Source organism: Streptomyces sp. RKND-216 (assembly GCF_004795255.1).
Taxonomy (GTDB): domain Bacteria; phylum Actinomycetota; class Actinomycetes; order Streptomycetales; family Streptomycetaceae; genus Streptomyces; species Streptomyces hazeniae.
In genome coordinates this window covers 447236-908608 of the sequence record NZ_SSBQ01000002.1, presented here as the reverse complement: position 1 = coordinate 908608, position 461373 = coordinate 447236, and the positions used below count along the sequence as shown (strand labels likewise).

Annotated in this window: 371 protein-coding genes, 1 tRNA gene, 14 pseudogenes and 2 riboswitches (2 of these 388 only partly in view); of the genes and pseudogenes, 214 read left to right on the top strand and 172 right to left on the bottom strand. The window is 72.6% G+C overall.

Translation table 11 applies throughout. The features are described from left to right. The 3 genes from E4198_RS04140 to E4198_RS25135 all read right to left on the bottom strand — a co-directional run. Positions 1-882, bottom strand: the 5' portion of a protein-coding gene (locus tag E4198_RS04140; RefSeq protein ID WP_210732775.1) for an ABC transporter ATP-binding protein. Its footprint begins 720 nt before the window's first position; the window shows 882 of its 1602 coding nt (coding positions 1-882); it begins with the start codon at positions 880-882; its stop codon lies beyond the left edge, outside the window. Then, positions 879-3572 carry a class III lanthionine synthetase LanKC gene (gene lanKC / locus E4198_RS04135; protein ID WP_136181953.1) on the bottom strand — a complete coding sequence of 898 codons (2694 nt, stop codon included), beginning with the start codon at positions 3570-3572 and terminating at the stop codon, positions 879-881. Before lanKC ends, E4198_RS04140 begins: the two co-directional genes overlap by 4 nt. Before the next feature lie 100 nt (positions 3573-3672). Next, positions 3673-3786: a class III lanthipeptide gene (locus E4198_RS25135; protein WP_199779578.1), complete on the bottom strand. Its 114-nt coding sequence runs from the start codon at positions 3784-3786 to the stop codon at positions 3673-3675. A gap of 276 nt (positions 3787-4062) precedes the next feature. On the opposite strand from E4198_RS25135, the pseudogene E4198_RS04130 reads away from it, so the two are divergent. Beyond that, positions 4063-4601, top strand: a pseudogene (locus tag E4198_RS04130) (GNAT family N-acetyltransferase). A 39-nt stretch (positions 4602-4640) separates the two neighbouring features. Here the strand turns inward: E4198_RS04130 and E4198_RS04125 are convergent. Continuing rightward, positions 4641-5141: a hypothetical protein gene (locus E4198_RS04125; protein WP_247597549.1), complete on the bottom strand. Its 501-nt coding sequence runs from the start codon at positions 5139-5141 to the stop codon at positions 4641-4643. Positions 5142-5435: 294 nt separating this feature from the next. Between E4198_RS04125 and E4198_RS04120 the strand changes: the two genes are divergently transcribed. The 6 genes from E4198_RS04120 to E4198_RS04095 all read left to right on the top strand — a co-directional run bounded on the left by E4198_RS04120 (position 5436) and on the right by E4198_RS04095 (position 9309). Beyond that, positions 5436-6293, top strand: a complete 858-nt coding sequence (locus E4198_RS04120) for a hypothetical protein (RefSeq protein ID WP_210732774.1) — start codon at positions 5436-5438, stop codon at positions 6291-6293. A gap of 90 nt (positions 6294-6383) precedes the next feature. After that, complete coding sequence (locus E4198_RS04115) at positions 6384-6539, top strand: hypothetical protein (protein ID WP_210732773.1); 156 nt, start codon at positions 6384-6386, stop codon at positions 6537-6539. Positions 6540-6561: 22 nt separating this feature from the next. Then, positions 6562-6783 (top strand): hypothetical protein, encoded by a 222-nt coding sequence (locus tag E4198_RS04110; protein ID WP_136181951.1) that lies wholly within the window; start codon positions 6562-6564, stop codon positions 6781-6783. Then, positions 6756-7730: a sulfite exporter TauE/SafE family protein gene (locus E4198_RS04105; protein ID WP_136181950.1), complete on the top strand. Its 975-nt coding sequence runs from the start codon at positions 6756-6758 to the stop codon at positions 7728-7730. Before E4198_RS04110 ends, E4198_RS04105 begins: the two co-directional genes overlap by 28 nt. A gap of 23 nt (positions 7731-7753) precedes the next feature. After that, positions 7754-8602, top strand: a complete 849-nt coding sequence (locus E4198_RS04100) for a DUF1989 domain-containing protein (RefSeq protein WP_136181949.1) — start codon at positions 7754-7756, stop codon at positions 8600-8602. A gap of 107 nt (positions 8603-8709) precedes the next feature. After that, positions 8710-9309, top strand: a complete 600-nt coding sequence (locus E4198_RS04095; RefSeq protein ID WP_136181948.1) for a dihydrofolate reductase family protein — start codon at positions 8710-8712, stop codon at positions 9307-9309. Positions 9310-9629: 320 nt separating this feature from the next. Here E4198_RS04095 and E4198_RS25130 read toward each other — a convergent pair whose 3' ends face one another. From E4198_RS25130 to E4198_RS04075, 4 genes are all read right to left on the bottom strand, one after another. Continuing rightward, on the bottom strand, positions 9630-9761 hold the full coding sequence (locus E4198_RS25130) for a putative transporter small subunit (protein WP_027763205.1): 132 nt from the start codon (positions 9759-9761) through the stop codon (positions 9630-9632). A gap of 16 nt (positions 9762-9777) precedes the next feature. Further along, complete coding sequence (locus E4198_RS04085; protein WP_136181946.1) at positions 9778-11526, bottom strand: sodium:solute symporter family protein; 1749 nt, start codon at positions 11524-11526, stop codon at positions 9778-9780. A gap of 563 nt (positions 11527-12089) precedes the next feature. Next, complete coding sequence (locus E4198_RS04080; protein ID WP_136181945.1) at positions 12090-13010, bottom strand: ABC transporter permease; 921 nt, start codon at positions 13008-13010, stop codon at positions 12090-12092. Next, complete coding sequence (locus E4198_RS04075; RefSeq protein WP_136181944.1) at positions 13007-15799, bottom strand: alpha/beta fold hydrolase; 2793 nt, start codon at positions 15797-15799, stop codon at positions 13007-13009. The genes E4198_RS04080 and E4198_RS04075 overlap by 4 nt, the downstream gene beginning before the upstream one ends. Before the next feature lie 615 nt (positions 15800-16414). On the opposite strand from E4198_RS04075, the gene E4198_RS04065 reads away from it, so the two are divergent. Next, entirely contained in the window at positions 16415-17386 is a 972-nt protein-coding gene (locus E4198_RS04065) for a DMT family transporter (RefSeq protein WP_136181943.1), read from the top strand. 189 nt (positions 17387-17575) lie between these two features. Here the strand turns inward: E4198_RS04065 and mnhG are convergent, their stop codons facing one another. From mnhG to E4198_RS04035, 6 genes are read right to left on the bottom strand one after another with little or no spacing between them, the layout of a single operon-like run. After that, the gene (gene mnhG / locus E4198_RS04060) at positions 17576-17983 is read right to left on the bottom strand and encodes a monovalent cation/H(+) antiporter subunit G (RefSeq protein WP_136181942.1); all 408 of its coding nucleotides are present in this window, start codon (positions 17981-17983) and stop codon (positions 17576-17578) included. Next, positions 17980-18246, bottom strand: a complete 267-nt coding sequence (locus tag E4198_RS04055; RefSeq protein WP_136181941.1) for a monovalent cation/H+ antiporter complex subunit F — start codon at positions 18244-18246, stop codon at positions 17980-17982. Before E4198_RS04055 ends, mnhG begins: the two co-directional genes overlap by 4 nt. Further along, positions 18243-18917, bottom strand: a complete 675-nt coding sequence (locus E4198_RS04050; RefSeq protein ID WP_136181940.1) for a Na+/H+ antiporter subunit E — start codon at positions 18915-18917, stop codon at positions 18243-18245. Before E4198_RS04050 ends, E4198_RS04055 begins: the two co-directional genes overlap by 4 nt. Beyond that, the gene (locus E4198_RS04045) at positions 18914-20449 is read right to left on the bottom strand and encodes a Na+/H+ antiporter subunit D (RefSeq protein ID WP_136181939.1); all 1536 of its coding nucleotides are present in this window, start codon (positions 20447-20449) and stop codon (positions 18914-18916) included. The genes E4198_RS04050 and E4198_RS04045 overlap by 4 nt, the downstream gene beginning before the upstream one ends. Next, positions 20446-20907 (bottom strand): Na(+)/H(+) antiporter subunit C, encoded by a 462-nt coding sequence (locus E4198_RS04040; protein WP_136181938.1) that lies wholly within the window; start codon positions 20905-20907, stop codon positions 20446-20448. Before E4198_RS04040 ends, E4198_RS04045 begins: the two co-directional genes overlap by 4 nt. Continuing rightward, positions 20904-23741, bottom strand: a complete 2838-nt coding sequence (locus E4198_RS04035) for a Na+/H+ antiporter subunit A (protein WP_136181937.1) — start codon at positions 23739-23741, stop codon at positions 20904-20906. The genes E4198_RS04040 and E4198_RS04035 overlap by 4 nt, the downstream gene beginning before the upstream one ends. Positions 23742-24109: 368 nt before the next feature. On the opposite strand from E4198_RS04035, the gene leuE reads away from it, so the two are divergent. Further along, complete coding sequence (gene leuE, locus E4198_RS04030; protein WP_136181936.1) at positions 24110-24766, top strand: leucine efflux protein LeuE; 657 nt, start codon at positions 24110-24112, stop codon at positions 24764-24766. A 113-nt stretch (positions 24767-24879) separates the two neighbouring features. Beyond that, positions 24880-25314 carry a VOC family protein gene (locus E4198_RS04025; RefSeq protein WP_136181935.1) on the top strand — a complete coding sequence of 145 codons (435 nt, stop codon included), beginning with the start codon at positions 24880-24882 and terminating at the stop codon, positions 25312-25314. A 67-nt stretch (positions 25315-25381) separates the two neighbouring features. Here E4198_RS04025 and E4198_RS24780 read toward each other — a convergent pair whose 3' ends face one another. The 7 genes from E4198_RS24780 to E4198_RS03995 form a co-directional block, all read right to left on the bottom strand. Continuing rightward, positions 25382-25525 (bottom strand): hypothetical protein, encoded by a 144-nt coding sequence (locus E4198_RS24780; protein WP_168711332.1) that lies wholly within the window; start codon positions 25523-25525, stop codon positions 25382-25384. Between the two features lie 35 nt (positions 25526-25560). After that, complete coding sequence (locus E4198_RS04020) at positions 25561-25767, bottom strand: hypothetical protein (protein WP_136181934.1); 207 nt, start codon at positions 25765-25767, stop codon at positions 25561-25563. A gap of 24 nt (positions 25768-25791) precedes the next feature. Continuing rightward, entirely contained in the window at positions 25792-26385 is a 594-nt protein-coding gene (locus E4198_RS04015) for a DUF5947 family protein (protein WP_136181933.1), read from the bottom strand. Next, positions 26382-27029 (bottom strand): NifU family protein, encoded by a 648-nt coding sequence (locus E4198_RS04010; RefSeq protein ID WP_136181932.1) that lies wholly within the window; start codon positions 27027-27029, stop codon positions 26382-26384. The genes E4198_RS04015 and E4198_RS04010 overlap by 4 nt, the downstream gene beginning before the upstream one ends. After that, positions 27022-28824, bottom strand: a complete 1803-nt coding sequence (locus E4198_RS04005; protein WP_136181931.1) for a nickel-dependent hydrogenase large subunit — start codon at positions 28822-28824, stop codon at positions 27022-27024. The genes E4198_RS04010 and E4198_RS04005 overlap by 8 nt, the downstream gene beginning before the upstream one ends. 107 nt (positions 28825-28931) lie before the next feature. Next, positions 28932-30023 (bottom strand): hydrogenase expression protein HypE, encoded by a 1092-nt coding sequence (locus E4198_RS04000; protein WP_136181930.1) that lies wholly within the window; start codon positions 30021-30023, stop codon positions 28932-28934. Positions 30024-30086: 63 nt separating this feature from the next. Continuing rightward, positions 30087-31211, bottom strand: coding sequence for a hypothetical protein (locus E4198_RS03995; RefSeq protein ID WP_136181929.1), 1125 nt, complete (start codon positions 31209-31211; stop codon positions 30087-30089). A gap of 395 nt (positions 31212-31606) precedes the next feature. On the opposite strand from E4198_RS03995, the gene E4198_RS03990 reads away from it, so the two are divergent. From E4198_RS03990 to E4198_RS03975, 4 genes are all read left to right on the top strand, one after another. Continuing rightward, positions 31607-32125 (top strand): hypothetical protein, encoded by a 519-nt coding sequence (locus tag E4198_RS03990; RefSeq protein ID WP_136181928.1) that lies wholly within the window; start codon positions 31607-31609, stop codon positions 32123-32125. Positions 32126-32207: 82 nt separating this feature from the next. After that, entirely contained in the window at positions 32208-33050 is an 843-nt protein-coding gene (locus E4198_RS03985; protein ID WP_136181927.1) for a DUF4097 family beta strand repeat-containing protein, read from the top strand. A gap of 137 nt (positions 33051-33187) precedes the next feature. Continuing rightward, on the top strand, positions 33188-34195 hold the full coding sequence (locus tag E4198_RS03980) for an ATP-binding cassette domain-containing protein (RefSeq protein WP_136185178.1): 1008 nt from the start codon (positions 33188-33190) through the stop codon (positions 34193-34195). Continuing rightward, positions 34192-34974, top strand: a complete 783-nt coding sequence (locus tag E4198_RS03975) for an ABC transporter permease (RefSeq protein ID WP_136181926.1) — start codon at positions 34192-34194, stop codon at positions 34972-34974. Before E4198_RS03980 ends, E4198_RS03975 begins: the two co-directional genes overlap by 4 nt. Before the next feature lie 41 nt (positions 34975-35015). Here E4198_RS03975 and panD read toward each other — a convergent pair whose 3' ends face one another. Then, positions 35016-35426: an aspartate 1-decarboxylase gene (gene panD, locus E4198_RS03970; protein WP_136181925.1), complete on the bottom strand. Its 411-nt coding sequence runs from the start codon at positions 35424-35426 to the stop codon at positions 35016-35018. Positions 35427-35649: 223 nt separating this feature from the next. On the opposite strand from panD, the gene E4198_RS03965 reads away from it, so the two are divergent. The 6 genes from E4198_RS03965 (at position 35650) to E4198_RS03940 (ending at position 42880) form a co-directional block, all read left to right on the top strand. Beyond that, a complete protein-coding gene (locus E4198_RS03965; protein ID WP_136181924.1) occupies positions 35650-37869 on the top strand; it encodes an NADP-dependent isocitrate dehydrogenase in 2220 nt (739 codons plus the stop codon). Between the two features lie 355 nt (positions 37870-38224). Further along, positions 38225-39970, top strand: a complete 1746-nt coding sequence (locus tag E4198_RS03960) for an ATP-binding protein (protein WP_247597548.1) — start codon at positions 38225-38227, stop codon at positions 39968-39970. A gap of 130 nt (positions 39971-40100) precedes the next feature. Then, positions 40101-40520: a roadblock/LC7 domain-containing protein gene (locus E4198_RS03955; protein ID WP_168711504.1), complete on the top strand. Its 420-nt coding sequence runs from the start codon at positions 40101-40103 to the stop codon at positions 40518-40520. Continuing rightward, a complete protein-coding gene (locus E4198_RS03950) occupies positions 40517-40873 on the top strand; it encodes a DUF742 domain-containing protein (protein ID WP_136181921.1) in 357 nt (118 codons plus the stop codon). The genes E4198_RS03955 and E4198_RS03950 overlap by 4 nt, the downstream gene beginning before the upstream one ends. Then, a complete protein-coding gene (locus E4198_RS03945) occupies positions 40854-41543 on the top strand; it encodes an ATP/GTP-binding protein (protein WP_136181920.1) in 690 nt (229 codons plus the stop codon). Before E4198_RS03950 ends, E4198_RS03945 begins: the two co-directional genes overlap by 20 nt. Next, positions 41540-42880 carry a cytochrome P450 gene (locus E4198_RS03940; protein ID WP_247597547.1) on the top strand — a complete coding sequence of 447 codons (1341 nt, stop codon included), beginning with the start codon at positions 41540-41542 and terminating at the stop codon, positions 42878-42880. The genes E4198_RS03945 and E4198_RS03940 overlap by 4 nt, the downstream gene beginning before the upstream one ends. 42 nt (positions 42881-42922) lie before the next feature. On the opposite strand, the gene E4198_RS03935 is transcribed toward E4198_RS03940, so the two are convergent. The 3 genes from E4198_RS03935 to E4198_RS03925 all read right to left on the bottom strand — a co-directional run bounded on the left by E4198_RS03935 (position 42923) and on the right by E4198_RS03925 (position 46230). Further along, complete coding sequence (locus E4198_RS03935) at positions 42923-44149, bottom strand: cytochrome P450 (RefSeq protein ID WP_136181919.1); 1227 nt, start codon at positions 44147-44149, stop codon at positions 42923-42925. Positions 44150-44276: 127 nt separating this feature from the next. Further along, the gene (locus E4198_RS03930) at positions 44277-45527 is read right to left on the bottom strand and encodes a beta-ketoacyl-[acyl-carrier-protein] synthase family protein (protein WP_281727957.1); all 1251 of its coding nucleotides are present in this window, start codon (positions 45525-45527) and stop codon (positions 44277-44279) included. A gap of 196 nt (positions 45528-45723) precedes the next feature. After that, positions 45724-46230 (bottom strand): hypothetical protein, encoded by a 507-nt coding sequence (locus tag E4198_RS03925; protein WP_136181918.1) that lies wholly within the window; start codon positions 46228-46230, stop codon positions 45724-45726. Between the two features lie 237 nt (positions 46231-46467). On the opposite strand from E4198_RS03925, the gene E4198_RS03920 reads away from it, so the two are divergent. The 6 genes from E4198_RS03920 to mmuM all read left to right on the top strand — a co-directional run bounded on the left by E4198_RS03920 (position 46468) and on the right by mmuM (position 51674). Further along, positions 46468-47514, top strand: a complete 1047-nt coding sequence (locus E4198_RS03920) for a glutathione S-transferase C-terminal domain-containing protein (protein ID WP_136181917.1) — start codon at positions 46468-46470, stop codon at positions 47512-47514. A gap of 160 nt (positions 47515-47674) precedes the next feature. Further along, on the top strand, positions 47675-48841 hold the full coding sequence (locus tag E4198_RS03915; protein WP_136181916.1) for an ATP-binding protein: 1167 nt from the start codon (positions 47675-47677) through the stop codon (positions 48839-48841). A 7-nt stretch (positions 48842-48848) separates the two neighbouring features. Then, positions 48849-49196, top strand: a complete 348-nt coding sequence (locus E4198_RS03910) for a nucleotide pyrophosphohydrolase (protein WP_247597853.1) — start codon at positions 48849-48851, stop codon at positions 49194-49196. A 106-nt stretch (positions 49197-49302) separates the two neighbouring features. Continuing rightward, positions 49303-49779 (top strand): DUF6099 family protein, encoded by a 477-nt coding sequence (locus E4198_RS03905; protein ID WP_136181915.1) that lies wholly within the window; start codon positions 49303-49305, stop codon positions 49777-49779. A 45-nt stretch (positions 49780-49824) separates the two neighbouring features. Continuing rightward, positions 49825-50748: an LLM class F420-dependent oxidoreductase gene (locus E4198_RS03900; protein ID WP_136181914.1), complete on the top strand. Its 924-nt coding sequence runs from the start codon at positions 49825-49827 to the stop codon at positions 50746-50748. After that, positions 50745-51674: a homocysteine S-methyltransferase gene (gene mmuM / locus E4198_RS03895; RefSeq protein WP_136181913.1), complete on the top strand. Its 930-nt coding sequence runs from the start codon at positions 50745-50747 to the stop codon at positions 51672-51674. The genes E4198_RS03900 and mmuM overlap by 4 nt, the downstream gene beginning before the upstream one ends. Before the next feature lie 31 nt (positions 51675-51705). Here mmuM and E4198_RS03890 read toward each other — a convergent pair whose 3' ends face one another. Further along, positions 51706-53073 (bottom strand): MFS transporter, encoded by a 1368-nt coding sequence (locus tag E4198_RS03890; RefSeq protein WP_136181912.1) that lies wholly within the window; start codon positions 53071-53073, stop codon positions 51706-51708. A gap of 153 nt (positions 53074-53226) precedes the next feature. On the opposite strand from E4198_RS03890, the pseudogene E4198_RS03885 reads away from it, so the two are divergent. The 5 genes and pseudogenes from E4198_RS03885 to E4198_RS03865 form a co-directional block, all read left to right on the top strand. After that, positions 53227-54899 (top strand): annotated as a pseudogene (locus E4198_RS03885) (hypothetical protein); the annotation flags it as partial. 147 nt (positions 54900-55046) lie between these two features. Next, positions 55047-56273: an arginine deiminase gene (locus E4198_RS03880; protein ID WP_136181911.1), complete on the top strand. Its 1227-nt coding sequence runs from the start codon at positions 55047-55049 to the stop codon at positions 56271-56273. 69 nt (positions 56274-56342) lie between these two features. Further along, entirely contained in the window at positions 56343-57353 is a 1011-nt protein-coding gene (gene argF, locus E4198_RS03875; RefSeq protein ID WP_136181910.1) for an ornithine carbamoyltransferase, read from the top strand. 139 nt (positions 57354-57492) lie between these two features. Next, positions 57493-58320 (top strand): enoyl-CoA hydratase family protein, encoded by an 828-nt coding sequence (locus E4198_RS03870; RefSeq protein ID WP_136181909.1) that lies wholly within the window; start codon positions 57493-57495, stop codon positions 58318-58320. A gap of 59 nt (positions 58321-58379) precedes the next feature. Further along, the gene (locus E4198_RS03865) at positions 58380-60644 is read left to right on the top strand and encodes a bifunctional salicylyl-CoA 5-hydroxylase/oxidoreductase (protein WP_136181908.1); all 2265 of its coding nucleotides are present in this window, start codon (positions 58380-58382) and stop codon (positions 60642-60644) included. Between the two features lie 37 nt (positions 60645-60681). On the opposite strand, the gene E4198_RS25290 is transcribed toward E4198_RS03865, so the two are convergent. Beyond that, positions 60682-60891, bottom strand: a complete 210-nt coding sequence (locus E4198_RS25290; protein ID WP_037789456.1) for a DUF3099 domain-containing protein — start codon at positions 60889-60891, stop codon at positions 60682-60684. Between the two features lie 135 nt (positions 60892-61026). Between E4198_RS25290 and E4198_RS03855 the strand changes: the two genes are divergently transcribed. Further along, positions 61027-61590 (top strand): hypothetical protein, encoded by a 564-nt coding sequence (locus E4198_RS03855; RefSeq protein ID WP_136181906.1) that lies wholly within the window; start codon positions 61027-61029, stop codon positions 61588-61590. Between the two features lie 50 nt (positions 61591-61640). Here E4198_RS03855 and E4198_RS03850 read toward each other — a convergent pair whose 3' ends face one another. After that, on the bottom strand, positions 61641-62522 hold the full coding sequence (locus tag E4198_RS03850) for a PaaX family transcriptional regulator C-terminal domain-containing protein (protein ID WP_136181905.1): 882 nt from the start codon (positions 62520-62522) through the stop codon (positions 61641-61643). Between the two features lie 9 nt (positions 62523-62531). Next, entirely contained in the window at positions 62532-64217 is a 1686-nt protein-coding gene (locus tag E4198_RS03845) for an AMP-binding protein (RefSeq protein WP_136181904.1), read from the bottom strand. 164 nt (positions 64218-64381) lie between these two features. On the opposite strand from E4198_RS03845, the gene E4198_RS03840 reads away from it, so the two are divergent. Both E4198_RS03840 and E4198_RS03835 read left to right on the top strand, forming a co-directional pair. Continuing rightward, positions 64382-65509, top strand: a complete 1128-nt coding sequence (locus E4198_RS03840; protein WP_136181903.1) for an acyl-CoA dehydrogenase family protein — start codon at positions 64382-64384, stop codon at positions 65507-65509. Beyond that, positions 65506-65904 (top strand): RidA family protein, encoded by a 399-nt coding sequence (locus E4198_RS03835; RefSeq protein WP_027763241.1) that lies wholly within the window; start codon positions 65506-65508, stop codon positions 65902-65904. Before E4198_RS03840 ends, E4198_RS03835 begins: the two co-directional genes overlap by 4 nt. Before the next feature lie 90 nt (positions 65905-65994). Here the strand turns inward: E4198_RS03835 and E4198_RS03830 are convergent, their stop codons facing one another. Beyond that, a complete protein-coding gene (locus E4198_RS03830) occupies positions 65995-66408 on the bottom strand; it encodes a VOC family protein (RefSeq protein WP_136181902.1) in 414 nt (137 codons plus the stop codon). Between the two features lie 250 nt (positions 66409-66658). Between E4198_RS03830 and E4198_RS03825 the strand changes: the two genes are divergently transcribed. Continuing rightward, positions 66659-67549, top strand: coding sequence for an extensin family protein (locus tag E4198_RS03825; RefSeq protein ID WP_136181901.1), 891 nt, complete (start codon positions 66659-66661; stop codon positions 67547-67549). Positions 67550-67620: 71 nt separating this feature from the next. On the opposite strand, the gene E4198_RS03820 is transcribed toward E4198_RS03825, so the two are convergent. From E4198_RS03820 to E4198_RS03805, 4 genes are all read right to left on the bottom strand, one after another. Beyond that, on the bottom strand, positions 67621-70758 hold the full coding sequence (locus E4198_RS03820) for an AfsR/SARP family transcriptional regulator (protein ID WP_136181900.1): 3138 nt from the start codon (positions 70756-70758) through the stop codon (positions 67621-67623). Positions 70759-70872: 114 nt separating this feature from the next. Next, entirely contained in the window at positions 70873-71064 is a 192-nt protein-coding gene (locus E4198_RS03815; protein ID WP_136181899.1) for a DUF397 domain-containing protein, read from the bottom strand. Then, the gene (locus E4198_RS03810) at positions 71061-71903 is read right to left on the bottom strand and encodes a helix-turn-helix transcriptional regulator (RefSeq protein WP_136181898.1); all 843 of its coding nucleotides are present in this window, start codon (positions 71901-71903) and stop codon (positions 71061-71063) included. Before E4198_RS03810 ends, E4198_RS03815 begins: the two co-directional genes overlap by 4 nt. 191 nt (positions 71904-72094) lie before the next feature. After that, positions 72095-73567 carry a peptidoglycan-binding protein gene (locus E4198_RS03805; RefSeq protein WP_136181897.1) on the bottom strand — a complete coding sequence of 491 codons (1473 nt, stop codon included), beginning with the start codon at positions 73565-73567 and terminating at the stop codon, positions 72095-72097. 172 nt (positions 73568-73739) lie between these two features. Here E4198_RS03805 and E4198_RS03800 point away from each other — a divergent pair, with 172 nt between their 5' ends. From E4198_RS03800 to E4198_RS03785, 4 genes are all read left to right on the top strand, one after another. Further along, positions 73740-74441: a (2Fe-2S)-binding protein gene (locus E4198_RS03800; protein ID WP_136181896.1), complete on the top strand. Its 702-nt coding sequence runs from the start codon at positions 73740-73742 to the stop codon at positions 74439-74441. A 186-nt stretch (positions 74442-74627) separates the two neighbouring features. Then, positions 74628-75488 carry an ABC transporter ATP-binding protein gene (locus E4198_RS03795; protein WP_136181895.1) on the top strand — a complete coding sequence of 287 codons (861 nt, stop codon included), beginning with the start codon at positions 74628-74630 and terminating at the stop codon, positions 75486-75488. Further along, entirely contained in the window at positions 75485-76462 is a 978-nt protein-coding gene (locus tag E4198_RS03790) for an iron-siderophore ABC transporter substrate-binding protein (protein ID WP_136181894.1), read from the top strand. Before E4198_RS03795 ends, E4198_RS03790 begins: the two co-directional genes overlap by 4 nt. 4 nt (positions 76463-76466) lie before the next feature. Next, positions 76467-78542: an iron ABC transporter permease gene (locus E4198_RS03785; protein ID WP_136181893.1), complete on the top strand. Its 2076-nt coding sequence runs from the start codon at positions 76467-76469 to the stop codon at positions 78540-78542. Positions 78543-78568: 26 nt separating this feature from the next. Here the strand turns inward: E4198_RS03785 and E4198_RS03780 are convergent, their stop codons facing one another. Both E4198_RS03780 and E4198_RS03775 read right to left on the bottom strand, forming a co-directional pair. Next, positions 78569-79324 carry an SDR family oxidoreductase gene (locus E4198_RS03780; RefSeq protein ID WP_136181892.1) on the bottom strand — a complete coding sequence of 252 codons (756 nt, stop codon included), beginning with the start codon at positions 79322-79324 and terminating at the stop codon, positions 78569-78571. An 18-nt stretch (positions 79325-79342) separates the two neighbouring features. Further along, positions 79343-79585 carry a DUF6480 family protein gene (locus E4198_RS03775; RefSeq protein WP_136181891.1) on the bottom strand — a complete coding sequence of 81 codons (243 nt, stop codon included), beginning with the start codon at positions 79583-79585 and terminating at the stop codon, positions 79343-79345. A 448-nt stretch (positions 79586-80033) separates the two neighbouring features. Between E4198_RS03775 and E4198_RS03770 the strand changes: the two genes are divergently transcribed. Next, entirely contained in the window at positions 80034-81623 is a 1590-nt protein-coding gene (locus tag E4198_RS03770) for a ubiquinol-cytochrome c reductase cytochrome b subunit (protein WP_136181890.1), read from the top strand. Positions 81624-81689: 66 nt separating this feature from the next. Here E4198_RS03770 and metE read toward each other — a convergent pair whose 3' ends face one another. Beyond that, positions 81690-84008, bottom strand: a complete 2319-nt coding sequence (metE, locus tag E4198_RS03765) for a 5-methyltetrahydropteroyltriglutamate--homocysteine S-methyltransferase (protein WP_136181889.1) — start codon at positions 84006-84008, stop codon at positions 81690-81692. 180 nt (positions 84009-84188) lie between these two features. Then, positions 84189-84333: riboswitch (cobalamin riboswitch) on the bottom strand. A 281-nt stretch (positions 84334-84614) separates the two neighbouring features. Between metE and E4198_RS03760 the strand changes: the two genes are divergently transcribed. The 4 genes from E4198_RS03760 to E4198_RS03745 all read left to right on the top strand — a co-directional run bounded on the left by E4198_RS03760 (position 84615) and on the right by E4198_RS03745 (position 89730). After that, positions 84615-86015, top strand: coding sequence for a dihydroorotase family protein (locus E4198_RS03760; RefSeq protein ID WP_168711362.1), 1401 nt, complete (start codon positions 84615-84617; stop codon positions 86013-86015). Then, positions 86015-86800, top strand: coding sequence for an IclR family transcriptional regulator (locus E4198_RS03755; protein ID WP_136181887.1), 786 nt, complete (start codon positions 86015-86017; stop codon positions 86798-86800). The genes E4198_RS03760 and E4198_RS03755 overlap by 1 nt, the downstream gene beginning before the upstream one ends. 11 nt (positions 86801-86811) lie before the next feature. Then, positions 86812-88110, top strand: a complete 1299-nt coding sequence (locus E4198_RS03750) for a M20 family metallo-hydrolase (RefSeq protein ID WP_136181886.1) — start codon at positions 86812-86814, stop codon at positions 88108-88110. A gap of 75 nt (positions 88111-88185) precedes the next feature. Next, positions 88186-89730, top strand: coding sequence for an AbgT family transporter (locus E4198_RS03745; protein ID WP_136181885.1), 1545 nt, complete (start codon positions 88186-88188; stop codon positions 89728-89730). A gap of 47 nt (positions 89731-89777) precedes the next feature. Here the strand turns inward: E4198_RS03745 and meaB are convergent, their stop codons facing one another. The 15 genes from meaB to E4198_RS03670 form a co-directional block, all read right to left on the bottom strand. Continuing rightward, on the bottom strand, positions 89778-90791 hold the full coding sequence (gene meaB / locus E4198_RS03740; protein WP_136181884.1) for a methylmalonyl Co-A mutase-associated GTPase MeaB: 1014 nt from the start codon (positions 90789-90791) through the stop codon (positions 89778-89780). 5 nt (positions 90792-90796) lie between these two features. After that, complete coding sequence (scpA, locus tag E4198_RS03735) at positions 90797-92971, bottom strand: methylmalonyl-CoA mutase (protein ID WP_136181883.1); 2175 nt, start codon at positions 92969-92971, stop codon at positions 90797-90799. Further along, positions 92968-94779 (bottom strand): methylmalonyl-CoA mutase family protein, encoded by a 1812-nt coding sequence (locus tag E4198_RS03730; protein ID WP_136181882.1) that lies wholly within the window; start codon positions 94777-94779, stop codon positions 92968-92970. The genes scpA and E4198_RS03730 overlap by 4 nt, the downstream gene beginning before the upstream one ends. 193 nt (positions 94780-94972) lie before the next feature. Further along, entirely contained in the window at positions 94973-96055 is a 1083-nt protein-coding gene (locus tag E4198_RS03725; protein ID WP_136181881.1) for a branched-chain amino acid aminotransferase, read from the bottom strand. Positions 96056-96174: 119 nt separating this feature from the next. Further along, entirely contained in the window at positions 96175-96588 is a 414-nt protein-coding gene (locus E4198_RS03720; RefSeq protein WP_136181880.1) for a nuclear transport factor 2 family protein, read from the bottom strand. 80 nt (positions 96589-96668) lie between these two features. Further along, the gene (locus E4198_RS03715; protein WP_168711361.1) at positions 96669-106973 is read right to left on the bottom strand and encodes a non-ribosomal peptide synthetase; all 10305 of its coding nucleotides are present in this window, start codon (positions 106971-106973) and stop codon (positions 96669-96671) included. A gap of 9 nt (positions 106974-106982) precedes the next feature. Continuing rightward, positions 106983-121499 carry a non-ribosomal peptide synthetase gene (locus E4198_RS03710; RefSeq protein ID WP_168711360.1) on the bottom strand — a complete coding sequence of 4839 codons (14517 nt, stop codon included), beginning with the start codon at positions 121497-121499 and terminating at the stop codon, positions 106983-106985. Positions 121500-121573: 74 nt separating this feature from the next. Beyond that, complete coding sequence (locus tag E4198_RS03705) at positions 121574-121789, bottom strand: MbtH family protein (protein WP_136181878.1); 216 nt, start codon at positions 121787-121789, stop codon at positions 121574-121576. 140 nt (positions 121790-121929) lie between these two features. Then, a complete protein-coding gene (locus tag E4198_RS03700; protein WP_281727956.1) occupies positions 121930-123402 on the bottom strand; it encodes an amidase family protein in 1473 nt (490 codons plus the stop codon). Then, on the bottom strand, positions 123395-124696 hold the full coding sequence (locus E4198_RS03695) for an MFS transporter (RefSeq protein ID WP_247597545.1): 1302 nt from the start codon (positions 124694-124696) through the stop codon (positions 123395-123397). The genes E4198_RS03700 and E4198_RS03695 overlap by 8 nt, the downstream gene beginning before the upstream one ends. Further along, complete coding sequence (locus E4198_RS03690; protein ID WP_136181877.1) at positions 124693-126030, bottom strand: glutamate synthase-related protein; 1338 nt, start codon at positions 126028-126030, stop codon at positions 124693-124695. Before E4198_RS03690 ends, E4198_RS03695 begins: the two co-directional genes overlap by 4 nt. Further along, positions 126027-126980 carry an asparagine synthetase A gene (locus tag E4198_RS03685; RefSeq protein WP_247597544.1) on the bottom strand — a complete coding sequence of 318 codons (954 nt, stop codon included), beginning with the start codon at positions 126978-126980 and terminating at the stop codon, positions 126027-126029. The genes E4198_RS03690 and E4198_RS03685 overlap by 4 nt, the downstream gene beginning before the upstream one ends. Before the next feature lie 91 nt (positions 126981-127071). Then, positions 127072-128391 (bottom strand): methylaspartate mutase, encoded by a 1320-nt coding sequence (locus tag E4198_RS03680; protein ID WP_247597852.1) that lies wholly within the window; start codon positions 128389-128391, stop codon positions 127072-127074. A gap of 92 nt (positions 128392-128483) precedes the next feature. Then, on the bottom strand, positions 128484-128960 hold the full coding sequence (locus E4198_RS03675; RefSeq protein WP_136181876.1) for a cobalamin-dependent protein: 477 nt from the start codon (positions 128958-128960) through the stop codon (positions 128484-128486). A gap of 258 nt (positions 128961-129218) precedes the next feature. Then, positions 129219-130469, bottom strand: a complete 1251-nt coding sequence (locus E4198_RS03670; protein ID WP_168711359.1) for a helix-turn-helix domain-containing protein — start codon at positions 130467-130469, stop codon at positions 129219-129221. 318 nt (positions 130470-130787) lie between these two features. On the opposite strand from E4198_RS03670, the gene E4198_RS03665 reads away from it, so the two are divergent. From E4198_RS03665 to E4198_RS03600, 13 genes are all read left to right on the top strand, one after another. After that, the gene (locus E4198_RS03665; protein WP_168711358.1) at positions 130788-134114 is read left to right on the top strand and encodes a type 2 lanthipeptide synthetase LanM family protein; all 3327 of its coding nucleotides are present in this window, start codon (positions 130788-130790) and stop codon (positions 134112-134114) included. A gap of 28 nt (positions 134115-134142) precedes the next feature. Continuing rightward, positions 134143-134355, top strand: a complete 213-nt coding sequence (locus E4198_RS03660) for a hypothetical protein (protein ID WP_027764366.1) — start codon at positions 134143-134145, stop codon at positions 134353-134355. Positions 134356-134493: 138 nt separating this feature from the next. Further along, positions 134494-137403, top strand: a complete 2910-nt coding sequence (locus E4198_RS03655) for a LuxR family transcriptional regulator (RefSeq protein WP_136181873.1) — start codon at positions 134494-134496, stop codon at positions 137401-137403. Between the two features lie 131 nt (positions 137404-137534). Continuing rightward, complete coding sequence (locus tag E4198_RS03650; RefSeq protein WP_136181872.1) at positions 137535-138086, top strand: FABP family protein; 552 nt, start codon at positions 137535-137537, stop codon at positions 138084-138086. A 326-nt stretch (positions 138087-138412) separates the two neighbouring features. After that, positions 138413-138829, top strand: coding sequence for a hypothetical protein (locus E4198_RS03645; RefSeq protein ID WP_136181871.1), 417 nt, complete (start codon positions 138413-138415; stop codon positions 138827-138829). Between the two features lie 308 nt (positions 138830-139137). Next, positions 139138-140694: an ABC transporter substrate-binding protein gene (locus E4198_RS03640; protein WP_136181870.1), complete on the top strand. Its 1557-nt coding sequence runs from the start codon at positions 139138-139140 to the stop codon at positions 140692-140694. A 2-nt stretch (positions 140695-140696) separates the two neighbouring features. Next, on the top strand, positions 140697-141644 hold the full coding sequence (locus E4198_RS03635; RefSeq protein ID WP_136185170.1) for an ABC transporter permease: 948 nt from the start codon (positions 140697-140699) through the stop codon (positions 141642-141644). Beyond that, positions 141641-142459, top strand: a complete 819-nt coding sequence (locus E4198_RS03630; RefSeq protein WP_136181869.1) for an ABC transporter permease subunit — start codon at positions 141641-141643, stop codon at positions 142457-142459. Before E4198_RS03635 ends, E4198_RS03630 begins: the two co-directional genes overlap by 4 nt. Beyond that, a complete protein-coding gene (locus E4198_RS03625) occupies positions 142456-144027 on the top strand; it encodes an ATP-binding cassette domain-containing protein (RefSeq protein WP_136181868.1) in 1572 nt (523 codons plus the stop codon). The genes E4198_RS03630 and E4198_RS03625 overlap by 4 nt, the downstream gene beginning before the upstream one ends. A 57-nt stretch (positions 144028-144084) precedes the next feature. Then, positions 144085-144852, top strand: a complete 768-nt coding sequence (locus tag E4198_RS03620; RefSeq protein ID WP_136181867.1) for a methyltransferase — start codon at positions 144085-144087, stop codon at positions 144850-144852. Positions 144853-144868: 16 nt separating this feature from the next. Continuing rightward, entirely contained in the window at positions 144869-145903 is a 1035-nt protein-coding gene (locus tag E4198_RS03615; RefSeq protein WP_136181866.1) for a pyridoxal-phosphate dependent enzyme, read from the top strand. A 181-nt stretch (positions 145904-146084) separates the two neighbouring features. Next, complete coding sequence (locus E4198_RS03610; protein ID WP_136181865.1) at positions 146085-146906, top strand: DUF364 domain-containing protein; 822 nt, start codon at positions 146085-146087, stop codon at positions 146904-146906. A 131-nt stretch (positions 146907-147037) separates the two neighbouring features. Further along, a complete protein-coding gene (locus E4198_RS03600; protein ID WP_247597543.1) occupies positions 147038-148279 on the top strand; it encodes an MFS transporter in 1242 nt (413 codons plus the stop codon). A gap of 126 nt (positions 148280-148405) precedes the next feature. Here E4198_RS03600 and E4198_RS03595 read toward each other — a convergent pair whose 3' ends face one another. From E4198_RS03595 to E4198_RS03585, 3 genes and pseudogenes are all read right to left on the bottom strand, one after another. Continuing rightward, the gene (locus E4198_RS03595) at positions 148406-149284 is read right to left on the bottom strand and encodes a cation diffusion facilitator family transporter (RefSeq protein WP_348771283.1); all 879 of its coding nucleotides are present in this window, start codon (positions 149282-149284) and stop codon (positions 148406-148408) included. Positions 149285-149736: 452 nt separating this feature from the next. Continuing rightward, a complete protein-coding gene (locus E4198_RS03590; protein WP_281727955.1) occupies positions 149737-150540 on the bottom strand; it encodes a TauD/TfdA family dioxygenase in 804 nt (267 codons plus the stop codon). 306 nt (positions 150541-150846) lie between these two features. Continuing rightward, positions 150847-151011: pseudogene (locus E4198_RS03585) on the bottom strand (30S ribosomal protein S14); the annotation flags it as partial. On the opposite strand from E4198_RS03585, the pseudogene E4198_RS25285 reads away from it, so the two are divergent. Both E4198_RS25285 and E4198_RS03580 read left to right on the top strand, forming a co-directional pair. Further along, positions 151003-151107 (top strand): annotated as a pseudogene (locus E4198_RS25285) (30S ribosomal protein S18); the annotation flags it as partial. The pseudogenes E4198_RS03585 and E4198_RS25285 overlap by 9 nt on opposite strands. Before the next feature lie 513 nt (positions 151108-151620). Continuing rightward, positions 151621-152460, top strand: a complete 840-nt coding sequence (locus tag E4198_RS03580) for a S1 family peptidase (RefSeq protein WP_247597851.1) — start codon at positions 151621-151623, stop codon at positions 152458-152460. 391 nt (positions 152461-152851) lie between these two features. On the opposite strand, the gene E4198_RS03575 is transcribed toward E4198_RS03580, so the two are convergent. Continuing rightward, positions 152852-154381 carry a UDP-N-acetylglucosamine 1-carboxyvinyltransferase gene (locus tag E4198_RS03575; RefSeq protein ID WP_136181859.1) on the bottom strand — a complete coding sequence of 510 codons (1530 nt, stop codon included), beginning with the start codon at positions 154379-154381 and terminating at the stop codon, positions 152852-152854. A 261-nt stretch (positions 154382-154642) separates the two neighbouring features. On the opposite strand from E4198_RS03575, the gene acnA reads away from it, so the two are divergent. From acnA to E4198_RS03510, 13 genes are all read left to right on the top strand, one after another. Continuing rightward, the gene (gene acnA / locus E4198_RS03570) at positions 154643-157363 is read left to right on the top strand and encodes an aconitate hydratase AcnA (RefSeq protein WP_136181858.1); all 2721 of its coding nucleotides are present in this window, start codon (positions 154643-154645) and stop codon (positions 157361-157363) included. Between the two features lie 294 nt (positions 157364-157657). Beyond that, positions 157658-159082, top strand: a complete 1425-nt coding sequence (ngcE, locus tag E4198_RS03565) for an N-acetylglucosamine/diacetylchitobiose ABC transporter substrate-binding protein (RefSeq protein WP_136181857.1) — start codon at positions 157658-157660, stop codon at positions 159080-159082. Between the two features lie 83 nt (positions 159083-159165). Beyond that, on the top strand, positions 159166-160089 hold the full coding sequence (locus tag E4198_RS03560; RefSeq protein WP_136181856.1) for a sugar ABC transporter permease: 924 nt from the start codon (positions 159166-159168) through the stop codon (positions 160087-160089). Positions 160090-160095: 6 nt separating this feature from the next. After that, entirely contained in the window at positions 160096-161025 is a 930-nt protein-coding gene (locus E4198_RS03555; protein ID WP_136181855.1) for a carbohydrate ABC transporter permease, read from the top strand. Between the two features lie 250 nt (positions 161026-161275). After that, positions 161276-162484, top strand: a complete 1209-nt coding sequence (locus tag E4198_RS03550) for an ROK family transcriptional regulator (protein WP_136185168.1) — start codon at positions 161276-161278, stop codon at positions 162482-162484. A gap of 164 nt (positions 162485-162648) precedes the next feature. Then, complete coding sequence (locus tag E4198_RS03545; RefSeq protein ID WP_247597541.1) at positions 162649-163746, top strand: substrate-binding domain-containing protein; 1098 nt, start codon at positions 162649-162651, stop codon at positions 163744-163746. Positions 163747-163975: 229 nt separating this feature from the next. Continuing rightward, complete coding sequence (locus tag E4198_RS03540; RefSeq protein ID WP_210732898.1) at positions 163976-164740, top strand: ATP-binding cassette domain-containing protein; 765 nt, start codon at positions 163976-163978, stop codon at positions 164738-164740. After that, entirely contained in the window at positions 164737-166032 is a 1296-nt protein-coding gene (locus E4198_RS03535) for a sugar ABC transporter permease (RefSeq protein ID WP_136181853.1), read from the top strand. The genes E4198_RS03540 and E4198_RS03535 overlap by 4 nt, the downstream gene beginning before the upstream one ends. A 189-nt stretch (positions 166033-166221) precedes the next feature. Beyond that, positions 166222-168132 (top strand): 1-deoxy-D-xylulose-5-phosphate synthase, encoded by a 1911-nt coding sequence (gene dxs, locus E4198_RS03530; RefSeq protein WP_136181852.1) that lies wholly within the window; start codon positions 166222-166224, stop codon positions 168130-168132. 321 nt (positions 168133-168453) lie between these two features. Continuing rightward, entirely contained in the window at positions 168454-169683 is a 1230-nt protein-coding gene (locus tag E4198_RS03525; RefSeq protein WP_136181851.1) for a hypothetical protein, read from the top strand. Next, on the top strand, positions 169680-170861 hold the full coding sequence (locus E4198_RS03520) for an ATP-grasp domain-containing protein (RefSeq protein ID WP_136181850.1): 1182 nt from the start codon (positions 169680-169682) through the stop codon (positions 170859-170861). Before E4198_RS03525 ends, E4198_RS03520 begins: the two co-directional genes overlap by 4 nt. Then, the gene (locus tag E4198_RS03515) at positions 170858-172096 is read left to right on the top strand and encodes a hypothetical protein (RefSeq protein ID WP_136181849.1); all 1239 of its coding nucleotides are present in this window, start codon (positions 170858-170860) and stop codon (positions 172094-172096) included. Before E4198_RS03520 ends, E4198_RS03515 begins: the two co-directional genes overlap by 4 nt. A gap of 33 nt (positions 172097-172129) precedes the next feature. Then, positions 172130-173422 carry an MFS transporter gene (locus E4198_RS03510; protein ID WP_136181848.1) on the top strand — a complete coding sequence of 431 codons (1293 nt, stop codon included), beginning with the start codon at positions 172130-172132 and terminating at the stop codon, positions 173420-173422. On the opposite strand, the gene E4198_RS03505 is transcribed toward E4198_RS03510, so the two are convergent. Next, positions 173411-174679 (bottom strand): SidA/IucD/PvdA family monooxygenase, encoded by a 1269-nt coding sequence (locus tag E4198_RS03505; RefSeq protein WP_168711357.1) that lies wholly within the window; start codon positions 174677-174679, stop codon positions 173411-173413. The two genes, E4198_RS03510 and E4198_RS03505, sit on opposite strands and share 12 nt — an antisense overlap. 490 nt (positions 174680-175169) lie before the next feature. Here E4198_RS03505 and E4198_RS03500 point away from each other — a divergent pair, with 490 nt between their 5' ends. From E4198_RS03500 to E4198_RS03465, 8 genes are read left to right on the top strand one after another with little or no spacing between them, the layout of a single operon-like run. Then, positions 175170-176060, top strand: a complete 891-nt coding sequence (locus E4198_RS03500) for a class I SAM-dependent methyltransferase (RefSeq protein ID WP_078529134.1) — start codon at positions 175170-175172, stop codon at positions 176058-176060. 28 nt (positions 176061-176088) lie between these two features. Continuing rightward, entirely contained in the window at positions 176089-177105 is a 1017-nt protein-coding gene (locus E4198_RS03495) for a cytidine deaminase (protein WP_136181846.1), read from the top strand. Between the two features lie 52 nt (positions 177106-177157). Next, complete coding sequence (locus E4198_RS03490) at positions 177158-178096, top strand: phosphotransferase (RefSeq protein WP_136181845.1); 939 nt, start codon at positions 177158-177160, stop codon at positions 178094-178096. After that, entirely contained in the window at positions 178093-178635 is a 543-nt protein-coding gene (locus E4198_RS03485; RefSeq protein WP_136181844.1) for a 2'-deoxycytidine 5'-triphosphate deaminase, read from the top strand. The genes E4198_RS03490 and E4198_RS03485 overlap by 4 nt, the downstream gene beginning before the upstream one ends. Further along, positions 178632-179168 carry a dCTP deaminase gene (dcd, locus tag E4198_RS03480; protein WP_136181843.1) on the top strand — a complete coding sequence of 179 codons (537 nt, stop codon included), beginning with the start codon at positions 178632-178634 and terminating at the stop codon, positions 179166-179168. The genes E4198_RS03485 and dcd overlap by 4 nt, the downstream gene beginning before the upstream one ends. After that, positions 179165-180229 carry a hypothetical protein gene (locus E4198_RS03475; RefSeq protein WP_136181842.1) on the top strand — a complete coding sequence of 355 codons (1065 nt, stop codon included), beginning with the start codon at positions 179165-179167 and terminating at the stop codon, positions 180227-180229. The genes dcd and E4198_RS03475 overlap by 4 nt, the downstream gene beginning before the upstream one ends. Beyond that, positions 180226-181326: an NUDIX hydrolase gene (locus E4198_RS03470; RefSeq protein ID WP_136181841.1), complete on the top strand. Its 1101-nt coding sequence runs from the start codon at positions 180226-180228 to the stop codon at positions 181324-181326. Before E4198_RS03475 ends, E4198_RS03470 begins: the two co-directional genes overlap by 4 nt. 9 nt (positions 181327-181335) lie before the next feature. Beyond that, positions 181336-182961 carry a glycosyltransferase family 39 protein gene (locus E4198_RS03465; RefSeq protein WP_210732770.1) on the top strand — a complete coding sequence of 542 codons (1626 nt, stop codon included), beginning with the start codon at positions 181336-181338 and terminating at the stop codon, positions 182959-182961. Between the two features lie 15 nt (positions 182962-182976). Here the strand turns inward: E4198_RS03465 and E4198_RS03460 are convergent, their stop codons facing one another. The 6 genes from E4198_RS03460 to E4198_RS03430 form a co-directional block, all read right to left on the bottom strand. Beyond that, positions 182977-183354 (bottom strand): NYN domain-containing protein, encoded by a 378-nt coding sequence (locus tag E4198_RS03460; protein ID WP_136181840.1) that lies wholly within the window; start codon positions 183352-183354, stop codon positions 182977-182979. A 125-nt stretch (positions 183355-183479) separates the two neighbouring features. Next, complete coding sequence (locus tag E4198_RS03455; protein WP_136181839.1) at positions 183480-185609, bottom strand: 3-hydroxyacyl-CoA dehydrogenase NAD-binding domain-containing protein; 2130 nt, start codon at positions 185607-185609, stop codon at positions 183480-183482. Continuing rightward, complete coding sequence (locus E4198_RS03450; RefSeq protein WP_136181838.1) at positions 185606-186820, bottom strand: acetyl-CoA C-acyltransferase; 1215 nt, start codon at positions 186818-186820, stop codon at positions 185606-185608. Before E4198_RS03450 ends, E4198_RS03455 begins: the two co-directional genes overlap by 4 nt. Before the next feature lie 404 nt (positions 186821-187224). Beyond that, entirely contained in the window at positions 187225-188499 is a 1275-nt protein-coding gene (locus E4198_RS03440) for a ribonuclease D (RefSeq protein ID WP_136181836.1), read from the bottom strand. 116 nt (positions 188500-188615) lie between these two features. Further along, positions 188616-189290, bottom strand: coding sequence for a response regulator transcription factor (locus tag E4198_RS03435; RefSeq protein WP_136181835.1), 675 nt, complete (start codon positions 189288-189290; stop codon positions 188616-188618). A gap of 244 nt (positions 189291-189534) precedes the next feature. After that, entirely contained in the window at positions 189535-190224 is a 690-nt protein-coding gene (locus E4198_RS03430) for a DUF3000 domain-containing protein (protein WP_136181834.1), read from the bottom strand. A 79-nt stretch (positions 190225-190303) separates the two neighbouring features. On the opposite strand from E4198_RS03430, the gene hemE reads away from it, so the two are divergent. Beyond that, positions 190304-191371: a uroporphyrinogen decarboxylase gene (gene hemE, locus E4198_RS03425; protein ID WP_136181833.1), complete on the top strand. Its 1068-nt coding sequence runs from the start codon at positions 190304-190306 to the stop codon at positions 191369-191371. Between the two features lie 35 nt (positions 191372-191406). Next, positions 191407-191869: pseudogene (locus E4198_RS03420) on the top strand (FAD-dependent oxidoreductase); the annotation flags it as partial. Between the two features lie 133 nt (positions 191870-192002). Here the strand turns inward: E4198_RS03420 and E4198_RS03415 are convergent. Next, positions 192003-193118 carry a DUF4349 domain-containing protein gene (locus E4198_RS03415; protein ID WP_136181832.1) on the bottom strand — a complete coding sequence of 372 codons (1116 nt, stop codon included), beginning with the start codon at positions 193116-193118 and terminating at the stop codon, positions 192003-192005. Between the two features lie 137 nt (positions 193119-193255). On the opposite strand from E4198_RS03415, the gene hemG reads away from it, so the two are divergent. Both hemG and hemQ read left to right on the top strand, forming a co-directional pair. Continuing rightward, complete coding sequence (gene hemG, locus E4198_RS03410; protein ID WP_136181831.1) at positions 193256-194701, top strand: protoporphyrinogen oxidase; 1446 nt, start codon at positions 193256-193258, stop codon at positions 194699-194701. 4 nt (positions 194702-194705) lie between these two features. Then, positions 194706-195422 (top strand): hydrogen peroxide-dependent heme synthase, encoded by a 717-nt coding sequence (hemQ, locus tag E4198_RS03405; protein ID WP_136181830.1) that lies wholly within the window; start codon positions 194706-194708, stop codon positions 195420-195422. A 310-nt stretch (positions 195423-195732) separates the two neighbouring features. Here the strand turns inward: hemQ and E4198_RS03400 are convergent, their stop codons facing one another. After that, entirely contained in the window at positions 195733-197136 is a 1404-nt protein-coding gene (locus E4198_RS03400) for an alkaline phosphatase PhoX (protein ID WP_136181829.1), read from the bottom strand. 145 nt (positions 197137-197281) lie between these two features. Continuing rightward, positions 197282-198409 (bottom strand): cell division protein ZapE, encoded by a 1128-nt coding sequence (gene zapE / locus E4198_RS03395; RefSeq protein WP_136181828.1) that lies wholly within the window; start codon positions 198407-198409, stop codon positions 197282-197284. A 68-nt stretch (positions 198410-198477) separates the two neighbouring features. Here zapE and E4198_RS03390 point away from each other — a divergent pair, with 68 nt between their 5' ends. Both E4198_RS03390 and E4198_RS03385 read left to right on the top strand, forming a co-directional pair. After that, positions 198478-199299 carry a pyrimidine reductase family protein gene (locus E4198_RS03390; protein ID WP_136181827.1) on the top strand — a complete coding sequence of 274 codons (822 nt, stop codon included), beginning with the start codon at positions 198478-198480 and terminating at the stop codon, positions 199297-199299. A 144-nt stretch (positions 199300-199443) separates the two neighbouring features. After that, positions 199444-199911 (top strand): indole-3-glycerol phosphate synthase, encoded by a 468-nt coding sequence (locus E4198_RS03385; RefSeq protein ID WP_136181826.1) that lies wholly within the window; start codon positions 199444-199446, stop codon positions 199909-199911. Between the two features lie 58 nt (positions 199912-199969). Here E4198_RS03385 and E4198_RS03380 read toward each other — a convergent pair whose 3' ends face one another. Together E4198_RS03380 and E4198_RS03375 are read right to left on the bottom strand one after the other, a co-directional pair. Beyond that, complete coding sequence (locus E4198_RS03380) at positions 199970-200854, bottom strand: geranyl diphosphate 2-C-methyltransferase (RefSeq protein ID WP_136181825.1); 885 nt, start codon at positions 200852-200854, stop codon at positions 199970-199972. Positions 200855-200868: 14 nt separating this feature from the next. Further along, positions 200869-202137 carry a family 2 encapsulin nanocompartment cargo protein terpene cyclase gene (locus tag E4198_RS03375; RefSeq protein WP_247597540.1) on the bottom strand — a complete coding sequence of 423 codons (1269 nt, stop codon included), beginning with the start codon at positions 202135-202137 and terminating at the stop codon, positions 200869-200871. Between the two features lie 481 nt (positions 202138-202618). Here E4198_RS03375 and murC point away from each other — a divergent pair, with 481 nt between their 5' ends. Together murC and msrB are read left to right on the top strand one after the other, a co-directional pair. Further along, complete coding sequence (gene murC, locus E4198_RS03370; RefSeq protein ID WP_247597539.1) at positions 202619-204031, top strand: UDP-N-acetylmuramate--L-alanine ligase; 1413 nt, start codon at positions 202619-202621, stop codon at positions 204029-204031. Between the two features lie 30 nt (positions 204032-204061). Then, positions 204062-204469 carry a peptide-methionine (R)-S-oxide reductase MsrB gene (gene msrB, locus E4198_RS03365; RefSeq protein WP_136181823.1) on the top strand — a complete coding sequence of 136 codons (408 nt, stop codon included), beginning with the start codon at positions 204062-204064 and terminating at the stop codon, positions 204467-204469. A gap of 123 nt (positions 204470-204592) precedes the next feature. Here msrB and E4198_RS03360 read toward each other — a convergent pair whose 3' ends face one another. Beyond that, positions 204593-205414 (bottom strand): methyltransferase domain-containing protein, encoded by an 822-nt coding sequence (locus E4198_RS03360; RefSeq protein WP_136181822.1) that lies wholly within the window; start codon positions 205412-205414, stop codon positions 204593-204595. A 65-nt stretch (positions 205415-205479) separates the two neighbouring features. Continuing rightward, complete coding sequence (locus E4198_RS03355; protein ID WP_136181821.1) at positions 205480-206265, bottom strand: NPP1 family protein; 786 nt, start codon at positions 206263-206265, stop codon at positions 205480-205482. A gap of 150 nt (positions 206266-206415) precedes the next feature. On the opposite strand from E4198_RS03355, the gene E4198_RS03350 reads away from it, so the two are divergent. Continuing rightward, positions 206416-207348 carry an aminoglycoside phosphotransferase family protein gene (locus E4198_RS03350; RefSeq protein WP_136181820.1) on the top strand — a complete coding sequence of 311 codons (933 nt, stop codon included), beginning with the start codon at positions 206416-206418 and terminating at the stop codon, positions 207346-207348. Positions 207349-207420: 72 nt separating this feature from the next. Here E4198_RS03350 and treZ read toward each other — a convergent pair whose 3' ends face one another. The 3 genes from treZ to E4198_RS03335 all read right to left on the bottom strand — a co-directional run bounded on the left by treZ (position 207421) and on the right by E4198_RS03335 (position 210777). Continuing rightward, positions 207421-209154 carry a malto-oligosyltrehalose trehalohydrolase gene (treZ, locus tag E4198_RS03345; protein WP_136181819.1) on the bottom strand — a complete coding sequence of 578 codons (1734 nt, stop codon included), beginning with the start codon at positions 209152-209154 and terminating at the stop codon, positions 207421-207423. A gap of 33 nt (positions 209155-209187) precedes the next feature. Then, entirely contained in the window at positions 209188-210096 is a 909-nt protein-coding gene (locus E4198_RS03340) for a GNAT family N-acetyltransferase (protein WP_136181818.1), read from the bottom strand. Positions 210097-210234: 138 nt separating this feature from the next. Next, the gene (locus E4198_RS03335) at positions 210235-210777 is read right to left on the bottom strand and encodes an NUDIX domain-containing protein (protein WP_136181817.1); all 543 of its coding nucleotides are present in this window, start codon (positions 210775-210777) and stop codon (positions 210235-210237) included. Between the two features lie 79 nt (positions 210778-210856). Between E4198_RS03335 and E4198_RS03330 the strand changes: the two genes are divergently transcribed. Next, on the top strand, positions 210857-211405 hold the full coding sequence (locus E4198_RS03330) for a DUF1707 and FHA domain-containing protein (RefSeq protein WP_136181816.1): 549 nt from the start codon (positions 210857-210859) through the stop codon (positions 211403-211405). Between the two features lie 178 nt (positions 211406-211583). Here the strand turns inward: E4198_RS03330 and E4198_RS03325 are convergent, their stop codons facing one another. Beyond that, positions 211584-212738, bottom strand: a complete 1155-nt coding sequence (locus E4198_RS03325; protein ID WP_247597538.1) for an ROK family transcriptional regulator — start codon at positions 212736-212738, stop codon at positions 211584-211586. Between the two features lie 269 nt (positions 212739-213007). On the opposite strand from E4198_RS03325, the gene E4198_RS03320 reads away from it, so the two are divergent. From E4198_RS03320 to E4198_RS03295, 6 genes are all read left to right on the top strand, one after another. Further along, the gene (locus tag E4198_RS03320; RefSeq protein ID WP_136181815.1) at positions 213008-215182 is read left to right on the top strand and encodes an alpha-galactosidase; all 2175 of its coding nucleotides are present in this window, start codon (positions 213008-213010) and stop codon (positions 215180-215182) included. Between the two features lie 101 nt (positions 215183-215283). Next, a complete protein-coding gene (locus tag E4198_RS03315; protein WP_136181814.1) occupies positions 215284-216519 on the top strand; it encodes an extracellular solute-binding protein in 1236 nt (411 codons plus the stop codon). 29 nt (positions 216520-216548) lie between these two features. After that, positions 216549-217490: a sugar ABC transporter permease gene (locus E4198_RS03310; protein WP_136181813.1), complete on the top strand. Its 942-nt coding sequence runs from the start codon at positions 216549-216551 to the stop codon at positions 217488-217490. Further along, positions 217490-218371, top strand: coding sequence for a carbohydrate ABC transporter permease (locus tag E4198_RS03305; protein WP_136181812.1), 882 nt, complete (start codon positions 217490-217492; stop codon positions 218369-218371). The genes E4198_RS03310 and E4198_RS03305 overlap by 1 nt, the downstream gene beginning before the upstream one ends. Continuing rightward, on the top strand, positions 218368-220143 hold the full coding sequence (locus tag E4198_RS03300; RefSeq protein WP_247597537.1) for an alpha-glucosidase: 1776 nt from the start codon (positions 218368-218370) through the stop codon (positions 220141-220143). The genes E4198_RS03305 and E4198_RS03300 overlap by 4 nt, the downstream gene beginning before the upstream one ends. Positions 220144-220658: 515 nt before the next feature. Next, a complete protein-coding gene (locus E4198_RS03295) occupies positions 220659-221195 on the top strand; it encodes a hypothetical protein (RefSeq protein ID WP_136181811.1) in 537 nt (178 codons plus the stop codon). 3 nt (positions 221196-221198) lie between these two features. Here the strand turns inward: E4198_RS03295 and E4198_RS24770 are convergent, their stop codons facing one another. Next, on the bottom strand, positions 221199-221501 hold the full coding sequence (locus tag E4198_RS24770; protein ID WP_168711356.1) for a hypothetical protein: 303 nt from the start codon (positions 221499-221501) through the stop codon (positions 221199-221201). Between the two features lie 166 nt (positions 221502-221667). Between E4198_RS24770 and E4198_RS03290 the strand changes: the two genes are divergently transcribed. After that, positions 221668-222476, top strand: a protein-coding gene (locus E4198_RS03290) for an IS5 family transposase (protein WP_247597536.1) whose coding sequence is annotated in 2 segments (ribosomal slippage) — positions 221668-221985 and positions 221988-222476 — 807 coding nt in all. Because the reading frame shifts where the segments join, the coding sequence is not laid out codon by codon here. 241 nt (positions 222477-222717) lie between these two features. Next, the gene (locus E4198_RS03285; protein WP_136181809.1) at positions 222718-222909 is read left to right on the top strand and encodes an SH3 domain-containing protein; all 192 of its coding nucleotides are present in this window, start codon (positions 222718-222720) and stop codon (positions 222907-222909) included. A gap of 151 nt (positions 222910-223060) precedes the next feature. On the opposite strand, the gene E4198_RS03280 is transcribed toward E4198_RS03285, so the two are convergent. The 5 genes from E4198_RS03280 to glgX all read right to left on the bottom strand — a co-directional run bounded on the left by E4198_RS03280 (position 223061) and on the right by glgX (position 238136). Beyond that, positions 223061-223498, bottom strand: coding sequence for a hypothetical protein (locus E4198_RS03280; protein WP_136181808.1), 438 nt, complete (start codon positions 223496-223498; stop codon positions 223061-223063). A gap of 90 nt (positions 223499-223588) precedes the next feature. Beyond that, complete coding sequence (locus tag E4198_RS25660; RefSeq protein ID WP_136181807.1) at positions 223589-229510, bottom strand: RHS repeat-associated core domain-containing protein; 5922 nt, start codon at positions 229508-229510, stop codon at positions 223589-223591. A 14-nt stretch (positions 229511-229524) separates the two neighbouring features. Beyond that, positions 229525-233100 carry a LamG domain-containing protein gene (locus E4198_RS03270; protein WP_247597535.1) on the bottom strand — a complete coding sequence of 1192 codons (3576 nt, stop codon included), beginning with the start codon at positions 233098-233100 and terminating at the stop codon, positions 229525-229527. A 380-nt stretch (positions 233101-233480) separates the two neighbouring features. Beyond that, positions 233481-235874, bottom strand: coding sequence for a malto-oligosyltrehalose synthase (treY, locus tag E4198_RS03265; protein WP_136181806.1), 2394 nt, complete (start codon positions 235872-235874; stop codon positions 233481-233483). Positions 235875-236015: 141 nt separating this feature from the next. Next, positions 236016-238136, bottom strand: coding sequence for a glycogen debranching protein GlgX (gene glgX, locus E4198_RS03260; RefSeq protein WP_136181805.1), 2121 nt, complete (start codon positions 238134-238136; stop codon positions 236016-236018). Positions 238137-238370: 234 nt separating this feature from the next. On the opposite strand from glgX, the gene E4198_RS03255 reads away from it, so the two are divergent. From E4198_RS03255 to E4198_RS03230, 6 genes are all read left to right on the top strand, one after another. Next, positions 238371-239615: an SAV2148 family HEPN domain-containing protein gene (locus tag E4198_RS03255; protein WP_136181804.1), complete on the top strand. Its 1245-nt coding sequence runs from the start codon at positions 238371-238373 to the stop codon at positions 239613-239615. Positions 239616-239816: 201 nt separating this feature from the next. Further along, a complete protein-coding gene (locus E4198_RS03250; RefSeq protein ID WP_247597534.1) occupies positions 239817-241493 on the top strand; it encodes a stealth family protein in 1677 nt (558 codons plus the stop codon). 5 nt (positions 241494-241498) lie between these two features. Then, the gene (locus tag E4198_RS03245; RefSeq protein ID WP_136181802.1) at positions 241499-243322 is read left to right on the top strand and encodes a stealth conserved region 3 domain-containing protein; all 1824 of its coding nucleotides are present in this window, start codon (positions 241499-241501) and stop codon (positions 243320-243322) included. 150 nt (positions 243323-243472) lie between these two features. Further along, on the top strand, positions 243473-244573 hold the full coding sequence (locus E4198_RS03240) for an acyltransferase family protein (RefSeq protein ID WP_136181801.1): 1101 nt from the start codon (positions 243473-243475) through the stop codon (positions 244571-244573). Further along, on the top strand, positions 244570-245127 hold the full coding sequence (locus E4198_RS03235; protein ID WP_136181800.1) for a DUF1697 domain-containing protein: 558 nt from the start codon (positions 244570-244572) through the stop codon (positions 245125-245127). Before E4198_RS03240 ends, E4198_RS03235 begins: the two co-directional genes overlap by 4 nt. Before the next feature lie 104 nt (positions 245128-245231). Then, positions 245232-246227, top strand: a complete 996-nt coding sequence (locus E4198_RS03230) for an NAD-dependent epimerase/dehydratase family protein (protein WP_136181799.1) — start codon at positions 245232-245234, stop codon at positions 246225-246227. A 22-nt stretch (positions 246228-246249) separates the two neighbouring features. Here E4198_RS03230 and E4198_RS03225 read toward each other — a convergent pair whose 3' ends face one another. The 8 genes from E4198_RS03225 to E4198_RS03190 form a co-directional block, all read right to left on the bottom strand. Then, complete coding sequence (locus E4198_RS03225; RefSeq protein ID WP_136181798.1) at positions 246250-247044, bottom strand: sirohydrochlorin chelatase; 795 nt, start codon at positions 247042-247044, stop codon at positions 246250-246252. A 47-nt stretch (positions 247045-247091) separates the two neighbouring features. Then, the gene (locus E4198_RS03220) at positions 247092-248453 is read right to left on the bottom strand and encodes a GTP-binding protein (protein WP_136181797.1); all 1362 of its coding nucleotides are present in this window, start codon (positions 248451-248453) and stop codon (positions 247092-247094) included. Positions 248454-248457: 4 nt separating this feature from the next. Beyond that, positions 248458-249399 (bottom strand): sulfate adenylyltransferase subunit CysD, encoded by a 942-nt coding sequence (cysD, locus tag E4198_RS03215; protein ID WP_136181796.1) that lies wholly within the window; start codon positions 249397-249399, stop codon positions 248458-248460. After that, positions 249396-249941 (bottom strand): adenylyl-sulfate kinase, encoded by a 546-nt coding sequence (gene cysC / locus E4198_RS03210; RefSeq protein WP_136181795.1) that lies wholly within the window; start codon positions 249939-249941, stop codon positions 249396-249398. The genes cysD and cysC overlap by 4 nt, the downstream gene beginning before the upstream one ends. Before the next feature lie 42 nt (positions 249942-249983). After that, the gene (locus tag E4198_RS03205; RefSeq protein ID WP_136181794.1) at positions 249984-250721 is read right to left on the bottom strand and encodes a phosphoadenylyl-sulfate reductase; all 738 of its coding nucleotides are present in this window, start codon (positions 250719-250721) and stop codon (positions 249984-249986) included. Next, positions 250718-250924, bottom strand: a complete 207-nt coding sequence (locus E4198_RS03200; RefSeq protein ID WP_136181793.1) for a hypothetical protein — start codon at positions 250922-250924, stop codon at positions 250718-250720. The genes E4198_RS03205 and E4198_RS03200 overlap by 4 nt, the downstream gene beginning before the upstream one ends. Continuing rightward, a complete protein-coding gene (locus tag E4198_RS03195) occupies positions 250921-252618 on the bottom strand; it encodes a nitrite/sulfite reductase (RefSeq protein ID WP_136181792.1) in 1698 nt (565 codons plus the stop codon). The genes E4198_RS03200 and E4198_RS03195 overlap by 4 nt, the downstream gene beginning before the upstream one ends. A gap of 416 nt (positions 252619-253034) precedes the next feature. Beyond that, complete coding sequence (locus E4198_RS03190; RefSeq protein WP_136181791.1) at positions 253035-253604, bottom strand: GNAT family N-acetyltransferase; 570 nt, start codon at positions 253602-253604, stop codon at positions 253035-253037. 142 nt (positions 253605-253746) lie between these two features. Between E4198_RS03190 and E4198_RS03185 the strand changes: the two genes are divergently transcribed. The 6 genes from E4198_RS03185 (at position 253747) to E4198_RS03160 (ending at position 260468) form a co-directional block, all read left to right on the top strand. After that, positions 253747-254901 (top strand): YihY/virulence factor BrkB family protein, encoded by a 1155-nt coding sequence (locus E4198_RS03185; RefSeq protein WP_247597849.1) that lies wholly within the window; start codon positions 253747-253749, stop codon positions 254899-254901. 275 nt (positions 254902-255176) lie between these two features. Further along, positions 255177-256313 carry a ribosome small subunit-dependent GTPase A gene (rsgA, locus tag E4198_RS03180; protein WP_136181789.1) on the top strand — a complete coding sequence of 379 codons (1137 nt, stop codon included), beginning with the start codon at positions 255177-255179 and terminating at the stop codon, positions 256311-256313. Between the two features lie 10 nt (positions 256314-256323). Beyond that, on the top strand, positions 256324-257007 hold the full coding sequence (locus E4198_RS03175) for a hypothetical protein (RefSeq protein ID WP_247597533.1): 684 nt from the start codon (positions 256324-256326) through the stop codon (positions 257005-257007). Between the two features lie 41 nt (positions 257008-257048). Beyond that, positions 257049-258302, top strand: coding sequence for an MFS transporter (locus tag E4198_RS03170; protein ID WP_136181788.1), 1254 nt, complete (start codon positions 257049-257051; stop codon positions 258300-258302). 97 nt (positions 258303-258399) lie between these two features. Next, on the top strand, positions 258400-259980 hold the full coding sequence (locus tag E4198_RS03165) for an AlkA N-terminal domain-containing protein (RefSeq protein WP_136181787.1): 1581 nt from the start codon (positions 258400-258402) through the stop codon (positions 259978-259980). Further along, positions 259980-260468 (top strand): methylated-DNA--[protein]-cysteine S-methyltransferase, encoded by a 489-nt coding sequence (locus E4198_RS03160; RefSeq protein ID WP_136181786.1) that lies wholly within the window; start codon positions 259980-259982, stop codon positions 260466-260468. Before E4198_RS03165 ends, E4198_RS03160 begins: the two co-directional genes overlap by 1 nt. Positions 260469-260496: 28 nt before the next feature. On the opposite strand, the gene E4198_RS03155 is transcribed toward E4198_RS03160, so the two are convergent. Beyond that, complete coding sequence (locus tag E4198_RS03155; RefSeq protein ID WP_136181785.1) at positions 260497-260889, bottom strand: PPOX class F420-dependent oxidoreductase; 393 nt, start codon at positions 260887-260889, stop codon at positions 260497-260499. Positions 260890-261023: 134 nt separating this feature from the next. Here E4198_RS03155 and E4198_RS03150 point away from each other — a divergent pair, with 134 nt between their 5' ends. Further along, positions 261024-262619: a protein phosphatase 2C domain-containing protein gene (locus E4198_RS03150; protein ID WP_136181784.1), complete on the top strand. Its 1596-nt coding sequence runs from the start codon at positions 261024-261026 to the stop codon at positions 262617-262619. A gap of 33 nt (positions 262620-262652) precedes the next feature. Here E4198_RS03150 and E4198_RS03145 read toward each other — a convergent pair whose 3' ends face one another. Both E4198_RS03145 and E4198_RS03140 read right to left on the bottom strand, forming a co-directional pair. Continuing rightward, positions 262653-263711 carry a DUF2637 domain-containing protein gene (locus E4198_RS03145; RefSeq protein ID WP_136181783.1) on the bottom strand — a complete coding sequence of 353 codons (1059 nt, stop codon included), beginning with the start codon at positions 263709-263711 and terminating at the stop codon, positions 262653-262655. A 153-nt stretch (positions 263712-263864) separates the two neighbouring features. Then, complete coding sequence (locus E4198_RS03140; protein ID WP_136181782.1) at positions 263865-264734, bottom strand: (2Fe-2S)-binding protein; 870 nt, start codon at positions 264732-264734, stop codon at positions 263865-263867. A gap of 118 nt (positions 264735-264852) precedes the next feature. Between E4198_RS03140 and E4198_RS03135 the strand changes: the two genes are divergently transcribed. Then, on the top strand, positions 264853-265635 hold the full coding sequence (locus E4198_RS03135) for a GntR family transcriptional regulator (protein WP_136181781.1): 783 nt from the start codon (positions 264853-264855) through the stop codon (positions 265633-265635). A 42-nt stretch (positions 265636-265677) separates the two neighbouring features. Here E4198_RS03135 and E4198_RS03130 read toward each other — a convergent pair whose 3' ends face one another. Then, positions 265678-266742: a S1 family peptidase gene (locus E4198_RS03130; RefSeq protein ID WP_247597532.1), complete on the bottom strand. Its 1065-nt coding sequence runs from the start codon at positions 266740-266742 to the stop codon at positions 265678-265680. 341 nt (positions 266743-267083) lie between these two features. Further along, complete coding sequence (locus tag E4198_RS03125) at positions 267084-267872, bottom strand: hypothetical protein (protein ID WP_136181779.1); 789 nt, start codon at positions 267870-267872, stop codon at positions 267084-267086. 399 nt (positions 267873-268271) lie between these two features. Here E4198_RS03125 and E4198_RS03120 point away from each other — a divergent pair, with 399 nt between their 5' ends. The 8 genes from E4198_RS03120 to E4198_RS03085 all read left to right on the top strand — a co-directional run bounded on the left by E4198_RS03120 (position 268272) and on the right by E4198_RS03085 (position 279148). Continuing rightward, complete coding sequence (locus E4198_RS03120) at positions 268272-269474, top strand: glycosyltransferase family 4 protein (protein WP_247597531.1); 1203 nt, start codon at positions 268272-268274, stop codon at positions 269472-269474. Beyond that, positions 269471-270997, top strand: a complete 1527-nt coding sequence (locus tag E4198_RS03115) for a sugar transferase (protein ID WP_247597530.1) — start codon at positions 269471-269473, stop codon at positions 270995-270997. The genes E4198_RS03120 and E4198_RS03115 overlap by 4 nt, the downstream gene beginning before the upstream one ends. Before the next feature lie 61 nt (positions 270998-271058). After that, the gene (locus E4198_RS03110) at positions 271059-272420 is read left to right on the top strand and encodes an O-antigen ligase family protein (RefSeq protein ID WP_247597848.1); all 1362 of its coding nucleotides are present in this window, start codon (positions 271059-271061) and stop codon (positions 272418-272420) included. Next, positions 272417-274186: a lipid II flippase MurJ gene (locus tag E4198_RS03105; protein ID WP_247597529.1), complete on the top strand. Its 1770-nt coding sequence runs from the start codon at positions 272417-272419 to the stop codon at positions 274184-274186. The genes E4198_RS03110 and E4198_RS03105 overlap by 4 nt, the downstream gene beginning before the upstream one ends. Before the next feature lie 148 nt (positions 274187-274334). After that, on the top strand, positions 274335-275036 hold the full coding sequence (locus tag E4198_RS03100) for a polysaccharide deacetylase family protein (protein WP_247597847.1): 702 nt from the start codon (positions 274335-274337) through the stop codon (positions 275034-275036). Next, positions 275033-276301, top strand: a complete 1269-nt coding sequence (locus E4198_RS03095) for a glycosyltransferase (protein ID WP_247597528.1) — start codon at positions 275033-275035, stop codon at positions 276299-276301. Before E4198_RS03100 ends, E4198_RS03095 begins: the two co-directional genes overlap by 4 nt. A gap of 37 nt (positions 276302-276338) precedes the next feature. After that, positions 276339-277931, top strand: coding sequence for a hypothetical protein (locus tag E4198_RS03090; protein WP_136181775.1), 1593 nt, complete (start codon positions 276339-276341; stop codon positions 277929-277931). Further along, positions 277928-279148 (top strand): GNAT family N-acetyltransferase, encoded by a 1221-nt coding sequence (locus E4198_RS03085; RefSeq protein WP_136181774.1) that lies wholly within the window; start codon positions 277928-277930, stop codon positions 279146-279148. The genes E4198_RS03090 and E4198_RS03085 overlap by 4 nt, the downstream gene beginning before the upstream one ends. Before the next feature lie 68 nt (positions 279149-279216). Here E4198_RS03085 and E4198_RS03080 read toward each other — a convergent pair whose 3' ends face one another. From E4198_RS03080 to E4198_RS03075, 3 genes and pseudogenes are all read right to left on the bottom strand, one after another. Then, positions 279217-280491, bottom strand: coding sequence for a glycosyl hydrolase (locus E4198_RS03080; RefSeq protein ID WP_136181773.1), 1275 nt, complete (start codon positions 280489-280491; stop codon positions 279217-279219). Between the two features lie 394 nt (positions 280492-280885). Further along, positions 280886-280975 (bottom strand): annotated as a pseudogene (locus tag E4198_RS25275) (XRE family transcriptional regulator); the annotation flags it as partial. A gap of 97 nt (positions 280976-281072) precedes the next feature. Then, positions 281073-282083 (bottom strand): MerR family transcriptional regulator, encoded by a 1011-nt coding sequence (locus E4198_RS03075; RefSeq protein WP_136181772.1) that lies wholly within the window; start codon positions 282081-282083, stop codon positions 281073-281075. 123 nt (positions 282084-282206) lie between these two features. Between E4198_RS03075 and E4198_RS03070 the strand changes: the two genes are divergently transcribed. Then, positions 282207-282950, top strand: a complete 744-nt coding sequence (locus E4198_RS03070; protein WP_136181771.1) for a sigma-70 family RNA polymerase sigma factor — start codon at positions 282207-282209, stop codon at positions 282948-282950. Positions 282951-283000: 50 nt separating this feature from the next. Here the strand turns inward: E4198_RS03070 and E4198_RS03065 are convergent, their stop codons facing one another. Beyond that, entirely contained in the window at positions 283001-283219 is a 219-nt protein-coding gene (locus E4198_RS03065) for a DUF1801 domain-containing protein (protein WP_136181770.1), read from the bottom strand. 65 nt (positions 283220-283284) lie between these two features. Continuing rightward, positions 283285-284991 carry a PucR family transcriptional regulator ligand-binding domain-containing protein gene (locus E4198_RS03060; protein ID WP_136181769.1) on the bottom strand — a complete coding sequence of 569 codons (1707 nt, stop codon included), beginning with the start codon at positions 284989-284991 and terminating at the stop codon, positions 283285-283287. Positions 284992-285244: 253 nt separating this feature from the next. On the opposite strand from E4198_RS03060, the gene E4198_RS03055 reads away from it, so the two are divergent. The 5 genes from E4198_RS03055 (at position 285245) to E4198_RS03035 (ending at position 292266) form a co-directional block, all read left to right on the top strand. Beyond that, positions 285245-286144, top strand: a complete 900-nt coding sequence (locus tag E4198_RS03055; RefSeq protein ID WP_136181768.1) for a xanthine dehydrogenase family protein subunit M — start codon at positions 285245-285247, stop codon at positions 286142-286144. After that, positions 286135-286749, top strand: coding sequence for a (2Fe-2S)-binding protein (locus E4198_RS03050; RefSeq protein WP_136181767.1), 615 nt, complete (start codon positions 286135-286137; stop codon positions 286747-286749). The genes E4198_RS03055 and E4198_RS03050 overlap by 10 nt, the downstream gene beginning before the upstream one ends. 5 nt (positions 286750-286754) lie before the next feature. Then, the gene (gene pucD, locus E4198_RS03045; RefSeq protein ID WP_136181766.1) at positions 286755-289157 is read left to right on the top strand and encodes a xanthine dehydrogenase subunit D; all 2403 of its coding nucleotides are present in this window, start codon (positions 286755-286757) and stop codon (positions 289155-289157) included. A 387-nt stretch (positions 289158-289544) separates the two neighbouring features. Continuing rightward, positions 289545-291026 carry an NCS2 family permease gene (locus E4198_RS03040; protein WP_136181765.1) on the top strand — a complete coding sequence of 494 codons (1482 nt, stop codon included), beginning with the start codon at positions 289545-289547 and terminating at the stop codon, positions 291024-291026. 52 nt (positions 291027-291078) lie between these two features. After that, on the top strand, positions 291079-292266 hold the full coding sequence (locus tag E4198_RS03035) for an XdhC/CoxI family protein (protein ID WP_136181764.1): 1188 nt from the start codon (positions 291079-291081) through the stop codon (positions 292264-292266). Between the two features lie 132 nt (positions 292267-292398). Here the strand turns inward: E4198_RS03035 and E4198_RS03030 are convergent, their stop codons facing one another. Further along, positions 292399-293160, bottom strand: a complete 762-nt coding sequence (locus E4198_RS03030; RefSeq protein WP_136181763.1) for a LysM peptidoglycan-binding domain-containing protein — start codon at positions 293158-293160, stop codon at positions 292399-292401. Positions 293161-293166: 6 nt separating this feature from the next. Then, positions 293167-293346, bottom strand: a riboswitch (cyclic di-AMP (ydaO/yuaA leader). A gap of 747 nt (positions 293347-294093) precedes the next feature. Here E4198_RS03030 and E4198_RS03025 point away from each other — a divergent pair. From E4198_RS03025 to E4198_RS03015, 3 genes are all read left to right on the top strand, one after another. Continuing rightward, positions 294094-294513: a YciI family protein gene (locus tag E4198_RS03025; RefSeq protein WP_136181762.1), complete on the top strand. Its 420-nt coding sequence runs from the start codon at positions 294094-294096 to the stop codon at positions 294511-294513. Next, positions 294510-295751: a sigma-70 family RNA polymerase sigma factor gene (locus tag E4198_RS03020; protein ID WP_136181761.1), complete on the top strand. Its 1242-nt coding sequence runs from the start codon at positions 294510-294512 to the stop codon at positions 295749-295751. The genes E4198_RS03025 and E4198_RS03020 overlap by 4 nt, the downstream gene beginning before the upstream one ends. 104 nt (positions 295752-295855) lie before the next feature. Then, positions 295856-296104: an SCO4226 family nickel-binding protein gene (locus E4198_RS03015; protein WP_136181760.1), complete on the top strand. Its 249-nt coding sequence runs from the start codon at positions 295856-295858 to the stop codon at positions 296102-296104. 129 nt (positions 296105-296233) lie between these two features. Here the strand turns inward: E4198_RS03015 and E4198_RS03010 are convergent, their stop codons facing one another. Further along, positions 296234-296578 carry an SH3 domain-containing protein gene (locus E4198_RS03010; protein WP_136181759.1) on the bottom strand — a complete coding sequence of 115 codons (345 nt, stop codon included), beginning with the start codon at positions 296576-296578 and terminating at the stop codon, positions 296234-296236. Between the two features lie 184 nt (positions 296579-296762). After that, a complete protein-coding gene (locus E4198_RS03005; protein WP_247597527.1) occupies positions 296763-297830 on the bottom strand; it encodes an endonuclease/exonuclease/phosphatase family protein in 1068 nt (355 codons plus the stop codon). Between the two features lie 245 nt (positions 297831-298075). Between E4198_RS03005 and E4198_RS03000 the strand changes: the two genes are divergently transcribed. Next, a complete protein-coding gene (locus E4198_RS03000) occupies positions 298076-298963 on the top strand; it encodes an aldo/keto reductase (protein WP_136181757.1) in 888 nt (295 codons plus the stop codon). 34 nt (positions 298964-298997) lie between these two features. Here the strand turns inward: E4198_RS03000 and E4198_RS02995 are convergent, their stop codons facing one another. Both E4198_RS02995 and E4198_RS02990 read right to left on the bottom strand, forming a co-directional pair. After that, a complete protein-coding gene (locus E4198_RS02995) occupies positions 298998-299186 on the bottom strand; it encodes a DUF397 domain-containing protein (RefSeq protein ID WP_136181756.1) in 189 nt (62 codons plus the stop codon). Then, a pseudogene (locus tag E4198_RS02990) lies at positions 299183-300018 on the bottom strand (helix-turn-helix transcriptional regulator). Before E4198_RS02990 ends, E4198_RS02995 begins: the two are co-directional and overlap by 4 nt. A gap of 153 nt (positions 300019-300171) precedes the next feature. Between E4198_RS02990 and E4198_RS02985 the strand changes: the two are divergent. Further along, a complete protein-coding gene (locus tag E4198_RS02985; RefSeq protein ID WP_136181755.1) occupies positions 300172-300603 on the top strand; it encodes an ATP-binding protein in 432 nt (143 codons plus the stop codon). Between the two features lie 153 nt (positions 300604-300756). Continuing rightward, positions 300757-301072: pseudogene (locus E4198_RS02980) on the top strand (LD-carboxypeptidase); the annotation flags it as partial. Positions 301073-301113: 41 nt separating this feature from the next. On the opposite strand, the gene E4198_RS02975 reads toward E4198_RS02980, so the two are convergent. After that, positions 301114-301791 (bottom strand): TIGR03086 family metal-binding protein, encoded by a 678-nt coding sequence (locus E4198_RS02975; protein ID WP_136181754.1) that lies wholly within the window; start codon positions 301789-301791, stop codon positions 301114-301116. A 189-nt stretch (positions 301792-301980) separates the two neighbouring features. Between E4198_RS02975 and E4198_RS02970 the strand changes: the two genes are divergently transcribed. After that, complete coding sequence (locus tag E4198_RS02970; protein ID WP_136181753.1) at positions 301981-302304, top strand: DUF4333 domain-containing protein; 324 nt, start codon at positions 301981-301983, stop codon at positions 302302-302304. Positions 302305-302402: 98 nt separating this feature from the next. On the opposite strand, the gene E4198_RS02965 is transcribed toward E4198_RS02970, so the two are convergent. Then, positions 302403-302774 (bottom strand): DUF4180 domain-containing protein, encoded by a 372-nt coding sequence (locus tag E4198_RS02965; RefSeq protein WP_136181752.1) that lies wholly within the window; start codon positions 302772-302774, stop codon positions 302403-302405. 229 nt (positions 302775-303003) lie between these two features. On the opposite strand from E4198_RS02965, the gene E4198_RS02960 reads away from it, so the two are divergent. Then, the gene (locus tag E4198_RS02960; RefSeq protein ID WP_136181751.1) at positions 303004-304218 is read left to right on the top strand and encodes a glycosyltransferase; all 1215 of its coding nucleotides are present in this window, start codon (positions 303004-303006) and stop codon (positions 304216-304218) included. Positions 304219-304363: 145 nt separating this feature from the next. After that, positions 304364-305074 (top strand): class I SAM-dependent methyltransferase, encoded by a 711-nt coding sequence (locus tag E4198_RS02955; RefSeq protein WP_136181750.1) that lies wholly within the window; start codon positions 304364-304366, stop codon positions 305072-305074. 31 nt (positions 305075-305105) lie between these two features. Here E4198_RS02955 and E4198_RS02950 read toward each other — a convergent pair whose 3' ends face one another. Beyond that, positions 305106-306551, bottom strand: coding sequence for a WGR domain-containing protein (locus E4198_RS02950; protein WP_136181749.1), 1446 nt, complete (start codon positions 306549-306551; stop codon positions 305106-305108). 224 nt (positions 306552-306775) lie between these two features. Here E4198_RS02950 and E4198_RS02945 point away from each other — a divergent pair, with 224 nt between their 5' ends. Continuing rightward, on the top strand, positions 306776-308449 hold the full coding sequence (locus E4198_RS02945) for an AMP-binding protein (protein WP_136181748.1): 1674 nt from the start codon (positions 306776-306778) through the stop codon (positions 308447-308449). 52 nt (positions 308450-308501) lie between these two features. On the opposite strand, the gene E4198_RS02940 is transcribed toward E4198_RS02945, so the two are convergent. The 3 genes from E4198_RS02940 to E4198_RS02930 form a co-directional block, all read right to left on the bottom strand. Next, positions 308502-309725: a hypothetical protein gene (locus E4198_RS02940; RefSeq protein ID WP_247597526.1), complete on the bottom strand. Its 1224-nt coding sequence runs from the start codon at positions 309723-309725 to the stop codon at positions 308502-308504. 208 nt (positions 309726-309933) lie between these two features. Next, entirely contained in the window at positions 309934-310812 is an 879-nt protein-coding gene (locus E4198_RS02935) for a lysozyme (protein ID WP_136181747.1), read from the bottom strand. A 297-nt stretch (positions 310813-311109) separates the two neighbouring features. Then, positions 311110-312438 (bottom strand): M64 family metallopeptidase, encoded by a 1329-nt coding sequence (locus tag E4198_RS02930; protein WP_247597525.1) that lies wholly within the window; start codon positions 312436-312438, stop codon positions 311110-311112. 233 nt (positions 312439-312671) lie between these two features. Between E4198_RS02930 and E4198_RS25655 the strand changes: the two genes are divergently transcribed. Both E4198_RS25655 and E4198_RS02920 read left to right on the top strand, forming a co-directional pair. Beyond that, positions 312672-313613 (top strand): Rieske (2Fe-2S) protein, encoded by a 942-nt coding sequence (locus E4198_RS25655; protein ID WP_136181746.1) that lies wholly within the window; start codon positions 312672-312674, stop codon positions 313611-313613. 134 nt (positions 313614-313747) lie between these two features. Beyond that, positions 313748-314047, top strand: coding sequence for a hypothetical protein (locus tag E4198_RS02920; protein WP_136181745.1), 300 nt, complete (start codon positions 313748-313750; stop codon positions 314045-314047). A gap of 49 nt (positions 314048-314096) precedes the next feature. On the opposite strand, the gene E4198_RS02915 is transcribed toward E4198_RS02920, so the two are convergent. From E4198_RS02915 to E4198_RS02895, 5 genes are all read right to left on the bottom strand, one after another. Continuing rightward, a complete protein-coding gene (locus E4198_RS02915) occupies positions 314097-314864 on the bottom strand; it encodes a hypothetical protein (RefSeq protein WP_136181744.1) in 768 nt (255 codons plus the stop codon). 330 nt (positions 314865-315194) lie between these two features. Further along, on the bottom strand, positions 315195-316664 hold the full coding sequence (locus tag E4198_RS02910; RefSeq protein WP_136181743.1) for a catalase: 1470 nt from the start codon (positions 316662-316664) through the stop codon (positions 315195-315197). 154 nt (positions 316665-316818) lie between these two features. After that, a complete protein-coding gene (gcl, locus tag E4198_RS02905) occupies positions 316819-318606 on the bottom strand; it encodes a glyoxylate carboligase (RefSeq protein WP_136181742.1) in 1788 nt (595 codons plus the stop codon). 103 nt (positions 318607-318709) lie between these two features. Continuing rightward, positions 318710-319612, bottom strand: a complete 903-nt coding sequence (locus E4198_RS02900; protein ID WP_136181741.1) for a 2-hydroxy-3-oxopropionate reductase — start codon at positions 319610-319612, stop codon at positions 318710-318712. Positions 319613-319691: 79 nt separating this feature from the next. After that, a complete protein-coding gene (locus E4198_RS02895) occupies positions 319692-320531 on the bottom strand; it encodes a TIM barrel protein (protein WP_136185156.1) in 840 nt (279 codons plus the stop codon). Positions 320532-320692: 161 nt separating this feature from the next. Between E4198_RS02895 and E4198_RS02890 the strand changes: the two genes are divergently transcribed. The 8 genes from E4198_RS02890 to E4198_RS02855 all read left to right on the top strand — a co-directional run bounded on the left by E4198_RS02890 (position 320693) and on the right by E4198_RS02855 (position 328528). Further along, positions 320693-320953, top strand: a complete 261-nt coding sequence (locus E4198_RS02890) for a hypothetical protein (protein WP_027762057.1) — start codon at positions 320693-320695, stop codon at positions 320951-320953. Then, positions 320950-321330: a helix-turn-helix domain-containing protein gene (locus tag E4198_RS02885; protein ID WP_027762058.1), complete on the top strand. Its 381-nt coding sequence runs from the start codon at positions 320950-320952 to the stop codon at positions 321328-321330. Before E4198_RS02890 ends, E4198_RS02885 begins: the two co-directional genes overlap by 4 nt. 121 nt (positions 321331-321451) lie before the next feature. Further along, positions 321452-321970: a 2-oxo-4-hydroxy-4-carboxy-5-ureidoimidazoline decarboxylase gene (uraD, locus tag E4198_RS02880; RefSeq protein WP_136181740.1), complete on the top strand. Its 519-nt coding sequence runs from the start codon at positions 321452-321454 to the stop codon at positions 321968-321970. Beyond that, positions 321967-322416 carry a hydroxyisourate hydrolase gene (locus E4198_RS02875; protein WP_136181739.1) on the top strand — a complete coding sequence of 150 codons (450 nt, stop codon included), beginning with the start codon at positions 321967-321969 and terminating at the stop codon, positions 322414-322416. The genes uraD and E4198_RS02875 overlap by 4 nt, the downstream gene beginning before the upstream one ends. 6 nt (positions 322417-322422) lie before the next feature. After that, complete coding sequence (pucL, locus tag E4198_RS02870) at positions 322423-323379, top strand: factor-independent urate hydroxylase (protein ID WP_136181738.1); 957 nt, start codon at positions 322423-322425, stop codon at positions 323377-323379. Between the two features lie 158 nt (positions 323380-323537). After that, positions 323538-324932 (top strand): 8-oxoguanine deaminase, encoded by a 1395-nt coding sequence (locus E4198_RS02865; RefSeq protein ID WP_136181737.1) that lies wholly within the window; start codon positions 323538-323540, stop codon positions 324930-324932. A 371-nt stretch (positions 324933-325303) separates the two neighbouring features. Beyond that, on the top strand, positions 325304-326710 hold the full coding sequence (locus E4198_RS02860) for a nucleobase:cation symporter-2 family protein (protein WP_247597844.1): 1407 nt from the start codon (positions 325304-325306) through the stop codon (positions 326708-326710). Positions 326711-326980: 270 nt separating this feature from the next. Then, a complete protein-coding gene (locus E4198_RS02855; protein ID WP_247597524.1) occupies positions 326981-328528 on the top strand; it encodes an arylsulfatase in 1548 nt (515 codons plus the stop codon). 46 nt (positions 328529-328574) lie between these two features. On the opposite strand, the gene E4198_RS02850 is transcribed toward E4198_RS02855, so the two are convergent. The 3 genes from E4198_RS02850 to E4198_RS02840 all read right to left on the bottom strand — a co-directional run bounded on the left by E4198_RS02850 (position 328575) and on the right by E4198_RS02840 (position 333177). Further along, positions 328575-330641, bottom strand: coding sequence for a SpoIIE family protein phosphatase (locus tag E4198_RS02850; protein WP_136181734.1), 2067 nt, complete (start codon positions 330639-330641; stop codon positions 328575-328577). 142 nt (positions 330642-330783) lie between these two features. Further along, positions 330784-332397, bottom strand: a complete 1614-nt coding sequence (gene aceB, locus E4198_RS02845) for a malate synthase A (RefSeq protein ID WP_136181733.1) — start codon at positions 332395-332397, stop codon at positions 330784-330786. A 153-nt stretch (positions 332398-332550) separates the two neighbouring features. After that, positions 332551-333177, bottom strand: a complete 627-nt coding sequence (locus E4198_RS02840) for a nucleotidyltransferase family protein (protein ID WP_136181732.1) — start codon at positions 333175-333177, stop codon at positions 332551-332553. 187 nt (positions 333178-333364) lie between these two features. Between E4198_RS02840 and E4198_RS02835 the strand changes: the two genes are divergently transcribed. Beyond that, positions 333365-333682 (top strand): DUF5955 family protein, encoded by a 318-nt coding sequence (locus E4198_RS02835; RefSeq protein ID WP_247597523.1) that lies wholly within the window; start codon positions 333365-333367, stop codon positions 333680-333682. Between the two features lie 164 nt (positions 333683-333846). Here the strand turns inward: E4198_RS02835 and E4198_RS02830 are convergent, their stop codons facing one another. Then, complete coding sequence (locus E4198_RS02830) at positions 333847-334650, bottom strand: IclR family transcriptional regulator (protein WP_136181731.1); 804 nt, start codon at positions 334648-334650, stop codon at positions 333847-333849. 312 nt (positions 334651-334962) lie between these two features. Here E4198_RS02830 and allB point away from each other — a divergent pair, with 312 nt between their 5' ends. The 4 genes from allB to E4198_RS02810 all read left to right on the top strand — a co-directional run bounded on the left by allB (position 334963) and on the right by E4198_RS02810 (position 339990). Further along, entirely contained in the window at positions 334963-336318 is a 1356-nt protein-coding gene (gene allB, locus E4198_RS02825) for an allantoinase AllB (RefSeq protein ID WP_136181730.1), read from the top strand. Positions 336319-336338: 20 nt separating this feature from the next. Next, positions 336339-337466 (top strand): allantoicase, encoded by a 1128-nt coding sequence (alc, locus tag E4198_RS02820; protein WP_136181729.1) that lies wholly within the window; start codon positions 336339-336341, stop codon positions 337464-337466. Positions 337467-337616: 150 nt separating this feature from the next. Then, positions 337617-338561, top strand: a complete 945-nt coding sequence (locus E4198_RS02815; protein ID WP_247597522.1) for a sugar kinase — start codon at positions 337617-337619, stop codon at positions 338559-338561. Positions 338562-338655: 94 nt separating this feature from the next. After that, on the top strand, positions 338656-339990 hold the full coding sequence (locus E4198_RS02810) for a cytochrome P450 (protein ID WP_136181728.1): 1335 nt from the start codon (positions 338656-338658) through the stop codon (positions 339988-339990). Positions 339991-340072: 82 nt separating this feature from the next. On the opposite strand, the gene E4198_RS02805 is transcribed toward E4198_RS02810, so the two are convergent. The 3 genes from E4198_RS02805 to E4198_RS02795 form a co-directional block, all read right to left on the bottom strand. Further along, positions 340073-340894: an SAM-dependent methyltransferase gene (locus E4198_RS02805; RefSeq protein WP_136181727.1), complete on the bottom strand. Its 822-nt coding sequence runs from the start codon at positions 340892-340894 to the stop codon at positions 340073-340075. Between the two features lie 14 nt (positions 340895-340908). After that, positions 340909-341130: a DUF397 domain-containing protein gene (locus tag E4198_RS02800; protein ID WP_027762071.1), complete on the bottom strand. Its 222-nt coding sequence runs from the start codon at positions 341128-341130 to the stop codon at positions 340909-340911. Positions 341131-341242: 112 nt separating this feature from the next. Then, positions 341243-342100, bottom strand: a complete 858-nt coding sequence (locus tag E4198_RS02795) for a helix-turn-helix transcriptional regulator (protein WP_136181725.1) — start codon at positions 342098-342100, stop codon at positions 341243-341245. 257 nt (positions 342101-342357) lie between these two features. On the opposite strand from E4198_RS02795, the gene E4198_RS02790 reads away from it, so the two are divergent. The 11 genes from E4198_RS02790 (at position 342358) to E4198_RS02740 (ending at position 352137) form a co-directional block, all read left to right on the top strand. Continuing rightward, positions 342358-342810 carry an ATP-binding protein gene (locus tag E4198_RS02790; RefSeq protein WP_168711355.1) on the top strand — a complete coding sequence of 151 codons (453 nt, stop codon included), beginning with the start codon at positions 342358-342360 and terminating at the stop codon, positions 342808-342810. A 39-nt stretch (positions 342811-342849) separates the two neighbouring features. Continuing rightward, complete coding sequence (locus tag E4198_RS02785) at positions 342850-343641, top strand: methyltransferase domain-containing protein (RefSeq protein ID WP_136181723.1); 792 nt, start codon at positions 342850-342852, stop codon at positions 343639-343641. Between the two features lie 309 nt (positions 343642-343950). After that, positions 343951-344922 carry a sugar ABC transporter substrate-binding protein gene (locus E4198_RS02780; RefSeq protein ID WP_136185153.1) on the top strand — a complete coding sequence of 324 codons (972 nt, stop codon included), beginning with the start codon at positions 343951-343953 and terminating at the stop codon, positions 344920-344922. Positions 344923-344999: 77 nt separating this feature from the next. Continuing rightward, entirely contained in the window at positions 345000-345971 is a 972-nt protein-coding gene (locus E4198_RS02775; RefSeq protein WP_136185152.1) for an ABC transporter permease, read from the top strand. 1 nt (position 345972) lies between these two features. Further along, positions 345973-346758, top strand: coding sequence for an ATP-binding cassette domain-containing protein (locus E4198_RS02770; protein WP_136181722.1), 786 nt, complete (start codon positions 345973-345975; stop codon positions 346756-346758). 206 nt (positions 346759-346964) lie between these two features. Then, on the top strand, positions 346965-348110 hold the full coding sequence (locus E4198_RS02765; protein WP_136181721.1) for an ROK family glucokinase: 1146 nt from the start codon (positions 346965-346967) through the stop codon (positions 348108-348110). Then, a complete protein-coding gene (locus E4198_RS02760; RefSeq protein ID WP_136181720.1) occupies positions 348107-348670 on the top strand; it encodes a hypothetical protein in 564 nt (187 codons plus the stop codon). Before E4198_RS02765 ends, E4198_RS02760 begins: the two co-directional genes overlap by 4 nt. A 78-nt stretch (positions 348671-348748) precedes the next feature. Continuing rightward, positions 348749-350047, top strand: coding sequence for an alpha/beta fold hydrolase (locus tag E4198_RS02755; protein ID WP_136181719.1), 1299 nt, complete (start codon positions 348749-348751; stop codon positions 350045-350047). Positions 350048-350140: 93 nt separating this feature from the next. Continuing rightward, positions 350141-350797 carry an MBL fold metallo-hydrolase gene (locus tag E4198_RS02750; protein ID WP_136181718.1) on the top strand — a complete coding sequence of 219 codons (657 nt, stop codon included), beginning with the start codon at positions 350141-350143 and terminating at the stop codon, positions 350795-350797. A 10-nt stretch (positions 350798-350807) separates the two neighbouring features. Next, complete coding sequence (locus tag E4198_RS02745; RefSeq protein WP_136181717.1) at positions 350808-351587, top strand: exodeoxyribonuclease III; 780 nt, start codon at positions 350808-350810, stop codon at positions 351585-351587. 106 nt (positions 351588-351693) lie between these two features. Further along, a complete protein-coding gene (locus tag E4198_RS02740) occupies positions 351694-352137 on the top strand; it encodes a DUF6278 family protein (RefSeq protein ID WP_136181716.1) in 444 nt (147 codons plus the stop codon). Here the strand turns inward: E4198_RS02740 and E4198_RS02735 are convergent. Next, positions 352113-352898, bottom strand: coding sequence for a hypothetical protein (locus E4198_RS02735; RefSeq protein WP_136181715.1), 786 nt, complete (start codon positions 352896-352898; stop codon positions 352113-352115). The two genes, E4198_RS02740 and E4198_RS02735, sit on opposite strands and share 25 nt — an antisense overlap. A 111-nt stretch (positions 352899-353009) precedes the next feature. Here E4198_RS02735 and ggt point away from each other — a divergent pair, with 111 nt between their 5' ends. After that, the gene (gene ggt / locus E4198_RS02730; protein ID WP_136181714.1) at positions 353010-354830 is read left to right on the top strand and encodes a gamma-glutamyltransferase; all 1821 of its coding nucleotides are present in this window, start codon (positions 353010-353012) and stop codon (positions 354828-354830) included. A 322-nt stretch (positions 354831-355152) separates the two neighbouring features. After that, positions 355153-356106, top strand: a complete 954-nt coding sequence (locus tag E4198_RS02720) for an IS481 family transposase (protein ID WP_136181713.1) — start codon at positions 355153-355155, stop codon at positions 356104-356106. Here the strand turns inward: E4198_RS02720 and E4198_RS02715 are convergent. After that, positions 356103-357059, bottom strand: a complete 957-nt coding sequence (locus E4198_RS02715) for an IS481 family transposase (RefSeq protein WP_136181712.1) — start codon at positions 357057-357059, stop codon at positions 356103-356105. The two genes, E4198_RS02720 and E4198_RS02715, sit on opposite strands and share 4 nt — an antisense overlap. A 378-nt stretch (positions 357060-357437) precedes the next feature. Between E4198_RS02715 and E4198_RS02710 the strand changes: the two genes are divergently transcribed. Genes E4198_RS02710 through E4198_RS02690 form a run of 5 tightly spaced genes read left to right on the top strand, consistent with a single transcriptional unit; the run spans position 357438 to position 363684 of the window. Beyond that, entirely contained in the window at positions 357438-358280 is an 843-nt protein-coding gene (locus tag E4198_RS02710) for a nitrilase-related carbon-nitrogen hydrolase (protein WP_136181711.1), read from the top strand. Between the two features lie 47 nt (positions 358281-358327). Then, complete coding sequence (locus tag E4198_RS02705; protein ID WP_136185151.1) at positions 358328-359608, top strand: aspartate aminotransferase family protein; 1281 nt, start codon at positions 358328-358330, stop codon at positions 359606-359608. After that, positions 359605-361014 (top strand): dihydropyrimidinase, encoded by a 1410-nt coding sequence (hydA, locus tag E4198_RS02700; RefSeq protein WP_136181710.1) that lies wholly within the window; start codon positions 359605-359607, stop codon positions 361012-361014. The genes E4198_RS02705 and hydA overlap by 4 nt, the downstream gene beginning before the upstream one ends. Positions 361015-361071: 57 nt before the next feature. Next, entirely contained in the window at positions 361072-362103 is a 1032-nt protein-coding gene (locus E4198_RS02695; protein WP_136181709.1) for a TIGR03842 family LLM class F420-dependent oxidoreductase, read from the top strand. Between the two features lie 9 nt (positions 362104-362112). Beyond that, positions 362113-363684: an NCS1 family nucleobase:cation symporter-1 gene (locus E4198_RS02690; RefSeq protein WP_136181708.1), complete on the top strand. Its 1572-nt coding sequence runs from the start codon at positions 362113-362115 to the stop codon at positions 363682-363684. Here E4198_RS02690 and E4198_RS24760 read toward each other — a convergent pair. Then, positions 363678-363836, bottom strand: a complete 159-nt coding sequence (locus tag E4198_RS24760) for a hypothetical protein (RefSeq protein ID WP_168711354.1) — start codon at positions 363834-363836, stop codon at positions 363678-363680. The two genes, E4198_RS02690 and E4198_RS24760, sit on opposite strands and share 7 nt — an antisense overlap. A 136-nt stretch (positions 363837-363972) precedes the next feature. Further along, complete coding sequence (locus tag E4198_RS02685) at positions 363973-364728, bottom strand: Sir2 family NAD-dependent protein deacetylase (protein WP_136181707.1); 756 nt, start codon at positions 364726-364728, stop codon at positions 363973-363975. Between the two features lie 22 nt (positions 364729-364750). On the opposite strand from E4198_RS02685, the gene E4198_RS02680 reads away from it, so the two are divergent. The 3 genes from E4198_RS02680 to E4198_RS02670 all read left to right on the top strand — a co-directional run bounded on the left by E4198_RS02680 (position 364751) and on the right by E4198_RS02670 (position 368984). After that, complete coding sequence (locus tag E4198_RS02680) at positions 364751-366637, top strand: gamma-glutamyltransferase (protein WP_136181706.1); 1887 nt, start codon at positions 364751-364753, stop codon at positions 366635-366637. A 74-nt stretch (positions 366638-366711) separates the two neighbouring features. Further along, positions 366712-367530 carry an inositol monophosphatase family protein gene (locus E4198_RS02675; protein WP_136181705.1) on the top strand — a complete coding sequence of 273 codons (819 nt, stop codon included), beginning with the start codon at positions 366712-366714 and terminating at the stop codon, positions 367528-367530. 26 nt (positions 367531-367556) lie between these two features. Continuing rightward, a complete protein-coding gene (locus tag E4198_RS02670; protein ID WP_136181704.1) occupies positions 367557-368984 on the top strand; it encodes an NAD(P)/FAD-dependent oxidoreductase in 1428 nt (475 codons plus the stop codon). A 103-nt stretch (positions 368985-369087) separates the two neighbouring features. Here E4198_RS02670 and E4198_RS25770 read toward each other — a convergent pair whose 3' ends face one another. Continuing rightward, positions 369088-369336, bottom strand: a complete 249-nt coding sequence (locus E4198_RS25770) for a hypothetical protein (protein WP_168711353.1) — start codon at positions 369334-369336, stop codon at positions 369088-369090. A 113-nt stretch (positions 369337-369449) separates the two neighbouring features. Further along, positions 369450-369704, bottom strand: a complete 255-nt coding sequence (locus E4198_RS02660; RefSeq protein WP_136181703.1) for a hypothetical protein — start codon at positions 369702-369704, stop codon at positions 369450-369452. Between the two features lie 129 nt (positions 369705-369833). Between E4198_RS02660 and E4198_RS02655 the strand changes: the two genes are divergently transcribed. Beyond that, positions 369834-370982, top strand: a complete 1149-nt coding sequence (locus tag E4198_RS02655; protein WP_136181702.1) for a glycerate kinase — start codon at positions 369834-369836, stop codon at positions 370980-370982. Positions 370983-371381: 399 nt separating this feature from the next. On the opposite strand, the gene pssA is transcribed toward E4198_RS02655, so the two are convergent. The 9 genes from pssA to E4198_RS02610 form a co-directional block, all read right to left on the bottom strand. Next, positions 371382-372230: a CDP-diacylglycerol--serine O-phosphatidyltransferase gene (gene pssA, locus E4198_RS02650; RefSeq protein WP_210732769.1), complete on the bottom strand. Its 849-nt coding sequence runs from the start codon at positions 372228-372230 to the stop codon at positions 371382-371384. After that, positions 372217-372864: a phosphatidylserine decarboxylase gene (locus E4198_RS02645; RefSeq protein ID WP_136181701.1), complete on the bottom strand. Its 648-nt coding sequence runs from the start codon at positions 372862-372864 to the stop codon at positions 372217-372219. The genes pssA and E4198_RS02645 overlap by 14 nt, the downstream gene beginning before the upstream one ends. Before the next feature lie 193 nt (positions 372865-373057). After that, entirely contained in the window at positions 373058-374263 is a 1206-nt protein-coding gene (locus tag E4198_RS02640) for an acyl-CoA dehydrogenase family protein (RefSeq protein ID WP_136181700.1), read from the bottom strand. Position 374264: 1 nt separating this feature from the next. Next, the gene (locus E4198_RS02635; protein ID WP_136181699.1) at positions 374265-374789 is read right to left on the bottom strand and encodes a MaoC family dehydratase; all 525 of its coding nucleotides are present in this window, start codon (positions 374787-374789) and stop codon (positions 374265-374267) included. 2 nt (positions 374790-374791) lie between these two features. Then, complete coding sequence (locus E4198_RS02630) at positions 374792-375778, bottom strand: CoA ester lyase (protein ID WP_136181698.1); 987 nt, start codon at positions 375776-375778, stop codon at positions 374792-374794. Further along, a complete protein-coding gene (locus E4198_RS02625; RefSeq protein WP_136181697.1) occupies positions 375775-377832 on the bottom strand; it encodes a protein meaA in 2058 nt (685 codons plus the stop codon). Before E4198_RS02625 ends, E4198_RS02630 begins: the two co-directional genes overlap by 4 nt. 13 nt (positions 377833-377845) lie before the next feature. Further along, positions 377846-379219, bottom strand: coding sequence for a crotonyl-CoA carboxylase/reductase (gene ccrA / locus E4198_RS02620; RefSeq protein ID WP_136181696.1), 1374 nt, complete (start codon positions 379217-379219; stop codon positions 377846-377848). A 360-nt stretch (positions 379220-379579) separates the two neighbouring features. After that, entirely contained in the window at positions 379580-380371 is a 792-nt protein-coding gene (locus E4198_RS02615; RefSeq protein ID WP_210732768.1) for a TetR family transcriptional regulator, read from the bottom strand. A 77-nt stretch (positions 380372-380448) separates the two neighbouring features. Beyond that, positions 380449-382233, bottom strand: a complete 1785-nt coding sequence (locus E4198_RS02610; protein WP_136181694.1) for a 3-hydroxybutyryl-CoA dehydrogenase — start codon at positions 382231-382233, stop codon at positions 380449-380451. A 475-nt stretch (positions 382234-382708) separates the two neighbouring features. On the opposite strand from E4198_RS02610, the gene E4198_RS02605 reads away from it, so the two are divergent. Then, positions 382709-383242 carry a HEAT repeat domain-containing protein gene (locus E4198_RS02605; RefSeq protein ID WP_247597843.1) on the top strand — a complete coding sequence of 178 codons (534 nt, stop codon included), beginning with the start codon at positions 382709-382711 and terminating at the stop codon, positions 383240-383242. 69 nt (positions 383243-383311) lie between these two features. On the opposite strand, the gene E4198_RS02600 is transcribed toward E4198_RS02605, so the two are convergent. The 6 genes from E4198_RS02600 to E4198_RS02575 all read right to left on the bottom strand — a co-directional run bounded on the left by E4198_RS02600 (position 383312) and on the right by E4198_RS02575 (position 388814). Next, positions 383312-384883, bottom strand: coding sequence for a polyamine aminopropyltransferase (locus E4198_RS02600; RefSeq protein ID WP_247597521.1), 1572 nt, complete (start codon positions 384881-384883; stop codon positions 383312-383314). Positions 384884-384936: 53 nt separating this feature from the next. Further along, on the bottom strand, positions 384937-385374 hold the full coding sequence (locus E4198_RS02595) for a DUF350 domain-containing protein (RefSeq protein WP_037788882.1): 438 nt from the start codon (positions 385372-385374) through the stop codon (positions 384937-384939). Positions 385375-385465: 91 nt separating this feature from the next. Then, positions 385466-385870 (bottom strand): DUF4247 domain-containing protein, encoded by a 405-nt coding sequence (locus E4198_RS02590; protein ID WP_136181693.1) that lies wholly within the window; start codon positions 385868-385870, stop codon positions 385466-385468. Beyond that, the gene (locus tag E4198_RS02585; RefSeq protein ID WP_136181692.1) at positions 385867-386361 is read right to left on the bottom strand and encodes a DUF2617 family protein; all 495 of its coding nucleotides are present in this window, start codon (positions 386359-386361) and stop codon (positions 385867-385869) included. Before E4198_RS02585 ends, E4198_RS02590 begins: the two co-directional genes overlap by 4 nt. 286 nt (positions 386362-386647) lie before the next feature. Further along, on the bottom strand, positions 386648-388138 hold the full coding sequence (locus tag E4198_RS02580) for a glycoside hydrolase family 16 protein (protein WP_136181691.1): 1491 nt from the start codon (positions 388136-388138) through the stop codon (positions 386648-386650). Positions 388139-388298: 160 nt separating this feature from the next. Next, positions 388299-388814, bottom strand: coding sequence for a GNAT family N-acetyltransferase (locus E4198_RS02575; RefSeq protein ID WP_136181690.1), 516 nt, complete (start codon positions 388812-388814; stop codon positions 388299-388301). A gap of 69 nt (positions 388815-388883) precedes the next feature. On the opposite strand from E4198_RS02575, the gene E4198_RS02570 reads away from it, so the two are divergent. Then, positions 388884-389402 carry a pyridoxamine 5'-phosphate oxidase family protein gene (locus tag E4198_RS02570; protein ID WP_136181689.1) on the top strand — a complete coding sequence of 173 codons (519 nt, stop codon included), beginning with the start codon at positions 388884-388886 and terminating at the stop codon, positions 389400-389402. 65 nt (positions 389403-389467) lie between these two features. Here E4198_RS02570 and E4198_RS02565 read toward each other — a convergent pair whose 3' ends face one another. Beyond that, a complete protein-coding gene (locus E4198_RS02565) occupies positions 389468-389902 on the bottom strand; it encodes a hypothetical protein (protein WP_136181688.1) in 435 nt (144 codons plus the stop codon). 150 nt (positions 389903-390052) lie between these two features. On the opposite strand from E4198_RS02565, the gene E4198_RS02560 reads away from it, so the two are divergent. From E4198_RS02560 to E4198_RS02550, 3 genes are all read left to right on the top strand, one after another. Next, entirely contained in the window at positions 390053-391156 is a 1104-nt protein-coding gene (locus tag E4198_RS02560) for an ionic transporter y4hA (RefSeq protein ID WP_247597520.1), read from the top strand. Between the two features lie 114 nt (positions 391157-391270). Continuing rightward, complete coding sequence (locus tag E4198_RS02555) at positions 391271-391684, top strand: cytidine deaminase (RefSeq protein ID WP_136181687.1); 414 nt, start codon at positions 391271-391273, stop codon at positions 391682-391684. Between the two features lie 216 nt (positions 391685-391900). Continuing rightward, the gene (locus E4198_RS02550) at positions 391901-392665 is read left to right on the top strand and encodes a S1 family peptidase (protein ID WP_136181686.1); all 765 of its coding nucleotides are present in this window, start codon (positions 391901-391903) and stop codon (positions 392663-392665) included. 208 nt (positions 392666-392873) lie between these two features. Here the strand turns inward: E4198_RS02550 and E4198_RS02545 are convergent, their stop codons facing one another. Next, positions 392874-393146 (bottom strand): glutaredoxin domain-containing protein, encoded by a 273-nt coding sequence (locus tag E4198_RS02545; RefSeq protein ID WP_136181685.1) that lies wholly within the window; start codon positions 393144-393146, stop codon positions 392874-392876. 128 nt (positions 393147-393274) lie between these two features. Between E4198_RS02545 and E4198_RS02540 the strand changes: the two genes are divergently transcribed. Beyond that, entirely contained in the window at positions 393275-393754 is a 480-nt protein-coding gene (locus E4198_RS02540) for a VOC family protein (RefSeq protein WP_136181684.1), read from the top strand. A 35-nt stretch (positions 393755-393789) separates the two neighbouring features. Next, positions 393790-394353, top strand: a complete 564-nt coding sequence (locus E4198_RS02535; protein WP_136181683.1) for a dihydrofolate reductase family protein — start codon at positions 393790-393792, stop codon at positions 394351-394353. A 54-nt stretch (positions 394354-394407) separates the two neighbouring features. Here E4198_RS02535 and E4198_RS02530 read toward each other — a convergent pair whose 3' ends face one another. After that, the gene (locus E4198_RS02530; RefSeq protein WP_136181682.1) at positions 394408-394803 is read right to left on the bottom strand and encodes a RidA family protein; all 396 of its coding nucleotides are present in this window, start codon (positions 394801-394803) and stop codon (positions 394408-394410) included. A gap of 42 nt (positions 394804-394845) precedes the next feature. Beyond that, on the bottom strand, positions 394846-395784 hold the full coding sequence (locus E4198_RS02525; RefSeq protein WP_247597519.1) for a LysR family transcriptional regulator: 939 nt from the start codon (positions 395782-395784) through the stop codon (positions 394846-394848). A gap of 97 nt (positions 395785-395881) precedes the next feature. Between E4198_RS02525 and tdh the strand changes: the two genes are divergently transcribed. Continuing rightward, entirely contained in the window at positions 395882-396943 is a 1062-nt protein-coding gene (gene tdh / locus E4198_RS02520) for an L-threonine 3-dehydrogenase (RefSeq protein ID WP_136181681.1), read from the top strand. Positions 396944-396987: 44 nt separating this feature from the next. After that, a complete protein-coding gene (locus tag E4198_RS02515) occupies positions 396988-398175 on the top strand; it encodes a glycine C-acetyltransferase (RefSeq protein WP_210732767.1) in 1188 nt (395 codons plus the stop codon). Positions 398176-398239: 64 nt separating this feature from the next. Here the strand turns inward: E4198_RS02515 and E4198_RS02510 are convergent, their stop codons facing one another. Then, positions 398240-399265 carry an Rv2578c family radical SAM protein gene (locus E4198_RS02510; protein WP_136181680.1) on the bottom strand — a complete coding sequence of 342 codons (1026 nt, stop codon included), beginning with the start codon at positions 399263-399265 and terminating at the stop codon, positions 398240-398242. A 189-nt stretch (positions 399266-399454) separates the two neighbouring features. On the opposite strand from E4198_RS02510, the gene E4198_RS02505 reads away from it, so the two are divergent. Together E4198_RS02505 and E4198_RS02500 are read left to right on the top strand one after the other, a co-directional pair. Further along, entirely contained in the window at positions 399455-399901 is a 447-nt protein-coding gene (locus E4198_RS02505; protein WP_136181679.1) for an SRPBCC family protein, read from the top strand. Positions 399902-400176: 275 nt separating this feature from the next. After that, on the top strand, positions 400177-402726 hold the full coding sequence (locus tag E4198_RS02500; RefSeq protein WP_136181678.1) for an MFS transporter: 2550 nt from the start codon (positions 400177-400179) through the stop codon (positions 402724-402726). 6 nt (positions 402727-402732) lie between these two features. On the opposite strand, the gene E4198_RS02495 is transcribed toward E4198_RS02500, so the two are convergent. Then, on the bottom strand, positions 402733-404991 hold the full coding sequence (locus E4198_RS02495; protein WP_136181677.1) for a heavy metal translocating P-type ATPase: 2259 nt from the start codon (positions 404989-404991) through the stop codon (positions 402733-402735). Between the two features lie 209 nt (positions 404992-405200). On the opposite strand from E4198_RS02495, the gene E4198_RS02490 reads away from it, so the two are divergent. The 4 genes from E4198_RS02490 (at position 405201) to E4198_RS02475 (ending at position 410040) form a co-directional block, all read left to right on the top strand. Beyond that, the gene (locus E4198_RS02490; protein WP_136181676.1) at positions 405201-406034 is read left to right on the top strand and encodes a M55 family metallopeptidase; all 834 of its coding nucleotides are present in this window, start codon (positions 405201-405203) and stop codon (positions 406032-406034) included. Continuing rightward, positions 406027-407358 (top strand): M20/M25/M40 family metallo-hydrolase, encoded by a 1332-nt coding sequence (locus E4198_RS02485; RefSeq protein ID WP_136181675.1) that lies wholly within the window; start codon positions 406027-406029, stop codon positions 407356-407358. Before E4198_RS02490 ends, E4198_RS02485 begins: the two co-directional genes overlap by 8 nt. A gap of 130 nt (positions 407359-407488) precedes the next feature. Next, positions 407489-409522: a prolyl oligopeptidase family serine peptidase gene (locus tag E4198_RS02480; protein WP_136181674.1), complete on the top strand. Its 2034-nt coding sequence runs from the start codon at positions 407489-407491 to the stop codon at positions 409520-409522. Further along, on the top strand, positions 409519-410040 hold the full coding sequence (locus E4198_RS02475; protein WP_136181673.1) for a DinB family protein: 522 nt from the start codon (positions 409519-409521) through the stop codon (positions 410038-410040). Before E4198_RS02480 ends, E4198_RS02475 begins: the two co-directional genes overlap by 4 nt. A 47-nt stretch (positions 410041-410087) precedes the next feature. On the opposite strand, the gene E4198_RS02470 is transcribed toward E4198_RS02475, so the two are convergent. Continuing rightward, the gene (locus tag E4198_RS02470; RefSeq protein WP_136181672.1) at positions 410088-410507 is read right to left on the bottom strand and encodes a CBS domain-containing protein; all 420 of its coding nucleotides are present in this window, start codon (positions 410505-410507) and stop codon (positions 410088-410090) included. 101 nt (positions 410508-410608) lie between these two features. After that, positions 410609-411577 (bottom strand): aminoglycoside phosphotransferase family protein, encoded by a 969-nt coding sequence (locus E4198_RS02465; protein ID WP_136181671.1) that lies wholly within the window; start codon positions 411575-411577, stop codon positions 410609-410611. A 35-nt stretch (positions 411578-411612) separates the two neighbouring features. Here E4198_RS02465 and E4198_RS02460 point away from each other — a divergent pair, with 35 nt between their 5' ends. From E4198_RS02460 to E4198_RS02435, 6 genes are all read left to right on the top strand, one after another. Further along, complete coding sequence (locus tag E4198_RS02460; protein WP_136181670.1) at positions 411613-412524, top strand: arginase family protein; 912 nt, start codon at positions 411613-411615, stop codon at positions 412522-412524. A gap of 318 nt (positions 412525-412842) precedes the next feature. Beyond that, positions 412843-413604, top strand: a complete 762-nt coding sequence (locus E4198_RS02455; protein WP_136181669.1) for a DeoR/GlpR family DNA-binding transcription regulator — start codon at positions 412843-412845, stop codon at positions 413602-413604. A 130-nt stretch (positions 413605-413734) separates the two neighbouring features. Beyond that, positions 413735-415054 (top strand): sugar ABC transporter substrate-binding protein, encoded by a 1320-nt coding sequence (locus tag E4198_RS02450; protein ID WP_247597518.1) that lies wholly within the window; start codon positions 413735-413737, stop codon positions 415052-415054. A 115-nt stretch (positions 415055-415169) separates the two neighbouring features. Continuing rightward, positions 415170-416030 carry a sugar ABC transporter permease gene (locus tag E4198_RS02445; protein ID WP_136181667.1) on the top strand — a complete coding sequence of 287 codons (861 nt, stop codon included), beginning with the start codon at positions 415170-415172 and terminating at the stop codon, positions 416028-416030. Beyond that, positions 416027-416917: a carbohydrate ABC transporter permease gene (locus E4198_RS02440; RefSeq protein ID WP_136181666.1), complete on the top strand. Its 891-nt coding sequence runs from the start codon at positions 416027-416029 to the stop codon at positions 416915-416917. Before E4198_RS02445 ends, E4198_RS02440 begins: the two co-directional genes overlap by 4 nt. Then, positions 416914-417903: a zinc-dependent alcohol dehydrogenase family protein gene (locus E4198_RS02435; protein ID WP_136181665.1), complete on the top strand. Its 990-nt coding sequence runs from the start codon at positions 416914-416916 to the stop codon at positions 417901-417903. The genes E4198_RS02440 and E4198_RS02435 overlap by 4 nt, the downstream gene beginning before the upstream one ends. Before the next feature lie 45 nt (positions 417904-417948). Here the strand turns inward: E4198_RS02435 and E4198_RS02430 are convergent, their stop codons facing one another. Further along, positions 417949-418725 carry a crotonase/enoyl-CoA hydratase family protein gene (locus E4198_RS02430; protein ID WP_136181664.1) on the bottom strand — a complete coding sequence of 259 codons (777 nt, stop codon included), beginning with the start codon at positions 418723-418725 and terminating at the stop codon, positions 417949-417951. Beyond that, entirely contained in the window at positions 418722-420359 is a 1638-nt protein-coding gene (locus tag E4198_RS02425) for an acyl-CoA dehydrogenase family protein (protein WP_136181663.1), read from the bottom strand. Before E4198_RS02425 ends, E4198_RS02430 begins: the two co-directional genes overlap by 4 nt. An 80-nt stretch (positions 420360-420439) precedes the next feature. On the opposite strand from E4198_RS02425, the gene E4198_RS02420 reads away from it, so the two are divergent. Both E4198_RS02420 and E4198_RS02415 read left to right on the top strand, forming a co-directional pair. After that, on the top strand, positions 420440-421216 hold the full coding sequence (locus E4198_RS02420; protein ID WP_136181662.1) for a PaaX family transcriptional regulator C-terminal domain-containing protein: 777 nt from the start codon (positions 420440-420442) through the stop codon (positions 421214-421216). A gap of 28 nt (positions 421217-421244) precedes the next feature. Continuing rightward, positions 421245-422168 carry an NADP-dependent oxidoreductase gene (locus E4198_RS02415; protein WP_136181661.1) on the top strand — a complete coding sequence of 308 codons (924 nt, stop codon included), beginning with the start codon at positions 421245-421247 and terminating at the stop codon, positions 422166-422168. Positions 422169-423610: 1442 nt separating this feature from the next. Here the strand turns inward: E4198_RS02415 and E4198_RS02405 are convergent. Together E4198_RS02405 and E4198_RS02400 are read right to left on the bottom strand one after the other, a co-directional pair. Continuing rightward, complete coding sequence (locus E4198_RS02405; protein ID WP_027762144.1) at positions 423611-423970, bottom strand: VOC family protein; 360 nt, start codon at positions 423968-423970, stop codon at positions 423611-423613. Between the two features lie 105 nt (positions 423971-424075). Beyond that, entirely contained in the window at positions 424076-425284 is a 1209-nt protein-coding gene (locus E4198_RS02400; protein ID WP_136181660.1) for a Vms1/Ankzf1 family peptidyl-tRNA hydrolase, read from the bottom strand. Positions 425285-425365: 81 nt separating this feature from the next. Here E4198_RS02400 and E4198_RS02395 point away from each other — a divergent pair, with 81 nt between their 5' ends. Next, entirely contained in the window at positions 425366-425596 is a 231-nt protein-coding gene (locus tag E4198_RS02395) for a DUF6158 family protein (protein WP_136181659.1), read from the top strand. 136 nt (positions 425597-425732) lie between these two features. Here the strand turns inward: E4198_RS02395 and E4198_RS02390 are convergent. Then, positions 425733-426339, bottom strand: a pseudogene (locus E4198_RS02390) (hypothetical protein); the annotation flags it as partial. Positions 426340-426349: 10 nt separating this feature from the next. On the opposite strand from E4198_RS02390, the pseudogene E4198_RS25265 reads away from it, so the two are divergent. The 3 genes and pseudogenes from E4198_RS25265 to E4198_RS02375 all read left to right on the top strand — a co-directional run. Then, positions 426350-426496: pseudogene (locus E4198_RS25265) on the top strand (copper oxidase); the annotation flags it as partial. 194 nt (positions 426497-426690) lie between these two features. Beyond that, positions 426691-427587, top strand: coding sequence for a SigB/SigF/SigG family RNA polymerase sigma factor (locus tag E4198_RS02380; RefSeq protein ID WP_136181657.1), 897 nt, complete (start codon positions 426691-426693; stop codon positions 427585-427587). A 90-nt stretch (positions 427588-427677) separates the two neighbouring features. Further along, complete coding sequence (locus E4198_RS02375; RefSeq protein ID WP_136181656.1) at positions 427678-428775, top strand: aminotransferase class I/II-fold pyridoxal phosphate-dependent enzyme; 1098 nt, start codon at positions 427678-427680, stop codon at positions 428773-428775. A 45-nt stretch (positions 428776-428820) separates the two neighbouring features. On the opposite strand, the gene E4198_RS02370 is transcribed toward E4198_RS02375, so the two are convergent. Both E4198_RS02370 and E4198_RS02365 read right to left on the bottom strand, forming a co-directional pair. Further along, the gene (locus E4198_RS02370; protein WP_136181655.1) at positions 428821-429477 is read right to left on the bottom strand and encodes a VTT domain-containing protein; all 657 of its coding nucleotides are present in this window, start codon (positions 429475-429477) and stop codon (positions 428821-428823) included. After that, positions 429474-430253 carry an MBL fold metallo-hydrolase gene (locus E4198_RS02365; protein WP_136181654.1) on the bottom strand — a complete coding sequence of 260 codons (780 nt, stop codon included), beginning with the start codon at positions 430251-430253 and terminating at the stop codon, positions 429474-429476. The genes E4198_RS02370 and E4198_RS02365 overlap by 4 nt, the downstream gene beginning before the upstream one ends. A 184-nt stretch (positions 430254-430437) precedes the next feature. Between E4198_RS02365 and E4198_RS02360 the strand changes: the two genes are divergently transcribed. Further along, positions 430438-432684 carry a phage holin family protein gene (locus tag E4198_RS02360; RefSeq protein WP_136181653.1) on the top strand — a complete coding sequence of 749 codons (2247 nt, stop codon included), beginning with the start codon at positions 430438-430440 and terminating at the stop codon, positions 432682-432684. Positions 432685-432740: 56 nt separating this feature from the next. On the opposite strand, the pseudogene E4198_RS02355 reads toward E4198_RS02360, so the two are convergent. Next, a pseudogene (locus tag E4198_RS02355) lies at positions 432741-433808 on the bottom strand (acyl-CoA desaturase). A 67-nt stretch (positions 433809-433875) separates the two neighbouring features. Here E4198_RS02355 and E4198_RS02350 point away from each other — a divergent pair. Beyond that, the gene (locus E4198_RS02350) at positions 433876-434181 is read left to right on the top strand and encodes a 4a-hydroxytetrahydrobiopterin dehydratase (RefSeq protein ID WP_136181652.1); all 306 of its coding nucleotides are present in this window, start codon (positions 433876-433878) and stop codon (positions 434179-434181) included. A 27-nt stretch (positions 434182-434208) separates the two neighbouring features. On the opposite strand, the gene E4198_RS02345 is transcribed toward E4198_RS02350, so the two are convergent. Together E4198_RS02345 and E4198_RS02340 are read right to left on the bottom strand one after the other, a co-directional pair. Then, positions 434209-434871, bottom strand: coding sequence for a fasciclin domain-containing protein (locus E4198_RS02345; protein ID WP_136181651.1), 663 nt, complete (start codon positions 434869-434871; stop codon positions 434209-434211). Between the two features lie 124 nt (positions 434872-434995). Further along, a complete protein-coding gene (locus tag E4198_RS02340) occupies positions 434996-436645 on the bottom strand; it encodes a molybdopterin-dependent oxidoreductase (RefSeq protein WP_136185143.1) in 1650 nt (549 codons plus the stop codon). A 91-nt stretch (positions 436646-436736) separates the two neighbouring features. Between E4198_RS02340 and E4198_RS02335 the strand changes: the two are divergent. Then, positions 436737-437402 (top strand): annotated as a pseudogene (locus tag E4198_RS02335) (DUF1295 domain-containing protein); the annotation flags it as partial. A 130-nt stretch (positions 437403-437532) separates the two neighbouring features. On the opposite strand, the gene E4198_RS02330 reads toward E4198_RS02335, so the two are convergent. From E4198_RS02330 to E4198_RS02315, 4 genes are all read right to left on the bottom strand, one after another. Then, complete coding sequence (locus E4198_RS02330; RefSeq protein ID WP_136181650.1) at positions 437533-438291, bottom strand: anti-sigma factor; 759 nt, start codon at positions 438289-438291, stop codon at positions 437533-437535. After that, positions 438288-438875: a sigma-70 family RNA polymerase sigma factor gene (locus tag E4198_RS02325; RefSeq protein ID WP_136181649.1), complete on the bottom strand. Its 588-nt coding sequence runs from the start codon at positions 438873-438875 to the stop codon at positions 438288-438290. The genes E4198_RS02330 and E4198_RS02325 overlap by 4 nt, the downstream gene beginning before the upstream one ends. Positions 438876-439108: 233 nt before the next feature. Next, complete coding sequence (locus E4198_RS02320; RefSeq protein WP_136185142.1) at positions 439109-439903, bottom strand: aldo/keto reductase; 795 nt, start codon at positions 439901-439903, stop codon at positions 439109-439111. Positions 439904-440070: 167 nt separating this feature from the next. Further along, positions 440071-441897 (bottom strand): AMP-dependent synthetase/ligase, encoded by a 1827-nt coding sequence (locus tag E4198_RS02315; protein WP_136181648.1) that lies wholly within the window; start codon positions 441895-441897, stop codon positions 440071-440073. A gap of 446 nt (positions 441898-442343) precedes the next feature. Between E4198_RS02315 and E4198_RS02310 the strand changes: the two genes are divergently transcribed. Beyond that, complete coding sequence (locus E4198_RS02310) at positions 442344-443228, top strand: sulfotransferase (RefSeq protein WP_136181647.1); 885 nt, start codon at positions 442344-442346, stop codon at positions 443226-443228. Here E4198_RS02310 and fdhD read toward each other — a convergent pair. After that, positions 443210-444067, bottom strand: coding sequence for a formate dehydrogenase accessory sulfurtransferase FdhD (fdhD, locus tag E4198_RS02305; protein WP_136181646.1), 858 nt, complete (start codon positions 444065-444067; stop codon positions 443210-443212). The two genes, E4198_RS02310 and fdhD, sit on opposite strands and share 19 nt — an antisense overlap. 165 nt (positions 444068-444232) lie before the next feature. Between fdhD and E4198_RS02300 the strand changes: the two genes are divergently transcribed. Continuing rightward, on the top strand, positions 444233-444718 hold the full coding sequence (locus E4198_RS02300; protein ID WP_210732766.1) for a hypothetical protein: 486 nt from the start codon (positions 444233-444235) through the stop codon (positions 444716-444718). A 1311-nt stretch (positions 444719-446029) separates the two neighbouring features. Here E4198_RS02300 and E4198_RS25260 read toward each other — a convergent pair. Further along, positions 446030-447094, bottom strand: a complete 1065-nt coding sequence (locus tag E4198_RS25260) for a DUF6493 family protein (RefSeq protein WP_247597517.1) — start codon at positions 447092-447094, stop codon at positions 446030-446032. Positions 447095-447148: 54 nt separating this feature from the next. Here E4198_RS25260 and E4198_RS25255 point away from each other — a divergent pair. The 4 genes and pseudogenes from E4198_RS25255 to E4198_RS02275 all read left to right on the top strand — a co-directional run. Then, positions 447149-447419: pseudogene (locus tag E4198_RS25255) on the top strand (sugar phosphate isomerase/epimerase); the annotation flags it as partial. A 275-nt stretch (positions 447420-447694) separates the two neighbouring features. Next, the gene (locus tag E4198_RS02285; protein WP_136181644.1) at positions 447695-448201 is read left to right on the top strand and encodes a CHRD domain-containing protein; all 507 of its coding nucleotides are present in this window, start codon (positions 447695-447697) and stop codon (positions 448199-448201) included. A 134-nt stretch (positions 448202-448335) separates the two neighbouring features. After that, positions 448336-448423, top strand: a tRNA-Leu gene (locus E4198_RS02280). Between the two features lie 392 nt (positions 448424-448815). Beyond that, a pseudogene (locus E4198_RS02275) lies at positions 448816-448908 on the top strand (IS5/IS1182 family transposase); the annotation flags it as partial. A gap of 61 nt (positions 448909-448969) precedes the next feature. On the opposite strand, the gene E4198_RS02270 reads toward E4198_RS02275, so the two are convergent. Then, on the bottom strand, positions 448970-449587 hold the full coding sequence (locus E4198_RS02270) for a TOPRIM nucleotidyl transferase/hydrolase domain-containing protein (protein ID WP_136181643.1): 618 nt from the start codon (positions 449585-449587) through the stop codon (positions 448970-448972). A 178-nt stretch (positions 449588-449765) separates the two neighbouring features. On the opposite strand from E4198_RS02270, the gene E4198_RS02265 reads away from it, so the two are divergent. Together E4198_RS02265 and E4198_RS02260 are read left to right on the top strand one after the other, a co-directional pair. Beyond that, positions 449766-450971 carry a macrolide family glycosyltransferase gene (locus E4198_RS02265; protein ID WP_136181642.1) on the top strand — a complete coding sequence of 402 codons (1206 nt, stop codon included), beginning with the start codon at positions 449766-449768 and terminating at the stop codon, positions 450969-450971. Between the two features lie 675 nt (positions 450972-451646). Next, a complete protein-coding gene (locus E4198_RS02260; RefSeq protein WP_247597516.1) occupies positions 451647-452600 on the top strand; it encodes an aldo/keto reductase in 954 nt (317 codons plus the stop codon). A 72-nt stretch (positions 452601-452672) separates the two neighbouring features. Here E4198_RS02260 and E4198_RS02255 read toward each other — a convergent pair whose 3' ends face one another. The 3 genes from E4198_RS02255 to E4198_RS02245 form a co-directional block, all read right to left on the bottom strand. After that, positions 452673-453041, bottom strand: a complete 369-nt coding sequence (locus E4198_RS02255; protein ID WP_136181641.1) for an ANTAR domain-containing protein — start codon at positions 453039-453041, stop codon at positions 452673-452675. Positions 453042-453707: 666 nt separating this feature from the next. After that, positions 453708-454331 (bottom strand): hypothetical protein, encoded by a 624-nt coding sequence (locus E4198_RS02250; RefSeq protein ID WP_136181640.1) that lies wholly within the window; start codon positions 454329-454331, stop codon positions 453708-453710. 93 nt (positions 454332-454424) lie between these two features. Beyond that, positions 454425-454838, bottom strand: coding sequence for a thioesterase family protein (locus tag E4198_RS02245; RefSeq protein ID WP_136181639.1), 414 nt, complete (start codon positions 454836-454838; stop codon positions 454425-454427). 192 nt (positions 454839-455030) lie between these two features. Between E4198_RS02245 and E4198_RS02240 the strand changes: the two genes are divergently transcribed. Continuing rightward, positions 455031-455747 (top strand): lytic polysaccharide monooxygenase, encoded by a 717-nt coding sequence (locus tag E4198_RS02240; protein WP_136181638.1) that lies wholly within the window; start codon positions 455031-455033, stop codon positions 455745-455747. A 118-nt stretch (positions 455748-455865) separates the two neighbouring features. Here the strand turns inward: E4198_RS02240 and E4198_RS02235 are convergent, their stop codons facing one another. Both E4198_RS02235 and E4198_RS02230 read right to left on the bottom strand, forming a co-directional pair. After that, positions 455866-457062 carry a M20 family metallopeptidase gene (locus E4198_RS02235; protein WP_136181637.1) on the bottom strand — a complete coding sequence of 399 codons (1197 nt, stop codon included), beginning with the start codon at positions 457060-457062 and terminating at the stop codon, positions 455866-455868. Positions 457063-457101: 39 nt separating this feature from the next. After that, positions 457102-458427: an MFS transporter gene (locus E4198_RS02230; protein ID WP_136181636.1), complete on the bottom strand. Its 1326-nt coding sequence runs from the start codon at positions 458425-458427 to the stop codon at positions 457102-457104. Between the two features lie 158 nt (positions 458428-458585). Here E4198_RS02230 and E4198_RS02225 point away from each other — a divergent pair, with 158 nt between their 5' ends. Both E4198_RS02225 and E4198_RS02220 read left to right on the top strand, forming a co-directional pair. Next, complete coding sequence (locus tag E4198_RS02225; RefSeq protein WP_168711352.1) at positions 458586-459659, top strand: Lrp/AsnC family transcriptional regulator; 1074 nt, start codon at positions 458586-458588, stop codon at positions 459657-459659. A gap of 135 nt (positions 459660-459794) precedes the next feature. Next, a protein-coding gene (locus E4198_RS02220) for a hypothetical protein (protein WP_136181634.1) crosses the window boundary here: on the top strand, positions 459795-461373 show its 5' portion. It continues 299 nt past the right edge of the window; only the first 1579 of its 1878 coding nucleotides appear in the window; its start codon is at positions 459795-459797; its stop codon lies beyond the right edge, outside the window.

Below are 461373 nucleotides of genomic sequence, written 5' to 3'. Positions count from 1 at the left end.
CATGTTGATGAGGTCGAAGATGCCGGTGACCGCACGCCACAACGAGTTGACGAAGGCGAGGAAGCTGCCGAACGTCATCTTGCCGGCGAAGACGAAGTACGCGCCGATGATCATGGAGGCGGTGTCGGACAGGTTCATCACCAGGTCGCTGAGGGTCCGCTGTTTCAGCGCCAGCCGGTAGTTGACGAAGGTGAGGCCGAGGAAGCCGCGGAGCGCCTGCCGGTTCACCGCGCGGGTCCGAGGCTGGAGCATGACCAGACCGCGGAGCGCGTGGAAGGACTGGAGCGTCCGGGTCAGTTTCTCGATGTACCCGGCCTCCGCCTCCCGTTCGGGGTCGGTGTTGGTCTCGATCTTCTTGGCGAGCCGGTTGCTGACGAGCACCAGCGGCGGCACGATGATCAGCAGGATGAGGCTGGCCTGCCAGGACAGGTACAGCAGCACCCCGATGAACACGACGGACGCGACGGCCTGCTTCGCGATGCGGATGCACACGTCGATCGCCGGCAGGACGCCCTCGTGGGCGTCGTTGTGGATGCGGCTGACGTAGGACGCGCTGCCCTTCTCCGACATGGTGCGCCCGTCGAGGGCGAGGGCCCGCTCCAGCAGTTCCGTCTGCAGCACCAGCATGAACGCGTTCTCGCAGTGCTTGCGCCACCAGGAGGCCCAGTAGGCGCCGATGTTGAGGGTGAGCCCCAGCGCCAGGTAGCCGCAGCCGAGGAGGAGGAAGCGCCGGAAGTCGCCGGCCACGATCGCCTGGTCGAACAGCGCCTTGAGCATGAGCGGATGCAGCAGGGCTTCGAGCCCGCTCATCGCCGCCTCGGCGAGCGTGACCAGGACGAAGCGGGTCCGGTGCCCCCGCAGCGTGTACCACAGCGCGTTCATGCGACCACCTCGTCCAGCAGGAAGTCGCCGCCACCGCCGTGGTTGGCGCGGTGGAGGGCGCGGAGCACGCCCGCCGAGCCCGTCGAGTAGTCGCACGCGCAGCGCAGCAGTCCCTCGCCCGGCACGCCCAGCAGGGGCACTCCCTCGGGGCGCGGCAGGGCGAACCGCTCGGCGGGCTCGAAGAGGAACACCCGCCGGACGAAGTCGAGTTGCCGGAGCGCGGTGTGCCGGTAGGTCGTGTCGCCTGTGACCTCCGCCGCGTCGAGCAGGGCGTCGGCGACGCCGCTGAGCCCGAAGGTGTATCCGGCCAGCACCGACTGCCTGATGTCCAGCCCCCGCAGAATCGTCCGTGCGGCGTCCAGGTCGCCGTAGCGCAGCAGCACCTGCGCCACGCCCGCCGAACCCACTTCGACGTACGGCTCCAGGGTGCCCTCGTGCTCGAACATGACCAGGTCGTCCTCGAGGGGCTTGACATGGGCCATCTCCCAGGCCAGTGCGGCCCGTCCGAGCTTCAGCCAGCCTTCCTCGCCGGTCACCTGGTGCATCCGCAGCAGGAACATCGCCACCCCGGCCTGGCCGAAACCGAGACCGGTGAAGGGGTCGTCCTTCGTGAAGTCGTTGACCCAGTAGGCGTGTTCGCCCTCGCGCCGGACGGTGGCCTGCAGCACGTCGGCGCATTTCCGGGCCGCGGCGAGATCGCGGGGGTCGCGGCTGCGCAGGAAGAAGCGCAGGTTCGTCATGCCCAGGCCGGCGAGGCCGTAGTAGAAGGTGTAGTCGTCTCCCTCCGAGGCCCGGGCGTTGGCCTGGGCCAGCAGCTCTCCTGCGTGCGCCTTCAGACCGAGCGAGTCGGCGGCCCAGGCGATGCCGGACAGGCCGCTCATGAGGCCGTCCGGGTACCCGGCCACGTCGAGGTCCGAGAGCCGGTCGTCGAGCCAGCCGCGCCACTCGGGCCGTATCGGCACGCCGGAGGCGTTCAGCGCCCACAGCACCCCGCTCGCGCCGAAACCGAGGCTCAGCGGATTGCTGATGTGGGCGAACGGGTCGACGGGGAAGAGGGTGGGCAGGGCGGGGTCGGCGACGGCTTCCACGAACGCGGCGACGCCCGTCTCGGCGTCCAGCAGGCCGAGGTCGCCGGTGACCACGGGCTTCCGCGGCGGTGCGGCGCGTACCTGGGCGAGCAGGCTCTCCTGGTCCGCCAGCTCCTCGACGACCTCGGGGAGGCCGATGCGCGCCGCCGCCAGGCCGGTGATCAGCTCGTGGATGCGGGCCGGCCAGCAGAGCTTGTCGGTGAAGATCCGGTAGGTGTCCAGCACGTCGGCGCGCAGGTGGGACATGGCCGCGATCGGGAAGACGAAGTACGCCATGGTGGTGGCCAGCCCGAACAGGTCGCCCTCCGTGCCGTGCTTCTCGAACAGGCTGCGGGAGAGGCTGAATCCCGGGGTGAACAGCTCGACGGGCTTCTCCAGTTCCTCCTCGCCGTCCTCGCCGCCCTCCCCGGTTCCGGAGAGCCGGCAGGCCTCCAGGTCGACGATGGTCACCTCGTAGGTGTCCGGGTCGATGAGCAGGTTGGCGGCGGTGAAGTCGCCCAGAATCACGCCGCGTTCGTGCGCGGCGTGGATGGCACGGGCCAGTCCGCGGAAGACGGTGAGGTACATCCGCAGGAAGTGCCGGGACTTTTCGATGTCGAAGCCGGGCCTGGCCAGCGGGTTGTGCTCCAGGAGGACGGAACGGATGTCGGAGCCGTCGACGAACTCCTCGGCGATGTAGGCGTGCTCCCAGTGGCGGAACGTGGCGATGGGCGCCGGGTAGGAGCCGACGTCGGACAGCCGGTTCAGGAAGGTCCACTCGCGGGCGAGGATGTCCACGGCGTCGTGGTCGCGGCGCGGATTGACGTTCGTGTGGGGGCGGGCCTCCTTGAGGACCACCTGTCGGTCGCCGTGCGCGGTGTCCTCGGCCGTGTACACCCCGCCGCTGTTGGAGAACTGCAGTGCGCCGGTGACCCGGAAGCGGCCGTCCAGCAGCTCCTCGTCCTCGGTCTCGTCCGCGGGCTTCCAGTCGTCGAACGGCCAGGGCTCCCACCAGGGCTGGGAGTAGACGGGGCGACGGTCGTCGGCGACGGGTCCGTCCGGCGAGACGATGTGCGGCATCCGCCGGCCGAGCGCATCGACGGCGTCGGTGGGAAGGAGCTGGCCGTAGCGGAAGTACAGCGCCTTGTTGTCCCGGTACCGCATGTCGGAGAGTACGTACGGGCCCTCGGCGCCCTCCAGGATGCCGTCGAGGTCGGACAGCACCTTCCGGAACTCGTCGACGTCCCGGGGGTAGACGGTGATGAACTTGCCACCGCTGCCGCGGGACATGGCCTTGGAACTGAGCATCTCGAAGATGTTGAGGTCCAGAGCGATCTTGAAGTCGACCTCGTGCGCCGTCAGGTACGCGAGGGCCGAAGCGGCGACCTCGCGTACGTTCCGGTGGTGCGCGGAGACGTGGATCTTCCAGCCCTGGGCGGGAAGGGCTGGGTTGAGCCGGTGACTCCACCAGATGCCGTGCCGGAGGAACCGCGCCCGCACCCGGTCGTCCAGCGTGGTGAGGAAGTGGTCCTTCCTCGGCTCGTAGTGCGACTCCAGCGGGTCGAAGAAGAGCGTGTCGTTCCAGGCGAAGAGGAATCTGTTGACCCAGCGTTCGTTGCGCATGTCGACCTCTGTGTGGTCCGGGGGGCCGCCGTGGCGGCGGAGGGAAACAAGCCGGCGTCGGGGCGGGACCCCGGCGCGGTCCCGCCCCGACGCCGTCAGATCACTTCGGGTCGGTGACGCAGCAGCTGCTGTGGCTGCTCGACACGCTCACGGGGCCGGCCGCGTGGTTGCTGGTGGTCCGCGGCTGCAGGTTCTGGAGCTTCAGAACGCTCATCAGTTCATCTCCTCGGTTGGGTGCGCCAAGCGCGCTGCTGTGACCGGCCGGAAGTGGCCGAGCACGAGTCAACGACCTGGACCGCACCCGCACATGGGAGATCACCCCCCATATTCCGGCCCGCACTTTCGCCGAACACCCGCCGGTAGGCCGGTGGCCGGGCGGGCGGACCCGGAGTGCGGGGGAGGCCCACCTGGACGTGGCAGGGAGGGAAAGGGGGCGAAGACGGCCTCCGTGAGCCTTGATCACGGCTGATCCGGTTGGTCGACTGGCGGCATGACCGCTCTCGGACCCGTCACCTGGCCACCCGCACCGATCCGGACCGAGAGGCTCGTGCTCCGTGCGTCGGAAGCCCGGGACCGTGCGGCGTTCGTCGAACTGCACGCCTCGCCCGAGGTGCACACCTACCTCGGCGGCCCTCGTCCACGTGACGAACTCGAACGCGAGATGCCCGAGGTGCCCGGGCGGTGGCCCGGGCGTTTCGTCGTTGCCCACGACGGGGCGATGATCGGTCGCATCCTGCTCAGGAGAAACACAGAGCCCCTTCGCCCCGCCGCCGTGGGGAAGGTCGACCTCGGCTACCTGCTCCTGCGGCGCGCGTGGGGACGCGGGTATGCCGCCGAGGCCTGCGCAGCGGCACTCGACTGGTTCGACGGCGTCCTTCCCGGTGAGCCAGTGGTACTCGCCACGCAGACTGCCAACGTCGGCTCGATGCGCCTCGCGGCGAAGCTGGGGTTCACCGAGGCGGAGCGCTTCCGGGCCGGGACGCCGAGCAGTGGCTCGGCCTGCGCGCTCCCGTCACGGCCTCCGGCTGAGGCCGGCGGGGTGGGCGCCCCGCCGGCCGTACCAACGGTTCAGGCGCGCCGGATCTGGAGGATGGCGACGCGGGCGTCCTGGGAGTCCACGTGCATCGGGACGGTCTTGGTCCGCTGCAGCCGGATCTTGGTGCCGTTGGTGCCGGGCACCCAGCCGATCTGGTCGATGCCCCTTGAGAAGGCGCGCTTCTCGTGGTTCGGGAGCAGGAGCGGCATCGGGGAGCGGTTCACGTCACCGGTCCAGATGACGGGGAAGCCACGTGAACGCCAGTGGCCGATGACGTCGTCGCGGCGGGCCCGGAAGTGACGCCCCCACATGTCGTCCCGCCACCCTTCGTGGGGGTCGTCCTTGCCGTTCCAGGCCCCGGCCACGTAGTGGGTGTTGACGAACACGAACCTCGTCTGCGGATCGTCGACCCGGGCCAGCACGGCCTCGGTGACGGCGCGGTGCGGTGACACGCCCGCCTTGCCGCCGTGGACCCGGGGGACCCGGCGGTCCACGATGTCGTAGTCCCGGGGGATCGACTTCGGCACCCGCATGCTTGTGTTCTCCCTCATCTTCCGGCGCCGGTACCCGCCGCCCTTGGCCGACGTGCGATCGGCCTCCCCGCGCGAGGACCCTTGCGTGAGTGGATCACGCAGCGGAAGAAGGCGCCGGCCGTTCGCTCGCCGGGCCGGTCGGGGCGCACGTGAGGGGCCCGTCGGCCGGGCCGTCGGCAGCGCCGCGACGGGGGCGCGGGCGGCCTGCCTACGCCTCGGACGCGCGTGCGCACATGTGTGCTTATGCTGAAAAACAGGACACAGTGACCCCGAGAAGTGAGCCGGGTAGCGCGTATGGACTCCGAGGCCGAGTACGAGGACATTCCCTCGACGGAGGAGAACGGGGAGCCGGAGGATTCCGGGGCGGTGAAGCCCCGGGCAGAGGATCCGGATGTGCTGCTGGACGTGCCCGGGCTGTCGGTGGACGAGATCAGCCTCGAGGTCGAGGACCTGCGGGCGCGGGTGGCGTTGCGGGCCGAGGTGCTGGACCTCCTCAAGCTGAGTGTGGGAGCCGACGTCGAACTGGGGCGGGTGCACCTGGACATCAAGGGCGTCGAGGCGCAGGCGCTGCTGAAGGTGCGGCTGGACAACGTCGCCGAGATCGTCGGCAGTGTGCTCGGCACGATCGACCGGAACCCGCAGATCCTGGAGCAGATCACGTCCGGCGTCGGCGAGGCCGCTCGCGAGCTGGGGGAGGGAGGACGGCAGGCGGTCGGCGAGCTGGGACGCGGAGCCGGCGAGGCCGTGGAGGAGGTCGGCGAGGGCGCCGGGGGAGCGGTGCAGGATGTGGGCCGGGGCGCCGGCGGGGCTGCGGAGGCCGTTGGCGAGGGCGCGGGCCGGGCCGTGGAGGATGTCGGTGGGGGCGCCGGCGAAGCGGTGGAGGATGTCGGTGGGGGCGCCGGCGAAGCGGTGGAGGATGTCGGTGGGGGCGCTGGGGAGGCCGTGGAGGACGTCGGCGAGGAGACGGCCGAAGCGGCGGGGGAAGCCGGCCGGGGCGCCAAGAAGGCGGGGCCCGACACAGGGAAGAAGGCCGCTCGGGGCGCGGCAAAGAAGGCCGCACGGGGAAAGGCTGCTCCGGGCGAGGCGCGGAAGAGCGCCGCACAGCGCGGTTCCCGCACGCGCGGCGCGCAACGCCGCGCACGGCCGCCGTGAAAGTGGGGCGCCTCAGGGGACGACGACATCGCCTTCGCCTCACGCGTCGATGCGCGGGAGCTCCGCTTCCACACGCGGCCGGAGACGGTGGTGCGCTTCCACGGTTCGCCCGGCCGGAAGTCCGAGTCCCGCAGCGAGCGCCGCAACCTGCCGGCGAGGATCGACGGGCCGTCCGACCACCGCGACGTGCGGATCGACTACCACCTGGTCAGCCGACTCGACCCGGAGACCTGGGCGGAGGGGTAGCACTCGTCCACCCCCGATCCTCGTGACCGGGATCACGGACGACGCCCTCGACGCCGCGACGCTCGCGGCGCGCTTGTGGGGCGGCGAACAGGCGTACCCGCTGGTGACCGGGGCGTCGGGCGGTCCCACCGCGCACGGCGACCGCCTGGCCACCCGCCGCGACGCGCGGTCCGTGTGGTGGGACCGCCGTGGCCCCTCCGGGCCCGGCATGCCACGATGCCGTCCGTGGATCTCTCATGGCTGATGATCGTTGCCGGGGCCCTCGTGGGCATCTCGGTCGGGCTGACCGGTATGGGTGGCGGGGCCCTGATGACACCGATCATGGTGCTCGTCTTCGGGGTGAACCCCACTGCCGCCGTCGGCAGCGACCTGGCGGCCTCGGTGGCGATGAAGCCGGTCGGCGCCTACGTGCACCACAAGGCCGGGACGGTGCGCTGGGACATCGTGAAGTGGCTGCTGCCCACAGCCGTGCCCGCTGGGTTCGCCGGTGCGTGGCTCATCAGCCTCTTCGGTGAGGGCGAGGAGGTGCAGCACAGGCTCGAACTGGCGATCGGTGCGGCACTGCTGCTGGCCCTCGCCGGGATGGTGGCGCGCAGCATGCTCACCCGCCGCCGCAACGCCCTGCCGTCGACGGAGCCGACCCGCCTCAAGCCGGTGCCGACGCTGATCGTCGGCCTGGTCGGCGGCCTCGTCGTCGGCGTCACCTCGGTCGGCTCCGGCTCGCTGATCATCGTCATGCTGATGCTCACCCATCCGCGGCTGCGCGCCCAGGAACTCGTCGGCACGGACCTCGTGCAGGCCATCCCGCTGGTCGCCTCGGCCGCCCTCGGCCACCTGCTGTTCGGCGACGCCAAGATCGCCCTGGTCGGCACCGTGTTGCTCGGCGCGATCCCCGGCATCTACCTGGGCGCCAAGCTGGCCACCCGCACCCGCGACGACGTGCTGACGTGGATCCTCGCCACCCTGCTGCTCGGCTCGGCGCTGTCGCTCTGGGGAGTCCCCGGCCCGGTCATCCTGATCGCCTGCGGCGCCCTCGTCGCCTTCGCGTCGTTCCGCATGTTCGCCGTCCCCGCCCTGCGCCGCCGCCGGGAAGCCGCTGGGGCCAGGCCTGCCAAGGCCGCCGACCGCACCGCCACCGACCCGGACCCGGACGCGGACCCGGAACGGTCGGAGCCCACCACACGCCGCTGAGCACGCCACCGGAGGGGACGCACATGGCCACCGAAGCCGCCTACCGGGCCACCGCCGGTGGCCCTCTCGACGTGGACCGGGCGTTCTACGACGCGGTCTCCGGCCCCGCCGAGAGCCGGGAGCTCGTCGACCGCTTCACGATCCCGGTCCGCTCCGGGCGCGCCTGGGAGGTGCCCGCCGGCCACCTGTGCCGCCTGGTGACGGCCGAGGGCCCGCAAGTCGGGGACCTCAACGTGTGGAACCTCCACGACCCGCGCGAGCGCCTGTGGGCGTCCCGCACGCGCCAGCTCCAGCGCGCCCACGTCAGCACCTACGACCGGCTGTGGTCCACGCTGCCCTTCCTGCGCCCGCTGCTCACCGTCACCGGCGACACCCTCGCCGGGTACGGCAGGGACGCCGAGGGCGGTCGTGTCCACGACCTGCTCGGCACCCGCTGCGATCCGTACGTCAACCGCATGCTGACCGGCGAGGACTTCGACTTCCACTGTCACTCCAACCTCGTGCGGGCCGTGCTGCCGTACGGGCTGACCGAGTTCGACGTGCACGACGTGCTGAACGTCTTCCAGTGCACCGGGCTCAACGAGAACGACCAGTACTTCATGAAGGCATGCCCGGCCCGCCCCGGGGACCACTTCGAGTTCTTCGCCGAGCTCGACCTGCTGTGCGCCCTGTCCACCTGCCCGGGCGGCGACTTGTCCGTGCCGCTGTGGGGGCCGGACGCCCGGGATCCGGTCGACGTCTGTCACCCGATCGGCGTAGAGGTGTACCGCGTCGATCCCGGCCTGCTCTCCGGCTGGTCCCCGCCGGAACGTGCCGCCTACCGGAACGTGCACGGCATGACGCCACCTGCCGGGGGCGACGGAAAGCGCTGAACGAGGACCGCGCCGCGTCGTGCCGGGCGATGATTTCCGGGCGGGACGGCCGTCTGAAGAGCCGTAGACCCCGCATCGACGGATCGACGGATCGAGGAGCGAGTCCCATGCGCATCGTGAGCATCGCGTTCATGAGTCTGGACGGTGTCGTGCAGGCGCCCGGCGGTCCCGAGGAGGACACCGACGGCGGCTTCGCGCACGGTGGCTGGACGGGTCCGTTCTTCGACCCGGAGGTGGTGGGCGGAGCCTTCGACGACGCGCTGAACGCCGCCGACGCGGCGTTGTACGGCCGCCGCACCTGGCAGGCCATGGCCCGCGCCTGGCCGGAGCGCGCCGGCGACCCGTTCGCCGACCGGCTGAACGCGCTGCCGAAGTACGTCGTCTCCCGCACCCTGGTCGAGGACGACCTGACCTGGGACAACACCACCCTCATCCCCGGTGACGAGGCCCCTGCCCGCCTCCGCGCACTGCGCGGCGGGGACGACGGCAACCTGCTGGTCATGGGCAGCCCCACCCTCGTCCGCAGCCTGCTGGAGGAGGACCTGGTCGACGAACTCCGCCTGATCGTCATGCCGGTGCTGCTCGGCGGCGGCAAGTCGGTCTTCCCGGTCGGCGGCGCCCTCCGCACCCTCGAACTCGCCGCCAGCACGACCAGCCCCGCCGGTGTGCTGGTGTGCACCTACCGCCGCGCCGTCGCGGATGGCTGAGCCGGCCGCAGCGACGCCGGCCACGCCGGGCCCACCGCGCCGAGCACTGGGACGCCCTCTACGCCGCCGGCCGCGGCTTCGCGCCGCTCGGCGACACCGAGCGGCGCCTTCTCGCGGACCTCTGCCCGGCGCGGGCGGGCGCCCTCGCGCTGGAGGTGGGATGTGGCCTGGGGGAGCTCGTCCTGCGCAGCCCGGTGCGCGGGACGAGGACCACGGCGACGTCCTGAGGATGACGGGCGGGGGTACGCGCGGCGCGCGGTGACCCTCGTGGGCTGCTGCTGCCGGGGCACCGACAGGGCCGCAGCGGCCCACGGCGCCGGTCAGATGAGGGGCCTGCCGTTGCGGCGGGCCTCGGCCCACTCGCGGTAGAACGCCCGGCTGATCACGAACAGCACGCCGGCCACGATGACCGGCCATATCAGGATGTACACGGTCAGGGCGAGAGTGGTCACGGTGCCTCCGGGGTGGTCACTTGGTCTTCACGGTCGACTCGGTCTCGGCGTCGTCGATGCCCGGCTGTGGCGGAACGCCTGCCTCGACGTCGTGGGCGGCTGGTGCCCGGGCCCCGGCTTCGCCGTCGTCGAAGTCGCCGGTGCGCTGGGCGATGACGGCGAAGTCGAAGCCTTCCCGCTGTCGCGTGGACATGGCCCAGCAGATGATGGTGCTGACGGAGTAGGCGACGAGGGAGCCGCACAAGGTCGCGTACTCGTGCAGGGAGCCGATGGCGAACGGGGCGGAGACCGCTGTCGCCAGCACACCGACGACCTTCGCCACCTTCGCGCCCAGGAAGCCGAACACCATCAGGCCCAGGACGACGCCGATGCCGATGACCGACAGCACGTCCACGGTGATGCCGACGGCTCCGTGGGCGGCTTCCATGGGGACCCAGGCGAAGCGGACCGGCAGGAACACCGCGAGGGCCGCGAGTACCGAGGTGGTGAACGCCCTTCCGGTGACCTTGTCCCAGTAGAAGCTGGCCAGTACCGGGAAGACGAGCGCGCCCCACAGCGCGCCGACGAACACCAGCAGGTCGAGGATGCTCAGTTGCAGGCTGGCGAAGGCGACGGCCGCAGCGGTCGCCACGACCATCGTGATGCGTCCGACGAGCAGCATCGTTCGCGGGTTCGCGTTCTCCTTGCCGGAGATGTTCTGGCCGTAGACGTCGGTCATCATGATCGAGGACAGTGCCGAGAGGTCGGAGTCGGCGGTGGAGGACAGTGCGCCGATGATCATGATGAAGAACGCGGCCAGCAGAAGGGGCGGCAGGTAGGTCGCGGCCATCCCCGGGATGATGTTGTTCGGATCGCCGCCGGTCGGCTCGAAGCCCAGGTACAAGGCGAGTACACCGAGCATGCCGACGCCGATCACCATTGCGCCGTAGCCGATGGTCGCGGTGACGAAGGTCGGCTTGATCAGGGTCTCCTTCACCGCGAAGAGCCGCTGCGCGATGGTCTGGTTGCCGATCGCGTACGCCAGCACCGCGGCGATGTAGGGGGCGCCCTGCTGCATGAACGCCTCGCTGGAGAAGAAGTTTCCCTGCTGCGGGGTCAGGTTTCCCGCGCCCGTCTCGAACACCGCCGGGAAGTCCGCCGCGACGAAGACGAACGGGACGATGACGGCCACCGCTCCGAGCATCGCGAGGACCTGCACGAAGTCGGTCAGTACCGAGGCGCGGAAGCCGGACCACAGGGTGTAGAGCAGGACGCCCGCAGCCACGGCGAAGACGCCCTGGACGAAGGTGAACGGCGAGAGCAGGGAGATCAGCACGCCACCGGCGATGAAGTTCGACATGAGGCTGATGAGGCTGCCCACGACGTTGGAACCGGCGAGCATCAGCTGGCTGGAGCGGCCGTGCCGCGCGTACATCACCTCTGCCAGCGTGTGGGCCTTCGGCGCGACTGCTCGGATGCGCTTCCCGAAGGGGTAGATGAAGAGGATCATCAAGGCGCCCCAGAGCCCGTAGTGGACGGGCCCCGATATGCCGTACTGGTATCCGGACGTGGCGGACGCGTACATCGAGGACGCCCAGATCCAGGTCGCCGTCATGCTGGCGGCGGAGATCCCGAAGCCGATGTTGTTGCCGGCGGTCATGTAGCCGTCGGCGTTCTCTTCCCTCTTGCCGATGCGGGTCGAGATCAGGAAGGTCCCTCCGTAGAAGAAGACCAGCAGACCCACTGCTACCACGGCGCTGAACCGGGCTGTCTCCAGTCCGTCCACAGGCGCCACCTCCTCGTGCTCGGTGGAGCCCGGTCGGCCGCGGCTCCGGCACCGGCCGGAGGCCTGTGGGCGCGTTCTCGCGCTGCGATCGACGGGAAGGGGCTCCAGGCCCGGCAACGGCGGCGTCGGCACCGGTACCGGGGGCGTTCACAACAACGTGCGGACCCTTTGAACCCGCAAACCTTCCGCACGTTAACAGCCTCTTTACGACGGGACCGTCCGTGGGCGGCTCCGCGGTCCGTGAGGTGCACTCCTGCCTGATTCGGGGCAGTAACAGGTGATGCCTACACGTTCACTTCATCGACATGCCCGTTTTGTCATGCTCGTGGTGTCCGTTTGCGCCTGCTTCTTTACGCGTCGCAACTGCGACGTCAATGTGCTTTCGGTGTGGTAGGGATCACCGGCCACGATGCGTCCGGGCCCTCCGCCGGGCCCTCCGCCGGGCCCACCGCCGGGCCCACCGGGCGAGGGGGGGAGGCCCGTTTGGACATCAGACCCGACAGCCCGGCGCCGGGGCTCTCGTCACCGGATCCGGGCTGTCGGGCCGGGCTGCCCCGGGGGAACTACGACACGATGTCCTTGCGGGAGAAGTTGCGGAAGGCGAGGGCGAAGAGCACCAGCGCGAAGGTCACGGACACCGCAGCGCCCTTGATCATCCCGCCCCACTCCACCTGTGGTTGCAGCGCGTCGACCCAGGCGAACTGCCAGTGTGCGGGCAGGGCTTGACGCCAGCCGCCCAGCGCCTCCACCGCGTCCAGGACGTTTCCGATGATGGTCAGTCCCACGGCGCCGCCGACCGCGCCGAGCGGCGCGTCGGTCTTGGTCGAGAGCCAGAACGCCAGCCCCGCGGTGACCAGTTGGGAGACGAAGACGAACGCCACGATCACGCCGATCCGCAACAGGGTGTCGCCCGCCGGCAGCGAGCCGCCGGCAGGCAGCTTCAGCGGCCCCCAGCCGTAGGCGAGGGTTCCCGAGACGAGACCCACCAGGGGCAGCAGCAGCATTGCCGCCGCGCTGAACCCGAGCGCCACCGCGAGCTTCGACCACAGCAGCCGCGTGCGGGGCACGGGCGCGGCGAGCAGGTAGCGGAGGGACGACCAGTTGGCCTCGGAGGCGACCGTGTCGCCGTGGAAGAGCGCGACCGGCACGACCAGCAGGAAACCGGCCGACACGAAGAGGCAGGTGGCGGCGAAGTTCGCACCCGAGGCGGTGGCGGTGTCCATCAGGTTGATGCGCCTGCCGGGCCCGTCGTCGGCGGGGCTGCCTCCGATCGCGAAGGCCGCGATGAGGATCAGCGGCAGCGCCCCCAGCACGGCCGCCATCGCGAGGGTGCGGCGGCGCTTGAGCTGCCGCAGCGCCTCCACCCGCAGCGGCAGGGTGCGCCCGGCGCGGTAGCCGGGCGCGGACGGCCCGGACGCCCGTGCGTCGGGTGCGGACGCGGCGGGCGCCGGTGCGCCCGGTCCGGTGTTCACCGGGGCGCTCATGCGGATGCTCCGATCAGGGTGAGGAAGGCGTCTTCCAGGCGGTGGTGCGGGGCGACGCCGCTCACGGGTACGTCCAGACGCACCAGTTCGGCGACGAGCGTCGCGGCCGGCGCGCCGTCGAGCCGTACGAGCAGCCCTTCGTCGGCACGTACGACGGAACGGATCCCGGGCAGCGCCGCGATCTCCTCGACGGTCGGCTCGGGTACCGCGTGCTCGGTGGTGACGAGCAGGGTGTCGCCCTCGCCGGTGATCTCGCCGACCGGGCCCGCCTGGACCAGCTGGCCGCGGTCCATGACCACCAGGTGAGTGCAGCACTGCTCGACCTCGGAGAGCAGGTGGCTGGAGACGATGACGGTCCGGCCGTCGGCCGCGTAACGGGTCATCACCTCCCGCATCTCGCGGATCTGCGGCGGGTCGAGACCGTTGGTGGGCTCGTCCAGGATCAGCAGGTCCGGCATCCCGAGCATGGCCTGGGCGATGGCGAGCCGTTGCCGCATGCCCTGCGAGTACGTGCGGACGGCGCGGGCCAGCGCGTCGCCGAGCCCGGCGATCTCCAGGACCTCCTCCATCTGCGCGTCGGCGGCCGGTCGCCCGGTGGCCGCCCAGTACAGCTCCAGGTTCTCCCGGCCGGACAGGTGCGGCAGGAAGCCGGCTCCCTCGACGAACGCGCCGACCCGGGACAGCACGGGCGCACCGGGCCGGATGGCGTGACCGAAGACCCGGATCTCCCCTTCGTCGGGGCGGATCAGGCCCATCAGCATCCGCAGGGTGGTCGTCTTGCCTGCGCCGTTCGGGCCGAGGAGGCCGAGCACCTGACCCGGCTCGACGCGGAAGGACAGCTCCCGCACGGCGTACCGGTCGGACGCTCCGGCGTAGCGCTTGGTCAGGCCGGTGATCTCCAGCGGCACCTCGGCACGTCCGGGGTCCGGGGCGGGCGGCACGGACCGGCGGCGCGCGGTGAGCAGGAGTGCGGCGGCTAGCACGGCGCCCGTGGCGGGCAGCGCCCACACCCACCAGGCCAGCCCGGCGTCCTCGGTCCGCACGTCCGGCGCGGTGGGCACGGAGAGGGCTCCCGCCACGGAGGCGGTGTAGCGCGCGGGCTCGTCCGGGGACGCGTACCCGAGGTCGGTGGCGGCGAGGACCAGCCGCAGCCGGTGCCCGGCGTCGACCTCGTGGTCGATGGCCGGAAGGGTCAGCTCGACCTTCCGGCCGTCCTGCGCGTCCTCGATCCGGACCGGGGCGACCAGCTGCGAGGGCAGGACCTGCTGTCTGCCGCCCGGCCCGACGTCGTAGAGCTTGCCGAACAGCACCGCTTCGCCACTGTCGGAGGCCACTTCGACGTCGACGGTGGGCGTGCCGGTGATGCGCAGCGGGCGGTCCAGCGGAGCCGATTCGAACCGCGCGTGCTGGCCGGGGAAGTCGAGGGAGATCCCGACGCCGAACGAGGAGAGCGCGCCGGCGCCGCCGCCCAGTCCCGGGACGGAGGAGATCGCCGGCGGTGCGCCGCCCGCCGGGTTGGCGAAGGGCTGCTCCGGTCCGGAGAGTTCCACCTCGCGGGTGCCGGCGGTAAGGCCCGGGTAGGTGGTGCTGGTCGCGCCGCGCGAGGTCACCTGGCCGTCGGTGGAGTCGATGCCGCCGGTCCGGGTCACGCGGAACGCCGGGCCGGCGTCCGTGCTCTGGTCCTGCTTGAGGTGGCGGTCGAACCAGGCGCCGATGCGGGCCTCGACACGCGCGGTTTCGCTGTCGCCGCCGTCGTGGCCCCCGGCGATCCAGTCGACGGCGACGGGGGCGCCGTTGCCTCGGATCGCCTCGGCCATGGCGTCCGCGTGAGAGAGGGGGAAGAGCGAGTCGGACTGCCCCTGGACGAGGAGCGCGGGCTCGTCGATGCGGTCGGCGAACGCCGACGGGCTTCGGCTCTCCAGCAGCGCACGGGCCTCCGGGTCGGGCTTACCGGCCACGGCGACCCGCTGGTACATGGCGCAGAGTTCCTTCGTGAACGCGCCGCATGCCGTGGGGTCGGCAGGCGCCGATGTGCCGCCGTCGGCGGGCGCGTCCGCAGGGGCCGCGGAGTCTCCGGCGGAGTCCGCCCCGGACCGTGCGCGGCCGTCCGCGGGGTCCTCGGCAGGCGGCTCGCCGGTTGTCGGGCCGCCCGGTGCCAGGCCGCCGGGGGCGGCCGCCGTACCGGTCGAGAAGAAGATCCCGGCCCACAGCTTCTTGAAGACGCCGTCGGGGAAGAGCGCGTCGGCGAGGTTCCCGTAGGTGATCCGCGGTGCGAGGGCGTCTACCCGCTCGTCGAGGGCCGTCGCCAGCAGGGAGACGGCGCCCCCGTACGAGGAGCCGCTGATGCCGACGCGCGGGTCGCCGTCCCCGTCGAGCTGCACCTCGTCACGCTCCGCCAGCCAGTCGATGAGTCGGGAGACGTCCGCGACCTCGCCCTCCGGGTCGTTCAGGCCGATCTTCCCGGTGGACTCACCGAAGCCGCGCGCGGACCAGGTGAGGACGGCGTACCCGTCCCGCGCCAACTGCTCGGCCTGCCCGCGGACGTCCTGCTTGCTGCCGCCGAAACCGTGCGCGAGGAGCACCGCGGGGCGCGGTCGGGCGCCACCCGTCGTGAAGTACGAGGTGTCGATCTCCGCCCCCGGCATGTCGTGTACCCGTTCCAGGCGGTGCACGGTGGGTGCTGAGTCGTCGGCGGACGCGGTCCAGGCGCCGGCACCGGCGAGTACGGCGAGGGCCGAGGCGCCCGCGAGCAGGCGGCGGCTCCTCGGCCGGGGAAGTCGGATCTGCATGAGGAAACCCTAAGTGGTCGACTCCGTAAGTCCTTCGGGGGTCGACGTGAGGCCGGGGCACGTGCCAGGTCGCGTCGCCCCCACTGGCGCCCTACGAATCTGCGTGTCGTCGACTGCGTCGTGCATGTCGGGCGTCTTCTGCGCGGCGTTCTGCGGGTCGACTGAAGACTCCATCCAGGCCGCTGCCGCTGCCATCCCACTCTCGCCCCCGGCCATGCCCGCGCGATGTGCGTGAACCACACCCGTAGTCGCGAAGGCGTCCTGGCGTACCTCGCCGCCTGCGACGTCCACCGGGCCAGGGTGTTCGGCCGCACCGAGCCCAGGACCGGATCGACCCCTTCGTGGCCCTGGTCGCCCAGGTCATGAATCATCTCGTGCCACCCACCAGCAAGAACCCCTCAACGGCCTCACCCGCTAGCACGCACCAATTCGTAGGGGCACGGTGCGCGGACCGGTGTCGAGACCCCGGTCCGGGCCCCGCCACTGGTCCGCTCCGACCAAGCCCCGAGGGCCGGTGCACGACGTCCGAATCCCGCCGGTGACCCTGACGGGAACGCGCTTTTCTCGGGAGGGCGTGACAAGGCGTGGTGTCGCACACAGCGAAGGAGAGAAGCGTTGCCGGTCGTCGGCCAGTTCGTCCTGCTCGCCCTGGCATGGGGCTCCAGCTTCCTGTTCATCAAGATCGGGCTGGAGGGGCTGTCGCCCCTCCAGGTGGTCTGGGGGCGCATGGTGTTCGGCGCCGGCGCACTCCTGCTGACCACCTGGGTCATGCGCCGGCGGGTGCCCCGCGACCCGGTCCTGTGGGGCCATCTCACCGTCGTGGCGCTGCTGCTCTGCCTCGTGCCGTTCACGCTCTTCGCCTGGGCGGAGCAGCACATCCCCTCGGGGCTGGCCAGCACCTACAACGCCACCACGCCTCTGATGGCTATGGCGTGGTCCGCAGCCCTGCTGCCGGCCGAACGCCTCACCCGCCACGGCGCGGCCGGGCTGCTGCTCGGCTTCGTCGGCGTGCTGGTGATCCTCGACCCGTTCGGCGCTGATCTCGGCGGCAACCTGGCCGCGCAGCTCGCCTGTCTGGCCGCCACGGCCTGTTACGGCGTCGCCTTCGTCTACCTACGGCGTTTCGTCTCGCCGCGCCGGCTGCCCGCGCTGTCCGTCGCCGCCGTCCAGGTCACCGCCGGGGCGGTGCTGATGCTGGCGGCGACGCCGTTCCTGGCCCCAGCGCCGGCGATCGCGCCGACCTGGCCCGTGGTGTGCGCGATCGTCGCCCTCGGAGTCTTCGGCACCGGCCTCGCCTACGTCTGGAACACCAACGTTGTCGCGGCCTGGGGCGCGGCCGACGCCGCCGCCGTCACCTACCTGACGCCGGTGGTCGGCGTCACCCTCGGCGTCCTCCTCCTCCGCGAGCCGGTCACCTGGCCCCAGGCGGCCGGCACGGTCCTGGTCGTCCTCGGTATCCTCGCGACCCATCGCCGTCTGCCGGGCCTGCGCCGCGTGACCTCCGACGCTGCCCGGACGGCACCGGGTGGGCCGTCCCCGCGCACGTGGCGTCAGGGTGCGCGCGCGGAGAGTGGGCGGCACGAGTGACGAGGCGTCAGACATGTGGCGGCTCGTGCGCGGTGAATCCGTGCCTGATCGACCGGGCACGCCGTGGTGCAGGCGTTGCGTGAGCACGCGTCGGCCCCGGTGGGACCGCGGTTCTGTGCTTCGCCGCCTGCGGCTGATCCGTCGGCACGGGCCGGGCGGGGAGTCTCTGCGGCCGTGCGGGTGGCACCGTCAACGGTCGGTGTCCGGGTCGACCGCGGCCCCCGGCCCCTGGTCCGCTGTCGATGTCCGGTCCCGGGCCAGGCGGTCGCCCAGTTCGTCGAGGACCAGACCGTCGCGGTCGATCGCCCCGGTGCGGTAGGCGGTCCTCCCGACGACCTGACCGGTGACCGGCACGGTGATCAACTGGAACAGCGCCACCAGGGCCAGCATCAGGGCGTAGGGCAGCGGAACGTGCAGTGCGGTCCCTGTCAGGATCAGCAGCAGTCCGGCGGTCTGTGCCTTGGCCGCCGCGTGCAGCAGGGAGACGGTGTCCGGAAAGCGCAGTAGCCCCACCCCTCCGAGCAGACAGAACACCGCGCCGCCCAGGAGCAGAACCGCCGAAACGACGTCTCGGACGGTTTCCGGGTCCGGGATCATCGCATGCCCTCCCGTCGCTCAACGAGATGGGCCGCCGTCACCGTTCCGACGAAGGCCAGCAGCGCGAGCACCACCAGCACCGGCAGTGCGGTGACATCCCGGCGGGCTGCGATGCCCGTCGCCGCGCCGGCGACGATTAGCGTCACGAGTATGTCGAGAGCGATGATCCGGGACAGGACGCCGGGGCCGCGCAGCAGCCGCACCGTCGTGAGGAGACCTGTCACGGCCACCATGGTCAGGGTGATCTGAAAGACGAGATTCACGGCGGGTCCTCCTGCGAACCGTGCTTGCCGGGGCGTTCGGACGTTCCTGCCGTACCCCTTCTCCCCTCAGGGGGATCGGCTTCGGGCCGGGGCTTCTCACCGCGCGGCGCGAGGGCGCGGAGGACCTGTTGTTCCGCACGCGCGACGCCGGCACGGCGGCGTTCGGCCGCCGCGCGGTCGCGCACCGGGAGTGCGTGCACGTAGAGGAGACGCTGGTCCCGGTCGATCTCGACGACCAGGTCACCCGGGGTGAGCGTGGTCAGCGTGGCCGTGGCGGCGATGAGGAAGTCGGTGTCCGCGCTCAACCGGACCACGAGGACGGCCGTCCTCGCTCGCGGCCCGTGCCGCAAAGCCTCCCAGGCGACCGTGGAGGCGGAGGCCAGGACGTCGACGACGACGTGGACCAGGAGCAGGATGAGCCGCAGTGGCCGCACGGCGGCGTACGGACGGGCACGGGGAAGAGGAAAAGTGGCCACGACCGTCGCCGAGATCACGAGTCCGCCGAGCACGGTGAGCACGCTGGCCTCGCCCCAGAGCAGCAGCCACAGCAGCCACAGCCAGAGGAGGGACGGCACTCGCCGTAGGAACGGCTTGAACGGCTTGAACGGCCGACGCTGCGGCGCGTTCGCGTGGCCGTGTCCGTCGTCTGGGCGGGAGCGCCGGTCGGTCACCGCTGCGCTCCCTTCATGACGGCACCGCGGTACCCGTCCGGCCGCAGCAGATCCTGTGCGGCCCGGGTGCCGATGTCGGCCAGTGGACCGGCGGCCAGGGCGACGGTGAGGCCGATTGCGACCATTCCCGCTGTCGCGCCCACCATCAGGCTTCCGGCGCCCCGGCCGGCACCGGGCTGCCCCGTGTGGCGTCCGGCGGCGCTGGACGGCTCCTCGTCGGGCCGCACGGTGCGCAGGAACGCAAGACGCCAGATCCGTGACATCGCGTACAGCGTCAGCAGGCTGGTGAGCACCGAGGCGCCGGCCAGCATGTACGCGAGGGGGGTGCCGTTGCCGACCCCGGCCTGGAGCAGCGCGACCTTCGCGACGAAACCGGAGAACGGCGGTACGCCGGCCACACTGAGGGCCGGTAGCGCGAACAGCAGCGCGATCGCCGCGCTCGGGGCGGCGCGTCCGGCCATCCGGGGCAGGGCGGGGGTGCCGGTACGGGCCACCACGAGACCGGCGACCAGGAACAACGCAGCCTGTACCACGATGTGGTGGATCATGTAGAGGATTGTGCCGGTAAGCCCGGCGACGTCGAAGAGTGCCAGCCCGAACAGCATGTAGCCCATATGGCTCACGAGGGTGAACGCCAGAACCCTGTTCACGTCCTTGTGAGCGAGTGCGCCGAAGATGCCGACCAGCATCGCCGTCACGGCGGCGACGGCCAGCAGCACCCACAGCTCCGAGCGGGGGAACACGAGGGTCTGGGTGCGCAGGATCGCGTACATGCCAACCTTGGTGAGCAGTGCCGCGAACACGGCGGTGATCGGGGTGGGCGCGGTGGGGTAGCTGTCGGGGACCCAGAAGTGCAGAGGTACCAGTGCCGCCTTGACGCCGAACACGACCAACAGCAGCAGACCGAGGGCAGACCGAAGACCTTCCGGAAGTCCGCCGACGCGGCCGGCGAGCTGGGCGAGCGTGACCGTGCCGGTGGCGGCGTAGAGCAGCGCGATCGCCGTGAGGAACAGCAATGAGGAGACCAGGGAGGTGGTGACGTACGTCATCCCGGCACGGGTCCGGGGCTCCCCGGCATCCAGGGTGATCAGCACGAAGGACGCCGTGAGCATCATCTCGAAGGCGACGAAGAGGTTGAACAGGTCGCCCGTGAGGAACGCCAGCGCGACCCCGGAGACCAGGACCAGATACGCGGGGTGGAACGCGGTCGCCGCGCCGGGCCGCTCCTCCGCGGCGCCCTGTCCGATGGCGAAGACCAGCACCGCGAGAGCCACCGCGACCGCGGCGGTCAGCAGTAGCGTGGACAGCCGGTCTGCGACCAGGACGATTCCGGCGGGCGCGTCCCAGCCTCCCGCCCGCAGTACCAGCGGTCCGTTCCGGTCGGCGAGCACCAGCAGCGCGACCACATCGACGAGTACACCCGTCAGCACGGTGACACTGAGAACCTGCACGACCACCTGACGCCGCGTCAGCAGGGTCAGCCCGGCCCCGAGCACCGGCACCAGCACCGGAAGCGCGAGCAGCACCGTCATGACGGGCATCCCTCCGATCCGCCTGCCCCGGACGCGTCCTCCTCAACGGCGGGAACGTCGTCCGACGCCGGGTCCGCTCCCGCTCGTTCCCGCGAGGTACCGATCAGCCGGTCCTCCAAGTCGTCCTGCACCTCGTCGTGTCCGGACAGGCGCCACGACCGGTACGCCAGGGCCAGCAGGAACGCCGACAGACCGAAGGTGATGACGATCGACGTGAGCACCATGGCCTGCGGAAGCGGGTCGGCGAACCGCCGCAGGTCTCCGGCGGGGGAACCGCCCTCCACCACGGGTGGCTCTCCCGGCCCCCCTCCGGCCACCAGCAGCAGCAGGTTGGTGCCGTGGCCCAGCACCAGGAAGCCGAACACGATGCGCATCAGTGGCCGCTGCAGCATCAGGTAGAAGCCGACCGCGAACAACACCCCCACCGTGACGGCCATGGTGACGTCGAGATTTCTCATGCGGTCCGGTCCTCCAGCCTCTCGCCCACGGCCGAGAGCAGTTCCAGTGCGACTCCGACGACGAGCAGGTAGACGCCGACGTCAAAGAACACGCTGGTCGAGAACTTCACGGCGCCCAGCACCGGAAGGTGCGCGGAGACGAGGGCGCTCGTGAGCATCGGCGCGCCGACCGCGGTCGGCAGCAGTCCGGTGACGGCCGCGACCACCAGCCCTCCGCCGGCGACCACGCCCGGCCGTACGGGAAGGGCCAGCCCCAGGTCTGCACGGCCGACCACCAGGTAGCGCAGGATGAGTGCCTGGCCGGCGACCAGGCCCCCGGAGAACCCGCCGCCGGGCCTGTAGTGGCCCGAGAACAACAGGAAGAGCGAGAACACGATGATGGAGAGAAAGAGCAGCCGGGTGACGACCTCCAGCAGAACGGATCGGTCGGCCCCGAGCCGTTCGTGTGCTCCGGGGAGCCACCTGCCCCGCGGCTCATCCCAGAACGCCGTCTCCGCTTCGGACGCCCGCTGCTCATCATCCTCCCTCGCGGGCAGGGGCCCCGGCTCCCGGCGTCCCCGGATCCGGACCACGCTCACCACGCCGATCGCCGTCACCAGCAGCACAGCGATCTCTCCGAGCGTGTCCAACGCGCGGAACTCGACCACCACGGCGTTCACCGCGTTGTAGGCTCCCGTCTCCTCGATCCGCCGCAGCAACGTGTCCGAGGCGGGCCGGGAATGTGGTACGGACGTCGCCGCCAGTGTGAAGACGGCCACCATCACCCCGACGCCTACGGCCACTGTCGCTCGCAGCACGCGTACTCTGCGGGCCGTGTGCCCGGGAGTGAAGCGGGCCGGCATCCACCGCAGCACCAGCACGACCACGACCAGCGTCATGGTCTCGACCAGGAACTGCGTCAGGGCCAGGTCGGGCGCGCCGTGTGCCAGGAACAGCACGGCCACGCCGAACCCGACGGCGCCGACCAGCAGCATCCCCGTCAGCCGGTGTGTGGTGCCCGTGACGGCGGCTGCTGCCGACACCACCACCAGCGTCGCCGGCACCTCCACCGGTGACCACCACAGCGGTGGGGCGTCCAGCTGCGGGCTCTGCAGCAGCAGAGCGCCTCCTGGCACCAGCAGCACCGTGGCCAGCAGCACGGTCAGGTAGACCGGCAGTGAACCGGCCTGGGTACGCCGGGTGACGCGGACGGCGAGCACCCCCACAGCCCGCACGGTCGTGCGATAGCCAGGTTGTGGGCCCGGCGGGCGCAGTCGTCGGCCGAACCCGCGCATCCCCCGGCGGGCCACGGCGCCTCGCAGCAGGAACACCAGCACACCGGTGGTGAGGGTCAGGGCCGAGAGGCCCAGCACCGGCGTGAAACCGTGCCAGAGGTGCAGTTGGTAGAGGCCCTCCGGCCCTGGCTGGTAAGAGCGGGCGTACGCGAGAGCCAACTCCGCGGTCCCCTCGTACCAGACGCCCAGCACCGCCCCCGCCATGGCGAGGGCTGCCGGTGGGGCGAGGAGAGCGGCAGGCGGAGGTGTCGCGCTCCCCGCGGCACCGCCCGGCCGGCCACCGAAGGCCCCCCACAGGAAGCGGGCACCGTAGGCTACGGTGAGCGCCGCTCCCACGGAAAGCCCCGCCAGCAACCAGAGATGCGCGGGCAGTTCGTCCCCATGCAGGAAGGACTGGAGTGCCGTCTCCTTGCCGAGAAACCCCACCAGGGGCGGCAGTCCCGCCAGGGATGCCACGGCCAGTGCGGCGACAGCGCAGGACAGTGGCCATTCTCTGCCCACACCGGACAGAGCGCGCAGATCCCGGGTCCCGGTCTGGCGATCCAGGATCCCCACCGTCAGGAACAGCGCCGACTTGTACGCCGCGTGCGCCAGCAGCAGCACCACACCGGCGAGTGCGGCCGTCCGGGTGCCCGCTCCGAACAGCACGGTGAGCATGCCGAGCATGCTCACCGTGCCGTAGGCGAGAAGCCGCTTCAGATCCGTCTCCCGCAGAGCCTGGACAGCCCCGGCCATCAGGGTGAGCAGCCCTACGCAGAGCACGAGCGGACGCCACACCGGCACCTCGGCGAAGCCGGGCGCCAGCCGGGCCACGAGGTACACGCCCGCCTTCACCATGGCCGCCGCGTGCAGGTAGGCACTCACCTGCGTCGGCGCGACCATCGCGGCCGGCAGCCAGCCGTGCAGCGGCACCTGCGCGGACTTGGCGAAGGCGCCGACGAGTACGAGTACCACCGCCGCGGACACCGCGCCGCCCCGCGGCGGATCGGCCAGGATTTCGGACAGCCGGTAGGTGCCCGCCGACTGGCCCAGCATCACCATTCCCAGGAGCATGGCCAGTCCGCCGGCCACCGTGACGAGCAAGGCCTGCTCGGCGGCTGCGCGCCGTTCTGCCCGCTCGCCGCGGCCAGCGATGAGAAGGAAGGAGACGACCGAGGTCAGCTCCCAGAACACGTACAGCAGCAGTAGGTTGTCGGCGAGGACGAGCCCGGTCATCGCCCCCGCGAACGCCACCAGCAGCCCGGCCTCTCGGCCGACGTCACGCTCGACATAGGTGCGGGAGAAGCCGAGCACGGCGACACCGACGCCGCCCACCACCCACAGCATGGCCAGCGAGAGGGCATCCATCCGCAGATCCAGGACCAGACCGAGAGAGGGCGCCCAGGCGAAGCCCGCCGTCACCGGTTCGCCCTCCAGCACACGGCCCGCCTGTACCGAGCTCCAGGACAGCGTGGCCAGGGGGACGAGCGCCGCGAGCATCCACACCCAGCACCCCAGACGCCGCGCAGCCCAGGGGAGAGCCGCTGCGACCCCGGCGTGCGCGGTCAACAGGAACCACACGGTCCGCCCTCCTGGTGCGCTTCCGGGAATCCTCCCTCGCCCGTCGCCCGCAGGGGGGCCACCACGCGGTGACGTCGGCCCGCTCCCGCCCGTTCGCCACACCGCCGCACTCTGGTCGACCTACGGGGCGGGGTGACCGCCGTTCACCCGGCATGTCGTCCTTCGGGAAGTCGGCCGCCCGAAGAGGTGGGCATCCGGGTCGACGCTCCTCCGGGCGACGCACTTCTCCACCCCGGACGCCGGGGGTGGTCGGCACAGCGGGGCGACCGGAGTGGCTGAGAAGCCTGGCGTCTGCTTCGGCGCACTCGCATGTCCGCATGGCAAAACGCGTTATGCACCTTACGCGGGTCCGTGCCAGGCTGCTCCTCGTGCTGGGGATAACGGACCTCCCCACCTACCTGGTGGGGCTCGCGCTGATCATTCTGCTGCCGGGACCGAACTCGCTCTACGTCGTGTCGGTCGCGGCGCGGCGCGGCGTGCGCGCCGGGTACCGGGCGGCGGGCGGAGTGGTGTGCGGGGACGCGGTGCTGATGGCGCTCTCAGCGGGCGGAGTGGCGTCGCTGCTCCAGGCCAGCCCGCTGGCGTTCTCGGTGGTGAAGTTCGCGGGTGCCGGGTATCTGACCTGGCTCGCCGTCGGCCTGCTGCGCGGGGCCTGGCGGCTCTGGCGCCGCCGGAGCGAGAGGCGTGCACCCGATGCTCCGGCCGAGGCCGCGGTCGGTGACACCGGGGAACGGCCGTACCGCCGGGCGCTGGTGGCCAGCCTGCTCAACCCGAAGGCGATCCTGTTCTTCGTCTCCTTCTTCGTGCAGTTCGTGGACCCGGCCTACCCGCACCCCGCGCTGTCGTTCGTCGCGCTGGGGCTGTGGGCGCAGCTGTTCAGCATCGCCTACCTGTCCGTGCTGATCTTCTCCGGTACGCGACTGGCAGCCGCCTTCCGCCGGCGCCGGCGCCTCCAGGCCGGAGCGTCGGCCGCTGCCGGAACCGCGTTCCTGGGCTTCGCCGCGAAGCTCTCCCTGGCGAGCTGACCCCGCACATGGCCCTGAGCTGGCCCCGGTGTGAGGAGGGGCAGGTCCGGGCCGGTGCGGGGCTCGCCGAAAACCCTTCGAGACGACGCACACGCCGCCTCTATGATGAGCCGATGCCGTCGATCAAGCAGATCCAGATCACTTTCGACTGCGCGGAACCGGAGCGCGTCGCGCGCTTCTGGCGCGAGGCGTTGGGGTACGAGGTGCCGCCGCCACCGGAGGGTTTCGCCACCTGGAGTGATGCCGACCGGGTCCGGCCGCCCGGGCGCCAGGGGTCGGCGTACGCGTGGATCGACCCTGTGGGCACCGAGCCGCGGATGTTCTTCCAGCGCGTTCCCGAAGGCAAGACCGTCAAGAATCGCCTGCACCTCGACGTGCGGACCGGCACCGGGCTCGTGGGCGAGGAGCGTGTGGCCGTGCTGGAGGCCGAATGCGCACGGCTCGTTGCGCTCGGCGCCGTACGCGTGCGCCTGCTGCCCGCCGACGAGGAGAACGAGTCCTGCCTCGTGATGCAGGACGTCGAGGGCAACGAGTTCTGCCTCGACTGACCGTTCGCGCCGGGAAAAGGGCCCCGGTGGACGTCTGACGTCCACCGGGGCCCCTCCTCGACGCGGGCTATCGCGCGCCGGCGTGGTCGTCCATCATCCGGATGATCCTGATCTCCCGGATGAGGCCGGGGAACTCGCGCACGAGCAGGGCGAGCGCCAGCCCGCCGAGCAGTGCGCCCTGTGCGATGAGCACGTTTCTGGCCATGGCCATGGTGACGCTCCTTCCTGGTACCGGTTCGGCGGGGCTCAGCCCGGGGGGAGGTTGGGCATGGTGTCGGACACCGGGTCGTGCTTCCTCCACTGCACTCCGGTGGAGCGCCGGGAGTCGGCGGTGCCGTCCGGGTGGTGGCCCGGCTGGCTCTCGTAGGGGCCTTCGTTTCCCTCGTGGACGCCGGGCACGTGGGAGGTGGCGTCCGGCTTGGTGTCGGGCCTTCCGACGCGTATGCGACCCATGACGGTCTCCTTTCGCTGCGTCCGTCAGTCGTCCTCGGTGAGTTCCGTGAAGAAGCGCTCGACCTCGGGCCAGACCCGGCCGCCGCCGGACAGGCCGCGCCACTCCTGCCGCACCAGGGCGACCAGGCGGAAGCAGTCGTCGAGCGGGACGATCCAGTGGTGCTGCTGCCCGCGCACGGTGTTGACGAGCAGCGCCTGCACGCCGGGCTCCAGCGCGGCGAGTTCCGGGTGCTCCTCGCCCAGTCGCCGCCAGGCCGCGGCGTCGACCTCCGCCTGTGCCGGACCTGCCGGGCCGGGGAAGTGCGCCTCCACGCCGCCGTCGGCGTCCGGTACGAAGAACGCCAGCCCGACGGGCACGCCCAGAGACTCCGTGGACAGGGGAGCCAGCCGTACGCGGCGCCGTGGCACCAGCCGGAAATGCCCGTTGCTGGCCGCCTGCTGCTCGAAGAGCAGGGTGCAGGGCACGCAGACGCACAGCATCTCCCCGTGCGCGGTGTCCAGCATGTGCCGGTGGGTGGCGGCGACCGGGGCGCGGCACATGTCGCAGTGTTCGGCGGCGCGCGCCGCGCGCCGGGCCCCGGCGCCGCGCACGACCCGCGCGAGCGCGCCCGTGCTCATGTCCGCTCCCCGGCGGACACCGACGGCGGGCGGGCGACGGTCAGCGTGTCGAGGGGGACGAACGCCTGGCCGGAGCCGCCCTCGGCCGGTGCCCGCCGCACCTCGGTCAGCTCGGGCGCCACGCCCAGCACGGCCTCGCGCACCGCGTCCTCCAGCGTCCCCGCCGACGTCCCGCACCCCTTCGCCAGCAGACGTACGGTCGCCACCGTGCCGTCGACGCCGACGAGTTCGACGTCCCCGCCGTGCTCCTGCACGCCGGGCCGTACGCGTTCAAGGGCTGCGGCCACCCGCGCCTCCACGGGCTCCGGGTGGAGTTCGTGCAGCACCATCAGGTGGGCGAGTAGCTCGTCCGCGCCCATCCGGGCGCGCAGTTCCTCGCCGGCCAGGTCCAGGACGCGGGCCAGCGCCTCGCCGTAGATCTCGGCGAGCGTCTGCACGGCCTCGACGGCCGCCTCGGTCGTGGGGCCGGCGACGCCCTCGACGCGCCCCAGGAGGTCGTCGGCGCGCGCCAGACGCTCGCCGACAGCCGCGTCGTCGAGCCGGCCGACCGGTACGGCGGGCGGCACGGTGGGCGGCGCGCCCGTCGTACCGGCCGGGGGCGCGGTTCCGGAAGCGGCGCCACCGCCACAGCAGGCGTCACCCATGACCGGCCGTCCCGAAGTTCGGCGAGTGCACCTTCTTCAGCTCGTTGCCCTTGCCGAGGTACATGTGCACCCCACACGGCAGGCACGGGTCGAAGCTGCGCACGGTGCGCATGATGTCGACGCCCTTGAAGTTCTCCGGGCCGTTCTCCTCGAAGATGGGCTGGCCCTGCACGGCGTCCTCGTACGGGCCGGGGGTGCCGTAGCTGTCGCGCGGGCTGCCGTTCCACGGCGTCGGCGGGTACGGGTGGTAGTTCGCGATCTTCTTGTCCTTGATGACCAGGTGGTGGGAGAGGACGCCGCGCACCGCCTCGTGAAAGCCGCAGCCGATCGCCTCGTCCGGCACCTCGAAGTCGGTGAAGACGCGGGTCTCGCCCTCACGCACCAGCTGCAGGGCCTCCTCGACGAACTGCATCGCCATCGCCGCCGCGTAGGCGACGAAGTAGGACCGGGCCCTGCCGCGCTCCAGGGTGTTGCTCCACTGCGGGACCTTCCACTCCAGCGTCATTTCCGGCAGCGCGGCGCTCTTGGGGAGCGAGATCTGCACGCTCCGCCCGGTGGACTTCACGTAGCTGGCGTCCACCAGACCGGCCAGCGCGGTGGACCAGAGGCGGGCGATGGGACCGCCGCCGGTGTCGAGCGCCAGGTGGTCGCCGGACTGCTGGTCGTACCAGCGCGGGCTCATCACCCAGCTGTAGTTGCCGCCGAAGTCCCGCTTCTGCGGCATCGGGACGGTCGTCTGGTTCCACGGGTGGCGCATGTCGACCGGGTTGCCCAGCGGGTCGTGGGTGACGAACGGCTGCTCGTTCGTCCAGTCCTCGTAGAAGGAGCTGCCCAGCAGGATGCGCATGCCGAGGTTGATGTCGACGAGGTTGTTCGTGCGCAGCTCTCCGTCGACGACGATGCCCGGGGTGACGTACATCGCCTTGCCCCACTCGTTCATCGACGCGTAGCGGTAGTCGCAGACCCGGTGGTCCTGCCAGGCGCCCCAGCAGCCGAGCAGGATTCGGCGGCGGCCGACCTCCTCGTAGCCGGGCAGCGCCTCGTAGAAGAAGTCGAAGACGTCGTCGCACAGCGCCACGGACTTCTTCACGAAGTCCAGGATGCCGACCAGCCGGGTCAGGTAGTCGGTGAAGACGGTGGGCTCCGGCATCGTGCCGACGCCGCCCGGGTAGAGCGTCGACGGGTGCACGTGCCGCCCCTCCATGAGGCAGAACATCTCGCGCGTGACGCGGCTGACCTTCAGTGCCTCCTTGTAGACCGACCCCTCGAACGGGTTGAACGCGCGCATGATGTCGGCGATCGTCCGCATGCCGTGGATCTCGGCCTTGGGGGCGGGGGTGCGCTCGGCCTGGTCCAGGACGCCGGGGTTGGTCTGCTTGACCATCGCCTCGCAGTAGTCGGCGAAGAGCAGGTTGTCCTGGTAGATGGTGTGGTCGAAGATGTATTCGGCCGCCTCGCCGAGGTTGGTGATCAGCTCCGCCATCGGCGGTGGCTTGATGCCGTACGCCATCTGCTGCGCGTAGTTGGAGCAGGTGGTGTGGTTGTCGCCGCAGATGCCGCAGATGCGGCTGGTGATGAAGCCTGCGTCGCGCGGGTCCTTGCCCTTCATGAACACCGAGTAGCCGCGGAACAGCGACGAGGTGCTGTGGCACTCGGCGACCTCGCGGTTGGCGAAGTCGATCTTGGTGTAGATGCCGAGGTTCCCGACGATCCGGGTGATCGGGTCCCACGCCATGTCCACCATCTGCGAGGGCTGGCGCTCTCCGGTCCCGGCCCGGGATTCGGTTGCCGTCATGTCAGTTCCCATCTCGTTCGTCTGCGTCGCTGTGCGGAGGTGTGGGGAGGTGTGGGGAGGGTGCGGGCTGGTCGGTGCCGGCCCGCACCCGGGTCGGGCCGGTCGGTTCAGGCGCGCCAGTGCGGGTCGTAGCCGGTGGTCACCGCGTCCTCGTTGTGCCGCCACTTCGGTTCCTGGTTGACCACGGCGTTGGTGATGCCGCGCATCCGCCGGATGAAGGCGCCGTACGGCCGGATGAGGGCCGACGACAGGCCGCCGCCCGGAGGGGTGTCCATGAACGGCATGAACGCGTCCGGAAAGCCCGGCATGGTGCAGCCGATGCAGATGCCGCCGACGTTGGGGCAGCCGCCGATGCCGTTCATCCAGCCGCGCTTGGGCACGTTGCAGTTGACGACGGGGCCCCAGCAGCCGACCTTCACCTGGCACTTGGGCGAGTTGTAGTCCTTCGCGAAGTCGGCCTGCTCGTAGTAGGCGGCCCGGTCGCAGCCCTCGTGCACCGTCCTGCCGAACAGCCACTGCGGGCGCAGCATCTCGTCCAGCGGGGGCGGCGGCGCCGCGCCGGCCGCGTGGTAGAGGACCCAGGTCAGGGTCTCCATGAAGTTCTCCGGCTGGATCGGGCAGCCTGGCACGTTGACGATGGGCAGCCCGCCCGCGGAGCGGTAGTCCCAGCCCAGGTAGTCGGCGAGGCCCATGGCGCCGGTGGGGTTGCCCGCCATGGCGTGGATGCCGCCGTACGTGGCGCAGGTGCCCGCCGCCACGACCGCCCAGGCGTGCGGGCCCAGGTGGTCCAGCCACCAGTTGAGGGGGAGGGGCTCGCCGGTCGTCTCGTCGTTGCCGAACGATGTCCAGTAGCCGTCGCCCTCGATGATGTTCTGGTTCGGGATCGACCCCTCGATGACCAGGATGAACGGGTTGGCGGCCTCGCCGCGGGCCGCGGCCCGGAAGGGGGCGAGGTACTCCTCGCCGCCCATCGTCGGCGACAGCACCTTGTTGTGCAGGTTCACCTTGGGCAGCCCCGGGATGAGCCCCAGCACGACGTCCTCGATGGACGGCTGGCCGGACGCGGTCATCGACACGGTGTCGCCGTCGCAGCTCAGCCCCTCGGAGATCCACAGGATGTCGACTTCGTCGAAGCCCTTGCGCTCGGCCCCGCGGGACGCCTGCCCGTCGGTCTGGGTGGTGCCGCTGTCTATGGTCATGTCGTCGGCCTCCTTGGCAGCCGTGCGCGGGGTCGGTCGGTGGCGGTCACCGGGCCCGCCGGGTCAGTGGTCGGTGAGGTCGCAGGGGTCGAGGGAGGGGCGCAGCGAGCGGATCGTGCCGTGCAGCCGGGCGAAGACCTCCGGTGGCATGGCGTCCACCCGGTCGAGGATCTCGGCGGCGCGCCGGTCGGTCGCCCGGGCCTCGCGCTTCTCCTCGTCGGTGAGCAGCAGCGTGCGCAGCGAGAGGATCTCGTCGATCTCCGCCGCGTCGTGCAGGTCGCCGGGGCTCTCCGGGGCGACCTGCGGGTGGTCGGAGAGGATGATCGGCGAGGACAGCACCAGATCGTGGCTGCCCGGCTCGCCCGCGAGCACGGGGAAGGTGTGCTCGTTGCGGCAGCCGCGGGCGTACGACTCGGCCCACGCGGGCGGGTCGGCGAGCGACGTGAAGGCGAGGCCGTGGCCGCCGACGAGCGTGTGGGTGGCGATCAGCGCGTGGTGCAGCGCCTCCTCGCGGGGGGTGTCCGGGCCGACGGAGACGTCGGTGTTCGCGATGCGGATGCGCAGGCGGAAGGCGGGGCGGCCGGTGTCGAGACGTTCGGCGGACACAGTGGCCGTCGCCGCGAGGGGCCGCCTGCGGCGGACCAGCCTGCCGCTGCCGCCGGGCAGCTCCTCGGTCTCCTCGCCGCCGGGGGAGTGCACCGGGAAGCCGCGCCGGCGGCCGCCGGCGGCGAGGAGTTCCGCCAGCGGGACGGTCAGGTCGGTCTCGTGGGGCACCGCCTCGTCGAAGGGGAGGTACACCTCCCCGCCGGCCTCCAATTGGTCCACCGGAGTGAATGTGCCGTCCGGCTCGCGCCGCTCGACCTGCCGCTGCTGCAACTGCAGGTGGCGCACGCGGACGTGCACGATTGCGTCGTCGGCGGCCTCGCACAGGCACTCGGTCTGCTGCCGCCAGGATTCCGCGGAGCCGGCCAGCACCGGGGTGACGGGGCCGTCGGCCTCGATCCACCGGCGCGGCGCGAGCAGCCCGAACTGCCAGCGGACCCGGTTCTTGCCGGAGGAGCGGCGGTAGGGGTAGAGGAGGTAGCCCTCGTAGAGGACGGCGTCGGCGACCGCACTCGCCCGGTCGAAGCGCGGGCCGGGGTCCGCGACCGGCGTCGCGGGTGCCGTGCCGTCCGTGTCGTTCCGCATCGGGGCTCCGTTCCCTCTCCTCGGCGCCGACGGCGGCAGTGCGTCGGCCCCGGCGAACCTGCGGGACAACGTTCGCACGGTTCGTGGTGTTATGCGTGTTTTGTCGCTTTCGGGGCGCCCACTTGAGGACGTGGTGGGCGCGGCGGCACCCGTCCGGCGGTGCAGTCCGCCCCTCCTGTGCTGCCTGGTGTCATGTGTGGTGCCGCATGGTGTCGATCTGGCGCCTTGTGGTGTCACTTTGCATCGTCGAGCGGTGTGCGATTGCTTCTGGTGTCACTGTGACGCCAGTGGGCCTTTCTCCGTTTTCGCAGTTCAGGGCAGAGATGGGATCACTCCTTCGAGGTGGGCGCCGTAAAGGCTTGCGCATGGCGCCATTATGGTGTCATTATGGCGCCATGGATCTCACCCCGTATGTCGACACACTGCGCCGCGAACTCGCGGTAGCCGCCGAAGCCGGCGGGGAGGACGCCCGTGAGCTGGCCGACCGGCTCACCGCCCCGCTGGAGTCGGCGACGCGGCTGGCCATGCTCAACGTGCTCTCCGCCGCGATGGACGAGATCACCCGCGAGCTCGCCCCGGGGTCGGTGGACGTGCGGCTGCGCGGGCTCGATCCCGACTTCGTCGTCACGCCGCCGCCCGGCGGTCCCGACGCCGCGGAAGCGGCGGCCCGGCCCGTCGAGACGCTCAAGGCGCCCGCCCCCGCCGACGGCGACGACGGTGCCACCGCACGCGTCAACCTGCGTCTTCCGGCCCACCTCAAGGCGCGCGCCGAGGAGGCCGCGAGCGGCGAGGGGCTGTCGGTCAACGCGTGGCTGGTGCGGGCCGTCTCGGCTGCGGTCGACGGCGGCGCGCACCCGCGCCCCGCCGGAAGGACCCCCACGGTCGGCCAGAGCTTCACGGGCTGGGTGCGCTAGCCGCGCCCGCGCCCGCCCGCTTCCCTTCACATCACGTCCCACCTGCAGGGACGCTCCAAGGACTCATGAGGACGGTACCGCCATGCCTGATTTCGACACTCCCGAGCCGATTACGGCCACCCTCCATGTGGGGGCCGGCTCCCTCCGCGTCGCCGCAGCCGACCGCCCCGACACGCACGTCGAGGTGCGCCCCCGCGACCCGAAGCGGAACAAGGACGTACGGGCCGCCGAGCAGACCGAGGTCGGGTACGCGAACGGCGTCCTGACCGTCAGGACGAAGGAACGCCGCATGGTGGGCCCCAGCGGCGCCGTCGATGTGGCGGTCGAACTGCCCGCCGGCTCCCGCATCGACGTGACCGGCTCCTGGACCCAGGTGCTCGGCGAGGGCCGGCTCGGCGAGGTCCACGTGAAGATCTCGTCGGGCGACACCCGCCTCGGCACGACCGGCCCGCTCCGGCTCGTCACCTCCCACGGCTCGGTGCACGTCGACCGGGTCGAGGGGAGCGCCGACATCGCCACCAGCTTCGGCGGGGTGCGCGTCGGCACCGTCGACGGCCCCGCCGTACTGAAGAACTCGCACGGCGCCACGAGCGTCGGTGCCGCACTCGGCGACCTGCGGGTGCGTGGCGCACACGGCAACGTCGACGTCTCACGTGCCGAGGGGTCCGTGGCCGCGACGGTCGCCCACGGCACGCTGCGCCTCGCCGAAGTCGCCCGCGGCACCGTCTCGATGGAGAACTCGTACGGCGCCATCGAGGTGGGCGTCCGCGCCGGCACCGCCGCCTGGCTCGACGTCAGCTCCGAGCGCGGCCAGGTGCGCAACGGGCTCGCCGACTCCGGACCCCCGGAGGAGGCCGAGGACACCGTCAAGATCCTCGCCAGGACCCGCTGGGGCACGATCGACGTGCGCCGCGCCGGAGCCTGAGCGCCCCTCCCCGGGGCCCTTCCCGGGCCCCGGCCCGAGCGCCGGCCCCGCGTGCCGGGCACCCCCGGCCGCGCATCCCCTTCACCCCACCCTTCACCTCTGTCTTCGATCAGGAGGACTCCATGGCTTCATCTGTCATGCCCACGTCCAGGAGAGCGGGCGAGGCGGCGCCGCCCGCCGCCGTGTCCGCCGTCGGCCTGCGCAAGTCGTACGGCGACAAGACCGTGCTCGACGGCATCGACCTGCACATCCCGGCCGGAACGGTGTTCGCCCTGCTCGGGCCCAACGGCGCCGGCAAGACCACGACCGTGCAGATCCTCTCCACGCTCGTCGGCGCCGACGGCGGCCGGGCGCAGGTCGCGGGCCACGACATCGCCGCCTCGCCGGACGGGGTCCGTGCCGCCATCGGCGTCACCGGGCAGTTCGCCGCGCTCGACGACCTGCTCACCGCCGAGGAGAACCTGCTCCTGATGGCCGACCTGTTGCGCCTCGGCAAGCGCGAGGGCCGGACCCGGGCGCGGGCGCTGCTGGAGCGGTTCGGGATCGCGGACGTCGGCCACAAGCGGGCCGCGACCTTCTCCGGCGGTATGCGGCGGCGGCTCGACATCGCCATGACGCTCGTCGGCGACCCGCAGGTGATCTTCCTGGACGAGCCGACGACCGGTCTCGACCCGCGCAGCCGCCGCACCATGTGGGAGACGGTGCGCTCGCTGGTCGAGGGCGGCACCACCGTCTTCCTCACCACGCAGTACCTGGAGGAGGCCGACCAACTCGCCGACCGGATCGCCGTGCTCGACGGCGGCCGGATCATCGCCGAGGGCACCGCCGACGCACTCAAGGCGCAGATCCCCGGCAGTCACGTCCGGCTGACCTTCACCGGTCTCGCCGCCTACGAAAGCGCGGCGGCGGCCTTCCCCGAGGCGTCACGCGACGACGAGAACCTCGCCCTGCGCGTGGCGGGCGACGGCGGCCTCGACGCGCTGCGCGCGCTGCTCGACCGCCTCGACGCCGCCGGTGCCCGTGCGGCCGGCTTCTCCGTGCACACCCCCGACCTCGACGACGTCTTCCTCGCCCTGACCGGCGACGGAACCGCCGGTGCCGGCGTCCGCACCCCGCCGCTTCCCGCCAAGGAGACCCTGCGATGAGCACCCTCACCCACGCCGTCCACGACTCGACGACGATGCTGCGGCGCAATCTCAAGCATGCGATCCGCTATCCGGCCGTGGGCTTCGGCAGCGCCCTGACGCCGATCCTGATGCTGCTGCTGTTCGTGTACGCCTTCGGCGACTCGATCGGCGCCGGCATGGGCGGCGGCCGGGACGCCTACCTGGAGTACCTGACCCCCGGCATCATCATCATGGGCGTGGCCGCCGGCGCGATGTCCACCTCGATCGCAGTCTGCTCCGACATGACCGAGGGCATCATCAACCGCTTCCGCACCATGGCGATCACCCGCTCGTCGTTCATGACGGGGCACGTCGTGGGCAGCGTGCTCCAGACGATGGTGTGCCTCCTCCTGGTCGTGGCCGTCGCCTTCGCGCTCGGCTTCCGGTCGGACGCGAGTGCGCTGGAGTGGCTGGCCGCGGCCGGCCTTCTCGCGGCCATCGCGTTCGCGGTGACCTGGCTGTCGGCGGCGCTCGGACTGATCTCCAAGACGGTGGAGTCCGCGAGCAACAAGCCGCTGCTGGTCCAGTTCCTGCCGTTCCTGGGCTCGGCCTTCGTGCCGGCCGACTCGATGTCGCCGGGCCTGCGCTGGTTCGCCGAGCACCAGCCCTTCACGCCGATGACCGAGACGCTGCGCGGCCTGCTCTCCGGATCGGAGATCGGCTCTGCCGGCTGGATCTCGCTCGCCTGGTGCGCGGGCATCGCCCTGGTCGGCTACGTCTGGTCGCGGTCGCTGTTCAACAGCACCACCACGCGCTGACCGAGGGGGTGGCGGGCCCGGGAGGGCCGCCACCCCCTTCGTCACGCGAGGTCGCCGCGGAGAAGGCCGCTGCCCTCCGGCGCGTCGGCCGGGTCGTGGCCCGTGAGGGACACCTTGTTGTCCTCGTCCACGAACACCACGCTCGGCTTGAGGCCGCGGGCCTCCTCGTCGGACACCTGGGCGTACGAGATGATGATCACCAGGTCACCGGGGCTGATCAGCCGGGCCGCGGCACCGTTGATGCCGATCACGCCCGAATCCCGCGGGCCCTCGATCACATAGGTCGACAGGCGCGCGCCGTTGTCGACGTCGACGATGTCCACCTTCTCGCCCGGCAGCAGGTCGGCCGCCTCCATCAGATCGGAGCTGATGGTCAGCGAGCCGACGTAGTGCAGGTCGGCCTGGGTCACGGTGGCCCGATGGATCTTCGACTTCATCATGGTGCGGTACATGGGAGGGTCCTCACGTCCTGTGCCGGTCGGCGGCGCGCACGAAGCGCCCGTCGAGCCTAGTGCAGACGGGTGACCCGTCCGCGTTCCGGTGCAGGTGAGAAGCGTCTCCCGGTGCTCCTGCCGCCAGCCGGCGATCGGAGGGGGCGGGCCCTTTCGGGGTTCGGCGGAACAGGCGGTATCTTGATGTCGAGAAATGTTGCAGACGTGGAGCGGAGAGCACCCGGTGACTGACTCGACCATCATCTACACGCACACCGACGAGGCCCCGGCCCTGGCGACGTACTCGTTCCTGCCCGTGATCGAGGCCTACGCCTCGACCGCCGGGGTGCGGGTGGAGACCCGGGACATCTCGCTCGCGGGGCGCATCATCGCGCAGTTCCCCGAGCGCCTCGAGCCGGGTCAGCGCATCGACGACGCGCTCGCCGAACTGGGGGCGCTGGCCAGGACGCCGCAGGCCAACATCATCAAGCTGCCCAACATCTCGGCGTCGATCCCGCAGCTCAAGGCCGCGATCGCGGAGCTGCAGGAGCAGGGCTACGCGCTGCCCGCCTACCCGGACGACCCGAAGACCGATGAGGAGCGCGACATCCGCGCCCGCTACGACAAGGTCAAGGGCAGCGCCGTCAACCCCGTACTGCGCGAGGGTAACTCCGACCGCCGCGCCCCCGCGTCGGTCAAGAACTACGCCAAGGCCAACCCGCACCGCATGGGCGCCTGGAGCGCGGACTCGAAGACCAACGTCGCCCACATGACCGGCGATGACTTCCGCTCCACGGAGAAGTCCGCAGTCGTCGAGCGGGACGGCGCGCTGCGCATCGAGCTGCACGGCGACGACGGTGCGACCACCGTCCTCCGCGAGTCGGTGCCGGTCCTGGCCGGCGAGGTCGTGGACGCCTCCGTGATGCGCGTGGCCGTGCTCCGCGAGTTCCTCGCCCAGCAGGTCGCCCGCGCCAAGGCGGAGGGCGTGCTGTTCTCCGTGCACCTCAAGGCCACCATGATGAAGGTCTCCGACCCGATCATCTTCGGCCACGTCGTCCGCGCCTTCTTCCCGAAGACGTTCGCGGAGTACGGCGAGACCTTCGCTGCGGCCGGCCTCACGCCGAACGACGGCCTCGGCGGCATCTTCAAGGGCCTGGAGTCGCTGCCCGAGGGCGACAAGATCAAGGCGTCGTTCGAGGCCGAGCTGGCCGAGGGCCCCGACCTGGCCATGGTCGACTCGCACCGCGGCATCACCAACCTGCACGTGCCGAGCGACGTCATCATCGACGCCTCCATGCCGGCCATGATCCGTACCTCCGGCCACATGTGGAACGCCGACGACCAGGAGCAGGACGCCCTCGCGGTCATCCCGGACAGCAGCTACGCCGGCATCTACCAGGTCGTCATCGACGACTGCCGCGCCAACGGCGCCTTCGACCCCTCGACGATGGGCACGGTGCCCAACGTCGGCCTGATGGCGCAGAAGGCCGAGGAGTACGGCAGCCACGACAAGACCTTCGAGATCCCCTCGACCGGCACCGTGCGCGTGGTGGACGGGAACGGCGAGGCGGTCCTGGAGCAGACCGTCAGCGCGGGCGACATCTTCCGCATGTGCCAGACCAAGGACGAGCCGATCCGCGACTGGGTCAAGCTCGCCGTCACCCGCGCCCGCGCCACCGGCGACCCCGCCGTGTTCTGGCTCGACGAGAACCGCGAGCACGACGCCCGCCTCATCGAGAAGGTCCGCGCCTACCTGCCGGAGCACGACACCGACGGCCTGCGCATCGAGATCATGGCGCCGGCCGACGCCATGGCGTTCTCCCTGGAGCGCATCCGCCGCGGCGAGAACACCATCTCCGTCACCGGCAACGTGCTCCGCGACTACCTGACCGACCTCTTCCCCATCCTGGAGCTTGGCACCAGCGCCAAGATGCTGTCGGTGGTGCCGCTCATCAACGGCGGCGGCCTCTTCGAGACCGGAGCCGGCGGCTCCGCGCCGAAGCACGTGCAGCAGCTGGTCAAGGAGAACTACCTGCGCTGGGACAGCCTGGGCGAGTTCCTCGCCCTCGCCGTCAGCTTCGAGCACCTCGCGAAGACCACCGGCAACGCCCGTGCCCAGATCCTGGCCGACACCCTGGACCGTGCGACCGGCACCTTCCTCCAGGAGAACAAGTCGCCCAGCCGCCGCCTCGGCGGCATCGACAACCGCGGCAGCCACTTCTACCTGGCCCTCTACTGGGCCCAGGAGCTGGCGCGGCAGACCGACGACGCCGCGCTCGCGCAGGCGTTCGCCGACCTCGCCGAGACGCTGACCGCGCAGGAGCAGGCCATCGTCGACGAACTGGTCGCCGTCCAGGGCTCGCCCGCCGACATCGGCGGCTACTACCAGCCCCAGGTCGCCAAGGCCGACGCCGTGATGCGCCCGTCGAAGACCCTCAACCAGGCCCTCGCGGCGCTTTCCTGACGCCTTCTCAAGGCGCTCGCACGACGCCCTCCCGGACAGGCCCGGCGGTTTCCACCGCCGGGCCTGTCCCGTTCCCGCAACCCTGCGGGTCGTACATCCGGACGTGCTCCGTACGTGTGCGCGGGCGTGTGCGTCTACCACGAACGTCCGGGCCGCGAAGGCGCTTTCGCAGCGAAGTCCTTCGTTGTGGGGACACCTCTGCCACTCCTCCCGCCACCCGTCCCTCCACGTGACTAGCGTCCGGTACGGCCGATGCGCGCAGGTCGGCCCTCCTGCCCCGCACTCACGACCGAGGGACCGCGGAATGTCAGTGCCCGTCACGCCCCGCCCGCGCCGGAACAGTGCGAAACAGCGCATGTCACCGACCGTGCCACTCCTCCTCCTGGTGGTGGCCGCCGTCGTGGGAGGGGCGGTGACACTGGCCGCTCCCGGACCCGCCACGGGCTGGGTGCTGGCAGTCGTGGTGTGCGCCTGGCTGGGCCTCGCGGCGGCCACCGCGGCAGCCGTGACGCTGGTACGCCAGGAGCGCAGCGCGGCCGAGGCCGCCCGGCGCGAGGCGCGCGCCGCCGCCCGGCAGGCCGCCCAGCACGCCGCCGAGGCCGGACACCTGCTCCAGGTCACCGTTCCCGCCGTGCTGGACCGGCTCACCGAGGGTGGCCGCGCCGACGAGACCCTGGCCGCGACCCCGCAGCCGTCGGACCCGCAACTGCGCCGGCTGCTGCACACATTCGTCTCCGAGGTGGGCGCCGCCGAGGAGCGGGCGCTCTCCGCCACCGCCGCCGCGACCACCGCACGCGTGCGGCTCGAGCAGGCGGGCGGTGAGCTGGACCGCCTCACCGCCACCGTGCTCCCCACCGCACTGGCCGGCCTGCGCAACGGCGCGTCCGCCGACACCGTGCTGGCCGGTCTCGAGCGTCCGCAGGACGCCCGGCTGCGGGCCCTGCTGGAGTCGCTGGTACGGGAATTCGCCCGGAGCGAGCGGCGCGCGGCGGCCGCCCAGGGCGCCAGCGCCAAGGCGCTCAGCCGGGTGCAGGCCAAAGCGGTCGGCATGCTCGCCGACCTGCGCGAGATGCAGGACCGGCACGGAGAGGACGTCTTCGGTGACCTGCTCCGGCTCGACCACAACACCTCACAGCTCGGTCTGATGACCGACCGGCTCGCCCTCCTGATGGGCGGCCGCACCAGCCGCTCGTGGAACAAGCCCATCGGCATGGAGAGCATCCTGCGCGGTGCGATGGGGCGCATCGCGGCCTACCAGCGCGTGCGGCTGCACTGCTCCAGCACGGCGGCCATCGCCGGGTTCGCCGCCGAGGCGGTGATGCACCTGCTCGCCGAACTGATGGACAACGCCGCCAACTTCTCACCGCCCATCGACGAGGTGCACGTCTACGTCGAGGAGCGCAGTGCGGGCATCGTCGTCACCATCGAGGACAGCGGCCTCAAGATGGCCGACGCGGCGATGCGTCGCGCCGAGGAGGCGGTGTCGGGCCGGTGCAACGACCTGGCGCTGCTCCAGGGCACCCGGCTTGGCCTCGCCGTGGTGGGCCGGGTTGCCGCCAAGTACCACATGACCGTCAACTTCCGGCCCTCCTCGCGCGGCGGCACCGGAGTCGTGGTGCTGTTCCCGCCGCAGCTGCTCGCCCAGCGACGCACCGCGCTGCCCGAGCACTTCGGCTCCCAGCTCGCCCAGCACACCCCGCCGCACGGCACCCCGGCCGCGTCCGCCGACGCCGTGAGCACGCCGGGCACCCACCACACGCCGGACCCCCTCGGGCCGGACGACCCGGCACCCGGCACCCCGGAGACGCCCCCGGAGCGCGGTGGCGCGCCCGACCCGGTCCGTCCCGCGCCGCTGCCCGCCCAGGCGACCGGCCGCGAGGCCGAGTCCACCCCCGGCGGCCTGCCCGTCCGGTCCCCCGGTCGCACCATGGCCACGGCGGACCGGGAGCACTCCGAGCACCTGATGCGGCGGCGGGCCGCGTCCCCGGCACCGTCCTCCAGCGATACCCCTCGCCACGCCCGTGACGCGGGGACCGGCTTCGGCGCCTTCCACCGCGCACGCCGGGGCCAGCCGGACGCCTCCCCGACGAAGCCGGAGTAGCCCCGACGCGCACGCAGTCGACCCGGGGTCGTGTCCACGGCGACGTGGCCCCTCCCTGCCCGAGACACGACGAAGAAGGAGGCACGGGCTGGTGACCGGCTCCCCGGGCCTGTCCGCCCCCCACCCCACCATGCCGACCACTGACAACAGCCTCACCTGGCTCCTGGAGAACCTGCTCGAACGGACCCCCGGCACGCGCAACGCGCTGGTGCTCTCGCGGGACGGCCTCAAACTCTGCTGGAGTCGTCACCTCGCTCTCGACCAGGCCGACCAGCTGGCCGCCATCTGCTCGGGCATCCAGGCGCTCGCCCAGGGGGCGTCGGTGGAGTTCGGCAACGGCACCGGCGGCGTACGGCACTCGATGACCGAGTTCCACGGCGGTCTGCTGTTCATCGTGGAGGCGGGCGACGGCGCCCACCTCGCCGTCCTCGCCGACGACGGCGCGGACCCGGGCGTGGTAGGGCACCAGATGAGCGAGATGGTCGAGCAGATCGGCGAGCACCTGAGCGCCGAGCCCCGCATGCTCTCCCCGGAGGGCACCCGCTCGTGAGGGAACCCGTCGACACCGGCGAACCGGACCGGCTCTACACCCTGACGCAGGGGCGCTGCCGCGCGGACGACGACACCTTCGACCTGGTGACGCTGATCGTCAGCGAATGCGAGCCGACCCCGGGCATGCAGTCCGAGCACGTGCGCATCCTCGGCCTGTGCCGCCGGCCCATCGCGGTGGTCGAGATCGCCGCCGAGCTGAAGCTCCCGGTCACCGTCGTCCGCATCCTCCTCGGAGACCTGCTGGCGACCAGCAGGATCACCGCCCGCCGCCCGCCCGTCACCCGGGCCGTCGCCTCCCAGCCCGACTCCGCACTCCTGATGGAGGTGCTCAATGGACTCCGCAACCTCTGACCTGGGCGCCGAACTCACCTCGGACGCCGTCCCGGACGCGGCGGGCCCTGGCGGCGGCCCCGTCCTCCCCGCGGCCCGTTCGGACCGCACGCCGCTGGCGCACGGCGCCGAGACCGGCCTCAAGATCGTCGTCGTGGGCGGCTTCGGAGTGGGGAAGACCACGCTCGTGCGCGCGGTCAGCGAGATCCGCCCGCTCAACACCGAGGAGCTGATGACGCAGGCCGGCGTCGGTGTCGACGAGACCACGGGGGTGGCGGGGAAGACCACCACCACCGTCGCCTTCGACTTCGGGCGCATCACGCTCAACGAGCGGATGGTGCTCTACCTCTTCGGCGCCCCCGGGCAGGAGCGGTTCTGGTTCCTCTGGGACCGCCTGTTCGCCGGCACCCTGGGTGCCGTGGTGCTGGTCGACACCCGTCGGATGAGCGAGTCCTGGTATGCCATCGACCGGCTGGAACACCACCGCACGCCGTTCGTCGTGGCGGTCAACCGCTTCGACGACGACACCTCCGCGTTCTCCCTCGCCGAGATCCGGCAGGCCCTCGCACTCCCCGACCACGTGCTGCTGGTCGACTGCGACGCGCGCGTGCGGTCCTCCGGCAAGCACGTCCTGATCACCCTCGTCAACCACCTGTACGACATGGCCCTGGCACGGGAGACGACCTCATGACCGACCTGACCGGTGCCGCCGCCGAGACCGACGCCCTCGGCGCCGACCCGTCCGCCGCCCACCACCGCACCCTCACCGCCACCGCAGGCGGGAAGAGCGGCGCCGTGCCGCCGCCCGGCTGTCCCGCGCACGGCACCGCGGTGCGCCTGAGCGGCCTGGAGTACCAGCAGACGCCGTCCGAGCTGTACCGCAGCCTGCGGCGGGAACACGGCCCGATCGCCCCGGTCCTGCTGGACGGCGACATCCCGGCGTGGCTGGTCCTCGGCTATCCCGAGGTCAGCTACGTCACCCAGCACGACGAGCTGTTCGCCCGCGACTCGCGCCGCTGGAACCAGTGGGAGAACATTCCGCCGGACTGGCCGCTCATGCCGTACGTCGGCTACCAGCCGTCCGTGCTCTTCGCCGAGGGCGCCGAGCACCAGCGGCGGGCCGGGGTCATCACCCAGGCGCTGGAGGCGGTCGACCAGTTCGAACTCGGCCACGACTGCCGGGTCATCGCTGACCGGCTGATCGACGGCTTCTCCGGCAGCGGTGTCGCCGAACTGATGAACTCCTACGCCCACCAGGTGCCGATGCGCGCCGCCGTCCAGATGTGCGGCATGCCCGCGGGCGCCGCCGACACCGAGGAACTCGTCACCGACCTGCGGATCTCGCTCGACGCCGCCGAGGGGGACGACCCGGTCGCGGCGTACGGACGCGTGGGCGAGCGCATCGCGCAACTCGTGGCCGACAAGCGGCGCAGCCCCGGGCCGGACGTCACCTCGCGGATGCTGCTGCACCCGGCGGGCCTGACCGACGTGGAGATCGTGCAGGACCTGATCTCCGTCATCGCCGCCGCGCAGCAGCCCACCGCGAACTGGATCTGCAACACCCTGCGGCTGCTCCTCACCGACAACCGGTTCGCGGTGAACGTGTCCGGCGGACGCGTCAGCGTCGGGCAGGCGCTCAACGAGGTGCTGTGGCTGGACACCCCCACCCAGAACTTCATCGGGCGCTGGGCCGTACGCGACACGCAGCTCGGCGGGCGTCTGATCCGGGCCGGAGACTGCCTCGTGCTGGGCCTGGCCGCGGCCAACACGGACCCGCAGATCTGGCCGGAAGCGCACGTCGGCGCGGAGAACTCGGCACACCTGTCCTTCAGCAACGGCGAGCACCGCTGCCCCTACCCCGCCCCGCTGCTGGCGGACGTCATCGCCCGCACCGCCGTGGAGACGCTGCTGGAGCGGATGCCCGACGTGGTGCTGGACGTGGAGCCGTCCGAGCTGACCTGGCGGCCGTCCATCTGGATGCGCGGGCTCACGGCGCTGCCCGTGCGCTTCACCCCGGCGGCCCAGTGATGGCGGGGGCCGCCGTGCAAGCCGCCGGGGGAGCGTGCGACCTCAGGCCGCGACGGGCGTGAACGTCACCGGCAACGACTTCGGGCCGCGCGTGAACACCCCCTGCTCCACGGGGTCGAAGCCGTCCGCGAGGCGCACGTCCGGCATGGCGTCGAGTAGCTGGCCGACTCCAATCTCCACCTCGGCCTTTGCGAGCAGTGCGCCGACGCAGAAGTGCCGGCCCAGGGCGAACGCCAGGTGGTCGGCGGCGGCGGAGAACGCGTTGCCGGTGGAAAGGTCGTCGCGGTGGATGTCGAAGCGGTCCGGGTCGCGGTACCGCGCCTCGTCGCGGTTGGCGGCGCCGATCAGGCACGTGACGGTCGCCCCGGCGGGTATCGTGCCGCCGCTGAGCGCCACATCCGTCGCGGACTGGCGCATGATCATGTGCACCGGCGGCGTGTAGCGCAGCGTCTCCGCGAACGCCTTCGGGATCAGGCTTCTGTCCGCACGGACGGCGGCCAGCTGCTCCGGGTGCGTCAGCAGGTTGGCGAAGATTCCGGCGATGGCCTTGTCCGTCGTCTCGCCGCCGGCCGCCAGCAGCAGGCTGCAGAACGCTTTGATGTCCTCGTCGCTCATGCGCACCCCGTCCACCTCGGCGACGCACAGCTTGGACAGCAGGTCGTCGCCCGGGTTCCGGCGCCGCTCGCGGATGATCGGGAACATGTACTCGGCGAATTCGACGCGGGTCCGCTCCCCCCGCGCGGCGACCTCCGGGTCCCCGGACAGGTTGCCCAGGAAGTCGATGACCGCGGTGTACCAGCGGTGGAACCGGTCGTGGTCGGCCTTGTCCAGGCCGAGCATGTCCGCGATCACGTTGACCGGGAAGCGGGTGGCGTACGCATCGACGAGGTCCACCGCGCCGCGGTCGCGAAAGCCGTCGACCAGTTCCCGGGAGTTCCGCTCGATGACGGGGAGGAAGTGCTCCTCCAGGTCCCGCCCGCGGAAGGCCGGCGCGACCAGGGCCCGGCGTACGGCGTGCTCACGGCCGCTGAGCTGGAGGATCGTACGGCCGTGCACCGGCTCGACCTGCCAGGTGTAGTTGTCCGTCGTGAACGCGCCCTCGCGGTCCTTGAAGACCCGCTCGACGTCCTGGTAGCGGGAGACGAGGTAGCTCTGCGTCGGCTCGTGCCAGATGAGAGGAGCGCTCTCCCGCATCACCCGGTAGGCGGAGTAGGGGTCCGCCGCGAACTGCGGCGAGAGAATGTCGGGCACCTGCTGAACGGTCGCCATGTCGCCCCCTCGTGTGAACGATTCGTGCATACAAGGCTATTGATCCGGCGTCAGAGGGGACACCGGTGCGCCCGCCCGGTTCGAAGGTGGCCGAAACCGACCGTTCCCGGCACGTCTCGCAGGGGTGTCAGGCGGAGACGGCGAGGCACGCGTTGTGGCCGCCGAAGCCGAAGGAGTTGCTGAGCGCGACGACCTCGCCGGCGGGCAGGGCGCGGCTGCCGCCCGCCGTGACGTCCAGGTCGATCTCGCCGTCCTGGTTCCCGGCGTTGAGGGTGGGCGGGGCCAGCCGGTGGTGCAGGGCGAGCAGGGTCGCGACGGCCTCCACGCCGCCGGAACCGCCCTGGAGGTGGCCGATCATCGACTTCGTCGCCGTGACCGCCACGTCGTCGGTGTGCCGTCCGAGTGCGCGGCGCAGTGCCCGCGCCTCGGCAAGATCACCCGCCGGGGTGGACGTGGCGTGCGCGTTGACGTGCGCCACGTCCGCCGGTGCGACCCCGGCGTCCGCGAGGGCGCGTTCCATGGCCTTGGCCGCGCCCCTCCCCTCGGGCTCCGGCTGCGCGATGCGGTGGCCGTCGACCGACATCCCGGCGCCGAGCACCCGCCCGTAGACGCGGGCGCCCCGCGCCCGGGCATGCCGTTCGGACTCCAGGACGACGATGCCGGCGCCCTCGCCGAGCAGGAAGCCGTCACGGTCCTTGGCGAAGGGCCGCGACGCCTGCTCCGGCGCGTCGTTGCGCCGGGACAGCGCGCGCATCGAGGCGAAACCGCCGAGGACGAAGGGATGGACGGGCGCCTCGGTGCCGCCGGCGATGACCACGTCCGCCCGGCCGAGCCGGATCATGTCGGCGCCGACCGCGATCGCCTCGGTGCCGGACGCGCACGCGCTCGCGGGGGAGTGCGCGCTGGCCTGGGCGCCGTAGTCGAGGGCTATCCGGGCCGCCGAACCGCTCGGGAGGAGGGCGGGAACGGCGAACGGGGACATGTGGCGCCACCCTTTGCGGAGCAGGGCGTCGTACGCGGACAGCATGGTCTGCAGGCCGATGATCGACGAGACCGAGACGGCCAGTCGCTCGCGGTCCACCGTCGTGTCACCGGCCAGCCCCGCGTCGGCCCAGGCCTCGTCGGTGGCGACCAGGGCGAGCTGGGTGGCCCGGTCCATGCGGCGGGCCTGCGCGGGCGGGAAGTGGGACGGCAGGTCGACGGCGGCGGGCGCGGCGATGCGTACGGGGAGGTCCTCCGCCCACGGTTCGGTGAGTGTGCGGGCACCGGAGCGCCCGTCCAGCATCCCCTGCCAGGTGGTCGGCACGTCCGCCCCCAGCGGCGTCACCGCCCCCATCCCGGTCACCACTACACCGGGTCTGTCCGCGTATCTGCTCACGTCGATCAACAACCGCTCGCTCGTACACCGTTCGACCGGCTGTGACCATAACAGGACAGGGTGCAATTCAGATCAAAAGCTTGCGAGAATGTGCCTAACGTCACTGATCGTCAGCTAATGCCGCAACAGGTGTTAAGGGTGATCAACGCGGCCACTGGCTGCGGCGCGACGCACGCCGGGCCCCGGCGTCGGCCGTTCAGTCGGAGGCCTCGGTGGCTCCCCAGGCCCGGGCGGCCGACTGTCGCCGCAGCCGCTCCAGGACCTCCGCCTGTCGTTCTGCGCGGTGGAGCAAACGGTATAGATCATCAGATTTCAGGCGGTGTTCGTCTGCGGCGAGATCGGCCAGCGTCCGCCAGGCGGCAGCCTTCCCCTCCACGCCCAGGCGCATCGCCTCCACGTCGATCAGGTCGCTCAGCGGCGAGCGGCGGATCAGCCGACCGTTGGGCTTGATACGCACCGCACGCTCTCCCGCCCAGCCGGCGACGATGCGCAGCCGCTGTCGCGGCAGGCCCAGATCGGACATGATCCGCTGCAGTGACCGGCGGTCCTGGGCGACCTCCCGGGCGAGCTCGCCCAGTTCGCGGCCGATCGCGTCGTCGCGGTGCCTCCGGGCCGCGCGGCGCAGGAGCTGCGTGCCGGCGGTGGCTCCGGCCAGGTGGTCGTTGAGATATACCGCCAGTAGTGACCTACGAGACGACTCCATCGGGCGCCCTCCGGTTCGGGTCCGCCGCGGGCGGCGGACGGTCCGGGGCGGAGCCGGTCCGGCTCCTGTGGTCGATCCGGTCGCCCCCGGTCGCCCGTCGGCCCGGGAGGGGCCGCCGCCGTCCGGGGTACGCGCGGCGCACCCGGGTACCCGCTCACGCATATCCCACCCCTACGCGCGGAAGGGGCGGGAGCGGCCCGGAGGGCGGGCCGGAGCCGACGGAGCAGGAGGCACCCGATGAGCGGCGCGGACGACGGCGACAGGACCGGCAACACCGAGTACGGTCGGCGGACCTTCAAGCGGTCCAGGAGCCACTTCGCCGACCGCATCACCGCGGACGGCCGGGACGGCTGGCCGGTCGAGGCCGGCCGCTACCGCCTGGTGGTGAGCCGCGCCTGTCCGTGGGCCGCCCGCGCGCTGGTCGTGCGGCGCCTGCTGGGGCTGGAGGACTCCCTCTCGCTCGCCGTGGCCGACCCGATCCAGGACGACCGGAGCTGGCGTTTCACCCTCGATCCGGACGGCCTCGACCCGGTGCTCGGCATCCACCTGCTCAGGGACGCCTACGACGCGCGGGAGACCGGCTATCCCGGCGGCGTCAGTGTCCCCGCAGTCGTGGACGTGCCCAGCGGCAAGCTGGTGACCAACGACTACCAGCAGCTCACCCTGGACCTCTCCACCGAGTGGACCGCCCTCCACCGCCCCGGCGCCCCCGACCTCTACCCCAAGGCGCACCGCGACGAGATCGACGAGGTGATGCAGGGCGTCTACCGGGACCTCAACAACGGCGTGTACCGTGCCGGCTTCGCGGTCGGGCAACAGGAGTACGAAGAGGCGTACGGGGACGTCTTCCGCCGCCTGGACCAGCTCTCGCAGCGGCTCGCCGATCGCCGCTATCTCGTCGGCGACACCCTCACCGAGGCCGACATCCGCCTCTTCACCACGCTGGTCCGCTTCGACGCCGTCTACCACGGGCACTTCAAGTGCAACCGTTCCAAGATCGCCGAGGACCCGGTGCTCTGGGCGTATCTGCGTGACCTCTACCAGACGCCCGGCTTCGGCGACACGGTGGACTTCTCGGACATCAAGCGCCACTACTACCTGGTGCACACGGGCATCAACCCGACCGGCGTCGTCCCCGCCGGGCCGGACCTTTCACTCCTCCACACCCCGCACCACCGGGAGCAGCTCGGCGGCCGCCCCTTCGGGGACGGCACCCCGCCGGGCCCGCCCCCGCCCGGGGAGACCGTCCCCGTCGCCCACCGGCCTCCGGGCCGTGGGTCCTGAGACCGCCGCCCGACGGCTCGCCCACCCCGAGCCGTATCACCCGTATCACCCGTGTCCGCCGTGTCCGCCGTCGAGGTTTACGGCTGTTTCATCCCCCGATAGGGGGAAGAGGGAGGAGACGGAACGGTTCGGCACGTCCTGCTGGTTCTAGCGTCGACGCATGGACGTTTCGCCGACCCCCGTCGTCTCCGAGCTGCGGCTCTCCGCCTTCCGTGCGCACCGGGGCAGAGTGCTGCCGCTGCAGGCGTTCACGCTGCTGACGGGGCCCAGCGGTTCCGGCAAGTCCAGTGTGCTGGAGGCGTTCCACGCGCTCGGACGGCTCGCTCACGGTGACGGTCTGAGCGAAGTGTTCGGCGACCGGATCGGCGGCGCCTCGTCGTGCGTGCCGTTCGCCGCCCGCCCCGACGGGCAGGGCCGGCGCGGGTTCCGTCTGGGCTGCACCGTCGACGGCCCGGCCGGCCCCGTGCGGCTCGACCTGGCGGTGCAGGCGGAACCCGAACTGCGCGTGGCGGGCGAACGGCTGGTCGCCGCCGACGGGCGGACGCTGCTGTCCACGGCGCAGCGTGACCCGGGCCGCCCCAGTGTGCAGGCCGAGTGGCACACTGCGGGCAGCAAGGTGGTCAGGGCGCCGCTGCCCGACGACCGCCTGGCGACCGCGCTGCTGCCGTTGCGGGTGGCGGGTACGACCGAGGGGGAGCGGGAGGTGCTGGCCGCCGTCGAACAGGTCGTCGTGGCGCTGCGTTCGGTCTTCCCCTGCGATCCCGCGCCGGAGGCCATGCGGGCGCCCGCCGACCTCGCCGACGGCATGCTCCGTTCCGGCTGCGACAACCTCGCCGCGGTGCTCAGGCGCACCCGCAGCGAGTGTGCGGCCCGGCACGCCGCGCTGGTGGAAGTCGTGCGGGCCGGCTGTGCGGGGCCGGTGGACGGGCTGACCGCGGTCGCCTGTGATGGCGGCCGGGTGCGGGCGCTCCTGGAGCGCGGCGGAAGCGCGGAGCCGATGCCGGTCGACCGGCTCGGTGACGGCGAACTGCGCTACCTCGGTCTGGCGCTGGTGCTGCTGACCGGGCCGGGGGTGCTGAACGTCGATCCGGTGGAGGGCATGCTGCCCGCCCGGCAGGCGCTCGCGGTGCTCGCGGACGGCCTGGACCGCGGGCTGGACCGGCGGCAGTCGGCGGAACTCCTCGCTCTCACGTCGCGCATGTGCCGGCGCGGGCGCATCCGGCTGCTGGGCACCCTGCACGAGGCGCCGGACGCCGTGCAGGTGCCGGAGGCGACCCTGGTAGACCTGGGGCGTGAACGCATTCCCGCACAGCTCCCCCGGGCCTGACGACGATGTGCCAGCCGCCCGCAGCCTGCCCGTACTCCAGCGTCGGCTCGCCCAGTTCGCCGAGGTCCGCGATTGGGGCCGCTACCACACGCCGAAGAACCTGGCCGCCGCGCTGAGTGTGGAGGCCGGCGAACTGGTGGAGATCTTCCAGTGGCTCACGCCGGAGGAGTCGGCGGGGGTGATGGCGGACCAGCGGTCCGCCGCGCGCGTCGAGGACGAGGTCGCCGATGTCCTGGCGTATCTCCTCCAGTTCTGCGAGGTGCTGGGCGTGGACGCGCTGGCCGCACTCGAAGCCAAGATCGCGCGGAACGAGGAGCGTTTCCCGGCACCCGGAAACGGTGACTCTATGGAGTGAGGGAGTTATGCGCAGTGGTGAAGTTGTCCATATTTCTCCCCAACTTTCCGAGGTAGAAGGTCGATCGGTGTCACCGTGGGTGAGAACCGTGTGGAGGGGGAAGGCGATGGAAGCAGTCGGACTCATTGAGGAGACGCGGCAGGCGCTCGCGCGCAGCGCCGCCGCAGCAGGCACCTCGGGCGTGGCGGACGTGATCGCGGAGGTCTGGCAGGTGCAGGCGCTGGTGGAGGCGGTCGGGTCGCACCTGGCCATCACCGGCCCGCCGGCCGTCCGGGCGGAAGCCGTGTCGCTCAGTGAGGCGGGCATGCGCGGCTGCGTCACGCTGAGGCACGACGGGCAGGGCGCTGAGGGGGTCCGTGCCGCGCGCCTGACCAGGATGGACGACGTGCACGCGGCGCTCGGTGCGCTGGCGGTGCTGCTGGGCGGATCGGTCACCGCGCTGGTCGGCGTCTGCGTCTCGGCGGAGGAGGAGGGGCTGTACTGGCAGTGCGTCGAGGCCATCGACGCCGCAGACGTGTCCGCGGACCGCGTGACGGGCATACTTCGCGGGCTGGCCCTCCCGGAAAGGGGCCCGGCCGCCTGAGGAACCCTCCCCCCGGAGCGCGGTGCGGCCGTGCAGGATGGGGGAATGGACCTGCGCATCTTCACCGAACCCCAGCAAGGCGCCGACTACGACACGCTTCTCGCCGTCGCCCGGGCCACCGAGGACCTCGGCTTCGACGCGTTCTTCCGCTCGGACCACTACCTGGCCATGGGGGACGCCGACGGCATGCCCGGCCCCACCGACGCCTGGACAACCCTGGCAGGGCTCGCCCGCGAGACCCGCCGCATCCGGCTCGGCACCCTGATGTCCGCAGCCACCTTCCGGCTGCCGGGGCCGCTGGCCATCCAGGTCGCCCAGGTGGACCAGATGTCCGGTGGGCGGGTCGAACTCGGCCTCGGATCGGGGTGGTTCGAGGGGGAGCACACGGCCTACGGCATTCCGTTTCCGAAAAAGAAGCTGGCGCGGCTGGAGGAGCAGCTCGCCGTCGTCACCGGCCTGTGGGCGACACCGGCGGGGCAGCGGTTCGACTACGACGGCGCGTACTACCGGCTCGCCGACTCCCCGGCACTGCCCAAGCCGGTCCAGCCGAAGATCCCGGTGCTGGTCGGCGGACTCGGCGAGAAGCGCACGCCCCGCCTGGCCGCCCGCTACGCCGACGAGTTCAACCTGCCCTTCACCCACCCCGACGACAGCGCCCGACGCTTCGCCCGGGTCCGGGAGGCGATGGCCGAAGCCGGACGGCAGCCGAACGAGCTGGTGTACTCCAACGCGCTGATCGTCTGCGTCGGGAAGGACGACGCGCAGGTCGCCCGCCGCGCCGCCGCCCTCGGGCGGGACGTCGGCGAGCTGAAGGAGAACGGCCTCACCGGCACACCGGAGGAGGTCGTCGACAAGATCGGCCGCTACCAGGAGGCCGGATCGTCCCGGATCTACCTTCAGGTGATGGATCTGCAGGACCTCGACCACCTGGAGCTGATCGCGTCCCGGGTGCAGAGCCGGCTGTCGTGAGCCTCCCCGCGCTCCCGCTCGCCGACGCCCTCGCCCGCGGTCCGGTCGTCCTCGACGGCGGGCTGTCCAACCAGCTTGAGGTGCAGGGCTGCGACCTGTCCGACGCGCTGTGGTCGGCGCGGTTGCTCGCGGACGGCCCGCACGAGATCGTGGCCGCGCACCGGGCGTACGTGCGGGCGGGAGCGCGGGTACTCATCACCGCGGGCTACCAGGCGTCCTTCGAGGGGTTCGCCCTCCGCGGCTTCTCCCGCGCGGAGGGCGCCGGCCTCTTCCGCCGCAGCGTCGCCCTCGCCCGCGAGGCGGCCGGGCCGACGCCGGTGCACGTCGCTGCCTCCGTCGGCCCGTACGGCGCGGTGCAGGCCGACGGCGGCGAGTACCGCGGCCGGTATGGGCTCACCGTGCGCGAGCTGGAGCGCTTCCACCGGCCGCGGATCGAGGCGCTCGCCGAGGCCGCGCCGGACGTGCTCGCCCTGGAGACCGTGCCGGACATGGACGAGGCGGAAGCCCTGCTGCGGGCGGCGGAAGGCACCGGCCTGCCGGTCTGGCTCAGCTACACCGTCGCCGGTGACCGCACCCGCGCAGGGCAGCCGCTGGCCGAAGCCTTCGACCTGCTCGCCGGCCACGACCAGGTCGTCGCGGCCGGCGTCAACTGCTGCGCCCCGCGCGACGCGGCCGACGCGGTCGCCCTCGCCGCCGCACGCACCGGCAAGCCCGTGGCCGTCTACCCCAACAGCGGCGAATGCTGGGACGCCGACGGGCACCGCTGGCACGGCGCGGTCTCCTTCGACCCGGGCGCCACGGCCGGCTGGGCCGCGCACGGCGCCCGTCTCCTCGGCGGCTGCTGCCGCGTCGGCCCGGCCCTCGTCGCCCGCCTCGCCGCCGCGCTCCGGCCCCCGCCGGACCGCGACCCCGGCCACCCCGGCTAGATCGGCCCCCCACCCCGGCTGGACAGAACAACTAGACCCGTTCGCCCGGGGCCGCCGCGGCCGGTTCGGGGGAGGCGGCCGCGGTGCGGGCGCGGGCGCGGCGGGAGAGGACCGCGATGGAGGCCAGGGAGAGCACGGACAGGGCCATGATGTAGCCGCCGACGGCCAGCGAGGTGCCGGTCGCCTCGAGCAGCAGCACCATGAGGAAGGGCGCCAGACCGCCACCGATCACTGCGGCGATCTGGTACCCGAGCGACGCGCCGGTGTAGCGCATCTCCGCGGTGAACAGCTCGGCGAACAGCGCCGCCTGCGGGCCGTACATGATGCTGAGGAAGCAACTGGTGACGAACGTGCCCACGGCCAGCCACCACAGCGAACCGGTGTCGATGAGCAGGAACATCGGAATCGCCCACATCAGCAGTCCGGCCGCGCCGACGGTGTAGACGCGCACCCGGCCGACGCGGTCGGACAGGGCGGCCGCAGCTGGGATCAGGACGAACTGGGTGAGGCTGACCAGCAGGGAGACGGTGAGCACCGCCCCGTGTTCCATGCCAAGTTCGCGGGTGGTGTAGTCGAGCACGCCGGTGATCACGATGTAGAACGTGGCGGTGTTCACCGCGAAGGAGGCGGCGGCGAGCAGCACGGTGCCGAGGTGGTGCCGCAGCACCTCGCGCAGCGGGGAGCGCGCCGCGTCCGTCTGCTTCTCCTGTTCCGCCAGCGCCCGTTCGGCGGCGCGGAACTCCGGCGTCTCCTCGACCCGGGTGTGGATGTACCAGGCGAGTACGAGGACGAGCAGGCCGACGCCGAAGGGGATGCGCCAGCCCCAGGCGGCGAAGGCGCTGCCGCTGGTCGTGCTCTCCACGACGAGGAAGACCACGTTGGAGGTCACCACGCCGATCGGCACGCCGAGTTGCACCAGGCTGCCGTACAGCCCGCGCCGCCCCTCGGGTGCGTACTCGGTCGCCATCAGCATCGCGCCGCCCCACTGTGCGCCCACCGCGACGCCCTGAAGGACGCGCAGCGCCACCAGCAGGATCGGTGCGGCGACGCCGATGGTGTCGTAGCCCGGCAGCAGGCCGATCGCGGTGGTGGCGAGGCCCATCACGGTCAGCGCCAGCACGAGCATGGGCTTGCGTCCCCGCTTGTCCCCGAGTTGGCCGGCGACGATGCCGCCGAGCGGGCGGGCCAGGAAGCCGACGGCGAACGTCGCGAAGGCGGCGAGGACGCCCGCCACCGGACTGCTGGAGGGGAAGAACTCGTCGCCCAGCACGAGCGCGGCGGCGATGCCGAAGATGAAGTAGTCGTACCACTCCACGGCGGACGCGGCCGCCGCGGCGGAGGCGACCTTGCGGCGGTGGGTGGTCGGCGAGTCGGCGGGGGAAGGCGGCGTGTTCTTCATCTATGCACGCTCCTGAAGGCCGTGGCCGGTGCTTCGGCCGGGAAGGGGGACCGGGGAGAAGGACCCGAGCTTCGAGTTCCGGGGAACGTACCGACCGGACGGTACGGGGTCAACGGTTCGTGCGCGGACCGCTTCCGGCCGCGGGGAGAACGGGTGGTCGGCGACGGGTGGCAGGGCGATACTCGAGCGCGTTTCCTGACGCTCTCCACCACCGGCACCGTCGAAAGGCCTGCCACCGACCTCGGGTTCCTGCTGAACAAGCACCCCGGGAAGGCCCAGGCGTTCGACACCTCCTGCGGCACCGCGCACGTCCTCTACCCCGAGGCCGACGAGCATCGCTGCACCGCCGCCCTGCTGCTGGAGGTCGACCCGTCCCCCTGGTGCGTCGCGGCCGCGGCAAGGGCCGGGGCGGCGCCCGGACTCCGCTCTCGCCCAGTACGTCAACGACCGCCCCTACGCGGCGTCCTCGCTGCTCGCCGTCGCGCTCGGCGCCGTCTTCCGCAGCGCGATGGCCGGACGCTGCCCGCAGCGCCCGGACAGTCCCGGCGTGCTGCGCCTGGTGATGGGCATGGTCGAGGCGGGCACCGCGCTGTGCGTGCCCGGCAACCACGAGAACAAGCTCGGCCGCTGGCTGGAGTGCCGCAAGGTGAAGGTGGCACACGGGCTGGCCGAACCGTCGAGCAGATGGAGAAGGAGGCCCAGGACGACCCGGAGTTCGCCGGGCGCGTCGGCACGTTCATCGACGGGCTGGTCAGCCACTACGTGCTGGACGGCGGCGCGCTGGTGGCGTGCCACGCGGGCCTGCCGGAGAAGTACCACCGCCGTACGTCCGGCCGGGTGCGGGCCCACGCGCTGTACGGCGAAACCACTAAACCACCGGTGAGACGGACGAGTTCGGTCTGCCGGTGCGCTACCCGTGGGCCGAGGACTACCGCGGCCGGGCGGCCGTCGTCTACGGCCACACGCCGGTGCCGCGCGCTTCCTGGGTCAACAACACCCTCTGCCAGGACACCGGCTGCGTGTTCGGCGGCGCCATGACGGCGCTGCGCTGGCCGGAGCGCGAATTGGCCGATGTGCCCGCCGAGCAGGTCTGGTACGAGCCGGTCCGCCCGCTCGCCACCGACGCGCCCGGAGGTGCGGACGGCCGTCCGCTGGACCTCACCGACCTGCACGGCCGCCGCATCGTGGAGACCCGGCACGCCGGACGGATCTCCGTGCGGGAGGAGAACGCGGCCGCCGCGCTGGAGGTGAGCCGGTTCGCGCTCGCGCCCGGGCTGGTGCCGTATCTGCCGCCGACGATGGCGCCGTGCGCCACCTCCCGCGAGGAAGGCTGGCTGGAGCACCCGGCCGAGGCCTTCGCGGGCCATCGCGCCGACGGTGCGCGGGAGGTGGTCTGCGAGGAGAAGCACATGGGCTCGCGGGCCGTGGCGCTGGTCTGCCGGGACGCGGCGACGGCCCGGGAGCGGTTCGGTGCCCGGGGGGACGTGCCCGGCCCGCTCTACACCCGTACCGGCCGGCCCTTCCTCGACGACGACGGGCTGACCGCCGCCGTGCCGCGGCGCGTGGCGCGCAGCGCCGAGGACGCCGGGCTGTGGGCGGAACTGGACACCGACTGGATGCTGCTGGACGCGGAGCTGATGCCGTGGTCGCTGAAGGCGGGCGGTCTGCTGCGTAACCAGTACGCCGCGGTCGGTGCGGCGGCCGGTGCGGTCTTCCCCGACGCGGTCGCCGCCGTGGCGGCGGCCGCCGCGCGCGGAGTGGACGTCGGTGGGCTGCTGGACCGGCAGCACGGCCGGGCCGCGGACGCGGCGGTGTTCACCGAGTCGGAGCCGGTCGACCCGCGTCTCTGACGCCGCCCGGTGGGCGGGGCCACGCCTGGCCCCGCCCACCGAGGAGACGTGCCGGCGTGTGATTTCCCCGGAATCCGTGCACGGTACCGGGCGGGAGCCGTCCGGTGGGGACAGGATGGGTCCATGGGATTCCATGTCGACTCCGAGGCCGGGCGGCTCCGCCGCGTCATCCTGCACCGGCCCGATCTCGAGCTGAAGCGGCTCACCCCCACGAACAAGGACGATCTCCTGTTCGATGACGTGCTCTGGGTGCGGCGGGCCCGGCAGGAGCACGACGCCTTCGCCGACGCCCTCCGCGACCGCGGTATCCAGGTGCACCTGTTCGGCGACCTGCTCACCGAGAGCCTCGCGCTGCCGCAGGCGCGGGAACTCGTGCTGGACCGGGTCTTCGACGAGCGCGAGTACGGGCCGCTTGCCACCGACCACCTGCGGGCGGCGTTCGACGCCCTCCCCACCCCGGAACTCGCGCAGGCGCTGATAGGGGGCATGACCAAGCGGGAGTTCCTCGAGCACCATCCGGAGCCGACCTCGGTCCGCTTCCACGTGATGGATCTGGACGATTTCCTGCTCGCCCCGCTGCCGAACCACCTCTTCACCCGGGACACCTCGGCCTGGGTCTACGACGGCGTCTCCATCAACGACATGCGCTGGGAGGCGCGGCGCCGCGAGACCGTGCACTTCGAGGCCATCTACCACCACCACCCGCTCTTCGCCGACAACGACTTCCACATCTGGTCCGACGGCCGCGGCTCGGCCTACCCCTCGACGATCGAGGGCGGCGACGTGCTGGTCATCGGCAATGGGGCGGTGCTGGTGGGCATGAGCGAGCGCACCACCCCGCAGGCGGTGGAGGCGCTCGCCCGGGGGCTCTTCGACGCCGGTTCGGCGACCAGCATCGTGGCGCTGGACATGCCGAAAGCGCGCGCCTTCATGCACCTCGACACCGTGATGACGATGATCGACGGCCGGTCCTTCACCCAGTACGAGGGTCTGGGGATGCTCCGCTCCTACACGATCGAGCCGGGGGGCGGGCCGGAACTCAAGGTCACCGATCACCCGCCGGAGCACATGCACCGGGCGATCGCCGCGTCGCTGGGGCTCGACTCGATCCGGGTGCTCACCCCGACGCAGGACGTGCACTCGGCGGAACGTGAGCAGTGGGACGACGGCTGCAACGTGCTGGCGGTCGAACCCGGCGTGGTGCTGGCGTACGAGCGTAACGTGACAACCAACACCTTCCTGCGCAAACAGGGCATCGAGGTGGTGGAGATCCCCGGCAGTGAGCTGGGCCGTGGCCGGGGCGGTCCCCGCTGCATGAGCTGCCCCGTCGAGCGGGATCCCGTCCCGTAGCGAATAGACATGCGGGGCGTCGTATACAATTACAGCCCAGGCTGATGTACGCGACTGAGGAGCCCTCCCATGGCGACAGATCTCACGGGCCGCCACTTCCTCAAGGAGGTGGACTTCACCCCCGGCGAGCTCCGCCACCTCGTCGACCTCGCCGCCCGACTCAAGGCCGAGCGGAAGGCGGGCACCGAGCAGCAGCGGCTCCGCGGGCGCAGCATCGTCCTGATCTTCGAGAAGGCCTCCACCCGCACCCGGTGCGCCTTCGAGGTGGCCGCCTCCCATCAGGGGGCGGCCACCACCTGCCTCGACCCGTCCGGCTCCCACCTCGGCCGCAAGGAGTCCGTGCGGGACACCGCGCGCGTGCTGGGGCGGATGTTCGATGCGCTGGAGTTCCGGGGCAGTGACCAGGCCGTCGCCGAGGAGCTGGCAGAGCACGCCGGTGTTCCGGTCTACAACGGGCTGACGGACGCCTGGCACCCCACCCAGCTGCTCGCCGACGTGCTCACCATGACGGAGCACTGCCCGAAGCCGATCGAGGCGATGGCGTACGCCTACCTCGGCGACGCCCGGAGCAACATGGGCAACTCCTCCCTGGTCACCGGCGCGCTGCTGGGCATGGACCTGCGGGTCGTCGCCCCGCGCGGGCTCTGGCCGGACGACGCGGTGATCGCGCGGGCCCGCGAGGTCGCCGCCACCACCGGCGCCCGCCTCACCCTCACCGAGGACGTCGCCGCAGGCGTGCGCGGCGCGGACTTCGTCGGCACGGACGTGTGGGTGTCGATGGGGGAGCCGGCCGACCTCTGGGACGAGCGCATCGCGCTGCTGCGGCCGTACGCCGTGACGGCGGAGGTGCTGCGGGCCACCGGCAACGACGACGTCCGCTTCCTGCACTGCCTGCCGGCGTTCCATGACCTCGGGACGACGATGGGGCAGGAGATCCACCAGCGGTACGGGCTGGAACACCTTGAGGTCAGCGACGAGGTCTTCGAGTCCGAGCGCTCCGTCGTCTTCGACCAGGCCGAGAACCGGATGCACACGATCAAGGCTGTGCTCGTCGCGACGCTGGCCGGCGACGCCGGCTGACGGCCCAGGTCCGGGGCGGGTCCCGGAAGAGCCCCGGACGGGTGCAGGTGTCCGGCGCGGTGTATCGCGTACCCATGACGACAGTCACGGAGAGGTGATACGTTCGCAAAGTCGGTCACCCCTGGGAGGGAGAACGCCCATGAGCCCGTTCACCGGTTCCGTCCGCGCGGCGGAGCGCTGGTCGCACCTCCGCGTCGTGGAGGACGACGGCGTCGTCACCGTCACCCTCGACCGGCCCGACAAGCTCAACGCGCTCACCTTCGAGGCGTACGCCGACCTCCGCGACCTGCTCGCCGAGCTGTCCCGCGAGCGGCGCGCCCGCGCCCTGGTGCTGGCGGGCGAGGGGCGTGGCTTCTGCTCCGGCGGCGACGTCGAGGAGATCATCGGCGAGACGCTGTCCCTGGACACCGCGCAGCTGCTCGACTTCAACCGCATGACCGGCCAGGTGGTGCGGGCCGTCCGGGAGGCGCCGTTCCCGGTGATCGCGGCCGTGCACGGCGTCGCCGCCGGTGCGGGCGCCGTCCTCGCCCTCGCGTCGGACTTCCGCGTCGCCGACCCCACCGCCCGCTTCGCGTTCCTCTTCACCAAGGTCGGCCTGTCGGGCGGCGACATGGGCGCCGCCTACCTGCTGCCCCGCGTGGTCGGCCTCGGTCACGCGACCCGCATCCTGATGCTGGGTGAGCCGGTACGCGCTCCCGAGGCCGAACGCATCGGGCTGATCAGCACGCTGACCGACGAGGGCGGCGCCCGGCAGGCCGCCGCCGAACTCGCCCGCCGCCTGGCCGACGGCCCGGCCCTCGCCCACGCGCAGACCAAGGCGCTGCTCACCGCGGAGCTGGACATGGGCCTGTCCGCCTCGGTCGAGATGGACGCCGCCACCCAGGCCCTGCTGATGAACAGCGAGGACTACGCGGAGTTCCACGCCTCCTTCACCGAGAAGCGGCCCCCCAAGTGGCAGGGCCGTTGAAGCCACCGGGAGGAAGACCCGGCAGCGGCAGGCGCCCGCCCCACACCCCAGGAGTCCCCATGCGCATCGCGGTCATCGGCGGCGGTCCCGGCGGCCTCTACGCCGCTGCGCTGCTCAAGCGCCTCGACCCGGCCCGCGAGGTCACCGTCCACGAACGCAACGCGCCCGACGACACCTTCGGCTTCGGGGTGGTGCTCTCCGACGAGACGCTCGGCGGCATCGAGAGCGCGGACCCGGTGGTGTACGCCGCGCTGCGGGACGAGTTCGTGCGCTGGGACGACATCGAGGTGGTGCACCGCGGCCGGAAGCTCACCTCCGGCGGCCACGGGTTCTCCGCTCTCAGCCGCCGCCGGCTGCTGGCCGTGCTGCACGAGCGCTGCCGCGACCTGGGCGTCGACCTGCGCTTCCGCTCCGAGGCCCCGGCCGCCGCGGAACTCGCCGCGTCGCACGACCTGGTGATCGCCGCCGACGGCGTGCACAGCGCCACCCGCGAGGCGTTCGCCGACGCCTTCGGCCCGGACCTGACCACGCACCGCTGCCGTTACATCTGGCTGGCCGCCGACTTCGCGCTCGACGCCTTCCGCTTCGAGATCGCCGAGACCGAACACGGCGTCATGCAGCTGCACGGCTACCCCTTCTCGGCCGGCGCCTCGACCGTGATCGTCGAGATGCGCGAGGAGGTCTGGCAGGCGGCCGGCCTCGACCGGATGGACGAGGCCGCCTCGGCGGCGTACTGCGCCAAGCTGTTCCCCGACACGCTCGGCGGACGGCCGCTGCGCGGCAACAACTCGCGGTGGATCGCCTTCCGCACCGTCGCCAACGCGCGCTGGTCGCACGAGAACGTCGTGCTGCTCGGGGACGCCGCGCACACCGCCCATTTCTCCATCGGCTCCGGCACCAAGCTGGCCGTCGAGGACGCCCTCGCGCTGGCGGCCTGCGTGGAGGAGAACACCACGCTGCCGGAAGCGCTCGCCGCGTACGAGGCCGAGCGGCGCCCGGTGGTGACGTCCACGCAGCGTGCCGCCCGCGCCAGCCTGGAGTGGTTCGAGGACCTGGCCACCTACACCGCCCAGCCGCCGTACCGCTTCGCTTTCAACCTGCTGACCCGCAGCCGCCGCGTCACCCACGACAACCTGCGGCTCCGCGACCCGGGCTTCGTGGCCGCCGTGGAACGGGAAGCCGGCGTGCCGGAGGGCACGCCGCCGATGTTCACCCCGTTCCGCCTCGGCCCGCTGGAACTGCGCAACCGGGTCGTGGTCTCGGCGATGGACATGTACTCGGCCGACGACGGCGTCCCCGGCGACTTCCACCTCGTCCACCTGGGTGGGCGCGCCCTCGGCGGCGCCGGGCTGGTGATGACCGAGATGGTGTGCGTGTCGCCGGACGGCCGGATCACGCCCGGCTGCACCGGCCTGTGGAACGACGCGCAGGCCGCTTCCTGGCAGCGGATCGCCGACTTCGTGCACACCCGCTCACCCGGCACCGCGCTCGGCGTGCAGCTGGGTCACTCCGGGCGCAAGGGCTCCACCCGGCTGATGTGGGAGGGCATAGACGACCCGCTGCCGGACGGCAACTGGCCGGTGGTCGCCCCGTCCCCGCTGCCCTACCGCGACGGCGTCAACCAGGTGCCCCGCGCGCTGGAGGTCTCCGAACTCGCCGGTCTGCGCGACCAGTTCGTCGACGCGGCGCGGCGCGCTGTCGAAGCGGGGTTCGACCTGCTGGAGCTGCACTGCGCGCACGGCTACCTGCTGTCGAGCTTCCTCTCGCCGCTGACCAACCGCCGCACCGACGCCTACGGCGGCGACGTCCGGGGACGGCTGCGGTTCCCGCTGGAGGTCTTCGACGCGGTCCGCGAGGTGTGGCCCGAGGACCGCGCGCTCACCGTCCGCATCTCCGCCACCGACTGGGCCGAGGGCGGCACGAGTTCCGAGGACACCCTGGCCGTCGCGCGGGCGTTCGCCGAACACGGCGCCGACGCGATCGACGTGTCCACCGGACAGGTCGTCTCCGAGGAGAGGCCCGACTACGGGCGCTCGTACCAGACGCCGTACGCCGACCGCATCCGCAACGGCCTCGGCGTGCCCGTGATCGCGGTCGGCGCGATCTCCTCCTGGGACGACGTCAACTCGCTGCTGCTCGCCGGACGTGCGGATCTCTGCGCGCTGGCCCGGCCGCACCTGTACGACCCGCACTGGTCGCTGCACGCCGCCGCCGACCAGGACTACGCCGGGCCCGGCGCGCCCTGGCCGCAGCAGTACCGGGCTGGTAGCCGCAAGCCGCCCACCGGACGCACGGACGCGCCGAAGCAGCGGCTCACGCTGTGACCCCCCGGCGAGGTCGTGCGAGGCGTCCGGCCGGAGGTCACTCGTCCTCGTCCCACCAGCGCTCGCCCGGCTCCCGCCGGTTGCCGACGATCACCGCGGCCGGCGGCAGGGCCATCGCCACCACGCACAGGGCGATCGCGGCCGGCACGGACCACAGCCGCACGAACGCCCACGCGCTGACGAAGAGCACCAGCGCGGCCGTCATCATCGCGAAGTAGCGCCGTCTGCGCCGTGTCGCCGGGTCCACACCTCCACTCTCGCACCGGCCCGCCCGGCGCGGAAACCGGACACCGCCGGGCCCGCGCGGGGGTCCGTTACGCTGACGTGCGCACGGCAGGACGGCGGGAGTGACGGCTGCCGGACCACGGACGGGGCGCACCGGGTGAGGACGCGAGAGGGCGGCACGGGGGCGGCGACCCGCGGCACGGGGGCGTCGATCCGCAGCACGGTGCGCCGGGTCGCGGCCGGACTGCTGGGCCTGCTCGTCCTCCTCCTCGGCCTCGGGCTCCTCGCCGCCGGATATCTGGAGGGGCCCGCGAAGCTCGACGGCGGCACGCCGGGCACCGTCACGGTCGAGCGGTGCGATCCCCGTTCCTTCGAGGACGCGGTCTGCACCGGCGTCTTCCGCTCCCACGACGGCGAGGTCCGCCACCGGGCCGAGGACTTCCGGCCGGGCGCCCCGCACGACCCCGGGGAGGAGGTGGAAGCGGTGTCGCTGTCCCCGGAGCGGTTCGCACCAGCGGCACGCGTCCTCTGGGCCCAGGCGGCCAATCTGGTGTGCTTCGGGGTGGCGCTGTGCGGCGTGGCGCTGTTCCTGCTGAGCGGCGCGTTCCGCCCGGTGGGGCGGGCCCGCAGCCGCGCCACTGGCCTGACCGGGCGCGTCCTGGTGGTGGGCGGTCTGGCGGGCACCGGCGTCGGCGCGATCGTCGCCGCCGTCCTGGCCTGAGGCGGTCCTGCCGCGGCCCGGGGGAGCGTCCCGCGCCCGCCGGACAGGCCCTAACCGCAGGCGCGGAGGACCGAGGCCGCGTACTCCGCGCCCGGCCCGCGCAGCTTCGCGTCGAGGGCGTGGAAGACCTCTGCGGCACGTTCGCCCGGCCAGTCCTCCGGGAGCAGACCGGAGGGCAGGCCCGGGTCGGCGTACGGCAGCCGCCGCCAGGCGTCCAGCGCGGGAAGGTAGTCGCGGTACGCCTCCTCCGGCGCCACCTTCCGGCGCCGCGCCCACGCGTGCAGCACCGGTTCCTGGGCGTGGAGGAAGTCGCGGTGCAGGGACGCGAGGGCGTCCAGGTCCCACCATCGCGCCACCGCCTCGTGCGTCGGCTCGAAGCCGGTGTGCACGCCCCGGAAGAGGTCGACGTACGCGGTGAGGCCGAGCCGCTCCAGGGTGTGCCGGGTCTCCTCCTCCAGGTGGGCGGGCGCGATCCAGATGCCCGGTGCGGCGTTGCCGAAGCCGAGCCGGGCGAGCCGCGAGCGCAGCAGGTGCCGCCGCTGCCGTTCCCGTTCGGGGACGGAGAACACCGCGAGCAGCCATGCGCCGTCGGCGGCCGGGCAGGGCCGGTCGTAGATGCGCCGGTCGCCGTCGGCGAGCACCTGGCGTGCCGCGTCCGAGGGCGCGTACGCCGCGGCGCGGCTGCCCGCGCGGTCGGCGACCAGCAGCCCGCGCCGTTTCAGCCGGGAGACCGCGGACCGCACGGACGGCGCGTCCACCCCGACCGTGGCGAGCAGCCGGATCAGCGCCGCGACGGGCACGCTGCCGGCCGGGGCGCCGCCGTCCGGTTCCTCGCCGTTTCCGGGGGTGCCGGAGCCCCCGGCAGTGCCGGGCCGTCCGTACGCGCCGAAGAACGTCAGGATCAGGGAACCGGGGGAGGAGGGCTGGGCCACGCCTTCACTCTAGCCAGCCCGCTCCTGCGCCCGCTCCTCCGCTCTCCCCTCCGGCTGTGCGGGAGCCTCCCGCAGCCGGAAGCGCTGGAGCTTCCCGGTCGGAGTGCGCGGCAGCGCGTCGGCGAAGACGATCTCCTTCGGGCACTTGAACGGGGTCAGCTCCTCCTTGGTGAAGGCGCGCAGCCGGTCCACGGTGTCCGTGCCGCGCGGCACGCCCTCCCGGAGCACCACGTGGGCGACCACGGTCTGCCCGCGTTCCTCGTCCGCGCGGCCGACGACCGCGACCTCCTCCACGTCGGGGTGGCGCAGCAGGGCGCCCTCGACCTCCGGACCGGCGATGTTGTAGCCCGCCGAGATGATCATGTCGTCCGCCCGGGCGACGTAGCGGAAGTAGCCGCCCGCCTCGCGCACGTAGGTGTCGCCGGTGAGGTTCCAGCCGCCGCGCACGTAGTTCTGCTGCCGCGGGTCGGCCAGGTAGCGGCAGCCCACCGGGCCGCGCACGGCCAGCAGCCCCGGCTCGCCGTCCGGGACGGGGGTGGTGCCGTCCTCGCCCACGACCCGCGCTTCGAAGCCGGGCACCGGGCGGCCGGTGGTGCCGGGCCGGATGGCGTCGTCGGCCGCGGAGATGAAGATGTGCAGCATCTCCGTGGCCCCGATCCCGTCGATGAGCCGCAGCCCGGTGCGCTCCCGCCATGCCTCCCAGGTGGCCGCGGGCAGGTGCTCGCCCGCCGAGACGCAGCGGCGCAGCGAGGTGACGTCCCAGGGCTCGCCGCGCGCCTCGCCGTCCGCGAGCTTCCCCAGGATCGCCCGGTAGGCGGTCGGCGCGGTGAACAGCACCGACACCCGGTGGCGTTGCACGGCGGCGAGCATCTGGTCGGGGCCGTTCCACTGCTGGAGCAGCGCGGCGGCGCCGACCCGCAGCGGGAAGAGCACCAGGCCGCCCAGGCCGAAGGTGAAGCCCAGTGGCGGACTGCCGGAGAACAGGTCGTCCGGCTCCGGGCGCAGCACGTGTGCGGAGAAGCTGTCGGCGACGGCGAGCACGTCGCGGTGGAAGTGCATGCAGCCCTTGGGGCGCCCGGTGGTGCCGGAGGTGAAGGCGATGAGCGCGACGTCGTCCGCGGCCGTGGCCACCGCGCCGTAGGGCCGGCCCGCCCAGGGCCGGGTCAGCCGGTCCAGGTCGTCGGGGGAGCCGCCGCCGAAGGGGGTGACGCGCAGGCCGGGCACGTCCGCCTTGACCAGGTCGTCCAGCGTGGCGGCGTCGCACAGGGCGTGACCGACCTCGGCGATCTCGCAGATGGTCCGCAGCTCGTGGGAGCGCTGTGCGGCGAGCACGGTGACGGCGACGGCTCCGGCCTTCATCACCGCCAGCCAGCAGGCGGCCAGCTCGGGCGTGGTGGGCCCGCGCAGCAGCACCCGGTTGCCGGGTACAACGCCGAGGTCGCTGGTCAGCACGTGGGCGATGGCGTCCACCCGGTCGCGCAGCTCGCCGTAGGACCAGGAGGCGTCGTCGGTCATGAAGGCGCGGCGGTCGGCGCCGAGCCGTTCCACCGTGCGGTCCAGCAGTTCGGCCCCGCAGTTCAGGCGGTCCGGGTACCGCAGCTCGGGCAGGTCGAAGACGAGCTCCGGCCAGTGCTCCCGGGGCGGCAGGTGGTCGCGGGCGAAGGTGTCGACGTGGGCGGACGGGATCGGTTCCATGACGGTCGTGCCCCCTTGCGGCGGTCCCCGAAGGTGGTGGGTCAGGGCTCCCCGCGGGCCTGTCACGGGCCTTCTCACGGTGGAGCACTGGCGTGCCCGGATGCGGATGAGCGTAACGTGTGCGTGACGACAGTCAACGGTCCGCGATAAAGGAGGCGTCGCCGATGCGGGCGTTCGCGCTGGAGCCGGAGCAACAGCAGTGGTGCGAGGAGCTGCGGGCGCTGGCCGCGGAGCGGCTCCGGCCGCTGGCGGCCGAGCACGGCGAGCGGCCGGGGGTGAACCGGGCGCTCGTCGCCGCCCTGGGCGACACCGGCCTGCTGGAACGGGTCTTCCCGGCCGACGGCTCCCCGGCCCGCGCGATGGACCTGTGCCTGCTGCGCGAGTCGCTCGCGCACGGCTGCACCGAGGCCGAGACCGCCCTCGCCCTCCAGGGGCTGGGCGCCTACCCGCTCGCCCTGTCCGGCACGGACGAGCAGCGGGCGCGGTGGCTGCCCGATGTGGCCGCCGGGCGCGCCGTGGCGGCCTTCGCGCTGAGCGAGCCGGGCGCCGGCTCGGACGCCGCAGCGCTGTCCCTGGCCGCGGTGCCGGCCGGTGACGGCTGGGAGCTGCGCGGCACCAAGACCTGGATCTCCAATGCACCCCATGCCGACGTCTACTCCGTCTTCGCCCGCACCACCGACGGTGCCGGCGCGCGCGGCGTGACCGCGTTCCTCGTCCCGGCCGGGCGTCCCGGACTCACCGGCGAGCCGCTGCGGATGCTTTCCCCGCACCCCATCGGCACCCTCACCTTCGACGGGGTGCCGGTCACCGGCGCCGACGTACTGGGCACGGTCGACGAGGGCTTCGGCGTCGCCATGCGGACCCTCAACCTCTTCCGCCCCAGCGTGGGCGCGTTCGCCGTGGGCATGGCGCAGTCCGCGCTGGACGCCGCGGTCGCGCACGCCGGTAGCCGTACCGCCTTCGGCGGCGCGCTGCGCGAACTCCAGGCCGTGTCCCACCAGCTCGCCGAGATGGCCACCCGGATCGAGGCGGCACGGCTGCTGGTGTACGCCGCCGCGGCCGCGTACGACCGCGGCGAGGAGGGCATCGCGCGCCGGGCGGCGATGGCGAAACTGCTGGCCACCGAGACCGCCCAGTACGCCGTGGACACCGCGGTCCAGATCCATGGCGCCGCCGCCCTCCAGCACGGACATCTCCTGGAACACCTGTATCGCGAGGTGCGTGCCCCGCGCATCTACGAGGGTGCGACCGAGGTACAGCGCTCGATCATCGCCAAGGAGCTCTACGCATGACACTCGAACGTGTGAACCCCGGCGAGCTGGCGCCGCCCACCGGCTTTTCGCATGCCGTGGCCGTCACCGGCTCCCGCCTGGTGTTCCTCGCCGGTCAGACCGCCCTGGACGGCACGGGGAGGATCACCGGGGACGACCTGCCCGCGCAGTTCCGGCAGGCCCTCGGCAACCTCCTCACGGCGCTGCGCGCCTCCGGTGGCACGCCCGCCGGCCTGACCCGCGTCACCGTCTACACCACCGACGTCGGCGCCTACCGCGCCCACGCCCGCGAACTCGGCCGCATCTGGCGGGAACTGGCCGGGCGCGACTACCCGGCGATGGCGCTGATCGGCGTCGTGCGGCTGTGGGACGAGGAGGCGCTGGTCGAACTGGACGGCATCGCCGTCCTCGACTGACAGCCCGAGCCGACGGCCCGGGGCCCCGCCGCCCCGGCCGTCACCCCGTCGCCGGCCCGGGCACTCCGCCCGCCGGGGCCGCCCCGCGCGTCAGCTCGGCTCCACGGCGGCCGCGTCCATCCACATGACCTCCCACTGGTGGCCGTCCGGGTCCTGGAAGCTGCGGCCGTACATGTACCCCTCGTCCATCGGCTCGTTCGCCGGGCTGCCACCGCTCGCCAGGGCCTTGTCGGCGAGTTCGTCGACCGCGGCGCGGCTCTCCAGGCCCAGCGCCACGATCGCCTCGGTGGTCTTCGTCGCGTCGGCGATCTCCTTCTTGGTGAATCCCTTGAAGTAGGGCTCGACCAGCAGCATCGCGTAGATCCCGTTGTCCTTGTCGATCTCCATCGCGGTGGCGTTCTCGTCGGTGAACTGCTTGTTGAAGGTGAAGCCCAGCTTGCCGAAGAACTCCACGGACCGGTTCAGGTCCTTCACCGGGAGGTTCACGAAGATCATCTTGCTCATGGTGGACGCCCTCTCTCCTGCGCTGCCCGGCCCCGGACGGGCCCGGCACAGGTAGAGACGGCCGCTCCGCGGAAAACTCATCGCCTGCCGGGAGGAAGCGCTGCGGCACGCACGGAAGCACGGCCGAGAAGCCCCTCCGACCTGCGCATGCGCCGAGTGAGAAGGAAATGAGCCGGAAAGGAGACCTGCCGCTCACCATCGCAGTGCCACCGCCCCACATCACGCGGAGACCACTGCGGAGGAGCACACCATGCAGGAGCCACAGGACAGACCCGTCGGCCACCCCGGCACGGACGCCCGCCCCGACACGAACGTCACCTCGCGCATCGACCGCCGGCTCTTCCTGGGCGGAGTCGGCGCGGCCACCACCGCCGCGATGCTGGCGAACACCTCGGGGACCGCCTACGCCGCCGAGGAGCCCGCGTTCGCCCCGCTGCCGGCCGAGATGCAGCCCCCGGCCTCGGCGTCGCTGATGGCGCTGAAGACGTTCAGCAGGATCGACGGCACGCCCGTCTACTACTGGCGCGGCAACCGCGGGAACACCACCCTGCGCGACTGGCGCTGCACCCCCGCCTTCTACGACCGCCTGGTGGTGTGGATCCGCGACCTGCGCCGGCTGTCCGAGGACGGCGGCTTCGGCAACGTCAAGTTCCTCGTCTCGGCGGGGTTCTACGTCAACCGCAGCGGCCAGCACGGCAACGGCACCGCGATGGACCTGGACCTGGTCCGCTGGGGCGGCGGACGCCAGTCGTCCCCGCTGGACGGCCACCACGCCGGCGACCGCACCCGCCGCCGCCGCTACCTGGCGGTCGACGCCACCTGCCGCCGCCGCTTCCGGTACGTGCTCGACGGCTGGTACAACGCCGACCACCGCGACCACATCCACGCCGACTTCGGCGGGCTGCCCACCAAGTGCTCCAAGGGCTCCAGCAGCGACACCAAGTTCGTGCAGGCCATGTCCAACAACTTCATGGGCGCGGGCATCGCGGTGGACGGCATCTGGGGACCGCAGACGGAGAAGTGGTTCAACCGTGCGCGCAACCGGCTGAGCATCGAGGGCAACCCGCACGCCAGCATCGACTCCTGGCGGACGATGCTCGCGCGCGTCGCCCGGCACGGCTTCCGCAACGAGGCGTTCTGACCCAGCCCGGCACGGCACGGGAGGCGCCCCCACCCGTGCCGTGCCCGCGCCCCCGGCGGGCACCGGCGCCGTCAGACGGCCTCCTCCGCGAGCGGCGGCAGGCGCCGCACGTGCTCCGGCAGCCGCAGGCACGCGGGCGTCAGCCCCAGCCCGTGCAGCACCCGCCGGTACGCCCCGGCATGGTTTTCGGCGCCGGCTACGTCGCCGGCCAGCCGCAGGGTCACGGCGAGCCGCGCCTCGGTGCGGGCCACCTCCACCGGTGCCGCCATCCGCCCGAACACCGCCGACGCCTCCCGCAGCCGGTCCCGCGCGGCCGACGCCTCGCCCGCGCCGATCGCCGCGTCCGCCAGGCTCCGCAGCACCAGCGCCGTGCCCGACCGCTCGCGGTTCCGCCGCAGCGTCGCCAGCGCCGCCTCCAGGCGTTCCCGGGCCCGGGCCCAGTCCCGCGCGGCCAGATCCACCTGGCCGCGCACCCGTTCCACGTGCGCCGCGCCGACCTCGTCGCCGATGCCGGACACGATCCGGGCGGCCTCGGTCAGCGACTCCAGCGCCCCGGCGGTCTCGCCCCGGTCCGCCAGCGCCTCCGCGAACCGCAGCAGCACCACCACCCGGGTACGGTCCGCCGCCTCGTGCCGGTGCAGGGCCCGCCGGTAGTGGCCGGTCGCCGCGCCCGCGTCACCCAGGTCCGCGAGGGCGTTGGCCAGCCCGGTGCGGGCGTACACCTGGGCGCGGTCCGACAGTCCGAGGCGTTCCGCGTCCCGCGCGGAACTCTCGTAGTACGCCGCCGCGTCCGCCAGCCGTCCCTGGAGCGCCGTCGCGCGTCCCACCTGCCACGCCGCGTCGGCGACCACCTCCGGGTCGCCGAGGTCGGTGGCCACCTCCCAGCAGCGGCGGGCCGCCTCGCCCAGCTCGGCGTACCGGTCCTGCTGGAACATCGCCCAGCACAGCGCGAAATGGAGCCGGGACAGCCGCCGGTCCCCGGCGGGCTCCCCGCCCCAGGCGTCGATGGCCGCTCGCAGCGCGGCCTCCCGCTCCGCCTCGTGGAAGCGGATGATCAGGTAGCCGTCGAGCTGCAGGGCCAGGTCCGTGGCGAGGGCGGGCAGCCGCAGCCGGCAGGCGAGGCGTACCGCGTCGGCCAGGTTCGCCCGCTCGGCGGCGAACCAGTCCGCCGGATGCTCCCGCGCCGCCGCGGACGCCTCGGCGGGCAGCGCTTCGCCGCCGGTGGCGACCGCGTCGAGCACCCCGCCGTGCCCGAGCTGCCCGGCCGCCCGGGAGGCCAGCAGCAGCCAGTGGCGCAGCACCCGCCCGACGGCCGCCTCCCGTTCGGCGGGCGGGTCCTCGGCCACGGCGCGTTCGTACGCGAAGTCGTGCACCAGGTCGTGCAGCCGGAACCGCGGCTGTCCGGCCGCGTCCGTCCCCGCCGTCCGCAGCAGGTGCCGGTCGACGAGCTGGTCGGGCAGCAGGTCGTCGTCCGCGAAGTCCGGGCCGGCCAGCGCGCCCACCACCCACCCCGGCACGCTCTGCGCCGCCAGCAGCCCCAGGCGGCGCAGCGCCGTCCGGAGCACCGGAGGCAGCGCCCGGTAGCTCAGCGCGATGCCCGCCCGTACGTCCAGGTCGCCCGTGCTCAGCTGGTCCAGCCGCTGACGGTGTCCGGCCAGCCGGTCACGGAACCGGCCCAGCGTCCAGTCCCGGCGCGACGCGAGCCGTGCGCCCGCGATGCGCAGCGCCAGCGGCAGGTGCCCGCACAGCTCCGCCACGTCCCTGGCGGCATCCGGCTCCCCCGCCACGCGTTCGGGCCCCACCAGGCGGGCCAGCAGAGCCCGCGAGTCCGCCGGGTCCAGGGTGCCGACATCGAGCGCGACGGCGTCGTCCAGCGCGGTGAGACGGCGCCGCGAAGTCACCAGGACCGCGCAGCCCGGCGTGCCGGGCAGCAGCGGCCGCACCTGCGCCTCGTCCCGCGCGTCGTCCAGCACAAGCAGCACCCGTCGTCCGGCCAGGCGGGTGCGGAGGGCGGCGGTCCGTTCGCCAGCGCCCGCCGGGACGTCCTGCCCGTCCACGCCCAGTCCGCGCAGGAAGGCGGCGGCCACCTCGTGCGGGTCCGCGGGCTCCGGCTGCGCGCCGCGCAGGTCGGCGTAGAGCTGGCCGTCCGGGAACTCCTCGTCCAGCACGTGCCCGGTACGCAGCGCCAGCGCGGTCTTCCCGGCGCCGCCCTGGCCGCTCAGCACGACGACGGGCACGGTGCCGTCCTCCCGCAACGCCTGCCGGGCGTACGCCAGCAGCTCCTCGCGGCCGGACAACACCCCGGGCGCGGGCGGCAGTTGGCGCGGCGGCGTACCGGCAAGCGCCTCGGCCCGCCGCGTGGCGGGCTCCGGTCCGTCCGGCCGTCGCGCAGGGGGCTGCGGCGCAGGCGAGGAGCGGGTCCGCACGCCCGTCTCCGGTCCGGCGCCCGCGCCCGGTACGACGGCCGCGCCGCGCAGCACCTCCTGGTGCAGCTCCCGCAGCTGCACGCCCGGTTCGACCCCGAGGTCCTCCTCCAGCCGCCGGTACGCCCGCCGGTAGGTGGCGAGGGCGTCGGCGGTCCGGCCCATCGCGGCGAGGGCGAGCATCTGACGCCGGTACAGGTCCTCCCGGTGCGGGTGGTCCGAGAGCAGCGGGCCGACGGTGGCGAGGACCTGTGCGTACCGGCCGAGGTCGAGTTGTGCGTCGGCCAGACCCTCCAGGGCGCGGTGGCGTTCCTCGTCCAGGTCGCGCCGGGCGGCCTCCGCGAAGGGTTCGGTGCACCCTCCCAGCGCGGTGCCCCGCCAGCAGTCCAGGGCGGCGGCGAACTGCTCGGCGGCGTCGGCCGCTTCGCCGATGGCGGCGGCCTTGCGTCCGGCCGTGCTCGCCGCCCGGAACTCCAGCAGGTCCACCGGATGAGTTCCCGGGACGAGCAGGTAGCCGCCGTCGGCGGTCCGCAGCATCGCGCCGCGCGGGTCGGAGAGGTGCTGCCGCAGTCTGCTGACCAGGTTGTAGACCTGGGCGCGTGCACTGCCGGGCGGGTCCGTCCACAGCAGGTCGACGAGCCGGGCGGGCGTGAAGACGCGTCCGGGGTGCAGCAGGAGCAGCCCGAGCAGGGACCGTTCACGACCGGAGCGGAGCCGCTGTCTGGCCCCGTCGCGCCGGATCTCCACCGGCCCCAGGATGCCGAAGCGCACGAAGTCCCCCTTCACGCCCTCGCGCCGCCCGCCTTCGTGTCACGTCGGCGGCAGCGGTCCACTTCCCCCCTCTGCGGACATGTACACGCCGAGGTGTGGGCGTTCCGGGGGACTCCCGGGACGAACGGACTACGGCAGGCGGGCCGCGACCTGCGCTGTGAAGGCTGCCCAGGCGTCGCCGGAGACCGTCAGGGCGGGGAGATCCGTGTCCTTGGAGTCCCGCACGAGAACGGCGGACTCCGCTGCGGCGACCTCCACGCAGTTTCCGCCGCCACCGCCGCTGTAGCTGCTCTTGAACCAGGCCGGTCCCGTGGTGCTCATAGCGCTCCTCGCATCTGCGTCAGCAGGCTCGCGGTCGCCCTTCGGCTCAGAGCCTGGGAGCGCAGTGTCCCATAGCGGCTGAGCATGGCACTTGTGGATTTCGGGTCGGTCACCAGCATGCTGTTGTCGTGCGCTTCGACGTACCCCACCCACCTGTTGTCAGGAGTCTCGGCGAGGTACATCGGCCCCTCGAATCCCGAGTGGTCCTCCTGCCGCAACGGCATCACGGAGATCTCCACGTTGCGGCGGGAGCCCATGTGCAGGAGGTGGTCGAGGAGCGCTCGTGTGACCTCGGGCCCACCGAAGCCACGGGCCAGCAGCGCTTCCTCGATGACGAAGCAGAACGTGGTGTTGGGGCGCTCGGTCAGGAGCTGCTGCCGGGCCAGGCGGGCGGCCACCTGATTCTCCGACTGCTCGTCGGTGAGGGGTGGAAGCCGCCGCGCGAAGATCTCCCGGATGTACTTCTCCGGCTGGAGCATGCCCGGCACGACACCGCACTCGTACGCGTAGAGGGACACCGCCTCCTCCTCGATGGCGGCCCAGTGCTGGAACCACGAGGCCAGTCCCACTCGGCGGGTGAGGCTGCGCGCCGCGGCAGCGAGGACCCGGGCGGCGAGGGGGCCGAGCACGTCCTCCGAGCGCTCCACCAACTCCCTCGGCGGGAAGCGCTTTCCCTGCTCGATCTTCGCGATGTAGGCGGAGGAGTAGCTGACCCGCGGCGCGAACTCCTCCTGGGTGAGGCGCGCTTCGTCGCGCAGCGCCTTCAGCACCGCGCCGAAGGTCCTGAGGCTGTCCGACAGCTCCGACGCACTGGTGGTGCAGTGGTCGATCGTCCCCATCGCGGCCCCGCCTCTCCGTGCCCTGCCCGGTACTCCGTCAACCCACTCCGGAGTCCCATGGTTACGGCACGTCATCGACAGGGTCCAGTCGCGCCACTGGTACAGCGTCAGCTGTATGGGCGCCGTCCCGGTGGACCTCCCGGTGTGCCGGGCCCGGCCGCAGGACGTGAGGGCCTGCGGCCGGGCGGCGGTCACCTGCCTGCTTGCAGGGCGCCCCAGGTCCCGCTGCCGACGATCCCGTCGACCCCGAGCCCGCGGCTGCTCTGGTAGTCGCGGACCGCGTCGTCGGTGTTCGGCCCGAAGGCGCCGTCGGCATCCACGGTGCGTCCGAGCGCGGCCGTCAGCGCGCGCTGCAGCCGTTCCACCGCCGCGCCACTGTCGCCCTGCCGCAGGACGGGCTTGCTGCCTGCGGAGAGGAGCGCGGTCCAGGTCTTGGAGCCGACCACGCCGTCGACGGACAGGCTCCGGCTCTGCTGGAAGGCCCGCACGGCACTCTCGGTGTTGGGCCCGAAGGCGCCGTCGACGGCGCCCGCGTCGAATCCGTTCGTGTTCAGCAGGTGCTGGGCGGCGCTCACCTGCGGGCCGCTGGAGCCGTCGCGCAGGGTGCTGTAGGAGGGGAAGCTCAGCTGAGGGGTGCCTCCGCCGCCGTCGGTCCACAGGTAGGTGACGGTGACCCAGCCGTTGTTGTTGAGGCCGACGTTGTAGAAGGTGCCGTCGGCGAGGTCGATGCCCGCCGGGTTGGCGACCTGGCGGCCGAACTCGTCGGCGCCGCCGTTGTAGTTGTCCTGGTAGGCGGCCTGCGCCTCGGGCTTGCCCTGGGGCAGGTCCTTCCACATCTCCCGCACGGAGGACGGGTTCCAGTAGTCGTCCTTGGTGTTCCACGGGCCGACGTCCCACACCGGCGCCGTCTCGCAGCGCGCCGGGCCGCACACCCGCACCGAGTACTCGTGGCTGCCCTTCGGCGACAGACCCCGCCGCGAGGGCAGCGCCACGAAGTGGTCGTTGGGCTGGATGACATGACCGTTGGCCGTGGTGTGCCCCACCAGACCCTCACGGGTCGCGAACACCGTCGCGGAGAACGCCGCAGCCGCCCGCGGCCGCTCCTTCGCCCGCTCCGAGGCCGGCACCGCCTCCGCCGACAGCCGCAACTCCTCCACCACCGGGCTCACCCCACCGCCGGCCACCCCGAACAGGGTCACCCGCGCCTGCACCGAGGACGCCGCACGCGGCAGCAGCGCCGGCGCACCGGCCGCCGCCTCCCGCCACTCCGTCCACACGCCGCCCGCGCCGCGCCCGCGCACATCGACCGCGACCCGCGTGCCCTGCGGCGTCCGCGCCTCCAGATCCACCGACACCCGGTGCACCGCACGGCCCAGGTCGCGCACGGGCAGCACCGCCGCACCCTGCGCGCCCTCACCCCCGGCCGACGCCGGACGCACCCCCTCCGCACGCAACCGCAACGCACCGTCCGCGAAACGCACGCCCACGTCGTCACCGCCCCGCACACCCAACTCCGCACGCCAGGAGACCCCCTGGCCCGGAGCCTTCCCCGCAGAGCTCGCGTCGGACGCGGTGGCCGCTCCGGAACCGGTGGTCACGCCGAGGGCGACCAGGAGTGCCAGGGCGCCTGTCAGGACCGGACGTCTGCGTCGTCTCCCACGCATACGTGTTCTCCTTCCGTGAGGTCTCGTCCACTCCCGCCGGGTGGACCGGGGGAGTCGACCGGGATGAGCCCCGCAAGGAAAGCACGTAGGCATGTACGCGACAACCAGGAGATGCGCTGAACCGCGGTGAGGCGCGCTTCTGTACGCAGTGGCTCCGTGCGAGGCTGGCGGAGTGTTGACCGATGACGTGCTGGGACGGACCTCCGCGATCGGCCCCTACTTCGCCATCGGCACCGGGCCGCGGGCGGACGCCGCTGGCTTCCTGCCGCTCGCCCGGCTGTACGCCGATCCGGTGCTCCTGGCCGAAGCAGTGGCCGACGTGGGGCGGCGGATGGGCACCGGTGACGTCCGGGTCTCGGCCTCCACCCTGCATCTCGGGCTGGCGTCCCGGCTGTGGTCGGTCGCGCTGGGCACGGCCGCGCTCGCCGGCCGGGTGCCCGACCTGTCCCCCGAACGCCTCTGGTGGCGGGCCGTGCCCTCCGGGCCGCTCGCGCTGTGGCTTGTGGACCCGGTCGCCGCCGTCCCGGGCGACCCCGCCGACACGCTCCACGAAATCGTGGTGGAGGGCCACCTCGCGCCGCTCGCCGACGAGATGCGGCGCGTCTTCCGGCTCTCCCCCCAGGTCCTGTGGGGCAACGCGGCCTCGGCGCTCGTGGGCACGCTGCGCGTGCTCCACGCGCAGCTGCCGCACCCGGACTTCCCTCCGCTGACCTGGGCGCGGGCGCTGCTGGACCGCGAGCCGCTCGCCGGGACGGGCCGGCTCGCCACCCGCGGCGGCGAGGTGGTGGCGTTCCGCCGCCGCAGCTGCTGCCTGTACTACCGCGTCGGCGGAAGCACCTGCGGCGACTGCGTGCTCGACCGCTCCACCGCGTAAGCCCGGGTGCCCTGGGGTGCCCGGGGGTCGTGGACGGAATCCCGCCGGGGCCCTCCGGCGACGGCGCTTCTGGACAAGAGGGTCGAACCGGCTGCATGCTCCACAGCGCCGCGACGATCCGGAAGGCGGAAACGTGCGGCACCCCCGGATTCCTCGGTCCGTTTAGGTGAGGCTAGCCTTATCTGCGTGAAAGCTGGTGAAGAGACCCCCGAGGCCCCGTCCGTCCGCGGTCACGCGCTGTCGGCCGCGGACCTGACCGTCGCCTACGACGCCGTCGACGTCGTGCACGACGCGTCGGTCGCTCTGCCGCTCGGCGAGGTCACCGTCCTGGTCGGCCCGAACGGCAGCGGGAAGTCGACGCTGCTGCGGACCCTCGCCCGCCTGCAGCGGCCCCGGCAGGGCACGCTCACCATCGACGCCGACACCGACGGCTTCGCGCTGAGCCCCCGCGAGTTCTCCCGGCAGGTGGCCCTGCTCACCCAGGGCCGCGCCGCGCCCAGCGGCCTGTCGGTACGGGACGTCGTGGAGTTCGGCCGCTACCCGTACCGGGGGCGCTGGGGCAGGGCCGACCCGCGCGGCCGGGCGGCCGTGGACCGGGCCCTCCGGCTGACCGGCGTCGAGGAACTCGCCGAACGAGGCGCCGAACACCTCTCCGGAGGACAGCTCCAGCGCGTCTGGCTCGCCGGCTGCCTCGCCCAGGAGACCGGCGTCCTCCTGCTCGACGAACCGACGACCTACCTCGACCTGCGCTATCAGGTCGAACTCCTCGACCTCATCCGCGACCTCGCGGACGTCCACGACATCGCCGTCGGCGTCGTCCTGCACGACCTCGACCAGGCGGCCGCGGTCGCCGACCGGATCGTGCTGCTCCACGAGGGACGGATCGTCGCGGACGGACCCCCCGAGGACGTCCTGACCCCCGAACGCCTCACGGAGACCTACGGCATCCGCGTCGAGGTCGCCGCGGACCCCCTGACCGGCCACCTGCGCACCCGTGCCGTCGGCCGCCACCACACCCGAAGCGAAAGGCTCACCACACCCTCATGAGACGCCTCCTCCTCGCCGCGGCGGCGGCCACCGCCGCCCTCACCCTGACCGCCTGCGGCACCACCGAGCCCGCCGCCGACGACGCGAAGAAGTCCGGCGAGTCCCTCGTCCTCACCGACGCCCAGGGCAAGAAGGTCATCCTCGACGGCCCCGCCGAACGCGTGGTCGGCACCGAGTGGAACGTCGTCGAGCACCTCGTCTCCCTGGGCATCGACCCGGTTGGCGTTGCCGACGTCAAGGGCTACAACACCTGGGACACCGTCGTCCCGCTGGAGAACGACCCCAAGGACGTCGGCGTCCGCGGCGAGCCCAGCATGGACGGAATCGCCTCGCTCAAGCCGGACCTCATCGTCGCCACCACCGACCTCCAGCCGTCCGCGGTCAAGCAGCTGCGCGAGGTCGCGCCCGTCCTGACGGTGCGCTCCGCCGACGCCTCCGGTCAGATCGACCGGATGACTCGGAACCTCGACCTCATCGCCAAGGCCACCGGCACCACCGACAAGGCCGACACGCTCAAGGCCGACTTCGAGGCGAAGATCGCCGAGGGGAGGAAGGCGCTGGACGAGGCCGGACTCGGCGGCGCGTCCTTCGCCTTCGCCGACGGCTACGTGACCTCCAACCAGGTCTCCGTCCGGCCGTTCACCTCCCGCTCCCTCATCGGCGAGGTCAACGAGAAGGTCGGCCTGGAGAACGCCTGGAGGATGAAGGGCGACGAGGCCTACGGACTCGGGGCCACCGACGTCGAAGGGCTCACCACGCTCGGCGACGACGTGCACTTCGCCCACATCGGCAGCGACGGCGACGAGGCCAGCACGCCCTTCACCGACGAACTCGCCGACAACGCCGTCTGGAAGGCCCTGCCGTTCGTGAAGGCCGGCAACGTGCACCGGCTGCCCGACGGCATCTGGATGTTCGGCGGCACCGAGTCGATGGAGGCGTACATCGACGCCCTCGTCGAGGCGCTGACGAAGTAGCAGCATGGCCGTCACCGCAACCCCTCCCGCCACCCGCACGCCCCCCGGCGACTCGAAGACCCGGCGTACGGGCACGGCCGCGGTGACGGCCGCGCTGGTCCTGACCCTCGCCACCCTCGCGCTCGCCGACCTCACGCAGGGCACCGCCGCGGTCGGCCCGGCCGAAGTCTGGAAGGCGCTCACCGGCCGTGCCGAACCCGGCGACGCCTCCGTCGTCATCGCCTCCCGGCTGCCCCGGATGACCGCCGGCCTGCTCGTCGGCGCCGCCCTCGGCGCGGCGGGCGCCGCCCTCCAGGCGATCAGCCGCAACGTGCTCGCCTCACCCGACACCCTCGCCGTCAACGCGGGCTCCTACCTCGCGCTCGGCGTGGCCGCCGCCACCGGCCTCACGCTGCCGCTGTTCGCCTCCTCCGGGGTCGCCTTCGCCGGCGGACTCCTGGCCGCCACCGTCGTCCTCGGCCTGTCCGGCCTCGGCGCCGGCACCGTGCGGCTCGTCCTCGCGGGCAGCGCCCTCACCCTCGGCCTCATCGCCCTCACCGAGGCGCTGCTCCTGCTCTTCCCCGAGCAGACCGCCGGCCTGTACGCGTGGAACCAGGGCAGCATCGCCCAGAACGGCTTCGACGGCGTGGTGCAGATGGTGCCGCTCGTCCTTGTCGGCCTCGCCGGGCTGCTGCTGCTCAGCCGCCGCATCGACGCCCTCTCCCTCGGCGACGACGCCGCGCGCGGCCTCGGCGTCCCCGTCCGTGCCACCCGCGTCACGACGGTGGTGCTCGCGGTGCTGCTGGCCGCCGCCTCCGTCACCCTGGCCGGAGCCATCGGCTTCGTCGGCCTGTGCGCCCCCGCACTGGTCCGCCTCCTCGGGCGCCGGTTCCGCTCGTTCAACCGGCCGTGGACGAGCATGCCGGTCGCCGGACTGGTCGGCGGCGTGCTGGTGCTCGGCTCGGACGTGGCGCTGCGCGCGGCCGTGCCGGGCGACCTCGCCGTCGCCGTCCCCACCGGCATCGTCACCAGCCTCCTCGGCGCCGCCTTTCTCGTCGTGATGGCGACGCGCGGCCGCGACACCGGCGGTGCCACCGAGGTCGACCGGCTCCGCATCCGCAGCCGCACCGCCTTCCTGGCCACCACGACCGCCGCGGTGGTGGTGCTCGTCGGCGTGACGCTCGCCGCAGTCCTGCTCGGCGACAGCAAGCTGCTGCTGGGCGACGTCGCCAACTGGCTGCAGTCCAACGCCGGCCGGACCCTCACCTTCGTCCTCGACACCCGCGTGCCGCGGGTCCTGGCGGCCCTCCTCGCGGGCGCCGCCCTCGCCCTGTCGGGCACCCTCGTCCAGGCCGTGACCCGCAACCCCCTCGCCGAGCCGGGCGTGCTGGGCGTCTCCGGCGGTGCCGCGCTGGGTGCGGTGGCCCTGGTGACCACGCTGCCCATGGCCGGTTCGTGGAGCGTCGCCGGTGCGGCGTTCGCCGGGGCCGCGCTCACCGCCGCCGTCGTGTTCGGGCTCTCCGCCCGGGGCGGGTTCCAGCAGAACCGGCTCGTCCTCGTCGGCATGGGCTGCGCGATCGGCACCGCCGCCCTCGTCGCCCTGCTCATCGTCCTCACCGACCCCTTCAACGCCGTCAAGGCGCTGACCTGGCTGTCGGGCTCCACCTACGGCCGCACCTTCCCCGACGTGCTGCCGCTCGCCGTCGTGCTCGCCGTGGGGGCGGCCGTCGCCGTGTCCCGGCGCACCGAACTCGACCTCGTCTCCCTCGACGAGGACACCCCGCGGCTGCTCGGACTCGGCCTGGCCCGGGGGAGGTTCGGCTTCCTGGCGCTCGGCGTCCTGCTCGCCGCCACGGCGGTGGCGGCGGCGGGCACGATCGGCTTCGTCGGCCTCGTCGCCCCGCACGCCGCCCGCGCCCTCGTCGGACGGCAGCACGTGCGGGTCGTGCCGGTCGCGGTCGTCCTCGGAGCCACCCTGGTCTGCATCGCCGACCTGCTGGGCCGGACCGTCATCGCCCCCGCCCAGCTCGGCGCCGGGCTCATGACGGCCGCCGTCGGCACCCCGTACTTCCTCTACCTCCTCGCCCGCAGCCGCCGGTAGGACACCGAAACGGCAGGGCGGGCGCCTCACCGCGGCCGGGTGGCGAAGCCTCCGCCCGGCCCCGGCCCCGGCCCCGGCCCCGGCCCCGGCTCCGGCCCCGGCGCGAGGACGCCGGCACCGTCGGCGAGCGCGTCCACGACGGCGTCCGCCGCCGCCTCGGCCGGCACCCCCGCGGGAAGCGCAGGCGGCGTTCCGGCGACCGCACGTCCTGCGAAACCGGTGTCCAGGTGGGGCAGCCGCGCGTCGAGGACCTGGACGCCGCGGCGCCGTTCCTCCGTCCGCACGGCCGTCAGCCAGTGGCTCAGCGCCGCCTTCGCCGCCCCGTAGTCCGCCATGGACGGTTGCGCACGCTCGACCAGGACCCCGCTCACCGCGCCGATCGCGCCACCCCGGCCGAGCAGGGGCAGCGCGGCACGCAGGACGGCGAGGGGACACAGCGCGTTGACCGTGAACAGGTGCTCGGCCACCGCGTCCTCCGTCTCCGCGGCGGTGCCGAAGCCCGCCACACCCGGCAGCGCCAGTACGGCGTCCAGTCCGCCGAGTTCCTCCGCGGCCCACGACGGCAGGGCGCCGCAGCCGGAGAGGTCGTAGGCGTCGAACGTACGGGACGGGGGTGGTCCGCCACCGTCAGGTGAGAGGGCACCCGTGACCCCGGCGAGCCGGTGCGGGTTCCGGCCCGCGACGGCGAGCCGCGCGCCGCGCCCGTGCAGCGCGGTACACACGGCAGTGCCCAGCACACCGGTCGCACCGGCCACCAGAACGCGTGCCCCGTCCACTCGCACGGCCGTCCTCCCTCCCGCTCACAGGGCCAGGACCAGCCTGGCGATGAAGAACCCCGCCACGAGCAGGCAGAAGACCGCGATCACGACGAGCGGTGCCGCCGCCCAGCCACGTGTCGGGTTGTACGTCTCACGCGGCCCGGTGTCGAGCGTGCCGCCCTCGGTGGGCGGCGTGTCGCCCTGCCGCATCTCACCCCGGGGCGACAGGCCGGGCGTGTTCTCCGGGTCCGGGTCGGCGCTCTCCGACCCGTCGCTGTGGCTCACCGCTTCGCCTGCCCTGCCACCGCACACCTCTCCCGGCTCGTCCGTGACCTGGCGGAACGCCGCGCTCCGCCGCTCGTCCCAGTCGACCACCCCTCACGGGCGTCCGCACGGCGGTCCGGTGCGGCCCGGTCCGCCGGTCGGGTGCAACGCGCCGCCCCGCCGGGCAGGTCACGCCCGGACCGGCGGGCCGTCCGGCCAGCCTGGGGCGCATGGTCCCGCCGCCCCTCGCCCGCCCCGCCGCCGTGGCACGTCCCGGTCGTGCACCCCGGCGTGCACCCGGCCGCTCACCCGGTCGGGTGGGGGCCCTGGTGCCCTGACCCGTCCTCGGGGAACAGGCGTCCAGGCCGTGGACGGAGCGCGACGACGACGAAAAGGGCGAGGTGCCGTGGCTGCCGGACGCAGGGCGAGAACCAGGGCGGCGCAGCGGGCGGATCGCCTCGACAGGGCCGTGACCGCGCTCGACAGCAGATTGCCGGTCACCGAGGGCGGTGGACTGCTGCGGAAGGCCTTCCCCGAGCACTGGTCGTTCCTGCTGGGCGAAATCGCCCTCTACAGCTTCGGCGTCCTCCTGCTCACCGGCGTCTACCTGACGCTGTTCTTCGAGCCCAGCCTGGAGGAGGTGGTCTACGACGGGTCCTACGCCCCGCTGCAAGGCGTGCGGATGACGGCCGCCTACTCCTCCACCCTCGACATCAGCTTCGACGTGCGCGGCGGACTGCTGATCCGCCAGACCCACCACTGGGCGGCGCTCGTCTTCGTCGCCGCGATCGGCGCCCACATGCTGCGCGTCTTCTTCACGGGCGCCTTCCGGCGGCCGCGAGAGGTGAACTGGATCATCGGGCTCACGCTGTTCGTTCTGGCGATCTTCGAGGGGTTCGCCGGCTACTCCCTGCCCGACGACCTGCTCTCCGGAACCGGCCTGCGGGTCGCCCAGGGAATCGCGCTGTCCCTCCCCGTCGTCGGCACGTACGTCGCGCTGTTCCTGTTCGGCGGCCAGTATCCCGGGGAGGAGATCATCCAGCGCCTCTACAGCGTCCACATCCTGCTGGTGCCCGGCCTGCTGCTGGCACTGGTCACCGTCCACCTGATCCTGGTCTTCCACCTCAAGCACACGCAGTGGGCGACCCGCGGCCACACCAACCGCAACGCCGTCGGCATCCCGATGTTCCCCCAGTTCGCGGTGCGTTCGGCCTCACTGTTCCTGCTGGTCTCCGGCGTGCTGGTGGCGATGGGGGCGCTCGCCCAGGTCAACCCGATCTGGGCGTACGGCCCCAACGTGCCTTCCCAGGTGAGCAACGGTTCCCAGCCCGACTGGTACATCGGCTTCCTCATCGGCGGCCTGCGCCTGATGCCGCCCTGGGAGACCAACCTGGCCGGGCACACCGTGTCCTGGAACGTCTTCGTCCCCGGCCTCGTCCTGCCCGGACTGCTGTTCACCCTGCTCTACGCCTGGCCGTTCCTCGAACGCTGGCTGACCGGCGACCGCGGCGAGCACCACCTGTGCGACCGGCCGCGCCACCAGCCCACCCGCACCGGGCTCGGCGTCGCCGGGTTCACCTTCTACGCCGTCCTCCTCGTCGCCGGCGGGGACGACATCCTTGCCTACGTATTCGGCACCTCCGTGAACACGATGCGCCAGGTCGAACGCGTCGCCCTGATCGTGGCGCCGGTGCTCGCCTTCCTGGTCACCAAACGGCTCTGCACCGCGCTGCAGGACCGGGAGCGCCACCTGCTGGCCGACGGGATCGAGGGCGGCGGCGTCAGCCAGACCGTCGAGGGCGGCTTCACGTCCCGCCACCTGCCCCTGCCTGCCGACCGCGTGTACCGCATCCTCGTCCGGTCCGGCACGGCCCCGCTGACCCCCGGCACCTTGCACACCGCTCCCGGCCGTCCGCCGCGCCGGGTCCGGGCCCGGGCGGCGCTGAGCCGCTGGTTCCACGGCGGGCAGGCCGAGCCCTGCGTCACCGAGGGCCGCCGCAAGCAGATCGAACGCGCGGCCGCGGGCCCGTCCGACCGCCCCACGGACCAGGACAGCTGACCCGGCGTCGCCGGGCGGCGTGCCGAGTCCCGGCACGCCGCCCGGCCCCGGAGCCGTGCGGACCGGTCAGGACGAGGACAGCTCCCCGCGGACCGTGCGAGCTGCGGACACGAGACTCTCCAGGGAGGCCCGGGTCTCCGGCCAGCCGCGGGTCTTCAGGCCGCAGTCCGGGTTGACCCACAGCCGTTCGGCCGGGATCGCCTTGAGGCCCTTGCGCAGCAGCGAGGCGGCCTCCTCGGCGGAGGGGACGCGGGGCGAGTGGATGTCGTAGACCCCCGGCCCCGCCTCGCGCGGGTAGCCGTGCGCGGCCAGTTCACGGGCGACCTGCATGTGGGAGCGGGCGGCCTCCAGGCTGATGACGTCGGCATCGAGGTCGTCGATGGCCTGGACGATGTCGCCGAACTCCGCGTAGCACATGTGCGTGTGGATCTGGGTGTCCGGCCGCACGCCGCTCGTGGTGAGCCGGAACGTCTCCGTGGCCCACGCCAGGTACGCCTCCCGGTCGCCGGTGCGCAGCGGCAGGGTCTCCCGCAGCGCGGGCTCGTCGACCTGGATGACGGCGCTGCCGGAGGCCTCCAGGTCGCACACCTCGTCGCGCAGCGCGAGGGCCACCTGCCGGGCGGTGTCGGCACGCGGCTGGTCGTCGCGGACGAACGACCAGGCGAGCATGGTGACGGGGCCGGTGAGCATGCCCTTGACGGGACGGCCGGTGAGCGACTGGGCGTACTCCGTCCAGCGCACCGTCATCGGCGCCGGGCGGGAGATGTCCCCGGCGAGGATCGGCGGCCGGACGTAGCGCGTGCCGTAGGACTGCACCCAGCCGTGCTGCGTGGCGAGGTAGCCGGTCAGCTGTTCGGCGAAGTACTGCACCATGTCGTTGCGTTCGGCCTCGCCGTGCACCAGGACGTCCAGGCCCGCCTTCTCCTGGAAGGTGACGACCTCCTGGATCTCGGCCCGGACGCGGTCCTCGTAGCCGGCGGCGTCGAGGCGCCCGGCACGCAGGTCGGCGCGGGCGGCGCGCAGTGCGCCGGTCTGCGGGAAGGACCCGATGGTGGTGACGGGCAGCAGCGGCAGACCGAGCCGGGTGCGCTGGGCCGCCGCCCGGTCGGGATACGCGTGCGAGCGCCGGGAGTCGGCCTCGGTGACGGCCGCGGTGCGGTCCCGGACGGCCGGATCACGGGTGAGCGCCGAGCCGGCGCGGGAGGCCAGGTCGGCGCGGTTCGCCGCGAGTTCCGTGGCGATCGTGTCGGTGCCGTCGGCCAGGCCCCTGGCGAGCGTGAGTACCTCCGCGGTCTTCTGCCGCGCGAAGGCCAGCCAGCGCAGGATCTGCGGGTCGATGTCCCGTTCCGGAGCCGTGTCCAGGGGGACGTGCAGCAGGGAGCAGGAGGGGGCGACGTCGACCCGGTCCGCGAAGCCCAGGAGGGTCCCGAGGGTGGTCAGCGACTTCCCCAGGTCGTTCACCCAGATGTTGCGGCCGTCCACGACACCGGCGACCAGGCGCTTGCCGGGGAGCCCGCCCACTTCGGCGAGTGCGTCGAGGTTGCCGGCGCCGGCGCCGGTGAAGTCCAGGGCCAGGCCCTCGACGGGCGCGTTCGCGAGCACCGGCAGGGCCTCGCCGAGACGGTCGAAGTAGCTCGCGACGAGCAGCTGGGGACGGTCCGCGAGACCGCCGAGCTCACGGTAGGCGCGTGCGGCCGCGTTCAGCTCGGCCGGGGTGCGGTCCTGGACGAGCGCGGGCTCGTCCAGCTGCACCCACGCGGCACCGGCCGCCCGCAGGTCGGCCAGGACCTCCGCGTACACCGGCAGCAGCCGGTCGAGGAGGGTCAGCGGGTCGAAGTCCGCGGCGACGCCGGGGGCGGGCTTGGCCAGCAGCAGGTAGGTCACGGGGCCGACGAGGACCGGACGTGCGCTCAGGCCCAGGGCCAGCGCTTCCCTCAGCTCGGCGACCTGTTTGCCGGAGTCCGCGGCGAAGGCGGTGTCCGGGCCCAGCTCGGCGACCAGGTAGTGGTAGTTGGTGTCGAACCACTTGGTCATCTCCAGCGGCGCGACGTCCTGTGTGCCGCGCGCCATGGCGAAGTAGCCGTCGAGGGGATCGGCGGCGACGGCCTCACGGTGCCGCTCGGGGACGGCGCCGACCATGACGCTGGTGTCCAGCACGTGGTCGTAGAGAGAGAAGTCTCCCGTCGGCACCTCGTGGATGCCGGCTGCGGCCAGCTGCCGCCAGTTGGCGGCGCGCAGTTCGGCGGCCGTGCCACGGAGGGCGTCCGCGGTGACGCGGCCCTTCCAGTAGCCTTCGACGGCCTTCTTGAGTTCACGGTTCGGACCCTGGCGCGGGTAGCCGTACACGGTGGCCCGTGCTGCCGCGGCTGCGGACTTCGATGTCACGGAGTTCTCCTTCGCGAGACGTCCCTATGAGTCCCGGAGGGGACGAGGGTGCGAAGGTGACGGACCGGACGGAGACGACCCCGCGCGGCACGGCGCGGTCGTCCGCCTGGTATGTACGCCGACCCGCCCTCGAGGTCACCGGGATGTCCGTGCGCGGTTCGGCCGTGCACGGGCAGTGGCAGGTCTTCGGACTCGCGGGCGCGTCCCGTCAGGACACCTACAGGCCGTCGCTTCCCAGGTCCGTTGCCGGGCCCAGTGCGTGTGACGGCGGTCGTTCCCGCTCACCGCTGCGGGGCAGTCCCGGATTCCCACCGGGTTCCCTCTTGCGACGCGTCCCGCCTGGCGGACGGGGGCGAACCAGCTGCTCCTGCCGAGCCTACGCGCCCGCCGCGGGGACCGCCGATCACGTCCACGATGTGGAGGGTGACGTGGGACACGCGTCGGCGGGCAGGACCCGTGCCGCCCGAGCGCACGACGGCGCGACCCGCCGCCTTCCGTGTCGGGCCCGGGACCCCTCGTGACCCCTCGGCTACGCGACGACCTGCGGATTCCCAAAGGGTGGGAAGACGGTTGTCGGGCCGTGACACGTGTTGCAGGGTCTGGCGCATGTTCGACCCGGAAGACCTCGACGCGGACCTCTCCGTGACCGGCCACGTGGTGACCTCCCAGCGGGAGTACCCACGCGGCGAGGTCCGGGTGCGCGACGGACGCGTCCTGGCCGTGCGCGAGACGCCGAGCGACGCGCCCGCCGCCGAGCGCGTCGACGCGGGCGGGGCGTACGTCCTGCCGGGCGTCGTCGACCCGCACGTGCACTGCCTCAGCCATGCGGGGGAGGGTATCGAGGCCGCGACCCGCTCCGCGGCCGCGGGCGGCGTCACGACGCTGCTGGAGATGCCGTTCGACGAGGCCGGGCCGGTCTGGTCGGTGGACGCCTTCCGCGACAAGCGGGCGGCGGTGCTGCGCGAGGCGCACGTCGATGTCGGAATGTACGCGACCGTCGAGCCCGGCGGGCAGGGCATCGCCGAGATCCCGAAGCTCGCGGCCGAGGGCGCGGCCTGCTTCAAGCTGTCCACCTTCCAGACCGACCCCCGGCGCTTCCCCCGGACTCCGGACGGGGAGATGCTCGACGCGTTCGTCGAGATCGCCCGGACCGGACTCCGGGTCTGCGTCCACGCCGAGAACGACGAGATCGTGCAGCGGAACCTGGGGCGGCTGCGGGCGTCCGGCGCCTCGGGGCCGCTGCTGCACGGGGTCTCCCGGCCGCCGGTCGCCGAGACGGCCGCCGTGGCGGCCGTGCTCGAGTTCGCCCGGGCCTCCGGCGTGCACCTGCACTTCTGCCACGTCAGCACGCCGCACGCCGTCGACCTGGTGCAGTGGCACCGACGCACGGGCACCTCGGTCACCACCGAGGTCTGCCCGCACTATCTGACCCTGACCGAGCAGGACATGGTCCGCGGCGGCGCTCGGCTGAAGTACAACCCGCCGCTGCGCACCCCGGCGGAGACCGACGGGCTCTGGCACCGGCTCCGCAGCGGCGCGCTCGACATGGTGGCCTCGGACCACGCCCCGTGGCCGCTCGCCCTCAAACAGCGCGACCACGTCCTCGACAACGCCTCCGGCGGGCCGGGAGTGGAGACGCTGCTGCCGCTGGTGGCCGACGCGGCCCTGCACGAGCGCCGGATGACGCCCCGTGAGCTGGTGCGCAGCCTCTCCACGCGGGCGGCACACGCCTTCGGCCTCGGGGACCGCAAGGGCGACCTGCGGCCTGGGCTGGACGGCGACCTGGTGATCCTCGACCCGGACGCGGAGTGGACGGTGGACGGCTCCCGGCTGCGGTCGAACGCCGGCTGGAGCCCCTTCGACGGCATGCGGGCCCGCGGCAGGGTGCGGTGCACCGTCTCCCGCGGCGAGGTGATCTGGGACGGCGACTCCGTACGCTCCGCGGCGGGACGTGGACGCTTCCTCGCCCCGGCGCCCTTCCCCGCACCACCGGAAGAGGGCGGCTGATGCCCGGCGAACCGCGTTCCTCCTCGTTCGCGAGAGGGCTGAACGTCCTCGCCGCCGTCGTCGACGGCGGGCCGCAACGTGCCGACGAGGTGGCCGCGCGCACCGGGCTCTCCACCAGCTCCGTCTACCGGTTCGTCCGCAGGCTCGTCGACGACGGATTCCTGGAGGCCGACGGGCACGGAACGTACCGCGTCGGCCCGCGGCTGTCCCGTCTCCAGGACGGCCCGGGCACCGGCCAGACCCTCCGCTCCCTGGCCCTCCCCTTCCTGCGCGACCTGGTGACCGAGACCTCCGAGACCGTGCTGCTCACGGTGCCCGCCGGCCTCTCGGCGCTGGTCGTGGAGAGCCTCGACTCCCCGCACTCCATGCGCCTGTCCTTCGCGCCCGGGACGCTGCGGCCACTCCACGCCGGAGCCTCCGCGAAGGCCCTGCTCGCCTTCGCGCCGCAGGACGTGATCGACCGGGTCCTCGGCGGGCGCCTGGAGCGGTTCACACCCGGTACGCCGGCCAAGGCCACGCTGCGCACGCAGCTGGCCCGGATCCGCGAGCAGGGCTATGTCGTCAGCCGTGGCGAGGTCGACCCGCACGCCGTGGCCATCGGCGTACCCGTCCTGCCGCAGGGGCGGCTGGCCTGCGCCCTCAGCATCGCCGGGCCGGAGCACCGTTTCGACGGGAACCGCGCGCACACCGAGGTCCGGGCCCTCACCGCCGCCGCCCGCGCCTTCGCGTCCCGGATCGAGCAATCGGCCCGGACGCTCCCCGCACCTCCGTACAGCACCACCTGAAAGGCCCCTTCATGTCCCACGGACCGGTCCCCGCAGTCCCCGCCTGCTCGGTGGAGCGGCTGCGCGCCGACTTCGATCGCCTCGCGGAGTTCCACGACCCCGAACGGCCGGGATGGACGCGCGGCGCGTTCTCCCCGTTCTACGCGGCCTCCCGCGACTGGATGGCCTCCCGCATGAGTGCGGCGGGCCTGACGGTACGCCGGGACGCGGTCGACAACCTCATCGGCACCCTCCCCGGAGCGCGCACCGACGCTCCCGCACTCGTCACCGGCTCGCACACCGACACCGTCGAGGGCGGCGGACGCTTCGACGGCATCATCGGTGTGCTCGGGGCCCTCGAAGCCGTACGGACCCTCGCCGACGCGGGCATCGCCCTGGAACACGAGCTGCGGGTCGTCGACTTCTTCAACGAGGAGCCGAACCAGTTCGGTCTCAGCTGCGTGGGAAGCCGTGCCCTGGTCGGCGAGGTGACGCGGAAGCACCTGGACCTGGACGACGGTGCGGGGGAGACGCTGCGCGACGCCCTCGCCCGGGTGGGCGGTTCGCCTGATGACCTGCCGGAAGCCCGGTGGTCCGGTGACGACGTCGCCGCGTTCCTCGAACTGCACATCGAACAGGGGCCGGTGCTGGAACACGAAGGGCTGCCGGTGGCCGTGGTGAGCGCCATCGCGGGCATCGACCGCTACCGGGTCGAGTTCACCGGGCGGCCGGACCACGCGGGCGCCACCCCGATGGACTATCGCTACGACGCCTCCTGCGCGGCGGCGGAGACCGTTCTGGCCGTGGAGCGGCTCGCTGCCGACGAGGGCACCGGCGTCGCCACCACCGGGCGGATCGAGATCGAGCCCGGCGCGCCGAACGTCGTCCCGGGGCGCGCCCGCCTGTGGGTCGAGTTCCGGTCCGGGGAACGGGAGTGGCTGGACGACTGCGGCCGGGGGCTTCACGAGGCGGCACGGGCCGCCGCGGAGCGACGCGGCGTCCAGGCGGACGTCCACAGCCTCTCCGCCTCCGACCCGGTCGCCGCCGACACGCGGATACGGGAACTCCTCGAGCGGGGCAACACGCGCCTGGGCCTGCCGCATCGCACGATGTTCTCCGGCGCCGGGCACGACGCCGCACACATGGCCCGGCTGGCGCCCATGGGCATGCTGTTCGTCCCCTCCCACGGCGGCCGCAGCCACTGCCCCGAGGAGTGGACCGACCTCGAACAGGTAGCGACGGGAGCCCGTGCTCTGGCACAGGGCCTCGTCGAAGTCGACCGCGCACGACGCCGCGACGCGGCACCCGGAGAGGACGGCACCGTCCTCTGACCCCCGCTCAGCGGACCCGGTGTCTCCCGGAAACACCGTCCCCGAGGGTCCGCTCATCCGAAAGTGAAGGTTCCCATGCCGCTCACCTTGAGAAGTCGCGCCAACGATGTCTCCAGCAGGATGCTCGGCGGCATCGAACGGGTCGGCAACAAACTCCCCCACCCGTTCATCCTGTTCGTCTATCTCGCCCTCCTCGTCATCGTCGCCTCCGGTGTGACGAGCCTGTTCGACGTCACCGTGGAGAACCCGGAGAGCGGCGAGACCGAGCCTGTCCGCAGCCTGCTCACGGGTGACGGCCTCGTCTACATGCTGACGTCGGCGCTCGACAACTTCGTGCAGTTCCCGCCGCTGGGCCTGGTGGTGGTCATGATGCTCGGCATCGGCCTCGCCCAGCAGGTCGGACTGATCGAGTCGGCCGTCAAACGGGTGATCCTGGCCGCGCCGCCCCGCCTGGTGACGGCCGCCGTCGTCCTCACCGGCATTTGCGGAAACCTCGCGTCCGACGCGGCCTTCATCGTCATCCCGCCGCTGGCGGCGCTCGTCTTCCGCGCCGTGGGCCGGCATCCGCTGGCGGGGCTTGCCGCCGGGTTCACCGCGGCCGGCGCCGGATTCTCGGCGAACTTCTTCGTCGCCGGCACCGACGTTCTGCTGTCCGGGCTCTCCACCGAGGCCGCCGGCATCGTGGACTCCGGGGCCGAGGTGTCCCCGGTCGCGAACTGGTACTTCATGGTCGCCTCGGTCGTGGTCCTCACCCTCATCGGCGTGTTCGTCACCGAGAAGATCGTGGAACCCCGTCTGGGCACCTACCGGGGCGAGGACGAGGAGGACGACGCCGCAGCCCTGGAACGGTCCCAGGTGACTCCCGAGCAGCGCCGGGGCCTGCGCAACGCCCTGCTGGCGATCGGTGCCTACCTGCTCTTCGTCGTCGCGTGCGTGATTCCCTCCTCCTCGCCGCTGCGGGGCGAGGGCGGCTCGCTGGTCGAGTCGCCGCTCCTGGACGGCATCGTCCCGCTGCTCTTCCTGCTGTTCGTGGTGGGGGCGGTGGCCTACGGTGTCACCGTCAACGCGCTGCGCAGCAGCGGCGACGTGCCCAGGTACATGGCGGAGGCCGCGAAGAACCTCGGCGGCTTCCTCGTCCTGATCTTCGCCGCAGCGCAGGCCATCGCCTACTTCGAGTGGAGCCGGCTCGGCCTGTGGGTCGCCGTCAACGGCGCCGAGCTGATGGAGAGCCTGGACGTCTCGGGTGTGGGCGGGCTCGTCGGCTTCAGCCTGATCACCCTCGTGCTGAGCCTTCTCATCGCGAGCGGTTCCGGGCTGTGGGCCATCGAAGCGCCCATCTTCGTACCGATGTTCATGCTGCAGGACGTCAACCCGGCCTACGTGCAGCTCGCCTACCGCATAGCCGACTCGTCGACGAACTGCATCGTCCCGCTGAGCCCGTACGTCGCGATCATGCTCGGCTTCATCCAGCAGTACGACAGGCGGGCGGGCCTGGGAACCCTCTTCGCGCTGGTCCTGCCGTACACCGTGGCGTTCTACGTCGGCTGGATGCTGCTGTTCGTGGCCTGGCTGCTCCTCGGCATACCCATCGGTCCCGGCGAGGCGCTCCACCTGTCCTGACCCGCGGCTCCCGGGGCTCCGGCCGCAAACCGGAGCCCCGGCCGGGGTCAGCTCCGGCCGTCGTCGGCGGCGCCCTGCGACGGGGCCGCGCGGAACGCGTCGAGGATGTGCTCGGCCGCCCGGGTCGCCGTCAGGTCGCCGTCCCTGACCTGCTGTTCCAGGGCGGGGGAGAGGCGCCGGACCTCGGGGTCGGCATGGAGGCGGCCGAGGAGTTCGTCGCGGACCATCGCCCAGGTCCAGTCGACCTGCTGGTCGCGGCGCTTCCCCGCAAGGCGGCCGGACGCCTCCAGCCGGGACCGGTGCTCCTCCAGGCGTTCCCAGACGGTGTCCAGGCCGGTCGACTCCCGGGCGCTGCAACTGAGCACGGGCGGCGTCCAGAACGCGTCCTTGCCGTGCATCAGCCGCAGTGCGCCCGCCAGTTCGCGCCCGGCGGCGCGGGCTTCGCGTTCGTGCGGGCCGTCCGCCTTGTTGACGGCGATGACGTCGGCGAGTTCCAGGACGCCCTTCTTGATGCCCTGCAGCTGGTCGCCGGTACGGGCCAGTGTGAGCAGCAGGAACGAGTCGACCATGTTCGCGACCGCGGTCTCCGACTGGCCGACCCCGACCGTCTCCACCAGCACCACGTCGTAGCCGGCTGCCTCCATCACCACGAGCGACTCGCGGCTCGCCCTGGCCACCCCGCCGAGCGTGCCGGCGGTGGGGGAGGGGCGGACGAAGGCCGCCGGGTCGACGGCGAGCCGTTCCATGCGGGTCTTGTCGCCGAGGATGGAGCCCCCCGTGCGGCTGGACGAGGGGTCGACCGCCAGGACCGCCACCCGGTGCCCGAGCGAGGTGAGCATCGTGCCGAACGCGTCGATGAACGTCGACTTGCCCACGCCCGGTACGCCGCTGACGCCGATCCGACGCGCCCGGCCGCTGTGCGGCAGGAGTTCGGTCAGCAGCTCCTGCGCGAGCGCGCGGTGCTGCGGGCGCGTGGACTCCACGAGCGTGATGGCGCGCGCGACGACGGCCCGCTTCCCCGCGAGGACGCCCTTGACGTACGTGTCGAGGTCGATGGCCATGGGCTTCAGCGGTCGTGTCCGAGGCCGGCCGCCAACTGCTCCACCAGGTCGTACGCCGCGTCCGGGATCACCGTGCCCGGCGGGAACACTGCGGCCGCCCCCATCTCCCGCAGGGTCTCCACGTCCTGCGGCGGGATCACGCCGCCGACCACGATCATGATGTCCTCGCGCCCCTCCTCGGCCAGCTGCTCCTTGAGCGCCGGGACGAGGGTGAGGTGCCCCGCCGCCAGGGACGAGACACCGACGACGTGCACGTCCGCCTCCACGGCCTGCCGGGCGACTTCGGCGGGGGTCTGGAACAGCGGGCCGACGTCCACGTCGAAGCCGAGGTCGGCGAAGGCGGTGGCGATCACCTTCTGGCCGCGGTCGTGGCCGTCCTGGCCCATCTTGGCGACCAGGATGCGCGGACGCCGGCCCTCTGCCTCCTCGAACGTGGCCACCAGACCACGGGTGCGCTCCACGGACGGGGACTCGCCGGCTTCGTTGCGGTACACCCCCGAGATGGTACGGATCTGGCTCGCGTGCCGCCCGTACACCTTCTCCAGGGCGTCCGAGATCTCGCCGACGGTGGCCTTCGCGCGGGCCGCGTTCACGGCCAGCTCCAGCAGGTTGCCCTCACCGCTGGCGGCCCGGGTGAGCGCGTCGAGCGCGTCCCGGCAGGCGGTCTCGTCGCGCTCCGCGCGCAGCCGCCGCAGCTTCTCGACCTGCTGGGCGCGGACCGAGGAGTTGTCCACCTTGAGGACGTCGATCTGCTCGTCGCTGTCGACGCGGTACTTGTTGACCCCGATCACCGGCTGGCGCCCGGAGTCGATCCGGGCCTGGGTGCGGGCGGCCGCCTCCTCGATGCGCAGCTTGGGGATGCCGGCGTCGATCGCCTGTGCCATCCCGCCGGCCTCCTCGACCTCCTGGATGTGCTGCCAGGCCCGGCGCGCCAGGTCGTGGGTCAGCTTCTCCACGTAGGCGCTGCCGCCCCACGGGTCGATGACCCGGGTCGTGCCGGACTCCTGCTGGATGAGCAGCTGCGTGTTGCGGGCGATCCGCGCGGAGAAGTCGGTGGGCAGGGCCAGCGCCTCGTCGAGGGCGTTGGTGTGCAGCGACTGCGTGTGCCCCTGGGTGGCGGCCATCGCCTCGACGCAGGTACGGGTGACGTTATTGTACACGTCCTGCGCGGTCAGCGACCACCCGGAGGTCTGCGAATGGGTGCGCAGCGAGAGCGACTTGGCGTTCTTCGGGTCGAACTGCCGGACCAGCTTCGCCCACAGCAGGCGCGCGGCGCGCAGCTTCGCGACCTCCATGAAGAAGTTCATGCCGATGGCCCAGAAGAAGGAGAGCCGCGGGGCGAAGGCGTCCACGTCCAGCCCCGCCGCCATCCCGGTGCGGATGTACTCCACGCCGTCGGCGAGGGTGTAGGCCAGCTCCAGGTCGGCCGTCGCCCCGGCCTCCTGAATGTGGTAGCCGGAGATGGAGATGGAGTTGTACCGCGGCATCCGCTGGGAGGTGAAGGCGAAGATGTCGGAGATGATCCGCATCGACGGCTTCGGCGGGTAGATGTAGGTGTTGCGGACCATGAACTCCTTGAGGATGTCGTTCTGGATGGTCCCCGCCAGCTTCTCGGCCGGCACACCCTGTTCCTCGGCCGCCACGATGTACAGCGCCAGCACCGGCAGCACGGCGCCGTTCATCGTCATCGAGACGGTCATCCTGTCCAGCGGGATGCCGTCGAAGAGCTGACGCATGTCGTAGATCGAGTCGATCGCCACGCCCGCCATGCCGACGTCCCCGGTGACGCGCGGGTGGTCGCTGTCGTAACCGCGGTGCGTGGGCAGGTCGAAGGCGACCGACAGGCCCTTCTGCCCGGCCGCCAGGTTGCGGCGGTAGAAGGAGTTGGACTCCTCGGCCGTGGAGAAGCCCGCGTACTGGCGGATGGTCCACGGCTGGTTGACGTACATCGTCGGGTACGGGCCGCGCAGGTACGGGGCGGCGCCGGGGTAGGTGCCGAGGAAGTCCAGCCCTTCCAGGTCATCGGCCGTGTACAGGGACTTGACCGGGATGCCCTCGGGCGTCTCCCACAGCGGATCGTCCGCGCCGGTGGCCTGCTTGACGGCCGTACGCCACGCGTCCGGGCCGCCGTGAGCGGTCGGGGAGCCCAGGTCGATCTCGGAGAAGTCGGGGATGCTCATCGGGACTCTTCCCTGCGGTCGAGGACGGCGGAGAGCACGGCGACGGCGTCGCATCCGGCGTGCACGTAGGTGTCGACGCCCGGGTACGGCCCGGGGCGCCCGGCGAGGAACACGTGCGAGGCACCGGCGGCCCGCAGCTCCTCGGCCACGGCCTGCGCGTGCTCCTCGTACAGCTCGTCGCTGGAGCAGAGGCAGACCTCGGTGGTGCCGCTCTCCCGAAACGTTCCCTGTGTGACGGGCTCGATGCCGCCGGCCTGGAAGAGATTGGAGGCGAAGGAGGCGCGCGCCGTGTGCGCGGCGGCCGGGCCGATCGTCGCCAGGAAGACGCGCGGCCGGCGGCCGGCAGCGGCCAGGTGGGCGTCGGACCGGGCCCGCAGGGCCTCGTACGCGTCGTCGCGGCGCACGCGCGGCAGACCACCGGCGGGCCGTCCGGGCGCGGGGTCGCGTACGAGGGGCTTCTCGTCGAGGTGGGGGAACTCGCTGACACCGGTGACGGGCTCGCGACGCCGGGCGAGCCGGCCGCTCCGGGCCTGCCAGGTGTCCGACAGCTCCTCTGCCAGCCGGCCCGACCGCAGGGCTGCGGCCTGCCCGCCCGCCCGCTCGATCGTCCGGAAGAACTCCCAGCCCTTGCGGGCGAGTTCGTCCGTGAGGTGTTCCACGTACCAGGAGCCGCCGGCCGGGTCGGTCACCCGGGCGAGGTGCGACTCCTCGATGAGGATCGTCGAGGTGTTGCGGGCGATGCGGCGCGCGAACGCGTCCGGCAGACCCAGCGCGTGGTCGAAGGGCAGCACGGTCACGGAGTCGGCGCCGCCCGCTCCGGCGGCAAGCGCCGCGACCGTCGTCCGCAGCATGTTCACCCACGGGTCCCGGCGCGTCATCATCACCGGCGACGTCACCGCGTGCTGCACCTGCGCACCCGCCTCCGGCACCCCGCAGACCTCCGCCACCCTCGCCCACAGGCGGCGCGCAGCCCGCAGCTTGGCGATGGTCAGGAACTGGTCGGCGGTCGCCGCGAAGCGGAACTCCAGCTGCGCGCACGCCTCGGCCGCGCTGAGCCCGGCAGCGGTCAGCTCCCGTAGGGAGGCCACCCCGGTGGCGAGCGCGCAGCCCAGTTCCTGGGCGGCCGACCCGCCGGCCTCGTGGTACGGCATCGCGTCAACCGTCAGGGCCCGCAGGTGCGGGTACTGCTCGGTGCACTGCCGGGCGAGGGAGGTCACCGCCGCGAAGCCGGTCTCCTGTCCGGTGCGGGCCTGGTGGCCCAGCGGGTCACCCCCGAGGTTGCCCCGGACCGCGTCCTCGGCCACGCCCCGTTCGGTGCACAGGCGCAGCAGCTCCCGCGCGGCGGGCTCGAAAGCGGCGCCCGCGTCCAGGACGACGGGTGCCAGGTCGAGGTAGACGCCGTCGAGGACCCGGGCGAGTGCGTCGACCGGGATGCTGTCCTCGCCCACCGAGAGCCACAGCGAGGTGACGCCGTTCTCCAGGTCCGCGAGCACCGCGGACCTGTCGGCTCCCGCGTGTCGCTGCCGTACGCCCCAGCCGCCGACGGTGTTCCCCTCGGCCCGGCCGCCGCGGACGAACGGCGCGAACCCCGGCAGTCCCGGGTCGGGAGCGGGGTCGGCGGCGGTGTACAGCGGCAGAGTGGCGATGCCGTCCTCCACCGCGGTGGACAGCGCTTTCTCGGCCTCGGCCCCCTCGATGTCCTTGCCCGTCTTCCGCAGTACGCCCGCCACTAGGCGCTGCCACTGCTCATGGGTCACGTCGGGGAACTCGGAAGCCAGCTCGAGCCGGTCGTCAGGCGGGGCCGTCATGGTCGGATGCTAAGACAGATCGACTAGGGAACTGCAGAGGACCAAGCTGTGACCTTCTTCTCTCAGCCCGGTCCGTGTGCCCCGGGGAGGGCCGGGATGTGAGAGGCGCGCCGGTTCCACCGGTCTCCCCCGGGTGCCGGTGACGGGTGACATGCCCCGCACCGGCACCCGGGCACCCGGGCACCCGGTGACGTCAGGAGATGCGGTGCAGCCAGCCGTCGGGGTCCGCTAGGGTGCCGTGGTGGAGGTCGACCAGCTGCTGCCGCAGCTGCAGGGTGACCGGCCCCGGCCTGCCGTCGCCGATGACCCAGTCGCCGCCCTCGTCGCGCACCTCGCCGACCGGCGTCACCACGGCCGCCGTGCCCGAGGCGAAGACCTCCGTGATGACGCCGCGGGCGCACTCGTCACGCCACTGGTCCAGGCTGATGCGTTCCTCCCTGGCCGTGTAGCCGGCCCGCTCGGCGAGCGCCAGCAGCGTGTCGCGGGTGACGCCGGGCAGCAGCGAACCGCTCAGCTCCGGCGTGACGATCTCCGCGCCGGGGCCGCTGCCCCGGACGAAGAACATGTTCATGCCGCCCATCTCCTCCACCCAGCGGCGCTCCACCGGGTCCAGCCACACCACCTGCTGGCAGCCGGCCTCCTGGGCGGCGCGCTGGGCCACGAACGAGCCGGCGTAGTTGCCGGCGCACTTGACGTTCCCGGTGCCGCCGGGGATGGCGCGGCTGTGCTCGTGACTGACCCAGACCGAGACGGTCTCGACGTCCTGGCCGAAGAAGCCGCCGGCGACGAACGCCATGAGCAGGTACCGGTACTGCTCCGAGGGCCGCAGCATCAGGTTGGCGTCGGCACCGAACATCAGCGGCCGCAGGTAGATGCTGTGCGACGGGTCGTCGGACAGCATCCCCTCGTCCGTCGCGACCAGCTGCTCGATCGACGAGACGAACAGCTCCTCCGGCAGTTCCGGCATCGCCAGCCGGCGCGCCGAACGCCGGAACCGGCGGGCGTGGTCCCAGGGGCGGAAGACGGACATGCCGCCGTCCACCCGGCGGTGCGCCTTGAGCCCTTCGAAGACCACCTGCGCGTAGTGCAGGCCGAGCGTCCCGGGGTGCAGACTGAGGTTCTCCAGGGGCTGCAGTTCGGGAGTGGCCCAGCCCCGGGACGCGGTCCAGTCGGTGGCGACCATGTGCGCGGTGAACGCGTCGCCGTGGCCCGGGCGACGGGCGGGCTGCTGTGCGACGGGCGGAGCGACGGAGCCTTCAGGGGCGGTGAGGGTCATGCGGAGGTCCTTTCCGTTCGTGATGGTTCGTGTCGATGTGTGACAGTGCGGGTGGTGCGGGTGGTGCGGTGCGGGAGGCGTGGCGCCTGCGGGGAGGCCCGCGACGGGGGAGGCCCCGCTCAGACCAGGGGGGCGAAGAAGAAGGTGTCGCGGCGGCTGAACCGGCCGTCCCCCGCTACCTGGAAGAAGTCGGCGAAGCGCAGGCTCACCGTGCTCTCGTCCCGGAGCACGCCGTTGAATTCGCCGTGCACGGCGATCCGGGCACCGTGCTCCACGACCGTGTCCAGGGTGTGCCGGCCCTCCTTGATGACGCGCTCCCCGGAGTAGAAGCTGGTCATCGCCTCGTGGCCCACCATCGGCCGGTAGCCGGGCCGGTGGTAGGTGGCGTCCGGCGTGAACAGGGAGACGAGGCCGGCGACGTCGCCGCTGTCGACCAGGTCGTAGTAGCGACGCACGGTGCTCTCGGAGGACTCGGCGCTCTCGGTGCCGGTGGCGCGGGCCTCGGCGGGCTGTGCGGGGTGAACGACGGTCATGTCGGGCTCCTTCTCGGTGTGGTGTTCGGTGGGTCGTGGGTGGTGAAGAGCGGGGGCGGGCCGTACGGGCACGGGCGCGGTCAGCCGGGGCGGCCGACGGCACCTGCCGGGACCTGCAGCCGGGAGGCGAGAACCTCGCCGATGCGGGCCGCCGGGCCGGGGAGGGCCAGTTCGCCGTGCCGGCACGGCACCCGGTGGACGCCCAGGCGCCCCCCGACGTGCGGCAGCCAGAGCTGCGGAGCGGGACTGTCCGCGGTCTTGTCCTCCGTGGCGACGAACAGGTCCATGGGGCCGTCGAACCGTTCCGGGGCGAACTCGCCTAGAAGCCGCCGGTTGTTGGCGAACACCTCACTCAGCCGTTCCACGCCGGAGGGGCCCAGCCCGGCCAGCGGGCCCACGCCGGCCAGTCGCTCGGCCACGTCTCGGAGTGTGGTCCGGCCGTGGTCCGGCGGCCGGTGCCCGAGCGAGGCGAGCAGAGCGGTCAGGGACTCCGCGGAGCCGGCCGCGGGCGCTGCGGAGGGCTGCGTCCCCGTTCCGGGGTAGCCGTCCAGTACCGCCAGCAGGTCGACGGGTTCGCCCTCGCCCTGCAGCCGGGTCGCCAGCGCGTGGGCCACCAGTCCTCCGAAGGACCAGCCGAGCAGGTGGTACGGCCCGTGCGGCTGCACCTCGCGGATGCGGGCGGCGTAGTCCTCCACCATCTCCGCCAGCCGGGTCGCCGGGCCCGTGTCGTCCGTCAGCCCCCTGGCCTGCAGGGCGTACACCGGCCGGCTGCCGTCGAGGTGGCGGAGCAGGGTCGAGTAGACCCAGCCGATGCCCGCGGCGGGGTGCACGCAGAACAGCGGTGCCTGCTCCGGCGCCGTCCTGCCACGCAGCGGCAGCAGCACGTCCAGCCCTTCCGCCGCGCGCGTCCCGTCCGCGGGTTTCCCGCCGTCGTCCAGCAACCGGCCGATCCGGGCCGCCAGTTCCGCGACGGTCGGGGCCTCGAAGAGCGTCCCCAGGCCCGGGTCGACGCCGAACTCCTCCCGCACCGCGTGCAGCAGCCGGGCGGCGAGCAGCGAGTGGCCGCCCAGGGCGAAGAAGTCGTCGTCGACGCCGCTCACCTCGATGCCCAGCAGGCCGGAGTACAGCGCGCACAACCGCCGTTCCCGGGCGTCCCGCGGCGGCGTCTTCGCCCCGTCGGTCGCCCACCGCGGTGCGGGGAGCGCCGCACGGTCCAGCTTCCCGCTCGGCGACACGGGGATCTCGGGGACCGGGACCACCGCGGCGGGCACCATGTGGGCGGGCAGCGTGGCGGCTGCGTACCGGCGCACCTCCGCCGCGTCCTCGCCGCCCACGACGTAGGCGACGAGCCGCAGGTCGCCAGGCCGGTCCTCCCGCAGCACGACGGCGGCGCGGTGGACGCCGGGATGGCCGGTGAGCGCCTGGGCCACCTCGCCGGGCTCGATGCGGAAGCCGCGCAGCTTCACCTGGTCGTCGGTGCGCCCTAGGAACTCCAGCACCCCGTCCCGGTGGCGGCGCACCAGATCCCCGGTGCGGTACATCCGTTCCCCGGCCGGACCGTGCGGGTCCGCCACGAACCGTCCGGCGGTGAGCGCCGGCTGCCCGAGGTAGCCGCGGGCGAGCTGCGTCCCGGCCAGGTACAGCTCACCGGGAACCCCGGGCGGCACCGGCCGCAGCCACCGGTCGAGCACGTGCACGCGGGTGTTCCACACCGGCGTGCCGATGGGGACGGTGGGAGTGCCGCGCTCGGTGTCGGCGCACGTGAAGCGGTGCGCGGTGACGTCTACCGCCGCCTCGGTGGGCCCGTACAGGTTGTGGATCTCCACCGACGGCCCCAGCACGCGGGCACAGCGCTCCGCCAGGGCGGTCGGCAGCGCCTCCCCGCTGCACACGACCCGCCGCAGCGACGGGCAGCGTGCCGCCCCCGGCTCGGCGAGGAACGCCTCCAGCATCGACGGCACGAAGTGCAGCGTCGTGATCCCACGGCTCCGCACCAGCCGGGCGAGGTACTCCGGCTCCCGGTGGCCGCCCGGCCGGGCCACCACCAGGGTCGCGCCGACGGACAGCGGCCAGAAGAACTCCCACACCGACACGTCGAAGCTGGACGGCGTCTTCTGCAGCACCGCTTCACCGGCCGTCAGCCCGTAGGCGTGCTGCATCCAGCACAGCCGGTTGACGATGGCCTCGTGCGGGACGGTCACCCCCTTGGGCCGCCCGGTGGACCCCGAGGTGTAGATGACGTACGCCGGGTGACGCGGCGTCACGGCCGACAGGGCGGAGGAAGACGGCGCCTCGTCGCGCAGCTCCCGCAGCGTCCCCGGCGTCAGGTGCACGACGGGGGCCGCGTCCGCCAGCATGGCCGCCACCCGGTCGCGGGGGTAGTCCGGATCGACGGGCAGGTAGGCGGCCCCGGCCTTGTGCACGGCGTACAGCGCCACGACGAGGTCCAGGGACCGCGGCAGGGCGACCGCGACGCACCCCTCCGGCCCGGCGCCGCGGCGGCGCAGCCGGCGGGCGAGATCGTCCGCGCGGGCGTCCAGCTCCCGGTAGGTCAGCGTCTCGTCCTCGAAGACGACCGCGACGGCGTCCGGAGTGCGCTGCACCTGCGCGGCGAACAGGGCCGGGAGCGTGGTGCCGGCGACCTCGCGCGCCGTGGCGTTCGAGTCGTGCAGGGCGCGGGCCTCGTCCTTGCCCAACAGGTCCACGTCGTGCAGCCGCAGGTCCGGGTCGGCCGCGAAGGCGGCCAGCAGCCGTCGCAGCCGCTCCGCGATGCCCGCCGCGGTGGCGTGGTCGAAGAGATCGGTCCGGTAGCCGACGCCCGCCTCGATACCTGCCGGTGCGCCGTCGGCGGTGTGGCGTTCGCGCAGGCCGACCGTGAGGTCGAAGGACGTGCCGTTGCCGGAGACCGGCACGTCCTCCACCCGCACGCCGGGCAGGTCGAGCGGCGCGGATCCCGTGTTCTGCAGCACCAGCAGCACCTGCACCAGCGGATGCCGGGCGAGTGACCGCGCGGGGTTGAGCTCCTCCACCAGCCGCTCGAACGGCAGGTCCTGGTGGCTGAAGGCGGTGAGGTCGGTCTCCCGCACCCGCTCCAGCAGCTCCCGGAAGCGGGGGTTCCCGTCCGTGTCGGCGCGCAGCACCAGGGTGTTGACGAAGAACCCGACCAGGTCGTCCAGGGCCGGGTCGGTCCGGCCCGCCACCGGTGTGCCCACGGGCACGTCGGTGCCCGCCCCGAGCCGAGTCAGCAGCGCGGCGAGCGCCGCGTGGGCGACCATGAACAGCGTCACCCCGTGGGCGCGGGCGAGCTCTGCCACGGAGCGGTGCAGCGCGGCGTCCCACTCGGCCGACACCAGTCCCGCGCCGTGGTCCGCCACGGCCGGACGCGGCCGGTCCGTGGGCAGCGCCAGTTCGTCCGGCAGACCCGCGAGCGCGCTGCGCCAGTGGTCGAGCTGTCCGGCACACACGCTCCCGGGATCGTCCTCGGAGCCCAGCACCTCCCGCTGCCACAGGGCGTAGTCGGCGTACTGCACCGGCAGCGGGCGCCCCTGCGGCTCCCGCCCGGCCGCCCGCGCGGCGTACGCACCGGACAGGTCGCGGAGCAGCGGCCCGAACGACCAGCCGTCGCTGACGATGTGGTGCATCACCATCACCAGCACGTGGTCCTCGGGGGCACGTTCCACCAGCGCGGCCCGGAACGGCAGGTCGCACGTGACGTCGAAGGGGCGTGCGACGAGTGCGTCGACCACCTCCCGCCAGCCGCTCCCCGCCACCGCGGACGTGCCCAGGGACGGGCGGGCGGCATCCGCCGCCACCACGACCTGCTGCGGTTCCCCCGCCTCCTCGGGGAAGACGGTGCGCAACGCCTCGTGCCGGGACACCACGTCACCCAGCGCCTGTTCGAGCGCACGCCGGTCCAGGGCCCCCCGCAGCCGGAAGGCCGCCGGCACCGCGTAGGCCGCGGTCCCGCCGTCCAGCCGGTTGAGGAACCACAGGCGGCGCTGCGCCGGGGACAACGGCAGCCGGGACGGGCGTGTGCCGGGCCGCAACGGCGGCCGCGCCGGAGCGGCGTCCAGGGCCAGGCCGGCCAGGGACGCCGGGGTCGGCGCCCGGAACAGGTCACGGACCGTCAGGCCGGCACCGAGCGTGGCCCCCGCCCGGGCGATCAGCCGGCCGGCCAGCAGCGAGTGGCCGCCCAGCGCGAAGAAGTCGTCGTCCGGACCCACCCCGTCGGGAACGTCGAGCAGTTCGGCGAACAGGTCGCACAGGATCTGCTCGCGCGGTGTCCGCGGTGCCCGCCGCGTTCCGGTGCTGCGGAGCGGGCGGGGGAGGGCCGCACGGTCCAGCTTGCCGTTGGCTGTCAGCGGGAACGCGTCGAGCTGCACCAGGTCCGCCGGGACCATCACGGCGGGAAGCGTGTCCCGCAGGTGGTCGCGCAGCGTCCGGGTGGAGGCTTCCGGGGCGACCACGTAGCCGACCAGCCTCCGGTCTCCGGGCCGGTCCTCGCGCACGACGACCGCCGCCTGGGAGACCTCGGGGCGGGAGGCGAGCGCGGCCTCGATCTCCCCGAGTTCGATCCGGACACCGCGGATCTTGACCTGGTGGTCGGCGCGGCCCGCGAAGTGCAGCGTGCCGTCACGGCCCCACCGCACCAGATCGCCGGTGCGGTACATGCGTGCACCCGGGGCGCCGAACGGGCAGGCGACGAAACGCCCGGCGGTCAGTCCCGGCCGGCCGAGGTAGCCGCGGGCCAGGCCGGTGCCGGCCAGGTACAGCTCGCCGACCACCCCGGGCGGGACGGGGCCGAGCCGCTCGTCCAGGACGTAGGCGCGGGTGTTGTCCACGGGACGTCCGATGTCGGGGGAGTCCGCCGCCCCCCGCGCGGCGACGTCGCCTGCGGTGGCGACGACCGTGCACTCCGTCGGCCCATAGTGGTTCACGACCCGGAACGGGAGTCCGGTCGCGGGCCGCCGTCGCAGGGCGTCCCCGCCGGTGAGCACGGCCCGCAGCCGGCCGGACGCCAGTGCAGGATCGTCCAGCACGGTCTCCAGGCGGGGCGTCGAGAGGAAACACAGAGTCAGCGCGGTGTCGGCCGTCCAGGCCGCGAGAGCCGCGGGATCGTCCAGCACGTCCTCGGCGGGAAGATGGACGGAGGCGCCGGCGCACAGGTAGGGCCACACCTCCCAGACCGCCGCGTCGAACCCCGGCGCCGCCGTCTGTCCCGCCCGGTCCTCCGGGGTGACGGCGTAGCGGTCGTTGTGCCATGCGACGAGGTCCGCGAGAGCCCGGTGCTCCACCACCACGCCCTTCGGGCGGCCCGTCGAACCGGAGGTGTAGATGACGTAGGCCGCGTCGTCGCCGCTGACCTCGGTCGCCACGGGGGTGTGGGGCTGCACCCGCAGACGCGCCTCCTCCTCGTCGAGGAGCAGGAGACGGGGCCCGGGGGCACCGCTCGCCGTCTCCGGGAACGTCCCCGCGAACGTCTGCGCGAGCTCGCGGCACGACACCACCAGCGAGGCGGCCGTGTCGGCCAGGACGAACGCCAGTCGGTCGGCGGGGTGTCGCGGGTCCAGCGGCACGTAGGCGGCGCCCGCCTTCAGCGTGGCCAGCAGGGTCACGACCATGTCCGCGGAACGCTCCAGGCACACCCCGACGACGCTGCCCCTTCCGACGCCGATTCCCAGGAGCAGATGCGCCAGGCGGTCGGCGCGGCTGTTCAGCTCCGCGTAGTCGACAGTCGTCGTGCCGTCGGTCACGGCGACGGCCGTGGGCGTGTGCGCGGCGCGTTCCGCGATCCACTGCGGGACCGTGCGGTTCTTCTCCCGCGGGGCGTCGGTGGCGTTCCAGGCATGCAGGGTCCGGTGGCGTTCCTCCGCGTCCATGACGTCGATCCCGCCGAGGGGCTGTTCCGGGTCCGCGGTCGCGGCCGCCAACAGCCGGGCAGTCCGGGCCGCCAGGGCGGCGGCGTCCGCGCGGTCGAACAGGCCGCCGGCGTACTCCAGCCCGAGGGCGAGGCCGGCGGGCGCGCCGTCCGCCGCACGGCGGTCGGTGAAGGCGAAGGTGAGGTCGAACTTGACCTCGCCGGTGCCCACCGGCTCCCAGGAGGCCGTCAGCTCTGCCAGCTGCGCCCCCGGAGTGTCGGTCGCCTGCTCGTTCTGGAGGACGAGCATGGTCTGGAAGAGCGGGTTGCGTCCGGCGGCGCGGGCCGGGTTGAGGTCTTCGACGAGGGTTTCGAAGGGGAGGTCCTGGTGGGCGTAGGCGGCCAGGTCGGTGTCGCGTACGCGGTGCAGGAGGGTGCGGAAGGCGGGGTTGCCGCTGGTGTCGGTGCGGAGGACGAGGGTGTTGACGAAGAAGCCGATGAGGTGGTCGAGGGCTTGGTCGGTGCGTCCGGCGACGGGGGTGCCGAGGGGGATGTCGGTGCCGGCGCCGAGGCGGGTGAGGGTGGCGGCGAGTGCGGCGTGGAGGACCATGAAGACGGTGGTGCCGGTCTCCCGCGCCAGTTCCACCACGCGGGCGTGGGTGGCGGGGGACATCTCGGCGTTCACCACCGACCCCCGCCGGCCCCGCGGCTCCGCCCCGCCTCCGGCGGCCGGCAGGTCGATCTGCTCGGGCAGGCCGGTGAGGGCGTGGCGCCAGTGGTCGAGCTGGGTGGCGAGAAGGCTGTCGGGGTCGTCGGGGTCGCCGAGGAGTTCTCGCTGCCAGAGGGTGTAGTCGGCGTACTGGACGGGGAGTTCGTCCCAGTCGGGTGACCGGCCGTTGCTGCGGGCGGTGTAGGCGGTGCCCAGGTCGCGGAGCAGCACCTCGCGCGACCAGCCGTCGCTGGCGATGTGGTGCAGCACCAGCAGCAGGACGTGGTCGTCCGGTGCCGAACGGAACAGCCGGGCCGTGAAGGGGGGCTCGGACGCCAGGTCGAACACCCGGCCGGCGGCCTCGTGAAGCCTGGCCGCCAGGCGCTCGCGGGAACACTCCTCCACGGGGAGCGGGCACGCGCCGGGCGGCAGGACCTCCTGGCGCGGCACCCCGTCCGTCTGCGGGAAGACGGTGCGCAGCACCTCGTGACGGGCGGTCAGGTCCGCGAGAGCCGCGGCCAGACCGTCGGCGTCCAGGCGCCCCCGCAGCCGCAGGGCGTACGGCGAGTTGTACGTGGTGCCGCCGTCCTCGGAGTCGGTGAGGAACCACAGCCGCTGCTGCGCGTACGACAGCGGCAGTGTGCCGCCTCGCTCCCTCGCGCGCAGCGGCGGCCGGGCGGGCCCGGCGGTCCGGGCACCCGCGGCCAGCGCCGCGGGAGTCGGCATCCGGAACAGGTCGCCGACGGCCAACTCGACGCCCAGCGCGGCCCGGGCCCGGCTCAGCAGCCGCATCGCGAGCAGCGAGTGCCCGCCGAGGGCGAAGAAGTCGTCCTCCGCCCCGACCGCGTCCAGGCCCAGAGCCTCCGCGAAGAGGCCGCAGAAGATCTCCTCGTTCGCCGTCCGCGGCGCCCGCCCGGTGCGGGCCGCCGCGTAGTCGGGCGCCGGGAGCGCACGGTGGTCCAGCTTGCCGTTCGCGGTGAGGGGCAGCTTCTCGAGTGCGACGTACGCGGCGGGGACCAGGTGGGCGGGCAGCCGTTCGGCCGTGTGCCCGGCGAGGTCAGGCGGAAGATGCCCGCCGTGCGGCACGACGTAGGCGACCAGGCGCGGGTCGCCGGGACGGTCCTCGCGCACGCGTACCACCGCCTGCCGGACACCGGGATGCGAAGTCAGCGCGGCCTGGACCTCTGCCGGCTCGACGCGGAAGCCGCGGATCTTGACCTGGTCGTCGGTCCGGCCGAGGTATTCGAGCACGCCGTCCCGGCGCCAACGCACCAGATCCCCGGTCCGGTACATCCGGCTGCCGGGAGGGCCGTACGGGTCGGCGACGAACCGCTCCGCCGTCGCCGCCGGCCCACCGAGGTAACCGAGCGCGAGGCCGGTCCCGGAGAGGTGGAGCTCGCCGGGGACACCCGGCGGCACACGGCGGAGGGCCCCGTCCAGCACCTGGGCCCGCTTGCCCCGCACGGGACGGCCGACCGGAACGCTGCCGGAGGCGACGTCCCGGGCGGTCGCCGTGTGGACGGTGGAGAATCCCATGCTCTCGGCGGGACCGTAGCCGTTGCCCACCCGTATGTGGCCGAAGTCCTGGAGCAGCCGCGCCACATGCGCCACCGAGGCGGCCTCACCGCCGGTGAAGGCGGCGCGCAGCCGGGGCAGCATCTCCGGGTGCTCGTCGACCAGGAGGTTGAACAGGCCGGCGGATGCCTTGAGCACGGTCGCGCCGTGCTCCTCGGCGAGCTGCGCGATCAGCAGCGGGTCCGGGCGCTGGCCCGGCTGCAGCACACACGTGGCACCGCCCATCAGCGGGCCGAGGAGTTCGGTGGCGAAGGCGTCCCAGGAGACCGGGGCGCACTGCAGCCACACCTCGCCGGGCCCGAACGGGGCGTAGTCCTGGTCGCACAGGCTGCCGGTGAGCGCCCGGTGGGGGGCCACCACGCCCTTGGGCGTGCCGGTCGACCCCGAGGTGAACATGACGCACGCCGGAGCGTCGGGGGAGAGGCCGGCGCGCGGCGGCGTCGCCGGAAGCGTCGCGCCCTCCGCCCACAGGTCGGGGAGGCGCAGCACGTCCGCGGTGGAACCGCCCAGCCAGGACGGCTCCTCGTCCGCCGTCACGATCAGGGCGGGCCGGGTCGCCTCCACCACCTCGGCCAGCCGTGCGTCGGGGAAGTCCGGGTCGAGCAGGGTGTAGGCGGCGCCGGACGCCAGGGTGCCCAGGAGGCACGTCACCAGGTCCGCGGAGCGCGGGAGGTGCAGCGCGACGATGTCGCCGTCGCCGACGTCCCGCGCGCGGAGCAGGTGGCCGAACCGGTGGGACTTGTCCTGAAGTTCAGCGAACCGCAGCCGCCTGCCCCGGTCGACGAGGGCCACCGCGTCCGGAGTCCGGGCCACCTGTTCGGCGAACCGCCCGCACACCGTCCCCGGCCGCACCACCGGAGCGGTCGCACCGCCCCATTCCTCCAGGGACGCGGACTCCTGCGCGGTGGTCGGGTCCACCTCCGACAGCCGGCGGTCGGGATCGGTCAGCATGCTCTCCAGCACGTGACGGAGCCGCTGGGCGAGCACGGTCACGGTGGCTGCGTCGAAGAGGTCGGTGGCGTAGCCGATCCCCCAGTCCAGGCCCGCCGGGGAACCGTCCGCCGCGTGCCGCTCCGCGACGCCGAAGGTCAGGTCGAACTTCGCCGTGCCGGTGCCGATCGGTTCCACCGCCGCGTTGAGTCCGGGGAAGGCGGAGATCTCCTCGCCGTCGCCGGAGCCGGAGGTGAGCACCAGCATCACCTGGAAGAGCGGGTTGCGCCCGGCGGCCCGGGCCGGGTTGACGTCCTCGACAAGACGGTCGAAGGGGACGTCCTGGTGGGCGTACGCGGCCAGGTCGGTGGCCCGCACGCGGTCGAGGAGGGTGCGGAAGGAGGGGTCGCCGGAGGTGTCGGTGCGCAGGACCACGGTGTTGACGAAGAAGCCCACCAGGTCTTCCAGCGCCTCGTCGTCGCGCCCCGAGACGGGGGTGCCGAGGGGGATGTCGGTGCCGGCGCCGAGGCGGGTGAGAAGTGAGCCGAGTGCGGCGTGGAGGACCATGAAGACGGTGGTGCCGGTCTCCCGGGCGAGCTCCACCACACGGGCGTGCACGTCCGCACCGAGGTGCAGCGGCACGGTGTCGCCACGGTGGCTGGGCACCCCCGGCCGACGGCGGTCGCCCGGGAGGGTCACCTCCTCGGGCAGGTCGGCGAGCGCCGCGTGCCAGTGGTCGAGCTGGGCGGCGAGCACGCTCTGCGGGTCGTCCGCGTCTCCCAGCATCTCCTGCTGCCACAGGGTGTAGTCGGCGTACTGGACGGGGAGTTCGTCCCAGTCGGGTGCGTGGCCGCGGGTGCGCGCTGTGTAGGCGGCGCCCAGGTCCCTGAGCAGCGGCTGCAGGGAGCCGCCGTCGCTGACGATGTGGTGCATCACCAGCAGCAGCACGTGCTCCTCCCCGGGCCGCACCTCGAACAGCCGGGCGCGGAAGGGCACCTCCGTCGCGAGGTCGAACACTTCCTGCGCCGCATTGGAGAGGGCCTGTCGCAGCTCACCGGCCTCCGTACGGACCGTCGGGAGGCCGGAGGGGAGGTCGCCCGGGTCGAGGATGTGCTGGTGGGGTTCGCCGTCGGGGGCGGGGAAGACGGTCCGCAGCGCCTCGTGGCGGGTGAGCACATCGTGCAGCGCCGCAGCCAGAGCCGCGTGGTCCAGCGGCCCGGTGAGCCGCAGGGCGAACGGCACGTTGTAGGCGGGACTGTCGTCGGAGCGGCTGAAGAACCACAGCCGCTGCTGCGCGTACGACAACGGGATCATGGACGCTCCTCAGGACCGGGCCCGCCGGCGCAGCGCCGGCCGGGCCTTCGCCGCGTTCTCCGTGCGCAGCGCGAGCGCGGCCGGAGTGGGGGCTTCGAACAGGGACGTGATGGACAACTCGGCCCGGCAGGCCGAGCGGATGCGGCTGATGAGCCGGACTCCCAGCAGGCTGTGTCCGCCGAGGTGGAAGAAGTTGTCGTCGGCGCCGACGGTGTCGAGGCCGAGGACGTCGGCGAAGAGGGTGCAGAGGATCTCTTCGCGGGGGGTGCGGGGCGGGCGGCCGGTGGTGGTGGCGGGCTGCTGGGGTGTGGGGAGGGCGGCGCGGTCGAGTTTGCCGTTGGGGGTCAGCGGTAGCGCGTCGAGGAACACGTAGGTGCGGGGACGCAGGTGCTCGGGGAGCTGCTCGTCGGCGTGACGGTGCAGGTCGGAGACCGCCAGGCTCGCTCCCTTCTCGGGGACGATGTAGGCGACGAGTTGGGTGTTGCCGGGGGTGGGTTGGTGGGGGAGGACTGCGGTGTGGCGGATGTGGGGGTGGTTGGTGAGTGTGGTTTGTATTTCGGTGGGTTCGATGCGGTAGCCGCGGATTTTGATTTGGTGGTCGGTGCGGCCGTGGTATTCGAGGGTGCCGTTGGGGAGTTGGCGGGCGAGGTCGCCGGTGCGGTACATGCGCTCGCCGGGGTGGCCGTGGGGGTTGGCGGTGAAGCGTTCGGCGGTGAGGGCGGGTTGGTGGGTGTAGCCGTGGGCGAGTCCGGTGCCGGTCATGTAGATCTCGCCGATGGTGCCGGGTGGGACGGGGTTGAGGTGGGGGTCGAGGAGGAGGGTGTTTTTGGTGGGGAGGGGGGTGCCGATGGGGATGGTGGGGCGTTGGGTGTCCTCGGGGGTGATGGTGTGGGTGGTGGTGAAGATGGTGGATTCGACGGGTGAGTAGCCGTTGGTGAGGGTGAGGTGGGGGTGGTTGTTGAGGGCTTTGGTGATGTGGGGGACGGAGAGGGGTTCGCCGCCGGTGAGGGTGTGGTGGGTGTGGTTGAGGAGGTGGGGGTGGGTGTCGAGGAGGTGGTTGAAGAGGCTGGCGGAGAGGTGGAGGTGGGTGGGTTGGTGGGTGGTGATGAGGTTGGCGATGGTGTCGGGGTCGGGGCGGGTTCCGGGTTGGAGGATGCAGGTGGCGCCGTGGAGGAGGGGGGTGAAGAGTTCGAGGGCGTAGGCGTCCCAGGGGATGGGGGAGCACTGGAGCCAGGTGTCGCCGGGTGTGGTGGTGGTGAAGTGCTGGTGGGTGAGGGTGGTGGTGAGCGCTTGGTGGGGGGTGGCGACGCCTTTGGGGGTGCCGGTGGAGCCGGAGGTGAACATCACGCAGGCGGTGTCTTCCGGTGTGATCGCCACGTCCGGTGGTGTGGCCGGCTGTGTGGTGATGGTCGCCTCGTCGCGGTCCAGGAGGACTACCTGGGTCGCGTCGTCCAGCCATTGGGTGTTGTGGCTGGTGGTGGTGATGAGGTGGGTGGCGTGGGAGTGGTGGGTGATGGTGGTCAGGCGGGTGGTGGGGAAGTCGGGGTCGAGGAGGGTGTAGGCGGCGCCGGTTTTGAGGACGGCGAGGGTGGTGGTGGCCAGGGGGAGGTCGCGGTCGAGGAGGACGGCGACGGTGTCCCCGCGGGACACCCCGCAGGCGCGCAGGTGGTGGGCCAGACGGTTGGCGGCCTCGTCCACCTCGCGGTAGGTCAAGCTCTGCTCACCACAGATCAGCGCGGTCAGGTCCGGAAACCGATCAGCGGTGGCCTGGAAGGCGTGGGTGAGGGTGAGGGGCCCGGTGGTCGCGGTGGTGCGGGTTGCCCTTGCGTGCCAGGTGGTGTGTTCCTCGGGGGTGAGGAGGTTGATGGTGCCGATCGGGTTGTCGGGGTGGGTGGTGGCGGTGGTGAGGAGCCGGGTGAGGCGGTCCAGAAGCTTTTCGATGGTGGTGTGGTCGTAGAGGTCGGTGGCGTATTCGGCGTGACCGGTCAGACCTGCCGGGTGCCCGTCGGCGTCGGTGTGCTCGGTCACCGCCACCGTCAGATCGAACTTCGCCTCCGTGTTCGCCACCGGAGCCAGCTCTGCGTCCAGTCCTGGAAGGTCGATGTCGGTGGTGGCGTTGTTCTGGAGGACGAGCATGGTCTGGAAGAGGGGGTGGTGGGTGAGGGTGCGGGTCGGGTTGAGGTCTTCGACGAGGGTTTCGAAGGGGAGGTCCTGGTGGGCGTAGGCGGTGAGGTCGGTGTTGCGTACGCGGTGCAGGAGGGTGCGGAAGGTGGGGTTGCCGCTGGTGTCGGTGCGCAGGACGAGGGTGTTGACGAAGAAGCCGATGAGGTGGTCGAGGGCTTGGTCGGTGCGTCCGGCGACGGGGGTGCCGAGGGGGATGTCGGTGCCGGCGCCGAGGCGGGTGAGGGTGGCGGCGAGGGCTGCGTGGAGGACCATGAAGACGGTGGTGCCGGTCTCCCGCGCGAGCTCCACCACACGGGCGTGGGTGGCGGCGTCCAGGGTCAGGGGGGCGTCGGCGCCGTGGCCGCTGGGCTGTGCGGGGCGTGGCCGGTCGGTGGGCAGGGTGAGTTCTTCGGGCAGGCCGGCCAGGGTGTGGCGCCAGTGGTCGAGCTGGGTGGCGAGGAGGCCGGCGGGGTCGTCGGGGTCGCCGAGGAGTTCTCGCTGCCAGAGGGTGTAGTCGGCGTACTGGACGGGGAGTTCGTCCCAGTCGGGTGACCGGCCCTCGCGGCGGGCGGTGTAGGCGGTGCCCAGGTCGCGCAGGAGAGGGCCGACGGACCAGCCGTCACCGGCGATGTGGTGCAGCACCAGCAGCAGCACATGCTCGTCCGGAGCCGAACGGAACAGCCGGGCACGGAAAGGAACCTCCGACGACAGGTCGAACGGACGCGCCGCCTCTGTGCGGACCGCCCCGTCCACGTCCTCGGCGTCCGGCGTGCCGAAGGGGAGCTCCACCGTGTCGGGACCAGGCAGCACGTGCTGGTGCACGAGCCCGTCCTCCTCGGAGAACACCGTGCGCAGCGCCTCGTGACGGCCCACCAGGTCGGTCAGGGCCGCCGCCAGTGCGACCCGGTCCAGGTCTCCCGCCAGCCGCAACGTGTGCGCCACGTGGTAGGCGGAGCCGGTGATCCGGGTGAGGTCGAGGAACCACAGACGTCGCTGAGCGGGTGACGCCGGCAGTGCCGTCGGCCGTTCGACCCGCTGCAACGCCGGCCGGGCGGCCTCCGCCGACCCGATCAGTCCGGCGAGACCCGCCACCGTGGGGCAACGGAACACGTCGCGGATCGACAGCTCCACACCGAGGACCCCCCGGACCCGCGCCGACAGGCGTGCGGCCAGCAGCGAGTGGCCGCCGATCCGGAAGAAGTCGTCGTCGACGCCCACGACGTCCCGGCCGAGCAGCTCGGCGAACACGCCGCAGAGAATCTCCTGGTGCGCGGTCCGAGGTGCCCGGTACGGAGCACTCCCGCGGAACTCGGGCTCCGGCAGGGCGCGACGGTCCACTTTGCCGTTCGGGGTCAGCGGCAGCGCCTCCAGCGGAACGAACACCGACGGCACCATGGAGTCCGGAAGTTTCGCCCGCGCGTGGGCGTGCAGTTCCGCGACATCGGCCGACCCCACCAGGTAGGCGACGAGGTGACGCTGACCGGCCTGGTCCTCCCGCACGGTCACGAGCGCCTTCTCGACGTCCGGGTGAGCCGCCACGGTGGCTTCCACCTCGCCGAGCTCGACCCGGAACCCGCGGATCTTGACCTGGTCGTCTGCCCGGCCGACGAACTCGAGCTCGCCGTCGGCCCTGCGCCGTGCGAGGTCCCCGGTGCGGTACATCCGTGCCCCGGGCGGCCCGAAGGGGCAGGCGACGAACCGCTCCGCGGTCGCCGCGGGGCGCCGGAGATAGCCGTGCGCCAGGCCGTCACCCGCCACGTACAGTTCGCCCACGACGCCGTGCGGCACGGGTGCCCCGGCCTCGTCGAGCAGGTGGACCTGGGTGTTGGCGAGGGGCCGTCCGATGGGCAGCACCGCCCGATCGGCGTCGGCGGGCGACACCGGGTGCGTGGTGGCGAACACCATGCTCTCCACCGGCCCGTAGCCGTGCACCAGCCGCAGCCCGGCATGCCTGCGTCGCACCGCGTGGACGTGGGCGACCGAGGGGGCCTCGCCGCCGGTCATTACCTGGCGCAGCGTGTCGAAGACCTCCGGGTGGTCGTCCGCCATCACGGCGAACAAACCGGCGGACAGCCACATCGTGGTGACCGCGTGCCTCCGCACGAGGTCCGCGATCGACAGCGGTTCCGGCGTCTGTCCCGGTGCGAGCACGCACGCCCCGCCGTGCAGCAGCGACGGCCACAGTTCGAGGGTGAGTCCGTCCCACGACACCGGGGCGCACTGCAGGGACACCTCGCCCGGGCCGAAGGCCACGTAGTCCTGCCCGAAGAAGGTGCGGACCGTGGCCCGGTGGGGTGTCGCCACACCCTTGGGCCGGCCCGTCGATCCCGAGGTGTAGAGCACGCACGCCACGTCGTCGGCCGAGACCGTCACGGCGGGCTTCCGGCAGTCCTCCGCGTGCAGCGCCTCCACGTCCCGGTCGACACGGACCACGTCTGGGCCCTCGGGAATGCGTGTGCTCAGCGCCTCGTCGGAGACGACGGCACGGACACCGGCCTCCGACAGCACGGTGCGGGTGCGCTCGGCCGGGTGCTCCGGGTCGAGCGGCACGTAGGCCGCCCCGGCCTTCAGGGCGGCCAGGAGGGCAGTGACGAACTCCGGGCCTCTCGGCAGCAGCACCCCGACGCGGTCGCCGCGCCGCACCCCTCGTCGGAGAAGCAGCCGGGCGAGCCGGTTCGCGGACGCATCCAGGTCCCCGAAGGTCACCGTGCGGTCCGCGAAGAACAGCACCGGCGCGTCCGGGGCGGCGGCCGCCCGCTCCTCGAACAGTTCGTGCAGGCAGCGGTCCGCGGGGTACGGGGTCGCCGCCCCCGCGGCCTCGGACAGCAGCACGCGGTGCTCCGCCTCCTCCAGGACGGCGACGGACCCCACCCGCAGATCCGGGTCGGCGACCACCTGCGTGAGAAGGCGGACGAACCGCTGAGCCGTGCGGTCCACGGTCTCCGCGTCGAACAGCGCGGTGGCGTACTCCAGCACTCCGTCGACCCCGCCCGGCGAGCCGTCCTCGCCACGGGTCTCGGTCAGCAGGAAGGACAGGTCGAACTTCGCGGTGGAGACGGGCACGGGTGTGGAGTCGGCGTCCAGTCCTGGAAGGTCGATGTCGGTGGTGGCGTTGTTCTGGAGGACGAGCATGGTCTGGAAGAGGGGGTGGTGGGTGAGGGTGCGGGTCGGGTTGAGGTCTTCGACGAGGGTTTCGAAGGGGAGGTCCTGGTGGGCGTAGGCGGTGAGGTCGGTGTTGCGTACGCGGTGCAGGAGGGTGCGGAAGGTGGGGTTGCCGCTGGTGTCGGTGCGGAGGACGAGGGTGTTGACGAAGAAGCCGATGAGGTGGTCGAGGGCTTGGTCGGTGCGTCCGGCGACGGGGGTGCCGAGGGGGATGTCGGTGCCGGCGCCGAGGCGGGTGAGGGTGGCGGCGAGTGCGGCGTGGAGGACCATGAAGACGGTGGTGCCGGTCTCCCGCGCGAGCTCCACCACGCGGGCGTGGGTGGCGGCGTCCAGCTGGAACCGGTGCAGCCCTCCGGTCCGGTCCGCCTCCGCGGTGGCCGTCCGGTCCGCCGGCAGCTCTATCCGGTCTGGCAGGCCGGCGAGAGTGTGGCGCCAGTGGTCGAGCTGGGTGGCGAGGAGGCTGCCCGGGTCGTCGGGGTCGCCGAGGAGTTCTCGCTGCCACAGGGTGTAGTCGGCGTACTGGACGGGGAGTTCCTCCCACCCGGGTGCCTCGCCGTCGCTGCGGGCGCTGTAGGTGGCACTCAGGTCGCGTAGCAGCACGGGCATCGACCAGCCGTCGCTCACGATGTGGTGCATCACCAGCAGCAGCACGTGCTCCTGCGCGGACACCCGCAGCAGGTGTGCCCGGAGCGGGACGTCCCTCTCGAGGTCGAACAGCCGGGCGGACTCCGCCTCCACGGCTGCGGCGACCTCATCCTCGGCGCAGTCCACGACGGACCACGACAGGTGGAAGTCGTCCGACGGCAGGATGTGCTGGTGGGGTTCGCCGTCGGGGGCGGGGAAGACGGTCCGCAGCACCTCGTGACGGGCCACGACGTCCTTCGCCGCACGCCGCAAGCGGTCCGCGTCGAGCGGTCCGCGCAGGTGAACGGTCCACGGCACCTGGTAGGCGGCGTCGCCGCCCTCGGTCGCGTCCAGGAACCACAGCCGCTGCTGCGCGTGCGACAACGGAATGCGCGGTGGACGACACGCCGGATGCAACGGAGTCCGCGCCTCCTGCGTATCCGACAACCGGCCGGCCAGGCCCTCGACGGTCGGAGCACCGAAGAGGTCGCGGATGCCGGCCTCGACGCCGAGCGTCGCGCGGATGCGGCTGATCAGCCGGGCGGCGAGCAGGCTGTGTCCGCCGAGGTGGAAGAAGTTGTCGTCGGCGCCGACGGTGTCGAGGCCGAGGACGTCGGCGAAGAGGGTGCAGAGGATCTCTTCGCGGGGGGTGCGGGGTGGGCGGCCGGTGGTGGTGGCGGGCTGCTGGGGTGTGGGGAGGGCGGCGCGGTCGAGTTTGCCGTTGGGCGTCAGCGGCAGCGCGTCGAGGAACACGTAGGCGCTCGGCACCATGTATTCCGGCAGCCGTTCAGCCAGCCGGGAACGCAGCGTGGCGGACGTCGTCCCCTCCTCCGCCACCACGTAGGCGACGAGTCGGGTGGTGCCGTTGTGGTCGTCGCGGGGGAGGACTGCGGCCTGCTGGACGGAGGGGTATCCGGACAGTGTGGTTTGTATTTCGGTGGGTTCGATGCGGTAGCCGCGGATTTTGATTTGGTGGTCGGTGCGGCCGTGGTATTCGAGGGTGCCGTTGGGGAGTTGGCGGGCGAGGTCGCCGGTGCGGTACATGCGCTCGCCGGGGTGGCCGTGGGGGTTGGCGGTGAAGCGTTCGGCGGTGAGGGCGGGTTGATGGGTGTAGCCGTGGGCGAGTCCGGTGCCGGTCATGTAGATCTCGCCGATGGTGCCGGGTGGGACGGGGTTGAGGTGGGGGTCGAGGAGGAGGGTGTTTTTGGTGGGGAGGGGGGTGCCGATGGGGATGGTGGGGCGTTGGGTGTCCTCGGACGTGATGGTGTGGGTGGTGGTGAAGATGGTGGATTCGACGGGTGAGTAGCCGTTGGTGAGGGTGAGGTGGGGGTGGTTGTTGAGGGCTTTGGTGATGTGGGGGACGGAGAGGGGTTCGCCGCCGGTGAGGGTGTGGTGGGTGTGGTTGAGGAGGTGGGGGTGGGTGTCGAGGAGGTGGTTGAAGAGGCTGGCGGAGAGGTGGAGGTGGGTGGGTTGGTGGGTGGTGATGAGGTTGGCGATGGTGTCGGGGTCGGGGCGGGTTCCGGGTTGGAGGATGCAGGTGGCGCCGTGGAGGAGGGGGGTGAAGAGTTCGAGGGCGTAGGCGTCCCAGGGGATGGGGGAGCACTGGAGCCAGGTGTCGCCGGGTGTGGTGGTGGTGAAGTGCTGGTGGGTGAGGGTGGTGGTGAGCGCTTGGTGGGGGGTGGCGACGCCTTTGGGGGTGCCGGTGGAGCCGGAGGTGAACATCACGCAGGCGGTGTCTTCGGGCGTGATGGGGATGTCTGGTGGTGTGGCCGGCTGGGCGGCGATGGTCGCCTCGTCGCGGTCCAGGAGGACTACCTGGGTCGCGTCGTCCAGCCATTGGGTGTTGTGGCTGGTGGTGGTGAGGAGGTGGGTGGCGTGGGAGTGGTGGGTGATGGTGGTCAGGCGGGTGGTGGGGAAGTCGGGGTCGAGGAGGGTGTAGGCGGCGCCGGTTTTGAGGACGGCGAGGGTGGTGGTGGCCAGGGGGAGGTCGCGGTCGAGGAGGACGGCGACGGTGTCCCCGCGGGACACCCCGCAGGCGCGCAGGTGGTGGGCCAGACGGTTGGCGGCCTCGTCCACCTCGCGGTAGGTCAAGCTCTGCTCCCCGCACACGAGCGCGGTCAGGTCCGGAAACCGATCAGCGGTGGTCTGGAAGGCGTGGGTGAGGGTGAGGGGCCCGGTGGTCGCGGTGGTGCGGGTTGCCCTTGCGTGCCAGGTGGTGTGTTCCTCGGGGGTGAGGAGGTTGATGGTGCCGATCGGGTCGTCGGGGTGGGTGGTGGCGGTGGTGAGGAGCCGGGTGAGGCGGTCCAGGAGCTTTTCGACGGTGGTGTGGTCGTAGAGGTCGGTGGCGTATTCGGCGTGACCGGACAGCCCTGCCGGGCACCCGTCGGCGTCGGTGTGCTCGGTGACCGCCACCGTCAGATCGAACTTCGCCGTCCCCCGGGACGGGTGCTCGACCGAGACCTCCAGGCCCGGCAGAGCAGGGGGCGCCTCTTCGTCCTGCAGCGCCAGCATCACCTGGAAGAGGGGGTGGTGGGTGAGGGTGCGGGTCGGGTTGAGGTCTTCGACGAGGGTTTCGAAGGGGAGGTCCTGGTGGGCGTAGGCGGTGAGGTCGGTGTTGCGTACGCGGTGCAGGAGGGTGCGGAAGGTGGGGTTGCCGCTGGTGTCGGTGCGCAGGACGAGGGTGTTGACGAAGAAGCCGATGAGGTGGTCGAGGGCTTGGTCGGTGCGTCCGGCGACGGGGGTGCCGAGGGGGATGTCGGTGCCGGCGCCGAGGCGGGTGAGGGTGGCGGCGAGTGCGGCGTGGAGGACCATGAAGACGGTGGTGCCGGTCTCCCGCGCGAGCTCCACCACACGGGCGTGGGTGGCGGCGTCCAGGGTCAGGGGGGCGTCGGCGCCGTGGCCGCTGGGCTGTGCGGGGCGTGGCCGGTCGGTGGGCAGGGTGAGTTCTTCGGGCAGGCCGGCCAGGGTGTGGCGCCAGTGGTCGAGCTGGGTGGCGAGGAGGCTGCCGGGGTTGTCGGGGTCGCCGAGGAGTTCTCGCTGCCAGAGGGTGTAGTCGGCGTACTGGACGGGGAGTTTGTCCCAGTCGGGTGACCGGCCGTTGCTGCGGGCGGTGTAGGCGGTGCCCAGGTCGCGCAGGAGGGGGCCGACGGACCAGCCGTCACCGGCGATGTGGTGCAGCACCAGCAGCAGCACATGCTCGTCCGGAGCCGAACGGAACAGCCGGGCACGGAAGGGAACCTCCGACGACAGGTCGAAGGGGAGAACCGTCGCCTCCTGGATCAGCGCATCCGCTTCCTGCTCGCCGCATTCCCGCTGCTGCCACAGGTCGCGGGCGGCCGACACCGGCACGATGTGCTGCCGCGGTACGCCGTTCGTGACGGGATAGACGGTGCGCAGCGCCTCGTGACGGCGCACCACGTCCCGTACCGCTTCGCGCAGGGCGCTCACGTCCGGTTCACCGCGCAGGTGGAGCAGGAACGGGACGTGGTAGGAGGCGTTCGGCCCCTGCGCCTCCTCGAGGAACCACAGCCGCTGCTGGGCCGACGACAGCGGCAGTGCGTCGGGGCGCGCGTACCGGGAGAGCGGCGGCTTCGCCCGCTCGGCCGTCTCCAGACGTGCCGCCAGGGCCGAGACCGTGGGGAAGCGGAACACGTCGGCGACTCCGGTCTCCACCCCCATCGTCGCCCGGACGCGGCTGCTCAGCCGCGCCGCCAGCAGGCTGTGGCCGCCCAGGTGGAAGAAGTCGTCCCGCACGCTTACCGTGTCCAGGCCGAGTACCTCGCAGAACAGCGCGCACAGGGCACGTTCCCGCGGAGTCGCCGGCTGTGGGCCCTGGGATGCACTCGCCCGCTCCGGCTCCGGCAGGGCACGGCGGTCGACCTTGCCCGAGGCTGTCAGCGGCAGCGCGTCGAGCGGCACGTAGCTCGCGGGCAGCAGGTGCGGCGGCAGGTGCTCTTCGGCGTACCGGCGCAGCGCTGCGGTGTCGACCGGGGCGGAGCCCCGGCGGCCGACGACATGGGCGACGAGCTGCACTGAGCCGGTCGCCTCCGACGTGTAGGGCGTGACCACGGCCTGCCGCACGTCCGGATGACCGGCGAGGGCGCCTGCCACCTCTGCGGGATCGATGCGGAAACCGCGGATCTTCAGCTGGTCGTCGGCGCGGCCGTGATGCTCGATCGTGCCGTCGGCCCGGCGGCGCGCGAGGTCCCCGGTCCGGTACATCACGCTGCCCGGAGGGCCGTATGGGTCCGCCACGAAGCACTCGGCGGTCGGGCCGGGCAGGCCGGCGTACCCGTGGGCGAGGCCGAGGCCCGCCACGTACACCTCACCGAGAACGCCGGGCGGCACCTCCCGGAGCCGTGCGTCGAGGACATGGACGGGCTTGCCCGCCAGGGCCCTCCCCACCGGGATCGAGCCGGACGCCGGGTCCTGCGGTGAGATGGCGTGCGCGGTGGCGAAGACGGCGGCCTCGACCGGGCCGTAGCCGTTCACGAACCGGGTCCCCGGATACTCCCGCAGCGCACGGGCGAAGTGCGGCGGCGAGAGGCGTTCACCGCCGGACATCAGGACCCGTACACCCTCGAAGGCTGCGGGATGGTTGTCCAGCAGGTGGCTGAACAGACCGCTGGACAGGTAGGCGGTGGTGACCCGGTGCTGCCGGATCAGTGCGGCCACCTTGGCGGGGTCGACCCGGTTCCCCGGGTGGAGGACGCACGTCCCCCCGTGGAACAGCGGCCCGAACAGCTCGAGTGCGAAGGCGTCCCACGAGATCGGCGAGCACTGGAGCCACGTCTCCCCGGCACCGAAGTCCGCGTAGCTCTGGCCGAGGACCGTGCCGACCAGTGCGCGGTGGGGGGTGACGACGCCCTTGGGGGTACCGGTGGAGCCCGAGGTGAACATCACGCAGGCGGTGTCCTCGGACGAGACCGTGAGCGCCGGCGGTGTGGCCGGCAGGTTGCCGATCGCGGCCGCGTCCCGGTCGAGCAGGACGAGCTGCGTCGCGTCGTTCCGCCAGCCCGCGTCGTGAGCGGTGGTGCTCAGTACATGGCTGACGTCCGCCTGGTCGGTGACGGCACGAAGTCGCGCCGCGGGGAAGTGAGGGTCGAGCAGCGTGTAGCCCGCCCCGGCCTTCAGGACGGCGAGCAGGGCCACGACCAGCCCGGCGTCGCGCTGGAGAAGGATCGCCACGGTGTCGCCGCGGGTCACCCCACTGGAGCGGAGGTGGTGGGCGAGGCGGTTGGCGGCCTGGTCCAGTTCGCGGTAGGTCAGACGCTCCTGCTCGCAGACGAGTGCGGTGGCGTCGGGGTGGCGGTCGGCGGCGGATGCGAAGGTCTCCTGCACGGTCCCCGTCACGGGCCCCCGACGCACCGCCTGCCGCTCGCTTCGCAGCGCCTCCCGTTCCGCGGCCGTCAGCATGTCGACGTCGCCGATCGTCGCACCGGGGTCCGTGGTCATTGCCTCGATCAGCCGCGTCCAGCGCTCGGCGAAGTCCTCGGCGGCCCGGCGGTCGAAGAGGTCGGTGGCGGTTGTGAGCGTGCCGGTCAGCCCCGCCGGTTCGCCGTCGTCGTGCTGTTCCGTCACGTCGACGGTGATGTCGAACTTCGCCGAGTCGAGTGCCAGGACCTGAGGCGCCTCCGCCTCCACTCCGGCCATCCGGAGCGTGCCGGTGGCGTTGTTCTGGAGGACGAGCATGGTCTGGAACAGCGGGTTGCGTCCGGCGGCGCGGGCCGGGTTGAGGTCTTCGACGAGGGTTTCGAAGGGGAGGTCCTGGTGGGCGTAGGCGGCCAGGTCGGTGTCGCGTACGCGGTGCAGGAGGGTGCGGAAGGTGGGGTTGCCGCTGGTGTCGGTGCGGAGGACGAGGGTGTTGACGAAGAAGCCCACCAGGTGTTCCAGGGCTTGGTCGGTGCGTCCGGCGACGGGGGTGCCGAGGGGGATGTCGGTGCCGGCGCCGAGGCGGGTGAGGGTGGCGGCCAGGGCTGCGTGGAGGACCATGAAGACGGTGGTGCCGGTCTCCCGCGCCAGTTCCACCACACGGGCGTGCAGCTCGGCCGGGAGGTGCAGCGGCAGTGCCGCACCGGCGCGGGCGCTGTCGTCCGAACGCCGTCCCGGCACCGGCAGGGTGAGTTCTTCCGGGAGGCCGGTGAGGGTGTGGCGCCAGTGCTCGAGCTGGGTGGCGAGGAGGCTGCCGGGATCGTCGGGGTCGCCGAGGAGTTCGTGCTGCCACAGGGTGTAGTCGGCGTACTGGATGGGGAGTTCGTCCCAGTCGGGTGCGTGGCCGCGGGTGCGCGCGGTGTAGGCGGCACTCAGGTCGCGCAGGAGGGGGCCGACGGACCAGCCGTCGCCGGCGATGTGGTGCAGCACCAGCAGCAGCACGTGCGCACCGTCGCCGGTGGAGAACAGCCGGGCGCGGAAAGGACTCTCCTCCGCCAGGTCGAACGGGCGGGCCGCCTCCGCACGGACCGCCCCGTCCACGTCCTCGGGCGCGACCCGGGAGACACCCCAGCGCAGCGTGACGTCACGGGACTCGAGGAGGTGCTGGTGGGGTTCGCCGTCGGGGGCGGGGAAGACGGTCCGCAGCGCTTCGTGACGGGTGATCACGTCCAGCAGGGCGTCCCGCAGGCACCCCTGGTCCGGTTCACCGTGCAGCCGCACGGTGAACGGCACGTTGTAGAGCGAAGACGGGCCTGCCGCCTGGTCCAGGAGCCAGATGCGCCGCTGCGCGTGAGCAGGGGGGACGTGCTGGGGACGCGGTCCCGCGGTCAGTGCCGGGCGCGCGCTCGGGGCGCCGGCCACCACGGACGCGAGTTCTGCCACGGTGGGGGACCGGAGGACGTCCCCGACCCCGATCTCGGCGTCGAGTACGGAGCGTATGCGGGCGACGAGACGCGCGGCGAGCAGGCTGTGTCCGCCGAGCTGGAGGAAATCGGCGTCGGCGCCCACCTCCGCCAGGTCCAGGATTTCGGCATACAGCGTGCAGAGCCGTCGTTCCAGTGGCGTTTCGGGGGCACGGCCTTCGGTAGCCGTCGAGCGGAAGTCGGGTGTGGGGAGGGCGGCGCGGTCGAGTTTGCCGTTGGGGGTCAGCGGCAGCGCGTCGAGGAAGACATAGGTGCTCGGCACCATGTATTCCGGCAGCCGGCCGGAAACGTAGCGCCGCAGCTCGCCCGGCGTGATCTCGACTCCGCTTTCGGGGACGATGTAGGCGACGAGTTGGGTGTTGCCGGGGGTGGGTTGGTGGGGGAGGACTGCGGTGTGGCGGATGTGGGGGTGGTTGGTGAGTGTGGTTTGTATTTCGGTGGGTTCGATGCGGTAGCCGCGGATTTTGATTTGGTGGTCGGTGCGGCCGTGGTATTCGAGGGTGCCGTTGGGGAGTTGGCGGGCGAGGTCGCCGGTGCGGTACATGCGCTCGCCGGGGTGGCCGTGGGGGTTGGCGGTGAAGCGTTCGGCGGTGAGGGCGGGTTGGTGGGTGTAGCCGTGGGCGAGTCCGGTGCCGGTCATGTAGATCTCGCCGATGGTGCCGGGTGGGACGGGGTTGAGGTGGGGGTCGAGGAGGAGGGTGTTTTTGGTGGGGAGGGGGGTGCCGATGGGGATGGTGGGGCGTTGGGTGTCCTCGGGGGTGATGGTGTGGGTGGTGGTGAAGATGGTGGATTCGACGGGTGAGTAGCCGTTGGTGAGGGTGAGGTGGGGGTGGTTGTTGAGGGCTTTGGTGATGTGGGGGACGGAGAGGGGTTCGCCGCCGGTGAGGGTGTGGTGGGTGTGGTTGAGGAGGTGGGGGTGGGTGTCGAGGAGGTGGTTGAAGAGGCTGGCGGAGAGGTGGAGGTGGGTGGGTTGGTGGGTGGTGATGAGGTTGGCGATGGTGTCGGGGTCGGGGCGGGTTCCGGGTTGGAGGATGCAGGTGGCGCCGTGGAGGAGGGGGGTGAAGAGTTCGAGGGCGTAGGCGTCCCAGGGGATGGGGGAGCACTGGAGCCAGGTGTCGCCGGGTGTGGTGGTGGTGAAGTGCTGGTGGGTGAGGGTGGTGGTGAGCGCTTGGTGGGGGGTGGCGACGCCTTTGGGGGTGCCGGTGGAGCCGGAGGTGAACATCACGCAGGCGGTGTCTTCGGGCGTGATGGGGATGTCTGGTGGTGTGGCCGGCTGTGTGGTGATGGTCGCCTCGTCGCGGTCCAGGAGGACTACCTGGGTCGCGTCGTCCAGCCATTGGGTGTTGTGGCTGGTGGTGGTGAGGAGGTGGGTGGCGTGGGAGTGGTGGGTGATGGTGGTCAGGCGGGTGGTGGGGAAGTCGGGGTCGAGGAGGGTGTAGGCGGCGCCGGTTTTGAGGACGGCGAGGGTGGTGGTGGCCAGGGGGAGGTCGCGGTCGAGGAGGACGGCGACGGTGTCCCCGCGGGACACCCCGCAGGCGCGCAGGTGGTGGGCCAGACGGTTGGCGGCCTCGTCCACCTCGCGGTAGGTCAAGCTCTGCTCACCACAGATCAGCGCGGTCAGGTCCGGAAACCGATGAGCGGTGGCCTCGAAAGCCTCGTGCACACACGACCAGGTGGCGGACGGGGGCATCTGCGAAAGGTTCTCGACCGATGACGAGGACACGGTCACCATCTCCATGACGTGAGCGAGCAGAAAGGGGCCGGCAGACGGTGCCGGTTCGGGAAAAGGGCGGGACGTCAGCCCGACTTGGCCATGTCGGCGATCAGCGAGGCCGGGCGCATGTCGCGCCAGTTCTCGTCGATGTAGGAAAGGCACGCCTTTCGTTCATCGGGGCCGTGCTGCGTCTCCCAGCCGGCCGGAACCTCCAGATCGGCGGGCCACAGCGAATGCTGGTTCTCGTGATTCGTCAGCACGAGGTACTGCACATCGTCGTTCTCGAAGGGATTCGTCATGGCGGATGTTCCTTTTCTTCGGTGAATCCGGACACGTCGAGAATAGAAAGAAGAAAGGAGGTCGAACGGCAGCAGTGGGGGCAGCTCACCGGCAGTTCCGCGACTGCATTCCTGCCGATCCGAATGGTCTCCGCGGCTTTTCAGAAGCCGTCGGCGGCGGCGACCCGCCACTCGGCGCAACAGGACTCGACGGCGAGGGCCACCGGCAGCAGAGAGAGGGTGTCCGCGGGACCGAACACGGACATGCCGATCGGCAGGCCACCCGAGAACCCCACGGGCACGGAGGCGTTCGGGTAGCCGGCCAGGGCGGCGGGCGTGCAGCTGGACTTCACGCGGGGATCCCCGGCCCGGTGGTCGACGGGCCAGGCGGGTCCGTTGGTCGCCGCGACGAGGGCGTCGACGCCGTGCTGTCGCCGCGTGTCGTCGAGCAGGGTCCGGGCCAGGTCCCGCGCACGACGCCGACGGCCGGGTGCCAGCGCGCGCTGCTCCGGCGTGACCTCCGCGGCCTGCTCGAAGAGATCCTGGCCGAACAGCGCCAGTTCGGCGGCGTCGGCACGGTTGCCGGCGATCAGATCCTCCAGCGTCCGCGGCGCGCCGGGGCGGGTGCGCAGATAGCCCTCCAGGCTGGGGCGGAACTCGGCGTACAGCGCCCGGAGCCCTTCCACGAGCATCTCCACCGGCAGGTCCAGCGTCACCGGCACCACCGACACGCCCGCCGCCCGCAGCCGTTCCTCGGCGCGGTCCAGGACGGCCTCCGCGGCCGGTTCCATGCGGCGCACGCGCCAGCGCCCCAGACGCAGACCGGCCGGGGACACGGGAGCCGGCACGGTGGAGACCGGCAGCCCGCCCAGCACGGCGAGCGCGGTCGCCACGTCGCCGAGCCGTGCGGCCATCGGGCCCGCGGCGTCCTGCACGGTGGAGACCGGCACGATCCCCTCCAGGGGCAGTGCCCCCGGTTCCGGCTTCAGCGCCGCGACGCCGCACGCGCCCGCCGGACACACCAGGGAGCCGTCCGTCTCGGTGCCGAATGCCAACGGGACCATCCCGGCCGCGACGGCGGCGGCGGAACCCGCCGACGAGCCCCACGGACTGTGGCCCGGGGCGTGCGGGTTCTCCGTCTGTCCCCCCATCGCCGACCAGCCCTCACTGCCGCTCGTCGAACGGAAGTTGGCCCACTCGGACAGGTTCGTCTTGCCCAGGACGATCGCTCCGGCCGCGCGGAGCCGCGTCACCAGCGGCGCGTCCGCCACGGGCGGTGCGTCGCGCAGCAGCCGGGAACCGGCGCTGGTGGCGAGTCCGGCGGTGTCGATGGTGTCCTTCAGCAGGACCGGGATGCCGTCCAGCGGCCCCCGCGACCGGCCCGCCGCGTGGCGCGCGTCGGACTCCCGGGCCTGCTCGTCGGCGCTCGGGTCGAGTGCCAGCACCGCGTTCACGCGGTGATCGACCGCTGCGATCCGGGACCGGCAGCGTGCGACGAGCTCCGTGCTCCGCAGGCCCCGGGTCCGCAGCAGGACGGACAGTTCAGCGACCGAACGTGTCTCGGGCGGGGCCGCCGGTCCCGGGCAGGAGGCCCCGTGTCCCGCCCGCGTGCCTATGGTGTCGGAGTCAGTCAAGGCGGGCCTCCCGCAGCGGTCGCACCAGAAGAAGGGTCAGTGCCGCGCAGGCGGCGAGCGCCGCGTGCGCCGTCAACGCCGTCCGCATGCCGAAGCCTTCGGCCAGCACACCGATCAGCAGGTTGCCGAGCGGGGCGGCGCCGAAGACCAGGAGGGCCTGCACGGACATCACCCGCCCCCGGGCCGACTCGGGAGACCAGCGCTGCACGAGGGACACCAGGACGATGCCTCCGACGCCGGAGACCAGCCCGATCAGGCAGTAGGGCACGAGGGCCCAGTGCAGTGACGACACCGTGGCCAGCGTGGCCAGGCTGCACGCCTGGATCACGCTCCCCAGCAGCACCACCCGTCCCGCCCGGCGGCGGGCCGGCCACACCAGCGTCAGCAGAAACCCGGCGGTCGCCCCCACGGTGAACAGGGTGAGGAGCAGGCCGGCTCCCCCGGCCCCCGAACCGTAGGTGCCGGCCAGCAGCACGACGCCGACGTTCACGGGACCGGCGGCGCTGAGTTCCACCAGGCCGATGACCAGCAGCACGGACCGCAGCCGCGGGCGGCGGAACACCGTCCGCAGCCCGTCGGCGATCTGCTGGCGGAAGGTACGGGAGGTGGGCGGGGACGTGTCCTTCGCGGCATCCGCCGTCGCGTCCCCGTGGGCCCGCGCCCGGTCGTCCGTACTGCCGGGCAGGCCGCGCGCCTTGCGTACGGCGAAGGCGGCCAGGCCGAAGGTCGCGGCGTTGACCACGGCGACGAGGGGAACGCCGCCCAGCGCCAGCAGTCCACCGCCCAGCGGCCCTCCCAGGGCCTGGCCACCGCGCAGTCCGCTGAGGTAGAGGGCATTGCCCCGCACCAGGTGCTCCCGGGGCAGCAACCGTGCCCGGAACGCGCCGGAGGCCGGCACGAAGAACGCGCTGAACAGGGCGAGAGCCGCGGCCGCGACCACCAGGACCACCACGTCGGGGCCGGTCACGACGACGACCCCTGCGGCGAGCGCCATCACCCCGGCCCGGGCCACGTCCGCGCGGAACATCACGCGGCGCGGTCCGGCGGAGTCGGCGATCGCCCCGCCGCCCAGCAGGGTGAGCAGCCGCGGCAGCGAAGCCAGAGCGAGGACCGCTCCCGCCCTTCCCGGGCTGGTCGTCTCGGTCAGGGTCCAGGCGAGGGTGACGTACCAGGCCGCGTCACCCAGCGACGACAGCCCCATGGCGGAGACGAAGCTCAGGTAACGGGCCGTGAAGAGTCCGCCGGCGCGCGCGCGGACGGGGGCGGCCGCGCGCCCGGTCGCCAGGTACTTCACGGCGCCCCTCCCGGCACGAGGGCCGTGGGCGCCTCCACCGGTACGCCGTCTCCGCCGGGCGACCACAGATCCTCCGGACCCAGATCGCCGACCCGGTACTTGCCCACGGCGCTGACGAGCAGCCGCAGTTCCAGCGCCAGCGCCTCGACCAGGCGCACCAGGCCGTTCTCGGGGTCCTCGGCGACCGCGACCAGCGCGGCCCGGCCCAGCCCCACCGCACGGGCACCCAGCGCGAGCGCCTTGACCGCGCGGGTCCCCTCCCACATCCGTCCGGAGGCGAGCAGGTCGTGCTCGGGACGTCCCACACGTCGCAGGCACTCGCCGAGCGGGAGACCGACGTGGTCCAGGAACGCAGTGGGCGCCCATCCGCTGCCGCCCTCGGCGCCGTCGACGGTGACCGCGTCCGCGCCGCTCTCCCAGGCCACGCGGGCCGCTGCTCCGACGTCCCGGCCGGGCGGCAGCTTCACCCACACCTTCACCCGGGGGAAGTTGTTGCGCATCAGTCGGATCTGCTGCCGCAGGATCTCGTCGGTGAACGTTCCCGGACTGCTGCAGCGCAGCAGGCGCTCGCCGCCCGCGTCCAGCGAGCCGTCCACGGTGTACTGCCCGGACACCCGCGCCGCCTGGGCGTGCGGCAGCACCGTCATCCCGCCGAGGCCGGGCTTGGCTCCCTGACCGACCTTCAGCTCGAAGGCGAGCCGGCCGGTGTCCAGCAGGGGCGCGGCGCCCGGGTCGCTGTGCACCAGGTTCCAGACCTCGGCGTCCGCGTCCTCGGTGCTCTGCTGCACCACGACGCCCCCGACGCCGTCGGGTACGCCGCCGAGGTAGGCGTGGAGCCGGGCCAGCAGCATCCGCTCGGCCTTCTCCCCGTCCTCGCCCCCGGTGCCGTCGGAGCGGCCGTAGCCCTCCACCGGGACGATGTTCTCCCCGACGACCATCGGGATGCCCAGGCGGCCCGCCTGGCGGCTCGCTGCCAGGCCCAGGTCGCCGCCGGCGATCCGGGTGGAGCCGAACGCGGACAGGTACACCGGTGCGGCGGACGCGAACCCCCCGAAGGCCGAGGTCAGTTCGACGTCGTGGTGGACCGGCTCGCGGGCCAGGTCCACCAGCTTCTCCAGTCGTTGCGGCATGAAGACCGGAGGCACCAGCCGGAACGCGTCGAGGGGGTCGGCCCAGAGCGCGGGACGCGCCGGGTCCGCGCCGAACAGCGTCGAACCGTACGCGTCGAGGGGCGGGAAAACGGCGGCCGTGCCCCGGCGGGCCCGGTCGCGGACGGCGTCGGAGGGGAAGCCTTCCGCGACGGGACCGGCCGGTGCGGGCGTGGGGCTGTTCACGGCGTCACCTCTCCCGGCACCTTGGGGAACGCGCTCGCCTGCCACACCGAGTCCAGCCCGGCGACGTAGCGGGTGAAGCGCTCCAGCCCGATGCCGAAACCGGCGCTCGCGGGGATGCCCTGGCGCGCCATCCGCAGGTACCACTCGTACTTGGCCGGGTTCTCCCCGGTCTCGCGCATCCGGGTCACGATGCGCCCGTAGTCGTGCTCGCGTTCGCTGCCGCTGCACAGCTCCCCGTAGCCCTCGGGCGCGAGGATGTCGAAGTTGCGCAGCGCGCCCGGCTCGGTGCGGCTCTCGCGGTCGTAGAAGCCGCGCGAGCCCTTGGGGTAGTCGGTGACGAAGAACGGCTGCTCGCTCTGCCGCGACAGCAGCGCCTCTCCCTCCCAGTCGATCTCCGCGTCGGCGGACTGCGCGTGGCCCAGCACGTGCAGCGCGGAGACGGCCTCGGCGTGCTTCATCGAGCCGAACGCCCCGTCGAGCAGGGGTGCGAGAGCGGAGACGTCGCGGCCGAGCTCCTTCAGGTCGTCGGAGTGCGCGTCCAGCACCCCCCGCACCACGGCCCGCACGAGGCCCTCGCCGACGCCCATGGCCGCCTCCCGGTCGGCGCCGGCGATCTCGACGTCGATCTGGTGGAACTCGGCCAGGTGACGGCTGGTGTTGCTGGTCTCCAGCGGTTCGAGGCGCACGCAGGGGGCGATGCAGAAGATCTTGTCGAACGCGAGCAGCGACGCCTGCTTGTACAGGATGGCGCTGCTCATCAGCTTGTAGCGGTGGCCGTAGTAGTCCACGTCGACCTGCTTGGAGCCGCGCACGCCGGGGTCCGTGACCGGCCCGATGACGGGCGGCAGGAGCTCGGTGAACCCGGCTTCGCGCAGGTGCGCGCGGGCCGTGGCCAGCATCGTTCCCTGGATTCTGATCACGGCCCGGGTCACCGGGTCGGTGAGGTGCACCGGGGGTTCCTGGGGCAGCCGGGGCCGTCCGGAATCGGCCGTGGCGGTCCCGGACTGCTGCGGGAGCGGGCCGGCCTGGTGCCTCGTGGCGTCAGGAGTGCGAAGCAAGACGTTCACCGTCCTTCGTGGGGTGGGGTGGGATGCCGGACCCTGCGATCGCGGCGGGTGGGGTGGGGCTCCGGTCGAGGACCGGCCGGTCGTAGCGCTGTTCGACGTGGGCCAGTGCGCGCAGCAGGTCCCCGGAAGTCATCCGCGGCGCCTCGGTGATCTCCACCAGGCCGCCCAGGGGCATGCTGCCGATGGCCGCCCAGCGCAGCCGCCCCTCGGCGTCGATGCTGCCGCGGGAGCGCTGGGCGTTGTCCGGGTGGAGGCAGTAGGGCACGTCCAGATAGCCGCGCTGGAAGGCCCGGGGGAGTGCGACCGTGAGATCGGGGGAGAGGTCGAGGACCGCGCCGACGAGCGCCGAGGCCTCCGCGTGGATCCCGGTGTCGGGCGCGGAGGCGGCGGGCCGGACAGCTGCCGCCTCGTCCGCCGCGGCACGGTCTGCGGCCTCCAGGGCCCGCACGTTCTCCTCGACCGTCGGGATGCGGTGGGCCTCCGCCGTCGTCTTCACGATGAGCCGTGCCGCCCCGGTGCGGACCGCCAGCCGGGCGGCGTCCTCCAGCAGTCCGCGGGCCCCCTCCGGGGTGCGGGGGAAGACTCCCATGTAGGCGTAGAGGACGAGGTGCCGTTCGACGTCGGGGATGAGCGTGCGGGCGAGCCGGTCCAGCGCCCGCAGCGCCTCCTCGTCCTGCTGGGGGTGGGTCTGCTGGGCGTAGCTCAGGGAGACGCTGCGCACCCCGTGCTGGGCGAAGAACAATCCTTCGAGCACGCTGAGGGCCACGAGCAGGCTGGGGGGGCAGAGCTGGCCCATCATGCAGCCGCCGAACGTCTCCAGATGGGGCTCGACGCCCCCGTCGCGGGCGTGCAGCAGCAGGTCGCAGGCGTGGGACCAGTTCGTGACGGCCTCGCGGAGCGGGGTGCGGCTGTACGGCAGGCAGTAGGAGACCGGTCCGCCTTCCGTGGCGTGCAGGCCCGCGGCCACCAGGGCCCGCATGATGTCCTGCGGGCAGGCCGAACCGTGCCGCACCTGTACGGGGAACCGTGGCCCCTCGACGCCGTCCAGCACCTCGCGCGTCGTCGTCCGCGGGTGCGTCACGAGGGGGTAGCCGTTCAGGCCGACGCCGTCGGCGAGGGCCTGGCGTGCCGCCTGCAGTGCGCCGACGCGGGTGTAGCTGTCCACCGTGAGGGTGCCGACGGTGCAGGCGCGGGCGTCCCGCGTGGCCAGCAGACCGGATCGCATGGCCGTGGGAGAACTCATGCCCATCCGCGGCTGGACCACCAGCCGGCCCTCCCGCCGCGCGGCCTCCACGAACCCGCCGAACGAACCGTCCGCCGGGGCGGTGGGCAGCCGGGCGGCGCCCGGGTCGGTGGGGCGGACCGCCGCGCCGGGCGCGTCCCCGCTCACGGGGCGACGCTCGCCGGTATCGCCCGCCGTCCGGCCTCGACGGACTGCAGGAAGGAGCGGAACGAGGCGAGGCCGGAGCCGTCCTCGAAGACCGCGTCGAATCCCGCTTCGAGCAGCGGGCCGGTCTCCTGCCCGTCCGGCCCGGAGATCCCCAGCTTTCCGCCGATGACCATCGGCAGGCGACCGCACTCCGGGTCCTCGCGCAGCAGCCGGGCGACCCTGCGGCCGTCGGCGCCGCCGTGCCCGTTGACGCTGCTGAGCACCAGCAGGTCGGGCCGCAGCTCCCGGCACTCGGCGAGCAGGGTCCGGTCCGGAACACAGGGCCCCAGGTTCGTCACGCGGTGCCCGAGCTCCTCCAGGAGCAGTTGGAGGAACACCAGGTTCCACGTGTGCGCGTCGGACGCCACGCCGGACACCACCACGTGCAGACCCGCCGCGCGGGTTCCGGACACCTCTCTGGCGGCGACTTCCATCTGTGGGCCTCATTCCCTGCGGGTCGGGGTCTCCTCGAACGCGGCGTTCCGGGCGGCGGGGCGTTCCGCAGCCGTTCGATCGGGTCCGGGCCTGAACCGCCTTGCGCGGTCGGCGGATTCACCGTAGGAGCGGGACGGGGGCGTCATCGGAAGTCGCACCGGCAGGTCACCGGCAGATCGAGGGCACCCGGAAGTCGGGGCGCGTCCGCACGCGGGGCAGCCGGCCCTCCGGGAGGGCCGGCACGTGCACGCCCGCCTTCACGCCGCTGTCCGGCCGCCCGCCGCGACCAGCAACGGGCGGAGGCGGTTCAGCACCCGGAACCTGTCGGTCCCCTCCTCGTCGGCCGTCCGCAACAGGCCCCGCAGGAGCAGCGCGTGCAGCAAACCGGCGGTGTGCCGGGTGGTCGTGCCCGACAGCAGGACGGCCTCGTCCACCGTCCACCCGCCGGGCAGGGCCGCCAGGCGTGCGAGCAGTTCCCGCTCCCTGCTGCCGACGTCGGCGAGCGCGAGGGCCAGCGGGTCCGGCAGGCCGTCCGGGTCCGTCGGGGGGAAGGCGAAACGCTCCGGGTCCTCGGCCTCGGTCATGGCGCGCAGAAGTTCCTCCGGGGACTGCAGGAGGCACCAGGACGCCGCGTCCACCAGCCGGGCGGGAACCCCATCCAGCCAGCGGCACAGGGCCGCGACGGCGGCCGACGTCTCCACGCCGAGCGTCTGGTGCGGTCGCAGACGCCGCAGGTGCGTCCTGAAGAGACGCACCGAGGGGCAGCCGGCCGCGTCGTCGCCCCTCCCGTCCGGCCCGCCCGGAACGGGGAGCGGACCGACCGGCATCAGGTGGGCGCCGTCGCCCTGTCCCGGCACCTGCGCGGTGGTGACGACCCGGAGGCGCGGAAAACGGTCCAGCAGGCGCCCGGCCGCCTCGGCTGCCGCAGTGCCGCGCGCCCCGTCGACGACGAGCAGCGTGTCCTCCGCGCCCCGTCCCGCGAGCACGCACTCGGCCGACTCCGCCAGGCTCCCGCCGTCGGGGACGTCGCTCGCGTCGCGCCAGAGCACCGACCACCCCTCCCGGTCGCGCAGAGTGGTGGCCACCTCCAGGGCCAGGCGGGTCTTGCCCACGCCGGGTATGCCGACGACGCACACCCGTCTGTGGCGTTCGAACGTCAGCAGGTCGCTCAGGGCGCGGAGTTCGCGTTCCCTGCCGATCAGCGGAGTCGGGGAGACCGGCGGCAGCCAGTCGACCTCGCCTCCGTGCCCGGGCTGCGGCAGCGGATCGGCGGCCGCCTCGAACGCGGCGCGGCTCCCGCCGCTGAGCCGCAGCACGTCGCCCAGCAGCTGGACGGTCGCCCGCCGGGGACGCCGGGCCCGGCCGCTCTCCAGGTCGCGTACGGCGCGGACACTCAACGTGGCCAGGTCGGCTACCTGTTGCTGCGTCATGCCCGCGCGTCGCCGGTGGGTGCGCAGCACCTCGCCGAACGTCGCGGGTTGCCGGGTGGTGGCGGTGGCAGCCTTCATGATCCCCTCTCCTGTTACTGTGTCCGGCCGAGTACCGGGCCCGGCGCGGATCTTTCTCAGCGCCGAGGAGACGCTGCCTGCCGGGCGGTAGTCATCTTCGGAAGGGGACCGTGCGCCCCGCATGGGGAGCGCGCCCCCACATTCCGCGGCTCCTGCGCGGACCTCCCGTGCCCGGCCGGCCGCGGCCTCCGACCAGCGCCCCCGTCACGCGCCGGAGACCGGGCCGCCGCAGGCTGCGCGTACACCCGGAATGCCGTGGGGGAATATGGGGGCGCGTTACCCATGCGGGAGTCCGCGGTCGCTGACAGCGTGGGGGACGTGACGAACCCGAGATCCTTCCACGACCCCGCGGGAGAAGGCCTCGCCCCGTACTGGTGGGCGCGTGGGCTCACCCTGCGCGACCGGCTCCACGCCGGCGCCGCCGAGGCGGTCACCGCCGCGACGGGTGCGGAACTCGACGACTGGCGGCGACGTACCCGGACACTCGATCCGGACGGGGCGATGGCCCTGCGTCTGGACGCCCTCCAGCTGGGAGAGGGCGAACTCGCCGCGCTGGCCTCGGAGCCGGCGGCCCGCCTGGCCGGCCGCAGCGAACTCCCTTCCTGGGCACGGTTCGTGGCCGACGCGCTGGCCGACGCCCCTGCCGCGGCCCCCGAGGCCGGGCCGGACGGCGACTGGCGGGCGGCGTTCGCCCAGGTCTTCGCGCCGCTGGTACGCGCCGCCGCGCTCCGTCTGCAGGCCGGAGTGCCGCAGGACTCCCAGGTCGTGGACGCCGCCCGCGTCAACGATCGCTTCTCCGAACGGCTGGGACGGCGGCTCGCCGAACCCGCGGCCCGCACCCTGGTCCTGGAACTCCACCGGGCACGGGAGGCCGGCAGGCTCTCCGGCGCGGACCCCCGCACCCGCTTCGCGGACTTCGTCCGGCGCACCGGCGGGCGGCAGGACCTCTGCCGGCTGTTCGCGGACTATCCCGTTCTGGCACGGCTGCTGGCTCAGCTCTGCCTCCAGACCTCCGACGCCACCGCAGAGGTGCTGGAGCGCTACCGGGCCGACAGGGACGCCCTTCGCACCACGCTGTTCGGCGGACACGACCCGGGCCCGGTGGTGGAGGTGGACCTCGGGCAGGGCGACACCCACGACCGGGGACGGTCGGTGGCGAAGCTGCGCTTCGCCTCGGGCGCCCGCGTGGTGTACAAGCCCCGGTCCACGGCGCAGCACGCCCCGCTGGACCGGATGATCCACTGGCTCAACGGCAAGGTGCCCGGCCTGGCGCTGCAGACCCTGACGACGCTGGACCGGCCGGGCTACGGATGGGTCGAGCACGTGGAGCGGCGTCCGTGCGACGAGGACGCCGACGTGGACCGCTTCTACCGGCGGCAGGGCGCCCTCCTCGCCCTCCTGCACGCGGTGGAGGGGGTGGACATGCACTGCGAGAACCTCATCGCCTGCGCGGACCAGCCGGTGCTCGTGGACGTCGAGACGCTGCTGCATCCCTCCGTGCCCCCCGCCACCACGGCCGGTTCCGACCCGGCGGCGGTCGTCTTCGCGGCCTCCGTGCACCGCACCTGCGTCCTGCCGCAGCCGATGTTCGGCGAGAACGGGGCGCTGGATGTGTCGGCGCTCGGCGGATCGAGCGGCGGGACCTACCCCACCTACTGCGTGACCTGGGCCGACCCCTGCACCGACCTCATGCGCCTGGTGCGCCGTCCGCAGTCCTACGCGGGGGCGGACAACCTTCCCGCACGCGCCGGGGCGGACGCCGACCCGGGCGCTTACGAAGCCGCGCTGCTGTCCGGCTTCCGTGCCGGATACGACGCGCTCACCGCGCATCGGGACGAACTCCTCGCCCCCGGCGGTCCGTTGAGCGCTTGCGGGGAGGCCCAGCTGCGGCTGATCGCGCGCCCGACGCGCCTGTACGGCACGCTGCTGGAGGAGTCCACCCACCCCGAACTGCTCCGGGACGCGCTGGACCGGGACGCCGTTCTGGCCGCCCTCCATCTGGAGTCGGAAGGCGACGAGCTGCGCAAGCGGCTGGTGGAAGCCGAGATCGCGGACCTGTGGCAGGGCGACGTACCGCTCTTCCGGCACCGCCCGCAGTACCGGCACGCCTGGACGTCCGACGGCACCCGGCTGACGGGCCTCCTGGTCCGGTCAGGGCTGCAGTCCGCCCACGAGAAGGTCCGTGACCTGTCCGAAGTCGGGCGGCACCAGCAGGAGTGGCTGATCTCCTCGGCGCTGGCCGTCCACCGGAGCGGCCCCCAGGCCCACCGCAGCGGAACTCCCTTGCCGTCTTCGCCGCCTGCGGCGGCAGTCGGGGAGCGGCGGCTGATGGCGGCGGCCTGCGGAATCGCCGACGAGATCGTCGGCCGCGCCGTCCACCGGGACGATCGCGCCAACTGGCTCGGGATGGAACCGGTCGACGGCGCGCACTGGTCCGTGCTGCCGATGGGGGCGGGCCTCGCCCACGGGTACACCGGCCCGGCCCTCTTCCTGGCCCAACTGGGGGCGCTCACCGGCGTCGCGCGCTACACCGAACTCGCCGCGGACGCGGCACGTCCCCTGCCGCTCCTCACCCGCGCCCTGGCCGACGACCCCCGGCTGGCCCGCGCGGTGGGCATCGGCGGCTTCAACGGGCTCGGCGGCCTGTGCTACGCCCTCGCCCGGCTCGGCACGCTGCTCGGCGGGACCGCCGGCGACGGTCTCGCGGACGCCCTGACCGCCTGGGCGGCCGCGGGAGCGGCGGCGGCCGAGGAGGACGACGGGCCGACGGGTCTCGGCGACGGAACGGCCGGTGCGCTGGTCGCCGCCCTCGCCGTACACCGCGAGACCGGTCTCCCGCACGCCGCCTCGCTGGCCGACGACTTCGCCGCACGCCTCCTGCCGGCGGCCGAGGCGCACCTCGCCGCGCCCGCCGTCCCCCCGTCGTCCGGCGGCGGTTCGCCCCACGGCTTCGCCGACGGCCTCGCCGGCGTCGGCTGGGCACTGGCCCGCTATGCGGCCCGGGACGGCCGCCGCACGCGGTACGCCGAGGTGGCCCGCGCAGTGCACCGGACTGCGCTCCAGCGGGCCCGCCGTGCCGGCGACGACCACAGCTGGTGCTCCGGGATGGCCGGCGCGCTGCTCCCGACCCTCGAACTCGGCCCGGTGGGCCAGGAGTCGTCCGCCGACGTCGGCCCCTGGCTCAAGCAGCTGGCCGCCACCCCGGTCGGCGCCGATCTGAGCCTGTGCCACGGCGAACTCGGTGTCGTGGAGGCCCTGCACCTGCTGCGGACCTCCGGGAACACCGCTGCCGGAGACCTGCTCCGCCACCGTTCGGGCCTGGTACTCGGCGCTCTCGACCAGTGCGGCCCGCGGTGCGGCACGCCCGAGGGCACCCGCACTCCCGGGCTGCTGAGCGGACTCGCCGGAATCGGCTACGCGCTGCTGCGTCTCGGCGCGGACCGGCACGTGCCGTCCGTGCTGCTCCTCGACACCCCGCCCCGGCCCGAACCGGGGGCCGCCGGCTTCGAGGGGCACGGCGGCGCCGCCCGGAGCGGCACGAACTCCCGGAGGCGTACGGGCGCCCGGGGCGGCCGGTCCGACGGAGCCTGCGAGACCCCGGAACGCACCTCCCACACACCCTTCCCCACCCCGACCGTCATGTGACCATCCCACCCACCGAAAGGAACCACCCATGCGTCAGCACACCGCACGCCAGGCCGTGTCCCCCCGCGAGGGCGACGGAGCGGCGCTCGTCGCAGGACCGGCCGGCGAGATCAGACCGACGGGACGCGCCGGCCGTTCCGCCCGTGCGCAGGTCCTCGCCGGACTCAACCTGGGCACGGGCCTGGTGCCGGTCCTGAACGAGGTGCACACCAGCGTCAGCGTGCCCGTCGTGCCCTCCTGACACGACGCAGCGGGCCACCGCCGTCGGCCCGGCCGCCCTCCCGGGCGACCGGGCCCACTGCCGTTGTGCCGCCGGGAGAACGATTGGTCATCTCCGAGATGTGACCAACTCGTGCACATGGCGGGTACATTCCGCCTCATGCAGCCTCACGTTCCGCAGACTGTCGGCCGCGAGGAAGAACTCGCCCGGTTGGAGTCGCTGGTGCAATCCGGGATCGCCAGCCGCGGCCACTCGGTCTTCCTCGCCGGCGAGGGCGGCATCGGCAAGTCCCGCCTGGCGGCGGAGGCGACCGGGCGAGCGGTCGGCGCCGGGATGCGCGTCATGACGGGCCGCGGCAGCACCATCGGGCCGATGCTGCCCTTCCGGCCCCTGACGGAGGCGCTGATGTCGCTCTTCCGCACCGGGCCCCCGGTCGAGGAGTCCGGACTCGGGCCCTACCGGCCCGTGCTGGGCCGGCTCGTGCCCGACTGGAGCACCGGGGAACACGGCGACGAGTCGCTGGTCGTCCTGGCGGAGGCCGTGCTGCGCCTCCTCGCCGTCGTCGGGCGCGACGGCGGCTGCATGCTCGTCCTCGAGGACCTGCACGACGCCGACACCGAGACCCTTGTCGTCGTCGAGTACCTGATCGACAACCTGTCCCAACTCCCCGTGGCGCTCCTGGTGACCACCCGCGCCGAGCCCTGTCCCGCCCTCGACCTGGCGCGCTCCGCGGCGCAGCGCCGCTCCGGGGAACTCCTCGCCCTCCGTCCGCTGACGGAGGACCAGGTCGTGAGCATGGTCGCGTCGAGCCTCGGGACGGAGCCGGATCAGGTGCCCCGAGCCGTCGTCGAGAGACTCTGGCAGGACAGTGCGGGGAACCCGTTCCTGGTCGAGGAGCTGTTACACGGCCTCGTCAACAGCGGCTCCCTGGTGCAGGGCGCCGACGGCTGGCGTGCCATCGGGCCCCAGCGGACCGCCGTGCCCAGCACTCTGGTGCAGGGGATAGCCCGGCGTACCGACCGCCTCGGGCCGCAGGGCCGCGAACTGCTGTCCGCCGCCGCCGTGCTCGGGCGGCGCTTCCCCCTCTCCGTCCTGCAGCGCACCACGGAGATCGACGACCGGAGCCTGCTCAGCCACCTGCACGCCGGCGTGGCCGCCCAACTCGTCGTCCCCGACGACCCCGCGCCCGACTGGTACGCCTTCCGCCACCCCCTCACCGCGGAGGCGCTCCTCGCCCAGCTCACCTCCTTCGAACGCGCCTCCCTCAGCCGCCGGGCCGCCGACGCCGCGGAGTCGCTGCATCCCGCGCTGGACGGCGAATGGTGCGCCCTGGTGGCGGCGCTGCGCCGTGACGCGGGGGAGACGGACGTCGCCGCCCGGCTCTTCACCGAAGCAGGCCGCAGAGCGTTGGACCGCGGTGCGGTGCAGTCGGCGATCACCCTGCTCGAAGGGGCAGACGAACTGCTGGCCGACGGCCGGGACACCACGGCGCGCGCGGACACGCTGCAGGTCCTCCTGCCCGCGCTCGCCGAAGCGGGCGAACTGGACCGTGCGCTCCGCCTCGCGGAGACCCTGCACGACACCGTGGGCACCGGAGTGGCCGCGAGCCGGCTCGCCGACCTGCACACCAGGCTCGCCCGCATTGCCCACCTCGCCGGCCGCGGCGCGGACGGCGAGGCGCAGGTGGCGGAAGCCCGGAGGCTGCTTTCCGCCACGCCGGGCAGCGAACACACCGCGTCCGTCGACGTGGTGGCCGCCCACCTGGCACTGGACGCCCCCGGGGCGGACCGCACCCAGCACGCCGAGAAGCTGGCGCGCGCCGCGGTGGCGTCCGCCTCGCTCCCCGAGGCCCCCCTGCCGCACGTCGCCTGTCAGGCATGGGAGATCCTCGGGGTGCTCGCCCGGGAACGCGATCTCTCGGAAGCGGCCGACTGCTTCGAACGCGCCCGTAGCACCGCCGAGGAGCACGGCCTCACCATCCCCCGGCTCTACGCCATGGTCCACCTGGGCGGCAGCCAGTGGCTCGCGGACGGTGAGACCGCCGTGCTGCAGACCGCCCGGGCCGAGGCGGCCCGGGTGGGCGCCGTTGTGATCACCCTGACCATCGACGCGATCACCGTGCTCCACGACACCCTGCGCGGACGGCTCGACGCGGCCGCCGCGCACGCCGACGCCTGCCTGGAGACCGCGACACGGCTGCGCCTGGCACCCGTCGCGCGCTACCTCCTGATGGCCCGCTCCGTCGCCGCCGCCCACTGCGGGGACCGCGCCGAGATGGAGCGCGCGGAGGAGGAGTTCGCCCGCTGGGAAGGCGCGGGCTCCCACGAGGAGCCCCTGCAGCTCGGTCTCGCCCGCGTCTTCTGCGCACTGCTGGAGGAGGACCGGGAGCGCGCGCTCCGGGACCTCGACCGGGTGCGCAGCAGGGAGGAGGACGGCCCTACTCGCTTCCACCTCGGTGGGCGCCACGGCCTGCGCATCCTGTTGGACGTCCTGTCCGGCGACGCGGGCTGGGACCGCTACGTCGAGGCGTCCGCCACTTCCGCCGGACGGATGCGCTGGAACCGGCAGTTCGTGGCGCTCGCCCGTGCGGTGCTGCTCGGCCGTGACGGACGCGGCGAGGAAGCAGCCGAGGCCGTCGCCGAAGGCGCACGGCACGCCGAGAGTTTCCCCGTCGCCCGGCATCTGGGACTCCGGCTGGTGGCGGAGGCGGCCCTCGACGACGACTGGGGCGATCCCGTCACCTGGCTGAGGGAGGCGGAGGAGTGCTTCCACGGCAGGGACGTGCCCGCCGTGGCCGGCGCGTGCCGGGCCCTGCTGCGCCGCAGCGGCGTGTCCGTCCGGCAGCGCCGGAGCGGCACGGACCGCATCCCCGCTGCTCTGCGGGCCCGCGGCGTGACCGTGCGGGAGTACGAGGTGTTCCAGCTGCTGGCCGAGCGCCTCAGCAACAAGGGCATCGCGGCCCGCCTGTACATCTCGCCGCGCACGGTGGAGAAGCATGTCGCCCAGCTCATCGCCAAGATGGAGGTGCGCGACCGCGAACAGCTCTGCGCCGTGGCCGCGGACACCTGACATGCGCGCCTCCGGGGCCGGGGTGCCGCTCCGCGGCACCCCGGCCCCGTCGCGTACCGTCGGCCCCCGTACGAACCCGGCCGGGGCTCCCACCCCGGCTCGGGAGCCGGTGCCGAACCAGGAGACAGCCCATGGCCGACCCCGTACCGGGACAGTCACCCTTCCGCGACGCGCGGAGTCCGGAAGAGGATCCCGCGCCGCACGCACTGCTCGAACCGGTGACCGGCCTGCTGGGCACCTGGGTCGGCAGCGGACACGGCGGATATCCCACGCTCGACGGCGACTTCGCCTACCGGCAGCAGGTCACCTTCAGCCACGACGGCCGCCCTTTCCTGCACTACGAGGCGCGTGCCTGGCTCGTCGACGCGGACGGCACCCCGCTGCGTCCCTCCGCACGCGAGACCGGCTGGTGGCGGCTGCAGCCCGACGGGCACGTGGAAGCGCTGATCACGCAGCCCACCGGCGTCGCCGAGCTTCTGACCGGCCGGTCCGGCTCCGGCTCGGCCGACCTCGTCAGCGGTCAGGTGGCCCTCACCCCCACGGCGAAGCAGGTCGACGCCAGCCGCCGCCGCTACACCCTCACCGACGCGGACACCCTCGACTTCCACCACGACCTGCAGGCCGTGGGACAGCCGATGCAGCGCCACCTGTCGGCCCGTCTCCACCGCACCCCGGCCCCTTGACCGGATCGGCCCGCGCGGGGGATCGTTCACGGCTGCGGATGCACCTGCTGAACAATCCCCCGCGGTGCTTCGGCAGAGGGTCCGACCACGTGAGCGCGCTGCGGGCGGCGACCTGACCCCCGTCACCGGCCGCTCGCGGCTGCCGACCCCGGGGGAGCCCGTCCGCGCCCGGCACACTCGGCTTCGACACGCTGCTCGCCGACGACGGACTTTTCGCCCGGTTGCTCGGGACGACGCGCACGGGTCGTCATCGCAGGCCGCTCTACGGCCCGGACCTCCCCGTGGTGATCCTCGGTCGGCGGCCTGGGGAGGGGGGGAAGGGACGGTTGCTGCGCTGCCTCCGGAAGGAGTTCGGCCCGTACGTTCCGACCGCACAGATCGACTGCGGGTCGTCCGTGCACCGGGTCCGGGCCGGTCAGAGTTCGGCGGCCCGCACCGAGGCCACCGAGGCGCTGCGTGAGCTGGCACTGCGACTGCACGCCTGGCAGGGTCCGGGCGGTGCGGTCGCCACCCCGAGGCTGTACGCGGGGCTGGTGGCGGCGATCCCGGGCGACGCACCCGACGACCTGTTCGGTTCCGCCGTCGCGCACGGCCTGCACCACCGTCTCGCCGCCGGCCACGTCGGGGCGATCAAGTGGCTCGCTCGCCAGCCGTTCGGCAGGCACGAGTACGACGCCCTCGTCAGCCACGTGCCGGCGGTTCTGCCGGTCCGCCGGAAGCGGGACTCCACCTCGACACGGTGACGAAGCTCCCCCTCGAGCCCAGGAGGCGGTCCCGGTCAACGAAGTCAACTCACCGTTCCAACATGCGAGGTGAGGGTCCTGCGGTGAGGGGCACCGGCGGAGTGGCCGGACGGGGGCAACTCCGGGGCGTCGGTGTGCGTGACGGGTTCCCCGAGGCGACGCGTACTCCCTGCGTGCCTTCAGGTGTGTCCTGTCCCTCAGTAGACGTCGATAATCGTTTTCATTACAGTGCTACCGTTCTCGTTCCCGGTGACCGCGCGACTCCGCCTGTCGCGGACCGGGCCATGTCGTCGCACTGAGGGAGCAGCATGTCCACACCCCGCAGCCGCAGGAACTTCCTCGCCCTGGCGGGCACCGCGAGCACGGCAGGAGCCCTGGCGCTCACCGGCTGCGGCGCCGGGACGGGGAGCGGGAGTGACGGGGCGAAGGGCGGGCCGCAGCGTGGCGGGCAGTTCCGCGCGCTGTTCACCGGGGGAGGCGAGCGGGAGACCATCGACCCGCACGCCGAGGCGCTGGCCATCGACATGGCCCGCACCAAGGCCCTGTTCGACCGGCTCGTCGAGCTGGACGCCTCCATGGCACCCGTTCCGCGACTCGCCACGAAGTGGGAGTCCGACGCCGAGGCGACCGTGTGGCGGTTCACCCTGCGGGACGCGACGTTCCACGACGGGAAGAAGCTCGTACCCGACGATGTGCTGTTCAGCCTCGCCCGCATTCTCGACCCGAAGGCCACGAGCCACTTCGCGCAGTCGCTGCTGTCCGTCGTCGACCTCAAGAAGAGCCGCAGCATAGGCAAGAACACCGTCGAACTCCGGCTCACCCGGCCGTCCGCCGATTTCCCCTCCCTGCTGGGCACACTCGGCACCGCGATCGTCAGCTCCCGCTACGACGACCCTTCCCGGCCTGTCGGGACCGGCGCCTTCCGGCTCACGTCCTTCCGGCCCGGGCAGTCGTTCACCGCCGAACGGTTCGACGACCACTGGGACGGCGGCGCCTACGTCGACGAACTGCGCATCCTCTCCGCGGAGGCCGAGGCCCGTGGCAATGCCCTGCGCGCCGGTGAGGCGGAGTACGGCTACGAGATGACGCCGACCTTCGCCCGCACGGCGGAGGCGGACGGCTCGGTGCGCATCGTGACGGCGAAGGCCGGCACCGCGCAGGCGATCGTCATGAAGTGCGACCGGGAGCCGTTCGACAATCCGGACGTCACGCTCGCCTTCAAGCTCCTGGCCGACCGGCAGAAGTTGGTCGACGTGGTGCTGGCGGGCCGGGGCACGGTCGGCAACGACATGTTCGGCAAGGGCTACCAGTACTACCCCGAGGACGTCCCGCAGCGCCGGCGTGACGTCGCCGAGGCCCGCTCGCTGCTGAAGAAGGCAGGGGCGCTGAACAAGGCGTTCTCGATCTTCACCTCCTCCGCCGCCGCCGGGTTCGTCGAGGCCGCCACGCTGTTCGCCGAGCAGGCCGCCGAAGCGGGGGTGCGGATCAGGATCGACCAGGGCTCCCCGGAAACCTACTTCAAGGACCAGCTGGCCAAGGGCGCGATGGGCAGCCACCGCTCGGGAGCCATGACGATCCCCAACTACCTCAACGACCGGCTGCTGACGGAGTCGCCGTTCAACGCCTCCGCGTGGCGCCGCCGTGACTTCGACAAGACCTTCGCCGAGGCGCAGTCGACCACCGACGAGGCGCCCCGCACCCGGCTGTACGGCGAGCTCCAGCGCACCGTTCGCGACGAGGGCGGGCTGTTGTTCTGGGGCCACCCGGACTGGCTGAACGCCGTCTCCTCGCGGGTGGGCGGCGTCAAGGAGGCCCCGCCCAACACGATGGACTCGGGCCGTTTCGACAAAGTGTGGCTGGCCTGACGATGCGCGGGTACGCCTTGCAGCGGCTCGCTCTGGGAGTCGTTCAACTCGCTCTGCTCACCGTCCTCGTCTTCGCTCTGACCTCCCTGCTTCCCGGTGACGCCGCGGACGTCCGCAACAACGAGGACGCCACACCGGAACAGGTGCAGGCGCTGCGCGAGCAGCTCCAGCTCGACCGGCCGCCCCTGGAGCGGTTCGGGGACTGGGCCCACGGCATGCTCACCGGCGACCTCGGCACCTCCCTGGTCAGCGGTGGGCCCGTCCTGGACGTCCTGGCCGAGTCGGCCGCGGTCACCCTGGTGCTCGCCGCGGTGACCCTCGCCGTGGTCGTGCCGCTCGCGGTGCTGCTCGGGGTGCTCTCGGGGCTGCGCGAGGGAGGGCGCCTGGATCGTGCCGTCACCTCCCTGACGCTCACGCTGAACTCGGTTCCCGACTTCGTCCTCGCTCTGCTGCTGGTGGCCGGACTGTCCCTGCGGCTCGGCTGGCTCCCGGCGACCTGGGTCGGGGTGGGTGCCGCCGAACTCCTGGTGCAGCCAGCACTGCTGGTCCTGCCGGTCACCGTGGTCGCCGCCCGGATGATCTGCCTGCTCTCCCGGCAGGTGCGGGCCGGGATGGTGACGGTGCTGCACGCCGGCTACGTGGCCCAGGCGCGCCGCCTGGGCGTGCCGCGCCGGACGCTGCTGGTGCGGCACGTGCTGCCCAACGCGGCCGTCCCCGGCATCCAGGAGCTCGCCCGGGTGGGCGACAACCTGGTGGGCGGCGTCCTGATCGTCGAGGCCGTCTTCGCCATCCCCGGCGTGGCCAGCGCCCTGGTCGGCGCGGTGGAGGCCCGGGATGTGCCGACGGTGCAGGGGCTGGCACTCGTACTCGCCGTCGCCGCGCTCCTCTTCAGCCTCGCTGCGGACCTGGTCTGCCATCGGCTCGTTCCCCGGACGGAGGTGCTCCGGTGAAGACGAAGACCGTGACGGCGTCCCTCGGCGGCCTGCTGCTCGTTCTTCCTGTGGGGCTGGCGCTGGCCGGCCCGCTGTTCGCCGACGTCCCCGCGCCGGGGGAGGCCCTGCCCTATGCCGGCAGCGGCGGCGCGCACCCGCTCGGGACGGACGGCCTGGGCCGCGACGTGCTGGCCCTGCTCCTGCACGGTGGCCGCAGCGCGCTGGGCATGGCGCTCGGTGCCGTGGCACTCTCCTACCTTCTCGGTGGCTGTGTCGGCCTGCTCGCGGCGTCGGCCCGCAGCCGCTGGTTGGACGAACTCCTCATCCGTCCGCTGGACGTGCTGCTCCCGCTGCCCACCCTCCTGGTGATCAGTGTGGTCGCTGTGGGATGGCGGGGGTCGCCCGTCGCCATCACCGTCGCGGTGGCCGCCGTCAACGTGCCGCCGGTCGCGCGACTTGTGCGGGCAGCCGCTCTGGACGCCGCGAGCAGCCCCGTCGCCGAGGCGCTGCGGCTGCAGGGCGAGTCCCGGGCACGAATTCAACTCGACTGGGTGGCACGTTCGGTGCTGCCCCCGGTCGCCGCCGACATCGGCACCCGCATCACCTTCGCCGTGTTCCTGGTCGGGTCCGCGAACTATCTGGGCCTCGGGCTGAGTCCGACGGCGCCCGACTGGGCGGTGAGCATCGCCCGGAGTCGTGAGGGCCTGCTGCTCCAGCCGTGGGCCGTGGCGGCACCCGCCGCTCTGCTCGTCATGTTCACCGTGGGCCTCAACCTGCTCGCCGACCACAGACTGGCGCGTTCTCGCCCTCTCCAAGAGGAGGCCGCTCGATGACCCTGCAAGCGCCCGTGGTCTCCGCACGCGGGCTCACAGCTCGGGTGGGGGAGACCCTGCTCCTCGACGCGGTCGACTTCGACCTGCACCCGCGACGGGTCACCGCCCTCGTCGGGCCCTCCGGCAGTGGCAAGACCACGGCGGCCCTGGCCCTGCTGGGCGAGGCCGGCCCGGGGGTGAGCCTCACCGGCAGGGTCACGGCCGGCTCCGTCACCGTCGTGGACGGCGACGGAGTGACCCGCGAGGCCGCCGGGATACCGGGCCGCGTCGTCGCCTACATGCCCCAGCACCCGGGCAGTGCCCTGAACCCGGCGCGGCGCACCGGGACCGTGCTGGCCGAACTGGCGCGGCTGCACCACGGGCCCGGCACGGGAGCGGTGACCAAGGCGCTCCAGGCGGCGCAACTGCCCGCCGGCCGGGACACGCGGCGACGCTTCCCCCACCAGTTCTCCGGCGGGCAGCGCCAGCGCGTGGCGCTCGCGCAGACCCTCGTGTGCCGCCCCCAAGCACTGGTACTCGACGAGCCGAGCACCGGTCTCGACACGGTCACCCGCATGCGGCTGGCGGAGGAACTGGCCGGCCTGGCCGGTGCCGGCCTGGCAGTCCTGCTGCTCAGCCACGACCACGATCTGGTCCGTGCGCTCGCCGACCACGTCGTCGTCCTGCACCGCGGACGGGTGACCGCTGCGGGGGAACCGGAGGAGGCACTTCCCCCTCGACGGCCCGTGTCCGCCGAACGGCACACCCCTCACGACGCCTTCGCACGGCCCCCGGTGCTGGAGGTACGCGACCTGACCGCGCATCTCCACGGCCGCGGCCGAGGGCGTGTGCTGGACTGCATCGGGCTCGAACTGCCCGCAGGCGCGTGCCTCGGCGTCGCCGGGGTCTCCGGAAGCGGCAAGACGACACTCGCCCGCTGCATCGCGGGCCTCCACGAGCGCCACCGCGGCGAGGTGCTGCTGGACGGGACCCCGCTTCCCGTACTGCGCCGCCGCTCCGGGGAGCAGAAGCGGCGCGTGCAGTACGTGTGGCAGGAGGTGCGCACGTCGTTCGACGAGCGCCGCCCGGTGGCGGAACAGGTCGCCCGCACCGCCGTACGGCTGCGCGAGGTGGCACCGGACCGTGCCCGGGCGGAGGCGCGTGACCTCCTCACCCGTCTCGGGATCGCCCCCGACACCGTCGAGCGGCGTCCCGGCGGCCTGTCCGGAGGCGAACTCCAGCGCGCGGCCCTCGCCCGTGCCGTGCTGGCCCGGCCGGACGTGCTCGTCTGCGACGAGATCACCACCGCCCTCGACCCCGACGCGACCCGAGCGGTTGTGGACGAACTCGCCCGGCTGCGCGGCGAGTACGGCACGGCTCTGCTCTGGGTGAGCCACGACCTGGAACTGCTCTCCGCCGTCGCCCACCACATCGTCGTCCTCGACGGCGGACGCATCGTCGAGGACGGAACCCCCGAGGAGGTTCTCCACACGCCCCGAACCCGTCAGGCCAGAGAACTCGTCGGCGCGTCGGACCTGAGCAGAACCCGGCTGGACCCCGCGGTGGTCGCGCCCGCGCCCGGTGCGTGACCGCACCTTCCCCCCCACCCCCCCCACACACACACCAGTCCCGATCGCGGAGGACACATGACCGACCGGACTTCAGCGGACGTTGCCCCTTCCCAGGACGCCGTCCGCGCCCTGCTCGACGAACTGCCCGACACCCTGCCCCGCGACGAGATCCTGGCCCTCAACAGCTCCTCGTCCGACATCCACACGCAGCGCGCCTACTCCTACAACGGCTGGTCGTTCGAGCTGCCGCCGGGGGTCTTCCGGCCCGGTGACACCAGCCGGATCATCCACGACCGCATGCTGGACGGCACCATCGCGCTCGCGGGACGTTCCTATGCGGCGATCGGCGTCGGTCTCGGCGTGGAAGCCGTGATCGCCGGAATCATGGGTGCCCGTGAGATCTGGGCGGCGGACATCCACCCGGACAGCGTGGCGACGGCCCGCGCCGGCTACGAACGTCTCGTTCCCCAACGGCCGGACACCACTTTCCGGCCGCTCGTCTCCCATCTGTTCGAGGAGTTCCCGGACTCCGCCCGTCTCGACGTCATCACCTTCAACCCGCCTGCCGTCAGCACCCGGACCAGCGACGACCCGACGGTCATCCGCAACGTGTGCGTGGGCATCGAGATCGTGAGGCGCTTCTTCGACCAGATCGAGGCCCGTGATCTCCTCGCGCCCGGCGGCGAGGTGTACCTGATCGTCTCCAACACCTCCGAGCTGAAGGACATCGTCGCTCACGCGATCGACGCGGGCTTCATACCGGAGGTCGTCCACCGGCAGACCTGGGAGGGCGACAACTGCCAGGCGTACCTGTTCAGGATGCGCCGCGGACACCAGGCCTGAGCGGGAGACACCGACCATGTACGAGCACATAGCCGAAGCACTCAAGGAACCCGACCTGGTCAGGATTCCTCCCGGAGCGGTCTGCGTCCGTTTCGAGACGATGAAGCTCTACTCGGCGCTCGGCGCCGTCCGCCACCTGCTGGAGACCGGACAGGTCGCCCCCGGCGACACGCTCGTCGACAGCTCCAGTGGCATCTACGCACACGCCCTGGCCCTCGCCTGCCACCGGTACGGCCTGCGATGCCACATCGTCGGCTCCACCACCGTCGACCGCACGCTCCGCGTCCAACTGGAGGTACTCGGTGCCACTCTCGAACAGGTCCGCCCGTCCAAGAACCTGCGGCTGGACCAGAACCTTCGCGTCGAACGGATCGGCGAACTGCTGAAGAAGAACCCCGACTACCACTGGATGCGGCAGTACCACGACGACATCCACTACCTGGGGTATCGCGACGTGGCCGCGCTGATCGGGGACGAAGTACCCGAGGGCCCCCTCACCCTGGTCGGAGGCGTCGGCACCGGGGCCTCCACAGGAGCGATCTCCACGTACCTGCGCGAGGCGGGGCGCAAGGTCAGCCTCACCGGCGTGCAGCCCTTCGGCAGCGTCACCTTCGGCAGCGAGCACGTCTCCGACCCCGACATCATCATCGCGGGCATCGGCAGCTCCATTCCCTTCGACAACGTCCGCCACCACCTCTACGACCGCATCCACTGGGTGAACTTCGACTACGCCATGTCCGGCGCCGTCGAACTCCTCCGCGCCAGCGGGATCTTCGCCGGCCTGTCCGCCGGAGCGGCGTACCTCGCGACCCTCTGGGAGCGTGCACGCGACGACGCACCCACCTACGTCTTTCTCGCAGCCGACACCGGGCACCGCTACGTCGACACCGCCTACGCCCACCACTGCAAGGCCTTCGGACTGGGCTCGATGGTCCCGCACGAGGTCACCACCCACGACGACCTGCGTCATCCCTGGTCGGTGATGGACTGGCCGCCCGGGGAGAGCGCACACACGCGCGACGAGACCGTCCTCGTTCCCGGAGCGGCGTGAGCTCCCACCGCGCCGCACCGCGGGCCCCGGCGCGCGGGCCCGAGATTGCTCCGCACTCCCGCGTCACGAAGAACGGCTGAGGCTTCCTCCTCCGAGCGACCCTCCGACCGGGACGCCGTCCCATCGGAGCCCCCGACCGGCCTGCCCCCGACCGCCGACCCCCCGACAGAAGAGAGCCCGCATGCCCTCCCCACCACCCCGGTCCACAGCCTCACTCCGCCAAGCGGTCCTCGACGGCGTGTACGGCCAGCCTCCCGCAGATTTCACGGTGACCAGCGCGTTCTGGCTCCACCACACCACCCGCCTTGCGGGCAGCCAGGTCACCTACCGCAACCACTACCTCCTGCTGCGGTCCGGGAACGTCTTCGGGGCGTGCTCCTTCGAAGCAGGCGACCTCGGCCCCGACTTCTGCGCCGACGCCTCCGGCCACACCCTCGACCAGCTCATCCGGCACGAGAAGCCCGCCGTCGGCGTCGCGGCTCTCGACGCCTATCTGGCCCGCCTCCAGCCGCACTCCGCGCATCCCGGCGCGGATACCGTCACGCTCCCGGCCGGGACACCCGACACGCGCGCCCGGGCCAGGGACGCCGCAGTCACCGGCCTTCTCGACATCCCCGAAGGCGCGAAGGTGGCTCTGATCGGCGTCGTCAACCCGCTGGTCGCGGCGATACGCGACCGGGGCGGCGTCCCCCTGCTCTGCGACTACAACCTGCGCACCACCAACTGGGGCGATCCCGTCACAGACGACATGCACCAAGTGCTCGCCGAGGCGGACGCGGTGATCGCCACCGGCATGACCCTCGTCAACGGCAGCTTCGACGACATCCTCGACCACTGCCGCAAGCACGGAACACCCCTCACCGTCTACGCACAGAGCGGCAGCGCCGTCGCGCGGGCGTTCCTGGGCGCGGGCGTGAGCGCACTCTCCGCCGAACCGTTCCCCTTCTCCCAGTTCAGCGCCGACGCGACCGCGCTGTACCGGTACCGGGCGGTGACGCCATGAGCAGCGGTGCCGAGCGGTTCGGGAAGAGTGCGTCACCCGGCACGGAGGACCCGGCGGGCACCCACGCACCGCAGACGGCACCGGCACCGGCACCGGCACCGGCACCGGCACCGGCACCGGCAGCGGCACCGGTGCCAGGGACAGAACCGGGGAAGGACGCCGTCCCGAACGACTGGCGGATGGCCCGGGAGCTGTGGCCCTTCATGCTGGCCTCGGCCGTGGGCCTCGTCCCCTTCACCATCTACAGCACCTTCCTCGTCCCCATCGCCGGAGTCGCCGAGGGCTCGGTCGCGGCGCTGGGACAGCTGCGCGGCCTCGGCGGCCTCGCCGCGCTCGCGGTGGGCACCGCCCTCGCCCCCTTCATCGACCGTGTGCGCAAGGAACGGGCGGCGGCCGCGGGACTGGTGGTCCTGGCCGTGTCCGCAGCGCTCGGCGCCGGCGGAGAGTTCCTGCTGCTGGCGGCCTTCTGTCTGCTCGTCGGGGGCGGTACCGCCGTTCTCAACCCGGCGCTCACGGCCGCCGCCGCGGACCGCTTCTCCAGCGAGGCCGCCGCGGGCCGGGCCGCGACGCTCATCACCGCCACGCAGTCCTTCACCGCGCTTCTGGCGGCACCGCTGGTGGCGCTGCCGGCCATGGTGTGGGGGTGGCAGGGTGACCTGTGGGCCGTCACGGCCCTCTGCTCCGGGCTCGCCCTCTACTTCCTCCTCCGCCTCGGTCGCCGCGCCCCCGGCGGCCCGCACGGGGACGAGGCGACGCATCAGGACCGGCCCGGCTACCTGGCGTCGTTCAGGCTGCTGGCCGGACTTCCCGGAGTGATTTCGCTGCTGTGCGTGGCCATGCTGCGCACCGCCGCGTTCATGGGGTATCTCGCCTACCTGGCGGCGTTCTACGACGAGCGTTTCGGACTCAACCCCAGCACTTTCGCTCTGGTCTGGACCCTCAGCGGAGCCTCGTTCTTCGTCGGCAACCTTCTCGCGGGCAGGCTCCTGAGCGCCGACCGGCACACCGCCTCCACCGACCGCCTCATGACGATCGCCCTGTTCGTCGCCCTGGTCGCCCTGGTCGGCGTCTTCCTGAGCCGATCCCTCTACGTGGCTCTCCCGCTGACCGCCATGATCGGCGTGGGCCACGCCACCGTCGCCGCCTGCGTCACCACCTCCCTCGTACGGCGATGCGGGAACCTGCGCGGCACGGCCCTGAGCATCAACGCCGCCGGCATGAGCTTCGGGGTGTTCCTCGGCGCCGGGGCCGGCGGCATCGGCCTCGCCGCAGGCGGATATCCCGGGACGGCCGCGGCACTCGGCGGACTGACCCTCGTGGCACTCGTCTTCGCGCGTCTCGCCGGCCGCTCCGCGGCGACCGCGGGGAAGTGACCGTACCGCACCGCCGGGCGGCTGCGGGCTCCTCACGGGAAGACCTGCTGTGGGGGCTCCCGCAGCCGCCGGTGGCTCCGGTCCTGCCGGGGCGGTTCGCGCGGGCTCTGCGAGCCGAGGCGGGGGCTACGCCTCCAGGGCCGCGGCGGGTGACGCGGGGAGACGTCCGTTCGGGTGCTCGGTCTGCAGTGTCACGTGCGACAGCGCGAACTCCTTCGCCAGTATCCGTCGCAGGTCCCGGCTCACGGCGTGGCAGTCGCCTCTCACCACGACGTGGGCCGACAGGGTGGGTTCACCCGAGGTGATCAGCCAGACGTGCAGGTTCCTCACCCCTTCGACCCCCGGCAGCTGGGCCATCCGTCGCCGGATGGCGTCGGGGTCGAGGTGGTCGGGCGCCGCCTGGAGGAAGACGCGGGTCGCGTCACGAACCAGGCCCCAGCCCGCCTTCACCATCAGGGCGACGACCAGGAGTGTGGCGAGCGGATCCGCGCGTACGAATCCGGTCGTCACCACGATCACGCCCGCGACCGCGGTGCCGATGAAGGCGAAGAGGTCGTTGAGGATGTGCTGGTAGGCGCCCTCGACGTTGAGCGAGGACCGGTTGGCGCGGGAGATGCACCACGCGCAGGCGACGTTGACGACGATTCCCGCCAGCGCTGTCCACACGACCACCCCGCCCTCCACATCGGGCGGGGAGAAGAGCCGGTGCACCGCCTCGTGCGCGAGCCAGCAGGCCAGGAGAAGCAGCGTCAGACCGTTCGCCTGTGCGGAGAGGATCTCCACCCGTTTGAGCCCGTAGGTGTACCCGCCCTTCGGGGGCCGGGACGAGAGACGGAGCGCCACCAGCGCCAGGATGATGGAGACCGCATCGGTGAGCATGTGTGCCGCGTCCGACAGCAGCGCCAGCGAGCCGGCCATGACTGCGGCGACCGCCTCGACCAGCATGAACGCGACCAGCAAGGCCAGGGCCAGGGTCAGCCAGCGTCTGTCGGTCTCGGCCGACACGCCGTGATCATGCCCGTGACCACTGTGTCCGTGATCGTGTCCACCCACTGTCGCTCCCTCGCTCGGCGGACCGAAACGCGCAGAACCGCGCGGATCCGCACCTCGCCCCGGCTTCAACCGTGGCTTATCCAACCGCCCTGACTCCCTCTCGAAGAGGCCGTGTCGGGCTGGGTGCTGATCCGCGCACCGCCCGTGGACCGGGCGGCCGCTCCGGATGACGGCGGGCCCCGCCGACGCTTCTGCGCCAGATGCCCTGTCCGCGGTTCCGGCGCCGGACTGCCGGCCGAGGCCGCACTCGGCCGGTGCGTGGCCACGCACCGTGGACACCCTGTACATCGCCGTCGGCGTGGTCAAGGAACGCCGCGGGGCAGGGCGTCGCGACCGTGGGTCTGCCACTCGCCCGGCAGGGAGGTCAGGGGCCGGCGGTGGAGGCACGCCTTCGAAAGTCCCCTTCAGCGGGCGTCGCTGCTGCACACGGTGAGGATGCGGACGGCGCGTTCGCCCGTATGGGCGTCGCGGCCGTGCCAGACGCGGTAGTTGTCCAGGACGAGGATGTCTCCTTCGCCGAGCCGGAAGCGGGGGAGCGGGGGCTCTTCTTCGTGCACGATCTTCGCGAACCGGTCGAGCATGGTGCGGACGTGCTCGAGGTCCGGGTCCCGGTGGAGGGGAACGGCGCCGTCGGTGCGACGGACGATGCGGCGCCCGGTGCGGGTGTACTCGATGTGCCGGGCGACGCGAGGGCTCGCCGGCAAGCCGCGCAGGTGGGGCCACGCCCCGTAGAGGTCGACGTCCTGGGTCGTGAGGAACCGCCACAACTCCGGGTCCGCGGTGCGGCATGCGTCGGCGAAGCGGTAGGCGTCGAGGGCGAAGGAGTCTCCTCCCGCGGGCGCCGCCTTCAGACACTGGATCAAGACGTAGTCCTCGTCGGGATGACGGCGCCGGTGCCGGACGCCGCCGATGTCGACGGTCAGGTCGAGACTGTCCGCGTGCAGGTGGACGGGGCCGCCGTCGTACGAGGCTCGCACGCGCTGAGGGAAGAGCCGGCTCAGACGGCTGCCGAGAACCTGGGCGGCTGCCACGGTGAGGGCGTCGCCGCTGCTGCCGTATCCGGCGAGGATGACAGCACCACGCCGGTCCAGTTCCGCGGACGCGTGGTGGATGTCCTCGGGCCCGACCCGGGCGGGGAGGTCCATGGGCGGCGCTCCTTGCTGCGGAGTGAGGGGTGTGCACTGCTGCGTCGATCCCGCGGAGGGCACGGCCGGCTCGAGGCGGGCGGCGCCCTGCCCGCTCGCGGGCGGCCTAGGGACCTCCCTGTCGATGCACAGAAGCTCTTGCGCACAGCTTGCAACAAGTGGCGGGCTCGCCACCAGTCGGGTCACCCTCGCGCCCCGCGGGCCGGTCCTGCGTAGGCGGCGTGCCATCGCCCCAGAGCAGGTCGCGCCGTCTCGACGGAACGAAACCCTGTCGTCGCCCGTCACAGGTGCGGGTCGCGCGTGGCGATGCCCGTCGCGCATGCGGCCGTGGTGGGCCCGGCAACGGCCTGGCCGCCACGCGCCGCTTCATCAGGAGGACTTGGTCATCCCTGGCAGGTGGCCCGCGTGGGCGTGCCGGCGCATGCGCACCCGGGAGAGGCCGAATGTGCGGAGGTGGCCTCGGGGGCGTCCGTCGACGCTGTCCCGGTTGCGGACGCGGGCCGCACCCGCATCCCGCGGTCGGCGACGCAGCTGCTGCGGAAGTTCATCTCCGATCGCGGCAAGATCCGCGGCCGCCGCGTCACCCGCGTCAGCCGCTGGCAGGTAGGCAGACCCGCTTCGCGGGCCGTGTGCGAGCGCACGGGCCGTGCGCTCCGTGAGGGGGGGCCGCGACTTCAGGCGCAGGGAGGTGCAGTGGCTGATTCCAAACGCTTCTTTTCCGCCATTCGGCCGGTTGTGGACGCGCCTGGTGGCCGGTTCGCGGGGGGCTGGACCGCTTCTTCTCGGGCGGCGGCGCCTGCGTCCCGTGTTGAATCGCCTGCTCAACCGTCGCACGGGTCGTTCGCAGGTGGTGGTCGCACGTCATGCCGAGCTGGTGCGTGCCGTCGCCCCGGTGTCGGGCCTGCTGGATTCGCCGACCGGCCCATGTGGCCGGTTTCGCCCTGTATATCAGGCGCGAGATCGTCCGCAGTCGTGACCTGAAACACACCTTGCTGTCGTTGCGAGCAGTCGGGAATGCTGGTCCGCGTCTGGCGCAAACATGTCAATGTAAGCGCTGGGCAACGGCCGTCCCCACCGGCCGTTCCCCCACAGCACCACCGGAGGAATTCCGTGAGCATCAGATTCGCAGGGCGCGCGCGCACCATGGCAGTGGCCACCGGACTCCTGGCGGTCGGCGCGCTCGTCACCCCCACCGCCGTGGCGGCCGAGGCGGACGCGCCCAAGGCCACGGTGGCCCAGCTCAAGGCGGTTGACAGCGCCGTCGAGAAGTCGGACATCGCGGGTACCGCCTGGTACACCGACGCGAAGTCCGGCAAGGTCGTCGTCACCGTCGACAGCACCGTGAGCAAGGCGGAGATCGCCAAGATCAAGCAGACCGTCAAGACCGACTCCGCCCTCGAGATCAACCGCACCAAGGGCGAGTTCACCAAGTACATCGCCGGCGGCGAGGCCATCACCACCGGCGGCAGCCGCTGCTCCCTCGGCTTCAACGTCCAGGACAGCGCGGGCACCAAGTACGCCCTGACCGCCGGGCACTGCACCAACATCGGCAGCTCCTGGTCGATCGGCAGCACCGTCGGGTCCAGCTTCCCGAACAACGACTACGGCCTCATCCAGCACTCCAACCCGGGTGCCGCGGACGGCCGCGTCTACCTGTACAACGGCGGCTACCAGGAGATCACCGGCGCCGGCAACGCCTCGGTCGGTCAGTCCGTCCAGCGCAGCGGCTCCACCACCGGCCTGCACGGCGGCTCCGTCACCGGCCTCAACGCCACGGTCAACTACGGCGGCGGCGACGTCGTGTACGGCATGATCCAGACCAACGTGTGCGCCGAGCCCGGCGACAGCGGCGGCGCCCTGTTCTCCGGCAGCACCGCCCTGGGCCTGACCTCCGGCGGCAGCGGCAACTGCTCCTCCGGCGGCACCACCTTCTTCCAGCCGGTCACCGAGGCGCTCAGCGCCTACGGCGTCAGCATCATCTGACGCACACCCCACGCAGCACCACGGCGGGCCGCCCCTTCGGGGCGGCCCGCCCCCGTGCGTCCCGCGGCGGGAGGTGCACCGGGCGGGGCCTTCAAGATCGCTCGCCGACCCGGTTGGTACATACCGGGCTTCTTCTATTCCCGGAGCGGGCAAGCCCCGGTCGGTCAACACAGGCCGGTCATCGCCGTCAGCCGCCCCTTCCGGCCGGAACGGGAACCCTTCAGCAGCGTCCCTCGCTGACGCTCACGCCGTCCCGGACGGTGCGTCAGCCACAGCGACCTGTCGGATCGGCGGGGCTGGTGGGGCCGGAGGACGGGACGGACGACTGATACCGCACTCCTCCCCGACTCGCTGAGCAGCCGGTCGGGCCGGGTGCTGCGGCCTCCGCGGTTCAGATGTCGCGGAAGGTCTCGATCTGGGCGCCGACTTCGTTGAGGCGTTCGGCGAGGTCCTCGTAGCCGCGGTTGATGACGTAGACGTTGCGCAGCACGGACGTGCCCTCGGCGGCGAGCATGGCGAGGAGGACGACGACGGCGGGGCGGAGCGCGGGCGGGCACATCATCTCGGCGGCGCGCCAGCGGGTGGGGCCCTCGACCAGGACCCGGTGCGGGTCGAGCAACTGCAGGCGTCCGCCGAGGCGGTTGAGGTCGGTGAGGTAGATGGCGCGGTTGTCGTAGACCCAGTCGTGGATGAGGCTCTGCCCCTGGGCGGAGGCGGCGATGGCCGCGAAGAAGGGGACGTTGTCGATGTTGAGGCCGGGGAACGGCATGGGGTGGATCTTGTCGATCGGCGCCTCCAGTTTGGAGGGACGGACCGTCAGGTCGGTGAGCCGGGTACGACCGTTGTCCGCCGCGTACTCGGCGCTGCGGTCGACGTCGAGGCCCATCTCCTCCAGGACGGCCAGCTCGATCTCCAGGAACTCCACCGGCACCCGGCGCACCGTCAGTTCGGATTCGGTGACGACCGCGGCGGCGATGAGGCTCATGGCCTCGACCGGGTCCTCGGAGGGGGAGTAGTCCACGTCGCGGTCGATCTCGGCGACGCCGTGCACGGTGAGAGTGGTGGAGCCGATGCCTTCGACGCGCACGCCGAGCTGCTCCAGGAAGAAGCAGAGGTCCTGGACCATGTAGTTGGAGGAGGCGTTGCGGATGACGGTGACGCCGTCGTACCGGGCGGCGGCCAGCAGCGCGTTCTCGGTGACCGTGTCGCCGCGTTCGGTCAGCACGATGGGACGGTCGGGGGTGACGGAGCGGTCGACCTCGGCGTGGTAGACGCCCTCGGTCGCGGTGACGTCCAGGCCGAAGCGGCGCAGCGCGATCATGTGCGGCTGGACGGTGCGGGTCCCGAGGTCGCAGCCGCCGGCGTAGGGGAGGCGGAACGCGTCGGTGCGATGCAGCAGAGGGCCGAGGAACATGATGATGCTGCGGGTGCGGCGGGCGGCGTCCGCATCCATCGCGTCCAGGTCAAGTTCGGCGGGCGGCACGATCTCGAGGTCGCCGGCGTCGTTGAGCCAGCGGGTGCGCACGCCGACGGAGCCCAGTACCTCGAGGAGGCGGAAGACCTCCTCGATGCGGGCGACCCGACGCAGCACGGTGCGGCCGGAGTTGAGGAGCGAGGCGCAGAGCAGGGCGACGCACGCGTTCTTGCTCGTCTTGACGTCGATGGAGCCGGAGAGGCGGCGTCCGCCGACGACGCGCAGGTGCATCGGGCCGGAGTAGCCGAGGGAGACGATTTCACTGTCCAGGGCCTCCGAGATGCGGGCGATCATCTCAAGGCTGATGTTCTGGTTGCCGCGTTCGATGCGGTTGACCGCGCTCTGGCTGGTGCCCAGTGCCTCCGCGAGTTGCGACTGGGTCCAGCCGCGATGCTGGCGAGCGTCGCGGATCAGCTGGCCGATGCGTGCGAGGTAGTCGTCCGTCATGGCAAGGACCGTATCTCAGATGTGAGATAGCGACGAACGCTGGCGCGCCGATTCAGGTCCGAACGGGTGAACGAGGCGGAATCCGGGCACGCGGGCAGGGGAGCGGTACGGTCGGCAGGCCGGGGCGTGACCGTGCCGCGGTCGTGTACTAGAGTTATCTCGACATCGAGATATCTGGCGGAAGGCGCACCCCGGTGACCGCGACGGGGAGCCGCGCCACTTAGGCGAGGCTAGCCTAAGCACAGGCAAAAGGAGACTGTCGTGTCGGCGAACAGCTTCGACGCCCGCAGCACCCTGCAGGTGGGCGACGAGTCGTACGAGATCTTCAAGCTGGACAAGGTCGAGGGCTCCGCCCGCCTCCCGTACAGCCTGAAGGTGCTGCTGGAGAACCTGCTGCGTACGGAGGACGGCGCCAACATCACCGCCGACCACATCCGGGCGCTGGGCGGCTGGGACGCGAAGGCGCAGCCGAGTCAGGAGATCCAGTTCACGCCGGCTCGCGTGATCATGCAGGACTTCACCGGCGTGCCCTGCGTCGTGGACCTCGCGACGATGCGCGAGGCCGTGAAGGAGCTGGGTGGCGACGCGGACCGCATCAACCCCCTCGCGCCCGCCGAGCTGGTCATCGACCACTCGGTGATCGCCGACAAGTTCGGCACCCCCAACGCCTTCTCGCAGAACGTCGAGCTGGAGTACGGCCGCAACCGCGAGCGCTACCAGTTCCTGCGCTGGGGCCAGACCGCGTTCGACGAGTTCAAGGTCGTCCCGCCCGGCACCGGCATCGTCCACCAGGTCAACATCGAGCACCTGGCCCGCACCGTCATGGTCCGGAACGGGCAGGCCTACCCCGACACCCTGGTCGGCACCGACTCGCACACCACCATGGTCAACGGCCTCGGCGTGCTGGGCTGGGGCGTCGGCGGCATCGAGGCCGAGGCCGCGATGCTCGGCCAGCCGGTCTCCATGCTGATCCCGCGCGTTGTCGGGTTCAAGCTCACCGGCGAGCTGCCCACCGGCACCACCGCCACAGACCTGGTGCTCACCATCACCGAGATGCTGCGCAAGCACGGTGTCGTCGGCAAGTTCGTCGAGTTCTACGGCGAGGGCGTCGGCTCGGTGCCGCTCGCCAACCGCGCCACCATCGGCAACATGTCGCCGGAGTTCGGCTCCACCGCGGCGATCTTCCCGATCGACGGCGAGACCATCAACTACCTCAAGCTCACCGGCCGCGACGACCAGCAGCTCGCCCTGGTCGAGGCGTACGCCAAGGAGCAGGGCCTCTGGCACGACGCGGCCCACGAGCCGGAGTACTCCGAGTACCTGGAGCTCGACCTCGCCACGGTCGTGCCGTCCATCGCTGGCCCGAAGCGCCCGCAGGACCGGATCGCGCTCGCCGACGCCGCCCACCAGTTCGGCCAGGACGTGCGCAACTTCGTCTCCGACGCCGACCTGGATGAGGCCGGCAAGGAGTCCTTCCCGGCCTCCGACGCCCCGGCCGTCTCCAACGGCGCGCCCAGCAAGCCCAGCCAGGTCACCGGCCCGGACGGCCAGGTGTACGAGATCGACCACGGCGCCGTCGCGGTGGCCGCGATCACCTCCTGCACCAACACCTCCAACCCCTACGTGATGGTCGGCGCCGCGCTGGTCGCGAAGAAGGCCGTGGAGAAGGGCCTGACCCGCAAGCCGTGGGTCAAGACCACCCTCGCGCCCGGCTCGCAGGTCGTCATGGACTACTACGACCGCGCCGGCCTCACCCCGTACCTGGACAAGCTCGGCTTCCACCTGGTCGGCTACGGCTGCACCACCTGCATCGGCAACTCCGGCCCGCTGCCGGAGGAGGTCTCCCAGGCGGTCAACGACAACGACCTCGCCGTGGTCTCCGTCCTCTCCGGCAACCGGAACTTCGAGGGCCGCATCAACCCCGACGTCAAGATGAACTACCTGGCGTCCCCGCCCCTGGTCGTGGCGTACGCCATCGCCGGGTCCATGAAGGTGGACATCACCACCGAGGCGCTGGGCACCGACTCGGAGGGGAACCCGGTCTTCCTCAAGGACATCTGGCCCTCCGAGCAGGAGGTCGAGGAGGTCGTGGCCGGGGCCATCGGCCAGGAGATGTTCACCAAGTCCTACTCCGACGTGTTCGCCGGCGACGCCCAGTGGCAGGCGCTGCCCGTGCCCACCGGCAACACCTTCGAGTGGGACGCGGAGTCCACCTACGTCCGCAAGCCCCCGTACTTCGAGGGCATGGGCGAGCAGCCGGACCCGGTCGAGGACATCTCCGGCGCCCGCGTGCTGGTCAAGGTGGGCGACTCGGTCACCACCGACCACATCTCCCCGGCCGGTGCGATCAAGGCCGACTCCCCGGCCGGCACCTACCTCACCGAGCACGGCGTCCAGCGGCGCGACTTCAACAGCTACGGCTCCCGCCGCGGCAACCACGAGGTCATGATCCGCGGCACGTTCGCCAACATCCGGCTGCGCAACCAGATCGCGCCCGACACCGAGGGCGGCTTCACCCGGGACTTCACTCAGGACGGCTACCCGGTCAGCACGATCTACGACGCCTCGCAGAACTACCAGGAGCAGGGCATCCCGCTGGTCGTCCTCGCCGGCAAGGAGTACGGCTCGGGCTCGTCCCGCGACTGGGCCGCGAAGGGCACCGCCCTGCTCGGCGTGAAGGCCGTCATCGCCGAGTCCTACGAGCGCATCCACCGCTCGAACCTCATCGGCATGGGCGTGCTGCCGCTCCAGTTCCCGGAGGGCGCCTCGGCCCAGTCGCTGGGGCTGTCCGGCGAGGAGACCTTCTCCTTCGCGGGCGTCACCGCGCTCAACGACGGCGGCATCCCCGAGACCGTCAAGGTCACCACGGACACCGGCGTCGAGTTCGACGCCACGGTCCGTATCGACACCCCGGGCGAAGCGGACTACTACCGCAACGGCGGCATCATGCAGTACGTGCTGCGGTCGCTGATCGCCAAGTGACCGGCCGGGTGACCCACGTCACCCGCACGCGGTGACGCCGGCGCGGCCGGACGTTTCACCTCGTGAACGCGGCGCCGCACCTCTCCCTCGGGCGGGGTGCGGCGCCGTCGCGCTTGCCCTGCGGCGTGGCGCGCCGCGCGAGGTCTCAACTCGGGAAAGACTGGAACGAACAAGCGCGTACGATCTTGCCCCGCTGGTGAGAAGTGGACTATACCTGTCGGCACCCGAGCGGCCGTGCGCAGAGCGGACGCCGTCTTACAGCCACAGGGCGGATCACCCAGCAAAGGGGCAGCAATGGGATCCACTTTCGACGTCCACCGCCGTGACCTCATCAAGCGCGCCGCGGCCGCGGGTCTGATCGCCGTCCCCGCGGTGGGGGCGCTCACCTCCTGCGCCAGCGGAGGCGGTGAGGGGAACCAGGTCGACAAGGGCGAGAAGAGCAAGGACAACCCGCTCGCCGTCAACGGCACCGCGGCGCTCGAGGTCTACATCTTCGACGGCGGCTTCGGCACCCAGTACGCCAAGGACGCGGCGAAGACCTATGAGCAGCGGTTCCCCGAGGCCAAGGTCAGCGTCAAGAGCACGCAGAAGATCCAGTCCGTGCTGCAGCCACGCTTCAACGGCGGCACCCCGCCGGACCTCATCGACAACTCCGGCGCCGAGCAGATGGACATGGGCGTCCTGGTGGGCCAGAAGCAGCTCGCCGACCTCAGCCCCCTGCTCGACGCGCCCTCGATCGACGACGCGTCCGTGACGGTCCGCGACACCCTCCGGCCGGGCATCGTCGAGATGGGCCAGTACGACGGGGAGCAGTGCTACGTCCTGAACTACGCCTACACCGTGTACGGGGTGTGGTACTCGCAGACCAACCTCGACAAGGTCGGCGAGGAGTACCCCAAGACCTGGGACGACATGCTCAAGGTCTGCGCCAAGGCGAAGAAGAAGGGCGTCGCCGGCTGGACCTACCCCGGCAAGTACCCCTACTACCTGCCGTTCTCCCTGTACCCGTTCATGGCCAAGATCGGCGGCGACGAGGTACTGAAGAAGATCGACAACCTGGAGCCGGACGCCTGGAAGCAGCCCGCGGTCAAGGCGGCGCTGGAGGCGTACTACGAGCTGCACAAGAAGGGCTACATCCTCCAGGGCACCCCGGGCCTGACGCACATCCAGTCGCAGACCGCCTGGAACGAGGGCGAGGCGCTGTTCATCCCGAACGGCTCCTGGGTCGAGAACGAGACGGCCAAGACCACCCCGGACGACTTCGAGATGCGCGTCGCCCCGCCGTCCAGCCTGGACAGCGGCGACAAGATGCCCTTCGAGACCACCTGGGCGTCCGGCGGGGAGCCGTTCATCGTGCCGGCCAAGGCGAAGAACCCGACCGGCGGCATGGAGCAGATGCGCGTCCTGCTGGGCAAGAAGGCCACCCAGAACTTCGTCAAGCAGGTGTCCTCGCTCACCGCGCTGGACGGCGGCACCGACGGCCTGGACCTGCCCCCGGGCCTGAACTCGGCGATCGGCGTGCTGGATGCGGCCGGCGACAACATCGTCAACCCGCGCATCCCGAACTGGTACGTCTCGCTGCACAAGGACAAGATCGGCACCGGCTGCCTCGGTGAGATGATGGCCGGCCGCATGACCCCGGCCGAGTGCATGAAGAAGGCGCAGCAGTTCACCGACGAGGCCCGCGAGGACGACTCCGTCAAGCACTACACGCGCTGACCCCAGCGGCGTCCCCGCGGTTCCGGCCGCGGTGACGCCGCGCAGCCGCCTCCCCCGCACTACCCGATCGGAGCCGAGAAGGCATGCAGCACGGCAAGTACCGGTTCATCGCGGGGTTCCTGGTGGTGCCCCTGGCGATCTACCTGATGTTCGTCGTCTGGCCGTTCATCCAGTCCATCTACTACTCCTTCACGGACTGGACCGGGCTGAGTCCGGAATTCTCCTTCGTCGGGTTGGCCAACTACCAGAAGATGCTGGGGGACAGCGACTTCTGGGACGCGCTTAGCCACAGCCTGCTGTTCCTGGCGCTGCTGCCGGTGATCACGATCGGCTTCGCCCTGTTCCTCGCCTTCATGATCAACGTCGGCGGGCGGAAGCGGAAGGGAGCGGCCGTCAGCGGCGTGCGCGGCTCGTCCACCTACAAGATCGTCTACTTCTTCCCGCAGGTGCTGTCGATCGCGATCGTCGCGCTGCTCTTCCAGTTCGTCTACAACCCCCGCAACGGCGCGCTCAACGCGGGCCTGGAGGGTGTCGGACTGGGGTCATGGAAGCCGAACTGGCTCGGCGACCCGGACCTCGCGCTGTGGTGCGTGATGTTCGTGTTGTTCTGGTGCACGGTGGGCTTCTTCGTCGTGCTCTTCTCCGCGGGAATGTCCTCCATCCCGAACGACATCTACGAGGCCGCGCTGCTGGACGGCGCCAGCCGTTTCACCACGTTCTTCCGTATCACCCTGCCGCTGCTGTGGGACACCGTGCAGTCCGGCTGGATCTACATGGGCATCCTGGCACTCGGCCCGGAGGCGTTCGCCGTCGTGCAGATCATGACGGTCGGGCCCGGCGGCCCGGCCAACGCCACGACCGTGCTGCCGCTGGAGGTCTACACCACGGCCTTCTCCGACGCCCAGGCCGCGTACGCGACCACCATCGGCGTCGCGCTGCTGATCGTCACCCTGACCTTCGCGGCCATCGTGCTGAAGCTCGGCCGGCGCGAGCGACTGGAGTACTGAGAACCGATGAAGACGACCGACCAGCCCCTGCCCAGCGCCGGCCCGGACCCGACGCGACCGGCCGTCACCAAGGACGACGCTCCCCGCCCCGCCCCCGAGCAGCCGAAGAAGGAGGGCACCACCCTCAACGTCTTCTCGCACGGCGTGCTCGTGCTGTGGGGCTTCATGGTGGCCATGCCGCTGCTGTGGGCGGTGATGACCTCCTTCAAGACCGACCGGGAGATCTTCACCTCGCCCTGGGCACTGCCCACCGAGCTGCACTTCGAGAACTGGTCGCGCGCCTGGAACCAGGCGAACATGAGCGACTACTTCGGCAACACGGTCGTCGTGGTCGGCTGCTCGCTCGTCGGCACCATGCTGCTCGGTTCCATGACGGCGTACGTGCTGGCGCGCTTCGAGTTCCCCGGACAGCGCTTCCTGTACTTCCTCTTCATCGGAGGCATGAGCTTCCCGATCATCCTCGCGCTGGTGCCGCTGTTCTACGTCATGAACAACATGGGCCTGCTCAACACCCGGCACGGCCTGATCCTGTCCTACATCGCCTACTCACTGCCGTTCACGGTCTTCTTCCTCACCGCCTTCTTCCGCACGCTGCCCACCTCGGTCGCCGAGGCCGCGATGATCGACGGTGCGTCCCACGCGAGGACGTTCTTCCAGGTCATGCTGCCGATGGCCAAGCCCGGCCTGGTCAGCGTCGGCATCTTCAACTTTCTCGGGCAGTGGAACCAGTACATGCTGCCGACGGTGCTCAACACCGACCCGGACAAGCAGGTGCTCTCCCAGGGACTGGTGCAGCTCGCCGTGAGCCAGGGCTACAAGGGCGACTGGTCCGCTCTCTTCGCGGGCCTGGTCATGGCGATGCTGCCAGTACTGGCGGCGTACATCGTCTTCCAGCGCCAGGTGGTCTCCGGCCTCACCGCGGGCGCCCTGAAGTAGCACCCTCGTCACACTCCGCCGACCGGCGGGTACGGGCCCGCGGACGGGCCGTACCCGCCGGTCGGCGTGCCTGCTCACCCCCGTAGGATCGCTCACATCTGAGCGTCGACCTCACTCAAGGTCTTGACGGGAGAGAACCCTCAGCGCTCTGCTTGGAGTTCAGATGTTGGAAGCAGGCCGCTCCAGGGGAACGTCGGTGCGGCTACGGGCGGTGGTCGCGCCGCCCGCCGAGGCGGGAGTGGAGCGTCACGTGGAGACTCCGGGGTCGCAGTCCTCACTGCACCGGGCGAACCTGGAACGGGTGGTTCGCGCCGTCCGGATGGCCGGGTCCCTCACTCAGGCGGAGATCGCCCGCACCACGGGCCTGTCCGCGGCGACGGTCTCCAACATCGTCCGCGAGCTGAAGGACGGCGGGACGGTGGACGTCACCCCGACCTCGGCCGGAGGAAGGCGGGCCCGCAGCGTCTCCCTCTCCGGGGACGCGGGCACCGTGGTGGGCGTCGACTTCGGCCATTCCCACCTGCGTGTGGCCGTCGGCAACCTCGCCCACCAGGTGCTGGCCGAGGAGGCCGAGCCCATCGATGTGGACGCCTCCGCGCAGGAGGGCTTCGACCGGGCCGAGGCGCTGGTGCACCGGCTGCTGGGAGCCACCGGCATCCGGCTGGAGAAGGTCGTCGGCGTCGGGCTCGGCGTGCCCGGCCCGATCGATGTGGAGACCGGCGCGCTCGGCTCGACCGCCATTCTGCCCGGCTGGGCCGGCACCCATCCGCGCGAGGAGCTGGCCGAGCGCCTGGGCGTGCCGGTGCACGTCGACAACGACGCCAACCTCGGCGCGCTGGGGGAGAAGGTCTGGGGGAGTGGCCGCGGCGCCACCGACCTCGCCTACATCAAGATCGCCAGCGGCGTCGGCGCCGGTCTGGTGATCAACAACCAGATCTACCGCGGGCCCGGCGGCACGGCGGGCGAGATCGGCCACATCACGCTGGACGAGTCCGGGCCGGTCTGCCGCTGCGGCAACCGCGGCTGCCTGGAGACCTTCACCGCCGCCCGCTACGTGCTGCCGCTGCTGCACTCCAGCCACGGCGCCGACATCACCATGCCGGCCGTGGTGCGGCTCGCCCGGGACGGCGACCCGGGCTGCCGCAGGGTGGTCGCCGACATCGGCCGGAACATCGGCTCCGGCGCCGCGAGCCTGTGCAACCTGCTCAACCCGAGCCGCATCGTGCTGGGCGGCGACCTCGCGGAGGCGGGCGACCTCCTGCTGGACCCGGTGCGGGACTCGGTGGCGCGCTACGCCATTCCCAGCGCCGCTCGCCAGCTCACGCTGGCCCCGGGCACGTTGGGCGGCCGCGCGGAGGTATTGGGGGCTCTCGCCCTGGTGTTGAGTGAAATGGGCGATTCAACCCTTCTGAACTCCTCCGTTCCTTCCGCTCCCGCCGCCGCGTCCGTCTCCGCGTGAGATGTCGCCCGATGTCGCCGTGAGCGCACTGCGTTCATGCTCGTAACGCATGGCATCGTTGCCGTCTCGTTAAGGATTTACTTCTTGACGACGGGATGCACGGAGAGTTGACTTCACGCCACCTCGGCCGCACCGATGCGGCCTCGTCAGGGAGGTTGTGAAGGATGAAGGCAAGGACGCGCCGCGTGCTCGTCGGTACCGCCGCCATCGCGATGTCCGTCTCGCTGGCCGCCTGCGGGCAGGCCGGCGGCGGTGACAGCGGTGACGGTGGGGACGACGGCAAGAAGCTGATCGGTCTGCTGCTGCCGGAGAACAAGACGACGCGGTACGAGGCCTTCGACCGGCCGTTGATCACGGACAAGATCAAGGAGCTGTGCTCCGACTGCGAGGTCAAGTACAACAACGCCTCGCAGGACACCCAGCAGCAGAAGAAGCAGTTCGACGCGCTGGTGACGCAGGGCGCGGACGTCATCATCCTGGATGCCGTCGACGCCACCGCCACCAAGTCCTGGGTCGACCGGGCCGCCGAGCAGGGCATCGAGGTCGTCGCCTACGACCGCCTGGCCGAGGGCGACGTCTCCGGCTACGTGTCCTACGACAACGAGGCCATCGGCAAGCTCCAGGGCGAGGGCATGGTGAAGGCGCTGGGCGACGACGCCGCGGATGCCCGCACCGTGATGATCAACGGCTCGCCCACCGACCCGAACGCCGCGCTGTTCAAGAAGGGCGCCCACTCCGTCCTCGACGAGCAGGTCGGCAAGATCGTCTACGAGCAGGACATCCCGGACTGGTCGCCGGACGAGGCCAACAAGAAGATGTCCGCCGCGATCACCTCGCTGGGCAAGGACGGCTTCGACGCCGTCTACTCCGCCAACGACGGCATGGCCGGCGGCATCATCACGGCCCTGAACAAGGCCGGCATATCCGACGTCCCCGTCGGCGGCCAGGACGCCGAACTCGCCGGTCTCCAGCGCATCGTGAAGGGCGAGCAGGCCTTCACCATCTACAAGGCGATCAAGCCCGAGGCCGAGACGACCGCCCAGATGGCCGTCGCCCTGCTCGAGGGCAAGAGCATCGGGAAGTTCGCGCCCGAGACGGTGGACAGCAAGAGCAAGAAGGGCATCCCCAGCAAGCTCTACGGCGCGAAGATCGTCACCAAGGACAACATCAAGGACACCCTCGTAGCGGACGGCGTGTACACGGTCGAGGAGATCTGCACCAAGCAGGTCGAGAAGGCCTGCAAGGCCGTCGGCCTGATGTGATCCCGCGGCCCGCTCCCCGCCCCGCCGGGGCCGGAGGAGCGGGCCCCCGCGGTGCGCCCGCCTCCAGGGCGCACCGCGCTGTACCGCCTTCACGGGAGCCCCGACCCGCCCCCGTACGCCTCCCCGCCACCGCCGGCCGCCCCGCCGGGCCCGTCCGCGGCGGCGGGACGCGTGCACCGCCGGAAGCGCTCCCAGACAGATCGGAGTCGACCCAGTGCCGAACGAACCCGTGCTGGCCCTGCGCGGTGTGTCGAAACGGTTCGGTGCCGTCCAGGCGCTCACCGACGTACACCTCGAGATATCCCCGGGCGAGGTCGTCGCCCTCGTCGGCGACAACGGCGCCGGCAAGTCCACCCTCGTCAAGACCATCGCCGGCGTGCACGCCATCGACGAGGGCCACCTCGAGTGGAAGGGCCGCCCGGTCCAGATCCACCGCCCGCACGATGCGCAGGACCTCGGCATCGCCACCGTCTACCAGGACCTTGCGCTCTGCGACAACCTCGACGTCGTCGCCAACCTCTTCCTCGGCAGCGAGGTCCGCACCGTCTCCGTGCTCGACGAGGTCGCCATGGAGCAGCGCGCCATGGAGCTGCTCAAGACGCTGTCCATCCGCATCCCCAGCGTCCGCATCCCGGTGGCCTCGCTGTCCGGCGGGCAGCGGCAGGTCGTGGCCATCGCCCGCGCGCTCATCGGCGACCCGCAGGTGGTCATCCTCGACGAGCCGACGGCCGCCCTCGGCGTCGAGCAGACCGCCCAGGTGCTCGACCTCGTCGAGCGGCTGCGTGAACGCGGCCTCGGCGTCATCCTCATCAGCCACAACATGGCCGACGTCCAGGCCGTGGCCGACCGCGTCGCGGTACTCCGGCTCGGCCGCAACAACGGTGTCTTCTCCGTCCGGGACACCTCCCACGAAGAGATCATCGCCGCGATCACCGGTGCCACCGACAACGCGGTGACCCGTCGCCAGGCACGTACGACGGAGGCAGCGAAGTGAGCGACACCACCAAGCCCACGGTCACCAAGGAGAAGGCCGACGGCACCCCGGATTCCGCCACCGAACAGGCCGTCGACCCGCGGCTGCTGGTCCGCCAGCAGGGCTTCGCGGGCTACCTGAGCGACTTCAAGCGCCGGGTGCGCGGTGGTGAACTCGGCTCCATCCCGGTCGTCATCGGCCTGATCGTCATCGCCGTCATCTTCCAGTCGCTCGACCCCACCTTCCTCTCGGCGCGCAGCCTCAGCGACATCAGCGTCTACACCGCGGGCCTGGGCATCATGGCCATCGGCATCGTGTTCGTGCTGCTGCTCGGCGAGATCGACCTGTCGGTCGGCTCGGTGGCCGGCGTCGGCGCCGCGATGTGGGCGGTGCTCAGCGTCACCCACCAGCTGAACGACCTGCTGTCCGTACTGATCGCGCTGGTCACCGGTGGTCTCATCGGCCTGCTGCACGGGTTCTTTTTCGCCAAGGTCGGCGTCCCCGCGTTCGTCGTCACCCTCGCCGGCTTCCTCGGCTGGAGCGGCCTGCAGATCTGGATGATGGGCAACGAGGGCAGCATCAACACGCCCTCGAACAGCCTCGTCCAGGACATCACCGGCTATTACTTCAGCGACAAGGCCGCGGCCTACGCGCTGGCCCTCGTCGCCGTCGGCGGCTACCTCTTCGCACTGCTGCGCGACACCCGCCGCCGCCGTACCGCCGGCCTGCCGCACCGGCCGGTCAGCGAGATCGCACTGCGCACCGGAGTCATCGCCGTCATCGCCTTCGGCGCGGCCTACCAGCTCAACGAGCCGGCCGGGGCGCGCGGCCTTCCGCTGGCGCTGCTGATCTTCCTGATCGTCCTCTTCGTCGCGGACTTCGTCTCCCGCCGCACCACCTACGGCCGGCAGATCTTCGCCGTCGGCGGCAACGCGGAGGCCGCCCGGAGGGCGGGCATCAACGTGGAGAAGATCCGCATCACGGTGTTCGGCATCGCCGGCATGCTCGCGGCCTTCGGCGGTCTCTTCATCGCCAGCCAGCAGGGCGGCGCCACCAAGAACCTCGGTGCCGGCAACACCCTGATGAACGTGATCGCCGCCGCCGTCATCGGCGGCACCAGCCTCTTCGGCGGCCGCGGCAAGATCCTCTCCGCGCTGCTCGGTGCCCTGGTGATCATGTCCATCCAGCAGGGGCTGAACCTGCTCGGCATGGCCAGCGAGATCCAGTACATGATCACCGGCGCGGTGCTGCTGGCCGCCGTCGTGATCGACTCCGTCTCCCGCCGCACGCAGAAGACCGCAGGACGCACCTGACCTGCCGTCCCGACACCAGACACACCCGTGCCCGGCTCCGTAAGGGTCCGGGCACGGGTGTGTCACAGGTCCGCACGGGTGACGCGAAACCGGCCGGTCGGGCCCGGGCGGGCGAACGTCCAGGCGAACGGGACATTAGACTCGACGGATCGGCACGGCTCGACAGCAGCTCGAAGCAAGGAGGCACGGGTGGCACTGCTGACCCGCATCACCGGACCGCGCGATCTGGACCGGCTCAGCCCGCAGCAGCTGGAGCAGCTGGCCGAGGAGATCCGGACGTTCCTCGTCGATTCGGTCTCCCGCACCGGCGGTCACCTCGGCCCCAACCTCGGCGTCGTGGAACTCACCATCGCGCTGCACCGGGTGTACGACTCCCCGCGCGACAAGATCCTCTTCGACACCGGACACCAGTCCTACGTGCACAAGCTGCTCACCGGGCGGCAGGACTTCTCCAAGCTGCGCGCCCAGGGCGGCCTCTCCGGCTATCCGTCGCGCGCCGAGTCCGCGCACGACGTCATCGAGAACAGCCACGCCTCGACCGTTCTCGGCTGGGCCGACGGTCTCGCCAAGGCCAACGAGATCCGCCGCACCGGCGACCACGTCGCCGCCGTCATCGGCGACGGGGCGCTGACCGGCGGCATGGCCTGGGAGGCGCTGAACAACATCGCCGACGCCAAGGACCGCCCGCTGGTCATCGTCGTCAACGACAACGAGCGCTCCTACGCGCCGACCATCGGCGGCCTCGCCAACCACCTCGCCACGCTGCGCACCACCGACGGCTACGAGCGTTTCCTCGCCCGCGGCAAGGACGTTCTCAACCGCACGCCCGTGGTGGGCAAGCCGCTGTACGAGACGCTGCACGGCGCGAAGAAGGGGCTCAAGGACCTCGTCGCGCCGCAGGGCATGTTCGAGGACCTGGGCCTGAAGTACGTCGGCCCCATCGACGGTCACGACATCGAGGCCGTCGAGTCGGCGCTGCAGCGTGCCAAGCGCTTCGGCGGGCCGGTGATCGTGCACGTGCTGACGGAGAAGGGCCGCGGCTACCAGCCCGCGCGTCAGGACGAGGCCGACCAGTTCCACGCGGTGGGCGTCATCCACCCCGACACCGGCCTGCCGGTGAAGTCCTCCGGCGCGGACTGGACCTCCGTCTTCGGCGAGGAGATGGTGAAGCTCGGCCGCGAACGCGAGGACGTCGTCGCCATCACCGCCGCGATGATGCGCCCGGTCGGCCTGCATGACTTCGCACAGGAGTTCCCCGAACGGGTCTTCGACGTCGGCATCGCCGAGCAGCACGGCGCGGTGTCCGCGGCCGGGCTGGCCACCGGCGGACTGCACCCCGTCTTCGCGGTGTACGCCACCTTCCTCAACCGGGCCTTCGACCAGGTGCTGATGGATGTCGCCCTGCACAAGTGCGGCGTCACCTTCGTCCTGGACCGGGCCGGGGTCACCGGCACGGACGGTGCGTCGCACAACGGCATGTGGGACATGTCAGTGCTCCAGTGCGTGCCCGGGCTGCGGCTCGCCGCGCCGCGCGACGCCGAGCAGCTGCGTGCGCAGCTGCGGGAGGCGGTGGACGTCGACGACGCACCGACCGTGGTCCGCTACTCCAAGGGCGCCGTCGGGCCCGCCGTCCCCGCCGTCGACACCGCCGGTGGCATGGACGTCCTGCGCGAGCCGGACACCGAGACCGCCGACGTGCTGCTGATCTCCGTCGGCGCGCTCGCCCCCATGTGCCTGGAGATCGCCGACCACCTGGACCGCCAGGGCATCTCCGCCACGGTGGTCGACCCGCGCTGGGTCAAGCCCGTCGACAAGGCGCTGCCGGAACTGGCCGCCGCCCACCGGGTGGTGGTCACCGTCGAGGACAACAGCCGTGCCGGCGGCGTCGGTTCCGCGATCGCGCAGGCGCTGCGGGATGCGTCGGTGGACGTGCCGCTGCGCGACTTCGGCATTCCGGAGAAGTTCCTCGACCACGGCTCGCGGGGCCAGGTGATGGCCGGCATCGGTCTCACCGCGCCCGACATCGCGCGTCAGGTCACCGGCCTCGTCGCACGCCTCGACGGCCGCTTCCACGACGAGGCGGCCGTCGCCCGGGACTAGGGACCACCCTGGTTTCCCTCCACGCGAAACGGTAACTTCGCGACAAGGGCCCTTTCCGCAAGTCGGTTCGCGGAAAGGGCCCTTGACAGTCCGGCGGGCCACTGAAAAGATCGCTGCCACTCGATCGCTGTATTCACGTTGCCCGACGGTTCGAGGCCATCCGGCCCTGGTTGCCCTCCCGGCAATTCCCGCACAGGTAGTGGCGTGTCGGTTCCCCTGCGGAATTCCGCCTCCCCCACCGGTCGTCGTGAGCCGTTCGACACGACCCTGGGAGCTTGCATGGCGGAGTCACCTACGTCCGGTCGGGAATTCCGGCACCGTGTGACCCGGCATCTCCTCCTCGGCGACATCGCACTGCAGTACCCGGTGCGGCCGACGCCGGGTGCGGCGCTGCTCGCGGTCCGCCTGGCGGACGAGCCGGGCGACGCGGGCCGTGCGACGGAATACCTCACCCCGGCCGACACGGCGCCGTGCGGCCTCCACCTTCTGCGGCCGGAGCCCCGCGCCCTGCCCGACCCGCCCGCCGGGTCCGGCACGGCCGCCGCCACGTGGGCGGGCATCGCCCTGGACGACGGCTTCGGCGCGTTCCTCGACGAGACGCTGCCGCCGGACGTGCGCACGGACACCCTGGCCCCCGTGCTGCTGCTGCGGACGCACCGGCAGCTGGCACAGCCCTTCACCGAGGTGCTCTCCTGCGCCCGGCTGCGCAAGGTCGGCATCCTGCTGGTGAGGACGGCACGCTTCCCGCACGAGGCGGACGCCCCGGTCGCCGACCTCGTCGCCCTGGCCGAGAGTGCCCGGGAGACGGCGGCGGAGTACGCCGTCCCCCTTCTCTCCGAGGGGCGCGGGCTCACCACCTTCGAGAGCGGCACCGAGATCGAACAGAAGATCACGCTGGGGCCCGGCGCGTCCTCGTGGCGGCTCACGAAGGAACTGTGGGCGCGGGCCGACCGCGGACTCCTCGGCGACTTCATTCCGGAGCCCGGCTACGAACTGACCCGCTGGCATTTCGAGCAGCACACCTACGAGGTCCTGGAGCCCGCCGGGGAACGCGGCTATCTCGCCTTTCTCCGGGGCCGGGACGGACGGTGGAACCTGAAGCGCAAACGCTTCGAACGAGAAGCGCTCCGGCGCGAGGAGACATTCCAGCGAGGCGTGGCGGTGACGGAATCCACCTTCGAGGAATTCCTCTCCCGGGAATACCCGGAACTCGTCGTACGGCGGCTCCCCGATTTCCGGAGGACCCGGTTCGACGTCAATGTGGAGTCCACCCGCACCGGCCACGCGTACGGGGTGGAGATCGACGAGGTGACGGTGGAGGGCGAGAACGGGGGCGACGGCCCCCGGGTGCTCCGGCAGCTCGAGATCGAGTACCTGCACTCCCGGTTGCACGAGGGCCTCGACCCCGCGTCCATCGACGCCGACATCGCCGACCTCACCGGCCGGGTCGAGGACCACCTGAAGGCGAGCGGCACCCCGGGGGAGCGGACCTTCTACTCCAAGCTCGCCTTCCTTCGGGAGTGCGCCGGAGAAGCGGCGGGCCCGCAGTGAGCGGGCGGCTGGTCGTCATCGGAGCGAGCCCGTCCATCGCCGCCGTCGCACGCGAGGTCGACCCGGCAGCCGTGTTCCTCCAGCAGCCGGGCTCCCCGGTCGACGAGATCGTGCGGATCGGCTGCAACCTCTACACCACGGACTTCTCCCGCGACGAGGAACTGCGGGTGCTGCTGCGGGAGGTGGTCGCACCGCTCGGCGTGTCCGCCGTGGTCTCCGTGACCGAGACCGGGCAACTGCCCGCGGCCGTCGCGAACGAGACGCTGGGCACCACCGGGCTGCGCCCCGAGGTGGTGCGCCGCTTCCAGGACAAGGCCGTGATGCGGCAGCGGATGGCGCAGACCGTCCCGGACCTGTCGGTGCGGTACGCCGTCCCGGCCGGCGGCGCGGAGGCCGCACGCCGCATGCGCGCGTGGGGCGCGGCGCGCGCGGTGCTCAAGCCGCCCGAAGGAACGGCGAGCCGGGACGTGCGGATCGTCGCGGACCCGGCCGACCTCGAACGCCTCGACCTCGGCGCGCCCGCACTGCTGGAGGAGTTCGCCGAGGGCGACGAGTACAGCGCAGAGACGTTCAGCACTGGCGGAACCCACCGACTGGTGGCCGTCACCCGCAAGCATCTCTTCGACGCCACGGTCGTCGAGGCCGCCCACGTCGTTCCCGCCCCCGGCCTGGACGATGGCGAGCGGGCAATGGTGGAGAAGTGCGTGGCCCGCTTCCTGGACGCCATGGAGCTGACGGACGGCCCCGCCCACACCGAGTTCAGGCTGCGGGACGGCGAGTTCAGGATCATCGAGTCGCACACCCGGATCGGCGGCGACGGCATCACGCGTCTGGTGCAGCGGGTGACGGGCGTGGACCTCAAGCGCTGGAGCCTCGGCTGGTCCGCGGGGCTGACCGCAACGGACTGCACCACCGCACCGGAGGCGGGGGCCGCTGCCATCGCCTTCGTCACCGCCCCGCCCGGGAGGGTGACCGCGGTGCGGGTCCCGGACTTCGCCCCGCAGGGAGCGGACGTACGGGACGTCGACCTCTACGTCGGCCCCGGCGACGAGATCGGCGAGCTGACCGACTCCCGGCAGCGCGCCGGCCACGTACTGGCGACGGGGGACGACCCGGCGACCGTACTCGCCGCCGTGCGGGACATGGCCGCCCGCGTCGTCGTGGAGACCGCACGGTGACCGCCGCGGCGCCCGTGGTGCTGCTCAGCCGCAACGTGTATGCGAGCCTCCACGACGGCACCCGGTGTCTGGTCCCCACCGACGAGGTGGACGTCCGCCTCATCACCCACCCGTACGGCGGGACGTCGGGCCTCGACCCGGTCCGCTTTCCGCACGTCTCGGTCTGCGACACCAACGACGAGGAGCAGGTCCTCGCCGTTCTCCACTGGCTGGTGCGCCGGCACGGCGCACGCCGGATCGTCGCCGTGCACGAACGGATGCTGCTGCCCGCCGCCCGGGTGCGCGACGCTCACGGGCTGCCGGGCATGGACCTGCCCACCACGCTGCTCTTCCGCGACAAGGTCGCCATGAAGCGGGCCGTCGCAGCAGCGGACGCCGCCGCGGTGCCGCGGTTCGCCGAACTCCGGAGCCCCGCGGACCTGGACGCGTTCGACTGGTCGGCGGGCCGCAAGGTCCTCAAGAGCCGGTGGGGCGTGGGAGCGGAGGACGTGCACATCGTCGCCTCGCGGGCGGAGGCCGACGCCGTGCTGGCCTCGCTCGGCACCGGCGGTGACGGCTGGGAGATCGAGGAGTACGTCGAGGGGCCCATGTACCACTGCGACGCGGTGGTGCAGGACGGCGCGGTGCGCTTCGCGGCGGTGTCCCGGTACCTCGCCAAACCCGGCGACTTCGCCCCGGGGTCGGCGGCCGGCAGCATGCTGGTCGACCACGCGGACCCGGTGTGGCGCCGGATACGGGAGACCAACGCGCGGGTGCTGCGGGCCCTCGGCCTCCGCGACGGCGTCACCCATCTGGAGGTCTTCCGGACACCGGACGACGCGCTGGTCCTCTGCGAGGTCGCCGCCCGCCCCGGAGGCGGCGGCATCGACCGCATCGTGGAGCGGGCCTACGGCTGCAACCTCAACGAGGTGGCGTACCGGCTCCAGTCCGGGGTGGACCCGCGCCTCGGCGACGACGCCGCGACCCGCCCGGCGCGCGGGGCGTGGGCCGTACTGGGCTTCTATCCGGACGACTCCGGCGCGTCGCCGGCCCCCGGCATCCCCGAGCACCGCCACGCCGCGCTCGGCATCGCCGAGCACACCCGTTGTGACACTGCGGGCAGCGGCCCGCAGGGCGTCCGCCACTGCGTGGACTACCGGGACCGCTACGTCGTCGGCGCCGCCGACCGGAACGCCCTGGAAGCACGTCTGGCGGCGGTCCGCAGCGCCTACCGCTCCGCCTACGGCGGCTCCTGACAGCCGCCTTCGTCCACGGAAGAACGAGGTGCCATGGGTTTCCTGCCCCGGCCGAAGCGTGTCATCACCGAACCACCACAGGGCCGCCGCGACTTCTGGGTGTTCGTCTCCTCCGGGCTCTTCGCCCGGGGCGGCGACCAGCTCTTCACCATCGCCGTCCCGCTGAGCGTGCTCGCGGCGACGGAGTCGGTCGCCGGCACGGTGCTGGCCTTCTCCGCCCGGGTCGCGGCCTATCTGCTCTCGCCGTTCATCGGCATGCTGATCGACTCCTTCGACCGGCGTGACGTCTACATCCTGGCCCAGCTCTACCAGGCGCTGTGCCTGGGCCTCATCGCCCTCTTCCTGGACGACGTCCTCGTCCTGGCGGTGCTGGTGCTGCTCTCCGGACTCGGCGCCGTGGTGGCGAACATCTCCAGCTACTTCGTGCTGGTGCCCAGACTCGTCACCCCGGAACGACGGTCCAAGGCGCTCAGCGACTACAGCGCCCTGCGCGAGGTCGTGAAGATCGTCGGACCCCTGTCCGCGGGGGGCATCGTGGTGCTCGCAGGCGGCGCCACGGCCCTGGTCCTCACCTGCGCGCTGTTCGCACTGTCCGCCTTGGTGGCGCTGTTCGTGCCCCGGGTGGTCATCGAGGAGGAGGAGCCCGCCGAACCGGGGGAGAAGCCCCGGCGCGCGCTGAGCGTGGGCTTCTCCTGGCTTTGGCGCAACGGCTCCGCCATCGCACTGGTCGCCACCATGACGCTGGCGAACATCGGCGTCGGCACCCTCGACGTCATCTTCATCACGCTGCTCGGCGACTCCGGTATGGCCGCGACCGGGATCGGGCTGGTGGTCTCCATCGGCGCGGTCGGCGCCGCCGCCGGCACCTGGGCCGCGGGCAGGCTCTTTCCCCGGTCCTCCTTCCAGCGCCGCATCCTCTACTGGCAGCTGGCCGCGCTGGCCGGTGTCACGGTGATGGCCGTACCGGTGCTCCAGGTCCGGGTCGTCGGCTACGTGATCACGACGTTCGCGCTCGGCGCCAGCAACATCAACTCGATCCGGTACCGCCAGGAGTCGATACCGATGGCCATCTCCGGCCGGGTCAACTCCGTGATGCGCATGTTCATCACCGGTGCGATCCCGCTGTCTGCGGTCGTGTTCGCCTTCTTCCACAAGTGGGCGCCGTCCGAACTGCACTGGACGCCGGTCGTCCTGTTCAGCGCGCTGGGCGTGGCCGTGTGGGCGTGGTACCTCGCGCGGGCGGGCCGCCGCTCGCCGCAGCAGCCGGACGGTACCGGGGGAGAGGCCCTCGCCGCCGCGGACCGCGGCGCGGCGTCACGCGGATGACCAGGCCGTCGCGGTCGACGCTCCGTCCGTGCGGTACACCTCCCGGCCCACGGCCGCGTTGACGATCCGGGCACTGCGCCAGGCGGACAGACTCAGGTTCGGGTCGGCGATGCCGTGGCTGTCCTCGGCGAAGTTCTGCACGAAGACGCGGAGACCGGGCGGCCCGTCCCAGTCCAGCGAGTAGTCGCGGCGCACCCGGAAAGCGCCGCCGTCCCCCGTCAGCGCCTCCCGCAGCGGCTCCAGGTAGTCCGGGAACCGGCTGCGGTACCCGGTGCAGAAGACGACGACGTCTGCGGGCACGGTCTCCCGCACGTCGCGGTCCGTGTCCAGCACCGAGACCTCGACCCCGTCCGCGTGCCCGCGCAGGTCGGTGACGCGGCGGCAGGGCAGCAGCCGGTGGGACAGCGTGCCGCCCTCCAGGTGGTCGAGGCGGTAGAGGCGCTGGTAGATCTTGCGCAGCAGCGACTCGGACACGCCGTCGCTGGCCAGTCGCTGACGCCCCAGCAGGTCCGCACGCCGCCCGGCGGGCAGCGAGTGGAAGTAGTCCACGTAGGACGGGGCGAACCACTCGTTGCTGAACGGCGAGTCGTCGATGGGGAGGAAGCCCACCCGGCTGGATACCCAGGTGAGTTCGGCCGGTGTCGCCGCGTCCTCGGAGAGCAGGTAGTTCACCACCTCGGCGCCGCTCTGCCCAGCCCCGACCACCATGACCCGCCGTCCCGCCAGGTCGGGGCGGACAGACAGCAGCTCGCTGCCGTGCAGTACGCGCGAACCGTGGAATGCGGCGGCGAAGGGCGGAAGGTAGGGCTCCCGCCCGGAGCCCAGCACCAGGCTGCGGGCCGTGGCCGTCAGACCCGAGTCGCAGACCACCTCGAAGCGGTCGCCCACCACGGACACGGACTTGACGCGGGACTGCCAGTGGATGTCGGGAAGGCCCTCGGCGGCCCATTGGTAGTACTGCTCGAACTCCTGCCGCGAGCAGCTCATCCCGTTGGCCACCAGGGCGCGGAAGATGCGGCCCTGCTCGGAGAGGAAGTTGAGGAAGGAGAAGCGGCTGGTCGGGTCGACGAGAGTGACCAGGTCCTTGAGGTAGGAGACCTGGAGCCAGGCGTCCGGAAGCATCAGACCCGGGTGCCACCGGAAGCGCGGTTTCGACTCGAGAAAACCGGCCCGCAGCCCCTCGACCGGTTCGGCGAGTGCCGCGAGGCTCAGGTTCGACGGTCCTACCCCGATTCCGACAAGGTCGAACGATTCCATGGGCACCCTTCTCGCGCGTGTTTCGCCCCGGCGCCGCTTCCGGCCGCCGTCCATAATTCTCCCGCGCTGCGCGCAAGGTTGCGTCCGCGGCAGAAGTGTGAAGGACGCCCGAGGCGGTTGGCAAGATATCCGGAGGAGATCCCGCGTTCATCTGCTCTTTTCCTTCGTGCTCCCGCTCCGATGCCCCCGTGCGAGCCCCGGCGATATCGGGCATAAGCGGGCAAGGAGTGGAAGCGGGAGGATCCCGCAGCCCCTGCGTGCTCTCGGGCGGGAGGTGCGCACCCGGGCGGAGGGTGTCACTTCAACTGCAGGTGAAGCATGCCTTGTTCGCAGGTGAACGCTGAGGTACGTTTCCTGGCGCACGAGCGGGCAGTCCCGTCGGGAGGCCCGCGACGGGCATTCTCCGTGTCTGGTGCTTTTCCTAGTTTTTTCGTGTGTGCGGCCCTGGACAACCGCAAATGGGTATCGGTTTCTCACTAGTGAGGGTGCAATGAGTCAGGACACTGCGGGCGTAGCGTCGGTGAAGCCCTTCGACTTCGGTCTCGAATACATTCGCGAGCACTTCGGAAGCAACACGGCGCTCTTCACGCAGCAGATGACGCACAACGTGTACCGCGAGAATCCCGAGCCGCTCATCGACCACCTGCTGCGGTGCCTCGACCTGAACGGAACCGAATCGGTCCTGGACCTCGGCTGCGGAAACGGATTCATTCTCCGGGACGTGGTCAGCCGGCTCCGGCACGGCGGCCGCGCCGTGGCCATGGACATCTCCCCGGCCATGCTGGAGCTCGCCAAGCGCAACGCCACCATCGCCTGGGCGCCGCTGGAGTTCACCGAGGGCCGGGCCGAGGACCTCTCGCGCTTCGCGGACGGCAGCTTCACCCGCGTCATGGCCAACTACATCTTCCACTACATCGAGGACCCCGACCTGGTCTGCTCTCAGATCGCCCGCGTCCGCGACCCGAAGGGCCTCGCGATCGTCACCATCGAGGCGCGCCGCTCCATGCCGGAGATGTACGACCTGCACTTCGAGACCATGGAGAAGCTCGGCTTCCCCGCGGACTTCATCGACCGGCTGCCGCGCGGGCGCCGCGGCAAGATGACGCTCGACAACACCGAGGAGACGCTCGTCCGGCACTTCGACAGCGTCGAGGAGCGGCCGTACGTGGACGCCCTGCGCTTCGAGACGCCGCAGCCGTTCATGGACTTCTACTCGGCGGGCCACCGGCTGCTCGGCGTCCAGGCCATGGGCGGCGACGACATCACGCAGGAGATGAAGGACGAGCTGTACCGGGGCGTCGAGAAGGCCGTCAGCGACCGCATCGCGGAGGTCGGCCACTTCGAGGTCAGCAAGCGCAACTCGGTCTTCGTCTGCGCCTGACCCTGCGCCCGAGCCGGAAGGACACCAGATGACAGGCGCATCCCGCTCCGTGCAGCGCGTCGCCCTCTTCGGGCTGCCCGGAGCCGGCAAGTCGACGGCCGCCGGCCTGCTGCGGCGGACACTGGCCGGCATGGGACGGCACGTCGAGGTGATCAAGCTCGCCGCCCCGCTGTACGACGTGCAGGCCGCCTTCTACGCCCGGGCACGCACCCGGCTCGCCGAAGGGCAGCAGGACGGCGAGCTGCTCAACTTCCTGGGCTCCCACTTCCGGACGGCGGCCCCGGGCCTCCTGCTGGAGGATTTCGCGCAGCGCTCGGCCGCCGCCGAACTCGCGGGCGCCGACGTGCTGCTGTGTGACGACGCCCGCCCCGCCGACCTCGACGGTCTCCGCGACCAGGGGTTCACGCTGGTGCGGGTGACGGCGCCGGACGCGTTGCGGCGGGAACGCAAGGCCGGCCGCGGCGACCGGAGGGCAGGCCGGGACGACCACCCCACAGAGCTCGGCGGCGACGGCGTCGAGGCCGACCTGGTCCTCGACAACACGGGAGACCTCCCGGCGCTGGAGGAGCAGGTCGTCGAACTCGCCAAGCGGCTGCCCGCCGCCCCGGCGGGGCAGGAGGCCGCCGAGCAGGTCGTCGCCTCCCTCGTCGGGCTGGCCCGGGAGGTCATCACCGAGCGCTACGCCGAGAACCGGCACCAGATCGGGGCGGTGGTCGTCACCGGCGACGGGCGGGTGTTCACCGGCATCCACCTCGAGGCGATGGTGGGTCGCGCCTCAATCTGCGCCGAGGCCGTCGCTCTCGGCCAGGCGCGCGCGGCGGGAGCCGGCGACCTGACGCTGGCGCTGGCGGTACGTCACCCCAAGCCCTCCGAGGAGCGGCGGGACATCAAACTCGTACCCCCCTGCGGCCTGTGCCGGGAACTGTTGCTCGACTACGGTCCCCGCGTCAGCACGGTCGTCCAGGACGGCGACGAGGTGCGCGTCGTCCCCCTCGCCTCCCTCCTGCCGCACAAGTACGTGGGGACCAAGTGGCCCACCCGCTGACGCGGCCGCGCCGCCTCCCCTCCGAACCGCCCCCTCTCAGGCTGGTGATCACGTGACCACGTTCCGGGACTTCCTCGTCGACGAGTTCCCCGACGCCCCCGTCAGCGAGCTGAGCGGCTCGAACAACCTCGTGTACCTCGTGCGGACGGACCAGGGCCCGGTCGTCGCGAAGCACGTCGTCGACGGCGACATCCCGCTCGGCTATCTGGCCGAGGCGACCGCCGCGCTCGGCGCGCACCTGCCCGTCCAGCGCATCCACCGCGTCTGCCGCACGGAGGACGGGGACCCGTTCGACGCCGTCTTCGCGGAGTACGTGGAGGGGGAGAACCTGGCGGCGGCCATGGAGCGCGAGGAAGACGGGCCGTCGACCGACGCGCTGGTGGACCACCTGTGCCGGTTCGTCCTGGCCTGCCGTCATCTCCCGCCGATGCGGGACGGCTACGGCCTGTACAAGCGGGAGGCGCCCGCCCTCGCCACCTGGCCCGAGTTCGTCGTCCACTACGGCCGCCGGTACTGGAACCGGGTACGGCCGTTCTACGAGGGCACGGAGACCGCCGCGGCGGTGGACGCGTGGCTCGACGGAGGGTTCGCCGAGGCGGCCAAGGCCCACACGGCGCCGCACACGGTGGTCTCCATCGACGCGAACCTGAAGAACACCGTCGTCGCCCCGGACGGCAGGATGGTCGTGCTCAACGTGCCGATCGCCGCTCTGTCCGCGCCGGCCCACGCCGTCGGGGCGATCAGCCTCCACCTGCGGCACCGGCCCCCGTACAAGCCCTTCCTGGACGCCGCCGCCGAGCGGTTGTGCCCGGACGACGCACCGCTCGTCCCGCACTTCGAACTCTGGGGCATGCTCGGCATCCTGTCCTTCTACGCCGTCCGGCAACCGGAGCGGCAGCACGAGTGGCGCAACTGGGGTTCGCCGGTCCTCCTGGACGACGACTTCCGCGACCTGGTCCGCACCCACCTGCCCGCCCCGGAACGACCATGATCCTCACCGGCCAGGCCATCACCGAGGCCGTACGGGACGGCGACATCGTCATCGACCCGTTCGACGACGACCGGGTCAACCCCAACAGCTACAACTACCGTCTCGGCCCGGAGATCTACCGGGTCGAGTCGGGCCTCGACCCGCGCCGCGACGCGGTGCAGGAACCGGTGGAGACCGTCGACGGGCGCTGCCTGCTCCGCAAGGGCCAGCTCTACCTCGGCCACACCCTGGAACGCATCGGCTCCACCCGGTACGTCACCTCGCTCATCGGGCGCAGCTCCGTCGGCCGGCTCGGCCTGTTCGTCCAGCTGTCCGCCGACCTCGGGCACTGCGGAGCGGTCCACCGATGGACGCTGGAACTCCTGCCCGCCCTCGACATCTACGTCTACCCGGGCCAGATCATCGGCCAGGTCTCGTTCTGGACCGCCACTGGCGACGTCCTGGCGTACCGGGGCTGGTACGGGCGGCACGACCGGCCGATGCCCTCCAAGCTGCACAGGAACGACGTGCGACAGTCACAGATTCGAGAGTTGCAGTGATTCTCAGCGGTCATGAAATCCAGCGGCAGGTCGAGTCCGCGGCGATCACTGTGACGCCGTTCGACTCCGCGCTCATCAACCCCAACAGCATCGATCTCACGCTCGACGACACCCTGCTGCGCTACCGCGACACGGTCATCGACCCGCGCGTGGAGCCCGAGGTCGTGGAGGAGCGCATCCCGGCGGACGGCCTGGTGCTGGAGCCCATGAGCTTCTGCCTCGGCTCCTCCCGCGAGATCGTGGGGAGCACCGAGTACGTGCCGATGGTGCACGCCAAGTCCAGCACCGCCCGTGCCGGGCTGTTCGTGCACGTGACGGCCGACCTGATCGACATCGGCTCCATCGGCACCATCACGTTCCAGCTCTTCTCCACCCTCGCCCTGCGCGTGTACCCGGGCATGCGCATCGGGCAGATGACGTTCTGGAAGCCCCAGGGCGAGATCACGCTGTACTCCGGCAAGTACCAGGGCTCCAAGGGCCCCCGGAAGTCGGAGATCTTCCGCGACCCGCACTGGGAGACGCTGGCACGATGACAACCGACCCGCAGCGTATGCACGCGTCGTGTGGCACGGCCCGGGTGGAACTCGTCGCCCCCGCCGAGGCCGTCGCCGAGTTCGGGCGGATGGCGGGCGACTTCGTGCGCCTGACCCCCGCCGCTGCCGACGACCGGCCGCCGCCCGCACTCGTCCAGGTCGCCACCCACGCTCCCCGGGGCGACGGCTGGCGCCGCCTCGCCTATTCCTCGGACTACGAGCCCGACCGCGTGGTGTGGGTGGACGACGCCTGGCGGTGCATCGCCGTCGTCGGCGAGCCGTCCGAATGGCGGGCGCAGCAGACCCTGCGCTCCGTCCGCCACCTGCTGCGCTGGCAGGTCTACGCGGCGGGCGACCTGCTGCTGCACGGCGGGCTGGTGCGCATGGACGGCCGCGGGGTCGCCTTCGCCGGGGCGAAACGCTCCGGGAAGACCTCCAGCATCCTCAGCGCCCTCGTCCACGGCGGGGCGGACTTCGTGTCCAACGACGACCTGACGGTGGGGGAGACTCCCGACGGCGCGCTGCGCGGCTACGGATCACCCCGCACCGTGAACGTGCGCACCGATGCGCTGCTCGCCCTCGCCGAGTCGGCCCCGGTCGTCTCCCGCCTTCTCACCGACTCCACGCACCCCACCAACTCCTTCGAGGGACGGCACCGCACCGCCGAGGCGCTGCACACCGCCTCCGGCGCCGCCCTGCCCGGGTCGTTGTGGGTCCGTGCCGGAGAACTGTGCGCGACCGTCGGCTGCGACGCGCTCCCGGAGAGCCGGGTCGACGCCGTGGTCTTCCCCCGCTTCGAGGACCGCCCCGACGGGCCCGCCCTCGTACGGCTGGACCGTGAGCAGGCCGCGGCGGAGCTGCGGCACCACATGGAGGACCGGGGCACCAAGTACGACCCCTTCCTCGCCGACTGGTACCCGCACACCGACGCCGCGCGCCGCGCCCGGCTGTGCCAACGGCTGCTGGACGAGGCCGTGTTCTTCCGGATGTCCCAGCACATGCACGGCCTGCGCGAAGCGACGGCGGCGCTGCGCGACGCGCTCCGCGCGGTGCCCGCGTGACCCTGCTGCTCCGCGGCGCCCCGGAACGTGAGGCCGCCGCCCTGCTCGTCACCGACGCTGCGGGGCACGTCCTGCTGGTGCGCGGGCCGGGCCGCCGCGCCTCCTGGGCTCTCCCCGGCGGCACGGTGGCGGATGCGGGAACGCCCTGGGACACCGCCGTGCGCGAGACCGCACGGTCCGTCGGCCTCACCCCGCGCCCGGGCGGGCTGCTGGTCGTCGACTGGCCCCGTACGCCCCGTACGCCCCTCCCGGCCGCGCCGTACGCCCCTCCTCAGGAGTCGGCAGCCGCCCGGACCGGCGGCGCTCTCCTGGTGTTCGACGGCGGCGGCATCAGCCGCTCGGCGCGGCACCGCGTCACCTCCGCCCGGCCCGGAAGCGGCGAGGTGGCGTTCGTCCCCGTCGAGCAGCTGGACGGACGGGTCGGAGACCGCGTCCGGCGCGTCGTCGAAGCCGCCCTCCGGACACGGCGGGACGGCGGCCCCCGCTACCTGGAGGACGGGTGGGAACCGGCCGTCCTGAACACGATGCGCCGTCACGGCATCGCGCCGTGGGTGCACAGCGGCTCCGCGTGGAGCTGGTACGACGCGCCGGTGCCTGACGAACTGCCCATCCGCCAGTCGTGGGTGTGGGTCTTCGCGCCCGACGGCCGCGTGGTCATGTACGTGGACGACACCGGGCAGGCCGGCCTCCCCGGCGGAACGCTGGAGCCGTTCGAGCAGCGTGACGCGGCCGCGGCATCCCGCCGCGAGGTGCGGGAGGAGACGCAGATCGAAATGCGCGGTCTGCGCTACCTCGGGTACCTCCGGGACGCGCCGCCGGACGGCCCGGCGTGCGCACGCGTCCGGATGGCCGCCGCCATCGCACGCGTCGGCCCCGCCGCGACGGACCCCGCCACCGGCACCGTCCACCGCAGGCTGCTGGTCCCGCCCCGCCTGGCCGCGGAACTGTGCGGCTGGGGACCGTCCGGAGCCGGTCAGGTGGAGGCCGCACTCCACGCCGCCCGCGGCCTCGGCGTCGCGGAGTGCGCCCCCGCGGCCCCGGTGGAGGAGATCCCGGCAGACGGCGACGCGGCCCCCGGGAGGCGGCCCGGGCGATAGGTTGACGGCATGCCGCCGCCCGGAGAGCCCCCGCAGCGCACGCTCACCGCCGGTACGACGCTCACCGCCGGTACGACGCTTACTGCCGGTACGACGCTCACCGCCGGTACGACGCTTACTGCCGGTACGACGCTCACCGCCGGTACGACGCTTACTGCCGGTACGACGCTCACCGGCCGGCGCGGCCGCTCCGCGCCGCCCGCGGCCGGTACGCAGCGGGCGCAGCGCTTCTGGGCGCCGCTCCTCGCCGTCCTGTCCCTCCTCTCCGTCCTGACCCGCCTGCCCTCTTTCACCACCGCCCTCTGGAACCCCGACGAGGGCTTCCTCGCCACACAGGCCCGCCAGCTCGCCGCGGGCGGCGGACTGTACGAGACCGTCGTCGACCGCAAACCACCGCTGCTGCCCTGGCTGTACCAGGCGGCGTTCGCCCTCTTCGGAGACGCGTCGCTGTGGCCGCTGAAGGCCCTCGCCGTGGTCGCCACCGTCGCCACGGCCGCCCTGCTCGCCTCGACCGCGCGCAGGCGCTGGGGCGACCGCGCGGGCTGGACGGCCGGCGTCGTCTCGGTGCTGCTCTCCGTCGGCCTGAGCCCGGAGGACACGCAGGCGGCGACCTTCGAGGTGTTCATGCTGCCCTGGACGGCGGCCGCCGTCCGGTACGCCGACCGGCGCCTCTGGGGCCGTGCGGGCCTCGCCGTCGCGGCGGCGCTCCTCACCAAGCAGACCGGTGGCGTTGTCCTGCTGCCTGTGCTCTTCCTGCTGCTCCGCGACGAGGACCGGTCGCGTGCGGGGGCGTGGCTGCGACTGCTCGCCGCGACCGCGCTCCCGGTCGGCGTGGCGGCGGCGCACTTCGGACCCGGATGCTTCGCCTACTGGACGTTCGCCGGGTCGGGGGAGTACGCCTCGGCGGAGGGCGCCGAACTCCTCGCCGCCGGCCGTGCCGTCGTCGGCACCACGCTGCTGCTGCTGGCCGCCGCGCCGCTGGTCGCCGTGCTCGGGCGCGCCGTGTACCACCGCCGCCTCGCCGGCATCGCCGACCTGTGGGTGTGGCTGGGTGCCTCCGCCGTCGCCGTCACCGTCGGATTCCAGTTCTTCGGCCACTACTTCCTGCAACTGCTGCCCCCGCTCACACTGCTGGCCACCGCCGCACTGCGGGCGGCGGCGCCGCGCCGAGCGGCCGTCGCCGTCGCTCTGACCGGCGTCCTGACCGCCGGGTTCGTCACTTGGGGGTTCACGGCCGAACGCGCCGAGTTGGAGCACGCGCGCCGGGTCGCCGCCGAACTCCGGCAGCGCACCGCCCCCGACGAGCCCGTCCTGGTGTGGGGCATGCATCCCGAGGACTACTGGCTCGCCGACCGCCGGCCCGCGACGCGCTACCTCACCGCCGGATTCCTCACCAACTTCAGCGGCGGCCGGGGCGGCGTCCGCACCGGCGAGCAGTACGCCATGCCCGGTTCCTGGCCGCGCTTCCTGCGCGACCTGCGGGAGCACCCGCCCGCCGTCGTCGTCGACGACTCGCGCGGCGCCCCCTACCGCCCCGCCCGCATCCCCCGCCTCGACGCCTACCTCACCGCCCACTACCGCCCGGTCGCCACGGTCGACGGCGCGGTGTTCCACGTCCGCCGCGACGGCCGGTGACTCACGGGCGGTGACTCACGGCCGGGGGCGGACGGTGCGCGGGCCGGCGACCTCGGCGCCCAGTGACCGGACCCGGTCCCGGAGGGCGCGGTCGGCGGTGACGACCAGGCAGGTGCGGTCGCGGCCCTCCTCGGCGACGAGTTCGACGATGCGATCGTCTCCGGAGCCCTCCGCGGCGACCGTACGGACGCCGGGCACGGACACCACCGATCGCGCGGCCCCCTCGACGACGAGGACGACTTCCAGCGGCCCCGGATGCCCCGGCACCCCCGAGTCCGCGTAGGGCACGAGGCGGTCCCGGAGCCGTTCGGCAGCGCCGCGGCGGTCTCGCCACCACCCGTCGGGCACCGAGCCGACGACGTTCGCCGCGTCCACGACGAGGAGGGTCTTCATGCCGCAAGCCTCCCACGGGGCCGTACGTCCGGGAGCCCGGCCGGGGACGCGCGGAAGGGGTGCGCCGCGTGTGCGGCGCACCCCTTCGCGAGCTGCGGAGCCGTTCGGCCGTCAGCCGTCAGCCGTCAGGCGGGGACGGATGCGACCCCCGGCTCCAGGAAGCGCTTGCCGGTGGCCCGCTCGCTGACGCCCTCGCGGTCCAGGTACGGCGTGATACCGCCCAGGTGGAAGGGCCAGCCGGCGCCCGTGATCAGGCACAGGTCGACGTCCTGCGCCTCGGCGACCACGCCCTCGTCGAGCATCAGGCGGATCTCCTGCGCGATGGCGTCCAGCGCGCGGTCGCGGACCTGCTCCTCCGTCAGCACGGTGTCACCGGTCTCGAAGAGTTCGGCGACCTCCGGGTCCAGCTCCGGCGTGCCGGAGTCGTAGACGTACAGGTTCCGCTTGCCCGCAGCGACGATGCGGCCCAGATTCTCCGAGATGCCGAAGCGGTCCGGGTAGGCCCCGTTCAACGTGCCGGCCACGTGGTGCGCGACGGCCGGGCCGACGAGTTCGAGCAGCACGATCGGCGACATCGGCAGGCCCAGGGGAGCGAGCGCGCGGTCGGCGACGTCGACGGGGGTGCCCTCGTCGATGGAGCGCAGCACCTCGCCGAGGAAGCGGGTCAGCACGCGGTTGACCACGAACGCCGGGGCGTCCTTGACCAGCACCGCGGTCTTCTTCAGCTTCTTCGCCACGCCGAAGGCGGTGGCCAGCGACGCGTCGTCGGTCTGCTGGCCGCGCACGATCTCCAGCAGCGGCAGCACGGCGACCGGATTGAAGAAGTGGAAGCCGACGACCCGCTCGGGGTGCCGCAGTTGCGACGCCATCTCGGTGACGGACAGCGAGGAGGTGTTGGTGGCGAGGATCGCGTGCTCCGGCACGACCGCCTCAACCTCGGCGAACACCTTCTGCTTGACGCCCATCTCCTCGAACACGGCCTCGATGACGAAGTCCGCGTCGCCGAACGAGGCGGCCTTGTCCAGCGAGCCGGTGACCAGCGCCTTGAGACGGTTGGCCTTGTCCTGGTTGACCCGGCCCTTGAGGAGCAGCTTGTCGATCTCCTCGTGGACGTAGCCGACACCCTTGTCCACCCGCTCCTGGTCGATGTCGGTCAGCACGACCGGCACCTCCAGACGGCGCGCGAACAGCAGCGCGAGCTGGCTCGCCATCAGGCCGGCGCCCACGACGCCGACCTTGGTCACGGGCCGGGCCAGGGACTTGTCCGGGGCGCCCGCGGGTCGCTTGGCCCGCTTCTGCACCAGGTTGAACGCGTAGATGCCGCTGCGCAGTTCGCCGCCCATGATGAGGTCGGCGAGTGCCTCGTCCTCGGCGGCGAAGCTGGCCGGCAGGTCGCCGTCCTTGGCGGCGGCGATGATGTCCAGCGCCCGGTAGGCGGCCGGCGCGGCGCCGTGCACCTTCGCGTCGGCGCTCTCGCGGCCGCGCCGCACCGCTTCGTCCCACGCCTCGCCGCGGTCCAGTTCGGGCCGCTGCACCTGGAGTTCGCCGCGCAGCACGGCGGAGGTCCAGTGCAGGGACTGCTCCAGGAAGTCGGCGCCCTCGAACAGCGCGTCGGCGATGCCCAGTTCGTGCACCTGGGGGCCCTTGAGCTGCTTGTTCTGGTTCAGGGAGTTCTCGATGACGACGCTGATCGCCCGCTCGGGGCCGATCAGGTTCGGCAGCAGCACGCAGCCGCCCCAGCCGGGGACCAGGCCGAGGAACACCTCGGGCAGCGAGAACGCGGGCGTCGCCCGGGAGACGGTGCGGTAGGTGCAGTGCAGGCCCACCTCGACGCCGCCGCCCATGGCCGCGCCGTTGTAGTAGGCGAAGCTGGGCACGCCCAGGTCGCCCAGCCGGCGGAACACCGCGTGCCCGGCCTGGCCGATGGCGAGGGCGTCCGCACGGTCCTTCAGTACCTCGACGCCCTTGAGGTCGGCGCCGACGGCGAAGATGAACGGCTTGCCGGTCAGGCCGACCGCGACGATCTCGCCGGCCTTCGCCTCCGCCTCGACCTGGTCGATCGCGACGTCCAGGTTGGCCAGCGACTGCGGGCCGAAGGTGGTCGGCTTGCTGTGGTCGAAGCCGTTGTCCAGCGTGATGAGTGCGAACCTGCCGCCGTGCGACGGCAGGTCCAGGTGGCGTACGTGCGCCTGGGTGACGACCTCGTCCGGGAAGGACTGGGCCGCGCCCTTCAGCAGCTCGGCGATGTTCGTCACTTGCCCTCCCAGTGCGGGTTCTCCCAGATGACCGTGCCGCCCATGCCGAAGCCCACGCACATGGTCGTGATGCCGTAGCGGACATGGGGCTGTTCCTCGAACTGCCGGGCGAGCTGCGTCATCAGGCGCACGCCGGAGGAGGCGAGGGGGTGGCCGAACGCGATCGCGCCGCCGTACTGGTTGACGCGCGGGTCGTCGTCGGCGATGCCGTAGTGGTCCAGCAGAGCCAGGACCTGCACGGCGAACGCTTCGTTGATCTCGAACAGGCCGATGTCGTCGATGGACAGTCCGGCCTTCTTCAGTGCCTTTTCGGTCGCCGGGACGGGGCCGACGCCCATCACCTCGGGCTCGACGCCGGCGAAGGCGTAGGCGACCAGGCGCATTCGCGCCGGCAGGCCCAGCTCGCGGGCGAAGTCCTCGGCGGCAATGATCGACGCGGTGGCGCCGTCGTTGAGGCCGGCCGCGTTGCCCGGGGTGACGCGGCCGTGTGCGCGGAACGGGGTCTTGAGGCCGGCCAGCATCTCCAGCGTGGTGCCCGGCCGCATCGGCTCGTCCTCGGTGGCCAGGCCCCAGCCGGTCTCCCCGGCCTCCTCGTTGGTGCGCCGGATCGAGATCGGCACCAGGTCCTGCTGGATCTTTCCGTCCGCGTAGGCCTTCGCGGCCTTCTCCTGGCTGCGCACGGCGTACTCGTCGGCGCGCTGCTTGGTCAGGTGCGGGAAGCGGTCGTGCAGGTTCTCCGCCGTCATGCCCATGAACAGCGCGGATTCGTCGACCAGCTTCTCCGACACGAAGCGCGGATTGGGGTCGACGCCCTCGCCCATCGGGTGCCGCCCCATGTGCTCGACGCCGCCGGCGATGACTGCGTCGTAGGCGCCGAAGGAGAGCGAGCCGGCGGTCGTGGTCACGGCGGTCATCGCGCCGGCGCACATCCGGTCGATGGAATAGCCCGGTACGGACGAGGGCAGCCCGGCGAGGATGCCTGCCGTGCGGCCCAGCGTCAGGCCCTGGTCACCGATCTGGGTGGTCGCGGCGACCGCGACCTCGTCGACCCGCTCCGGCGGCAGATCGGGGTTGCGGCGCAGCAACTCGCGGATGCACTTCACGACGAGGTCGTCGGCGCGGGTCTCGTGGTAGATGCCCTTCGGGCCCGCCTTGCCGAACGGGGTCCGGACGCCGTCGACGAAGACGACGTCCCTAGCGGTACGAGGCACGTTGGCTCTCCTCCAGGGGTGCGGTGGTACGCCGTGCGGCGCGCTTCCCACGCCCTATGCTACTTGTCGGTAACCGCCTGGCAAGCAGTCGCCGCACCCCGCGAGGCACACGTCACACTCGGGCCGCGACGCGAACGGGCCCGGCCGGCGACGCCGGACGGGCCCGCAACGCGTGCGAGGCGCGGGAACGCGCCCGCGCTACATCCCGTACGTGCCCTGGAAGACCACGAATCCGATGATCATGCCGATGACCAGACCGGCGGCGGAGACCCCGATGGCGACCTTGGCCAGCCGCTCGCCCTTGGAGTTGGCGATCACGCCGCAGACGATGCCCCCGATGCCGAAGAGCGGCGGGCAGAAGAGGAACGGGCCGAACCGTCGGCCCGGGGCACTCCCTGCTCCTCCTACTCCTCGACCGGAGTCGCCGCGAGGGCGACCGTGAGCAGCGGGACGGTCTGCTCGATCTGCCACTCGCGGGCGCCGTGCGCGCGCAGCACCTCGCGGACGGCCGCCTCGGAGATGTCCGCCGGCGGCTCCCAGCAGACCCGCCGCACCGTGTCGGGCGTGATCAGGTTCTCCTGGGGCAGCGACAGCTCCTCCGCCCTTGCAGTCACCGCCGCGCGGGCCGCCGTGAGGCGGGCGGCGGCGACCGGATCCCGGTCCGCCCAGGCGCGGGGCGGAGGCGGCCCTGTCACGTGCTGGCCCTGCTGCGGCAGCTCGCGGTCCGGCAGCGCCCGCGCCCGTTCCACGGCCGCGAACCACTGGTCGATGCCGCGCTTGCCCATCCGCTGGGCGAAACCGGGCAACGCGGCCATCGCCGGCACGTCCGCCGGCATGGCGAGGGCGGCCTCGACGATCGCGGCGTCCCCGAGGATCTTGCCGGGCGAGAGGTCGCGCCGCTGCGCGATCCGGTCCCGAGTGGTCCACAGCTCGCGGACGACGGCCATCTGCCGGCGCCGCCGCACCTTGTGCATGCCGGACGTGCGCCGCCAGGGGTCCTTGCGCGGCGGCGGCGGGGGAGCGGCGGCGATCGCCGCGAATTCCTGGAGCGCCCAGTCCAGCTTGCCCTGCGCGGTCAGCTCCTCCTCCAGCGCGTCCCGCAGGTCGACGAGCAGCTCGACGTCCAGCGCGGCGTACCGCAGCCAGGGCTCGGGCAGCGGGCGGGTGGACCAGTCGACGGCCGAGTGGCCCTTCTCCAGCGCGTAGCCGAGGACGTTCTCCGTCATCGGGCCCAGGCCGACCCGGGCGAAACCGGCGAGCCGTCCGGCCAGCTCGGTGTCGAAGAGCCGCTCGGGGATCATGCCTATCTCGCGCAGGCACGGCAGGTCCTGCGTCGCCGCGTGCAGCACCCACTCGGTGTCGCGCAGCGCGTCGCCGAGAACGGTGAGGTCGGGGCAGGCGACGGGGTCGACGAGGGCGCTGCCCGCCCCGCGTCGGCGAAGCTGGATCAGGTACGCCCGCTGGCCGTACCGGTAGCCGGAGGCCCGCTCGGCGTCGACGGCCACCGGGCCGCTGCCGCCCGCGAACCGCTCGACGACCCGGGCCAGCTCCTGTGCGGTGGCGGTGACGGGCGGGATGCCCTCACGCGGTTCGAGGAGCGGGACCGGCGCCGGACCGGAGTCCTGGGAGGAGGGCTGAACTCTGGCCGTGCGGGTTTCGGTCTCCTGTGCGTCGGTCACCGGTCAAGGGTAGCTGTGTGTCCGCCCGGGGAAACGCCCGCCGACGCCGGAGCGGCGTCGGCGGGCGTTTCCCCGGGGCTCGGGGGCCCGGTATCCGGGCCCGGGGACCGTCCGGGTCAGTGGATGATGCCGGTGCGCAGCGCCACCGCGACCATGCCGGCCCGGTCACCGGTGCCCAGCTTGCGCGCGATCCGTGCCAGGTGGCTCTTCACGGTGAGGGCCGACAGGCCCATGGACACGCCGATCGCCTTGTTCGACTGGCCCTCCGCCACCAGCCGCAGCACCTCCACCTCGCGGCCGGACAGCTCGCGCTGCCCGCCCGGGTGGCCGGGGCCGCCGGGCCCGCCGCCGGGACGGCGGTGCATCCGGGCCGCGGCCGCTCCCATGTGGGCGGCGCCGGGACGGGGATGCATGCCGCCGAGGTTGTTGCGGGTGCCCGTGACGACGTAGCCCTTCACGCCGCCGGCCAGGGCGTTGCGGACCGCGCCGATGTCGTCGGCGGCGGACAGGGCCAGGCCGTTCGGCCAGCCCGCCGCGCGGGTCTCGGACAGCAGGCTCAGTCCGGAGCCGTCGGGCAGGTGGACGTCGGCGACGCAGATGTCGCGGGGGTTGGCGACTCGGGGACGTGCCTCCGCGATCGACGACGCCTCGATGACGTCCCGCACTCCGAGTGCCCACAGGTGACGCGTCACGGTGGAACGGACTCGGGGGTCGGCGACGACGACCATGGCCGTCGGCTTGTTCGGGCGGTAGGCGACCAGGCTTGTGGGGTGCTCGAGGAGAACAGACACCGGGCCTCCTGTGGGGAGTGGCTGGGACGGTGCCGGCTCGGGTGCGGCCCCCGTGGGGAGCGGGGTGCGAGCCGGGGCGTGCCCTGGTGGAAGGGGGTCACTTGATGCTTCGGCAGGTCAGGCGCCCGGCTTTAGGGAATGATCACGAATCGGTGATAACAATTGGTGCAATTCGGACAGTCAATCGACTGGTCGCCGATCTGTTGCGGAACCGGCCGCGCCGGCGGGCTGTTCAGTCGGTGGCTCAGACCGGACGGGGGCCGCGTCGCTGAGGGAGCGTCACCACCGCGCCGCCCTCGTCCTCCCGGGGCGGCAGCCCCGCGCTCTGGCACAGCAGCTCGCACCAGGCCACGAGGTGCGCGCCGACGTCCGGTACCTCTCCACCGCCCGCCGGGACCACCGGAGTCCAGCTCGCCCGGACCTCCAGCTCCGCGTGCGGCCTACGGTCCTCGAGACCGCCGAAGAAGGAGGAGTCGGAGCGCGTCACCGTCCCGCTCGGCGCGGTGTACGCGACGCCGTGGGCCTCCAGCGCGCCGGTCAGCCAGGTCCACGTCACCTCGGGCAGCAGCGGATCGGCGGCCATCTCGGCGTCCAGTTCGGTACGGCCGAGGGTGACGATCCGGAAGTCGCCCTGCCAGGGCTCCTGTCCCTCCGGGTCGTACAGCAGGACGAAGCGGCCGTCGGCCAGTTCCTCGCCGTCCGCCTCCACCACCGCCTCCATGGCGTGCGCGTGCGGCGCGAGCCGTTTCGGCGCGGGCAGACCGCCGAAGTGCACCTCCGGCCGGTGCGGCGCGACCTCAAGGGCGGTCAGCGCCCTTCGGAAAGCCGCCGGAGCCTCACCGCCCCCGCCGCGCGTACCACCGCCGCCCGAGCCCGCTGCGCCCGCGCCGCCGTTGCCGGGGCCTCCCGCCTCATGTGTTCGAGCCGCTGCCATGGGGCGAGGGTAGGCGCCCGGCCCGGCGGGCGCCGGTAGGGACACGAGGCGCGGGGGAGTGCGTGGGAGACTTCCTCCTGTGAGTGCCTACGACCGCCCCTCCGGCCCCCCGACCGCCACTCAGGACTCGGCCTTCCTCCGGGCCTGCCGCCGTGAGCCCGTGCCGCACACCCCGGTGTGGTTCATGCGGCAGGCGGGGCGTTCGCTGCCCGAGTACCGCAAGGTGCGCGAGGGCATCTCGATGCTCGACTCCTGCATGCGCCCCGACCTGGTCACCGAGATCACGCTGCAGCCGGTCCGTCGGCACGGGGTGGACGCCGCGATCTACTTCAGCGACATCGTCGTACCGCTCAAGGCCATCGGCCTCGACCTGGACATCCGCCCGGGCGTCGGGCCCGTCGTCGAGCGCCCGGTGCGCACCCGCGCCGACCTGGAGCGGCTGCGGCCACTGGAGGCGGGTGACGTCTCCTACGTCACCGAGGCCGTACGCCTGCTGGTCGCCGAACTCGGCGCCACTCCGCTGATCGGCTTCGCCGGCGCGCCGTTCACGCTGGCCAGCTACCTGGTCGAGGGCGGCCCGTCCAAGAACCACGAGCACACCAAGGCGATGATGTACGGCGACCCGCAGCTGTGGGCCGACCTGCTCGACCGCCTGGCCGGCATCACCTCCACGTTCCTGCGGGTGCAGATCGAGGCCGGCGCCTCGGCGGTGCAGCTCTTCGACTCCTGGGCGGGCGCGCTGCGTCCCGAGGACTACCGCCGCTCCGTGCTGCCCGCGTCGAAGAAGGTGTTCGACGCGGTCGAGGGCCTCGGCGTGCCGCGCATCCACTTCGGCGTGGGGACCGGCGAGCTGCTCGGTGCGATGTCCGAGGCGGGCGCCGACGTCGTCGGCGCCGACTGGCGGGTGCGGCTGGACGAGGCGGCCCTGCGCATCGGCCCCGGCAAGGCGGTGCAGGGCAACCTCGACCCGGCGGTGCTGTTCGCCCCCCGGGAGGCCGTCGCGGACCAGGCCGACCAGGTGCTGGAGGCCGCCGCGGACCTGGACGGCCACATCTTCAACCTCGGCCACGGCGTCCTGCCCGCCACCGACCCCGACGCCCTGACCCGGCTCGTCGCGCATGTCCACGAACGGACCGCGAAAAGCTGACCGGCCCTGTCAGGCTTCGGCGGGAGCCTGACGCCATGTCTCACCAGGACCACGACGCCGCCGAAGCGCCCGCACCGGACAACGGCCGGTGCTCCGGCTACCAGCTCCCCGCCCGCCCCGCCCGCATCGTCCCGGCGACGACGGCCGATCAGGTGCGGCAGGCCGTCGCACACGCGGCCGCCCGCGGCGTCCCGTACGCGGTGCAGGCGACCGGCCCACGGGCGCCGCGCCCCGCTCGGCGGCGGCGTGCTGATCTCCACGGCGCGGATGAACGGCGTCCGCGTCGACGCCGGCACCCGAACGGTGCGGGTGCAGGCCTGCGCCACCTGGGCGCGGGTGATCGAGGCCGCCGCACCCCACGGGCTCGCGCCGCCGAACGGCTCGGCGCCGGGCGTCGGCGTCACCGGCTACCTGCTGGGCGGCGGGCTGGGCATCCTGGCCCGCGATCAGGGCTGGGCCGCGGACCACGTGCGGGCGCTGGACGTCGTCACCGGCGACCACCCCGCCGACCCGGCCCGCCCGGAGCACGACCCGGACGTCGCGGCGCGCCTGGAACGGCTGCGCCGCGCCCTGCCGTGAGCAGGGCGCGGCGCGCGCGACGGCGACTGTCCCGGCGCGCTGCCGGGCCCGGTCAGCCCTCGGTCTTCTTCGGCTCCGCGGTCTCCTTCGGCTCCGCGGTCTGAGACGGCACGCCCGGCGGGGTCGCCGGCCTGGCCGGCACCGCCGCGGCCGTGGTCGCCGCGACCGGCGTGCGCCGCGGCAGCCGCCCGTGCAGCGTGCGCCACAGCACGTACAGCAGGCCCAGCGCGACCAGGAACGGGAGCGACGCGCCGATCGCCACGGCGATCCAGCGCAGCATGGTGACGAAGGCGTCCCAGCCGCCGCTGAACGCGCCGCCCACCGACGGGTCCTCGTCCTCCTCCTCGACCGGGGCCGCGTCCGGGGTCCGCAGCTCCATCGTCACGGTGGCCATCCCGCTGCGGGCCTCCAGCGACTCCAGCCGCGCCTGCAGCGCCTCCAGGTCCGCCTGACGGGTGCTCAGCTCCGACTCCAGCGAGACCACGTCGGACAGTTCCGTCGCGTCCTCCATCAGCTTCCGCACCCGGTCGACGCTCGCCTTCTGCGTCTTGATGCGGCTCTCCACGTCGACGACCTCGCCGGTGACGTCCTGCGCCGACTGCTTGCGGTCCTCGAGCTCGCCGATCCCGGCGAGGGCGTCCAGCAGGCCGTCGTACTCCTCCGGCGGCACCTTGAAGGTGATGCGGGAGCGCTCGTCGCCGTCCGCGTCCCGGTCGGTGGTCTCCTCCGAGACGTAGCCGCCGGCCGTGCCCACGGCCCGGCGCGCCTCGTCCAGCCCGTCCTGCACGTCCTCGGTCTCCACCGTCAGCGACGCCGTCTTGATGACGTGCCGTTCGGCGGCCCGGGCGGTGTCGGCGGCCGTATCGCCGTCGGTGGAGCCGTCGGTGGAGCCGTCCGCCGCCGTGCCGCTCCCGGGGCTGCTCCCGGGGCTGCTCCCCGCCTCGGCCCTGGACCCTCCCGGCTCGCTCTGCGCGTTCTCCTCCGACCGGGTCAGGCCGCCGGCGTCGGATTTGCTGTCCGCGCTGACCCCCGAGGCCCCGTCGCTGCTCGCACCGGACGCCCCGCAGCCCGCCACCGCCAGCGCACCGGCCAGCAGCGCCGCGCCCAGCGCCGCCCGGACGCGCGCGGGCCGTCCGCCCGCATCCGCACTCCCGTACTTCCCCTGCATTACGTACCCCCCAAGGCACTTGATCCGTATGCTCGTTGGACGGAACGGCGGGAGAACCGGTTGCCGCCCGCGGTCGCGGTCCGGTCACGGTCGGGACTCGTTCCGGGCGCGCCCGCGCCGTCTGCGAGAGTGGACGCATGCACGTGATCGTCATCGGCGGCGGCATCTCCGGACTGAGCGCGGCCCACCGACTGCTGGCGGGCGGCGCCACCGTGACCCTGCTGGAGGGCTCCGGCCGGTTCGGCGGCAAGCTCCGCACCGGCGACCTCGCGGGCGCCCTCCGCGTCGACCTCGGCGCCGAGTCGATGCTCGCCCGGCGCCCCGAGGGCGTCGACCTCGCCCGGTCCGCCGGACTGGACGACGCGCTGGAGCCGCCCACCACCGCGCGCGCAGCCGTCTGGACCCGCGGAGCGCTGCGGCCGATGCCCACCGGCCACCTGATGGGCGTCCCCCCGGACCCGGCCGTGCTCGGCGACGTGCTCTCCCCGGACGGCCTCGCCCGGGTCGCGGAGGACGCGGTGCTGCCGCGCACCGAGGTCGGCGAGGACATCGCCGTCGGCGCGTACGTCGCCGCCCGCGTCGGCCGCGAGGTGGTCGACCGGATGGTCGAGCCGCTGCTCGGCGGCGTCTACGCGGGCGACCCGTACCGCCTCTCGATGCGGGCGGCGGTCCCCGCGCTCTACGAGATCGCCCGCACCGAGCGCTCGCTGCTCGCCGGCGTCCGCGCCTACCAGGAACGCGCCATGGCCGGGCGTGCCGCCGCCCGCGCCCCGGAGCCGGTGTTCATGGGCATCGACGGCGGCGTCGGGCGGCTGGCCATCGCCGTGGCCGACGCCTGCCGCCGCGCCGGCGCCGACCTCCGCACCCGCGCCGCCGTACGCCGTGTGCGGGTTGCCGCCGACTCCGGCGCGGCCTCCGCCCCCGCCTCGGGTGAGGGGCGCTGGCGGGTGGAACTCGACGCCGGCGGGACGCTGAGCGCCGACGCCGTGATCGTGGCCACCCCCGCACCCGCGGCCGCCCGGCTGCTGGGGGACGCCGCGCCCGCGGCGGCCGCCGAGCTGGACGCCGTCGAATACGCCTCGATGGCGTTGATCACCATGGCCTTCCGCCGCTCCGACCTGCCCGCCGTGCCGCCGGGCAGCGGCTTCCTCGTCCCGCCCGTGGACGGCCGCGGCATCAAGGCCGCCACCTTCTCGGCCAACAAGTGGGGCTGGACCGCCGCCCAGGACCCCGGCCTGTTCGTGCTCCGCACCTCCGTCGGACGCCACGGCGAGGACGACTGGCTGCGCCGCGACGACGCCGACCTGGCCGCCCTCTCCCGCCGCGACCTCGCCGACGCCGTCGGCCTCACCGCGGCCCCCGTCGACACCGTCGTCACCCGCTGGGAGAACGGCCTCCCGCAGTACCCCGTCGGCCACCTGGAACGCGTTGCCCGCGTCCACCGCGACCTCGCCGCGCTCCCCGGACTCGCGGTGTGCGGCGCCGCCTACGGCGGCGTGGGCATTCCTGCCTGCGTCGCCGACGGTCGTCGCGCCGCCGACCGGACCCTGGGTACGGGCCCGGCCGCGCGGGGGGGAGAATGAGCGCATGACTGCTGAACCGGAGAGGGCCGCGAACGCGGGCAAGAAGGCCAAGGACCTCAACGAGGTCATCCGCTACACGCTCTGGTCGGTCTTCCGGCTGCGCGAGGTGCTCCCGGACGACCGCGCCGGCTACGCCGACGAGGTCGAGGAGCTGTACGCGCAGCTCGCAGCGAAGGACGTCGTCGTCCGCGGCACCTACGACGTCTCCGGGCTGCGCGCCGACGCGGACGTCATGATCTGGTGGCACGCCGAGACCGCCGACGCCCTCCAGGACGCCTACAACCGCTTCCGCCGCACGGAGCTGGGACGCGCGCTGGAGCCGGTGTGGTCCAACATGGCGCTGCACCGCCCCGCCGAGTTCAACAAGTCGCACATCCCCGCGTTCCTCGCCGACGAGCGGCCGCGCGACTACCTGTGCGTGTACCCCTTCGTGCGCAGCTACGACTGGTACCTGCTGCCCGACGAGGACCGGCGCCGGATGCTCGCCGACCACGGCAGGATGGCCCGCGGCTACCCCGACGTGCGCGCCAACACCGTGGCGTCGTTCGCGCTGGGCGACTACGAGTGGCTGCTCGCCTTCGAGGCGGACGAACTGCACCGCATCGTGGACCTCATGCGCCACCTGCGCGCCTCGGAGGCCCGCCGCCACGTGCGCGAGGAGGTCCCCTTCTACACCGGCCGCCGCAAGCCGGTCTCGGAACTCGTCACCGGTCTCGCGTAGCCGGCAGGGGCCCCGGGCCTCAGCCGCGGGGGTGGTGGAACGGCTGGCGCGCACCGCCCAGCGCGGCGCCCCAGGTCGGCACGGGCGGACGTCGCGGCCACCCGGCACAGCCGCGCGCACGCCGCGAAGGCCGCCACCCAGATGGTGACGAGGAAGAACACCCACATGGGTGAGTTCTACCCGGGGTGACGGGTACCGGGCCAGACATCGCGCACGATGCGGGCAGAAGTCGACTTCCGCCCCGGTGGCGACGGGGCCCCCGAAGGGGCGCGGGGGCCCGGACGCCGTCCGGGCCCCCGCCGCCGACCGGTCAGTGCCGCCGGAAAGGCCCGGTCACGGCGAACGTGGTGCCGGGGTCGTAGCAGTTCACGAACATCGTGCGGTTGTCCGGCGTGAAGGTGACACCGGCGAACTCGCCCCACGCGGGCTCCTCCGGGGTGCCGACGTTCTGCCGGTTGCGCGCCATCGGGTAGACGTCGCCGCGGTGGGTGAGGCCGTAGACGTGCTGGGCGCCCTGCCCGTCCTCGCAGACCATCAGGCCGCCGCTGGGCGCCAGGCAGATGTTGTCCGGCTCCTCGCCGGGCATGTCCAGGTCGCTGTCCGGTCCGAACACCACGACCAGCGTGAGCCTGTTCCGGTGCGGGTCGTAGCGCCACACCTGGCCGTAGTGGTCGCCGGCCGAGCCCTCCGCGCTCTTGGCGTAGGAGGAGACGAAGTAGACGCTGCGGCCGCCCCAGTAGCAGCCCTCCAGCTTCTGCGCGTGCGTGATGCCGCCGCGCCCGAAGTCCTGGTTGCGGATCGGGGTCTCCCGCGCCAGCGGGTCGGGGACGTCGATCCACTCGATGCCGTCGAAGCTCGCCCCCGGCTCGTCGATCGCCGAGAGGTCCGGCACGTCCGGCACCCGCATGGCCTGCAGCGTGCCGCCCGCGCGCAGCGAGTCGAAGCCGCCCTTCGGCCGGTTCGGCAGGAAGCGGTAGAAGAGGCCGAAGGGGAAGTCGAACGCGTCCTCGGTCTCGTACACGACGCCGTTGCGCGGGTCCATCGCGATGGCCTCGTGCTGGAAGCGGCCCATCGCGGTGAGCGGCTCCGGGACCGTGCGGTGCTCCCGGCGGAAGCCGACCTCGAAGATGTAGCCGTGGTCCTTGGTGTAGCCCTCCTCGCCGGCCTTGAACTCGGTTTCCTCACAGGTCAGCCACGTGCCCCAGAGGGACGGACCGCCCGCGCAGTTGGTCGAGGTGCCCGCGATGCCGACCCGCTCGTCGCGCACGTCGAGGTCGCTGTCCAGCTCCAGCAGCGTGCAGCCGCCCTCCGCGGCGGGGTCGTAGGTGAGCCCCCGCACCGTGGGCACGGCCTGCCGCGACTCCATGCGGTTCTCGTGGTTGCGGACCAGCCAGGTGCGGTCGCGCCGCCCACCGCCCCGGCGGTCGTGGTCGCGGCGCCCGGCGGCAAAGGCCGCCATGCCGTCCGCGTTGCTCGGCACCTTGCCCTCGCCGGAACGCATCTCCTCGCCCTCGCGGGAGAGCACCTTGTAACGGAAGCCGCGCGGCAGGTCCAGGAGGCCGTCCGGGTCCGGCACGAGCGGGCCGTAGCCGTCCCGGCCGTGGCCCGCCGCTGAGGCGGTCCCTGCGAAGACCTCGGAGATCGTTCCGGAGAAGGCGATGCCCACTCCCAAGGCACCCGAGCCGGCCAGTACTTGACGTCGTGAGGTGGACATCGGTCACGCTCCCTGTTGGCGGACAGGACACAGACCACGTGTGTCTACCACGTGTACCCCTCCCGGCACACCAGGCACGGCCGATCCGTTCCCGCCCGTCACCGCCGCACGGAAGGGCGGGTGGGGACGTCTCCGGACATGCGCGTCACGCCGGGCGCAGCTCCGCGGCGTCCCGGGCCAGGGCGGTGAGCCGGGAGATGGCGCGGAAGTACTTCTTCCGGTAGCCGCCTGCCAGCATCTCCTCGCTGAACAGCCGGTCGAACGGCACCCCGGAGGCCAGCACCGGCACCTCGCGGTCGTAGAGGCGGTCGGCGAGCACTACCAGGCGCAGCGCCGTCGACTGGTCGGGCACCGGCTGGACGCCCGTCAGGCACACCGCCGCGACGTCCGCGCACAGCGCGCCGTAGCGGCTGGGGTGGACGGAGGAGAGGTGGTCCAGCAGAGCGGAGAAGTCGTCCAGCGTGGCGCCCGGCGTGGCCTGCGCGGCACGCTGGACCTCCTCGTCCCGCGCCGGTGCCGGGGCCTCGGGCAGCCCGCGGTGGCGGTAGTCCTCGCCGTCGATGCGCAGCGGGCGGAAGTGCGCGGAGAGGCCCTGGATCTCGCGCAGGAAGTCCGCGGCGGCGAACCGCCCCTCGCCCAGCCTGCCGGGCAGCGTGTTGGAGGTGGCCGCCAGCGCCACGCCCTGCTCGACGAGCCGGCTGAGCAGGGAGGACACCAGTACCGTGTCGCCCGGGTCGTCGAGTTCGAACTCGTCGATGCACAGCAGCCGGTGGCCGCCCAGCGTGCGCACCGTCTGCTGGAAGCCGAGCGCGCCGACCAGGTTCGTCAGCTCGACGAACGTGCCGAAGGCCTTCTGCTCCGCGGGCGCGGGCGCCGCGTGCCACAGCGAGGCCAGCAGGTGCGTCTTGCCGACGCCGTACCCGCCGTCGAGATAGACGCCGCGCGGGCCCCGCGCGGCCGTCGCGCCGCCGTGGCGCTCGCGGCGGAACCAGCGCCGCTTCCTGCCGCCCGCCCGGTCCGTCCCGCCGATGCCCGCGGCGAAGCCGCTCAGCACCTCGACCGCCTCCCGCTGGCTCGGCTGCGCCGGATCGGGGAGGTAGTTCTCGAACCGCACCGAGTCGAAGCGGGGAGGCGGCACCATCTCGGCCACCAGCCGCTCCGGCGGCACCCGCGGCTCGCGGGAACTCAGGGAGCCGGGCGCGGACCCGTCGGCGGCACCGTCGGGGACGTGGGCGGGATCGGTGGGGGAGGGGGAGGTGGACACGCCCTTCATGCTACGAGGTGCGGGTGCCCGGCCCGGTGCCCGGCGGCCCTCGCGTGCGGCATGCCACACTGCGGATCATGCGACGCCTGTTCCCCGCCGACACGCCCGGGACCGCCGAGTCCGCAGCCCGCGACGAGGAGCGGTCGAACACCGAGTGGAGCCTGGACGCGCTCGCGGATGCCTACGCCTACCCGGACTGGGCCGGACCGTCCGGCGGTGGCCGTTCGTACCTGCGCGCCAACATGGTGTCCTCACTGGACGGCGCGGCCCACCACGGCGGGCGTTCGCAGCCGCTGTCCTCCGCTGCCGACATGCGGATCTTCGGCGTGCTGCGCGCACTGGCGGACGTGGTGGTCGTGGGAGCGGAGACGGTGCGGCAGGAGGGGTACCGCCCGGCACGCCGCCGCGAGGCCTTCGCAGCCCGGCGCGACGCGGCCGGGCAGGGCCCCGCGCCCGCCGTCGCCGTGGTCAGCGCGAGCCTGGCACTGGACTTCTCGCTGCCCCTCTTCGCCGAGCCGCTGGTTCCCACGCTGGTGCTCACTGGTGCCGGGGCCCCGGAGGAGCGGATGCGGGCGGCCCGAGAGGCCGGGGTGGAGGTCGTGGTGGCGGGTGACAGCGCCCTGGTCGACCCCGCGCTCGTGCCCGGCGCCCTGGCCGAGCGTGGGCTCACCCGCCAGCTCACCGAGGGCGGTCCGACGCTGCTGGGCCGGCTGACCGCCGCCGGCGTGCTGGACGAGCTGTGCCTGGCGGTCTCGCCCCGGGTGGCGCTGGGTTCCGCCGCGCGGGTGATGAACGGCCCGGTGCTCGACACGCCCGCCGACTTCCGCCTCCACTCCCTCCTGGAGGAGGACGGCTTCCTGTTCTCCCGCTACCGCAAGATCGGCAAATCGGCGGAATGAAGCGTTCCGCTTAGCCCGCTGGGGGCAGACTGAACAGCGAAGGGCCCCGCGCGTGGCCGGGGAGAATGGTTTCTGTCCGGTTGCGGGCCGTGCGCCCGTGTACGGCAGCGGGCCCGCCGGCCCGCGTACGAGGAGGCGCTCGCCGTGTTCACGACCGTGCTGATGATCGAGAAGCCGCTGGTGTCCGACGACGTCGAGATGGTCACCACGCTGCACGGGGACGAGACCGTCTCCTTCGTCGTCCTGATGCAGCCCCGCGGCGATCAGGACCGGCTGCTGCGCGCCCTCGACGACGTCGCACTCGGCGCACTGGACCAGGTTGTCCACGAGGGGGAGGAACCGGAGGGCGGCGCGGCGTCGCAGCCCGCGCGGCGCGCGCTGGAGCACTCGCTCAGAGCACTGCGGGAGACGGGTGCGGAGGCGGTGGGCCGGATCATCGAGCGGCACCCGCTCGACGTGCTGACCTCCGTCGTCGACGAGACCCGCGCCGACGAGGTGATCGTGCTGACCGCACCCCACCTGGTGGAGGAGTTCTTCCACCGGGACTGGGCCTCCCGTGCCCGCCACAAGGTCGGGGTCCCCGTCCTCAAGCTCTTCGCGCACACCACGTAGTGCGTGGCGAGGGGCCGGGCCGTCGTGCGGACGGCCCGGCCCCCTTCCAGCCGTGCCGTCAGACCCGGTCGGCGGCGATCAGGAGGTACTGGAAGGAGCCGTCCCGGTAGGAGTTGATGAACGCCTCCTCGATCCCCGTGACCAGGGAGGAGGTGGCCCGCAGCTCCCAGTAGGGCAGGGTCGCCTCCGTCAGGTCGACGACCGCCGCCGGCACGAGACGGTTGTCGGCCATCGCGCGCAGGTACTCCCGGCGGGAGTGGATGTTGCACTCGAAGTGCGCGTTGATCTGGGAGACCCACTTCGAGGGCTGGCCGTGGCGCGGGTTCCAGCAGCCGGTGATCGCCACGTAGCGGCCGCCGGTGCCGAGGACCCGGGAGTGCTCCGCGAACAGGTCCTGCAGGTCGACGTACATGCTCGACTCGTTGTTCCAGGAGGCTGCGGCCCGACCCGACTCGAACGGCATGTCGAGCATGTTGCACACCCGGGCCCGTACCCGGTCCGCGACGCCGAGTTCGCGTGCGCGCCGGTTGGCGAAGTCGGCCTGCTTGGTCGACAGGGTGAGGCCCTCGACCTTGCAGGCGAAGCGCCGGTGGGCCATGACCATCGACCCGCCCCGGCCGCAGCCGGCGTCCACGAGCGTGTCGTCACGTCCCACGGGGCCGAGGTGGTCCAGCAGGACCTGCGTCTGGGCCGACTCCAGACGGTGCAGTTCGGCGATCAGCCGCTTCTCGTAGTCGCCGTCGCCGGTGTCTCCCAGGGCGTCGCGGTCGACCTCGCCGACCCCGTAGTGGTGGTGATAGAGCCCGTCGACGTCACCGAGACGGAGGTTCACCGGCCGGGCCTCCTGGTCCCAGTACCGGGCGATCTCCCCCTGGTAGGGCGACGCGGGCGCGGGGACGAACGGGGCGGGAACCTTGAGGTCGGTCGACTGGTTGCTCGTCACAGAGCGGTCCTTTCTCACCAGAAATCAGGCAGGCTGTAGCGGTAGGTGTTGGTCTGGTGCCAGTAGTGGTTGCCGTCCACCCACGCGGCCACGCCGCGCAGAAAGCGCAGCAGGGAGGGGATGGGGCAGGCGGCGGCCAGGGCGGCGGCCTCGGCCTCGAAGGCGTGCATGAGCTCGTTGTGGATCCCGATCGCCTTCAGGTACGCCTCCCGTTCACAGAGGCCCTCCCGCTCGGCGATCACCACGGGCAGGTTGAGGTGCGTGCCCGGGCTCTTCAGCTCCTTGGTGTAGGAGTACAGGTCGTTGACGACAGTGGTGGCGTTGCTGCCGAGCGCGATGACCCGCTGCGTGTCGGGCCGCGCGTGCAGGTCCGCCGGGAGTTCGTAGCCGCCGACGGTGTCGGTGATCGTCGGACAGGGACGGAAGTTGTTGAACTGGCGCATCGCCAGGTACTCCCACACCTCGGGCACCTGCTCGGCCTGGGCCCAGGCCGCCTCCGCGAGGTATCCCAGGTGGAGCCGGCTCATGTCGTGCCGGTACCGGTCCGTCTGGGCGGGGGTGGCCTGCCGCCGGAAGTACTCCATGGCGGAGCGGTAGGCGCGGCGGGGCCCGTCCGACGCGAGGGACTCGTCCCACGCCGGCTCGTACTCCCGCACGGTGTGCAGGGGATCGAGCGCCGTGTGCGCCAGAAGCAGCCGGCTGCCCAGGCCGATGGGGGAGCCGCCGTGGTCCTCGCAGTAGCAGTCGTCCACGGCGTTCTCGGCGACCATCAGCCGCGTGGCGATCATCAGATGGTCGACGGTGGGGGCGTCCGGGTGGCAGGCGACCATGTAGCGCCCGACGGCGAAGCCGTCGAACTGGTCCTCCCACTCCGGCGGATACGCCCGGGCCTCGTCCACGGCCCACGCCTTGATCCTGCGGTCCACCTCCGCCACTCGTACGGGGTCCGGTTCCGGCACGGGGTGGTGGTACAGGCCGGGGATCGCCGCGCCCTCCGCCGGAGCCCCCGCGCCCTCTGTCGGGGCCCCCGGCTCGGCGGACGCCCCGGCGCGGGCCGGGTACAACCCGGCTGTGCCCAGGCCGCGCGGGCCGTCCAGCAGTCCCTCGAGCACGCCGCCGCCCGCGCCGCTCGTGACCCTGCCCGGCAGGCCGGCCGCGCCGTCGCCAGTGCCGCAGCTCCCGCGGGCGTCGGGCACGGGCACGGGCCGGACGAGCGTTCTCGCGGCCCCGCCGGGCCCCGGCGGAGGGCCGGGCAGCGGGGGACCGGTGTCGGGGTCGGACATCCGTGGCTCCTCGGTGAGATCGGGTGCGGCCGCCCCGGCTTCCGGGAGGGCGCTCGGCCCCCGGATCACGGGGACAACCCGCGGGAATCGGTGCAGTTCGCCGCCACCGTACGGCCGGTTAGTCCCGAACAGCCCGGGTGGACGGCGGAGTTACCTCGATGCGGTGTTCTTGCCGCGCGTCGTGTTTGCGACCGCGCACCCTGGGGTTCCCGCCACCGGTCGACCGCGCGCGCCGGGCGCACGCCGCGGTGAGAACGCCGCCGGGGCGAGTGTGGGGCGCCCGCGTCTCCGTCGTCCCCTCGGTCCGGCCCTCCGGTGCTCCGCCGCCGCAGCCGCCGCGGCCCCCGGCGTGTGCCCGCCGCCACGCGCCCCCGGCGGGCGTGTGGGGTCCGGTGCCCGCGGGGGCTACTAGGCTGAGCCGCAGACACCGACCGGCTCAGCGGCGCACAGCGCCCGAGCGTACGACCTGGGAGAACCGCCGATGCCGCCGACGCCGACAACCGCCGCCGTGCCGCCCGCCATGGAACGTCCGCACTTCATCGGCATCGGCGGCGCCGGCATGTCCGGCATCGCGCGCATCCTCACCGCCCGCGGAGCGGACGTCGCCGGCAGCGACGCCCGCGAGTCGCCCACCGTCACCGCGCTGCGCCAGGCCGGCGCCACCGTGCACGTCGGCCACGACAGCGCCCACCTCGCCACCGACGCGACCTGCGTCGTCGTCTCCAGCGCCATCCGCCCCGACAACCCGGAGCTGCGCGCGGCGGCCGAGCGCGGCCTCCCCGTCGTGCACCGTTCCGATGCGCTCGCCGCGCTGATGGAGGGCCGCCGCGCCCTCGCCGTGGCCGGCACCCACGGCAAGACCACCACCACCTCCATGCTGGCCGTCAGCCTCGGTTCCCTCGGCCTGGAGCCGTCGTACGCCATCGGCGGCGACCTCGACGGCCCGGGAACCAACGCCGCCCACGGCGACGGGGACCTCTTCGTGGCCGAGGCCGACGAGAGCGACCGCAGCTTCCACAAGTACGCCCCCGAAGCGGCGATCATCCTCAACGTGGAGCTGGATCACCACGCCAACTACGCTTCGATGGACGAGATCTACGAGTCGTTCGAGACGTTCGTCGGCCGTATCCGCACCGGCGGCACGCTGGTGATCTCCGCCGACCACGAGGGCGCCCGCGAGCTGACCGGCCGGGTCCGCGGACGCGAGGGTCTGAACGTGGTCACGTACGGCGAGTGCGACGACGCCGACGTCCGTGTCCTCCGCGTCGTCCCGCACGGTCTCACCAGCCGGGTCGCCGTCGAACTGGACGGCAAGGAGCTCGACTTCATCGTCTCCGTGCCCGGGCGCCACTACGCGCACAACGCCGTCGCCGCGCTCGCCGCCGGCGTGGCGACGGGCGTTCCCGCCGACGGCCTCGCGGACGCCCTGCGCACGTACACCGGCGTGAACCGGCGCCTCCAGCTCAAGGGGGAGGCCAGGGGCGTGCAGGTCATCGACACCTACGCGCACCACCCCACGGAGATGACCGCCGACCTGGAGGCCATCCGCAGCGGGCTGCCGGAGGACGCACGGGTCCTGGTCCTCTTCCAGCCGCACCTCTTCAGCCGCACCCAGGAGCTGGCCACCGAGATGGGGGAGGCCCTCACCCTCGCCGACGCCTCCGCCGTCCTCGACATCTACCCGGCCCGGGAGGACCCGATCCCCGGCGTGACCAGTGCACTGATCATCGACGCGGCCCTCGCCGCCGGGGCCGACGTCCAGCACGCTCCCTTCCGCGACACCGCTCCGGACCTGCTCGCCGGAATGGCGAAGCCCGGTGATGTCGTTCTCACCATGGGAGCGGGCGACGTGACGGACCTCGGCCCGCTGATCCTCGCCCGCCTCGCCGACTGACGCCCGCCCGCGACCTGGGAGGATGCCACCATGGCCTACGAGATCGACAAGCCGGACGAGCAGTGGCGCGCCGAGCTCTCCCCGGAGGAGTACCGGGTGCTGCGCCAGGCCGGGACGGAGCGCCCGTTCACCGGCGCCTACACGGACACCGAGACCACCGGCGTGTACCACTGCCGTGCCTGCGGGGCGGAACTGTTCCGGTCCGGCACGAAGTTCGCGTCGCACTGCGGGTGGCCGTCGTTCTACGACCCGTCGGACAGCGACGCGGTGGAGCTGATCTCCGACCACTCGATGGGCATGACCCGCACCGAGGTGCGCTGTGCCCGCTGCGGCTCCCACCTGGGCCACGTCTTCGAGGGCGAGGGCTACCCCACCCCCACCGACCAGCGCTACTGCATCAACTCCGTCTCCCTCCGCCTCGAGCCCATCGACACCTGACCGCACGGCGCCGAGGGGGCGATCCGCGTTTCACGATGAGCCTCCGCGCCCAAACCCGCCCCAGCGGGAACGAGGGGACTCCCGGTCCGCAAGGCTGACCGCGCGGGCCTCGTGGTGGGCTGTTCAGGCGGCGGGGTCGCGGCACAGCACCTCGCCGTGCAGCACGGCGAACCAGCCGTCCTCGCACGCGCCCCACTCCCGCCACGCGTCCGCGATGCGCGGCAGCGCGGCGCTGGTCGCGTGGCCGCCGTCGACGGCCCGGCGGGCGTATCCGGACGACACCGTGCGTTCCGCCCACAGCCCGCTCCACCAGGAGCGTTCCTCCGCTCCGGTGAAGCACCAGGCCGACGCGGTGGCGGACACCTCCGCGAAGCCCGCCTCCCGTGCCCAGGCGTACAGGTGCCGCCCGGCGTCCGGCTCGCCGCCGTTGGCCCGGGCGACCCGGCGGTACAGGTCCAGCCACGCGTCCAGGCCGGGCACCCGTGGGTACCAGGTCATGGCCGCGTAGTCGGAGTCCCGAGCCGCGACGACGCCGCCGGGCCGGCACACCCGCCGCATCGCGCGCATCGCGCCCACCGGGTCGCCCAGGTGCTGGAGGACCTGGTGGGCGTGCACCACGTCGAACGAGGCGTCCGGGTACGCCGGCGCGTACACGTCCCCGACGGCGAACTCCACGTTCGGCACCGCACGTTCGGCCGCGGTCTCCCGTGCCTGCGTAAGCACGCCGGGGGCGGCGTCGATGCCGGTCACGTGTCCTTCCGGCCCCACGGCCGTGGCGAGGTCGGCCGTGATCGTCCCCGGCCCGCACCCCACGTCCAGCACCCGCATGCCCGGCCGCAGCCGCGGCAGCAGGTACCCCGCCGAGTTCTCGGCCGTGCGCCAGCGGTGGGAGCGCAGTACGGAGTCGTGGTGGCCGTGCGTGTAGACGGCGTCGTCCCGTGCCATGCCGGAACCCTAGACCCGTGTCCGCATAGTGGTAGACGTCGTTCCGTATTGTGGACGAGCGCCGGTCAGCTCTGCGGATCGAACGGGATGCCGTCGGGCTTGGCCTTCGACAGCTCGTGGGCGAAGGAGGAATCCCTGATGCCGAGCTGCGCGCTGCCGAAGTCCGCCTGGGTGAGACGGTCGCGGAAGTCGGAGGGGTAGCCGTCCCAGCCGACCAGCGGCGGGTACTGCCAGGCGCCCTTGTGGTTCTCCGGCTGCTCGTCGAAGCCCGCGAAGCGGAACGCGTGGGTGGAGATCCCGTCCTTGTGGTAGACGATCTTCGGGTGGGTCGCGCCCTCCCACGCGACGTCGCCGCGCGAGCGGATCTGGTAGTCGCCGTGCGCCGAAGCCGACACGTACTGCGGCGCACCGCCGTCCGGGACCCACACCACGACGTGTTCCCAGTCGTGCCGGTGGCCGCCGATCCCGGTGCCGGGGAGCGCCTGGTCCTTCTCGAAGTAGAGCGCGTACAGGTAGGCGCACCAGCCGTTGTTGCACGCGGTGCGCGAGTAGGCGTTGGTGTTGTCCAGGTCCCAGGCGTCGCGGCAGTTGCCGTTGACCGCTCCGCCGAGGTCCAGGCCGGGAGCGATCACGCCGTTGCTGCCGATGGCGGGCGTCGGGTAGCAGCCGTCGCCGTCGTAGTCGAGGGCCGGCTGGTAGGACCGGTCCGCCGACGGCGCGTTGCCGGCGAGTGCGGGGGGCGGCGCGGCGAAGGCCACGCCCGAGGTGGCCAGCAGCAGTGCCGCGACGGAACCCGCCGTGACCGACAGTCTCCCCAACCACCTTCGCCGTCCCGGCCGTTGCTGTCGCATGGGTGCCCCTCCAGTGACCTCGTCGGAATGTGGTGCGCAACCGGCCCGTCGGGCGGCGGCTGCCCCATGAAACACCACTTTGACTGCACGCGGTCAATGGCGCGGAAAACCGGGAGCGGGCCCCAGTCCCGGGTCCGTAGGCTCGCCCGCATGCGGAGCCGCGATTCCGGGAGTGACACGGCGAACGGTCCGGCCCACACACCGGGGGCCGTCCGGGACCGGCTGGTCGTGCGGTTCGGTCCCGAAGTGCTCGCCTGGTGCGACGCGCTGCCCGCGCTCGCGGGAGAACTGGCGGCCCGCTGGGACCTGCAACTCCTCGCATCCCGCGGCGGAGGCACTTCACGCGTCCTCCGCTGCCGACGACGAGGCGCCGGAACGACCGTATGGCTGAAGGTCACGCCCGCGCCCGCGATCGCGCGCGAGGAGGCGGAAGCCCTGCACCGCTGGGCGGGGTCGCCGTCGGTGGTCGGCCTGCTCGCACAGGATCTCCAGGCCGGGGCCCTGCTGCTGGAGGACGTGGCACCGGGTCCTCCCGTGCAGCGACTCGCCGGGCGTCTGCCCGAAGTGGCCGCCCTGCTCCGCGCCTTGCGGGAGCCGTCGCCCGGTCGGGAGGGACCCTCGGCGCTGCGTCCCCTCTCGGAGCGGGTCGACTTCCTCTGCCGTCTCACCGAGCGCAGAGCGGACGCCGCCGGGGTGCCCGGGCGCTTCGGTTCCGCGTTCCTCGAACGGGCCAGGACCAGGTGCCGGGAGCTGTCCGACAGCGCTCCGGTGGGCCTCGTCCACGGAGACCTCCACCCGGCCAACGTGCTGTCCGGTCCGGGCGGGCGCCTTGTGGCGATCGACCCGAGGCCCGCGTGGGGCGACCCCGACTTCGACGCGGTGGACTGGGTGCTCGACGGAGTCTCGGACCTCGCCGCGCTGAAGCGGCGGACCGCGGAACTGGCCGCCATGGTGCCCGGCCTGTGTCCCGACCGCGTGCTGGGCTGGTGCAGGGTCCAGGCGCCGCTCGCCGCCGTCCCCCGGGTCTGCGCCGGGCGGGACGACGAGCAGACCCGCTTCCTCCTGGCGCTCGCGGGCCGCTGAACTCCGAGGCGTCAGGTGAACGTGCGCTGAGCGGCAACCTGCTTGCTGCCGCCGCGCACGACGAGTGGCCGCTCAGCGGAGGACGGCCGCGGACTCCGGTGGGAGGAGCAGCATGCCGTCCTCATGCTGGGAGGCGGTGCTCCAGGTGGCCAGCACCTCCAGGTGCGCGGGCAGCGGTACGGCCGCCGTCTCCCCCGGATGCAGGTTGACCGCGATGCTCAGCGGCCCGCTGCTCAGCGCCAGCCAACGGGTGTCCTCGTCGTAGGTCACACGGGCTGCGCCCAGCGAGGTGTGGGCGAGGCCGGGGTGGGCGCGGCGCAGGGCGATCAGGTCCTGGTGCCAGGCCAGCAGGGCCGCGTGCGGGTCGCGTTCCGGTTCCGACCAGTCCAGGCAGGAACGCTCCCGGGTCTGCGGCGCCTGCGGGTCCGCGACGTCGCCGTCCCAGCCGTGCGCGGCGAACTCCGCGCGCCGCCCCTCGCGCACGGCCCGGGCCAGGTCCGGGTCGGTGTGGTCGGTGAAGTACAGCCACGGCGTACGGGCGCCCCACTCCTCGCCCATGAACAGCATCGGCGTGAACGGCGAGAGCAGGACCAGCGCCGCCGCGCAGGCCAGCAGGCCGGGGGACAGGGATGCGGCGAGGCGGTCCCCGGCTGCCCGATTGCCGACCTGGTCGTGGTTCTGCGCGAAGCCGACGAGGCGGTGCGTCGGCGTCATCGGGTCCAGCGGAGCGCCGTGCCGCCGCCCGCGGAACGACGAGTACGAGCCGTCGTGGAAGAAGCCGCCGGTGAGAGTCTTGGCCAGGGCCGCCATCGGCGCGCGGGCGAAGTCCGCGTAGAGGGCCCTCGCCTCACCCGTGAGTGCGACGTGCAGCGCGTGGTGGAAGTCGTCGTTCCACTGCGCGTGCAGGCCGTGGCCGTGCACCGTGCGCGGCGTGGTGGTCCGCGGGTCGTTCCGGTCGGACTCGGCGATCAGGAACAGGGGACGGCCGGTCTCGGCGGCGAGGGCGTCAACGGCTGCCGACAACTCGTCCAGGAAGTGCCGCGCCCGGTCGTCGGCCAGCGTGTGCACGGCGTCCAGCCGCAGACCGTCCAGGCGGAAGTCGCGCAGCAGCGCGAGAGCACTGCCGCAGAGCGAGGCCCGCACCTCGTCCGAACCGGCGTCGTCGAGGTTGACGGCGTCGCCCCACGGCGTGCGGTGCCGGCCGGTGAAGTACGGGCCGTAGGCGGGGAGGTGGTTGCCGGACGGGCCGAGGTGGTTGTGCACCACGTCCAGGACGACGCCCAGGCCCGCGCCGTGCGCGGCGTCCGCGAAACGCGCCAGCCCGTCCGGCCCGCCGTACGGCTCGTGCACCGCCCACGGGGCGACGCCGTCGTAGCCCCAGCCGTGTGTCCCCGGAAAGGGTGACACCGGCATCAGCTCCACGTGGGTGACGCCGAGACGCGCGACGTGCGGCAGCCGCGCCGCCGCGGCGTCGAAGGTGCCCTCCGAAGTGAACGTGCCGATGTGCAGCTCGTACAGGACCGCGCCGGCCAGCGGCCTGCCCTGCCACGGATGCCGCCACTCGTACGCCCCCGGATCGACGACGGCGCTGAGTCCGTCCGGCCCGTCCGGCTGCCGCCGGGACCGCGGGTCGGGCAGTACGGGGCCGCCGTCCAGCGCGAACCCGTACCGCGTGCCCGGCCCGGCCTCGACGCGCAGCGTCCACCAGCCGGGCCGGGCCGGGTCGCGCTCCATCGGAAGCTCGCGGGCCTCCAGCCGGAGCACCACACCCTCCGCCGCGGTGGGGGCCCACACTTCGAACAGCATGGTTCCCATGCTGCGGCAGGGCACCCCGCGCGGCTAGCTCATGCAGTACCGGTGCTGGACCACCGGGTAGCCCGCACGGGCGAAGTGGGCGGCCATCGGGGTGTTGCCCAGGTCGGTGGCCGCCGCGATCTCGCCCGCCCCCTCACCGACGAGCTGGTGCGTGCACTCGACGAGCAGGTCGTACGCGTACCCGTGACCGCGTTGCCCGGCCACGACGCCGACGAATCCGACGACCGGCCCGTTCGGATTGCGGCCGGGGATCTGCAGGCCGACGGTCTCGCCGTCCGGCGTGCAGGCCAACCGCCACCAGGATCGGGGCGAGGGCATCCAGTGGAGGAACTCCAGCTCGTCCCGGGCGGCGGCTTCGACGCCGTCGGTGTCGAGCAGGGCACGGGCGTGGGCGTCCAGCGACCCCTGTTCGACGCCGCGCAGCACGTCGAGGATCACCTCGTCGTCCGGTTCCGGCCGGAAGACGAGCCGTCCCGGACGTTCCGGAAGCCCGCAGGCGGGCGTCCACAGGTAGCGGAAGCGCTCCACCAGGGGCCGGTAGCCGGCCTCCCGGGCGGCGTCGATGCGCTCCTCTGCGGCGGCGCGCACCGCCGGGTCGTCGCGCCAGCCGGGCGGCAGCATGATCTCGTACTCGCGGTGCGGCATGGCCCGCAGCAGCCGCACGCCGGCCTCGCGCTCGCCGGGCGCGAAGTCGAACCAGTCGAGGACCTTCGGCTCGTCGTCGCCGGGCGCGCCCCACAGGGCGGCGCGGGCGACGACGACGCCGTCCCGCAGGGCGACCCACGTCCAGTCGGGGCGGTACTCGCCCCCCTCGGCGTGGGTCGCGTACGGGCGGCCGAGCAGCGGACGGCCGACCAGTCCGGGGTCGGACAGGGAGGTGAACAGTGCGCGGGCCTCGTCCTCGACGAGCGCGCGGATGACCAGTGCGGTCATGGGGATCCTTCCGGAAGGCGTGTCGCGCTCCCGGTCAGCGGAGAGGGATCGCCCGGTGGCAGGGGCGGGAGCGCATGGTCGTGGTGCGGTGCATCGCGCTCGCCTCCTTCCTGCGGTCTCGCGGGCGTGAGCGGCACGTTAGCCCGCGCGGCCGCCGGGCGTCCACGGGTTTTCCGCACGACCCGGCGGGGCGGCGTGCGGGAGGTCGTTCGGCACGAAGCCGAGGTGCTCCGGCCCGGCGCCCGGGTGTCCGGCGCGGCGGGCGAGCAGCGCGGCGAGCTGCGGCGGCCACAGGGCCTCCTCGGCCGCGGCCAGTTCGGCGGGAGACCACCACCGCCAGGTGAGGATGCCGTCCGCGCGGTGCGCGGGGGCGAGGTCGCCGACGGGCTGCCTCCGCGGTCCCCGGCCGAGGTAGACGTGCTCGTGCTGCCGCACCGGCACACCCTCCCGGGTGTAGTCGTGCTCCCAGGTGCACAGCAGCCCGCCGGGCTCGACGTCGGCCCAGCCGGTCTCCTCACGCAGCTCCCGCACCGCCCCCTCGCGCGGGGTCTCGCCGGGGTCGAGGCCGCCGCCGGGCATCGCCCAGTGCACCCCGACCTCCTCGTTGTCGTAACGGAACAGGAACACTGCTCCCCGCGGGTCGAGAACCGCGATACGGGCCGCCTGCCTGGGGATTCGCATGCGCACGACCCTATCGGGAGGGGTGCTGCGGAACGCCCGGATTCTGGACAGGAGTTCACCGCTTCCGGAGAATGGAGGCATGACGTCTCTCGAGTTCAGCGCGTATCCGCCGCGCTTGTCCGACGGCGACCGGGAACGCGCGCTCGAGGTGCTCCGGGAGAGCGCGGCGGACGGCAGGGTCTCGCAGGACACCTTCCTGCGGCGCATGGAAGTCATCCTGCACGCCCAGCGGCACGACGAACTCGACCTGGTCCTGGGCGACCTGCACAACCGCCGGTCCGGCGGTACGCACTGGCTGTACCGGATGGTGGGCAGGGCGTCGGCCTTCCCCGTGCTGCTGCGCCGCGCCTGGCAGCGGGAACGGCTGCCGGAGCTCATGCTGCCCGGGCCGGGACCGTACCCGTTGTCGATCGGACGCGCGCCGGGGTCGATGCTGCGGCTGACGCACCACACCGTCTCCCGGGCGCACGCCCAGCTCCGGCACACCGGCGCCGGCTGGAGCCTGCGCGACCTGGGTTCCAGCAACGGGACCTGGGTCAACGGGCGCCGTGTCACCGGCAGCGTCGCCGTACGCCCCGGCGACCACGTCCAGTTCGGCCAGGCCGGCTTCCGCCTGACCGCTCCGTGACGCCGTGACGCCGTGACGGAGCGCGCGAGCCGCACGCCGTCACGGCCGGGCAGCGGCCGTCGGGGACGCCCGTTCTGGCCGACCTGCTGTGAGGCGTCCTCGCCTCGCTCGGCTGTCCGCTCCCGCATGCGCCGGGCAGGCACTGGGCCTGCTCTGAGACTCCGCGTGTCCGCGGGGGTCAGCCGTCCTCGGGGCCGAGGATGAAGCGCTGGATCGCCGTGGCGGCCGCCCCGCGCGCCCAGAGGGAGAAGTCGATCGGCTGGATCTCGTACGAGGTGGGGGTCGCTGCGGCGTGGCGGTCGGCGCGCATGCCGTCCTCCAGGGCCTCGCGGCCCACCTCCGCGAGGCCGATGCCCTCGCCGGTGAGGACGACGCGGCGCGCCATGGTGAGTGAGGAGACGACGGTGATCAGCCGCCCCAGCGCGTGGGCGGCAGCGGTCACCACCGGCGAGGCGACCCGGTCGCCGTCCGCGGCCATCCGCAGGCACTCCTCGTAGGAGACCGGCCGGCGCACCCCTGTGGAGACGGCGGCGGCGATGCTGGGCGCGGCGAGCATCGCGGTGGCGCAGCCGCGGTGTCCGTCGGGGCAGTAGGGGCCGTACGGGTCCAGCGGCAGGTGCGCGATCAGGCCGAGTCCGGCGTCGGGGCTGTCGACGATGCGGTCGTGCACGACCAGTCCGTAGCCGACGCTGATGCCGGTGGTGAGCACGGCGAACCGGTCGTGGCCGCGGCCGGCGCCGAACCAGTGCTCCGCGCGGGTGAGGGCGAGCAGGTCGTTGTCGACCACGCTCGGCACGCCCAGCGCCTCGGTGAGCAGGGCGCCCAGCGGCACCTCGCGCGTCCAGTGCAGGAACGGCGCGGCGGTGACCGTGGCATGGTCCGCGACCTGTCCGCCGAGGCTGAGCCCGGCCGCGGTCAGCTCGGGTACCCGCCGGGCCAGGGCTCCCGCCTCGCGCCGCACGGTCGCCACCACGTCGCCGGGGGAGTGCCCGGGCAGTGCGGCGCGGGCGCCGGCCACGATCTGCGCCCGCAGGTCGGTCACCACCAGGTGGGCGTCCTCGTCGGTGACCTTGACGCCCAGGAAGTGGTGGGCGTCGGCCGCGATGTCCAGCGGGCGGGTGGGACGGCCGGCGCCGCTGCGGCTGGGGCCGGCCTCGACCAGCAGGCCGCTCTCCAGGAGCGGGGCGGTCAGCCGGGTGAGGCTGCCGGCGGACAGCCCGATCCGCCGGGCGAGTTCGCTGCGCGGGGTCGGGCCGCGCATGAGCACCGCGAGCATGATGGCCCGCGCCGCGTCGGACAGTGGCGCCCAGGGGGGCTGCGGGAGCGCGGTCACCTTCGCGTGCCTCCGGGGGACGTAGGGGGCGTGTCCGGACGGAGCTCATCCTTGCAGCGGGCCTCCGGGACGGGCTCCGTGCACCCGGCCGCACCGCCCGGTTCCGTACCGCGACCCACCGTGCTTATTTCCATATCAGAAGTTACCTCAGGTTCTCCGTGTGCGGAATCGCCACCCGACCCGTCCGGTGCAAGGTGTTGACTCGCCGAAGCTTCTGCGCCAAAACTAACCGCGACATCACGCACCACACCCATCCCGAGGACCGATCGATGCGCGACAGCGGCACCGCCGGCGACGGCACCCCCTCGAACGCCCCCTCGTACGTCCACCTGCGCGCCGGCGGCGTCTCCCTCGTCCTCGACCGCACCGGGGACGGCCTGCCGCGGGTGCTGCACTGGGGCGCCGACCTCGGCCCGCTCTCCGACGACGCGCTGACCGCGCTGGCCGTCGCCGCCCGGCCGCAGGTGGTCTCCAGCTCCCTGGACGTACGGGTCCCGCTGTCGTCGGTGCCCGAGCAGTCCGCCGGATGGCTCGGCACTCCCGGCCTCACCGGCCACCGGGACGGCGCACACTTCTCCACCGCCTTCGCCGTGGCGGACGTCGCCACCCGCGCCGACGGGCTGACCGTCGACGCGGTGGACCCGCAGGCCGGCCTCGCCCTGCGTCTGGAGGTCGAGATGAGCGCGTCCGGCCTGGTCCGGCAGCGCGCCACCGTCACCGACACCTTCGGCGAGGGCGCGGCGCCGTACACCGTCGACGGCCTGCTCCTCGCGCTGCCGCTGCCCGCCCGCGCCACCGAACTGCTCGACCTCGCCGGGCGCCACCTGCGCGAACGCAGCCCGCAGCGCCACGACTTCACCCTCGGCACCCACCTGCGGGAGAACCGGCGCGGCCGCACCGGCCTGGACGCCACCCTCGTGCACGTCGCCGGGGAGGCCGGTTTCGGCTTCCGGCACGGCGAGGTGTGGGGCGTGCACACCGCCTTCAGCGGCAACCACCGCTCCCTCGCGGAGCGGACGGCCGCCGGGGTGCGCATGCTCGGCGGAGGCGAGACCCTGCTGCCCGGAGAGGTGCGCCTCGGACCCGGCGCGTCGTACACCACGCCCTGGGTGTACGGCTCCTACGGCCGCGGCCTGGACGAGATGGCCGGCCGCTTCCACCGGCACCTGCGGGCCCGGCCGCACCACCCGCGCACCGCCCGTCCGGTCACCCTCAACACCTGGGAGGCCGTCTACTTCCGCCACGACGTCGACAAGCTGTGCGCGCTCGCCGACGCCGCCGCCGAGGTGGGCGCCGAGCGGTTCGTGCTGGACGACGGCTGGTTCCTCGGCCGTCGCGACGACCGGGCCGGCCTCGGTGACTGGTACGTCGACCCGGAGGTGTGGCCCAAGGGCCTGCACCCGCTCGTCGACCATGTCCGGGGCCTGGGCCTGGAGTTCGGCCTGTGGGTCGAACCGGAGATGGTCAACCCGGACTCCGACCTCGCCCGCGCCCACCCCGACTGGGTCCTGGCGGCGGGCGGCCGGACGCCTCCCGAGGCCCGGCACCAGCAGGTTCTGGACCTCGGCCACCCGGACGCGTACGCGTACATCCTCCAGCGGCTCGACGCCCTGATCGCCGAGTACCGGCTCACGTACCTGAAGTGGGACCACAACCGTGACCTGGTCGACGCCGGACACGGCCCCGACGCCCGGGCCGGCGTGCACGCGCAGACCCTCGCCGTGTACCGGCTGCTCGACGCACTGCGGACCCGCCACCCCGGACTGGAGATCGAGTCCTGCTCCTCCGGCGGCGGCCGTGTCGACCTCGGCGTGCTGGAGCGCACCGACCGGGTGTGGACCAGCGACTGCATCGACGCACTGGAACGCCAGGGCATCCAGCGGTGGACCGGCCTCCTGCTGCCCCCCGAACTCCTCGGCGCCCACGTCGGCGGCCCCCGCGCGCACACCACCGGCCGCCGCCACACGCTCGCCTTCCGCGCCGGCACCGCCCTCTTCGGCCACTTCGGCATCGAATGGGACCTGACGAAGGCCTCCGACGAGGAGCGCACCGCACTCGCCCGCTGGGTCGCGCTGCACAAGGAGCTGCGCGACCTGCTGCACAGCGGCGACGTGGTGCGCGGCGACCACCCCGACCCGGCCCTGTGGGTGCACGGCGTCGTCGCCGCCGACCGCTCCCGGGCCGTGTACGCGCTGGTGCAGACCGAGACGTCCGTCCAGTCCGCCGGCGAACGCGTCACCCTGCCCGGACTCGACCCGGACGCGGTGTACCGGCTCGCGCCGCTGCCGCCCGGCGACCGCCCCGAGGGTCCGACCCGCGACCCGCTGCCCTGGTGGCGGGACGGCGTCGAACTGCCCGGCCGCGTGCTGGCCTCGGCCGGCGTCCACGCGCCCACCCTCTACCCCGAACGCCTCGTCCTCCTCGAAGCCCGCCGGGTCGGCTGACCGCGCACCGGACACGACACCCCGGGTGTTCCGGAGCCGGTCCACACCGGAGGCGAGCGCCACCGAGAACGCCCGCGCCTCGCCTCCGCGAAAGGAAGCAGATGATACGCAGCAAAGCCGTCGCCGCCCTCGCGGCCACCACCCTGCTGGTCGGCGGGTGCGCCGGAGCCGAGGGCAGCGAAGCAGGCACCGTCAGCCTGGACTTCTTCCAGTTCAAACCGGAGGCCGTCGGCACCTTCGACCGCCTCATAGCCGACTTCGAGAAGCAGCACCCCCGCATCGACGTGGTCCAGCACCACGTGCCGGACGCCGAGACCGCCCTCCGCACCCGGCTGGTCAAGGACCGGGTCCCCGACGTCATGACCCTCAACGGCAACGGCACCTTCGGCGAACTGGCCTCCGCCGGCGTCTTCCACGACTTCTCCGGCCATCCCGCGGCCGACCGCGTCACCCCCGGTGTCCAGCAGGTGCTGAACGACCTCGGCACCGCCGCCCCCGGCGAGGTCAACGGGCTCCCCTTCGCCTCCAACGCCGGCGGGGTGATCTACAACGAGGACCTGTTCGCACGGCACGACGTGGAGGTGCCGCGCACCTGGGACCAGCTCCTCTCCGCAGCCGAAACCTTCGAGAAGGCCGGCGTCACCCCCTTCTACGGCACCCTCGCCGATGCCTGGACGGCGCTCCCGGTCTTCAACCAGTTCGCCGCGAACATCCCCCCTGACGACTTCTGGGACGAGCGCCGCGCCGGCCGCACCAGCTTCGCCGAGGCCTACCCCGACGTCGCCGCCAAGCTCACCGAGGTCTACCGGCACACCCAGAAGACCCGCTTCGCCCGCAACTACGACGCCGGCAACAAGGCGTTCGCCGACGGCGAGGCCGCCATGCTCGTCCAGGGCAGCTACGCGCTCCCCGCCATCCGGGCCCACGAGCCCGCGTTCGAGATGGGCACCTTCCCGATGCCCACCGGCGACGACCCCGGCGCCACCCGCCTGGTCTCCGGCGTCGACGTCGCGCTCACCATGGGCCGCGACACCGAACACCCCGACGAGGTGCTGGAGTTCATCGAATTCCTGATGACCGAGGACGTGGTGACGTCCTACGCCGAGGAACAGAGCGCCGTCCCCACCCTCGACGGGACCGAACCCGCCGACCCCGCCCTCGCGCAGCTGGAGCCGTACTTCGCGCGGGGCCGCGTCACCGGCTTCCCCGACCACCAGATCCCGCTCGCGGCCGGGCTGGAACCGCTGCTCCAGCAGTTCCTCCTGGACGGCCGCACCGACGCCTTCCTGCGCGCTCTCGACGACAGCTACGACCGCGTCCTCGCCCGCACGTCCTGACCGCGCCCCTCATCCGGAAAGGAGGAGACATGACCGTACTCACCGACCCGAAGGCCGCACCCGAGACCACCCCCGCGCGGGAGGCCGCCCCCGCCCCGCGCCGCCGCCGCCCGCGCACCGAAGCCGCGTACTACTGGATGGTGCTGCCCGCGCTGGCACTGTTCCTGCTGCTGCACACCACCCCCGTGCTGCGCGGCATCTACTACAGCTTCACCGACTTCGCGGGCTACGGCTCCTACGAGTTCGTCGGCCTCACGAACTACCTCAACCTGTTCGAGGACGCACGGATCGCGGAGAGCTACCTCTTCACGTTCCAGTTCGCCGCCGTCGCGACCGTACTCACCAACGTCGTGGCCCTGGCCGTCGCCCTCGGACTCCACGCCAGGATCCGGTTCCGCGCCACACTGCGCGGCGTCTTCTTCACCCCCAACGTGCTGTCGATCCTCATCGTCGGCTACGTCTTCAACTACCTGTTCACCTACTCGCTGCCCGCCATCGGAGAGCACCTCGGCATCGACGCGCTCAGCACCAGCATCCTCGCCGACCCCGACCTGGCCTGGGTGGGCGTGGTGATCCTCGCCGTGTGGCAGGCGGCGGCGTTCAACATCATCATCTACCTGGCCGGCCTCCAGACCGTCCCCGAGGACCTGCACGAGGCCGCCACCCTCGACGGCGCCGGGCCCTGGCAGCGCTTCCGCTCCGTCACGCTGCCGCTGATCGCACCGTTCGTCACCATCAACACCGTGCTCTCGCTGCGCAACTTCCTCCAGGTCTTCGACCACGTCGAAGCACTCACCGCGGGCGGACCGGGCAGCGCCACCACCTCGGTCTCGTACCTGATCTACAAGGGCGGCTTCAAGGGCGGCGAATACGCCTACCAAACCGCCAACGCGGTGCTGTTCTTCGCCGTCATCGTCCTGATCTCCGTCTTCCAGATGCGCCTGCTCCAGCGCCGCGAGGTGAACCTGTGATGCCGTCGACCTCCACCCCCGCGCCGATACGCGGGGACGAGCACCCCGCCCGGGCGAAGCGGGCCCGGCCGCGCGTCAACTGGTGGCTCACCGGCGTGATGGCGGCCCTGTCCCTGACGGTGCTCGTCCCGCTGTACTTCACCGTCGTCACCGCGCTGAAGACCACCGGCCAGCTCGGCGGCCCCGGCTTCGGCCTGCCCGACACCGTGCGCTGGGCCAACTTCGCCGACGCCTGGACCCTGACGAACTTCCCCAGCGCCCTGCTCAACAGCGCGCTCATCACGGTCGGCGCCGTCGCCGTCACACTGCTCACCAACTCGCTGGTGGCGTACGCCATCGCCCGCAACATGCACCGCAGGCTGTTCCGCGGGCTGTACTACTACTTCGTCTCGGCGCTCTTCGTACCGTTCCCGATCATCATGCTGCCGGTCGTGAAGCAGACCTCGCTGCTGGGCCTCGACAACCAGGCCGGACTCGCCCTGCTCTACGTCGTCTACGGCCTCGCGCTCAACATCTTCCTCTACGTCGGCTACCTGCGGTCCGTGCCCCGCGAACTGGAGGAGGCCGCCCGCACGGACGGCGCCGGCACCTGGACCATCTTCTGGCGCATCATCTTCCCCCTGCTGAAGCCCATGAACGCGACGGTCGGCATCCTCACCTGCCTGTGGGCGTGGAACGACTTCATGCTGCCGCTCGTCGTCCTCTCCGACCCCGCCGAGCAGACCCTCCCGCTCGCCCAGTACGTCTTCCAGAACCAGTTCAACACCGACTACCCGGTGGCCTTCGCGTCCTACCTGATGGCGATGGCCCCCGTCCTGCTCGTGTACGTCTTCGCCCAGCGCTGGGTGATCTCCGGAGTCATGCGAGGTTCCGCCAAGTGACCCTGCCCACCGCCGTGTCCCCCTCCGCGCAGCCGTCCGGACCGCCCCCGCCCGGTGACGAGGCCTGGTGGAAGTCGGCCGTCGTCTACCAGATCTACCCCCGCAGCTTCGCCGACAGCGACGGCGACGGCGTCGGCGACCTGCGCGGCATCCTCGGCCGCCTGGACCACCTGCACGACCTCGGCGTCGACGTGCTGTGGCTGTCGCCCGTCTACCCCTCCCCGCAGGACGACAACGGCTACGACGTCGCCGACTACCAGGACATCGAGCCCGTCTTCGGCACCCTGGCCGACTTCGACGAACTGCTGGCCGCCGTGCACACGCGCGGCATGAAGCTCGTCATGGACCTCGTCGTCAACCACACCTCCGACGAACACCCCTGGTTCGCCGCCTCGCGCGGCGACGGTCCGGGCGGCCCGAAGCGCGACTGGTACGTCTGGCGCCCCGCCCGCGACGGCATGGAGCCCGGCACCCCGGGCGCCGAGCCCAACAACTGGGGCTCGGCGTTCTCCGGCCCCGCCTGGACCTGGGACGAGGCGAGCGGCGCGTACTACCTGCACCTCTTCTCACCCAAGCAGCCCGACCTGAACTGGGAGAACCCCGAGGTCCGGCAGGCGGTGTACGCCATGATGCGCTGGTGGCTCGACCGCGGGGTGGACGGCTTCCGGATGGACGTCATCAACCTCATCTCCAAGGAACCCGGCCTGCCCGACGGCCCGGTCACCGGCGGCGCCCCCTACGCCGGCGGGCTTGCCGCCTGCATGGGCGGCCCCCGACTGGAGGAGTACCTGCAGGAGATGCACCGCGAGGTCTTCGCCGACCGTCCGCAGCGCACCCTCACCGTCGGCGAGATGCCCGGGGTCACCGTCGACCAGGCCCGCCGCCACACCGATCCCGCGCGGCGGCAGCTCGACATGGTCTTCCAGTTCGAGCACATGGGCCTCGACCAGGACGGCGACAAGTACACCCCGAAGCCCCTGCGCCTCACCGACCTCAAGGCCTCGCTTGGCCGCTGGCAGTCCGGCCTCGACGAGGTCGGCTGGAACAGCCTCTACTGGTGCAACCACGACCAGCCCCGCATCGTGTCCCGCTTCGGGGACGCCACCGACGAGCGGTCGCGGGTCCGGTCCGCGACCATGCTCGCCACCGTCCTGCACCTGCACCACGGCACGCCGTACGTTTACCAGGGCGAGGAACTGGGCATGACGAACGCGCCGTTCACCCGGATCGAGGACTACCGGGACGTGGAGGCCCGCAACCACTACGCGCACGCCGTCGCCGCGGGCGCCGACCCGGCGGACGTCCTCGCCGGGCTCGCCGCGATGAGCCGCGACCACGCGCGCACCCCGATGCAGTGGACCGCCGGGCCCAATGCGGGCTTCACCACCGGCGAACCCTGGATCGCCGTCAACCCCGACCACGTGCGGGTCAACGCCGAGGCGGCGGTGGCCGACCAGACGTCCGTCTACCACCACTACCGGCGCCTCATCGCCCTGCGCCACGACGAACCGGCGGTGGCGCGCGGCCGCTTCGAGATGTTGCTGCCGGACGACGAGCGCGTGTACGCGTTCCTGCGGCACGACGAGGCCGCAGGGGTGGAGCTGCTGGTGCTCGGCAATTTCACGGGCTCCGCCGCGGAGGTCCCCGTCCCCGCCGGCTGGGCCGGCGCCGAGCTGCTGCTCGGCAACGTCCCCGACCCCGCCCCGGCCGGCACGACCGTCACCCTCGCCCCCTGGGAGGCCCGCGTCCACCGCCGCACCGTGTCCACCTGACCGCGCCGCCCTCCCGGCCGGTCGTCTTGGGCCCGCGGCGACGGCTACGGCCCCTCTCCCCTGGGCCCTTCGGGGACAGGGCGCCTCCACGGGAGTCGCAGCCCGCGAGTAGGACAAGTACGACCGGCGATCCTCCGTCTTGCCCGGGTTCGGAACTGGAGCTGGCGCGGCTGACCGCTGGGGCTGTGCCGCACGGAGTCGAGTCGTACCTGGTCCGGTTCTGGCCCGCTGAGTGAGGTTGGGCGTGCCCGGCCCTGGATGAGCGTGCTGGCCACACAGCTGACGGGGTTAGGAGACCTTCACGGTGTAGCCGTCCATGGCTCCGGTTTGGTCACTTGCACGAACTACGCGATCCCTCAGAGCCCAGGAGACGCAACCAATGTTCACGCCATCAGGCGGCGCCCCGGGCTTGATGGGGGGTCGGGCCGTGACCGGTTGGGGTGCAGAGCAGTGCGAGGCTGAGCGAGTAGGTACCGCACCACGGAGTGAGGAGCGCGACCATTAGGCTCGTGTGCATGGGGGATCTTCTACCGATCATCGGAAGCACGCACCGTTGGGTCAGCCGTTTCCTTGGTACGGCCATAGTGATCTTTGCGCTCTTCTTCATCTGGCTCACTGCCAACACGGCAGCTGCGGTGATTTGGCATGTGGGTACCCAGGGCGAGGCCAGTATCGAATATTGCGGAGGCGCAGGCACTAGGAATGATCCATACGTCTGCAGGGGTACCGTGACCGAGGAGGATGGCCGTGTACTCGGCTCTTACTCGAACAGGCGCGAGGAGAACCTGCGCGTGGGCGACACCCTCGTCGTCTGGGACTCACCGGCCGGCTGGATTCGCGAGAACAAGTGGACCAAGGGGTTCTCTGTGATAATGGCCTCCGTGGGCCTGGTCTTGCTCGGCTTGGGAATCACCATGGCGGGGCCGCGTTCCAACCCGCCGCAGGGCAGCGCTCTACCACCACGATTGCGTACGACTATGCCTCTGAAGATACTCGGGGGCCTTGGCGTATTCGGCGTTATGGCCGGGATCATCCTGATGGCCGGAGTGTGAGACTCAGGACATGTGGCAATAGCTCCATCTCTCGCTGAACAGGCAAAGCTCGGCGAATCTCGCGCTGGGCTCCGCGAGAACATCAGCCGCCATCGGCGCACAGTCGCCTGACGCGAGCCAATGCCGAGGGTGGTTCCGCCACGATGTGCCGGTTACAATCTTGCCTTCACGCACATCATCGAACTCCGACCTACCTGTCACCGTGGGGATGTCCTCGAAGGAATGCGCGTTGGTGAGGCTTGCGGTCGGATCCGTTTCTGACCACCACCGTGCGGAGGCGGTCACGCAGGCCGGCGTGTAGTTCACTGCGCCATTGTCTTGCCACACCCAGCATGACAAGCAGGCGCGATCCCATACGCCAACGTTCCTGCATCGTCCCCGGGCAGCCCGTTGATAAGAGCTCGTAACAGAATCTCGTTGAGGTTGGCTGGTGGGCCGTGTCTGGTGTGACGATTCGGCCGTTCGTGATGTCGTGGGAGTCAAGCCGTGGATCGTGGACGATGAACTGTGGTCGCTGATCGAGCCGTTGCTGCCGCCGTGGCCAGAGCGGTCGCCGGGACCGAGGCCGGTGGACGACCGGCTGTGTCTGCAGGGCATCTTGTACGTGCTGTTCAACAACATCAGCTGGCAGCACCTGCCGCTGGAGCTGGGCTTCGGCTCGGGACAGACGTGCTGGCGGCGCCTGGACCGCTGGCAGGAGGCCGGTGTCTTCGAGGAGTTGCACCGCATACTCCTGAGTGAGCTCAACGCGGCCGACGAACTGGACTGGACGCGCGCATGTGTGGACGCCTCCCACATCCGCGCCAAAAAGGGGGAGCCGCGACCGGTCCGTCGCCGGTCGACCGACGGAAGACGGGCAGCAAGCACCACCTGATCTGCGACGGCAACGGAACACCCCTGCGGGTGATCACCACGGCCTCGAACGTCAACGACGTCACCCAGACGCTCCCTCTGGCCGACGGCGTCCCGCCTGTGGCCGGCAAGCCCGGCCGCCCACGCAAACGCCCCGCAGCCCTCCTCGGCGACAAGGACTACGACTCCAACCCAAACCGCCGTGAACTGCGCAAACGACGGACCCAGCCCGTGATCTCCCGCAAAGGCTCGCCCAACATCTACGGCCTCGGCAAGCTCCGCTACGTGGTGGAGCAGACCTTCGCCCTGCTTCACCAGTTCAAGCGCCTGGCCGTCCGATGGGAACGACGCCCCGAACTCCACGACGCCCTCGTCTCCCTCGCCTGCGGCCTCATCTGCTGGAGGCGCCACAAGAAGTCACGCTCATGATCCTGTTACGAGCTCGTTGAGTTGATTCCGGCGTGTTGACCGCGACGCCAGAAGGATCCGAGGTGTTAGCGATCTTCTTCAAGGAGGCTTTGATGCGCTGGGCAAATGGGACTGCGGCGGCCGTCGTCGCGGCGGTTGTTGTGTTGGCTCCGGCGACAACCGCGGCCGCTACGGTGCCGCAGGGTCCGGTTCCGGCAACTGCGCCCCTGATGCGTGCCACGACCAGCCGAACCCGTACGCCATGACCGCGAAGTCGGCGCGGCTACACAGCAGGCCGCCGTCTTCCGCGCCCACGCTGGGCGTGCTGTACAAGAACCACGGCTTCAAATACCACAAGGACACCAAGAACTGGCTGCTGGTCACGGACAAGAAGACCGGAGTGAAGGGCTGGGCGTCCAAGCGACTCTTCTCCGTCAAGATGTGCATGAACTGACCCACCCGAACGCACGGTGGCGGGAGCCCTCTTAAGGTCTCCCGCCACCGCCTCTCTTAACTGGCTGCCGTGGATGAATTCGAGGCCACTATGAAGCCCGCCGCGGCCCTACCAGGACACAGCCGCCTCCACGCATCGCGCACAAGACAAATCAGAAACCTTTACGCGCGCGCACAGCCGCCAAGATCTCACAAGAAATCTCGTCCGCTTGCGTCCTGCGCTTAAACCACGTCGCATAATTTGATTTCTGCGAAGCCAGACTGAGAAGACATCCACCCGATGGATACCGGATCACAATGCCGTAATATCCGGGAGAAACTGAACTAATATCTTCCAGTGGAATTACTCGCCACTTGTAGAAGTTTCGCACACGGACAGTCTCTGACGTTATACTGATCGAAGACTCTGCAAGCGCAAAGGCAAGGACCCCAGCAGAGAAGAAGAAGACTGGGGCGAATACATCCTCAAAGGTCACATCGGACTGCGCAAAGAGACCGACCGCACTAAGCAACGTCAAAGCAAGCGCGATTACGGCGGTCAAAAAGAACAAGGCTCGCTCCCAACGAGGATGCTTCCAAGTCTGGATCACCTTTCCAGGTTGAGCTTTAATTCTGCCTCGCTCACGCGACCGAGTACTGCGCCCCATAAGGATCCCACACCTCCATCAGCTTCTGTGAATTCAGCACCAACCCGGCGATTGGAAGGTAGTTCCGCAGCCCAGCTGCCCATAGGCAGCGCCGCCGCCATAGTACACACCGCGAAGCAGTCTGTCCGGGGTCGCCGCATGGCGCGGACCTGCCTTATGTTTGGGCCGACTCAGGAATCTCGCACTGTGACGACCCAGCGGCTTCACGGCCTTTTGAAGGCCAGCAACAGTGGCCCCGCCCACGCGCCCGACAGCCAGGCCGATTGCTGCACCTCGCAGGTTCGCCCCAACTCGCTCATTTGCACGTGAAGATCCTCCGGTGTAGTAATCGGCTCCGTATTTTGCACCTACGAGTACGAGACTGCCAAAGAAGCACCCGGCGAATGTGGCGACACACACAACGAAGAGAGCCCCTTCCGCAATCCCTCGCCAGTGATCTTGGAGGAACTGGGCGGAACGCTTCATCGCTCCAACATTGGCAGCGGAAAAGGAAACTGCTGCGTCGACGATTTTATCGCCTGCCGCACCCAAGGCATCTCCGACCTTGTTCCAGAAGGAATCGTCTTCGGTATCCTTTTTCTGCCCTTTTCCGCCGTCTCCGACTGGTTTCGTGTACTCGCGGTAGTGCGTGGAAACGCTGACGATGTCGCCGAACCTGTCTCGGACGGTGCCTACGTTTACGGTGCCGTCTCCGCTGGGGTAGCTCTCGACCGAGAGCATACCGCCGCTCCCCGTGCGCCCGGAGGAGTCAATCGCTCCGTTCTCCGGACATGGCAGCTGTCCAGCACCGTTGCCGCAGTCGAGGCCTTCGCCAGTGGGATCAGTGTAGGTGTAGGGGTTCTGAGCTGCGTAGCTGTAGCCGTTGAGGGTTTGGGGTCTGTCGGTCTCGAGGAGTGGGTCGACGCTGAGGAATGTGCCGGTGGTGGGGTCGTATTCGCGTGCGCCTATGTGGGTGAGGGCGGTGTTGGTGTCGTGGGTCTTGCCGATGAAGGCTTTGTCGTCGATCCAGTTTCCGGTGCGTGCTTCGGTGCGTTGTTCGCCGAAGGGGGTGAGGGCGCGTTTGACGAAGGTCTGTTCTTCGCCGGAGTCGATGGCGAGGGTGGTGGTGCGGTGTTTGTCGGCGGCGAGGTAGGAAAGTTCTGTTTGGCTTCCGCCGGTGTTGCGGTTGGTGCGGACGGCGATGGTCATGTCGTCCGTGCCGTAGTAGCGCTGGGCCCACATGGTTCCGTCGGCGCGGAGGTGGAGTTCGGTGCTGCCGGCGTAGAGGATGCGTTCGCCGCCTTCGGTGTGGCGGATGAGGAGGTTGCCGGAGGCGTCGTAGAGGTAGTTGGTGTCGACGGCGTCTTCGGCGGCCTGGTCGAGTTTGCCTTCGGTGTTCCAGGTGAGGGTCTGTCCGGGTCGGCTGGTGGTGTTGCCGGCGGGGTCGTAGCCGTAGTCGCGGTCGGGGTTGGTGCAGTCGGCTGCGGTGCTGGTGCCGGTGAGGGTGTGGGGCTGGTCGCCGGTGTAGCAGTAGGTGTCTGTGTCGCCTGTGGTGTGGTCGGTTTCGCTGGTGCGCTGGCCGGCTTCGTTGTAGGTGTAGCTGGTCCAGTAGGGGGCGCGGCCGCCGAGTGTGTCTGCGTCGCGTGGGTTGGTGCAGTCGCCGTTGGTGGGTGTCCAGGCGTCGGTGAGTCGGCGGTGGCCGTCGTAGTCGAAGCACTGGGTGTCGGCTGCTTGGGCGCCGCCGATGGTGGCGGTGTCGGTGATGGCGGTGACGTTGCCTGCCTGGTCGTGGGTGTAGTTCAGGTCCTGTAGCTGCCAGCCGTGGGTTTCGGTGGTGACTGAGCTGCTGAGGAGTCGGTCAGTGCCGACCTCGTAGTCGTGGTCGATGTAGGTGGCTTTGGTGGTGCTGCCCGAGGGGCCGAGGGTGAGCTGGTCGGGCAGGCCGGTGGGGGTGTAGATGGCTTCGGTGAGGTAGAGGTTGCTCCCTCGGACTTCGGTGAGCGCACCTTGCAGGGTGTGGCTGTAACTCACCGCCTCCTGTTGCAGCCCTCCCATGGCTGGCACCAGCTGGCTGCGGAGGAGTCCGTTGCGGGTGTAGTGGGCGTCGAAGGCATAGGTGGTTTGTGCGCCGGCTTCGACGAGCGGGTCGCTGGAGGGGAGGTGAAGCTGCCACTCTTCGCGCTGGCCGAGGGTGCCGTAGGCGGTGACCTCGGTGGTGTAGGCGGCGCCGTCGTCGTAGCGGGTGGAGGTGGTGGGCTTGCCCTTGAGGACGGTGTCGTAGGTGAAGCCGGTCAGACGGTTGGCTTCGCTCTTCTCGTTCGCCCAGGTGCCCTTCACCCGGCCCAGCTCGTCGTACTCGGTCAGGACCGACTCGCCACGGGAGTCGGTGGCTTCGATGACCTGGTCGAGGCTGTTGTAGGCGGTGGTGGAGGTGCCCTTGTCCGGGTCGGTGTTCGTCACCTGGCGGCCGAAGAGGTCGTGGCCGTAGCTCCACTGGGTGCCGTCGGGGCCGGTGACGGTCTTGTCCTTGCCGTCGGGGGTGTAGGTGAACTTGGTGGAGTTGTAGGGGATGCCGGGTGCGGTGCCGCCGAAGTCGGGGTCGGTGGGCTGTGTGCCGGCGTAGGTGCGGCGTTCGATGGTGTTGCCGCGGATGTCGGTGATGGTGCGCTGGGCCTCACCGCCGTTGAGGGCGGTGGTGGCGGTGGAGTCGCCGGTGTAGGTGGTGGTGGTCGTCCACTTCTGGGTGCCCTTGACCAGCAACGTGCTGGTGGTGGGGCGTTCTGTGCCGTCGTAGGTGGTGAGGGTCTGCTTGGGGGCTTCGCCGTGCAGGGCGCGGGTGTAGGTGCCGTTGGGGTCGGTGTTCTTGTCCCAGATGTCGGCGTAGGTCTCGTAGGCGAGGCCGCGGGAGTCGTAGCGGGTGTCGGTCAGGATCCGCCCACCCGCGGGTGAGGGCGTCTGTGTCTGCAGTTCCCGCAGGAGTGAGTCGTAGAGGGTGTAGGTGGTTATGTGGGTGTCGAGGTCGGCGGCTATGCGGCCGCTGGCGACGTAGGACGGTTTGTCGTTGTGCAGGTGGTAGTCGAAGGTGTAGTCCGCTGGGCGGCTGCTGCTGAACCCGGGGAGCCATACGTCGGTGACACGCCCGAGGGCGTCGTAGGCCGTCTCGGTCTGCTTGCGGTTCTCGTCGTAATGCCTCAGGACGAGTCCACGCAGCGGTTCGTAGAAGTCGACAACGGCGTGGTCGCGCGGGTTGGTGGCGATGGTCCGCTCGAGGGGTCCGCCCTCCGCTGGGCGGTAGGCGGTGGTGGAGGTGTTGCCCTGGGCGTCGGTGGTGGAGATGGCGCGGCCGAGGGTGTCGTAGCCGGTGGTGGTGACGGTCTGCCACCCGGCAGGGGTGCCTGTGGTGGTGTAGCCGGTGGCGCGACCCGCCCAGGCCGCCTCACCCGTTGTGGGTGACTGGTCGACGGTCCAGGTGGTGGCGTCGGAGTCGTCGTAGACGGTGGCGGTGTCGGAGAGCACTTCACCGCGGCGCGTGGTGTCGGAGGGCAGGTCGACGTCGGCCAGGGCGGTGCCACAGCCGCGGGCAACGGTCAACTCGCGGGAGACCAGGCCGGTCAGGCCGGCGTCGGGGTTGCGGGCGTACCAGGAGCGTGTGCAGGTCTCGTCACCGCTCTTGCCGATCTCGCCCGAGTCGCCGACTTGGGTGGCCATGCCGTAGTCGTCGTAGCTGGTGGTGGTGGCCCGGCTGCGCCAGGTCTGGTCGGCGGTCAGGTAGGTGTGGCTGGTGGTCTTGGCGGTGCGGACGTAGCGGGCGATGTGGTCGCCGGCTCCGGGGACGTCCTGGCGGGCGGTCTCCTTGGACCAGGGTTGGGTGACCTTGACCGTGGTGGGGGTGTCGCCGTTGTAGGTGATCTGCTGGCGGATTCGGCCGGAGTACTGGTCGCTGTCGGCGATGTCCGGGACGTCGAGACCGGTCAGGTCGACGCCGGTGAGGGTGACGTCGCGGGTGCCGGTTTCGGTCTTGTCGCCGTCCATGCCCTGTAGGTAGAGCGCGACGGTCTTGGACCGGGTGGTGCCCACGGCGCCGGTGTGGGTGGTGACCTTGCGGTAGCCGCGCCAGTCGTTCCAGGTCCGCTCCTCCTCGGGGGTGAACGGGCTTTCGCTGTAGTGCCAGGCCGCGTCCTCGTAGGTGTAGGAGGTTTCCATGGTCTGGCCGTAGCCGGTGGGGTCGGTGGTGACCACCGCGAGGACGCGGTACTTGTGGAACCAGTCCACCGATGCCTCGGAGGCGCCGTTGATGTGCCAGTACTGTGGGTAGCAGGAGCGGGTGTTGGTGTCCTCCGGTGCGTCGATGACCTCGCCGCGCACGCACTCCTGGGGGGAGTAGGTGACGGTGATGAGTCCGCCGGTCTCGGTGGTGACCGTGGACAGGCGGGGGCGGGTGATGGGGAGGATGTCGTCGGTGGCGTCGACGCGGTTCTCCAGCATCCGGTAGGCGAAGGTCACCGGGTCCATGGCGATGTCGTCCTTGGCGCCGGCCTTTCCGGTGCGCTGGATCTTCTTCAAGACCAGGACCTGGTCGTCGGTGCCGCCGATGTCGCCGGGGTCTAGGTAGTCCTGGGTGAAGGTCCAGGAGTCCACGTCCTTGAAGGTGTCGCCGTCCTTGACCTGCGTGGTGACGCCGGTCAGCCGCTTCCGGGAAAAGTAAGAGGGGCCCAGGCCGGTGCAGTCCGCCTCGGACTCGCCGTCGGTGCACAAGGCCTCGAAGGGCACGTCGGGCCAGTTGTCCTTGGTGTCCTCGGTCAGCTCGCTGCAGTCCTCGGCGGTGCAGCGCTCCTTGTGCGCGAGCTTGACCCGGTAGAAGTACGTCTCCAGGGCGTCGGCGCGCTGGCCGTAGCGGATCTCGGTCAGGTAGCCGCCGCGGGTGTAGGCGGTGTTCGCGGTGGAGGCGCCGTTCTTGCGGTAGTGGTTGGTCTCCTTGGCGTACCAGTAGGTGGCCGCGTTGTCGTGGGTGTCCTGGACGACGTCCAGGTTCCACCGCCATGCCTGCCGCAGCGACCGGCCGCTGAAAGAGGAGCCCTGGCTGTAGCCGGGCTCGCCGGAGTCGTCCCCGTAGACCGGCACGGTCCACACCGAGCCGGTCTCCGAGCCTGCGACGTCGTCCTTGCCGAAGGTGTAGACGGTGCCGCCGGTGGTGGTCACGGTCCAGTACTCGCCGTTGTCGTCACCGTTGGAGGCGCCGGTGTGCCGCTCGACCTTGGATGCGTCGTCGTTCGACAGCCGCCATCCGTCCCCGTCCTTGACCAGGCGGGAGGCTTTGCCGTTGAGGACCAGGCGGGCGTTGTCGTATTTCCAGCACAGGTCCTTCTGATCATCCCCGTGCCCGTCCTCATCGCACGACCCGTAGGTCCGCTCGATGTAGGACTCCGTGATCGAGAAGCCTTCACCCAGCGCGCTGCCCTGATTGTTCGTCGCCGAGGTGCGGCCATCGATCGAGCCGGAGTCGTAATCCAGGGACAGCTTCGGCGCGACGCCCGCCGGCGGCTGTGGAATCACGAGGTCATAGCCCCAAGTGAAGGAACCGGCGTTCCCGCCGGCCCCCCAGGAGGCGGACGGAGACAGCGGCGTGGCGCTGTAGTCCCCTCCCCCATCGGCCTCACTCGTGCTCACGGCGAGTTCGGCGACGCTGCTGCTGCGAGGGCGTCTGAGCTTCGCAGGCTCCGGAGCGGCGTTCTGTTCCCGCTCGGCCCGCTCAGCCTGCGCCGTGTTGCGCTTGCGCTCCTTGGCCCGGCGCTCCCTGGCCTTGTCCGCGCCCAGGCCGGCGACTTCCTTCACCGTGGCGGCGTGTGGGCTCGGGGCGTCGGGCTTGCCGAGTCCGTCGGCCGCGAAGGCGATCTGTGCCACGCCGACCTCGATCAGGAGAGCGGTGGACAGGGCGGCTATGAGGCCGCGCGTAGAGATACGTCTACCGATGCGCATGTCCCAGATCCCCTTTACTCGCCGACCATGTTGATGAGCTGTTCATGGTCAGCGGCCGCGCCGGCCCAGACCCTTACGTCCCAGACACGTCCTGGCATGAAGTCGCCGGAGACGGAGCGCCCGACGGTGAATGCTCCTTGGCCGACCTTGGCCGTGTACGCGGTCGGCACGTCGTGCTGCACGTCGGAGACGTACAAGGTGGCCGTTCCGTCCTGGGCATCGTGGACGCCGCTGAGCCGGTAGCCCGTGCCGTCGATCGTGATGTCAGCGTCAGTGACGACGGCTGCGCCGGGGCGCCCGAAGTGCCACCTGCCGACTGCGAGCGTCTCTTCCTCGAAGTCGTCGTTGAGGACTTTCTGCTTGCCTGTGACTTCGAACCAGATGCCCCACGCGGCGCCGTCTGCGGCCGGTTGCTGCAGCACCTGGACCGTGGATCCGACAGGGGCTGCGGCGAGGGTGTCCTTGTCGGGTTCCACGTAGGTGGTTGTGGTGAAGGACCCTGTGCCGTCGACGAGCGGTCCCGGTGTGGAGGCGTGGCCGTCGTTGCCGTCCAGGACCAGGGCCTCGCCGTCCAGCGCGGATCCGCCGGCGAGGGTGAGGTCGCGCCCGTAGCCGGAGACCGTGTCGGTGACCGTCGTGCCGGTGCCGGTGGAGGGGTCCCAGGCCGCGACCAGCTCCGCACCGGCATGACCGCCGGGCATCAGCAGTCGCGCTTCGTCGGCGATCTCCGCAGCGGTGAGCACGCGCTGCCATGCTGCGACCTCGTCGATGGAGCCGTCGAAGTAGTGCATGCGCTGGCCGGCCCACTGGTAGCGGCCGATCTGGAAGGCGCCGCCGGCGTCCCAGGAGCCGGCGCTCTGCGTGGTTCCCTGGAGGACGCCGTTGACGTAGAGCTGCAGCTTCTTGGTGGCCGAGTCGTAGGTGCCGGCCACGTGCGTCCACACGTTCGCGGCGGCGGGCTGTTCGGCTACGACACCGTAGTAGGCGGTGCCTGTGGCCTCATCGGCTTCCTTCACCCCGAAGGCCCAGGTGCCGTAGTCCGGCTCGTACCACAGGATGAAGGGACTGTAATTGCCGCCGTCCTGGGACAGGATGATGCTGTCGCCATCAGTGCTGTTCAGGCGTGCCCAGGCGGAGATGGTGTAGGCCGAGCGGGTCTCCAGCACCGGACCGTTGGTGGCGGCGTAGCCGGTGTCGCCGTCCAGGGCCATGCCGCGGTCGGTGACCGGTTCGGGCATTGGGTCGCCCTGGGCGTCGGTGGTGATCAGGCCGCGGCGGCCGCGATCGTCGCGGGTGGCGCCCGTGTGCAGGGTGGCGTCCTGCTGTGCGGAGTCCGCCGTCGTGGCCGAGTCGACGGCGACGCCGGAGGTTTCGTCGAAGTGCCAGCGTGCGACGGGTCCCTCGCCGGCTTGGACGAGGAAGTCCAGTTCCCCCCGTTCGCTTTCTCGTCCGGACTGATCTCTCAGCTCGACCAGGACGCGGAAGGTGCCGGAGCGGTCGGGGGTGACCTGGGCGGTGTAGGTGGAGCCGTCCGCCGTCATCGGCGACCACTCATCAGTGGCGGAGGTCCAGTACTCGGCGCCGGTGATGGTATCACCAGCAGCCGGGGTGGCGGTGATCATCGTGGGTGTGCCCGGTGCGCCGGCTGCGGGGCAGTCGTTGGGCTGGCACTCCTGGTAGGGGGCGCCGACGGTCAGTGCGGGGGCGGCCGGGGCGGTGGGGTCGACGGTGAAGTAGCACCAGCCTGCCCCGGTGGCGTTCGAGGGGCCGTCGAGGTACTTGTTGCCGTTGTCCCAGTACGACAGGGCCCAGGCCCGCAGCCGGTACAGCGGCCCTTCCTCCAGCGGGTTGTCCCACGTCTTCGTGGTCCAGGTGCCGTCGCCGACATAGCCGCTGGTGGGGTCGAGGTCGGAGCCGCCGGGTGAGACATCGGACCAGGTGCCGTCGCTGTTCTCGACGTCGATGTCGAAGTACATGCGCATCTTGGCCTCGTCCTGGCCACCGGACTGGGTCTGGACGTATCCGCCGACTGCGGGTGTGGGGTCGGCGGTGACAGGTGCGTTGTCGGCGTCGGTCTCACACGAGGTCTTCTTGCCGCTCTGAACGAGTCCGACGTTGGTGGGGCGGGCCGGGATGCCGACGTAGGTGACGTCCAGGACGGCGTCGTTTTTGAACCGCTTCCAGCCCTTGGTCGTCGTCTCGTCCTGCGACTTGAGCATCAGCGTCAGGCGGGAGAGGTCTCCACTGGCCAGGCGCTTGACGGTGGTGGTGAGGTTCTCGTTGCTCTCGCCGGGGTTGTCGTTGAACTCGATCGGCTTGGCCGGCTGTGAGGGAGTGCACGCGTCGCCGCGGCCGGCGGAGACATGGCGGTCGCCCATCATGTCGATGCGGTCCGGGCCCGGCCAGCTGGTGCGGCTGGACATGCTGCCGGTGCGCCACAGCTGAACCCAGGTCGGGTCACAGGAGAAGGACCAGGTCTCGGTGAGACGGAAAGTGGCGTCCAGGACGTGCTTGCCCTTGAGCTTGCTCCCGGACATCTCGAAGATCAGGCGCTGCCGGTAGCCGTCCTCGTCGCAGTAGTAGCCGCCCCAGACGTGGCACTCGCCGACACCTTCATCACCGGTCCAGTTGTAGTCCGTGTAGCCGTCGGAGCGGATGAGCGTGCGCTCGTACTCCCCCCAGGACACATCGGGGTCGATGTAGAGGGGGAAGGCAGAGGCGGGAGTGCTGGTGAGCATGTCCGCGTCCGGGGCGACGGACAGGGTGTCGTCCCCCACCTGCACATGCACTTCGGCGATCTCATCGCCGGGCGCCGGGCCCTGGCTGCGGTCGTGCTCCCCCGGGCCGGCCGGGCCCGCGTCCAGGGCGGCGACGCTGCCGCTGCGCGGCATGGCCTTGGCCTTACTGGGGGCGGCGCTGCTCTGGTTACCGGAGGAGTCCCACATGAACGCCGCCGGCGCCTTGAACAACGCCTTGCCGTTCCCGTCCACCGCGTCCAGGCCGCCCGCGGCGGCCTCACGAACCTTCAGGCCCCGTGCCTGAAGGGAGAACTGGAGCTCCTTCAGGGCGGGGCCGGCCGCAGCCTCGGGAGTCTCGACGACCAGCACGTGCTGGAAACCGGTCACCGAAGCGGTCACCTTCAAATCCACATCAGGAAGCACATCCGGATACGTGGCCGTCGCCCCCTCCAAGGAGGGCTCGGGCAGCTCGCCCGACCAGCCCACCGACAGCTCCCTGCCCTGGTCGCTGATCGTCGCCAGCGGCGCCTGTCCGCCGGGCGAGAACTCCAGCCCGGTCGCCGCGGCCTTCGGCCTGATGGCCCCGTCCGCGGCGCGGACCAGCGTGGCATCGGGCTCAGCCCAGGCCCCGTCCGCCTGCTTGACCCTCATGGGGGCAATCGAGGTGCTGAGCGTGAAAGTCTCGCCATCGGGGTTCGCGAAGACGCTGGAGTACTCGCTGCGCTCACCGGTCAGCTCGACCCGCTCACCGGTCTCTTCCGCCCGTGCCAGTGCCTTCTGTGCGGGACTCAGCTCGGCAGCTGCCGCCGCAGGAGCCGTGCCGGGCAGCAGTGGTAGTAGACCAGCGAACAACGCCGTGGCTGTGGCGAGAACACCAGCCCGCCCAGCCCGTACTCCGCCGAGCGCTCTGGACACACTTCCCCCAAGGGTGTGGAGATGACTTCACAAGTGGGGGGACGCCGTGTATCTGATCAACCACACGGTGCCCATGTCAACAGACGCCGGGAACCTGACGGGCTCTCACCTGCGGGAATGCGGACAACTACACCAGCACGAGCGGCTTCGCCCTGCCGCAGGCAGGGCACGGGAGATGAGCGACACGGGACGCCTTCTTGCGGTGCCGTTGAGCCCTGTGCGTGGTCGAGGCCATGGGTCGCCCCGCCCCACCCGTCTCGGGTGGAAACGGGGGTCACGTGGGTGTCGGAGAGGGCGCGGCTCGTGCTCGACGCGCCTCAGGCGCGGCGCAGGAGGGCGACGGGGCCGGTCGCCAGCAGGTCCGCGAGGGCCACCGTGCCTTCGAAGGTGTCGTCGCCCCGTAGGGTGTCCCGCCACACGCCGGGCGGCAGGGCGAGCGTGGTGTCGCTCCAGCCGCCGCTGAGGGCGAGGCGCAGCGACAGCCGGGTCGCGACGGCGACCACGGCGCCGGACCGGGCGAACGCCAGGCAGTGCGCCGCCGCCTCGCCGCGCGCACGCAGCGGCTCGTACGTCGAACCCGCGAGAAACCACTCCGGGTGCTCGCGCCGCACCCGCAGGGCCGCGCGTGTGACCCGCACCTTGGGGTCGTCGTCCGCCCCGCCGTCCTCGCCGTCCCCGAGGACGGCCGGGATGCGCCTGTTGTCCGGGTCGACCAGGGTGGGGGACCACCGCTCTCCGCCCCAGTAGACCTCCGGGATCCCCGGCATCATCAGCTGCACCAGCGCCATGCCCAGGGACGTGGCCCGCACGTGCGGTGCCAGCTCCGCCGTCAGCTCGCCCATCACGGCCCACGGAGCCCCGCAGACCGCGCCCTCGACGAACCGGACGAGCGCCGCCTCGTAGTCCTCGTCGGGCTCGGTCCAGCTCGTGCGCACGCCCGCCTCCCGGGCCGACTTCCGCAGCGCCGCCGTGAGCCGTTCCGCATCCGGCGCGCCCAGCCCGTACGCCGTCTGCCAGGCCGCCCACTCGCTGTGCGCGTCCGGCGGACGGTGCCCGTCGTCGGGCAGGGCCGCCGCCTTCTCCCGTGCCGCCTCCAGTGCCGCCCGCCACCGCTGCGGACACTCGGCCAGGACGAGCAGCGCGGCCCGCACGTCCGCGCTGCGCTTGGTGTCGTGCGTGGACAGCACCGTCCCGCCCTCGGGCCACGCGCGCTGCATGCGGGCGCAGTAGGCGTGGAACTCCTCCGGGGGTACGGCCGGGCGGGCCGGGTCGCCACCGACCTCGGCGGCGCTGAGCAGCGGTGTGAACCGGTAGAAGGCGGTGTCCTCCACCGCCTTGGCCCGCAGCGCCGAGGCGACCTGCGCGAAGCGTGCCGCGAAGTCCCGCCCGTCCGCGTCCCCTTCCTCGCCGCCCAGCAGCCCCAGGGCGAGGTCGCGCACCACCTCCACCGCGTCGCCCTCTTCCGGGACGGTGAACGCGGTGCGGGCGCCTTCCGCCGCTGTCTCCAGCTGTTCGGCGTCCACGGCGCGCGCCGGGCGGCCCGGGACGGCGTACGGTCGGTACACCGGCAGCCGTATCAGCACCTCGCACAGCGCGCGGCGCAGCGCCCAGGGGGCGTGGTCCCGGAGTCGCAGGCCGGGTGCGGTCGCGCAGACCCGGGAGGCGACCCGGGTGAGCCGGTCGACCTCGGTGGCCAGGTCGTCGCCGATCACCTCCCGCGAGGCCCGCCGCAGGGTGTCCGCCCAGGTGCCGCCGAGGTCGTCCGGGGCCCCGACGACCTCCTGGCAGGTGGCGACCAGCTCGGCGTACCCCTGGGGGTCGGTGAACAGGCCGTCGACGTGGTGCAGCGCGTCGTACCCGGTGGTGCCGGCCACCGGCCAGCTCTCGGGCAGCGTCTCCTCGCGGGCGAGGATCTTCTCCACCACGGTCCAGCGGCCGCCGGTGGCGTCCTGGAGCCGCCGCAGGTAGGTCTCCGGGTCGGCGAGACCGTCCGGGTGGTCCACCCGGAGCCCGTCGACCACACCTTCGCGCAGCAGCCGCAGCACGGTGGCGTGCGTCGCGTCGAACACCTCCGGGTCCTCCACGCGCACGCCGATCAGTCCGGAGACGGTGAAGAACCGTCGGTAGTTGAGTTCGGTGCGCGCCAGGCGCCACCAGGAGAGCCGGTAGTGCTGGGCGTCCAGCAGCCGGGGCAGCGGGAGTCCGGCGGTGCCCGGCCGGAGCGGCAGCACGTGCGGTCCGCAGCGCAGGGTCCCGTCGCCGGGCGTGGTGAGCGCCTCCGCTGCGCGGTGCAGCGGCTCGCCGAGTACCGGCAGCAGTATCCGGCCGCCGCCTGCCTCCCAGTCGACGTCGAACCAGCGGGCGTACGACGAGCCCGGGCCGTCCCGCAGCGTCTCCCACAGGGGGCGGTTCAGCCGCAGGTCGGCGGGCACGGCCATGTGGTTCGGCACGATGTCCAGCACGAGGCCGAGGCCGTGCGCACGGGCGGTCGCCGACAGGCCGCGCAGCCCCGCCTCGCCGCCCAGCTCCTCGCGCACGGTGCGGTGGTCGGTCACGTCGTACCCGTGGGCCGACCCCGGGACGGTGGTCAGCACGGGGGACAGGTGCAGGTGCGACACGCCGAGCCGCGCCAGGCGTGGGACGGCCTCCTCGGCGGCGGCGAACGGGAAGGCCGGCTGGAGCTGGAGCCGGTAGGTGGCGGTCGGCGTCATACCTGCGTCGTACCCGGTCCGGGGTGCACCGCATGTCCCCCGGTCGGGCGGTGTCACGGCCCGCGGCGGCGTGTCGCCTGGCGTCCCGGCTCGTCCCGTCCCGTCCCGCCTCGCCCCGCCCCGCGTGCGGCTGCCGGGCGGCTACGCGGGCCGCTGGAGGACGACGAGGCTGCGGTCGGTCAGCGTCAGCCGGTCCCCGGCCTGCACCTTGCGCGTCTCGTCGGGCGTACCGCCCTCCTCCGCGGTGTCCACGACGACCTCCCACTGACGCCCGTGGTGGACGGGCACCACGAAGTCGCGGGCGGTGTCCTGCGCGTTGAACAGCAGCAGGAACGAGTCGTCCAGGATGCGTTCCCCGCGTACGCCCGGCTCGGAGATCGCGCTGCCGTTGAGGAACACCGTCAGCGCCCGGGCCTGCGCCTCCTGCCAGTCCCGCTGTGCCATTTCCCGGCCGTCCGGGGTGAACCAGGAGATGTCGGAGAGGTCGTCGTGCGTGCCCTCGACGGGCCGGCCGTGGAAGAAGCGGCGGCGCCGGAAGACCGGATGGTCGCGGCGCAGCCACACCATCGTGCGGACGAACGCGCACAGTTCGAGTGCGTCCGGGGCGCCGTCCCCGTCCGGCCAGTGCACCCAGGACAGCTCGCCGTCCTGGCAGTACGCGTTGTTGTTGCCCTGCTGGGTGCGTGCGAACTCGTCGCCGTGGCTGAGCATCGGCACGCCCTGCGACAGCATCAGCGTGGCGACGAAGTTGCGCATCTGGCGGCGCCGCAGCCGCAGCACGTCGCGGTCGTCGGTGTCGCCCTCGGCGCCGCAGTTCCAGGAGCGGTTGTGGCTCTCGCCGTCCTGGTTGTTCTCGCTGTTGGCGTCGTTGTGCTTGCCGTCGTAGGACACCAGGTCGTGCAACGTGAACCCGTCGTGGCAGGTGACGAAGTTGATCGAGGCCAGCGGACGGCGTCCGTCGTCCTGGTACAGGTCGGAGGAGCCGGTCAGCCGGGACGCGAACTCCGCGAGGGTCCGCGGCTCGCCCCGCCACATGTCGCGGACGGTGTCCCGGTACCGGCCGTTCCACTCGGTCCACAGCGGCGGGAAGTTGCCCACCTGGTAGCCGCCCTCGCCGACGTCCCACGGCTCGGCGATCAGCTTCACCTGGCTGACCACCGGGTCCTGCTGCACCAGGTCGAAGAACGACGACAGCCGGTCCACCTCGTGGAACTGTCGCGCGAGCGTCGCGGCAAGGTCGAAGCGGAAACCGTCCACGTGCATCTCGGTCACCCAGTACCGCAGCGAGTCCATGATCAGCTGGAGCACGTGCGGGCTGCGCATCAGCAGCGAGTTCCCGGTGCCGGTGGTGTCCATGTAGTACCGGGGGTCGTCGGCCAGCCGGTAGTAGGAGGCGTTGTCCAGGCCGCGGAAGGACAGCGTCGGGCCCAGGTGGTTGCCCTCGGCGGTGTGGTTGTAGACCACGTCGAGGATCACCTCGATGCCCGCCTCGTGCAGCGCCCGCACCGCCTGCTTGAACTCCAGCACCTGCTGGCCGCGGTCGCCCCAGGAGGCGTAGGCGTTGTGCGGGGCGAAGAAGCCGATGGTGTTGTAGCCCCAGTAGTTCGACAGCCCGGCGTCCGCCAGCCGGTGGTCGGTGACGAACTGGTGGACCGGCATCAGCTCCAGTGCCGTCACCCCCAGCCGGGTGAGGTGGTCGATCACCGCCGGGTGGGCGAGGGCGGCGTAGCTGCCGCGCAGGTCGTTCGGCAGGTCCGGGTGCAGCATGGTGAGGCCCTTCACGTGGGCCTCGTACAGCACGGTGTGGTGGTACTCCGTCCGGGGGAGGCGGTCGTCGCCCCAGTCGAAGTACGGGTTCACCACGACGGAGGTCATGGTGTGCGGCGCCGAGTCCAGGTCGTTACGCCGTTCGGGTGATCCGAAGTGGTACCCGTAGACGGCCTCGTTCCAGTCGACCCGTCCACTGATCGCCTTCGCGTACGGGTCCAGCAGCAGCTTGGCGCTGTTGCAGCGCCGGCCCTGCTCCGGCGCGTACGGGCCGTGGGCGCGGAAGCCGTACCGCTGCCCCGGCATCACCCCGGGCAGGTACGCGTGCCGCACGAAGGCGTCCGATTCCCGCAGCTCGACGGCGGTCTCGGAGCCGTCGTCGTGTAGCAGGCACAGCTCCACCCGCTCCGCCGCCTCGGAGAACACCGCGAAGTTCGTTCCCGCGCCGTCGTAGGTGGCACCGAGGGGATACGCCTGTCCCGGCCAGACCTGCATGCGCCTCGTCTCTTCCCTTCCCGGCCGTGTCGCCGCGCGGCGGGCGCCGCGTGCGGATGCTGCCGCCCGAAGCATCCTCGCGCAGGATGGGCCCGCCCGGCGGACCCAGGCGCTATCTTCGCCCGTACGGTCGTACGCGGCAGGGAAGTTGATAGGTGAACCGGGTGCACCTCGCACCCGCTCCGCAGTAGTCTTCCTTGATCGAACAACGGGGTCGGGGAAGGCGGTGCACAGGTGGGGTCGGGAGGGCTTGAGCTCCCCCCGGGTGAGAGCGGGCAGGGCGGCGAGACCGCCGTACCCTCCGGCGCGGTGTCGCTGGCCAGGCCCATGGAGATCGGTGCCGACCTCGACTGGGGCGACGAGGCCTGGGCCGAGGTGAGGCGCCGCGCCCAGCGGGCGGGACGCGCCTACATCTGGCTCAACCTGGTCGAACAGCGGCTGCGGGCCGTCGTCGCCGCCGTGCTCCGCCCGGTGTACGAGCCGGTGCACGGCGACGAGTGGGTGATCGCCGCCGCGGGGCCGGCCGGCCAGGAATGGGTCCAGCGCGCGGTGGCCGTGCGCGAGGTCAGCCGTCGCAAGGGATACCTGCTCGACCCGGCCGACGACACCATCCTGTCCTTCCTCACCCTGCCGCAGCTGCGCGAGCTGATGGTTCAGCACTGGCCGTGCTTCGAGCCGTACTTCGACGACCGCCGCGAGGTCGAGCTGGCACTCGACGAGCTCGAGGTGGCGCGCAGCGCCGTCGCCCGCAACCGGGCCCTCTCCGAGACCGTGCTGGCCCAGGCGGAACGCATGTCGGCGCGCCTGCTGGAGCTGCTCGGCACCTCCCGCGGCGCGCCGCCGTCCGCGGACCGGCTGCCGGTGGACGCCGTCGAGGACCTGGTCGGCGACCGTTTCGCCGACGTCGTCGGCGTCCACCCGGACCGGGTGCGGCTCCAGCGGCAGCTCCCCGCCGAGGACCTGTTCGGCGGGGCGCGGCGGCTGGACGCGATAGGGATAGGGCTCAACCTGCTCGTCCAGAACTACAGCGGACGCCGCCTGGTCCGTCTCGCCGAGTCCGGCTGCCGGGTGCGGCTGCTCTTCCTCAACCCGGCCAGCAGTGCCGTCCGGCGCCGCGAGCGCGAGCTGGGCCTGAAGAAGGGCGAACTGAGCCGCACCGTGGAGATGAACATCCTGCACATGCGGCGGGTCCGCTCCCGGCTGCGCGACCCGGGCGCGTTCGAGATCCACGTGTTCGACGAGACGCCCCGCTTCACCGCCTACCTGGTGGACGGCGACGGGCCGGACGGCCTCGCCGTCGTCCAGTCCTACCTGCGCCGGGTGCGCGGCATGGAGGCTCCGGTCCTGGTGCTGCGCGGCGGCCGCCGCGACCTCGTGCAGGGCGGGTCCACCGGGGCCGACGCCGGCGAGCACGGCCTCTTCGGCACCTACCGCGAGGAGTTCGAGTCGGTCTGGACCGACTCGCGCCCCGTCTCCTGACCGGGGCCGTCCGTGGTGCCGGGCAGCCGCCGCGGACCGCCCCGGAAGGCTCTCTGCCCAGGTCACAGCTGGATGACCATGTCCACCCGTATGCAACCCTTTCCCGCCCCCGCATGTCTAGACAGGTGCTTCCGGACGAATCCGGAATGCGGCAAACGGTGGGGAGTACGGGCAATGACAGTGCGATCGTTCGTTCGACGCATGACTCCACGGGCGAAGCGGAAGGCCGCCGACCAGGTCTGGCAGCTGCGCCACGGACGGGACCGGCGCCGGACCGCGGCAGCCGACGACCGGTTGCGGTCCGTCGTGGTCGGCGGGCGCGAGACCTACGGCCGGGTCGTGGACGGCTTCACCGCCGCCGGTGCGGCCGACCGCAACCTCGGCATCGCGGTCGGCGCCCTGGAGACGGCCGGAGCGGCCTACTTCCTGATCCCCTCGGCCCGCATACGCCACACCGTCGGCGTGCACGAGTGCCACCGTCCCGCCTTCCTCGCCGCGCTGCGGGAGCAGAACGCGGCGACCGCCGTCTTCGTCGCCCAGCCGCTGCTGGGCGGTCGCCTGAAGAACACCTCGCTGTGCATGGACGGGGCGCTTCGGGAGGGACTGGAGTCCTCCCGCGTGCTGCGCGTGGGCGAGATCCAGCTCGGTCCCGCCGGGCAGGTCCTCGCCGGGACCGCGCTCGGCTGCGACGTCGAGTTCTGGCAGGACGGCGCCGAGATCCTGGCGGGCCCCCGCGCCGAGGCCGAGCTGGCCCGGGTCTCCCCGCAGGCGTCCGAGGACGTCTTCGGACGGTCCCTCGTCGCCCCGCGCCGGAACCGGGTCGCCGACGTCGTGCCGTCCGACGAGCAGACGCCCGCGGTCCTGGAGGTCCGGGGGCGGGAGATCCCCACCTTCGCCGCATTCGCCACGCCCACGGTCTCCGACGTGACCTTCCCGGTCGACGTCGTCTACACCTGGGTCGACGGCGAAGAGCCCGCCATGCGGCGCAAACGCGCCCACTACAAGGGCCTGGGCACCGCGGACATCCTCGACAAGGAGGTCAACGCGTCCCGGTACACCAGCCACGACGAACTGAAGTACTCGCTGCGCTCCCTCCAGATGCATGCCGACTTCGTCCGCCACGTGTACGTCGTGACCGACGGGCAGAAGCCGGACTGGCTGGACGACGAGGCCGACGGCATCACCGTCGTCGACCACCGCGACATCTTCCCCGCCGACGTGCTCCCCGTGTTCAACTCGCACGCCATCGAGACCCGGCTGCACCACATCCCCGGGCTGTCGGACCACTACCTGTACTTCAACGACGACGTGTTCGTCGGCCGCCGGGTGACCCCGGAGCACTTCTTCCACGGCAGCGGCGCCATGCGCGTGCCGGTCTCCCCGCTCAAGATCGGGGTCGGCAAGCCCCATGCGGAGGAGACCGCGACCAACTCCGCGAGCAAGAACGTACGGCGCCTGATCCGGCAGCGCTTCGGCCGCATCACGACGAACAACTTCATGCACACCCCGCTCCCGCAGCAGCGGGAGACGCTCCGGGAACTGGAGCAGATGTTCGCGGAGGACGTCGCCAGGACCACGGCCACCCGCTTCCGGTCGCCGCAGGACATCGCCATGACCGCGCCGCTGCTCTACCAGTACGCCCTCCTCACCGGGAAGGGCTGCGCCGCGAGCTTCAACTTCCGCTACGTCAACATCAGCCGCGAGGACGCCGACCGGAGACTCGACGACCTGCGGCGCCGCAGACGCTTCGACTTCTTCTGCCTCAACGACGTCGACGTGCCGGCCGAGGAGCGGGACGCCGTACTGGGGCGCATGCACGCCTTCCTGGAGGACTACTTCCCCTTCCCGAGCACGTTCGAGAAGAAGCCCGAACGGTAGGGGCGATGAAGCACCGCGCGTACACCAGGCTGAAGGACCACCTGTTCCGTCCCGCCAAGCGGGCCCTGCTGGTCCTGCGCATCCGTCTGCTCGCCTGCTGCTGGGCGCTGCGCTGCGCTCTGCCCCGCCGCCGGGTGCGCGGGGAACTCGGGGACGTCCGCCGGGTCGCCGTGGGCCCCTTCCGCGCGCACGGCCGCGTCGTGGACCACTACACGGCGGCAGGGGCGGCGGCGGAGGACCTCGCGGCGGTCACCGGCATGCTGGAGGACGCGGCCCTGCCCTACTTCCTGGTGTCCGAGCCCGGTGCGCGGCGGCACGTGCTGGGCGTGGAGGAGGTCCACCGCCGCGCTGTGCTCGAACTGGCCGCGCGGTGCTTCCGGGACACCCCCGGCTACGTCGCGGCCGTCGGCGACGGCGGGCGGCTGCTGTCGCTCGCGCTCTGGGCCGACGGCGGTGTGCCCCGCGCGGTGCTCCGGGCACAGGTGCTGCGCACCGGCACCGTCCGGCTGGGTCCGGGCGGACAGGTCCTGCACGGTGTGGAGGGCGGCTGCGAGGTCGAGTTCTGGCGCCGCGGCGCCTCCCTCGCCCCGGTCTACCCGGAGAACCGGCCCTGGCTGTCCGTGCCCGCACGCCAACTCGGCGACGACTTCGCCGCGGCGCTTCTCTCCCCGCGCCGCAACCGCGTCTCCGAGGTCGTCCCTGCAACGGCGCAGCAGCCCGTCGCCACCGTGGTGGGCGGCCACCGGATCGCGACGTTCCAGCCGTTCGCGGACCCCGGGGTGGACGAGGTGAGGTTCCCCGTGGACGTCGTCTACACCTGGGTGGACGGCGACGATCCCGCGATGGCGGCGAAACGCGGCGCCTACGGCGGCGAGGACCGCGGCGGCATCGCCGACCGCGAGACCGGGCCGTCCCGCTACACCAGCCACGACGAACTGCGGTTCTCCCTGCGCTCTCTCGACATGTACGCCCCCTTCGTGCGGCACGTCTACCTGGTCACGGACGGGCAGATACCGGAGTGGCTCGACCCGGCGTCCGACTGGGTCACCGTGGTGGACCACCGCGAGATCCTCCCGGCCGACGCGCTGCCCGTGTTCAACTCGCACGCCATCGAAAGCCGGCTGCACCACATCCCGGGTCTCTCCGACCGCTACCTCTACTTCAACGACGACGTCTTCGTGAACCGCCCGGTCCGGGCCGAGAGCTTCTTCCACGGCAACGGCCTGGCCAAGCTGCCCTTCTCGCCCTACAAACTCGGGCTCGGCCACCCCTATCCGCTCGAGCCCGCTCCCAACTCGGCGGGGAAGAACGCGCGCGAACTCGTGCGACGCACCTTCGGACGCCACATCACCGCCAAGTTCCAGCACGTGCCGCACCCCCAACTGCTGGCCGTGCTCAGGGAGATCGAGGCAGCCGGCTTCGAGGAGTTCCGGCGGACCGCCTACTCGCGGTTCCGCTCGACCCGTGACGTGGCCTCCGCCGCCACCCTCCACCACCACTGGGCGCTGCTCACCGGCCGCGCGGTCCCCGCCGAGTACACCCTGCGGTACGCGGACCTGGGCAGCCCCGACCTCCGCGAGCGGCTCGCCCGTCTGGAGCGGGGTGAGGACGTCGACTTCTTCTGCGTCAACGACGTGGACACCACCCCCGGGACCAGGGCGGCGGCCGGACCGGCCGTCCACGCCTTCCTCGAACGCCGGTTCCCCTTTCCCGGTCGTGCCGAGCGATCCGGGCCCGCCGTGCGGCTGGACGGGCCGGCGGCGGCGAAGCGGCTGGTCACCCCTCACATGGACGGCGGACGCCCGGTGCGGCTCCAGGCATCCGCCTGACGGCCGCGGGCGCGGAGCCCACGCCACCCCGACCCACCGGGCCCGCAGAGCTGATCCTGCGGAGATCCCGCTGAGCCGTTGTGGTGTTGCTGTGAGTGACCGGCCTGTCGGGATGAGGCGCGCCGTCCTGCGCGGGAACAATCGCGCCTCATGGAGGGAACACGCACGCCGTTCTTCGACAACGCGAAGTACCTGGCGATCGTGCTGGTGGCCTGCGCCCACTTCTGGGAGCCGTACCGGGCGGACAGCCGTACCGCGCTGGCGCTGTACCTGTTCGTCTACGCCTTTCACATGCCGGCATTCATCGTCGTCTCGGGGTACTTCAGCCGGAGCTTCACGCTCGGCCCGCGCCGGGTGCGGCGGCTGATCGCCGGCCTGCTGGTGCCGTACCTGCTCTTCGAGATCGCCTACACCCTGTTCCGGCGGTGGGCGGAGCCGGACCCCGGCTATCCGGTCAACCCGGTCGACCCGCTGTTCCTCAACTGGTTCCTGCTCGCGCTGTTCCTGTGGCGCCTCACCGCGCCGCTCTGGCGGGCGGTGCGGTGGCCGCTGCCCCTCGCGGTGGCGCTGTCCGTGCTGAGCACGGTCACCCCGGGCGTCGGGCCGGACCTGGACCTGCAGCGGGTGCTGCAGTTCCTGCCGTTCTTCGTGCTCGGCATGCTCCTGGAGCCGCGCCACTTCGCACTGCTGCGCGACCGGCGGGTCCGCTGGGCGGCACTGCCGGTCGCGGCCGGCGCGCTGGTCTTCGCCTACTGGGCGGCTCCGCGGATGAGCCACGTCTGGCTCTACCACCGCCAGAGCGCGCAGGACCTCGGCGTCCCCGCCCCGGCCGGGGCCGCCATGGCGCTGGCCCTGTTCGGCTGCTCGCTGCTCCTCACCGCCTGCTTCCTGGCCTGGGTGCCGAGCCGGCACACCTGGTACACCGCGCTCGGCACCGGCACGCTGTACGGCTACCTGCTGCACGGCTTCCTGGTGAAGGGGTCGGTCTACTGGGGCTGGTACGGGCCTCCGTGGGTGGGCAGCCCGGCCGGCATGGTCGCCGTGACCCTGGCGGCCGCCGTGCTGGTGACGCTGCTGTGCACCCATCCGGTGCGGCGGGTCTTCCGGTTCGCTGTGGAGCCGCGGCTGGACTGGCTGTTCCGCGACGACCCCAGGGGCCGGGGCGAGCGCACCGCCCCCGCCGGGCGGGAGCCCGCCGACCGACCGGAGGCGGAGCCGTTGTCGGTGCCAGAGCATAAGGTGCGGTCATGACGACGGGGACGATGTACGTCGCGCTGCTGCGCGGCATCAACGTGGGCGGGCGCCGCAAGGTGCCCATGGCCGAACTGCGGGAGCTGATCGACGGGCTGGGCTGGACGGGCGTGCGCACCCACCTGCAGAGCGGCAACGCGGTGTTCACTGTGCCGCCGGAGGGGGGCGGCCCGCCGCCCCGGGAGCGGCTGGAGCGGGCGATCGCAGACCGCTTCGGCTTCGACGTGCCGTGCCTGCTGCGGACCGGCCGGGAGCTGCGGGACGTCGTCGCCGCCTGCCCGTTTCCCGCCGCCGACCTGGACCCGTCGAAGCTGCTGGTGCTGTTCGCCGAGGAGACACCGGCGGCCGGCCACTTCGCCGGCGTCGACGCGGCGGCCTACGCCCCGGACGAGTTCCGGCACATCGGCAGGGCGGTCTACTGCTGGTTCCCGGACGGCATGGGCCGCAGCAGGCTTCCCGCCGCGCTGGAGGCCGTACGGCCGAAGCTCACCGTCACCGGGCGGAACTGGCGCACCGTCACCAAGCTGGTCGCAATGACGGAACAGCCCGCCTGAGGCGTGAACGCGTCGCCCCGGATGGGCCGCGGGTTCGCCCAGGGCGATTCCGCTGACGGCGAGCGCGCCTTTCACCGCCGCCCCGGCCGGGGCAGGCTCGGGCCATGAAGCTGCTGATGCTGGGTGGGACGGGTTTCGTCGGGCGCGCCGTCGTGGAGGACGCGCTGGCCAGAGGCTGGGAGGTGACGGTCCTCAACCGCGGCCTGCGGCCACCGGTCGAGGGCGTCCGGGAACTGCACGGCGACCGTACGGAGGAGGGCGGCCCGGAGGCGCTGCGGGCGGGGGAGTGGGACCTGGTCGTCGACACCTGGTCCTCCGCACCGACGGCCGTGCGCGACGCGGCGCGGCTGCTCGCCGGCCGCGCCGGCCAATACGCCTACATCTCCAGCGGGTCCGTCTACCGCTTCCCGCCTCCGGCGGGCAACGACGAGCGGGGCCCGGTCGTGGACGCGTCCCCGGACGACGGCGCCACCGACTACCGGCAGGACAAGCGGGGCGGAGAGCTGGCCGCCCAGCGCGAGTTCGGCGCGGACCGCACGCTGCTGGTGCGCGCCGGGCTCATCCTCGGCCCGTACGAGGACGTCGGCCGGCTGCCGTGGTGGCTGAACCGCATCGACCGGGGCGGTCCGGTTCTCGCCCCCGGGCCGCGCGACCTGGGAATTCAGTACATCGACGCGCGGGACCTGGCGCGCTGGACGCTGGACGCCCTGGTAGCCGGCCTGCACGGGCCCTACAACACGATCTCCCGGCCCGGCCACGCCACGATGGGGGAGCTGCTGGCGGAGTGCGTGGCGGCCACCGGTTCCGACGCGGAGCTGCGCTGGGCGGACCCCGCGGTGATCGAGGCGGCGGGGATCGAGGGATGGACGGGGCTGCCGGTGTGGCTGCCGCCGGGCGAGGTGTACGACGCGATGCACCGGGGGGACGTGTCGCGGGCCCACGCGGCGGGGCTGGTGTGCCGGCCGGTTGCGGAGACCGTACGCGACACGTGGGCGTGGCTGCGGTCCCTCGGCGGGGACGCACCCCACCGTGCCGACCGCGCGGCCAAGGGCATCTCGCCCGCGCAGGAGGCCGCGGCTCTCCGCGCCCTCGGCGCCTGACGGCCCGTCCGGGGCCGCGGGGCTACGCGGCGAGCGAGCCGGGCGGCGCTGCCGCCGCTGCGTCGAAGCGGCGCAGCAGCAGCCGCACCAGCTCGGGCGCGGCCCCCAGCACGGGAGCGAGCACGTCCGCGCGGGCCTCACGCGCTCCGGCGACGATGCGGTCCGGCAGCCGCCCCGGCGCGATCACGTACGGCGCCACGGCCACCCGCCGCACCCCGGGCTCCGCGCGCAGCTCACGCACCGCGTCCGCGGTCCGCGGCAGGTCGGCCGACGCGTAGGCCGTCCGTACGGCCGCCCACCCGGCGTCGCGGCGCCACCGCTCGGCGAGAGCCTCGATGGAGGCCACCGCCCGGGCGTCGGAGGAGCCGGCCGCCGTCAGCACCATCCCGGTGCCGGAGGCCGCCGGACTGCCGAGTCCGGCCTCGGTCAGCCGCCGCTCCAGGGCGGTGAGCAGCAGGGGATCGGGTCCCAGCACGTCGGCCTGCCGTACGTGCACGCGTGCCGGTCGCGGCAGTCGCGCCGTCGCCTCCCGCAGCGTGCGCGGGATGTCTGTCCTGGCGTGGAAGGCGCTGCTGAGCAGGAGCGGCACCGCGACGACGTCGCGGAAGCCCTCGCCGTCCAGCCGCTCCAGCGCCTCGCCCACGCGCGGCGTGTCGAACTCCAGGTAGCCGACCTCGACCCGCAGGCCGGGCCGGTTCCGGCGGACGGCCTCGCACAGCGCCGTCGTCGTCGCCGCGTGCCGGGCGTCGCGGCTGCCGTGCGCGACCAGCAGGAGAGCCGTCGAGGGGGCGGTGAGGGCCGGTCGCGGGTGTCGCATCGCTCTCCTCCTCACCGCCCCCTCGACGGGGTGGGTGCGCGGACGGGTCAGAAGTCCCAGCCGTCGTCGTCGGCCGTGCCGCCCTGGGTCTCCTTGGTCTCCTCCGCCGCCTCGGCGAAGGCGTCGCCCGCCATACCGGCGGTCAGTGTCGTCCCGTCGGCCGGGTCGATGAGCAGGAACGACCCGGTGCGCCGGGAGTCGGCGTAGGCGTCGACCGGGAGGGCCTGCGCGGTGCGCAGCACGACACGGCCGATGTCGTTGGCGACCAGCTCGCCCGGCGCGGGGTGCTGGGAGAGGTCGGCCAGCGTCAGGCGGGACGGGATGTCCTTGACGATGGCCTTCACCGTGCGGGTGGCGTGCTTGAGCAGCACGCGGTCGCCGACCTTCAGCGGACGGTCGTGCAGGTGCGCCACGGTCGCCGTCAGGTCCTGGCTGGGCGAGAGCTTCGCGTCGGCCGGGGCGATCATGTCGCCGCGGGAGATGTCGAGGTCGTCGGTGAGCCGGAGCGTGACGGACTGCGGGGCCCAGGCGACATCGACCGGCTCGCCGAGCGCGTCGATGCCCTCGATGGTGCTGGTGCGTCCGGAGGGCTGGACGGTGATGCGGTCGCCGACGCGGAAGATGCCGGACGCGATCTGGCCGGCGTAGCCGCGGTAGTCGCGGTGCTCGTCGGTCTGCGGGCGGATCACGACCTGCACCGGGAAGCGGGCCGGGTCGTCGCTGGGGTCGTGGCTGACCTGCACCGTCTCCAGGTGCTCCAGGACGGTCGGGCCGCCGTACCAGTCCATGTTGGCGGAGGCGGTGACCACGTTGTCGCCGACCAGGGCGGAGATCGGGATGGTGGTGATCTCCGGGACGCCCAGCGAGGCGGCGTAGGCGGTGAACTCCTCGGCGATCGAGGCGAACACCTTCTCCTGGTAGTCGACCAGGTCCATCTTGTTGACGCACATGACGACGTGCGGGACGCGGAGCAGGGCGGCGACGGCCGCGTGGCGGCGGGTCTGCTCGACGACGCCGTTGCGCGCGTCGACCAGCACCACGGCGAGTTCGGCGGTGGAGGCGCCGGTCACCATGTTGCGGGTGTACTGCACGTGCCCGGGCGTGTCGGCCAGGATGAACCGGCGCTTGGTGGTCGCGAAGTACCGGTAGGCGACGTCGATGGTGATGCCCTGCTCGCGCTCGGCGCGCAGACCGTCGGTGAGCAGCGCCAGGTCGGGCGCGTCCTGGCCGCGGTTGCGGGAAGCGGTCTCCACGGCCTCCAGCTGGTCGGTGAGCACCGACTTGGAGTCGTGCAGCAGCCGTCCGACGAGGGTGGACTTGCCGTCGTCCACGGAACCGGCGGTGGCGAAGCGCAGCAAGGAGGTGGCGGCGAGCGCCGCGGCGGTGTCGATGGTGGGGGATGTGCTCATGGGTCTAGAAGTATCCCTCGCGCTTGCGGTCTTCCATGGCGGCTTCGGACATCTTGTCGTCGGCGCGGGTGGCGCCGCGTTCGGTGAGGCGGGAGGCGGCGATCTCGGTGATGATCGCGTCGTTGGTGTCGGCGTCGGAGTCGACGGCGCCGGTGCAGGACATGTCGCCGACGGTGCGGTAGCGCACGGTGCGGGTCTGCAGGGTGGTCTTCTCGGTGTCGGTGGGGCCGCCCCAGTCGCCGGCGGAGAGCCACATGCCGTTGCGGGAGAAGACCTCGCGGCGGTGGGCGTAGTAGATGGCGGGGAGTTCGATCTTCTCGTGGCCGATGTACTGCCACACGTCGAGTTCGGTCCAGTTGGACAGGGGGAAGACGCGGACGTGTTCGCCGGGGGAGTGGCGGCCGTTGTAGAGCTGCCACAGTTCGGGGCGCTGGCGGCGGGGGTCCCAGCCGCCGAATTCGTCGCGGAGGGAGAAGACGCGTTCCTTGGCGCGGGCCTTCTCCTCGTCGCGGCGGCCGCCGCCGAAGACGGCGTCGAAGCGGTTCTTGTCGATGGCGTCGAGGAGGGGGACGGTCTGGAGGGGGTTGCGTGTGCCGTCGGGGCGTTCGCGGAGGGTGCCGTCGTCGATGAAGTCCTGGACGTGGGCGACGTGGAGGCGGAGGTTGTGGCGTTCGACGGTGGCGTCGCGGTGGGCGAGGACTTCGGGGAAGTTGTGGCCGGTGTCGACGTGGAGGAGGGAGAAGGGCACCGGGGCGGGGGCGAAGGCCTTGATCGCCAGGTGCAGCATGACGATGGAGTCCTTGCCCCCGGAGAAGAGGATCACGGGGCGCTCGAACTCCCCGGCCACCTCCCGGAAGATGTGTACCGCCTCCGACTCCAACGCGTCCAGATGCGACAACGCGTACGGGTTGTCCGTGTCGTCCGACACCACGGTCGCGGACGTCATGCCAGTCCCCTTTCGACGAGCAGCGCGTGGAGCGCGCCCGCTGATTCCTCGACGCTCTGCTGGTGCGCCTCGATCCGCAGGTCCGGGTCCGCGGGCACCTCGTACGGGTCGTCGACCCCGGTCAGCCCGGCGATCTCCCCGGCTGCCTGACGTGCGTAGAGACCCTTCACGTCACGCTCGGAGCACACCTCCACCGGGGTGGAGACGTGCACCTCCAGGTACCCGGTTCCCGCCGCCTGGTGACGCTTGCGGACGGCCTCCCGGCTGTCCGCGTACGGGGCGATCACCGGGACGAGCGCCTTGACCCCGTTGGAGGCGAGGAGCTCGGCCACGAACCCGATCCGCTGCACATTAGTGTGCCGGTCCTCCTGAGAGAAACCGAGCCCGGCGGACAGGAAGGTCCGGATCTCGTCCCCGTCCAGCACCTCCACCCGGTGACCCTCGCCGGCCAGGTGGTTTGCCAGCGCGCGGGCGATCGTGGTCTTCCCCGCACTGGGCAGGCCGGTGAGCCACACCGTGGCTCCCGTGTCCGTCAGGCTCATGCCCCTGCTCCCTGCAATCCTCGTCCATCGGGCCGCCACGTCTCACACGTGCAGGCCGCACTCCGTCTTGTCGAAGCCGGACCAGCGCCCGGCGCGGGCGTCCTCGCCGTCCTGGACCCGGCGGGTGCAGGGCGCGCAGCCGATCGAGGCGTAGCCGTCGGACAGCAGCGGGTTGGTGAGAACTCCGTGCTCCGCAACGTAACGGTCCACATCCGGTTGTGACCAACGGGCGATCGGGGAGATCTTGACCTTTTTCCGCCGGTCGTCCCAGCCGACCACGGGCGTGAGGGAGCGCAGCGGCGACTCCTCGCGCCGCAGCCCGGTGGCCCAGGCGTCGTAGCCACGCAGGGACTCCTCCAGCGGGAGCACCTTGCGCAGCGCGCAGCACAGGTCCGGGTCGCGGTCGTGCAGCCGGGTGCCCTGGCGTGCGTCCTGCTCGGCCACCGACTGCCGGGGTGTGACGGTGATCACCTCCACGTCCATCACGGCGGCCACCGCGTCCCGGGTGCCGATCGTCTCCGGGAAGTGGTATCCGGTGTCGAGGAACACGACGTGGACGCCGGGCAGCGCGCGCGAGGCGAGGTGTGCGACGACGGCGTCCTCCATCGAGGAGGTCACGCAGAACCGGTGACCGAAGGTGTCCGCGGCCCAGCGCATCACGTCCAGCGCGTCCGCGCCCTCCAGCGCGCGGCCCGCCTCCAGAGCGAGCCGGCGCAGTTCGGCCTTGCTGTGGCGTTGGGCCGGCAGCGACTCGCGTACGGGCTCCTGGGCGGTGGTCATGAGGTCTGGTCCCCTTCCGGGCCGTCGTCGGGCCGCAGGCCGGAGGCCAGCAGTCCGAGGAAAGAGAGCGTGAAGGCGCGGTTGCAGGAGCGGCATTCCCATGGGACGCCGGCGCCGCGCGCGGCGTCCGGGCGGCCCTCGGACGGCCGCAGGTCCTCGTCTCCGCAGTACGGGCAGTAGAAGGGCGCCGCTCGCTCGCTCATGTGAGGGCCCCCTCGTCGGCGCGTGCCGCCCACTGGGCGAACCGTTCGCCGTCCTCGCGCTGCTCGGAGTAGGCGCGCAGCACCCGCTCGATGTAGTCGGGCAGTTCGTCGGCGGTCACCTTCAGGCCGCGGACCTTGCGCCCGAAGCCGGGCTCCAGTCCGAGCGAGCCGCCCAGGTGCACCTGGTAGCCCTCGACCTGGTTGCCGTCCGCGTCGGTGACCAGCTGTCCCTTGAGGCCGATGTCCGCGACCTGGATGCGGGCGCAGGAGTTGGGGCAGCCGTTGAGGTTGATGGTGACGGGTTCGTCGAAGTCCGGCAGCCGCTGTTCCAGCTCGTCGATGAGGCGGGCGCCGCGGCCCTTGGTCTCGACGATGGCCAGCTTGCAGAACTCGATGCCGGTGCAGGCCATGGTGCCGCGCCGGAAGACCGACGGGGTGGTGGTCAGGTCCAGGGCCTCCAGCGCCTCGGTCAGCGAGGGGACCTGCTCCTGCTCCACGTCCAGAATGATCATCTTCTGTTCGACGGTGGTCCGGACCCGGCCGGATCCGTGCGCCTCAGCGAGGTCGGCGATCTTGCCGAGGGTGGCGCCGTCCACCCGGCCGACGCGTGGCGCGAAACCGACGTAGTACCGGCCGTCCCGCTGCTCGTGGACGCCGACGTGGTCGCGCCAGCGCTGCACCGGCTGGGCGGGCGCCGGGCCGTCGGCCATCGTCCGCAGCAAGTACTCGTCCTCCAGGACCTGCCGGAACCTCGAAGGGCCCCAGTCGGCTACCAGGTACTTCAGCCGGGCGCGGTTGCGCAGCCGCCGGTAGCCGTAGTCGCGGAAGATCGCGACGACGCCCTCGTGGACGTCTGCGACGTCCTCGATCGGCACCCAGGCGCCCAGGCGGACGCCCAGCTTCGGGTTGGTGGACAGGCCGCCGCCGACCCACACGTCGAAGCCCGGGCCCAGCTCGGGGTGCTCCACGCCGACGAACGACACGTCGTTGATCTCGTGCACCACGTCCAGCACGGGCGAACCGGACACGGCGGCCTTGAACTTGCGCGGCAGGTTCGAGTACGCCGGGTTGCCGACCACACGGCGGGCGATCTCCTCCAGCGCCGGGGTGCCGTCGATGATCTCGTCCTTGGCGATACCGGCCACGGGCGACCCGAGGATCACGCGCGGCGTGTCGCCGCACGCCTCGGTGGTGGACAGTCCCACGGACTCCAGCCGCCGCCAGATCTCCGGCATGTCCTCCACCCGGATCCAGTGGAACTGGACGTTCTGCCGGTCCGTGATGTCGGCGGTGCCGCGGGCGAACTCCTGGGACACCTCGCCGACGACGCGCAGTTGCGCGGTGGTGAGCCGGCCGCCGTCGATACGGACGCGGAGCATGAAGTACTCGTCGTCCAGCTCCTCCGGCTCCAGGACGGCTGTCTTCCCGCCGCTGATGCCGGGCTTCCGCTGGGTATACAGCCCCCACCAGCGCATTCGTCCGCGCAGGTCGGCGCCGTCGATGGACGCGAAGCCGCGGTGCGCGTAGATCGTCTCGATGCGACGGCGCACATGGAGACCGTCGTCGTCCTTCTTCGTCTGCTCGTTGCCGTTGAGCGGGGTGAAGTGCCCGGCTGCCCACTGGCCTTCGCCGCGGTGACGGCCGGCCTTGCGGCGGGGCCGTGCGGCGGCGGGGCGCTGAGGGGTGTCGGCCATGACGGTATGTCCTCCGGCTGCTTCACTGACGTTCGGATGGGTCGCGCGCGCCGCGGCACGGGGTGTCGGAGCGCGCGCAACCGGCGCGCAGGCACGCGTGCAGAGCGCACGCGGGCGCGCGGAAGGTTGCTACAGGGGTGACGGGCACGCGCTCGCGACGGCGGGGGCGCGGTGCTCGGCGATCGGCGGTGCTGGGACTGTCAGCCCGCCGGACAGATGGCGCTGGACATGCGGCCGAGGTCGACGTGGCGTCGACTCACCAGGGCGATTCCAGCTCGGGACATGCCGAAAAGCGTGGCACGCGCCGCGAGGCGCGTCCACTGCCTTCCGAAGTGTGGACACCGCCGTCTCGCATCCCGGGAATCGTGACCGGCGTCACACCGGGAGCCGGAAGGTCCGGGTGCCCGAGTGACGGGTCAGGCGCCCGGCCACGGGCCGGGCGCCTCGTGTGCGGGTTCCTGCTCCGTGCGGGTGTCGAAGAGCCGGAAGCCGCGGCGCCGGTAGTTCTCCAGTGCGTAGGGGCCGTCCTTGCTGCAGGTGTGCACCCACACCCGCCGCGTCGGCCGGCGGTTCGGCCAGCGGGTGGCGAGATCCCAGGCCCGCGCCGTGCCGTACGACAGCAGGTGCCCGCCGACGCCCCGGCCGCGGAACGCCGGCAGCAGCCCGAAGTAACTGATCTCGACCACGCCGTCCGCCTGCCCGTCCAGCTCCACGAAACCGGCGGGCGTGCCGCGCTGCCACGCCACCCAGGTCTCCACGCCCGGGCGCTCCAGGAACTCCGCCCAGCGGGAGCGTGGCCACGGCAACCGGTCCGTCCAGGTCACGTCGCCTCCCACGGCGGTGTAGAGGAAGCGACTGAACTCCGGACTCGGCACCTCGGCCCGCACTGTCCGTATCCCGGACGTCTCGTCCGGGATACGAGAAGGTGTCAGGTCCTCGGGAGAGGTCTGCTCCAGCGACCAGGTGGTGACGGCGACCGTGTCCATGCGGCCATTGCACCATTCCGGGTCAGCCCGGGGGCCGGCGGCCGGATACGTTGAGCAGGTGCACGCCGACGAATCCCCTGAGCGCTCCACGGGAGCACTGCGCAGAGCCCGCGCCGTCTACCGCAACGTCCCGAAGCGGAAGATGGCGTGGCTGCTGCTGAAGGACACCGTCAACTCCTGCATCGAGTACCGGGTCCTCGGGCTCGCCGCCGAGGCGGCGTTCTTCACCCTCATCTCCATCCCCCCGCTGCTCCTCGGTCTCATCGGGCTCATCGGCTACCTCGACGGCTGGTTCGACACCGACACCATCGACTCCATCCGCGACAACTTCATCACCGCCGCCGAGGCGGTACTCTCCGACCGCGGCGTCGACCAGGTGGCCCGGCCGCTGATCGACGACGTCATCCGCGGCGGGCGCCCCGACGTGATCTCGATCGGCTTCGCCCTCGCCCTGTGGTCCGGATCCCGCGCCGTCAACGTCTTCATCGACACCATCACCGTCATGTACGGCCTGGACGGGCACCGCGGCATCGTCAAGACCCGGCTGCTGGCCTTCGTGCTCTACCTGGTCGCCCTCGTGATCGGCATGGTCGCGCTGCCCCTGATGGTCGCGGGACCGGACGCGGTCATGCACCTGGTGCCGCAGACCGAGTGGCTGGTCAGGGTCTTCTACTGGCCCGTCGTGCTGCTGCTCTCCATCGTCTTCCTCACCACCCTCTACCACGTGTCGGTCCCGGTCCGCTCGCCCTGGCGCGAGGACATCCCCGGCGCGCTGGTCGCCCTGGTGATGTGGGTGCTCGGCAGCGCCCTGCTGCGCCTCTACCTCACCAACACCGTCGAGGGCCCCACCCTGTACGGCTCCCTCGCCGCACCGGTCGCCGTCCTGCTGTGGATCGGCGTCTCCGCCTTCGCCGTGCTGGTCGGCGCCGCCGTCAACGCCGCCATCGACCGGGTCTGGCCGTCCGTCGCCACCGCCGCGGCCCGCCGCGAGACCGAGGACGCCAGGGAGCAGGCCGCCGCCGAGATGATCCGCGCCGCCGAGACGCGCCGCGCCATGCGCGACGCCGAGGGGGAGGGCGACGGCGACCAGAACCCGCCCGCCGAGTTCCCCGAGCGCTGGACCAGGTTCCTGCCGCCCGGCGACGTGCGGTCCCGGCTGCGCACCCGCGGCCCGCACGGCGGCGCTCACGACGATCACCACGGCGACCGGCACGCGAACGGCGAAGGCGGCGGGCACCGCACCGGACCCGGCCCGGGGAACGGCACCGGGCCGGGCGACGTTGGGGACCGGGACTGACGCCTTCGCGCGAAAACCCGTGGCACCGCCGGTGCCTCCGGACGTACGCTGCTCGGGGCCGAGGACACCGGGGTCCGCGACGCCGGACCGACGAGCGAAGGACAGGGAGGTGAGGGCCGTGACGACGACTGCCGCCGCCGTGGGCCGCGCCCACACGCATCCGCCGATCCCCTCCCTCCCCGTGATCCCGGGCTCCCGCCGCCTCTGACGCGGCGCCCCGCAGGTGGCGCGCCGCCGCCCGCACCGGGATCACCCCTTCCGAAGGGCATCCCGTCTTGAACGACGTCCCGCACGACCCCCACGGCCTCGCCGGCTACGGCTGGAACGACGAGGTTGCCGACGCCTTCGGCCCGCACGCGGCCGCGGGGCTGCTCCCCGCACGCATCGCCCGCGTGGACCGCGGCCGCTGCGAGGCGATCACCCCGCACGGCACCGTCCACGCGGGCATCGAACCCGTCGCCACCCACGACCCCACCCGGTGGCTCACCACCGGCGACTGGGCCGCGATCGGCGACGACGCGCAGGGCCGGCCCGAGGTGAAGGCGATCCTGCCCCGCCGCACCGCGTTCCTCCGCTCCACCTCCTCCAAGCGATCCGAGGGCCAGGTGCTCGCGGCCAACGTCGACCACGCCGTCGTCGCCGTGTCGCTCGCCGCCGAACTCGACCTCGGCCGCATCGAGCGCTTCGTCTCGCTCGCCTGGACCAGCGGTGCGCAGCCGCTGGTCCTGCTCACCAAGACCGACCTGGTGCCCGACCCCGACACCCTCGCGCACCTCGTCGCCGACACCGAGACCGTCGCCCCCGGCGTGCGCGTCCTGCCCGTCAGCTCCCACACCGGAGAGGGCGTCGACGTGCTGCGGGCGCTCGTGACCGGGGGCAGCACCGTGCTGCTCGGCGTCTCCGGCGCCGGGAAGTCCACGCTGACGAACACCCTCGTCGGGCGGGAGGTGCAGCAGGTCAACACGATCCGCGACAGCGACGGCAAGGGCCGCCACACCACCACCGCCCGCGACCTGATCCCGCTCCCGGACGGCGGCGTCCTCATCGACACCCCAGGGCTGCGCGGCGTCGGACTCTGGGACGCGGGTGAAGGGCTGGAGCAGGCGTTCGCGGAGATCGAGGAGCTGGCCGCTCAGTGCCGCTTCCACGACTGCGGCCACCACTCAGAGCCCGGCTGCGCGGTCCTCGCCGCCATCGCCGATGGCTCCCTGGCCGAACGCCGCCTGGACAGCTACCGCAAGCTGCTCCGCGAGAACGAACGGCTGGCGGCCCGCACGGACGCCCGGCTGCGCGCCGAGCAGCGGCAGCGGTTCAAGCAGCGCCAGGCGATCGGGCGGCACATGATGGAACGCAAACGCGGCCCCGCGGGGGGCCGTTCGCGGCGCGGCGGGGGCGGCGGCTCCGGCTGGTAGCGTCCGCCGCATGCCCGACCCACACTGCCCCGTCGGCCGCCCCAGGTCCGGGCGCACGCCCGGCAGCACGCCGGGCCGTACGTCCGGGCGCGCTGCCGGCTCCGCCTTCGGGCCGCTGGAGTTCCAGCTCGTCCTGCTGCGGCGGATGGCCGACTTCCAGGCCGTGCGGGTCGAGGCGGCGCTGACCCGGCTGGGCGTCGGCCGTGCGGAGATGCGGGAGGCCAACCGTCGTTGGCAGGCCATGATCCGCTCTCCGCGCGCCCGCGGCACCCTGACCCGCTACCGCTCCGTCCTCGGCCCGCCCGAGGCCGTCGTCCACCGCAGGATCGGCGACCTCGACTGCGAGGCGCTGACCTGGCCGGTGCCCCTCTGGCCCGACCTGCGGTTCGAGGTGCTCGCCGCCGCCGGCGGGGCGGTGTGGAACGAGTGGCTGGTCCGGGCTCCCGGCGCGCCGCCGCCCCCGCTGCGCACACTGGAGGACCTGGAGCCCTGGTCCTGCACCGTCGACGAGGCGGCGCGCGCGTTCCCGCCCGCCCGTCCGCGGGAGGGCTCCGCCCCCACCCGCTGGGGGCTCGACCTCACCGTCCTGGACGCCGCCGGGGAACGCCACGCGGTGACCGCCGAGTTCTGCTGGGGCCTGCTTCAGCGCCTGCCGAAAACCATTCCCGCCCGGGACGCAGGCGGCGTACGCTGAGGCGCATGAACCGACGACGACATTGAGTTTCCTCCGCCCCCCTGGTCCCGGCGTCCGAGCAGCGGCTCGTCCGCACGCTCTACGCCTCGGCCTTCCTGGAGGACTGCGTCCTCCTGTACCCGGTCTACGCGCTGCTGTTCTCGCGGACCGGGCTTTCCGGCGCCGAGATCTCCTCGCTGTTCGTGCTCTGGTCGGTGACGGGCCTCGCCCTGGAGATCCCCTCCGGTGTCTGGGCCGACCGGTTCTCCCGGCGACGCCTCCTGACTCTCGCGCCCGCACTGTCCGGCGCGGGATTCGCGCTGTGGACCTTCGCCCCCTCCTACGCCGCCTTCGCTGCTGGCTTCGTCCTGTGGGGCGCGGGCAGCGCCCTGCGGTCGGGCACGCTGGAGGCCCTGGTCTACGAGGAACTGGCCCGCTGCGGCGCGTCGGACCGCTACGCACGCCGGATCGGCCGTTCGCGGGCCGTCGGTACCTGCGCCGAAGTGGCGGCCACCGCGGCGGCCGCACCGGCCCTCGCCGCAGGCGGCTACCAGGCGGTCGGAGTCGCCAGTGTGCTCGCCTGCGCGGCGGGCGTCCTCGTCGCCCGCACCTTCCCCGAGCACAGCGCCCGCGCCGGCGGGACGCCGGCCGACCCCGCCGACGCGGCGTCCGGCGGTCCAGCGCCTGATGGGGGGAGGGCGCCTGCGGCGGCAGAGGAGGCCGAGGAGTCCTTCCGCGCCGTCCTCCGCCACGGGGTCGCCGAGATCCGCCACTCGCGTGCGGCACGCCGCGCCGTGCTGCTGGTCGCGGTGCTGACCGGCTCGCTGGCGTACGACGAGTTCCTCTCCCTCTTCGCCGCCTCCACCGGAGTGGCCGACGCGACGGTGCCGCTGCTGGTGCTGCTCGTCTCGGCGGGCGCGGCGGTCGGGGAGTGGTTCGCGCACCGCGGCCACCGGCTGCTCGTTCCCGGCCTGGTCGTCTCCGGCGTGCTGCTGGCGCTCGGCGGGCTCAGTGCCCACCCGGCCGGCATGGGGCTGATCGCCGTCGCCTACGGAGTCGCCCGCTGGTCCGCCACGGCCGCCGAGGCGCGCCTCCAGGCCCGGATCTCCGACCGGGCCCGGGCCACGGTCGGCTCGATGGCGGGCTTCGGCTCCGAAGTGATGGCGATCCTCGTCTTCGCCGCGTACGGCCTCGGCTCCACCTGGTCGCCGCCCGGCCCGCTCATCGCCGCCGCGGCCCTGCCGCCGCTGGGAGTCGCCCTGCTCCTCGGCCTCTCCCGGTCCGCCGACGCCATGCGCTCCCGCACCGCCTCATGAGCCGGCCGGGCGGTCCGCGTACCCTTCCGCGCGGCGTGCACCGTCACGTCCGATTTCCGCTAGTGCCGGGGGTTCCCGGGCGCGCACACTGGAGCCCGTGACCACAGAAGACAGCAGGTACGAAGCAGTACGCAGCCGTGACGCGCGGTTCGACGGTGTGTTCTTCCTGGGCGTCACGAGCACCGGGATCTACTGCCGTCCGAGCTGCCCGGCCGTCACCCCGAAACGGGAGAACGTCCGGTTCCACCCCACCGCCGCGGCCGCGCAGGGCGCCGGTTTCCGTGCCTGCCGCCGCTGCCGACCGGACGCCGTGCCCGGCTCGCCGGAGTGGGACGTGCGCGCCGACGTCGTCGGCCGGGCCATGCGGATGATCGGCGACGGCGTGGTGGACCGGGAGGGCGTCGCCGGGCTCGCCGCCCGCCTCGGGTACAGCGCCCGGCAGGTGCAGCGGCAGCTCACCGCCGAACTCGGCGCCGGCCCCGTCGCCCTGGCCCGAGCCCAGCGCGCCCACACCGCCCGCGTGCTCCTCCAGACCACGACCCTGCCGGTGACGGAGATCGCGTTCGCCGCCGGGTTCGCCAGCGTGCGGCAGTTCAACGACACGATCCGGGAGACCTACGACGCGACGCCGAGCGGCCTCCGCGCCGCACGGCGCGGCGGCCTCGGGTCCGCCGGTCCGGCGCCAGCCGCCGGGGAGAACGGCGCGACGGGGACGGGCGGCGGGCCGTACGCCGGGGTCCCGCTGCGGCTCGCGTACCGGGGACCGTACGCCGCCGGCCGCATCCTCGACTTCCTCGCCCGCCGCGCCGTCCCCGGCATCGAGGAGGTGCGCGGTGAGGCCCCCGCGCGCACCTACCGGCGCACCCTCGCCCTCGCCTACGGCACCGGCGTGGTCGAGGTCGACGAGCGCACCGGGAGCACCGCCTCGGGACGGCACGGCTGGCTGGACGCCCGGCTGCGCCTCACCGATCTGCGCGACCTGACCGCGGCCGTGCAGCGCGTGCGTCGGCTGTTCGACCTGGACGCCGACCCGTACGCCGTCGCCGAACGCCTCGGCGGTGACCCGGCCCTCGGCCCGCTGCTCGCGGCGGACCCCGGTCTGCGGTCGCCCGGCTCGGCCGACGGCGACGAGATCGCCGTCCGCGCGGTGCTCGGTCAGCAGGTCACCGTCGCCGCGGCCCGTACGCTCGCCGGACGGCTCGTGGCCGCGCACGGCAAGCCGCTGCCCGTGCCGGACGGCGCGCTCACCCACCTCTTCCCCGAGCCCGGTGCGCTGGCCGACGCACCCCTGGACGAACTGGGCATGCCCGGCAGCCGCAAGCGCACCCTGCGCACGCTCTCCGCCGCGCTAGACGGCGGACGTCCCCCCGGCGCAGAGGGGGTGGCGGCCGCGGGAGGGTGGGGCCCAGTCGTCCTCGCGCCCGGCGCCGACCGCGAGGAGGCCGTCCGTGCGCTGCTCGCCCTCCCCGGCATCGGCCCGTGGACCGCCGACTACGTCCGCATGCGGGCGCTCGGCGACCCCGACGTCTTCCTGCCCGGCGACGTCGGCGTGCGGCACGGCCTCGCCGCCGTCGGCGCCGCGCCCGCCGCCGCCGACCGCTGGCGCCCCTGGCGCAGCTACGCCCTGCACCACCTCTGGAACGCCGCACGTCCCCGCACCTTTGAGGAGAACACCTGATGCTGTACACCACCCACCCCACGCCCCTGGGCGACCTGCTGCTCGCCGGACCCGAGCGCGGCGTGCTCGCCTGGATCTCCATGCCCGGCCAGAAGGGCGGCGCCGTCGTCGGCACCGGCTGGCGGCGCGACGACGAGGCGTTCCGCGACGCGCAGGAGCAGTTCGACGCCTACTTCGCGGGCGATCTCAAGGAGTTCGACCTGGTGCACGCCACCGCCGGCACCGTCTTCCGCGAGCGCGTCTGGGCGGCCCTGGACGAGATCCCGTACGGCTCGACCGTCAGCTACGGCGCGCTCGCCGACATGGCCGGCGTCGACCGGAGGGCGGTGCGGGCGGTGGGCGGCGCCGTGGGTTCCAACCCGCTGACCGTCGTACACCCCTGCCACCGGGTGGTCGGGGCGAGCGGTTCACTCACCGGCTTCGCGGGCGGCCTGGACCGCAAGCGCACGCTGCTCACCCTGGAGGGAGCGCTGCCCGCCCCGCTGTGAGGCACAGGCGCGGGGGCCGGGGGACGCCTCAGTCCTCCAGCCCCCAACTGTGCACCCAGCGCGGGTGGATGCGGATGACCTCGTCGCTGAAGAACGGCCCCAGTTCGTGCGGCCCGGTCAGCAGTTCCGCCTCGCCCCGGATCTCCACGCCCCGCACCCGCCACGGCCGTACGCTCACCAGGTCGTCCACGACGAGGGAGAGCTTCGGGTTCCGCAGCAGGTTGCGCCACTTCTTCGTGTCGCCCATCGCCCGGCCGCCGATCAGCACGGTGCCGTCCTTTTGCGGGAAGAAGCCGACGGGATTGGCCTGCGGCTGCCCGTGCCCGTCGACGGTCGCGAGCCGGCCGAGTCGCTGCGAGGCCAGGTAGTCGCGCTCGGCCCCGGTCAACGGCTCCGGCGCGCGCCCCGATGTGTCCGTCATGCCGCCAGCCTCACACGCCGTCCGCCCTCGCGCATCGGCAGCCGGTCGTATGAGCGGTCCGCCGTTCGCCTCCGGTCGGGTGGTCCTTCCGCCCGAGGTCTTCCGGTCCGCCGCAGCGCGACCACAATGGACGGATGAGCGATCAGGGGGAGGCGGACGGGCCCCGTCCGGCCGACGTGCCCGCAACCGGCGCCCGTTCGGGGCGGGAACGCGGTGTCGGGGGCGACACCTGGTGGGGCAGGCTGTACGACACGGACGCGCCGGACACCGGCGGTTCCGGCGCGGCCGACACCATCGACGACCGGTTCGCCTCCGCCCTCGCGGTAGGCGCCTCCACGAGGGGATCGCCGGACCCGGCCCCTCCCGAAGAGGACGCCCCGGGCTTGGTCGACGGCGCCCCGGCGCCCTCGCCCGCCCCGGCTCCAGAGGCTCCCGCCCCCTTGCCGCCACGCGCCCCTGCGCCGTCATCCGCTGCGCCGGACCCCGTCGAAGCCGTGGACCCGCTGGGCGACGCGGGCCCGCCCGAGGCGGTGGACCCGGCCGCCCCGGTGGACGCCGTCGAGGCCGCCGACCCCGCGACAGACGACGCGGCGCCCGGCGACGCACCGCCCCGCGAGACGGTGGGCCGACCGCGCCGGGCACCTGCCCCGCCGCCCTCCCCGCGTCCCGCCGGCCGCACCCGGTGGCGCGGTATGCGCGGGGCCTTCGGGGCTGCCGGACGGCCGCCCGTTTCCACCGGGGCGCCGCGCCGGCTGCTCCAGCCGCCCGAGCCGGGCGTGTTGGCCGACGCCGACCCCGGGGCCCTGTCCGACCTGGTGCCGGACACCGTGCTGGACGGCGCCCGCCATGCCTCCCTGGTGCTGCGCGCCGTGTCCGCCCGCGGCGGCTCCGCCCGCCAGCGCGGCGAACCGCGCGGCGACGCGCTGCTCACCGCCTGCTTCGGCACCGGCCGCGAGGCGCTGCTCTTCGTCGCCGTGGCGAAGGGTGGCCCTCCCGGCCACGGGGGCGTGGCCCGAGGGGCAGGCTCCAGCTCCGTGCCCGCCGGCCGCCGCGCGGCGCGGGAACTCTGCCAGACGATCGGCGAGGCCGTCGGCCGCAGCCGCGCCCGCCTGGTGGAGGACATCGCCACGGACCGCCGCGCCACGCTGTCCAGCGGCCTGAAACGACTCACCGACCGCTGCTACGGGCGGCTGCGCGCCCAGGCCGCTGCGCTCTCCCTCGCGCCCGACGCGTACAGCGCCGACCTGCGTTGCCTGCTGCTGCCGGCCGATCCGGACTGCGCGACCCGGGTCGTCTTCGGCACCGGCAGCGGGGGTCTCTTCCGCCTGCGCGACGGGGAGTGGACGGATCTGGAGCCGGTCGAGGAGCACGCTGCGACCCCGCCGCGCTGGCGCGCGGCCCACCTGCCCGACCCGCGGCTGCCGCAGGGTGAGGGCGGCGAGGAGGACGGGGCGGAGCCGGGCGACGGCGCCGCCGGGCGGGCGCTCCCGCCCCCGTTCCGCTTCCGGGTGGTCGCCACCGAGCCGGGCGACGCGCTGCTGCTGTGCAGCGCCGGCCTCGCCGTGCCGCTGCGCGGGGACCCGGCCTTCGCGGACACGCTGGCCTCCCGGTGGGCGGGCGCGGAAGAGCCGCCGGCACCGGCGACGTTCCTCACCGACGTCCAGGGGCCGGCACCGGCCTACGGCGACGACCGTACGGCGGTCGCCGTCTGGCAGGTCCCCACCGGCTGAGCCCGTCCGGGCCGCTCCGGCGGGCCGCCGTCGTCAGTGGAAGGACCGCTCGATGTCGCGCAGCTTCTCCTCCAGGGAGTCCAGCCGGGGGTTGGCCGCCTTGCTCAGCGGTTCCTCGTCGCTCGCGTCCGGCACGCCCTTGGAACTCCGCGGCTGCGGCGGGGTAGTCGCCGGGGCGTCCTCGACCTCCACGTCCACGGCCGCAGGCTGCAGCGCCGCCCGCGGCTGACCGGCCGCGCTCGGCGCGCCGATCTCCACCTCCACCGGCGCCGTGCCGGGTGCGCCGCTCCGGTGCCACAGCCGGTGCTGCCGGTTCAACGCCTTGAGCCGTGCCTTCTCCAGCCGGCCCTGCTCCTTGCGCCGGGCGCGCTCGTCCTCCTGACGCCGCCGCTCGTCACGGACCTCGTCGACGGCCTCGTCCAGGGTCCGCACGCCTTCGAGCAGCATCAGCGACCAGGCGCGGAACGTCTCCCGGGGCGCCCGCATCCACCGCACCACCCGGATCTGCGGCAACGGCCGCGGCACCAGGCCCTGTTCGCGCAGCGCCGCACGGCGGGTCTGTTTCAGCGCCCGGTCGAAGAGGATGGCGGCGGACAGCGACATGCCGGCGAAGAACTGCGGCGCGCCCGCGTGCTCGTCCCCGCGCGGGGCGTGCACCCAGTTGAACCACGCTGCCGCCGCGGCGAACGTCCACACCAGCAGCCGGGAGCCGAGCGAGGCGTCTCCGTGGCTGGCCTCGCGCACGGCGATCACGGCGGAGAACATCGCGGCGCCGTCCAGCCCGAACGGGACCAGGTACTCCCAGCCGCCGGACAAATTGAGGTTCTGGCGGCCGAAGCCGACCAGGCCGTGGAACGACAGGGCCGCCGCCACCGCGGCGCAGCAGAACAGCAGCAGGTACGACGCCATGGCGTACACGGTCTCCTTGCGGCGACGGCGTTCCTCCATCCGCTCCCAGGAGTCGGCCTGGCCGCTGGCGCCTTCGTCCGCCTTCTTGCGCCCGCGCGCCAGCAGGAAGACGGCGATCAGGGCGCCGACGAGGAGCACCGAGCACGCCAGCACCCAGTTCAGCGTCATGTCGGTCAGTGTCATCGGGTGCCCTCGCGTCCCTCACGGCTCGTTGCGGTTGCGGTGTGCGTCGCGGAGCATCCTGGACCAGCGGGCGCGCCCGGCGCCCGGATTCCGCGCAAGAGCACGCCAAAGGGCGGCGGTGGGGCCGGAGAGGGACGCCAGGGGTCGAACGTGTCAGCCTCGTGCGGACAGGCGTGCGATCCGGTCGGCGTCGCAGGTGCGGGGGCAGGTGACGCAGGTGTCCTGCGGGCGGAGGGTGTAGAAGAGGCAGCACGAAGCCCGGTCGCGGGTGGTCAGCGCCTCGCCGCCGGGCCCGGTGAGCACGCGGAACGACGCCCCGCCCGGGTAGGGGCGGGTGCCGCCGGGGAGCAGGCGCCCGACCTCCTCCAGCATGCGGTCCTCCTCGCCCAGCAGGTGCCCGAGGTACCACAGGCCCTCGGCGATCTCGTCGGTCGCCATGCCCCACAGGGCGCGGGAGCCGCGCCGCATACGGGGGCGGAAGCCGTCCAGCACCGGTCCCAGATGGTCGGCGACGGCCGCGCGGACCTCGGCCCGCAGCGCCTCCTCGTCCGGCACGACGACGGCACCGGGAAGCCGGGCGGCCGGGTCGCCGGGGAGGCAGGCGAACTCCTCGATGTGCACGGCCAGCCGCCCCAGGGCCCGCTGGAGCGCGACCGCGCCGACCGGGATGCGGGGGACGCGCCGGTGCAGGAACCAGGGCAGGGTCACCAGCAGGCAGGCCGGCCACGCGTAGCGGTGGAGGCCGAAGCTGGCGATCACGTCCGGACGGGCCTCCTGGCCGTAGTCGCGGCGCACCTGGTCGGCGTCGAAGGCGAGGAACGCGTCCAGTGCGGGACCGCCCCCGGCGAGGTCCGCAGCGGCCACCCAGCCCTCGCCGTCCGGCAGCACCGGCGTCTCGGTGACCTGGAGCGACGGGAAGACGGCGGAGAGCCGGTCGTAGGCGGCCGTGAACGGCGAGGTCGCAGGCGTCGCCACGGCAGCGGCGAGGGGCGCAGCGGCGGATGCGGACGCGGGCACGGCCATGCGGGGACCACCGAACTCGATTGATCGATTGCAGGTAAGCCTTACCTTACTCGAAATCCCCGGGGTTTGATCTCGCGGCGCGTCCGCCTAGGGTGCTGGTCGACGCGAGGAGGGACAGATGGAGCAGACCCGAGCGGAGACCCCCATAGGGGCCCGGCCCGGACCTCTACCCGCGTCACCCGCCCGCGGCGCGCACGTCCTCGCGGACGACGTGCTTCCGGTGCCCCCGCGGCTGCCCCGCCGGCACTCCGTCCGGGGACAGGTCCTCGCCGCCCTGCGACGGGCCCTCGCCACCGGCGAGCTGGAACCGGGCCGCGTCTACTCCGCGCCCGCGCTCGCCGAGGCCCACGGCGTGTCGCCGACGCCGGTGCGCGAGGCCATGCAGCAGCTCGCGGGCGAGGGGCTGGTGGAGACGGTCCCCAACCGCGGCTTCCGCGTCGTCGAGCACAGCCCCCGCGACGCGGCCGAACTCGCCGAGATCCGCCTGCTGCTGGAAGTGCCCGTAGTGCTGCGTCTCGGGGCCACGCAGGGGCGGCGGACCTGGGAGGCGGTGCGCCCGCTCGCGGAGCGGACCGTCACCGCCGCCGCACGCGGCGACCGTGCGGCCTACGCCGAGGCCGACCGGGATTTCCACCGCGCGCTGCTGGAGCCGGCCGGCAACCGGCGGCTGGTGGAGTTCGCCGAGGACGTGCACCGCCGCGCCCCGGCCCCTCCGGTCACCCGCGGCGCGCCGACCCCCGGACTGGTGTCCGCGGCGGCCGAACACGTCGCGCTGGTCGAGGCGTTGCTGGCCCGGGACCTGTCCGCCGCCGAACGCATCCTGCGCGCCCATCTCGCGCCGCACGCGGCGGCGGCCCCGGCCGCGTGGGCCGGGACCGCCGGTTCCGTGCGTTCCGGGTGACGGCGGCCCGTTGAGGCGCCGCCGTCAGAGGAGGGGCGTGGGTCAGTAGACGACCAGCCCGTACCGGTTGGTCACCTCGGTGACCGGCTGGAAGAACGTGGTGCCGCCGGAGGAGCAGTTGCCGCTTCCGCCGGAGGTCATGCCCAGTGCGGTGTTGCCGGCGAAGAGCGAGCCGCCGCTGTCGCCGGGCTCGGCGCACACGTTGGTGCGGATCATGCCGTAGACGACGTCGCCGCCGCCGTAGTTGACGGTGGCGTTCAGGCCGGTGACGTACCCGCTGTGCAGGCCGGTGGTGCTGCCGCTGCGCTGCACGTACTGGTTGACGTAGGCGTTGCCGACGCCGGTGATGTCCCGGGTGCTGCCGTTGTAGAGGTTCACCACGCCCGGGGTGGAGCTGGAGTCGTTGCGGATGACGCCGTAGTCGTCACCGGGGAAGCTGGACGCCGCCGTCGGGCCGATGCCCGAGAAGTTGGGGTAACCCTCGGTGCAGTGACCGGCGGTGATGACGTAGTAGGTGCTGCCGATGCGGGCGTTGAAGCCCGCCGAGCACCGGCCGCCGGTCGACATGTAGATGGCGTCGCCGCCGCGGATCAGCTTGGTGAACTCGCCCTTGGTCCGCTCGATGGTGACGGCGCCGTCGAAGTCGGCCGCGACCTTGCGGAGCGTGGCCATCTCCTTGGCGTCCACCGTGCTGTCGGCCGCGACGGACAGCGTGTTGGAGACCGGGTCGACGGACCAGGCGGTGCCCTTGACGTCGGCCTGGTGCTCGATGGCCTTGGCGGCCCGTGCGAGTTCGGCCTGGCTGTGCTTGACGACCTTCGCCACCGCGCCGGCCTTCTCCACCTTGGCGGCGTCGGCCTTGTCGGTGATGGTGACGACCATCCGGCCGGAGTCCGCCTTGTAGGCGCCGCCGGTCTGGGCCGAACCCAGGGTCTCGGCGACGGCCATGGCGGCCTCAGGGGTCGCCCGCTCCGACGGGGCCGGAGCGGGGGCCGCGGTGGCGGTGGGCGATGTCAGGACGACTGCGGCGACGAGGCCGGTCGCGAGGGCGGCTATGCCCTTGCCGCGCTTGACGGTCTGTGTCGAGACAGGGGGTCTGACCTTCACGCGTTCCTCCATGTGTGGGGTTCTGTGGGGGCGAACCGGACGGCTGGAGTGCCGTTCGGTCCGCGTCCCGGCTCCCGGCCCGGTGGGGGGTGGAGGGCAGGTCGGAGATTTCCGGTGACGTGGGGAGTATCGACAGCTCAGCGAGAGGGTCACAAGAGGCATGGGGAAGGCAGAAATTCACCCTGCCGTGTGAACGGGCCGTGCCCGTTCTGCGGTTTCGGAAGTACGCGTTCCGGATACCGCGCGGGCGTGCCGACCGCCTGCGAGCCGCGTCCGGTCCGGGTTTCGGCAGCTCCGGCGACCTGCCGGGAGGAAGGTGTCGCCGCCGTCCCGGGCTGGGCTCAGGCGGCTTCGAGCCGGGACGCGAGCCAGGTCGGCACGCCGCCGAGCAGGCGGAACAGCCGGGTCGCCTCCTCCAGTAGTCGGGTGGCCTCGTGCTCCTCCTGCACGTCCGCCAGTGCGACCAGTGCGGGGGCCATGCCCACCAGGAAGCCGAGCCTCTCCCGCAGCAGCAGCGACTCCGTGAAGCCGTGCCGTGCTTCGGTGAGTTCGCCCTCGCGCAGGGCCAGGCCGGCCAGGTGCCGCCAGGTGAAGGAGCACAGCAGGGCGTCGCCGTGCGCCGTTGCGCCGGTGTGTGCGCGCCGGTAGGCGGCCTGCGCCGCCTCCGTGTTGTCACTCACGTGTTCGGCGACCAGTCCGCGCCGGTAGTCCAGCATCGCCCGCGCAGGCGATGCCGGATCGAGCAGCGCGGCGGCCCGCCCGAGCGCGGCACGCGCCTCGTCGGAGCGGTCGCGGACCCCCAGCACGGTGGCCACGTACGCGAGATGGCCGCGTTCGCTGGCCGCGGCGCCCCGGGCGTCGTCGTCGCGGGCGGCGGCCTCCGCCAGCCGCAGGGCGTCCTCGGCGGCCTCCCAGCCGCTTCCGGTGAACATGCAGCGCTCGACCAGCAGGGAGGCCCGGCGCAGCGCGGTCGCGGGCGAGTCCGGTACGTAGGGTTCGAGCAGCGCCGCCGCGTCGTCCCAGCAGCCGCGGGAGCGCAGCCGCCAGACGGCCCGTTCGCCCGGTGAGTCGCCGCCGTAGGCGGCTGCCGGTGACGGAAGTTCTTCCTGTCGACGTACCGCACGTGCCATGGCGGACTCCGCCACTGTGCCTCCCAAGCGCGCCCTCGAGCCGGATGTGACCGCATCTCAGCACGAACCGAGCGCGCAGCCAAGAGAAAGTGTGAAGCGATTCACAAAGTTTTACTCGGCGGCTCGCTCTGCCCAGTGGCGCACGGGGGCGGAGCGACGTCGGGTGGGGGTCGTCCGATGGTCCGAAGAGCCTACGGTGCGAGGTTCTCCACCCTTTCTGCACACTTCGCGCGTCCTGCGTGATTTTCAGCCTTCCTTCTGGCACGGTTTAGACCGATTTGCCCGGGCTGTGCTGGGCTGCCGTGCCGGATGTGCCCCGTGGAGGCGGCCGCGTGCGGCCGTTCGCCGGACGTCCGGCAGCAGGGCCGTGACCGACCCGACCGTCTGGGAGAGGTGCGCGTGCAGGAACAGCAGTCCAAGGACCGGCCGTGCACCGTCCTGCACGTCGTCCAGCCCGTCGACGGCGGGGTCGCCCGCGTGGTGGCGGACCTGGCCCGCGCCCAGCTCGCCAACGGTCTCCGCGTCGTCGCCGCCTGCCCGTCGCAGGGCGGACTCGCCACCACGCTCGCCGCGCACGGAGCCGAGGTGCACTCCTGGGAGGCCGGCCGCGAACCCGGCGCGGCACTGCCCCGGGAGACGGCCGGGTTCGCCCGCATCATCCGGCGCACCGCCCCCGACCTGGTCCACGCGCACAGCGCCAAGGCCGGGCTGGCCGTACGTCTGGCGCTGCGCGGCCGGCTGCCCACCGTCTTCCAGCCGCACGCCTGGTCGTTCGAGGCCGTCACCGGACTCCCCGCACACCTCGCCCTGCACTGGGAGCGCCGCGCGGCGCGCTGGGCCGCCCGGGTGGTCTGCGTCAGCGAGGCGGAGCGACGACGCGGCCGCTCCGCCGGAATCCGCGCCCGCTGGACGGTGATCCCCAACGGGGTCGACACCGCACGGTTCACGCCCGTCACCCCGCCCGAGGCGGCGCGCGCCCGGCACCGCCTGGCGCCGTGCGCGGTCGGGACGGGCGGCGTCTTCGACCTCTCCGGCGCGCCCCTGGTCGTGTGCGTGGGCCGGCTCTGCCGTCAGAAGGGCCAGGACCTGCTGCTGCGGGCCTGGCCCGCCGTCACCTCGCGGTCGCCCGGCGCCCGTCTGGTCCTCGTCGGCGACGGCCCCGACCGAGAGCGGCTGCGCGCCGTCGCCCCCGCCGGGGTGTTGTTCGCGGGAGCCTGCCCGGACCCGGCCCCCTGGTACGCGGCGGCCGATCTCGTCGTGCAGCCGTCCCGCTGGGAGGGAATGGCCCTCGCACCGCTGGAGGCCATGGCCTGCGGCCGCCCGGTGCTGCTCACCGACGTCGCCGGAGCCCGCGAATCCCTGCCCCCGGGGCACGACGCCTCATGCCTGGTACCGCCCGAGGACCCGGACGGGCTGGGCGCCGGGCTTGTCCGGCTGCTGGCGGACCCGGCCCTGCGCATCTCCCTCGGCGAACAGGCCGGCCGCCACGTACGCGCGACCCGCGACATCACGGTGACGACCGCCGCCGTCGAGGCCCTCTACCGCGAACTGACCGGCCAGCCGCACCGCGACCGCGACCGCGAGGAACTGATCAGCCGATGACGATGGAGAGCACCGGGGCCGACGCCCTGCCCGCCGACCTCGAGAGACGCGACGGGCACCGGGAGAAGACGCGTGCCGTCGAGCCGGCCCCTGGGGGCCCCGGCATCCCCGAGCCCCGCAGCGGCCCCCGGCGGCCGGGCGGCGCCGCCCGGCGCGGGCGGGGCGCGCTCGCGGCCCTGGTCGCCGCCGACTGTCTCGCCGCGACCGCCGCCGCCCTGCTCGCGGGGAGCGGCACGCACGCCGCCGTCCTGGACCTCGCTCCCGCCGTGCTCACGTTGATCGCGCTGCATCAGCAGGGCGGGCTGTACCGCTGCGGGCCGCACCGCACCGCGCTCGGCGAACTCCCCGCCCTGCTCTGGCGGGCCGCCCTCGCCTGGAGCGCCGCCACCACCGTGGTGGCGGCCGTGCGCCCCGAACCGACCCTCGGCTGGACGGGATTGGTGTCCCTCGTGGCCGTGCACGTCGCCCTGGCGGCGCTGCTGCGCGGGGCGCTGTACGCCTGGCGTCGGCGGCGGCAGCGGCACAACCCGCGCTCCGCCCTGGTCGTCGGCCCCGAGTCCGCCGGGCACCGGGTCGCCGCCGTCCTGCACGAGCATCCCGAGTACGGCATGTGGCCCGTCGGCCTGGTGGTGCCCCCCTCCGCGGCGCAGGCCCTCACGCCCCCCGGCGTCCACGGCTCCGGCCTTCCCGTTCCGGTGTTGACGGCGGCGGAGGACGTCACGCGCGCCGTCGTCCAGAACGCGGTGTGCGACGCGGTGCTGACCCGCCCCGCGCAGGCCGACCCCGACACCGCCGCGCTGGTACGACTCTTCCGCACCCTCGGCTGCACGGTGTGGGTCGTCGACGGCGAGACCGTCGCGGGCGAGGTCGCGTGGCGGACGGCGGAGACGGGCCACGTGTGGGGGTTTCCCTGTGCCCGGCTGGACCCGCCGCCCCGGCGGAGTGCGGCACGCGTGGCCAAACGCGGACTCGACCTGGCCGTCGCCGCGCTGGCGCTGGTCGTCTCCGCCCCCGTGCTGGCGGCGTGCGGGCTCGCCGTCCGGTGCTCCGACGGGCCCGGTGTCCTCTTCCGGCAGGAACGCGTCGGCGCCCACGGGCGGCCGTTCGTGATGCTGAAGTTCCGCACCCTGCGGCCCGCGAACGCGCACGAGTCGGCCACCCGCTGGAACGTCGCCCACGACCGGCGCATGAGCGGCGTCGGCCGCTTCCTCCGCCGCACCTCGCTCGACGAACTCCCGCAGCTGTGGAACGTGCTGCGCGGCGACATGAGCCTGGTCGGACCGCGCCCCGAACGCCCTTACTTCGTCCAGCAGTTCAGCACGGCACATCCCGGATACGCGGCCCGCGACCGGATGCCCGTCGGCATCACCGGCCTCGCCCAGATCCACGGCCTGCGCGGCGACACCTCCATCGAGGACCGCGCCCGGTTCGACAACCACTACATCGAGACCTGGTCGTTCTGGCAGGACGTCCAGATCCTGCTGCGCACCGCCGGGTCCGTCTTCCGCCTGGGAGGGAGCTGACGTGACCACCGGGCATCCCGCGACGGCGACCGCGGCGGTCTCCCCCCGCTTCCCGGCAGCCGTGGCGCTCCGGGTCGCCGGGCAGTCGCGGTACGTCCGGGTGCTGCCGGTGGCGGCCACCGTGCTGCTGCTGTGCGTTCCCGGGGGGTCGGCCGACACCGCCGCGGCCACCCATGTGGCACCGGCCGACGTCGCCTCCGCCCTGCTGGTCCTGTGGTGCGCGGTGACGCTGGTGCGCGAACGCCGCCGCCCGCTGACCGCACCGGCCGCGGTCGTTCTCGCCGCCCCGGCCGTCGCGTTCGCGGTCGCCGCCGCCACCTCCCCGCAGCCCGCTGAGGCGCTGCTCGGACTGGTCCGCTACCTCCAGGTGTTCGTGCTGGTGCCCGCGGCTGTGGTGCTGCTGCTGCGCACCCGCGAGGACCTGCGCCCCGCGGCGGGCGCGATCGTCGCCGTCGCCGTGGTGCAGGGGGCGGTCGGCGTTCACCAGTACCTCACCGCGACCGGCGCGTCCTACCAGGGCCGCACGGTACGCGCGGTCGGCACCTTCGGCCCGCTCGACGTGATGGGCATGGCGACCGTCGTGTCCTACGGCCTCCTACTGCTGCTCGCCGTCGGTCTCGCCCCGCCCCCGTCCGCGCCGCGCTGGCTCCGTCCCGCCGCGCTGGGCACCGCGGCGGCCCTCGTCGTCCCGCTGACCGTGTCGTTCAGCCGCGGAGCCTGGATCGCCACCGTCTGCGCCGGCGGCGTGATGCTGCTCCTGGCCGGTGCACGGCTCGCCGCCCGCACCCTCACCCTGCTGCTCGCCGCGGGCGTGGTGCTCGTCGGTGGCGCCGGCGTCGGCACGGAGATGATCGGCGCGCGGCTGGCCAGCATCACCCAGGTCGCCAGCAGCCCCGACCAGTCCGTCACCGACCGGTACGCCATGTGGGCCGCCGCGGTGAGCATGTGGCGCGAGAACCCGGCGACCGGCGTCGGGCTCAAGGGCTTCCCCGGCCACCGCGACGGGCACGCCTCCCTCGCCCTGTCCTCCGGAAGCGACACCGCGGGCGCGGGCGTGGATTTCCACCGGGAGCCGCTGCTCTCCCCGCACAACATGTACCTGCTGATCCTCGGCGAACAGGGCCTGATCGGGCTGACGCTCGTCGCGGGCAGCTGGCTCGCCCTGCTGGGGTGCGCGCTGGCGCGGCTCCGCCGCCTCCGCCGCCCGCCGTCCGCAGACCGTCGCGTGCCCGGCGGGGCCCGGCCACCGGACGGCACGGACTGCGGGCTGGCCGCCGTCGGCCTGCTGGTGTGGCAGCTCGTCGACTTCCTCTACGCCGACATCGGCGGGCCCTCCACCGTGCTGACCGCCGTGCTCTTCGGCATCGCCGCCTGGTGGGCGCTCTGCCCGGCGGCACTGCGTCCGGGGGAGGACCGCCGGTGACCGAAGTGGCCCACACCGAGACCGAACCGCCCGTGGACGTGCCGGAGCCTCCCGGGACCCGCTCGCTCCCCGACGTCCCGTCAGCAGCCGACCGAACGTCGGACGACGCGGTCCCGGCCGGCGGCCGGCAGGGCCGGTTCATCGCCCGCGCCGCGGCGGCCACCGCCGCGCTCACCGTTGCCGGAGCCCTGATGGGTCTGGTCCGCGACCAGACCATCGCCCACCTCTACGGCGCCGGAGCCGCCACCGACGCGTTCCTCGTCTCCTGGACCGTCCCGGAGATCGCCGCGACGCTCCTCATCGAGGACGCCATGGCGCTGGTGCTGATTCCCGCCTTCAGCCTGGCCCTGTCCCGCCGTGCCGCGCTGCGCGCCACCCGGGCCGCCCACGCGGCGGGGGAGGCCGACGGCGGCCCGGACCCGGTCCGCGCGCTGCTCACGCGCTCCCTGCCCCGCCTGCTGCTGGCCCTGGCCTGCGCGTCCGGGCTCCTCATGGTCGGCGCCCCCGGGCTTGTCGGGACGCTCGCACCGGGCCTGGCCGACCCGGAGCTGGCCGTGCAGTGCACCCGGCTCACCGCCGTCACCCTGCTCACCTTCGGCACCGCGGGCTACCTCAGCGCCGGGCTGCGCGCACACGGCCGCTTCGTGCCCCCGGCCGCCATCTACGTCGCCTACAACCTCGGCATCGTCGCCACCGTGCTGGTGCTCCACGCCCTGTGGGGCGTACGCGCCGCAGCACTGGGGGTGGCCGTCGGAGGCGCGCTGATGGTGCTCGTCCAACTGCCGTTCTTCCTGCGCGTGATGCCGCGCGGAAAGGCCGGACGCCGGGCCGGGCGCCGGGAGCTCCGCGGAGGGCGTCCCGACGGCGCTCCGGGCGCGAGCCGCGCCACCACGACGGTCGGCGCCGGAGTGCTGCTGCCCATCGCGCTGTTCACCATCGGCCGCCAGTCGCAGGTGCTGGTGGAGCGCTACCTGGCCTCCTCGCTGCCCGCCGGAGCGATCTCCCACCTCAACTACGCGCAGAAAGTGGCGCAGATCCCGATGGCGCTGTCCCTGATGATCTGCACCGTCACCTTCCCGCTGGTCGCCCGCGCCCTCGCCGACGGCGAGGCGGAGACGGTGCGGCGCCGGGTGGAACGCGACCTGGCGGGCGCCGCGCTCGTGGTCCTCCTCGGCGCCGCCTACGTCTTCGCCTGCGCCCCGCAGATCATCGAACTCCTTTTCCAGCGAGGCGCGTTCAGCGCGCAGGACACCGAGGCCACCGCGTCCGTGATGCGCGTCTACGCCCTCGGACTCCTCGGCCACAGCATGGTCGGCGCGGTCGTCCGCCCCTTCTTCTCCACCGGTCGTCCCACCTGGTACCCGGCGTGCACGATGGTCGCCGGCCTCCTGGTCACCATCCTCGGCGGCGTCGCCCTCAGCCGTCTGTGGGGCACCCACGGCATCGCCGCCGCCAACGCCGCCGGTATCACCCTGACCGCGATCCTGCTGCTCGCCGGTACCGGCCGCCGCGCCAGCCGGCACGTCGCCGTAGCCGTCGACCTGCCCCGCGTACTCGGCGGGCTGGTCCGGCTACTGGGCGCCGCCGCGCTCGCCGCCGCAGCGGGCTGTGCCGTGGCGCAGCTGTGCGGGTCCGCGCTCCTCGCCGCCTCCGCCGGCGCCCTGGTCGTCTCCGCCGTCTTCCTCGTCACCGGCTACGTCCTCGGGGCGGGGGAGATCCCGCAACTCGTGTCCGCCGTCGAACGAAGGCTCCGTCATGACCGCTGAACCCACCGACACCGCACGGCCGCGCCCGCGGGCGGCCGACACCGCGCCCGCGCCCGCCGCAGCGCCCGCACCCGCGCCCGGGCCCGCCGCAGCGCCCGAGCCCGCCCCGGCCGCCGACCGGCCCCGGTCCGGCGCCCCCTGGCTGCTGATGTACCACTCCGTCGCCGACAGCACCGAAGACCCGTACCACGTCACCGTCTCCCCGCACCGGCTGCGCCGCCAGCTCGAATGGCTCGCCGCCCGGGGCCTGCGCGGCGTCGGCATCGCCGAACTGCTCCGGGAACGGGCCGCCGGCCGCGGCCGCGACCTCGTCGGCCTCACCTTCGACGACGGCTACCAGGACTTCCTCGACGAGGCCGTCCCCCTGCTGCACCGGCACGACTGCACCGCCACCGTCTTCGTGCTGCCCGGCCGTCTCGGCGGCAGCAACGTGTGGGACCCGCTGGGCCCGCGCAAGCCGCTGCTCACCGCCGAGGGCGTGCTGGCCGCCGTGGGCGCCGGCATGGAGATCGGCTCGCACGGCATGCTGCACCGCGAACTCCCCGCGCTCGACGACGCCGGGCTGCACGAGGAGACCGCAGGCAGCCGCGATCTGCTGACCCGCCTCACGGGCAGACCCCCGGCCGGCTTCTGCTACCCCTACGGCACCCTGGACGCCCGCGCGGTGCGCGCGGTGCGCGCGGCCGGCTACGCCTACGCCTGCGCCATCGACCCCGGCCGCCTCACCGGCCTCCACGCCCTGCCCCGCGTGCACATCGGCGAGCAGGACAACGCGGTGCGCCTGCACCTCAAGCGCCGCCTGCACCCCTGGCGCCGCCGGCCGTTGCCGGAGGAGGCGACGCTCCGGTGAGCCTGCCCTCGCGGGTCCTGCACGTCATCACCGGCCTCGGTGTCGGCGGCGCGGAGCAGCAGCTGCGGCTGATGCTCCGCCACCTCCCCGTGCGCAGCGATGTCGTCACCCTCACCAACCCCGGCGCCGTCGCCGACGGCCTGCGCGCCGACGGCGTGCGCGTGCGGCACCTGGGGATGCGGGGCAACCGCGACCTGGCGGCGCTGCCGCGGCTGGTCCGGCTGATCCGCGACGGCGGCTACGACCTGGTGCACACCCACCTCTACCGGGCCTGCGTGTACGGGCGCCTCGCGGCGCGCATGGCGGGGGTGCGGCACGTCGTGGCCACCGAACACTCGCTGGGCGACGCGGCGATCGAAGGCCGCCCCCTGGGCGCGGGCACGCGCGGCCTGTACCTGGCGACCGAGCGGCTGGGCGGCGCGACCGTCGCCGTGTCGGTCACCGTCGCCGACCGGCTTCGTGCCTGGGGCGTGCCCGCGGACCGCATCCACGTGGTGCCCAACGGCATCGACGCCGCCCGGTTCCGCCACGACCCCGCCGCGCGTGCCGCCACGCGGACCCGCCTCGGGCTCCCCGCCGACGCGACGGTGGTCGGCGGCGTGGGCCGCCTGGTGCCGGGCAAGCGGTACGACCGCCTGGTCCGCGCCTGCGCGGCGCAGCCGGACGTACGCCTGCTGCTGGTCGGCGACGGTCCCGAACGGGCACGACTGCTGCACCTCGCGCGGGCACTCGGTGTGGCGGACCGCGTCCTGCTCCCCGGCGAGTGCGGCGGCGCGGTCGCCCCGGTGACGGCCGCCGAGGAGGCCGCCGCCGGACTGCCGCCGCTTCCGCACCTGCTGGCCGCCATGGACCTGTTCGTCTCGCCGTCCACGGAGGAGGCCTTCGGCCTGTCCGTGCTGGAGGCGCTGGCCGCGGGACTGCCGGTGCTCCACGTCACCTGTCCCGCGGTGGACGACGTGCCCGGCTCCGAGGCGCCCGGCGCCTACCGCGTCGGCGCGGAGACGGAACGCCTCACCGCGGCCCTCCGCGTACACCTCGCCGCCGGACACGGCCGCCTGCCGGTGCCGCCGGTCGTGCGGCGCTACGACATCGCGCGCGCCGCCGAACGGCTCACCGGCGTGTATGCCGGCCTCACCGGTACCGCCCCGGCGGAGCCCGTTCCCCCTCCCGCCCGGCCGGACACCGGACGCCTCGCCGCCTGGATCCCCGGCGCCTCCGTCCCGCCGCACGCCGCAGGCGTGAACCGAAGACGCGGCGCGCCGTGACCACCCGCGCCCGCCCCGACCGCCACGAGGAGTCACCATGACGGAGACCGCCCGCAAGGCCGCGCGCCAGCCCGGCCGCAAGCGACGCCCCCGCACCGAACACCGCCAACGCCCCCAGTCCCGCAACCCGTCCGCCCCCATGACCCCCGACCCGCAGCCCGCCGACGCGGCCTCCCGCGCACAGCCCGCCGACGCCGAGCCGCGCCCGGAGAAGGGGACCGCCGCCCCCGCAGACCGTCGCTCGGCCGAGGCCGGCACAGCTCCGAAGCCCGAGGGCTCGGGCTCACGCGATGCTGCGACTGCGTCGCAGCGGGGCGACACGTCTGCCGCAACGCAGCGGCAGACGGCGACCGAGCCCCGCACGGACGGCTCGTCGTCGGGGGACGGTTCCGCTGCGAAGGGCGCCGTCGCGGAGGTTCACGAGGTGCCGGACGCCGAGGCGTCGCGGGCGGCGAACCGGCCGGCGTCGCCGCAGCCCTCTGGAGCCCGCCCCCCGGCGGGGCCCGACCGTGCCTCCGCCCGAAAGGGCACCACGGCGAGTGCCGCCACCGCCGCGCCGGGCTCGCACGAGGGTGCCGGCCATCCTGCCGAAGCGGCGTCCCGGACGTCCCGCGTCGGTTCCCCGGCGGGCCGCGGGAAGGCGTCCGCCGTCGGCGTGCCCGTGAAGGCGGTCCTCGCCAAGCCGGAACTGCCGGGCACCGTGGCGCGCAACTCCCGCGGGGGGAGGGCGACGGGCGCCCCCGGGCGGTCCGACGTGCCGGACGCGGGTCCCGGCGGTGGGACGGGTGGGCTGCTCGCCAAGCACGTGGCCAGGGCGAGTGCTCAGCGGCAGTCGGCGGTGCCCCGCCGCGGCGTGACCGGCGGCGCCAACGCCGAACGCACCGAGGACGCGGCCTCCGCGACGCACCTCACCCCCCGGGCCGAGTGTCCGTCCCGGCCGGCGCGCTCCGTGGAGGGGGCCGGTGAAGCGGCCTCGACCAACACCGCGAAGGCGCCCCGCGTGTGGCCCACCGTCCGGCGCGCCGGCGCTGCGGGTGCCCAGCGGGCGCGCCGCACCTGGCGGCGGCGGCCCCGTGGGGCGGCGCCCGCAGCCGCGTGCGTGCTCGCCGGGGTGCTCGCCGGCGCCGCGTACGGCGCGCTGGCGCCCGCCCGGTACACCGCGACCAGCTACGTCGCGGTCGTACCGGGCAAGGGTGGCGACCCGGTGACCGCCCTCGGTTTCGCGCAGGCGTACGGCCGGATCGCCACCGACACGGCCGTGCTCGCGAAGGCCCAGCAGGACGGCGGGGTGCCCGTCGCCACGCTCCAGGAAGGTGTGGAGGCGGTGACATCACCGGACGCGCCGATGATCGAGATCACCGGCAGTGCGCCCAGCGCGGGCGAGGCGGCGGAGATGGCCAACGCGGTCGCCCGTTCGCTGGCCGACGTCGCCGGGGAGTCCGCGAAGGACACCGGGGTGGAACTCACCGCGTTCTCCCGGGCCCGCGCCCCGCGCGAGGCGAGCAGCCCGTCGCCGGTGCTGGCCACCGCCGTCGGCGGCTCGGCGGGCGTCCTGGTCGGCGCGCTCGTGCTGCTGGTACGCCCGCGCCGCGACGCGGCGGCGCCCGACGGAGAGGAGACCGTGCGATGACAGCGACCACCCCCGCCCCCACCCGGGCCCGCACGGCGTCCGGTGGCGGCACCGGCATCGCGGTGACGCTGTGCCGGGACCCCGAGCAGTTCGCCCGCCTGGCACCGGAATGGGACGCCCTGTTCGAACGGTGCCCCACCGCCACGCCGTTCCAGACCCACGCCTGGCTGCACTCGTGGTGGCTGTCCTACGGCACGCCCGGCCGCCTGCGGCTGGTGCTCGTGCGGCGCGGCGGCGTGCTGGTCGGCGCGGCGCCGCTGATGCTGGCGCACCGGCCCTTCCCGGTCCTGGTGCCGCTCGGCGGCCACATCTCCGACTTCTTCGACGTGCTGGTGGACGCCGGTCACGTCGCGGAGGTGACCACGGCGCTCGTGCGCGGCCTGCACCGGGCCATGCGCGGCGCCGTGCTCGACCTGCGCGAGGTGCGGCCGGGCGCGGCGGCGGAACGGCTGTTCGCGCAGTGGGAGGGTCCACGGCGGCACCGGCGCGACTCGGTGTGCCTGGACCTGCCCGGTGTGCCCATCGAGGAACTGTTCCGCCGCATGCCGGCGACCAGCGCCAAACGGCGCCGGGCCAAGCTCCGCAAGCTCGACGCGCTGGGCGTAGAGCACCGTGACGTCCCGGCGGAGAAGGTGCCCACCGCGGTCGCCACCATGATCCGGCTGCACGGACTCCAGTGGGAGGGCCGCGGAGTGACGCCGGAACACGTACGGCCCCGCTTCGCGGAGCACCTGACGCGCGCCGTGACGCGGATGGCTCGCACCGGCCACGCCCGGATCTGCGAGTACCTGGTCGGGGGCGAGGTGATGGCCTCCGACATGACCCTGTTGTCGGCCGACCTGGCGGGTGGCTACCTCGACGGCGTCCACCCGGAGCTACGGGCGAAGACCGACATCACGTCGATGCTGCTGCGGGAGAGCGCCCGGCACACGGCGGCGACCGGCCGCAGCACGTTCAGCATGCTGCGGGGCGCGGAGCCGTACAAGCTGCGCTGGCGGCCGGTCGAGGTCGGCAACCAGCGGCTGCTGATGGCCCGTCGCGAGCTGCGCCCGGTGCTCGCCGCGTACGCGGGGCTGCGCACCGCGCGCGCGGCGGCGGTGCGGGAGGCCCGCGAACGGGTGCCCGGTTTGCTGGAGTGGCGGTCCCGGCTGGACGAGGCGCGCAGCGGCGGTGTCCGCGCCGTGCTGCGCGGCGTCCGGGCGGGGGAGCGGAACTGACGTCCCGCCGGGCCCCTGCCCGGCACCCCGCCCCGTCGCCGTGCCGGCGGCGGGGCGGGGTGCGGCGGCTACAGCCCCAGGTCCCCGTCGAACTTGAAGCACAGCGGCTCCGTGTCCAGCAGGTCCTGGATCCAGTCGCCGAGGTCGACGCAGAACTCGACGGGCTCCGGCTTCCACCAGGGGACGTCCGGCTCCTGCTCCGGTCCCGTGGGCGTTGTGGGGAACGGGTCCGGCAGTTCGGCGACGTCCGCCATCAGCTCACGGAACACGTCCGAGGACTCCGGGTTGGTCCCGCACTGCATCACCCCGTGCGGGCAGTAGTCCGTGATGGTGTGGTACTCGGGGTCGTGGCGGCGGATCCACTCCAGCATCTTGCGCATGTACTCCGGGTTGTCGCCGTCGCGGAAGAGCCCCCACTCGGGGTAGGAGATCTCCTTGTCGTGCTCCCTGGCGAACTCGACCTGCTTCTTCAGCCCGTACGGCTGGTTCACCTGCTCCCGGAAGCTGGTGCCGGGCGGCTGGTCGTAGGAGTCCATGCCGATGATGTCCACGTACGGGTCGCCCGGGTAGCACTTCGTCCAGGCGATGGCGTCCTCACCGCGCGCCGGGGCGAAGTCGAACTCGAAGTCCTGGCCGGGTACGGACCGCATGGCCGAGACGATGTTGCGCCAGTACGTCTTCCACGCCTCGGGGTTCGGTGCGCAGCGGCTGGTGTAGGTGGTGCCGTTCATCTCCCAGCCGAGGACGACGACCGTCTCCTCGACGCCGAGGTCCACCAGTCGTTCGCCGAGCCGGCGGAAGTGGTGGTCGAAGTGGCCGCGTGCGCCGGCCCGGAGCAGGTGGTCGACGGCCTCGTCGGGCAGGTCGTCCTCGTTCCGTTCCAGCATCGGGACGTTGAGGACGAACATGCGGTCGTCCTTCTCCCGTGTCCACTCCGCCCAGGGTTCGAGGAACCGGCGCTTGCCCTCGATGTTCACCCACAGGTCGCCCGGAAGGTAGGTGTGGCCGACGGTGGGCTCGCGCCCGTCCAGCCACTTCTCCAACTTCTCGATGCGGCGGACGCCCTCCGGTCCGGACCCGAGGAAGGCCCCGAAGTCCGGCAGGTCGAGACCGTCCTCCTCCTCGCCCGGCTCGTCGTCCCCGGGGTCCGCCCGGCCGGCGCTCGCTCCGCCCACGGGCGCGGGTCCGCCCGCCGGAGCCTGGTCGGGGGGTCTCTGCACGGCGCTGAGTGCCTGCGCGTCGCGCGGGGCGTTCTCCGGGGTGGTGGTCGTCGTGGCGACCAGCAGCCCTGCGGTGACCGCTCCGATGCAGGTGCCCGTGAGCACCAGCCGTCGGTGGGACATGGTGACTCCAATCCGGGGGGTGCCCCGATGGTTGTGCCTCACAGTGACCGTAATCAGAGGGTTCGTCATATGACGTACTGGAATGCTCGCTGATGGACCGAACGGGGACGTGGTCCCCCGCACGGCGCAGTACGCTCCGGACGCCGCCCCCGGATCGGACCTGCGCCCGGAGGGGTGTCCCCGGTGGGGCGGGGCAGGCCGAAGCCCCTGCCGTGAGGCGGAACTGATGAGGTGACGGACTGCCGTGAGCATGGCGAAGTGACCAATCCACGCATGTCGGCGACCTGCACCGAAGCGCCGCACGCAGCGCTTTCTGACGCGCCGGCAGTCCGCGGAAGCCATGTACGGGAAAGAGCGACGGCGGCGGCGTGCGGGCAGGGTGACTGCCACTCAGGTCGCCCTGGCCGTCGAACAGCGACAGGACCTCCAACGGCTCCTCCCCGGCGGCACCGAACCAGCCCGGCAGCCGTGTGTCGAACTCCGCCTCGACGGCCGTTTCGAGGCGGACGAGCGCGCCACCCTGGACGTCCTCCTGGCCCCGGAGGGCGAGGCACTGCCGTCTGGGGCTGACCGTCCGGCTGCTACGCGGAGGCGAGATTCTCCAGTAGGGACAGCGCGTTGTGCAGGCTGCGGGGCCGGTGGGCTCCGGGCAGCGGCAGGTGTGGTGACGCCCAGCCCGGCCCGGCGGCGACCACGGCCGGGTGGCGGCGCGCTCCCCGCACACCCCACCCCATCGCGCCGACGTGCCGGGCCAGCGGCCAGTCCGCCGCCGACGACGTCTGTGCCCACAGGACCACCGCCGACGGTCCGGTCCGCCGCACGGCCTCCTCCAGCGCCGGCACGGGCACCGCGGCGCCGAACATCAGCACCGGGAGCCCGCGCCGGGCCAGGCCCGCGGCCAGCGCCTCCAGCGGCAGCGCGTGCAGCTCGCCCGGCACGCAGGCCAGTACCACGGGTCCGCGGCCGCTCCTCCCGTCCCGGGCGGAGACCGTGTCGGGGACGTCACCGGGCGCGGCGGCAGCCGCCGCCCGCAGCGTCGCCGAGACGTGCCACGACAGCAGGTGCTCCACTTCCACGTACCGGTCCCCGGAGTTCGACCACTTGAGGCCGACGGCGCGCAGCGCGGGCATCATGACCTCCTCCCACGCCGACACCAGGCCGTACTCGCCGATCGCCGTCGCCAGCCCCGCCTGGACCGCCGCGGCGTCGAGCCGCACGGCCGCACGCGCCAGCCCGCGGCACTCCTGGCGTACGTCGCCCAGCGGCAGGCCGCCGCCACCGGTCGGCTGCGCGGGCGCCTTCTCCGGCTCCTGCATCGTTTCGGCACCGACCGATGTGGACGACCCGGCCGCGCCGAGTGCCGCCTTCGCCGCCTCGGCGGGCGGGACGCCCGCCGAGGTCAGCCGGCACATCTCTTCCAGCACGGCGATGTCGCCCGGCGTCCACCTGCGGTGTCTGCCCTGTTCCCGGAGGGACGGGCCCAGGCCGTAGCGCCGGTCCCACGAGCGCAGGGTGGTCGGCGACACCCCGATCCGCCGGGCCACGGCACCCGTGGTCTGCCCTGCGGTGTGCTCCGGGCGGGACGCGTCCATGCGCCCACGATACGTCGCCGAGACGACGCAGAATCAATGCAAGTTGTCGGGAATGCATCGTTTGCCAAGACTCGGTCGTACCGGCCGTCACGGCCGGCGCAGCGCACGGCGGGAGGAAAGCCCATGAAGGTCAGCCCCCTGCGCGTCGTGGGCCCCGGATTCCGGTTCGCGTCCGGGGCGGACGGCCGTACGGCAGCACAGCACGACGACGACCGGACCCTCGCGGCCCGGGAGTCCCTCGCCGGAGAATCCCGTGCCGAAGAAGCCGTGGCCGAAGAAGCCGTGGCCGAAGAAGCCGTGGCCGACGAAGCCGTGGCCGACGAAGCCCGTGCCGACAAGGAACTCGCCGCGGCGTTCGTACGCGGCGACGAACTCGCCCTCGCGGCCGTTCACCGGCGCTGGTCCGCCCTCGTCTTCACCCTCGCCTCGCGCGCACTGGGAGACCGCGACGAGGCGGAGGACGTCACCCAGCAGGTGTTCCTCGCCGCGTGGCGCGGCAGGCACGGCTACCGGCCGGAGCGAGGGGCGCTGGCCGGGTGGCTCGTCGGGATCACCCGTCGCAAGATCGCCGACGCGCTCTCCGCGCGCACCCGGCGCCGGGACCTCCACGACAAGGCCGCCGCGCGTCAGGCCCCGGCGGCTGGCGGACGCGTTCCCGCGGAGGTGGACGCCGTGCTGGACCGCGTCCTCGTGGCGCACGAACTGGCCACGCTGCCGGCTCCTCAGCGACGGGTACTGTGCCTCGCCTTCTACGACGACCTGACGCAGGTGCAGATCGCCGAGCGGACGGGTCTGGCGCTCGGCACGGTGAAGAGTCACACCCGCCGCGGTCTGCACCGCCTCCGCCGGAGCCTCACCACCACCTGACTCACCTCCACGGCACGCCGCGTCCTCGTGCTCGCGGACGCGGCACGCGATCATGCGGTGGGGTGGTCGGCCGGCGCCGGGGCGCCGTGCGGGAGCCCGGCCGTCCCCCTGCCGGTTCCGGAACCGGTCGGTTCGGCGGCGAAGGCTTCGCGGGTGCTGGGCGTGAACGTGACGCTCGCGTGCCGGGCGTGGCCGCTGATCCTGAACAGGATCGTCCCCGGCGGGTGCACCCACGCCGGATGGCGCCACTTGACGGCCGCGTCCGCCACCGGCACGGCTTCACGTGCCAGGCCGCAGCTGTTCGAACGGGCGCGCCGCAGGCCGCGCCAGTGCGTCAGCTCATGCGGAGGGCGAGGAAGAAGTCGAGCTTGTCCTCTAGGCGGCTGAGGTCGCGGCCGGTCAGCTGCTCGATGCGGCCCATCCGGTACCGCAGGGTATTGACGTGCAGGTGGAGCCGGGACGCGCACCGCGTCCAGGAACCGTCGGCGGAGAGGAAGGCGTCCAGTGTCGGCACCAGCTCCGCCCGGTGCCGCCGGTCGTACTCCCACAACGGGTCCAGCAGGCGCGCCGTGAACGCGCGCCGCACGTCGTCCGGCACGAACGGCAGCAGCAGGACGTGCGAGGCCAGCTCCGCGTGGCCCGCCGCGCACACCGCGCCGGGCCGCGCCGCGGCGACGCGCCGCGCGTGGCGCGCCTCCTCCAGCGCCCCGCGCAGCCCCTCCGCCGAGTGCACCGCCGCGCTCACGCCGAGCGTGAGCCGCCCGTCGCCGGCGAGACCGCGCTCCATCGGTGCTCGTACCGCCGCGCAGAGGGCGTCCGCCTCCAGCTCGGGTGCCGCCGCTGCCGCACCTTCCTCGCCCGGCTCACCGCCCACAGGGGCGGGCAGCGGCACCAGCGCCACCGCCTCGTCGCCGGTGTGCGCGACGGCGATCCGGTCCGCGGCCTCGCCCCCCGGCGTCTCCACGTCGACCAGCAGTTCCTCCAGGAGCGTCTGCGCCACCGGCCCGCCCTCGAGAGCGGCGGCGCCCTCCCCGGACCAGTCCACGGCGGCGGTGACGACCTGCCAGCGCGGGGCGCTGCCCAGCCCCGGCAGCAGCACCGGCGCGGTCAGCCGCAGCCGCGCGGCGATCTCCGCCGGCGGCGCGCCGGAGAGCACCAGCTCCAGGACCTCCTGCGCCAGCCGCCGCCGTACGGTCCGCGCCGCGTCCCGGCGTTCGCGCTCCACGGCGATGAGCTGGGTGACGCCGTGCAGCAGGTCGAGCCGTTCGGCCGGCCAGTCGCCGGTGTCGGCCTCCACCGCGAGCAGCCAGTCGGAGAGCACCGTGCGCCGCGGGTCGGCCGGGGCCCCGCCCGGGGCGTCCGCGCCGCCGCTCACCCGGAACAGCGCGTACGTGACGCCGTCCACCCGCACCCGGTGCGGCCCGCGCCGCCCGGTCCGGACCGCGGCGAGGTGCTCGCCGGCCAGCCGGGCCCGCACCGAGGACGGCAGCCGCAGCACCTCGCCGGGGGAGGAGCCCGCGACCTGACGCCCCGTCGAGGCCAGAACCCACGCCCGCAGGTCCAGGTCGGAGACGAGCAGTTCCAGTACCGCGTCCGGGCCGCCGCCCGCCGGCCCGGAGGACATCAGCCGGCGGTGCCGGTCGACCACGGCGGCGAGGTCGCCGGCCCGCCCCGCGGACACCTGCCGCACCACGTGCTCGGTGATCGTCGCGAAGGCCACGTCCTCGTCGACGGCGAACAGCGGCAGCCGGTGCCGTGCGCAGGCCGCGACCAGGTCGTCCGGCACCGAGCCGAGCTCGGCCTCACCGGCCGCGAGCCCGGCGACGCCCGCCCCGGTGAGGAGGCGCGCGAAGGGCTCGGAGTCCTCGGCGGAGTGCCGCCAGGCCAGGCCGGTCAGCACCAGCTCGCCGCCCGCGAGGTACCGGCTGGGGTCGCGCAGGTCGGTGGTCATGACGCCGCGCACCGTGCGGTCGAGCTCGTCGTCGCCGCACAGCAGCCGCAGCCCGAGCGACTCGGTCTCCAGGAGTGCGCGCAGCCGCATGTCGTCGCCCGCCGTTCGTCGCGATGAGTAATGTCGTGATCACCGTGCGCTGAGCTGCGCCCGGCTCTTGTTTGAATCTACAAGAGGGCGTCGTCGGCCAGCCAGTCGGTTCATGGTTTCGGTGACTGCACCGCTTCCGCCGCGCGTCGGTGTACTGGGTCACACACCAGATGAACGCAAGATGAACCGCTCCGGCCCCCGCTCCCGGAGCCGGTCCGCCACAGCCGCGCAAGCGACCTGAGAAGAGACACCCATGGAGTTCCTGCGCCCCGCCAGCTGGGAGGAGGCGCTCGCCGCGAAGGCGGAGCACCCGACAGCTGTACCCATCGCGGGCGGCACGGACGTGATGGTCGAGCTGAACTTCGACCACCGCCGGCCCGAGCACCTGCTCGACCTCAACCGCATCGCCGACCTGTACGAGTGGGAGGTCGGCGAGGACACGGTACGTCTCGGAGCGTCCGTGTCCTACACCCGCATCATCGAGCATCTGCGCGCCGAACTCCCCGGTCTGGCGCTGGCCGGCCACACCGTCGGGTCACCCCAGATCCGCAACCGCGGCAGCGTCGGCGGCAACCTGGGCGCGGCCTCTCCGGCCGGAGACTCCCACCCCGCCCTGCTGGCCGCCGGAGCACAGGTGGAGGCCGAGTCCGTGCGCGGCACGCGCCGCATCCCGGTGGAGGAGTTCTTCACCGGCGTGAAGCGGAACGCCCTGGCCGACGACGAGCTGATCCGTGCCGTGCACATCAAGAAGGCGGACGGCCCGCAGCAGTTCTCCAAGGTCGGCACCCGGAACGCCATGGTCATCGCGGTCTGCGCGTTCGGCCTGGCGTTGCACCCGGAGACCCGCACGGTCCGCACCGGCATCGGATCGGCCGCGCCGACCCCGGTCCGCGCCCGCGAGGCGGAGGACTTCCTGAACGCCGCCCTGGAGGAGGGCGGGTTCTGGGACAGCGGCGCCAGGATCACCCCCTCGGTCGCCCGGCAGTTCGCCGAGTTGGCCTCCGGCGCCTGCAATCCCATCGACGACGTACGCGGCAGTGCGAAGTACCGCCGGCACGCGGTCGGCGTCATGGCCCGCCGCACCCTCGGCTGGACCTGGGAGTCCTACCGCGCGGGCCGCAGCACCACCGAAGGAGGCGCACAGTGCGCGTGAATTTCACGGTCAACGGCCGCCCCTACGAGGCCGACGACGTCTGGGAGGGCGAGTCGCTGCTCTACGTGCTGCGTGAGCGGATGGGCCTGCCCGGTTCCAAGAACGCCTGCGAGCAGGGCGAGTGCGGCTCGTGCACGGTCCGGCTGGATGGCGACCCGGTGTGCGCCTGCCTGGTCGCCGCCGGCCAGGTCGAGGGCCGCGACGTGGTCACCGTCGAGGGCCTGGCGGACTACGCCCGGCAGCGCGCGGCCGGGGGCTGCGCCTCCGGCGCCTGCGGCGACGCGAAGAACACCGGCACCTCGGTGGACGCGGCGCAGCGCTGGGAGGCCCGCCCGGCCGACTCGCAGACGGGTGAGGCAGCCGAACTCTCCACGGTGCAGCAGGCGTTCATCGACGCCGGCGCCGTGCAGTGCGGCTTCTGCACACCCGGTCTGCTCGTCGCCGCCGACGAACTGATCGAGCGCAACCCGGAGCCGTCCGACGCGGACATCCGCGAGGCGCTGTCCGGCAACCTGTGCCGCTGCACGGGCTACGAGAAGATCCTCGACGCGGTCCGCCTCGCGGCCGCCCGCGAGGAGACCCAGACCGCGGGAACGGGGGCCTGACCACCATGGGCGTCACACGCACTCCCACCTCCCTGAGCCAGGGCAGCCAGACCAGGGGCGGCATCGGCGAGTCCACCCTCCGCCCCGACGGCACGCTGAAGGTCACCGGCGAGTTCGCCTACTCCTCGGACATGTGGCACGAGGACATGCTGTGGGGCTTCACCCTGCGCAGCCCGCACGCACACGCCGAGATCCGCTCCGTCGACACCTCCGAGGCTTGGAAGCAGGCCGGCGTGTACGCCGTCCTCACCTACGACGACCTCCCCACCGAGGTGAAGAACTACGGCCTGGAGATCCAGGACACCCCCGTCCTCGCGCACGGGCGGGTCCGGCACCACGGCGAGCCGGTCGCGCTCGTCGCCGCCGACCACCCGGAGACCGCGCGCCGCGCGGCGGCGAAGATCGTCGTGGACTACGCGCCGCTGCCCGTCGTCCACGACGAGGCGAGCGCCACCGCCGAGGACGCCCCGCTGCTGCACCCCGGCCGGGACGACCACCACGCCTCGCACGTGCCGCACCCCAACATCGTGCACCGCCAGCCCATCGTGCGCGGCGACGCCGAGGCGGCCCGGGCACGCGCCGACGTGATCGTTTCCGGCGAGTACGAGGTCGGCATGCAGGACCAGGCCTTCCTCGGCCCGGAGTCCGGCCTCGCCGTGCCCGCCGAGGACGGTGGCGTCGACCTCTACATCGCCACTCAGTGGCTGCACTCCGACCTGCGGCAGATCGCCCCCGTGCTGGGGCTGCCGGAGGACAAGGTCCGCATGACGCTGTCCGGCGTCGGCGGCGCGTTCGGCGGCCGCGAGGACCTGTCCATGCAGATCCACGCGTGTCTGCTGGCGCTGCGCACCGGCAAGCCCGTCAAGATCGTCTACAACCGGTTCGAGTCGTTCTTCGGCCACGTCCACCGCCACCCGGCGAAGCTCTGGTACGAGCACGGCGCCACCCGGGACGGCCGGATCACGCACATGAAGTGCCGGATCGTGCTGGACGGCGGCGCCTACGCGTCCGCCTCCCCGGCCGTCGTCGGCAACGCCTCGTCCCTCTCGGTCGGCCCCTACGTCATCGACGACGTCGACATCGAGGCGATCGCCCTCTACACCAACAACCCGCCGTGCGGCGCGATGCGCGGCTTCGGCGCGGTTCAGGCGTGCTTCGCCTACGAGGCGCAGATGGACAAGCTGGCCGCCGAACTCGGCATGGACGCCGTCGAGTTCCGACAGCTCAACGCCATGTCGCAGGGCACCGTCATGCCCACCGGGCAGGAGGTCGACTCCCCGGCGCCCGTCGCGGAGATCCTGCGCCGTGTGAAGTCCATGCCGCTGCCCCCCGAGCGGCAGTGGGAGTCGGCGGAGGGCACCGGTGCGGTCGCCGGCACCGGCATCGACGTACGGGCGCTGCCCGGCGGCCTGTCCAACACCACCCACGGCGAGGGCGTGGTGCGCGGCGTCGGCTACGCGGTCGGCATCAAGAACGTCGGCTTCTCCGAGGGCTTCGACGACTACTCCACCGCCCGGGTGCGGCTGGAGGTCGTCGGCGGCAAGCCGGTGGCCATGGTGCACACCGCGATGGCCGAGGTCGGGCAGGGCGGCGTCACCGTGCACGCGCAGATCGCCCGCACCGAGCTGGGCGTCACCGACGTCACCATCCACCCCGCCGACACGCAGGTGGGCTCCGCCGGCTCCACGTCCGCGTCCCGCCAGACCTACGTGACCGGCGGCGCGGTGAAGAACACCTGTGAGCTGGTCCGGGAGAAGGTCCTGGAGATCGGCCGTGCCAAGTTCGGCACCTACCACCCGGCGTGGGCCACGGCCGAACTGCTGCTGGAGGGCGGCAAGGTCGTCACCGACGGCGGCGAGGTGCTCGCCCCGCTGACGGACGTCCTGGAGGACCAGGCCGTCGACATCGAGAGCGAGTGGCGCCACCGGCCGACCGAACCGTTCGACCTGCGCACCGGGCAGGGCTTCGGCCACGTCCAGTACTCGTTCGCCGCGCACCGCGCGGTGGTCGAGGTCGACACCGAACTCGGCCTGGTCAAGGTCGTGGAGCTGGCCTGCGCGCAGGACGTCGGCAAGGCCCTCAACCCGCAGTCCGTGATCGGCCAGATCCAGGGCGGCACGACGCAGGGCCTGGGCCTCGCGGTGATGGAGGAGATCGTGGTGGGGGAGGACGGCAAGGTCCGCAACCCCTCCTTCACGGACTACCTGATCCCGACGATCCTCGACACGCCGACCATCCCCGTCGACGTGCTGGAACTGGCCGACGAGCACGCGCCGTACGGCCTGCGGGGGGTGGGAGAGGCGCCGACCCTGTCCTCCACACCCGCCGTCCTGTCCGCGATCCGTGCCGCGACGGGCCTGGCGCTCAACCGGGTGCCGGTCCGTCCCGAGCACCTCACGGGTACGTAGCCGGCACCGCCGGAACGAGCCGAACGTGGTGGTCGCCGTGCACGCGCATTCCGCCGATCCCTCACCGTCGTGGTGCCTCGTCCTCGCGGTGGCATTCCCCGCCGCCGCGTCGGCGACCGGCTCTGCGGGCGGTGCCGGTGGTGCCGACCGCACCGCGGCCCTGCTGTCCGGGGGCAGCCCGCAGGGTGCACCGGTTCTCCGGAGCACCTCTGCCGGCGCGGCCTCACGTCGGCGCGGCCCGCGCGAGCGGAACCGTGCCCGGCACACCCCCACAGAACGCGGCGAGGGCCGTCCCCCGCGTCGTGCATATCCCAAATCCCGCCGAACGACGGCGCGTCACGGCGCGCCGGGGCGGGTGCCCCTGTGAACCTTGGGAGAAGGCACAAGATGACCCAGTCGCACGTGGAGCCCAAGACCTCGCCCGAGGAGGCGGGGAACGGCTCCCGCCCCCAGGCAGGACGGTCCTGGCTCGACCGGTACTTCCACATGTCCGACAGAGGATCCACGCTCGCCCGTGAGGTGCGCGGCGGCGTCACCACCTTCATGGCAATGGCGTACATCATCCTCCTCAACCCCGTGATCCTGTCCGTTCCGGACGCCACGGGTGCCCGGCTCGACCCCGCCCAGCTCACCACCGCCACCGCGTTCGCCGCCGCGGCGACGACGCTGGCGATGGGCATCCTCGGCAACGTCCCCCTCGCGCTGGCCGCGGGACTCAGCGTCTCCGCCGTCGTGGCCTTCCAGGTGGCGCCGGAGATGACGTGGGGGAACGCGTTCGCCATGTGTGTCATCTACGGCGCCGTGATCATCCTGCTGGTCGTCACCGGCCTGCGGGAGCTGATCATGAACGCGATCCCGCTGGCGATGAAGCACGCCATCACCATGGGCATCGGCCTGTTCGTGGCGCTGATCGGCCTGGTCCAGGCCGGGTTCGTGACCAGCATGGGCGGTCCCGGCGGTGTCGCCGGGGCCAAGCCGATCCAGCTCGGCGTCCAGGACCAGCTCACCGGCTGGCCGGTGCTGTGCTTCGCGGTGACGCTGCTGCTGATCTTCCTGCTCCACGTGCGCCGGGTGCCCGGCGCGATCCTCATCGGCATCGTCGGCGGCACCCTGTTCGCCGCGCTGGTGCACGCCGTGGCCGGTCTCTCCGTGCAGGACTGGGGCGGGCTGAACGCCCCGGAACTGACCGGGTCGATCGTCAGCGCACCGGACTTCGGCCTGTTCGGCCAGGTTTCCTTCACCGGCATGGCCGATGTCGGCACGATCACCGTGGGCGTGATCGTCTTCACCCTCGTGCTGGCCGGGTTCTTCGACGCCATGGGCACGATCATCGGGATCGGCCAGCAGGCCGACCTCGCCGACCGGGACGGCAAGATGCCCGGGCTCAGCAAGGCCCTGGCGATCGACGGCGCCGGCGGCATCGTCGGCGGCGTCGCGGGCGCCTCCGGACAGACGGTTTTCGTGGAGTCGACGGCGGGCGTCGGCGACGGCGCACGCACCGGGTTCGCCAGCGTTGTCACCGGCCTGGCCTTCACCCTGTGCCTGTTCTTCACGCCGCTCGCCCAGGTGATCCCGACACAGGTGGCCGCCGCCGCGCTGGTCGTCATCGGCTCGATGATGATGACGAACGCCAAGCACATCGACTGGAACGACCCGGCGACATCCGTTCCGGTGTTCCTCACCACCGTCCTGATGCCGTTCACCTACTCCATCACCGCCGGTATCGCCGCGGGCGTCATCTCCTACGTGCTGATCCGCGCCGTGCAGGGCCGGTGGCGGGAGCCGGGATGGCTCATGTGGGTACTGGCACTGGTCTTCTTCGTCTACTTCTCGCTCGGGCCCATCGAGGCCTGGCTCGGCGTGAAGTAGCCGGAGCGGACGCGCAGCCCCACCGCACCGCACCGACCTTGGAGGTTCCTCCGTGCTGGACATCGGCGCCGAACTGCACCAGTGGTGCGAGGAGGGCCGCGACTTCGCCGTGGCCACGGTGGTGGCCGTCAGCGGCAGCGCGCCCCGGCAGCCCGGTGCCGCGCTCGCCGTGGACGGCGGGGGCACCGCGGTCGGCAGCGTGTCCGGCGGCTGCGTCGAGGGCGCGGTCTACGAGCTGTGCGCCGAGGCGCTCCGGGACGGTCGGCCCGTCACGGAGCGCTTCGGCTACAGCGACGACGACGCCTTCGCCGTGGGTCTGACCTGCGGCGGCGTCATCGACGTGCTGGTCGTGCCGGTGCGGGCGGACGCGCCGTGGCGGAAGACGTACGCGGCGGCCGCCGCTGCGGCGGCCCGCGGCGGCTCAGCGGCCCTCGCCCGCGTGGTGGCCGGTCCGCCGGAGCTCCTGGGGCGGGCTCTTCTCGTCCGCCCGGACGACGGCGGCGACGGTCACGGCGACGGCGCGTCCGGTGCCGCGGGAACCCTCGGCGGGCACCCCGGCCTGGACCGTACGGCCGCCGCCGAGGCGCGCGCCCTGCTGGACGCCGGGCGCACCGCCACCGTCGGCATCGGGGCGGAGGGGAGCCGCTGCGGCGTACCCCTCACCCTGCTGGTGGAGTCGAGCGTGCCGGCGCCGCGCATGCTGGTGTTCGGCGCGATCGACTTCGCTGCGGCGCTGGTGCGGGCGGGGAAGTTCCTCGGCTACCGCGTCACGGTCTGCGACGCACGTCCGGTGTTCGCCACGGCGGCGCGCTTCCCGGACGCGGACGAGGTGGTCGTCGACTGGCCGCACGACTACCTGGACGCCACCGAGGTCGATGCCCGCACGGTGGTGTGCGTCCTCACCCACGACGCCAAGTTCGACATCCCGCTGCTGGAGCGGGCCCTGCGGCTGCCGGTCGCCTACGTGGGGGCGATGGGCTCGCGCCGCACCCACGAGGACCGTCTCGCCCGGCTGCGCGCGGCGGGCGTCACCGAACTCGAACTCACCCGGTTGCGCTCGCCCATCGGCCTGGACCTGGGCGCGCGCACACCCGAGGAGACGGCGGTGTCCATCGCCGCGGAGATCGTCGCCAGCCGCCGCGGCGGCTCCGGGCTGCCGCTGACCGGGGCCCACACCCCGATCCACCACGACGGTCCCGGGGCCCGCGGTGGGCCCCGGCCGATCGGCTCCGTCGCCTGAACACTGCGGCGCGGCCCGGCTCCCGCGACGGCTCCCGACCGCTGCGGCGCGCCGCCCCCGGGCACGACGAAAGCCGCCTCCCACCTGCACGCCGGTGGGAGGCGGCCGTCGAGTGACCCTCGAACGTCGGGCTCAGTAGGGGCCGTTGACGTTGTCGATGCTGCCGTAGCGGTCGGCCGCGTAGTTGCAGGCGGCGACGATGTTGGCGACCGGGTCGTACTGGTCGTAGGCCGTGCCCTCGACGTGGTAGGCGTCGAAGGTGGGCTTGATGACCTGGAGCAGACCGATGGACGGCGTGCCGTTCTGGGCGTTGATGTCCCAGTTGTTGATGGCGCTCGGGTCACCGCCGGACTCACGGATGATGTTGCGGTGGATGCCGTCGTAGGAGCCCGGGATGCCCTCCTGCTCCATGATGGCCAGCGCCTCGCGGATCCAGCCGTCCAGGTTGTCCGGGTAGGTGGCCTGGTCGGCCGACTCGCCGGAGGTCTCGGTGGAGGACTGCTGGGCCTCGCCGCCCTTCTGGGCCGCCGCGGCCTCCAGGGTCAGCTCCTGGCCGGGGTGGATCAGGTCCGGGTTCCCGCCGACCGTCTCCTTGTTGGCCTCGTAGACGGCCTGCCAGCCGCCCTTGACGTCGTGCGCGTTGGCGATCTTGAAGAGGGTGTCGCCGGAGGCGACGGTGTAGCTCTCGGCGGCGGCGGTCTGCTCCGCCTTGGCGCCGGTCTTGACGGTCTTCACGTTGGCGGCGGCCGGCGCGGAGGCGGGGGCGGCCTGGGCGGTGCCCGCGGCGGCGATCGGCGCGGCGACGGCGCCGCCGGCGGCGAGCGCGACGGTAAGGCGGGAGACCTTGCGGGAATTGAGTAGATGACGCGGGCGGCGGTGACGGCCACGGGACATGGTGGTGAATCCTCTCCTACGCCTGCGAGGTGAGCTGTCGGATTCGGGCGAGAAGAGTTGCCCGGCCATGTCCCGTCGCGTGGGGGCGCGATGAGGCATGGCTTCACCCCAAGCCGGCCGTCGTGCGGCGCGGCGCTTACCTGGTTCCCCCGCTCCTGCCGTTGCTGACTACTGCGCTTTTCCCTGGTGCCGGTCGGCAGGATTCGGCGTCCCGGCGCGGGAACCTCCGCCATGACGTGCGGAAGCGAGCACATAGGACCACAGTCAATTCGCCGGAGACAAGCTGCGGGAAAAGGTGACCTTCGCGTCTGCGACCTTTACCGGCCGGTGTTCCTCGACGCTATGCGATGAAGCATTTTCCGAGCGTGAGAGCGGTGAATCTCCGGGATTTCCTAATCGTCAGGCACCGCAGGCGATTTGGCCGCGCGACGCATCCCGGGCCGTCCCGGTTCCCAAGATCGGCCATGGCGCGATGTGAGTCCCGCCACAAGGGACTTGGAGCGTTCCTTATATCCACCTATTTCCAGCTCTCCCGCCGTGGAGCGGTGTTGGCCGTGCGAGGGAAGCGTGGAGAGGGTGCATGTCGGACTTGTCTGTTTTTCCTGTCACCTCCGTCTCTCGGTGACGCGCACCCGTGCCGCCCTTCCGCCCGTCCGCCCTGCCTTCGCGGGTGACCTGTGTCGGACGACGGTCGCCGTGGCCGTGGCCGTGGCCGTGGGCAGGGGTATCGCTCGTTCCGGGGAAACCGCGTGTTACCGGGCGCGGTGGGCACCGGGGCGCGACAATGGGCCCGTGACCGGACCGTGATCCGGTCGAGAGCGGTGCCGAAGTTCTTCCGGGATTTCTTCCCCGCGACGTCGAGACCCGCCGCACCGCTCCGACGTCTCCGGTGAGAGGCACCCGCAGGGGAGCCGCCGACGAAGGAGCCAGACCATGAAGTACATGCTGATGCTGATGTCAGCCCAGAAGTACTACGACGCCATGAGCGGAAACTCCTCCCCGGGAGCCCCCGCCTGGTCGGAGTCCGAGCTCAAGGCCATGTTCCAGCACATGGAGAAGCTCAACCAGGACCTCGTCGCGTCCGGTGAATGGGTCGACGCCCAGGGGCTGGCGGAGCCGTCCCAGACCCGTCTGGTCACCGCCGACAAGGACGGTCGCCCCGTGGTCTCCGACGGGCCCTTCGGGGAGACCAAGGAGGTCCTCGCGGGCTACTGGATCGTGGACGTGGAGACCCCGGAGCGCGCCTACGAGATCGCCGCCCGCGCCTACTCCTGCCCCGTCCCGGAGGGCTCCGACCCGGAGCCGGCGGTCGTCGTCCGCCCCGTTTCGGACGGGCCGCCGGACCAGACGTGACCACCGACCCCCGCATCGAGGACCTGCTGCGCCGCCACGCGCCGCAGGTCCTCGGCGCGCTGGTCCGCCGCTACGGCCACTTCGACGCCGCCGAGGACGCCGTCCAGGAGGCGCTGCTCGCCGCCGCCGTGCAGTGGCCGGCCGAGGGGCGGCCCGAGAACCCGCGCGGCTGGCTGATCCGTGTCGCCTCCCGCCGCCTCACCGACCAGCTGCGCAGTGACTCCGCACGCCGTCGGCGCGAAGAGGCGGACGCCGCCCTGGCCCCGCCGGACGCGCTGGTCGCCCCGCCGCCCGGCGAGGACGCCGCCCCGTCCGACGACGACACGCTCAGCCTGCTCTTCCTGTGCTGCCACCCGGAGCTCACGCCGTCCGCGCAGGTCGCCCTGACTCTCCGCGCCGTCGGCGGCCTCACCACGGCGGAGATCGCCCGCGCCCACCTGGTGCCCGAGGCGACCATGGCGCAGCGGATCAACCGCGCCAAGCAGCGGATCAGGGCCTCCGGCGCCCACTTCCGCACCCCGCCCGAGGCGGAGCGGCAGGACCGGCTCGCCGTCGTCCTTCAGGTCCTCTACCTGATCTTCAACGAGGGCTACACCGCCACCTCCGGGACGGAACTGCTGCGCGACGACCTCGCCGCCGAGGCCGTCCGCCTCACCCGGCTGCTGCGCAGCCTGCTCCCCGAGGACGGCGAGGTCGCCGGGCTGCTCGCGCTGATGCTGCTCACCGACGCCCGCCGCGCCGCCCGCACGGGACCCTCCGGCGAGCTGGTGCCGCTGGCCGAGCAGGACCGTGCCCGCTGGGACACCGCGCAGATCGAGGAGGGCACCGCGCTGGTCGAGTACGCCCTGCGGCACACCCGCCCAGGCCCCTACCAGGTGCAGGCCGCCATCGCCGCCCTCCACGACGAGGCCGCCGACGCCGAAACCACCGACTGGCCGCAGATCCTCGCCCTCTACGACGCGCTCGACCGCATCTGGCCCAGCCCGGTCGTCCGGCTCAACCACGCCGTCGCGGTCGCCATGGTGCGGGGCCCCGAGTTCGGCCTCGCACTGCTGGACACGCTCCGTGACGACCCGTACCTGGCTCGCGGCCACCGCCTCGCCGCCGCCCGCGGCCACCTGCTGGACATGGCCGGCGACCGCGAGGCCGCGCGTGCCGCCTACCGTGATGCCGCACGCCGGACGCTGAGCGACCCCGAGCGGCGCTACCTCCTCGTACGCGCGGCCCGTCTGGCGTGATCGGGTCGGTCGGCTCCCCGGCGGGCTGGCGACGGACCGCCGCCCGGGAGGAGAATGGAGACGGACCCCACGCAGGGGGGAACGACCCCCGGAGGTGCATCACGATGGCCCGCTTCATGGACGTCCACGAGGGGATGAAGGGCATCACCGCAGACGAACTCAGGGAAGCCCACGCGGCCGACCTGGCCATCGAAGGTGAGGAGAACGTGCACTTCGAGCGCGCCTGGGCCGACCCGGAGTCCGGCGTCGTCTACTGCCTGTCCGAAGCCCCCTCCAGCGAGGCCGTGCAACGCGTCCACGAACGCACCGGCCACCCGGCCGCCCACATCCACGAGGTGCCGCTCACCGTCTGAGCTCAAGGCCTCACGCCTGCGCGCATCCTGCGCGGGCCGCTCTGCCGGGACGACACGAGCCGATGCCCCTGCGGGCGTCGGTCCCCCGCGGTCGGGCGGCGGGTGCGGGGGACTGACGAGCCGAGTGCCTTACACGTCCTTGCAGTACGGCACGAACCCGGTGTTGTCGACGTATCGCGCCGTGACCCAGTCCCCGCTGCTGCGCAGCTGGTACCAGAGCGTGTTGCCGTCGATGTTCTGCGCCCGGACCTTGCACCGCAGTCCCACCTGTGCCCGGTAGCCGAGGCCGCCGGTGACGGAGGAGTCGGTGCTGGGGTATTCGCGGATGCTGAGCCCCGCCGGAGTGACCACCGTGCCGTAGGGCCGGGCGGGAGCCGCCCCCGCGGGTGCGACCGTCGCCGCCAGGCTGCCGATGACGGCTGCCGCCACGACACCTGCGCGAGCTGCGGGCTTGATGCGCGTTCCGATCTTCATGTGAGAAGTCCTTTCTGGGCGCACGAGTAAGGAATTGCACCAGATCTCCATGGGCGTCCGGAGAGGACATGCGTGAAGAGGGCGGGGCACAGCCGTTCGGCCTGTCCGGATACCGCGACGGGCACGGCACGTCGTGGCGCCCGTGCCCGTCACCTCCCGCACTCCGGAGCCGGCCGCCTGCCTGCTACCGCAGGGCGATGTCCGCCAGCACGGCGCGGTGGTCCGAGCCCGGGAGGTCGAAGAAGGTCACCCCGTGGGTGTCGAAATCGTCGCTCACCAGCACGTGGTCGATCTGCGCCCCCAGCGGCGGCGCCGTCTGCGTCGGCCAGGTCGGCGTACGCGAGCGCCCCTCCAGGCGGGCCACGTCGCCCAGTCCCGCGTCCAGCACCGCGCGGAACGCCGCGTGGTCCTGCGTGGCGTTGAAGTCGCCCGCCATGACCAGCGGTTCGCCCGCCCGCTCGTCCGCGAAGTCCGCGAGCCGCCCCAGCTCGCGCTCCCACGGCCCGATCGTCTCCAGCAGCGGCGGCATCGGGTGCGCGAGCTGGAACCTCAGCGACCGGTCCCCGACGTCCACCACGGCCCCCGGCATGGCCAGCATCCCCGGCACGGGCGGCGTGCTGCGCAGCGGGTACGCGCTGAGCAGCGCCGAGCCCTCCGCCGATCCGCCTTCGACGATCACCCGGTGCGGATACAGGTCCCGTACCTCGTCCGCCCGCAGCGCCGCCGCGCAGGCCGGGCCGCACTCCTGCACGGCGACCAGCTGCGGCCGTTCGTCGCGCAGCAGTTCGCGCAGCGCGGGCAGGGCGTCGCCGTGGTGCAGGTTCGCGGTCAGCACGCGGAACCGGTTTCCCGGCGGATCGGCGGCCCCGGCCGGGGCGTCCGGCCCGTACGGCTGGAGGAACCACCCCGTGGCGACCAGCACCGCGACCGCCCACACCACCGGGAGCACCCGGCGCGCGAGCACCGCCGCGACCAGCCCGAGCCACGCCGGAGCGAGGAACCACGGCAGGAACGCCAGCATCTGCGGCACGGGTGACGGACCGTCGAGATCCAGGCCGCGGAAGACCAGGGGCACCGAGAACGGCAGCAGGAACAGCACCGCCAGCCACGCCCACACCCGCCGCCGCCGACGTCTGGCGGTGCGCCGTGCCGCCGCGTGGGCATCGCGCGGCGCGGGCGGCGGCTCCGGCTCGCCCCGCAGCTCGGGCGGCGGCGCGCCCCGGTACTCGTAGTCGTCTGCCCCCGGTTGCACATGCCGATGGTGCCCCATGACCGCCCCGAGGTGCGGATATCCCCCCGTCCGTCGCATGTCGCGCACGCCACCCGCACGCTTCCCGGGCCAGGGGCCAGCCCGGCACCCGCTCACCCCTCACCCGTGCGGCCCAACGTCTCCGTGCCGGGCAGGCCGTCACCGCCGGTCCGCTCGCCGGTCACGTTCCGGAAGCCTCACACGACGTTCACTGGGCGGACCGCCCGACTGGTGGCACACTCCCGGCCATGGCTCTTGAGATGATCACCGCTTCGGCTGCCGGGACCTGGACCCTCGGCGACCGCACCGTCAACCGTCTCGGCTACGGCGCACTGCGCCTGTGCGGAGGGTTCGACGGCCCGCCGACCGACCGGGACGAGATGATCTCTCTGCTGCGCCGGGCCGTGGAACTGGGCGTCAACCACATCGACACCGCCGCCTTCTACTTCTCCTCCTCCGAGTGCTCGGCCAACGCGCTGATCCGCGAAGCGCTGGCCCCCTACCGCGAGGACCTGGTCGTCGCCACCAAGGTGTGGCCGGGACGGGACGCGGCGGGGGAGTGGTGGTGGGCCGATCCGGCCCAACTGCGGGGCCAGGTCGAGGACAACCTGCGGCAGCTCGGACGGGACCACCTCGACCTGGTGAACCTCCGGCTGCCGGGCAGCGCCTCCGACGGGTCTCTCGCCGAGCATTTCGGTGCCCTCGCGGAGCTGCAGGAGGCCGGGCTGATCCGCCACCTCGGCGTCTCCAACGTCACGGTGGCCCAGCTCGCCGAGGCGCAGACCCTCGCACCGGTGGTCTGCGTGCAGAACGCCTTCGGGCTCGGCTCCACACCGGACCGCCACGAGGTGCTGCGGGCCTGCGGTGAGCAGGGCATCGCGTTCGTCCCGTACTACGCGATCGCCCGCGAGGGCGGCGACGCGGGCGCGACGGGAGAGTACGAGGACCGGCTGCTCGCCGTCGCCCGTGAGCACGATGTCAGCCCGGCGCAGATCCGCCTCGCCTGGACACTGCACCAGGGAGACCACGTGCTGGCCATCCCCGGAACGGCGAACCCGCGCCACCTGATCGCCAACCTGGCGGTCGGGGCGATCCGTCTGTCGGCCGAGGACCTGGCACGGCTGCAGCCGGAGTGAACGACCTCTCCAGCCCTGAGCGGCCCTTGGGGTCTCAGCGCTGCGCGTGCGCGGCGTAGCCGACGAACGAGGCCCACGCGGCGGGCGCCACGGCGAGCTGCGGGCCGTCGCTCACCTTGGAGTCCCGCACGTGCACGGTGTCCGCACACGCGGCCACCTCGATGCAGTTGTCGCCCGAGCTGCCGCTGTAGCTGCTCTTGGCCCAGATCAACTCGGTGGTCATAGAGCTCCCCGCATCTGTTCCAGCAAGTTCGCCGAGGCCCTGGGATCGAGGGCCTGTGAACGCAGCTTGCCATAGCGCTGGAGCATCGCGCTCACATCATCCGCTTCGGTGATGAGGATGCTCGACTGTTGGCCTTCTGAGTAGCCGACCCAGTGATTGTGGCCGGTTTCTGCGAGGTACATCAAACCATCCACACCTCCGTGATTCTCTTGCCGGAGCGGCATGATCTGTACCTCCACGTTGTTCAGGCGACTCTGTCGCAGCAGGTGGTCGATGAGTCGAGTTGTGACCTCGACGCCTCCGACACACCTGCTGATCAACGCCTGCTCGATGACGAAACTGAACGCGGTGTTCGGCTCTCGTGGAGAAGACTCTGCCTGGCCAGACGAGCAGCGACCTGACGTTCGATCTGCTCGTCGGTGAGTGGGGGCAATCGCCCGTCGAAGATGGCGCGAATGTACGGCTCGGGTTGCAGCAGGCCGGGGATTGCCCGGCATTCGTAGGCGTAGAGGGAGATCGCCTCCTCCTCGATGCCCGCCCACTGGTGGAACCACGAGGCGAGGCCCGGCCTGCGAGAAAGGTGGCGTCCGGCGGCCCGCAGCACGCGGGGGCATTCCAGCGCCGCACCGGCCCGTTCGATGAACCGTGGTGGCGGGAACCGTTTGCCCTGCTCGATCTTCGCCACGTAGTGCACGGAGTACTCCACCCGCGGCGCGAACTCCTCCTGCGTCAGACCCGCTTCCTCGCGCAGCGCCTTGAGTACCGCACCGAAGGTGCGCAGGCTCTCCGACGTCTCCGGTTCCCCTTCGAACCCCGACTTGCCGTCCAGCATGTCCGGTGACCTCCCACGTGCCCCTGACCGAACACCAACTGACACATCGTCACCGTACGTATCCCACCCTGTCCACTGAGTGCACCCACCCAAAACCGGTTGTACCAGCGCAGAACCTGGGTGAGCGCCCCCGACCCGGCGACGCTCGGCCGCATGACCGCAGCACTTCCACGACCCACCGCTCCCGCTCGCACGTTCACGCAGCTGTTCAGCTCGACGCGCCGGGGAGCGCGTCTCGCGCGCCGGTTCACGGCTCACCAACTCGACACGTGGGGGCTGCCGTACGGCTCCGACCCCTCCCACATCGCCGCCCTGCTCGTCGCCGAACTCGCGGCGAACGCCGTCCTGCACGGGCGGGTCGGCGGCCGTGACTTCCGGCTGACGCTCACGCTGGAGGCGGCGGGTCTGCGCATCGAGGTCACCGACACACGGTGCGAGCGCCTGCCCACCGGCGGGCGTCGGCCACCGGCCGACGACGCCGAGTCGGGGCGCGGCATGCTGCTGGTCGAGGCGCTGGCCGACCGGTGGGGCGTCCGCACCGGGCCGTTCCCGCTGAAGACGGTGTGGGCGGAGCTCAGCACCTGAGGCCGAGGTGTTCCAGCACGGTATGCATCGCGCGCCGCACGGCCCGGCGCGCCTCCTCCGTGTGGTCGACGGTCTCGAACCCGTGGTGGCCGCCCGGAGACCGCGTCGGTGTCACCGCCCCCTCCAGCGGCGTGCCCAAGGAACTGAGCGCCCCTCGGCGGCTGCATCGAGACGCTCTGCAACCTCTCCGGCACCCCGTACGCCGACACCACGGCCTTCGCCCGCGCCGCGTCCGAGGACGGTCTGCTGGTCTACGTGGAGGCGTGCGAGGACAACGCGTTCGGCTCCCGACCCGGACACTCTCACCCAGCACGAGGCGGTGCTGGACGCGCTCGGGCCGCTGGGCGTGCCGATCCTCGCCGACGTCGACTGCGGCCACGTCCCGCCGTACCTCCCGCTCGTCAACGGCGCACTCGCCCACGTCGTCCACACGCCGACGCGCAGCGAGATCACCCAGACCCTCGCCTGACCCCGGCCGGTCGTGGCCCTTCCCCGTCACGGTCTGTCCGGTCAGGGCCGCCAGGCGGGGTCGCGGCCGGCGAGGCCGATGGCCCGGTCCAGCGGCGGGGCGTCCCCGGGGACCGGGACGACCGGGCCGAACAGGCCGGGTGCGCCCTGGCCACCGGTCTCCTCCGCCGTCTGACGGAGGAAGACGAGAATCCCGTCGGCGGTCTCCGGGGCGCACGCGTACGGCCGCCCGGTCGCGCGGGCGACGTCCCAGCCGTGGACGACCAGCTCGTTCATCGCGACCAGCCCCATCACCTCGGCGGGCATCACCACGCCGCCGGCCTCCGCCTCGCCCTCCCACGCGGCGGGGCTCCGCCAGGCGGTCACCAGCGCGTCCAGCCGGACCGGCAGCTCGCTGCGCCACGCCGGGTCCAGGCGGTCGGCCGACGGCTCACCGGGTCCCGGCGGCGGGGCGCCGTCCTCCCCCTGCGGGGCGCGCACCTTCTCCGCCGCCAGGCGGAAGGCCAGCGTCAGGCCCATCAGGTGGTCCAGCAGCGCCCCCACGCTCATGTCCTCGCACGGTGTGGGGCTGCCCAGCTCGTCGTCGCGGATCTCCGCGACCAGTGCCGCGACCCGGTCGGCGGCGTCGCCGAGGTCGGGCCGCGGCGCGGCAGCTCCGGCGCCGCCGTCGGGCGCGCCGCTGCGGGGCGTGGCGTTTTCGGGCGTGGTGTTCTCTGGCATGACCGTCCTCCTCGCGAGTCCTGCCCGTACCGACTCCCGCCGGCCGTGAAAATCATCGCCCGCCCGGGAACGGACGCGGCGGACCTCCGACCGGGAGGCGGGAGACCCGGCCCGTGCCGAGGCCGTGCGCCGTGCCGGTAAGCTCCCCGGGTATTTCATCTGCTGATCTTCCACACGGGGGAACTCTCCATGCGCACACGCACGTTGCACGCTGCCGGCTCCGTCCTCACCACGGTGGCCGCCGGCGCGCTGCTGACCGGCTGCTCGGGCACGCCGACCCTGGACTCCGACACGCTGGCCGACACCGTCGCCCAGAAGCTCGCCGAGGCCACCGGCCGGCCCGAGCCGGACGTCACCTGCCCCGAGGACCTCGCGGGCGAGGTCGGCACGAAGACCCGCTGCACCCTGACCGCCGCCGACGGCAGCACCATCGGCGTGACCGTCACCGTGACCTCCGTCGAGGGCACCCAGATCAACTTCGACATCAAGGCCGACGACAAGCCGACCTCCTGACGGCTTCGGCCCTTCCCGGACGCCCTGAGCCCGTCGGTGCCGTGACCGGCCCGGCGGGCTCGGGCGCCTCCCGGCCTCACGCGCTCCCGGGGTGCCTCTCACGAGGCTCGCGCCGCGAGCCTCTCCTCCAACTCCTCGCGAGTCGCGGCGAACCAGACCTGGTGGCCGCGGTCGCACTCCCGGACGAAGTCGCGCAGCGCGTCGCTCGCCTCCGTGTGGCCGGAGACATCTCCGAGGACGACCAGGCCCATGCCGTACTGGGCGAACTTCTGCACGACCTCACCGGCGAGCCGCGTGCGCAGGCGGAAGAACGCCTCGTCGAACCTCTCGACCGGCACGACGACCCAGCGGGCACCCTGGTATCCGCCGTCGCCGATCAGATCCAGCGCGTCCTGTACGCACGCGACGGGCGCACCCTCCGCGTCGCACACCAGCACAGGCACGTCGTGCATCGTCTCCAAGGCGCTCATGCGGGCACGCTAGCCCCGCGCTGCCCTCGGACGCGACGGAGTTTCCCCTTCGGACCAGGGCGACACGACCGGGGCGTGAAAGGGCAACAAGAAAGGCAAGGAGGTGTTGCCGCTCCTTGCCACTCTCAAGGTATAGCGCACGGGGGGCCTTGCGGCAAGGCCCCGGTGGTGCCGCAGAATCACCCGCCGTAGCCGGAACAGGCCGGGACGGGGAGGAACGGGGAGCGCCATGCGCGTGCTGCTGTCGACGTACGGGTCCCGGGGGGACGTCGAACCGATGCTGGGGCTCGCGGTACGGCTGCGGGACCTGGGGGCTGAGGTGCGGGTGTGCGCCCGGCCGGACGAGGACTTCGCGCGGCGGCTCGCCGGAGCCGGCGTGCCGCTGGTGCCGGTCGGCCCGTCGGCGCGCGAACTGACGAGGTCCGCGCCGAAGGCGCGCACGACCGTTCCGGAGCGCGCCGCCCAGCTGATCGCGGGTCAGTTCGAGACGGTCCTCCCGGCCGCCGAGGGGTGCGACCTGATGGTGGCGACCGGCATGCTGCCGACCGCCGCCGGGGCGCTGTCGATCGCCGAGAAGCAGGGCGTCCCCGCGGTGTCCGCCACCTTCCAGCAGCTCACCCTGCCCTCGCCGCACCGTCCGCCGCTGGCCTACCCGGGCCGCCCGCTCCCGCCCGACGTGACCGACAACCGGGCGCTGTGGGACCTGGACGCGGAGAACGTCGACGCGCTCTTCGGCGGGGCATTGAACACCAACCGTGCGGCGTACGGCCTGCCGCCGGTCGATGCCGTTCGCGACTGGGTCATCGGCTCCCGTCCCTGGCTGGCCACCGACCCCGCCCTGGACCCGTGGCAGGGCATGCCGGAACTCGACGTCGTCCAGACCGGCGCCTGGGTCCTGCCCGACACCAACCCCCTCGCGCCCGAGCTGCTCGCGTTCCTGGACGCGGGCGCCCCTCCGGTGTACGTCGGCTTCGGCAGCATGCCCCTGCATGGCGCGGGGGACGTGGCCCGGGCGGCCGTCGAAGCGGCACGGGCGCAGGGGCGCCGCGCCCTCCTCTCCCGCGGCTGGGCCGACCTGTCCGCGATCGACGACCGGGACGACTGCCTCGTCGTGGGCGAGGTCAACCACCAGGAGCTGTTCCCGCGGGTGGCCGCGGTGGTCCACCACGGCGGCGCGGGCACCACCACGACCGCCGCCCGGGCCGGTGTACCGCAGGTGGTGGTGCCGCAGCTGGCGGACCAGCCGTACTGGGCGGGGCGGGTCGCCGCGCTGGGCATCGGGGCGGCACACGACGGTCCGACGCCGACGTGTCCGACGCTGTCGGCCGCCCTGGACACCGCCCTCGCCCCCGGCACCCGCGACCGCGCCGCCGAGGTCGCTGGCACGGTCCGCTCCGACGGGGCGGAGGTCGCGGCGAAGCTGCTCCTCGACATGACCGGCTGACGGCGTGCCCGTGCGTGGCTGCGGCAGTCGGATCGCCGCAGCCACGCAGCAGCCCGGTTCCGTCCACAGCGGAATTCCGCACGGCGCCCGGCCGGCGCGGGCACGGTCCTCCGTGACCGGGCAAGAACGGCGAGAGGCGGCACGGATGACGGCGACAGCGGCGGCCTACGACGGCATCGCGGACTGGTACGAGCACGACTTCCTCCGCCGCGCCCCCGTGTCGGGGCACCCCCGGAGCCACGGGCCGCTCCTGCGCGCACTGCTCGGAGAGGGCGAGGGGGTCTGCCTGGAGATCGGCTGCGGCACCGGCGTGCACGCCGCGACGCTGCGCGGCCTCGGGAGGACCCCGCTCGGGGTGGACGTCTCGGCCGGGATGCTGCGGCACGCCCGGGGCAGGCTGCCGGTGCTGCACGCCGACGCGGCCCGGCTGCCGCTCGCGGACGGCTCCGTGGACGCCGCCGTCGCGGTCATGGTGCACACCGACATGCCCGACTACGCCGCCGTGCTGCGCGAGACCGCCCGTGTGCTGCGGTCGGGCGGTTCGTTCGTGCACATCGGCCTGCACCCCTGCTTCTTCGGCGAGTTCGCCGACCGGACCGAGCCCGAAGCAGTCGTCCTCCGCCCCGGCTATCTGGCCCGGCACCGCACGGAGCGCACCACGGGCGGCGACGGCGACGGTGTCCGCGCGCGGGCGGGCGCGTTCCACCGGCCGCTGCCGGAGCTGCTCAACGCGCTGGTGGACGCCGGGCTCGCCGTCACCCGGCTCGCGGAGGACGGCGGGTCGACGCCGGCCGTCCTCGCGCTCGCCGCGGAGAAGGCCCCTGGGGCCGCCGGTCCGCGCGCGCCCCGACCGTGACGGGGCGCCCCGGTCGCCCCGGCCACCGCGCTCACACCAGGCGGCGGATGTCGCCGCGGGCGCGGTAGAACCCGCCGCGGCCCGACTCCCGCACCTCGGTCACGACGTACCGGGCGCCCGGAACGCGGATGTCCTTGGGGAACTGCACGTGCCACGCCGCGTCGTAGCCCGGCGACACGACCCGTACCCGGGTCCGAGCACCGTCCTGGACGCACTCCACCACCACCCCGTCGGCCGGGACGGCGGCGGACACCGGCACCGCCTCGGCGCTCGTCCGCGGCGTGACGCGTTCCAGACTGCCCGCCTTGACGTCCGCGGTCTGCGGCAGATGGCCCCCCTCCGCGTCCCGCACGGCGCTCTCGCTCGCGTCGACGCAGGCCAGCGAACCGTCCGTGGTCACCAGGTAGAGCCGCTCGTCCCGGTACTGCATGGAGTACGCGGAACCGCAGCCGGTGCCCAGCTTCCACAGCCGGGTGCCGTCGGCGGCGAAGCAGTAGACGGAGGAGTGGTTGTCCCCGGCGAAGACGTACCGGCCGTCCGGGGAGGTGGCGCACGAGAAGACGGGCGCGTCGCAGCGGTAGCGGCCCCGCGACGTACCGTCCGCCTTGGCCAGCCGGTGGACCCAGCCCCGGCTCGTACCGGCGAAGACCTCGTCCGCCTCCTGCCAGCCGAACAGCACCGCGCCGTCGGTGTGCGCCGACCAGACGGGCGTTCCGTCGTCGGCGCCGTACATCGACACGCCGTACGAGTCGCCGTGGAAGACCCCGTCGTCGTCGCAGCGCACCATCCAGGCGCTGCTGCCCCGCCCCGAGCGGCGCCACTGGTACTCGTCCTCGTGGTCGATGAGGGTGACACCGCCCCGCGCGTCGGAGACGCCCAGCCCGCCGTCGTGGATGTCCAGCCAGTAGATGTCCACGTCCTCGGCTATCTCGTACGCCACGTGCGGGACCTTGCCGCTCAGGTCGTAGACCCGGCCGTCGTCGCAGCCCGCGTAGATCCAGAAGTCGTCGGCGACGATGCACTTCACGCCGTCCGGCAGCCCGAACCGGCTCGTGACCTCGCCGTCGTGGGTGAGCGTGTACACGTCTCCCGCCTGGTTCCCCACCCAGGCGTGGTCCTCGCCGACGAACACGCCGAACGCGGGCGCTCCCGAGCGGAACCGCCACAGCACCGGCGCCTGGCGTGCGGTCGACCGGGTGCTGACGATCTCCCGGCGGGTCACCGGCCTGCGCTGCCGCACCCCGCGCACCGCGGGCGCGTACCCCTTGCGGACCTTCTCCGCGACCTTGCGGGACGCGGCGGCCGCCGCCTTCTCCGGCGTGGCGAACCGCGTCGTGCGGGTCTGCCCCGCGTCGCCGATGCGCCCGTAGCCGACGGTGACCTCGGTGCCGAGGTGCCGCACTTCGTAGAACTTGTGCGCACCGGCGCCTTCTTCGGAAAGCTCCAGATACGTGGTCGTATCGGCGACAGCAGGCATGGCTCACTCTTCCCGGGAGGCAGCACGGAGGAACACGACGATGCGCCCAACAGGGCCGAGAAGCCGGACCGTTGGCGACGGGAACGACACTAGGTCGAGCCACTGACACCCGTCCCCGGCCCCGCCTCCCACCACCCTCGGGGCGGCAGGCTGGCGCCTCGCCGGGCGCCGTGGTGATGATGGCCCGCGAGGGTCCGTACGCAGGCAGAGCAGGGAGAGAAGCCATGACGCAGACCGGCGCCACCGAAGCCTTCCGCAGCGCCAGGGACGTGCTGCTCCGTCACCGGGAGGACTACGACGCGGCGCGGGCGGCGTTCTCCTGGCCCCGGCCGGAGCACTTCAACTGGGCCCTCGACTGGTTCGACGTGATCGCGGACGGCAATGCTCGCACCGCCCTGCACATCGTCGAGGAGGACGGCGCCGAGACGAAGGTGACCTTCGCCGGCATGCGCGAGCGGTCCGACCGGGTCGCCAACTGGCTGCGGCACACCGCCGGCGTCCGGCCCGGAGACCGCATCCTGCTGATGCTCGGAAACCAGGTCGAACTCTGGGAGACGCTGCTCGCCGCCATGAAGCTGCGGGCGGTCGTGATCCCCGCGACGCCGCTGCTCGGTCCCGCCGACCTCCAGGACCGCATCACCCGGGGCCGGGCGCGGCACGTGATCGTACGGACCCAGGACACGGCGAAGTTCACCGACGTCTCGGGCCACTACAGCCACATCTCGGTCGGCGGCGGCGACCACGAGTGGCTCGACTACACCGAGGCGTACGACGCCTCGCCGGACTTCGAGCCGGACGGGCCGACCCGCTCGGACGAGACGCTGCTGCTGTACTTCACCTCCGGGACCACCGCGCAGCCCAAGCTGGTCGAGCACAGCCACCTGTCGTACGCGGCCGGGCACCTGGCCACCATGTACTGGATCGGCCTGCGCCCCGGAGACGTGCACCTCAACATCTCCTCGCCCGGATGGGCGAAGCACGCGTGGAGCAATCTGTACGCCCCGTGGAACGCCGAGGCGACGATCTTCCTGCACAACTACACGCGCTTCGACGCCGGGCGCCTGCTCGCCGAGATGGACCGGGCCGGGGTGACCAGCTTCTGCGCGCCGCCCACGGTGTGGCGGATGCTCATCCAGGCCGACCTGAGCACGCTCCGCCACGTGCCGCGTGAGGTCGTCGCGGCGGGAGAGCCGCTCAACCCCGAGGTCATCGAGCACGTGCAGCGCGCGTGGGACGTCACCATCCGGGACGGGTTCGGCCAGACCGAGACGGCCGTGCAGGTCGCCAACACCCCGGGGCAGCCGCTGAAGACCGGGTCCATGGGCCGGCCGACGCCCGGCTACGACGTGGTGCTCCTCGACCCGGCGACCGGCGAACCGGCCGACGAAGGCGAGATCTGCCTCCGCCTCGACGGACCCGAGGGCCGCCCCGTCGGCCTGCTCACCGCCTACCACGGCGACCCCGGACGCACCGCCGAGGCGATGGCCGGGGGCTACTACCGCACCGGCGACATCGCCTCCCGGGACGACGACGGGCACCTGACCTACGTCGGGCGCAGCGACGACGTGTTCAAGGCCAGCGACTACAAGATCAGCCCGTTCGAGCTGGAGAGCGCGCTGCTGGAGCACGAGGCCGTCGCGGAGGCAGCCGTCGTCCCCTCGCCGGACCCGGTACGGCTGGCGGTGCCCAAGGCGTACGTCGTCCTGGCGGAGGGCTGGGAGCCGGGCGAGGCCACCGCGAAGGCGCTCTTCGCGCATTCCCGCGCTACGCTCGCGCCCTACAAGCGCCTGCGCGTGATGGAGTTCGCCGAGCTGCCGAAGACCATCTCCGGCAAGATCCGCCGCGTCGAGCTCCGCGCCCACGCCGCGGACGCCCCGGGCACGGAATACCGGGAGTGACGGGGCCGCTGCCGCCACCGCCCGGGTTCGCGGGGCAGGCGGTCCCTCCGTATCACCGGAGGAAGGCGTTCCATCCGCCCTTTGGTTTCTCGCCGACGCCCAGTGTGCGGAGCTTCGCCAGCACGCGCGGGTCCTGGACGTCGAGCCAGTCGACGAGCTGCTTGAAGGAGACGCAGCGCACGTCCTCCAGCGAACACACCGTCTTGATGACTTCGGCGAGGCCGTCCATGTAGATGCCACCGTTCCACTGTTCGAAGTGGTTGCCGATGATCATCGGGGGGCGGTTGCCCTCGTGGGCGCGGCGGAAGCCCTGCAGGAGTCCGTCGTGCCACTGGCGCTCCCAGTACGCCCGCTTGGCGGGGTCGCCCTTGACCGTGCCGGACTGGTTGGCGAGGAAGTTGTAGTCCATCGACAGGGTCTCGAACGAACGCCCGGGCATGGGGATCTGCTGCAACGGCAGGTCCCACAGCCCTTCCTCCTTGCCGGGCCACACCTGGGTGCCGTTGCCGCTGGAGTCGTAGCGGAATCCCATGTCCCTGGCTGCGGGGAGCAGGTTGTCACGGCCTTCGAGGCAGGGGGTGCGGCCGCCGATCAGCTCTTTGTCGTAGTCGAAGGGCAGCGGGGGCATCCCCTTCCAGCCCGTGGTGGTCTTCCAGTGCTGGACGAAGTACTTGGACTGCCCGATCTCGCTGTGCCAGTCGGCGGTCGTCCAGTCCCGGATCCCGCCGCGTCCGCAGAAGTGCCCGTTGAAGTGGGTGCCGACCTCGCTTCCGTCGAGCCAGGCGAGGCGGAGCTGTTGAAGAGTGGCGCGGATGTGTCCGTCCGACAGGAAGGAGATGTCCGACGCGCCCGCGTCGCGCCCGGGCGGGTGGTAGCGCGCGCGTTCCTCCTCGGGCAGCACGTACAGGCCGCTGAGGAAGTAGGTCATGGAGGCGTCGTGCTTCTTCGCCAGCTTGCGGAAGCGGGAGAAGAGGCGGTTCCCGTCCTCGCCGGCGCCGTCCCACGAGAAGACCACGAACTGGGGCGGCTTCGCGCCGGGTTCGAGCCTGGCCGGAGCCGGCTGGTGCGGTTGCGGGCCGGTCGCGGCGGTGGAGCCGTCTCCCAGCAGCCGTGTCCGCCCGTCCGGCTCGGGAGACTCGCCGGAGGTGGGGCCGGGAGCGGGCCCCGCGTGGTCGAGGGCCGGCCCGTCCCCGGTCAGCTCCGTGCCGGCGCCGATCAGCGCGGTGGTGAGGGCCAGCGCCGCAGCGCGTGCGGCCCAGCGTCGGAGGCCGGTCACGAGGACACCTTCTTCGGCAGGCGGTGCAGCGGTCGGCCAGGATGGTAGTGGACACGACAAGATGAGTGACTGCGGGGCCGGAGCTGTCCCCGGCGCCGTTGCCGGAAGGGGCGCGGGTCTGCCGTACGCGACCTGAGCGCGCGACGGGGGCGGAGCCGGCGACCGCCGGACGCCCGCCCCCGTTGCGCTGTTCCGAAGGGGTGCCGGGTCAGGTGTTGTTGGCGAGGGCGAGCAGGCGCGAGCGGCTGCCGTTGAACTTGTTGCGGTCCACGTTTCCGGAGACGCCGTTGACGCTGCCGGTGCTGGTGTACTGCCAGGCCGTCCAGGTGGGGAAGCCGGCGGGGATGGTGGGGGAGGGGCTGCTCGTCCAGTGGGCGGCCCACAGCGGGCTCTTGTTCCCCATGCCCGACCAGCGGCCGGTGCAGGTGTTCCACCAGCTCGCCGTCGTGTAGATCACCACGTCACGGCCCGTGCGCGACTTGTAGGTGTTGTAGAACGCGGAGATCCAGCTGCGCATCTGCGAGGTGGACTTGCCGTAGCACATGGCGCCGTACGGATTGTGTTCGATGTCCAGGACGCCCGGCAGGGTGCGGTTGTCGCGCGACCACGCGCCTCCGTTGGAGGCGAAGAAGTTGGCCTGGACGGAGCCGCTGGAGACGTTCGGGCGCGCGAAGTGGTAGGCGCCGCGGATGACGCCGGCGTTGTAGGCGCCGGTGTAGTTGGTGTTGAACCGGGGGTCCTCGAAGCTGGTGCCCTCGGTGGCCTTGATCCACGCGAACTGGATGCCGGAGTTGCGCACGGCGCCCCAGTTGATGCCTCCCTGGTGGTGCGAGACGTCGATGCCCTGGACACCGCCACCGGAGCCCTTGATGCCGAGACCCGACGGCGGGGTCGCTTCGGGGGCTCCGTGGATCTCCTGGCCCACGCCCATGTAGGCGTGGCCCTCCTCGATCGCGTGGTCGCCTGCACTCTCGGGAGCCGCGGTGGCGGCGCCCGCCGTACCCAGCATCAGGGCGAGAGCGGCGGCTCCGGCCAGAACGGTGCGGTGCAGACGACGCCGGGGGGAGCGGGCTCTGTGCGGGTGCATGCGGGCCTCCGGGGCAGCGAGGGAACGAGGAATGACGCGAGCACGTCAAAGCGAAGCTGCTCTGTGCGGTCGTGTAAAGACGTTCCGTCCACCGCCTGTGGTCTGGACCTCTGCCGAGGGGGCGGGAGTACGGGGCCCGGCGGAAAGTTTCATTGCTGAAGGTCCCGGCGTCCGCAAGGTACGCAAGGGGTCCGGGGGCGGGAGTCCCCCGGCGTCGGCATGGCGAGAGCGCCGGGGCGGCTCCGCCATGCCGACGAGACGCAGGGCGAGCGCGTCACCCGTCGTGTCGACGGTGCGTCACTTCTCCACGCGCCAGGTGCGCTGGTCGGTGAGTTCACCGCGCAGCGCCGGGTCGCGAACGGCGTCGGTGCGGACCGTGGCGCGGGCGCGCAGGCGGTGCGGGCCGCCGTCGGCGGCGGCCAGGGCGCGGGCGACCTTCACGGTCGTCTCCCCGCGCAGTTTTCGCAGCTCCTCGCCGTCCAGGTACCAGCGGACGTCGACCGACGCGCCGCCGGTCAGGTCCGGCACGCGGACGGACACCTCGTCCGCGCGCTTCAGCGTCGCCGTGCGGGCGGTGTCCGAGGCCAGCACGGAGGCGTGCCGGTAGAAGCCGGCGACCATGGCCTCACGGCCGACGAGGTTGAACTCCGTGCTGCCCAGCGACCGCATCAGGGAGTTCTCGCTCGGACGGTGGATGCCGCGGGTGTGGTACGCGGCGCCCTCGAAGGTGCCGATGACGCCGCCGTCCGGGGTGGGCTCGCCCAGCCACCGGTGCCACTTCGTCTGGCGGCTCGCCATCTCGGCTTCCGTGTACACGCTCGTGTTGGAGTCGGCGGTCTCCGGGCCGGTGTACGTCTGGTCGGTGTAGGCGTACTCGTCGGCGAGCTTGCCCAGCGAGTGACCGGTCTCGTGCACGGCGACCAGGCCGGACTGCGCGTTGTCGCCGGAGTGGGTGGCGATCCCGTCGTAACCGAGGCCGGAACTCACCTGGTTGTAGCCGGCCCCGCCGTACTTGCTGCTGTTGGCGATGACGACGACCAGGTCCGCCTCGGGCGCGAAGGCCGCGTAGTCCTCCACCTTGTTGGTGTCCACGCACAGCAGGCGCTCGGTGCCGTTGCACCAGAAGAAGGAGTCGAGTGCGGTGTCACGGACGACGCCCTGATCCGGGTCGCCGGAGACGCCGGACTCGGCGGAGACGGCGTCGATCGCCCAGACGTTGAACAGGTCCGCGTGTGCGGTGTACGGCTCGACGCCGAGCAGCGCGTCCCAGCTCTCGCGCGCGTCGGTGTGGAAGTGGTCGAGTTCGGCGGCGGTGTAGCCGTCGCCGATGACGGCGATGTCCAGCTTCTCGGCGGTCGGCCCGTTCTGCACGATCGTGGTGACGTCGCCGTCGCCGGCTGTCGCGCCGGGGGTGTGGGAGCCGTCGCGGGTCAGCCGGTCGGGCGCTGCGGCCGGTACCTCGGTGTGGCGCGGATGGCCGTCCTCGCCGAAGTACTCGACGTGCAGCATCCGTTCGGACGGGGCGTCGTCGGGTGTGGGGGCGGGGGCAGCCTGCCCGGGGGCGGCGAGGGCGAGTGCTGCGGCGGCGGCCGTGCAGGCGGCCGCGAGGGTTCTGACAGTGCGCACCGGTGGTCCTCTCGTGGGGTCGGGGTTCCGGTGCACCCGCGGAGGCCCGGGTGTCGCCTCACGGTTCGAGGCCCCCCGTCCCGCCGCCGGCGCGCCGTCACGCTATGAACCTGCGATGCACCTGTCAACGCTTGGTCGCGCTCTCACGGCTGTGCCCAGGGGACCGGAGTGAGTGAGGGGGCCGCCGAAGAGGTGGCCGGTTTCCCCGGGGCGAGGCGGGAAACTCCGGACGAATGACCAGGACCACGGAACGGAACGGACACCGCGGGGTCCGTGCCCTGCTGGAGGGCGCCGCGCCGAACCGGCCGCGCCCGGGCGCGGTCATGCGCGCGGTGGAGAGGCTCGAACACACCGAGGCCTACGACGACCTGGTGATGTCCGTACGCAAGGTCGTGCGGGCGGTGCCGTCGGGTCCGGTGCGCGATGTGCTGCACGGCCGCTGGCTGGGGCATCCGGTGCACCCCATGTCCGCCCAGGTGCCGATCGGCGCCTGGACCTCGGCCGCCGTGCTGGACGTGCTCGGAGGCGGCCGCCGGGCTGCCCGGACGTTGGTCGGCGTCGGTCTGCTGTCCGCAGGACCCACGGCGCTCGCCGGGTGGGCGGACTGGGCCGAGCTGAAGAAGCCGCAGCTGCGCGTCGGGCTGGTCCACTCGGTGCTCAACGCCACCGCGGTCGCCCTCTACACCGGCTCCCTGGCCGCCCGGCTGCGTGGCCGGGAGAGCGCGGGCAAGGCCCTCGGCTTCGCCGGGCTCACGGCTGTCGCGGCGGGCGGAGCGCTCGGCGGGCACCTGGCGTACCGGCAGGGTGCCGGGGTGAACCACGCCGACCAGGTGGAGAGCCGGGTCGGCAGCGACTGGCACACGGTCGGCCGGGCGGCTGAGATCCCGGTGGACGAGCCCGTGCGGTGTCGCCTGGAGGATGCCGACACCGACGTGGTCGTCGTGCGGGACGCCGACGACCGGTGGTACGCGCTGGCCGAGCAGTGCTGCCACCTGGGCGGCCCACTGTCCGAGGGCGATCTCGTCGACGGCTGCGTGCGCTGCCCCTGGCACGGCAGCACCTTCCGGCTCACCGACGGCTGGAACGCCACTGGTCCGGCGACCGGTACGCAGCCCGCTTTCGAGACGCGCGTCGAGAGCGGCCTGCTGGAGGTACGGCTGCGGCCGCCGGAGTGACCGGCGCGCCCGGGGACGGCCGGGGCGCGTGCATGGCCGTGGCGCACCCTCGTGGACGACGGCGGAAGACGCGTGACCGGGTCTGCCCGAGCGCGCCGGTGCGCGCGGCCCGGTCGCCGGACGAGGCGAGGGCGATGCGGATGCTGCTGAAGGCCCGCCTGCGCACCGATCAGGGCAACCGGGCGATGCAGAGCGGGGAGTTGGAGAAGACGCTGCTGGCCGTCTTGGAGGACCTGAAGCCGGAGGCCGCCTACTTCGTGTCCGACGAGGGGAAGCGGTGCGCGCTGATCTTCTTCGGCATGGGGGACTCCTGGGAGCCGCCGCGCATCGCCGAGCCGTTCTTCATGGAGTACGACGCGGAGGTCGCGGTCCAGCCCGCGATGAACATCGAGGACGCGCAGCGGGGGCTCGCTGCCCTCACCGGTCACGGCTGAGTGCCCGGGGCCCTGCCGGGGGGCGGCAACGGTCGGGGCGGGGAAGCGGTCAGGCCGTGGTGCGGATCAGATCGTCGGCGGCGTCGTTGACGGCCTGCGGGGTGCCCGTGAGGTCCAGTACGAACAGCGGCAGCGCCAGTTCGTCCGCGCGGACGCGGGCGTCGTGGGAGTAGCCGGCGAGGGAGAAGCAGGCGGCCGTCGCGGACTCGTTGAGCCCGTTCAGCCACAGCGTCTCGATCTCCCGCAGCGGCGTCGGCGTCGTCGTGGGGTCGACGTGCGCGACCAGCGCCGGTCCCCGCAGGTCCACGCCGGACGCGGGGCGGTTGCCGGCGACCCGCACGTCGTGGAAGCCGAGCCAGCGCAGGTAGTGCGCGGCGGCCGTCTTGGCGTCCTGCGCGGTGCGGATGGTCACCGGCCGGAACGCGGGGCGCCGGGTCGGCGGCCTGCCGGGGCGGGTGCGTGCCGGCCGCTGCCGCACGGCCGACCCGGGCTCCGGGCCCGCCTCCAGGCCGTCGCCGGAGGGCAGCGGCCCCAGTTCGGTGTGCGGGCGCGGCGGGGGCGTGGCCGTGGGCACCCGCACGGTCGTGCCGCAGGGGCAGCCGAACTCCGGCTGCGGCCACTCGTCGCTGCGTCCGCACGCCCGGCATCGCACCGCGACCCAGGAGGACGCCCAGGTCCGGTGCTCCACCCGCACCGGGACCCCGCCGGCCAGCAGCGGCAGCGTCACGGGCTGCCCGCACGCGCACGGATAGGTCGGCGGGGCGTACGCGTGCTCGCGACGGCAGTCGGGGCAGCGTACGGTCACGCTCTCGGCCACTCGGCGGCTCCAGCGGGATGACGTGGCGAACGGCGGCGGATGGTGCGGTCACCCGCGCCGCGGTACGGCCGGGTAGGTCCCCATCGTCCCTGATCGACGCCGTTCGGCGAAGAGTTTTCCGGGGCGAGATGCGCGAGCTGGGAGTTCACGTGGTTGCCCGTGCGGGCGCACGCGCCGGACGGTCTGCGGCAGGATGACGTGCTGCCCGGTGACGCGGGTGGGCGGGGACGGCGCGGTCGGGCATGCGGATGCCCGCCGCCGGGCCGGTCACCCCTCCTGCATGGACCGGCCGGCGACGGGACGCGCTTCAGGCAGACCTCTCCCCGGTCGTCACCCTTCGCGCAGCTCGCGCACGGCTTCCTCGACTCGCGTGCCGTAGTGCGGATCGGCAGCGTGGAAGTGCGCGAGGTTCTTCTCGATCACGTCCTCGCGGGAGACCTGGGAGAGACCTCCGGCGATGTTCGCGACCAGGCGTGACTTCTCGTCCTCCGACATCAGCCGGTACAGCTCGCCGGCCTGGAAGAAGTCGTCGTCCTTGGTGTGCTGGGGCGCCCGGTGGGTGCCGGTCCAGCCGGAGACCGGGAGGGGCGCGGACAGCGGACGGCCGGTCTCCACCGGTCCGCCGTAGGAGTTGGGCTCGTAGTTCCGCGCGTACCGGCCCTGCGGGTTGACGGCCATCAGGCCGTCCCGGCCGTGGTTCGAGGCGGCGGCACGCGGCGCGTTGACGGCGAGCTGGGTGTGGTTGACGCCCAGCCGGTAGCGGTGGGCGTCGGCGTAGGCGAAGAGCCGTCCCTGAAGCATCTTGTCCGGCGACGGGCCGATGCCTGGCACGAAGTTGTTGGGCGAGAACGCGGCCTGCTCGACCTCGGCGAAGACGTTGTCCGGGTTGCGGTCCAGCACCAGGCGGCCCACCCGCTGCAGCGGGTAGTCCGCGTGCGGCCACACCTTCGTGAGGTCGAAGGGGTTGAAGCGGTAGTCGGCCGCCTGGTCCGCGGGCATCACCTGGACGTACAGCGTCCACGAGGGGTACACGCCACGCTCGATGGACTGGAGCAGGTCGGTCTGGTGGCTGTTCGGGTCGGTGCCGGACAGCTCCGCGCCCTGCTCGCTGCTCAGGCAGCGGACGCCCTGGTTGGTCTTGAAGTGGTACTTGACGAAGAAGGTCTCGCCCGAGGCGTTCGTCCACTGGTAGGTGTGCGAGCCGTAGCCGTTCATGTGGCGGTAGGAGGCGGGGATGCCGCGGTCGCCCATCAGCCAGGTCACCTGGTGGGTGGCCTCGGGGGAGTGGGCCCAGAAGTCCCAGACGTTGTCCGGCTCCTGGCGGCCGGTGAAGGGGTCGCGCTTCTGGGAGTGGATGAAGTCCGGGAACTTCAGCGGGTCCTTGATGAAGAACACCGGGGTGTTGTTGCCGACGAGGTCGTAGTTGCCCTCCTCGGTGTAGAACTTGAGCGCGAAACCGCGCGGGTCGCGTGCGGCGTCCGGGCCGCCGAGGCTGTCGGCCACGGTGGAGAAACGCAGGAAGGTCTCCGTGCGGCGGCCGACCTCGCCCAGGAAGTGGGCACCGGTGTACGCCGAGACGTCGTCGGTGACCTCGAAGTGGCCGTAGGCGCCCGAGCCGCGGGCGTGCACGACGCGCTCCGGGATGCGTTCGCGGTTGAACCGGGCCAGCTTCTCCAGCAGGTACTGGTCCTGGAGGAGCAGCGGGCCGCCGGCGCCGGCCGTGGCGGAGTTCTGGTTGTCTGCGACGGGGGCGCCGGACTCCGTGGTGAGAGTCCCCGCCGTCGGCTGGGGCTGCGTCATGGTGACCCTTCTGGGAGAGGTGCGCCGCGGGGCGGGCGCGCGGAAGACCGTTTCCGCGTCCTGGGAGCGTAGGGACGGCGCGCGGCGTCGACAACAGTTTGTTGAAGTCGCCTGGGGTGGGCGACGTGGGGACACGAGGCGCGCGCCGCTGCGGTCAGGGTGCGAGGGTCCTGACCGCGGTGGGGGCGTGGCCCGGTTCGGTGGCGAGGTCCTCGAACTCCTTGACGGCGCTGATGTCCGCCGTGGGGCTCATCGAGATGTTGGTGATGCGCTCGAGGATGGCCTCGACGACCACCGGCACCCGGTGCTCGGCTGCCAGCTTCCTGGCCCGTTCGAAGGCGGGCAGCAGGTCGTCCGGCTCGGTCACGCGCAGCGCCTTGCAGCCCAGGCCCTCGGCCACTTTGACGTGGTCGACGCCGTACACGCCCAGTTCGGGGGTGTTGATGTTCTCGAACTCCAGGTTGACCTGGAAGTTGATGTCCAGGCCGATCTGGGCCTGGCGGATCAGACCCAGGTAGGAGTTGTTCACCAGGACGTGGACGTACGGAATCCGGTGCTGCGCGCCGACCGCCAGTTCCTCGATCATGAACTGGAAGTCGTAGTCGCCGGACAGGGCGACGACCGTCGCGTCCGGGGCCGCGATGGCGACGCCGAGCGCGGCCGGTACGGTCCATCCGAGCGGCCCGGCCTGGCCGCAGTTGATCCAGTGCCGCGGCTTGTAGACGTGCAGGAACTGGGCGCCCGCGATCTGCGACAGGCCGATGGTCGACACGTAGACCGTGTCCCGGCCGAACGCGCGGTTCATCTCCTCGTAGACGCGCTGTGGCTTGAGCGGCACGTCGTCGAAGTGCGTCCGGCGCTGGAGCGTGGCCTTGCGCTCCTGGGCGGAGGCCGCCCACGCCGAGCGGTCCGGCAGCCGTCCGTCTGCCTTGAGCTCCTTCGCCACCTCGACGAAGAGCGTGAGCGCGGCCCCGGCGTCGGAGACGATGCCGTAGTCGGGCGCGAAGATCCTGCCGATCTGGGTCGGCTCGATGTCGACGTGGACGAAGGTCCGGCCCTCGGTGTAGACGTCCATCCGGTAGCCGGTGTGGCGGTTGGCCCAGCGGTTGCCGATGCCGAGGACGAAGTCGGACTCCAGGAAGGTGGCGTTGCCGTAGCGGTGGCCGGTCTGCTGGCCGACCATGCCGGCGTTGAGTGCGTGGTCGTCGGGCAGGGCGCCCCAGCCCATCAGGGTCGGCACCACCGGGATGCCGGTGAGCTCGGCGAACTCGACCAGCAGGTCGCAGGCGTCGGCGTTGACGATGCCGCCGCCCGCGACGATCAGCGGGCGCTCCGACGCGCCGAGCATGGTGAGTGCCTTCTCGATCTGCCGACGGCTCGCGCTGGGCTTGTGCACCGGGAGCGGTTCGTAGAAGTCCGGGTCGAACTCGATCTCGGTCTGCTGGACGTCGATCGGCAGGTCGATGTGCACCGGTCCGGGACGTCCGGAGCGCATCAGGTGGAAGGCCTCCTGGAAGACGCCAGGCACCTGGGCCGCCTCCAGCACTGTGGTGGCCTTCTTCGTGACCGGCGCGGCGATGGCCTCGATGTCGACGGCCTGGAAGTCCTCCTTGTGCAGGAGGTGGGTCGGCGCCTGGCCGGTGATGGTCAGGATCGGGATGGAGTCGCCGCTCGCGGAGTACAGACCGGTGATCATGTCGGTGCCCGCCGGTCCCGACGTGCCGATGCAGACGCCGATGTTGCCGGCCTTGGCGCGCGTGTAGCCCTCGGCCATGTGCGAGGCGCCCTCGACGTGCCGGGCGAGCGTGTGGTCGATGCCGCCACTTGCCTTGAGGGCGGCGTAGAAGGGGTTGATCGCCGCTCCCGGCACGCCGAAGGCGGTGTCCACCCCTTCCCGCTTGAGGATTTCGACTGCCGCCCGTGCGGCGGTCATACGAGGCATGGGTGCTCCAGGTCGGTGAGAGGAGTGGGTATCCGGACGGCGGCGCCTGGGCGCGACAGGACAGGTGTCGGCGCCGCCGTCCGGACGTTCGGGGCAGGGCCGGTCAGCCCTGGGAGGGGACGCCGGACAGCCGCTCGACACCCCGCAGCAGCGCGGAGTGGTCCAGGCCGCCGTCGCCCTGCGCGCGCAGGGAGGCGACCAGGTTCGCGACCACGGCGCCGACCGGCAGGGCCGCGCCGACGCTGCGGGCGGCGTCGGAGACGATGCCCATGTCCTTGTGGTGGAGGTCGATGCGGAAGCCCGGCTGGAAGTCGCGCTTCTTGAAGTTGTCCTTCTTGCGCGCCAGCACGGTGGAGCCGGCGAGACCGCCGGCCAGGACGTCGAGGGCGGCGTCGAGGTCGACGCCGGACTTCTCCAGGAAGACCACGGCCTCGGCGCAGGCCTGGATGTTGACCGCCACGATCAGCTGGTTCGCGGCCTTGACGGTCTGTCCGGAGCCGTGCGGGCCGCAGAGGATGACGGTCTTGCCCAGCGCGTCCAGGATCGGCTTCGACCGGTCGAAGACCGCCTGCTCGCCTCCGACCATGATGGACAGCACGGCCTCGATCGCACCGGCCTCGCCGCCGGAGACGGGGGCGTCCAGGACGCTGAGGTCCTTGTCCAGCGCGGCCGCCGCTTCCGCGACCGCGACCGAGGTCTGCGGAGTGATGGACGACATGTCGATCACCGTGGCGCCGCGCCTGGCGTGGGTGAGTACGCCGTCCTCGCCGAGGATGACGGCCTTCACCTGCGGGTCGGCCGGGACCATGGTGATCACGACATCGGCGTCGCGGACCGCCTCGGCGACGGAGGCGGCGGCGGTGCCGCCGTTCTTCGCGAGCCGGTCCAGCTTGTCCTGCTCGAGGGTGAAGCCGGTGACGTCGTAGCCGGCCTTGATCAGGTTCTCGGCCATGGGGGAGCCCATGATGCCGAGGCCGATCCAGGCGATCTTCGGGAGCTTGCTCATGAGGGGGACGCTGCCTTTCGGTCGGGCGGGTGGCGGGGGCGCGGGTCGGTCCGCGCGGGGCGTTCGGGGAGGCGTCGCGTCAGCGCGCGCCGCGCAGCGGTGCGGGGAGCCAGCCGAAGGACCCGGCGCTGGGGCCTTCGCCCGGCTTGTACTCCAGGCCGACCCACCCGTCGTAGCCGTGCTTGCGGAGACGTCCGAGCAGGTCGGTGAAGTCCAGGTCGCCGGTGCCGGGGGCGCCCCGGCCCGGGTTGTCGGCGATCTGCACGTGCCCGGTGACGTCGGCGTACCGCTCGATCACTCCCGGGAGGTCCTCGCCGTTCATCGACAGGTGGTACAGGTCCATCAGGAAGCGGGCGTTGTCCAGCCCGGTGGCCGCGTTGACCTGCTCCACGACCTCCACGGCCCGGGGTGCGCTGACGATCGGGCACTGGGGGGACTCGGGCGCGTTCAGCGCCTCGATCAGCACCACCGCGCCGATCCGGTCGGCCGCGCGGGCGGCGAGCTGGAGGTTCGCCAGGGCGAGCGCGTCCTGCTCCTCGTCGCTCACGCCCTCGACGCGATTGCCGTAGAGGGCGTTGAGGGCCGTGCAGCCGAGGGACTCGGCGAACCCGGCCGCGACGTCGATGTTGGCGCGGAAGCGCTCCGACTCCGTGCCGGGCACGGACAGCGCGCCGCGGTCGGGGCCGGGGAGCCGCCCGGCGTAGAAGTTCAGGCCGGTCAGCTGCGTCCCGGCGTCGCGCAGGGCGTCGCGCAGGGCGTCCAGGTCGGACTGCGGCGGTACGGGCGCGTCGACCCAGGGCCACCACAGCTCCACGGCCCGGAAGCCCGCGGCCGCGGCGGCGGCGGGGCGCTCCAGGAGCGGCAGTTCGGTGAAGAGGATCGACAGGTTGACCGTGAACCGGTGGTCGCTGCTGCCGATTTCTGCGAGGGGGGCCACGTCGATCGTGCTCCCTTCCGTGAGCGGTCCGCGTGAAGCTCGATCGAGATTTCACGATGCGGAAGTAGGATTCTGCTTGCTGGAAGAGTGCAGCTGTCTCCCGTCGGCTGTCAAGTGCCGTCCACCGCGCTTACGCTGATCCCGTGCGATTGAAAGTGGAGTTCACGACGGAGCCCTTCGACCTCGACGAGCCCCCGCAGCACGCGGTCGTGGCCCGGGAGACCCTGCAGGCCGCGCCGCTGGACGCGGTCGACGTGGGGCCGTTCGGCAACACCGCCGAGGGCGGCTCGGAGGAGGTCCTGGCGGCGGTCGGCGAGATGCTGCGCCGGGCCCTCGGCGCCGGTGCCACCCGGGTGTCCCTCCAGGTCAACGTCGTGGACGGCGAAAGCGGGGATGCCCGGTGAGTGTCCCGCAGGAGCACCCGTTCGTGGCGGCGGTGAAGCCGCTGGTCGACGCCATGGGCGGCGAGATGGTCACACCGGATGAGGCGGCCGGCGATGACGTCGTGCTCGCCTGGGAGGGCCGGGACGTCCTGGCCGTACGGCTGCCGCACCTGTCCGACTCGCTGGACCACATCCTGGCCGAGCTGGAACGCCGGCACGGGATGCCGCTGGCGGAGCTGGACCGCAGGACGAAACAGTCCGTCGTGCGCATCCTGGAGGCCCGCGGCGCCTTCTCGGTGCGGCACGGCGTCGAGACGGTGGCCGGTGCACTGGGTGTCAGCCGCTTCACCGTCTACAACTACCTGAACAGGGAGAACGCGGCCCGCGCCACCGAATAGCCGGGCCGGTGCGAGCGGCGGGTGCGTGCGGCGCAAAAAGTTCAACAAAGTGTTGACGTTCCGTGTCCCGGGGGCTTAGCTGTACGTCAGCCCGAACAGCACCACGGCTTCGGAGGCCCCCGTGACGTCGAGTCCGAAACCAGGTCTGACCTGGTTGAACACCACCGAGGAAGGTGCGGCGCGGACCGCGCTGACCGAGGTGTGCGCCTCGGACGCCTGGGCGAGCGGTGTGCTCGCCCGGCGCCCGTACGCCGATGCCGCCGCGCTGTTCGCCGCCAGCGACGCCGCCATGGCCGAGCTGACCCAGGAGGACCTGGCCGAGGCGATGGCGGGGCACCCGCCGATCGGGCGCCCCAAGCCCGGCGACCCGGCCTCCGCCCGCGAACAGCGGGGTATGGCCGGCGCGCCGGAGGAGCTCAGGGCACGGATGCTCGAACTGAACCTGGAGTACCAGGAGAAGTTCGGGCACGTCTTCCTGATCTGCGCCACCGGTCTGACCGGCGAGCAGATGCGGGACGCGGTCCTCGCGCGTCTCGGCAACACGCCGGAACGCGAATGGGAGAACGTCCGCAACGAGCTGGTGAAGATCAACCGCATCCGGCTCACCCGCCTCGCGCACGAAGGAGACGACTCGCGATGACCGCCGCATCCTCCCCGGCCGCCGCGCCGCGCCGCACCTCGGTGTCCACGCACATCCTGGACACCAGCCGGGGACGCCCCGCAGGGGGCGTCGCCGTGCAGTTGTCCGTACGCGACGGCGACGGCGGCGCCTGGATCGCACACGGCGCGTCGAGCACCGACGCGGACGGGCGCTGCAAGAACCTTCCGGACCTTCCGGAGGGCACCGCGCAGGTACGGCTCCGCTTCGAGGTGGCGCCCTACTTCGCACGCACCGCACACCACACACCTGACAACGCCGAGGAACAGCAGGACGCCCCCCGCGCAAGGGACAGCGGCCCTGACACCAGGACGCGTGGCCCGTTCTTCCCCGAGGTCGTCCTCACCTTCGCGGTGGACCCGGGCGAGCACTACCACGTACCGCTGCTGCTCAACCCGTACGGCTACTCCGTGTACCGAGGGAGCTGACACCCCATGACCGCAACGTCCCGCCCGGCCCGCCCGGTGGTTCTCGGCCAGAACCAGTACGGCAAGGCGGAGAACCGCGTCGTCAAGATCACCCGCGACGGGGACACCCACCACATCAAGGACCTCAACGTCTCCGTCGCCCTGTCCGGCGCCATGGACGACGTGCACTACTCCGGGTCCAACAGCAACGTCCTGCCCACCGACACCACCAAGAACACGGTGTTCGCCTTCGCCAAGGAGCACGGCATCTCCTCGGCGGAACAGTTCGGCGTCCACCTCGCCCGGCACTTCGTGGAGAGCCAGGAAGGCATACACCGCGCGCGCATCCGGATCGAGGAGTACTCCTGGGACCGCATCGCCACCTCGGACGCCAACTCCCGCTTCATCGGCGCCGACGAGGTGCAGCACTCCTTCGTCCGCACCGGCCAGGAGACCCGCACCGCCCAGGTCACCTACGACGGCGAGCACTTCGAGGTGCTGTCCGGCCTCAAGGGCCTCACCGTGATGAACTCGACCAACAGCGAGTTCTGGGGCTACGTCAAGGACCGCTACACCACCCTCAAGGAGGACTACGACCGCATCCTCGCCACCGAGGTCGCGGCCGTGTGGCGGCACACCTGGAGCACCGACGAGCAGCGCATGCCGCGGTGGGACAAGTCCTACGCGGAGACGAAGAAGCACATGCTCCAGGCCTTCGCCGAGACCTACTCGCTATCCCTCCAGCAGACCCTGTACCAGATGGGCGCCCGCGTGATCAACAGTCGCGCGGAGGTCGAGGAGATCCGCTTCTCCATGCCCAACAAGCACCACTTCCGCGTGGACCTGGAGCCCTTCGGCCTGAAGAACGACGCCGCCGACGGCGCCGTCTACTACGCGGCCGACCGCCCCTACGGCCTGATCGAGGCCACCGTGCTGCGGGACGGAGCCGAACCGCGCATCCCGGTCGACATGACCAACCTCTGACCGCGCCGCCCCCGACCGCGAACCGGTCGCGGAGGCGACGCATCGGCACCCGGAGCGGGCACGGTGGGGCGGTAACTGTCAGCCGCCCCGCCGGCTCCGGCACTCAAATCCCCGGGCCCTTGCCGCGCCCCAGCCGAGAAGAGAACGAGGAACACCGAATGACAGAGCGAGCCCCGAGCGCAGAACGCCTCGTCATCGAGAACTGCGCGATCGCGACCGTCGACGCCGACGACACGGAGTACGCCTCCGGGCACCTCGTCATCGCCGGGAACGTCATCGAGTCCGTCGGTGCCGGCCCGGCTCCCGAAGGGCTTTCGCGTGTCGTCCGCAGGGTCGACGGCACCGGCCACCTGGCCACCCCCGGGCTGGTCAACACCCACCACCACTTCTACCAGTGGATCACCCGCGGCCTGGCGCAGGACTGCAACCTCTTCGACTGGCTGGTCTCCCTCTACCCGACCTGGGCCCGCATCGACGAGGACATGGTGCACGCGGCGGCGCAGGGCTCGCTGGCGATGATGGCCCGCGGAGGCGTCACCACCGCCATGGACCACCACTACGTCTTCCCGCGCGGCTCCGGCGACCTGCTCGGTGCCGAGATCCGCGCCGCCCGCGACATGGGCGTCCGTTTCACCGCCGCCCGGGGCTCCATGGACCGCGGCGAGTCGGACGGAGGTCTGCCCCCGGACTTCGCCGTCGAGACCACCGAGGACGCGCTGCGCGCCACCGAGGAGGCCGTGGACCGGCACCACGACTCCTCCTTCGGGTCGATGCTGCACATCGCCGTCGCTCCCTGCTCGCCCTTCTCCGTCTCCACCGAACTCCTCAGCCGGGCCGCCGAACTGGCCCGCCGCAAGGGCGTACGGCTGCACACCCACGGGTCGGAGACCGTGGAGGAGGAGAAGTTCTGCCACGAACTCTTCGGCAAGGGCCCCACCGACTACCTGGAGTCCACCGGCTGGCTCGGCGAGGACGTGTGGATGGCGCACTGCGTCCACATGAACGACTCCGACGTCGCCGCCTTCGCCCGCACCGGCACCGGTGTGGCCCACTGCCCCTCCTCCAACGCGCGCCTCGGAGCCGGCATCGCGCGCGTCCCCGACATGCTCTCCGCCGGGGTGCCGGTCGGCCTCGGCGTGGACGGCACCGCCTCCAACGAGTCCGGCGAACTCCACACCGAGCTGCGCAACGCGCTGCTGGTCAACCGCCTCGGCGCGCACCGCGAGAAGGCGCTGAACGCCCGGCAGGCTCTCCGCCTGGGCACCTACGGCGGCGCGCAGGTACTCGGCCGCAGCGCCGAGATCGGCTCGCTCGAGGCCGGCAAGCTGGCCGACCTGGTGCTGTGGAAGGTGGACGGCCTCGGCCACTCCTCCATCGCCGACCCGGTCGCCGCACTCGTCCTCGGCGCGGCCGCCCCCGTGACGCTCTCCCTGATCGACGGCCGCCCGGTCGTCGATCAGGGTCGCCTGACCACGGTCGACGAGGACGCCGTCGCCCGTACCACCCGCGACGAGGCGCGCCGGCTCGCGCGCATCGCCGCCGACGCGGGCTGACCCGAGGCCGCCCCCGAGGCGGCCACCACGACTCCGGCCGGGAGGGACGGCTCCCGGCCGGGTCTGAGCAGCCGAGCGGGATGCTCAGACACACCGTTCCCGGGATGCGGCACGCTCGCGTCCCGGGAACGGACGGCCCACACCCGGGCCCGGGCGCGACGGACACCCCCTTCGCACAGCGAGAAACCACCAACAGGACGCATCACCTCCCTGAAACCGCGTGCCGTTCGGCGGCACTCGTTCAACCGACAGGAGGAACCGCCGTGGCCGAGACGCCCGGGTTCACCGCGCAGAGCAACACGGACGAGGACGGCGGGAAGCCGCCGGAGAATGAGGCGGAAGGGGCCGGCAAGCACCCGGTCGACCGCTCGCTGCCTCCCCTCAAACTCCTCACCACCGGACTCCAGCACGTCGCCGCCATGTACGCCGGAGTGGTCGCCCCGCCGCTCGTCGTCGGCGTCGCCGTTGGACTCACACCCACCGAACTGACCTTCCTGATGGGGGCCAGCCTCTTCACCGCCGGCATAGCCACCCTGCTGCAGACGCTCGGCATCTGGCGCATCGGCGCCCGGCTGCCCTTCGTCAACGGCGTCACCTTCGCCGGCGTCGCCCCCATGCTGGCCATCGTCGGCAGCGAGGCGAAGGAGGACGCCCTTCCGGTGATCTTCGGGGCGGTGATGGTCGCCGGTGCCGTCGGCTTCCTCCTCGCGCCCTACTTCAGCAAGCTGGTCCGTTTCTTCCCGCCCGTCGTCACCGGCACCGTCATCACCCTCATCGGCATCTCGCTGCTTCCGGTGTCCTTCGACTGGGCGCAGGGCGGCGACCCCGAGGCCGCCGACTTCGGCTCCGCACGCAACCTGGCGATGGCCGCCGCCACGCTGGCGATCGTGTTGGTGCTGCGCCGCTTCACCCGCGGCTTCGTGAAGCAGATCGCGGTGCTGATCGGTCTGGTCGCCGGGACGCTGCTCGCGATTCCGCTCGGGCTCACCGACTTCGCCGCCCTGGGCGCGGCCGACGTCGTCGGCTTCCCGACGCCCTTCCACTTCGGCGCCCCGCAGTTCTCCCTCGCGGCCATCCTCTCCCTGTGCATCGTCATGATCGTCTCCATGACCGAGTCCACGGCGGACATGCTCGCCCTCGGCGAGATCGTGGACCGGCCGGCGGACGAACGCACCATCGCCGCCGGGCTGCGCGCCGACACCCTGGGGTCGTTCGTCAGCCCCTTCTTCAACGGCTTCACGTGCAGCGCCTTCGCCCAGAACATCGGGCTGGTCGCCATGACCCGCATCCGCAGCCGCTTCGTCGTCGCGGCCGGCGGCGGCATCCTCGTGCTGATGGGTCTGTGTCCCGTCGCCGCCGCCCTCATCGCCACCGTTCCCCTGCCGGTGCTCGGCGGAGCCGGTGTGGTGCTCTTCGGATCGGTCGCCGCCAGCGGCATCCAGACGCTGGTGAAGGGCGGGCTGGAGAAGGACAACAACGTCGTGATCGTCGCCGTCTCGCTGGCCGTCGGCATCATCCCCATCACCGCCGAGGGCTTCTACCACGCTTTCCCGGAGAGCGCGCGCATCGTGCTGGACTCGGGCATCTCCACCGGCTGCATCGCCGCCATCGTGCTCAACCTGCTCTTCAACCACTTCGGCGGACGCCGGGACGAGGAGACCGTCGCCCACCCCATGGAGCCGGGCGCCGACCCGACCGGCGCGGCCGCCGTCCCGTCGGCGCGAGCCGCCGAAGGGGACGGCCCCGCCGCCACGGAGGCGTCCCGGGCCGGCGGCTGACCCCCGCGCTCGCCACGCCTCCCGCTCGCCCGCGACCGACACCCGGCCGCGGGCGGCGGCGTGCAGCGGGTGCACGCCGCCGCCCGCGCGCACCGCATCGCGCGCATACCGAATCCATATCGGATCAGGTGCCAGCTCCGGACCCTCCAGGCCGCCGCTACCTGCGGCGCAGTCCCGCGGGCGTGCCCCGCGTCACACCCAACAGGCCCCGCACGGCGGGAACCTGGTCACGGCCGCCCCGCGTGCTGGTTCAAGATGATCCTTCGGTACGTGAAGAAGGAGCCCGACCCCGTGCACGCCACCCGACGCCGCTTCATCGCCGGATCGGCCGCCGCTCTCGGTCTCGCCGGAACCACCGTGGCCGTGACCGCACTGGCCGGAGAGGGCCGCGCGAAGCCCGCCGCGCGCCCCGAGCCCCGTCGGCCCAACGTCATCGTCGTCCTCGCCGACGACCTCGGCTACGGCGAGCTCGGCTCCTACGGCCAGGATCTCATCCTCACTCCGCGACTGGACGAACTCGCCGCCGAAGGGCTCCGCTTCACCAGCGCCTACGCCGCTGCGCCGGTGTGCGCGCCGTCCCGCTGCTCGATGCTCACCGGCCTGCACGTCGGTCACGCCGCCGTCCGCACCAATCCGCTCGGAGGGCCGCAGGGCTCGCTCGGGGACGAGGACACCACCTTCGCCGAACTCCTCCGCGACCAGGGCTACCGCACCGCCTGCATCGGCAAGTGGGGTTTCGGACCCGAGGAGCCCGACCAGCCCAGCCACCCCAACAACCGCGGCTTCGACGAGTTCTACGGCTACATCGGCCACCACCACGCACACGACTTCCACCCGGCGGCGCTGTGGGAGAACGGCAGGCGCGTCCCGGTCCCCGGCAACGTCGCCGGCCGGCGCGGCACCTACGCCCCCGACCTGTTCCGGGACCGCGCCCTGGAGTTCATCCAGGACCAGGCCGACCGGCAGCAGCGGGCCCGCCGCCCGGACGAGGGGCAGGACTCCGGCACGGGGAGCGGCGCAGGCGCGACGGAACGCCCCTTTCTGCTCTACTTCGCGCCGAACGTCCCCCACGCCCCGAGTCGCCGGCTGGAACAGGCCGGCTACGCCTCCCGCCCCTGGACCAAGGCCAACAAGGGCCACGCCGCGCAGGTGAGCCACCTCGACACCACCGTCGGCGCCATGGTGGATTTGCTGCGGGCCCGCGGCATCGCCGACGACACCGTCATCCTGGTCACCAGTGACAACGGGCCGCACGAGGAGGGTCGAGTCGACCCGGCCCGGTTCGACGCCGCCTCCTCCCTGCGCGGCGTCAAGCGCAACCTGTACGAGGGCGGCATCCGCGTACCCCTCCTCGCCTGGGGCCCGGGCCGGGTCGCCGCCGGCACCGAGACCTCACGGCAGACGCCGCTGACCGACGTGCTGCCCACCCTCACCGAACTCGCCGGGGCCCGCACGCCGGACCACGTCGACGGGCTCTCCCTGGCCGGTCTGGTCGGCGGCGTCCACGCGCCCGGCGACCACCGGCACCTGTACTGGTACCGCAACGACCCGTTCGCCACCCCCACCTCGCAGGCCGCGGACGGCGGTCGGGGGCTCCAGACGTGCGAGGCCGTACGGCGCGGCGACTGGAAGGCCGTGCGGTTCGCGCCCGGCCGGGACCGTACCGTGCCGGACCACCGGTGGGACGTCGAGCTCTACAACCTGCGCGACGACCCCGGTGAGCGGCACGACGTCGCGGCCGAGCACCCCGAGACCGTCGCGCGGCTGGTGAACCTGATGCACGGGTCCTGGACCGAGCCGGAGCCGCTGCGCGCCTGACGCCGCGCCCGCCCCGCGGCGTCCGGGCCCCTGCTTCCGGCGTCGCTCACCGGCCGTCGGCGACGAACTCGCACCAGATCGCCTTGCCCGTGCCGCGCGCCTCCACGCCCCACACGTCGGCGAGATGGTCCACCAGCAGCAGGCCCCGGCCGGAGATGCTGGACGCGCCCGGGTGCATCACCTGCGGCACCGTGCTGGAGCGGTCCGTCACCTCGACCCGGACGCGCCGCTGCGCCCCGGAGAGCGGGTGCACCGTCACCACTGCCCCGCCGCCGCTGTGCAGCAGCGCGTTGGTGACCAGTTCGTCGGTGACCAGCGACAGGTCGTCCGCCCGGTCGCCGGCTCCCCAGGACAGCGCCGCGGCGTGCACCATGTGCCGGACCGTGGCCAGCGACTCCGGGTCGCGCGGAGCGACGTGCTGGTGCAGCCGCCGGGCGGGCCGCGTGGGGGCGGAGACCTCGCGGTGCAGCAGCACCAGCGCCAGGTCGTCGGTGCCGTTCCACGCCTCAGGCACCTCGCACAGCCGGTCCGCGAGCTTCGCGATCTCGGACGGGCCGGTGCGCACCGCCTCCGCGAGGTCCTCTATGCCCTGCTCCACGTCGCCGCCGGGCTGCTCCACCAGGCCGTCGGTGAACAGCACCAGCGTCTCGCCGTGCTCCAGCTCCATCGTCGTCACCGGGTACTTCGGCTGCCCGAACTGGGTGGACAGCCCCAGCGGCAGCGCCCCCATCACGGGGAAGGGGCGGCAGCGCCCGTCGGACCGGCGCAGCAGCGGCAGCGGGTGCCCGGCCCGGACGATCCGCAGCCAGCCCGTCGAGGGGTCCGCCTCCACGTACAGGCAGGTCGCGAACCGGTCGGAATCCAGGTCGTGCAGGAACGACGAGGCGCGGGCCATCACCGTGGGCGCCGAGTGGCCCTCGGCCGCGTAGGCCCGGAGCACGATGCGCAGCTGTCCCATCACGGCCGCCGCGTCGGTGTCGTGGCCCTGCACGTCGCCGACCACGGCGGCGACCCTGCCTCCGGGCAGCGGGATCACGTCGTACCAGTCACCGCCGATGTCCCGGCCCTGCTGGGCCGCGCGGTAGCGGACCTCGGCATGCACACCGGGGATGCTGGGCAGCGAGTGCGGCAGCATCGCGCGCTGCAGCCCCTCGGCCAGTTCGTGTTCCTGCTCGAACAGCCGGGCGCGTTCCAGGCTCTGGGCGATGCTGCTGGTCAGCGCGGTGAGCAGGGTCCGCTCCTCGCTGGTGAAGGAGTACTTGTCGCGGTAGACCAGCCCGATGGCGCCGAGCGCCTCGCCCTGGGCGATCAGGGGCAGGAACGCGGCCGCGCTCCAGCCCAGCTCCTTCGCCCACGACCACAGCGGCGGGTAGCGCCGGGCGAACTCCTCGCGGGAGGCGATGTAGCGCGGGGTCAGGGTGCGTACGGCCTCCGGCAGCGGCAGCGGCTCGTCCAGTCGCCGCCGGCTCATCGGCAGCATGCCGCTCAGCTCGCCCTCGCCGTACAGCTGCATCCGTCCCTCCTGCACCAGCCCCACCACGACGCTGATCACCCCGAGCTGGTCCAGGCCGCGGGAAGTGCCGAGGGCGTCCAGCACCTCGCGGACCGTACGGGCGTGCGCCAGCCCCGCCGTGGTCGCGTCGACCACGTCGGTGTGCAGCGAGCGCTCGGCGTCCAGGGTGAGACGTTCGGTGGACTGGCTGAGCTCCTCGGTGGCGTCGCGCAGGATGCCGACGATCCGGTACGGACGGCCGTCGGGGGTGCGCAGGATCGCGCCCTGGGTGTGGGTCCAGCGCTGAGTGCCGTGCTGCGCGTTCATCCGGAAGTACGCGCCGTAGGAGGAGCGGCCGCCCTTCAGGGCCTGGGCGACGAGCAGGTCGAGACGGGCCGCCTCCGCGGCCGGGACGCGGGCGGTGAGGATCGACGGATCGCCGTCGAACTCCTCCGGCGCCACCCCGAACAGCGCCAGCGCCGAGGGGTCCATGTGCACGACTCCCCGGTCCAGGTCCCAGTCGAAGGAACCGGTGTGGTTCAGGGCGAGGGCCTCTTCGGGCCCGGCGGGCCACGGCACGGGCGGCGGCCCGCCGCCCGGCGGCGCCCCTCGAGCGTCCATGCGGACAAGGGTGTCACCGGCACGCGCTGTTCGCGACCAGGGCGCTTCGCTCCGGGGCCGCTCCACCCCGGCCGCGCTCCGGCGGGGTGGGGGCCCGCCCGCAGGCGGGCCCGCGTCCCCGCCGGGGCCCGGGGGGAAGCCGTCAGTCCAGCAGCTCGTAGGCCGGGAGGGTGAGGAAGGCGGTGTAGTCCTCGTCCAGGGAGACCCGGAGCAGCAGGTCGTGGGCCTGCTGCCAGCGTCCGGCGGCGAATGCCTCCTCGCCGGCTTCGTCCCGGATCGCGGCCAGGTCCTCCGCGGCGATCTCGCGCACCAGCTCCGGGGTGACCCGCTCGCCGGTGTCGAGCACCACGCCCGCGTTCACCCACTGCCAGATCTGCGAGCGTGAGATCTCGGCCGTGGCGGCGTCCTCCATCAGCCCGAAGATCGCCACCGCTCCCAGCCCGCGCAGCCACGCCTCGATGTAGCGGGTGCCGACCTGTACTGCGTTGCGCAGGCCCTCGCGGGTCGGACGGGCTTCGAGGGAGTCGACGGCGAGGAGGTCGGCGGCCTTCACGTCGACGTCCTCGCGCAACCGGTCCTTCTGGTGCGGACGGTCGCCGAGGACCGCGTCGAACGAGGTCTGCGCGACCGGCACCAGGTCCGGGTGGGCGACCCAGGAGCCGTCGAAGCCGTCGCCCGCCTCGCGGTCCTTGTCGCTGCGGACCTTCTCCAGGGCCTTCTCGTTCGCCTCCGGGTCGCGGCGGTTCGGGATGAACGCGGCCATGCCCCCGATGGCGTGCGCGCCCCGCTTGTGGCAGGTGCGCACGAGCAGCTCGGTGTAGGCCCGCATGAAGGGTGCGGTCATCGTCACCGCGTTCCGGTCGGGGAGGACGAACCGCTCGCCGCCGTCGCGGAAGTTCTTCACGAGGGAGAACAGGTAGTCCCAGCGGCCCGCGTTGAGCCCCGAGGCGTGGTCGCGCAGCTCGTAGAGGATCTCGTCCATCTCGTACGCGGCGGTGATCGTCTCGATGAGCACCGTGGCCCGGACGGTTCCGTGCGGGATGCCGCACCAGTCCTGGGCGAAGACGAAGACCTCGTTCCACAGGCGGGCCTCGAGGTGCGACTCGGTCTTGGGCAGGTAGAAGTACGGGCCCTTGCCGAGGTCGAGCAGCCGCTGGGCGTTGCGCAGGAAGTACAGGCCGAAGTCGACCAGGGCGCCCGGTACGGGCCGTCCCTCGACGGTGAGGTGCCGTTCGTCGAGGTGCCAGCCCCGCGGCCGCATCACCACGGTCGCCAGCTCCTCCGCCGGGCGCAGCGCGTACGCCTTCCCGCGCTCGTCGGTGAAGTCGATGCGGCGCTCGTACGCGTCGGTCAGGTTGAGCTGCCCGCCGATGACGTTCTCCCAGGTGGGGGCGGAGGCGTCCTCGAAGTCGGCCAGCCAGACCCGGGCTCCCGAGTTGAGCGCGTTGACCGTCATCCTGCGGTCGGTCGGACCGGTGATCTCCACCCGCCGGTCCTGCAGAGCCGCCGGGCAGTCGGCGACCCGCCAGTCGCCCTCGCGGACGTGGGCGGTCTCCGGTAGGAAGTCCAGCGTCGTGGTGCGGGCGATCTCCGCCCGCCGTTCTTCGCGTGCGGCCAGCAGTGCGTCCCTGCGCGGGGTGAACCGGCGGTGCAGCTCGGCCACGAAGGCGAGCGCCTCGTCCGTCAGGACCTCCTCCTGACGTGCGACGTGCTCGGCGTCGACGCGGGCCGGCTGGGACGGCGCTGGTGCGGACATGCTGGTCACTCCTTGCGGATGGTGCGTGCTCTGTCGTGGCGGAGGAGCGCCCGGCGGAGCGGACGCTTCTGATCAGTGGAGGCTAGTTTCCTTATCGTGGAACTTCAATGGTTTGTTGATGTCGAGATACTTCTCACTGCCGCCGCCCGCAGGTCAGGGCGAGAGCCGGGAAAGGTCCTCCGGGGTGTCGATGTCGGCCGGGTCCGCGACGTCGCCGCACTCCACGAGACGCAGTTCCTCCTCGTGCCGCGTCAGGTACCCCCGTGCGCCCCGGTCACCCGAGGCCGCTGCCGCGACCCCGGCCCAGTGGTCTGCGCCCAGCAGCACCGGATGGCCGCGCCGCCCGCCGTACGCGGCGGCGGCGAGCGTGGCGGGGGAGCGGTACGCCGCGCGGACCCGGGCCACCGCCTGGGGCCCGACGCCCGGCTGGTCCACCAGGAACACCAGGGCCGCGGCGGCGCCCGAACCCGTCAGTGCGTCGAGACCGGTGCGCAGCGAGGTGCCCATGCCGGCCTCCCACTCCGGGTTCTCCAGTAGTACGCATCCGGACAGGTCCGCGGTCCCCCGCACGTCGTCCGCTGCTGCGCCGAGCACCACGCGCACGTCCGGTGTGCAGCCGCCGTCCCGCAGCGTGCGGACCGCGTGTTCGACGAGGGGGCGGCCGTGGTGCGAGAGGAGTGCCTTGGGGTGCCCACCCAGGCGGCGTCCGCCCCCGGCTGCGAGCAGCAGGGCGGCGATCTTCCTGTCTTGGTCGATGGCCTGGTCGGTGCGGTCGTTCATCGGGTCCATGGTGCTCCCGGCTTTCCCCGTCTGGTGACTGTGTGCGGTGAGCCGATAACATTACCGGCCTGATTTTCGCCCTCCGTGTAGCGCGCTGTGCGGAGAGTGGCGTTTACTGTGCGAACCTTTCGGGCCCGACCGGGTGAGAAGGGGACAGACGGGGCTGCCCGTGGGGGAGAGGAGCATCGTGCGAAGTGAGACCGTGACGCAGTCGGCGCCCGCAGCCGCGGGTGCGCTCCGTGCGGCCGTGGACCGCGTGAGCCGGGAGCTCGCCGCCCACCCCGCCCGGCTTTCCGACCGGGGGGCCGCCGAGGAGGAACTCGGCCGCCTCCGCGTCCTGGCGGCCGGTGAGCCGCCCGACGTCGCCCGCTTGCGCGGTTCGCTGCTCCTCGTCGCCGCCGCCCTCGGCTCGGTCAGCGCCCTCGCCGCCGCGCTGGAGGAACTCCGTCGGGCCGTCGATGCCTTCGGCTCCGGCACCCGTCCCCCTCGCTCCGGCGCCGGGTAGTCAGGCGACCGTCTGCCCCGGGCCGCCCCGGGGAGGTGCAGCCCGTCCGCCGCGCCCGCGGGGGCGGATGAGGGCGGCGGGGGCGCCCTCCCGCGCGCCGCGGACGGCGCGCGGCTGCCGGTCCGGCCCGGCGAACGCGCCGCCCGGAGGCCTGGTGGGCCGGGCTAGCCGCCGTTCGTCGTGGTGGCCAGTGCGGTGGACAGGTCCCGGGCCACCTCCCGGAGCAGGGGTACGAAGGTGTCCGTCGCCGCCTCCGTCACCCGGCCCGCGGGCCCGGAGATGGAGATCGCCGCGGGCGTCGGTGCGTCCGGGACTGTCACCGCGATGCACCGCACCCCGATCTCCTGCTCGTTGTCGTCCGTGGCGTACCCGCACTCCCGCACGTCGACCAGCGCCTCGAGGAACGCCTCGGGTGTGGTGAGGGTCTTCTCGGTGGCGGCCGGCATGCCGGTGCGGGCGAGCAGTGCCCGCACCTCCTCCGGTGGTGCGTCGGCCAGCAGCGCCTTGCCGACGCCGGTGGAGTGCGGCAGCACGCGCCGCCCGACCTCGGTGAACATCCGCATCGAGTGCCGGGAGGGCACCTGGGCGACGTAGACGACCTCGTCGCCGTCCAGCAGTGCCATGTTCGCCGTCTCTCCGGTCTCCTCGACGAGGCGGGCCAGGTGGGGGCGTGCCCAGGTGCCCAGCAGCCGGGAGGCGCTCTCGCCGAGTCGTATCAGCCGGGGCCCGAGCGCGTACCGGCGGTTGGGCTGCTGCCGCACGTAGCCGCAGGCGACGAGGGTGCGCATCAACCTGTGGATCGTCGGGAGCGGCAGACCGCTGCTGCCGGACAGTTCGCTCAGCCCGACCTCGCCGCCGGCGTCGGCCATCCGCTCCAGCAGGTCGAAGGCGCGCTCCAGGGACTGCACCCCGCCACTCGAGGCGGGGGCGGACGGGTTGGCGGGTTTGCGCTCGGCGGACGACGGCACGTCGCGTTCCTTTCCTGCGGTGTGTGGCGCATGCTACCGGCCCCGCCCCGGCGGGCACCGCCCCGTGGGGCCCGTTGTCGCCGGTCACGAGGGCTGGAGGCGGGTACGAAGAGGGTGTCCGGGCGCCGCCAGTGGCAGGACATCCATACCGGGATGCGGCAACGGTCTTCCATTTAGTGGAAACCTCCAGGAGTCCGCGCAGGCTTGACGTGTCGCCCTGCGGGCGGGAAGACTTCTCAACAGAACGTTGAAATTCCGCTTCGCGGAAGAACCGAATCTCCGCCCCGGCGGAGGCCCAGAGGAGGAACCGAGGTGGCCGACGTCCGGCTGGTGCTGCGTTCGACCCGTGTGATCACCCCGGAGGGCGCCCGGGCGGCGTCCGTGGCCGTCGGGCAGGACGGCCGGATCGACGCCGTTCTGCCCCACGACGCCCCGGTGCCCGACGGCGCGCGCCTCGTCGAACTGGGCGACGACGCCCTGCTGCCCGGCCTGGTGGACACCCACGTGCACGTCAACGACCCCGGCCGCAGCGCGTGGGAGGGCTTCTACACCGCCACCCGCGCCGCCGCCGCGGGCGGTGTCACCACGCTCCTGGACATGCCGCTCAACTCGCTGCCGCCGACCACCACCGTCGACCACCTGCGCATCAAGCAGGACGTCGCCCGCGAGAAGGCGCACATCGACACCGGCTTCTGGGGCGGCGCCGTGCCCGGCAACGTCGCCGCCCTGAAGCCGCTGCACGAGGCGGGCGTGTTCGGCTTCAAGTGCTTCCTGTCCCCCTCCGGCGTCGAGGAGTTCCCCGAGCTGGACCCGGAGCAGCTTCAGGCCGCGCTCACCGAGATCGCCTCCTTCGACGGCCTGCTCATCGTGCACGCCGAGGACCCCGGACGGCTCACCGCCGCCCCGCAGCGCGCCGGCGGCCGCTACGCCGACTTCCTCGCCTCCCGGCCCCGCGAGGCCGAGCACGACGCCATCGCCCTGCTCATCGACCTCGCGCGCCGCCTGGACGCCCGCGTCCACGTCCTGCACCTGTCCTCCGCCGACGCCCTCCCGATGATCGCGGACGCCCGCCGCGACGGCGTACGGCTGACCGTCGAGACCTGCCCGCACTTCCTCACCCTGACCGCGGAGGAGGTTCCCGACGGCGCAACCGAGTTCAAGTGCTGCCCGCCCATCCGGGAGCGCGCCAACCAGGACGCCCTCTGGCAGGGCCTCGCCGACGGCCTCCTCGACTGCGTGGTGTCCGACCACTCGCCCTGCACCACCGACCTCAAGACCCCCGACTTCGCCGACGCCTGGGGAGGCATCTCCTCCCTCCAGCTCGGCCTGCCCGCCGTGTGGACCGCCGCTCGGGAGCGCGGCCACTCCCTGGAGGACGTCGTGCGGTGGATGTCCGCCGGGCCCGCACGGCTCGCCGGCCTCGCTCACAAAGGCGCCGTCGCCCCCGGCCACGACGCCGACTTCGCCGTCCTCGCCCCCGAGGAGACGTTCACCGTCGACCCCGCCGCGCTGCACCACCGCAACCAGGTCACTGCCTACGCCGGACGCACCCTGCACGGCGTGGTCCGGTCCAGCTGGCTGCGCGGCGAACAGATCACCGACCACTCCCGGCCCCTGGACAGGACCGGGCGGCTCATCGCCCGTCCGACCGCCCACCGGGCCGGCTGACCGCAAAAGGAAGGCAGCACATGAGCGCGGCGACCCCCGCGATCCCCCGCCACACCGGCGACGCGAACCCGTACCCCGGCGGCGACCCGTACGCTGACTACCGCGACGCCGACCTGCCCTTCACCCACCTCGCCGACCTGGCCGACCGGCGGCTGGGCGCCGGCGTCGTCGCCGCCAACGACGAGTTCTTCGCCGAGCGGGAGAACCTCCTCACGCCGGAACCGGCCGAGTTCGACCCCGAGCGTTTCGGCCACAAGGGCAAGATCATGGACGGCTGGGAGACCCGCCGCCGCCGCGGCACCGGCGCGGACACCCCCCACCCGGAGGCGGACGACCACGACTGGGCCCTGGTCCGCCTCGGCGCCCCGGGCGTCATCCGCGGCGTCATCGTCGACACCGCCCACTTCCGCGGCAACTACCCGCGCGCCGTCTCCGTCCAGGCCGCGTCCGTCCCCGGGGCCCCGTCGCCCGCGGACCTCCTCGGTCCCGACGTGAAGTGGACCGAGATCGTGCCCCGCACCGAGATCGGCGGCCACGCCGCGAACGGCTTCGAGGTCACCGCCGAACAGCGCTTCACCCACGTGCGCCTGGTGCAGCACCCCGACGGCGGCGTCGCCCGGCTGCGGGTGCACGGCGAGGTCGTCCCCGACCCGGCGTGGCTCGCGGCGCTCGGCACCTTCGACGTCGTCGCGCAGGAGAACGGCGGCGCCGTCGAGGACGCCTCCGACCGCTTCTACTCCCCGCCCGCCCACACCATCCAGCCCGGCCGCAGCCGGAAGATGGACGACGGCTGGGAGACGCGCCGCCGTCGCGACCGGGGCAACGACTGGATCCGCTACGCGCTGACCGAGCAGGCCGTGATCCGCGCCGTCGAGATCGACACCGGCTACCTCAAGGGCAACGCCGCCGGCTGGGCCGCGCTCGTCGGCCGTGACGGCGAGGACGGCGCGTGGCGCGAGCTGCTGCCCCGTACCCGGCTCCAGCCCGACAGCGTGCACCGCTTCCTGCTCGACGACGCCCCCGCCGTGACGCACGTGCGGCTGGACATCTTTCCCGACGGCGGCATCGCGCGGCTCCGGCTGCACGGTTCCCTCACCGAAGAGGGCGCGGGGCGCCTGGGCCGGCGCCACCGTGAACTCGGCGGCTGACGGCCGCCGTTCGCATCCGGGGCCGGTGCCCGCCGCCGACGGCGGGCACCGGCCCCGGAGTGAGAGGGGAAGAGGACGCCCTGGGGTGACCCGCCCGCACCGGGTAACCTCGCCCGGACAGGACAGCAGGCGGACAGGCGGGAGAGCGGCGTGGCGACCGGACCGGAGGCCGTGACATGCGGTGAGGCGATGCTGCTCATGCTCGCCGAGCCGGGCGTACCCCTCGACCGCGCGGTGCACTTCCGCCGTTCCGTCGCCGGAGCGGAGTCCACCGTCGCCGCGGCGCTGGCCCGCCTCGGCCACCCCACCCGCTGGCTGGGGCGGGTCGGCGCCGACCCGGCCGGCGAGGCGGTGCTGCGTGAGATGCGCGCCGACGGCGTGGACGTCTCCTGGGCCGTCGCCGACCCGGACGCGCCCACCGGGCTGCTGCTCAGAGACAGCCACCCGCAGCGCCCCCTGGACGCCGTCTCCTATCGCGCCGGCTCCGCTGGCTCCCGGCTCACCGCCCAGGACCTCCCGCCCGAGGCCATCGTCGGCGCACGGCTGGTGCACGTCTCCGGCGTCACGCCCATGCTCGCGCCGGGCGCCGCGCAGGCGGTGCACCGGCTGGTCGAGCTCGCCCGCCAGTCCGGCGCCGCCGTCAGCTTCGACCCGAGCGTGCAGCACACCCTGGGCACCGACCACGACTGGATGCGGATCGCCGGTCCGCTGCTGCGCGAGGCCGACCTCGTCGTCGCCGGCGAGGACGAGCTGGAGATGCTGCTCGGAGGCGGCGCCGAGCAGGTCGCCAAGGCCCTGCTGGAGCTGGGCCGCGCGCGGACCGTCGTCGTCAAGCGGCAGGACCACTCGACCCTCGCCGTCACGCGGGACGGGCAGTGGACGCACGAGCCGTTCGGCGTCCAGGTGACCGACCCCTCGGGCGCGGGGGAGGCCTTCACCGCCGGCTGGCTCTCGGCCTGGCTGCGCGAGCTGGACCCGGAACGCGCCCTGGCGGAGGCCGCGTGCGTCGCTGCCCTCGCCGTGCAGGCCCCCGGTGACACTGACGGCCTCCCCACCCGGACCGCCCTCGCCCGGGCACTCTCCCTCTACGGCTGACCGGGCGCGGAGGTGTGGCCGAAATGCGCCTCTCGCACCGGTGCGTCCCGGCGGCCTAGCATCGGTCCAGGGGGCCCGGAACGCGAGGGGGAGCATGACGACGCACGCGCACGACACCGCTCACGGCGGAGACCATGGGGACCACGGGGAGCACGCGGACGGGGAAGAGCACGGCGGCCGGCGACACCGGGAGCGCCTGGTCGACCTGGGCGCGCTGGGCGAGGAGTTCGCCCGGAACCCGTACCCGGTGTACGCGCAGCTCCGCGCGCAGGGGCCGGTGCACCGGGTGCGCACACCGGAGGGGTTCGAGGCCTGGCTGGTGGTCGGCTACGACGCCGCCCGCGCCACGCTCAACGACCCGCGGCTGTCGAAGGAGTGGGACAGGGCGTCGCCGCGTCTGGGTATGCGGTCCGTGGCATCCGGCAGGCACATGCTCGCCTCCGACCCGCCCGACCACACCCGGCTGCGCAAGCTGGTGGCGCGGGAGTTCACCTCGCGTCGCGTCGAGGCGCTCGCACCCCGCGTGCGGGAGATGACCGACGCGCTACTGGACGCCCTTCTCGCGGCACCGGACGGACGCGGCGACCTGGTGGAGGCGCTGTCGTTCCCGCTGCCCATCGGCGTCATCTGTGAACTGCTGGGCGTGCCCGGCCTGGAGCGGGAGCCGTTCCGCCGCTGGTCGAACACGGTGGTCGGCGTCGCCTCGGACGCGGAGACGCGGGCCGCGGTCGACGCGCTGACCGACTACCTGCAGGCGCTCATCGCCCGCAAACGCGACGAACCCGGAACCGACCTGCTCAGCGGCCTGATCCGCACCACGGACGAGGACGGCGACCGGCTCGCCCCCGACGAACTGCTGGGCATGACCTGGCTGCTGCTCGTCGCGGGGCACGAGACCACGGTCAACCTGATCTCCAACGGCGTGCTCGCCCTGCTCCGCCACCCGGACCAGCTCGCGGCGCTCCGCGCCGACCCGGCGCTCATCGACGCCGCCGTCGAGGAGATGCTGCGCTACGACGGACCGGTGGAGACGCCGACGTACCGCTTCACCGTGGAGCCGGTGGAGATCGGCGGGGTGACGATCCCCGGCGGCGGCGAGGTGGTGCTGCCTGTGCTCGCCGACGGCGACCGCGACCCGCAGCGGTTCCCCGAGCCGGACCGCTTCGACATCCGCCGCGGTGAGGCGCCGACACACGGCGGGGGAGCGGCCGGTACCCGGGGGCACCTGGCCTTCGGCCACGGCGTGCACTTCTGCCTGGGAGCACCCCTCGCCCGGCTGGAGGCGCGCGTCGCCATCGGGCGCCTGCTGGAACGTGCACCCCACCTCGCCCTGGACGCGGACCCGGACACGCTGCCGTGGCGCACGGGCATGCTGATGCGCGGGCCCGTACGGCTGCCCGTACGCTTCCGACCGCCCGGCGGCGCCTGACTGCGGCCGGACCGGTCGCCTCGGCCCCGGCCGCACCGGCCGCCCCGCTGTGGGGGCCGGTGCGTTCCGGGGGCGGCGCCCGTCACGGCTTGCGCGCCACTCCCGCGTACAGGGACACCTCCGCGTCCGTGAGGTCGGCGACGGACTCGTCGCCGTCCGGGCGCCAGCGGTGCGGCACGACCACGCCGGGCTCCACCAGCTCCAGCCCGTCGAAGAAGCGGGACACCTCCGCGTGGCTGCGCGCCTGGCCGGTGATGTCGCTGCGCGAGGCCGCGAGCTGCGAGAGCCGCTCCCACGCCGGCGGGTCCAGCTCCGGCGTGCAGTGGGAGAGCATCAGATAGCTGCCGGACGGCAGCGCCCCCATCAGCTCGCGCACCAGGTCGTAGGGCTTGCCCTCGTCGGTGACGAAGTGCAGCAGCGCCATCATCGACAGGCCGACGGGCCGGGTGAGGTCCAGCGTCTCGCGCAACGCCGGCGTGGCAAGGATGCTCGCCGGGTCGGTGACGTCGGCGTGCACGTAGACCGTCCGGCCCTCCGGGCTGCTCTCCAGCAGCGCCTCGGAGTACGTCAGCACGATCGGGTCGTTGTCCGCGTATACCACCCGGCAGTCGGGGGCGACGGCCTGGGTGACCTGGTGCAGGTTCGGGGTGGTGGGGATGCCTGCGCCGACGTCGAGGAACTGCCGGATACCGGCCTCCTCGGCGAGCCAGCGCGCGGCCCGCCGCATGAACCAGCGGTTCACCTGCGCGCCGGTGCGGACGCCGGGCCACAGCGCCATGACGGCCTCGGCGGCCTCCGCGTCGGCCTCGTAGTGCGTCTTTCCCCCGAGCCAGTAGTCGTACATCCGGGCGGAGTGCGGGGCGGTGGTGTCGATGCGGTCGGCGGAGTAGCGGTTGCCGGTCATGGCGGCCTCTCGGGTCACGAAGTGGGCAGGAGGAAGTCGGCCTCGCCGTTCTTGGCTCCGGCGATGAAGCTCTCGATCTCGTGGGGGGAGTAGATGAGCGCCGGCCCGTCGGGATCGCTGGACTGCCGCAGGGCCACCCGGCCGTCCGACAGCTTCAGCGCCTCCACGCAGTTGCCGCCGTTGGGGCCGCTCCACGGCTTGCGCCAGCCGACGCTGCCCAGCTCCCGGGCGGGCATGCCGTTGTAGACGCGCGGGCCGTTGCGGACGTGCGCGCCGTCCTCCCTGCGGGGGCGGTATGTGCCCGGGGGGCGGTGTTCGGTGGGGGACAGATGTTCCATGGGGGGTGGTTCAGAGCTCCTTGCGCAGGTCACCGAGGATGCGTCCGGTGTCCGACAGGGGCGCGGCCTGTGCGCCCATCCGGTCCAGCGCCTCGAGGTAGGCCACGGTGTCGGCGCGTTCGTCGTGGTAGACGGCGCCGGTGAGGCTCTCGGTGTAGACGATGTCCGGGAGTTCGGGAATGTCGAAGCGGAAGAGCTGGAAAGGGCCGAACATGCCGGGATGCGGCCCGGCGGCGTACGGCAGGATCTGGAGGGAGACGTTCGGCGCGGCCGCCGCCTCGGCCAGCCGGTCGATCTGCGCGCGCATCACCGCGGCCCCGCCGACCGGGCGCCGCAGCACCGTCTCGTCGAGCACCGCCCACAGCCGGACGTCCTTCCGTCGGGCCAGCAGCGACTGCCGCGCCATGCGGAGCGCGACGCGCCGGTCCAGCTCCTCGTCGGGGGCGCCGGGGAAGCCGACGCGCAGCAGGGCCCGCGCGTAGTCCTCGGTCTGCAACAGCCCCGGAACACACTGGGGTTCGTAGGCGCGGATGACCGACGCCGACTCCTCCAGGCTCACGTACAGGCTGAACCAGCTCGGCAGCACGTCGCGGAACCGGTGCCACCAGCCGGGGTTGTTGGCCTCCTCGACGAGGGAGAGGAAGGCGAGACTCTCCGCGTGGCCGACGTTGTAGACCTGGAGCAGCTTCTCCACGTACACCGGTTTCAGGCCGACTTCGGCCTTCTCCATCCGGCGCACCGTGGTCGGGTTGACGCGCAGCGCCTCCGCGGCCTGGTCGAAGCTGACCCCGGCCTTCTCACGCAGGTCACGCAGCCGCAGACCCAGAACGATCTGCCCCACCGTGGGGGCCGAACGTGTCTCCGGCACGGCGGAACCCTCCCCTCGCCTCGACGGGCGGCCCGGCACACGGCGTCCCCCAACGCCTCAACCGCCCCTGCTGCCGGAAAGTGTGACACGGCGTCCGGGCAACGAACAGACTGCCCTCGCTATTCTGCAATTTGCAGAACGGGTCTTGCCATCCCAACTCCCCAGAATGGATAGTGAGAACCGACGGCCCGGCGCGGCAGCGCCGTGCGCGCCTCTGCGGACGGCGCGCGCCCCTGCGGACGGAAGGCGGAAGTGTCGTGCCCCCATCTCGTGGCACAGCGGTACTGACGCTCCCGGGTGACGCCGGACCGGGCTTCCTCGCCGCGGACTTCGAACTCGACGCGGAGGGCACCGCGGTCGCGGACGCCCGCCGCCGCGTCCGGCGCCAGCTGCGCCGCTGGGCCTTCCCCGCGGACGTCTGCGACACCGCCCAGCTCCTCGTCTCCGAACTCTTCACCAACGCCGTGCTGCACACGGACAGTTCGCGCGTGAGCTGCGTACTGCGCGCCGGGGGCAGCCGGCTGCGGGTGGAGGTGCGGGACGACGGCAGCGGCGCCTGCGATCCGCTGCCCTGCTGGGCGACCCCGGAGGACGAGCACGGCCGCGGGCTGCTCCTCGTCGACACCTTCGCCGAAGAGTGGGGCGTCGACCGCGCCGGCCCGGGGGCGGGCTGCGTGGTCTGGTTCGAACTCGGGCACCTCGCGACCTGAATCCGCCGGGCCCGGCGCCCCGGGCGATAGGTTCGGCCCATGGCCACCACGGCGGACACCTTCGACGGCGCACTGGAGAAGTGGCGGGACTGGCAGCGCAGCCCGTGGGGCCGGCTGCGCTACACCCTGGCCGCGCACAACCTCGCCCGCCACCTGCCCGTGCCGGGCGGTCAGCCGCTGCGCATCCTGGACCTGGCGGGCGCCGACGGCGGCGACGCCGTGCCGCTCGCCCGGGCCGGCCACCGCGTCACGATCGCCGACTACTCACCCGGCATGCTCGCCGCGGCCCGCGAGCGTGCCGCCGAGGCCGGCGTCGCCGAGCGGGTCACCACCGTCGAGACCGACGTCTTCGACCTCCCCGCGTCGCTGCGCGACGGCGGCTGGGACGCGGTCCTGTGCCACAACCTGCTGCAGTACATGACCGAGGCGGAACCCGCGCTGCGCGCGGCCACCGCCCCGCTGCGCCCCGGCGGGCTGCTGTCCCTGATGGCGATCAACCGCCACTCCGTGCCGCTCGCCCTCGCCGTCCGCGACCTCGATCCGGCCGCGGCGCTCGAGGCGCTGGACGAACGCCGCGGCCGGACGGTGACCTTCGAGGCCCCGGTCGTCCTGCACACAGCGGAAGAGGTCCGCGCGGTCCTGCGCACGCTGGGCCACCACGAGCCCGCCCACTACGGCATCCGTACGGTCGCCGACCACATCACCGACGATGACCGCAAGCGGGAGCCCGGCTTCTACGCCGGTCTGGAAGCCCTCGAACTGGCGCTCACCGACCGCGACCCCTACGTGCACACGGCCCGCCTCTTCCAGCTCGTGAGCCGCTCGGCCTGAGGGCCCGCGCCGCCCGAGGCCGCGACTCCCCGGAACCGGTGCCCCGGCACCGGTGTGCCGTTCGCTGCCGTGGCCGGTCCGAGCCCGGCCCGCCCGGACCATTGACGGGACGGTCGGCTGCCGCTGGAGTGTACGGGCGCAGGACCCGGTGTCCGCCCGCCGGGCACCGGTGGCCGATACTTGCCGGGAAGTCCGCCGGGCGCCCCCCACGGCCCGCGGACCAGGTCACAGGAGGTGGATCTACGCGTGTCCAGGGTGGAGCAGCGCCGCCGCAGGCGTGCCGGGTGGGCCCGGGTCGCCGGAGCGGCCATGGCGGCCGTCGTCGTCGCAGGACTCGCCGGGTGCAGCAGCACGGGCGGCAAGCAGGCGGAGGAACGGCGGGAGCAGGCCCTGGAGGGCGGCGGGTCCGCCGTGAACACGCCGCGTTGGAAGGTCGCCATGGTGACCCACTCCGGTGACGGCGACACCTTCTGGGACATCGTGCAGAACGGCGCCGAGATGGCCGCCCGCAAGGACAACATCGAGTTCCTCTACGCCCACGACAAGGACGCCGGCCGCCAGGCGCAGCTGGTGAAGTCCATGGTCGACAAGCGGGTGGACGGCCTGATCGTCACCCTCGCCAAACCGGAGGCGATGAAGGACGTCGTGCGCCGGGCCACGAAGGCCGGCATACCGGTGATCACCATCAACTCCGGGCAGGACCGGTACGAGGAGTTCGGCGCCCTCACCCACATCGGTCAGGACGAGGTCGTCGCCGGCGAGGCGGTCGGCGAGGAGCTGAACGCCCGCGGCCGTGAGCGGGCTCTGTGCGTGGTCCACGAGCAGGGCAATGTGGGACTCGACCAGCGCTGCACCGGCGTCGAGAACACCTTCGACGGCGAGATCGACCGGCTCTACGTGGAGGGCACCAACATGCCGTCGGTGGAGTCGTCGATCTCCGCCAAGCTCCAGTCGGACGAGAAGATCGACTCCGTCGTCGCGCTCGGGGCCCCGTTCGCCGCCACCGCCGCGAAGTCCATCGACCAGACCGGCAGCAAGGCCGAGGTCGCGACCTTCGACCTCAACGCCCAGGTCGTCGACGGCCTCAAGGACGGTACGATCCGCTTCGCCGTCGACCAGCAGCCCTACCTCCAGGGCTACGAGGCGGTCGACCTGATGTGGCTCCGGCTCTACAACGACGACGTGCTCGGCGGCGGCCGCCCGGTGCTCACCGGCCCGCAGATCGTCACCCCCGAGGACGTCCCCGAACTGGAGAAGTACACCAAGCGGGGTACCCGGTGACGGCTGCCCCGCTTCCCGTTCCGGACAAGACGGACGAGGACGCCCTGCTGCGGGCCCGCTCGCTGCCGCGCCGGCTGATGAGCCGCCCGGAGCTGGGCGCGGTGATGGGTGCGGTCGCCGTCTTCGTGTTCTTCGCCCTCGTCGCCGACAGCTTCCTGCGGGCGGCCAGCCTGTCCACCGTGCTGTACGCCTCGTCGACCATCGGGATCATGGCGGTGCCGGTCGCGCTGCTGATGATCGGCGGCGAGTTCGACCTCTCCGCGGGCGTCATGGTCGCCACCTCCGCGCTGGTGTCCTCGCAGTTCAGCTACCAGATGACGGCCAACGTCTGGGTCGGCGCCGGCGTCTCGCTGCTGGTCACCCTCGCGTTCGGCGCCTTCAACGGGCTGACGCTGACCCGCACCAAGCTGCCCAGCTTCATCATCACGCTCGGCACCTTCCTCATGCTCACCGGCCTCAACCTGGGCCTCACCAAGCTGATCAGCGGCACCGTCTCCACCCGGAGCATCGCCGACATGGAGGGCTTCGACTCCGCGCACGCCGTCTTCGCCTCCCAGCTCACCCTGTTCGGCGTGGACTTCCCGATCACCATCCTGTGGTGGTTCGCGCTGGTCGCCGTCGCCACCTGGATCCTGCTGCGCACCCGCGCCGGCAACTGGGTCTTCGCCGTCGGCGGCAACGCCCCCGCCGCCCGCGCGGTCGGCGTCCCCGTGTCCCGCACGAAGATCGGCCTGTACCTCGGCGTCGCCTTCGCCGCCTGGATCTCCGGACAGCACCTGCTCTTCAACTACGACGTCGTCCAGTCCTCCGAGGGCGTCGGCAACGAGCTGATCTACATCGCCGCCGCCGTCATCGGCGGCTGCCTGCTCACCGGCGGCTACGGCTCCGCGGTGGGCGCCGCCGTCGGCGCGTTCATCTTCGGCATGACCAGCAAGGGCATCGTCTACGCCCAGTGGGACCCGGACTGGTTCAAGTTCTTCCTGGGGGCGATGCTGCTGCTCGCCACCCTGCTCAACGCGTGGATCCGCAAACGGGCGGAGGCGAGCTGACATGACCACCGAGAACCAGCCCCTGATCGAGCTGCGGGCTGTCGACAAGGCGTACGGCAACGTGACCGCCCTGACCGGAGTGTCGCTCCAGGTCCGCGCGGGCGCGATCACCTGCGTGCTCGGCGACAACGGCGCCGGCAAGTCCACGCTGATCAAGATCGTCTCCGGGCTGCACGGCCACGACGCGGGCTCCCTGCTCGTGGACGGCGAGGAGACCCGGTTCGCCTCGCCCCGCGAGGCCCTGAACCGCGGCATCGCCACCGTCTACCAGGACCTCGCCGTCGTCCCGCTGATGCCCGTCTGGCGGAACTTCTTCCTCGGCTCCGAGCCCCGGCGCGGCCGTGGGCCCCTCGCCCGGCTGGACGTCGACGCCATGCGCCGCACCACCCGCGACGCGCTGGCCCGCATGGGCATCACGCTGCGCGACGTCGACCAGCCGATCGGCACCCTCTCCGGCGGCGAGCGGCAGTGCGTCGCCATCGCCCGGGCGGTGCACTTCGGCGCCCGCGTGCTCGTCCTCGACGAGCCCACCGCCGCGCTCGGCGTGAAGCAGTCCGGGATGGTGCTCAAGCACGTCGCCACCGCCCGCGACCAGGGCCTCGGCGTGGTCCTCATCACCCACAACCCGCATCACGCGTACCTGGTGGGGGACCGGTTCGTGCTGCTCAAGCGGGGTGAGATGGCCGGCAGCCACGCCCGGGACGCGATCAGCCTGGACGAGCTGACCCGCCAGATGGCGGGCGGCAGCGAACTGGAGCAGCTCAGCCACGAACTGGAGCGCTCGTGACACAATCGGTTCCCGCGGGCACCGTCCGCCCGGGATCCCGGCGCGCCCGCCGCGGGAGGCGCTGACCCGGGCGCCGGTCCGCCCAGCCCACAGACCACCGTGACCAGGCAGAGACGAGACGAGAAGGTGCGCGCAACCACGCCCCGCCCGGGCCGCAGCCGGCCCCGCACTCGCCCCCGCACCGCCCGCGGTCCGGAGGCCGGGCCGTGAGCAGCCGCGGCGACCGCGTCTACCGGCGTGCCACCACCGGCACCAGCGCGCTGCGCACGGTCAGCACCCGCGAACGGCGCTCGCCGCACTCCGCGCCCCGCGTGCCCACCGTCGGCATCGACATCGGCGGCACCAAGGTCATGGCCGGGGTGGTGGACGCCGACGGGCAGATCCTGGAACGGGTGCGCACCGAGACCCCCGACAAGTCCAAGAGCCCCAAGGTCGTCGAGGACACCATCGCGGAACTCGTGCTGGACCTCTCCGACCGGCACGACGTGCACGCCGTCGGCATCGGCGCCGCCGGCTGGGTGGACGCCGACCGTTCCCGCGTGCTCTTCGCCCCGCACCTCGCCTGGCGCGACGAACCGCTCAAGGACGCCCTCACCTCCCGCCTCGCCGTGCCGGTGATGGTCGACAACGACGCCAACACCGCCGCCTGGGGCGAGTGGCGCTTCGGCGCCGGGCGAGGCGAGGACCACCTCGTCATGATCACCCTCGGCACCGGGATCGGCGGCGCCATCCTGGAGGACGGACGGGTCAAGCGCGGCAAGTACGGCGTCGCCGGCGAGTTCGGCCACATGCAGGTCGTGCCCTCCGGCCACCGCTGCCCCTGCGGGAACCGCGGCTGCTGGGAGCAGTACAGCTCCGGCAACGCCTTGGTCCGCGAGGCCCGCGAACTCGCCGCCGCCGAGTCGCCGGTCGCCTACGGCATCCTCGACGAGGTCGGTGGCCGGGTGGAGGAGATCACCGGCCCGCTCATCACCGACCTTGCCCGGCGCGGGGACGCCATGTGCGTCGAACTGCTCCAGGAGATCGGCCACTGGCTCGGCATCGGCATCGCCAACCTCGCCGCCGCCCTCGACCCGTCCTGCTTCGTCATCGGCGGCGGCGTCAGCGCCGCCGACGACCTGCTGATCGGGCCCGCCCGGGACGCCTTCCGCCGCCACCTCACCGGACGCGGCTACCGCCCCGAGGCACGGCTGGCCAAGGCACAGCTCGGCCCCGAGGCCGGCATGGTCGGCGCCGCCGACCTCGCCCGGCTCGTCGCCCGCCGCTTCCGTCGCGCCAACCGGCGCCGCCTGGAACGCTACGAACGCTACGAACGCGCCGCCGACAACATCCGCCGGGCGGTGGGCCAGTGAGAACCACCGCCCCGCCCGCCGTCCCACCCGCCGACCGGCCCCCGCACCGCCCCAAGCACCGCGTGCTGGCGTTGTGCGTCGTGGTCCTGCTCATCGCGATCCCCGCCGGCTACCTGGTGCAGTCCGCCTTCGTCAGCCGGGACAGCGGCGAGAACAAGCAGCGCGAGGCCGCCCTGAGCAACCTGCACTACGAATGGCCCAGCAAGGTGCAGCGACGCGTCTACGAGGTGCCGATCCCCAAGGGCTCCAGCTACGTGGCCTACTGGGAGTCCAACGCCTGGGAGAAGAGCAGCCTGCACGTCCAGTTCCGCACCTCCTGGAAGAACCTCGCACGCTTCCTCCGCGACGTCGGTACCGACCGCGAGGCGCTGCGCGAGGGCGAGGTCGCCATCAGCCGGGAACAGGCCGAGCGGGTCGGCTGGGACCTGCGCGCCGACGGCCGCACCTACGCGGGCGTGGTGCACGAGCAGCCCGCGCCCGCGCCCGACCTGCGCATCACCGTCGACACCACGCCCGACAAACGCCCCCGCGTCTACGTCGTCTCCACCGTCGGCTTCTGACCGGGCCCCGGCACCGCGTCCGGGAAGCTCCGCCACCCGGGGCGCGGGGCACGCCGCGCGGTCGATACCGTGACCCGGGTGAGCGAGACCAAGACCCTCCAGTACCGGACCGACGGCCCTGACGGCGCGCCGCTGATCGTCCTCGGTCCCGCCCTCGGCGCGACGTGGCACATGTGGGATCGCCAGATCCCCGAGCTGACCCGGCACCGGCGGGTACTGCGCTTCGACTTCCCCGGGCACGGCGGCGCCCCCGCCCACCCGGCCCTGTCTGCGGCCGAACTCGCCGAGCGGCTGATCGGCACCCTCGACGCCCTCGGGGTGGAGCGCTTCGCTTACGCCGGCTGCTCGCTCGGCGGCGCCGTCGGCGCCGAACTGGCCCTCGCCCACCCGCACCGCGTCTCGTCGCTCGCGCTGCTGTCCTCCGCGCCGCGCTACGGCACCCCGGACGCCTGGCGGCAGCGCGGCGTGGTGATCCGTACGAACGGGCTGGACCCGGTGGCCCGCAGCACCCCGGAGCGCTGGTTCACGCCGGGCTTCGCCACCGCGCAGCCCGCGATCGTCGACTGGGCCGTGCAGATGGTCCGCACCACCGACCCGGGCTGCTACATCGCGGCCTGCGAGGCGCTGGCCGCGTTCGACATCCGCGACGCCCTGCCCCGCATCGGCGTGCCCGCCCTGGTGGTGGCCGGGGCCGACGACCGCGTCACACCGCCCTCCGACGCCCGCGCCCTGGTCGCCGGCATCCCGGACGCGCGTCTCGCCCTGGTGCCCGGCGCCTCCCACCTGGTGCCGGTCGAGCAGCCCGCCGCCGTCACCGACCTGCTCGTCACCCACCTCGGCAACGAGACGCCCGGCGAGCCGCAGCGCGGCACCGGCCGACCGCAGCCGGTGGGGGCGCCCCCGGCCCTGCGGCCGGTGATGCCCCCGCCGCCGCCCGTGGCCCTCGCCGAACTGGAGGCGGGCGCCTCCGCGGCCGTACGCCGCGACCCGTACGAAGCGGGGCTCAAGGTGCGGCGCGAGGTGCTCGGCGACGGCTTCGTGGACCGCGCGCTGGCGGAGGCCGACGACGTCACACGCGACTTCGAGGACTTCGCCACCCGCTACGCCTGGGGCGAGGTCTGGGACCGGCCGGGCATCGACCGCCGCACCCGCTCCGTGGTCACCCTCACCGCGCTCACCGCCGGCGGCCACCTCGACGAGCTGGCCCTCCACGTGCGGGCCGCGCTGCGCAACGGCCTGACACCGGTGGAGATCACCGAGGTGCTGCTGCACGTCGGCGTCTACTGCGGCCTTCCCGCCGCGCGGGCCGCCTTCGCCGTCGCCCGGGACGTCGTCCGAGAGGAGACCGCCCCCGAGGACGGCCCGGGCGATGTCTGAGACCGGCCGACATCCCGCGCGGCGTGCGCGGCTGCGGGATGTGCGCGGCATGCGGGACGTGCGGGACCAGAGGGGCGGTACACAATGGCCCGCATGGAGCTGATGAAGAAGGGCCACGCCTGCGTACGGCTGACGAAGGAGGGCCGCACCCTCGTCATCGACCCCGGCGGCTTCTCCGAGGAGGACGCCGCGCTCGGCGCCGACGCCGTCCTGGTCACCCACGAGCACCCCGACCACTTCGACGCCGGGCGGCTGCGCACCGCGATGGAGGCCAACCCCGCCGCCGAGATCTGGACGCTCCGCAGCGTCGCCGAGAAGCTCGTCGGCGCCTTCCCCGGCCGGGTCCACACCGTCGGCCACGGCGACGTGGTCGACGCCGCCGGGTTCGAGGTCGAGGTGCACGGCGAGCTGCACGCGGTCATTCATCCCGACATCCCCCGCATCACCAACGTGGGCTACGTCGTCGACGGAGCCGTCTTCCACCCCGGGGACGCCCTGACCGTGCCCGGTCGTGAGGTGGACACGTTGCTGCTGCCGGTCCACGCCCCGTGGAGCAAGGTCTCCGAGGTCATCGACTACCTGCGCGAGGTACGGCCGCGGCTGGCCTACGACGTGCACGACGGCCTGCTCTCGCAGAACGCGCACGGTGTCTACGGGCGGATGCTGGGCCCGGACGGGCCCGGTGTCGGCGGTGCCGCGCACACGCGGCTGGAACCGGGCGACTCCGTCGTCGTCAGTGCCGGGCGGTAGGTTTGCGGGCATGCGCATCGCCACCTGGAACGTGAACTCCGTCGGGGCCCGCCTGCCCCGTCTGCTGGACTGGCTCGAGTCCGCCGCGCCGGACGTGGTGTGCCTCCAGGAGCTCAAGTGCGACACCGACGCCTTCCCGGACGCGGAGCTGCGCGAGCGGGGTTACGAGTCGGCCACCCTGTGCTCGGGGCGGTGGAACGGCGTGGCCGTGCTCTCCCGCGTGGGCCTGACCGACGCGGTGCCCGGGTTGCCCGGCGGCCCTGACTACGACGGCGGTCAGGAGGCCCGCGCGATCACCGCCACCTGCGACGGCGTGCGCGTGACCTCGGTGTACGTGCCGAACGGCCGCGAGGTGGGCCACCCGCACTTCGCCTACAAGCTCCAGTGGCTGGAGGCGCTGCGCAAGGCCGCCGAGCCGGACGCCGCCGGGCCGCGGCCGTACGCCGTGCTCGGCGACTTCAACGTCGCCCCCACCGACGAAGACGTCTACGACGTCGCCGCCTTCGAGGGTTCCACGCACGTCACGGAGGAGGAGCGGGCGGCGCTGGCCGCACTGCGCGACGCCGGCCTGTCCGATGTCTTCCCGCGGCCGCTGAAGTACGACCACCCGTTCACCTACTGGGACTACCGGCAGCTGTGCTTCCCCAAGAACCGCGGCATGCGCATCGACCTGGTGTACGGCAACGCGCCGTTCACCTCGGCCGTACGGGACGCCTACGTCGACCGGGAGGCCCGCAAGGGCAAAGGGCCGTCCGACCACGCCCCGGTCGTCGTGGACCTGGGGCTCTGAGACCGCCCGCCCCCGGACGGCGGGCGGGCGGTGCGGGATTACCGGCGGATGCCCCGGGCCGCGCGCCCTGTGGTGCAGACCGCACGCGGGGTGACACGCTGGCGGTATGCACATTCCATTCCTCGAGCACTGGCGCAGGCGGCACGGCGACGCCCCGCACGGCACGGGCTTCGCGAACGCGCTCTCCGACGACCCCGAGGGTGTCGCCGAGGTGCTCTCGGAGTGCGAGCTGCTGCGTGACCACGCAGAACGCGCCGGCGTCGAACTGGACGACTCCGCCGAGTCGCTGGCCGCCCTCGACCAGCTCTTCCCGCTGTGGCGCGACGACACGGAAGCCGCTAACTGGCTCGGCAGCGACGCCGGCCTCTACCTGGGCACGGTGCTGGTGCGGACCGTGCCCGGCTCCTCCTGGCAGCTGTGGGAGACCGGCCAGCCGATCGTCCGCCTGCCGTCCGGGCTCGAGGTGGACGTGCTGGAGGAGGGCCGCGCGTGGGCGGCCACCGGCACCCCCGAACTCGCCCAGCTCTACGCGGAACTGTCCGACGACTGAGCTTCGCGCTCTTCCACCGGCTCCTCGTCGGCCGGCCGGGGAGCGCGCGTGGTCGCCGCCCGCGTCACGTCCCCGACCAGCTCGACCACGTCCGGTCCGTAGGCCGAGGAGTTGAGCACCTTCAGCAGCAGGCAGAATGTGCCCTTCCGCGCGTACTTGCGGATCAGCCGCGTCTCGTGGCGGGCCAGGTAGCGCGCCGCCGCCTGGTTCGTGATGCCCGTCTGTCCGGCGATGAGGAACACCGGCCGGGTCTCCTCGCCGCCGCCGGCGGTGAGCCGGGCCAGCAGCACGTGTTCGGCGCCGCCCTTGTCCATGACGTACCGCTCGCCGCCGACGGTGAACGCCGCCCGCCCGGGGCCCGGTTCGGCGTCCGTGTTCACCAGGACGCCGGGGAGGAGCGACTGCAGGTGCGCCGCCGTGCGGGCGTTGGACGCGGGCCCGCCGACGCAGAACTCGGTGCGCTCCCCGAAACCCTGCAGCGCGGTGTCGTGCGTGACGATGTCGGCGTGCGCTCCGCAGTCCTTGATCAGGGCGGAGATCTCCAGCAGGGCGAAGACGTCGCGTCGCGCCACCGACCAGGAGGCCGCGGCCGGATCGCGGTTGACCACCAGCAGGCACTCGGAGTGCGGCAGCAGCCCGTAGAACCGCTGTCTGCGGCGGAGTCTGCGCCGCCACAGGTACGTGCGGGCGAACCAGCCGAGAGCCGCTGTGATGCCCGCGGCCAGTATCCCGAGCACGATCTCGCGCATGTCATCTGTCATGAGGCGGGAGAGTACATGTCACGAGTTTCGGCGGGTCCGGGCCGGGATGCAGACGCCGGGGAGGAGCCGGGTCTACGCTGCGCGCACGCACGTGACTGGAGGTTTCCTCGGATGCGCCGTCGTCGTTCCGTCCGCCTGTCGGCCCTGATCACCGCAGTGGCGGCAGTGGGTTCCCTGTCCGTCGCGGCCGCGCCGGCCGCACCGCCGCCGTCCGACCGCGGGACGCCGCCCAAGGAGCCGGTCGCCGTCGGCTACGGCGGCGCCGTGGCGAGCGTCGATCCCGAGGCCTCGGCCATCGGCGTCGACGTGCTGAGACGAGGCGGCAACGCCGTCGACGCGGCCGTGGCCACCGCCGCCGCGCTCGGTGTCACCGAGCCGTTCTCCGCCGGAATCGGCGGCGGCGGCTACTTCGTCTACTTCGACGCCGACAGCGGCCGCGTCCACACCCTCGACGGCCGCGAACGCGCCCCGCTGAGCGCCGACGAGACGCTGTTCCTGGAGAACGGCGAGCCGCTGCCGTTCGACGAAGCCGTCACCAGCGGGCTCAGCGTCGGCACCCCCGGCACCCCCGCCACCTGGGACGCCGCCCTCGACGAGTGGGGCACCACGTCGCTGCGCAAGGCCGTCAGGCCCGCGGCGAAGCTCGCCCACCGCGGCTTCACCGTCGACGAGACCTTCCGCTCTCAGGTCGCCGACAACGAGAAGCGGTTCCGCGACTTCCCCGCCAGCGCCGAACTGTTCCTTCCCGGCGGCGAACTCCCCGAGGTCGGCTCCACGATCCGCAACAAGGACCTGGCCCGCACGTACACCACGCTCGGCCGTCGGGGCGTGGACGCCTTCTACCGGGGCCCGCTCGCCCGCGACATCGCCGACACCGTCCAGGACCCGAAGGTGGCCGAGGGCGCCGACCGCGTCGTGCGGCCCGGCGACATGACGGCGCGCGACCTGCGCGAGTACGACGTGGAGTTCCAGGACCCGACGCACGTCGACTACCGCGGACTGGACGTGTACGGCATGGCGCCGTCGTCCTCCGGCGGCACCACCGTCGGCGAGGCGCTGAACATCATGGAGAACCAGGACCTCTCCGATGCGTCGAAGAAGGAGTTCCTGCACCACTACCTGGAGGCCAGCAAGCTCGCCTACGCCGACCGCGGCCGGTGGCTCGGCGACGCGGCCTACGAGGACGTGCCCGTCGAGGGCCTGCTGTCGCAGGAGTTCGCCGACGCCCGCGCCTGCCTCGTCGACGACGAGAAGGCGCTGAAGAGCCCGGTCGCCTTCGGCGACCCGCGCGACCCGGCAGGCTGCGAGCGCGGCGACCAGGTCGCCCCGCTCACCTACGAGGGCACCAGCACCACGCACCTGACGACCGCCGACCGGTGGGGCAACGTCGTGTCGTACACCCTCACCATCGAGCAGATCGGCGGCAGCGCGATGACCGTGCCCGGCCGCGGTTTCCTGCTCAACAACGAGCTGACCGACTTCTCCTTCGCCCCGGCGGCTGAGGACGTGCCCGACCCGAACCTCCCCGGCCCCGGCAAGCGTCCCCGCTCGTCGATGTCGCCCACCATCGTGCTGGAGGACGGCAAGGCCGCCTTCGCCCTCGGCTCGCCGGGCGGCTCCACCATCATCACCACGGTGCTCCAGACCCTGGTCAACCGCGTCGACCGCGACATGAGCCTCCCCGAGGCCATCGCCGCGCCGCGTGCCACCCAGCGCAACACCGAGGAGACGCTGCTGGAGAAGGACCTGTACGACAGCTCCGTGCGCGGCGAACTGGAGGACATGGGCCACCTGTTCGCGGAGACCGGCGAGATCGGCGCCGCCACCGGCATCGAGCGCCTGGGCCGTGGCAAGTGGCTGGCCGCCGCCGAGCCGGAGCGCCGCGGCGCCGGCTCCGCCATGGTTCCCCACCCGGTGCGCCAGGAGCGGTGACGCGCCGCCTTCCCCGTCGACCGCCCTAGGGCACGTTTCGAAAGTCCCGCCTGCGGGGCGGCGCCATGCACGCCCATCTGCTGCGTTGTCGGTCGTCAGCGCAGCCCGCTGCGCTTTCCTCCCTCCGCCTTGCATCTGCACGCACCTGACGCCGCCCCGCCCGCCCTCCGGGCGGACGGCGCTACTTTCGAAACACGCCCTAGGTGTGTTGTCCCGGCACGTTGGTGACAGGCGACACGCTGCTTGTGGTCCTTGCATGAGGTGAGGGCCTTCTGGTTCCGGTGTGGATTGCGACATCTACGCCGAACGCCAGGAGGCCCTCGTGTCCCACCGTAACGCCCCGTTGACTCCGACCGGTCGCCTGCGTCTGGCCCGTTGTGTCGTGGACGACGGGTGGCCGCTGCGGCGGGCAGCCGAGCGGTTCCAGGTCGCTCACACCACCGCCGCCCGCTGGGCAGGCCGCTACCGCCGGCACGGCGAAGCCGGAATGTGTGACCGCTCCAGCCGCCCCCACCACTGCCCACGGCAGACCGTTCCCGAGCTGGAGAACCGCGTGCTGCAACTGCGGCGCGAGCACCGCATCGGCCCTCTGCGACTGGCCGTCCGCACGGGCCTGGCGCCTTCCACCTGCCACCGCATCCTGCACCGCCACCACATGCCCGCACTCGCGACGCTGGACCGCGCCACCGGCGAGCCGATACGCCGCTACGAACACGAGCGACCCGGTGAACTGATCCACATCGATGTCAAGAAACTCGGCCGTATCCCCGACGGCGGCGGCCACAAGGTCCTGGGCCGGGCAGCCGGACGCAAGAACCGCACCCAGACCGGCTACGCCTTCCTGCACACGGCGCTGGACGACCACACACGACTCGCCTACACCGAGGACCTGCCCGATGAGAGGGCCAACACCTGCGCCGGCTTCCTCACCCGCGCTACGGCCTGGTTCGCAGCGCGGGGCATCACCGTTGAGCGGGTGCTGACCGACAACGCCTGGTCCTACACCAAGAACACCTGGCGCGACACCTGCCGTGACCTGGGCATCAGCCCCCGCTGGACGCGGCCCTGGCGACCCCAGACCAACGGAAAGGTCGAACGCTTCCACCGCACCCTGCTGGAAGAATGGGCCTACCACCAGCCCTACACCTCAGAAGCCGAACGCCAAGCCGCCTTCCCCCACTGGCTCGACTGGTACAACTACCACCGACCCCACACCGGCATCAGCGGCAACGTGCCAGCCAGCCGCGTCACCAACCTCACCGAACAACACACCTAGGTGTATTGACCCGGAGCGTTGTTCACACGGCTGATCGGTGGCTGGCCGCCGAGTGCGGTGTGGCAGCGGTGGTGGTTGTAGGTGTGCAGGAAGTCTTGCAGAGCTGCGGTCCGCTGCTCGTTGCTGGTGTAGGGCCGCAGGTAGGCCCATTCGTCGAGCAGGGTGCGGTTGAAGCGTTCGACCTTGCCGTTGGTCTGCGGTCGGTAAGGGCGGGTGCGTTTGCTGGTGGCGCCGAGGTAGGTCAGGGACTGCTTCCAGAGGGTGCTCTTGCGGTAGGACCAGGCGTTGTCGGTCAGCACCCTTTCGATGCGGTCGATGCCGAGGGCGGCGAAGTGGGCGGCGGCTCGGCGGAGGAAGCCTGCGCAGGTGGCGGCCTTCTCGTCGGGGTGGACCTCGCTGTAGGCGAGGCGGGTGTAGTCGTCGACGACGGAGTGGATGTAGTCGAAGCCGACTCCGGTCTTGGTCAGGCGGCTTTCCGCGCGGCCGTGGACACGCCAGCCGCCGCCGTCGGGAATCCGCCCGAGTTTCTTCACGTCCACGTGCACCAGCTCGCCGGGCCGCTCGCGTTCGTAGCGGCGAATGATGCGCCCGGTTGGCCGGTCCATCCAGGCCAGCCGGTGCAGGCCGTGCCGGGTGAGGATCCGGTGCACGGTCGAGGGCGGCATGCCCAGGATCGGGCCGATGCGGGCGGGTCCGAGTTTGCGTTCGGTCCGCAGCCGGCAGACCCGTGCTTCGGTATCGGCATCGGTGCGGTGCGGTGTCGTGTGCGGGCGGCTGGGGCGGTCACACAAGCCCGGCTCGCCCTCGGCTCGCCACCGGTGGACCCACTTGTGGGCCGTGGCCCGGGATATGCCCATCTCCGCAGCCACATGGGCCACCGGGCGGCCGGAACGGACACGATCGACCAGCAGACGCCTGCCCAAAGGAGTCAGACGGGCATTACGGTGGGACACGAAGGCCTCCGTGCGGTGAAGATTCGACACCTCCACCACACACGGAGGCCTTCGCCATGATCAAGACCTGTGAGTGTCAACAACGCTCATGAGCAATACACCTAGGAGGTCGACCGCTCCAGGAGAGGTCCCAGCACCCGCGCCGCCAGGGGTGTGTGGTCCGTGCCCGTCGCAGGGCACGGACCACACACCCCTGGCGGCGCGGGAACTGCTCCGTACGCCGTACACCGGGAAGATCGTTCCGGCGACCTCGCGTCGATGCCCTTGCCACCGTCGGTGACGGGATCTACGGTCGCATCCTCACGCTGATCTACGCGAGTCGATCCGCGTGTTCGTACCGCGGGGCCATCGCCTACGCCCGGACTCGAGGAGCAGCTCATGCCCGACATCGTGCGCGCCGCACTCGTACAGGCCACCTGGACCGGCGACACCGAGTCGATGATCGACAAGCACGAGCAGCACGCCCGGGAGGCGGCCCGGCAGGGCGCGAGAGTGATCGGCTTCCAGGAGGTCTTCAACGCGCCGTACTTCTGCCAGGTGCAGGACCCCGAGCACTACAAGTGGGCGGAGCCGGTACCCGACGGGCCGACCGTGCGGCGGATGCAGGACCTCGCCCGCGAGTTGAGCATGGTGATCGTCGTACCGGTTTTCGAGGTCGAGCAGTCGGGCTTCTACTACAACACCGCGGCCGTCATCGACGCCGACGGCACGGTGCTCGGCACCTACCGCAAGCACCACATCCCACAGGTCAAGGGCTTCTGGGAGAAGTACTACTTCAAGCCCGGCAACCTCGGCTGGCCCGTCTTCGACACGGCGGTGGGCAAGGTCGGCGTCTACATCTGCTACGACCGCCACTTCCCGGAGGGCTGGCGCGCGCTCGGCCTGGCCGGGGCGCAGCTCGTCTACAACCCCTCCGCCACCTCCCGCGGCCTGTCCGCCTATCTGTGGCAGCTGGAACAGCCGGCCGCCGCGGTCGCCAACGAGTACTTCATCGCCGCCATCAACCGCGTCGGTCAGGAGGAGTACGGCGACAACGACTTCTACGGCACCAGCTACTTCGTCGACCCGCGCGGCCAGTTCGTCGGCGAGGTCGCCAGCGACAAGGAGGAGGAACTCGTCGTCCGCGACCTGGACATGTCGATGATCGACGAGGTCCGGCAGCAGTGGGCCTTCTACCGCGACCGGCGGCCGGACGCCTACGACGGGCTGGTGCAGCCGTGAGTGACCTGCACTCCGCGGGCGACCTGCACCACCGGCACCGGGCCGTGATGCCGGACTGGCTCGCCCTCTACTACGACCGTCCGATGGAGATCACCCACGGCGAGGGCCGTCACGTCTGGGACGCCGACGGCAACCGCTACCTGGACTTCTTCGGCGGCATCCTCACCACGATGACCGCCCACGCGCTGCCCGAGGTCACCAAGGCGGTCGCCGAACAGGCCGGGCGCATCCTGCACACCTCCACCCTCTACCTCGACCGCCACATGGTCGAGCTGGCCGAACGCGTCGCCGCCCTGTCCGGCATCCCCGACGCCCGGGTCTTCTTCACCACCTCCGGCACCGAGGCCAACGACGCCGCCCTCCTGCTGGCGACCACGTACCGTCGCTCCAACCAGGTGCTGGCGCTGCGCAACAGCTACCACGGCCGTTCCTTCTCCGCCGTCGGCATCACCGGCAACAGCGCCTGGTCACCCACCAGCCTCTCCCCGCTCCAGACGCTCTACGTGCACGGCGGCGTGCGCAGCCGCGGCCCCTACGCGCACTTGGACGACGACGCGTTCACCGCCGCCTGTGTGGCGGACCTGCGGGACATGCTGGGGCAGACGCGCGGGGGAGTGGCGGCGCTGATCGCCGAGCCCGTGCAGGGGGTCGGCGGCTTCACCTCCGGCCCGGACGGGTTGCTCGCCGCGTTCCGCGAGGTGCTCGACGCGCACGGCATCCTGTGGATCTCCGACGAGGTGCAGACCGGCTGGGGCCGTACCGGGGACCACTTCTGGGGCTGGCAGGCCCACGACCGGGCCGGGCCGCCCGACATGCTGACGTTCGCCAAGGGCATCGGCAACGGCATGTCCGTCGGCGGCGTCGTCGCCCGTGCCGAGGTGATGAACTGTCTGGACGCCAACTCCATCTCCACCTTCGGCGGCAGCCCGGTCACCATGGCCGCCGCGAAAGCCAACCTCAACCACCTCCTCGAACACGACCTCCAGGGCAACGCCCGCCGCGTCGGCGGCCTGCTGCTGGAACGGCTCCGTGCCGCCGTCGCCGGCCTGGACGTCGTCCGCGAGGTACGCGGCCGCGGCCTGATGATCGGCCTCGAACTGGTCCGCCCCGGCACCGACGAGCCCTCGCCGGAGGCCGCCTCCCTCATCCTGGAGGCCGCCCGCGAAGGCGGACTGCTCATCGGCAAGGGCGGCAGCCACCTCGGCAGCGTGCTGCGCATCGCCCCGCCGCTGTCACTGACCGTCGCCGAGGCGGAGGAGGGCGCCGGAATCCTGCAGCGCGCCCTGGAGACGGCGCAGACCCGACTCGAAGGGAACGCACGCGCATGAGCAGCAGCAACCGCACGGTCGTCCGGGGCGGGCTGGTCGTCACCGCCGCCGACGAACTCCACGCCGACGTGCTGATCGAGGACGGCCGCGTCGCCGCGCTCGCCGCACACGGCAGCGAGGCCGCCGCCGGCTGGACCGCCGGGAACGTCATCGACGCGACGGGCAGGTACGTGCTGCCGGGCGGCGTCGACGTGCACACCCACATGGAGCTGCCGTTCGGCGGCACCTTCGCCTCCGACACCTTCGAGACCGGCACCCGCGCCGCCGCGTGGGGCGGCACCACCACCATCGTCGACTTCGCCGTCCAGACCCAGGGGCACGCGCTGCGCGAGGGTTTGGACCAGTGGCATGCCAAGGCCGACGCCAAGTGCGCGATCGACTACGCCTTCCACATGATCGTCTCCGACGTCAACGACGCGACGCTCAAGGAGATGGACCTGCTCGTGGAGGAGGGCATCACCTCCTTCAAGCTGTTCATGGCCTACCCCGGCGTCTTCTACAGCGACGACGGCCAGATCCTGCGCGCCATGCAGCGCGGCGCCGACAACGGCGCCCTCACGATGATCCACGCCGAGAACGGCATCGCCATCGACGTCCTGGTGCAGCAGGCGCTGGACGCGGGCCGTACCGATCCGCGTCACCACGGCGAGGTCCGCAAGGTGCTGCTGGAGGCGGAGGCCACCCACCGCGCCATTCAGCTCGCCCGCGTCGCCGGCGCACCGCTGTACGTCGTGCACGTCTCCGCCGAGGAGGCCGTCGCCGAACTCGCCGCCGCCCGGGACAAGAACCTCCCCGTCTTCGGGGAGACCTGCCCGCAGTACCTCTTCCTGTCCACCGACAATCTGGCGGAACCCGACTTCGAGGGTGCCAAGTACGTGTGCAGCACCCCGCTGCGCCCCCGTGAGCACCAGGCCGCGCTGTGGCGGGGCCTGCGCACCGACGACCTCCAGGTGGTCTCCACGGACCACTGCCCGTTCTGCTTCAACGGCCAGAAGGAACTGGGCCGCGGCGACTTCTCCAAGATCCCCAACGGCATGCCGGGCGTCGAGCACCGCATGGACCTGCTGCACCAGGCGGTGCTGGACGGCCACATCAGCCGGCGCCGCTGGATCGACATCGCCTGCGCGACCCCGGCGCGGATGTTCGGCCTCTACCCGAAGAAGGGCACCATCGCCCCCGGCTCGGACGCCGACATCGTCCTCTACGACCCCACCGCCGAGCAGACCCTCTCGGTGGAGACCCACCACATGAACGTCGACTACTCCGCCTACGAGGGCAAGCGCGTCACCGGACAGGTTGAGACGGTGCTCTCCCGCGGCCGCACCGTCATCGACCGGCGGGAGTACACCGGCCACGCCGGCCACGGCCAGTACACCCCGCGCGGCACCTGCCAGTTCCTCGCCTGACCCGGAACGGCCCCGGGAATCCCCCGGGGCCCGGCACCCGACAGGAGACCACCGACCATGGACTTCGGCCTCGTCCTGCAGACCGACCCGCCCGGCGCCGCGACCGTCGGCCTGATGCGCCGCGCCGAGCGCAACGGCTTCCGCTACGGCTGGACGTTCGACTCCGCCGTGCTCTGGCAGGAGCCGTACGTCATCCACAGCCGCATCCTGGCCAACACCCAGCGGCTGATCGTCGGCCCCATGGTGACCAACCCGGGCACCCGCACCTGGGAGGTCACCGCCTCCACCTTCGCCACGCTCAACGAGATGTACGGCAACCGCACCGTCTGCGGCATCGGCCGCGGCGACTCCGCGATGCGCGTCGCCGGGCGCAAGCCCAACACTCTCGCGCGGCTCAGCGAGGCCATGTCCGTCATCCGTGACCTGGCCGAGGGCCGCGAGGCCGTCGTCGACGGCACTCCGCTCCGGCTGCCCTGGGTGGCCGGCTCCCGGCTGCCGGTCTGGATGGCCGCCTACGGCCCCAAGGCGCTCGCGATGGCCGGACGCGAGGCCGACGGCTTCATCCTGCAGCTCGCCGATCCCTACCTCACCGAGTGGATGGTCAAGGCCGTACGGCAGGCCGCGGCCGACGCCGGACGCGACCCCGACGCGGTCACCGTGTGCGTCGCCGCCCCCGCCTACGTCACCGAGGACGCGAGCGACGCGGCGATGGCCCACGCCCGCGAACAGTGCCGCTGGTTCGGCGGCATGGTCGGCAACCACGTCGCCGACCTCGTCGCCCGCTACGGCGAGGAGTCCTCCCTCGTCCCCGCCGCGCTGACCTCCTACATCAAAGCGCGGCACGGCTACGACTACGCCCACCACGGGAGGGCCGGCAATCCCGACACCGAGTTCGTGCCGGACGAGATCGTCGACCGCTTCTGCCTCGTCGGTCCCGTGGAGACGCACCTGGAACGGCTGCGCGCCCTGCGGGAACTCGGCGTCGACCAGTTCGCCGTGTACGCCATGCACGACGCCCGGGAAGCGGTCGTCGACGCCTACGGCGAGCACATCGTCCCCGTCCTGCACGACGGACCCGCGACCTCGTGAGGTGAACGCATGACCGGCACCGTCCCCGCGAAGTCAGGCCGGCCGTCCGACGGCGGTAACGCCACGCCGGACGGCCGGGTGGAGCTGCCGCCCGGCGCGATACCCGCGGACAGCCGCTTCGCCAACGCCGACCTGTACCCCGTGCCGGTCGCCGAACGCCGCTGGACGACCTACAACTTCGCCGCCCTGTGGGTCGGCATGGCCGTCAACATCCCCTCCTGGACGCTCGCCTCCGGCCTCATCGCGCTCGGCATGGACTGGAAACAGGCCGTGCTCACCATCGCGCTGGCCAACGTCATCGTGCTGCTGCCGATGCTGCTCACCGGTCACGCCGGACCGAAGTACGGCATCCCCTTCCCCGTCCTGGCCCGCGCCTCGTTCGGCGTGGTCGGCGCGAACCTGCCCGCGCTGTTGCGCGGCCTCGTCGCCTGCGCCTGGTTCGGTATCCAGACCTGGATCGGCGGCCAGTCCATCTTCTTCCTCGCCGGGAAGATCTTCGGCGAGGGCAGCTGGTGGGTGCTGGCGGGGGAGACCTTCGGCTATCCGTGGACGCAGTGGCTGTCGTTCCTGCTGTTCTTCCTCATCGAGGTCCTGGTCATCGTCCGCGGCATGGATGCCGTCCGCCGCCTGGAGAACTGGGCGGCGCCGTTGATGCTCCTCGGCGCACTGGCGCTGCTGTGGTGGATCGCCGACAAGGCGGGCGGGCTCGGCCCGCTGCTCGACCAGCCCTCGCAGCTCGGCTGGGGCGCCGACTTCTGGCCGGTCTTCTTCCCCGCCCTGATGGGCATGATCGGCTTCTGGTCCACCCTGTCGCTCAACATCCCCGACTTCACCCGCTTCGGCGCCGGCCAGCGTTCCCAGGTGTGGGGCCAGACCCTCGGGCTGCCGACGACCATGGCCGCGTTCGCCCTGCTCTCCGTCCTGGTCACCTCGGGCTCGCAGGCCGTCTACGGCGAACCCGTCTGGGACCCCAGCCAGTTGGCCGCGCGGATGGACAGCACGGTCGGCGTGCTCTTCGCGCTGTTCGTCGTCCTGATGGCGACGCTGAGCACCAACATCGCCGCGAACCTGGTCAGTCCCGCCTACGACCTGTCCAACCTCGCGCCGCGCCTGATCACCTTCCGCACCGGCGCGCTGCTGGCCTGCGTCATCGGCGTCGTCATCTTCCCGTGGAAGCTGATCGAGAACCCGTCGGTCTACATCTTCACCTGGCTCGGCACCGTCGGTGGACTGCTCGGCACGGTCGGCGGCATCCTCATCGCCGACTACTGGCTGGTGCGCCGTACCCGGCTCGAAGTGGCCGACCTCTACCGCCCGGACGGCGTGTACTGGTACAGCGGCGGCTGGAACTGGCGTGCCCTCATCGCCTTCGCGGCCGGCGGCACGCTCGCGGTGGGCGGCTCCTCGTCCGCCCCGGGCTCCGGCCCCTTCCCCGCGGAGGGCCTGATCCCCGTGCTGGAGCCGCTCGTCGACTACGGCTGGGCCGTCGGCCTCAGCAGCTCCGCCTTGCTCTACCTCGTGCTGACGGCCGCCTTCCGTCCGCGCGGTGCCGGACGGAAGACGGCCGCGGGACCTCAGTAACCGTTGGGGTCCAGCACGTTGACGAAGAGCGAATTGCGCTGCGTGCCGCCGAGGGGGACGCTCTGGGGGACGACCTTGGCGTAGTAGGCGCTCGCGTTGGTGACGCGGCTGTTGCCGATGTAGATGCCGGTGTGGTCGAGGTCGCCGTACATCGCGGTCTCCCCGCGGGGCCGGGCGGCGGATCACTCCCGGGAGTTTGTCGTCTCACACGAAAAAGAATGGGCATGACAACAATCCTGTGCGGTGGCCCGCTTCGGCAGGGGCACCCGGCCCGGCAGACGCCGCCCCTCAGCCCTCGGCGAGCGCGTCCAGCAGGGCGGGCAGGGCGATGCCGATCGGGTCCCGGACGACCTCGGTCGCCAGCGCGTCGTACGGCGTCGGCTCCGCGTTGACGATGATCAGCCGGGCGCCGTGCTCGGCGGCCAGCCCGGCCAGCGACGCGGCGGGCTGCACCTGGAGGCTCGTGCCGACCGCGACGAACACGTCGCACGCCTTCGCCACGGCCATCGCCTGCGACAGCACCTCCGGGTGCAGGGCCTGACCGAACATCACCGTCGCCGACTTGAGGATGCCGCCGCAGCTCTCGCACGCCGGGTCGGCCTCGCCCGCCTCGACCCGTGCCAGCGCGTCCGCCATCGTGCCGCGTGCGTCGCAGCCGGTGCACACCACCGTCCGCGACGTGCCGTGCAGCTCCAGCACCTTCCGCTCCGGAACGCCGGCCAACTGGTGCAGCCCGTCCACGTTCTGCGTGATGACCCGTACCGGCGTGCCCGAGCGCTCCAGCCGGGCCACCGCCTCGTGCGCCTCGTTCGGCTTCGCCGCCCACACCGGGCTGTCCCGCCGCATCCGCCAGGAGCGGCGCCGCACGTCCGCGTCGGCCATGTAGGAGCCGTAGGTGACGAGCTTCTCCGCCTCCGGGTCCCGCTTCCACAGCCCCTGCGGCCCCCGGTAGTCCGGAATGCCCGAGTCGGTGGAGATCCCCGCCCCGCTGAGGATCGCCACCAGCGGGCGTTTCCCCAGCTCCGTGCTCTCGTCCGCGCTCATACCGGAAGCGTACGCTCCGGGCATGTTCACCACCCGGCCCACGCTCCAGGGCACCTTCGGCATGGCCGCCGGAACCCACTGGCTCGCCGCCCAGACCGCCATGGCCGTCCTCGAGGACGACGGCAACGCCTTCGACGCGGCCGTCGCCGCGGGATTCGTCCTCCAGGTCGTCGAGCCGCACCTGAACGGCCCGGCCGGCGAGGTGCCGATCCTCCTCGCCCCCGCCGGGGGACCCGTGCGGGTCCTGTGCGGCCAGGGCGTCGCTCCGGCCGGGGCGACCGTCGCGCACTACACCGGACTCGGTCTCGACCTCGTCCCCGGCACCGGCCCCCTCGCCGCCGCCGTGCCCGGCGCCTTCGACGCCTGGCTCACGCTGCTCCGCGACCACGGCACCCGGTCGCTGCGCGAGGTGCTGACCTACGCCGTCGGGTACGCCGAACGCGGCCACCCGGCCGTCGAGCGGATCGGCGAGACCGTGGAGACGGTCCGCGAACTCTTCGAGACGGAGTGGACGGACTCCGCGGCGGTCTACCTGCCCGACGGCCGCGCACCGCGCCCCGGCGCGCTGCTCCGCAACCCCGCGCTCGCCCGCACCTGGCGGCGGCTGCTGGACGAGGCCGAAGCTGCCGGGCCGGGCCGCGAGCGGCAGATCGACGCCGCGCGGCGCGCCTGGCGCGAGGGTTTCGTCGCCGAGGCGCTGGCCGCGGCCGCCGCCAGTCCCACCATGGACACCTCCGGCGCACGCCACACCGGCACCCTCACCGGCGACGACCTCGCCGGCTGGCGCGCCACGTACGAGGACCCGGCCACGTACACCTGGAACGGCTGGACGGTCTGCAAGCCCGGGCCCTGGTCGCAGGGCCCCAGCCTCCTCCAGCAGCTCGCCCTGCTCCCCGACGACCTGCCCGAGGCGTACGGCAGCCCCGACTCCGTGCACCGTCTGGTGGAGGGCACCAAGCTCGCGATGGCCGACCGGGAGGCCTGGTACGGCGACGCCGACGGCGCGGAGCACGTGCCGCTCGCGGACCTGCTGTCGCCCGCGTACAGCGCCGGGCGCCGCCGCCTCGTCGGCGACACCGCCTCCCACGCGCTGCGCCCCGGCAGCCCTGGGGGCCGCACACCCCGGCTGCCCGCCGCCGCGCTCGCTGCCGACGGGCGCGGGCGCGGCGCCGCCGCGGGCACCGGCGAGCCGACCGTGCCGTCGCCCGTCGCCCCCGCGGACGATCGGGTGGGGAAGGGGGCCGCCACCCCGGACGGCACCACCCCGGACGGCGGCGGCCCCCACGTGGACCGGAACGGCCTCACCCGCGGCGACACCTGCCACATCGACGTCGTGGACCGCTGGGGCAACATGGTCAGCGCCACGCCCAGCGGCGGCTGGCTGCAGTCCAATCCGGTCATCCCCGAACTGGGCTTCCCGCTCGGCACCCGCCTCCAGATGGCCTGGCTGGAGCCCGGACTGCCCAACACCCTCACGCCCGGCCGCCGCCCGCGCACCACGCTGTCGCCCTCGCTCGCGCTCCGCGACGGGCGCCCCGTGCTGGCGTTCGGCACCCCTGGCGGCGACCAGCAGGACCAGTGGCAGCTGCACCTGCTCCTCGCCGCCGCCCTGCGCGCACCGGTGCGCGGCGGCCTCGACCTGCAAGGGGCCATCGACGCCCCCAACTGGCACACCGAGAGCTTCCCCGGCTCCTTCTACCCGCGCACGATGCGGCCCGGCTCCCTCGTGGTGGAGTCCCGGATCGGCGAAGGGGCCGTCGCCGCGCTGCGCGCCCGCGGCCACCGGGTCACCGTCGGCCCGCCGTGGTCCGAGGGCCGGCTCAGCGCCGTGGCCCGCGACCCCGAGACGGGTGTGCTCTCTGCCGCCGCCAACCCGCGCGGCATGCAGGGTTACGCGGTGGGCCGGTGAACGGGCGGCCCCCGTAGGAGGGGCGGCGTGCGGGGCGGGGCGCCCCCGTCGGCACGGCGTGCTTCCATGGAGGCATGATCGACGATGCCCTGGTGTCCGGAGCCGAAGAGGCGGTACGCGAAGCGGTGGCGGAGGAGGTCATGCCGCGGTGGCGCCGGCTCGCCACGCACGAGGTGCTGGAGAAGAGCGGCCCGCACGACCTGGTGACCATCGCCGACCGCAAGGCCGAGGAGCACCTCACCCGCGCCCTCACCGCTCTGCTTCCCGGCTCGGTGGTCGTCGGCGAGGAAGCCGTCCACGACGACCCCGTCCGGTACGAGGCACTGCGCGGCCCCGACCCGGTGTGGATCATCGACCCGGTCGACGGCACCCGGCAGTTCGTGCGCGGCGAGGACGGCTTCTGCACCCTGCTCGCCCTCGCCCAGCACGGCGAACTGCTCGCATCCTGGACGTACGTGCCGGCCCGCGGGGACATGGCCATCGCGCGCCGCCGCGGCGGCGCGCTGCTCAACGGCGAAGCCATGACAGCCGGTTCGCCGGCGCCGGGAGCAGTCCTCGAAGTCGCCACCTCGCACCCGGACTTCACCACCGAGGACCAGAAGCGCGCCCTGCTCGGGCTGCGCACGGACGGCGTCGCGCCGCGGCCGTGCGGTTCCGCCGGCCTGGAGTACCTGCGGGTGGCGCGTGGCGAGCTGGACGCCGTCGCCTTCTCCTGGGAGAGCGCCTGGGACCACGCGGCGGGCCTGCTGCTGGTGGCGGAGGCGGGCGGGGCGAGCAGCACGATCGCTGGGGACTCTTTCACACTCGCCGGGAACAACGCGCTTCCCTTCACCGTGGCGCGCGACGCGATGACCGCACGGCGTATCGTCGAGCTGTTGCAGACCGGCAGCTGACGCACAGGGGCGAGGGGAGAGCCGAAATGCCGTCGATCCGGGACGCGGTGGTGGTGGGTGCCGGCCCCAACGGACTGACCGCGGCGGTGGAGCTGGCCCGCCGGGGCTTCTCCGTGGAGTTGTTCGAGGCGCTGGACACCGTCGGTGGAGGCGCGCGCACCGAGGAGCTGACGCTGCCGGGCTTCCGGCACGACCCGTGCTCGGCCGTGCATCCGCTCGGCGTCAACTCCCCGGCCTTCCGCGACATGCCGCTCGCCCGCCACGGCCTGGAGTGGCTGGAGTCCGAGCTGGCGATGGCGCACCCCTTCCCGGACGGTACGGCTGCGGTGCTGGCCCGTTCGGTGGGGGAGACCGCCGCGTCCCTGGGCAGCCGCGACGCGGGCGCGTACCGCAGGCTGGTCGCACCGCTGCTGCCCCGCTGGGACACCCTCGCCGCCGACTTTCTCGGCCTCGGCTCGGCCCTCAACGGACGTCTGCCGAGCGCCCCGTTCGGTCTCGCCCGCTTCGGCATGGCCGGGCTGCAGCCGGCGGCCTGGCTGAGCCGCCGCTTCCGCGACGAGAAGGCCCGTGCCCTGGTGGCCGGCATGGCCGGGCACGTCATCGCGCCCACGACCACGTTCGCGACCGGCGGCATCGCGCTGGTCTTCGCCCTGGCCGCGCATGCTCGCGGCTGGCCCGTCCCGCGCGGGGGCTCGCAGTCCGTCTCCGACGCCCTGGCCGCCTACCTGCGGGAGCTGGGCGGTGTGATCCACACTGGCTCCGAGGTGAAGCGGCTGGACGAGTTGCCGCCCGCGCGCGCGTACGTCTTCGACACCTCGCCGACCGCCCTGGCCCGCATCGCCGGTCTGGGCCATGCCTACGCCGGCTACACGTACGGAGCCAGCGCGTTCAAGATCGACTATGCGCTGGACGGCCCGGTCCCGTGGACCTCGCCCGAGGCCCGCCGCGCCACCACCGTGCACGTCGGGCACACCGCCGGGATGATCGACGACGCGCTGCGGCGCGCCATGCGGGGCCAGGACCCGGAGCGGCCCTTCCTGATCGCCGCCCAGCCCGGCCTCGTCGACCCGTCACGCGCGCCGGAGGGCCGGCAGGTCTTCTGGGTCTACGGCCACGTCCCCAACGGCTGGGACGGTGACGCCACCAAGGTCGTCGAGGAGCAGCTGGAGCGCTTCGCGCCCGGCTTCCGCGACCGGGTCCTCGCCCGTGCCACGGCCGGTCCGCCGGAACTCGCCGCGCGCAACGCGAACTACGTCGGCGGCGACATCGCGTGCGGCTCGGCGGCGGGCCTGCAGCTGCTGCTGCGGCCGAAGCTCGCGCGCGTCCCGTACGCCACCGCGCATCCGGCCGTCTACCTCTGCTCCTCCGCCACCCCGCCGGGCCCCGGCGTCCACGGCATGTCCGGCCACCACGCCGCCCGCGCCGTCTGGCGCCGTCTGTCGCTCGGCCGCTGAGGCCTGCCCCCGTCTTCCGGTCCCGCACAGCCGCGACGGCCGCGTCCTCCCGTGGGGCGAGAGGGCGCCACCCGGCGGTGTGCGGGTGTGGTGGGGCCGAGGGTCAGGCCCCGTAGCCGCGCGGGATGATCCAGTACCCAGCGGGGCCCATGCCGGTCTGCGCATGGCCCCGGACACGGACCCTCCAAGGCATGTATGCGTCAACTTCAGCAGGATGTGCGCGACGCGGATGTGCTTGTCCTCTGCCGCGATCGCCTCGCGCAGCGACAGCTCCAACGCCTTCTTGGCGCGCTGCCGTCACGCCCAGCCGGTTCAGCGTCGCCGCGCCGGGCTCCTGCGGGCGGCGCAGCACGGCGAGCAGCAGGTGCTCGGTGCCGATCAGTCGTGGTCGAGGCCGCGTGCCTCTTCCTGGGCCCGTACGACCACCTCGCGGGCCTGCCGGGTGAACCTCTCGAACATCTGCCCCTACCTCCCTGAGTGCTTCTTGTGCACGGCCTGCCTGCTGACGCCGAGGGCGGTCCCGATCTCTTCCCAGGACCAGCCCCGGGTGCGGGCGCTGTCCACCTGGAGCGCCTCCAGGCGCTCCACCAGTCGCCGCAGCGCGGCGACGGCCCGCAGGCCGACGCGCGGGTCGCGGTCGCCCGCGGCCTGTGCCGCATCGAGCGCGCTGCGGGCCTCCTGCCCTTCGGGCGCGTTCCGCGCCTCCGTTCCCTCGGTCATGGCGTCAACGTAGGGTGACAAAACCTCGCATGTCAATGTCAGTTGACATGCCTGGTCGGCGGAGGGCGGTGCCGGATAGGGTCGGGGGCGGCGCGACTGCCCGGTTCGAGAAGCAAGGGACGACACTCAATGGCTCCAACAGGGCGCGTGCTGATCGCTGCCGACAAGTTCAAGGGCTCCCTCACGGCCGTGCAGGTCGCCGAGCACGTCACCGCCGGGCTGCGCCGGGCGCGGCCCGGCCTCGAGGTGGAGGCGCTCCCCGTGGCCGACGGAGGCGACGGCACCGTTGCCGCGGCCGTCGCGGGCGGCTTCGCGCGGCGCGAGGTCCGCGTGACCGGGCCGCTCGGCACCCCGGTCACAGCCGCGTACGCGCTGCGCGACGGCACCGCCGTGGTCGAGATGGCCGAGGCGTCCGGCCTGCAACGCCTGCCCGACGGCGTCCTCGCGCCGCTGAGCGCCACCACGTACGGCACCGGCGAGGTGCTGCTCGCCGCGATCGAGGCCGGTGCGCGGACCGTCGTATTCGGCGTCGGCGGCTCCGCCACAACGGACGGCGGCGCGGGCATGCTCGAAGCCCTGGGGGCCCGCTTCCTCGACCTGGACGGCGACCCGCTCCCGCCCGGCGGCGGGCCGTTGCGGGAACTGGACACCGCCGACCTGTCCCGCCTCGACCCGCGGCTGCGGGACGTCGAGGTGGTGCTCGCCAGCGACGTCGACAACCCTCTCACCGGCCCCCAGGGTGCGGCCGTCGTCTACGGGCCGCAGAAGGGCGCCTCGGAGACCGATGTGGAGGCGCTCGACGCGGGACTGGCCCGGCTCGCGCAGGTGCTGGCGGAGGTGGCCGGACCGGACGCGGGCCGGGACGTCACCGCCGCGGCCCAGGCCCCCGGCGCGGGCGCGGCCGGCGGAATCGGCTTCGCCGCGCTGGTCGGCCTGGGCGCCGCCTTCCGCCCCGGCATCGAGGTCCTGTTGGACGTGTTGGGCTTCGCGCCCGCACTGGGACGCGCCGACCTGGTGATCACGGGGGAGGGGTCGCTGGACGCGCAGACCCTGCACGGGAAGGCCCCGGCCGGGGTCGCCGCGGCGGCGCGGGCGGCGGGCAAGCCCGTGGTCGCCGTGTGCGGGCGTCTGGCGATCGACGTCGCGGCGCTGCGCGGCGCCGGCATCGAGGCGGCGTACCCCCTCACCGCACTGGAGCCCGACCCGGCCCGCTGCATGGCGGAGGCGGGTCCCCTGCTCGAACGCGTCGCCGAACGTCTGGCCGCCGACCGCCTGTAGTCCTCCGGGTCCGCGCCGGGCGCCTCGACGTCGTGGGCGCTCGGCACCGGAGCCCCTGCCGGTGTGGGGCGCCGCACGACCTGCGTCCGGCGCGGCCGCAGCTCCGGGCGGGCGTCGCGACTGCGAGCCGGCCCCGGTATGGCCCCGGCGGGTATGTCGCCGCGCGCACCAGCCGCCCGGGACGTGGGCGGCAGCGACAGTCGGCTCGCCGTGCCGCGGCGCAGTCCCGCCCCGTCCGGACGGTGGTGACGGCGGTGGCGCCGGGGCCGTCCGCGAGGCCGGGGGCCGCACCACGGCCGCACCCCGCGCGCAGCGCCCGTGGACAGCGCGACGGCCCGGGGCCGTGGGCCCCGGGCCGTCGCGGCGCGTGCGTGCCGTGCGTCCCGAACCGAACGGGTCCTAGTTCTGCGCGGCGGCCCGCGCCTCGCGCCGGTTGTCGCGGAAGGCGTGCACCCGCCGGGCGGTCGCGAACAGCGGGATCACCGCGCCGAGCACGACCTGGAGGGCGCAGCCGGTCTGGAGCAGCAGCTCGCCTCCCGGGGCCTCGAACGCCCACGCGGCCAGCAGGCCCATGCTGAGCACGATCCAGCTGAGCATCGCGACCGCGAGGCGCCCCCGCGGCTTCGGGTACTCCACGCGGCTGACCATCAGCCACGCCACGCCGAAGATGGCCAGCAGCGTCGGGATGAACGGCAGCCCGAGCAGCACGATGGACACCACCGTCAGCGCCCCGAAGGGGCTGGGCATGCCCTGGAAGATGCCGTCCCGCAGGGTGACGCAGGAGAAGCGGGCGAGCCGCAGTACGACGGCCAGCATCACCACGACCGCGGCCACCACGGAGACCCGCTGGTGCGCGTCGGAGGCGACCATGCCCCAGACGGCCACGAAGTAGGCGGGGGCCAGGCCGAAGCTGATCAGGTCGGAGAGGTTGTCCAGCTCCGCACCCATCGCCGAGCTGCGCAGCTTTCGTGCGACGAGGCCGTCGAAGAGGTCGAAGACCGAGGCCAGCAGCATCAGGATGACGGCGGTCGCGGCCGAGTGGCGGGCCATCCCGCCGTCGTCGTTCCCCATCAGGTGGGGGATGAGTACGCCGGTGGTGGTGAAGTAGACCGCGAGGAAGCCGCATGTGGCGTTCCCCAGCGTCAGCGTGTCCGCTATCGACAGCCGCATCGACAGCGGCATCTCGTCGTCGTCCTCGTCGGCCTCGGGCACCCAGGCGGCCTGGGTGTCGGGATCAATCACGGTCAAGACGTGTCACCCCCGCGGTAGTCGCCTGGCCCACCTCGACGGCGGGCTCGATGCCCTCCGGGAGGTAGACGTCCACCCGCGAACCGAAGCGGATGAGACCAATGCGCTCGCCCTGCTCCACCTTTGTACCCTCCGGCACGTAGGGGATGATGCGGCGCGCGACCGTGCCGGCGATCTGGATCATCTCGATGTCGCCGATCTCGGTGTCGAAGTGCCAGACGACGCGCTCGTTGTGTTCGCTCTCCTTGTTGAACGCCGGGACGAATCTGCCGGGTACGTGCTCCACGGAGGTCACCGTGCCGGCCAGCGGTGCACGGTTCACGTGCACGTTGAGCGGGCTCATGAAGATCGCCACTCTTGTGCGGCCGTCCTTCCACGGCATGATGCTCTGCACCACGCCGTCGGCCGGGGAGATCACCCTGCCCTGGGTGATCTCGCGCTCCGGGTCGCGGAAGAACCACAGCATTCCGGCGGCGAGCGCGGTGGCCGGCACGGCGACCGCGCGGGCCCGGCCGGAGCGGCGGGAGCGGAGGAGGCTGACCGCCGCGGTGGCCACGGTCGGCAGGAGCCACGGCGACGCTCCGCGCGCGAGGCGGACTCGACCGCTGGGTGCAGAGGACTGGCTGTCGGGCATGGAAGACCTTCGTAGCTTCTCTAGGTGCCGCGTTCGGTTCGGGGGACGGCGGCTTTCCGGGATGCTACCGGTTACTGGGGGCAACTGGGCAAGCCAGAGCGCCAGTCGGAGCCGGAACCCCTGGTCCGGATACTTCCCCGGGCGTGCCGGACGCACACCGGGGAGTACCCGGACCAGCGGCTCCGTGGACGCGTCAGCCCGGGAGGCGGTACTCCTCCAGCAGCCGGCGTCCGACGATCATCTTCTGGATCTCGGCGGTTCCTTCACCGATCAGGAGCATCGGCGCCTCCCGGTACAGGCGCTCGATCTCGTACTCCTTGGAGAAACCGTACCCGCCATGGATGCGGAAAGCGTCCTCCACGACCTCCTTGCAGTACTCGGAGGCGAGATATTTGGCCATCCCCGCCTCCAGGTCGTTGCGTTCGCCGGAGTCCTTCCGGCGCGCCGCGCCGACCATGAGGACGTGTGCCGCTTCCACCTTCGTGCCCATTTCAGCCAGTTTGAACTGAATGGCCTGGTGCTGCGCGATCGGCTTGCCGAAGGTGTGTCGCTGCTGCGCGTAGTCGATGCCCAGCTCGAAGGCACGCTGAGCGACCCCGCAGCCACGCGCGGCGACGTTGACGCGGCCGACCTCGACGCCGTCCATCATCTGATAGAAGCCGCGTCCGGTCTGCCCGCCCAGTACGCGATCGGCCGGAATGCGCAGGCCATCCATGATCAACTCGGTGGTGTCGACACCCTTGTAGCCCATCTTCTCGATCTTGCCCGGGATGGTCAGCCCCGGCCGGACCTCACCGAACCCGGGCTCCTTCTCCACCAGGAACGTCGTCATCGACCGGTGCGGCGCCGTCCCCTCCGGGTGGCCCTCGTCGGTCCGGCACAGCACCGCGACCAGCGTGGACGAGCCGCCGTTGGTGAGCCACATCTTCTGGCCGGTCAGCACGTACTCCTCGCCGTCGCGGACCCCCTTGGAGGAGATCGCCGAGACGTCGGAGCCCAGCCCGGGTTCCGACATGGAGAAGGCGCCGCGGACCTCGCCGGTGGCCATCCTCGGCAGGAAGTGGTCCTTCTGCTCCCGGGTGCCGTGCTGCTTGAGCATGTACGCCACGATGAAGTGGGTGTTGATGATGCCGGAGACGCTCATCCAGCCGCGCGCGATCTCCTCCACGCACAGCGCGTAGGTCAGCAGCGACTCGCCGAGCCCGCCGTACTCCTCGGGAATCATCAGGCCGAAGACGCCCAGGTCCTTGAGGCCCTCGACGATCTCGGTGGGGTACTCGTCCCGGTGCTCCAGTTCGGTGGCGACCGGGAGGATCTCCTTGTCGACAAAGCTGCGGACGGTGGAGACGATCTCCCGCTGGACGTCCGTCAGGCCCTCGGTCTGTGCGAGCCGTCCCATGTCACTTCGCCCCCCTCGGTGCCGGCTCCCGCAGTTCGGGACGTCCGGGCTGTTCGCCGCCGCGCGCCGCGACGTAGGTCGCGGTCGGCACCATCACCTTGCGGCGGAAGGTGCAGACCAGCGTGCCGTCCTGGTTGTAGCCCTTCGTCTCCACGTGCACGATGCCGCGGTCGCTCTTCGACCTCGACGGCGTCTTGTCCAGCACGGTCGTCTCGCCGTAGAGCGTGTCGCCGTGGAACGTCGGCGCGACGTGCCGGAGCGACTCGATCTCCAGGTTGGCGATCGCCTTGCCCGAGACGTCCGGCACGGACATGCCCAGCAGCAGCGAGTAGACGTAGTTGCCGACGACGACGTTCCGGCCGAAGTCGGTGGTCCGCTCCGCGTAGTGGGCGTCCATGTGGAGCGGGTGGTGGTTCATGGTCAGCAGGCAGAAGAGGTGGTCGTCGTACTCGGTGACCGTCTTCCCCGGCCAGTGCTTGTAGACGTCGCCGACCTCGAACTCCTCGTAGGTGCGCCCGAACTGCATGATCAGGCCTCCGGGGGCTGGAAGGCGGACGTGCGGGTCATGCCGGCGGCACGCCCCTTGCCTGCGACGACCAGCGCCATCTTCCGGCTGGCCTCGTCGATCATCTCGTCGCCGAGCATCGCCGACCCCTTCTTGCCGCCCTCCTCGGAGGTGAACCACTCGTAGGCGTCGAGGATCAGCTCCGCGTGGTCGTAGTCGTCCTGGGACGGGGAGAAGATCTCGTTGGACGCCTCCACCTGGCCCGGGTGCAGCACCCACTTGCCGTCGAAGCCCAGGGCCGCTGCACGGCCGGCGACCTCGCGGTAGCCGTCGACGTTCTTGATCTGGAGGTAGGGGCCGTCGATCGCCTGGAGGTCGTTGGCGCGCGCCGCCATCAGGATGCGCATCAGGATGTAGTGGTAGGCGTCGGCCGGGTAACCGGGCGGCTGCTCGCCCACCACGAGGGACTTCATGTTGATGGACGCCATGAAGTCCGCCGGGCCGAAGATGACCGTCTCCAGCCGGGGCGAGGCGGCCGCGATCTCGTCGACGTTCACCAGGCCGCGCGCGTTCTCGATCTGCGCCTCGATGCCGATGCGGCCGACTTCCAGGCCGACGGTCTTCTCGATCTGGGTGAGCAGCATGTCCAGCGCCTGCACCTGCTGAGCGTCCTGCACCTTGGGCAGCATGATGCAGTCCAGGTTCGCGCCGGCGCCCTCGACGACCGTGATGACGTCCCGGTAGGTCCAGTGCGTTGTCCAGTCGTTGACCCGCACCACCCGGGTCTTCCCCGTCCAGTCGCCCTCGTTGAGGAACTTCACGATGGTGTGCCGCGCATCCGGCTTCGCCAGGGGCGCGCAGGCGTCCTCCAGGTCGAGGAAGACCTGGTCGGCGGGGAGGCCCTGGGCCTTCTCCAGAAAACGCGGGTTGGAGCCCGGCACCGCGAGGCAGGAGCGGCGCGGGCGGAGCGGCTTCGCAGCGGTCTCCGGGGGACCGGCGGGGGCTGTCATGCGGGGACCTCCAGTGGTTCGAGCGTGTTCGCGGACCGGATCTCGTCGACGATACGGCCGATGATCTCCGTGATCCCGAAGTCCTTGGGTGTGAAGACGGCGGCCACTCCGGCGGCCTTCAGAGCGGCGGCGTCGGCCGAGGGGATGATGCCGCCGACGACCACCGGGACGTCGTCGGCGCCGGCCTCGCGCAGCCGCCGGAGCACGTCAGGCACCAGCTCGGCGTGCGAGCCGGAGAGGATGGACAGGCCGACGCAGTGCACGTCCTCGGCGACCGCGGCGGAGACGATCTGCTCCGGGGTGAGCCGGATGCCCTGGTAGACCACCTCGAAGCCGGCGTCCCGGGCGCGTACGGCGATCTGCTCGGCGCCGTTGCTGTGGCCGTCCAGGCCCGGCTTGCCGACCAGCAGCCGCAGCCGCCCGCCGCCCAGGTCGTCGGCCGTGCGGCTCACCCGGCGACGCACCTCCGCGAGCGTCGAGCCCTTCTCGGCCGTCACCGCGACCGGCGCGCCGGACACCCCGGTGGGGGCGCGGAACTCGCCGAAGACCTCCCGCAGCGCGCCCGCCCACTCGCCGGTGGTCACCCCGGCGCGGGCGCACTCCAGGGTCGCCTCCATCAGGTTGGCGTCCGTGGTGGCGGCCTTCTTGAGCAGCTCCAGCGCCTTCGCCGACGGTGGCCACACGTTGTCCCTCGGCCCGGGGGCCTGGGAGGTGCCCCCAGGCTCGTCCCGCGTCCGCCGCCAGTCCTTGACCGCCTGGACGGTGCGGGCCTCGGTCGCCGGGTCGATGGTGAGGATTGCGGCGTCCAGGTCCGCCGTGAGCGGGGAGGGTTCGGTGCCCTCGTAGCAGTTGACGCCGACGATCCGCTCCTCACCGGCCTCGATCTTCGCCCGCCGCTCCGCGTGGGAGGAGACCAGCTGCGACTTCAGATAGCCGGACTCCACGGCCGCCATCACGCCGCCCATCTCCTCGATGCGTTCCATCTCGGTCAGCGCGTCGGAGACCAGCGACTCGACCTTCGCCTCGACGACGTGGGAGCCGGCGAACAGGTCGTCGTACTCCAGCAGGTCGCTCTCGTGGGCGAGGACCTGCTGGATGCGCAGCGACCACTGCTGGTCCCAGGGCCGGGGGAGCCCCAGCGCCTCATTCCACGCGGGCAGCTGCACGGCCCGTGCGCGGGCGTCCTTGGAGAGCGTGACGGCGAGCATCTCCAGCACGATCCGCTGCACGTTGTTCTCCGGCTGCGCCTCGGTCAGGCCGAGCGAGTTGACCTGCACGCCGTACCGGAAGCGGCGCTGCTTGGGGTCTTCGATGCCGTACCGCTCGCGGGCGATGCGGTCCCACAGCCGGGTGAACGCCCGCATCTTGCACATCTCCTCGACGAACCGGACGCCCGCGTTGACGAAGAAGGAGATGCGGCCGACGACGTCCCCGAACCGTTCGGCCGGGATCTGACCGGAGTCGCGCACCGAGTCCAGCACGGCGACCGCGGTGCTCAGCGCGTACGCGACCTCCTGCACAGGCGTGGCCCCGGCTTCCTGCAGGTGGTAGCTGCAGATGTTGATCGGGTTCCACTTCGGCATGTGGTTGACCGTGTACGCGATCATGTCGGTCGTCAGCCGCAGGCTCGGCACCGGCGGGAACACGTGTGTCCCGCGGGACAGGTACTCCTTGACGATGTCGTTCTGCGTCGTGCCGGACAGTTTCGAGACGTCCGCGCCCTGTTCCTCCGCGACCACCTGGTAGAGCGCCAGCAGCCACATGGCCGTGGCGTTGATGGTCATGGAGGTGTTCATCTGCTCCAGCGGGATGTCCTGGAACAGCCGCCGCATGTCACCGACGTGGGAGACCGGTACGCCGACCCGGCCCACCTCTCCGCGGGCCAGGACGTGGTCCGGGTCGTAGCCGGTCTGTGTGGGCAGGTCGAACGCCACCGACAGGCCGGTCTGTCCCTTGTCCAGGTTGCGGCGGTACAGCTCGTTGGACGCCTCCGCCGTGGAGTGGCCGGCGTAGGTGCGCATCAGCCACGGCCGGTCCTTCTTCCGCTCTGTCATGTGCGGACCTCCGTCACACGTTCCTGCTGTGGCCGTCGGTTCGCTCGCCCTCGGCATCGCGAAACAGGTTGATGGCCTCTTCGTGCCGTGCCCGCTTCTCCTGGTCGCGGACGCCCATGCCCTCCTCGGGGGCCAGGCAGAGCACGCCGACTTTGCCCTGGTGCAGGTTCTTGTGCACGTCGTACGCGGCCTGGCCGGTGTCCTCCAGCGCGTAGCTCCGGGAGAGCGTGGGGTGGATCTTCCCCTTGGCGATCAGCCGGTTGGCCTCCCACGCCTCCCGGTAGTTGGCGAAGTGCGAACCGACGATCCGCTTCAGCGACATCCACAGGTAGCGGTTGTCGTAGGTGTGCTCGTAACCCGAGGTGGAGGCGCAGGTGACGATCGTGCCGCCCTTGCGCGTGACGTACACGCTCGCGCCGAACGTCTCCCGGCCCGGGTGCTCGAAGACGATGTCCACGTCCTCGCCGCCGGTGAGTTCGCGGATGCGCTTGCCGAAGCGCTTCCATTCGCGCGGGTCCTGGTGGTGCTCGTCCTTCCAGAACCGGTAGCCCTCCGCCTTGCGGTCGATGATCGCCTCGGCGCCCATCTTCCGGCAGATCTCGGCCTTGTCCTCGCTGGAGACGACGCAGATCGGGTTGGCACCGCCGGCGAGCGCGAACTGCGTGGCGTAAGAGCCCAGACCGCCGCTCGCGCCCCAGATCAGCACGTTGTCACCCTGCTTCATCCCCGCGCCGTTCTGCGAGACCAGCTGGCGGTAGGCGGTGGAGTTGACCAGGCCCGGGGCGGCGGCCTCCTCCCAGGAGAGGTGGTCCGGCTTGGGCATCAGCTGGTTCGTCTTGACCAGGGCGATCTCGGCCAGGCCGCCGAAGTTGGTCTCGAACCCCCAGATGCGCTGCTCGGGGTCGAGCATCGTGTCGTTGTGGCCGTCCGCGCTCTCCAGCTCGACGGAGAGGCAGTGGGCGACGACCTCGTCGCCGGGGTGCCACTTGTTGACCCCGGGGCCGGTACGCAGCACGACACCGGCCAGGTCGGAGCCGATGATGTGGTACGGCAGGTCGTGCCGCTCGGTCAGCGGCGACAGGCGCCCGTAGCGCTCGAGGAAGGCGAAGGTGGAGACCGGCTCGAAGATCGAGGTCCACACCGAGTTGTAGTTGACCGAGGACGCCATCACGGCGACCAGGGCCTCGCCCGGACCGAGCTCGGGAACGGGCACCTCGTCGAGGTGGAGGGACTTGCGGGGGTCCTTCTCCCCGCTGGGCAGCCCCTCGAACATCCCTTGGTCCTCCTTGTGCACGGTGACCGCGCGGTAGGACTCCGGGAGCTCGAGTGCGGCGAAGTCTTCGGGCGTCGAGTCGGATGCGAGGATCGCGTCGAGGATCTTGTTCACGGTAATGCCTCCGGCGAAGCGCGTAGCGGGAGAACGCTTGAGGGAAACGTCGGTGCTGAGGCAGTGCCGTCGGTTCGGCGGATGTGCGGCGGTGCGCCGTGGTGGGCGCGGGGGTGCCTGTGACGCAGGCGTCCGGGAGCGCGTGGCGGGTGCGCCGTACGGGACAGCGCGCCCGGACCCCTTCACCGTATGACACCCAGTGCCAGCGCACAAGGCACTAGGTGCCATGATTTTCTCTCACGTGTCACCTCCGGTGCACACCTGAGCGGGAGTGCGGGCCGTGCGCCGGAATGTGTCCCCGGTCCCGGCCTCTCCCGAAACCGGGGGCCGTCCGCGGGGGAGCCGTGGGGAGCGGAGGACTCAGCGGCGGTCGCGCAGCGCCGCCTCGATCGACGCCATGATCTCCGCCGGAGATGCGTCCGTTCGGGCGACGGTGACCAGCACGTCGCCCCGCCCCGGGTCTCCGGCCGTGGGTCGCACCGTCGCCGCCGGGCGGTCCGCCGCGAACCCGGTGCCGAACGTCCGCCGGACGATCGCGAAGGCGTGGTCCAGCTGCGCTTCCACGTCTCCCACGGCCCCGCCCCGCAGCCACCGCCGCAGCACGTGGTTGTGCGCGGTGACGACGGCCGACGCCGCGACCTCGGCCAGTAGCGGCTCGTCGAAACTCGTCGCGCCGTCCCCCGCGTCGCGGTGCGCCGCCTCGTCGAAGTGGCCGAGCAGGTAGCGCGTGAACAGCCGCTCGTACCGTGCGACGGAGGCGATCTCGCGTTCGCGCAGCGCGGGCACCTCGCGCGTCAGCTTGTACCGCTCGACGCTCCCCTGCGGGGAGGCCGCGTACATCTTCATGACCTCCTTGATGCCGCGGCACACCGTGTCCAGCGGGTGCTCGTGCGCCGGCGCGGCCTCCAGCACCGCCTGCGCGCGCACCAGGGTGTCGTCGTGGTCCGGGAAGATCGCCTCTTCCTTCGAGCGGAAGTGCCGGAAGAAGGTCCGCCGGGCGACCCCGGCCGTGGCGGCGATCTCGTCGACGGTCGTCGCCTCGTATCCCTTGGTCGCGAACAGTTCCATCGCCGCTGCGGCGAGTTCGCGTCGGATCTTCAGCCGCTGTGTCGACGCGGCGGGGGTGCGGGCGGGCTTCACGGACTCCGGCATGTGGTGCACGTTACACGGTGTGACCTGCACGGAAGGCGGGCCTCCCGGGGGTTCCAGGAGGCCGCCCCAGCCCGGGCTCACCGTGACGCGTACTCACGGAAGCCGCGACCGGACTTCCGCCCCAGGCAGCCCGCCGCGACCAGGTGCTCCAGCAGAGGCGCGGGTGCCAGCCCCGGGTCGCGGAACTCGTCGTGCAGCACCCGTTCGATGGCGAGCGAGACGTCCAGCCCGACGACGTCCAGCAGTTCGAACGGCCCCATCGGGTATCCGCCGCCCAGCCTCATCGCCGCATCGATGTCGTCCAGCGAGGCGTAATGCTCCTCCAGCATCTTCACCGCGTTGTTCAGGTACGGGAACAGCAGGGCGTTCACGATGAAGCCCGCCCGGTCGCCGCAGTCGACGGGGTGCTTGCGCACCTTCGTGCACACCTCCCGCACGGTCGCGTGCACGTCGTCCGCGGTCAGGACGGTGCGCACGACCTCGACCAGCTTCATTGCCGGGGCCGGGTTGAAGAAGTGCATGCCGACCACGTCCTGCGGGCGTTCGGTGGCCCGTGCGCAGGCGACCACCGGCAGCGACGAGGTCGTCGTCGCCAGCACCGCCCCCGGCTTGCACACCTTGTCCAGTGCGCCGAACAGCTCCCGTTTGACGTCCAGGTCCTCGGCGACCGCCTCCACCGCCAGGTCCACGTCGGCGAGTGCGTCCAGCGTGCCGGCCGGGGTGATGCGGGCCAGCGCCGCGTCGCGGTCCGCCTCGCTGAGCCGTCCCTTGGACACCGAGCGCCCCAGGGACGTGGCGACCCGTGCCTTGGCCCGCTCCGCCTTCTCCTCGCTGCGGGCGGCAAGCACCGTCGGGTACCCGGCCTTGGCGAACACCTCCGCGATGCCGGCCGCCATGGTGCCGGACCCGATCACACCGACGCCGTGCACCGGCCGGCCGGCGCTCTGGCCCGCGCCGGGGTCGGGCGTACGGGCGTCCGGGACGACGACGGCCGAGCCCGGGGCCTCGTAGGTGTAGAAGCCGGCCCCGGACTTGCGGCCCGTCAGGCCCGCGTCGCTCAGCTGGCGCAGGATCGGCGCCGGGGCGTGCAGGCGGTCGCGGGACTGCGCGTACATGGCGTCCAGCACGGTGCGGGCCGTGTCGATGCCGATCAGGTCCAGCAGCGCGAGCGGCCCCATGGGCAGGCCGCAGCCGAGCCGCATCGCTGCGTCGATGTCCTCGCGGCCGGCGTAGTGCGACTCGTACATGGCCGCGGCCTGATTGAGGTAGCCGAAGAGCAGGCCGTCCGCGACGAACCCGGGACGGTCGCCGACGGCGATCGGGTCCTTGCCCAGGTCCCGGGCGAGCTGGGTGACGGCGGCGACGGCCGCGGGGGACGTCAGCACCGACGAGACCACCTCGACCAGCTTCATCGCCGGGGCCGGGTTGAAGAAGTGCAGCCCCAGGACGCGTTCGGGCCGGTCGGAGTCCGCCGCCAGCCGTGTCACGGACAGCGCGTTCGTACCGGTCGCCAGGATGGTGTCCGGCCGCACCACGGCGTCCAGGGCGGCGAAGACCTGGCACTTGGTGTCGTAGTCCTCGGGCACGACCTCGATGACCAGGTCGGCCTCCGCGGCAGCCTGGAGGTCGGGGAAGGTGCGGAAGCGGGACAGCGCGTCGCGCCGCTCTTCGACGGTCATGCGTCCGCGCTCGACGGCGCGCGCGGTCGAGGATTCCAGCGCGGCCACCGCACGGCGGGCGGCCGCCTCGTCGGTGTCGATGCCGATGACCTCGCGGCCGGCGCGGGTCAGCACGTCGGAGATGCCGGTGCCCATGGTTCCCAGGCCGACGACGGCGATGGTGTGCAGAGATGGACGGTCCATGACGGACTCCCAGGTGACGACTGATGAGGGTGCCGCCGCGCAGGAACGCGCGCGCAGCGGAGGAAGGGAGCCGACGGCCCTGTCCCGGGGCCGCGCCGGCTGGAAGAAGGTTGCCGAACCGACTGCACTCTCGGCGGCTGCGTCACCAGGCCGCCTGAGCGGGGGTGCCGCTCTGATGAGCAGGCTAACTCGCCGGTAACAAGAACGCCAGAGGGGAACGGCAAAAACTTGGCACTGAGTGCCACCCGGATTCGGCCAGTTCCGGAGGGTTGCCGCAGGTGCCGCCGGTCAAGGCTTCCGGCAGGTCCGCCGGCCCCGGCCTGGACCGCACCGACCGGCGGGAGGAACGGCCGCAGTGACACGTCTCCGGGACGACGCCCCCTTCACCGACCTCGAACGGCGGGCCAGGGCGGAGGCGCGGGGGCCGGACGCGGCCGGCGAGTGCGAACGGCTGCTGCGGCTCGCCCGCGCGGCCGTGCCCGGCGCGCGGGCGGCGGGTGCCGGGGCGGGCGCGGGGCCACCGGAGACGGGCGACGCACTCGCGCGGGTCCTCGGCGAGACGGGACGCCCGCTGTGGGCGCTGGAGATCGCCGCCTTCGCGCTCGGTTGCGCACGGGACCGCCGGGCTTTCGAGACGCTCGTCTTCCTGCTCAACTACCGGGACCCGGTGCGCGGAGGCACCGCCGCCCACGCCCTGGTCCGGCTCGGCGACCCCAGGACCGCACGCGCAGCCGCCGCGCTCGCCACGAACGAGCTGCGCACCGCCTATGCGCTGCATCCGGTCCGGTTGCTGGTGGCACTGCGTGCCCCCGAGTCGGTGCCGACGCTGGTCGCGGTGCTGGACCGCCTGCTGGAGCTGCCGGATCCGCACTGGCCGGTGGCGCTGGCCTGCGTCGAGGGACTCGGCCGCATCGGCGACCCCCGTGCCCGGCCCGTCCTCGCCCGTGCCGCCGCGCAGCACCGTCTCCGGCCCGCCGCCGAAGCGGCTCTCGCCCGCACCGGCGGCTGAAGAGGAGTCCCGCAACTTCGGTCCAGGACGGCTCACACCGAACCATCGACGACAATGCGACTCAGGACACTAGTAGGCGTTCCACTCGTGGCGCTGGTACTCCAGGACGGTGGGGTCCATCAGGGTGCTGGGGCGTACGTTCCGGGAACGGCGGTCGACGGGGAAGACCTCGGACGCCTGCAGCACCGCCTCGTCCAGGAAACGCAGTTCCGGTGCGTCCGGCGCCAGGCGCAGTTCCGGCGCCTCGCCGTGCGCCTCGGCGGCCGGCCGGGCCAGCAGGAAGCCCCAGTTGCCGAAGCTCGGCACATCCACGTTGTACGGCCTGGTGGCGAAACCGGCCGCCTGCAGCGTCTCGTCCACCGCCCAGAAGGTCTTCGGTGCGAAGAACGGCGAGCCGCCCTGCACCACCAGGTTGCCGTGCGGGGCGAGGGCCCGCGAGACCAGGCTGTAGAACTCCACCGAGTACAGCTTCGCCAGCGCCGCGGTGTCCGGGTCGGGGAAGTCGATGACGATCGCGTCGAACCGCTGGCGCGTCTCCCGCAGCCAGTTGAAGGCGTCGGCGTTGACCGCCGTGACGCGCGGGTCGGACAGCGACCCGCCGTTGAGGTGGCGCAGCGGCTCGAAGTCGCGCGCCAGGCGGGTCATCGCGCGGTCGAGGTCGACCAGAGTGACCTTCTCCACGTCGTCGTACCTCAGCACTTCGCGCAGGGCGAGCGCGTCGCCGCCGCCGAGCACCAGCACGGAGGAACGCTTCCCCGACAGCGCCGGGTGGACCAGCGCCTCGTGGTAGCGGTACTCGTCGACGGAGGAGAACTGCAGGTCGCCGTTGAGGAACAGCCGCATGTCGCCGTCGCCGGAGAGCGTCGGCGACTCGGTGACCACGATCTGCTGGTACGGCGTCCGTTCGGCGTGCACGACCGGGTCGCGGTAGAGCTGCTGCCGGGCCGTCACCTCGATGTCGTCGGCCAGCGCGTACGCGCCGCCGAGCACCGCCAGCACCGCGGCCAGGCCGGCCAGCAGGCCCGTCTGCACGACCCGCCGGAGCTGTCTGCGGAAGATCCACAGCACGACCACCATGCCGGCCAGCGCGTTGACGCAGCCGACCACCAGAGCGCCCTTGATCTGCCCGAACGTCGGCAGCAGCAGCAGCGGGAAGCACAGACCGCCGATCAGCGCGCCGATGTAGTCCACGGCGAACATGTCGGCGACCGCGCTGCCCGCCTCCTGCTTGCGGATGCGCTGCAGCAGCGTCATCAGCAGCGGGATCTCCGCGCCGATGAGCACGCCGACCACGAAGGCGATGACCACCACGCCCGGCGTGTAGATCCGCAGCCAGGCGTAGGCGATGTACAGGATCAGCACCGAGAGTCCGCCGACGAGCGCCAGCAGGCCCTCGACCAGGGCGAAGGCGCCCGCGGCGCGCCGCCGCAGCGGCTTGGCCGCGAGCGAGCCCACGCCCATCGCGAAGACCATGACCGAGAGCACGATCGAGGTCTGCAGCACCGAATTGCCGATGAGGTAGCTGCCCAGCGCGGTGAGCGCGAGCTCGTACACCAGCCCGCAGGCGGCGCAGAGGAACACCGCGAACAGCAGCAGGAAGCGCGGCAGGCGGGAGGTGGCGACGGGAGGATGTGCGTCCACGGGCTTCGAATCGGTCGTACGGATCGGGCAGGGCCGGGTCTCGTGCGCGCGCGTCAGGTCAGCGCCGCGCCGATCATCAGGGCGGTCCCGAGGTACATGGTCGCCTGCACCCACGCCGCCGGGTGCGGACGGCCGCCCTCGTCGTCGAACACGGTCGCGCCGAGCCTGCCGGGCGTGAGGACGGCGACCATGACGAACACCAGCGTCATCATCACGACGCCCGCGGCGCCGTACAGGAAGGTGCTGAACAGACCCTCGGCGAGACCCGCCTCGGACTCGCTGGCGCCTATCGCCTGCGCGATGACCCAGCCCAGGCCGAGCATCTGGCCGCCGAGCACCACGGCTGCGCCCTTGTTGCGGTCGGTCCACACCACGGCTGCCAGCTTGCCGGGCGTCAGCAGGTCGAGGACGACGAAGCCCGCCACCATGACGACGAAGCCCACCAGGCCGTACAGCAACGCGATACCGGCCGACTCGAAGATGAATCCCACTGTTCTGCTTTCCTTCCGGGTGTCCTACCGGGCGTTTACGGGTGCGGGGTGGTGCGGGGATCTGCGTGCGGGGCGGTCGTGCGCCGCGCGGTCACTTGCCGAGGCCGGGGCCGCCGCCGCGGAAGCTGCTGCTGCCCGGGGCCGGCCACTTGCTGCGCACGTGGCTGCCCCAGCGGTCGTAGCCGTCGTCGTAGTCGTCGATGTCGATGACGCTGCCGGAGCCGGAGGTCCGGGGGCTGATCGCGACCATGTCGTCCTCGTAGCGGAGGAACACCATGCCGTCGTCGCTCAGACGGTCGGCGGCCGCGGTGTGCCCGTCGATCTCGTCGGCGACCTTCCGCGGGGCGTCGGAGGGGTCGACGTAGTCGCCCATTTCGTACTCGTACGTGCTGGAGATCCACTGGTCCGGCACGTCGTTCGGGGCGCTGGAGCAGCCCGTCGCGAGGATGCCGACGGCCGCCGTCATCGCCACCGAGGCCGGCCCGATCCGCTTCATCTCTTCTCCATCCGGGTGTGCGTGGCCACCACGTGGCCGGTCTGGGGGTACGTGTGCCAGGTGCGCCACCCGACGCCGGGGCCCCGGTCCATCGCCAGCGCGGTGACCGCGTCGGCGTCGCCGGGGAACACGCCGCACAGCGCGTCGGCCCGTCCCTGCGCCGTCGCACGCACCTCGGCGACGCGGCGCGCGAATTCCGTCTGCGGGTGGTGCTCGACGCGGGCGGAGAAGCGGTAGACCCAGCCGGGGAACTCCTCGGTCGCGGTCTCCGGGAGTTGCCGCGAGCCTCCCGGCAGGCAGGCCACCGTCTCGCGCACCGGTCCGGCGAAGACCTGGTGCGAGGCACCCAGCAGTCGCAGCTCCACCGTGAGCCCGGCGGTGGTCTCGACTTCGGTGACGGCGAGCGCGTCGTGCGCGGAGAGGCCCAGGGCGAAGGAGAGTTCGTCGGCGCTGGTGTCCAGATACGGCGCCGCGAGGGGTATGCCGGTCACGCGTCGCCGCCCCCGCGAGGTCTCGGTCCGGCCTCGGCTCCCATGACTGCGTGTCCCCGTTCCCCTGGTCGCTTTGCGCCGCCGAGGGCAGGCGCTTCCCGGCGGGCGTCGGGCGAGTATGGCACAGGCCACTGCGGACGGCGGTGTCGGGGGCGTGCACATGTGCGAGCGATACGGGGGCGGTTCGCGTGCGAGAGCGTGAACGGCGCGACCGCCGTTCCCTTCCGGGAGGGCGGCCGCGCCGGTGGAGAGCCGGCCGGTGCGCAGGACGCCGGCCGGACCCGGATCAGCCGAAGGGCAGGTGCAGCACGGAGCGGTCGCCGGTGCCCAGGGTGCTGGAGCCGTTGCCGATGGCGTTCCACACCTCCACCCGCACCGTGCCGCCGTCCATGTCGCCGTGGGCCCCGCTCGACGACTTCAGCCCGCGACCCTCGGTGTAGTGCTCGAAGCCGGGGACCGGGTCGGTGGCGAAATAGTGGTAGGTCTCGCTGCGGTCCCAACTGCCGTCGCCGGTCCGGTCGTAGGAGATCCGGACCTGCTGGCCGTTGCCGACCGCCTCGCCCGCGTCCACGAACAGGTCGAACCGGGTCTCCCCGCCGTCGTAGTTGCCGTCCACGCCTTCGAGAGTGAACGTCTGCTGCTGGTGCGGGTTCCCGTCGTGGTTGCCGCCGCCCGCCGGGTCCAGGGTGACCGTACCGGGAGAGGTCGTTCCGGAGTTCAGCCCGCCGTCGGCGCCCAGGTAGACGGTGGAGGCGTCACCGCCGGGAGGGTCCGTCGGGTCGCCGCCGTCGCCGCCGCGGGTCCACACCGCGACGTAGTCGACCAGCATCGAGTGCCCCGGCTCGGTCGCCGCGGTCGGGGTGGCGTGACCGGCCACGCCGTCGGGGAACGCGCCGCCCATCGCCACGTTCAGCAGAATGAAGTAGCCGGCGTGGCTGGTCATGTCCGACCAGGCCGACGCGCCGATCTGGCCCTCCGTCACGCTGTGGTACTCCTCCCCGTCCACGTACCAGCGCAGCTCTTCCTCGCCGCCGCTGCGGTCCCACTCGAAGCGGTAGGTGTGGAAGTCGGCCTGGCAGGCCGGACCCGGGCAGACCCGGCTGGCGCCGAGGCCGTTGGTCTCGTTGCACGGACCACCGGGGTTCACGCCGCAGTGCAGCACGCCCCACACGCGGTTCATGCCGTTGACGTTCTCCATGACGTCGAACTCGCCGATGGCCGGCCAGTTCCAGTAGTTCCCCCGGTACGGCGCGCCCAGTGCCCAGAAGGCGGGCCAGTACCCCAGGGCCTTCTCACCCGTCACGTCCGGCATCCGCACGCGTCCCTCGATGCGCAGCGTGCCGCCCTCGGGCGCCTTGAAGTCGGCGCGCTTGGTCTCGATGCGGGCCGAGGTCCAGTTGCCCGCGCCGTCGCGCAGCGGCGTGATGCGCAGGTTGCCGCCGCCGTCCAGGGCGATGTTGTCGGTCGAGTCCGTGTAGTTCTGTATCTCGCCGGTGCCCCAGTTGGCCGGGCCGCCGGGGTAGCCGTGGCCGAGGTCCAGCTGCCAGTTCTGCGACGACGGAAGGGAGCCTGCGGCCCCGTCGAAGTCGTCGCTCCACGCCAAGTCCCAGCCGGGCGCGCCGGGGACGTCGCCCCGGGCGGGTTGCGCGCCGAACGCGGAGGCGAGCAGGGCGCAGACGAGGGCGACGGCGCCGAGCGCGACGTACAGCGCGGCGCGGGGGCGGCCGGGCCCGGATCTTGCGGAGAGCGGTGGGGCGGTACTGCTGGTCGTGCCCATGGGGGAGCACCTCCTGCGGAGTGGGGGCCATGATGATTGTGAGAGCGCTCTCAGAGTCTTATAGATGGAGCCGGGGAACGCGTCAATGGCCCAGCCTTCGCCACTTCTTGAATGCGTGGGGCAGCGATCCACCTGTCGAGGGCGGCATCCTGGCGTCCCCTCAGACGGGCGCGCGCACGTACCGCAGGTCGGTCAGGGTCCGGCCGCCCGCATCGAAGTCCTCCCGCCCGCCGTCCGGGGCGAACCCCGCCCGCTCGTAGAAGCGGCGCGCCCGGGCGTTCCCCTCCACCACCCACACGTACAGCCGCGGAGCCGCCGACCTCAGGGCGCGCTCGCGTGCCGCCGAGGCCAGCGCCCGGCCGACTCCCGTGCCGATCATGTCCGGCCGTGCGTACAGGGCGTAGAGCTCCGCGTCGGACGTACGCCGCTCACCGTCCCGGTACGGGCCGCCCGCCGCCCAGCCGACGACCTTGCCCTCGGTGTCCTCGGCGACCAGATCCCACAGACCGGGGGCGGGCGAGGCCAGACGTGCGCGGTGGCGGACGGCGTCCTCGGCCGCGTCCATGGCGGACAGGTGTGCCGGGGGCATCAGTCCCGCGTACGCGTACCGCCAGCCGGCGATCCGCAGAGCCGCCACCGCCCCGGCATCGGCCTGAGCCGTCTCCCGAATCCGCATCGCGCCATGGTCGCACCGCGCACGTCCCGCGTCGCGGGGATTGTCGGACCCACCGGGCACGATGAGGGGATGACGACGCGTTGGGGAGACTTCGAAGAAGAGGCGCCGGCGCTGGCGGCGGCGGTGCGGGAGCGCTTCGGCATGTACCGGCACCACGTGCTGGCCACGCTGCGGGCGGATGGCGCGCCGCGCGTGACCGGCCTGGAGGCCGGCTTCGGGCACGGCGAGCTGTGGCTCGGCATGATGCCGAACTCGCGCAAGGCGCTCGACCTGTTGCGGGACCCGCGCTTCGCGCTGCACGCCAACCCGGGGGAGGATGCGGAGATGGAGCACGGCGACGCGCGCGTCTCCGGACGCGCGGTGGAGGTGACCGACCCGGCGAAGCTCGCCGAGTACGCCGGTGAGCAGCCGGAGGGAGAGGTGCCGGAGGTCTTCCACCTCTTCCGCGTCGACCTCACGGAGGTGGTGCGCACCTACCTCGACGTGCCCGACATGTGCATGGACGTCTGGCGCCCCGGCGTCCCGGTCCGGACGATCCGGCGCGGCAACGACGACGCACCGCCGAGGGAGGAGGAGGCGAAGGGGTAGCTGCCGGTCACGAGGGCCCGGTCACGGCAGCGGGCGCAGCGCGGTGCCGTCCGTCAGGCGTGCGGTCACACCCAGGCCGCCCGTCCCGCTCCCTGCGGCAGCTCCTGACGGCCGAACTTCCAGTTGTTGACCGCCCGCACCCCGCTGTCCCGCAGGTCCGCCAGCTCGCACGCGCCGCGCGCCCACACCCGCCGCGCCTCCGCGCTCACTGCCTCGCGCGGTGCCCGGGCCGGCTGACCGCTCTCCGGCGGCGGCGTGTAGGTGAGATGTGCGGGCATCACCTCGCCGAGGTCCGCGACAAGGAAGGCGTGGCTCTCGACGATCCGTTCGGAGGATCGCAGCCACAGCACCGGCCGACGTGTGCACGCGTCGGCCCGGGGCACCGGCAGGGAGCCGGTGACGCCCGCCTCCGAGCGCGCCAGCCGCTCGGGCGCGCGGTCCGGGTCGAGCAGGTAGAGGGTCGCCGTCCCGGCGTGGCGGCCTGCCGGCCTCGTCCTCACGTCGAACGAGTGAATCCCGGGACGGTCACGCGGTCGCGCGCCCGCGCGTGCGGCGCACGGCCGTGCCGGCTCCGCCGGCGGGCTCCGCAGGACCCGCGGTGTGCCCCGCCGTTCCCCGGAACGGCCCGCTCTCGCGGCTACCGTGAGACGGTGCACGCTCTTCGCCGTTCCCTGCGGCTGCGCCTGTCGTGGACGGTCGTCGTCCCCCTGCTCGCGCTCGCCGTGCTGGCCCTCACCTGGGGACGCGACCTGCCGGTCTTCTGGGTCGTGGTCGTGGCCGTCATCCTCGCCGGCGCGGTGCTCGCGGCCGTGCACCACGCGGAGGTCGTGGCGCACCGGGTCGGCGAACCGTACGGTTCGCTGGTGCTGGCGGTCGCCGTCACCGTCATCGAGGTCGCCCTGATCGTCACCCTCATGGTCTCCGGCGGCTCCGAGACACAGACGCTGGCCCGTGACACGGTGTTCGCGGCGGTCATGATCAGCACCAACGGCATCGCGGGCCTGGCGTTCCTGCTGGGGGCGCTGCGCCACGGCCTCGCGCACTTCAATCCCGAGGGAAGCGGCGCCGCATTGGCCACCGTCGCCACGCTGGCCACTCTCAGCCTGGTGCTGCCGACCTTCACCAGCGAGCCCGGGCCGCAGTTCTCCCCCGCCCAGCTGGGGTTCGCCGCGGCCGCGTCCCTTGTGCTCTACGTCCTCTTCGTCTTCACCCAGACCCGCCGTCACCGGGACTTCTTCCTTCCCGTCACCTCCGAGGGACGCGCCGCCGAGGAGGGCGACCACGCGCCCCCGCCCTCGAGCCGGGCGGCGCTCGGCAGCCTCGCCCTGCTGCTGGTCGCCCTCGTGGCGGTGGTCGGCCTGGCCAAGGTCGAGTCACCCGCGATCGAGTCCGGCGTCGAGGCGGTGGGCTTCCCGCACGCGTTCGTCGGCGTGGTCATCGCCCTCCTCGTGCTGCTCCCCGAGACGCTCGCGGCCTCCCGCGCCGCACTCCGCGGCCGCATCCAGATCAGCCTCAACCTCGCCTACGGCTCGGCGATGGCCAGCATCGGGCTGACCATCCCCACCATCGCGGTCGCGTCCGTCTGGCTCGACGGCCCGCTGCTCCTGGGTCTCGGCACCACCCAGCTCGTCCTGCTCCTGCTGACCGCCTTCGTCAGCGGCCTCACCGTGGTGCCCGGCCGTGCCACTCGCCTCCAGGGCGGCATCCACCTCGTCCTGCTCGCGGCCTTCCTCTTCCTCGCCATCAACCCCTGACCTGCGGTCAACCCCTGAGAAGCTTCGGTGAGAGAGGGGCGAGGCGCCGACGCCGCGTGCGTTCCCTCGCGGTTCCAGCGTGACGTTCCCGGACACCCGACGGAGGAGAAGAGGATGACCCCGCAGACCGACGACGTCGACCACGAACTCGTCGAGGCCGCGGCCCATGTGGCCCGCACCCGCTGCCGCGGCGACAACCACACGATGGCAGCGGCGGCACGCGCGCGGGACGGCCGGATCGTGACGGCGGTGAACGCCTACCACTTCACCGGCGGCCCCTGTGCCGAGCTGGTCCTCGTCGGTGCGGCGGCCGCCCAGGGCGTCGTCGAGCTGGACACCGTCGTCGCCGTGGGGGACCGGGAACGGGGGGTGGTGCCTCCGTGCGGCCGGTGCCGCCAGGTCCTGTTCGACTACTTCCCCGCGCTCCGGGTGATCGTCGGCGGAGGCGGCCGGACCCGCACGGTCCGCGTCGCCGACCTGCTGCCGGAGACCTACGTCTGGGCGGACCACCAGCTCGACCCCGAATGACCCACCACGCGTCGGCCACCGCCACGCCCCGATGCGCGTCGATCCCCGTCCGTGGTGGGTGAGTCCGTCGCGGGCGGGCTGTGCGAGGGCCCGGCGTGGGGCCGGGGACGGGTCCTCTTGTGCACGGGCCGTGGACTGTCCATGCTCGAACCTGACTGAATGTCAGGGTCATGCCATGAGCGGCGGGACCGGAGCAGGACACGAAGGAGAAGGACGATGCCCACCTCGCGCACAACCCCACGAAGAAGCCCGTCACGACGCAAGGGCTGGCTGGTCGCCGTCCTCGCGGGCCTGCTGGCCGCGCTCACGGCGTGGGCTCCCGGCGCCGTCGCCGAGGCCGGACCCGTACTCGCCGGCGGTGGGGCCGCCGGGACGACGGTTGCCGACGCGGCCACCCCGCGGGGCGACCGGGGCCGGGACGCGTCGTCGCAGACCATCGCGCCGGGGGACCCGATCTTCAGCGGCGGGGCCCGCTGCACGGCGGGCTTCAACGTCACCGACGGCACGGACGTCTTCATCGTGACCGCGGGCCACTGCACCTCAGTGGGCTCCACCTGGTACGCGGACCCGCAGCTCACCGTTCCGATCGGCCCGACGGTCTCCTCGTCGTTCCCGGGTAACGACTACGGTCTCATCCGCTACGACAATCCCGACCTGACCCCCGAGGGCGGATACGGCCTCGGTTCCCCGTACGTGGGCCGGCAGGTGTACATCAGAACGTCGCAGACCGGTATCCACAGCGGCACCATCACGGCTCTCAACGCCACCATCGACTACGGCCCCGACGGCGTCGTCCACGGTCTCATCCGGACGAACATCTGCCTCCCGGTCGGCGCCGGGGGCGGCACTCCGCTGTTCGGCCACAACGACCAGGCGCTGGGCATCGCTTCAGGCGGATCGGGCTCGTGCTCCTCCGGCGGCACGACCTTCTTCCAGCCCCTGAACGAGGTGCTGTCGTCGTTCGGTCTCATGCCGTACTGACCGTCCCGCACCACAGCGCGCCGGGCGGGCTCGACTTCCCTCGGGCCCACCCGACGGCGCCCTTGCAGTGAGTCGATGTACGGGTGCTCACCGTGTCGTGGGAGAGGGCAGATTCGGTGCTCCTCCGCAGTGAGGCGCGAGGAGCGCCAGGGGGCAGGGGCGCCCGCCCCTGACGGCGGCGTGCCCCACGCGGCGCGTGCGGGCGGCGTCAGCCCGTCAGGAGGTGGGGCGCGTGGTCGCGGACGGTGGCGAGCAGGCGACGCTTGGAGGGGTTGACCAAAGGGTGGCCCGCGACGTCGACGGTCGGGACCGTCTCGTTGCCGTCGGCGACGGAACGTACGTAGGCGGCCGCCCCGGGGTCCTGCCAGATGTTCACCTCGCGGTACGTCAGCCGGGTGCGACGCAGCCGCAGCCGCAGGGCGATGCAGAACGGGCATCCGGGCCGCCAGTAGACGACCACCTCGTCGCGTGTGTCGGTCATGCCTCCCGGCTACCCGACGGCCCGGCCGCGTGAACACCCGGGAGGGATCTTCTCCCCCGATGAGTTTCGCCGGCCGGGGCGGTCTGTCCGTACGACAGCGTCCCCACGGGTAGGCAGGAGCCGTAGCCATGCAGAAGATCACCACTTTCCTCTGGTTCGACACTGAGGCCGAGGAGGCCGCGCGGCACTACGTGTCCGTCTTCGGGAACGGCTCGCGCGTGGTCGAGGTGCAGCACTACACCGAGGCGGGGCCGCGGGAGCCGGGGTCGGTCATGACCGTCACCTTCGAGCTCGCCGGCCAGCGCTTCATCGCGCTCAACGGCGGCCCGGAGTTCACCTTCAGCGAGGCGATCTCGTTGCAGATCGACTGCGACACGCAGGACGAGGTGGACCACTACTGGTACAAGCTCGGCGAGGGCGGCCAGGAGGTGCAGTGCGGCTGGCTCAAGGACCGCTACGGCCTCTCCTGGCAGGTCGTGCCCCGGCAGCTGACCGAGCTGACGGGCGATCCGGACCCGGCGAAGGCGAAGGCCGTGTTCGCGGCGATGCTCGAGATGAAGAAGCTCGACATCAAGGGCCTGCAGGCCGCCTACGACGCGGCCGGCTGACGGGGCATGCCGTCGAGCAGGACCGGGAGGCAGGGATGAGGGATCTGATCGTCACGGAGAACATCACCCTGGACGGCGTCGTCGACGCCGACGGCGGCTGGTTCCAGCCCGCCGGCGAGCCGGAGACGGACCAGTCGGACGCCCTCGGCGTGCTGCGCGCACAGATGGCGGCGGCCGACGCGTTCCTCGTCGGCCGGGTGACGTTCGAGCAGATGCGCGGGTACTGGCCCGAGCAGACGGACGACGCCACCGGGATCGCGGCCTACCTGAACACCATCCGCAAGTACGTCGTCTCCGGCACGCTCACGGACCCGGGCTGGGAACCGACGACGGTGCTGCGCGGCGACCCGATGACGGAGATCCGGGCGCTGAAGGAGGCGCAGGGGCGGGACATCGTCGTCACCGGCAGCGTGCGGCTGGCGAGGGCCCTGGTGGGCAGCGGGCTCGTCGACGAGTACCGGCTCTTCGTGTACCCGGTGGCGCTGGGCCGGGGACGGCGGCTGTTCCCGGACGGGGTGGAGGCCCATGGCCTCCGCCTGGCCGAGAGTCGCCCGTTCCGCTCCGGCGTGGTGCTGCTGCGCTACCGCACCCGCGCCTGAACACCCCGGGCAGCGGCCGATCGGGCACGGTCGGCAGGTCACCCGGGCGGCGGGTCAGACGATCGCGAACGCCTCGATCTCCAGCAGCAGGTCGGGTCGGACCAGCGCGGCCACCTGGACCGCCGAGCTCGCCGGCAGGCGCCGGCCGGCGCCCAGCGCCTCGTCCCGCGCCTCCCGGACGGCCGGCAGATGCGCGATGTCGGTCACGAAATACGTGAGCTTCACCACGTCGTCGAAGGTCGCCCCCGCAGCCGCCAGACAGCGGCGCAGGTTCTCGAACACCTGCCGCGCCTGCGCGGCGGGGTCGCCCGCGCCGACGAGCGCGCCGTGCGCGTCGAGCGCGATCTGCCCGGAGACGGCGACGAACCGCCCGGCGCCCCACACCACGTGGTCGTAGCCGGAAGCGGGGGCGACGCCCTCGGGCGCGGCGATGTGCGTGAGTTCGGCCATGCCCCGGATGGTGCGGCACACGCCGGTGCCCGCGCGAGGCGATTACGGGCCGGTCCGCCGCACCAGGTCGAGGGACTCCTCGTGCAGCGCCGCCAGCGCCAGCTCGACCAGTGGGTGGGTGCGGCTGCCGCGCCGCACCGCGGCGAACACCCGCCGCGTGGGCCGGTCGCCCTCCAGGGGCCGGATCACCGCACCGCCCAGTTCGATGCCGCGCAGCGCCGTACGGGGCACCAACGCGACCCCCGCCCCGTTGGCGACGAGCGCGCTCACCGCGCGGAAGTCGTCGGACAGCGAGTCGACACGTGGCCGGAAACCGGCCTGCACGCAGGCGTGCAGCACCACGTCGTGCACCGGGTTGCCGGGCCAGGGGGTGATCCAGGGGTCGTCGGCCAGCTCGGTGAGCGGCACCCGGTCCGCGCCGAGGAGGCGGTGCCCCGGCGGCAGCACGACGTCGAACGGTTCGGCGTACAGGGGTTCGCGCAGCAGCCTGCTGTCCCCAAAGGCGGCGCCGTCGCTGAGCGTCTCCCGGTGTTCCACCGCGACCGCGACGTCCGCGTCGCCGTCGCTCAGCAGGCGAAGGCTCGCATGGCCCTCGGCGTCCTTGACCTGGAACGCGACCTGTGGCGTCCGCCGCCGGAGCACGGCGACCGCGGGGGCGACGATCTCGGTGATCGCGGTCGGGTAGGCCGCGAGCACCACCTCGCCGGCCAGCCCTGCTGCGCAGGCGGCCAGGTCCGCCTCGGCCCGCTCCAGCTGTGCGGCGATAGTGGTGGCGTGCGCGGCGAGCACGGCGCCGGGCGCGGTCAACCGCACGTTCCGGCCGTGCCGCTCCAGCAGTGGCTGGCCCGCCTCCGTCTCCAGCGCGGCGAGCTGCTGGGAGACGGCGGAGGGGGAGAGGTACAGGGCCTGCGCGGCGGCGGTGACCGTACCGTGGTCGGCCAGTGCCCGGAGCACCCGCAACCTGCGCGGATCGATGGTCACACGGCCAGTGTCGCACGATCGTGAAGCTTGCCTTCACGATCAACATCCGAAATCGCTGATGGACTGCACAGCCCTCGGCGAGGGACAGTATTCGGCCATGAGGGCATTGGTGAAGACGGCCGCCGCACCCGGCCTGGAACTGACCGACGTGCCGACCCCGGAGGCGGGGGACGGCCAGGTGCTGATCAAGGTGCTGCGCACCGGTATCTGCGGCACCGACCTGCACATCGACGGCTGGGACGCGTGGGCGGCCCGCTCCGTCGAGCCGCCCCGCGTCCTGGGCCACGAGTTCGTCGGCGAGGTCGCCGCGCTCGGCGCGGGCGTGACCGGCGTGCAGGTGGGAGACCTGGTCAGCGGAGAGGGCCACCTGGTGTGCGGCACCTGCCGCAACTGCATGGCCGGCCGCCGCCACCTGTGCATCCGCACCATCGGCCTCGGCGTGCACACGGACGGCGCGTTCGCCGAATACGTGGTGCTGCCGGAGGAGAACGTCTGGGTGCACCGGCACGAGGTCGACCTCGACATCGCCGCGATCTTCGACCCGTTCGGCAACGCCGTGCACACCGCCCTCGCCTTTCCCGTGCTCGGCGAGGACGTGCTCATCACCGGCGCCGGCCCGATCGGCATCATGGCCGCCGCCGTCGCCCGGCACGCCGGTGCCCGCAGTGTCGTCATCACCGACGTCAGCGAGTACCGCCTCCAGCTCGCGCGCAAGATCGGCGCGACGCTCGCCCTCGACGTGAGCACCGCCTCGATCAAGGACGTCATGCCCGAACTGTCCATGACCGAGGGCTTCGACATCGGCCTGGAGATGTCCGGCCGCACCGAGGCGCTGCGTGACATGATCGCCGCGATGCGGCCCGGCGGCCGGATCGCGGTGCTGGGCCTGCCCACCGGCAGCGGCGACGTACCGGTCGACATGGCCACCATCGTGCAGCGCATGCTCACCCTGCGCGGCATCTACGGCCGCGAGATGTACGAGACCTGGTACTCCATGTCCGTCCTGCTCCAGGGCGGTCTCGACATCGGCCCGGTCGTCACCCACCGGTTCGGCTACGAGGAGCACGCGGACGCGTTCGCCGCCGCCCGTTCCGGCCAGTGCGGCAAGGTCGTCATCGACTGGACCCAGCCCCTCACGGGGCAGTCCGCCGGCCGCTGACCCCCCGGCCGCCGATCCGCCACGAACCCCAGGAGGACACCGAAGTGTTCGGAACCATGCGTGACGACCTGCGCAGGACGCTCGACGAGATCCGCGAAGCGGGCCTGTACAAGTCGGAGCGGGTGATCGCGAGCCCGCAGTCGTCCGGCATCCGCGTCGGCGACGCGCAGGTCGTCAACTTCTGCTCCAACAACTACCTCGACCTCGCCGACCATCCGGACGTCATCGCCGCCGCCAAGCAGGCGCTGGACGACTGGGGCTTCGGCATGGCGTCCGTCCGGTTCATCTGCGGCACACAGGAGCCGCACACGGTGCTCGAGCGCCGCATCTCGCAGTTCCTGGGGACCGAGGACACCATCCTCTACAGCTCCTGCTTCGACGCCAACGGCGGCGTGTTCGAGACCCTGCTGACCGCCGAGGACGCGGTCATCTCCGACGAGCTCAACCACGCGAGCATCATCGACGGCATCCGGCTGTCCAAGGCCGTCCGCCACCGGTACCGGAACCGGGACATGGCGGACCTGGAGCGCTGCCTGAAGGAGTCGGCGAACGCCCGGCACCGCCTCATCGTCACCGACGGCGTGTTCTCCATGGACGGATATGTCGCGCCGCTGGACGAGATCTGCGACCTCGCCGAGCGCTACGACGCCCTGGTCATGGTCGACGACTCGCACGCAGTGGGCTTCATGGGCGACGGCGGCCGCGGCACGCCCGAGCTCTTCGGTGTCGCCGACCGGGTCGACATCGTCACCGGAACGCTCGGCAAGGCACTCGGCGGCGCCAGCGGCGGCTACGTCGCCGCGCGCGCCGAGATCGTGGAGCTGCTCCGGCAGCGTTCCCGTCCGTACCTGTTCTCCAACTCCCTCGCGCCGTCCATTGTCGGGGCCTCGCTGCGCATCCTGGACCTGCTCGAGACCTCGGGTGACCGCCGTCGCACGCTGCGGGAGAACACCGCGCTGTTCCGCTCCGAGATGACCGCGGCCGGTTTCGACATCCTGCCGGGCGACCACCCCATCACCCCGGTGATGGTCGGCGACGCCGCGCTCGCCGCCGAGATGGCCGCCGCGCTGCTGGAGAAGGGGATCTACGTGATCGCGTTCTCCTACCCGGTGGTGCCGCAGGGCAAGGCACGCATCCGGGTCCAGCTCTCCGCCGCGCACTCCACCGAGGACGTGCGGCGCGCCGTCCGCGCCTTCACCGAGGTCCGCGACGCCGCGGAGGCGTCCGGGTAGCGCCTCCCGGGCAGAACCTGCCGCGAGAAACGCCCGCCGGCGCACACCCCCTCCTGCCCGGTGGTCACAGCAGCGTGAGCTGGGTGGCCTCCGGGCCCGGCGCCGGCGGGTCCTCCTCGGCGTGCTCCGGCGGCAGCCGGTGCACGCCGGGGGAGGAGGGGCCCATCCCGTACTCCGCGGCCAGTTCGTGCACCTGTCCGGTGATCCGGCGCTGGTACCACTTCGGCGCGTAGGCGCCCGCCGCGTACAGCGCCTCGTAGTGCCGCACCAGCTGCGGGTGGTGGGCTTGCAGCCACTGCAGGAACCACTCGCGGGCGCCCGGCCGCAGGTGCAGCGTGAGGGGCGTGACGGACGTGGCGCCGGCTGCGGCGATCGCCCGCACGGTGGTGCGCAGCTGTGCCGGGGAGTCGCCCAGGAACGGGATCACCGGCGCCATCAGCACGCCGCAGGGGATGCCGTGCTCGCTCAGGGCGCGCACCACGTCCAGTCGGCGCTGGGGCGCGGGCGTGCCGGGTTCGACGGTGCGCCACAGCTCCTCGTCGGTGAAGCCGACGGAGACCGAGACGCCGACGTCGGAGACGGCCGCGGCGGACCGCAGGAGCTCCAGGTCGCGCAGGATCAGCGTGCCCTTGGTGAGGATCGAGAACGGGTTCGCGTAGTCGCGCAGGGCGGTGAGGATGCCCGGCATCAGCCGGTAGCGGCCCTCGGCGCGCTGGTAGCAGTCGACGTTCGTGCCCATCGCGATGTGCTCGCCGCGCCAGCGGCGTCCGCCCAGCTCGCGGCGCAGCAGCTCCGGGGCGTTGACCTTGACGACGATCTGGGTGTCGAAGCCGGTCCCGGTGTCCAGGTCGAGGTAGCTGTGCGTCTTGCGGGCGAAGCAGTACACGCACGCGTGCGTGCAGCCGCGGTAGGGGTTCACCGTCCATTCGAACGGCATCCGGGACGCCCCGGGCACCCGGTTGACGATCGAGCGCGCCCGCACCTCGTGGAACGTCACCCCCCGGAACTCGGGCGTGTCGAACGTCCTGGTCACGACGTCGGTACCGAAGAGGCCGGCCGGACCGTCCCCGTTCAGGCTCTCCCACCGCATGAAGTCCTCCTCCGTCGCGCCGCCCTGCCGGGAGCTCGCATTCCCTGAGAATAGAACACCTGTTCCCTTCCGTTCTGTCAACCTGGATTTGGGCCCCCGGCGCGAGGGTGGTTGGCTTGCCGTGGAGACCGCCGCGGCGCCCGCGGAAGGCTCCTCGAAGCGACCGAAGTGCACACCACAGGAGGACCCATGGCGCAGGTCGAGGCCGTGACGCAGCGAGAGATCGCTGCGAAGCCGGACGACGTGTTCGACGCGCTCGCCGACTACAGCGGCACCCGGCAGAAGCTGCTGTCCGAGCACTTCAGCGAGTACGAGGTCCGGGAGGGCGGGGACGGCGAGGGCACGCTGGTCCACTGGAAGCTCCAGGCGACCAGCAAGCGGGTCCGCGACTGCCTGCTGGATGTGACCGAGCCGGAGGACGACGAGCTGGTCGAGACGGACCGCAACTCCTCCATGGTCACCACCTGGAAGGTCACCCCCGGCGGCCGTGAGGGCACCGCCGTCGTCGTGGTGCGCACCGTGTGGAACGGCGCGGGCGGCATCGGTGGCTTCTTCGAGAAGATCTTCGCCCCCAAGGGCCTCGGCCGGATCTACGACGCGATGCTCGCCAACCTCGCCGCCGCGACGGAGAAGTAGCCGCCGTCGCACTCTCACCGGAAAGAGTGGACTTCGAGGCCCGCCGGGATGTGCCCGGCGGGCCTCGGGCATGGCGTCCCGGGGGTCGAACCTCCTGATGGGGCGCCGACGAATGCCCCGGGCAACGGAGTTGAGCGGCCCCGGTGATTCGCCGCGTGCGCGTGGCGCCGACTTGCCCACCCTTGTCGCCGAATGCACAGAATGCTCCCCGTGAGGCGTCCGGGCCGTGCCAACGGCCGGAACGCGGGCGGCGCAGCGGGCGAGAGGCGGACGGGATGAGCGGGTCGACGCTGGGCGGCGTCCGTCGGGGCGGCGCGCCCGCCGGGGTCGAAGTCACCGTCGAGATCCCGTCGTTCGCCGCCGAAGCCGCTCCCGCCGCAGCCACCACCACGGCGACCGCCGCGACCGCCGCGGTCACGGAGCCGCCCGCAACGCCCGCCGACGAGGCGTCGCCTCCTCCCGGAGCACCCGGTTCCGGGGCATCCGGCACGGGGCAGGCGCCGCTCGGCCCCGCGCGCGTCCGCCTGGTGTTCACCGGCCTGATGGCGGCCCTGCTGCTCGCGGCGCTGGAGCAGACCATCGTCGCCACGGCGCTCCCCGAGATCGTCGGCGACCTGCACGGCCTGGACCGCATGGCCTGGGCCGTGACCTCCTACCTGCTCGCCGCCACCATCGGGCTCCCCGTCTACGGCAAACTCGGCGACCTCTACGGCCGCAAGAGCGTCTTCCTCTTCGCCATCGTCGTCTTCGTCGTCGGCTCGGCACTCGCCGGCTGGTCCCGCTCGATGGACGAACTCATCGCCTTCCGCGCTCTCCAGGGCCTCGGTGCGGGCGGGCTGATGATCGGCGTTCAGGCGATCATCGCCGACCTCGTCCCGGCCCGCGAACGCGGCCGGTACATGGGGTTGATCGGCGCCTCGTTCGGTCTCGCCTCGGTCGCGGGGCCGCTGCTCGGCGGCTGGTTCACCGACGAGCTGTCCTGGCGCTGGTGCTTCTGGATCAACGTCCCGTTCGGCCTACTGACCCTGCTGGTCACCGCGTTCGTCCTGCGCCTGCCCCCACCGCCGCGCCGCCGCCGTCGGCTCGACGTGCTCGGGGCGCTGCTGCTCACCGCCTTCTCCACATGCCTGGTGCTCCTCACGACCTGGGGCGGCACCACGTACGACTGGGACGACCCGGTCGTGCTCGCCCTCGGCGCCGGGTCGGCCGCCTCGGCCGTGCTCTTCCTGGTGGTCGAACGGTTCGCCGGTGAGCCGCTGATGCCGCTGCACCTCTTCCGCGACTCCGTCTTCAACATCACCGGTCTGGTCGGGGCCGTCGTCGGCGTCGCCCTCTTCGGCGCCGCGAGCTACCTGCCGAGCTTCCTCCAGATGGTCGATGGGGCGACCGCGACCGAGTCCGGTCTCCTGATGCTGCCGATGATGGGCGGCATCGTCTGCGCCTCCGTCGTCTGCGGCCAACTCGTCTCCCGCACCGGCCGGTACAAGGCGTACCCGGTGCTCGGCTGCCTGGTCTCCGCCGTCGGCATGTGGCTGCTCTCCCTCCTGGACGCCGGCACCGCCCGGGCGACGTACAGCGTCTGGATGGCCGTGCTCGGCGCGGGCATCGGCATGGTGCTGCCGGTGCTGATCGTCGCCGTGCAGAACTCCGTGCGGCCCGCCGACCTCGGCACCGCCACCAGCGCCGGGAACTACTTCCGGCAGATCGGCGGCAGCGTCGGCGCCGCCGTGTTCGGCACCCTGTTCACCCACCGGCTCGCCGACGCGCTGGCCCGCGAGGTTCCCGAACCGCCCCCCGGCGTGCGGCTGCCGCCGCCCGAGGCGATCACCCCCGACGCCGTGCACGCGCTGCCCGCCGCGCTCCGCGACGGCTACGTGCTGGCGTACGCCGACGCCATGCCGCGGATCTTCCTCTACCTCGTGCCGGTGCTGGTCCTCGGCTTCCTGTTCGCCCTGCTCCTCAAGGAGAAACCCCTGGTGACCCCCGAGCTCTCCGTCCCCGAAGCCCGCACCGCCGCCGAGGCGCCCGCCCGCGCCGCGAATATCGCCGACCCGCTTTTGCACCCCGCGGGGGTACCGGTGTGCGGCAGCGTGCGTCACCCCGACGGCAGCACCGTGCCGCGCGCCGCACTCACCCTCATCGACACCACCGGGCGGCAGATCGGGCGCGGCGCCACCGGCGAGGACGGCCGCTACGCGCTCAGCACGCCCGGCGCGGGGGCGTACGTGCTGATCGCCGCCGCCGGCGGGCATCAGCCGCAGGCCGTCAGCGTCGCGGTTGGCGAACGGGCCGTGGAACTCGACCTGGTCCTCGGCGGTGCCGGGCGGCTCGTCGGCACGGTGCTCACGGCCGACGGCACCCCGGTGCGGGACGCCGCGGTCACCCTCACCGACGCGCGCGGCGAGGTCGTCGCGGCCTGCCGCAGCGACCGCGAGGGCCGGTACGCGATCCCCGACCTCGTGGCGGGCGAGTACACCCTCGCGGTGAGCTCACCCGCGTACCGCCCGGTCGCGCTGCCGCTGACGGTCCAGGCGTCCCGCGAGACCTGTCAGGACGTGGAGCTGGCCGGCGGCGCCGTGCTGCGCGGGACGGTGCGCGCCGGAGGCGGCCGTGCCGTGGAGGACGCCCGGGTGACCCTGATGGACGCGGCCGGAAACGTCGTCGACACCGCGGTCACCGGCCCGGACGGCGTCTTCCGGTTCGTCGACCTCGCGTCGGGCGAGTACACGGTGGTCGCCGCCGGCTACCCGCCCGTCGCCACCGTCCTGCGGGTCGCCCCCGGCACCCGCACCGACCGCGACCTCCAGCTCTGCCACGGCGACTGACGCCCGTCAGCCGGCCCGGAAGCGGCGCAGGCGCAGGCTGTTGCCGACGACGAAGACCGACGAGAAGGCCATCGCCGCACCGGCGATCATCGGGCTGAGCATGCCCGCCGCGGCCAGCGGAAGCGCGGCGACGTTGTAGGCGAACGCCCAGAAGAGGTTGCCCTTGATGGTCGCCAGGGTGCGGCGGGACAGGCGGATCGCGTCCGCCGCCACCCTGAGGTCGCCGCGTACCAGGGTGAGGTCGCCCGCCTCCATGGCCGCGTCCGTCCCCGTGCCCATGGCCAGCCCCAGGTCGGCCTGCGCGAGCGCTGCCGCGTCGTTCACCCCGTCGCCGACCATCGCCACCGAACGCCCCTCGGCCTGAAGCCGCTCGACGACGTCGACCTTGTCCTCGGGCAGGACCTCCGAAACGACCTCGTCGATGCCCACTTCGGCCGCGACCGCCGCGGCGACCGCCGCGTTGTCACCAGTGAGGAGTACCGGGGTCAGCCCCAGGGCGCGGAGCCTGCGGACGGCCTCGGCGCTGGTGTCCCGGACCGCGTCCGCCACCTCGAGCAGCGCGCGCGCCCGGCCGTCCCAGGCGACCGCCACGACCGTACGGCCCGCCCTCTCGGCGTCGTCCCGGGCGGCGGCGAGTTCGGCCGGCAGCGCCACCGACCGGTCGCGGAGCAGCCGCGCGCGGCCGACGAGCACGGCACGGCCGTCCACGACGCCCCGCACGCCGAGCCCGGGGATGCTGGCGAACTCCACAGGCGACGGGAGGTCGCCCACCCGGGCGGCCGCGCCGGCCGCGACGGCGCGGGCGACGGGGTGTTCGGAGGCGTGCTCCAGCGCGCCGGCCAGCCGCAGCACCTCCTCCTCGTCCTCGCCCCCGGCCGTCCGCACGGCCAGCAGCGTCATCCGGCCGGTGGTCACGGTGCCGGTCTTGTCGAGCACGACCGTGTCCGCGCGGCGGGTGTTCTCCAGCACCTCGGGCCCCTTGATGAGGATGCCGAGTTGTGCGCCGCGCCCGGTGCCGACCATCAGCGCGGTCGGGGTCGCCAGCCCCAGCGCGCAGGGGCAGGCGATGATGAGGACCGCCACCCCGGCGGTGAACGCCGCCGTCACCGACCCGCCGACGGCCAGCCAGACGCCCAGTGTCGCGAGGGCGAGAAGGATCACCGCGGGCACGAACACGGCGGAGATGCGGTCGGCGAGCCGCTGCGCGGCCGCCTTGCCGTTCTGGGCGTCCTCCACCAGCTTCGCCATGCGTGCGAGCTGTGTCTCGGAGCCGACGCGGGTGGCCTCGACCACCAGCCGCCCGCCCGCGTTGAGGGTCGCACCGGTCACCGGGTCGCCCGCGGCGACCTCCACCGGCACCGACTCGCCGGTGAGCAGGGAGGCGTCGACGGCCGAGGAGCCCTCGACCACCGTGCCGTCGGTGGCGATCTTCTCGCCGGGGCGCACCGTGAAACGGTCGCCGACGGCCAGTTCGGCGACGGGCACGCGCTGTTCACGGCCGTCCCGCAGGACGGTGACCTCCTGCGCGCCCAGCTCCATCAGTGCGCGCAACGCCGCTCCGGCCCGTCGCTTGGCACGGGCCTCGAAGTAGCGGCCCGCGAGGAGGAAGGCGGTGACGCCCGCCGCGGCCTCGAGGTAGATGGTGCCGGCGCCGTCCGTGCGGGAGACGGTGAACTCGAAGGGGTGCGTCATGCCCGGCATGCCGGCGGTCCCCAGGAACAGTGCCCACACCGACCAGAGGAAGGCCGCGCCCGTACCGACCGAGACCAGCGTGTCCATGGTGGCCGCGCCGTGCCGCAGGTTCGTCCAGGCGGCGCGGTGGAAGGGCCATCCGGCGTAGACGACCACGGGCGCGGCAAGGGTGAGTGAAAGCCACTGCCAGGAGGTGAACTGGAGGGCCGGCACCATCGCCATCGCGACGACGGGCACCGCGAGGATCACGGCGGTGAGCAGCCGCAGGCGCAGCGGACGCAGCTCGTCGGGCTCCGCCTCCACCGGTGCGCCCGGCTCCGGGGCGGACGGGGAGCGCGGCGGAGGCGGAGCGGCGGTGTAGCCGGTGGCCTCGACGGTGGCGATCAGGTCGGCCACGGCCAGGTCCTCGGTGTAGCTGACCCGCGCCTTCTCGGTGGCGTAGTTCACGCTCGCCTGCACGCCGTCCATGCGGTTGAGCTTCTTCTCGACACGCGCGGCGCACGCGGCGCAGGTCATCCCGCCGATGGCGAGTTCGACCTCGGCGGTGCGCGGCGTGGGCGTCGTGGTGGTCATCTGCGTGCTCCTCGGGCGCATCGTATCGGGGGCGGCCGGCCCTCCCGGAGTCTATACCCATAGGGGGTATCTCACGTTCTCCTTTATACCCCCACGGGGTAAGAGGGGCAAGCGTGGTCCCGGCGTCGCGGAGCCCGGTCGAGTGGTATAGACCACTGGCTGTCCACAGGGCTTTCTCCGCCGTTCGCGACGGCGTAACGTGACGCTTCATGAAGATCTTGATCAGCGCGGACATGGAAGGCGCGACCGGCGTCACCTGGCCCGCGGACGTGCTTCCGGGCACCCCCCAGTGGGAGCGCTGCCGACCGATGTTCACCTCCGACGTGAACGCCGCGGTCACCGGATTCCTCGAAGGGGGCGCTGACGAGGTCCTCATCAACGAGGCCCACTGGACCATGCGCAACCTGCTGCTGGAACGACTCGACGACCGGGCCCAGATGCTCACCGGGCGCCACAAGTCCCTCAGCATGGTCGAGGGTGTGCAGCACGGCGACGTCGACGGCATCGCCTTCGTCGGCTACCACACCGGCGCCGGCGCCGAGGGCGTCCTCGCCCACACCTACCTCGCCAACTCGCTCACCGGCGTGTGGGTCGACGGCACCCGCGCGAGCGAGGGCCTGCTGAACGCCCTGGTCGTCGCCGAGTACGGCGTGCCCGTCGTCCTGGTCACCGGAGACGACCGCACCTGCGAGGACGCCAAGGGCTACGCGCCGCAGGCCCGTACGGTCGCCGTGAAGGACTACGTCTCCCGCTACGCCGCCGTCTGCCGCACGCCTGCCCGCACCGCCCGGGACATCCACGCGGCGGCGCGCGAGGCCGCGGAGCTGGCCGTGCGCCACGAGCCGGTCACCGCCGGGCCGCACGAGGTGGCGCTCGAGTTCGACGCCGAACACCTGGCCGGTGCCGCGACCGTCGTGCCCGGTGTCGAGCAGACCGGCGAACGGCGCGTCGCCTACACCGCGCCGACCATGTACGAGGGCATCCGCTGCTTCAAAGCGGTCACCACCGTCGTCTCGTCAGCAGTGGAGAAGCAGTATGGCTGAGGCACACATCGACACCAGGGCGCTGGACGAGGCGGTCACGTTCACCTCCCAGCTCATCCGCATCGACACCACCAACCACGGCGGCGGCGACGGCGTGGAACGCCCGGCCGCCGAGTACGTCGGGGAGCGGCTGAGCGAGGCCGGGCTGGAGCCGGTCTTCCTGGAGAAGGCCCCGGACCGGACGAACGTCGTGGCCCGCATCGAGGGCACCGACCCCTCCGCCGACGCCCTGCTGGTCCACGGCCACCTGGACGTCGTGCCCGCCCGGCCCGACGACTGGACCGTGCACCCGTTCTCCGGCGAGGTGCGGGACGGTGTGGTGTGGGGCCGCGGCGCCATCGACATGAAGAACATGGACGCGATGGTGCTGTCCGTCGTACGGGCGTGGGCGCGGGCCGGCGTCCGGCCGCGGCGGGACATCGTGCTGGCCTTCACCGCCGACGAGGAGGACAGCGCCGAGTACGGCGCCGACTACCTCACCGAGAAGCACGCCGAACTGTTCGAAGGCTGCACCGAGGGCATCAGCGAGTCCGGCGCCTTCACCTTCCACGCAGGCGACGGCCTGCGGCTCTACCCGGTCGCGGCGGGCGAGCGGGGCACCGCGTGGATGCGCCTCACCGCCCGTGGGCGCGCCGGCCACGGCTCCAAGGTGAACCGGGAGAACGCGGTGAGCCGGCTCGCCGCCGCCGTGCACCGGATCGGCGAGTACGCCTGGCCGGTGCGGCTGACCCCGACCGTGCGCGCGGCGCTGATCGAACTCTCCCTCGCCGCCGGAGTGGAGCCCCCGGACCTGGACGCCTCCGACTTCGACGTCGACGCGCTGCTGGCCCGGCTCGGCCGGTCCGCCGCGCTGGTCGCCCCGACCGTCCGCAACAGCGCCAACCCGACGATGCTGAACGCCGGTTACAAGGTCAACGTCATCCCCGAGCAGGCCACCGCACAGGTCGACGGCCGGATGCTGCCCGGCGCGGAGGACGAGTTCACCGCCACGATGGACCGGCTCACCGGCCCGCACGTCGACTGGGAGTTCCAGCACCGCGAGGTGCCGCTCCAGGCCCCCGTCGACGTGCCCGCCTTCGCCGTGCTCCGCGAGTCCCTGGAGCACTTCGACCCCACCGCCCGGGTGGTGCCGTACTGCATGTCCGGCGGCACCGACGCCAAGCAGTTCTCCCGGCTGGGCATCCGGGGCTACGGCTTCTCGCCGCTGAAACTGCCGGAGGGCTTCGACTACCAGGCCATGTTCCACGGCGTGGACGAGCGGGTGCCCGTCGAGGCGCTCCACTTCGGCGTCCACGTTCTCGACCGGGCCCTGCGCGCCCTGTAGAGGCGGCCGGCCGGACCTACTGCCCCCGTCCACGCCCCTCGGCACCGGGGCCGGCCCGCGTCCACCCCACCCAACCCGCACCGCGACGCACCGCGCCAGACACCCCCCGACCCACGGAAGGCCGCTGCTCATGCCGCACCGCACCGCCCCCTACGGCAGCTGGCCGTCCCCCGTGGACGCGCGCCTCGTCGCCGCCCACGACGGACGCCCCGAATACCTCGGCGCCGTCGGCGACGAACTGTGGTGGACCGCGCCCCGCCCCGAGGAGGGCGGCCGTCGCGCGCTGATCCGGCAGCGGCCCGGCGCCGAGCCGGAGTCCGTGCTGCCGCCGCCGTGGAACATCCGCAACCGGGTCATCGAGTACGGCGGCCGACCCTGGGCCGGTGCTCCGGGCAGCCCCGGCGGCGAGGGCCCGCTCGTGGTCTTCACCCACTTCCCCGACCAGCGCCTCTACCTGCTGCGCCCCGACCCGGCCCCCGACGGCGACGGCCCCGGCGCACGGGCCGAGCCGGTGCCGCTGACGCCCGTCTCGGGAACGGGCGGCGGGCTGCGCTGGTGCGACCCCGTCGTCCGGCCCGCCCACGGGGACGTGGTCTGCGTGCTCGAGGAGTTCACCGGCGACGGACCCACCGACGTCCGCCGCACGCTGGCCTCCGTCCCGCTGGACGGCTCGGCCGCCGACGACCGGACCCGCGTGCGCGACCTCACCGACGACGCACACCGCTTCCTCACCGGCGCCCGCTTCTCCCCGGACGGCCGCCGGGTCGCCTGGCTCGCCTGGGACCATCCCGCCATGCCCTGGGACGGCACCCTGGTCCGCGTCGCCGACGTCACCGGCGACGGAGCCTTCACCGGAGCCCGCACGCTCCTCGGCGGCCCCGAGGAATCCGTGGCGCAGGTCGAGTGGGCGGCCGACGGGCGGACCCTGCTGGCGGCCACCGACCGCACCGGCTGGTGGAACCTGCACCGCGTGGACCCCGCCACCGGCGAGGCGGTCAACCTCTGCCCGCGCGAGGAGGAGTTCGGCGGCGGCCTGTGGAAGATCGGCCTGCGCTGGTTCGCACCGCTCCCCGGCGGACTCGTCGCCGTCCTGCACGGCCGGGGCCGTCAGGCGCTGGGCCTGCTCGACCCCGCCACCGGCGAACTCGCCGACGCACCCGGGCCGTGGACGGAGTGGGCGCCCGCGCTCGCCGTCGCGGACACCCGCGTCGTGGGCATCGCCGCCGGCACGCACAGCGCGTACGAGATCGTCGAACTGGACACCGGCAGCGGGCACGCCCGGGTCGTCGCCGAGGAGCACCGGCCCGCCGTCGACCCCGCCCACCTTCCGCAGCCGCAGGAGCGCACCTTCACCGGACCCGGCGGGCGGGACGTGCACGCCCACGTCTACCCGCCCCGCCACCCCGACCATAAGGGACCGGCCGGTGAACTGCCGCCGTACGTGATCTGGGTGCACGGCGGCCCCACCAGCCGCGTCCCCATGGTCCTGGACCTGGAGATCGCCTACTTCACCTCGCGCGGCATCGGCGTCGCCGAGGTCGACTACGGCGGCTCCACCGGGTACGGGCGAGAGTACCGGAACCGGCTGCGTGGCCAGTGGGGCGTGGTGGACGTCGAGGACTGCGCCGCCGTCGCCCGCGCGCTGGCCGACGAAGGCACGGCCGACCCGGCGCGGCTGGCGATCCGCGGCGGCAGCGCCGGTGGCTGGACCAGCGCCGCCTCGCTCACCTCGCCGGCCGGCGAGGTCTACGCCTGCGCCACCATCACCTACCCGATCCTCGACCTGAAGGGCTGGGCCACCGGCGAGACCCACGACTTCGAGTCGCAGTACCTGCGTTCCCTCGTCGGCGACCCGGAGGCCGACGCCGACCGCTACCACGACCGCTCGCCCGTCCACCACGCCGACCGCATCGACCGTCCGTTCCTGTTGCTCCAGGGGCTGGACGACGTGATCTGCCCGCCCGTGCAGTGCGAGCGCTTCCTGGAGCGGATCGCCGGCCGCGGCGTCCCGCACGCCTACCTCGCCTTCGAGGGCGAGGGCCACGGCTTCCGCCGCGCCGACACCATCGTCCGCGCGGTCGAGGCGGAATTCTCCCTGTACGCCCAGACGTTCGGCATCGAACGGGACGACGTGCCGACGCTCCCCCTGAAGGAGGACATGTGACGGACGCCCCCGGCCGCGCCGAACCGTCGCACCGCCTCGCCGACCCGCGGGAACTGCTCGCCGGCCAGCTGGACTACTACCGGGCCACGCTGCTGCACAAGCTCGACGGCATGCCGGACGGGGAGCTGCGCGCCGCCCGGCTCCCCTCCGGCTGGACGCCGCTGGAGCTGCTGCGCCACCTCACGCACGTCGAACGGCGCTGGCTGTGCTGGGGCTTCGCCGCCGAGCAGGTTCCCGACCCCTGGGCCGACGACGGGCCCGACGGCCGCTGGTACGTGCCGGACGGCGTCACCGCCGAGCAGCTGCGGGCGGAATTCACCGCCCAGTGCGAACGGTCGAGGGCGATCGCCGCCGGGGCGGGGCTGGAGGACCGTGCCGCCGTCGGCGGCCGCTTCCCGACGGCGGAGGACACGCCGACGCTCGGCTGGATCCTGCTGCACCTGCTCCAGGAGTACGCGCGCCACGTCGGCCAGCTGGACGTCGTCCGCGAACTGGCCGACGGAGCGGTCGGGGAGTGACGGTGGTGCCGCCCTCGCGGCACCACCGCCCCGCGCCGGGCAGGTCCTCAGCTGTGGGCGTAGACGTTCTCCACGAACTTCGCGATCTGGTCGTCCGTCAGGTGATGTGCGATATCCGCCTCGCTGATCATGCCGACCAGCCGCTTGTTCTCCACCACCGGGAGCCGGCGGATCCGGTGGCTCTGCATCTCCTCCAGCACCTGCGACACGTCGGCGCTCGCCTCGATCCAGCGCGGTGTGCCGCGCGCCATGTCGCCGGCCGTCACGCGTGACGGGTCCCGGCCCTCGGCAACGCAGCCGATGACGATGTCCCGGTCGGTCAGAATGCCGCACATCCGCTCGTCGGCGTCGCTGATCGGCAACGCCCCGACGTCCAGGCGGCGCATCAGCTGCGCCGCGCGGTCCAGGGTCTCGGTGGCGGGAATCCACTCCGCGCCGGGGTGCATGATCTCTGCAGCCGTGGTCATGGCGACCTCCCGAACAGGGGACGGGGTTCGTTCCACCATCGCGGGTCACCGCCGCACGACGGGGGAAACCACTCCGTCCTCCAGCGCCGGTCTCCGCACCCTCACAGGCCGGCGAGGTCGGCCAGCAGCCGGGCCTGCCGCATCAGGCCGATGCTCCGGTCGAGGTCCTCGTCCTCGACCACCGACCACAGCACGTACTCCACGTGCCGTGCCACTGCCCACGCCCGCACCCGCTGCGGGTCGAGCCCCAGCTCCCCGGCGACCAGCGCCGTGCGGTGCGCCAGCACCCCGGGCGGGTTCGCCGCGGCGAACGGGTCGTCGACCTGCTCCACCAGCGGCCACAGGTCGTACGCCGGGTCGCCGCGCATCGGCTTCGGGTCGATGGCCAGCCACGGCCGCCGCCGCGCGGTCAGGACGTTGCCCGGGTTGAAGTCGCCGTGCAGCAGCACCTCCCGCCCGGCGCTCCCCGGCAGGTCGCGCAGCAGCCCCGCGCCCAGCGCGAACAGGCCGGTGTCGATGCCCACCGGCCACCGGCGCGCGGCCCGCTCCTCGGCCAGGCCCGCCCACTGAGCCGTCACGTCCGCCAGTCCCGGCAGCACGGGCCCCTCCGCGCCGGGTGCGGGCAGCGGCGCGGTCCACAGGTCCCGCAACACGTCCGCCCCGTGCACCAGCCGCTCGTCCGCGGGCACGCCGTGCGACCGGCCCAGCTCGGTGCCCGGCACGCAGCGTTCCAGCAGCAACGCCTGCCGTTCCGCGTCATAGGCGTGCAGGCGCACCGCCCCGCGGCCGTCCCACAGCGCCAGCCCCGGTGCCTCGGCGAGCGCCTCGGGATGCGGCCACGTCACCTTCAGCACCAGCGGTTCCGCCGCGCCGGGGCCGGCTTCCCGCCGGACCGGTGCTGCCCACGAGCAGCTTCCGCCGTGAATCGGTTCCTCCAGCCGCAGCCCCCACATCTCCCGGAGTTCGCCGAGCATCTCCGGCAGCGCCTCCAGCCACTTCCGGCCGCTCTGGTGCCGCCCCATCTCGGCCACACACGGCAGGGAGGCCGGTACCCGCACGCTTCGCACCATGCCGGAATCCTCGCACCCTCGGGCAGAATGCGGTCATGTCCCGCAGCCTCGTCCTGATCGACGCCCCCTCCAACCTCGGTCTGCGCGCCCCGGTGCCGGGGGCCGTTCCCGGCTGCCACAAGCTGGCCGGCGCGCTGCGCGACGAAGGGCTGCTGCGGCGCCTCGGCGCCCGGGAGGGCGGCGTCGTCGTGGCGCCGCGGTACGACCCGGGCGACTGGCGGCCGGGGGACGGGGTGTTCCACGCCGACCGGATCGCGGCCTACTCGCGTCGGCTCGCGGACCGCCTGGAGCAGCACGTGCGGGCGGGCGAGTTCCCCGTCGTGCTCGGGGGCGACTGCTCCATCGAGCTGGGAACCGCCCTGGCGCTGCGCCGCATCGGACGCTTCGGACTCGCCTACTTCGACGGCCACGACGACTTCCGCCACCCCGGCAACGCCCCGGCGGGCGTGGGCGCGGCGGGTGGCGAGGACGTCGCCCTGATCACCGGCCGCGGCCAGCGCGACCTCACCGACCTGGAAGGGCTCGGCCCGTCCCTCGCCGACGAGGACGTGTGGCTGCTCGGCCTGCGCGACCCGGAGAACGAGCCGGACAGCGCGCAACCCGAACTGGACCGCCTCGGCATCGGGTACGCCACGGTGGCAGACGTCCGGCGCGACGGCCCGCAGACCGTCGCCCGCGCCGCTCTCGCCCGGCTCGCCGACCACGCACTCGACGGCTTCTGGCTGCACATCGACGCCGACGTCCTCGACCCCTCGGTGATGCCCGCCGTCGACAGCCCCGACCCCGGCGGTCTCACCCTCGACGAACTACGTGCCCTGCTGGGGCCGTTGGCCCGCTCGCCGCGCTGCGCCGGCTTCCAGCTCACCATCTACGACCCCGACCTGGACCCGGACGGGCGCTGCGCGGCCCTGCTGGCCGACCTGCTCGTGGACACCCTCGCCGGCTGACCACCCCCGCTGCCCCGCCGGGAGACCGCGGCCGGGGCGCGCCCCGGCTCCCGCGCGCCCCGCCGACCCCCGCGCCGCCCGAACGGGCGAAGAACGGGCACGTCCCTGCCCGAAACGGGCGCCATCCGGGCAGTGCTCCCCATGTCCGTCCCGGTAGAGCGCTCTCAGTGCCGCCTCCGAACGGGCGAAACCGGTCAGCATCCCTCCCGCGCCGAGCCTGGTTGCGGCCCGTCCGGACCGGTAGAACTCTTCCCACAGGCCCGAACGGTCAGCCCGATGCCCGTTCGGCAACCCCACGGGAGAGGGACGCGGAGTCCGATGAGCGCGGAGGAACGGCAGCGGGAGATCGTCGGTACGGCCCGCCGTACCGGGTCGGTCGAGGTCGGCGCGCTCGCCGCCTCCCTCGGGGTAGCACGCGAGACCGTGCGCCGCGACCTGCGCGTCCTGGAGTCCCACGGTCTCCTCCGGCGTACGCACGGCGGTGCGTACCCGGTGGAGAGCGCGGGCTTCGAGACCACCCTCGCCTTCCGCGGCACGCTGCACGTGCCCGAGAAGCGGCGGATCGCCGCGGCGGCGGCCGACCTGCTGGGCGACGGGGAGACGGTCTTCGTCGACGAGGGCTTCACCCCGCAGCTCATCGCCGAGGCCCTGCCGCGGGACCGACAGCTGACCGTCGTCACCGCCTCGCTCGCCGCCGCCGGGGTCCTGGCCGACGTGGACACCTTCACCGTGCTCCTCCTCGGCGGGCGGCTGCGCGGCGGGACCCTGGCGACGGTCGACCACTGGACCACGGCCATGCTCTCCGGATTCGTCATCGACCTGGCGTTCCTCGGAGCCAACGGCGTCTCCCGCGAGCACGGCCTGACCACTCCCGACCCGGCCGTCAGCGAGGTGAAGGCCCAGGCCATCCGCTGCGCCCGGCGGAGAATCTTCGTCGGCGTGCACACCAAATTCGGCGCGGTGAGCTTCTGCCGCTTCGCGCAGATCGGCGACTTCGAGTCCATCGTCACCTCCACCGGCCTGCCCGCGCCCGAAGCCCACCGCTACTCGCTGCTCGGACCCCAGGTCATCCGGGTCTGACCAGAACCCCCGACCCACCGCCCCGCATCCCCGGCACGACGAACCGGAGCCCCGCATGCGCACACGCATACCCTTTTCCGCCTCTACGCCCCCTACCTCCCGGTCCCGGCGCGGCGCCGCCCGCGCGGCCGTGGCCGCCGTTTCGGCGGCCGCCCTCCTCGCCGGCTGCGCCGGGGCGGGCGGCGGCGGCGAAGACGACCGTTCCGTCAACGTCCTCATGGTGAACAACCCGCCGATGAAGACGCTGCAGAAGCTCACGGCCGAGCACTTCACCGGGAAGACCGGCATCACGGTCAACTTCACGGTGCTCCCGGAGAACCAGGTCCGCGACAAGATCAGCCAGGACTTCGCCAGCCAGGCCGGGCAGTACGACGTCGCCACCCTCAGCAACTACGAGACCCCGATCTACGCCGAGCGCGACTGGCTCTACGCCCTCGACCCGTACGTGCAGAAGGACGAGAAGTACGACCAGGACGACATCCTGACGTCCATGCAGCTTTCGCTCACGGGCGAGGACGGCAAGATCTACGCGGAGCCGTTCTACGGCGAGTCGTCGTTCCTGATGTACCGCAAGGACGTCTTCGCGAAGCACGGCCTGGAGATGCCCGAGAAGCCCACCTGGGACCAGGTCGCGGACCTGGCCGCCGAAGTGGACGGGGCCGAGGCGGGGATGAAGGGCATCTGCCTGCGCGGACTGCCCGGCTGGGGGCAGGTCATCGCCCCGCTGACCACGGTCGTCAACACCTTCGGCGGCACCTGGTTCGACGAGAACTGGGAGGCGCAGCTGGACTCGCCGGAGTTCACCGAGGCCACGAAGTTCTACGTCGACCTGGTGCGCGAGCACGGTCAGGCGGGCCCCGCACAGGCCGGGTTCGCCGAGTGCCTCAACAGCATGACGCAGGGCAGGACCGCCATGTGGTACGACGCCACCGCCGGTGCCGGTGAGCTGGAACGCGACGACTCCCCGGTCAAGGGCAAGGTCGGCTACGCCCCCGCCCCGGTGAAGGAGACCGAGAGCTCGGGCTGGCTCTACACCTGGGCCCTCGGAATGCAGAAGGCGTCCGACAATCCCGACGACGCCTGGGAGTTCATCTCCTGGGCCACCGGCAAGGAGTACGAGCAGCTCGTCGGCGAGGAGGTCGGCTGGACCAGCGTCCCCGCCGGCAAGCGCACGTCGACCTACGACGACCCGCGCTACCGGAAGGAGTCCGGCGCCTTCGGCGATGAGGTCTTCCAGGCCATCGAGAACACCGACCCCCGCGACCCGGGCGTGAAGAAGCGGCCCTACTCCGGCATCCAGTTCGTCGGCATACCCGAGTTCACGTCCCTCGGCACCGACGTCTCCCAGGAGATCAGCGCCGCGATCGCCGGCCGTCAGTCCGTCGAGCAGGCCCTCGCCGACTCGCAGAAGCTGGCGGAGAAGGTCGGGGAGGAGTACCGGAACCGATGACCGCCACCCCGGCGACCGCGTCCCCGTCGGGCGCCGCCACCCGAGCCCCCGGCCGGCCGGAGCACCGGCCGGGGGCGCCCGGCGGCTGCGCGACTGGGCGACCCGCGCCCCCCTGATGCCCGCCCTCGTCTTCCTCATCGTCGTCACCCAGCTGCCGTTCGCGGCGACCCTGGTGATCTCCCTCTTCGACTGGAACTCCCTCTACCCCGAGGACCGCGAGTTCGCCGGCCTGTCCAACTTCGGGACAGTGGTCAGCACCCCCGAGCTGCGGGATGCCGTGCTGACCACGGCGGTGCTGACCGCCGCAGTGGTCCTGGTGAGTCTCGGGCTGGGCCTGGCCGTCGCCCTGCTCCTGGACCGCTCCTTCCGCGGCCGCGCACTGGTGCGCACCATGCTCATCGCACCGTTCCTGCTGGTGCCGGTCGCGGCGGCGCTGCTGTGGAAGCACATGCTGCTCAACCCGGAGTACGGCCTGGTCAACGGCGTGATCAACGCGCTCGCCGGACTCTTCGGCGTGGACGACCCGCCGCAGCCGGTGTGGATCTCCGAGATGCCGCTGATCGCCGTCGAGGCCGCGCTGATCTGGCAGTGGACGCCGTTCATGATGCTGATCCTGCTTGCCGGACTGCAGAGCCGCCCGCTCGACGTCATCGAGGCCGCGCGCATCGACGGCGCGGGAAGCTGGCAGATCTTCCGTCACATCACCCTGCCGCACCTGCGGCGCTACCTGGAACTGGGCGCCCTGCTCGGCTCGATCTTCATCGTGCAGAACTTCGACGCCGTCTACACCCTCACCTCCGGCGGACTGGGTACCGCCAACCTGCCGTACGCCATCTACCAGACCTTCTACAAGTCCCACGAGTACGGTCTCGCGTCCGCCGCGGGCGTCCTCGTCGTCATCGGCTCCATCGCGCTGGCGACGTTCGCGCTGCGCGTGGTGTCGTCCCTGTTCAGCGAGGAGGTCTCCCGCGGATGAGCACGCTCACCGCCCCCGCGCGCACCCGCCGCCCGCGGACGCCGGTCCCCCCGCCGGTGCGCCGGGCGCGCCGGCGCGGCTCCGCCCTGGCCCTGCTGGCCTGGGCGACCGGCATCCTGTTCTTCCTGCCGCTCGCGTGGATGGTGCTCACCTCCTTCCACTCCGAGCCGGCCGCCGCGACCAACCCGCCGTCCCTCGTGGCGCCGCTGACGCTCGACGCCTACCGCACCTTCTTCTCCGCGGGCGGCGCCGACGGCCCCTGGCCGCCGCTGATCAACTCCATGACGGCGGCGCTGTGTTCGACGCTCCTGGTGCTGCTGCTGGCGCTCCCCGCGGCGTACGCGCTGTCCCTCCGCCCGGTGCGCAAGTGGCGCGACGTGATGTTCTTCTTCCTGTCCACCAAGATGCTGCCGCTGGTCGCCGGCCTGCTGCCGGTCTACCTGTTCGCGAGCAACTCCGGACTGCTGGACAACATCTGGCTGCTGGTCGTCCTCTACACGGCCATGAACCTGCCCATCGCCGTGTGGATGCTCCAGTCCTTCCTCGCCGAGATCCCAGTCTCGGTCATCGAGGCCGCGCAGATCGACGGCGCCCGGCTGCCCACCGTGCTGCGCCGGGTGATCGCCCCCATCGCGGGGCCCGGCATGGCGGCCACCGCGCTGATCTGCTTCATCTTCAGCTGGAACGAGCTGCTGTTCGCCCTCGTGCTCACCGGCGTGCGGGCGGAGACCGCGCCGGTCTTCCTCACCGGCTTCATCACCAGCCAGGGCCTGTTCCTGGCCAAGGTGTCCGCCGCCTCCCTCGCCATCTCACTCCCGGTGCTGGTCGCCGGATTCGCCGCCCAGGACAAGCTGGTCCAGGGCCTGTCGCTAGGAGCCGTGAAATGAAGGCCGCCCTCGTCGAAGCCCCTGGCAAGGTCTCCCTGACCACGGTGCCCGACCCTGCGCCCGGGCCCCGGCAGGTCGTGGTCGACGTCGCCGCGTGCGGGCTGTGCGGGACGGACCTGCACATCCTCCAGGGCGAGTTCGCCCCCACGCTGCCGGTGGTGCCCGGCCACGAGTTCGCCGGCGAGGTCGTCGCCGTCGGGAGTGAGGTGACCGAGCTGGCGGTCGGCGACCGGGTCGCCGTCGACCCCTCGCTGTACTGCTACGAGTGCCGCTACTGCCGGGCCGGTCACAACAACCTCTGCGATCGCTGGGCCGCGATCGGCGTCACCACGGCCGGCGGCGCGGCCGAGTACGCCGTCGCCCCCGTCGCCAACTGCGTGAAGCTCCCGGACCACGTCCGCACCCAGGACGCCGCACTCATCGAGCCGCTTTCCTGCGCCGTGCGCGGCTACGACGTGCTGCGCAGCAGCCTCGGCTCCCACGTGCTGATCTACGGCTCCGGCACGATGGGCCTGATGATGCTGGAACTGGCCAAGCGCACCGGTGCCGCCAGCGTCGACGTCCTCGACCTCAACCCGGCACGGCTGGCCACCGCGAAGCAACTCGGCTGCACGGGCGCCGCCGCCCGCGCCGAGGAGCTGGACCGCCCGCAGGGCTGGGACCTCGTCATCGACGCGACCGGCAACGCCGCGGCCATCCAGGACGGCCTCGGCCGCGTCGCCAAAGCCGGCACCTTCCTCCAGTTCGGCGTCGCGGACTATGCGACCACGGCCACCATCGACCCGTACCGCATCTACAACCAGGAGATCACCATCACCGGCTCCATGGCCGTCCTGCACAGCTACGAGCGCGCCGCCGAACTCTTCGCCGCCGGCGTCCTCGACCCCGACGTCTTCGTCTCCGACCGAATGCCCCTGGCCGACTACCCCGCCGCCCTCGATCGCTTCGCCGCCGGCCAGGGGCGCAAGATCCTCGTCGTCCCGTAGCCCCACCGAGGCGCCTGACTGCCGGGCCCGGGGAACCGGGCGCCGTCAGTGGCCGTGGCGGCCCTCGCCGGCGGTGAAGCGGGCGGCGCCCGCAAGGGCGTCGGGGAGGACCGCCACGCCGTGGGCGAACTCGCGGGCGAGAGCGGCCTCCTCGGCCTCCTCGGCCTCGGCGCCCTCCTCGGCGCCTTCGGCGTCGAGGAGGGCGGCGCGGTCGCTGCGCAGGCACGCCTGGGGGAGAGCGGAGAGTTCGCGGGCCAGTCGCTCCGCGGCGGCGCGCGCCCCACCGGTCGGCACGACGCGGTCGGCGAGGCCGATGGCGTGCGCCTCCGGCGCCGCGACCGCGCGCCCGGTCAGCACCATGTCGCGCGCCCGGCCCGCTCCCACCACGCGCGGCAGCCGCACCGTGCCGCCGTCGATCAGCGGCACGCCCCAGCGGCGGCAGAAGACGCCGAACACCGCGTCCTCCTCGGCCACGCGCAGATCGCACCAGAGCGCGAGTTCGAGGCCGCCCGCGACCGCGTGGCCGGCGACCGCGGCGATCACCGGCTTGCCGAGCCGCATACGGGTCGGCCCCATCGGGCCGTCGCCGTCGGCGGCGACCCGGTTGCCGCGCGGCGTACCCATGGCCTTGAGATCCGCGCCGGAGCAGAACGTGCCGCCCTCGCCCCACAGCACCGCCACCGACGCCGACGCGTCCGCGTCGAAGGCACGGAACGCCTCTGCGAGCGCCGCCGCCGTCGGCCCGTCGACCGCGTTGCGCGTCCGGGGCCGGGACAGCACGACCGTCGTGACCGGCCCGTCCCGTTCGACGCGGACGCTCACGCCCGCGCCCGTTCCAGTACGCCGCCCAGGTCGGTGCCGGACGGCAGCGTGCCGTAGGCGTGGCCCCACTCGCCGCCCAGCCGGGAGGCGCAGAACGCGTCCGCCACCGCCGGAGTGCTGTGGCGCACCAGCAGCGAGCCCTGAAGCACCAGCGTCAGCCGCTCCGCCAGCCGCCGGGCGGCGAGCTGCGCGGCGGCCGGGTCTGACAGAACCGCCAGGTCCTTGCGCAGGGCCGCGACCGCGGCGTCCAGGTGCCGGTCGGCGCCCGCGGCCGCGTCCACCTCGGCCAGCAGGGCGTCCAGCGTGGCGGGGTCCTTGGCCACGGCGCGCAGCACGTCCAGCGCGGCGACGTTCCCGGAGCCCTCCCAGATGGACAGCAGCGGTGCCTCGCGATACAGCCGCGGCATCCCCGACTCCTCCACGTAGCCGTTGCCGCCCAGGCACTCCAGGGCCTCTCCGACGTGCGCCGAACCCCGCTTGCACACGTGGTACTTGCCCGCCGCCAGGCCCAGCCGCCGCAGCGCGGCCTCCCGTTCGTCGCCCGCCAGCGAACGGTCCAGCGCGGCGGCCAGCCGCAGACCCAGCACCGTCGCGGCCTCCGACTCGACGGCCAGGTCGGCCAGCACGTTCCGCATCAGCGGCTGTTCCAGGAGCGGCGCGCCGAACGCCCGGCGGTGCCGGGCGTGGTGCAGCGCCTGCCGCAGTCCGGCGCGCATGGCCGCCGCCGAGCCGAGGACACAGTCCAGCCGGGTCATGTTGACCATCTCCACGATGGTCCGCACGCCGCGTCCCGCCTCGCCGACCCGCCACCCCACCGCGTCCTCGTACTCGATCTCCGAGGAGGCGTTGGAACGGTTGCCCAGCTTGTCCTTGAGGCGTTGCAGCCGCAGCGCGTTGCGGCTGCCGTCGGGGAGCACGCGGGGGAGGAGGAAGCAGGTCACCCCCTCCTCGGTCTGCGCGAGCGTCAGGAAGACGTCGCTCATCGGCGCGGAGGTGAACCACTTGTGCCCGGTGAGCCGGTACGCGCCGTCGCCGCCGCCGTCCGGCACCGCGCGCGTGGTGTTGGCGCGCACGTCCGACCCGCCCTGCTTCTCGGTCATCGACATCCCCGCGATGAGCCCGGCCTTGCCCAGCGGCGGGCGCAGGCCGAAGTCGTAGACGCGCGAGGCGAGCAGCGGCTCGTACAGCGCGGCCAGTTCCGGCTCGGCGCGCAGCGCGGGCACGGCCGCGTACGTCATGGAGACCGGGCAGCCGTGCCCGGCCTCGGCCTGCGACCACACGTAGAACTTCGCGGCCCGCAGCAAGTGTGCGCCCGCACCCGGTTCCGCCCAGGGCGCGGCGTGCAGCCCGTGCCGCACGGCGGTCGTCATCAGGCTGTGCCACGCCGGGTGGAACTCGACCTCGTCGATCCGGTGGCCGTACCGGTCGTGGGTGCGCAGCCGCGGCGGATTCTCCTCGGCCTGCCGCGCCAGCTCCTGCGTCCCCGCGGACCCGGCTAGCTCCCCGAGCTCCCGCAGCTCCGCCTCGCCCGCGCCCGCGCCGTCCCGCCGCACGGCGTCCAGCAGGGCCGGCTCGTCCGCCGCGGTGAAGCCGGTCAGGGGCGGCGCCTGGTTGAAGATCTCGTGGGTAGCCATACCCCTGACATTACGCCTGTCGTGCACGTGGCGAGAAGAGGTAACCCGGTGCGCCCGCGCCCGATAGACTTCAGTAGCCGATGAACGACACCGCACCTGCGCACACGACCCTCGGACTCCGTCCGCTGACGGCCCGCTCGATCGTCCTGAGCACCCTGCTCGGGCACCACCCGCCCCGGCTGCCCGCCCGCGTCCTGGTTCGGGTCGGGGAACTCTTCGGGGTCGCCGAGGGCACCGTGCGCGTCGCCCTGTCCCGCATGGTCGCCGCCGGTGACCTCGACCAGGACGGCCAGGGCTACGGTCTCACCGCCCGCCTGCTGCGCCGCCAGGCGCGCCAGGACGACAGTCGCGCGCCCCGGCTGCGGACGTGGGACGGCGACTGGGAGATCGCCGTGGTCACCGCCGATCGCCGCCCCGCCGCCGAGCGCGCCGCGCTGCGCCGCACCATGGCCCGCCTGCGTCTCGGCGAGCTCCGCGAGGGCACATGGGTGCGGCCCGCGAACCTGGACCGCGCGCTCGACGCGGACGCCCTTCGCCCCTGCACGGTCTTCACCGGTGCCGCCCCGGCCAGGGAGGACCCCGTCGCGCTCGCGGCCCGCCTGTGGGACCTGCCCGGCTGGGCCCGCCGCGCCGACGAGCTCGCCGCCGCCCTCGACCGGGCGGAGAACCTGGCCGACCGGTTCACGGTCTCGGCCGCGGCGCTGCGGCACCTCCTCGCGGACCCGGTGCTCCCCGCAGCCCTGCTCCCCGGGGACTGGCCGGGCGCCGGTCTGCGGCTGCGCTACGACACCTTCGAGGGTGAACTGTGCGAGGTGCTGCGCCGGCACGTCACCTCCGCGGGGGACACCGGGGAATGAGCGCCACGCCCCGGGTCGTTCCCCGGGCATGAAGGCAATCGTCACGAACGGCTACGACGGACCCGACGGACTGGAGCTCACCGAGCAGCCCGACCCGAAGGTCGCCCCCGACCACGTGCTCGTCCGGGTGAAAGCCGCGGGAGTCAACCCCGTCGACTGGAAAGTCGCCTCCGGCGGCCTCGACGCGATCTACGAGACCCGGTTCCCGCTGATCCCCGGCTGGGACGTCTCCGGCGTGGTGGAGGCGCTCGGCGTCGACGCCACCGAGTTCGAGGTCGGCGACGAGGTCATGGGCTACCTGCGCAAGGACGAGATCGGACACGGCACGTACGCCGAACTCGTCGCCGCACCGGTCCGGGCACTCGCCCGCAAGCCGTCCTCGCTGAGCTGGGAGCAGGCGGCCGGTCTGCCGCTCGCCGGCCTGACGGCCCACCAGGCGTTGCATCGCCTGGGCGTGACCGGCGGCGACACGGTCCTCGTGCACGCCGCGGCCGGGGGCGTGGGCTCCATGGCCGTGCAGATCGCCGTCGCCCTCGGTGCCCGGGTCATCGGCACCGCGAGCGAGCGGAACCACGACTACCTGCGGAGCCTGGGCGCCGAACCCGTCCCCTACGGCGACGGACTCGCGGAACGGGTGCGCGCCCTGGCCCCGGGAGGCGTCGACGCGGCGGTCGACTTCGTCGGCGGCGACGCGGCGGAGGTCTCCCGGCAGGTGCTGAAGAAGGCCGAACGGGTGCTGTCCGTCGTGGATCCGCAGGTGCGCGCGGAGGGCGGCCGGTACCTGTTCGTACGGCCCGACGCCGCCGGTCTCACCGCGCTGGGCGACCTCGCCGACGCCGGGCGCCTCGCCGTCCACGTGGACCGGGCCCTTCCCCTCGCCCAGGCCGCCGAGGCGTGGCGGGCGAGCCGTGAGGGGCGCACCCGCGGCAAGATCGTCCTCCAGGTCTCCTGACCGGGGAGCGGTCCGGGGGAGCGGTCCGGAGAGCGGCCCGCTCCCCGCGCGACATCACACCCTGACGATGCGCCAGGAGGTGTTGAAGTGGCACTGGCCCGACATCGGGTTCGTCTGGTCGATGACGAAACCGGTGAGCGCGTCGCCGTTCCAGCCGCAGATCGACTGACCGCTCTGGGGGCGGCGACCAGGCGCCTCCGGCGTCCCGCGCGACCACCACGTTGCGCGGCGACAGCCGGTGGTACGGCTCGCTGGCCGCCCACCACTCCCGGTAGCCCCGCCCGGCGAGAGCGGCACCGAGCACCTCCGCGTCGCCGGCACGGATGCGGTCCGCGCGGTAACGGGAACTGCCGTCCCAGCAGTACGCCCACCGCAGCAGATGCGCCAGGTCGGTGATGACCGTCCGGCCTCCCAGCAGCGCCCACCGGTGCAGGTGCTCGGCCACCCGGCCGCGCAGCGCCCGTTCCCTGGCCGGCCGGGCGCCGAGCAGGCTGTCCCGCACCGGTTCCCGGACGGCGTCGTGCAGCGTCACCGTGTCGCCGACCCGGTCGACGAAGGGCAGTCCCGACAGCCAGCCGAACGAGCCCTCGGCGTCGCCGCCCGCGTCCAGGGTGTCCGCGAGCAGTTCGAGCGTCGTCCGTCTGGCGATGGCGCAGGTGGCGAGCGCGTCGTACTGCGTGGTGTCCCACTCGACGGCGGTCGTCAGCCGTACCAGCGTCGTCACCAGGCCCGGCTCGGGCGCCACCCGGCCGTGCCGGTGGTAGGCGCCCGCCGCCAGCACGAGGACGAGCGGCGAGCCCGCCGTCCACCGCGTGATCTCCCGCGCCGGCACGGCCGGGACGCCGTGCTCGGCGAGCAGTCCGACGGAGCCCTCGGCGCTCAGTTCGGCCAGTTCCACCACGAGGGCGACCTGCGCCCAGCCCCCGCCGAACCAGCCGGGGTCCGGGCTGCTGCGCCCGGCGATCACCACGACGACGTCGCCGGGCAGCCGGGGCAGCATCTCCTCGCGCAGCTCCTTCGCCCCGGCGACGATGCGTTCGAACCCGTCGAGGAACACCACCGTGCCGGGGGGTGACGTCGTGCAGCACGGCTGCCAGCGCGGCGGGGAACGGGTCGATGGTCCGGGCGTCGACCCATCGGGTCGCCCGCCCGTCCGCGCGGGCGGCCGTCGCCGCTGCGTGCAGGAGCGTCGTCTTGCCGATCCCGTCGGGACCGTGCACCAGGAGCACGTTGCGGTCGAGCGTCCCGGTCAGCACCCGGCCGAACAGCTCCAGTTCGCGGCTGCGCCCGACCAGGCGGCCGGCCCGCCGGGCCACACGGTCACCGATCGTCCTACCGTCCATCCCCACCCGTTCCCCGTCACCTGGTTCCCTGTGCCCGGAGCTCGGGAGAAACGGCACGGAAGGCGCCCCGCCGGGGGCACCGCCGGATGCGGGGCCGGGCTACGGGCGGGCGACCGGTGCGCGGTCGACGTACTCGAAGACGGCGCCGTCGGGGTGGCGGGCGACGACGTTGCGGCCGGCGGGGGTGGACTGGGGGCCGGCGATGATCTCCGCGCCCACGGCGCCGAGGTCGGCCAGCGCCTCGTCGACGTCCGCGACGGCGATCGTCGCGGCGATCTTCCGCAGCACCTCCAGGTGGCCCTCCGGCCCGCTCATCAGGAAGAAGGGCCCCACGGCGGCGACCGACACCGGCCCGGTGGTGAAGCGGTGGGCCTCGGCCCCGGTGAGCTTCTCGTACACCGGAATGGCGGCGTCCAGGTCGTCGACGCAGATCCGAAGCGAGGTCCCGTGAATCTCCATGCCCGGCAGCCTAGTTGTTCCCGGTCAGCACCGACACCGCCCCGGCCCGCAGCGTGCGGACCGGGGCGGTGTCGGTGCTGACCGGGAACCGTGGGCCGCCGGCGGTCAGGCGGCGCCGGGCGCCTGGTCCTGGCGGGTCGGCGGGCCGCCGTAGGGCCAGCGCAGCAGGGCGCCGAGACCGCCGACGGGCAGGCCGTCCGGGACATCGGGTTCCAGGTCGCCGCTGCGCACGCACAGCACCTCCGCGCCGGTGGCCGCGGCCGAACGCAGCAGTGCGTCGTCGGCGCGGGCCGCCGACGGCTGCGGGTCGCCCAGGTACCGGCTGTCCGCGCGGCGTACGGCGATCTGGTCCGGCGCGTCCCCGACCCAGACCTCGCGGTGCCGTTCCGCGCCGTCCGGGCGGATCAGCAGCGCTCCGATGCGGTGTTCGCGCGCCGCCTCGACCAGCGTGGGAACGCCTTCGGTGGCGGAGGTGCGGCCGTCGCCGTCCGGGACGCGCCCGGCGCGGAAGCGGTCCATGGCCCGGGCGATCTCCTGCTGTGCGTGCCGCTGCCGGGCTCGGTCGGTCTCCTCGGCGAGGAGCTGCTGCCCCTTCTCCGCGTCGCTGCCCTGGTCGTGGTCCTCCCGTCCGCCGTGCTCGGCCTCCACGGCACGCTCGCCCAGGTGCTCCGGCAGCGCGTCGTGCACGGCACGCACCATGCGGCGGTCGCCGGCGAGGACGACCAGTTCGGCGCCGGACCGCTCGTAGCTCTCGCGCACCTCCTCGGCGACCGCCGAGGCGTTCTGCTCCCAGGTGTTCTCCACGGAGTTCTGGAACTTGCGCTCGGACCAGTCACCCGACGCCGTGCGGTGCACGGGCCAGTCCCGGCCGTGCACGCGGCCGGTGTCCCCGCGTCCGCCGAAGGAGTCCTGCAGCCGCAGTTCGGCGCCCGTGCGATCGACGCGTGCGACCAGCGCGGCCGGCAGCCCCGCCGCCAGCTCCGGCAGCGGCCCCACGTGCGGGAGGGCCGACCAGCACACGTCGTGCCCGCCCGGCGGGGCCGAGGCCAGCGGCACGCGCAGGACGACCTCTCCGTCCGCGGCGAACACGGCGTGACCGGGCGGCGCGGCCGACCGGGGCAGCGCGTCGAGCGCGCCGTGGATTGCCCGGCAGGTGGCGGCGTCGGCGCCCTGCTCGTGCAGCCGGTCGGAAACGGCGCGGGCGTTCAGCTCCTGGCGTGTCGCGGCGTCCTCTGCGGCGACGTCGGTGCCGACGTAGACGGACGCCCACGGGCCGGGACGGTCGTACAGGGGGTCCAGGAATGCGAGCTTCATGTCTCCCTCCTTGTAACGGCCCGGAACGGGTACCCGTGCGCCGCCGGACGACACGGGACCGGTGTGCACGAGGAGGGTGCCATGGGTATCGATCCGCGGGAGCTGTCGGACGCCCAGCTGCTGAAGGAGCTGGAGATGATCCACCGGACCCGTCACGACGCGCTGCTGCACGGTTCCCCGGACGCGCTGAGCGCCCACAACGCGCGCATGGCGGAGCTGGAGGGCGAGTACCTGCGCCGCAACCCGCAGCGGCCGGTCGCCGCGGGCCGTACGCGCAAGGGCGCTCGGGAACGGGGACGGGAGGGCTGCTGAGCGGCCGTCCGGCCGCCCGCCGCCCGGCTCACCCGGCCCCGGCCCCGTCCGGGCCGACGCCTGCGCCCGCGCCACCAGCAGGGCGAACGGCCGCCCGCGCCTCCGAGTGCGGATGTGCGCGGGTCGGTGCATGGCGTTACCCCTCCTGTGCGTGACGGTCGCCGACGAGGTCGCCGGGCAGCGGGGTGGGCGGACCGCCCTGGTAGGTCACGCGCCACAGCGCGGACTTCTCGCGCGGAGAAGAAGCCGCGGCCGTGGTCGAGGACGTACAAGGCCCCGTCCGGGCCGAACTTCCAGTCCATGAGATTGCGGACGCCGTCCTCGCCCTCGGGGACGATCTGCTCAAGGCCCTCCGCGTGCACCGGCAGACCGCCGCCGGCGTTCGCCGGGTGGATGCGCAGGATCTTGCCGTTGAGGTCGTTGTTGTTGCCCGCGGTGCGGCGCGCGTCGGCGAACGAGACGCCGCCGAAGTCCGGCTCGGGGTTGTTGCCTGAGTAACCGTCGCTGAACCGGGAGAGGTCGGTGTCCCCGGTGGCGACGTAGAGGTTTCCCCCGCTGTCGAAGTCCATGCCGCCGCCGGCATGGCAGCAGCTGTGGATCTGCACCGGCCAGCTCAGCAGCACCTTCTCCGAGGCGAGGTCGAGCGTGCCGCTCGTTCGGTCGAGGGTGAAGCGGGAGACGCGCCGCTGCGCCGTGTGCCTCTCGCGGTCGATCCCGGAGTGCGGCGTCCAGTGCAGGTAGACGTCTGCGGTCCCGGCCGGCTCGTTCGGCTTCCAGGTGATCGCAGGGGAGGGCGCCGGACCTGGCGCGTGCATGTACGACTGCCACGTCCAGAGTCGCGCGGACAGGGGCATGGCGGGCCGGTTCAAGGTCACCGACCGGAACGGCGACCTGCCCTGACCTCCTGGTTCCGCCCGCGCCTCGATCCACCGGGCGTCACCGGTTTGGCTCCCGGCGTGCCGGGCACGCGGACAGAAGTGCTTCGGACCCGTAGGCACATCCGCGGAAGCGCGACCCACTGTGCGTCGCCCCGCCCGTGCCTCGCAGCTCCCGCGGTGACCGCCCGTCCCGCCCACTCAGGGAGCGCCGCAGGTATGACCAGCACGCAGCCCGCACGGGAGCCCCGCCACCGGCCCGCCCGCCGGCCCCACGACGACGCGCCCGACACCGACGCTGCCTTCCGCCGCATGCGGGAGCTGGCGGACGGCCCAGAGCGGGACGAGATCCGGCAGCGGATCGTCACCGCCTGGATGCCCATGGCCCACCGGCTGGCCCGCCGGTTCCGCAACCGCGGCGAGGCGCTCGAAGACCTCCAGCAGGTCGCGGACCTGGGTCTGATCAAGGCCGTCACCCGCTACGACCCCGACCGGGGCCACGCCTTCGAGAGTTTCGCCGTCCCCACCATCGTCGGCGAGATCAAGCGCCACTTCCGCGACCACATGTGGGACCTGCACGTCCCGCGCCGGGTCCAGGAACTCCGCAACAAGGTGCGCACCAGCAGGCGCGAACTCGCCCTCGCCACCGAGGGGCCCGCGCCGACCGTCGCCGAGATCGCCGAGCACAGCGGTCTCAGCGAGGAGGACGTCCTGGTCGGGATGGAGGCCCTGGAGAGCTACCGCACTCTCTCCCTCGACGCCGAACTCCCCGGCTCCGACGACGGGTACGCCCTGGTCGACACCCTCGGCGACTCCGAGCCCGGCTTCGACCTGGTGCTCTACCGGGAGGCGGTCAAGCCCGAGCTGGAGCGTCTTCCCGAGCGCGAACGCCGCATCCTCTACCTGCGCTTCTTCCAGGACATGACGCAGAGCGGGATCGCCGAGCAGCTCGGCATCTCCCAGATGCACGTCTCCCGGCTCATCAGCCGCTCCTGCCACCGCATCCACGACCACCTCGAGGAAGAGGAGGCGAAAGCGGACGCGTACGTGGACGCGGACCGTATCCGCACACCCGCGCGCACGCACACCCGCGCACGCACACCCGTGCACGCGTAACCGCGCATGCCCCCCGGCAGGCGGTCCGCCCCCCGCTGCGCTCGCGCGCCCGGGGCGACGACCGCGCGCCGGTCTGTGAGAGTGGAGGCCATGCGCCACACCGACGGGCACGGCGGCCCGCACCTGACCGCGCTGCGCGACGCCGCCTGCGCGTACTGGCACCGACGCGGCCTGCACACCGGCCCCGGCCAGGTCGTCGCCGCGCCCGGGGCCCCGCTGCTGCTCCTCGCCCTGCTCTCGGCGGGCGACCCGTCGGGCGGAGGGGTGCTGCTGCCCCGGCCCGCCGCCGACTGGCACGCCGTTCCCGCCCGGCTGCTGGGGCGCCCCGTCCACCGGGTGCCCGCCCCCGCCGACTGCGGCGGCGTCCCCGACCCCTTCGTCCTGCTGGAGACGGTCCGGCGCGCCCGGTCCGCCGGGGACGACCCGCGGACACTGGTCCTCTCCGTCGCCGACGACCCCACGGGTACCGCCGTCCCGCCCGAACTGCTGCACGAGGTGTGCGAGGCCGCCTCCGGCGAGGGACTCCTCGTCGTCAGTGACGAGAGCGAGCGCGACACTTCCCACGACCCGCACGGCACGGTGGTCGTCAGCCCCGCGGAGATGCTCGGCGCCGCCGACTCCGGCTCCGTCGTCGTCCTCACCGGTACGCCGTCCGTCGCCCTGGGCCGCTTCCCCGACACCGCGCGCGGCCACGGTCTGGCCCGCGAGGTGCGCGCCGTCCTCACCGCGCTGCACGCCCGGGTCTTCGAGGAGGCCGCGTTGAGCGGGGCCCAGTGGTTCGCGGAGCCCCCCGAACTGCGCGAACGGCGTGCCGCGGAGGCCGTACGGCAGGGCGTGCTGGCCCGGGCGCTGCACGACGCGGTGACGGAGGCCGGGGCCCTGTGCCGGCCTCCGCAGGTCGGGCGGCACGTGTACGCGGACCTCGAACCGGCCCGCGGCGCGCTGGCCGCGCACGGCGTCGAGAACGCCGCGGACCTCGAGGCGGAGCTGGTGCGGCGGCTCGGGGCGGGGGCCGACGGCGGCCACCGCTACGGCGACGAGCCGGGCGCGCTGCGGGTGCGTCTGTCGACGCTGCTGCTGACCGGCGCCGACCATCCCGAAGCCCCCGACCCCCTGCGCGCGCCGCACACCGCCCACGCGCTGAGCGTCCTCCGCTCCACTCTCGCCGCCCTCACCGCCACACCCTGACCCTGCTCCCGGCCCCGGCCCCGGGCACGCCGCCGCGGCGAAGCCTTACGCGTCGCGCACGCGGGGCCCGCGGAAGCGGCGCCACACCGAGGGCACGAAGCTGACCAGCAGCGCCAGTCCCACGGCCGCCGCCACGCCCTCCCACGGCTCCGGGAACAACGACCCGCCCACCACCCCCACCAGCTGGTACGTCGCCGCCCAGGCCAGGCACGCCGGGAGGTTTCCGCGCACGAACGTCCGCAGCCGCAAGTGCGCCAGCAGGCACGCCAGCATCACCGGTATCCGCCCCGCAGGGACGAGCCGGGAGACGACCAGCACGGCCACGCCGTGGCGTTCCAGACCCCGCCGTGCCTGTTCCAGCCGGTCCGGCGGCGCCTTCTGCCGCAACCGTTCCAGCCACACCGAGCCGCCCTTGGAACGCAGACCACGGCTGCCGAGCCAGTACAGCGCGACGTCCCCGGCGAAGGCGGCGAGCGAGGCCACGGCGAAGACGAAGAACAGCGGCACCACCGGCATGGCCTGGTGGAAGGCGACCACGGCCACGCTGCTCACCAGCGCGCCGGTCGGCACCACGGGGACCAGCGCGCCGAAGGCGATCAGCACGAAGAGCGTCGGGTAGGCGATGACCTGCTGGGTGTCCACCGGCAGCGTGCTCGCCGCAGAGGCGAGCTGTCCGAGCCCGGAGACCGCATCCGCCGTCATCGGTGCGCCTCCAGCTGAGCCGTCTCCCCGTGCCGCAGGCGGTGCACGGCGACGCCGGGCGCGAGCCGCCCGGCCAGCCGGGCGAACTCGTCGCCCGGCGCGTGGAACTCGTGTGGCCGCACGGCGTCCATGCCGATCGGCCAGTACGTGCCGTAGTGCACCGGCACCGCACTGGCCGGGGACAGCCGGTTCAGGGCCTGCGCCGCGCGCCGCGCGTCGAGGTGGCCGTCGCCCAGGAACGGGCCCCAGCCTCCGACCGGCAGCAGCGCCACGTCCACCGGCCCGACCGCGTCGGCCATGCCGGCGAAGAGGCCGGTGTCGCCCGCGAAGTAGGTGCGGACCTCGCCCTCCACCACGTAGCCCAGGGCACGGATCTGCTGCGGCCCGTAGGGCAGGCGGCGGCCGTCGTGGGCCGCCGGGACGGCGCGGACCCGCACCGGTCCGGCGGGCACCTCGTCCCCGGCCTCGACCTCGACCAGATCGAGCCAGGAGGAGCCGAGCCTGCGCAGGCCGGCCACCGCGTCGGGCGCGCCGCGCGGCACCACGACCCGCGTCCCGGCCGGGAGCCGGGACAGCGAGCCCAGGTGCAGATGGTCGGCGTGCAGATGGGACACCAGCACCACGTCCACCGTCGTCACCGAGGGCGGCGGCAGCGCTCCGCGGCGCCGCCGCAGATGTGCGAGCCGCTGCACGAGCACCGGGTCGGTGAGCACCGAGACACCGGAGTCCCGCACCGTCGCCGTGGCATGGCCCCACCACGTCACGTCGACCGGCACTGGCGCTCCTCCCACTGGGCTGACTCGGCTGAGTCGTGGGTACCCGGTGCGGCGACCCCGCACCCCTCCGAGCGTATGTCCGGCGACGGCATCCCTGCCCGGTCGGGAGCGCACTGTGAAAAAGTGGAGAATGTCGTGCACGCGCAGGGGGCGGTGCGCGGCGGCGAAGTGAGGAGGGGACGGCGTGCGGGTTGTGTTGCCCCCGTGGCGCGGGCTGGGCGCCGCGGCACTGCGGGTCCTCGCGGTGTGGGCGGTCAGCACCGTCACGATGCTGATCCTCGCGGGAGGTCTCCCCGACTTCCGCATCCAGCAGCCCGGCGGCGACAGCGCCACCCGTACCGCGGTCACCGCTGCGCTGGGGGCGGGGGTGTTCGGCCTGCTGAGCGCCCTGGTCTGGCCGTTGCTGGTGCGGGCGCTGCTGCTGGTGCCGGCCCTCGTGCTGGGAATCCTGGTCTTCTTCCTCAACGGTTCGCTCCTGTGGCTCGCGCTGGTGCTCATTCCCGAGCGGGGAGACGCGGATCCGGAGACCGCGGTTGTCGTCGCGGCGGCCATGTCCGCGGCCTCGTCCGCGACCAGTGGTTTCCTCGCCGTCCGGGACGACGGCGCCTACCGCCGCCGGCTGGCGCGGCTCGCCGACCGACGGCGGCGGCGTGCGGGCGCCCGGCCGCCCGGCACCCCGGGAATCGTGTTCGTGCAGCTGGACGGGCTGGGCCACGACGTGCTGCGTGAGGCGCTGTCCGGCCCGGAGCCGGTGATGCCCACGATCGCCGCCATGGCCCGCACCACGCACCGGCTCACCCCCTGGCAGACCGACTGGTCCAGCCAGACCGGTGCCAGCCAGCTCGGCATCCTGCACGGCAGCAACGACGACGTCCCCGCTTTCCGCTGGTACGAGAAGGAGACCGGCGAGGTGATGGTCACCAACCGGCCGACCGGCGCCGCGGAACTCCAGCGCCGCGCGGTGGAACGCACGGGCGACCACGGCCTGCTCGCCTCCGACGGCGCCAGCCGCGGCAACCTGTTCAGCGGCGGGGCGCGCCAACTCGCCCTGGTGCTGTCGGTCGCCGCCCGGCGGGGCCGGGACACCCGCTCCCGCGCCGGGTACTTCGCGTACTTCTCCGACCCGGCCAACGCCACCCGCACCGCCGTCTCGTTCTTCGCGGAGCTGTTCCGGGAGGTCGGCCAGTCCGTACGGGCCCGGATGCGCGGCGACCGGCCCCGGGTGGGGCGCGGCGGCCTCTATCCGTTCATCCGCGCCTTCGCCACCGTCGTCGAGCGCGACGTCGTCGTCGCCGCCGTCATCGGCGACGTGCTCAACGGGCGGGCCGCCGTCTACGCGGACCTGGTCGGATACGACGAGGTGGCGCACCACAGCGGACCGCGCGGCGGGGACACCCGGCAGGTGCTCCGCGCCCTGGACCGGGCGATCGCGCTGATGGCCAAGGCCGCCGACCACGCGCCGCGCCCGTACCGGCTGGTGCTGCTCTCCGACCACGGGCAGAGCGGCGGAGAGCCGTTTCGCAGCGCCTACGGGCTGACGCTGGAGGACCTGGTGCGGGCGGGCTGCGGCGTGCCGGTGTCCCGCAGCGCCCGTGCCACACACAGCGGCGCCGAGGCGCGCGCCGCGGCCCGTGCGGCGCTGCACCGCCCCGAGGACGGGCACACACCGGGCGGCGGGGAGCTGCCGCGCAAGTCCGCCGAGCCGGTCGTGCTGGCCTCGGGCAACCTCGGCCTGGTCTCCTTCCCCGACGTTCCCGGCCGGATGAGCCGGGAGGCCATCGAAGCACGCCACCCGGCGCTGCTGCGCGCGCTCGCCGACCACCCGGGCATCGGCTTCCTGCTGGTCCACAGCGAGGAGCACGGCCCGGTGGTGATCGGCCCCGGCGCCTGCGAACACCGGCTGGACAAGGGCGAGGTGGTCGGCGAGCGCGACCCGCTGGCACCGTTCGGCCCGTACGCGGCGGACGTGGTGCTGCGCTCTTCGCGCTTCCCGCACACCGCCGACATCATGGTCAACTCCTGCGTCGCACCCGACACCGGGCATGTGCACGCCTTCGAGGAGCAGATCGGTTCGCACGGCGGACTCGGCGGCGAGCAGAGCCGGGCGTTCCTGCTCTCCCCGCTCGCCCTGACGGCGCCGGTCACCTCGGACGAGGACGAACTGGTCGGCGCCGAGCAGGTGCACCTGGTGCTGCGCCGCTGGCTCCGGGAGACCCGGACGCTGGGCGAGCGCTGGTCCACCGTTCCGGCGGGAACCGGCGCGACCGCCGTGCGGGCCGCCGGTGACGCGGCGGCGGACGGCGACGGCAGGCGCGTGCGCGGCGCGGGCGGGCCGGGCCGTTCCCGTCCCGGCCGGCCGGACCGAGAACCCTGCCCCGACCCCGCCCGGGAGGCCGGGGCGGGGGAGCCGGTGGGCGACACCACCTCCTGAGCCCGCCGCCCCGCACGTCCGCCGCGCCGATCCGCACCTACCCGTCGGCCCCGCACCTACCCGTCGGTCCGTGCCGAGCCGTTCCCCGTGCGCAGCGGCACGCCCGCGTCCCGCAGGTGCCGCAGCGCCTCCCGCCAGGACTGCACCAGCCCGGTCTCGTGGTACGGAATGCCCAGCTCCGCGCAGTGCTCCCGGACCAGCGTCCGGGCACGGCGCAGGTTCGGAGCGGGCATGCTGGGGAAGAGATGGTGTTCGATCTGGTGGTTGAGCCCGCCCAGCGCGACGTCCGTGAGCCGCCCGCCGCGCACGTTGCGGGAGGTGAGCACCTGCCGCCGCAGGAAATTGGGGCGTTCGGAGCCGCGCAGCGTGGGCATGCCCTTGTGGTTGGGGCGAAGATGCAGCCCAGGTACACGCCGAAGGTCGCCTGGTGCACGAAGTGAACGCCAGCGCCGTGCCGGGCGGCAGCATCAGGAACAGCGCCGCGAGGTAACCCCCGAGATGACTGAGAAGCAGCGCGCCCTCCAGTACCGGCCGTTTGGTCTCCGGCCGGCGCAGCGCCCGCACGCTCGATACGTGCAGGTTGAAGCCCTCCAGTGTCAGCAGGGGGAAGAACAGCGCCGCTTGGTGCCGTCCGACGAAGCGGGGCAGCCCCCGGGCCGCCCGCGCCTGGTCGCGGGACCACACCAGGATGTCCGGCGCCACGTCGGGGTCGAGTTCCTCGTGGTTGGGATTGGCGTGGTGCCGGGTGTGCTTGGTCATCCACCAGCCGTACGACATGCCGATGCCGAGGTTTCCGACCAGCCGCCCGGCGGTCTCGCTCCCCTCCGGCCGGTGAACACCTGCCGGTGCGCCAGGTCGTGTGCGGCCAGCGCCAGTTGGCCGAAGACCAGGCCGAGGAACGCGGCGACGGCCAGCTGCCACCAGGACGCGCCGAGCGCGGCGAAGGCGGTCCATCCGCCCACCAAGGCGGCACCGACCAGGACGAACCGCAGGGCGTAGTGGCCGGGTCGGCGTTCCAGCAGTCCGGCCGCGGAGACTGTGCGCGCCAGCCGGGCGAAGTCGCTGCCGCCCGGCCCCGCGCGACGTGCCGGAGGTTGCGGCGTTCGCACGGCAAGGCGTGGCACGCTGGAATCGGCGGCTCCGTGCGGACCGCCGTCACAGCCCGCGCCACCGACGAAGGGAACGCCCGCCATGGCACCCGAGGCCCTGTCCCGGCAGCAGATCGACGAGGCGCTGTCCGGGCTTCCCGGCTGGCAGGCCGACGGCGACACCCTCGCCCGCACCTACGCGTTCGACACGCACCTGCCCGCCGCCGCCATGGCCCTGCACGTCGCGATGATCCAGGACGAACTGAACCATCACGCCGAACTGACCCTCGGCTACAACCGTCTGGGCATCGCGGTGAACACGCACAGCGCCGGCGGGCGGATCACGGAGCTCGACACGGCACTGGCCCGCCGGATCACGGACATCGCGGCGGGCCACGGCGCGCGCTGACACCGGCGGGCCGGCCCGCCGCGGGCGTCACATCTTCGGCATCAGCACGCCGTCGATGATGTAGACGGTCGCGTTGGCGGTCTGCACGTTGCCGCAGACGACGCCGGCGCCGTCGTTGACGGTGAAGTCCTCACCCGAGCCGGAGACGGTGAGCTTCTCCTTGGCCAGGGTGTCGTAGCTGCCGTCCTCCAGGTCCGCCGGGGTCAGCTTCTCGCCGACCACGTGGTAGGTGAGGACCTTGGTGAGGGCCTCCTTGTCGTTGAGCAGCGAGTTGAGGTCCTCCTCCGGGACGGCCTCGAACGCGGCGTTGGCAGGCGCGAACACCGTGATGTTCTCGGCGTTGTTGAGCGTGTCGACCAGCCCGGCCTTCTTCACGGCCGTGACCAGCGTCGACAGCGCCGGGTTGTTCGACGCCGCGGTGGCGACCGAGTCCTTAGCCATGCCGTCGAAGGACCCGGCGCCGTCCTTCGGCACCGACTGGCAGGCCGGGCCGAACGGGCCGTCGGCCTGGGTCGCGCCGCCGGTCTCCTCGTTCTTCTGGCCCTGGTCCCGCTTCTTCTCCTCGGAGGAGGACGACCCGGAGCCGGAGCCGCTGTCCCCGCCGTCGCTGCCGCAGGCGGTGATGCTCAGGGGCAGGACGGCGGCGGCGACGGTGGCGACGGCGGCACGGCGTACACGGGTGGCGTTCATGAGGGATGCTCCTTCTTCGAGGGTGACAACTGGCACATGTATGGAGAAATAGGTACTCGGTGGGCGCACGAGGTTCCGGTGCGCGGTGTCGAGGCTGGGCGGCCGGTGGCCGGTCCGGCCCCGGTCAGCTCACGTCGACCACCACCGAGTGCCATCCGGTCGCGCCGTCGGGTACGGTCCCGGCGCGCTCACCGGCCTGTACCTCGCCGTCGCCGTCCGTGGCGCGGACCTCGAGCGTGTGCGACCCGGTTGTGGCGGGCCACTCCCACACCCACTGGCGCCAGGTGTCGACGCCGGCCTGCTCGGCCAGCCGCGCCTCCCGCCACGGGCCTCCGTCGACGCGGACCTCCACCCGGCTGATGCCGCGGTGCTGGGCCCAGGCGACACCGGCCACCGGCACGGTGCCCGCCTCCGGCGAGGCGAACGGCTTGGGGGTGTCGATGCGCGACTGGGTCTTGATCGGCGCCTTCGCCGCCCAGTTCCTGCGCACCCAGTAGGCGTCGTAGGCGTCGAACGTCGTGAGTTCGATGTCCTCGATCCATTTGCAGGCGGAGACGTAGCCGTACAGGCCGGGCACCAGCATCCGCACCGGGAAACCGTTGTCGAAGGGCAGCGGCTGTCCGTTCATGCCGACCGCCAGCATCGCGTCACGCCCGTCCATCACGGTCTCCACCGGGGTGCCGATGGTCATGCCGTCGACCGAGCGGGCGACGATCTGGTCGGCCCGGCCACCCTCGGACGGCGGCCGCACGCCGGCCTCCCGCAGCAGCGCCGCCAAGGGGACGCCGATCCACCGCGCGGTACCCACGTAGTTGCCGCCCACCGGGTTGGAGACGCAGGTCATGGTGATGTCCCGCTCGATCAGGCGCCGCTCGAGCAGGTCCCGGAAGCGGTACGTGACCGGCTCGCGTACTCCGCGGCCGTGCAGTCGCAGACGCCACGTCGTGGCGTCGACCTTCGGCACCACCAGTGCGGTGTCGACGCGGTAGAAGTCGCCGTTCGGCGTGGTGAACCGGCTCACCCCCGGCACCTTCAGGCCGGCGCCGGCGGGGATCGGCCGCGCGGCGTCGTCCGGGCGCGGCAGGCGCACCCGGCGCCGGGACGCGGCGGCCGAGGAGCTGCCGCCCAGCTCGAGCCCCGCTGCGCCCGCGCCCGCGGAGGCCACCGCAGCGGTCGTCGCGGCGATCACGAAGCCCCGCCGGTCGAAATCCCACCGGCCCGCGCCCGAGGGGCGCATCACCGCCGGCTGCTCCGCCTCCTCCTCGGCTCCCTCGGGCGTCGTGCCCGGCACGGAGGCCACGGTACGGCCGCCCGCAGCAGCCTCGGTCGCGTCGGTCCCATCGGTGGTGTCGGCGCCGAGACGGCCGCTGAGCAGGTACAGCACCCCTGCCCCGGCGAGTCCGCCCAGCACCGACGGCAGCGCGTCGAGCGCGGCGGCGTCCGTCCTGCTGAGCGCCGCCGCGACCCCGACGACGCCGAAGAGCAGTACTCCCACGGAGGCGAGCCGCCGGTGCCGAAGCGCCAGCAGGCCGAGTCCGAGCGCGAACAGCCCGGTCAGCGTGAGCGTGCCGATCTCCAGCACCAGCTTGTTGTTCGAGCCGAACGTGTCCAGGCCGAACTGGGTCACCGCTGGCGGCGACTGCTCGATCACCGCGTCGCCCACCGCGTTCAGCGGTGCCGCCTCCGGGCGTACGAAGACGGCGGTGAACTGCGCCACGGCCAGGGCCGCGCATCCGGCCAGCAGGCCGCTCAGCGCGCCCAGCGCCGGACGCATGGTCCGCGGGGTGTCTCGATCTTCGCTCACGTCCGCCATTCGGCGCGGGGCCGCCCCGCGGATTGGTCCCTCATCCGAAAGAGTGGAATCCGCCGCGGTCGCCGTCGCCTCCTTCGCGGCGGCGGCGCCGGCGGCCACGGCGACACGGGACGGCAACTGCTGCTGACCGCGCTGACCGTGGTGTGGGGGCTGCGGCTGGCCGTGCACATCGGGCGCCGGGGCGCCGGCCACGGCGAGGACCCCCGCTACGCGAAGATGCTCGCCAAGGCGCCCGGCAACCCCGCGCTGTACGCGCTGCGCATGGTGTACCTGCTCCAGGCCGCCCTGGTGTGGCTGGTCACGCTGCCCGTCCAGGCCGGCCAGTACGTGGGGTGCCGGTCCCGGATGGCTCGCCGCCGTCGCCCTGTGGGCGATCGGCATGTTCTTCGAGGCGGTAGGGGACGCCCAACTGCACCGCTTCAAGTCCGACCCCGCGAACAAGGGCCGTCTGATAGACCGCGGCCTGTGGTCCTGGACCCGGCATCCCAACTGTTTCGGGGACTTCTGCGTGTGGTGGGGGATCTTCCTGGTCGCCGCGGGCGACCCGGGCGTCGCCGCGCTGTGAGCGATCGCCCCGCTGGTGATGAGCTACCTGCTGATCCGGGGGAGCGGCAAGCGCCTGCCGGAACGCCACATGGCCGAACGCCCCGGCTACGCGGAGTACGCCCGTCGCGTCAGCGGCTTCTTCCCCCGCCCCCCGCGCCGGTCCGAGGGGTAGCTCCTTCTCGTGCCCCGGCCTGCTGCGGGCTCCGTCGCTCCCGTGGCCCTGCGGGCTCCCGGCAGCGACGGAGGCGGGGCGGACGGCTCCCCCGTAGAGGTCGTCCGCCCCGCCCCGCCCGGGAGGGCCGTCAGGCCGGCAGCTCCATCAGCGCCACCGGTTCCGACGTGGGCTGCTCGGAGCCCCCCGCGGGCTCCACCGTGATGCCCATCCCGGTCGCGTCCCCGACCGGGCCCTCCATCAGCACGGCCCCGGTCCGTTCACCGGACTCCATGAGGCCGGCCGGCCGCATCGTGCCGTGGTCGCTGAACCAGAGCTGGTAGACCTTGCCCTGGGGTGCCTCCGGCATCCCGGAGGCGAAGAACGCGGCCCTGTCCTCGCTGCGCGAGACCACGACCGAGCCGCTGGCGCCGTCGGGCAGCTCTCCGACCGCGACCCGGGCATCCTCGGCCGCCAGTACCCGGGCGATGGTCTCGCCGCGCTGTTCGGCCTGCGCGGCTCGTTCCTGCGCGTCCTGTGCGAGCTGGTACTGCCAGACGGAGACACCGCCGAGCGCCGCCGCCGCGGCGATCGACGCCGCGAGGGCGAACCGCGGCAGCCGCCGCACCCGGCCGGAACTCCCGCCGCCGGACCGCCGGTGCGACCGGGGGACCTGCGGCGGTTCCTGGCGCACGTTGGCGATCTCGGCGAGCACCCGCTCGCGCAGCGCCGGAGGCGGTGTGAGCGCGGAGGCGAGGCCCAGCTTGGCGGCCGTCGCGCTCAGCTCGCGCACCTCCTGCGTGCAGGACTCGCACGCCCCGAGGTGCCGCTGGAACTCCTCGCGCTCGGCGTCCGGCAGCGCATGAACGCTGTAGGCGCCGGTCAGCGTGTGCAGATCGGCCGTGGTCATACGCTCACCCCCAGGCAGTCGCGCAGGCGGATCAGTCCGTCCCGCAGGCGTGTCTTCACCGTTCCCAGCGGCAGCGCCAGCAGCTCCGCCACCTCACGGTAGGTATGGCCGCGGTAGTAGGCCAGCGTCACCGACTCGTGCTGGACCTCGGTCAGGGTCCGCATGCAGCGGCGCACCTGCTCGCGTTCCAGTCGCGCCTCCACCTGCTCGGTGACCTCGTCGAACGCGGGCGTACGGTCCAGCAGGGCCGCACGATGCTCCCGGTTGCTCGCCGCCTGCGCCGACCGTACGCGGTCCACGGCCCGGCGGTGTGCCAGCGTCATCACCCAGGACATGGCGCTGCCGCGTTCGGGCTGGTAGCGCGCGGCGCACCGCCAGACCTCCACCAGCACCTCCTGCGCGACCTCCTCGGACTGCGCCGGGTCCCGCAGAATGCTGCGGACCAGGCCCATGACGGGCCCGGCCACGGCCTCGTAGACGGTGGCGAACGCCTTCTGGTCGCCCCGCGCCACCTGTCCCAGCAGCTCGGGAAGGTCGGGACCCGGCTCCCGGGGGGCGTCGGTGAGCCGCGCGTCGTGCCTCATGAAGTCCCGCTTTCCGGCCGGGCCGGTCGCGGCGGTCGGGGCGGAGCGGCAGCTGCCATGTGTTCCTCCGTGTTGCCGGCGGCCCGGAGGGCGCCGAGTCCTGCGCGTGACGTGCTTGATTCGTCGCCGCCGCCTGCGTGGATTGGTCGCGGCAGCACGACGCCACGGCCGCCGAGCGCAGCGGCGGCCGTGGCGTCGTGGGGTCCGGGCCGGGCGGGCCGGTGGGGGAGGAGTCAGCCCAGCCAGTTCATGGTGTCCGGGTCCGGCCCCAGGCGGGCTCCCGCATCCAGGGCGGCGATCCGCTCCCGGTCCTCCGCGTCCAGCTCGAACCCGAACACGTCGATGTTCTCCCGGATGCGGGAGGGGGTGACCGACTTCGGGATCACCACGTTGCCCGTCTGGAGGTGCCAGCGCAGCACGACCTGCGCGACCGTGACACCGTGCTTCCGCGCGATCCCGCCGAGCACCGGGTCCTGCAGCAGGTCCTTCCCCTGGCCCAGCGGCGACCAGGCCTCGGTGGCGATGCCGTGGTCGGCGTGGAAGGCGCGGGGAACGGGCTGCTGGAGCCGCGGGTGCAGCTCGATCTGGTTGAGCGCCGGCACGGTGGCGGTCTCGTCGATCACCCGCTGGAGGTGGGCCGGGTTGAAATTCGACACGCCGACGGCGCGGGCGCGGCCGTCGGCCAGGATGCGCTCGAAGGCCTTCCAGGTGTCGACGTACCGATCCTGCTCGGGCACCGGCCAGTGGATGAGGTACAGGTCGACGTGCTCCAGGCCGAGGCGGGCCAGTGAGGCGTCGAAGGCGCGGAGCGTCGCGTCGTAGCCCTGCTCGCTGTTCCACAGCTTGGTCGTGACGAACAGGTCCTCACGCGGAATGCCGGAGGCGGCCAGCGCGCGCCCGGTGCCCTTCTCGTTCTCGTAGATCGCGGCGGTGTCGATGCTGCGGTACCCGGCCTCGAGCGCGGCGCCGACCGCGTCGGCCGCCTCGTCGTCGGGCACCTGCCACACGCCGAAGCCGAGCTGGGGCATCTCGACGCCGTTGTTCAGAGTGAGGGTGGGAACGGTGGGGGTGGTCACCGGTTGCGTCCTAACGAGTCGGCTGTGCGTTCTCCTGAGGCCAACGATCACCGGCCGCCGCACATTCCCGCGTCCCGCACCCGTCACCCGCCGGCCCTCCGCCCGCACCGGGTGTGAGGTCACCCCTGGTACAGGGCCTCGATCTCGACCGCGTACGCCTTCTCGATCGCGTTCCGCCTCAGTTTCAGGGACGGCGTCAGCATGCCCTCCTCCTCGGTGAACTGCGCCGCCAGGATGCGGAAGGTGCGGATCGACTCGGGCTTGGACACCTGCGTGTTGGCCGCCACCACGGCCCGCCGGATCTCCGTCTCCAGATCGGGGTCGCGCACCAGCTCCGCCGGGCCCATCCGCGGCTTGTGCCGCATGGCGAGCCAGTGCTCCACGGCCTCCGCGTCCAGGGTGACCAGCGCCGACACGTACGGCCGGTCGTTGCCCACCACGATGCACTGCCCGACCAACGGGTGCGCGCGTACCCGGTCCTCCAGCGCGACCGGTGAGACGGTCTTGCCGCCGGAGGTCACCAGCACCTCCTTCTTCCGGCCGGTGATCGTCAGGTACCCGTCCTCGTCCAGGTGCCCGAGGTCGCCGCTGGCCAGCCAGCCGTCGTGCAGCGTCGCCGCGGTGGCCTGCGGGTTGTTCAGGTAGCCGCCGAAGACCTGGCCGCCGCGCAGCCACACCTCGCCGTCGTCCGCGATGCGCACGGTGGTGCCGGGAACGGGCCTGCCCACCGTCCCGAACCGGGTCTGCTCGGGCGGGTTCGCCGTCGCCGCGGCCGTGGTCTCGGTCAGGCCGTACCCCTCGAAGATGCGCACCCCCGCTCCGTCGAAGAACAGCCCCAGCCGCCTCTCCATCGCGCTGCCGCCCGACATCGCGTGCACGCACCTGCCGCCCAGCGCGGCCCGCAGCTTGCCGTACACGACCTTGTCGAAGAACTGGTGCTGCACCCGCAGCCCGGCGCCGGGCCCCGGCCCTTTGCCGAACGCGCGCTGCTCGGCCGCCTCCGCGTACCGGACGGCCACGTCGACGGCCTTGTCGAACGCCGTGGCCCTGCCCTCCAGCTCCGCCTTCCGCCGGGCCGCCCCGAAGACCCGCTCGAAGATGTAGGGGACGGCGAGGATGAACGTCGGGCGGAACGCCTCCAGGTCGGGCAGCAGCGCGGCCGCGTTCAGGTTCGGCTGGTGGCCGAGCCGCACCCGCCCGCGGATCGCCGCCACCTCCACCATCCTGCCGAAGACGTGCGCGAGCGGCAGGAAGAGCAGGGTCGCCGCCTCGTCGCCGGGCCGGGAGCGGAACACCGGCTCGTAGCGGGTGACGATGTTGTCCGTCTCGGCCATGAAGTTGGCGTGCGTGAGCACGCACCCCTTGGGCCGTCCCGTGGTGCCGGAGGTGTAGATGACGGTCGCCACGGTGTCCGGGGTGAGCGCCAACCGGTGCCGGTGCACCACCTCGTCGCCCAGATGCGCCCCGGCGGCCGTCAGCTCCGCCTCGGCGCCCGCGTCCAGCTGCCACAGCCGGCCCAGGCCCGGCAGCCGGTCCACCACCGACCCGATCGTCATGGCGTGGTCCTCGTGCTCCACGACCGCCGCGGACACGCCCGCGTCGTGCAGCATCCAGTACACCTGCTCCGCGGAGGACGTCGGGTACACCGGGACGGGCTGCGCGCCGACGGTCCACAGCGCGAAGTCGAAGAGCGTCCACTCGTACCGCGTGCGCGACATGATCGCGACCCGGTCGCCGAACCGCACCCCCTGTGCCAGGAGGCCCTTCGCGAGCGCGAGCACCTGATCGCGGAACGCGCCCGCGGTCACGTCGCGCCACACACCGTCCTCGTCCTTGCGGGCCAGGGCGACCCGGTCCGGGTCCGCAGCGGCGTTGTCGAAGACGGCATCCGCCAGTCCGCCGACCTGCGGCTCCGTCACCACGGCGGGGACGGTGATCTCGCGCAAGGGTTCCGCTCCTCCAAGTGCAGGGCAGCACAGGCGTGGCGACCGTATCCGATACCCGACGCTCCGCGGGAGGAGCCGCGGAGCAGGGGGGTGGGGCAATTCTGGTCACATCGGCCGGTGCACTGCCAGGGCGTTGCCGCTCACCGACGACATCTGCACCGAACCTCCTCCACGCGGTCCGGGCCAGCGATGCATCCCGGCCACCCGGGCCCGGGGAGGGCGCGCCGGGCCGTCCCGGGACCAGCCGGTGCTGGGCCTTCGCGGGGCGGACGGCTGCGGGACGCCGTACAGCCGTCTCTCCGACACCGTCCGTTCGCCCGCATGCCGTGGGATGGCGGCACGAGGGGTCCCACGGCCAGGAGGGCCGCGGAGAGGGACGCCGAGCCCCGAGGGCGGGGCCCGTCCCGCCCCCGGCAGGACGTTCACTCCAGAAAGGCGCCAGCAGCATGCGGGACCCGCGCACACAGACCGTCGGCAAGGGACTGCGGCGCCGGGGCCGGCTGCTCGCCGAGGCGCTGCGGCCCCCCGGCGGAGCAGCCGTGCGGCCCCGGCCCCCCGCCCGCCCCGACCGAGAGGAGAAAGGGTACGTCGCGCCGCACGCCGGCCGGCTGGTCGCGTCGCCGGTTTTCCTGCTCTCCCCGGTGCGTTCGGGCTCCACCCTGCTGCGGGTCCTGCTCAACAGCCACTCGCGAATCCGCGCCCCGCACGAGATGCATCTGCGCACCGTGCACGTGCGGATGGGCCGCGACTTCACCCCGGGCGCGATGCGCGAACTGGAACTGGACAAGGAGGAGCTGGAGCACCTGCTGTGGGACCGCGTGCTGCATCTGGAGCTGGAGCGCAGCGGCAAGAGCCTGATCGTCGACAAGACCCCGCCCAACACGCTGATCTGGCCCCGGCTGGACCGCTGCTGGCCGCAGGCGCGCTACCTGTTCCTGCTGCGCCATCCGGCGGCGATCGTCAGCTCGCTGGTCAACCGCCGTCAGGACCCGGACCCGGCGCAGATCCACGACGAGGTGCTCGCGTACGCGGAACGGCTGGAGGAGGCCCGGCAGAGCCTCACCGGCCTGACCGTGCGCTACGAGGAACTCACCGCGGAGCCGGAGAAGGTCACCCGGGAGATCTGCCGGCACCTCGGCGTCGAATGGGAGGCGGGCATGCTCGACTACGGAAGCCGCGACCACGGCGCGTTCCGTCCGCACATCGGCGACTGGAGCAGCAACATCCGGTCCGGGCGGATCCAGCCCGCGCGCAGCGGCGCCACCCTCGACGGCCTGCCGCCGCGGCTGGCGCGCCTCGCCGAGACCTGGGGCTACGGGGCCGGCGACTGAACCGGCAGCGGCTCCAGCCGTCCGGCACCGGCGTAGACGTTCATCGAGCTGCCGCGCAGGAAGCCGACGAGGGTCATGCCCGTCTCGTCCGCCAGCTCCACGGCCAGCGACGAGGGTGCGGACACGGCGGCCAGCGCCGGGATGCCCGCCATCACGGCCTTCTGAACCAGCTCGAACGACGCCCGCCCGGACACCATCAGCACTGCTCCCGCCAGCGGCAGGAGCCCTTCGCGCAGTGCGCGGCCGACCAGCTTGTCCACCGCGTTGTGCCGGCCCACGTCCTCCCGTAGGTCGAGCAGCTCACCGGCGGGGGAGAACAGCGCGGCCGCGTGCAGCCCGCCGGTGCGGTCGAAGACGCGCTGCGCGGAGCGCAGGGTGTCCGGCAGGCCGCTGAGGACCGCGGGCGTGAGGTGCAGCGGCGCCGCCGAGCCCTGCTCGGGCCGCCAGCGCGCGGTGGTGCGCACGGCCTCCAGGCTCGCCTTCCCGCACAGGCCGCAGGAGGAAGTGGTGTAGACGTTCCGTTCCAGCGAGACCTCCGGCACCGGGACGCCGTCCGCCAGCCGCACGTCGACGACGTTGTAGGTGTTCGCGCCGTCCTCGGTCGCGCCCGCGCAGTAGCGGATGTGCGCGACCTCGCCCGCGGCGGCGACCACGCCCTCGCTGACCAGGAAGCCCGCCGCCAGCGCGAAGTCGTCGCCGGGGGTGCGCATGGTCACCGCCAGCCGCCGCCCGTTCAGCCGGATCTCCAGCGGCTCCTCGACCACCAGCGTGTCCGGCCGTTCCGAGACGGCGCCGTCCCGGATGCGGACGACGCGGTGTCGTGCGGTGACCCGTCCCATGGCGGCGGTTCCTCCTCCTCGTGTGGCCTGCGGTGGCCTGCGGTGGCCTGCGGTCATTCTCCCGCACGGGTGCCCGTGCCCGCCGCGCGGCGAACCGGAACGCCCGGTTCGCGCGGTGCGCCGGACCGCCGCGCGGTGGACCGGGGCGGCGACTAGGCTGGCCCGATGACGGAGAAGCGGCCGCTCGCGGTGTTCGACCTGGACGGCACCCTTTCCGACACCCGGCACCGGCTGCACCACGTCGCCTCCGCGCCGCGCGACTGGGACGCCTTCTTCCGCGCCGCCGTGGACGACCCTCCGCTGTCCGACGGCATCGCGCTCGCCCGGGACTGGGCCGAGCGCTGCGACCTCGGCTATGTCACCGGCCGGCCCGAGCGCTGCCGCCGGGACACCGAGGACTGGCTCGCCGCGCAGGGGCTGCCCGCCGGCGAGCTGTGGATGCGCGACGACACCGACCGCCGCCCGGCCCGCATCACCAAACCGCGGCTTCTCCAGCGGGTGGCGCGCCGCCGCAGCGTCGAGATCGTCGTCGACGACGACCGGCTGGTCTGCGACGCGTACCGCCGCGCCGGGTTCACCGTCGTCCTCGCCGACTGGATGCCGCCCTCGGAGGCTCTGGAGGAGGCCCAGGAGGACACCGGCCGCACCTGAGCCGCCCCGGGCGCCCCGCCCGGGCCACCGCGTCACGCGACGGCCACCACCTCCCCCGGCTCCCCCGACTGTCTCGGCCGGAGCGCGTCCCGCAGGCGACGCGCCTCCCGCACCCGGCGCGACGACCCGCCGGCGGAGGCGACGGCGTCCAGCCCCACCACGGTGTCGCCCGCCGGACGACGGCGCTCGGCGCAGTCCGCCGCCAGCCCCAGCAGTTCGCCCGCGTTGCGGTGCGGCACCTCGCCCGCCAGCACCACCGGCAGCACGGGCCGCAGCACCGACCACGCCGTGCGGTACGCGCCCGTCGCCGCCAGCGAACGCAGCGCCGACGTCAGCCGGTTGCCCTTAACCGACCCGATCCCGACCAGCGTGCCGAGCTCGCCGCCCAGCGTCTCCGGGTTCAACTGCCGCCGTGCGGCCAGGACGAGCAGTGCGTCCACCGCCGCGAGGCGGTCCTCCGCATGCCCAGCGCCCAGGCCGTACGCCAGCGCGAGGTGCAGCGCGAGCCCTGCCGTGCCCTCGGGGGCCGCCTCCGCCTCGGCGAGGGCCGGCAGGTCCCGGGCGGTCGTACGGGCGCCGCTGTCGGCGCATGCGGCCAGCGTGGCGAGCCGCCGGGCGGCGACGGCTTCACGGTGCCACGGCAGGACGCCGAGCCACGCAGCCGACTCCGCCCCGTGCCCGTAGCGGCCCGTGGCCGAGGGGGTTGCGGCGCCGATCCGGTCGAAGACCGCGTGGAAACCGTCGCCGCGCCCGGTCGGCAGGCCCTCGTCCCGGACGAGGATGCGGCGCGGACTCACCTCCGTGTACCACGTGTTGCGCCGGTGCACCCGCTCCGGCTCGTCGACACGTGCGCTCACCGGTGCGGGGAGTCCGCCGTTCGCCAGCCAGGCGGCCAGCCGTCTGCCGGCCCGCCCGCCCAGCTCGCCGGCGGGCGCCCACCGGGCGTCCGGACGCACCCGCAGCAGGGCCTGGTCGAAGTCCGCGGCGCCCGGCCGCAGGCCGAGCCGCCGGTATGTCCGCAGCCGCTCCAGCAGAATGTCCGGTTCCACGACGCCGCTCTCCCCGTCGGGAGCGGCCAGCAGCATCGGTATCCCTCCCGCGAGGATGCCGGCGGCGGCCTCGCGCACCCGCACGGCCCGTACCGCGGTGGGGGCGTCGTAGTGCCCCGCTCCCGTGGCGGGTTTGCGCAGGTCCCTGGGGGAGAGTTCGCTGACCACCGCGGCGACCGCCTCCGCGACGCCCCAGCTCCCGGAATGCCGCAGCAGCCGTTCGCGGGCGAGGCGCTGCCTCGCCCAGACCGGGCGCAGCGCCTCAGCCAGCCCCGCCCGGTCCCGGTGGGCGTGCCGGACGAGGCCGTCCAGCACGCGCTCGAACGCGGGGACGCCGGCCGGCGTCCAGCCGCGGTTCGACGCCGCCGCGACCTCCTCGACCAGTTCGTCCACCGTCTCCGGCGCGGGGGCCGCGCGCGGGTTCCGGCGCGGGCGGCAGCAGCTCCTCGTGCGGTTCCTCCTCCGGTACCTCCGCGACCCCGCCGAACTGCTCGGCGGCGCGGCGGCGGAGCGAGGGGCCCAGCAGCGCGGCGGCGGACGCCATCTCGGACCGTGCCGCGGGGTCCGTCTTCCGCCAGTGCCGGGCGGCCAGCCCCAGCGCCCGCTCCTGGACCTCGGCGTCCGGGTGGCCGAACGCCTCGGTGGTGACGGGGAGCAGCACGGATACGGCCTTCGGGTCACGGCTCATCGCCTTGCCCAGCAGCACCAACTGTGCGCACACCAGCCTCCGTTCGCTGCGGAAGAGCACCCCTCGGGACGCCTCCGCCAGCGACTCCGCCGCCAGCCGCCGGGCTTCCCACAGCCGGCGCAGCGTCCGCTGCGCGTCGTCCGCCATGGCGGTCGGCGCGTCGGCCGCGAGCCGCACCCAGTCCCGTTCGCGCGCGGCCAGTTCGTCGTCGCCCGGGGCCAGCGCGGTGAGCAGGTCGCGAAAGAACCGCAGGTTCCCCGGCCGGTCCCCGCGCAGCAGGCGGGCCACCGCACCGTCCAGCAGGGCCGCACGGTCGAGCACGCCCTCACCCGCCAGCGCGGCGAGCGGCTCGGACCATCCGAACTGCGCCAGTACGGCGCCCGCGTCCTGCGCCTCGAACAGCCGGGGCACCAGCGCGGTGAGGAACGGGTCGAGGCGCAGGCGGGCCGTCAGCGTGTCCCGGGCGTCGCGGCGGCGCACCGAGGACCGGCCCCGCACCCAGCCGCGGACGAACCCGTCCGATATCGGCGGCGGACCGCCGGAGAGCCGGGTCAGCTCCGCGACGAGGGGGAACAGCTCCTCGGCGCGTGAGGGGCGGTCGGCGAGGCGGCCATGAAGACGGGTGATTTCCGTCGTCATGGTCTTCCCAGCCGGGCGGAAGGTGGCTACGGTTCCTGACGTGTACGGGCCAGCCTGACCCCTTGGCTCCCTGGGGTGGAAGTGCTCTCGGACACCCTTCGGGCCCTCTTCCCCGAGGCCCTCGCACTGCTCGCCGACCTCGGCTGCGACGGCGTCGGCCTGACGCTCGACTACATGCACCTCGACCCCCTCGCCCCCGGACCTCCCCGCCCGCACCGCCACCGTCGCCCGGCTGCTCGCCCGCCACGGCCTGACGGCCACCGTCGAGACCGGCGCCCGCTGCGTCCTGGACCCGCGCCGCGAACACGGCCCCACGCGGCTGGACGACGCCACCGGCCCCGTCGCCAACCCGGCCGGCTCGCTCAGCACGGTACGGCGCTCCAGCCGCCACCTCCGTTCCCCGTGCTCCCGCGGGGACTGCGGTTGAGCGCCGCACGCCACCCGGACGGCCGGACCCGTCCTCCCGTGCACTACGCCGCACGGGGGGACACGTCCATATCGACCCGGTAAACACACGAATGCGCCCTGTTGGTGCGGTATATCCGATGCTCACTTAGCGTCGTGGGGGCATCACCCCTCCGATCACACAGGAGCATCGACATGCGCGTTGTATCCCTCGCTGCGGCGGCCGCCCTGGGCGCCTCGGTCCTGCTCACCACCGTGGCCGCGCCGGCCGGCGCCGACGCGATGGGCGGCGGCAAGCACAAGGTCACCGGCTGGGCCCACCTCGACGGCGAGCAGGAGGTGCCCGGCCCCGGCGACGGGAACGGCGAAGGCCGCTTCCGCTACAAGATCGAGAACGGCACCTTCTGCTACAAGCTGAGCGTCCGCCGTGTCGCCACCCCGACCGCCGCCCACATCCACTTCGGCCCCCGCGGCGAGGCCGGTCCGATCGCCGTCACCCTCAAGACCCCGCCGCGCAACGGCGCCGTCTCGGACTGCATCCGCGCCCGCAGCTGGCAGAACCCGAACAACGCCGCCCGCGTCCTGACCTTCTGGGAGCTTGAGGGCATCAAGAAGGACCCGTTCTTCTTCTACGTCAACGTCCACAACGACCGCTTCCCGGCCGGTGCCGTGCGCGGGCAGCTCATGAAGAGCCACCGCTGACGCCGAACCCGTGAACCACGGAGGAGGGCCCCGCCCGGGGCTCTCCTCCGTCCCGGTTTACCCAGGTGAGGAGCACCGCGGATCCTTGGTATGGTGTGTCCCGTCAGCGCGGCGCACGCCGTGCGGGACACCCTGTCCGGGTGGCGGAATGGCAGACGCGCTAGCTTGAGGTGCTAGTGCCCTTTATCGGGCGTGGGGGTTCAAGTCCCCCCTCGGACACCACTTTTCCGGTCGCCTGTCCTGCGATGTCGCGGTCAGTCGATCAAGATCGCGGCCAGCGGCGTGACCGACGCACCGGCGATCTTGTCTCAGGCCCCGTTCGTGACCACGAACGGGGTCCGTTTTCTCGTCCGCCCGTCCCTGCCGCTTCCGCGTGACTTCTGTGCTAGCCCAGCGGGCGTAGAGAACGTTCCTGGTAGACGGGGGGTGTCGGATTCCAGTCGTCCTGCCAGGAGCTTCCGCGTGGTTGTCCACCCAGCCGGCGCCGATCTGTCCACCTCGACCCTGCGCTTCCTCGCCCGCGACCTGGCCGCACATCGCCGCGAACAGGGCGAGCGGTGGCGAAGCTGACTGAGGGGGGACAGGTTCTGCCGGTCTTGGCCCACGTGCGGCACGGTCAACATACGAAGCGCGGGCTGAACGTGCAGGTCATCGCCGATCCGGCGGGGCGGCTGCGGTGGGCGTCGCCCTCGCTGCCCGGGGTCGTCCCCCCCACATCAACGCGGCAGCGAACCCACGGCGTCATCGACGCCCTGGCCAATGCCGACGTCACAGACTCGCCAGGAGGCCGTCGAGGGGCGCGGGAGTCCGGCGGCCGTCGAGGGCTCCGACCAGGAGCGTGCCGTAGCGGATCTTGCGGCCCTTCTTCGTGCCCAGGAAGCGCCGCATCTGCTGCTCGGGCGACTCGCTGCGCTGGGCGGGCTGGCGGACGAAGGTCCGCCAGGCCCGCAGGTCGCCCTCGTCCTCCACGATCTCCTCGACCCTCGCCACGCCCAGCGCGCGGATCAGTTCCTCCTCCAGGTCCCGGACGCACACGAAGATCCCGTCGCGCGGCGCGCGGGCCCGGTCCAGAGCCCGGTCGTAGTAGCCCCGCTCCCGCTCGTCGCACAGGCCGGTCAGCCGCAGCCCCAGCCCGGTACGCCCGAGGAGGCCGGCGTAGCGGCCGACGCTCATCGCCCCGCCCATCGGGATGACGCACACGCCCTCGCCCGCCAGGTCGCGGCTGCGGAGCGCGGCCAGCGTCTCCACGGCCGCGAGGTCGCTCGGCCCCTCCAGCAGCACTGCGGTCCGCACCTCCAGCCGCGCGGCCAGTGTGTGTGCGGGTTCGTCGGCGCCGCCCGCCGCCCAGTCGGTAACCGCGTCCCGGAACGCTCGCATGTCCGCCATGGTCCCGATTCTGCTCCGGAGCGGGGCGTCGGCGCACGGCCATTCCGTCCGGCGGGTGCGTACTCCTCGGTGCTCTCGACGCACGGCCCGGAGCGGTGGCGCAGGGGCGGACTGATGAAGTCCTCAGACATCATCCGGAGCGACGCCCGGCCGGTGCGTGCGCTGGCATGCTGCGGCCATGTCGGCGTACCACGTGGCTTTCATGCCGCTTCCCGAGTTCGGACACGTCAGCCCGACGCTCCCCATCGTCGAGGAGCTCGTACGGCGCGGGCACCGCGTGACCTTCGCGACCACCCGCAGGTTCGAGGAGAAGGTGACCGCCGCGGGAGCCCGGGCCCTGTGCTACGAGTCGTGGCTGACGTCCCGGAAGCTGCCGGACACGATGGACGCCGAGTACATGGTCCACGAGCCCGTCCGGTCGATCGACGAGGGCATCGCCACCGTCCCCGTGCTCGAGGAGGGGTTCGGCGACGACATCCCCGACGTGCTGCTGTACGACGTCAGCACGTTCGCCGCGGGCCGGGTGCTGGCTCGCAAGTGGAAGCGCCCGGCGATCGAGATGTTCGGGACCCTGGCGTCCAACGACACGTACTCGCTCACCCAGCAGATCGGGTCGCTGTTCGCCGACGAGATCGATCCGCACCATCCCGCGCTGATCGACTTCTTCGTCAAGCAGGGACAGTTGCTGAAGGACCACGGCCTGGCACACGTGACCCTGGAGGAGTTCAACGCGCCCGCCGACGAGTCGAACCTGGTGTTCCTTCCGCGTTCCTTCCAGCCCGCGCACGAGACCTTCGACGAACGGTTCGCGTTCGTCGGCCCCTCCGTGGGCAGCCGCGACGACGAGCCCGACTGGGAAGAGCCGGAGCCGGGCCGACCGGTCGCCCTGGTCAGCAGGGGCAGCATGCAGATCGACGGCCAGGCGGCGATCCTGCGCACCTACATCGAGGCGTTCGCCGGGACCGACTGGCACGTGGTGGTCGCGGCCGCCGACCATGTCGACCGGGACGAACTCGGGTCGGTGCCCGACAATGTGCGGCTGATGAGCTGGGTGCCCCAGCTGTCGGTCCTGCGCCGCGCCGACGTCTTCGTCTCCCACGGTGGGACCAACAGCGTGATGGAGGCGATGTACCTGGGCACGCCCGTGGTCGCCGTGCCCTACACGCCCGAACAGCACTTCATCGCCGAGCGGCTGGCGGAACTCGGCCTCGGGGCGCACCTGCCGCAGGACGAGGTCACGCCCGAGCGGCTGCGCACCGAGGCCGAGCGGCTCGTCGCCGACGAGAGCGTGCTCGCCGGTGTCCGTGCGCTGCAGCGGGAGATGCACGCCGTCGACGGCCCGGCCCAGGCCGCGGACCGCGTCGAAGCGGCCGCCCGCGGCTGACCCGCCGCGCGCCGGGGGAGGCCGGGGCGAAGGACGCCTCCCCTTCCGGCTCCGCCGCGTCCACCCCCTCGGCGAGCCCGTTCCCGTCCCGGTCCACGTCCGTGCCGCCGCGGCTGCCGGCTGCCGCCGACGGCGAGGATCTGCGGGCCTGCGCGGACGGCAGCTGCGAGATCGAGGTGCCCGGTCCCGTCACGCTGCCGCTCCCGGACCGCTTCGGCCTCGGCATGCTCCGGGTGACGGCTGTCGGCGACGAGGACGTGCGGATAATGACCACGCTCACGCGCTCCGGCTTCTCCAGCAACGGCGGCTGCGCCGCCACGGCATCCGCGACGGGAGCACCGTGCTCCGGATCCGGCCGGCGGGCTGACCCCCCGCCCCCCGGCCGGCGGCTGGTCAGCGGGTCGAACGTGGCGCACGTCGGACGTGGACGCGTCGACGTCCTGCTGCGACGGCGGTCCGACATCGCTCACGTAGGAGGTGACCGACGCCCAGCAGCGAGGCGTTGCCGAGCGCCACGGCGACCGGACGTGCCCGGGCTGCCCCTTCGTCGCGGTACGACCGGCGTGCAGCGGCCGGCCTCCTCGAAACAGGACATCGTTCGAGGCGCGGGCGGAGGCCCGGGGGCGTCCGGGGGCGCCGGAGCCCGTGCCGGAGGCGCCGTGCGAAGGTGGTCCGGTGACCACTCGACCCCGCGCAGGCAACGGACTCGTCTACGGATGCATGGGTCTCGGCGGCAGCTGGCAGCCGGAACCGTACGGTCCGGTCGACGTCGACGCCGCGGAGGCGGCGGTCGCGGCCGCGCTCGACAGCGGCATCACGACCTTCGACCACGCCGACATCTACCGGCACGGCAAGGCGGAGGCCGTCTTCGGCGAGGTCCTCGCCCGCAGCCCCGGCCTGCGCGAACGCCTCACCCTGCAGACCAAGTGCGGCATCCGTCTCCCCGACGGCGACCGTCCGGGCCACTACGACCTGCGGGGCGCGTCCGTCGTGCGTCGCGTCGAGGAGAGCCTGACCCGGCTGCGCACCGACGTCGTCGACGTCCTGCTGCTGCACCGACCCGACCCGCTCGCCGACCCCGACGACGTCGCGGAGGCGCTCACCTCGCTGCACCGGCAGGGGCTGGTGCGCCGCTTCGGCGTCTCGAACATGAGCGGCCCGCAGATCGCCCACCTCCAGGCGTCGCTGCCCTTCCCGCTGGAGGTGAACCAGCTGGAGATGAGCCTGCACCACCGGGACTGGCTGGAGTCCGGCGTCGTGGTCAACACCGCAGAGGCCGCCGGCAACGGCTTCCCGCACGGGACCCTTGAGCACTGCCGGGCCCACGGGGTCGCGCTGCAGGCCTGGGGTTCCCTCGCCCAGGGCCGGTACACCGGCCGCCCGGTCACCCCGGAGGACCGGCAGACCGCCGCGCTCGTCCGGCGGCTGGCCCAGGACAAGGGCACCACGCCCGAGACGGTGCTGCTGTGGTGGCTGCAACGCCACCCCGCGGCCGTCGTCCCGGTCGTTGGCTCCACCCGCCCGGAGCGCATCCGTGCCTGCCGTGACGCGGCGTTGGGCGCGCCCCGCCTCGACCACCAGGAGTGGTACGACCTGTGGCTCGCCGCCCGCGGCGCCCCTCTGCCCTGACCGGTCGCGTCACCACGGCCCTGCGCCACCACGGCATGGGCCCGCCGCGCCGGCCCGTTCGTCCGCTCCGGCTCACCTCCGGCGGCGCAGCGCGGCGGCGAGTTCCGCGCCGAGCGGCTGGGGCAGCCTGGTGCGGCCCTGTGCGGTGGCGACCAGCGCCATGGCGACGTCGCGCAATTTGGTGTTGGTGTGCTGCGAGACCTCCACCAGGACCTCCCAGGCGACTTGTGGAGGGCAGCGGGCCATCACCATCACCATGCCTCGTGCCTGGTCGATGACGCTGCGGCTCGCCATCGCGTGCCGCAACTGCGTCACCTCGGTGCGCAGCCGGTCGATCTCCGCCTCCAACTCGGCCACGGTGAGGCCGCATTCGGCCTCGCCGTCGGCCGGCACCCGCGCCGGTGAGGTCACCTCGCGGTCGGCGGGGTCGATCGTGCTCATTTCCTGATCCCTCGGGGGTGGTGACCGGAGACGACTCCGGTGCGTGGCGGTGGCGCCGGGGACCGGCCCGTCTGCGGCCGGGGGGCGTGTCGCGCCGCCCCGGACGTGCGGGCGCGCGGAAGGGCTGGCTGAAGGGCGCGTGACAGGGCTGAGGAAGGCCGGTGCTGCGGCAGAGAGGTGCGCCGGGGGTGGGGACCTGTCACGGCGTAGTGACGACCGTCGCCGGTGCCGGGCAGCTCGACCTCCCGTGCCGCTCAGGCGGGCACGGGCCGCCCCCCGTGGCTTGCGGAGCCGGGCAACGGGCAGGGCCGGGGGCGGCGCCGCGTGCGGGCGGCCGGCGGAACCGGTGTACTGATCACGGCGGGGTCCTCTCCCGTTCAACTGTCCGGACAAGCAGACAGCGCGGGAGAAGACACACCCGGCCACGGCGTCCCGAAAGATCCACGGGAGGTGCCCCGGCCTCGCACGGGGCCGCATCGGCTCCGCGCTGTGTGCCTCTCGATCTGAAGCACTAGAAGAAGTCGCCGCCCCCGCCGTGACCTGCGCGAACATCGCGTCGGTGAGGTGCCGGAGGAAGCAGAGACAGGCGTGGGAAGCCTACACCACCGGGAACGGAGTGATCTCGTTCCCGGTGTGCGGCTCCGCTGTGCCGGGCGGCGGACCCGGCTACTTCGGGTCGTCGTCGAACCAGGCGTCGAGGACGGCGTCCAGGTCCTCTGTCCACTGCTGGAGGGTCTTGCGGGTCGGCGCGATGACCTCGGCGTCGAAGCGGCGGTGCGGGTCCCGCGTGCCGACGGCGACCTCGAAGCGCTTCGCGAAACGGGAGGCGCCGATCTCGACGGAGCCGATGTCGGACCACCGGAAACGCGCCTCGGTGTCGTCCAGCCGGAACACCACGCCGCGCCCGTCCGCGAGGATCGCCCCCCGGTGGTCCCGCACCTCGAACGCGGGCCCTTCCGGCGGCTCTTCGTCGTCGTGCGGGTCGCGTTCCGCCGGTTCGTCGGCGTCCGCGGTCTCGCCGTCGGCCTCGGCCTCGTCGCCCGCCTCGTCGTCCGCCTCGGCCTCGTCGAGGGCCGCGCCGGGGGAGTCGCCGGTCCGGGGCGGCTCCTGCGCCTGCGGCTCGTCGTCCGGTCCGCCGTCGGTGGCGGGCTCAGCCTCCGCCACCGACGCGTCGGGGGACTGCTGCCGCTCCGCCGCCGCGGTGGCCGGTCCGGGCAGGCCGGGGATGTGCGTCGGGTCCGTGCCGGCGCTGAGCACGGCCGGTTCGGGGGATTCAGGTCGTTGCTCCACGGGAGACAGTATGGCCGTGCCGCCGCCCCCCGGGTCCAGCCGCCCCACCCTCCGGCGCGCGACTGTGTGTCCCGCGGCGCGTCCGGGGCGCGTTCAGCCCAGCAGGTCGGCCTGGTCGGCCAGCGACCGCAGCCGTTCGGCCGGGTCGGGGACGAGCTTGCGCGTGGCGAGGTCGAGGATGCCGGCGAGGGCCGTCACCTCCGCGGCCACGGCGCCGTCCACGGTCAGGATCTCCTGCCGGATGCGGAACGTCCGGCTCCGGGTGAACTCGAACCCGCAGGTGACCCGCACGTCGTCGCCGCCGCAGAGCTCACGCCGGAACTTCAGCGTGGTCTCCAGCGCCACCGGCCCGACCCCGTCCGCCAGGAGCTTGTCCTGCGGCAGCCCGGCCGCCCGCAGCAGTTCCCACCGTGCGTGCTCGGCGTACTGGAGGTAGACGGCCTGGTTGAGGTGCCCCTGGGTGTCGAGTTCGTAGCCACGCACGGTGACCGGCACGGAGAACGTCATGCGGACGCCAACGTCCGAGGACCGGGGTCTATTCCGGGGCTTCCGCGATCCGCGCCGTACCTCTTGACGGGCCCCGGACAATCATTAAGGTCTAGACCAGCGGCGAGGTTGGTCTGTTCCTTTGGCTGCTCCTGCGGACCCGCTTCGCCCCCACCCCCTGGCCTGTGCGTCCTCGACAGCGAAGGAGTCGGCATGAACCCGAAGCGAAGACTGGCGGCCGTGATCGGTGCGGGCATCGCACCCCTGCTCGCGGTGAGCCTCCCCGCCCAGACGGCCAGCGCGCACGGCTACGTCTCCACGCCCCCCAGCCGCCAGGCCCAGTGCGCGGCAGGCGACGTCGAGTGCGGCCAGATCAAGTACGAGCCGCAGAGCGTCGAGGGACCCAAGGGCCTGCGCAGCTGCAGCGGCGGGAACCAGCAGTTCGCCGAACTCGACGACGACGGCAAGGGCTGGCGCGTCACCCCGGTCAGCAGCTCGACGCACTTCTCGTGGACCCTGACCGCCCGCCACGCCACCAGCACCTGGCAGTACTTCGTCGGCGGGCAGAAGATCGCCGAGTTCAACGACGGCGGCGCGCAGCCCGGCGCCACCGTCACCCACCGGGTCGACTTCGGCGGAATCTCCGGGCAGCAGAAGGTCCTCGCCGTCTGGAACATCGCCGACACGGCCAACGCCTTCTACGCCTGCATCGACGTCAACATCGGTGGCGGCGGCGACCCGGGAGACCCCGGTGACCCGGACCCGGGCGACTGCACCGCGCCCGCCTGGAACCCCACGGCCACCTACCTCGGCGACGACCGCGTCACCTGGGAGGGCCACACCTGGCGCGCCAAATGGTGGGTCAAGGGCGAGGAACCCGGCACCACCGGCGAGTGGGGCGTCTGGGAGGACCTCGGACCCTGCGCCTGACCCTCACCGACCTGCCCGGGGCCAACGCGCCCCACTCGTGTGGGAACGGCAACCTGACGGCCGTTCCCACACGACCGCGCACGCCCCGGGCGCGGGCGCGGACGTACGGCGCGCCGCGTCAGACTCCCGCGGCCGTACGGTCCAGGGCCAGCCGCGCGTAGAGCGCCGCACCGTCCGCCAGCACCGCGTCGTCGAACGCGGCGTGCGGCGAGTGGTTGTTCGCGGAGGACTCCGGGTCGGCCCCTGCGGGCGGGGCACCGAGCATCGTCATCGCCCCCGGCACCTCGTCCAGGACCCGCGAGAAGTCCTCGGCCCCGGCCAGCGGGTGCGCCATCGGCTCGAAACGCTCCTCGCCGTGCAGCTCGGCGACGGTCCGCTCGACGAACGCCGCCTCCCGCGCGTCGTTGACGGTCACGGGGTAGAGCTCGGTGAACTCCGCGTCCACCCGCAGCCCGTGACCCGCGGCGATGCCTCGGCACAGCTCGACCGTGCCGTCCTTCAGCCGGGCCTGCGTGGCGGGGGAGAACGAGCGGACCGTCGCCTCGAAGGTGGCGGATTCCGGAATCACGTTCTGCTTGGTGCCCGCGTGGAAGCTGCCGACGGTGAGCACGACCGGGTCGAAGACGTCGAAGGTGCGGCTGATCCAGGTCTGCAGCGCGGTCACCATCTCGCACGCCGCCGGCACGGGGTCGGCGGCGCGGTGCGGCATCGAACCGTGCCCGCCCGCGCCCCGGACGGTCACGGTGAGCACGTTCGACGCAGCCATCGCCGGCCCCCCGCGGGTGAAGAACCGGCCGGAGGCGTGCCCCGCCGACAGCACGTGCACCGCGTAGGCGGCGACCGGGCGCGTCCCCGAGGCGTCCAGGACACCGTCCTCGACCATCAGCCGCGCCCCGTCGAACCCCTCCTCGCCCGGCTGGAACATGAAGACGACGTCGCCCGCCAGCCGGTCCCGGTGCGAGGCCAGCAGACGCGCGGCCCCGGCCAGCATCGCCGTGTGCAGGTCGTGGCCGCAGGCGTGCATCGTGGTCCCGGTCCGGGAGGCGTAGTCCAGTCCGGTGCGCTCCTCGACCGGCAGGGCGTCCATGTCCCCGCGCAGCAGCACGGTGGGCCCCGGCCGCGCCCCGCGCAGCACCGCCGTGACGGAACTGAGGCGCCGTCCCGTCGTGACCTCCAGGCCCAGCCCGTCGATCTCGGCGAGCACCTTCTCCTGGGTGCGCGGGAGGTCGAGTCCGGTCTCCGGGTGCTGGTGCAGGGCGCGCCGCAGCCGGACCAGGTCGTCCTGGACGGCGGCGGCGTCCTCGCGCAGATTCATGGTGTGCCTCCAGTCGCTTCGTACGGGTGGGCCCGGCCGTCAGGCGTGCGCCGGGCGGCGGATGAGGAAGGTCGCTGCGAAGGAGACGGCGCACGCCGCCGCCGCGAGCCACGGCACCATCGCGATGTGCCCGGCGCCGGCGAGTGCCTCCGCGACCATCGGGAACGTGCCGCCGAACAGCCCGACGGCGGCCGTGAACGGCAGGCCCATCGCGACCACCCTGATCTGCACCGGGAACAGCCGGGCGAAGAAGACGTTGAACAGCGCCAACGGCGCGGCCAGGCAGAGTAGGTGCAGGACCGTCGCCACCCACACCGGCAGCACCTCGGCCTCCATCGCCTGGAAGACGGGCACGGTGCAGAAGGCCAGGAGCCCCAGCCCGGTGCGCACGGTCCGGGTGGATCCGACGCGGTCCGCCAGGATGCCGGACGCGGCCATCGCGACGATCAGCAGCGTGAGCGGCACCAGCATGGCGGCCGTGCCCTCCGCGCCGGAGCTGAGACCGAGCCGTTCGGCGTACTGCGGCAGGTAGGTGGTGCCGAAGTAGTAGCTGACCGTGATGCCGAGCGTCGTGAGGAACACGGCGGTCATGTTCCGCGCCGAGGTACGGAACAGCGCGCGCCGCTCCGCCGCCGCCACCGCGGACGGGGCGTCCGTCGTCCCCGCTGTGAACTCCTCGGACTCCTGCGCGGTGCGCCGCACCCACAGCGACAGCAGGCCCATGAGTCCCGCCACCACGAAGCCGATGCGCCAGCCGCCGTCCGCCACGCCGTCCTCGCCGAGCACGGCCAGCATCACCGTCAGCACGCCGAAGCACAGGATGTTGCCCAGGATGATGCCGCTGTAGCTGATGCCGCTGTAGAGGAAACGGAGCCGCTTCGGCGCGGTCTCGGTGACGTACGCGGCGACGCTCGGGTTCTCCCCGCCCATCGACAGGCCCTGGACCAACCGGATCGCGACCAGCAGGAGCGGTGCCATCACCCCGATCTGCGCTGCCGTGGGCAGCGCGGCCAGCAGGAACGACGCACAGGAGATGAGGATCATCGACAGCATCAGACCGAAGCGGCGCCCCCGCCGGTCGCTGATCCGGCCGATGACGTAGGACCCGAAGGGCCGCACCACGAACCCGACCGCGAAACCCAGGTAGGCGCCGAGCAGCTTGGCCACCGGATCGTCGCCGGGGAACATCTCCGAGGCGAAGTACGGGGCGAGGACGGCGTAGATCGTCCAGTCGAACGACTCCACGACGCCGCCGACGGTGGCGGCCAGCAGCTCCCGCCGCCCGTTCCCGCCCCCCGTTCTCGAGTCCTTCGTCGCGGGCGGTGCGGCTGTCGCCTGTGCGGACACCGAGCCGGTTTCGGCCATGGTGTGTCCCTCCCTGTCGGTGGAGTGCGGCGCGCCGACCGGGGCGTGTGCCCCGGAGCACGTGGGTTGCAGGAAAAGGTGGAGGGTGGCGACGGATACGGGAAGGTCTAAGCTGCACATCGCAGGAATCCCGCAGAATCAACGCCGGAATGCAGGATATGGACACCTCCGATCACCCTCCCGGGCCGACGGCCGGCCCTCTCAACGCCCACGACGAAGCGCTGATCCACGCGCTCCAGATGGCCCCCCGCGCCTCCTGGAGCCTGCTCGGCAAGGTCCTCGGAGCGGATCCCGTGACCGTGGCCCGCCGGTGGGAGCGGCTGCGCGGCACCGGGCGCGCCTGGATCACCGCATACCCCGGGCTCTTCCTGCGCAAGAGCCTCGAAGTGGCGCTGGTGGAGGTCGACTGCCGGGCCGGGCGTGTCGAGGCCGTCGCCGACGCCCTCGCGCGGGAACCCCAGATCGTCACGGTCGAGCACATGGCGGGCGGCCGGGACCTGCTGGTCACCGTCTTCGCCCCCGGGCTCACCGGCATGTCACGGCTCATCCTGGACCGGATGTCCCGGCTGCCGGGAGTCGTCGGGACCCGTGCCCAGCTGGCCACCCAGGTGTTCGGCGACGGCAGCCGATGGCGGCTGCGGGCCCTCACCGAGCAGCAGCAGAGCCGCCTCCGGGTCGCCGCGCCCGCGCCCGGCCCCGCCCCCGGTCCGGGCCCCGCAGTGGGCCGTACGACCCTGCGCCCGGACGCGGTGACCCGTGCGCTGATTCCCGCCGTCGCCGCCGACGGACGCCGCTCCGCGTCGGAGCTGGCCGCAGTGGCGGGCGTGAGCGCGGCGACGGTGCGGCGCAGGCTCCACCAGCTGATCGAGGCCCGCGACCTCGTACTGCGCTGCGAGGTCGCTCGCGAGCTCACCGAGTGGCCGGTGTCGGCCACCCTGTGGGCGAGGGTCCCGGCCGACCGGGTTGCCGCGACGGCACGCGGCCTGCTGTCCATGGCGGAGGTCCGCCTCTGCGCCTCCGTCACCGGACCGCAGAACCTCCTCTTCACCGTCTGGCTGCGTTCCGTGGCCGACGTGCAGCGCCTGGAGGCACAGCTCGCCGAGCACCTGCCGGAACTGACCCTGGTGGACCGTGCCATCGCGCTCCGGCAGACCAAGCTGATGGGCCGCCTGATCAGCCCCGCCGGCCGCGCGGTGGACGTCGTCCCCCTGGACATCTGGGCCCCCGGCTGACCCCGACCTGAGATCGGGCTTGGACAGTGGAAGACGTCTCTGTAGCCGGCGTCTACGTAGCTGGCATCTACGAAGATGTCGGCTACAGAGACGAGTGCTGCTCGACCCGGCCTGCACGGCCGTCACAATCTCGGAGTGGCGCAAAATGCCCGCTTCCGTGTTCTGCCCTCTTTCCTCCCCTGGCGTGTGGCGGGCACCGTGGTGCCCGCCACGGGGGACTGCGAGAGGCGGGGGATGGGGCTCGGCACCGGTTTCGAGAGCATTGACGACGGCGAGGCGCTCGCGGCGGAGCGTGAGAGGAGATCACGAGTCAGCCTCCGCAAGCCGCCCACGATGCCGAGGCCAACCTCCTCGCCGGAGGAGGCGGGCACTCACGAGCAGCGGGACGCGACTGAGGATCTATCTCCCGAGAATGCGCTGTCCGACGTCGCCGGCTGGCTGTGTGCTGCTGCGTACTTGCGGCACGACCATGTTGCTGCAGTCGCCCGGATCTGTTCGCGCTATGCGCGTGTCGCACCGCGCGTGTTGTGGATCGTCCTCACGCATCGGCGAGTGAAGCGCAAGCCCGCGCTGAAGAAGATTGCTGGGCGTCTCACGGCTGACAAGGATCAGCCGGGCATCCTGCTCGGTCACGAATACGCGAGCTGGGTGCGGCGCCGAATCGCGGTTGGCCATCCGGTGCCGCCGCACGGCTTCCACCTGACTCCTGTACTTCAGACGGCTGCGACGGCGGAAGGACTCACTCACCTTCGACGGCTCCTGCTGTGCGTGGCCGTGGTCGGGACTATCGTCGCAGGCGTCCGATTCGACCTCACTGCAGCCACCGGGGCTGCCCTCGCCGGAGGGTGGGCCGCCTGCTATATCGACCGGATGTGTGCACGCCGTCAAGTACGGATCGGCCGGTGGGCATCTCGGCGGTCCGGTTCGGACCTGCGGTGGTGGGTGGGGCGGAAGCGCCGTCTGGCGCTCCACCGTTCACCGCCATTCCGCGATGGCCGTGTGGTTCCCTACCGTCTCAACCTTCGCCGGTACCGGTCGCCCACCCATGCCGTCGTGGGTGCGGGGCGGCTTTGGTCGGAGCACGCGATCGGCATCGATGTGGCTCCGGCAGTGCCGGCCGATGTGAAGCAGAACGAGACAGAGGAGGAGCGTCTCGTTCGCCAGGTTTTTCGAAGCGTTGCCGACATGGTTCACGGCAATACCCGTGGTTTCGAGCCGTTCACTCCGGACGAGTTGCATCGCCACGTGGGTGAAGAGCTCGAGAAGTTGCTGGACCCGCAGTTGGACTACCAGCCTGAGAACCGGCTCGATACGTTCGATGTGGCAGCCGTGTCGGCGACGGACTGGGATCGGATCAGTCAGGCCGAATGGGATTCTCTTCAGACGTTGGCTGCCGACGGTGCCCAATCGTTGGGCGCGGCCCGGGAGACTCAACGGGCACGCAGACTCTTGTGCACGCGCATTGTGTCCTGGGACGGAGACCTGGTCACGCTACTTTACGTCAGTTTCGCATACGAGCACCACTATCTCCGGATCACAGTGCGCCCGCACGTGGTCAACCCTGTCAACACCCGGCTCAGGAAGGCGCTCGCGGCTGCGAGACGCAGCGGGCCGCGTCGAGAGGCTCAAGAGGCGCTCAATGCTCTTCTCGACGTGTTCGTGCTACTCGGTCGTCTCCGCCGGCCTTTCACCCGTGCCCGTCCGGAGGAAGACA

What these genes read in the sequence shown, in the direction of transcription:
- hemQ (WP_136181830.1), top strand. Translation starts at nt 194,706, where the DNA reads ATGACTGCTGAACCGGAGAGGGCCGCGAACGCGGGCAAGAAGGCCAAG.
- E4198_RS03840 (WP_136181903.1), top strand. Translation starts at nt 64,382, where the DNA reads ATGCGGGCGTTCGCGCTGGAGCCGGAGCAACAGCAGTGGTGCGAGGAG.
- E4198_RS03810 (WP_136181898.1), bottom strand. Translation starts at nt 71,903, where the DNA reads ATGGGGACGATCGACCACTGCACCACCAGTGCGTCGGAGCTGTCGGAC.
- E4198_RS03145 (WP_136181783.1), bottom strand. Translation starts at nt 263,711, where the DNA reads ATGACACTGACCGACATGACGCTGAACTGGGTGCTGGCGTGCTCGGTG.
- E4198_RS03200 (WP_136181793.1), bottom strand. Translation starts at nt 250,924, where the DNA reads ATGAGCGAGCGAGCGGCGCCCTTCTACTGCCCGTACTGCGGAGACGAG.
- E4198_RS03790 (WP_136181894.1), top strand. Translation starts at nt 75,485, where the DNA reads ATGAGACGCCTCCTCCTCGCCGCGGCGGCGGCCACCGCCGCCCTCACC.
- E4198_RS03750 (WP_136181886.1), top strand. Translation starts at nt 86,812, where the DNA reads ATGTCCCACGGACCGGTCCCCGCAGTCCCCGCCTGCTCGGTGGAGCGG.
- E4198_RS02670 (WP_136181704.1), top strand. Translation starts at nt 367,557, where the DNA reads ATGCCGTCGATCCGGGACGCGGTGGTGGTGGGTGCCGGCCCCAACGGA.
- E4198_RS03415 (WP_136181832.1), bottom strand. Translation starts at nt 193,118, where the DNA reads ATGCAGGGGAAGTACGGGAGTGCGGATGCGGGCGGACGGCCCGCGCGC.
- E4198_RS02580 (WP_136181691.1), bottom strand. Translation starts at nt 388,138, where the DNA reads ATGGGCACGACCAGCAGTACCGCCCCACCGCTCTCCGCAAGATCCGGG.
- E4198_RS03985 (WP_136181927.1), top strand. Translation starts at nt 32,208, where the DNA reads ATGCCTGATTTCGACACTCCCGAGCCGATTACGGCCACCCTCCATGTG.
- E4198_RS02235 (WP_136181637.1), bottom strand. Translation starts at nt 457,062, where the DNA reads ATGAATCTGCGCGAGGACGCCGCCGCCGTCCAGGACGACCTGGTCCGG.
- E4198_RS03510 (WP_136181848.1), top strand. Translation starts at nt 172,130, where the DNA reads ATGGGTTTCCTGCCCCGGCCGAAGCGTGTCATCACCGAACCACCACAG.
- cysC (WP_136181795.1), bottom strand. Translation starts at nt 249,941, where the DNA reads ATGAGCCTGACGGACACGGGAGCCACGGTGTGGCTCACCGGCCTGCCC.
- E4198_RS02575 (WP_136181690.1), bottom strand. Translation starts at nt 388,814, where the DNA reads ATGCGGATTCGGGAGACGGCTCAGGCCGATGCCGGGGCGGTGGCGGCT.
- E4198_RS02910 (WP_136181743.1), bottom strand. Translation starts at nt 316,664, where the DNA reads ATGACGCAGCCCCAGCCGACGGCGGGGACTCTCACCACGGAGTCCGGC.
- scpA (WP_136181883.1), bottom strand. Translation starts at nt 92,971, where the DNA reads ATGAGCATCCCCGACTTCTCCGAGATCGACCTGGGCTCCCCGACCGCT.
- E4198_RS02710 (WP_136181711.1), top strand. Translation starts at nt 357,438, where the DNA reads ATGCCCGACATCGTGCGCGCCGCACTCGTACAGGCCACCTGGACCGGC.
- E4198_RS03870 (WP_136181909.1), top strand. Translation starts at nt 57,493, where the DNA reads ATGAGCCCGTTCACCGGTTCCGTCCGCGCGGCGGAGCGCTGGTCGCAC.
- E4198_RS02875 (WP_136181739.1), top strand. Translation starts at nt 321,967, where the DNA reads ATGACCGCCGCATCCTCCCCGGCCGCCGCGCCGCGCCGCACCTCGGTG.
- E4198_RS03990 (WP_136181928.1), top strand. Translation starts at nt 31,607, where the DNA reads ATGGATCTCACCCCGTATGTCGACACACTGCGCCGCGAACTCGCGGTA.
- E4198_RS03755 (WP_136181887.1), top strand. Translation starts at nt 86,015, where the DNA reads ATGCCCGGCGAACCGCGTTCCTCCTCGTTCGCGAGAGGGCTGAACGTC.
- E4198_RS02675 (WP_136181705.1), top strand. Translation starts at nt 366,712, where the DNA reads ATGATCGACGATGCCCTGGTGTCCGGAGCCGAAGAGGCGGTACGCGAA.
- E4198_RS03715 (WP_168711361.1), bottom strand. Translation starts at nt 106,973, where the DNA reads ATGATCCCGTTGTCGTACGCGCAGCAGCGGCTGTGGTTCTTCAGCCGC.
- meaB (WP_136181884.1), bottom strand. Translation starts at nt 90,791, where the DNA reads ATGGCCATCGACCTCGACACGTACGTCAAGGGCGTCCTCGCGGGGAAG.
- E4198_RS02285 (WP_136181644.1), top strand. Translation starts at nt 447,695, where the DNA reads ATGCGCGTTGTATCCCTCGCTGCGGCGGCCGCCCTGGGCGCCTCGGTC.
- E4198_RS03760 (WP_168711362.1), top strand. Translation starts at nt 84,615, where the DNA reads ATGTTCGACCCGGAAGACCTCGACGCGGACCTCTCCGTGACCGGCCAC.
- E4198_RS04120 (WP_210732774.1), top strand. Translation starts at nt 5,436, where the DNA reads ATGGACTCCGAGGCCGAGTACGAGGACATTCCCTCGACGGAGGAGAAC.
- E4198_RS03250 (WP_247597534.1), top strand. Translation starts at nt 239,817, where the DNA reads ATGACTCCACGGGCGAAGCGGAAGGCCGCCGACCAGGTCTGGCAGCTG.
- E4198_RS03135 (WP_136181781.1), top strand. Translation starts at nt 264,853, where the DNA reads ATGGAGCAGACCCGAGCGGAGACCCCCATAGGGGCCCGGCCCGGACCT.
- E4198_RS03900 (WP_136181914.1), top strand. Translation starts at nt 49,825, where the DNA reads ATGGACCTGCGCATCTTCACCGAACCCCAGCAAGGCGCCGACTACGAC.
- E4198_RS02995 (WP_136181756.1), bottom strand. Translation starts at nt 299,186, where the DNA reads ATGACCACCGAGTTGATCTGGGCCAAGAGCAGCTACAGCGGCAGCTCG.
- E4198_RS02265 (WP_136181642.1), top strand. Translation starts at nt 449,766, where the DNA reads ATGTCGGCGTACCACGTGGCTTTCATGCCGCTTCCCGAGTTCGGACAC.
- E4198_RS03500 (WP_078529134.1), top strand. Translation starts at nt 175,170, where the DNA reads ATGAGTCAGGACACTGCGGGCGTAGCGTCGGTGAAGCCCTTCGACTTC.
- E4198_RS03175 (WP_247597533.1), top strand. Translation starts at nt 256,324, where the DNA reads ATGCCCGACCCACACTGCCCCGTCGGCCGCCCCAGGTCCGGGCGCACG.
- E4198_RS03805 (WP_136181897.1), bottom strand. Translation starts at nt 73,567, where the DNA reads ATGCGTGGGAGACGACGCAGACGTCCGGTCCTGACAGGCGCCCTGGCA.
- E4198_RS03355 (WP_136181821.1), bottom strand. Translation starts at nt 206,265, where the DNA reads ATGCGACAGCAACGGCCGGGACGGCGAAGGTGGTTGGGGAGACTGTCG.
- E4198_RS04040 (WP_136181938.1), bottom strand. Translation starts at nt 20,907, where the DNA reads ATGAGAAATCTCGACGTCACCATGGCCGTCACGGTGGGGGTGTTGTTC.
- E4198_RS02340 (WP_136185143.1), bottom strand. Translation starts at nt 436,645, where the DNA reads ATGCGTCCGGCGCTGGGCGCGCTGAGCGGCCTGCTGGCCGGATGCGCG.
- E4198_RS03975 (WP_136181926.1), top strand. Translation starts at nt 34,192, where the DNA reads ATGAGCACCCTCACCCACGCCGTCCACGACTCGACGACGATGCTGCGG.
- E4198_RS02775 (WP_136185152.1), top strand. Translation starts at nt 345,000, where the DNA reads ATGAGCCGCCCGGAGCTGGGCGCGGTGATGGGTGCGGTCGCCGTCTTC.
- E4198_RS02270 (WP_136181643.1), bottom strand. Translation starts at nt 449,587, where the DNA reads ATGGCGGACATGCGAGCGTTCCGGGACGCGGTTACCGACTGGGCGGCG.
- E4198_RS03925 (WP_136181918.1), bottom strand. Translation starts at nt 46,230, where the DNA reads ATGGAGTCGTCTCGTAGGTCACTACTGGCGGTATATCTCAACGACCAC.
- gcl (WP_136181742.1), bottom strand. Translation starts at nt 318,606, where the DNA reads ATGCCTCGTATGACCGCCGCACGGGCGGCAGTCGAAATCCTCAAGCGG.
- E4198_RS02245 (WP_136181639.1), bottom strand. Translation starts at nt 454,838, where the DNA reads ATGACGTTCTCCGTGCCGGTCACCGTGCGTGGCTACGAACTCGACACC.
- E4198_RS03995 (WP_136181929.1), bottom strand. Translation starts at nt 31,211, where the DNA reads ATGCGGAACGACACGGACGGCACGGCACCCGCGACGCCGGTCGCGGAC.
- E4198_RS03865 (WP_136181908.1), top strand. Translation starts at nt 58,380, where the DNA reads ATGCGCATCGCGGTCATCGGCGGCGGTCCCGGCGGCCTCTACGCCGCT.
- E4198_RS03675 (WP_136181876.1), bottom strand. Translation starts at nt 128,960, where the DNA reads ATGGAAGTCGCCGCCAGAGAGGTGTCCGGAACCCGCGCGGCGGGTCTG.
- E4198_RS04000 (WP_136181930.1), bottom strand. Translation starts at nt 30,023, where the DNA reads ATGACCATAGACAGCGGCACCACCCAGACCGACGGGCAGGCGTCCCGC.
- E4198_RS03390 (WP_136181827.1), top strand. Translation starts at nt 198,478, where the DNA reads ATGCGACGCCTGTTCCCCGCCGACACGCCCGGGACCGCCGAGTCCGCA.
- E4198_RS02225 (WP_168711352.1), top strand. Translation starts at nt 458,586, where the DNA reads ATGGACACCTCCGATCACCCTCCCGGGCCGACGGCCGGCCCTCTCAAC.
- E4198_RS02920 (WP_136181745.1), top strand. Translation starts at nt 313,748, where the DNA reads ATGCGGATGCTGCTGAAGGCCCGCCTGCGCACCGATCAGGGCAACCGG.
- E4198_RS02785 (WP_136181723.1), top strand. Translation starts at nt 342,850, where the DNA reads ATGGCCACCACGGCGGACACCTTCGACGGCGCACTGGAGAAGTGGCGG.
- E4198_RS03640 (WP_136181870.1), top strand. Translation starts at nt 139,138, where the DNA reads ATGTCCACACCCCGCAGCCGCAGGAACTTCCTCGCCCTGGCGGGCACC.
- E4198_RS03505 (WP_168711357.1), bottom strand. Translation starts at nt 174,679, where the DNA reads ATGGAATCGTTCGACCTTGTCGGAATCGGGGTAGGACCGTCGAACCTG.
- E4198_RS03100 (WP_247597847.1), top strand. Translation starts at nt 274,335, where the DNA reads ATGTACCACTCCGTCGCCGACAGCACCGAAGACCCGTACCACGTCACC.
- E4198_RS03660 (WP_027764366.1), top strand. Translation starts at nt 134,143, where the DNA reads ATGCGTCAGCACACCGCACGCCAGGCCGTGTCCCCCCGCGAGGGCGAC.
- E4198_RS03460 (WP_136181840.1), bottom strand. Translation starts at nt 183,354, where the DNA reads ATGAAGACCCTCCTCGTCGTGGACGCGGCGAACGTCGTCGGCTCGGTG.
- E4198_RS03085 (WP_136181774.1), top strand. Translation starts at nt 277,928, where the DNA reads ATGACAGCGACCACCCCCGCCCCCACCCGGGCCCGCACGGCGTCCGGT.
- E4198_RS02350 (WP_136181652.1), top strand. Translation starts at nt 433,876, where the DNA reads ATGGCACCCGAGGCCCTGTCCCGGCAGCAGATCGACGAGGCGCTGTCC.
- E4198_RS25660 (WP_136181807.1), bottom strand. Translation starts at nt 229,510, where the DNA reads ATGCGCATCGGTAGACGTATCTCTACGCGCGGCCTCATAGCCGCCCTG.
- E4198_RS02330 (WP_136181650.1), bottom strand. Translation starts at nt 438,291, where the DNA reads ATGACCACGGCCGATCTGCACACGCTGACCGGCGCCTACAGCGTTCAT.
- E4198_RS02645 (WP_136181701.1), bottom strand. Translation starts at nt 372,864, where the DNA reads ATGCCCGACAGCCAGTCCTCTGCACCCAGCGGTCGAGTCCGCCTCGCG.
- E4198_RS04095 (WP_136181948.1), top strand. Translation starts at nt 8,710, where the DNA reads ATGCGCATCGTGAGCATCGCGTTCATGAGTCTGGACGGTGTCGTGCAG.
- E4198_RS04125 (WP_247597549.1), bottom strand. Translation starts at nt 5,141, where the DNA reads ATGCGGGTGCCGAAGTCGATCCCCCGGGACTACGACATCGTGGACCGC.
- E4198_RS02440 (WP_136181666.1), top strand. Translation starts at nt 416,027, where the DNA reads ATGAGCACGCTCACCGCCCCCGCGCGCACCCGCCGCCCGCGGACGCCG.
- E4198_RS25135 (WP_199779578.1), bottom strand. Translation starts at nt 3,786, where the DNA reads ATGAGCGTTCTGAAGCTCCAGAACCTGCAGCCGCGGACCACCAGCAAC.
- E4198_RS02625 (WP_136181697.1), bottom strand. Translation starts at nt 377,832, where the DNA reads ATGACAGAGCGGAAGAAGGACCGGCCGTGGCTGATGCGCACCTACGCC.
- E4198_RS03070 (WP_136181771.1), top strand. Translation starts at nt 282,207, where the DNA reads ATGAAGGTCAGCCCCCTGCGCGTCGTGGGCCCCGGATTCCGGTTCGCG.
- E4198_RS02255 (WP_136181641.1), bottom strand. Translation starts at nt 453,041, where the DNA reads ATGAGCACGATCGACCCCGCCGACCGCGAGGTGACCTCACCGGCGCGG.
- E4198_RS03935 (WP_136181919.1), bottom strand. Translation starts at nt 44,149, where the DNA reads ATGGCGACCGTTCAGCAGGTGCCCGACATTCTCTCGCCGCAGTTCGCG.
- E4198_RS02935 (WP_136181747.1), bottom strand. Translation starts at nt 310,812, where the DNA reads ATGCACCCGCACAGAGCCCGCTCCCCCCGGCGTCGTCTGCACCGCACC.
- E4198_RS03220 (WP_136181797.1), bottom strand. Translation starts at nt 248,453, where the DNA reads ATGAGCACATCCCCCACCATCGACACCGCCGCGGCGCTCGCCGCCACC.
- E4198_RS02555 (WP_136181687.1), top strand. Translation starts at nt 391,271, where the DNA reads ATGACCCCGCAGACCGACGACGTCGACCACGAACTCGTCGAGGCCGCG.
- E4198_RS02970 (WP_136181753.1), top strand. Translation starts at nt 301,981, where the DNA reads ATGCGCACACGCACGTTGCACGCTGCCGGCTCCGTCCTCACCACGGTG.
- E4198_RS02840 (WP_136181732.1), bottom strand. Translation starts at nt 333,177, where the DNA reads ATGAACGACCGCACCGACCAGGCCATCGACCAAGACAGGAAGATCGCC.
- E4198_RS02400 (WP_136181660.1), bottom strand. Translation starts at nt 425,284, where the DNA reads ATGAAGCTCGCATTCCTGGACCCCCTGTACGACCGTCCCGGCCCGTGG.
- E4198_RS02545 (WP_136181685.1), bottom strand. Translation starts at nt 393,146, where the DNA reads ATGACCGACACACGCGACGAGGTGGTCGTCTACTGGCGGCCCGGATGC.
- E4198_RS02570 (WP_136181689.1), top strand. Translation starts at nt 388,884, where the DNA reads ATGACGACGCGTTGGGGAGACTTCGAAGAAGAGGCGCCGGCGCTGGCG.
- E4198_RS03340 (WP_136181818.1), bottom strand. Translation starts at nt 210,096, where the DNA reads ATGACCGCACTGGTCATCCGCGCGCTCGTCGAGGACGAGGCCCGCGCA.
- mnhG (WP_136181942.1), bottom strand. Translation starts at nt 17,983, where the DNA reads ATGATCCCGGACCCGGAAACCGTCCGAGACGTCGTTTCGGCGGTTCTG.
- E4198_RS03725 (WP_136181881.1), bottom strand. Translation starts at nt 96,055, where the DNA reads ATGACCCTCACCGCCCCTGAAGGCTCCGTCGCTCCGCCCGTCGCACAG.
- pucL (WP_136181738.1), top strand. Translation starts at nt 322,423, where the DNA reads ATGACCGCAACGTCCCGCCCGGCCCGCCCGGTGGTTCTCGGCCAGAAC.
- E4198_RS03485 (WP_136181844.1), top strand. Translation starts at nt 178,093, where the DNA reads ATGATCCTCACCGGCCAGGCCATCACCGAGGCCGTACGGGACGGCGAC.
- lanKC (WP_136181953.1), bottom strand. Translation starts at nt 3,572, where the DNA reads ATGCGCAACGAACGCTGGGTCAACAGATTCCTCTTCGCCTGGAACGAC.
- E4198_RS04010 (WP_136181932.1), bottom strand. Translation starts at nt 27,029, where the DNA reads ATGGGTGACGCCTGCTGTGGCGGTGGCGCCGCTTCCGGAACCGCGCCC.
- E4198_RS03615 (WP_136181866.1), top strand. Translation starts at nt 144,869, where the DNA reads ATGTACGAGCACATAGCCGAAGCACTCAAGGAACCCGACCTGGTCAGG.
- E4198_RS02800 (WP_027762071.1), bottom strand. Translation starts at nt 341,130, where the DNA reads ATGCCCGCCCGGGAGCTGGGCAGCGTCGGCTGGCGCAAGCCGTGGAGC.
- E4198_RS02300 (WP_210732766.1), top strand. Translation starts at nt 444,233, where the DNA reads ATGACGGAGAAGCGGCCGCTCGCGGTGTTCGACCTGGACGGCACCCTT.
- E4198_RS03905 (WP_136181915.1), top strand. Translation starts at nt 49,303, where the DNA reads ATGGAAGCAGTCGGACTCATTGAGGAGACGCGGCAGGCGCTCGCGCGC.
- E4198_RS03350 (WP_136181820.1), top strand. Translation starts at nt 206,416, where the DNA reads ATGCGGAGCCGCGATTCCGGGAGTGACACGGCGAACGGTCCGGCCCAC.
- E4198_RS02590 (WP_136181693.1), bottom strand. Translation starts at nt 385,870, where the DNA reads ATGAAGCGGATCGGGCCGGCCTCGGTGGCGATGACGGCGGCCGTCGGC.
- E4198_RS02985 (WP_136181755.1), top strand. Translation starts at nt 300,172, where the DNA reads ATGACCGCAGCACTTCCACGACCCACCGCTCCCGCTCGCACGTTCACG.
- E4198_RS02900 (WP_136181741.1), bottom strand. Translation starts at nt 319,612, where the DNA reads ATGAGCAAGCTCCCGAAGATCGCCTGGATCGGCCTCGGCATCATGGGC.
- E4198_RS03140 (WP_136181782.1), bottom strand. Translation starts at nt 264,734, where the DNA reads ATGGCCGTGCCCGCGTCCGCATCCGCCGCTGCGCCCCTCGCCGCTGCC.
- E4198_RS02395 (WP_136181659.1), top strand. Translation starts at nt 425,366, where the DNA reads ATGGGTATCGATCCGCGGGAGCTGTCGGACGCCCAGCTGCTGAAGGAG.
- ggt (WP_136181714.1), top strand. Translation starts at nt 353,010, where the DNA reads ATGCGCCGTCGTCGTTCCGTCCGCCTGTCGGCCCTGATCACCGCAGTG.
- E4198_RS02770 (WP_136181722.1), top strand. Translation starts at nt 345,973, where the DNA reads ATGACCACCGAGAACCAGCCCCTGATCGAGCTGCGGGCTGTCGACAAG.
- E4198_RS02540 (WP_136181684.1), top strand. Translation starts at nt 393,275, where the DNA reads ATGCAGAAGATCACCACTTTCCTCTGGTTCGACACTGAGGCCGAGGAG.
- E4198_RS03625 (WP_136181868.1), top strand. Translation starts at nt 142,456, where the DNA reads ATGACCCTGCAAGCGCCCGTGGTCTCCGCACGCGGGCTCACAGCTCGG.
- zapE (WP_136181828.1), bottom strand. Translation starts at nt 198,409, where the DNA reads ATGAAGGGCGTGTCCACCTCCCCCTCCCCCACCGATCCCGCCCACGTC.
- E4198_RS02685 (WP_136181707.1), bottom strand. Translation starts at nt 364,728, where the DNA reads ATGAGCGCGGACGAGAGCACGGAGCTGGGGAAACGCCCGCTGGTGGCG.
- E4198_RS02375 (WP_136181656.1), top strand. Translation starts at nt 427,678, where the DNA reads ATGCGCCACACCGACGGGCACGGCGGCCCGCACCTGACCGCGCTGCGC.
- E4198_RS02445 (WP_136181667.1), top strand. Translation starts at nt 415,170, where the DNA reads ATGCCCGCCCTCGTCTTCCTCATCGTCGTCACCCAGCTGCCGTTCGCG.
- E4198_RS03575 (WP_136181859.1), bottom strand. Translation starts at nt 154,381, where the DNA reads ATGACGGACGACTACCTCGCACGCATCGGCCAGCTGATCCGCGACGCT.
- E4198_RS03055 (WP_136181768.1), top strand. Translation starts at nt 285,245, where the DNA reads ATGGAGTTCCTGCGCCCCGCCAGCTGGGAGGAGGCGCTCGCCGCGAAG.
- E4198_RS02945 (WP_136181748.1), top strand. Translation starts at nt 306,776, where the DNA reads ATGACGCAGACCGGCGCCACCGAAGCCTTCCGCAGCGCCAGGGACGTG.
- E4198_RS02950 (WP_136181749.1), bottom strand. Translation starts at nt 306,551, where the DNA reads ATGCCTGCTGTCGCCGATACGACCACGTATCTGGAGCTTTCCGAAGAA.
- E4198_RS03155 (WP_136181785.1), bottom strand. Translation starts at nt 260,889, where the DNA reads ATGACGGACACATCGGGGCGCGCGCCGGAGCCGTTGACCGGGGCCGAG.
- E4198_RS03010 (WP_136181759.1), bottom strand. Translation starts at nt 296,578, where the DNA reads ATGAAGATCGGAACGCGCATCAAGCCCGCAGCTCGCGCAGGTGTCGTG.
- E4198_RS02240 (WP_136181638.1), top strand. Translation starts at nt 455,031, where the DNA reads ATGAACCCGAAGCGAAGACTGGCGGCCGTGATCGGTGCGGGCATCGCA.
- E4198_RS03890 (WP_136181912.1), bottom strand. Translation starts at nt 53,073, where the DNA reads ATGAAGAACACGCCGCCTTCCCCCGCCGACTCGCCGACCACCCACCGC.
- E4198_RS03160 (WP_136181786.1), top strand. Translation starts at nt 259,980, where the DNA reads ATGCTGTACACCACCCACCCCACGCCCCTGGGCGACCTGCTGCTCGCC.
- E4198_RS02480 (WP_136181674.1), top strand. Translation starts at nt 407,489, where the DNA reads ATGCCGCACCGCACCGCCCCCTACGGCAGCTGGCCGTCCCCCGTGGAC.
- E4198_RS03545 (WP_247597541.1), top strand. Translation starts at nt 162,649, where the DNA reads ATGAAGGCAAGGACGCGCCGCGTGCTCGTCGGTACCGCCGCCATCGCG.
- E4198_RS02405 (WP_027762144.1), bottom strand. Translation starts at nt 423,970, where the DNA reads ATGGAGATTCACGGGACCTCGCTTCGGATCTGCGTCGACGACCTGGAC.
- E4198_RS02345 (WP_136181651.1), bottom strand. Translation starts at nt 434,871, where the DNA reads ATGAACGCCACCCGTGTACGCCGTGCCGCCGTCGCCACCGTCGCCGCC.
- E4198_RS03335 (WP_136181817.1), bottom strand. Translation starts at nt 210,777, where the DNA reads ATGCGAATCCCCAGGCAGGCGGCCCGTATCGCGGTTCTCGACCCGCGG.
- alc (WP_136181729.1), top strand. Translation starts at nt 336,339, where the DNA reads ATGAGCGCGGCGACCCCCGCGATCCCCCGCCACACCGGCGACGCGAAC.
- E4198_RS04015 (WP_136181933.1), bottom strand. Translation starts at nt 26,385, where the DNA reads ATGAGCACGGGCGCGCTCGCGCGGGTCGTGCGCGGCGCCGGGGCCCGG.
- E4198_RS03495 (WP_136181846.1), top strand. Translation starts at nt 176,089, where the DNA reads ATGACAGGCGCATCCCGCTCCGTGCAGCGCGTCGCCCTCTTCGGGCTG.
- E4198_RS03400 (WP_136181829.1), bottom strand. Translation starts at nt 197,136, where the DNA reads ATGTCCACCTCACGACGTCAAGTACTGGCCGGCTCGGGTGCCTTGGGA.
- E4198_RS03285 (WP_136181809.1), top strand. Translation starts at nt 222,718, where the DNA reads ATGACCGCGAAGTCGGCGCGGCTACACAGCAGGCCGCCGTCTTCCGCG.
- E4198_RS03375 (WP_247597540.1), bottom strand. Translation starts at nt 202,137, where the DNA reads ATGTCCGACCCCGACACCGGTCCCCCGCTGCCCGGCCCTCCGCCGGGG.
- tdh (WP_136181681.1), top strand. Translation starts at nt 395,882, where the DNA reads ATGAGGGCATTGGTGAAGACGGCCGCCGCACCCGGCCTGGAACTGACC.
- E4198_RS03015 (WP_136181760.1), top strand. Translation starts at nt 295,856, where the DNA reads ATGGCCCGCTTCATGGACGTCCACGAGGGGATGAAGGGCATCACCGCA.
- E4198_RS03115 (WP_247597530.1), top strand. Translation starts at nt 269,471, where the DNA reads ATGACGATGGAGAGCACCGGGGCCGACGCCCTGCCCGCCGACCTCGAG.
- E4198_RS03475 (WP_136181842.1), top strand. Translation starts at nt 179,165, where the DNA reads ATGACAACCGACCCGCAGCGTATGCACGCGTCGTGTGGCACGGCCCGG.
- E4198_RS02615 (WP_210732768.1), bottom strand. Translation starts at nt 380,371, where the DNA reads ATGCCGGAGTCCGTGAAGCCCGCCCGCACCCCCGCCGCGTCGACACAG.
- E4198_RS03030 (WP_136181763.1), bottom strand. Translation starts at nt 293,160, where the DNA reads ATGTCCCGTGGCCGTCACCGCCGCCCGCGTCATCTACTCAATTCCCGC.
- E4198_RS04045 (WP_136181939.1), bottom strand. Translation starts at nt 20,449, where the DNA reads ATGACGGTGCTGCTCGCGCTTCCGGTGCTGGTGCCGGTGCTCGGGGCC.
- fdhD (WP_136181646.1), bottom strand. Translation starts at nt 444,067, where the DNA reads ATGGGACGGGTCACCGCACGACACCGCGTCGTCCGCATCCGGGACGGC.
- E4198_RS03920 (WP_136181917.1), top strand. Translation starts at nt 46,468, where the DNA reads ATGAGCGGCGCGGACGACGGCGACAGGACCGGCAACACCGAGTACGGT.
- E4198_RS02470 (WP_136181672.1), bottom strand. Translation starts at nt 410,507, where the DNA reads ATGACCACGGCTGCAGAGATCATGCACCCCGGCGCGGAGTGGATTCCC.
- E4198_RS02505 (WP_136181679.1), top strand. Translation starts at nt 399,455, where the DNA reads ATGGCGCAGGTCGAGGCCGTGACGCAGCGAGAGATCGCTGCGAAGCCG.
- panD (WP_136181925.1), bottom strand. Translation starts at nt 35,426, where the DNA reads ATGTACCGCACCATGATGAAGTCGAAGATCCATCGGGCCACCGTGACC.
- E4198_RS02490 (WP_136181676.1), top strand. Translation starts at nt 405,201, where the DNA reads ATGAAGATCTTGATCAGCGCGGACATGGAAGGCGCGACCGGCGTCACC.
- E4198_RS25260 (WP_247597517.1), bottom strand. Translation starts at nt 447,094, where the DNA reads ATGACGACGGAAATCACCCGTCTTCATGGCCGCCTCGCCGACCGCCCC.
- E4198_RS03305 (WP_136181812.1), top strand. Translation starts at nt 217,490, where the DNA reads ATGCCGTCGACCTCCACCCCCGCGCCGATACGCGGGGACGAGCACCCC.
- E4198_RS03330 (WP_136181816.1), top strand. Translation starts at nt 210,857, where the DNA reads ATGACGTCTCTCGAGTTCAGCGCGTATCCGCCGCGCTTGTCCGACGGC.
- E4198_RS03720 (WP_136181880.1), bottom strand. Translation starts at nt 96,588, where the DNA reads ATGACCGTCGTTCACCCCGCACAGCCCGCCGAGGCCCGCGCCACCGGC.
- E4198_RS02655 (WP_136181702.1), top strand. Translation starts at nt 369,834, where the DNA reads ATGGCTCCAACAGGGCGCGTGCTGATCGCTGCCGACAAGTTCAAGGGC.
- aceB (WP_136181733.1), bottom strand. Translation starts at nt 332,397, where the DNA reads ATGTCCGCACCAGCGCCGTCCCAGCCGGCCCGCGTCGACGCCGAGCAC.
- E4198_RS03655 (WP_136181873.1), top strand. Translation starts at nt 134,494, where the DNA reads ATGCAGCCTCACGTTCCGCAGACTGTCGGCCGCGAGGAAGAACTCGCC.
- E4198_RS02965 (WP_136181752.1), bottom strand. Translation starts at nt 302,774, where the DNA reads ATGAGCGCCTTGGAGACGATGCACGACGTGCCTGTGCTGGTGTGCGAC.
- E4198_RS03225 (WP_136181798.1), bottom strand. Translation starts at nt 247,044, where the DNA reads ATGCGACACCCGCGACCGGCCCTCACCGCCCCCTCGACGGCTCTCCTG.
- E4198_RS03945 (WP_136181920.1), top strand. Translation starts at nt 40,854, where the DNA reads ATGGACTCCGCAACCTCTGACCTGGGCGCCGAACTCACCTCGGACGCC.
- E4198_RS03090 (WP_136181775.1), top strand. Translation starts at nt 276,339, where the DNA reads ATGACGGAGACCGCCCGCAAGGCCGCGCGCCAGCCCGGCCGCAAGCGA.
- E4198_RS03230 (WP_136181799.1), top strand. Translation starts at nt 245,232, where the DNA reads ATGAAGCTGCTGATGCTGGGTGGGACGGGTTTCGTCGGGCGCGCCGTC.
- E4198_RS03060 (WP_136181769.1), bottom strand. Translation starts at nt 284,991, where the DNA reads ATGCGGCTGCGCGCACTCCTGGAGACCGAGTCGCTCGGGCTGCGGCTG.
- E4198_RS02745 (WP_136181717.1), top strand. Translation starts at nt 350,808, where the DNA reads ATGCGCATCGCCACCTGGAACGTGAACTCCGTCGGGGCCCGCCTGCCC.
- E4198_RS02325 (WP_136181649.1), bottom strand. Translation starts at nt 438,875, where the DNA reads ATGAGGCACGACGCGCGGCTCACCGACGCCCCCCGGGAGCCGGGTCCC.
- E4198_RS02425 (WP_136181663.1), bottom strand. Translation starts at nt 420,359, where the DNA reads ATGGCTACCCACGAGATCTTCAACCAGGCGCCGCCCCTGACCGGCTTC.
- E4198_RS03555 (WP_136181855.1), top strand. Translation starts at nt 160,096, where the DNA reads ATGAAGACGACCGACCAGCCCCTGCCCAGCGCCGGCCCGGACCCGACG.
- E4198_RS03195 (WP_136181792.1), bottom strand. Translation starts at nt 252,618, where the DNA reads ATGGCCGACACCCCTCAGCGCCCCGCCGCCGCACGGCCCCGCCGCAAG.
- E4198_RS02230 (WP_136181636.1), bottom strand. Translation starts at nt 458,427, where the DNA reads ATGGCCGAAACCGGCTCGGTGTCCGCACAGGCGACAGCCGCACCGCCC.
- E4198_RS03235 (WP_136181800.1), top strand. Translation starts at nt 244,570, where the DNA reads ATGACGACGGGGACGATGTACGTCGCGCTGCTGCGCGGCATCAACGTG.
- E4198_RS02415 (WP_136181661.1), top strand. Translation starts at nt 421,245, where the DNA reads ATGAAGGCAATCGTCACGAACGGCTACGACGGACCCGACGGACTGGAG.
- E4198_RS03430 (WP_136181834.1), bottom strand. Translation starts at nt 190,224, where the DNA reads ATGGCAGCGGCTCGAACACATGAGGCGGGAGGCCCCGGCAACGGCGGC.
- E4198_RS03785 (WP_136181893.1), top strand. Translation starts at nt 76,467, where the DNA reads ATGGCCGTCACCGCAACCCCTCCCGCCACCCGCACGCCCCCCGGCGAC.
- E4198_RS02535 (WP_136181683.1), top strand. Translation starts at nt 393,790, where the DNA reads ATGAGGGATCTGATCGTCACGGAGAACATCACCCTGGACGGCGTCGTC.
- E4198_RS02640 (WP_136181700.1), bottom strand. Translation starts at nt 374,263, where the DNA reads ATGGGACGGCTCGCACAGACCGAGGGCCTGACGGACGTCCAGCGGGAG.
- E4198_RS03560 (WP_136181856.1), top strand. Translation starts at nt 159,166, where the DNA reads ATGCAGCACGGCAAGTACCGGTTCATCGCGGGGTTCCTGGTGGTGCCC.
- E4198_RS02960 (WP_136181751.1), top strand. Translation starts at nt 303,004, where the DNA reads ATGCGCGTGCTGCTGTCGACGTACGGGTCCCGGGGGGACGTCGAACCG.
- E4198_RS02380 (WP_136181657.1), top strand. Translation starts at nt 426,691, where the DNA reads ATGACCAGCACGCAGCCCGCACGGGAGCCCCGCCACCGGCCCGCCCGC.
- E4198_RS25655 (WP_136181746.1), top strand. Translation starts at nt 312,672, where the DNA reads ATGACCAGGACCACGGAACGGAACGGACACCGCGGGGTCCGTGCCCTG.
- E4198_RS03880 (WP_136181911.1), top strand. Translation starts at nt 55,047, where the DNA reads ATGGGATTCCATGTCGACTCCGAGGCCGGGCGGCTCCGCCGCGTCATC.
- E4198_RS02495 (WP_136181677.1), bottom strand. Translation starts at nt 404,991, where the DNA reads ATGACCACCACGACGCCCACGCCGCGCACCGCCGAGGTCGAACTCGCC.
- E4198_RS02610 (WP_136181694.1), bottom strand. Translation starts at nt 382,233, where the DNA reads ATGGACCGTCCATCTCTGCACACCATCGCCGTCGTCGGCCTGGGAACC.
- E4198_RS03745 (WP_136181885.1), top strand. Translation starts at nt 88,186, where the DNA reads ATGCCGCTCACCTTGAGAAGTCGCGCCAACGATGTCTCCAGCAGGATG.
- E4198_RS04025 (WP_136181935.1), top strand. Translation starts at nt 24,880, where the DNA reads ATGCCGTCGATCAAGCAGATCCAGATCACTTTCGACTGCGCGGAACCG.
- E4198_RS02705 (WP_136185151.1), top strand. Translation starts at nt 358,328, where the DNA reads ATGCCGGACTGGCTCGCCCTCTACTACGACCGTCCGATGGAGATCACC.
- pucD (WP_136181766.1), top strand. Translation starts at nt 286,755, where the DNA reads ATGGGCGTCACACGCACTCCCACCTCCCTGAGCCAGGGCAGCCAGACC.
- E4198_RS03620 (WP_136181867.1), top strand. Translation starts at nt 144,085, where the DNA reads ATGACCGACCGGACTTCAGCGGACGTTGCCCCTTCCCAGGACGCCGTC.
- E4198_RS03960 (WP_247597548.1), top strand. Translation starts at nt 38,225, where the DNA reads ATGTCACCGACCGTGCCACTCCTCCTCCTGGTGGTGGCCGCCGTCGTG.
- E4198_RS04075 (WP_136181944.1), bottom strand. Translation starts at nt 15,799, where the DNA reads ATGCAGATCCGACTTCCCCGGCCGAGGAGCCGCCGCCTGCTCGCGGGC.
- E4198_RS03315 (WP_136181814.1), top strand. Translation starts at nt 215,284, where the DNA reads ATGATACGCAGCAAAGCCGTCGCCGCCCTCGCGGCCACCACCCTGCTG.
- E4198_RS03580 (WP_247597851.1), top strand. Translation starts at nt 151,621, where the DNA reads ATGGCAGTGGCCACCGGACTCCTGGCGGTCGGCGCGCTCGTCACCCCC.
- E4198_RS03915 (WP_136181916.1), top strand. Translation starts at nt 47,675, where the DNA reads ATGGACGTTTCGCCGACCCCCGTCGTCTCCGAGCTGCGGCTCTCCGCC.
- E4198_RS02805 (WP_136181727.1), bottom strand. Translation starts at nt 340,894, where the DNA reads ATGACCGGCAACCGCTACTCCGCCGACCGCATCGACACCACCGCCCCG.
- E4198_RS02370 (WP_136181655.1), bottom strand. Translation starts at nt 429,477, where the DNA reads ATGACGGCGGATGCGGTCTCCGGGCTCGGACAGCTCGCCTCTGCGGCG.
- cysD (WP_136181796.1), bottom strand. Translation starts at nt 249,399, where the DNA reads ATGACGTCCGCGACCGTGGTGTCGGACGACACGGACAACCCGTACGCG.
- E4198_RS03635 (WP_136185170.1), top strand. Translation starts at nt 140,697, where the DNA reads ATGCGCGGGTACGCCTTGCAGCGGCTCGCTCTGGGAGTCGTTCAACTC.
- E4198_RS03955 (WP_168711504.1), top strand. Translation starts at nt 40,101, where the DNA reads ATGCCGACCACTGACAACAGCCTCACCTGGCTCCTGGAGAACCTGCTC.
- E4198_RS02435 (WP_136181665.1), top strand. Translation starts at nt 416,914, where the DNA reads ATGAAGGCCGCCCTCGTCGAAGCCCCTGGCAAGGTCTCCCTGACCACG.
- E4198_RS02740 (WP_136181716.1), top strand. Translation starts at nt 351,694, where the DNA reads ATGCACATTCCATTCCTCGAGCACTGGCGCAGGCGGCACGGCGACGCC.
- E4198_RS03320 (WP_136181815.1), top strand. Translation starts at nt 213,008, where the DNA reads ATGCGCGACAGCGGCACCGCCGGCGACGGCACCCCCTCGAACGCCCCC.
- E4198_RS02420 (WP_136181662.1), top strand. Translation starts at nt 420,440, where the DNA reads ATGAACGACACCGCACCTGCGCACACGACCCTCGGACTCCGTCCGCTG.
- hydA (WP_136181710.1), top strand. Translation starts at nt 359,605, where the DNA reads ATGAGCAGCAGCAACCGCACGGTCGTCCGGGGCGGGCTGGTCGTCACC.
- E4198_RS02460 (WP_136181670.1), top strand. Translation starts at nt 411,613, where the DNA reads ATGTCCCGCAGCCTCGTCCTGATCGACGCCCCCTCCAACCTCGGTCTG.
- E4198_RS02320 (WP_136185142.1), bottom strand. Translation starts at nt 439,903, where the DNA reads ATGCCCCAGCTCGGCTTCGGCGTGTGGCAGGTGCCCGACGACGAGGCG.
- E4198_RS03610 (WP_136181865.1), top strand. Translation starts at nt 146,085, where the DNA reads ATGCCCTCCCCACCACCCCGGTCCACAGCCTCACTCCGCCAAGCGGTC.
- E4198_RS02810 (WP_136181728.1), top strand. Translation starts at nt 338,656, where the DNA reads ATGACGACGCACGCGCACGACACCGCTCACGGCGGAGACCATGGGGAC.
- E4198_RS02735 (WP_136181715.1), bottom strand. Translation starts at nt 352,898, where the DNA reads ATGACAGATGACATGCGCGAGATCGTGCTCGGGATACTGGCCGCGGGC.
- E4198_RS02695 (WP_136181709.1), top strand. Translation starts at nt 361,072, where the DNA reads ATGGACTTCGGCCTCGTCCTGCAGACCGACCCGCCCGGCGCCGCGACC.
- E4198_RS03465 (WP_210732770.1), top strand. Translation starts at nt 181,336, where the DNA reads ATGCCGCCGCCCGGAGAGCCCCCGCAGCGCACGCTCACCGCCGGTACG.
- E4198_RS04100 (WP_136181949.1), top strand. Translation starts at nt 7,754, where the DNA reads ATGGCCACCGAAGCCGCCTACCGGGCCACCGCCGGTGGCCCTCTCGAC.
- E4198_RS03190 (WP_136181791.1), bottom strand. Translation starts at nt 253,604, where the DNA reads ATGGACACGGTCGCCGTCACCACCTGGTCGCTGGAGCAGACCTCTCCC.
- E4198_RS24780 (WP_168711332.1), bottom strand. Translation starts at nt 25,525, where the DNA reads ATGGCCATGGCCAGAAACGTGCTCATCGCACAGGGCGCACTGCTCGGC.
- E4198_RS04020 (WP_136181934.1), bottom strand. Translation starts at nt 25,767, where the DNA reads ATGGGTCGCATACGCGTCGGAAGGCCCGACACCAAGCCGGACGCCACC.
- E4198_RS03730 (WP_136181882.1), bottom strand. Translation starts at nt 94,779, where the DNA reads ATGACGGCCCCGCCTGACGACCGGCTCGAGCTGGCTTCCGAGTTCCCC.
- E4198_RS03185 (WP_247597849.1), top strand. Translation starts at nt 253,747, where the DNA reads ATGGCGTGGCTGCTGCTGAAGGACACCGTCAACTCCTGCATCGAGTAC.
- E4198_RS03360 (WP_136181822.1), bottom strand. Translation starts at nt 205,414, where the DNA reads ATGGCACGGGACGACGCCGTCTACACGCACGGCCACCACGACTCCGTA.
- E4198_RS02630 (WP_136181698.1), bottom strand. Translation starts at nt 375,778, where the DNA reads ATGACAGCCCCCGCCGGTCCCCCGGAGACCGCTGCGAAGCCGCTCCGC.
- E4198_RS03025 (WP_136181762.1), top strand. Translation starts at nt 294,094, where the DNA reads ATGAAGTACATGCTGATGCTGATGTCAGCCCAGAAGTACTACGACGCC.
- E4198_RS02955 (WP_136181750.1), top strand. Translation starts at nt 304,364, where the DNA reads ATGACGGCGACAGCGGCGGCCTACGACGGCATCGCGGACTGGTACGAG.
- E4198_RS03205 (WP_136181794.1), bottom strand. Translation starts at nt 250,721, where the DNA reads ATGACCACCGCCCAGGAGCCCGTACGCGAGTCGCTGCCGGCCCAACGC.
- E4198_RS02660 (WP_136181703.1), bottom strand. Translation starts at nt 369,704, where the DNA reads ATGACCGAGGGAACGGAGGCGCGGAACGCGCCCGAAGGGCAGGAGGCC.
- hemG (WP_136181831.1), top strand. Translation starts at nt 193,256, where the DNA reads ATGCACGTGATCGTCATCGGCGGCGGCATCTCCGGACTGAGCGCGGCC.
- E4198_RS03980 (WP_136185178.1), top strand. Translation starts at nt 33,188, where the DNA reads ATGCCCACGTCCAGGAGAGCGGGCGAGGCGGCGCCGCCCGCCGCCGTG.
- E4198_RS03650 (WP_136181872.1), top strand. Translation starts at nt 137,535, where the DNA reads ATGGCCGACCCCGTACCGGGACAGTCACCCTTCCGCGACGCGCGGAGT.
- E4198_RS03670 (WP_168711359.1), bottom strand. Translation starts at nt 130,469, where the DNA reads ATGAAGGCTGCCACCGCCACCACCCGGCAACCCGCGACGTTCGGCGAG.
- murC (WP_247597539.1), top strand. Translation starts at nt 202,619, where the DNA reads ATGCCGCCGACGCCGACAACCGCCGCCGTGCCGCCCGCCATGGAACGT.
- E4198_RS02850 (WP_136181734.1), bottom strand. Translation starts at nt 330,641, where the DNA reads ATGGACGCTCGAGGGGCGCCGCCGGGCGGCGGGCCGCCGCCCGTGCCG.
- E4198_RS02455 (WP_136181669.1), top strand. Translation starts at nt 412,843, where the DNA reads ATGAGCGCGGAGGAACGGCAGCGGGAGATCGTCGGTACGGCCCGCCGT.
- E4198_RS04080 (WP_136181945.1), bottom strand. Translation starts at nt 13,010, where the DNA reads ATGAGCGCCCCGGTGAACACCGGACCGGGCGCACCGGCGCCCGCCGCG.
- E4198_RS03245 (WP_136181802.1), top strand. Translation starts at nt 241,499, where the DNA reads ATGAAGCACCGCGCGTACACCAGGCTGAAGGACCACCTGTTCCGTCCC.
- ngcE (WP_136181857.1), top strand. Translation starts at nt 157,658, where the DNA reads ATGGGATCCACTTTCGACGTCCACCGCCGTGACCTCATCAAGCGCGCC.
- E4198_RS03075 (WP_136181772.1), bottom strand. Translation starts at nt 282,083, where the DNA reads ATGGACGCGTCCCGCCCGGAGCACACCGCAGGGCAGACCACGGGTGCC.
- E4198_RS03080 (WP_136181773.1), bottom strand. Translation starts at nt 280,491, where the DNA reads ATGTCCCACCGACGGCTGGTGCTCACGGGCACCTGCATCGGAGCGGTC.
- argF (WP_136181910.1), top strand. Translation starts at nt 56,343, where the DNA reads ATGGCGACAGATCTCACGGGCCGCCACTTCCTCAAGGAGGTGGACTTC.
- E4198_RS03815 (WP_136181899.1), bottom strand. Translation starts at nt 71,064, where the DNA reads ATGAGCACCACGGGACCGGCCTGGTTCAAGAGCAGCTACAGCGGCGGT.
- E4198_RS03125 (WP_136181779.1), bottom strand. Translation starts at nt 267,872, where the DNA reads ATGGCACGTGCGGTACGTCGACAGGAAGAACTTCCGTCACCGGCAGCC.
- E4198_RS04005 (WP_136181931.1), bottom strand. Translation starts at nt 28,824, where the DNA reads ATGACGGCAACCGAATCCCGGGCCGGGACCGGAGAGCGCCAGCCCTCG.
- E4198_RS02510 (WP_136181680.1), bottom strand. Translation starts at nt 399,265, where the DNA reads ATGCGGTGGGAGAGCCTGAACGGGGACGGTCCGGCCGGCCTCTTCGGT.
- E4198_RS03830 (WP_136181902.1), bottom strand. Translation starts at nt 66,408, where the DNA reads ATGAGCAAGATGATCTTCGTGAACCTCCCGGTGAAGGACCTGAACCGG.
- E4198_RS03240 (WP_136181801.1), top strand. Translation starts at nt 243,473, where the DNA reads ATGGAGGGAACACGCACGCCGTTCTTCGACAACGCGAAGTACCTGGCG.
- E4198_RS03940 (WP_247597547.1), top strand. Translation starts at nt 41,540, where the DNA reads ATGACCGACCTGACCGGTGCCGCCGCCGAGACCGACGCCCTCGGCGCC.
- msrB (WP_136181823.1), top strand. Translation starts at nt 204,062, where the DNA reads ATGGCCTACGAGATCGACAAGCCGGACGAGCAGTGGCGCGCCGAGCTC.
- E4198_RS03000 (WP_136181757.1), top strand. Translation starts at nt 298,076, where the DNA reads ATGGCTCTTGAGATGATCACCGCTTCGGCTGCCGGGACCTGGACCCTC.
- E4198_RS03295 (WP_136181811.1), top strand. Translation starts at nt 220,659, where the DNA reads ATGGGGGATCTTCTACCGATCATCGGAAGCACGCACCGTTGGGTCAGC.
- E4198_RS02635 (WP_136181699.1), bottom strand. Translation starts at nt 374,789, where the DNA reads ATGCAGTTCGGGCGCACCTACGAGGAGTTCGAGGTCGGCGACGTCTAC.
- E4198_RS03040 (WP_136181765.1), top strand. Translation starts at nt 289,545, where the DNA reads ATGACCCAGTCGCACGTGGAGCCCAAGACCTCGCCCGAGGAGGCGGGG.
- E4198_RS03705 (WP_136181878.1), bottom strand. Translation starts at nt 121,789, where the DNA reads ATGACGAATCCCTTCGAGAACGACGATGTGCAGTACCTCGTGCTGACG.
- E4198_RS02975 (WP_136181754.1), bottom strand. Translation starts at nt 301,791, where the DNA reads ATGCCAGAGAACACCACGCCCGAAAACGCCACGCCCCGCAGCGGCGCG.
- E4198_RS02310 (WP_136181647.1), top strand. Translation starts at nt 442,344, where the DNA reads ATGCGGGACCCGCGCACACAGACCGTCGGCAAGGGACTGCGGCGCCGG.
- E4198_RS03845 (WP_136181904.1), bottom strand. Translation starts at nt 64,217, where the DNA reads ATGGAACCGATCCCGTCCGCCCACGTCGACACCTTCGCCCGCGACCAC.
- glgX (WP_136181805.1), bottom strand. Translation starts at nt 238,136, where the DNA reads ATGCAGGTCTGGCCGGGACAGGCGTATCCCCTCGGTGCCACCTACGAC.
- E4198_RS02750 (WP_136181718.1), top strand. Translation starts at nt 350,141, where the DNA reads ATGGAGCTGATGAAGAAGGGCCACGCCTGCGTACGGCTGACGAAGGAG.
- E4198_RS04105 (WP_136181950.1), top strand. Translation starts at nt 6,756, where the DNA reads ATGCCGTCCGTGGATCTCTCATGGCTGATGATCGTTGCCGGGGCCCTC.
- E4198_RS02530 (WP_136181682.1), bottom strand. Translation starts at nt 394,803, where the DNA reads ATGGCCGAACTCACGCACATCGCCGCGCCCGAGGGCGTCGCCCCCGCT.
- treZ (WP_136181819.1), bottom strand. Translation starts at nt 209,154, where the DNA reads ATGCTGTTCGAAGTGTGGGCCCCCACCGCGGCGGAGGGTGTGGTGCTC.
- E4198_RS03150 (WP_136181784.1), top strand. Translation starts at nt 261,024, where the DNA reads ATGAGCGATCAGGGGGAGGCGGACGGGCCCCGTCCGGCCGACGTGCCC.
- E4198_RS02550 (WP_136181686.1), top strand. Translation starts at nt 391,901, where the DNA reads ATGCCCACCTCGCGCACAACCCCACGAAGAAGCCCGTCACGACGCAAG.
- E4198_RS03825 (WP_136181901.1), top strand. Translation starts at nt 66,659, where the DNA reads ATGCAGGAGCCACAGGACAGACCCGTCGGCCACCCCGGCACGGACGCC.
- E4198_RS02865 (WP_136181737.1), top strand. Translation starts at nt 323,538, where the DNA reads ATGACAGAGCGAGCCCCGAGCGCAGAACGCCTCGTCATCGAGAACTGC.
- E4198_RS02680 (WP_136181706.1), top strand. Translation starts at nt 364,751, where the DNA reads ATGTTCACCACCCGGCCCACGCTCCAGGGCACCTTCGGCATGGCCGCC.
- treY (WP_136181806.1), bottom strand. Translation starts at nt 235,874, where the DNA reads ATGACGCCGACCGCCACCTACCGGCTCCAGCTCCAGCCGGCCTTCCCG.
- E4198_RS02500 (WP_136181678.1), top strand. Translation starts at nt 400,177, where the DNA reads ATGAGCGGGTCGACGCTGGGCGGCGTCCGTCGGGGCGGCGCGCCCGCC.
- E4198_RS02485 (WP_136181675.1), top strand. Translation starts at nt 406,027, where the DNA reads ATGGCTGAGGCACACATCGACACCAGGGCGCTGGACGAGGCGGTCACG.
- E4198_RS03835 (WP_027763241.1), top strand. Translation starts at nt 65,506, where the DNA reads ATGACACTCGAACGTGTGAACCCCGGCGAGCTGGCGCCGCCCACCGGC.
- E4198_RS03310 (WP_136181813.1), top strand. Translation starts at nt 216,549, where the DNA reads ATGACCGTACTCACCGACCCGAAGGCCGCACCCGAGACCACCCCCGCG.
- E4198_RS02780 (WP_136185153.1), top strand. Translation starts at nt 343,951, where the DNA reads ATGGCGGCCGTCGTCGTCGCAGGACTCGCCGGGTGCAGCAGCACGGGC.
- E4198_RS02690 (WP_136181708.1), top strand. Translation starts at nt 362,113, where the DNA reads ATGACCGGCACCGTCCCCGCGAAGTCAGGCCGGCCGTCCGACGGCGGT.
- E4198_RS24760 (WP_168711354.1), bottom strand. Translation starts at nt 363,836, where the DNA reads ATGTACGGCGACCTCGACCACACCGGCATCTACATCGGCAACAGCCGC.
- E4198_RS02465 (WP_136181671.1), bottom strand. Translation starts at nt 411,577, where the DNA reads ATGGTGCGAAGCGTGCGGGTACCGGCCTCCCTGCCGTGTGTGGCCGAG.